The organism is Lysobacter sp. 5GHs7-4, from assembly GCF_021284765.1.
Classification (GTDB): domain Bacteria; phylum Pseudomonadota; class Gammaproteobacteria; order Xanthomonadales; family Xanthomonadaceae; genus Lysobacter.
This window is the reverse complement of record NZ_CP089924.1, coordinates 1,829,632-2,278,392: the sequence shown is the minus strand read 5'-3', so window position 1 is coordinate 2,278,392 and position 448,761 is coordinate 1,829,632. Positions and strand designations below refer to the sequence as shown.

Sequence of the window (448,761 nt, the reverse complement as noted above, 5' to 3'; positions counted from 1 at the left end):
CCGGCGGTTTGCTGGCCCGCGGCGGCGCCCGCGTCACGCTGGACGCCGGTCGCATCACCGTCACCGACGGCCCGTACGCCGAAGCCAAGGAAGTGATCGCCGGCTACGCCCTGATCGAAGTCGAATCCACCCAGGCCGCGATCGAACAGACCCGCCGCTTCCTCGAAATCGCCGGCGACGGCACCAGCGAAATCCATCGCATCGTCGACGGCGACACCCCCTGCGCCTGACCCCCACCCCAACCGGAGCCACCCCATGTACCTGAGCCCTTACCTGAGTTACGACGGCAATGCCGAACAGGCCTTCCAGCGTTACGCGCAATTGCTGGGCGGCAAGATCGAACTGCTGCTGCGCTACGGCGAAGCGCCCGACGGCAGCTGCGAAGGCATGTCCGCCGCCGACAAGAACAAGATCATGCACGTACGCCTGGCCGCCAAGGACTGGGTGCTGATGGCCTCCGACGCCACGCCCGAATACCCGTACCAGGGCCTCAAGGGCATGTCGATCTCGCTCAACGTCGACTCCGCCGCCGATGCCGAACGCATCATGCAGGGCCTGGCCGAAGGCGGCCACATCACCATGCCGCTGCAGCCCACGTTCTGGGCCGAGCGCTTCGGCTGCGTGACCGACGCTTACGGCGTGTCGTGGCTGATCAATTTCGAGAAGAAGCCGGCCTGATCGCGGCTTCGCGCCCATGCGCGACCCTCACGCGTTTGCGGCGACGCTGCCATCGTCGTGCCCCTCCTTCGCAACGCGGTCGCGCCGCCGCGCACCGCGTTGCAACCACCCTTACGCCATCGCAGGACAACCGCCATGCGCTTCATGATGCTGATGATTCCCCAAGGCTACGAACAAGCCGCCCCCGGCACCGCCCCGCCCGCCGACCGCGTCGCCGAGATGATGAAATACAACCAGGATCTGCAGGAGGCCGGCGTGCTGCTGGCCTTGGACGGCCTGCATCCGCCGTCGATGGGCGCGCGCGTCTCCTTCGCCGGCGGCAAGCCCAAGGTCACCGACGGCCCGTTCGCCGAAAGCAAAGAAGTGCTGGGCGGCTACTGGATGATCGACGTGCCCTCGCTCGCCGACGCGGTCGCCTGGGCGCGGCGCTGCCCGGGCTCGGAGCAGGAAGTCATCGAGATCCGCCAGGTGCAGGAGTTCGAGGATTTCCCCGACGACGTGCAGCAAGCCGCTTCGGGCCTGCGCGACATGCAGGCCGACATCGGCCAACGCAACTGACCGGAGCCGCCGACATGCTCGCCCTCATCCTGACCCTGCTCGCCGCGGCCGTGGCCGCGCTGCTGATCTACGCCGCGACCCGTCCCAACACCCTGCGCATCCAGCGCAGCCTGCTGATCCAGGCCGCGCCCGAGACCATCCTGGCTCACGTCAACGACTTCCGTCGCTGGCGCGATTGGTCGCCCTACGAAAAGCTCGATCCCGCAATGCGGCGCGAGATCGGCGGCGCCGCCAGCGGCCGCGGTGCGACCTATGCCTGGGAAGGCAACGGCAAGGCCGGCGCGGGGCGCATGGAAATCACCGACGTCCGCTCCGACCGCACCACCATCCAGCTGGATTTCAGCAAACCCTTCGTCAGCCGCAACGTGGCCGAGTTCGCCACGGTCGCCGAACCTGCGGGCACCCGCGTCACCTGGACGATGCAGGGGCCGGCCGCCTATATGACAAAACTCATGGGCGTTTTCCTGGACATGGACCGTATGATCGGACGCGACTTCGAGACCGGCCTGGCCGCGCTCAAGACCGTCAGCGAAAAATAGCCCCTCCGCAACGGACCCAGACCGCATCGATGAGCACCGACACCCACCGCGCCATCGATGCCGTCTGGCGGATCGAATCGCCTCGCCTGATCGCCGGCCTGGCGCGCATGGTGCGCGACGTCGGCCTGGCCGAGGAACTGGCCCAGGACGCCCTGGTGGCGGCGCTGGAGCGCTGGCCCGAAACCGGCGTACCCAACAATCCCGGCGCCTGGCTGATGGCCACCGCCAAGCACCGCGCCATCGACCGCCTGCGCCGCAGCAAGCTGCAGCAGCGCAAGTACGAGGAACTGGGCTACGAACTGGAGGATTGGCAGGACGACGCCGAAGCCGCATTCGAGGCGGCCATCGACGACGATATCGGCGACGACCTGCTGCGGCTGGTGTTCACCGCCTGCCACCCGGTGCTGTCGACCGAGGCCCGCGTCGCCCTGACCCTGCGCCTGCTCGGCGGCCTCACCACCGACGAGATCGCGCGCGCCTTCCTGGTCCCCGAACCCACCGTGGCCCAGCGCATCGTGCGCGCCAAACGCACCCTGGCCGAAGCGCGGGTGCCGTTCGAGGTGCCGCGCGGCGAGGAACTGGCCGAACGCCTGGCTTCGGTGCTGGCGGTGATCTACCTGATCTTCAACGAAGGCTATTCCGCCACCGCCGGCGACGACTGGATGCGCCCGGCCCTGTGCGACGAAGCGCTGCGCCTGGGCCGCATCGTCGCCGAACTGGTGCCGCGCGAACCCGAAGCGCACGGCCTGGCCGCGCTGATGGAAATCCAGGCCTCGCGCGCCCGTGCACGCGTGGATGCCGCCGGCGCGCCGGTGCTGCTGCTGGACCAGGACCGTGCGCGCTGGGACCAGGTGCTGATCCAGCGCGGCCTGACCGCGCTGGAGCGCGCCGAAAAACTCGGCGGTGCGCGCGGCCCCTACGCGCTGCAAGCCGCCATCGCCGCCTGCCACGCGCGTGCGCGCGCCGCCGACGAAACCGACTGGGCGCGCATCGCCGCGCTCTACGACGCATTGGCCCAGCTCGCGCCCTCGCCCGTGGTCGAACTCAACCGCGCGGTCGCCCTGGCCATGGCCTTCGGCCCGGCCGCGGGCCTGGAACTGGCCGACACCCTGATCGACGAACCGTCGATGAAGAACTACCACCTGCTGCCCAGCGTGCGCGGCGACTTCCTCGCCAAGCTGGGCCGCTACGGCGAAGCCCACGCCGAGTTCAAGCGCGCGGCGGCGCTGACACGCAATGCGCGCGAACGCGAGCTGCTGACCGACCGCGCCGCGGCTTGCGCGCGCAGCATTGCGGCGCAGAAGCGCGAGTAGTCGGACGATTCGTTAGCTAGTTTCCCGGGCTTAACCATGCCCAGGCCGACGTTCAGAACGTCGGCCCACCGACGTCGAGCACGTACTCGAAGTTCTGCACCATGTTGCCGTAGCCGTCGTCGTCCTCGGCGCCGCGCCCGTAATTGGCGCCGACGACGATGGTGTGCCGCCCCGCCTTCATCGGCGGCAGCAACAACCAGTAGCCGTCGCTGGCGGCGATGATGGCCTCGCCGTTCTCGTCCGGCTCGTCGTAGGCATCGAAACAGCGCTCGGTGCGCACCCGATAACGTCGCGGATCGGCCACGCGCACGCCATCGACCAGCACCACCGCGCTGCGCAACGCGTCGTTGCTCAAGGCCAGCCCGCTCAGCAAGGACTTGCATTGCGCCGCGCGCTGCCGCGCCGGGATCCCATAGCGGGTGCGCTGATACAGATTGATGACGGGCAGGAACACGTGCTTGCCCACCGGCACCGAGCAGCGCCGCTTCACGCTGTCGCCGCCGTCGGTGCCCGCCAGGAACCACACCGGCCCCTCCTGCGCGATCCCGCACCAGCGCCCGTCGGGGTCGCGGTAGGGCTCCATCCCGCTGGAAAAGCGATCGGTCCAACGCCACCAGCGCGCGCTGAGTTCGGCGTAGCCCTGCCCTTCGACCTTTGCGCTCAGCGGCAGCACCACCGCGTCGCCAGGCTTGGCCGAGCCGGCCCATGCACTGGCGGCACAGAGCAGCGTCAACCACACCGCAGCCTGCATGAGCTGTCGTCGGATCATCCTCGCCTCGCTGTGCGCCGTTACTTGCCTTTTCCCACCGCCGTCGCGCCCTTAGGCGGAAACGCATCCCGCAGCAACTGCGGCGATAACGCCCGATAGATAGTGCCATGCTTGAGGTCCGGCCGCGGATCGTATCGCCACGCCAGCCCCTTGGGCGCTGTGGCGCGCAAAGCATCCGCCAGCCGCGCCGTCTGCGGCGCGATGTTGTCCTCGTTGGCCGACGACAGCAGCAGCGTCCGCGGTCCGAACCCACCCGCCCGCAAACGCCGCTCCGCGCTCAGCACCAAAGCGTCCTGGTTCCACCACAGACTGGGGCTCATCGCGATATACACATCGAACAGCTCGGGCCGCTCGAAAAACGTCTCGACCACGAACAGCCCCGCCAGCGACTCGCCGATGATCCCGGTCTCGTCGCTCACCCGGTACCGTTTGCGGACCGCCGGCATCAGATCATCGGCGATAAACGCCCGAAACCGCGCCGACCCGCCCACCTCCGGTGCGATCTTGCGATCCTCCGCGAACGCCGTCGGCCCCGTCATATCGCGCCGCCGCTGCGTGTTCTCGATCCCCACCACCAGCATCGGCCGCATCTCCCCGGCCCGGATCGCCGCGTCGACGTCGCTGGCGACGTGCGGGAAATCTTCTTGCAGACCGCCGTCAGGCATGTACAGCACCGGGTAACGCGGGCCCTTGGCTGCATCGTAACCCGGCGGCATATACACGTTGATGCGCCGCGTCTCGTCGGGCGCGCGCGTTTCCATCGTGAAGCTTTCATGCACCGGCAACGACTCGACAGCCGTCTCGGGCTCGGCAGCCGAAGCAGAAAGGCAGGCCCCACCGATCAACAAGCCGACCGCTACCGACACGAACAGGTGCATAGAATTTTTTGCCCAGGAATCGAATTAAAACTATACCTGGCAACAACAGGGACTATCGCCTGCATCAGGGACTACATCGCAACCGTCCATGCACAGGCTAGGGGCCACGCACGACTACCGGTTCGTCTCCGTTACCCCCTCACGGAGCCGCGGCGGCGGAAGGCGCAGCCGCCCGCCCCTCCAAATGCTCCCGCAAGAACCCCGCAATCCCCGACCACGCGATCTCCAGCGCCAGCGGCTGGTCCAGACTGTGCCCCTCGTTCGGGAACGCCAACACTACCGGCGGGCGCCCCTTCAAATTGAGCATGCGCACCAGGCGCCGGGTGTGTTCGAAGTCGACGCGCAGGTCCTCGCGGCCATGCACCAGCATGATCGGCAGCTGCAGCTTGTCGAGGTTGTACAGCGGCGAGGTCGCCTGCATTTCCGCCAGGTCCTTGCGCGGGTCGCCGATGATGCGCTCCATCAGGGCGCGGGTCTGGGCCGAACGCGCGCTGTCGCTGGCGGTGAAGAACAAGGCGCGGTCGCTGACGCCGGAAATCGACACCACGCAGCGGTAACGCTCCGGCCAGCGCATGGCCGACACCAGACCTGAGTAACCGCCGTAGCTGGTGCCCACCGCGCACAGGCGATCGCCGTCGATGGGATAGGACGCGATCGCGGCGCGCACCGCGGCGTCGATGTCGTCCTCGATCAGCTTGCCGTAGTTGCGGTGGCCGGCCTCGCGGAAGGCCTTGCCGTAGCCGTCGGAACCGCGAAAGTTCACCTGCAGCACGGCGTAACCCAACGACGCCAGATACTGCACCTCACGATCGAAATGCAGACGGTCGCCGACGCCGATCGGGCCGCCGTGCGGCAGCACCACCAGCGGCCGCTTGCCCGCGGCTTCCGGCAGAGTCAGGAAGGCTTCGATCGGCAGGCCGTCGCTGCCTTTCAGGCTCAGCACTTTCGCCGGGGCGTAGCGCTTGTCGGCCAGCCAGGGCATCACCTCGTCGACCAGCGAGGCACGCTTGGCGGCGATGTCCATGTGATAGATCTGCGGCGGCCGGTCGCTGCCGTCCACCCACAGGATCAGCTGTTTGCCGTCCACGCTGCGGTCGATCACGGCCACGGTGCGGCCGGGATAAGCCGCCTGCAGCGTCGCCGCCAGGGTGCGATCCTTCTCGTCGAAGTATTCGGTGACCAGCCGGCCGGACTGGTAGTAGCGCACCGCCACGGGTTCGCGCCGGTGATCCAGCACCGGCTCGGCCACGTCGACGCCCGGCTTGCTGAACAAGGTGCGCGCGATTTTCTTGGTGGCCGGATCGAACACGACCAGATCGCGCTGATCGCGGCCTTCGTCGCTGAGCCCGTAGATCAGGTTGCCGTCGTAGGACAGCGCCAGCGGTTGGAAGCCGTCCTCCTTGTCCAACTCCAGCACGTCCTGATACCGGCCGGCGTCGCCGTGCACCAGCACCGCACGATCGTCGCGCCTGACGATCGCCGCCCGCAGGTGGCCCGCGCCGTCGGCGTACCAGCCCAGGTCGTTGCTCATGCCCTTGTTGAGCCGGTCGCGGCTGGCGGCGGTGTAGAAGCCGCGCACGTCGCGATCGCCGGCCATCAAATCGACGCGATGCACCACCAGGGTGCCGCGGCTGTCGTAGCCCTCGAACAGAATCTTGCCCGGCTCGTCGGCCAACAGGTCGACCACCGCTCCCTTGCCTTCCATCGGCAGCACCTGCGCGGCGCGCTTGCCGCCCTGCGCATCGCCGATCCGCACCACCGTGTAGTGACCGGCGCCGTCGCCCGCCATCAGGACGCGGTCGCTGTCCCACAGCAGCGAAGCGATGGCATCCTTGCGTGTGATCAGGCGTTGCGCGCTGCCGGCGACCAGATCGATCAGCTCCAGTCCGTAGCGGTCCTCGCCCTCGCGCACGACTTCGGCCAGCAGATCGCCGCCGGGATTGAGCGCGACGCTGACCACGCGGTTCGGCTTCCACATCTGTTCGGCCGCGATCGGCACGGCGCCGGGCTTGGGCGGCTCGCGGCCTGCATTGAGCTTGGCCGGCGGCTCGGCGTTGCCGGCGCGCGCGCTGCGGTAGAGCTCCGGGAACGGATCGGGGTAGCGGCCCACGTAAGACAGGCCGTACTGGCCGTAGATCGCCGGGTGCTGCGCTTCCAGCCAGTCGATCACCGGCAGCGAACGGTTCGACACGTGCATGAAGGTGCGCTGCAGGCTGGCGGTGCGCAGCACCAGGTCGCCGCTGTAGTTGAGCTTGCCCGCCTCGACGCGGAAGCGGTATTCGGGATCCTTGATGGTGTAGCGCGCGTGGTAGTCGCCACGGTACAGATTGAGTTCGGCCCACTCGTACTCGCCGGCCTTCAGCGCGTACACCTGCAGGTTGCGGCCGCCGCCCATACCGTTGAGCACGCCCTCGATGGGGCCGCGACCGGCTTGGCGCACGTGCACGCTGCTGATGTAGGCGCTGGTGTCGACCACCAGCGCCACCAAGCCCTCGTCGGGGGCCAGTTTGGGCGCCTCGCCCGGATCGATCTTGCGCATCGCGACGGCGTCCAGCGCCACCGACAGCACTCCCGCGGCAACCAGCAGCACGCCGAATCGCCGCTGTACCCGCCCTATGCACGCCCATCGCCGCGTGGTGCGGCCCTGACTCTCGACCGATTTCGACATCGCCTGCACGCCCTGCCGGGCGCCCCCTGTGTGCAGCGGAATCCGCTGCGGACCCGCGCCACGAGCATAGCCCAGGGCGGGCTCAGCCGGCGGCCGCCACCGCCTCCCGAGCGCCCTGCCCACGCCGGTACCAGCGCTCGCGCAAACGCAGGAACGGTCGTTCCACGCTGTAGTGCAGTACCGCGCCGGCCGCCAGCGTCGCCGCCGCGTACACCGCGAACGCGAGCACGCCCTGCCCTTGCAACTGCGTGCCCAGGTGCGTGTCCACCAGATGGAACACCGGCTTGTGAATCAGATAGAGGCTGTAGGAGGTGAGTGCCAGCCAACCCGCGCCCGGCACCCGCCACCGGCCCAGCCAGCTGCGGGTGCTGGCGCCGGCCGCAACCAGCAGGGCCAGGCCCATCGACAGCAGCGGGTAGCCGATCACCGTCGGCAGCAGCGCGGTGCGTTCCATGAACAGCCAGATCGCGACGCCGACCACCGCCAGGCCGGCGACCAGCAACAGGTTCGCGCGCCGTTGCATCCCCGCCCACAGCTGCGGGCGGTAGACCTGGATCGCGGCCAGCACCACGCCGCACAGCAGGCCGTCCAGGCGCATCCAGGTCGGGTAATAGATGTCCTCGACGAAGCGCCGGCCGAAGCTGCGCTCGACATCCTCCAGGCCCTGCACCGGCGCCATCTGGTACAGCCAGACATAACCGCGCAAGGCCAGGCCGGCCAGCAGCACCGCCACGCAGACCGAAACGAACTTCGCCGTCGAGGGGCGGCGCGTCATCCACCAGGCCAACCAGGGAAAGATCAGATAGAAATGCTCTTCCACGCACAGCGACCAGGCGTGCGAGAACGCGCGATTGTGCTGGTAGTCGATCAGCAGGTTCAGGGTGAAGGTGAGGAACTGCCACACCGGCTGCATGCCCTCGGCCTCGCGGAAGCCGGGCCAGGCCAGGTAGATCGCCAGCACCGCCAGGAACGCGGGCAGCACGCGGAACGCGCGGCGCAGGTAGAAATCGCCGGGACGGAACGGCTGGCCCTGGCTCAAGGGCTTGAGCAGTTGGCCGCCGATCAGATAGCCGCTGAGCACGAAGAACAGGTCCACGCCCATCCAGCCGTGCGTCACGATCTGCCCCCAGAACTCCCCCATGCCGCCGACCAGGTAGGAATGGAACAGCATCACCCAGACGACGGCGATGGCGCGCAGCAAATCCAAACCGGGAAGACGACTCATGCGGTGCTCGAATAGCGTCGCTGCGCGCGGCTGACGCGGCGCGCGGCAAAGAGGATGGGGTGGGGATTACGGGCGCCGTCGCTGCAACCGGCTGCGTCCGCGTGGTCAGCATAAAACTGTCGCGCGCATCTGCCTATGGGCGAATCGCGCTTTGCGTCGAAACGTTGCGGCGATGGCCGCTGTACGCGGTGGTCGCCGCCACGGCCGCCCTGCCCCGCGAAACGGAAGCCGCTACGCGCCCGCCTCGGTCCGCCCGTCCGGCTCGGATGCGCCCGCCCTCACCACCGCCCGCGAAACCATGGACAATGCGCGCAACCGCGGCATGACCGCGGCCCGCGCTGGCACGTATGGGGATGCGTCGATGCTGCAGAAGCTGCTGGGGTTGCTGGTGATCGTCGTCGGCGCGCTGCTGACGCTGGCCGGTCATTGGATCGTCGGGGTGCTCGCGGTCGTGTTCGGGGTGCTGGTGGTCAACAGCGCGCGTCGCGGCACGTTCGTCGCCGACACCGGCTCGGGCTACGACGGGGGCAGCAGTTGGAGCACGACCTCCAGCGCTTCCGGCAGCGATTGGAACGCGTCCAGCGACGGCAACCGCGACTGCGGCAGCAACGACGGCGACAACGGCGGCGGCGACTGTTCCGCCGACAGCGGCGGGAGCGATGGCGGCGGCGACGGTGGAGGCGGCGGCGATTAGTCGCCGGGCCGCAGCGCGTCCAGGCCAGCCGTAGCGTTACCGTTGCGCGAATCCCAAGCCGGCGCTCGGCTTGCCTGCGCATGCGCCGCGCCCCTGCGTCTCAACCTGCGAGACGACCACCGCTCACAGTGAGCGGTCGCCTGCAGGAGTACCCCATGCCCAGCTACTACCTCAATCGGACTCCCCGGCCCGACGGCGCCCATACGGTGCATGTGCAGCACTGCCCGCAGCTGACCTTGTACCGAATCCATCTGGGCGAATTCACGCAGGCCGGCGAAGCCCGCCGCGTGGCGCTGCGGCATTGCGCGCAGGCCGAGCTTTGCCCGCGCTGCGCCACGGACTCGCCCCGGCGTTGACCGCATCGTTCCGCGGCGCCACCGCGCACGCCTTCGACGCGTGCCGCCTTACTTCAACCCCAACGCCAAGGCCGAGCCGGTAAACGGCACTGCCAGCTTGTAGCCCGCCGGCACCGGCGCCGAGGCACCGGCCGCGGTGCCGAACTGGGTCACGCCCGCGCCCAGGATCTGCGCCAGGTCGTAGCGGCGCCCGCCGAACTCGAAGCCGTGGCTTTCCAGCAGCCAGGCCGAAAACACGTTCGACGCCAGCAACGGCGTCTGCGCCGGACCGATGCCCTGCTCCACCGTGGTGCCCACCACCATGCCGGTGCGGCGCAGGGTGGCGATGCGCTCGCCCTGCGCGAACGAGGCCGGATCGTCGAAGCTCGCGGCCGGTTCGCGCTGCAGATACACCGAGAACTCGCCGACCGGGTCCAGGCCCAGCGTCAACGCGCCGTTGGTTACGCCGCCGGCCTCGAACGGCCGCGCGGCGAAGGTGAAGTGCGCGGTGGTTTCGCCCTGCGCGCCCGCGAACAAAGGCGCGTCGATGCCGGACAGATGCAGGAAATAGCCGTAATCGGCCAGGTGCCCCTCGTCCGACAGATAGAAGCGCCCGGTCGCGTACCAGGCCAGTTCGCCCGGCATCAGGCGCCGGGCGCGCGCCTCGGCGCGACGCGACGGCCGCGCGATGCGTCGGCGTCCGGCGCCGCGCGCGCCGGGATGACGGGGTGGGTTCATGCAGGCGGCTCCGCGGGGTTTGCCGCCGATGGTATGCCGCCGGCTAGCGCGGCACTACCCGGCAGCAGATCGCCGTCACCACGTAGTCGTAGGTCTTGTCGGTGTGGTTGTCGCCGTCGCACATGTACCAGGAGTAGGCCGCCATCGACCCGTTCAACTGGCCGGGTTCCGGATCGCCGGGCGCGCTGTAGCGCCAGTTGCAGCCGCCGCCGACGCGGGCCGCGCGGTCGGCCTGGAACCACTCATAAGGGCATTCGGCGAAGCCGCTGCCGTAATTGCCCGGCGGCAGGCTGAACACCTGCGTCACCTTGGAGCACACCATGGCGCTCTCCGGCGCCGCGGCGAAGTAGCCGACCACGTCCACGACCACGTCGGTGGCGGCGTAGGAATACAGCGACAGCGCGTAGTCCGTGCCGGGATCGCTCTGCTTGGCGATGATCTCGTTGCCGATCACTTCCTGCGCGCGATAGTTCAGGCTGGAGGCGAACGGCAGCTGCGCGCCGTACGGGAACACCGTCAGGTAGCCGGCCGCAGTGGGCGCTACCGCGACCACGTTGACCACCACGGCACGCGCGTCGGCCGGTACGCCGCAATCGCCGGCGTAGCCGCCTTGCGCGCTCATGTCGGCGCCGGTCGTGCGCAGATGCAGCAGTCCGGCGCTGCCCAGACGCGTGCCGGCGACGCGGGTATCGGCCAGGCGGCAGGGCGCGAGCATGTTGTAGGCCAGCTGCGCGGGCTCGGTGTCCAGCAGCTGTGCGGCCTGGGCGGCGCGCGCGTCCCATACCGACTGCACCGGAATCTCACGCTGCGGCTGCGGCGTCAGCGCGGCCATCATCGCGTCGAAGCTGGGCATGTCGGCGGCGCGGCGCAACTCGCGCTCGCCCAACCGCGCCAGGCTGGGCCGCATGGCCCGGGCCCACTGCTCGGGCGCGGTACCGTAGACCTGCTGCACATGCGGCGACCACAGGCGCAGCAGATGGTCGGCGGCCTGCAACGCGCCCAGCGACGCGGCGGCGGCGCGCGGCGGCGCAGGCGCCACGGTGGGCGAGGCCTCGCGTTCTGCGGGCGCGGACCACAGCCTCGGCGCCGTGGCCGCGAACATCAGGCCGGCCGGCACCAGCAGCGCCAGGGCCGCGATCGTCTTCTTCATCCCGCTCTCCCGCCGCGCGCGATCAGCGACCCGGCAGGCGACAGCACATCGCCTCCGCGCGCACATTCCTGGCGACCCCGCCGCGGTTGCGGGCGTGGCAGGCATAGCCGCCATTGGCCTGCGCACCGAAGCCATGGAAATAGACTTCGTCGATCGACGGGTAGGCGCCAGCCACGGTGCAGCCGCCGCCGGTGCCGGTGTAGCCGGCCGGGCACGCGGGCGTGACCGCCGAGGCGGTGCCGCCGGGGTTCACCGCGACCAGGGCCGACTCCACCTGCGTGCAGTCCAGCGGTTCGGATTTGGCGGCGCTGAAGTAGCCGGCCACGTCGATCACCAGATCGGCGCCGGCGTAGCTGTAGACCGAATACGTCGGCCACGGATCGCCGCCGAGGCGGGCGATGATTTCGTTGGCGACGACGTCGCCGACGCGGTAGTTCAGGCTGGACGCCAAGGGACGCGTGCCGCCGGTCGGGAACACCGTGAGGTAGCCGGCCACGTCGGGATTGATCACGGTGATGTTCAGCGTCACCGCCGATGCGTCGGTGGGGATACCGCAGCCGTTCTGGGCGCCGCCTTGCGCGGTCAGCGACTGCAGGCTGAAGCTGCGCGATTCGCCGGCGCTCATGCGGCGCGCGACGGTGCGCGTATCGGCCAGACGGCACGGCGTGAGCATGGTGTACAGCAGGCGCTCGCTGGAGAGCGCGGCGGTCGTGGTCGGCGACGGCGCGCGGGCCGCGTCCGGCGCGGAACGGTGCGCGTACGGCTCGCTGGCGGCGGCCATCATCGCGTCGTAATCGGTCATCGCCGCGGCGCGGCGCAGGTTGGCCAAGGGCGCGCGGGCGAAGGTCGGCGCCATGCCCTGCGCCCAACGCTGCGGCGCGGTGCCGTAGACCTGCTGCACGTGACCGGCCCAGCGCAGGACCAATCCGGCCGCCAGACGTCCGCGCTCGCTGCGCGGCTGGTAACGCTCGCCCTGCCCGCTCTGCGCCAGCGCCGAAGTCGCCGGCCACACCCACAGCGCGCACGCCAGCACGGCGACGCGCATCGTCTTACCCAAGCTCATTCCGAATCCCCTGTGGGCGCCCCCGCGCCGGATTGCACACCCGACCGCCGCATTCGCGCGGCCCGGATCGCGCCGCATGATGGCCGAACCGTCCCCTGCGCGACAAGGGTCGGCGCGCCGGTTAGCGCATCAGCGCCGCAGTGCGCGCCGCGCGAACAGCACGCAGATCACGCCGAACGCCATGTGCGCGAGCACGCTCCAGGCGATCCAGTCCGGATGCTTAAGCGAAGGCGTCGCGTTGACCCGCGACAGCGGCAGCACCACGAAATTCATCACCAGGTACAGCACCACGCCGTAAGGCAGGCCGTAGCCCAGCGGGCGTGCGAGCAGACCGCGGTGACGCCGCGCGACCAGCACGTAGATCAGCACGAACATCGTCGCCATGAACACGTGCAGTACCGCGCCCAATGCGGCCGATTGCAGGCCGCCGTCGAAACTGGCCGGGCCGAGCACGCCGACGGCGATGGTCTGGAACAGGCGCACCATGCCCGGGCCGTCCCAGCCGAACCACAGCGTGGCGGCGAAGCTCATATCGCCCAGGGCCACCAGCAGGCCGCCCAGCAGCACCTGCGCCCAGGCCGGCGAACGCGGCGTGTGATCGAGACTGGAAGACATGCCGTTGCCCCGCTCGCGTTCGGATGGTGGCGGCGATCATAGGGCGGCCCCGAAACGCGCGTATGTGCCGAAGGCCGGGGTTCGGCGACCGGCCGCCGCCGCCCGCGACCCTTCGGGCGCCTGCGGCATCCCTGTTACCGATGCCGCTGTCCCAGCGCGCCCCAAGGACCAGAACCGCCATGCCCACCGCCTTCCGCGCCGCCCTTGCCGCCCTGCTCGGGCTCGCCGCCTTCGCCGCCCAGGCGCAGTCGCCACGCGACCGGGTCGCAGGCGTCGCCGCGGCGATCGCCGCCCACTACTACGACGCCGAACGCGGCCAGCGCATCGCCGACGACCTGCGCGCGGCCGCCGGCCGCGGCGAGTTCGACCGCTACCCCGATCCGCGCGACCTGGCGACCGCGCTGACCACGACCCTGCAGCCGCTGGACCGCCATTTCCGCGTCGCCCTGTCCAGCGACCCGACCGGTCCGGTCGTCCTGCGACGGCCCGGGCCCGGGCCCTCGGCTGCCGCCCCGCATCGGCGCGGCAGCTACGGCTTGCGCCGCGTCGAAGTGCTGCCCGGCAACGTGGGCTACATCGACCTGCGCGAGTTCGCCGACTTCGCCTACGACGGCAGCGAACAGCCCGCGCGCCGCGCGATCGAGGCCGCCCTGCAACTGCTGGCCGGCACCGACGCGCTGATCATCGACCTGCGCGACAACGGCGGCGGCTCGCCGGCGATGGTCGGCTACCTGGTCAGCGCGTTCACCGCGCCGGGCGCCGACATCTACAACCGCTTCCGCGAACGTGAGCGCAGCGTCAGCGAAGCGCCGCCGCAGGCCTATCCCACACCGCGCCTGACACTGCCCTTGTACGTACTGATCAGCGGGCGCACCGGCTCGGCCGCCGAATCCTTCGCCTACACCCTCAAGAACGCCAAGCGCGCCACCGTCGTCGGCGAGGCCAGCGCGGGCGCCGCCAATCCCGGCGGCGAGGTCGATGCCGGCCACGGCCTGCGCGTGTTCGTCTCGCGCGGTTCGCCGATCAGCCCGATCACCGGCGGCAACTGGGAAGGCAGCGGCGTGGCGCCGGACGTCGCAGTGGATTCGGCGCTGGCGCTGGAGCGCGCACGCGTGCTGGCCCTGCAAGCGGTGCTCGCGCTGGGACTGCCGGAGGCCGACATGGTGGAAGCGCGCTGGACCTTGCAGGCGCTACGCGCCGAAGCCGCGCCGCCGCACGTCGCGCTGCGCGACTATGCCGGCGCCTACGGCCCTGTGAATTTGAGCGAGCGCGACGGCCGCCTGTGGCTGCAGCGCGATCGGCGCCCGGCCTGGCCCTTGCTGCCGCTGGGCGAGGACACGTTCAGCGTGGCCGGCGAACCCGCGCGCCGGGTCGCGTTCGAACGCGGCGCCGACGGCGCCATCGTCGCGATGGAAATCCGCGCCGCCAACGGACCGTCGACGCGGTACCGGCGCTGAGGTGCGCCTACGCAACGGGCGCGGAGACGCCGACTCGCACCGACCCGCGTTCCATCCCTAACGATAGACGCTTAGGCCGTCGCGGATGCACGCGGCCGTCGTCTCGCATCGGCTCGCACGCGCGATCACCACAACGCGGCTCGGCCGACCGCTCAGCGCAACTGGCTGTCCTTACTGCCGCGGCGGTTATACCCGCTGGCGGCGCCCTGCTCCTGATCGTGCGCCTCCTGGCAGCGCACGCACAGGCGCACGCCCGGCACGGCTTTGCGCCGCGCTTCGGGGATGGGGGTGTCGCATTCCTCGCAGCGCTCCAATCCGGGGCCCTGCGGGAGTTGGTCGCGGGCGCGCTTGATCGCGTCCTTGATGGTGGCGTCGATCTGGTCCTGCACGGCGCCGTCGCCTGCCCAGCCGGTTGCCATGGCCGCCTCCGGGTGCGGTGGTCAGGGACTCACAGCATAGCGGAGCGGACCTGAGCGCCGCGCGACGACGGGCGCGGGCCGCCGCGTCGTCCGCTTCGCCGCAAACGGACCTGCGTCCGGTCTCACGATACGCCGGCGTGTGTCCGTAGCGTGCCTGCGCTACCATCGGGCGATGCTCATGCCGGCGATGGACCGCGGCGACGGTCTCCAGGGGAGGAGGGAATGGATACAAAACCAGGTTCAGGCGCGCCGCCCCGCGGCGGTCTCCGCGCCGACGCTCCTGGCCGCCACGCCGGTCCTGCCGCGGACCGCGCCCCGCACCGCCATCGCTCTCCTCGTCCGCGCCTGCCCGCCTTGGCGCGCGCGCTCGCGCTTTCCGTCCTATTCGCAACAGGATGCCAACCCGCCATGTCCACCCAACCTGCCTACGTCGCGCCCAACAAGACCGACGCCAGCCGGCCGCTCACATTCGCCCAGCACGACTTCGGCGCCGCCGCCTACGACACCTTCGGCTGCGTCGTGCTCTACAACGGCGAGTACGCCGTGCGCGACGCCGACGACGCCAAGACGCCGTCCTCGGCCTCGCTCGGCAACGATTACCTCAAGCACGTGACCGCGCCCTGGGCCACGATCCGCAACTTTCCCGGCCCGGCGCAGGTGAGCTGGCGATCCAAGGACGGCAGCGCGCACGAGGCCACGGTCGACATCCCCGGCCTGTTCGATGACCGGGTGATCCGCCACAACGTGCCTAGCGCCGAACTGGCCGACGCCGGCGTGATCGCCGAGGACCCCGAGATCCTGCTCGAGGTCAACGACCGCACCATCAAGGTCTACATGCGCGCCATGGTCCACACCCGCGAGCTGCAGATCCCCGGCAACAAGCACAGCGATTTCCGCAACGACCCGGTGCTGGTGTTCAGCCATACGTACTAAAGGAGTAGTGCGATGACGGACGACAAGAAGAAGAAAGGCCCGGACGGCGTAAGCACCTATCCCGCCGACGCGCACGACCTGGCCAGCTACGAGCAGGCCGGCGAAGCGCTGTCGCGGCTGTCCACGCCCATGCTGGTCAACAGCGCCAATCCGCACGAGCGGCTGTTCATCGCCGCCTTCGACGGCACCGGCAACAGCATGCTCAAGGACGCGCCGACCAACCACACCAACATCGCCGACGTGGTGCGGCAGACCGCGGCGGCCAACAGCCGCGGGCTGTCCAACATCCGCGTCGACTACGTCGAAGGCCCGGGCACGCAGGACGGCGCGCTCAAGAGCGGCTGGGACAGCGCCACCGGCCGTTCCTACGAGGACCGCGTCGAGGAGATGTACTCGCGCTTCGCCGCGCAGAGCAAGAAATGGCTGGCCGAGGATCCGGAGGCGCAGATCCGCGTGGTCAGCGTGGGCTTCAGCCGCGGCGCCGAGCAGGCCGCCGGCTTCACCCGCCTGGTCGACGAACGCGGCATCCAGGATCCCAAGGGACGCGTGGAAGACCGCGACCTGTTCGGCAACGTCAAGCACGTGCGTTACACCGGCGACCCGCTGGTGCCGCCGCACGAAGTGCCGCAGGCGGTGGCCCTGTTCGATCCGGTCGGCACCGGCGAGCCGCGCAAGCACGACCGCCGCCAACCGCCGTCGGTGCTGTCGGGCTTCCAGATCACCGCCGAGGACGAGCGCCGCAACCTGTTCAAGTCCACCAGCATTCTGGACCCGGGCCAGACCGAGAACGGCCGCTTCCTCAACGTCACCGTCGGCGGCGCGCACAGCGACATCGGCGGCAGCTATGCCATGAACGGCCTGTCGGTGCGCAGCGGCAACCTGATGGTCGACTACCTCAACTCGCTCAGCGACAAGCCGTTCCTGGAAAAGCGCGCCCTGCCCGCGGCGGAGATGAACGTCGTCCACCGCTCCGAAGAACACCAGTGGTTCTACCGCACCTCCGACTTCGACAAGGACGGCCAGCGCGACCGCATGACCCGTTTGACGCCGGACAAGCGGGTGGCGGATCCGAACAACAACGAGCCGCGCGACGAGGCGATGAACGCGCGCTTCCCGCAGCGCGCGGTCGCGATCGGACCGGTGCCGCCGGGCCCTGCTTCGCCCGAGCCGCGCCTCAACGCCGATCCCGCGCCGGTCACGCCGCAAGACACCCACGCGCTGTTCCAGCGACTGGGCCAGGCCGCCGTCAACGGCGACGTCGACGGCGCGCGCGCGGTTGGCGGCAGCTTCCTGGCCTCCGAACAGGGCCAGTCGCTGCAACGCCGCGGCGGCGAGCAGGCCCAGGCCGCGGCCGCACCGCCGCCCGAACAGCGCCAGCAGGAGCAGCGCCAGCAGGACAAGCCGGCCGAACCCACGCCGCCCACGTTGCCGCCCAGCGGCCACGACGGCCCCGAACGCCGCATGACGCCGCGGCTCTGACAGCACAACGAGAAAGCGCACGATGGAGAAGCAGGATCTGGAGTTGTTCGCCGTCCAACTGATGGGCGTCGCCAAAATGTTCGAGGTGGTCTGCGAAAAGGCCACCGAACGCTTTACCCAAAGCGCGACCGAACTCAAGCGCACCGCCGACATCTGGGAGACCAACGCGCAACTGCTGACCCGCGACCTGGTTGCCAGCGTCGGCGAACAGACCCGCGGCGCCATCGAACAGGGCGTGGGCCAGGCCTCGGCGCAGTACGGCCAACAGCTGCAGAACACCGCTGCCGCATTGCGCGAGGTCTCGCGCAGCGCCGAAAAAACCCTGCAGCAGATGGACGAACAGCGCCAGGCGCTCAAGCGTGAGCAGAAGTCGCTGATCTGGACCGGTCTGATGGGCCTGGGCCTGGGCGCCTTGCTCGCCGCCGGCGGCGCGGGTTACCTGATCTGGCAGAGCGGCCGCGAGGTCAAGCGCGCCGAGTTCGCCAGCGACATCCTCAGCGCCACCAAGTCCGGCGCCCTGAGCCGTTGCGGCCAGGCGCTGTGCGCGCGCATCGATCCGAACGCCAAGCGCTACGGGCCCAAGGGCGAGTACCTGCTGTTGGAGCAGTAAGCGGTTCGCGGGGCGGCGTTTCGCGACCGCCCCGCTCGCCTCCGGCCTCAGTCGTGAGTCTCGCCCGACAACGGCGTCGCGCGCATCGAGGCGCGCGTCTGGAAGGCATCGAACCAGGCGCTCAGGCGTGGACGTCCCGCGCGGAAGTCCGGCAGCTCGCGAAATTCCAGCCAGCTCAAGGCCGTCGCCACGGCGATATGCCCGACGTGCAGCGGCGCGTCGGTGTCCAGTTCGCTCTCCAGCCAGTCGTAGCTGGTCAGCAACTTTTCGGTGTAGCCCTCGCGCAGCGCCGGATAGCGCAAGGCTTCCGGACGGCGCACCGTTTCCCAGCGCACCTTGATGCCGGCATCGCCCAGCCCTTGCGCGACCGCCTGCACGCGCAGCGCCTGCCAGCGCGCTTCACCGCGATCGGGAATCAGACGCGGCCCTGAGTGCACGGTGTCCAGGTAGGCGCAGATCACGTCCGAGTCGAACAAGGCCGGCAGGCCCGGCCGCAGCAGCACCGGCACCTTGCCCAGCGGATTTTCGGCGTAGACCTCCTCGTTGCGCAGGGTCGGACTGGTTTCGTGGTGGATCACCTCGATGCGCTCGGCCAGGCCGGCTTCGTACGCGAACACCAGCGCCTTGCGCGCATAGGGGGAATGGGTCTGATAGAGCAGCTTCATGGCGTCACTCGATGGGAAGGGTGAAGTTCAGGCATCGCGCCGCGATGCCGCATCGTGCAGCAGCTGCGCGACCACCGCGGTGATCCGTCGCGCGGTCGGCAGGTGTAGGAATTCGTTGGGCCCGTGCGCGTTCGACTGCGGCCCGAGCACGCCGGTGACCACGAACTGCGCCGACGGGAAGCGTTCGCCCAGCATCGCCAGGAACGGGATGCCGCCGCCTCCGCCGATCAGGGCCAGCCCGGCGCCGAAGCTCGCCAGCGAGGCGCGCTCCAGGCTGTCGCTCAACCACGGCGCGGTGTCCGGCGCATGCCAGCCCTGCGAGACCATGTCGATGCGGAACCCGACCTGGCTGGCATAGGGCGGATCCGACTCCAGCAGCGTCTTCAATCGCAGCGCCGCGACCTGCGCGTCCAACGTGGGCGGCAGGCGCAGGCTGAGTTTCAACTGCGTCGAGGGCTGCATCACCGCCGCCGCGTCCGCCACCGAGGGCAGCCCGTCCAGGCCGGTGACCGCCAACTGCGGGCGCCAGGCGCGATTGAGCACGACCTCGGCCGGATCGGAATGCACCGGTTGCGAACCCGCGGTCAACGGCAGCTGCGCATGCAGACCCGCGCCCAATGCGGCCGCCGCGGTGTTCGCCTGCGTGCGCCGCGACGGCGGGATGGGCGCATGGAAATCGGCGACGACTTCGCCGCTGCCGGCGTCCTCCAGCCGCGACAGCAGGCGGCGCGCAATCCGGAACGAGGAGGCGACCACGCCCGAGGCGTCGCCCGAATGCACGCCCTCTTCCAGCACGCGCACGCTCAGGCAGCCGGCGACCTGCCCGCGCAGCGAGGTGGTCAGCCACAGTTGCCCGTAGTTGCCGCAGCCCGCGTCCAGCGCGACCACTACCGCGGGCGCGCTCAGACGCGGCGCCAGATGCTCGATGTAGTGCGGCAGATCGTGGCTGCCGGATTCCTCGCTGGCTTCGATCAGGATCGAACACGGCGCATGCGCCAGCCCCTGCGCGCGCAAGGCTTGCACCGCCAGGATCGCGGCGAAGATCGCATAACCGTCGTCGGCGCCGCCGCGTCCGTACAGGCGCTCGCCTTCCAGCGACGGCGTCCAGGCATCGCGCCCCTGGCTCCAGCCGGCCATCGGCGGCTGCTTGTCCAGGTGCCCGTAGACCAACACCGGTGCATCGCCCTCGCCTGCAATCTCGATATGGATCACCGGCGTACGCCCCGGCAGCGTCACCACCTCCACGCTCGCGCCGGGCACGTCCGCGAGACGCTCGCGCGCCCATTGCGTCATCAAGTCCACCGCCCGCTGCATATGGCCGCGCTCGGCCCAGTCGGGCTCGAACGCCGGCGACTGGCAGGGTATGGCGATGTACTCGCTCAAAGCCGGCAGCAGGTCGTCCTGCCAGCGGCCATCGATGAAATTCTGTAGTTCGGCGAAATCCATGGTCGGCGTCTGCGGTTTGGAGCTAGCATCCTAGGAGCGCGCCCTCGCGGTTTTGCCGCGAACCGATACGGCGCCGCGCTTTTTTTCCGCGTTGTCGGCCAGTTCCGGAGCCCGTATGCCGCTAGACCGATTCGATCGCCAGCTGCTGAACCTGGTCCAGGAAGACGCCAGCCAGACCGCCGAGCGCCTGGCCGAACAGGTGTTCCTGTCGCCGTCGGCGGTGCAGCGCCGCCTGCGCCGCCTGCGCGAACAAGGCGTGATCGTGCGCGACGCCGCCGTGGTCGATCCCAAGAAGGTCGGCCGCCCCACCTTCTTCGTCGTATCGCTGCAGGTCGAGCGCGAACGTCCCGAACTGCTGGCCCAACTGCGGCAATGGCTGTCGGCGCAGGAGCACGTGCAGCAGGCCTTCTACGTCACCGGCGAGGCCGACTTCGTGCTGGTCATCACCGCACCGGATACCGAAACCTACGACGCGTTGATGGCGCGCCTGGTCGGCGACAACCCCAACGTCAAGCGTTTCACCACCAACGTCGCATTGGGCGTGGTCAAGCGCGGGCTGACGATTCCGATCCCCCTGGACGAGGACGAATGAAACCCCAGCGCCGCGACGGATTTCGGCGTCGGCGGCGCGCTTTGCGCGTTTTGCCCGCATCCGGGCCCGCATAACGCGGCGGCGCCGCAGGCCGGCGCGGCAGACTATCGGCATGAATTCCGACGCCCGAAGCCCGCACTGGGACATCACCGAACTCTGGGACGACTACCGCCCCACTCCCTTGATCGCCGTGCCCGCGCTCGCCCGTCGCGCCGGCGTCGCCCAGGTCCTGATCAAGTGCGAAGGCGAGCGGCCGCTGGGCAACTTCAAGGCCCTGGGCGGTCTCTACGCCGGCCTGCGTGCGCTCGCGCGCGCGATCGGCGCGGACTCGTTGAGCGAGCTGCAGGACCGCCGCCCCCGCGTCCGCGACCTGCGCCTGGTCTGCGCCAGCGACGGCAATCACGGCTTGGCGGTCGCCGCCGCGGCCGCACGCGCCGGCGCGTCCGCCTCGATCTACCTGCCCAGCGACGTCGATGCGACGCGCGCGCGACGCATCGTCCGCCTGGGCGCCGAGGTCGTGCGCGTCTACGGCACCTACGACGACGCCGTCGACGCCGCCACGGCCGCGGCGCAGCGCGGCGACGGGCTGCTGATCGCCGATACCAGCGACGATCCGGACGATCCGGTGGTCGCCGACGTGATGGCCGGTTACGGCCTGCTGCTGCGCGAACTGCGCGAGCAATTGCGCGATCACGGCGATGGCGGCCTCAGCCATGCCTTCGTCCAAGCCGGCGTGGGCGGACTGGCGGCGGCGGTCGCTGAAGGCCTGCACGAGCGGCTGCCCGGTCCCGGGCGTTTGCTGGTGGTCGAACCGGCGAATGCCGCCTGCGTGGCCTTGGCCTTGGCGGAAGGTCTGCCCAAACGGCTGGCCGGCGATCTGCACACCAGCGCGGAGATGCTGTCGTGCGGGCAGGCCTCCGCGCCGGCCATCGCGGTGCTGCAGCGCCACGGCGCAGGCTCGGTCGTCGTAGGCGAGGACGCTTTGCGCGCGGCCGCCGAACTCATGCACGCATGCGGCGGACCGCGCACCACCGCGTCCGGTGCGGCGGGGCTAGCAGGGTTGTTGCACGTGGCCGACGACGCGGCTGCGATGGCGATGCATGCCCTGTCGCGCAACAGCAGGGTGCTACTCATCGCCACCGAAGGGCCGCCGCATTAGTGCCAGCCGCATCCTCCCTGTCGATGTGATGCCGTGCAACGACACCGCCGGTCCGACCGGCGCGCCCGACGTGGCAACTTTGGCCGCCCCCCATTTCCCTGCGCACGAGCGTGAACGTCCTCGCCGGCGCGGTCATCCCGCGCCGCTGAAAACCTGTTCCGGAATGGACGCCCGGTATCCCTCCGCAGCACGAAAAGCATCGGGATTGGCTCCCTTCCGCAGCGTGCAATTGGCACTCCAAGTCGCCGCGTCGGCAGCCTAAGGTCCGCCGTGCCCACCACAAGGAGGTAAGCACGATGAAGACCCGCAACCTACGTCCGGCCCCGCTGTCCACCCTGAGCGCCGCCGCCCTGCTCAGCCTGTGCTCGATCGGCCCCGCGTTCGCCGGCGACGCCCATCACGTCGGCATGGACTGGAAGGACAACGTCATCACCCGCCTGTGCGCGCGCCAGTTCGAGGTCGCTCAGCGCATGGACATGGAATCGTTCCGCGACTACGACGCCGACACCTTCCGCGCCGTGCACGACGAGCGCGCGATCACCGTGCTCGGCAGCGGTGCCACCCTGGTCGGCATCGACGCGATCATGACCGCCTTCACCAGCCACTTCGCCAATCGCGAAGCGCGCTGGAGCTGGACCGAGCGCTACCGCGTGGTGGACGGCTGCAGTTCGGCCTACATCCTGTACGAGACCGTCTACGAGATCCCGCGTATCGGCTTCCGATCGCGCGCCCTGACCGGCGTGACCTACACCTACGATCGCGGCAAATGGCTGGCGATCGCCGACCAGGGCACGCCGCTGCCCTGAGCCGTCTGCAGGAAGCGACGCGGAGAGGGCGGCGGCTAGGCCGCCCTCTCCGCGATCGTGCGCTCAGGTCCTAGCGCAGCGCGCCCTCGAACGCCATGTAACCGCCGACGCGATCGGCCCAGGGGATGTCGGTACCGGCAGGCGGCAAGGTGCTGACCATCGTCAGCGACGCGTCGACATAGTCCGGGAACGTGCCGGCCCATTGCTGCGGCCGCAACGGCAGGGCGTTGCTCAGCACCGTGGTCAGATTGACGATGGAATGTCGCGACAGAATGTGCGGGAACCACTCGCCGCGGACGTAGAACGCGGTGCGAAAGCCTGTGCCGACATGCGTGTAGCCCAGATCCGACGGAGGCAGCGCGGGCACGTAGTCCCAGTAGTTGTAGACACGGATGCTGGTGCCGCCGGCGATGGTATTGGCGTAAGCGACCTGCCAAGTGTCGGTGCCGACCATGGGGCTGGAAAAGTTGATGTTGATCGACGCCAAGTCCCGACTGACCATCAGGTCCAGGGTGAACAACTGGCTCAGCGCAGCGCCCAGGCTGTGCCCCGTGACATAGAGCCGCGTGGGCCGGTACTTGTCGATCAGCGCGAACAACTGCTCGCGCATCGACTGCGTCATGGCGCCGCCCTGGCCGTTGTAGATGCCGTAGAAGCCCGAGGCCACCCGCGGAACAGGATTGATGCCGCCCGCGCTGGGCACGAAATCGGTCGTGAGGAAATGCACGTCCTCGTAGGCGTCCATGTCCGAATCGGTGCCGCGGAACGCGAAGATGCAAACACCGGCATCCGCGATGGACTGGAATACCAATCCGTACTTCTCTTCGGAACCGGTGAACAGGAACTCGTCCCACCCGGTCCAGGCGTCGACCTGCCGATAGCCTGCCGGCGGAGTGAAAGGCGTGCCGCTGTAATAGTCGTAGGCGGCTTTGGACGCCTGCGCCAGGTCGATGGTGAGGCTGTCGTCGAGCACGGGCTGGCTGGAAGCGACTGGGGGCTGGTTCACGGCATCCGTCCTTTGATGGGTGAAGCGGGATTCTAGATCTCCGGCGTCGAGTCTTCGATCACCTTCATGGCTTCGTCGGCCTTGCGCTGCGATTCACGCAGCTCGGCTTCGGTGGGCGGTCGGACGGTATGCGTGGGCGGTCCGGGCGCTTCGGCTGGCGGCTCCGCAACCACGGGTACGGTTTCGGCCACCGATTCTATCGGTGCACTCACGCCTGTGGCGTGCGGTTCCGGCGACGCAGGGCTGGAGCCGGCGCTCCAGGCGGTGCGCCCCAGCAACAGGCGCACCAGCAACACGAACACCAAGGTACCCACCAGGGCCACGATCCACCAGCCGGCGTTGCTTTGACGCAAGCTGTTTCCAGGGGGCCGCCGTGACTGCATCCGCTGCGACGGCGCCCCTGCCAGCGCCATCGCCGACGCGTCCGCCCACCCGTTACCGGACGGCGCTCGCGCTGCCAGAATATCCGCCGCTTCCAGCATGGGCGCCAACATCGGGCGCAGTGCTTTGCCGTCGATCAGTTGCACGTGTCCCTGGCGTTCTGCCGCTTCCCGGGCGGCGCGCGTGAACTCGCCGCTGCAGACCAGAATCGCGCCGGTCGCCGCTTCGTTGACCATGATGCCGAGCAGCTCATGCACGGCGTTGTGGGTGACCTGCTTGGCATTCCAGTGCTTGCACTGGACCAGCACGTAGGCATCGTCCCGGCGCAGCTTCAGATCGATACCGCCGTCGAAACGCAGGCCGGTCGCCGCCGTTCCCACATGCTCCACTTCGTAACCCTGGCCGCGGTAGTACGCGGCCATCAGCGATTCCAGTTGCTCCCAGCGCAATCTGGACAAGGCATCGTCGTAACGGTGCCCTACCGGCTTGAGTCCGTCCCTGTTCCCGCCCGCCATAGCGCCCCCGGTCACCACCACTGCCGGCGCCAGGGTATCGCGCTATCGCGAGCCGTGCAGAGTCCGCCGATGGCCGCGCCCCCTCACCCCATCGCTATCGCCAACGTCAGCACCGACAAGCGATTGACATAGGCCGTCATCTGATCGGCATTGCTGCCGCCCGTGGGCGTGAACGCGTCGCAACTGCCGGACTGCGACGGCGGCGGCACGCCGAAACCGGGCTGCACCAGGGCATTGGCGGTGCCGAGGACCATGGAGCGGTAAGGCGTCAGTAGGCTCGCATTGGCACGGTAGGCCTGCAGCAGGTAGCGCATCAGCACGCCGACGCCGGTCTGGTAGTCGCCGTCGTCGTTGCCCGGCGAGGGCGCCCAGAACGGGTTGGGGACGTCGAGGTCCAGCCACGGCAGCGGAAACGATCCGTTGACCTGGCCATAGGTACGCGGCCGGAACGCGTTGGCGAACGCGCCGTGGATCAGATTGGGATACAGGTCGACCACCGCAGGCTTGGGCACCAGATGCATGCCCTGCGCCTCGCGCAGCGCGCCGATCAGCAGACCCTGGTCGCCCATCCACGACAACGGCTTGCGATAGGCGGCGTCCCAATACAACTGGCTACCCACGGGATGGAAGGTGGACACGCGCTCGCGCACCAGCAGTCCGCCGGTGGGTGCGCTGGGTTTAAGCAACAGCGACTGGTCGGCGGGCTGGGTGCCCAGCATCCATTGGCCGTACCACTGGATCTGGTGTTGCCAGGCCTGCAGGCAGGCCTGGGCGTTGAAGCCCGCGTCGCGGAACACCGAGGCGAAATTCGGATTCTGCGTGGCCAGGTACAGGCGCAGGCCCAGCACCGTGTAAACGCCGTTGGTGACCGTGTTCTGCACCGGGCTGAGGTAATCGGCGCTGGCGGAGTAGACGGGCACCGGTGTGGGTGCGCTGCCGGCGCTGATCGGCGCGTTCCAGACGCCGCCGGGGGAATAGCGCGGGCGCAGCTGCGCTTTCGTGGCCGGCGGCGGATTGGGCCAGGTCTGATCGATGCGGTCCCAGACGTTCGGCGCGCCGGAATTGCTGGTGTGCTCGCGCGCGAATTGCGCCCAGCCGGGCACGTCGGTGAACGGATAGATCGCGCGCTGGTGCGGCGACAGCGACCAGCCGGGGCCGTGCATGTAGGACCAGGCGTTGATCGCGATCTTGAGGAAGTCGGTGCGATGCGCGGCGGCGAAACCCAGTTCCGCCGCACGCAGCGCCGCGATGCCGATCCAGCCGAAGTCGTCCCACCAGTTTCCCAGCTTGGTCGGATCCAGCGCCGCCAGGGCGGCGTCGCCGTAGGGGGCGCTGTCGGCGCCGCTGACCAGGAAATAATCGAGGATGCTGTCCAGGGCGCAGGCGCTGCGCCACACGTTGTCCGCCGCGGTCCAGCGCGGCAGGATTTCTTTCAGGAACAACCGCTGCGCTTCGGCGCGATAGGCCGGGTTGGCGGCAGCCGCGGCTGGCTCTCCGTGCGCGTGGCCGGAGTCGTTGCGTTCGTCGTTCATGGCTCGTCCTTGATCGGGATGGGAGATCCGTCGCCTGACGGCAGCATAGCGCTGCGTCCGCCCGCCCTAGCCTACGCGCCCTACCCGCTTTCGGCGATGCGCGGCTGTCCGGGGCGCGTCAGGATGGCGGGCCGTCTCCCGGCCTGGCGTGAGGCGACGGCATCGACGGCCGCCGTCCCGACAAGCGTCGCAACTGCGCCCCCACTTCGGCGCTCGCGGCGTCGCCGCCCCGCCATCGATCCCAAACGCTCACATCGCGGGTTCTTCCTCCCACACGATATCGACGTTCGACAATCCCAGCGTGTAGACGGTCATCGCGCTGGCTTGCCTGATCTCATGGTCCTTGCTGGTCACCAGCCAACCGTAGACCTGCGCCGCGCCTGCGCGGTAGGCGTCGGCCACGACCGGGCGCGACCCGGTCAGGCAGTGGTGCATGTCGATGTCGGTGAGGCAGGCGCCGCCGCCGATCATCACGCTGCGCTTGGCGATATCGCCGCCCGGATGCAGCGCATGGCCGACGGTGTGATCGTGCTGACTCGCCGCGCCGAAGCGGTGGTACTGGTAATCGGCCTCGATCGCGGTGCCGGCGCGTGCGCGCACGCCGATCGCGTAGGCGCGGACCGCGTGCGGGTACGGCGTGATCAGATCGGCGGTGCGCACCACCGCCTGGCACTTGGGCTCGGTCGCGGCCGGCGGCCGGCCGTCCAGCTGCGCGAATCCGCAGGCTTTCAGCGCCGCGATTTCGAAGCTGGTCACCTCGCCGCCGCAGCCGGTCAGCAGGTAGTCGCCGGGCGGCTGTATGGCGATTTCGTGGCGGCTGCGCAGGGCCGTGGCGTCCTTGGCGAAGATCTGCACGTCCCAGGCGTCGTCGGGATCGTGCAGGGCGACGATGGTCATCGCGTGGTGAATCTTGGAGGCATGCTTGATGTCCTTCATGCGCGCGCACCAACTCCACCGCTCGTCCCGGCCCTTGCCGGTCACCTTGGGGTAGCTGGCGACGATGAAGTTGCCGGCCACCTGGGTCACGCCCGACACGCCGCCGGACAGGATCTTGTAGCCGTGCGGCAACTGGATCTCGGCGTTGAAATGCTGCTGCGCCTGCTCCCAGCGGCGCTGGAACACCACCAGCCGCATCGTCGGCGGACGCGTCAACGCCAGCATCGCATCGGTCATGGCCGCGGCGTTCGCCGGCGCTTTCAGGCGCAGTGCCTCGCGCACATCGGCGATGGCGATGGACGGGATGAAGATGTCGTTGATCCAGGTGCGCTCCAGCAGTTCGGCCATGCGCTTGCGGTCAAAGCCCAGCGACTTTTCCGGCAGCAGGGCGACGATCTTCCACACCGCTTGCTCGTCGCTGCGGTCGATCACCTGCCAATGGGCATTGGCCTTCACGCTGGTCAGCCACAGTTCGCTGGGCAGCTCGGGCAGCCCGCCGAACACGCTGGTGGCCACCGAGACCTGTTGGTCCTTGACGGTGCAGGACATCGCGGTGGAGCTGGCCCGCGCCGCGCTGACGCCGCCCGCGTGCGCGGTCGACGCCGAGCCTGCGCCAGTGAGGCCGATGTAGGACACCGAGGCCGACACCGCCCAGTTCGTGGCGCTGGACAACGCCTCGTCCAGCGTGCGCATGCGCTCGGACGAACTGCAACTGGCCTTGGCCACGTGCTTGTACCAACCGCCCAACACCGCGGTGCAGAACACATGGCTGCCGAAGGAGCGCAGGAACTCGACCGCACCGGCGCGCTGCTCCGCCGCGTCCGCCGCCTGGATGGCGCGCAGCGCGTCCAGCGCTTCCTCGCTCAGCGCGAAACGGTTGGTCGGCAGACTGAGGGTGGCCTGCGGCGCCCACAGATAGTGCACGCGCAACTTGGTCGCCTTCTGCGAGCGCTGCATCGCGGCCTGGTCCTTCTGCCGCTGGCTGGCATTGGCGTATTGCGCCATCAGACTGGCGGCGCCGATGCCCGAGCCCAGGAACATCGCGCCCTTGGCGGTATTGGCGGTGGAGTACGAAGTGGCCGAGGTCTCGAACTGGTGCGTGGCCTCGCTGTAGGCCTCCTCGCTGCTGTAATCGAAATCCATCGTGCTGACCGCCGCGCCCTTGCCCAGCAGACCGGCCATGTCGAGCAGGTTGGAGCCGCTGGCGCGCAGCAGTCCGCCAGCAGTGGCGCAGTAGCCGCGCAGCAGCTGGTTTTCTTCCAGCAATTCGGCGGTGCTGCGCGGGCGCTGGTCGAGGTAGCTGTTGAGGCTGTCGGCGATCTTGCTCTGCAGGCCGTCCTGGATGCGCTCCATCAGGGCGGTGGCGCCGGCGATGGTCGCGAATCCGGCGTCGCCGGCCTTCAACAGGTCGCGCGCGTTGACCTTGCCCAGAATACGGTCCAGCTGCGTCTGTGCCTGCTTGACCACCGCGTCGCGGTCGGCGGCGGCCGCGTCGGCGGTGTCCTTGCGCAGCTTCTCCACCGCTTCGATCGCATCGGCCAGCTGCTGCTTCTTGCGGTCGAAGCCGGCGCTGCCGGCGTCTTCTTTTTCGGCGGCCAGTTGGTCGATGCGCTGCTGCACCTGCTTGGCGGTCAGCTTCTCGACGATGCCGGCGGCGATGCGCGCCGGCCCGTCCGGCGTATCGCCGCGAATCTGCTGCGCCAGCGCCTTGCGTTCGCCCGGATTGGCGCAGACCGCCTTGAGGAACTCCAGCGAATCGATGCCGTAGGCCTTGACGACCTTGATCTGATTCTTCAGGCCCAGGGCCTTCAGATAGTCCTCGAGCTGGGCCTCGTCGTTCTTGCGGGCAGGGGTCGGCATCGGGCGGCGCTCCGTGGGCGGGTGGGATGGGAGCGCGACGGCCCCTGTCCCTACGAACGCACCCGCAGCGGAACCGTGAAGGCCGTCGCGATCCGCGCCCCTCAAACACGCGCGGCATCGCCCATAGGTGCAATACCCAAGGCGCGCAGACCGGTCCACCATCGCCCGAATCCGGCTTTCGATGTGGTCGAACTGACACCCTGGGGAGGGCTCTCATGTTCCGCAGCACGCTGGTTTACGTTTCGCTCGCGCTGTCCGCTACGCGCCGTCTGAAGGCGCAACTGCATGGCGTCGGCCTGACCGCCGCGCTTCCCGCACTCGCCAGTCTCGCGCTCATCGCACCGGGCACGGCGCAGGCCTTGGACTGCGGCGCCAACAACGGCTACACCTGCCTGGGCACGGCCAGCCAGTACGCGGGCGGCTTCAGCCCGGGCGTCGGCAGCGGCGGATTCGGCGGCGGCGCCTGCACCGCCACGCGCACACCGGTGGTGTTCGTGTCCGGCAACGGCGACAGCGCGATCAGCTTCGACATGCCGCCCTCGGCGGTGACCGGTTACACGACGCCGGCCTACTCGATCTACGACGAACTCAAGGCGCGCGGCTACAACGATTGCGAACTGTTCGGCGTGACCTACCTGGACGCGGACGAGCGCGCCACACCGCAGTACAACTACCACGAGCCGGCCAAGTACCAGATCCTCAAGACCTTCATCGACAAGGTGAAGCTGTACACCGGGCGCAGCCAGGTCGACGTGGTCGCCCACTCGCTGGGCTCGTCGATGACCCTGGCGATGCTGCGCTACTACGGCTACCACGGCAGCGTGCGCCGTTTCGTCAACATCGGCGGCGGCCTGCGCGGCCTGCAGACCTGTCTGAGCACCGGCTATCAGTCGCCCTACGCGCCTACCTGCAACGCCGAGGCCTACGTCTTTCCGTACGACTACTACACCTTCGGCCTGTACCCCAGTTCGGGCGTGGTCTATTACGGCTACAACCGCTGGACCGGCAGCGGCAGCAACAGCCTGCGCGCCATGCCGACCCTGCTGAACACGATCTCGTTCTACACCATCACCGCCGGCCTCTACGATCAGGTCCATTGCTTCACCACCAGCTATGCCGGCGGCTGCAGCAGCGGCGCGCTGTTCAACGCCGCCAGCAACGTCAAGGCGCAGGTGGATATCGGTACCGGCAGCAGCGCCTATGCTTACGACTGGGACTGGTCGGACGGCAGCCCCTACAACGCCGGCGGCGGCGACACCAGCGGCGGCGTCGGCCATTTCCGCTCCAAGAGCAACGCCGGACGCATCGTCTACAACATGCTGGCCACCACCTGCACCACGGGCTGCGCGAACGGCTACGTGGGCGTGAACGGGCCATCGGTGAATCGCTAGGTTCTCAGGACGCGATCGCCAAACGCCGGATCCGGCGTTGTCGCGGCTACACGGAGCGCTCCACGCGCCGGCGCAATGCCGGCGCGAGTCATCGAACCAGCTCGTGCGTGATGCTCGTTGCCGTTTCGGGCCTTGCACGCCACGTAGGCGGGCGCAGGCGCCGAGGGTGCAACCGCGCGCCCCATGGCCGTATCCGTATCGGTAACCGCACCGATACGAACACGCGCCCTTGCATCCGGCGTAACGGTCCAGTACATCGTGCGGCCACGTGTCGGTTCTCCCACACTGCCGAAGGCCCGCCCATGAAGACACTGTCGCTGCTGCTCGTGCTGTTGCTGCTCCTGATTCCCACCGCCAGAGCGGCCGAATGCAAGGACACGTCCAAGTACGCCGATGCGCGTGCCGTGATCCAGGACCTGGGGCGCATCCTCAGCCCCAACGGCGTGCAGGAGGCCTACGCGATCGAGGCCGGCGGCGTCCAGCAGTGGGTCAACGTGCGCGGCCAGGACAAGGACAACCCGATGATGCTGGTGGTGCACGGCGGGCCGGCGTCGCCGCTGATCCCGGCGATGTGGCAGTTCCAGCGGCCTATCGAGGAATACTTCACCGTCGCCAACTGGGACCAGCGCGGCGCGGGCAAGACCTACACCCAGCAGGATCCGAACGGCTACGCCGACACCCTGCATATCCCGCGCTACGTCGACGACGCCATCGAAGTGGCCGAGTACCTGCGCAAGCGTTACGGCAAGCGCAAGCTGGTGCTGATGGGCCACAGTTGGGGCACCATCGTCGCGATGCAGGCGGCGCTGAAGCGTCCTGACTTGTTCTATGCCTACATCGGCATCGGCCAGGTCATCAACGTGCGCGAGAACGAGCGCATCAGCTTCGATCACGGCATGCGCCAGGCCAAGGCCGAAGGCAATCAGGCGGCGATCGCGGAGATGGAGGCGATCGCGCCCTACCCCGGGGACCAGCCCATCACCCGCGAACGTATCATCGCCGCACGCAAGTGGGCGCAGCACTACGGCGGCCTCAGCGCTTACCGCGACACCTCGCTCTACTACTACCGCGCACCGTTGCTGTCGCCCGAGTACGACGACTGCGACCGCGCCGCCGTGGATCAGGGCAATGTGTTCTCGCTGGGCCGGCTGCTACCGGAGTTCCTGGCGACCGACATGAGCGGTGTGCGCGAGTTCCCGATTCCGGTGCTGATGTTCATGGGGCGCCACGACTACACCACGCCGTCGGAACCGACCGCGGCCTGGCTGGCGCAGGTCCGGGCGCCCTACAAGCGCGGGGTCTGGTTCGAGCATTCCTCGCACATGGTGCAGTGGGAAGAGCCCGGCAAGCTGCTCGTCAGCTTGGTCGATTACGTGCGGCCGCTGACCGAGGAAAACGCAGGCGGTCGGCGCTGAATCGGTCGTCCGGCTTAAGGCGCCGGCGTCCAATCCTTGGGGGTGAGCCGGACCGTGGCTATCTCGGGGCTAGGAGCCAGGGGAACGAGGATGCGCGCGAGGGATGCGCCCAACACCGGCAGCGCGCGCGCATCCCACTGGGACATGTTCTGCCGGAACGGCCGCATCCAGCCGTCCTCCCAGTCGCTTTCGGAAACGTCCAGATAGACGTGCCTGCCGCCCTTGCTTTCGACCCTCACCTTGTAAGGGCCGCGATCGGCTACGGTCCAATGCACAGGGGCATGAATCTTCGCCAGATGCACCGCCCTAAAGAAATCCTTCGTCGTGATCTCCATGGCCGAATCTTCCTTTGTTTGCGTTTGCGATTGAACGGCGGGCGGCGCTAGCGACGCAGCGCCGTTTCAAGGCGACTGCGCGATGTCCTGCGCTACGAACTGCAGCCGTATCCGCGGTTGGAACACGTCCTCAAACCCCGCATAAGGGAGCGGCTGCGCCTTGAGCACCGCGGCCTGGATGGATCGCTGGCCGACCGCATCGTATTCGCAGTCGGCCGCCACCGACGCCTCGACGACCATGCCACCGGGCAACTGCTTGATCTCCAGGGCGCAGCGCTGACCTACGGCCACCGAATCGGGCCGCGTCCAACGTTGCAGGATCGCGTGCTGGATGGCTTTCGCGTAGAGGTAGACATTGGGGTTTTGCGGCGCCGGCTCCTGCGCACCGGCCGCGGACACCATCGAACCTGCCAACAACGCCAGCGTGTAACGGGCCATCGAAATCCCCATGAGTTGGATGGCAGCGTTCTCGCCGCGCACGCGATCCTTGCACTTGCGGCCCAGGCGCGCCAGTGAGGCCAATGCGCCCGGCCGAGCTGGCACCCGATCCGACTTGCCGGATATGGCCGCGCCCTGCTGACGGCGAGGTCGCAATGCGGCCGCCCGGTCGCGCAGCGGATGCGGGACCGGGCGCCGGCGAGGTATCCGGCTGGCGGCTTACGGCGCCGCCGGGTCCGTGGCGACCACGGTGATGCCGCCATCCTTGTTGTGCAGGTAGGCGTAGCCTCCCTCCTGCTTCCACAAGCGGCCCGGGAAGCTTTGCGTGCTCTGTCCGATCTGCAGCGAGGTGGTGTCCTTGCGCGATGCCTTGGCGGGTTCGAGCGTTTCGTCCCATACCAGCGGTTGCAAACGCTGCAATCCAAGTTCGACCTGCGCCAGGAAGCGCGCTCCGTCCTGCGCCGACCAGTAGGCGACCGGGTCGGTGCCGGCTGGGGACTGCGGCCCCACGTACCTCACCAGGCGGCGCCCGGTTTCGCGTATCGGCATGCGATCGCTGCCGTTGTGTCGATAGAAGCGCACATCCATCGCCAGCAGCAGCTGCCGATCGTCCCAGCTCAGGGTGACCATTTGAAGGCCCGGGGCGTTCTGCACGGCAATGCCGGTTCCGTCCTTCGGTGCGGTCAACACACGGGAGATAGAGCCCTGATTCACGCCGCGCGAGCGTACCGCCCGCGACGACGCGAACCCTTGCGCCCGCGCAGCATCGCTTACCGAGCTTTCGATAAGGTCGCGCAGGCGATCGTCGCGCGTCATCGCCGTGCGCAGAGCGGCGATGGAGGTATTGCGCTGCTCCTGCGCGCGTGCATCGGCGATGCCGGCGCCGATCAGGCCGCCGCCCGCCAGCAGATTCACGCCGATGTCGTCCAATCGACTGCCGTCGGTCCAGACCGGTTTTTCTCCCGGCTCGGGCAAGCGCTCGAAGCCGGTGAGCATGCGTGCGCCGGAAACGGTCGCCGCGGACTCGTCGTATATCAGCACCGCCGCCTTGTCCTGAGCCCATGCCGCCAGCGGCGAAAATGCCATGCCCATCGCGAGCACGCATGCGCTGCGCCATTGTTTCGTCATTGTCCTGCCCCCTGTTTCAGGCGGCCATGGTACGGGATCGCCCGCCGATTCACGTTGGAAAGGCACGCTAAGCGCGCGTGCCCCGCCCTGAGTACACAACCAGCAGCCCCCCGGTCCTTCTATTGGCGCGCGCGGCGGGCATTCCGCTCGGGCCTAGTCGAGATGGCGCCCGACGCCGCCGCCCGCAGAATGCGTCGGAAGCTAGGGCACTCCATATGGCTGGCCGCCCGGCACGCGGCCGCGTGCCGCAGGCCGTCGCGCAAGCCGCTGAGGCGGCGGATGGCCGCGTCGATCTCGTCGGCCCTGGCCAGCAATTTTTGTCGTTCGATACGCGGCTGCCCGTCCGGCGCGAACATCTGCGCGATCTCGTCCAGCGGAAAACCGGCGGCGCGACCGAGCGCGATCAGCGCCAAGCGTTCGAGCACGCCCGCCCCGTACTGGCGCCGCAGTCCGCGCCGCCCGATCGGGGCGATCAGGCCCTTTTCCTCGTAATACCGTAGGGTGGAAGTCGGCAGGCCGGCGCGTTGCGCGACCTCCGCGATGTCCAGCTCGTCCATGCCCTTGACCTCAAGTCGACTTGAAGTTGCACAGTGCCGCCAACCCCCATCGATGACAAGCCACAGGAGAGCGACATGAGCGCGGCGCAGACCGGCAAGACCCAGACCCATCAGTGGAACGGCGCTTCGGGCTGCGCCTGGGTGGAGGCGCAGGAACTGCTGGACGGCATGTACCGGCCGCTGCAGGACTTGCTGCTGCAAGCCGTCCCGGAAGGCGGCGTCGAGCGCGTGCTGGATGTGGGCTGCGGCACCGGTTCCGTCGTCCTGGCGGCCGCGCAACGGCTGGGCCGTGAGGGCGAGTGCACCGGCATCGACATTTCCGAACCGATGATCGCACTGGCCCGCGAGCGCGCCCTCGCCGTCGGCTCATCGGCGCACTTCGTCGTCGCCGACGCGCAGACCCATGCCTTCGCTGCCGCGCAGTTCGACCTGATCCTGTCGCGCTTCGGCCTGATGTTCTTCAACGACCCGGTACAGGCCTTTTCCAATCTGCTGCATGCGACCCGGCCCGGCGGCGCGCTGTGCGCGGTGGTCTGGCGCGGCGCCGCGGACAATCCGTTCATGACCGCCGCCGAGCGCGCGGCCGCGCCCTTGTTGCCGGAGCTGCCCGTCCGCCCCAGCCAGGGGCCGGGGCAGTTCGCGTTCGCCGATCCCGCGCAGGTACGCACGATTCTGGGCGCCGGCGGTTGGAGCGACATCGATATCCGCCCGGTCGAGGTCGAATGCAGGTTTCCCGCATCGGAGCTGAGCTACTACCTGAGCCGCCTGGGCCCGGTCGGCCTCGCGCTGCAGGCCGTGGACGAGGCCACGCGCGCACGGGTGCTGGACAGCGTGCGCGGCGCGTTCGATCCCTACCTGCAGGGCGCGTACGTACGCTTCGTCGCGGCCTGTTGGCAGGTCCGCGCGCGTCGCGCCAGCCGATAGGCGCGGCCAACGAAAAAGCCGCTCGTCGAGCGGCTTTTCGCAATCCAGACAGAACGGCCGGCCCTATCGAGAGCAGGCCTTAGCGTTCGCAGCGCCGCTCAGGGATGCGCCAGCGCGAAGTCGATGGCCGCCCGCACCGCCGTCGCCTGCGCCGTGTTGCACTGCTCCGGCGTGGCCCGCGGGCTGTCGGGATAGACCTCGGTGGTGGTGCGGTAGCGCGCGTCGGTCACGCCCGCGCACAGACCCAGCGGGCGCAGCGCGTAGCGGATGACGCCCGGCGCGACCACCGTCGAACCGATGATCTCGCCCTTGGCGTCGGCCGGCGCGATGTGGGTGACCTGCTCCACCGCCTTGATCACCGCTTCCTGGAACGCCGGCTGCGGCGCCGCGGTGTCGTCGACCAGATAGAAGCCGTCGGGAATCTCGCCGGGCTCGTAGGGCTTGCCGTCGCGCGCCGCCAAGGCCGGGCGGAACTCGGATTCGTCGCTGTCGGTGGTTTCGTGCAGGTCGATATGCACCACCACGCCGGCGCTGACCGGCTCGACCAGGCGCATCAGCGCAGCCGACTCCGCGGCCGGGCTGTCGGCGCGGAAGGAACGGTTGGGATCGATCGCCTGCGGATTCCAGCGGTGGATGCGCTCGTAGGCCCAGGGGCTGATGCAGGGCGCGATCAGCAGATTGATGCGACCGGCGTAGTCGGCGGCATGGCGGTCGGCGAATTCGAGTGCGCCGTGGACGCCGCTGGTCTCGTAGCCGTGCACGCCGCCGGTCACCAGCGCCGTGGGCAGGCCGTCCTGCCAGTCGCGGCTCTTGATCGCGAACAGCGGGTAGCTGTCCGGCGCGTAGTCCAGGCGGCCGTACTCGACCACGTCGAAGCGCTCACGCAGGGCGTCGATCTTGCTCAGCACATCGGTTTCGTAACTGCGATGGCGGACCTGCCGCGAACGCCACTGGGCGACTTCCGCCGCCCCCCATGCTTGCCCGGGGGTGCCGATGGGGTAGAAGGCTGTGGCGGTCATCGCGTCGCTTGCTCCGAGGGGCTGGCTGAAGCGCGTATTTTAACACCGCGCCGCTGCGGCTCCGGTGTGCGCCGTAGCGCGGAACGCCCTTCGCTTTCGGTCCGCTCGCGGGTCTGTTCGGCCGATTCGGAAGCCGCGCGGCCGCCGCCTTTCGGTTCGCGCCGCGGCGCCACGCCGCCTGTACACCTGGCCTCGAAAATATTTTCGCTCCCGCTGTCGATCCGGCCCCTCCCCGTTCGTCGTCCAGATAAGAGCCCCGGTCAGCGGGCGCTCGCCCACCCATCCAGGAGCTGCACGCCATGTCCTTCCAGGCCTATCTCGACAACATCCAGACCAAGACCGGCAAGAGCCCTGCCGACTTCCGCGCCCTGGCGGCGAAGAAGGGTCTGGCCGGCCCCAAGGGACTGGCCGCGGGCGTGAAGCCGGGCGACGTGATCGCCTGGCTGAAGCAGGACTTCGACCTGGGCCACGGCCATTCGATGGCCATCGTGGCCCTGCTCAAGGGCATGAAGAAGGAAGGCGACAAGTAAGCGCGACACCACAGCGCCGCCGTCAGGCGCTCCTACCCACGTACGAAGGACTATGCGATGAAAACCTATCTGGCGATGTTCACCGGCTCCCCCGCGTCCATGGACAGCTGGAAAACCCTGGATCCGGCCACGCGCGCGCAGCGCGAGAAGGCCGGCATGCAGGCGTGGCAGGACTGGGCCATCGCCCATGCCGACGCCATCGTCGATCACGGCGCGCCGCTGGGCAAAACCAAGCGCATCACCGCCGAGGGCATCGCCGACATCCGCAATGCGCTGGGCGCCTACACCCTGGTGCGTGCCGAGTCCCACGAAGCCGCGGCGAAGCTGTTCGAGCGCCATCCGCATTTCTCGATCTTCCCCGGCGACGGGGTCGAAGTCATGGAATGTCTGCCGATGCCGGAGATGTAATCCGGACTCAAGGGATCGCGCCGATCGCCTCGCGGCACGCCAGCCCCGGATTCGGGGCCGGCGGCGCATCGCCGCGCCGCAGGTGGCCTTCGCCCCAGACGCGCACGCCCTCCACGATAGGCAGCAAGGTCAGGCCGTAAGGCGTGAGCCGGTACAGCACCGGCGCCGGCGCGGCGCCGGTGGGGTCGCGCTCGATCAGGCCGTCGGCCTCCAGTTCGCGCAGTTGCTGGGTCAGCACCTTGGGCGAGATCGGCGCGACCCGGCGCGTGAGACCGGCGAAGTGCAGCTCGCCGTGCGCGAGCCAGTACAGGATCGTCAGCTTCCATTTGCCGCCGATCGCCGCGAACGCCGCCGCCAGCGGGCAGCCCTCCAGCGCGCTGGGCCGGGCATGCTTACCTGCAGGTGCGTTCTTGTTCATGGACGCCTCGCGCTCGCAATCTGTACGCCATCATCCGCAACGGAGCCTGGCGATGCAAAGCAAGCGGCGATACGGTCCTGTTCTAGGCGGCCTGCTGGCGTTGTCGGCGCTGTCGGCGTCCACCGCCGCGCCCGCGCCCGACGACGGCGCGCACGGTTTCGATTGGGAAATCGGCCGCTGGAAGACCCAGGTGAAGCGCCTGGTGCGGCCGCTGTCGGGCTCGCAGGAGTGGGTCGAGTACAGCGGCACCAGCGTGGTACGCGAGGTGCTGGACGGGCGCGCCAACCTGATCGAGTTGCGCGTGGAAGGGCCCACCGGCCGCATCCACGGCACCAGCCTGCGTCTGTACAACCCGCAGACGCGGCAGTGGAACATCAACTACGCCAGCGCCCACGACGGCATGCTCACCCGCCCGGTGTACGGCGGTTTTCGCAATGGGCGCGGCGAGTTCTACGGCCCCGACGATCTCAACGGTCGCGCGATCCTGGTGCGCTTCGTGATATCCGACATCGACGCTAATTCGGCCCATTTCGAGCAGGCCTACTCGCAGGACGGCGGCCAGACCTGGGAGACCAATTGGATCGCGGTCGATACGCGCATCGAGGACCAGCCCAGGCCCTGATCGCGTCACCGCGCCGCAGGAAACGACTGCGCGGCGCAGCCGGCACGGGTACGATTCCTACCCGCGTGCGCGCCCGCGCACTCGTCCGAAGGATGCCGTCGCCCGTGCCGCACTATTCAGGCCCCCTGCTCACCCAGCCCATCGCCGACGCGCTGCAGGCCGCGCGCGCCGCGGGCGCGCAGACATGGGCCGGCTCGCTCGATCTGGGACGCACGAACGCGGACGCCGTCCTGAAAGCCGACGCCTGGGTCTGGCGCGACCAGCGCTATCCCTACCCGGCGTCGCTCAAGGACCGCACCATCTACTACTGGGACGGCGAGGACTACGCCGCGGTCTCGCGCTATGCCGGCTCGCTGATCAAGCTGGTGCCGACGCAGTGGGGCACCCCCACCTTCGAGATCGACGGCATCAAGATGCTGGTCAGCGCCCAGATCTCGCCCATCGACGATGCGCAGCGCAAAGTCGCCCTGGTCGAGCCGCGCGGCAAAACCGTGCTGGACACCTGCGGCGGGCTGGGCTATTTCGCCGCCTGCTGCCTGCAGGCCGGCGCGGCGCGCATCCAGTCCTTCGAGAAGAACGAAAGCGTGCTGTGGTTGCGCACGCTCAATCCCTGGTCGCCCGATCCGGACGCGCCCGCCAGCGGCGGCCGCCTGCAGCTCGCGCATGCCGACGTGTCGGTGGCGATCGCCGGCATCGCCGACGCGTCGGTGGACGCGCTGCTGCACGACCCGCCGCGCTTCGGCATCGCCGGCGAGCTGTACTCGCAACGCTTCTACGACCACCTCGCACGCGTGCTACGCCGCGGCGGCCGCCTGTTCCACTACACCGGCAGCCCGAACAAGCTCACCAGCGGCCGCGACGTGCCGCGCGAGGTCGCCAAGCGGCTGGAGAAAGCCGGCTTCAAGACGCAGTTGGCGCTGGACGGCGTGTTGGCGACGAAGCGCTAGCGAATCCTCCGGCGGCCGAAGGCGCCGGCGTTCGCAACCACGCCGGACCTCCGATCGACGCCGGCGCCGCGCCCGCTCAGACCTCGGTAGACAGCAAGGCCGGCAGTACCAGCTGCAATGCCTCCTTGACCTCGTCCACGCTCAGATCCGGCTGCGAGATCGCGCGGATCGCCAGCCCTTCGATCAGCGACTGCAACAACAGCACCCGTCTTTCCGCTTCGCGCTGCGGCAGGCCCAGCCCGCCGTCCGGCCGGCCGCGCACGAACCACGCCGCCAGATCCGCGCGCAGCACCTTGTCCGACAACTGCGTGGCCGCGGCGATCTCGGCGTCGCGCGTGGCCTGCGCGGTCAGCTCCAGGAACAGCGCCGCATTGGTGAGGCTGGGATCGTTCGCCTGCCACTGCTGGAACACCTCGGCGATACCGCCGACCAGATCGCTGCTGGTATGCAGTTGCGCCACATCTGCCCTGGCCTCTTCGAGCTGGCGCCCGATGATGGCCAGGATGATGTCGTTCTTGCTCTTGAAGTAGCGATAGATCAGGCCGGCGCTCATGCCGGCCGTATCGGCGATGTTGGCCATGCTGGCGGCGTGGAAGCCGTGCACGACGAAACACTTCTGCGCCGCGACCAGGATGCGCTCGCGCTGGGCGAGCGCGCGCGCCTCGGCCTTGGGGGTGGACTTGGCCTGCCTGCTCATTGGCTGCGCTCGTTCCAGCCACCTCCAAGGACTTTGTAGAGCGTCACGCGATTGATCTGTTCGTTCAGACGCGTGGTCACCAGGCCCTGCTGCGCGGCGTACAAGGTGCGCTGCGCGTCGAGCTGGTTGAGGTAGCTGTCGCGGCCGGCCTTGTAGCGCGCGGTGGACAACTCGTCGGCGCGCGCGGCCGCCTCGACCAGCGCCTCCTGCGCCTGGCGCTGTTCGGCCAGGGTCGTGGTCAAGGCCAGGGCATCGGCGACGTCGCGGAAACCGGCCTGGATCGCCTTCTCGTACTGCGCCAGCGCGATCTGCTGGTCGGCCTTGGCCGAATCCAGCCCCGCGCGCAGCTTGCCGCCCTGGAAGATCGGAATCGACACCACCGGATTGACCGACCACGCACGCGTGTTGGCGTCGAACAGACCCGACAGCTCGCCGCTGGCGCTGCCGAACAGACCGGTCAGGCTGATCGACGGGAAGAACGCCGCGCGCGCGGCGCCGATGTTGGCGTTGGCCGCGCGCAGCAGGTGCTCGGCCTGCAGCACGTCGGGACGGCGCAGCAGCACCTCCGACGGCAGGCCGGACGGCAATGCGGCGATGCCGCTGACGTCGCCGGTCAGACGCTGCGGCAGCAGCGCCGGATCCACCGGCTCGCCGACCAGCAGGTTCAGCGCGTTGATGTCCTGCGCCACCTGCCCCGCATAGCGTGCCGCGTCCGCGCGCGCCTGCTCGACTTGGGTGCGCGCCTGGCTCACTTCCAGGCCCGACACCGCGCCCAGCTCGCGCCGCTTCTGGGTCAGCTCATAGGCCGACTGCTGATTCTTCAAGGTCGCTTCCGACACCGACAGCAGCTCGCGGTCCGCGGCCAGGGTCAGGTAGGCGTTGGCGACTTCGGAGATCAGGCTCAGCTGCGCGCTGCGGCGCGCCTGCTCCTCGGCGAAGTAGCGTTGCAACGCCGACTGGCTCAGGTTGCGCACGCGGCCGAACAGGTCCAGCTCGAAACTGGTGATGCCCACGCCGGCGGTGTACTGATCGACCACCGCCTGGTTGTCGCCGCCGGTGCGCTGCAGCTGCGCGCTGACGCCCACCGCCGGGACGCGGTCGGCGCGCTGGATGCGGTACTGCGCACGCGCCTTCTCGACGTTGAGCACGGCCACGCGCAGGTCGCGGTTGTTCTCCAGCGCGCGGCCGACCAGGGTTTCCAGGTTCGGATCGGCGAAGAACTCCTGCCAACCGATGTCGGCCACCGCGACGGTCGAAACCGTCGCGGCGCCCTCGCCGGCCGGCGCCGCGCCGGTGAAGGCCTGGGTGGTCGGCGGCAGCGGCCATTCGCCCGGGATCGCCGCGTCGGCCACCGGCAGCTTGGGCGCCAGGCTGAGGCAGCCGGTGGTGGCCAGCGCGATCGCCAGCGCCAGGGTGTGGATCGAAAGCTTATTCATGGTTCTGCGCTCCTGCCGAAGCCTGCGCCGGGGGCGCATGCTTTTTCCTGACGAACAGTTTCTCCACCACCACGAAGAACAGCGGTACGAAGAAGATGCCCAGGAAGGTACCGATCACCATGCCGCCCAGCACGCCGGTGCCGATCGCGCGCTGCGCGCCGGAACCCGCGCCGGTGGCCAGCGCCAGCGGCAACACGCCCAGGCCGAAGGCCAGCGAGGTCATGATGATCGGACGCAGGCGGTCGCGTACCGCGGCCAGCGTGGCCGCGATCAGGTCCATGCCGTTCTTCAGGTTCTCCTTGGCGAACTCGACGATCAGGATCGCGTTCTTGCTGGACAAGCCCACTGTGGTGAGCATCGCCACCTGGAAGTAGACGTCGCGCTCCATGCCGCGCGCCCAGGTCGCCAGCACCGTGCCCAGGATGCCCATCGGCGCGATCAGCAGCACCGAGGTCGGGATGGCCCAGCTTTCGTACATCGCCGCCAGACACAGGAACACGATCAGCAGCGACAGCGTGTACAGCAGCGGCGTCTGCGCGCCAGCCTGGCGTTCCTGGAACGACAGACCCGTCCATTCCAGGCCGATGCCCGGCGGCAGCTGCGCCACCAGCTTTTCCACCTCCGCCATGGCCTGGCCCGAGCTCACGCCCGGCTTGGCCTCGCCGTTGATTTCCAGCGCCGAGACGCCGTTGTAACGCTCCAGGCGCGGCGAACCGTATTCCCAGCGCGTGCTGGCGAAAGCCGAGAACGGCACCATGTCGCCCTTGTCGTTGCGCACGTACCAGCGGTTGAAGTCGCTGGGCACCATGCGGAACGGCGCGTCGGACTGGATATAGACGCGCTTGACGCGGCCGCGGTCGACGAAGTCGTCGATGTACTGGCCGCCCCAGGCCGCCTGCAGGGTCGAGTTGATGTCGTCGATGCTCAGGCCCAGCGCCGCGGCCTTCTGGTTGTCGACGTCGACGCGGAACTGCGGCGTGTCCTCCATGCCGTTCGGGCGCACGTTCTGCATCAGCTCGCTCTGGCCGGCCATGCCCAGGAACTGGTTGCGCGCGGCGACCAGCGCCTCGTGGCCCAGCCCGGCGTTGTCCTTCAGATAGAACACGAAGCCGTTGGAGTTGCCCAACTCGAACACCGCCGGCGGCGCCAGCGCGAACACGAACGCGTCCTTGATGCCCATGAAGCTGCCCATCGCGCGGCCGACCACGCCGTCCACGCTGTTGTCCGGCATCGGCGTCTTGCCGAAGCTGGTCAGCCAGCGCCAGCGATCGCCCCAGGTGCTCTCGCGCTCTTCCCACGGCTTGAGCTGCGAGAACGCCATGCCCGCGTTCTGGCCGTTGCCGGCGAAGCTGAAGCCCTGCACGGTGAACAGCGAGTCCACCGCCGGGTCGGACAGGAACTGGTCCTCGACCTTCTTCAGCACCTCGCCGGTGCGCTCCTGAGTCGCGCCGACCGGCGCCTGCACGATGGTGAACAGGAAACCCTGGTCCTCCTGCGGCAGGAACGAGGACGGCAGGCGGAAGAACATCACGCCCATCAGCACGGCCATGGCCGCGAACACCATCATGAAGCGGCCCGAGCGCGTGACGATGCCGCGCACCACGCCCTGGTACTTGTCGTTGCCGGCGTCGAACTTCTTGTTGAACCAGCCGAAGAAGCCCTTGTCGGACGCGTGGTGGCCCTTCTCGATCTGCTTGAGCATGGTCGCGCACAGCGCCGGGGTCAGCACGATCGCGACCAGCACCGATAGCGCCATCGCCGAGACGATGGTGACCGAGAACTGGCGATAGATGACGCCGGTGGCGCCGCCCAGGAACGCCATCGGCACGAACACCGCCGACAGCACCAGGCCGATGCCGACCAGCGCGCCGGTGATCTGATCCATGGACTTGCGCGTGGCCTCCACCGGCGACAAGCCTTCCTCGCTCATCACGCGCTCGACGTTCTCGACCACGACGATGGCGTCGTCCACCAACAAACCGATCGCCAGCACCACTGCGAACATGGTCAGCATGTTGACCGAGTAGCCGAACAGCGCCAGCAAACCGAACGTGCCCAGCAACACCACCGGCACCGCGATCGTCGGGATCAGGGTGGCGCGGAAGTTCTGCAGGAACAGGTACATCACCAGGAACACCAGCACCACCGCCTCAAGCAAAGTCTTGATGACCTCCTCGATCGCCACCCGCACGAACGGCGTGGTGTCGAACGGCGTGACCGCCTTGAGGCCCTTCGGGAACGAGGGCTTGAGCTGTTCCAGCTCGGCCTCCACCGCCTGCGCGGTGGCCAGCGCGTTGGCGCCGGTGGCCAGCGAGATCGCGATGCCGGTGGCCGGCTTGCCGTTGAAGCGGGCGATGGTGCCGTAGTCCTCCTGGCCCAGCTCCACGCGCGCCACGTCGCGCAGCTTCAGCACCGCGCCGCTGCTGTTGGACCGCAGCACGATGTTCTGGAACTGCTCGGCCGTCTGCAGGCGGTCCTGCGCGGTGATGGTGGCGTTGAGCTGCTGGCCCTTGACCGACGGCGTGCCGCCGAGCTGGCCCACCGCGACCTGCGCGTTCTGCGCGCGCAGCGCCGCGATCACGTCGCTGGGCGTGAGGCGATAGGTGTTGAGCTTGTCAGGGTCCAGCCAGATGCGCATCGCGTACTTGGTGCCGAACAGCTGGGTGCTGCCGACGCCGTCGACGCGGGCCAGCGGATCGACCAGGTTGGCGGCCACGTAGTCGGCGATGTCGGCGCCGTTCATGCTGCCGTCCTCGGACACGAAGCCGATGACCTGCAGGAACGACGAGTTCGCCTTGGACACGCTCACGCCCTGCTGCTGCACGATCTGCGGCAGCAACGGCGTGGCCAGCTGCAGCTTGTTCTGCACCTGCACCTGGGCGATGTCCGGGTCGACGCCGCTTTCGAAGGTCAGCGTGACGCTGGACTGGCCGTCGGACGAACTGGTCGCCGACATGTACATCAGGCCGTCGATACCCTTCATGTTCTGCTCGATGATCTGCGTCACCGAGTTCTCGACGGCCTTCGCGGAGGCACCGGGGTAGGACGCGTTCACCGATACGGTCGGCGGCGCGATGGTTGGGTATTGCGAGATCGGCAGCTGGGTGATCGCGATCGCGCCACCGAGCATGATGATGATCGCCAGGACCCAGGCAAAGATCGGGCGATCGATAAAGAACCGTGCCATGAATGTCTCCGTTTACTGCTTCGGCGCGGCGGCGGGGGCGGCCGGCTTGGCGGGCGCGGCGCCCTTCTCGGTGGCATCGACGGGCATGCCGGGGCCGATCTTCTGCAGGCCCTCGACGATCACCTTGTCGCCGGCCTTGAGGCCGCCTTCGACCAGCCACTTGTCGCCGATCGCCTGACCCACCTGGATCTCGCGCGGCTCGACCTGGCCCTTGGCGTTGACCACCATCGCGGTGGCGCCGCCCTTGGGATCGCGGGTCACGCCCTGCTGCGGCACCAGCAGCGCGTTCTGACGCACGCCGGTGCCGATCAGCGCGCGCACGTACATGCCCGGCATCAGCAGGTTGTCGGGATTGGGCACCACCACGCGCAGCAGGAAGCTGCCGGTGCCTTCGTCCACGGTGACTTCGGAGAACGCGAGCTTGCCGTCCAGCGGGTACTTGCTGCCGTCTTCCAGCAGGATCGTCACCGGCGTACTGGCCTCGGTCAGGGTGCCGGCGGCGATCTGCTTGCGCAGCGCCAGCAGTTCGGCGCTGGACTGGCTGATGTCCACGTGCACCGGATCGAGCTGCTGCACCACCGCCAGCGCTTCGGTCTGATTGGCGGTGACCAGGGCGCCCTGGGTCACCGCCGACTTGCCGATGCGGCCGCTGATCGGCGAGCTGATGCGCGCGCGGCCCAGCACCACACTGGCGCTCTGCACCGCGGCGCGGCCCGAGGCCACGTCGGCCTGGCTCTGCTTGAGCGTGGCCACCGCGGTTTCGTCGTCCTGGCGGCTGACCGCGTCGATCTTGACCAGGTCGCTGGAGCGCTTGGCGTTCAAGCGCGCCGAGTTCAGCGCTGCTTCGCCGCGCGCGAGCGTGGCGCGCGCGGTTTCCAGATCCGCGGCGTAGGTCTTGTCGTCCAGCTGGTACAGCGGCTGGCCGGCGCTGACCATGCCGCCTTCGGTGAACAAGCGCCGCTCGACGATGCCGCTGACCTGCGGGCGGACCTCGGCGATCAGCGAGGCGCTGGTGCGCCCGGGCAGCTCGCGGGTCAGGGTGATGGTCTCCGGCTTCAGGGTCACCACAGTGACCTGGCCCTTCTGGCCGCCGGGACCGCCTGGCTGCTCTCCGCCGCCGCCGCAGGCGGCCAGCGCCAGGCTGAGCGCGGTCGCGACCAACACCTTCGGAGCACGGGAAATAGCGTTATGGAATAGGGACTTATGCGACGGCATGGGGGAGCCTCAGGTCGTGGTTGCGGTCGGCCGGACCGCGGGCGCTGCAAAGAATGAACGATCATTCTCTTTTTTGGCGCGACGCGGGTCAAGCGTTGTTATCCATGTCTAATGGCCTATTTCATCGTTAAACGATACGGTTATTATCGATTCACGATAAATCACTGGGATTGCCGCCATGAACCGCACAGCCAGCCGCGCCCTCGCCGCCGCCCGCCCGGTGATCCAGGGCCTGACCCTGCTCAACCTGCTGTACGGCCTGAGCCTGATCGCCCTGCTGTGCTTCAGCGTCTTCATGAACGGCTGGCCGGAACGCGCGCTGGGTTTCGACCTGCTGGCCAAGTACCCGCAGGCGCCCTGGGGCCTGCGCGCGATCGTCATCGTCGGCATCGCCGGCGCGGCGATCGTGCACACGGTGCTGCGCCGGCTGCTGGCCATCGTCGACAGCGTGCGCGGCGGCGATCCCTTCGTCCTGGACAACGTGCGCCGCCTCACCCTGATCGCCTGGAGCGTGGTCGCGCTGGAAGTGCTGCGCGTGATCGTCGCCCTGATCGCCGCGGCAGTGTGGGAGCCCGGCCGCATCGACGGCTTCTCGTTCACGCCTTGGCTGGCGGTGCTGCTGCTGTTTGTGCTGTCGGGCGTGTTCGCCCACGGCGCGCGCATGCGCGCCGACCTCGAAGGAACGGTGTGACATGGCGATCGTCATCCGCCTGGACGAACTACTGCACGCGCGCCGCATGACGCTGACCGAGCTGGCCGCGCGCGTCGACATCACCCTGGCCAATCTGTCGATCCTCAAGACCGGCAAGGCCAAGGCGATCCGCTTCTCCACGCTGGAAGCGATCTGCGCGGCGCTGGACTGCCAGCCCGGCGACTTGCTCGCGTTCGACCCCAGCATCGCCACCGAGGACTAAGACCATGCTTGCACGACTGTTCGCACCCGATCCCCACCACGAAGGCGTGCGCCCGATCCAGATCTGGGGCCTGCGCCTGTTCTTCCTGCTGATGCTGGTGTTCGTCACGCCCACCGCGTGGACCGCCTTGCTCACCCACGCCGGCCCGTGGGATCCGGTGCGCGCGGTCGCGTTCGCGGTATGGGCCACCTACCCCGCGTTGGCGCTGTTCGGCCTGTTCCGCCCGCTGCGCTGGCTGCCGCTGATGTTCTTCACCTTGGGCTACAAAACCGTCTGGCTGGCCTGCATCGCCTACCCGCTGTGGCGCGCCGACGCGCTGTGGGGCACGCCCACCGGCGAGGTCGCCGCTTCGTTCCTGGCGCTGCCGTTGCTGGCGGCGGTGGTGCCTTGGGGGTATGCGTGGCGGACCTACTTCGGCTGGACGCGTGGCGCAAGCAAGCCGCGGACGGCGTCGGCTGGCGCGTCGTGAGCTGCGGTCCGACTGCATAGCGCCCAGCCACACAACACCGTCATTCCGGCGAAAGCCGGAACCCACTTTGATCTGCTTCGCTCGCAGCGCATCGATTCGCCAAAGAAGCCGAGCAAAATGGGTTCCGGCTTTCGCCGGAATGACGAGTAAGCGTTCGACGCTCCAACTAAGGCGTCGGATGCAAAAATCCGATGCGTAGCTTCCAAACCGCACCTGGCCAACAACCCTACTTCCGCGACGGCGGATCCTCGCCCGGCAAGGTCTGGTGCCCTTCGCCTTCGGGCAAGTCGGCGTTCTGCACGTGCTTGCGCCGTGCATGCGCATCCTGGTCCGACGGATTCTCGCCGGGCAGCGTTTGATGGCCCTGTCCTTTCGGCGGGTTGTCGCCGTCGCGTTCGTGGTCCCGGTTGCGGTCTGCCATGTCCTTCGCCTCATGCGCCGGCAAGTGGGGGTCGGCGTTATCGCACGCTGAAGGCAGGACGGTTAACGCCGGGTCTAATCCGCGTGCGCCGACCTTCACCTCCGCTCAACGTTGCGCGCCTGCCGCCGATTCATCTTGCGCTTCGGCGGTGTCGAGGCGTTAAGGCACTTCGCAGCGCCAGATCGAACTCGCCAGCCACAGATTGGCGCGCGTCACATGGTTGTAGATTTCCTCCAGTGGCGTACCGCCTTGCGCGGTGCATTCGGCCGCCGCATCGGCGCGTGCATCCGCCAGCGCGATGCCCGGGTCGTAGCTTTGGCCCTGCCCGCTGACGGTCACCACTGCCGCCGTCGCCGCGCCGGACAGCGGCAACAGCACCGCCAGAACCAACGCCATCGAAACCTGCTTCATGTCGGTCTCCCGTTTCTAATTGCAACGTCCGCATTCGACCACCGCGTCCGCAGACGACTGTGAAATACCGGTAAGCGCCCCGTAAAACTGCGACACGCGCGTTAAAACCGGCCAGCGAGGGCATCGGGTACATTGCCGGTTCGCCCTTCCCGTCAGCGAGCACGTCGCGCCATGCCGCTCAGCCTGCACACCCTCAAACCCTACATCCCTGCCCAGGACTTTCAGCGCTCCCGGGGCTTCTACCAGGCCATGGGATTCGCTGCCTCGGAAGGCTGGGGCGGCACTGTCGATTTCGAAATGGACGGCCAGCATTTCCGCCTGCAGGACTATTACGTCAAGGATTGGGCCGACAACTGCATGATCGTCATCGCCGTGCCCGACATCGACGCCTGGCACCTGCGCGCGCGCGAGGTCGTGAGCAGCGGGAGCTACGCGCCGGCGCGCTACCTGCCGCCCGAACCGGTGGACGACGCCCGCGTCCTGCATGTCTGGGACCCGAGCGGGGTGCTGCTGGTGTTCGTGCAGTAACCGGCCCGCGTCTGCCTCATCCGGCCTCGCGGCACCAGTGCCTTGAGCGCCTCGCAGGCTACGGCGGAGCGCGTGCGAGAATTCCTGACCGCATCGACGCCCATCGCGCATGAACGCTCATCCCGTCTACAAGCCCGCCACGCCAGCCGACGTCGATCGCATGGTCGCCGCCCACCCGTTCGCGCTGGTGATCAGCGCCAATGCCGGGGTTCCGATTGCGACTCCGTTGCCTTTGTTGATGGAACGCGATGGCGACGGCGCGATAACGCTGCTGGGCCATATGCCGCGGGTGCATCCGCATACCGATCTGCTGCGCGCGCAGCCGCGCGCGCTGGCGGTGTTCACTGGCGCGCACGGCTACATCTCGCCGTCGTGGCTGAGCGACCGCACCCAGGCGCCGACCTGGAACTACGAAACCGTGCAGTTCGACATCGAGGTCGAATTCGACGACAGCGACGCCGCCACCGAGCTGGCTCTGAACCGTCTGGTCGATCACATGGAGCAAGGCCGGCCGCAGGCCTGGTCGGTCGCCGACATGGGCGCGCGCTACGCCAAGCTCGCCCCGCACGTGGTCGCTTTCCGCGCCCGCGTGGTCGACGCCTACGCCAAGTTCAAGCTGGGGCAGAACGAGCGGCCCGGCGATTGGGCCGAAATACTTGCGGGCCTGGAGCGCACTCGGCAGCAGGCGCTATTGGACGCGATGCAGCGTGCGTCGCCTTCGCCCTGAGTCACCGTAGCCGGCCGCGTACGGCTGGATTGCATGGCTTCTGCCTTTGCTCGTCATTCCCTCGAAAGCGGGAATGACGAGCAAAGAAGCCAGCGTCCTCGATGCTGCTGCGGCAAACGCCCCTCACCCCACATCGCCCGTCTTCTGCCCGATCCACAGCCGATTGCCATCGAGGTCTTCGATACGAAACTCGCTCATCCCATAAAACGGATGCGAGATCGACGGCACCTCCAGCCCCCGCCGCCGCACCTCGCGGTGGTAGGCGAAGATGTCGTCCGGATACAGGTAGATCACCGAAGTGCGCGGCGCGTCCGGCGGCTGGTTGATCGATTCGTCCAGCATCACGCGGCAATCGTCCAGGACCAGCATGGCCCAGCGCCAGCCGTCGTTGCGGTTTTCCACTTCGAAGCCGAGCTTGCGGTAGAAGTCGACACTGGCCGGCATGTTGCGCACCGGCAGCATCGGGATCAAACGTTGCATCTTCATGGCGTGTCACCGTGGAGAGGAATGGACGGCTGGCCGGTCTGCAAGGCGCGTACCGACGCGGCCGTGGCCAATTGCAGCGCCACCGCGAGTTCCTGCGCCGTGCACTTCGCTTCGCCCGACAGCCAGGCAACGATCGGCGAGAACATGCCGTCGGCCAGCGAATGCGCCGCCAGTCGCAGCGGAATCCGCAGGCGGCTGCGCTGGTCGCGATCCAGCGCGGCCTCGACGTGGCCCACCAGCGTGCGCCGGACGATGCGCAGCGCGGCGCCCTGGAACAGACTGCGGGCCAGCGCGCGATTGTCCCAAAAGTGTTCGAGGATCCCTTGCACCCGGTTGGCATCCGCGTCGGGCCGGACCAGGTTGGCCAGGATCTGGAACGGCCCTTCCAGGCTGGCCGAGAGCAAGGCGTCCTTGTTGCTGAAGTGCTCGTAAAAGGTCGACCGGCCCACGCCCGAGCGCGACAGCACATCGGCCACGCGGATCTCGTGGTAGCGCCGGCTCAACACCAGCGAGAAGAACGCCGCCAGCAGATCCTGGCGGGTGCGACGCCTGCGCGGGTCTTCGTTGGGATCGGTGCGGGTCATGGCCGGATAGTCCCACGAAGCGCGGCGGACAGTGGCCATCGATTGTCCGGAAACTCCGTGCGGGTACTGGCTAGCCTGCGGGCACACGCCCTGGAGCCGCCGATGAACGCCGCCACGCACCCACGCCCACGCGACACCCTGCCCGCCCTCGTCCTCATCGGCGCAGGCGCGTCCAGCGCGGTGGCGATGGCGTTCCATCCCAGCGCATACGGCGCGGACACGCAGGCGCGACTGCAGCACCTGGCCGAAATGTCGCCGCTCAGCCTGCACGTGCACATGGCGATGATCGCGCTCATCGTCGCCCTGTGGTGCTCGCTGGCGTATCTCGCCCGTCGCTGGCCGTCGAGCGGTTGGGTCTGGCTGGCCATGCGCTTGTACGCCCTGGGCGCGAGCGCCATGCTGGGCGCGGCGCTGATCAGCGGCTTCATCACCGGCGCCTACGTCGGCCGCATGCTGTCGCTGGCCGCCTCCGCAAAGGAGATGCTGCCGCCGGTGCTGTTGGCCTACTCCGCCAATCAGGCGCTGGCCGGCTTCGGCACGGTGTTCCTGTCGCTGGCGATCGTGCTGTGGTCGGTGGCGCTGGTCCGCGGCCCTGATCGCTACGCTCACGCGTGCGGCGTCTATGGCATCGTTGCCGGCGCCCTGTGCTTGATCGCGTACGCAGGCCGCCTGCTGTCGCTGGACGTGACCGGGATGACCGCGGTGGTCGTCGCGCACGGCGTCTGGTACGGCTTGCTGGGTGTTTGGGCCCTGCGCCGGCCTGCGTCGGAATGAACCCCGTCAGGTGCTGGCTTGCGTGGCGCGGTCGTCCTTGCCGCCCGCCAGCAACGCCGCCATGTCCGCGTCCTTCTCCTGCCACAGTCCGTTCATCCACTGCTGGAACTGGGCGCGGAATGCGCGGTCGTTCTGGTAGTCGCCGCGCAGGATGTGCTCGGGAATTTCGCGCTGCCGCACCCGCACGCGCACCTCGGGGATGCGGTCGGCCAGCAGGTCCAGCAGCGTGGGCGATCCGCCCGGGTAGGCGATGGTCACGTCCAGGATCGCATCCAGGCCCTCGCCCATCGCATCCAGCACGAAGGCCACGCCGCCGGATTTGGGCTTGAGCAGGTGACGGTAGGGCTCGCCCTGCTTGGCGTGCTTGGCCGCGGTAAAACGCGTGCCCTCGACGAAATTCATGATCGACACCGGAATCTCGCGGAACTTCTCGCAGGCGCGACGCGTGGCCTCGATGTCGCGGCCGGCCAGCTCCGGACGCTTGGCGATCTGCTTGGGCGTGTGGCGGCTCATGAACGGAAAATCCAGCGCCCACCACGCCAGGCCCAGCAGCGGCACCCAGAACAACTGGCTCTTGAGGAAGAAGCGCATAAAGGGAATGCGCCGGTTGAACACCTTCTGCAACACCACGATGTCCACCCAGCTCTGGTGGTTGGCCAGTACCAGGTAATGGCCGTCCCTCACCAACGTAGCCTCTTCGCGAACCGTCACCGGCGTGCGCGTGTAGCGGTCCCACAGCCGGCTGTTCACCGCGATCCAGCTCTCGGCGATGCCGGTCAGCAGCGTGTTGCAGGCCAGCCGCAGGCGCTTGGACGGCAGCAGCGCCTTGATCAGCGCCACCGCGAACAGCGGCATCACGTGCAGCACGGTGCTGCTAGCGATCAGCAGCGACAGCAGGATGATTCGCAGCGTCAGCATGGAAGCGGGGGAATGGAGCGGTGGCCCATTGTCCCCGGGAAACGCCGCCGCCGTCACCCCGCCACCGGCGGATCAGCGGCTAAACACCTGATCGCGCCAGGTCATCCGTCCCGTTTCGGCATCGCAGCGCAGGGGCTCCGGGGGGTCCAGCGAGGCCGTCGAGGCGGCGAACAGGCCCGGCTGGGCCGGCTCCAGGGACAGCCGCAGCGCGCCGACCTGGGCGACCAGCCCAATCCCTTCCTGCTTCACTCGCAGCTCGCCATACAGCGGATTGGCGAACCGTCCGCTGCACGCGCGCATCGCCGCCGCATCCGGCCGCCAGCCCCAACCGCCCCACTTCGCGTCGGCGCGATCCCGTTCGATGGCGGCGCGGCGCTTGTCGGCCTTGGCCGCGACGTTCGCTGGGTACGCCGCCAACGCTTTGCCTAAGCGTTCGGTCTCCCCCGGCTGCCCGGTCGCCAGTCCGATGAAGGCCTTCATCAGCTCCAACTGCAGCCCTTCCATCGCACTGTCGCTACTGACCATCAGCGACAGCCCCGCGCGCGCCGACGGCACCAGCACCGTCACCGACACCGCGCCGTCGTACGAACCCGGGTGCATCAGCGCCTGCTGACCGCGATAGCTGCAGCTGTACCAGCCCAGGCTGTAACCGTTGCAGTCGATCTCGCCGTCGGCCAGTTTCGACTGCGCGATCGGTTGCTGCGAACGCAGCCAGGCCGCCGCAGGCAAGGCATTGCGCGCCTGACCGATGCCGAGATTCGCCTGCATCCAGCGCGCCATCGCGTTCGGCGACGCGATCAGGCCGCCCGCAGCATGCATCAATGCATCGGGCTTGGGCCGCAACGCTCGCCATTGCCGCCCGTCCCATTGGTGGTTCCAGCTCAGCTTCGCGTCGGGGACGGTCGAGGTACGCGACGACACGCCGTCCAGCGCGAGCGGCCGCAGCACCTCCGCATCCAGCCACTGCCGCCAGTGACGCCCCGTCCTAGCTTCCAGTGCCGCGCCGTAGATCAGATCGCCGATGTTGGCGTAGCGGAAGCCCGACGCTCTTGGCTTGACCTGCGTGGTCAGCAAAACCGGATACTCAGCAGCAGGCACGTCGCGTACGTGCGCGGTGAGCACGTTGAGCGTGTCGGTGGTCAGGCCTTCCTGATGCGACAACAGGTCGGCCATGGTGATGCGGCGCGGGTCTGCGGGCGCCGGCAATCGCAGCGCCGGCCACACGTCGGCTAGGGACGTGTCTAACGGGAATTCGCCGCGCGCATCGAGCACCGCAGCCAGCAGCCCCATGAAGGATTTGGTTTGCGAGGCGATATAGAACCGCGTGTCCGCATCGGCCTTGCCGGCGCGGTCCGAACGCGGTTGCCCACGCACCTCGATCCAGGGCGCGGCATCGCCCTGCACGATGACCGCCGCCATCGCTGGGGCCGCACCGGGTACTCGCATCGCCGTATCCAGCGCATCGCGGAACGGCGCGCTCAAGGCCGGATTGACGCCTGGCGCGGGCGGTGCCTCGGACGGCGGCGTTAAGGCAGAGGCCTGACCACCCCATCCAAGAGCCAACACTACGAACGCGAACGGGAAACGCAGACAGGGCTTAGGCACGGCATCACCAGGCGATGGGCGCTAGGCCCGATCGCCAAGGGATACCGACACCCCGTTCCCGGTTGCATCCGTTGCCGCGGATTATCCCGCGGCCTGCTTCACCAGCGTCGCAATCTTCTTCTCATCGGTCGCCGTCAGCGACTTCAGCGCGAACGCCGTCGGCCACATTGCCCCGTCGTCCAACTTCGCCGCATCGTTGAAGCCGAAGGTCGCGTAACGCGCCCCGAACTTCGACGCCGCCTGGAAGAAACACACCACCTTGCCGTCCCCATTCGTATAGGCCGGCATGCCGTACCAGGTCTTCGGGATCAACGCCGGCGCGCTCTTGCGGACGATGGCGTGCAGGCGCGTGGCCATCGCCCGGTCCGGCTCCGGCATCGCGGCAACCTTCGCCAGCAGATCGGCCTCCCCATCGGCCTTGCCCTTCTCCGCCTTGGCCTCGCGGGCCCGCTCCTTCATGGCGGCCTTTTCCTCGGCGGTGAACCCCGAGGCGGACTGGCTGGCAGCCGCGGACTTCTTGGCGGCGGGCTTCGACGTCTTCTTGGCGGCTGGGCTCATGTCCGTTCCTTAGGGAGAACCGACGGGCACCCTAGCATTAATCGGCGCGCTAAGACGGCCGCTATTACAAAACTGGATCGCGGCCTAGCGAAAGGTCGTCCAAAAACAAACTCAAGCGCTCGTCGACGCACTCATTAGAAAGCTGGAACCTCAAATAACAATCACCGATCTCCCGACGCTTGGGCTTTTGGGGCTCAAACAGCCAACCGACTTCCAAAGCGATATTCACTCCGGATGCCGAACGCACCGTCGCCAAGAAACCCGCCTCGTCACTAAACGAAACCAGGAGGTCATTATTCGCGGGACGCATCTTGTACAAAGCAATGCTTCCCGCCAGCCGCCTAAAGCTTGCTTCAAAAGCATCGAAGAACTCATCAGCGTCCAGAGCTAGCCCATCCGCATCCCAGCGCTTTGATTTTGCGTCTGCGTCTGCGCCACATTGCGCTGCGCCAACTCGCGCTCCGCCACTACGCGTTCGCCGTCCTCGGCGCTTTGGCGTTGCGGGACATTGACGGCGGCGGCGGTGGCGACGGCTTCGGTGCTGCGGTTGAAGGCAGGGTTGTCTTCGACGCGGCTAACTTCGACGGCGCGGGCGCGGGAGCCGTCGTTGTTGAGTTCGACGCGGTTCGGATTGATGTCGGCGCGCAGGCTGGCGACGGTCAGCACGCCGGCCAGGTTCTGGCTGTGGGTGCCTGCGGGGATGCCGCGGTCGCGTTCGGCGCTGTGGACCTGGTCGAGCACTTGCGGGAACAGGGTCGCGTAGGCGCTTTGCGTGCCGGTCGGTTGCAGTGCGCCTTGGCGCTGGTCGCCTTGTTGTTGAGCGGGCGGCTGCACGGCCGGCGTGTCGGGCGTCGGGGTTTGCGGCCGCTGTGCCGCGGCGGCCTCCTCGCGGCGGCGCACGGCTTCGGCGGCTTCGGGCAGGCCGCGCTCGACGGCGCGCGCGTTGAGCGCGTCGCGGGTGCGTTCGTCGGCGATGCCGTTGGCCGGCTCGATGTTCTCGTCGCGCTGGAAGCGGCGCACGGCCGCCTGGGTGTTGGCGTCGTAGCGGCGGGTCACGTCCAACAGGCCGTCGTTGTCGCGGTAGCCCAGGCCGCGCAGCTGCCCCTGCACATCGGCCACGGGGTCGCCGCGATCGCCGGTGTTGAGCACGCGGTCGTTCAAGGGGCCGTAGAGGTCGGTGATGCTCTTGAGGCGGAAATTCGGGTCGGCTTGCAGCACCTCGCCGCGCATGCGGTCCATCAGCGCCTGGTCGATGGTGCCGGTCTGCGGGTCGATGCCGGCGGTGCGCTGGTACTTGCGTACGGCCTGCTCGGTGGACGGGCCGAAATCGCCGTCGGGCGAGATCGCGCGGCCGGCGGCGTTGGTGACGTTCAAGGCGGCCAGGTACTGCTGCGCTTCGAATGCGCGCGCGTTGGCGTCGCCGCGCTGCAAGGTGGCGTTGGCGGCGGGTGCCGGCGCCGCCGGGGTCAGGTCCACGCCGTCGCGCTGCACCGAGGTCACCAGGTCGGCGACGTTGCCTTCCCAGCCGCGCGCCAGCCCGGCGATGTGGGCGGCGCGGTCGCTGCCGTTGACGATGGCGCGCGCGCCGTCGTAGTCGGCGTTGTTGCCGCCGATGAACTGGTCCAGGCGCTGGTTGGTGAACAGGCCGTCGCGCATGCCGCGCACCAGGATCCGCGACGCGGTCTCCGGATCGCCGGCCAGGGCCGGGTTGTCGGCCAGTTCGCTGCCGCGCCCCAGGGCTTCGCCCAGGCGCTGGTAGTTGTCGCGGTGCGTGAGGTGCGCGTAACCGCGGCCGAAGTACTCCTCGCCGCCCTGATAGCCCAGTCGCGCCGCCTGCTGGCGGCCGTAGTCTTCCTCGGGCTTGGTGAAGTTCAGGCTCTCGTGCTCGGCCGTGGCCAGCACGTAGGCGATCTGGCGCTGGTCGGTGATGCCTTCCTCGATGCAGGTGCGCACGATCAGGCGCACCGCCTGGTCGCGGCTGATCGGTGAGGCGGCGCTGGGGCCGTATCCGTCGCTCATGGCGTGTTCTCTCCTTGTGTTCTGGAACTCCTGGCGGAACGCGCTCCGTCGCCGGCGCGCGCCCCCTTGCCGATGTTACTGGCCGGCTTTAGTGCAGGTACTGTAATCCTTGCGATCCGCGATCTTGGGCGCAGCCTCGCGCGCATCGATCGTCTTCTCGCCGCGCTCGCAGGCCCCGCTGCGATACCACACGTAGAGGCGGCCGTCGGCGATGCGCGACAGCGAATGCCCGCGCACCAGCTCGGCCAGGGCGCGGTTCTCCACCAGGCGCTTGGTGCCGGCGTCGTACAGGTAATAGGTGTAGGACGGATCGCCGTACGCCCCATCGAAACCGGTCCAGACCAGCAAATCCTCGTGCCCGTCGGCGTTGATGTCCGACAGCATGAAGCTGTGCCAGCCCTCGACGAAGCCCGACGCCAGCGAGCCGCTATACGCCGTAGTGCCGGACTGGATCTTCGGCGCGAACACCACCTGTGCCAGCGACAACGTCTGCTCGCCCAGCGCCGGCGCGCTCAGCTGCACGGTGGCGTTGGTGCACACCAGCGCGCGCTGCCCACTGCAGCCGTCCGACTGCAGCGATAGCGTGGTGTCGACCAATCGCAGGCGCAGGCTGCCTTTCAGGTCGGGGGTGCCGCGCACGCCCAAGCCCTGCGGGACCGCGGACGCGTCGTCGGCCAATGCGTCGAAGCGTGCGATGGTGCGCCGGAGTTCGCAAACGCGGTCCACGGCACCGGTCGGAGCCGCGCTGCCCTGCCCTGCCGCACACAGGCGCTCGTTCTCTTTCAGCCATGCCGTCCGTTGCGCCTGCAACACAGTGCGCTGCACGCCGACCAGGGCAGCGGTGCGCTCCTGATACAGCTGATCCAGCGCACGGCGCTGGTAGGCCAACTCGTCGTCCAGGCAGCGCGACTGCGCCGCCGCATCGTCAGGCGATGCCGTTACGCAGGCGCGGTACTTACGGCTGCCGAACAGCGGCGGCGGCGACACTGGCTTGGCTGGCGATGCTTGCGCCGCGACCGGCGCGGTTGCGGTGCGCGGGGCCTCGGGGGCAGCGGCCGCAGGTTGCGACTGAGCCGCCCCCTGGCAGCCGGACAGCGCAGCCACGAAGGCCGCGCCGATGATGAACACGCGGTGGCGCCGAGGGCGCTGCGCCCGATCGTCCTTGTAACGAGCCATGCCTGCCTTTCTGGATTGGGGGTCGAAGAGGAGGTATATCGGGCTTATAGCATACGGAATAGGGCTGCCGTCATAGGGCGCTACAAACCCCGAATACCGCTTACGGATACCGTTCCGGCGAGTTATCCGCATGGAGCTCCGAGGACAGAACCCGCCAGTTGCCCCGCGGACTCCACTGATAGGACATCTCCATACGCATCGGCCCGTCAGCGCACTGACCTAAGCTCTCAACGGCAGCACCTCGTACTCGGCATTTCACGTCGAAGCGGACAACGAGCTCTACCCCATCGCTCCATCCGTCTCCAAAGTCGACGCGATGCACCTTCTTAACCTCTAAAGCGCTGTATTCCGCGATCATCAAACGGTGGAAATCCTGTTCAACCTGCTGTTCCGTTAGACGGGGTGTACAGCCGGCAAGGAGCGCGAGTAAGGCTGTTGCCGCATAACGCTTCATATTGGAGCTCCACCCGCTGCCGCGACGAACTTCCTGTCGTCATTGAACTGCAAAACTACCGCAAAGCCGTCCGCGCATACGCAGAAGAAGACGCAATCCGACCTCTTCGCATCCCCCGATACCATTAGCTCGACGACCTCAGACTGACGAAGGTCGCCCACGATGTCAGACAGCTTGTCGAGCACTCTGAAAGCAAGGAACCTTCGAAGATTGTCCAGCTCGCTTTGACTCGACCCCGGCGAATTTCTCACTAGGTAAACGCCAAGCTGGGCTTCCAAATCTCGCGTGCCATTATCCAACCGCCTTACGGACGAGAAGCGCAAGTCGGGCAGCCAGTGGTAGTCCAGCTGCAGTGCCCGTTCGATGGATGCGCCCTCGCCCACCTGCACCTGATAGCAAAAGGAGGTGTAGTCGCGGATCTCGCCGTTCAGCGCCGCGAGGCCGGAAAGATACCCATCCAGGCGGGCGACTTCAGATTCGAGGTTGGTCTTATCCATGGAGCGAGTAGAGCGGCTGCCGCCGTCATCAGAGAGGGGGACGTTCCTCAAACCCCTGCGCGCTCCGCCGCCGCCTGCGCTATCGCCGCGCGCAACGTGCGGTTGATGACGGCTTGTAGGCCCAGCCCCTCCTGGGTTGCGGCGTGGACGTCGCCCTCCAAGAAGAGGGTGACGGAGACCATGCCCTTAGCGGGTCGGACAGCACCGCGTTTGGCGTCGGAGAAGTCGTAACTAGCTTCCATAGGCTTGTTTCATTTCGGCGGTGGCCGATCTTGCCAATGGACCTATCGTACAGGCCCTAGCGCCCGGGCACCTGCATGATCCTGGCGATCTTCACCGCATAACGATCGATCACGCTGACCAAAACATACGCATTCGGTGAGCGGGCGGACATGTCCACGCCTACACGCTCCAAGTTGGAACACAGCACTTGCAAGCTTTCGGGCCATTGGCCGTACTCCCCATTGCGGTATCGCTCCAACATGACGGCCACCATAGGGTGACTGCTGCGCACCTCGAAGGTGACGCCTTGGGCGCCGCGTTGTTGCACACGCTGCAATAAGACGGGCACCACGACCGCCGCCAGCAGCGAAGCGGCGGCGATGACGATTTCGATGGACCCCGGGCGCACGCGCTCGATCCGGAGCAGCCCCATATGCTCGACGAATCTAGGGTCATTACGGAACATTTCCAGCGAATCCAACGGGTCGAACCTGGATACGGGTCCGTTCGTTGTGAGATCCGACTCGTGCGCGGCCTGGGCCAGCACCAGCGCCTTACCGATATCCTCGGACAGGTAGCCGAGGTGATAGAGGGTCATGTACTCGCTGCCGATAATTACCGAGACTTCGTCGAACTGCTCCACTCAGCGCTCCTTGCCAAGACTCCATTGATCAGGAGCGTACATGGTTTAGGCCGCGCTGGGGCCGCATCGCCGTTTCGGTGCTGCGCAGCGTCGTGCGATGATGCGCATCGAATGAGCAAAAAGGACATTCCGCCAGGATGGCCGGGCCCTCGCGAATCGCTTGAGTACCTTCCGGAATAACGTATGTGCCTTCGCGGGAGACAGCGACGCCTCCGGCAGGCCGGCGATGCATTCGTGAAGGCGATGACGGGATTCGCCTAAGCCTCCGACGTGTTCGCGAAGGCGCGCCGTGCTTTCCGGAATAGCCGCGCAGCCTTCGCTAATACGGGCGCGACCTTAGATGCCAATTCAAACGCGCTATTCGCGAGAATAGGGCGGCCGCTGACCGCCCTTCGCACATGCAGTTGGATGCAAGTATTTCGCATCAATCCTTCTGCGCGCCGTCCTTCGGATCCGGCGCCTTCGGATCGCTGGGCCTGGGCGCCCCAGCCTTGCTGTCCGTTGCCTTCGCATCGGGCACCTTCGCGTCCGCTGCCTTTGCCGGGCCAGGGAGCGGATTGACCGTCGTGGGCCAGGTCGGATCGTCGTAGGAGTAGCTCAATCCCTTGTCGATCTCGGCCTGGATGAGTTGCTGGGCGGTGAGTCTTAGATCCCGCATCTCGCCGACGTATTCACTCCCGGTGATCTGTCCGTTGACGTGCATGTTGCACAAGGCGAACGCACCGTCGCGGTACAGCTGCACCCCTTGCGACCGGACGAAGATCTGCTTGGCGACCAGTGCGAAGTTCTTTCCAAACTCTGCGGCGGATTCGTCCGAGCCCAGCACCTTGCCCCGCGCCGCAGCCGCGACCGCCGACGATATCTGTTGCGCCGTGTCGGGCGACGACTCGGCGCATAGTTTCGCCGTATCGTCCAGGCGCACGTAGATAACGCGATAGTCGGATGAGGTGGCCAAGGTTCCGATCATTTCCTTGCCCGCGATACCCAGCTTGTCCTCCAAGATCGGCGGCCGTTGCGAGAAATAGGTGGCGCAACCGCTGCCCATCAGGCACATCCCCAGCACTGCACTGGCACATACCCTGTTCATACGAATTCCCTTTCCAGAGCTGCAACGATGACGGGAACGCCTCAACATCGCCGTGAGCGCATTGCGTGACCCGCCACGCGCGTCCCCTTAGCCGGCGGCCCCTGCGTATGCGATGCGCTCATTGGGTACATCCACAACCCGGCCCAAAAGCGGACATGGCGCTGGGCATTGCGCGCCGATCCGTTCGCGTCTGTAGCGCGCTGTAACGCGCCGATATGGCACGCGGCGCACACCTATCTCGCTCGGCTCAGCCACGCCCGATGCACGGCGTGGCGCAAAGGCGGCCGGGTACCGCGCCGATTGCGTCCGGGTCGATAAGGCTGCGGGCTAAGATCAGCTTGGCACCCTACCGCCGCCGCAATCCACCGAGGCACGCCATGGCTCGCTACCGCCACACCGAAGTTTCCACCGCGCACCCGGCTTGGCCGCAGCGCGGCCTGTGGGCGCTGGCGTGGGGTCTGGCGGTGGCCGCGATGCTGCACTTTCTGTGGACCACGTACTGGAAGTACGCCCCGCAGGACGCGGCAGCCTACGGCATGTTCTGGACGCGGCGGGCGTGGCTGTGGACGCACGTGGGCGGCGGCGCGGTGACCGCGCTGCTGGGGCCGATGCAGTTCGTCGGGCGCTTGCGCATTGCGTATCCGCGCCTGCACCAGTGGACCGGCCGCGTGTACCTGTGCGCGATGCTGGTGGCTTGTACTGGGGCTGCTGGGTTGATTGTTACGTCGCTCGGTGGGCGGGCATTCCAGATTGCTTTTGCGGCTACCGCGCTGGCATGGCTGGTGACTGCGTTGAAGGGCTATACCGCGATTCGGCAAGGCCGCACGCAGGTGCATCGGCGGTGGATGATCCGTAACTACATCGTCACCTTGGCGCCGGTGGCGTTTCGGTTGGCGTTGCAGGTGCCCGGTGTGATGGCGTTGGCGAATCCGGCGGTGTTGATTCCAACGCTGCTGTGGCTGAGTTGGGCGCTGCCGTTGTTGGTGTACGAGCTAGGGACGGCCGCCACGCGTTGGGCGCGACGCGCACCGTCGCCGCAGGGCGATCCGGCCTGATACAACACACCTGACGGCCGGCTGCGCGTCGGCCGCCTTTCCTTGCCGCCCTACTCCGTTGACGGGGTAGCCGCGTCCGCGATGCGCTCCAGGTGGTGGAAATCGGGGTCGGAAACCGGGGTCAGAGTGGCGCTATCGGAAGGTCGCTACAAAGCCTGCCCTGTGGAAACTGTCGGCTACCTGCTGCGCTGCTGTCGCTACATTGGCCTTAACCCCGAGCGCGCGGGCTTTGTGGTCACACCCTGCGAGTACCGTTGGTCCAGTTACCACGCGAACGCGCTGGGCCGACGCGACCCATTGCTCACACCGCATCCGGTTTACCTTGCGCTGGACGCCGACGCCGAACGTCGCGCACAGGCCCATCGCGGCCTTGTCGAGGCAACGCTCGATCCGGAAGAGTTGCAACTCATCCGCTTACAACTGCAACGCCAACATGCGCTCGGCACCGATCGCTTCCGCATCATGATCGAAGACCAACTTCAGCGCCGCGCCGGACCGGCAAAGATCGGGCGGTCATGCAAGGTGTAGTAGTCGGGGAAAAGGACCTGGGAAGTGCACTCTGACTCCGGTTTTGGTCGAGGTAAATCCCTTCTGGTCTTTGAGCGGCGCTTCGTTGCTCGTTGACCTCCAACTGGCAACAACCAGCAATGCGCGGATGAAATAGTGGGTGTCCTAATCTGTCGCGTCAACCTGCTCATCAAATGACGCTGCCTTCTAGCTCGGCTTAACCATGCACGCAACATCATCGTTCTTACCGCCATCATCTAGGCCATTTGGCCCCAATGAGTAGATCCCGACGATCTTCTTCTCCACGACGATTGGTCGCACCGACCGTCGCCAACCATCGTCAAAGGCAGTCGCTGCGCTTTCTCGCTTCGGGTCAAGCAGAAATACATTCAAGCCGAGCGCAGCATCAGGCAGCGCCCCTTCATCCTCTCTGTATGCCTCCAATGCCGAGCACAACGTCATAACCCGTGTCTTAGTCTTACCGGCTGCGTACTCTCCCGGAGTGCTATCCGATGAGCACGCAGAGAGCATGCAAAGAGCAGAAAAGTGAATGAAATATCGAAGAACCAACTTCATATCAACCTCCTTCACAGCAGCCGCCAGCTTTTGAACGATAGCTCTTGTAGAGCTGATCAAGATTTGCCGGCGGGGTCCCGCCAGGCCTGCCCCAGAGCTTGTGCTTCCGGGCCCAACGAAGATCTACTCCAGCAGCGCGATCCTCCTCGTACTCCACGCGTACACGTATGCTCTCGTGGTGCGCCTCGGTATAGAAGCCCTGCCACCATGGATCCGTACTATGCATACCCTCATGCAGCAGAGTAAAAAACAGATCCTCCCACTCACGACGCGAAAGGCATTTTGCTTCACAGTACTTCTTGTCAATGGTGATATCACCCGACCAGTTGTCGGTACTTCCGTAGGAATCATTATCCACGACGCCGCACCTAAGCACTCCTCGCTGCTGGAGCTCAGGGAAAGCTGTGTTCATCAATCGATTCGTATAAACCACGTCCTCAAACGTCAATCCTTTCGAATCAAAGTTCACAAACGGATTGCTGGCCGCATATCCGAAAGTGCTAATTCCGCCCTTTAGGCCAACTGGATCGGCCTGCTGGTATCGCCCTGCGCGCGCCTCGTAGTCACGGAAGTAGTTGTAGTTCAGCCCACTCGTAGCGTCGTAGCGCTGCCCCGGAAACCGCAGATCGAATACGAATGCCGTGCCGTTGTTATCCGGATCCTGATTCGGCTCGCTGTCGCCAAAGGCCTCGTTGCCTAGCTGCCACGTCCACACGGACTTCTCCGCGACCGGATCGATCACATTGCGCGGCGTGCCCAGATGATCGGCTTGGACGTAATGCAGCTTGTTGGCGTCGATCACGCCGATCGGCAGGTCGCCCAGCCAGATTACCTCTTGGATGCGCGCGCCGGTGTGGTCGTACACACCAACCGTATGCCCCGCTTCGTCGTAGCTCGCATAGGTCTGCGCCGTTGACGTCATAGTCGGATAGCGATGCGTTTGCTCGCCTCTTCCGTTGTAGGTGTAGTTCATCACCGCATTGCCGCCCTGCTTCACCTGGCCCATGCGGTTAGCCGCGGTGTAGACGTACTCCTGGGCAGTGCCGCCGATGGCAGTGGTGTTGCCCGTGGCGTCGTAACTGCGGGCCGTGGCACCGACCTGCGACAGGCGGTGGCTGGTGCTCGGGTAGGTGTAGGTCTGGGTCGCGCCGGCGTCGGTCTTGCTGGTGCGGTTGCCGGTGGCGTCGTAGGTGTAGCCCTGCAGCAGCGCGTTGGTCGTGCCGTCGCGGGTTTCGGTCAGGCGGCCGAGTTTGTCGTAGGCGTAAGCGCGCAGCGGCGGTTCGGACTGGTCGCCCTTGCGCAGCTTGATCAGGTTGCCGACCGCGTCGAACTCGTAGCCCAGCGACAGACCGTCTGGGCCCACGTCCTCGATCACACCGGGCTGATAGTTCTGGTTGTGGGTGCGCTTGAGGCGGCGGCCATCGCCGTACTCCAGTTCGGCCGCTGGGCCGAACGGGTAATAGGTGACCCCGGCCAGCAGCACCTGCGGGCTCTGACCCGGTTGGGTGACCGTCACACCGCTGGGCTGGCCCAGGGTGTTGTAGGTGTAGCCCACCTGCATGCCGCTGGGATAGGTGACGGAGGCCAGTTGGTTGGCCAGGGTGTAACCGTAGACCAGGGTGAAGGTTTGGCCGTTGGTGGTCTGGACCTTGCGGACCGCGTTGCCGCGGCGGTCGTAGCAGTAGCGGGTGTTGCCGCTGCCGTCGTCCATACGGGTCAAGCGGCCGACGCTGAAGGTCTCGCCGGTCTGGCAGATCGCCTGGGTGGTGTCGTAGGTGTAGCCGACATTGAGCGCGGTGTCGCTGTAGGCGATGCCGACGACGCGGTTGAGGGCGTCGTAGCTGTAGGTCGCCGTCTCGTTGCGGGCATCGGTCTGGGTGGCGCGGTTGCCGGCGCTGTCGTAGCTGTAGCCGGTGATGCCGGTGTCCGGGCTGGTGAGCTGGGTCAGGTCGCCCAAGCCGTTGTACTGGTACTGAGTGTTCAGGCCCTTGGGGTCGGTGACCTGCGTCAGGCGGTCCAGCGCGTCGTACTGGAACTGGGTCTGGGCGTTGATCCCGGCGGTGTCCTGCAGGGTCTGCACCAGACGGCCGATCGGGTCGTAGGCGTTGTCGGTGATCGTGCCCAGAGCATCCGTGGTGGTGTCCAACTGCCCAGCGGCGTCGTAGGTGTGGCCAGTGGCGTGGTTGTAGGCGTCCTTGGCTGTGCTGAGCTGGCCAAGCTGGTTGTAAACACGCGACAAGGTGCGCAGCAGCGCGCCGCCGCTGTCCTTGGTGTCTTCCTTGGTGCGCTGGCTGGCGTTGTCGAGCGTGTAGACGAGCTGGTTGCCGGCGTTGTCGGTGACCGTGGTCAGGCGGTGCGCGGCGTCATAGCCGAACGTCGTGTAGCTGCCGTCGGGTTGGGTGATCTTGCTGACCAGGCCGGTGGGCGTGTACTCGTAGCGGGTGATCGCGTCGTCGGCTTCGCTGCCGGCGTTGGGGCCGCGCAGCTTCTGCGCGGTTAGCCAGCCGCGCGGGTGGTACTCCAGGTCAGTGACCACGCCGTTGGCGTCCTTCACCGACAGCGGGCGGCCGCCGCCGTCGTAGGCCAGGGTCTCGGTGACCTGCCCCAGCGCGTTGGTGACCTTCCACAGGTCGCCCTTGCGGTGCGGACAGGTGGTCGGGGCGCTGGCGCAGGTCGCGTCGTCGCTGGCGTAGTACGTGAGCTGGGCGGTGTCGGCCACGTCCGTGCGCGGGCCGTTGAGCGAGGTGACCAGGCCCAGCAGCGGGCAGCTGCCGGCGGTGATGTCGGCCTGCTCGCAGTAGGTAGTGGTGCTGGTGCGCGTACTAGCAGGCGTCGCCGGGTCGGTGGCGGTCGACGTCAGCGCCTGGCCGCGCGCGTTGTAGCTGTAGTTCTGCTTGGCCAGCAAGGCGCCGGCGGCGGTGTAGGTCTGGCGCTGCGTGGGCAGGTCCAGGGCGGTGTCCCAGGCCGTGGTTTCGCTGCGTAGGCGGGTGCTGGCGGCGGCCAGGGCGTCGGTGGCCGGGCACTGGGCGGTGGTGGCCGCCGGGTAGTCGTAGCGCGCGATCACGCGCAGCCAGTCGGCGTCGTAGTACAGGCAGCTCAGCAGATCGCCGCGGCGGCGGTTGGAGACGTTCGACTTGGTGTCGTAGACCGTGCCCGCGGCCATCGCCAGTCCGCCGGTGCCCGAATCCACACGCTGGGTGGGCACCTGCACGCCGAACCGGGTCTGAAACTGGAACTGGGTATTGCCGCCCTGCGGCGTGGTGACGTTGACGTTGCTGCCGTCGGCGCCGTAGTTGACCACGTAGCGCTCGACGCCGCCCGCATGCTCGGTGGTGATGGCGCGGCCGCTGCCATCGTAAGTGAACGTGGCGTACGCCACGCCGTTGTGTGCCACCTCGGTCAGGTACCAGCTGTTGACGATCTTGATGTAGCTGTAGGACGTGACCGAGGCGCCCTGGGTGACGCTGGCCAGCTGGCCGTTGACATCGTAGCCGTACACGATGGCCTGCCCGTCGGGCAGGTCGATGCGGCTGAGCTGATCGTTGACGCCGTAGGTCATCGTGGACACGCGGCCGTTGGCGTCGGTGACGGAGGCCACCCGGCCGTTGGCGTCGCGCGCATACGTCGCCACCACGCGGCCGTCGCGGATCTCGCGCTGGAACTGGCCCTGTGCGTCGTAGATTTCTTGCGCGTTGCCCGGCTTACGCAGCTCCCAGAAGCTCTGGCCGCCCACTTGATAAGGGTTGAGGCGGTATAGGCGCTGATCGTCCTCAGGCTTCCACTGGCCGTTGCCGTCGTGGGTGAACGCCAGCGAGCGCCCGTCCGCGCGCATCACCAGCGCCGCCTGGAACTGCGAGGGCCGCGCCTCGCTCACGACCAACTCGCGCGTCAGGTCGGAGAACCAAGAGCCGCCATACGGGTTCGGTGAGCCGAGGAAAGTGGGGAACGAGTTGTAGCTGCGCGCCAGGCTCAACTGCGCGGTCAGCTCATCGCGCGTGCGCTCGATCTTGACGCCGCTGTTGACGGAGATGGGGTTGCCGACGTCCGTGGGGCAGTGCTGGCAGGCCTTGGCGGGCGCCACCGTCGACGAGTAGCGCACGCAGGTGAACTGGTTCTTCAGGTAGTTGTACCCAGCCGGACACACCTGCTTAAGCGCCACCCAGTTCTGGCGGAACACGTTGTACTGCGTCTGCCCAGTCGACCGATCGGTCTCGTCGTAATAGCAGCCTATGCCGGCGGTCGGATGGGTGCCGTATCGGCCATTGCCATAGGTGATCGGCGGTTGAGCCGAGTTACGGGTGACGGAGTCGCCCACCAGCCGGCAGGCCACGTTCGCATTCGTAAAGAGCAAGGCCTTGCCGTCAATACCGCCCTGGTACATGGTGGTGGACGGCAGCGAGTGCTCCTGCGCCCCAACGTTGGCCGTTGCGCACAGCAGCAGCGCGAGCGCGAAGGCGCGTGTAATGCGTGTCATCCCCAGTCCCCGAAGCGTTGCGATCAGTGGACATGATCGCGGTCCGGGCCCTCGCGGTACAAGGCGCGCGGCTTGTCTATTTATGGCGGCGTGGGGTTGCGCCGATGTCCGCCTTGCTGGCCCCGTGTCCGAATCGAGGGCTCGGTCGCAGCGCGGACCTTCAATCGGGTGTAGGCGACGCCCCCGACATGCATTGAGTGAGAAAAAAAATACCTATCGCCACCTTACTCAGCTTTAGCCATAGCACTTCAATCATTCGTCGTGTCCACAAAACATCGCGCCGTGCGCCGCCGCACGGCCGGGCACCACGAATGAGTAAAAAAGACATTCCGTAATCGCGGCCGGTCCTTCGCGAATCGCCTGGGCGCGTTCCGGAATGACTGCGTGGCCTTCGCGAAAGACGGTGGCGCCTTCCGGAAGGCCGGCGGCGCATTCGCGAAGGCGGTGGAGGGATTCGCGTAGGGCCCCGGCGCTTTCCGGAATGCTGGCGACGCACTCGCGAAGGCGCGCCGCGCCTTCGGGAACACCGGCGCCGCCTTCGCGAAGACCGGCGCGGCCTTCGCATAGGCCGTCAAGACCTTCCCGAAGGCGGCGATGGGCTTACGCAAGGTCTCCGGTGGATTCGGGTAAGGCCCGGCGGCGTTGCGTCAGCAACGGCGCGGCGGTGCAGACGCCAGCCCCTGCGGGCGGCAGGGGACGGCGGCCTGCGCGAAGGGCGCGCCGGCGTTAAGCGTTACGGCGATGGGCGTGGCGTGGCGGCCGTGTGGGCCGCGATCGCGCCCTGCCCTGGCGGACGTGGCGGGACGGTGGGCGGCGGGGCGAGGCCGGTGCGCTGCGCGCGGGCGCGGGCTCAGGGGACGGGCGGTGCGGGCTCGCGGCGGGTTTTGGCCCAGCGGCCGGAGAGCTCCTTGCGCAGGCCGTCCAGGCCCTGGTTTTTGCCGGAGACCTTGAGCAGGCCGTAGCCCTCCAGGGCGAAGTCCATCAGGTCCGCGCCCAGGGCGGTTTCGGTGTCGGCGCCGCGTTCGGCCAGGCGTTGCAGGCGGCCGAGCAGCGGGCGCAGGCGTTCCAGCGCCTGCAGGTCGGTCTGGGCGCCGGCCACGTCCAGGCTGGGCGGCACGATCTGCGGGTTGAGTTGCAGCACGTTCAAGGTCTGGCGGCAGAAGTACTCGGACTTGGGGCCCATCTTGTTCAAGCGCCGGCGGTCTTCGGCCTCCAGCGAGATCAGGCCGGACAGCAGGGTCTCCAACTGCGTCAACGCGTCTTGCGCGCCGGCGAGTTGGTCGTCGGTGATTTGCAGCGAGATGATGCCTTGCGACATGGCGATGCTCCGTAGCGGGACGAGTGCGCGCCGCGGTTGCGGCGCAGGGCTACGGTGCGATGCGCTGCGCGCTGCGCAGTCGGCGAACGCCGCATCGCGTTGTCAGAAAATTCTTGGGTCAAAAGCGGTGCGCGCAGGCACACGCGAGTGAAACGTGTCGCGCGCTGTGCTTCGCGATGGTGGGCGCCAACGCTGCCCTGGCCTGCGTTTGCACGCCCTGCGCCGGCAGTGGCCGCGCGTGCGCAGCGGCGCGCGGTGTACGTCACCGCGCTACCGCAAGGTGCGGTTGGCCGTTGCGTGGCGTGGCCGCCCTACTCCGCCGACGGGCTGGCCGCGTCCGCGATGCGCTCCAGGTCGTCGGCCAAGCGGTCGAAGCAATACGCCAGCGCCTCGGCCGAGATCGACAGCTGATCGGGCGCGTTCTCGTCCTGCGGCTCGGTCAGCTGGGCGAGCAGGCGCAGGTGGTCGCGGGTTTGGGTTAGGGCTTGGTGGGCGGTGGCGGGCAACACGTAGTTGTCGGACATGGTTGCCCTAGAGCTGAGTCCGTTCTGCATGGGTATCCCCTTCTAGTCGCGAGGCTGCGACAAGATCATGATATTCGATTTTTGAATATTCGCAATGGGGATATAGCTTCGGTGTGGGTCTTTGGATGCCACACGTATGCCTATCAGCACGCTTTACAAGAAAGAGAACGAACTACTCACCACAATGATGCGGGAAATGCGGATCGCGGCTGGATTGACTCAGGCCGCATGCGCGGAGGCTCTAGGGAAGCCGCAATCATTCGTGAGCAAGGTCGAAGGTGGAAGTCAGAGGATCGACCTGATCCAGCTTCGCGAGTATTGCAGCGTTTGCGAAATCACGCTAACGGCTTTCGTTAAGCGCTTCGAAGCGAGGCTCTAGCTAGAATCGACTCGTCCACCGGCCCAACGACCACGTTTTTAACAGGATCGAGGCACTAATTGGAGCCTACCCTCCTCCATTCGCCTACAAAGATAAAAAAGTCTAAAAATCCACTTAGTCCAGCCCAAGTGTGCTGCGAAAGCGCGCAAAGCTCGCACTGAATGATGATGCTGATGCTCCCCTAACTAGCGGGAATAGCTCGGCGGAATGCCGAACCTCATTGTAAGAAGAACCCGGCGCAAATAGCTTCTTCAGTTCGTTCTTGCCATGAGTCGATTCAAAGCTACGCTGAGTCTTGACTGACTTCAGATATTTCTTCTTCGTTGACAAATAAGCAATATCAGCCAACAGCCAATTCTCCAACATTTTGTCTGACACAAAGAAGAGCACATCCCGAAGAGCTGCATTCTTAGTCATGCATTCTTCTGCAGACTTGCAGAAAGCTGCGGCCCCTTCTAGCCGGCTCTCCAGATCAGTGACTATTGCTATCGGATTGCAATTAAATGCTCGAAGCATCGCCACCTGTTTCTGTGCCGAAACAACAATTGCCCCACATCCGACTTCATGCCCTCTAGGGCCATCTGTCTTCATTACCTTTACGGCCGAACCGTATCGCGCGCGAAACGCCGCATAATCACCATCGCCATCAACAATAAGACCGATCATTGTGTCTCCCCTGCCACACCCCCAATACCACCGCTTACCCAAAAATCACCGAGCCCAAAGTTAGATTCATTTAGAACTTTCTGAACCTCATCCCGATCAAGCACGGCCTCCACCTGCGTCCCACCATTGGTCTTTCTAGCAACCAATAGCTCACTTACCTTAAGCGCATTAAGCACCGTAACGCTATGAGTTGAAAAAAATACAGACGTACGATTCTTCTTTGTCTGCTCTCTAGCCAACTGAATAAAACGCTGTTGCATCCATGGATGCATGAAGTTTTCAGGCTCTTCTAGAAGAACCACCCTAGAGCGAGGAACATACAAAGCAACTAACAAGCAGAGCCATTTTATCGTGCCATCAGAAACCTCTTCGGGCCGGAAGGTATAAGACCCAGATCGAAAGACGACAAACCTCCGCCCTGTCGAACGATCGATATCAGTACCGATTGCATCTAACGACACCACTGCAGCCTTCAGATTCTCCGAAATCTCCTCTAACGGATTGTTCTTTGAAAGCATGCTACGGAATCCGTAATCCGCCAGCCGATCAGCAGCTGAATAGGGATCGCTTAAAGAAGACCTAGTAGCAAAACGCCTAAACTGAGCTGTTTCCAGCGCATATATAACTTGGCTAACACCAGCTCCATCGTTCCCCATAGTGGCCATTGGTAGCGGATCGCTAGCTATACGCGCCACATCGGGCTGAATATTGTATTCATCTAGTGCTAGCAGATCTCTATGCAACCGCCTTACGTCGAAGCCAATTGGTGAAAATATTTCCAAGATCGAGGAATCGTGCGGTAGGCCCCGAACCTTACGAAGCTCATCCGCGACTTCGCGTCTAACCGCGTTGAACATCGCGGCCTTAGTGCTGTTACGTGTTACCCAATAAGAGGTCGCTAACAACTTCTTCGTCAAGATGTCAGCGTCTGCGAGGAAGAACTTTGTCCTTACGCCGCCGGCCGCGGTCCTAGCAACCTCGATCGACAACACTGCCTCGGCATCACCATTGGCTGGCTTCGCCAATATGCGAATTGATTCATGACTTATGTAAGTCATGTTGTCTTTCTCATTAATCCCCAAACTTACGTTCCAAAGCAAGTGGAATATCGCTTGCCGCCCCTTATACAGAGCGCTCGGAAAATCAGTGGCCACCGTGAAATGCATGTCGCTGCAACCTCGCTTGAAGTTTCTCGCGGGCCCACCCGCCTTCCCCATGGCGAGCGACGCACCGCTTGCAACAACATTAGACATAAACTTCAAGGCGTGCAGTATGTTAGTTTTACCAGACCCATTTGGCCCAACCAGCACATTAAGTCCAGAATGAATATTGAATATAGAAGTTTCAATGGAGCGAAAATTATCGATTCTGATACTTGCATCCATATAACCCCTTTGAAATCTTATGTGTAACCACTGAAGAACTTGTCGCTTGCACTGAATCGAGATCGGAACAATCTCCGACTCGCGATCTACCCAAAGTTCATTCTTTCTACGGCCCTTACAATTGAGTCCACCACCTTCTCCACTCTCGAAGGTATCGACTCAGTCGGGATCGATGCTTGAACGGTCAGCATTCCGTGGCCGACATCAGAGCGAACCACCCACCCTGCCGCAACAAGGGCTTGTCGAACATTATCTCTTGCACGAATAATACTTTCCGCAAGGCGATTTCTGTTGTCTGCCGCCCCAGCTGCCCGTTGCAACTCAAGCTGAACTTCCTGCGAGCTTTCATTTCCCCGCATCGACACACCCAGTCCGGTTCCAAAATCTCTCTTTATCGAGAATGACGCATCGTCCCAAGTGTAGTCAGACATCACGGCGCAACGCGCAGCCAATTCCTCAGCCCAAAGCTCCGAGGATTTTACATCTCCTTCCGAGCGATCCGCCTCTACAAGCATGGAAAGTTCCGACCGTATCTGGACAACATCCCAACGATCTTCCTGAAGGTTCTGGGTGGCGTACCAAATCAGACGTTTCATTCTCGCAGGAAGAGATTTCCAGTCTGACCCTCGGGGACGACTTACTGCCTGAACTAACGTATCTCGCCAAGTTGCATGAGCATGCTCTCCAGGACTGGGATTACGTCCAGAAACCATAAAGAAGAGCGTCATCCCGATACCGTATGAGTCAACGGACGCGTGTTGCGTTGACACATTGGGGGTTCTTTGCACCTGCTCTGGCGCCAGATAACCAGAAAGCTGCGATCCAAATATAACCGATTTCTCCAAAGACCCTCTGTGCCACGACAAATCGAAGTCAAGGACTTTAACTTGAACATCTTCCCCTTCCCAGTACCCACTAACTATCATGTTAGACGGCCTAATATCGCGATGAAGCACCCTTTGCGGAAGGGCGTGTGCACTTGATATTATTTCCGCGAGCTGCATTCCGATACTTATGATCTGCGGCCAATCAGCAAGCCCGCTTTCCACCACTTCATTCAAGTTGGGGCCATCCACCCAATCCATAATTAGGGTGGCTGGAATTTCACTGCCATCCAAATAGCGAACCATCCCAGAAACGCTTTGCTCAGACAGTATCTTCATAGAGCGAACCCCCCTGCGGAATGCCTTCAAGAGCTCCGACTGACGTCGAATTTCTGCATGTAGGACTTTGATTGCGACTTGGGTGCCATTCTTATCTATGGCTCGAAAGACTATTCCGAATGCACCTCTCGCCACCTCTTCGAGCAGGGTATACCCCAGAAATACGTTGTCTCCGGCCTCAGTGCTCGTATACCAAGCAATATGGATCGATCGATCATATTCTTTTGAAAACTCGTCGTATTCTTTGAATGAAGTCTCACTACCTTCTTCAAGCAGAAGCGTGGCATGACTATTGAGCGCGGACCTGATTTCTTCTGGCGTTTTCGTAACGAGAGCAAATTGCGGTTCTAACTCGTGATGAGTTAAAGGCAATTCGAGCGCCACTGGCGGCGCGACTTCCTCTTCCGGTTGCACGTACGACGCTAGGTCTTCAAGCATCGCCGTCAGCTCAGGATGATTCGCTGCCGTCGGCTTATACCTAATTACTCGAACACTATTCCTCTCAGCCCACGCATCCGTAGCAAGATCACGACGATCCGTAATCCAGTAATGTGCTTGCGGGATAATTCCATCAGAAATCAAACGCTCAAGATGCCCTCCAACCGCAAGATCGTCAGCCGTAATCCCGATGAATAATACAGTCGAAGTTGTCAATACCGCCGAAAGATAGTTCTTGTACGCTGAACTATCGGAAAGCTCTCGGAGCGCCGGCTGAGTGAACACCCAGCTCTCGACATCCTCCTCTATTCCATGAATGTTACAAAGAAACGGCCTTGGATTATTAAGCGTATACGTATACGAACCCAGCTCCTTGCCTTTGAACTCTATCAACGAATGAGATCGGGATATCTCTGAGTACGCTCTCGTCGCTAAACGATCAAGATTTAGATTGATGACACCTGCAGGCCTTAGCTTCCAGATCGCTGCATATGCCTGTGGCATCTCTGCCTTTGCCGACTTGGCCAATGCAGCCTTGATGTTTTGACGGAAAGATGTAATGCCTAACTCATTTTGCAATCGGTGAAACGCAATCCATGGATTCTCCTCCTGGCGAATCGACCTGATTTTTGCCTCTTTCTGGCTCTCTGGCATATCTAGAGAGCCCAGCCGCTCGACCAAAGCAGTCTCCAGACGGCGCTGTAGCGCCTTCCAAGTTGGAATTCCCGCTGAAGCGCTTAGACCCGCGCCACACCACACCACTACGCGCCGAGTACGTGTTGCAACTATCGATCGGAGCGTTTCATAAGCAGCATCCATTCCCCCTCCCATTTTCCTGTACCGGCTTGATATTAGGAACGCCCCGAGCCAGGAGCGGCGTCAAAGACGTAGAACGTATCGCCAATGTCCAGCGTCCGAACCTCGAAGGCGTTGTTGACCACCACGCTCTGCAGCGGCGCCCCGTCCTTGCTGACGGCAAAGGTCACCGGACTTACGCAGGTCTTCTGAAACTGCAACTGGCCGGAATTGCTGCTGGCCACCTGCGCCACGTTGAACTCGTAGGTGCCTAGCGACGCCACCTGCAGCACCTGGGCCAGGAAGCCGGTGGCGCCGGTCACGTCCATCGGCGCGGAGGTATAGGTGTTGCGTTCGATCACCGTCGTCGCCGTGACCTGGTAGGTGGCGGCGGTGGGGATAGTCACCTGCGCGCCGGGCGCGACGCCCGGTGTGCGCGCGATCATCTGCCCGCCGTTGAGCACCACGAACTGGGCCATGTAGGCGGTGTTATTGCGTAGGGTCAGCTGGCTCATGGGGCGTCCTGTGCAGTGAAGGCGCCGTCGGCAGGCCGCGTCTCCGCCGCCTGCCGCGCCTGCGCCGCCTCAACCGACATCGAGCGTGAAGTAGCCCTGCTCCAAAGTGCTGGTGTCGCTGGTCGCCGTCACTTCCGCATTGGGATTAGCCGTGCTGACCGTGTCGGTCGTGACCCCATTGACGACCGCATAGATATGGAACGTGTCGCTGATATCCAGCGTTTCCATCGAGAAGCTGTCGGCCACCACGACCGCCTGCATGGGCACGCCGTCCTTATCGATGGTGAAGGTGACCGGACTCAGGGTGGTCTTTTGGAACTGCATCTGGTCGGGCCGGGTGCTGTGCCCCTGCACCACGTCGAATTCGTAGGCGCCTTGCTGGGGCACTTGCAGCACCTGGGCCAGGAAGCTGCAGGCGCCGGTCACGTCCATCGGGGCGGAGGTGTAGGTGTTGCCGTCGATGATGGTCATGGCGGTGACCTGGTAGGTGCCTTCGGTGGGCACCACCATCTGCGCCTCGGGCGCGATGCCGGGCAGGCGCGCGATGATCTGGCCGCCTTTGCGGATCACGAACTGGGCGATGTAGTTAGTGGTGTTGCGCAGGGTGATGGGCATGGAGCGTCCTGAGGTGTGGGTGGTGTGGAAGGGGGGCCGCGCTCAGCGCGGGCGTGAGTAGGTAGGCGCGCGGCGCCGGCCGGTGGCCGGCGGGCTGGCCGCAGCGGTGGGGCGCGCTGTTGCGCTGTGTGTGGCGGGGCGCGGGGAGCGAAGGCGGGAGAACGACGTGCGGCGCGTTGGGGCCGCGTAGCCGATGGCCGAACGCGTGGCGGGCTGGCACGCCCTGCCGGTAAAGCCCTTGAGCATCGACCCCCTCCCTAGATTCGATGACTGCGTGTTCGCCGGGCGATGTGGCGCCTGGTCGCGATGGCAAACGTGGGGGTATCCCCTAGGGCCGCATGCTGCTCCGAAATGTGCGGCAGATCAAATTTCAGCGGGAGCCGCCCCTCGTTAGGGGGCGGCGTGTCGCGGGGTGGTGGGGACATCGCGGCTTACGCCGCTCCCACAGGGACGGGGGCGGTGCGCGGTGGGGCCGCTCTGGCCTCCGCTTAGTGCCGCTGGGTTTACCAAACTTCGCAGCGGTCTTTGGCTGGGCGCACCATCGGGGCGTCGGCTTTGCATTGGAACGCCTGCTGGAACGCGGGCAGGTTCGAGAGCGGGCCGTTGACGCGGTATTTGGCGATGGGGTGTGGGTCGCCCTGGATCATGCTGCGTTGGGTTTCCAGGCGGGTTTCGTCGCCGCGCCATTGGCCCCAGGCGATGAAGAACTGTTGCTCGGGGGTGAAGCCGTTGAGGGTGGGCTCGGGGCCTTTGCCTTCGCGCGACTTGAGATACCCGCGGTAGGCGAGTTTGGCGCCGGCCAGGTCGCCGATGGATTCGCCCAGGACGAGTTTGCCGTTGTGGTGCACGCCGGGTTCGATGAAGTAGCCCTCGAACTGATTCACCACGCATTGGCCCTTGGCGGCGAACTGTTGGCCGTCCTTGGGCGTCCACCAGTTGGCGAGGCGGCCTTGGGCGTCGAACTGGGCGCCCTGGTCGTCGAAGCCGTGGCTGATTTCGTGGCCGATGACCACGCCGATGGCGCCGTAGTTGACGGCGTCAGTGGCGTTGAGGTCGAACGCGGGCGGTTGCAGGATGCCGGCGGGGAAGACGATCTCGTTCTGCAGGGGGTTGTAGTAGGCGTTGGAGGTGGGCGGGGTCATGCCCCAGCGGGTACGGTCGGTGGGCTTGCCGACTTGGCCGCGGTTGTCGGCGACGTTCCAGCGCTGGGCGGCGACCAGGTTGTCCCAGGCGGAGGCGCGCGATACGACGACGCCTTTGTAGTCCTTGAAGCTATCCGGGTAGCCGAGCTTGGGGAAGAAGGTGGCGCGTTTTTCCAGGGCCTTTTGCTTGGTGGCGTCGTCCATCCAGTCGATTTCGCGGATGGTGTCGTCCATGGCCAGCAGGATGTTCTTGACCATGTCCTGCATGCGCGCCTTGGCTTCGGGCGGGAAGTATTTTTCGACGTACTTCTGCCCCAGGGCTTCGCCGAGTTGGGCGTCGGTGAGTTCGGCGCAGCGCTTCCAGCGCGGTTTGATCTGGGTGGTGCCGGCGAGGAACTTGCCGTTGAAGGCGAAGTTCTGTTCGACGAAGGGCTGCGACAGGGAATCGGCGGAGGCGTTGAGCAGTTGCCACTGCAGGTAGGTCTGCCACTGGGCGATGGGGGTGGTGGCGAGTTCCTTTTCGACCTGCTGCATGAACTTGGGTTGGGTGACGTTGACGGCGTTGCGTGGCATGCCGGCGGCGTCGAAGTAGCGGCCCCAGTCGAAGCTGGGGGTGAGCTTGGCCAGGTCGGCGAAGGCGGTGGCGTTGTCCTGCCGTTTGGGGTCGCGCAGTTGGACGTTGTCCAGCGAGGCTTCGGCCAGGCGTTTTTCGAAGGCGAAGACGGTCTGTGCGTTTTGCTGGGCCTGCGGCGCGGCGGTGCCGGCCAGTTCGAACATCTTGGCGACGTGGTCCAGGTATTTCTGGCGGGCTTCGACGAAGCGCGGTTCGGTCTTGAGGTAGTAGTCGCGGTCGGGCATGCCCAGGCCGCCGGCGTAGAGGTGGGCGATGGTCTTGGAGGGTTCGTGCAGGTCTTCGTTGGCGTAGACGATGAAGGGCACGGACACGCCGACGTCGTGGAGCTTGCCGATCATGCGTTGCAGGTCGGCGTTGGTCTGCATGGCGCCGGCTTCGGCCAGCCAGGGTTGCACGGGCTGCGCGCCCAGGGCGTTGATGCGCGATTCGTCCATGCAGGCGGCGTAGAAGTCCCCGGCCAGCTGCCCTGCACTGCCCTGCGGCCAGTCGGTGCGGGCGGACAGTTCGGTGAGGATGTCGCGGACGTGTTCTTTGTTGGTCTCGCCGGATTGCCAGCGGCGGCTCCAGCGGTCCATGTAATCGGGGATGGGGTTTTGCTTGCGCCAGGCGCCGTTGGCGTAGTCGAAGAAGTCGACGCAGGGGTCGCCGTTGCGGTTGATGTCGTCGGGTTGGATGCCGTGCACGGCGCCCGCGGAGGCGGTGGTGGCGGCGGCGAGCAATGCGACTAGCGGAAGACTGGTCCTGATCACGGCAACGTCCCTGCTGGAAGGTAGGGCCACTATAGCCAGGGGGTGGGGAGGGGCCTGTGGCGGAAGTCCTGGGCGGTGTGGGTGTGCGTTGGATGGCGGGGCGTGTGTCGGGACTGGGGCGGACGTGGTGGTTGCGCTTAGCTGGGCGGATGGAAGGTTTCGGCGTGGTTGTGGGTGCGCATGCCCTCACCCCGCACGCGGGAGAGGGGCTATTCAGCGGCAGGTGTTGTGGCGAATGGGCGTGGGGTGCGGCTTCGGTCGTGCCCACGCGATGACTTAAATCAGGGGGAGCAGATGAATCGATATCGGATGTGGGGCCAGCGGGCTTTGGTGGTGGTGGTGGGGTTGTTTGCGTTCGCCGGGCCGGCGTTGGCAGAGCAGGACGCGGACAAGGGCTTGCCCAGCGAGCAGCGTGTGGCGGCGACGAAGCGCCTGGGCACGGCGCAACCGGCGGGTTGGCCTGAGGCGGTGCCGCTGCCCGAAGGCGCGCAGATCGACGGTTATCGTTGCGTGGGACGGCATTGCACGATGTGGTTCGGGTTGATGACGCTGGACGAGGTGATGGCGTTGAAGCGCGGCTACATCAAGCTGCTGCGGGACAGCGGCAAGTGGGAGCTGCTGGGCACGGACGAGCAGTACGAGGCCAACGCGTTCCGCTATACGGGCAAGACGGAATCGGGGTGCGGGTACACCCTGGAGATCAAGCAGGGCTCGATCCCCAACGACTATCACCACCGCTGGCGGGTCTCCACGTCGCTGACATGGTGATCGGGCGGCGCGGGCCTTAACGGAGCACGGGATACGGCATGGGCAAGTACGACATCAAGAAGGCGTGCAAGGCCTTGTACGGCGCGCCGGCGGGGAGATTCGAGCGGGTGGAGATGCCTGCGATGCAGTACCTGATGATCGACGGCGCGGGGGATCCGAATACGGCGCCGGCGTACGTGGCGGCGGTGGAGGCTTTGTATACGGCGTCGTATACGTTGAAGTTCATGAGCAAGGCGGAATTGAAGCGGGACTATGTGGTGCCGCCGCTGGAGGGGCTGTGGTGGGCGGAGGATTGGTCGGACTTCGTGGCGCGGCGTAAGGAGCGTTGGCGGTGGACGATGATGATTGCAGTGCCGGAGTTTGTGCCGGCGGCGATGGCTGAGAAGGCGATTGCGCAGGCGATCGAGAAAAAGGGGTTGGCGGCGCTGTCGCCGTTACGGGTGGCGCGGTTGGAGGAAGGCTTGGTGGTGCAGACGCTGCATGTGGGGCCGTACGACGATGAGGGGCCTACGCTGCAGAAGCTGCATCAGGAGTTTTTGCCGGCGCAGGGGTTGGTGCCTGCGGGGCATCACCATGAGATTTATTTGAGCGATCCGCGGAAGACGGCGGCAGCGAAGTTGAAGACGGTGTTGCGGCAGCCGGTGCGGGGGGAGTGATCGCGGCTTATGCCGCTTCCGCAGGGGGAGTGGCGGTGAGGGGTTGAAGGTTGAACTGGCTTCTCATTTTCGCGATCGCGGCTTACGCCGCTCCCACAGGGGAGCAGTGGTGCGGGGTTGAAGGTGGCGCTGGCCTCTCTCTTTCGCGATCACGGCTTACGCCGCTCCCACAGGGGGAGCGGCGACGGGAGGATGAGGTTGGCGCGGGCCTCTTAGTGGCGTGGTCGCGGCTTACGCCGCTCCTACAGGGCGAGTCGGGGCTGCGCGGTGTGTGATCAGCCGCGCCAGTTGGCGTGGGTGCGCCAGAACTCGACGCTGCGCTGGTAGGCGGCGCGGTCCAGGTGGACGCCGGAGCCGCCCTCTTCCACGCCCAGGGCGTTGCGCATCATGGTGATGGGGGCCATGGGCGTTTCGATGGGGTCGGCGGTGTACATGCAGCCGACCACGCCCCAGTCGGCGTCGGTGTGGGTGCCCTCTTTCGCCAGTTGCTCGCGGCTGTAGAGAATGACGATCAGATAGTCGGCCACCGGCGGGTCGATGTTTTCGAACCAGCGCACCAGCACGGGCAACTCGTCGCGGGTGCGCGCTTCGTAGTCGCTGCGCAGCAGGTGGCGGTTGGCATCGGTGATCGGCACCGTCAGGCAGCGCGTGGAGGTCCAGTTGCGGTGCACGTGCAGCTTGCAGAACGGGGCGTAGCCGTCGAGCACGTGCAGGGGTTCGTGGTCGTTGAGGTAACGCTCGAACTGCTGCGGGGTGATGTCCTGGATGGTGTTGCGACGCGGCTCGCGCGGGAACAGGCGGGTGCGGGCGAAGTCGGTGAGGATGATGGACATACGGGCGTCGGCAGAGGGGACGACGCATTATCGGGCACGCGCATGGCGCCGCGCACAAGGCACGTCGGCGGGACTTCGCCGCGTAGCGACGAAGCCCCGCTTGGGCTCAGGGCGTGGCCATTGCGGCGACGGCGCGCACGGCGTCGGCGACCGCCTTGGGGTCTTCGCGGTGGATGTTGTGTCCGGTGGCGAAGTAGCGGTGCGTGCCGCGCGTGTAGCCGGCGAACAGTTCCGCGTGCTGGCGCTTCCACAGCGCCTTGCCTTGCTCGGTTTCCTCGAGGACGAAGGGTTCGGCGGCGACCTGCGTGGAGGTCAGCAGGGCCACGGGCAGATCGGGCTGACGCTGCGGTGCCGAGGCCGAGGGCTCGTCCAGTTGGGCGATCAGCAGGCGGTAATCGGCCGCCAACTTGGGCGGCAGCACCGACAGCAGGGTCTGGTCGTCGGCCAGCACGCGTTCGCGGGCGGCCTGCTTGAAGGCATGCCGCTGGCTCAGGGTGGCCGGATCGACCAACACCAGGCCTAGCAGGCGCTCGGGATGGCGGCGTGCGAACTCGGTGGCCAGCAAGCCACCGTAGGAATGGCCGACCAGCACGAGCTTCTGACCGGGCGCGAGCGACTCGATCACTGCGTCCAGGTCTTGCAGATGCTGTTCGATGGTCTTGGCTTGGCCGTCGCTGCCGGACTGGCCCAGGCCGGCGCGCGCATAGCTAATGCAGCGGCACTGCGGGCCCAGGTCGGCGATGACGTCCTTCCACACGCCCGCGCCCTGGCCGAAGCCAGATTCGAACACCACCGTAGTCGGCCCCTGCCCTTGTTGCTCGGCTTGCAGGCTGTAGCCCGTGCGAGCGACCTGCACCTCCCCTGCTTGCACATTCGCTGCGCACAGCGCCAGCAACGACAACGCCCACCCCTGGATCGATAACGCTTTACGCACGCACATTTCCCCTATGGCTTACGGTTTTGATTGGCCCGTCGTTCGACGGCCGCGCAGTGTACTCGCGCGTGTCGGTGGGCGACAGACGCTCGCGTGCGGCATGTGTTGCGCTCGAATCGCCAGCTCGGCCGGGGGCTTAGGTTCGGCGTCGCCCGGATGCGGCAGCGCCAGCATCGGACCGCGCATGGGCAGGCGGGACGGGTGCGATGCGTGCCGTTGATGCGGGGGATGTTGAATGAGCGCTAGGCAGCTTTGGTGCGCTAAAAGCAAATCCCCCTCAATCCCCCTTTTTCAAAGGGGGAAGACAAGCGGGGCGACAGCGATCTGTTCCCCTTTTCAAAGGGGGAAGACAAGCTGGGGCGAGAGCGATCTGCTCCCCATTTTCAAAGGGGGAAGACAAGCTGGAGCGACAGCGATCTGTTCCCCATTTTCAAAGGGGGAAGGCAAGCTGGAGCGACAGCGATCTGTTCCCCCTTTTCAAAGGGGGAAGACAAGCTGGAGCGACAGCGATCTGTCCCCCCTTTTGAAAAAGGGGGGTTAGGGGGGATTTGCTGTTGCCTGTGCTTCGCGCGAAGCGGCGACTTACATATTGCGCCGGTACTCGCCGCCCACGTCGTACAGCGCGTGGCTGATCTGGCCCAGGCTGTGGGTCTTGACCGCTTCCATCAGGCTGGCGAACACGTTGCGGCGTTCGCGGGCGGCGGACTGCAACCCCTTGAGGCCGTCGGCGGCGTAGGCGTTGCGGCCGGCCTGATAGGCCTGGACGTTGTCGATCTGCTGGCCCTTCTCGCCTTCGGTGGAGCGGATCAGTTCGATCTCGGTGACGATGTCGCCGCCGTGGTCCTTGGGCAGGAAGGTGTTGACGCCGACCAGCGGCAGGCTGCCGTCGTGCTTCTTGTGTTCGTAGTACAGCGACTCTTCCTGGATCTTGCCGCGCTGGTACATGGTGTCCATGGCGCCGAGCACGCCGCCGCGCTCGCTGATGGCCTCGAACTCCTTGTAGACGGCCTCTTCGACGATGTCGGTGAGCTTGTCGACGATGAAGCTGCCCTGCCAGGGGTTCTCGTTGAAGTTCAGACCCAGCTCTTTGTTGATGATCATCTGGATCGCCACCGCGCGGCGCACCGATTCCTCGGTGGGCGTGGTGATGGCTTCGTCGTAGGCGTTGGTGTGCAGGCTGTTGCAGTTGTCGAACAGCGCGTACAGGGCCTGCAGCGTGGTGCGAATGTCGTTGAACTGGATTTCCTGGGCGTGCAGGGAGCGGCCCGAGGTCTGGATGTGGTACTTCATCATCTGGCTGCGCGGGTCGGCGCCGTAGCGCTCGCGCATGGCGCGGGCCCAGATGCGGCGGGCGACGCGGCCGATGACGGTGTACTCCGGGTCCATGCCGTTGCTGAAGAAGAACGACAGGTTGGGCGCGAAGTCGTCGATCTTCATCCCGCGCGCGAGGTAGTACTCGACGATGGTGAAGCCGTTGGACAGGGTGAAGGCGAGCTGGCTGATCGGGTTGGCGCCGGCTTCGGCGATGTGGTAGCCGCTGATCGACACCGAGTAGAAGTTGCGCACGTTCTTGTCGACGAAGAACTGCTGGATGTCGCCCATCATGCGCAGGGCGAACTCGGTGCTGAAGATGCAGGTGTTCTGGGCCTGGTCTTCTTTGAGGATGTCGGCCTGGACAGTGCCGCGCACGGTGGCCAGGGTCTGGTCCTTGATGCGCTGGTAGGTCTCGGCGTCGACGACCTGGTCGCCGGTGACGCCGAGCAGGCCCAGTCCCAGGCCGTCGTTGGTCTCGGGCAGCAGGCCGCCGTACTGCGGGCGCTGCTTGCCTTCGTAGAGTTTTTCGATGGTGTCGTGGGCGGCGTCCCAGCGCGCGCCGTCCTCGCGCAGGTACTTCTCGACCTGTTGGTCGATGGCGGTGTTCATGAACATCGCCAGGATGATCGGCGCGGGGCCGTTGATGGTCATCGACACCGAGGTGCTGGGCGCGCACAGGTCGAAGCCGGAGTACAGCTTCTTCATGTCGTCCAGGGACGCGATGTTGACGCCGGAGTTGCCGATCTTGCCGTAGATGTCCGGGCGCACGGCCGGGTCTTCGCCGTACAAGGTGACGCTGTCGAAGGCGGTGGACAGGCGCGCGGCCGGCTGGCCCACGGACAGGTAGTGGAAGCGGCGGTTGGTGCGCTCGGGCGTGCCTTCGCCGGCGAACATGCGGATCGGGTCTTCGCCGGTGCGGCGGTACGGGTAGACGCCGCCGGTGTAGGGGTAATAGCCCGGCAGGTTTTCCTTCTGCAGGAAGGTCAGCAGTTCGCCCCAGCTCTTGTAGGTGGGCGCGGCGATCTTGGGGATCTTCTGGTGGCTCAGCGATTCGCGGTAGTTCTCGACGCGGATGACCTTGTCGCGGACCTTGTACTCGTTGACCTCGTCGGTGATCGACTTCAGGCGCGCCGGCCAGTCGCGCAGCAGCTTGAGGGCGTCGGAGCTGAGCGACTGCACGGCGTCGTTGTAGCGCTGGCGCAGGGTCAGCAGGGTGCGGTCGCCGCCTTCCAGCAGGGCTTCGCCGCTGTAGAGGTCGAGCTGCTTGGGCAACTGCTCGTCGCCCAGGTCGTGCAGCGACTGCCAGTACGACTGCGCGCGGTCGGCGATTTCGGACTGGGTTTCGATCTGCTTGTTGATGCCGCGGCCCTGCTCGGCGATCTCGGCCAGGTAGCGCACGCGCGCGCCCGGAATCAGCACGGTGGCGCGCGGTTCCTTGAGGTCGGTGTTGATCTGCGGGGCCCAACGCTCGGCCGGCAGCGACAGTTTCTCGCTGAGCAGGCGGCACAGGTTGGCGAACATCCAGCTGACGCCGGGGTCGTTGAACTGGCTGGCGATGGTCGGATAGACCGGGATGTCCTCGTCCTTGGTGGTGAAGGCGACGCGGTTGCGCTTCCACTGCTTGCGCACGTCGCGCAGGGCGTCTTCGGCGCCGCGCTTGTCGAACTTGTTGAGCACGACCAGCTCGGCGTAATCGAGCATGTCGATCTTTTCCAGCTGGCTGGGCGCGCCGAAGTCGCTGGTCATCACGTACATGGGGAAGTCGACCAGGTCGACGATTTCCGAGTCGCTCTGGCCGATGCCGGCGGTTTCGACGATGACCAGGTCGTAGCCCAGGCCCTTGAGGAAGCCGATGCAGTCCTTGAGCACGGCGTTGGTCGCCACGTGCTGGCGGCGCGTGGCCATGGAGCGCATGTACACGCGCGGGCTGCGCAGCGAGTTCATGCGGATGCGGTCGCCCAGCAGCGCGCCGCCGGTGCGGCGGCGGGTCGGGTCGACCGAGATCACGGCGATGCGCATCTCGGGGAAGTTGGCGAGGAAGCGGTTGAGCAGTTCGTCGGTGACCGAGGACTTGCCGGCGCCGCCGGTGCCGGTGATGCCGACCACCGGGGTCTTGCCGCCGGACAACTGCCACTGCTTGCGCAGGTGGGCGAGCTGGGCTTCGTCGAGCAGGCCCTCTTCGATCGCCGACAGGGTCTTGCCGATGGTGATTTCGTCGTCGATGGCGGCCGGCTTGTCGGGCGCGGTGTCGGCGATGCGGCCCTCGTTGGCGCGGCGGATCACGTCCTCGATCATCGCCACCAGGCCCATGTGCATGCCGTCGTTGGGGTGGTAGATGCGCTCCACGCCGTAGGCCTGCAGTTCGCGGATTTCCTCGGGGGTGATGGTGCCGCCGCCGCCGCCGAACACGCGGATGTGGCCGGCGCCGCGCTCCTTGAGCATGTCGACCATGTACTTGAAGTACTCGACGTGGCCGCCCTGGTAGCTGGACAGGGCGATGCCGTCGGCGTCTTCCTGCAGCGCGGCGCGCACCACGTCCTCGACCGAGCGGTTATGGCCCAGGTGGACCACTTCGGCGCCCTGCCCCTGGATCAGGCGACGCATGATGTTGATCGCGGCGTCGTGGCCGTCGAACAGGCTGGCGGCGGTGACGAAGCGCAGCGGGGTGGCGTCGGCCTGCGAGGCGGGGACTACGGCAGCGGGTGTGCTCATGGCGCGCTCAATACGAAAAACGGATTGCGCGCATTGTAACGCGTGGGGGTGTCGGGGCTGGCGTTGGGGACGTGCGGGCGGGTATGGGGCGCTGGTTGGCGAGGCCGCCCCGCTTTCTGTGGGAGCGGCGTGAGCCGCGATTCGCCACCGCACACGCCGGCGCCACGCGGCGATTGGCTGCGACACCACACACCGATCGCGGCTCACGCCGCTCCCACAGAAAGCAGGAGCCAGAGCCAGCTCCGGAACCGAAGCCGGCGTCGTTCACGCTCAGCGAGCCGGGCTTCAGCTTGCTGGCGCGGCACTGAATTATGACGCGGCGCGCGTCAACAGCGGCGGGGATGCGGGCGTTGTCTGGCTGACGGCGGATGGCGCCGGTAGCGGAGCAGGACGATGGCGATGCGTTCTTGGGTGGTGGCGACGGCGATCGCGGTGGCGGCGCTGGGTGCGGTGCATGCGGCGCCGGCGCAGGCGCGCGGGTATGTGGACGTGAGCGTGCGGGTGGCGCCGCCGCCGCTGCGCTACGAGCGCGTGCAGGTGCGGCGCGGCTATGTGTGGGCGCCGGGCTACTGGCGCTGGAACGGACGCCAGCATGTGTGGATGGGCGGGCATTACGTGCGCGTGCGGCCGGGCTATGTCTATGTCGCGCCGCGCTGGCACCGGCACGGGCCGGGCTGGCGCCTCAACGACGGTTACTGGGCGCGGCGCTGAGCACGGCGCGGGCGTTGCGTACGCGTAACGCCCGCGATGCCTGCCCAGCGGCGCGAGGCTCGGTTACGCTCAGGCGATGAGCGACGACCCCGATCTCACCCGCCTGCGCCTGGACGCCGAACGCGGCTCGCCGCAGGCGCTCTACCACCTGGCCACCGCCTTGGTGACGCGTCAGCGTCTGGACGAGGCCTGCCTACTGCATCGGCGCGCGGCCGAGGCCGGGCTGGCCAACGCGCAGATCGAGTACGCGCGCATGCTGATGTACGGGGTGGGCACGCAGGCCGATCCGGAGCACGCGGTGGAGTGGCTGTTGCGCGCGGAGTCGGCCGGCAGTCCGATCGCGGGGTACTTTCTGGCGCTGATCGCGCTGGGCGGGTCGGCGCTGCCGCACGACGGGCGCAGCAACGAGCGCCTGCTGGCGGCGATCCAGGCCGACTACCCGCCGGCGCTGCGGGCGGCGGCGATCCATTTCGGCCGGCGCGCCAACGAGCGCGATCAGACCGTGTGCCTGCAGTTGCTGGAACGCGGTGCGGGGCGCGGCGACATCGTGGCCGCGCGCCTGCTGGCCGAGCGCCTGGCGCGCGGCGAGGGCTGCCCGGCGCAACCGCGCGCGGCGCAGGAAATCCTGCAGCAGTTGGCCGCGCACGGCGTGACCCGCCTGCCCGCCAGCACTCCGCCGCCGCCGGCGATGGCGGCGGCGATCGCGCCGGGCACCCTGGCCTTAGAAGAGGCCTTGCAGCCGGTCGCGGTGACGCCGCTGGCGTCGGCGCCGCGCGTGGCCTGCGTGGACGGGCTGATGTCGGCGGACGAATGCCGGCTGCTGATCGCCAGTGCGCAGCCGTCGCTGCAGCGTTCGCAGACCATCAACCCGGACACGGGCCTGCCGGTGCCGCATGCGCAGCGCACCAGCAGCGATTCGGCGTTCGACCCGATCATCGAGGACATCGCGCTGCGCGTGGTGCAACTGCGCATGGCCCATGCAGCCGGCGTGGCGCTGCCGCAGGCGGAGCATCTGACGGTGCTGCGCTATGCGCCGGGCGAGGAGTACCGGCCGCATCGCGATTACCGGCCGCCGGGTTCGCTGGAGCGCGACCGGCCCGAGGCCGGCAACCGGCTGCGCACGGTCTGCGTGTATCTCAACGCGGTCGAGGCCGGTGGCGAGACCGAGTTTCCGGTGGCAGCGGTGCGTGTCGCGCCGCTGCCGGGGCGCGCGGTGATCTTCGACAATCTGCACGCGGACGGGCGGCCGGATCCGGATTCGCTGCATGCGGGGTTGCCGGTGTTGCGCGGGGAGAAATGGCTGGCGACGTTGTGGTTGCGGGAGCGGCCGTATCGGTTGTTTTGAGGTCGAGTTGCCGGGGGAGGCTCCTGCTTTCTGTGGGGGCTGCGTGAGCCGCGATGAGGCACCGCGAATCGCGGCGCTTGCCTGGCATGGGGAGATCGCGGCTCACGCCGCTCCCACAGAGAGCGCTGGAGAGGCTTCGGGAATCGGAGAGGCGGCGCGGGGGCGGGGGCGTGGTCGCGGCTTACGCCGCTCCTACCCCAAAGCGTTGGTTGCTGCTGCGGGCGTGGTCGCCTGTTCATGTTCGGTCCGTCGGCGAACCGCCCGGCCCCATACATAGCCGTATCCGCCGATTGCTTTAGACTGTCGCCCCTGCGGCGCCTGTCCATGAGGCTCCGCGCAGGCGAATTTCTTATTTTTCACCGACTTACCAGACATTCCTGGCGTTACGCGCTACGCGCAACCACGCCGTTTCGGAGCACCCGATGATTTTCGAAACCCTCGACACCTTCGGCCATGAGCAGGTCGTGTTCTGCCATAACAAGGACGCCGGCCTGAAGGCCATCATCGCGATCCACAACACGGTGCTGGGCCCGGCGCTGGGCGGTCTGCGCATGTGGCCGTACAAGACCGAGCAGGACGCGCTGAACGACGTGCTGCGTCTGAGCCGCGGCATGACCTACAAGAACGCGGTCGCGGGCCTGAACATCGGCGGCGGCAAGGCGGTGATCATCGGCGATCCGGCCGCCGACAAGTCCGAGGCGCTGTTCCGCGCGTTCGGCAAGTTCGTCGATTCGCTGGGCGGCCGCTACATCACCGCCGAGGACGTCGGCATCGACGTCAACGACATGGAATACGTGTACCGCGAGACCGAGTACGTGACCGGCGTGCACCAGGTCCACGGCGGTTCCGGCGATCCCTCGCCGTTCACCGCCTACGGCACCCTGCAGGGCCTGATGGCCGCGCTGAACAAGCGCTTCGGCGACGAGGAAGTGGGCAAGTACAGCTACGCCGTGCAGGGCCTGGGCCACGTCGGCATGGAGTTCGTGAAGCTGCTGAAGGAACGCGGCGCCAAGATCTTCGTCACCGACATCAACAAGGGCCTGGTCGACAAGGCCGTGTCCGAGTACGGCGCCGAAGCGGTGGGCCTGGACGAGATCTACGACGTCAACGCCGATGTCTACTCGCCCTGCGCGCTGGGCGGCACGATCAACGAGCAGACCCTGCCCCGCCTGAAGGCCAAGATCATCTGCGGCGCGGCCAACAACCAGCTGGCCAACAACGCCATCGGCGACGAAGTGTCCAAGCGCGGCATCCTGTACGCGCCGGACTACGCGGTGAACGCCGGCGGCGTGATGAACGTGGCGCTGGAGCTCGACGGCTACAACCGCGAGCGCGCCATGCGCATGATGCGCACGATCTACCACAACCTGGGCCGCATCTTCGAAATCGCCGAGCGCGACGCGATCCCGACCTACAAGGCCGCCGACCGCCTGGCCGAGGAGCGCATCGACGCGATCGGCAAGCTGAAGCTGCCGATGGGCCGTTCGGCGCCGAGCTTCCGCGGTCGAATCCGCGGCGGCCACTAAGCGGTTCGACGACGACGGGGCCGCAAGGCCCCGTCTTTCGTTGGGGCGTTACCCACATTTTTTGTGCAACCCGTTCAGATCGACAGGAGTCCCGATGCGTCCGTTCCCCCTGGGTGAAGAGATCGATGCGCTGCGCGAGGCCGTGCGCCGCTTCGCCGAAGCCGAAATCGCCCCGCGCGCCGCGCAGATCGACCACGACAACGCGTTCCCGCAGGACCTGTGGCCCAAGCTGGGCGAGATGGGCCTGCTCGGCATGACCGTGCCGGGCGAGTACGGCGGCAGCGAGATGGGCTACCTGGCCCACCTGGTGGCGATGGAAGAAATCTCGCGCGCCTCCGGTTCGGTCGGTCTGTCGTACGGCGCGCACTCCAACCTGTGCGTGTCCAACCTCTACGCCAACGCCAACGAGGCGCAGCGCCAGAAGTACCTGCCCAAGCTGTGCAGCGGCGAGTGGAAGGGCGCGCTGGCGATGAGCGAGCCGGGCGCCGGTTCGGACGTGGTCGGCTCGATGAGCTGCCGCGCCGAACTCAAGGACGGCGTGTGGGTGGCCAACGGCAACAAGATGTGGATCACCAACGGCCCCGAGGCCGACGTGCTGATCGTCTACATGCGCACCGCCGGCAAGGACAGCGGCAGCCGCTGCATGACCGCCTTCATCGTCGAAAAGGGCATGAAGGGTTTCAGCACGGCGCAGAAGTTGGACAAGCTGGGCATGCGCGGCTCCAACACCTGCGAGCTGGTGTTCGAGGATTGCGAGATTCCGGCCGAGAACGTGCTGGGCGAGGTCAACCAGGGCGTCAAGGTGCTGATGAGCGGCCTGAACACCGAACGCCTGGTGCTCAGCGGCGGCCCGCTGGGCCTGATGCAGTCGGCGATGGACAGCGCCCTGCCCTACGTGCGCGAGCGCAAGCAGTTCGACGCGGCCATCGGCACCTTCGGCCTGATGCAGGGCAAGATCGCCGACATGTACACCGCGCTGCAGTCCAGCCGCGCGTTCGCCTACCAGGTCGCGCGCGATTTCGATGCCGGCTACAAGAGCCGCGTGGATGCGGCCTCGTGCCTGCTGCACGCCTCCGACAGCGCGGTGCAGGTGGCGCTGGAAGCGATCCAGACCTTGGGCGGCAACGGCTACATCAACGAGTACCCGACCGGGCGGATCCTGCGCGATGCGAAGTTGTATGCGATCGGCGCGGGCACGAACGAGATCCGGCGCATGTTGATCGGGCGGGAGCTGTTTCAGGGGAATAGCTGAGGCGCTGTGGGCTGGGCTTGATCGGCAGCTGCCGGTTCACAAGTTCCGCTTCGCGAGCCCTGTTCTCTATGGGAGCGGCGCGAGCCGCGATCGCGTTACTACGAAAGGCCGGCGGGTTCGCCGGCCTTTCTTTTTGGGATGGCCGCTCGCGCATGCCTTCGCCGTGGCGTGGGTGCCTCGCCCGGCTGGGGAATCGCGGCTTACGCCGCTCCCACAGAAGGCGTTGGGCGAAACCGCTTTGGGGTAGGAGCGGCGCGAGCCGCGGCCCGAGATGCCGGAAGGTGCACCGGCATGTGACGTGGCGCGGTCGCGGCTTGCACCGCTCCTACCCCGAGACGAGGTCCATGCACCAGGGATCGCTTCCGCTTTCTGTGGGAGCGGCGTGAGCCGCGATCGGGGTGCGTCGCAGCCGGGTCAGCGACGCAGTTCGAGGAAGCCGGTCGCGGCACGCGGCGCTGCTTACCCAAATCGGGTGCCGGCCGTTGCACAGCGGTACACCAATCTGAGCGGTTCAGGACCTTGACCGGGGTTCGAGTCGCGCCGGAGCTTGCGACGGCGTTCGCGCTTTTGCGGTGAGTCGCGACCGCGATCGCCCGCCCTTCCGCCCGCCCCGATTCCGCTCCAGCCACCCCGAATTCGGCATTTGCGGCACTGCAGCATCGAGTCGCATAATCGGAAAGTTCCGGCCCCCGCGCCGGCCGCACTATTCCGGAGTCCGCCATGAGCGACATCGTCATCGTCGGTGCCAAGCGCACCGCCATCGGTTCCTTCCTCGGCCAGTTCACCGGCGTCCCGACCCCGACCCTAGGCACCGCCGCGATCTCCGCCGCGCTGGATCAGGCCGGCGTGGCCGCCGACCAGGTCGACGAGGTCATCATGGGCTGCGTGCTGCCCGCCGGCCTGGGCCAGGCCCCGGCGCGCCAGGCCGCGTTGGGCGCGGGCCTGCCGACGTCCGCCGGCTGCACCACCATCAACAAGGTCTGCGGTTCGGGCATGAAGGCGATCATGCTGGGCCACGACCTGATCAAGGCCGGCTCGGCCAAGGTCGTGGTCGCCGGCGGCATGGAGTCGATGACCAATGCCCCGCACCTGCTCAACAACTCGCGCACCGGCATCCGCTACGGCAGCACCGAGATGCTGGACCACATGGCCTGGGACGGCCTGACCAACCCCTACGACGGCAAGGCCATGGGCGTGTTCGGCGACGCCACCTGCGCCGCTTACGGCTACGACCGCACCGCGATCGACGCCTACTCCGAGGAGAGCGTCAAGCGCGCCCAGGCCGCGATCGCCAACGGCGCGTTCAAGGACGAGATCGTCCCGGTGACCGTCAAGGGCCGCAAGGGCGACGTCGTGGTCGACAGCGACGAGGAGCCGGGCAAGATCGACGTCAGCAAGATCCCGGGCCTGCGCCCGGCGTTCGGCAAGGACGGCGTGCTGACCGCCGCTGCGTCCTCGAAGATTTCCGACGGCGCCGCCGCCGCGGTGCTGATGTCGGCCGACGACGCCGCCGCGCGCGGGCTCAAGCCGCTGGCGCGCATCGTCGCCCACGCCGGCCACGCGCAGGCGCCGGAATGGTTCACCACCGCACCGGTGAAAGCGATTTCAAACGTGTTGAAAAAGGCCGGCTGGACGGTCGCCGACGTCGATCTTTTCGAGATCAATGAAGCGTTTTCAGTGGTCGCCATGGCGCCGATGAAGGACCTGGGCATCCCCCACGAGAAGCTCAACGTCAACGGCGGCGCGGTGGCCCTGGGCCATCCGATCGGCGCCTCCGGCGCGCGCCTGGTGGTGACCCTGCTGAACGCCCTGCGCGCCCGCGGCGGCAAGCGCGGCGTGGCCTCGCTGTGCATCGGCGGCGGCGAAGCGACGGCGATCGCGGTCGAGCTCCTGTAAAAAGTTAAAAACGCGTTGTGCAAAAAAAACCGGCCAGCCGCTTGACACGCGTCACTGGCTTGTCATCATGTTATCGGCGCGCAACTGCGCGTTGCCTAACTAATCGACGAGGAAACCGAATCATGACTTTCAACAAGGCGCTGCTCGCCCTGGCCCTGGGCCTGGCCCTGGCCGCTTGCTCGAACCAGAAGCAGGCTGATGACGCTGCTGCTGATGCCGCCGCTGCTTCGACCGAAGCCCAGGCCACCGCCGACGCCGCCGCCGCTACCGGCGACGCCGCTGCCACCGACGCCGCTCAGGCTGCTGCCGACACGGCCGCTACCGCTGCCGACGCCGCTGCCACCTCGGCCGACGCCGCTGCCGCTGCCGCCACCCCGGCCGCTGCCGACGCCGCTGCCGACGCTGCTGGCAAGGCTGCTGACGCTGCCGCCGACGCCGCTTCGGCCGCCACCCAGGCGACCGACGCTGCTAAGGAAGAGCCGAAGAAGTAATACCCCCGGTTCCTCTGGAACCGATCGGGTAATACCTCTGGAAGAGCCGCCGGTTTACCGGCGGCTTTTCCGTAGATGATGTAGTGGTCAGTGAACGATAGAACCGGCCAGCCCGGGTCGCTGCGCGCACTGGCGTTGCCTGATGTTCGTCCGCGCTTACACAGAATTCCTTCAGACAACTCCTTCGGAGACAACCATGAACACCAAGCTCCACGTCCTCCTCGCCGTCGCCGTCCTGGCTCTGTCGGCTTGCACCAACAACACCGATGCCGCGAAGGACGAGGCCGCTGAGGCCGCGACCGCCGCCGAGCAGGCTGGCGACGCCGCCACCCAGGCCGCCGACGCTGCCGGCACCGCCGTCGCCGAAGGCGCCGACGCCGCCGCTGCCGCCACCGGCGAAGCCGCTGCCGAAGCCGGCGCTGCCGTGAACAACGCTGCCGACGCCGCCAGCGCCGCTGCCTCGGAAGCCGCTGCCGGCGCCGCCGCCGCGACCGCCGACGCCGCCAACGCCACCGCCGACGCCGCTCAGAAGGTCGCCGACAAGGCCGACGCTGCTGCGACCGAAGCCAAGAAGGAAGAAGCGAAGAAGTAATTCGCTTCGTTCCCGAGCAAGTCCGGAGAGGCCCGCGCAAGCGGGCCTTTCTTTTTGTGACCCGCGTAGGCCCTGGCGGCGCCACGGCGCGCGATCCCTCGAAAGCGTCATTGGCCCGCGCCTGCGCTTTGTGGTTTGATGCCGCGTCTTTCGAACAGCCCGCATCGATGCCCGCGATCACTTCCCAGCTCGACCCGCGCTCGCAGGATTTCCGCGACAACGCGGCCTATCACCAGGCCCTGGTCGAGGAACTCGACGCCCGCCTCGCCCGCGCCGCCCAGGGCGGCGGCGACAAGGCCCGCGACAAGCACACCGAGCGCGGCAAGCTGCTGGCGCGCGACCGCATCGCCGCGCTGCTGGATCCGGGCTCGCCGTTCCTGGAGATCGCGCCGCTGGCCGCCGAGGGCATGTACGACGGCGCCGCGCCGGCCGCGGGCATGGTCGCCGGCATCGGCCGCGTGCAGGGCCAGGAAGTGGTGATCGTGGCCAACGACGCCACGGTCAAGGGCGGCACCTACTTCCCGATGACGGTGAAGAAGCACCTGCGCGCGCAGGAAGTGGCGCGCGAGAACCGCCTACCCTGCATCTACCTGGTCGATTCCGGCGGCGCCTTCCTGCCGCTGCAGGACGAGGTGTTCCCGGACAAGGAGCACTTCGGCCGCATCTTCTACAACCAGGCCCGGCTGAGCGCGGAGAACATTCCGCAGATCGCCGTGGTCATGGGCAGCTGCACCGCCGGCGGCGCCTACGTGCCGGCGATGTGCGACGAATCGATCATCGTCAAGGAACAGGGCACGATCTTCCTCGGCGGCCCGCCGCTGGTGAAGGCCGCCACCGGCGAGGTGGTCGATGCCGAGGCCCTGGGCGGCGCGGAGGTGCATACCAGCGTGTCCGGCGTGGCCGACCATTTCGCCCACGACGACCGCCACGCGCTGCAGATCGCGCGCGACATCGTCGCCACGTTCAACCGCAGCAAGACCCTGCCGGTGGCGGTGCAGCCCGCGCGCGAGCCGCTGTACCCGGCCGACGAGCTGTACGGCATCGTGCCCAAGGACACCCGCAAGCCGTTCGACATCCGCGAGGTGATCGCGCGCGTGGCCGACGGCAGCGAGTTCCAGGAGTTCAAGGCGCGCTACGCCAAGACCCTGGTGACCGGCTTCGCGCACGTGCACGGCTATCCGGTCGGCATCGTCGCCAACAACGGCATCCTGTTCGCCGAGAGCGCGCTCAAGGGCGCGCACTTCATCGAGCTGTGCAACCAGCGCGGCATCCCGCTGGTGTTCCTGCAGAACATCACCGGCTTCATGGTCGGCAAGAAATACGAGAACGCCGGCATCGCCAAGGACGGGGCCAAGATGGTCACCGCGGTGGCCTGCTCGCACGTGCCCAAGTTCACCGTGGTGATCGGCGGCAGCTTCGGCGCCGGCAACTACGCCATGTGCGGCCGCGCTTACGGTGCGCGCTTCCTGTGGATGTGGCCGAACGCGCGCATCAGCGTGATGGGCGGCGAACAGGCCGCCTCGGTGCTGGCCACGGTGCGCCGCGACGGCATCGAGGCTGCGGGCAAGGTGTGGACGCCGGAGGAGGAGGACACCTTCAAGGCGCCGATCCGCGAGCAGTACGAAAATCAGGGCAATCCCTACTACGCCACCGCGCGGCTGTGGGACGACGGCATCATCGACCCGGCCGACACCCGCCGCGTGCTGGGCCTTGGCCTGTCGGCCAGCCTCAACGCGCCGATCGAGGACCGCACGCGCTTCGGCGTGTTCCGGATGTGATCCGATGGCGGCGAGGAGCGCACTGGAACGCCGGCGGCGGACCCTGCCCGCCCCCCACCGCGCACGATCCGCCTTCCGCTTCTGCGCCCATCGCCAGGCGACGATGAACCCGTCGCCGCGGCCGCTGCACGACCGCGGGACCGGGCGCCGGCAGCGGCCGCTCCTGCGCGCGCCTGCGAGGCTGTATCTTCTCGACCTACGCGCAGGACGCGCGGCGCCCCGCCCGCCCCCGGCCGGCGGACGCGACGCCCACGAGCTGCGCGATCCCGACTGAACCGCCCTACTTCGTATTCGCACTCATGATCGTCGGCATCGACTTAGGCACCACCCACTCCCTGATCGGTCAGTACGGACCGGACGGTCCGAAGCTGATCCCCAATGCCTTGGGCGAGTTGCTCACGCCCTCGGTGGTCAGCGTCGACGACGACGGCGCGATCATCGTCGGCCGCGCCGCGCAGGAGCGCATGGTCTCGCACCCGCAGCGCAGCGTCGGCGCCTTCAAGCGTTGGATGGGCACCGACCGCCGCACCGCGCTGGGCCAGCACGCATTCCGCCCTGAGGAGCTGTCGGCGCTGATCCTCAAATCGCTGCTGGCCGACGCGCAGGCGCATCTGGGCGAACGCATCGACGAGGCCGTGATCAGCGTGCCGGCCTATTTCTCCGACAGCCAGCGCAAGGCCACGCGCATCGCCGGCGAACTGGCCGGGATCAAGGTCGAGCGCCTGATCAACGAACCCACCGCCGCCGCGCTGGCCTATGGCCTGCAGCAGCGCAGCGAGGGCCGTTACCTGGTGTTCGACCTGGGCGGCGGCACCTTCGACGTCTCGATCCTGGAAATGTTCGAGGGCGTGATGGAAGTGCATGCCAGCGCCGGCGACAACTTCCTGGGCGGCGAGGATTTCTCGCGCGCGATGCGCGACGCCTTCCTGCGCGATCAGGACCTGCCGCTGGAACGGCTGACCCTGGCCGAGTTGGCGCAACTGGAGCGCCGCCTGGAATTGGCCAAGCGCGAGCTGGCGCACGGCCACGAAGCGGTGGTCGAACTAAGCCTGCAACGCGAGCCGCGCCGCTGGCGCATCGACGAGCACGCCTTCGCCCAACTCTGCGACCCGCTGGTGCAGCGCCTGCGCGCGCCGCTGGAGCGCGCCATGCGCGACGCCAAGCTGCGCCCGGACCAGCTCGACGAGATCGTGCTGGTGGGCGGCGCCTCGCGCATGCCGCTGGCCGCGCGTCTGGTCTCGCGCATGTTCGGCCGCCTGCCGCTGCGCCACGTCAATCCGGACGAGGCGATCGCGATGGGCGCCTGCGTGGCCGCCGGCATGAAGGCGCGCGACGAATCGCTGGAGGAGATCATCCTCACCGACGTGTGCCCGCACACGCTGGGCGTGAACACCGCCGAGGAGACCGGCAACGGCCAGCACGTCAGCGGCGTGTTCTCGCCCATCATCCACCGCAACAGCACGGTGCCGGTGAGCCGGGTGGAGCGCTACTACCCCTTGCGCGACGGCCAGCGCGAGGTCGAGTTCGAGATCTACCAGGGCGAAAGCCCGCGGGTGGAGAACAACGTGCGCCTGGGCAAGGTGTCGATCGAGATTCCGGCCAAGCGCCGCAACGAGAATCCGGTGGACATCCGTTTCACCTACGACATCAACGGCCTGTTGCAGGTCGAGGCCACCGCGCTGTCCACCGGACTGACCCGCGAAGTGGTGCTGGAGAAGAACCCTGGCGTGCTGTCGCCCGAGGAAATCCGCGTGCGCCTGGCGGCTCTGACGGCGATCAAGATCCACCCGCGCGACCAGCAGGAAAACATCGCGGTGATCGCGCGCGCCGAGCGCCTGTACGAGGAGTTGCTGTGGGCGCGCGACCAGCTGCAATCGGCGCTGGTGCGTTTCCGCACCCTGCTGGACAGCCAGGATCTGCGCGATATCGCCGAGCAGCGCAGCCAGTTCGCCGCGTTCCTGGATCAGGTCGAAGCCCAGGGCTACGCGTGAGTCCGTATCAGTTGCTGGGCTTGGATGAAACCGCTGACGAACGTCAGATCAAGCGCGCCTATGCTGCGGCCCTGCGCACGGCACGGCCAGACGAAGATCCGGAACGGTTCCAACAGATAAACGAAGCGTATCAGGCCGCGCTGGAACTGCATTTACGACGCGGTGGCACGGTTGCGGTTTCGCAGGCCTTGCCGGTGGGCGAGACGCGAACGGGCTGGAACAGTGGCCCGATCACAATCGATCCGACCAAGCCTACCGCCGCACCTTATCTGGCGGCGATGCCTGCCCCTTCGTATGTATCGCTGCCGCAGGCGGTGGCGAGCATGATCGAGGCGGCGAGCAAAGAGGGCGGCCCGCAGTTCGCCCAGTGGTTGACGCAGTACGCGCCTTTGTATTCGTTGGAGTTCAAGGCCGAGGCCGCCATCGCCCTGATGCGCACCTTGATCATGAACTTCGAAACACGGCTGCCAGCGGACGCACTGGATGCGATCGCGGAATTTTTCGATTTAGGCGGTATCGGCAACTATCCGGAGCCGGTGCGCGCCGCGCTCCAATCGCTGCGGCTCCGTTCGCAATTCGACTTCCCCACGTTCCTGACCAAGCTGCGGAAGCACCGGCGCACGCCGCCGGATCTACGGGTCTGGCTGAACTCGCAGCCCTACTTTAACGATCTTGCATTGCGAAACGACACGGCGCAGCGAGTTCGCGAGTGGTTGACGGCCGACGACAGTTTTTTTTTAGAACCGCGATGCATGGAAGTTCTGACGGAATTCTTCGGACTGCAGGACGACCAACTGCTGCGAGATCGCAACCTGGCGCGCAACGTAATTGCCACCGAAAACGTCGACTTTATGGCGACGCGAGGACCGATCGCGATCAGGCAGCTAAAGCGAAAATTTAGCGTCCTCCAGGCCTTCGTTGCAGCAGCCGTACCGGGGACGGCGCCAGCGGTCGTACGCATCGCCGAGTTTCTCCATGATCGCTACCACGGCTTTCACCCCAAGATCAGTCGCCGACAGTACGAATTCTTTGTCGAGTTGACCGACAGCGGTCCATGGAACCAGTTGCGCTGGACCGTGGTGGCACTGCGCATGGCCATGGCTTTCGCACTGTGGTTAGTGGCCAGCCTCGTCAATCTCAAAGAGCTGGCGCTCGGCGGCAGCGCATTGTTTGCGGCGGCTGTGGGCGTGATCAGCGCGGCGTCGATTTTTACCGGAGCATGGGGGCACCGGCACTATCGGCTACGCAGGGGATGCCTGCGTGCCGCGCCTATCCTGGAACCTTAGCCTGCTCGTGATAGACGATTCCTTCACCCTCCTGCAGTTGGATGCTGGCGCAGATGAGCGCGCAATCAAGCGTGCCTACGCCCGGCGTTTGCGCGAGACCCGGCCGGACGAGGATCCCATCGCGTTTCAAGCGCTGAACGAAGCCTATCGCCAATGCCTGGATCACGTCGCTTGGCGCACCAAGAGCGGCGAGGACAGCGGCGACGAAGGTTGGGGGGACGACCAGGACGCAAGCTCCGTAGATGCGGGTGGCACGGCATCGGCCGACACGTTGACGATGCGGATTACACCCGAGGCGCTGGCCGCCGCCCTACGCCTGGACCGACAACTTCTCACCGAAGCGTCTGCCTTGGACTCGATGGCCCCGGATACCGATGACGATGACGAGTTCGAAGGCGGGGACCGCTACTATGCCCTGGACCACGACAAATTCATTGCCGGCCTGTTGGAAGCCTCCAGCGTCGGCAGCGCCGCCGACGTGCACCGCTGGCTGCAGGCGCACCCGGCCTTCTACGCCGTCGGCGCGCGCGAGGCGTTGGCGCCGCAGGTGCTGAGTGCGCTGATCGAGGCGCCGGAGTTGCCGCCGCGCCACCTCGCCGCCCTGCTGCATTTCTTCGGTCTGGACGAAGTGGGTCACGAGCGCGATTGGCTGTGGCCTCGGATTGCCGAGCTGCAAGCGCGCGCGCGCATGACGCCCGAACACACCGCCGCCGCCAACGAACTGTTCGGCCAGCCCAAGTCCATCGAAGAAGAAGGCAGCGGTGGCTGGGATGGCTGGAAGATCTGGTTGATCATGATGGTGTTCATCGCGCTGATGCGTATGGTCGCGTCTATGGTCCGCTGATGCGCGACGCTTTCATCCTGCTCGGTCTGGTACCCGGCGCCGACGCGTCGGCGATCAAGCGCGCCTACGCTCAGCGCCTGCGCAAGACCCGGCCCGACGAGGACCCCGTCGCGTTCCAGGCGCTGAACGAGGCCTACCGCCGCTGTCTGGAGATCGCGGCCGGGCGCGGCGACGAGGACGACGAGGGTTACCACCTGCACGCGGACGAAGCCGAGGCTGCGGCGGATGCGCCGTTCGTGGCGGACGTGCCGGAGGTGCGTGACGAAACCGCGACCGCCCCCGTCGCCGACGACAAGGACGACGAGGCGCCGCAGTTCATCCGCGTGCGTTTCGACGTGCACGATTTCCTGCGCGAATTGCACGAACGCGCGCAGCACGATCCGGCGCCGGCGCTGGACGCCTGGCTGCGCGGCCTGGAACCGCTGTACTCGTTGGAACTCAAGCGCGCCCTGCACGAGCCGGTGGCCGCCCTGCTCGCCGACGAGGAGCCGCTGCCGCCGCAGACCATGCGCCTGATCATGCAGTTCTTCGACCTGGACGAAGTGTCGCAAGGCGACGACTGGCGCCGTCGCCGTCTGGCCGAACGTCTGCATCTGGCCCAGGAGTCGCTGGCGCTGGAGCAAGAAATCGCGCGCTACGCCACGCCGCGCGAGAAGGCGGTGGATCGCTTGCTGATGCGCGAACTGCTGGGACCGCGCCATTGGCTACGACGGCTGTTCCTGCTGCTGGTGCCGCTGCTGCCGTCGCGCGCGCTGCACCTGGCGCGCACGCTGCTGGCCGACTATCCCAACTTCGCCGGCGAGCGGCTCAGCGAAGAAAGCGTGCGCTATTGGGAGCGCGCTGCCGACCGCGACAGCCTGGACTGGCGCCGCCTGATGGTGGCGCCGCTGCGGGTTCCGTTCTACTACCTGGGCCTGATCGGTCTGTTGCCGATGCTGCCGACCGGCGGCGTCCATCCCTTGCAAGCGATGGCGACGCACTGCACGGTGCTGGCAACGACGCTGCTGACGTTCGTATCGCTGACCACCGCGACCCGGCGGCTGGCCGAGCATCTGGAGCGCGAGCGCGGCTGGTATCCGGGATTGGTGTACACCGGCCTGTGGTTCACCGGCACCCTGATCGCCAGCCTGTGGTGGCCGAACGCGGCGATCGCGCTGCTGGTGGCCATCGGTTATGTCTGGTCGCTGCCGCGCGCATGGATCGAACATCTGGTGGTCGCCGCGGCGATGGCCAGCGGTGCGTTCGTGGTCTACGCGTTCGGCCGGCTCGTGGTGGACAGCGGCCAAACCGACGCGCTGGAAATCGTCAGCGGCGCCTACGCCGGCGCGATTCCGATCCTGCACGACCTGATCTACGCAAGATTCAAACGCACCACGCTCGACGAAACGCGACGCCAGCTGGGCTGGCTGGGCAAGATCGCGATCGCGCAGGTGCTGCTGGCGATGGCGTGGCCGCTGTGCTTCAGTCTCTTGAAAGACTGATCCGCATCCGCGCGCCCTATTCATCGTCCTGAAAAATTTCTGAATCATTCTGCGCCTGCGCGAGGTGCAACTGTGCGGTATCAAGCGCGCAAATCCGCGTTGTTGTTGGCGCATAGCGCGGCGTGTCGAAACTGAATCCGCGACGCGGATTTTTGCTGCACGGATTGGTGAGCCGCATCACATCGGTCGCGTTGTATCAGCGTGTTAGGCTCCAGAGCTCACCCTCGCTGTCACCCGTTCTTCACCCGAACGTTCCCCCGAACCAGAGGACGCCGCGTCATGGCCGTTTTCAATCAGCCCAACCCGCCCAAGCGTGAGACGCTTCCGCCGATGCAACCGGAGACCGCGCTCAAGCGCGAGCCGGACACGGCCAACGAGATCAGTTTCGGCCAGGCGTCCACGCCGGCGCCGGCACCGTTCGCCAACACCGCTCCGGCGCCGTCGTATGCGGCCAAGCCGGCCGAACGCGAAGGCGGCAAGGAGTCGCTGATCGCCTCCGACCTGTCGATCGAAGGCAAGATCCAAGGCTCGGGCCACATCCGCATCGCCGGCCGCTTCAAGGGCGACGTGCAAGTCGACGGCGATCTCACCATCGAAGTCGGCGCCAAATTGAACGGCGGCGTGCGCGCGCGCAAGGTCGTGATCGCGGGCGAACTGGAAGGCAACATCGACGCCGCGCAGCGCGTCGAACTGCTGGAGGGCGGCACGATGGTCGGCGACGTCAAGGCCGGCGTGGTCACCGTGGCGCCGGGTTCGCGCATGCGCGGCCAGGTCGAGTTCGGCTTCGACGACAAGGACGGCAAGTCCGCCGACAAGAGCGACAAGGGCGGCAAATCGGAGAACGGCGCCGGCGCATGAACGCCGCACGCCCGGGCCTGCCCGGGGCGACGCGCACCTGTCCGCACTGCAAGACCACGATCCTCGACAGCGCCAACGTCTGCCCCGCCTGCAAGCACCATCTCAAGTTCGACCCGGACGCGCTGCAACAGGCGGCGGCGAAGTTTTCGCCGCTGCATGTCGAAGGCACGATCCACGCGCCCGCCGAGGGCGCGTGGGAATACACCATGCTGCTGTCGATCCGCGACGAAGACGGGCATGAGATCACCCGCCAGGTGGTCGGCGTGGGCGCGTTGTTTCCGGGCGAGCAACGGACTTTCACTTTAGCCGTCGAGGCCGTGGCCGCGACCGGCTACAAAGCGGTCAAGCGCAAGCGCTGATCCGCCATCGCGATCACGCTTCGGCGGTGCCGGCGTTTGTTGCGCCGGCCGCGCCGCGCTAGCATTCCGTCGACACGCAGCCACCGCCCCGCGCCGACGCGCGGCGCCGCGGCGCGTGAGACAGGACAGCCTCTACAAGGAGCCGTAGTCATGACCAAGTCGCTGATCGACGAGATCGGGCGCGAACGCGCGAACGAATTGATGCAGGAGGCGATGGCCAAGGCCGCCGCCGAGACCGACGCGCTCGGCCTGCCGCATGTGGTCGAAGTGAACGGAGTGTGGTGCAAGCAGTACCCGGACGGTCGGATCGAGCCGATCGGTGGGGAGGCTGGCCATGCCGCCGAGTGAGCGCCCGCGCATGACCGTGCTGGCCGGGCCCAACGGCTCCGGCAAGAGCACCGTGACCGACGCGTTGATGGACAGCCCGGCGTTCCCGGCCATTTACGTCAACGCCGACGACATCGGCAAATGGCTGGACAAGCCCAGCAACGACGCCAGCCTCAAGCTGCGCACGCCCGCCATCACCGAGGAAGACCGCGCCGCCTACAAGCGTGATGCACCGGGCATGGCCACCAGCCTGATCGAGCGCGAACGCGAACGCGGCGTCGAACTCTCGCAAGCCGGCGCCGAGCGACGGGTGAACGAGGGCTACGCCGCCAACCTGGCCGACCGCGCCCGGGCCACGGCGGTACAGGGCGACCGGCCGTTCGCGTTCGAGAGCGTGATGTCCACGCCGGGCAAGCTCGCCCTGTTCGACGAGGCGCGCAACAAGGGCTTCGATGTCGACCTGGTATTCGTGACCACCGCCAGCGGCGAGATCAACAAGCAGCGCGTGCAGGACCGCGTCGCCAAGGGCGGGCACCCGGTCGACGTGGCCAAGATCGGCGAGCGCTACGAGCGCGCCATGGATCTGCTGCCGCTGGCGGTGGAGAAGTCCAAGACTGCGCAGATCTTCGACAACAGCGTGCACGGCAAGGCGCCCAAGCTGGTCGCCGAGAAACTGCCCGACGGCAGCATGCGCTATCCGCAGGGCGACGAAACCCCGCGTTGGGTCAACGAGCGCCTGCGCGTGCCACTGGAACAGCGCGAGAAATCGCGCGCCGAGCTGACGGAGTTCTCGTCGCGCTCGGGGCTGCCGATCTACGACGCCGACATCGACCGCGGTGCGACCTACAAGGGCCTGGTCGCCAAGACCACCGACCAGCACGTGATGCAGTTCGTGCCCGGCAAGGCCAAGGGCGACGGCTACCTGGTGCTGCACGACCGCAGCGTGGCGCCGCCCGGCGACTACGCCGCCCTGCAGCGCCCTGAGCACCGCGGCACCCAGGTCGAAATCGGCTATCCCTTCGGCGTCGACGGCAAACTGCCGCCGGGCACGCATGTGACCGCGCCCGCGGTGGCGCAGGCGCAGGTTCAAGCGCAGCCGCAGCCAGGGCAGATGCCGCCGCCGGGGCAGGATCCGCCGGCGCAGGGGCCGCGGTCGAAGCTGTGAGGCGTATCCACAGCGAGAAAGCCCCGCGATGATCGCGGGGCTTTTCTTTTGCGGCGAGCAGAAGCCCCCCTAGCCCCCTCTACAAAGGGGGAACGCTTACGCGGTAAGTTCGAAGTCGACGCTCTTAGCTTCCCCCTTTGGAAAAAGGGGGATTGAGGGGGATTTGCTCTTAGCACCGGCGACGCAGCGCCAGCCCAGCCCTCAGTCCGCCGGCCCGCAGCTATCGCAGCCCGCGCAGTTCGGACCCGACGCGCTGGGCACCGGTGCGATCGCGCGGCCGAGGCGGCGCATCCAGGACGGGCGGCCGTCGCGCACCAGCGGCAGCGCGCAGGCGATGCGCAGGCGGCGCACGCCGCCGGGGAACTGCTTCTTCGCGACCACGACCGCGCTGACGACCACCGCCAGCGCGATCACCACGTATTGCGCGAACAGTCCGGCGTCCATGCTCAGCCCGCGCCCAGCGCGACGGCGACCTGATAGGTCACGAGCGAGGCCAGATAGGCCAGCGCGAACAGGTAGCCGGCGCTGATCGCGACCTGCTTCCAGGAGTTGGTCTCGCGCCGGATCGTGGCCAGGGTGGAGATGCACTGCGGCGCATAGATGAACCACACCAGCAGCGACAGCGCGGTCGCCAGCGACCAGCCGTCGGTGATGATCGGCGTCAGTGCCTGCGCAGCGGCATCGTCGTCGGCGGCCGACAGCGCGTACACCGTGGCCAGCGAGGACACCGCGACTTCGCGCGCGGCCAAGCCCGGGATCAGGGCGATGCAGATCTGCCAGTTGAAGCCGATCGGCGCGAACACCGCGGTCATGGCGTGGCCGATGCGGCCGGCGAAGCTGTAGTCGATCGCCGGCATGGTCGCGTCGGCGGGCGCACCGGGGAACGACAGCAGGAACCACAGCAGCACGGTCAGCGCCAGGATGATGCCGCCGACCCGGCGCAGGAAGATCCAGGCGCGCTCCCACAGGCCGATCAGCAGATCGCGCGGGTGCGGGATGCGGTAGGAGGGCAGTTCCAGCAGCAGCGCATGCTCGCCCTTGTCGCGGCGCCACTTCTTCATCACCCACGACACCATCAGCGCGCTGAGTATGCCGGCCGCGTACAGCGCGAACAGCACCAGGCCCTGCAGGTTGAGCACGCCCAGCACCTTTTGCTGCGGTATGAAGGCGCCGATCAGCAGCGCGTATACCGGCAGGCGCGCCGAGCAGGTCATCAGCGGCGCGACCAGGATGGTCGCCAGGCGGTCGCGCGGATCCTGGATGGAACGCGTGGCCATGATGCCGGGAATCGCGCAGGCGAAACTGGACAGCAAGGGAATGAAGGATCGGCCCGACAAACCGGCGCCGGCCATCATGCGGTCCAGCAGGAACGCCGCGCGCGGCAGGTAGCCGGATTCTTCCAGCGCGAGAATGAAAGCGAACAGGATCAGAATCTGCGGCAGGAACACGATCACGCCGCCGAGGCCGGCGATGATGCCGTCCACCATCAGGCTCTTCAGCGGACCGTCCGGCATCGCCCCGCCGACGAAGTCGCCCGCCAGCGCCGTGCCGGCCTCGATCAGGTCCATCAGCGGCGTGGCCCAGGCGTAGACCGCCTGGAAGATCAGGAACATCACCACCGCCAGCGACAGCAGGCCCAGCACCGGATGCAACAGCCAACGATCCAGGGTGTCGTCGATCTCGGCGGTGCGGCGCGGCATGGTCACCGCCAGCGACAGCAGGCGCCGGGTTTCGGCATGCAGGTCTTCCGGCTGCAGGCCCTGCGTCGGCTCGCCGTGCGGCGCATGCGCCATGTCCGTGACGCGATCCAACATCGCCACCAGTTCGCGCGCGCCATTGCGGCGCACCGCCACCGTCGGCACCACCGGCACGCCGAGCTCGCGCTCCAGCACGGCCAGATCGACGTCGATGCCGCGGCGCTTGGCCGCGTCCATCATGTTGACGGCCAGCACCATCGGCCGGCCGAGCTCGCGCAGTTCCAGGGCGAAGCGCAGGTGCAGGCGCAGGTTGGTGGCGTCGACCACGCAGACCATCACGTCGGGTGCGGGTTCGCCGGGATAGAAGCCGCGGCACAGGTCGCGCGTGACCGCTTCGTCCAGGCTGGCGGCGTGCAAGCTGTAGGCGCCGGGCAGATCAAGCACGGCGTAGCTGCGGCCCGAGGGCGCATGCAGGCGCCCTTCCTTGCGCTCGACGGTGACGCCGGCGTAGTTGGCGACCTTCTGGCGGCTGCCGGTGAGCAGGTTGAACAACGCGGTCTTGCCGCAGTTCGGGCTGCCGACCAGGGCCACGCGCGGCACTCCCGGCGCGGCGGCGGCTTGCATCGTGGCGGCATGGCTCATGCGTCGCTCCCGCCCGCGTCGGGCTGGCTTTGGACCGGCTCGTTCCGAACCGTCTCACTTCCGATCGGTTGACTCCCGATCGGTTGAATCCTGATCCGCGCCGCCTCGCTACGGCGCAGGGCGAAACGGGTGAAACCGATCTGGATCAGCAGCGGCTCGGCGGAAATCGGCCCGGCGGCCATCACCTCGACGCGCTCGCCCTTGACGAAACCCAGCTCGCGCAGACGCCGCGCGATCGCGTCGTTCGGGGCCTGGTCTTCGACGGACTCGACCATGGCCGCGACACGCCGCGGCAGTTCGGACAATTTCAAGGTTGCACCAATGGACACGATGTCATGGACGGCGACCGCGGCCGGACACAAATAGGAATTGTTCTCATTCTAGCATCGCCGGCCGTACCGGGGCGGATCGCGGCGGGCGCCGGCTATCATTCGCCAGACTCCACACATCGGTCCCCCGCCCGCGATGAACCATCCGCTGCTGAGTTTGCGCGAGGGCCCGCTGGCCCGGCTGCGCCTGAACCGCCCGGCCCTGCACAACGCCTTCGACGCGGTCCTGATCGCCGCCCTGACCGGCGCGCTGGAAGCCGTGGCGCACGACGACACGGTGCGGGTGGTGGTGCTGGAAGGCGATGGCGCCTCGTTCTCGGCCGGCGCCGACCTCAACTGGATGCGCGGCATGGCCGCGGCCAGCGAAGCGGTCAACCGCGACGACGCCCTGGCCCTGGCGCGGCTGATGCGCACCCTGGACGAACTGCCCAAGCCGACCATCGCCCGCGTGCACGGCGCGGCCTTCGGCGGCGGCGTCGGCCTGGTCGCCTGCTGCGACATCGCCATCGGCGCGCCCGAGGCGAAATTCGGCCTGACCGAAAGCAAGCTCGGCCTGTTGCCGGCGGTGATCTCGCCCTACGTGATCGAGGCGATCGGCGCGCGCCAGGCGCGGCGCTGGTTCGCGACCGCGGAAATCTTCGATGCCGACACCGCACTGGCGATCGGCCTGCTGCACGCGGTGATGCCGGCCGACCAGCTCGACGCCGCGGTGCAGCGCCAGATCGACTTGCTGCTCAAGGCCGGCCCGGTCGCGGCGGCCCAGGCCAAGGCGCTGGTGCGGCGCGTGGCCGCGCACGGCGACCGCGACCGTCACGATTCGGACAACGCCGACCTGATCGCGCGCCTGCGCGTCTCACCCGAGGGTCAGGAAGGCCTGGGCGCGTTCCTGGACAAGCGCAAGCCGGCCTGGATTCCCTGAGCCCCCTTACTACGCCGCAAGGAGCCGCATCGTGATCGACCACCTGGGATTGAACGTCGCCGACTATCCGCGCGCGAAAGCCTTCTACACCGCCGTGCTGGCCACGCTGGGCCACGAGCCGGTGATGGAAGTGACCAAGGAACAAAGCGGCGGCTACGAGGGTTGCGGCTTCGGCCCGCCGCGGCAGCCCAAGTTCTGGATCGGCACTGGCGAAGCCCGCACCGGCGGCGCGCACGTGTGCTTCACCGCCGCCAGCCGCGCGCAAGTGGATGCCTTCCACGCCGCTGCGCTGAGCAACGGCGCGCGCGACAACGGCGCCCCCGGCCTGCGCCCGCACTACCACCCGAACTATTACGGCGCCTTCGCCTACGACCTGGACGGGCACAACATCGAGGCGGTCTGCCACTTGCCCGAGGCTTGAGGCGCGTAGTGCTGCGATTGCGCTCGCCGGCGCGGCGCTGTCCGCGAAGATCGAAATGGGTGCCGGTTTTCGCCGGAACGACGGGTTATGGATAGCCCCACCGCATCCGGCGGCACCGGAAACAGCGAACGCCGGACTGCGGGCCGCGAACGAAGGCAGCCGTTGGGCCCAGCCGGTTTCCCCACTGCGGCGTATGGCAGCTTCCACGTGCCACCGGATCGCATAAGCGGGCCGCCCGTCGCGCAAACGCCGGTCCGCGCCCGGCCGCCGACAGGACAGCGGCCCTCGCCTTCGGCGAGAATCGACGCATCGCGCCGGCCCGCCGCCGCGGCACGCCTCCCTTTCCACGCGCGCCCGCGCAACGACACGCGAACCCGCCCATGTTCAGCAAGATCCTGATCGCCAACCGCGGCGAAATCGCCTGCCGCGTGATCCGCACCTGCCGCCGCCTGGGCATTCGCACGGTCGCGGTGTACTCCGACGCCGACGCCGATGCCCAGCACGTGCGCCAGGCCGACGAGGCCTACCCGATCGGCGGCCCGCGCCCGGCCGACAGTTACCTGCGCGGCGACGCCATCATCGAGGTCGCGCTGCGCAGCGGCGCCCAAGCCGTGCATCCGGGCTACGGCTTCCTCAGCGAGAACGCCGACTTCGCCGACGCGGTCGCGGCCGCGGGCCTGGCCTTCATCGGCCCGGCCGGCGCCTCGATGCGCAAGATGGGCAGCAAGGCCGGCGCCAAGGAGCTGATGCAGGCGGCCGGCGTGCCGGTGGTGCCCGGCTACACCGGTGCCGACCAGACCCCCGACCTGCTGCACCGCGAAGCCGACGCGATCGGCTACCCGCTGATGATCAAGGCCGCGCACGGCGGCGGCGGCAAGGGCATGCGCATCGTGCGCGCCAGCGACGAGTTCCTGGCGCACCTGGAGAGCTGCCAGCGCGAAGCGCGCAACGCCTTCGGCCGCGACCGCGTGCTGCTGGAGCGCTACGTCGAGCAGCCGCGCCACATCGAGATCCAGATCTTCGGCGACGGCCACGGCCAGGTGATCCACCTCAACGAGCGCGAGTGCTCGGCCCAGCGCCGCTACCAGAAGGTGCTGGAGGAATCGCCGTCGGCGTTCCTGAGCCCGCAGCTGCGCCAAGCCATGGGCGCGGCCGCGGTGCAGGCCGGACACGCGATCGACTACGTCAACGCCGGCACGGTCGAGTTCATCGTCGGCCAGGACGGCGGCTTCTACTTCATGGAGATCAACACCCGCCTGCAGGTCGAGCACCCGGTCACCGAGTACGTGACCGGCCTGGACCTGGTCGAATGGCAGCTGCGCGTGGCCGCCGGCGAGCCGCTGCCGCTGGGCCAGGACGCGATCGCGCAGCGCGGCCATGCGATCGAGGTGCGCCTGTACGCCGAAGACCCGGAGGCCGGCTTCCTGCCCGGTTCCGGCCGCCTCGAGCGCCTGCGCCTGCCCACGCCCGACGCGCACGTGCGCATCGATTCGGGCGTGATCGAAGGCGATACCGTCACCATCTTCTACGACCCGATGATCGCCAAACTCATCGTCGCCGACGTCGACCGCCCCAGCGCGCTGGCGCGCCTGCGCGCGGCGCTGGCGCAGTGCGAGATCGCCGGGCCCAAGTCGAACATCGAATTCCTGGAGCGCCTGGCGCGCCATCCGGCCGTGGTCGAAGGCCGCATCGACACCGGCTACCTCGACCGCCACCTCGACGAATTCATGCCGGCCGCCGACGCACCGGCGGGCGAGGACGCCGACGACCTGCTGATCGCCGCGACCGTGGCCGAACTGCTGGCGCAGGAACGCGACACCCGCCGCCGCGCCGCCGCCTCCAACGATCCCGAATCGCCGTGGGCGATCGCCGACGGCTGGCGCCTGGGCCACGGCGGCCGCCGCAGCCTGGCCTTCCTGCACCGCGACGAGCGCCTGGAGCTGCACGCCCAGGGCAGCGCCGGCGACTACCGCATCGAGCAGGCCGGCCGCAGCCGTCAGGTCCAGGGCGCGCGCCAGGGCGCGGACGGCCTGAGCCTGCGCATTGACGGCCGTTCGCGCCGTTTCGCGTTACTGGGAGATGAGCGCCGGGTGGTGGTCCACGACGGCGAGCGCCGGCTGCGCTTGCTGCCGGTCCCGATGTATCGTCACGAATCGGCCGCGGCGGCCGGCACCGGCAACCACGTGGTCGCCCCAATGCCCGGCCGCGTGGTGGTGGTCAAGGCCGCCGCCGGCGACACGGTCGAAGCCGGGCAGGAGCTCATGGTGATCGAAGCGATGAAGATGGAACTCAGCCTCAAGGCCCCGCGCGCCGGCACGGTCGCCGAAGTGCGCGCCGCGGCCGGCGAGTTCGTCGAAGCCGATGCCGTACTGGTGGCGCTGGAGGCATGAACCTGCGCCCCGCCCTCATCGGCTTGCTCGCGCTGACGCTGTCGGCCTGCGTCGGCTTCGAGCACGCGCCCGCCGCCGCCCTGTCCTGCGATCCGGACCTGGTCGGAACCTGGCGCCCGAAGGGCGACGGTCCCGGCCGCCCCGCCGTGGTCGACCGCGATTGCCGCGCGCAATGGCCGGTGGAAGACGGCAAGACCGTCGAGCTGAGCTTGCGCGGTTACATCGCCGGTCCGCACCGCTACTTGGTGCTGTCTCCGCGCGACGCCGAACGCGCGCTCGGCGGCGACGCGCCGCAGGGCCTGGCCGCCAGCGTGCCGCCGGGCGGCGTGTTTCTGGTCCTGTACAGAATCGAGGGCGAACGCCTGCGCGCCTGGCTGCCCGATACGCGTGCGGTCCAACGCAGCATCGAGGCGCGCACGCTGAAAGGCCGCAAGCCCTCGCCCCAGGACAGTTCGGTGCTGGTCAGCAGCAACGGCCGCGCGCTCGCGCGCGTGCTCGCGCATGGGCCGGAGCCGGTATTCGGCGCGCTCGACAAACAGCCGCCGGCACTGAACGCCGAGCGCGTCACAGGAGCCGCACCATGACCCCTTCGGTCCGCATCGTCGAAGTCGGCCCGCGCGACGGCCTGCAGAACGAAAAGGCGCAGATCGCCACCGCCGACAAGATCGCCCTGATCGATCGCCTGTCCGCGACCGGCCTGCGCAGCATCGAGGCGACCAGCTTCGTCAGCCCGAAGTGGGTGCCGCAGTTGGCCGATGCCGCCGAGGTGTTCACCGGCATCCACCGCAAGGCCGGCGTGCACTACCCCGTGCTGGTGCCCAACGAACAGGGTTACGACCGCGCGCGCGCGGTCGGCGTGGAGGAGATCGCGGTGTTCACCGCCGCCTCGGAAGCGTTCAACCAGAAGAACATCAACGCCAGCATCGACGAATCGCTGGCGCGCTTCGCGCCGGTGATGGAGCGCGCGCGCGCCGACGGCGTGGCGGTGCGCGGCTACGTCTCCACCGTGCTGGGCTGCCCCTACCAGGGCGCGGTGCCGGTGGCCGACGTGGTGCGCGTGGCCAAGGCCCTGCACGCGATGGGCTGCTACGAAATCTCGCTGGGCGACACCATCGGCGTGGGCACGCCGGGCAAGGCGCGCGCGATGCTGAAAGCGGTGGCGGCGGAAGTGCCGATGGCGGCGCTGGCGGTGCATTTCCACGACACCTACGGCCAGGCCCTGTCCAACATCCTGTCCTGCCTGGAAGAAGGCGTGGCGGTGGTCGACTCGGCCGTGTCCGGCACCGGCGGCTGCCCCTACGCCAAGGGCGCCAGCGGCAACGTCGCCAGCGAGGACGTGGTCTACATGCTGCACGGCCTGGGCATCGAGACCGGCGTGGATTTGAACGCCCTGGCCGACACCGGCCGCTGGCTGGCCGGGCTGCTGGGCCGCGAAACCGGCAGCAAGGTCGGCAAGGCGCTGGCGGCCCCATGAACCAGCGCGCGCCCGGGAGCGAACCGACCGCAACGCCGTCGCCGGTGGATGCGGCCGCGACCCTGGCGGCGCTGGAACTGGCCAGCCACGACAGCAGTCTGTCGGAGGCCACGCGCGCCCTGCTGCTGCAGGCCGCCGAGGCCATCCGCAGCAGCAGCGACGACGCCGACGTCGCCCACACGCGCTACCGCGCGGTGTTCGACGCCGTGCCCGACCCGGTCAGCATCCTCGACGAAGTCGGCACCGTGCTCGACCTCAACAAGGCCGGCATGGCCGCCTACCGCCGGCCGCGCGACCAGATCGTCGGTCAGCCCATCCACGTGCTCAACCCCGAGCTGCCGCACGACCATCTCAACCCGGTCTGGGAAACCCTCAACCGCGGCGAGACCTACGTCATCGAAGTCACCAACATGCGCGGCGACGGCAGCCGTTTCCCGGTCGAAGTGCATTCGGCGGGGTTCGAGCACGAGGGCCGGCGCTGCATCGTGGCGGTGGCGCGCGACCTCAGCGGCCGCCGCGACGCCGAGCTGCGCTACCGCGAGCTGATGGAAACCATCGACCGCGGCATCGTCGTGCACGATCCCGATTTCCGCGTGATCTACGCCAACGGCGCGGCCATGCGCATCATGGGCATGACCCACCAGCACAGCGCCGACGAAGAGATGCGCGGCGAGCACTGGATGGTGATCGACGAGCACGGCCGCGAACTGAGCCAGAAGGAATTCCCGGCCCAGCGCGCGCTGGACACCGGCAAGCGCGTCGACAGCGTGGTGCTGGGCCTGTATCACCGCGAGCGCCGCAACCTGATCTGGCTCACGGTGACCTCGCTGCCGCAGTTCCCGGCCGGCGGCAACCGCCCGCATCAGGTGATGTCGATGTTCACCGACGTCACCGCGATCAAGCGCGACAGCGCCCTGTTCGACCGCGCCCAAAGCCTGGCCCACATCGGCGGCTGGGAATGGGAGGCCGGCCCCGATCAGCTGTATCTGACCGAGGAAGCGCAGCGCATCCTCGGTCACGACCCGGTGCCGGCCGACATGGGCGCGATGCTGCAATGCCTGCGCCCGGCCGACCGCCAGCGCCTGCGCGATGCGCTCGACCACGCGATCGCGTTCGGCCGCAACCTCGATCTGGAACTGCAGGGCATGCGCGCCGACGGCCGCGGCTTCTGGGTGCGCACCATCGCCCAGGCCGAGGCCGGCGACACGCTCAACGCGCGCCTGATCGGCACCCTGCAGGACATCACCGAACGCAAGCACGACGAAGAAAACCTGCGCATCCAGGCGCGCAGCGATCCGCTCACCGGCCTGCTCAACCGCGACGCCGTGCTGTCGGAGCTGGAAAGCCGGCTGGACGATCCCAACCGCGCCGCGCTGGCCGTGCTGTACATCGACCTGGACCGCTTCAAAGTGGTCAACGACGTGCTCGGCCACGCCGCCGGCGACCGCCTGCTGGCCTCGGCCGCGCGCCGCATCCAGCGCGCGGTCGGCAGCGAAGGCCTGATCGCGCGCTTCGGCGGCGACGAGTTCCTGGTGGTGTGCGAGACCGGCAACGACCCGGCGCGCCCGGAGCGCCTGGCCGATTCCATCCTCGAGATCTTCGGCGACAGCTTCCGCCTGGACGGCGAGGAATTCAGCATCACCGCCAGCATCGGCATCGCCCAGGCGCCGCTCGACGGCGTGCGCTCGCAGCAGCTGATCCAGAGCGCCGACGTGGCCATGTACGACAGCAAGCGCCGCGGCCGCAACGGCTGGCAGAGCTTCAACCCGGAATTGGCCGAACAGCAGCTGCACCGCCTGCAATTGGAAACCCACCTGCGCCGCGCCGTCCACAACGACGAGTTCCATCTGGTCTACCAGCCGCAGGTCGACCTGGCCAACGGCTCGGTGGTGGCGGTGGAAGCGCTGATCCGCTGGCGCAACCAGTCGCTGGGCGAAATGCGCCCCGACCGTTTCATCGACCACGCCGAAACCACCGGCGACATCGTCGGCATCGGCGGCTGGGTGCTGAAGGAAGCCTGCCGCCAGTTGCGGCGCTGGCACGAGCGCGGCCTGGACGTGCACCGCGTCGCGGTCAACGTCTCCTACCGCCAGTTCCTGGGCGAGGACCTGGCCAGCAGCGTGGCCGCGGCGCTGGCCGAATCCGGCCTGCCCGGCAGCGCGCTGGAACTGGAATTCACCGAGCGCGTGCTGATCGAAGACGTGCCCGACACCATGCGCACCTTCCACTCCCTGCGCGAGATGGGCGTGATGCTGACCATCGACGATTTCGGCGAGGGCTACAGCGCGCTCAACTACCTGCGCCGTCTGCCCATCCACGGCCTCAAGCTCAGCCAGCTGTTCGTGCAGGGCGTGCCCGACAACCAGTCCGACGTCGCGGTCTGCCAGGCCGTCACCGGCATCGCCCGCAGCCTGGGCCTGGGCCTGGTCGCCGAGGGCGTGGAAACCGAACGCCAGCGCGCCTTCTTGCTCAAGCTCGGCGTGGAAGTCGGCCAAGGCTTCTTGTTCGCGCCCGGCCTGATGCCGGACGAGCTGCAGCAGTACTACCGCTCGCCGCTTGCGTTGCCGGGTTGAGGAAGCAGACACGCCTGGCGTGGACTCTGAAGTGGCGTGCCTAAGTCACTGGATTCTCGGCCACCGAAAATAAAGCGGAGCCTGCTTTCGCGGGGATGATGAGCAAGGACGAGTGGCGTCACACCTGCGTGGCCATGCTGTTGTTTTTGCCATCGTTCCCGCGAAAGCGGGAGTCCAGTGACTTCGGCGCGGGGCTGCGCATAGCCGCGCACCCCCATCTTCCGCGAGGCCTGCCGATGAAACACCGCTTACGCCTGAACCTGCTCGGCCTGCTGCTCACGGTCGCCGCGACCATCGCCCACGCCGCCGACCCCAAACCCGCGCCCCCGCGCGGCGAAACCCTGCTGTTGCGCCCCGACCGCGTCTGGACCGGCGACGAAGACGCCGCCCACAGCGGCTGGGCCGTCCTGGTGCGCGACGGCGCGATCGTCGCCGTCGGTCCCGCCGAGCGCATCGAAGCGCCCGCCGACGCGCGTCGCATCGACCTCCCCGGCGCCACCCTGACGCCCGGCCTGATCGACCTGCACTCGCACCTGTTCCTGCATCCGTACAACGAAGCGACCTGGAACGACCAGGTGCTGAAGGAGCCCGAGGCCTACCGCACCCTGCTCGCCGCGCGCCACGCCAGCGCCACCCTGCATGCCGGCTACACCACGCTGCGCGACCTGGGCACCGAAGGCGCCGGCTACGCCGACCTCTCGCTCAAGCGCGCGATCGACGAGGGCACGATTCCGGGGCCGCGCCTGTTCGTGTCCACCCTGGCCATCGTCGCCACCGCCAGCTACGGCCCCGGCCCGCGCGGCTTCCGTCCGGACCTGCACCTGCCCGGCGGCGCCCAGGAAGTCAGCGGCGTCGACGAGACCGTGCGCGCGGTGCGCGAGCAGGCAGGCCGCGGCGCCGACTGGATCAAGGTCTACGCCGATTACCGCATCGGCGCCGACGGCAGCGCCCAACCCACCTTCAGCGCCGCCGAGCTGCGCGCCCTGGTCGATGCCGCGCACCTGAGCGGGCGCCCGGTGGCCGCGCACGCCGCCAGCGACGCCGGCATGCGCCTGGCCATCGAAGCCGGCGTGGACAGCATCGAGCACGGCTACGGCGGCAGCGCGGCGACGTTCCGTCTGATGCGCGAACGCAAGGTCGCCTACCTGCCCACGCTGACCGCGGTCGAATCCACCGAGCAGTACTACGCCGGCTACGTGCCCGGCCAAACGCCGCCGACGCCGAAGCTGCGCGAGGCCGAACAGGCGTTCCGCACCGCACTGGCCGAAGGCGTCACCATCGGCTGCGGCAGCGACGTCGGCGTGTTCCGCCACGGTGACAACTACCGCGAGCCGGAGTGGATGGCGCGGCTGGGCATGCGCCCGGCCCAGGCCCTGCGCGCCTGCACCTCGACCGCCGCGCGCATCCTGCGCCAGTCCGACCGCATCGGCCGCATCGCGCCGGGCCTGCGCGCCGATCTGGCCGCGTTCGAAGGCGACCCCAGCCAGCGCATCGAGGCCCTGCGCCAGCCCGTGCTGGTGGTGAAGGACGGCACGGTCTACCGCGAGCCCGGCCGCGACGCCCTCGCGCCAGCGGCCATCCGGCCAGTCCGGTAAAATCGCCGTTTTCCCCGACCCGGACCTACCTATGCAACTCGACACCGTGCGCGCCATCGTCACCGGCGGCGTCTCCGGCCTCGGCCTCGCAGTCGCCCAGCACCTGGTCGCCCACGGCGGCAAGGTCGCCCTGTTCGACCTCAACGACGACAAGGGCGCCGCCGCGGTGGCCGAACTCGGCGCCGACAACGCGCGCTATTTCCGCACCGACGTCAGCGACGAAGCCGGCGTGACCGCCAACGTCGCCGCCGCCAAGGATTTCCTCGGCGGCCTCAACGTCGCCGTCAACTGCGCCGGCATCCTCGGCGCCGGCCGCATGCTGGGCAAGGAAGCGCCGATGCCGCTGGCGCAGTTCCAGGGCACGGTCATGGTCAACCTGGTCGGCAGCTTCAACGTCGCCAAGGCCGCGGCCAACCTGATGCAGCACAACGAAGCCGGCACCGACGGCGAGCGCGGCGTGATCGTCAACACCGCATCGGTCGCCGCCTACGAAGGCCAGATCGGTCAGGCCGCGTATTCCGCCTCGAAGGGCGGCGTGGTCGGCATGACCCTGCCGATGGCGCGCGAGCTGTCGCGCTTCGGCATCCGCGTGATGACCATCGCGCCGGGCATCTTCTGGACCCCGATGGTCGACGGCATGCCCGAGTCGGTGCAGCAGTCGCTGAGTGCGTCGATCCCGTTCCCCTCGCGCCTGGGCCAGCCCAAGGAGTTCGCCGACCTGGTGGCCTACATCCTCGGCAACACCTACCTCAACGGCGAGACCATCCGCCTCGACGGCGCCACCCGTCTGGCGCCGAAGTAACCCACTCCTGCCCTGTGTGGGCGACGCCCGTCGCGATGCTCCGCTCGCGAACGCCGCCGCCTCTTACAGCGAACCACACATCGGAATGCATGCAATGAAAGCTTACGACGTCAAGAAAGGCAACGTGATCGAACACAACAACGCCGCCTACCAGATCCGCGACATCGAGCGCAGCTCGCCGCAGGGTCGTGGCGGCAACGTCAAGTTCCGCTTCACCATGTACTCGGTGCCCGGCGGCACCAAGCTGGACCTGAGCGTGGGCGGCGACGACGAGCTCAAGGAAGTCGAACTCAGCCGCCGTCAGGTGACCTACTCGTACAAGGACGGCGACGCCTTCGTCTTCCTCGACGACGAGGACTACACCCCGTACACGCTGGACGCCGACGTGGTCGGCGACGACGCCGGCTATATCGTCGAAGACCTCAGCGGCTGCTACGTGCAGATCATCGACGACCTGCCGGTGGGCCTGCAGTTGCCGCAGACCGTGGCCATCGAAGTCGTCGAGACGCCGCCGGAACTCAAGGGCGGCACCGCCACCAAGCGTCCCAAGCCGGCCAAGCTGTCCACGGGCATCGAGATCATGGTCCCCGAGTACATCGGCAACGGCGAGCGTGTGCTGGTCAACACCGCCACCGGCGAATTCTCCGGACGTGCGGACTAAGGCAGCACGTTGGGCCGCCTGCGCCGCGCTGGCGCTGGCGGCCGCTTGTTCGGGTCCCGGCGCAGACAGTGTCGGTGACGCGCAGGCGCCCTGCGCCGTCCCACAAGGCTTGGCGCCGCAGCACCACGGCGGCTTCTGCGCCCTGCCGTCCGACCTGCGCGCGTTCGTTTCCGAACACGAAGCATTCAAATCGTTCTCCGGCGGCGAGCCCGCCGATGAGGCTGCGCTGCAGGCGCTGGCGCGCGAACACGAATTGCGCGTGCTGCGCGAACGCCGACACTGGGCGCAGCTACGCAACCGTTACGCCGCCGATTCCACCGTATCGGCCTGGATGCGGACTTACGAACCACAGGAATGGCCCTGAGCGAGCGTTCGGCATTCTCGTTGCTGAATCGGGCCTGCTGCCGTCCGTGGGTACGCGACCTCCCCACCGATGCTACCGTGGGTCTCAGGCAGACCCAGGACCGTTCGGATCCCGGTGGCCGGCCTCGGACATCGGGAGATCGCATGATCAAGTTTTTGCGTGGCATGTTTGGCGGCAAGGCATCGTCCGGCCAGAACTCGGATAAGACGGACGGCCCCTTACTCAAAGAGACGGCGGCTTCCGTCCAATGGCGGGCCAAGGACGACCCGGAAAACCCTTTCGACGCGAACGGCTACGACTGCCTCGCCTTCGTACGCTCGATGCTCTCCACCACTCAGGACCCCGCCGTCGCCAATTCGTACGTCGCGCAACGCGCGAGCGACGGGCGCGACCGCATCGGCCTGTTCCCGCCCGACACCGTGGCGCTGGATTGCCGCCTGGCGTATGCGCTGGACGAAGCGATCGAGGACGGCGCCGTGTTCAAGGCGTCGCACATGGAAGAGAAGTGGGACATCTACCTGCATGAGGACCGCCTGTACTTCTGTCGCAGTTGGACCGGCGCGCTGAGTTTCGTGGCGCATTGCACCACCACCGACAACCAGCTCCTCATCACCCAGATCATGGCCTCGTCCAGCGGAACGGGCATGGACTACCGCCACACCGTCCGACAGGTCGACTACCTGGTGCGCAGCCACCTGATGCGGCAAGCCATCCCGCATCCGCTGCCGGCGGGCATGGACCGCGACCCCAAGGCGGTAGGCCTGTTCTCGTTCAGCCAGTACGGTTGGGTGTGCTGCTTCGGCACCTTCGAAGAGACGCTGCGCCGCGACATCCGCAAGGCAATCGACGATGCAGCGCCCACCGAGCCGGCGCCTACTCCGCCGGCACCCGCCGAGTAGCGACATACGGCCATTGGCGCTCGCCGCCCGCTACACCCGCCGCGCTCCACGCGCTAGGCTGCACGCTACCGCCAGCGATCCGGAGCGTGTCCCATGGAACTCGGTGCGTTCTCCGTCAGCCTCGCCGTCAAAGACCTCGCGGCCTCGCGCTCGTTCTACGAGAATCTGGGCTTCGCCGGTTTCGCCGGCGACGCCTCGCAGGGCTGGCTGATCCTGAAGAACGGCTCGACCGTGATCGGCCTGTTTCAGGGCATGTTCGACAAGAACCTGCTGACCTTCAATCCCGGTTGGGACCAAAGCGCCAAGCCGCTGCCGTCCTTCACCGACGTGCGTGACGTGCAAAAGGCGCTGGACGCCCAGGGCGTGGAGATCACCACCCGCGCCGACCCGGACGGCAGCGGCCCGGCACACATCATCCTCAGCGACCCGGACGGCAACGTGATCATGCTGGACCAGCATGTTTGACAGCGGCGGCAATTCTTTCTGCCACTTCCCTCTCCTTTTAGAATGGGAGACTGAGTAGATTTGCTTTTTCAAACCCACGCACCGCTGGGCGACATGATCTTGTGCGCCTACGAACTGGCGCGTTTGCGTACGGCAGGAAACCGCGCATGAAACGCATCCACTATCCCGGGACACAGATCCCGATACAGGTCGGCGACCTGGTCCTCTGGTATGACGACGACACACCTTCCAAAGTCGTTTTCATCATCAGCACAAACCAATTTCCTGCAGAGGAGGCAGGCTCGATCGACTGGTTTCGGACGGAGTTCGGTGCGGGCATCATGATCGATACGCCGACCGTCGGCCGGGTGCTTGAGAGCGAAGACTGCGAGCACATCACATTGATAAATTCCGCGCAGCCATGAACCAGCGTGCGACGATCTGCCGATGCATCTGAACGACACAAAGTCAGGATACGGAATGGTGAGCCGAGCCAATCGCCGCGTCGTCATGCTCTTTTTCGCTGCGGTCTCGAGTGTTTACGCGCCCGAGATTTCCCGCCGTAAAGACGCCGGCTATGAAGCGAAGATGGCAGCAGCATCGCCTTGACCTGCCATTCCGAGCCTTGACCGGGGCCCTTTGCGCATACCATCCAGGCCATGATGCCGGTAGCCAGCCGACCAGGAAGTCAGCCCATGAATCAGACCCGCACACCCTCGGTTATCGTCCTCCACCGCGATGTACGGCACTGGCCGTCTGTGCCGCACAAGTCGCGCATGGCCATACTCATCGTCGCGCTGGTAGCCGCCATGCCTGCCTGCGCCAGCGACTACAGCTCATTTCTGTCCGGCATGACGACCTCTCTCGTCATCGTGCTTGCAGCTATGAACGCCTTGTTCATCGCGGTTTTCGGTCTCAGCAAGCAGTACCGCTCACGCAGCTTCGCCAATTGGCATGCCGCATTAGGCTCGGTGCCGCCGGCACTCGGTCTGCTTGCCACCTTGATCGACGCGCCCAGCATCAGCCATGAAGCCATATGGTTCGCCATCAACGGCGCGGCCCTAGGTTTGGCCTTGTTGCCACTATGGATCGCAAAGAAAATGGCCCGCGCTGACTCGGCATCGTCGGAACAGAAGAACTAAGCGGCTCGCTTGGATTCACGCACGCCACCATCGAAAGAAGGAGCGCAGGCGAGCTTTCTTTTGCGCAGCCGGGCGAATAGGTGCGACCATTTCCACTGGCCCCCGATCGAGCCAGTATCCGATGAGCCAGACCGAGTACCGCTTCGTCGCGGCTACCGACGCCGATCTGCCACGCCTGCTGCCGGTGCTGCGCGAGTTCTACGCCGAAGAGCACCTGCCCTGGAACGAGCCGGCGCTGCGCGCCGCGCTATCGGTGCTGATCGGCGATCCAAGTGCGGGCCGTCTGCTGCTGATCCGGCGCGGCGACGAGATCGCCGGGCATCTGGCGATCGGGTACTGCTTCAGCCTTGAGTTCGGCGGCCGCTTCGGGCTGCTCGACGAACTGTTCGTGTTGCCGGCTCATCGCGGCGCGGGACTGGCCAAGCGCGCCCTGGCCGAAGCCGAGGCGTTATGCCGCGCCGAAGGCCTGCGGGCACTGCGTCTGGAGGTCAACGACGACAACGAGCGAGCGCGCGGCATCTACGAGCGTGCCGGTTACCGCGCACACCCGCGGCGTCTGATGACGCGTTGGCTGGACCCGTAGCGCAAGCCGACACGCTCCCATCCCCAGGATTCGCATGCATCCTTCCCTCGCCGCCTCCCTGAGCCTGTTGCTGTACCTCGGTTGCACCGACGTACAGGCGCAGACCTCGAAGCCATTGGACGACCCGCGCCCAAACGGCTACCTGAGCCAGCGCGAGCGCTCGCTGTGCGAGCCGCCGGACGCGCACCCGACCTGGTGCGAACAACCGCATGAGGTGCGGAGATTTCTGAACCGCTACGACGAGTGTGAGCACTGGCGCGGCGAAGAGGCGCCGGCAGGCGACAAGGCGCGCGCCGCCGAAATCGCCCAGGGCGCCGACAGCACCTGCAAGGGCAACGATCGTCGCCTGACCGAACTGCGACGTCGTTACCGGAACCAGTCCGCCGTCGTGGACGCATTGTCGAAACTGGAACGTAACGACGGTCCCTGAGCGCGGCCTGCCATACCGTTGCAACCATCCTCACCCAGCATCGCGCGTTCCCCCGCATCACCGCACGCAAGGAAGGGTCCATGGTCTCCGACACCCGTCGCGATTTCCTCAAGTTCGCCGGCGCCGCCGCCACCCTGGCGATGCTGCCGCCGTCGATTCGTCAGGCCTTGGCGACGCCGGCCGCGCGCGTGACCGGCACCATCCAGGACGTGCAGCACGTGGTGATCCTGATGCAGGAGAACCGCTCCTTCGACCATTACCTGGGCGCCCTGCGCGGCGTGCGCGGGTTCGACGATCCGCGCCCGATCGCGCTGCCCAATGGCGATGCGGTATGGCGCCAGGCCAAGAACGGCGGCCAGGCCGTGCTGCCGTTCCGGCTCAGCACCGACAGCACCGCCTCGCAGTGCCTGGCCGATATCGACCACAGCTGGAAGGGCTCGCACACGCGTTGGAAGGACTACAACGCGTGGATCGACACCAAGGGCCCGATGTGCATGGGCCACTTCACCCGCGCCGACCTGCCCTATTACTACGCGCTGGCCGACGCGTTCACGGTCTGCGACGCCTACTACTGCTCGCACCACGGCCCGACCAATCCCAACCGCATGCATTTGTTCACCGGCACCAGCGGCATGACCGTGGGCGACCTCGGCGCGCAGGCGGTGAACAACGCCGACGACGGCAATTGGACGTCGGACATGGCCAAGGACAAGGCCACCTTCGCCGGACACCGCTGGAGCACCTACGCCGAGCGCCTGCAGAACGCCGGCATCGGCTGGCGCGTGTACCAGGAGTACGACAACTACGGCGACAACTCGCTGCAGTCGTTCGCGAACTTCCGCAAGCTGGACCGCAACTCGGAACTGTACAAGCGCGGGCGCGCCTGGGTGGACGGTTCCACCGCCGCCAACGCCTCGTCCTCGCGCGGCGAGCACCTGGTCGCGGCCTTCGCCAAGGACGTGCGCGAAGGCACGCTGCCGGCGGTGTCGTGGATCGTGCCGTCCTACATCATGAGCGAGCACCCGGCGGCGACGCCGGCCTACGGCGAATCGCTGAGCGCACGCCTGCTGGAGGCGCTGGTCGCCAATCCCGAGGTCTGGTCCAAGACCGTGTTCATCATCAACTACGACGAGAACGGCGGCTTCTTCGACCACGTGCCGCCGCCGCTGCCGCCGATCAACAGCTCGCTGGGCAAGAGCACGGTCGACACCGCGACCGAGAACTACAACGGCGTGCCGGTGGGCCTGGGCATCCGCGTGCCGATGTTCGTGATCTCGCCCTGGAGCAAGGGCGGCTGGGTGAACTCGCAGGTGTTCGACCACACCTCGGTGCTGCGTTTCCTGGAAGCGCGCTTCGGCGTGGCCGAGCCCAACATCAGCGCCTGGCGGCGCGCGGTCGCGGGCGACCTCAGCACCGCGCTGGATTTCGCCGGCCCGGATCCGGCCTGGCCGAGCTTGCCGGACACGCGCGACCACATGACCCGCGCCGACCAGTCCTGCAAGCTGCCGGTGCCCAGCGCGCCCAAGCAGCCCAAGATGCCGCGCCAGGAACCCGGCCAGCGTCCGGCACGCGCGCTGCCCTACCAGTTACACGTGCATGGCCGCATCGAAGCGTCGAGCGGTCGCTATTGGCTGGATTTCGCCAACAGCGGCATCGCCGGCGCCGGCTTCAACGTCTACGCGCGCAACCGCAGCGACGGCCCTTGGTACTACACGTTGACGCCGGGAACGCAGCTGTCGGACTACTGGAGCGCGAAGACTTACACGCAGGGCAAGTACGATCTGAGCGCGCACGGACCGAACGGGTTCCTGCGCGTGTTCCAGGGCGATCTGCTCAAGGCCAGCGCCAACGGCGGCGCCAATCCGGAACTGCGCATCGAGTACGACCTGGCCCACGACCGCCTGCTGCTGCGCTTCACCAACTCCGGCACGGGCGCCTGCCGCCTGACCCTACGCCCGAACCTGTACAGCAGCGCCGCGCCGCGCAGCTATCCGCTCGCCCCGGGCGCCAGCGTCGACGACAGCTGGCCGCTGGCCGCCAGCGCGCATTGGTACGACCTGAGCTTGAGTTCGGACCACGACACGACCTACCTGCGCCGCTTCGCGGGACATGTGGAAACGGGACTGCCCAGCGTGAGCGATCCGGCGATCGGGGCTTAGGGGCGCGATGCGCGCCGTCCAGTTCCGGCCTTGAATCGAAAACGGAATTCGAAGACGTAAGGGGCGGTGGCAGCCGCACCATCGCCTCGTACCGACGCCTCGCGACGATGCGGTTCGCCTTCGGCTCACCGCATCCTACGGCGTCGGAAAGATTCCTACGCAAGAGTGTTGCGCCGGCATGCCTGATGGCGCGATCGCGGCTTACGCCGCTCCCACAGAAAGCCAAGGCTGCGCCACCTAGCAATCGCGAGCTGCAACCGCCGTTGCCGTTGCCGTTGCCGTTGCCGTTGCCGTTGCCGTTGAGTTTGCTCCGGCATTGAAGTCCATTGATACGAAGCCACACGACCATCCCCAGACCCGAAGGGCGGCGCGCAGGACGCGCGCCGTTTTTCGATAAGACAGGGATGTCTTATCGAAAAATCCCCGCGCCAGAACCGAAGCCACACGGGAGCTTCTGGCTCAGACCCTTCTCTTTGGTTACTTTCTCTTGGGTCAGCAAGAGAAAGTGACCCGCATGCGCAGCAGGCGGAAGCCTTTGACCTTCGAGCCAAAGAAGCAGAGCAACAGCAACAGCAAATCCTCCCCAACCCGCCCGGCCAACAGGCACAGCCTGTTGTCGTTCACCCGTGCACGAACCTGCGGTTCGTAAACGCACGGCCTCACCCTTTGTCAAAGGAGGGAGCTAAAAGCGCGACGCCGGGGTCTGGAGGCCATCGGAACCGAATAGGCGCCGTCACCGGGATTCGCGGTCGCGGCTCACGCCGCTCCTACGCAGAGCGCGAGTAAGAGAAAGCGACCCGCATGCGCAGCAGGCGGAAGCCTTTGACCTTCGGTCAGAAGCAGCAGAAACAACAGCAAGAGCAAATCCTCCCCAACCCGCCCGGCCAACAGGCACAGCCTGTTGTCGTTCATCCGTGCACGAACCTGCGGTTCGTAAGCGCACGGCTTCACGCTTTGTCAAAGGAGGGAGCTAAAAGCGCAACGCCGGGATCTGGAGGCCATCGGAACCGGATAGGCTCGATAGCCGGGATTCGCGGTCGCGGCTCACGCCGCTCCTACCCCAAGGCACTCACTTAGGATCGATCAGGCGCGACAGCCGAGATTCGCGGTCGCGGCTTGAGCCGCCCCTACCCGGAGATCGCCCCCGAAAGCAGCCGCGGAATCTGCGCGGCCACGCGATCAAAGCCCCGATCAAACGCCCCGCTCCCGCGCCAACCACTTGCGCGCCATCCGTCGCATCGACTCATCGCTGCCCGGATCGGCCAACAACTCGTCGATGCGGCGCCAGGCCAGATCCAGCGACTCCTCGCTGACCACGTACTCCTCGCTGCCGTTGGCGCGCACCACGTAACGCACATCGTAATGCCAGTGCCCCGGCACCTCGCGCCGCTCCGGGATCCAATGCCGGTCCAGATCGAAGGGATGCGCCTCCACCGTCAGATCGGTGAGTCCGGACTCCTCCTCCGCCTCGCGCAGCGTGACCGCCGCCAGATCGCGGTCGCCGTCGGCGTGGCCGCCCAGTTGCAGCCAGCGCTCCAGCTTGCGGTGGTGGGTCAGCAGCACGCGCTCGCCGGCGCGGTCGACCAGCCAGCAGCCGCCGGTGTAGTGGCCGGCCAGGCGCTCGCGGCGGAACGGATCCTCGGCGTCGTCCAGCAGGTCCAGGAAGGGCTGCACGCGCTCGGCCTCGTCGGGCCAGCGCCGCAGATAGTCAACGAGATTGGAACGCAGCTCGGCGTCCGGGTCTGAATGTCTCACGAATATCCCAAATGCTGCACTGCGGCTAGATTCCGAACGCGGATTATGCCGTCGCCGACCATGACTTTGTCCCGCTTGCCGCTGCTTTCCCGGCTGGGTTATGGTGGCCCGCCATTGCGCCATACGCCGGCTGCGCCGTTCGAACGGCCGGCCGACCTCTCACGATCTGGGGATACTGATGTCTAAGGGCCTATTCATCACCAAGCCGGTGCAAGCCGCGCCGCATGTCGACGCAGGGGAGCCGGTCGAGGGCAGCCTGCAGGGCGAAGTCACGCTGAAGCGATCGCTGACCTCGACGCAGCTGGTGATGCTGGGCATCGGCGCGGTCATCGGCGCCGGCATCTTCGTCCTGTCGGGCCACGCCGCGGCCAACCACGCCGGTCCGGCGGTGGTGCTGAGCTTCATCATCGCCGGCGTCGCCTGCGCCCTGGCCGGCCTGTGCTACGCCGAGTTCGCGGCGATGCTGCCGGTCTCGGGCAGCGCCTACTCCTATTCCTACGCCACCCTAGGCGAGTTCGTGGCCTGGTTCATCGGCTGGAACCTGGTGCTGGAGTACATGTTCGCCGCCTCCACCGTCGCGGTGGGCTGGTCGGGCTATCTCAACAGCTTCCTCGAACACTTCGGCTTGGGGCTACCCGCATCGCTAGCGGCGGCACCCCTGAACGTGGTCGACGGCGCCATCGTCTACACCGGCGGCATCGTCAACCTGCCGGCGGTGGCAATCATCGCCGCCATCAGCGGCCTGTGCTACGTGGGCATCACCCAGTCGGCGTTCGTGAACTCGATCATCGTGGCGATCAAGATCGTGGTGATCGCGATGTTCGTCGGCTTCGCCGCCAAGTACGTCAATCCGGACAACTGGGTACCGTTCATTCCCGAAAACCAAGGCCCCGGCAAGTTCGGCGTCGACGGCGTGATCCGCGGCGCGTCGGTGGTGTTCTTCGCCTACATCGGCTTCGACGCGGTCTCCACCGCCGCCGGCGAGGCCAAAAACCCGCAACGCGACATGCCGATCGGCATCCTCGGCTCGCTGGTGATCTGCACCATCATCTACATCATCGTCGCCGGCGTGCTGACCGGCCTGCTGCCCTACACCGAGCTGGGCACGCCCAAGCCGGTGGCGACCGCGCTGGAAACCTACCCGGCGCTGGCCTGGTTGAAGATGGTGGTCGAGCTGGGCGCGATCGCCGGTCTGAGCTCGGTGATCCTGGTCATGCTGATGGGCCAGCCGCGCATCTTCTACACCATGTCGCAGGACGGCCTGCTGCCGAAGTTCTTCGCCAAGGTGCACCCGAAGTTCCAGACCCCGTACGTGGGCACCGTGATCGTCGGCGTGTTCGCCGCGGTGCTGGCCGGCTTTCTGCCGATCGGCCTGCTCGGCGAAATGGTGTCGATGGGCACCCTGCTGGCCTTCGCCACCGTCTGCATCGGCGTGCTGATCCTGCGCAGCACCCGCCCGGACCTGCCGCGTCCGTTCCGCGTGCCGCTGGCGGTCGTCGTCTGCCCGCTGGGCGCGCTGATCTGCCTGTACCTGTTCTCCAAGCCCTTCGCCGAGCACTGGAAGGTCATGACCAGTTGGACCGCGCTGGGCATGCTGATCTACTTCTTCTACGGCTACCGCAACAGCAAGCTGCGCAAGGCGGGCTGAACGTAGCAAGATGCCGCAAGGCCGGCGGGGGCTCTGACAGCCTGCGCCGGCCTTGTTCGTTTTAGGACGCACTCTCCGGGCCGCGCGCGGCCTGCACGACCGCACCAGGGCACGGTGCCAGGAATAGCGATGAAACAACTCTGGGCGACCAAACACCCGCACGCCGCGCACGCCGATGCCGAAGGCCTGAGCCTGCACCGCACGCTGGGCCCCTGGGGCCTGACCGCGCTGGGCATCGGCGCGGTGATCGGCGGCGGCATCTTCGTGATCACCGGCCAGGCCGCGGCCGACCACGCCGGTCCGGCGATCATGCTGTCGTTCGTGCTGGCGGCGATCTGCTGCACCTTCTGCGCGCTGGCCTACGCCGAGTTCGCGGCGATGGTGCCGGTCTCCGGCAGCGCCTACTCCTACACCTACGCCACCCTGGGCGAACTGGCGGCCTGGTTCATCGGCTGGATGCTGGTCCTGGAGTACGGCGTATCGGCCTCGGCGGTGGCGGTCAGTTGGACCGGCTATTTCCTGAGCCTGCTGGACCATTTCGACATCCATCTGCCCAAGGCGCTGGTCAGCGCGCCGCTGGACGCGCAGCTGCGGCCCACCGGCGCCATCGCCAACCTGCCGGCGGCGGCGATCGTGCTGCTGCTGACCTGGCTGTGCTACGTCGGCATCCGCAAGTCCTCGGCCATGAACATGGCGATGGTGGTGCTGAAGACCGGCCTGATCCTGCTGGTGATCTTCGCCGGCTGGAAGTACGTGGACCCGGCCAACTGGCAGCCCTTCATTCCCGAGAACCAGGGACCGGGCAAGTACGGCTTCGAGGGCGTGCTGCGCGGCGCGGCGCTGGTGTTCTTCGCCTACATCGGTTTCGAGGCGGTGTCGGTGGCGGCGCAGGAGTCGCACAAGCCGCAGCGCGACCTGCCGATCGGCATGCTGCTGTCGCTGGCGATCTGTACCGTGCTGTACATCGCCATGGCCGCGATCATGACCGGCCTGGTGCCCTACACGCAGCTGGGCACCGACGAGCCGGTGGTGACCGCGGTCGCCGCGCATCCGCAGCTGGGCTGGTTGCGCGTGGTGGTGGAGATCGGCGCGCTGATCGGCCTGTCGTCGGTGGTGTTGGTGATGATCATCGGCCAGCCGCGCATCTTCATGATCATGGGCCGCGACGGCCTGCTGCCGCCGGTGTTCACCAAGATCCATCCGGTCTATCGCACGCCGCACATCAACACCGTGATCACCGGCATCGGCATCGCCCTGCTGGCGGCGCTGTTCCCGCTGGACGTGCTGGGCGAGCTGACCTCGATGGGCACCCTGATCGCGTTCGCCGCGGTCTGCGCCGGCGTGCTGATCCTGCGCCGCACCCAGCCCGACCTGCCGCGCCCGTTCAAGATTCCGTTCGCCTGGGGCATCTGCCTGGCCGGCATCTTCAGCTGCCTGGCGCTGCTGTCGACGATGACCGCGCACAACTGGTTCCTGATGGTGGTGTGGACGGCGGTCGGCTTCCTGATCTACTTCCTGTACGGCATCCGTCACAGCCGCCTGCGCGCGGGCGCGGGGCGCTGAGGAAGGGGCAAAAGCAACGGCGAATGCCCCTCAATCACCCTCTTCAAAGGGGCAGGCAGGAGCAAGAGCGGGGTCGTTGACTGGCCGCTGCTTTCCCTAGCCCGGGTCTGGCGCGGTCGGCGCCGCCGCGGCTTGGAGTTCCCCCTTGGAAAAGGGGGGATGAGGGGGCTGGTTCTTGCCTAAACCCCACCGCCACAACCGCAACGCTGCATCGTCCCCTATGGACACGCCGCCGACGCGCAGAGTTTGTAAACTGGCGGCATGAACGCCGCCCTGCCCTACGACCCGCAACGCCTGGCCCACTGCGCCGGCGAAATCATCGTCAATGTGCGCGAGCTGTCGGCGCGCGGCTGGACGCCCGCGACCAGCAGCAACTTCTCGCGCCGGATCGACGCCCAGCACGCCGCAATCACCGTGTCCGGCCGCGACAAGGGCCGTTTGACCGAGTCCGACATCATGGTCGTGGACCTGGAGGGCGCGCCGGTCGCGACCAGCCACCGGCCCTCCGCCGAGACCCTGCTGCACACCCAGCTGTACAAGCGCTACCCCGACATCGGCTGCGTGCTGCACACCCATTCGCAGACGCAGACCGTGGCCTCGCGCCTGTACGCCGGCCTCGGCCACGTGCACCTGGAAGGCTACGAGCTGCTGAAGGCCTTCTCCGGCAACACCACCCACGAGATGAGTCTGGAACTGCCGGTGCTGCCCAACACCCAGGACATGAACGTCCTGGCCGCGCAGGTCGACGCCTTGCTCGACCACCAGGCGATGTGGGGCTATCTGATCGACGGCCACGGCCTGTACGCCTGGGGCCGCGACATGCCCGAGGCGCGGCGCCATCTGGAGGCGTTCGAGTTCCTGCTCGGATGCGAACTGGAATTGAGGAGACTGCAGCGATGAGCCGACTGCGCATATTCGACGAAGACGACGCCGCCAGCCCGCGCCTGAGCACCAGCGACCGCGCCGAGATGGCGCGCGAACTGGGCAAGATCGGCGTCGGCTTCGAGCAATGGCAGGCCGCGCGGCCGGTCGTGCCGGGCGACGCGCCGGACACGATCATGGACGCCTACCGCGCCGACATCGACCGCCTGGTCGCCGAACGCGGCTTCAAGAGCGTGGACGTGGTCAGCATCGCGCCGGACAACCCGCAACGCGAAACGATGCGGCACAAATTCCTCGACGAGCATTACCACAAGGAAGACGAAGTGCGTTTCTTCGTCGCCGGCTCGGGCCTGTTCACCCTGCACGTCGACAGCGGCGTGTACGAGATCAAGTGCGAGCAGGGCGACCTGATCTCGGTGCCCGACAGCACCCTGCACTGGTTCGACATGGGCCCGGAGCCCAGCTTCGTCGCGATCCGTTTCTTCACCGAGCCCGACGGCTGGGTCGGCCACTTCACCGGCACCGACATCGCCCAGCGCTTCCCGCGCTACGAGAAAGGCCAGGCGGCCTGAAGGCAGGGGAGCGGAAAGGAGTGAAGCGAGCAAGGCGCGTGCGACGCGCTTCGCCTTCCCTCGTCCCGTTCTGCGCACCCCTCACTCCTCTCATCTCACTATTAGCCCCATGCCCAAAGCCATCCTCACCGACATCGAAGGCACCACCAGCAGCATCTCGTTCGTGAAGGACGTGCTGTTCCCGTACGCGCGCCGCGCCCTGCCCGGCTTCGTCGCCGCGCGCGGGCGCGAGCCGGCGGTGCGCAAATGGCTGGACGCGGTGGCGACCGAGAACGGCGGCCTGTGCCAGGACGAGATGATCGTCGAGGTGCTGCAGGGCTGGATCGACGAGGACCGCAAGCACACCGCGCTGAAAGCGCTGCAGGGCATGGTCTGGGCCGACGGCTACAAGGGCGCGGATTTCACCGCCCACATCTACCCCGACGCCGCCGTGGCGCTGCGCGCCTGGCATGCGGCCGGGATTCCGCTGTACGTGTACTCGTCCGGCAGCGTGCCGGCGCAGCGGCTGTTCTTCGGCCACAGCGACGACGGCGACCTGACCGGCCTGATCTCGGGCTGGTTCGACACCGAGATCGGCGGCAAGCGCGAGGCCGCCAGCTACGCTCGCATCGCCGAATCGATCGGCCTGCCGCCGGCCGAGATCCTGTTCTTGTCCGACGTGGTCGAGGAAGTCGACGCCGCGCGCGAGGCCGGATTGGCGACGGTGCTGATCGATCGCCTGGAAGACTACCCGCAGCCGCGCGACGGCGAGGCGGCGCATGGGCATGCGCGGCTGACGACGTTCGGGCAGGTTGAGGTTTGAGGCGCGGATAGCCTCATCAGCGAAGGTAGGCGACGCGGCAGTCGAAGTACCGAGGTCGCGGCTCACGCCGCTCCTACCCCCAAGGCGGAGCGTTCCGCGCTACAGGCGGCTCACGTTGCGCACGCGCACCTCCGCGCACTCCACGCCGTGCGCATCCGCCGCCTGGCGACGGATGCGCTGCAGCACGTCGGCCGGGTCGAACGCGCCGGCCGGCGCGTAGTCCAGGGTGCTCTGTCCCCAGACAATGAAACGGCCGCCGACCAGGATCTCGTAGTCGGCGAAATAGTAGTAATGCGCGCTCACGGCCGGCGCTCGCGCGACGCTCAGGTACCCACATGCACGTCGTGCCCGCACTCGGCGCAACCCAGGTGCTCCAGCGCGATCGCCAGCGCCAGGGTGTAGCTCTGCGCGGCGTAGCCGTGCACGCGCGCGAGGCAGGCGTCGCCACTGGACGCCAGCGAGGGCTCGGGCGCGTCCATGTCGTCGTCGTGGACCTCGATGTAGGGCGTCTCCAAGGCCTCCAGCGCCCGACGCAGGCGCTCGCTGGCCGGCGCGCAGGCGCCGGGATCGAACAGCAGCAGTTCGACGCCGCTGGAACGCAGGCCGCTCAAACCCTCGACCAGCTCGGCCTCGCTGCGACAGCTGCGCAGGGCGATGGTCTTGCCGGCGTCGGCCGCGGACTCGGCCAGGCGTGCGCGCACCGCGTCGGGCACGCGCGTAGGGGCACCGGCATGCTGGTAGTCGGGGCCGCGCAGAATCACGATGGACACGTCGTCGCTCGCTGCGCGCTCGGGGCGGCGCGCTTGCGGAAACTGTAGGCGCGTACGGCGTAAAGCCTCCATGCCGCGGCGCGGCGCGGGCGTAACCGCGGCATAAAATCGCACGCGCGGATGGCGCGCGTTCATGCGCCGCGGTTCAGCCGTGGATCTTTTCGCCGCGGTCCAGCATCGCCACCAGTTTTTCGATCCGCGCCGCGCGCGTTTCGGGTTTTTTCGCGGTCTGGATCCGCCACAGCACCGCGTAGCGATTGGTCCGGTCCAGTTGCTCGAAGAAGCGCCGCGCCTTGCCACGCTTGCCCAGCGCAGCGGCCAGATCCTCGGGCACTTCCATGTTGCGCGCCGAGTCGTAGGCACCCTGCCAGCGGCCATCGGCCTGCGCCGCCTCGACCTCGCGCAGGCCGCCCGCACGCATCCGGCCGGCGGCGATCAGCGCTTCGATCTTGCCGATATTGATCTTCGACCAGATGCTGCGCGGCCGGCGCGGGGTGAAGCGCTGCAGGAAGTACTGCGCGTCGCAGCTGCGCTTGAGGCCGTCGATCCAGCCGTGGCACAGCGCCACGTCCAGCGCTTCGGGATAGGACACCGAGACCACGCCCTGGTTCTTCTTGGCGATCTTCAGCCACAGCCCCGGCGCGTCGGCGTGCGCTTCCAGCCAGCGCTCCCAGGCGGCGGCGTCCGCGAACACCACGATCGGCAGATCGGTGGGCAGGTCCGCGCTCATCGGCTTACTCCTTCGCATCCTGCAGGCGGTAGACGGTGCTGGCGCGCTGCTCGCCCTGCCAGGGATCGAGGGTGCGCACTTCGATGCGGTGCTCGCCCACCGCCAGGTCGGTCGGCAAAGCGGCGCGCCACAGGTGCTGGGACGGCTCGGCTTCGGGCGAACGGTCGTAGCCGCGCAGTGCGGTGGCCTGGTCGTCGCGCGCGTTCTCGGCCTGCAGGTTCGGATCCGCCTGGGCGACGCGACGCATCGGCGCCCAGGCGCCTTCGTCGACGCGGAACTCGACCCGGCTCTCGTCCTGGCCCATGTAGACGTTGGCGTACACGCCGAACGCCGGATACGCGCCGCGGCGCAGCACGCGCGGCGCGTGCAGCGACATCGCCGGCGTCGATGCGGCCACCGCGTCCAGGCGCGCGGGATGCCAGCTCAAACGATAGGCACCGTCCGCGCCCACGCCCAGGCGCGCGTAGCCGTTGGGCGTGCCGTCGGCCATGGTTGCGGCGGGAATGCCCTGCGCGTCCTTGATTCCGGACCAGAACGCGCCGCAGGCGGCGCCGACGTTGTACTCGTGCAGCGGCGCGGCGCCGTGCCAGCCGTCCTGTGCGTCGTGGTAGACGTGGCGCTGGATGTGGCCGTGGCCGCTGAGCAGCAGCACCCGCGGGAATTCGCGCAGCAGCGCGAACAAACGCTCGCGGTCCGCGCGACGAAAGGTCTCGCGGCCGGGCGCGGCGTCGAAGAACGGAATATGCACGCCGATCACCAGCAAGCGGTCCTTACGTGCGCCGGCCAGGTAGCGCTCGAGGAAGGCGAACTGCTCATCGCGCAGGCCGCCGATGTAGGACGGGTTCTGGCCGGGCCGGTAGATCACGTCGTCCAGCATCACGAACGAAGCCGCGTGTTCTTCCCAGGCGTAGGTGTCGGGGCCGAACACGTGGCGGTAGCTGGCCAGCGAATCCTCGTCGCGGGCGGCGTCGAAGTCGAGATCGTGATTGCCCGGCGCATGCAGCCAGGGCACGCCCAGCAGCGCGGTGGCGCGGTTGAGCGCCGGGTACAGCGAGAGATCGTCGTGGACGATGTCGCCCAGGCTCAGGCCGAGGTCGGCGATCGCGCCCCGGCCGCCGCGTTGCGCCAGCAAGGGCTCGATGATGTCGCGCCGGTAATAACCGACGTCGGTCGCGGTCTTGGGCTGCGGATCGGCGAAGACCAGCACGTCCAGCGCGCGGCGCGCGTCCGCCGGCTCGGAAATCAGCGCGTAGTCGCGGCAGCTGGGAAAGGACGCGGGCACGCCGCCGTACTTCAGTTTGGGGCCGGGTTCGCGCTGCACGTTGACGCTGAAATCCGGCAAACCGTTGTCGCGCCGCCCGACCCGATAACCGGCCGGCTTGATCACGAAGCTGCTGCGTCCGTCGACCACCGGCAGGTGGTAGGCGCCCTGGGCGTCGCTCACCGTCAGCTCGACGCCGTCGGACACGCGGATGCCGCCCAGCCCGGGCTCGCCATCGTCACGCCGTCCGTTGCCGTTGCGATCCTCGTACACCGTGCCGCTGTTGCACGGCGGCGGCAGCGCCAGCGCGGTCAGCGGAGCGATCAGGGCGAGCGACAGGGCGCAGGCGGCGACGGATGGGCGCATGGCGGGCTCCGGAGGGGAAGCCCATTATGCGGCGGCGCATGACCGATCCATGTGCGGAGCGGCACGAAGCGGATACGGTCGCCGGGTCACGCGCATTCTGTGGAAGCGGCGTAAGCCGCGATGGTTCCACCTGTGGGCGGTGCGCCCTCGTTGCAGGGGCAATCGCGGTTTACACCGCTTCCACAGAAGGCAGGGAGGTGGGGGCTTCGTCGTCGCTGGAGGTCGCGGTCGCGGCTTACGCCGCTCCTACCCCAAGGCGATGCGCTCGGGTTCGGGGATACGCCGGTTCGGGGCTACGCCGGTTCGGAGCCGCGGTGCGGTTGGCCGTGGCGCTCGCGCAGCACGGCCAGGGCGTCGTCCAGCGACAGGCCGCGCGCGCGCAGCAGCACCAGCAGGTGGTAGAGCAGGTCGGCGGCTTCGCCGGCCAGGGCCTGCGTGTCCTGAGCGACGGCGGCCAGCGCGGTCTCCACGCCCTCCTCGCCGACCTTCTGCGCGATCGCGCGCGTGCCCTGCTCGAACAGGCGCGTGGTGTAGCTGCCCGCCGGCCGCTCGCGTTCGCGGCGCGCGATCAGCGTGTCGAGTTCGGCCAGGGTGTCGGTGGGCGCCTGCGGGAAGCAGCTCGCGCGGCCCAGATGGCAGGTCGGGCCCTGCGGGCGCGCCTGCACCAGCAAGGTGTCGCCGTCGCAGTCGGTTTCGATGGCCACCAGTTCCAGCACGTGGCCGGAGGTCTCGCCCTTGGTCCACAGCCGCTGGCGGCTGCGGCTGTAGAACGTGACCTGGCCGCTGGCCAAGGTGCGCGCCAGCGCCTCGCGATTCATATAGCCCAGCATCAGCACGCGCAACGTGGCGGCGTCCTGCACGATCGCCGGCAACAGGCCTTCCTGCTTGTCCCACGACAGCGCATCAGCGGAAAAATCCGCCCATGCGGACGCGGGGCGCGCCGGGGCGGCCTCAGTGGACATCGCGGATTTCCACGCCTTGCGCGCGCAGCTCGCGCTTGAGTTCGGGAATGCGGATCGCGCCGGAGTGGAACACGCTGGCGGCCAGCGCGGCATCGGCGTCGGCGTCGCGGAACACGTCGGTGAAATGCGCGATCTCGCCGGCGCCGCCGGATGCGACCAGCGGCACCTCGCAACACGCGCGCACCGCCGACAGCTGTTCCAGGTCGTAGCCGCGGCGCACGCCGTCGCTGCCCATGCAGTTGAGCACGATCTCGCCGGCGCCACGCTCCTGGGCCTCGACCACCCAGTCCAGGGTGCGCCGCGCCAGCGCGCGGGTGCGCTCGGGGTCGCCGGTGTACTGGCGCACGCGCCACTGTCCGTCCTCGTCGCGCAGGCTGTCGATGCCCACCACCACGCACTGCACGCCGAAGGCGTCGGCGATCTCGCCGATCAGCGCCGGCCGTTCCAGCGCCGGCGTGTTGATCGAGATCTTGTCGGCGCCGGCGCTGAGTACCGCACGCGCGTCTTCCACGCTGCGGATACCGCCGGCCACGCAGAACGGGATGTCGATCGTGCGCGCCACCCGTTCGACCCAGTCGCGGTCCACGCTGCGCCCTTGCGGGCTGGCGGTGATGTCGTAGAACACCAGCTCGTCGGCGCCTTCGTCGCGGTAGCGCAACGCCAGCTCGACGATATCGCCCATGTCGACGTGATCGCGGAAACGCACGCCCTTGACGACGCGGCCATCGCGCACATCCAGACACGGGACGATACGGCGGCTCAGCATCGCTGTGCCTTGTGCAGGGCTTCGCCAAGGCCGAAGCGGCCTTCGATCAGCGCCTTGCCCAACACCGCGCCGCGGCAACCCGCGTCGTGCGCGGCGACGATGTCGGCGATGTCGCGGATGCCGCCGGAGGCTTGCACCTGCATCTCCGGCGCGATGGTACGCACGTGCCGGTACAGATCCAGATTCGGCCCCTGCATCGTGCCGTCGCGCGAGACATCGGTGCACAGCAGGTGGCGCACGCCGACGCTGGCGAAATGCTCCAGCATCGGCTCCAACTGGGCGCCGCTGTCCTCGGTCCAGCCCGCCACCGGCAGACGCCAGTGACCGGTGCTGGACTGGCGCGCGTCCAGCGCGACGGTGATGCGGTCGGCGCCGTAGCGCTGCAGCCAGTCGCCGACGCGGTCGGGTTCCTTCACCGCCAGCGAACCGACCACGACGCGGTCGGCGCCGGCGTCGAGGATGGCCTCGATATCGGCCTCGCTGCGCACGCCGCCACCGGTCTGCACGCGCATCCAACTGGTGGTGGTGATCGCGCGCAACAGCGGCGCCAGGGTGTAGCCGCCATAACGCGCCGCGTCCAAATCGACCAGGTGCAGCCAGCGCGCACCGGTGTCGGCGTAGCGCTTGGCCATGCTCAGCGGCTCCTCGTCGTACGAGGTTTCCTGTTCGTAGTCGCCCTGGCGCAGACGCACCACGCGTCCGGCGCGCACGTCGATGGCCGGGTACAGCGTGCAGTTGTTCATGCCGGCACCCCATCGAGGAAGTTGCGCAGCAAACGCGCGCCCACCGCCGCCGAACGCTCGGGGTGGAACTGCGCGCCGTAGCGGTTGTCGCGCCCGACCACGGCCGAGAACGGCATGCCGTGTTCGCTCGCGGCCAGCGTGTCGGGGCCGACCGGCACCGCGTAGCTGTGCACGAAGTAGGCGCGGTCGCCGTCGGCGATACCGGCCAGCAGGGGCGACGGGCGTCGCCGGTCCAAAGCATTCCATCCCATGTGAGGTACGCGAACTCCCGGGCGCGGTTGCAGTTTGCCGATGCGTCCGGGCAACAACCCCAGACACTCCACGTCGCCCTCCTCGGACGACTCGAACAGCAGCTGCATGCCCAGGCAGATCCCGAGCAGCGGCTGACGCAGCGCCCGGATGGTGTCGACCAAACCGAGCTCGCGCAGCCGCGCCATCGCTGGCGCCGCCGCCCCGACCCCCGGCAGGATCACTCGCTCTGCCGAACCGATCGTGGCGGGGTCGGCGCTCAAAACCGCGTGCGCACCCAACCGCTCCAGTGCATAACGCACCGAGCCGATGTTCCCCCCACCCATGTCGATGAGTACGACGTTCGTCACGAAAACCTCTTAAACCACGCTGCGCCAGCCGTCTGGGCTGGTCTACCTATCGCCAGGCCGCGCCAGAACCGGACCCGCGCGATCGCTTGCCGCACTGAACGAACCGAGCTGAACGACAGTACGGTCCCGTCCGGCTCAGAGACTGCCCTTGGTGCTGGGCAATCCATGGCCCTCGCGGCGGATCGCCTGGCGCAAGGCCCGGGCCACCGCCTTGAAGCAGGCTTCGACCTTGTGATGGTCGTTGTCGCCCTGCACGTTCAGATTCAGGTTCAGCCCCGCCGCCTCGCACAGCGAGCGGAAGAAATGCGGCACCAGCTCGGTCGGCATGTCGCCCACGCGCTCGCGCGCAAACGCGCCCTCGAACACCAGATAGGGACGGCCGGAAAAATCCAACGCCGCCGTCGCCAGGCTCTCGTCCATCGGCAGCACGAAGCCGTAGCGGCCGATACCACGCTTGTCGCCCAGTGCCGCACGCAGCGCCTGGCCCAGCGCGAGCGCGCTGTCCTCGATGGTGTGGTGTTCGTCGATGTGCAGGTCGCCGCTGCATCGCAGCTCCAGCGCGAAACCGCCGTGCTTACCCAACTGTTCCAGCATGTGATCGAAGAAGCCCAGCCCGGTGGCGACCTGCGGATCGGCCTCGCGATCCAGATCGACTTCGACTTCGATGCGGGTCTCGCGGGTATTGCGCTGGATGCGCGCGATGCGCGGCGCGTCGGCCAGCGCGTGGGCGATGCCCGGCCAATCCCACTCGCCGCCGAACGCATCGGTGCGCAGCTGAAAGCCGCGGATGCCCAGGTTGCGCGCGAAGGCGATGTCGGTGTCGCGGTCGCCGATCATCGCCGAGCGCGTCCAGTCGATGCCTCGGTCCTTGAGCAACGGCAGGGCCAGACCGATCGCCGGCTTGCGCGTGGGCGCGTTGTCGGCCGGCAGGCTGGTGTCGATCAGGATGTCGCGGAAGGCGATGCCCTGGCTGGCGAACACCTGCAGCATCAGCGCATGCGGACCTTCGAAGTCCTCGCGCGGAAACGAGGCGCTGCCCAGGCCGTCCTGGTTGCTGATCATCACGAATTCGTAGCCGGCGTCGCGCAGGCGCAGCATCGCCGGAATCACGCCGTCGACGAAGCGCAGCTTGGCGTAGCTGTCGATCTGGAAATCGTCGGGTTCGGCGATCAGGGTGCCGTCGCGATCGACGAACAGTAGCGGGGTCTGGCTCATAGGGGCGCTTCGATGGACATAGTCATGCGGCGCGCGCGTCCGCATCGGCGCGCGCCAGGGTGTCGAGCACGCGCGCGTTCTGCTCCGCGGTGCCCAGGCTGATGCGCAGGGCGTCCGCCAGCTGCGGCGCGGCGCGCATGTCGCGCACCACCACGCCCGCGGCCAGCAGCGCGTCGAACGCGGCCTGGGTGCGCTCGAAGCGCGCCAGCAGGAAGTTGGCGCGCGAAGGATAGACCTGACGCACGCCGGCGACGGCCGGCAAGGCCGCGTACAGGCGTTCGCGCTCCAGCACGCAGGCCGCGGCATTGGCCTGGCTCACGGCGCGCGCCGCGCCGTCCAAGGCACGCAAAGCCAGCGCCACGCACGGTTCGGCCAGAGGATACGGCGCCTGGCAGCGCTGCAAGGCCGCGATCACATCGGCGTGGGCGATAGTGCTGCCGATGCGCGCCGCCGCCAGCGCATGCGCTTTGGACAACGTGCGCAGCACCACGATGTTGGGATAGCGCGAGATCAGCTCGACCGCCGACGGCGCCTGCGCGTATTCCAGGTACGCCTCGTCCACCACCACCAGTGCGCGCGCGCTCAGGCGTTGCGCCAGCGCCGCGATCGCGTCCAGCGGCAGCAGCGTACCGGAGGGATTGCCCGGCGAGCACAGGAACACCAGCTTGGCGGCCGCGCTTTCGGCAGCCGCTGCGATCGCCTCGAAATCGCAGACGAACCCGTCCGGCGTATCGCGCAGCGCCGCCTCGACCACACGCGTGCCGTGCAGGCGCGCGCATACCGCGTACATGCCGAAGGTCGGCGGCGTGGTCACGATGGCGTCGCCGCCGGGGCGGCAGAACGCGCGCAACAGCAGATCGATGCCCTCGTCGCTGCCGCGGCCGGCCAGCAGTTGCTCGGGCGCGCAGCCGTACAGCGCGGCCAGCGCCGCGCGCAACGGCGCCGGCTGCGGATCGGGATAGCGCCGCAGCGCGCCGGCCGCGTCGGCGGCGTTGGCCCAGGCCGATTCGTTGGCGTTGAGCCACACGCTGCCGTCCAGGGCCTCGCTGCGCGCCGACTTGTAGCCGGCGAAGTCGCGCAAGTCCTCGCGCAATAGCGACAGCGGCGCGCTCATGCGGCCACCCGCTGCAGACGCAGCGCGACCGCGATGCGGTGCGCGTCCAGGCCTTCGGCGCTGGCCAGTTCGACCGCGCATGGGCCGATCGCGGCGATGCCTTGCGGTTGCACTTCCTGCACCGTGATCGCGACCTGGAAGCTGGCCACGCTGACGCCGCCGGCGTAGCGCGCGGCGCCGCTGGTCGGCAGCACGTGGTTGGTGCCGCTGCAGTAGTCGCCCAGCGCTTCAGGCGCCCAATCGCCGAGGAACACCGAACCGGCCGCGAGCACCTTAGGTAGCCAGGTGCGCGCATCGCGCAGGGCCAGGATCAGGTGTTCGGGCGCGTAGCGGTTGCTCACGTCCAGCGCCGCGGCGATCGAATCGACGCGGATCGAACGCGAAGCGCGCAAGGCCGCGCGCGCGGTCTCGGCGCGCGGCAGGGCCTGCAGTTGCGCGGCGATCTGCGTGTCCACCGCATCCAGCAAGGCCGTGTCGTCGCTGAGCAGGATCACCTGCGAATCCGGGCCGTGCTCGGCCTGCGACAGCAGATCGGCGGCGACGAAGGCCGGATCGGCGCCGGCATCGGCGATCACCAGCACTTCCGACGGACCGGCCGGCAGATCGATCGCCGCCCCGCCCTCCATCAGCGCCACCTGACGCTTGGCTTCGGTGACGTAGGCGTTGCCCGGCCCGAACAGCTTGTCGCATTGGCCGATGCTGGCGGTGCCGAAGGCCATCGCCGCGATCGCCTGTGCGCCACCGAGCTTGTAGACCCGGTTCACGCCGCAGCGGCGCGCGGCGTACAGCACCGCCGGATCGGCGCGGCCGTCTCGGCGCGGCGGCGTGCACAGCGCGATCTGCGGACATCCGGCCAGGCGCGCCGGCATGCACAGCATCAGCGCGGTCGAGGGCAGCGGCGCCGAACCGGCGGGCACGTACAGGCCCACGCGCTGGATCGGGCGCAGGATGCGTTCGCAGCGCACGCCGTCGCCGCTGTCCAGCGCATAGGCTGGGGTCATGCCGGCGGCGTGGAAGGCTTCGATGCGTGCGGCCGCCTGATCGATCGCGGCGCGCAGGCGCTCGGAGATCTCGCGTTGCGCCGCCTCGAATTCCTCGGCGCCGACCTCGAACGCGTCCAGCGCCACGCCGTCGTAGCGCGCACCCAGCGCGCGCAAGGCCTCGTCGCCGTCCGCGCGCACCTGTTCGATGATCGCGGTCACCGCATCGGCGGTCTCGCGCCGGGTCTGCTGCGCCGGGCGGCGCAGCGCGCTCGCGCGCCGGTCCTCTTCCAGAGCCGTCCAGTCCAGCCGCTGCATGATGCGTTCGCCGTTCATGCCAGCATGCCCTCCACCGGCAGCACCATCAGCCCGCGCGCGCCGGCGCGCTTGAGTTCTTCCAACCGCTGCCAGGTCACCGCGCCGTGGCACAACGCCTGCAACGCGACGCCGTCGCCGCCGTCGAGCTGCATTACCGTCGGCGCCTCGGCGTCGGGCAGCAACGGCAGCAGATCGGCCAGCAGTTGCCGCGGCGCCTGGAACAGCAGCAGCTTGCTGTGGCGTATGCGCAGGGCGCCGTCGAGGCGACGCAGCAGCAGGTCGGCCAGTTCGCCGCGCACGTCGTCGAAGGCGTCGACCGGACCGGCCAGCACCGCTTCGCTCTGGATCAGGGTGGTCACGGCCTTGAGCTGGTTGGCGGCCAGAGTGGCGCCGCTGGACACGAGATCGCAGATCGCCTCGGCCTGGCCCAGGCGCGGCGCGATTTCGACCGAACCCGACAGCAGCACCACCTGCGCGTCCACGCCCTGCTCGGCCAGCCAGCGCGACAACAGGGCCGGGTAGCTGGTGGCGATGCGCTTGCCGGCCAATTGCGCCGGGCCTTGCCAGTCCCAGCCCTCGGGCACGGCCAGATCGAGGCGGCAGGCGCCGAAGCCCAGCGCGCGCCATTCGCGGAACGCCGCCGCGCGGCCGTTGCCGCGGCGGTCGCCGTCCTGTTCCAGCAACACGTTGCGGCCGACCACGCCCAGGTCGCAGACACCGTCGGCGATCAGGCCCGGGATGTCGTCGTCGCGCACCAGCAACAGGTCCACCGGCAAGGTTTCGCCATAGCAGAACAGACGGTCGCGGCTTTCGCGCCAGCTCAGGCCGCACGACGCCAACAGCGCGCGCGCCGGTTCGGCCAGGCGCCCGGACTTCTGGATGGCGATGCGCAACCGGTCGCGCGCGGCCGGACTGACGGTAGGACTCATGGGGCAACTCTCGAAGGCGGAAGACGTGGGCGCTGCGGCCCGGCGGAACGATTCAACGCACGCGCGAGGGGCGTCGATGCAAGGCCGCCGCGTAACCGCCGGCGCCGCGTTCCAGGGTGCGTGCGACCCGACCGATGGTGGTCACGCTGACGCCGGTGCGGTCGTGGATCTCGCGGTACGGCACGCCGTCGCGCAGCAGCGGCACGACCCGCCAGCGGTCGGTCATCGATTCCAGCTCGGCCGGGGTGCATAGGTCTTCCAGGAAAGCCCGCATCTGCTCGGCATTGCGCAGGCCCAGCAGCGCGCCCGCCAGGTTGGCGATCGGGTCTTCGCTGTCGTCGATGTCCACGGCACGGCGCTTCAAGGCGGGCTCACTCTGTCGATAATGTATTAACGCGTTAATACATTAGCCGACGCCGGTGGCATCCGTCAAGCCGGCGCCCCGGCCGCCCCGGGCCGGCCGGGATCGGCGAAAATCGCCGTTGATCACAGTAGCGGTGACCGACCGGCGGTCGCTGGCGCCTCGTCTGTGGCCGCGTTTGCGGCAAACTAGGGCGGTGCCGGAGCGTAGACTCACTCCGTGCCCGTGCCGACGCGACCCAACGCCGGCCGGACCAACGGAGAGGGTGCGCATGGGGCGTGGTTGGAGGGGGCTCACAGTCTGGCTGCTCGCGCTAGGGCTCTGCCTCGCTGCGACCTCGTGGGCCGCGATTGCCACCGATAACAACGCACTGGTGCTGGACGGCAGCCACGTCGGCGTGCCGCTGGAACCGCACATCGACTACTACCACGACGTCGAAGGCCGCCTGGACCTGACCGGCGCCGAACACGCCCGGCGCGAGGGGCGCTACGCGCCGCTGCCCAACGGCAACGCCGCATTCGGGTTCCAGCCCGGCGCCTACTGGTTCCACGTGCGCCTGCTCAACCGCGACCGCGACGAGCCGCGCTGGCTGCTGGTGCAGCAGTACGCGCTCAGCGACCGCATCGACGTCTACACGCGCCACGCCGACGGCCGCGTCGAGCACCTGGCCGGCGGCGACAGCCTGCCCTTCTCCTCGCGCAGCATCCGCTACCGCCATCCGAACTTCTGGCTCAACCTGCCGGCCGACCAGCCGGCCGATCTGTACGTGCGCGTGCAAAGCCAAAGCTCCATGCAGGTGCCGCTGACCTTGTTCACGCCTACCGCGTTCACCGAGGTTTCGCGCGATGCGCAGTTCGGCATCGGCCTGTACTACGGCATTCTGCTGGCGTTGTTCATCTACAACCTGGTGCTGTGGCTGAGCCTGCGCGACGCCAGCTACTTCTGGTACCTGCTGCACATCTCCGCCTTCGGCCTGGTGCTGCTGACCCTCAACGGCCTGGGCTTCGAATACCTGTGGCCGCGCTCGACCTGGCTGGCGGACAAATCGGTGCCGTTGTCGATTTGCCTGGCGCAGGTCGGCATGCAGCAGTTCGCGCGCACCTTCCTCAGCTTGAAACAACGCTGGCGCCTGGGCGACCGGGTCGGCCTGGGCATGATCGCGTTCTTCGTGGTGCTGGGCGTGGCCGCGACCCGCCTGCCCTACAACGTCGCCACGCCGATCGCCTCGGCCGCGGTGTTCTTCAGCATCGCCTGGATCGCGGTGGCGACCCTGGTGGTGCTGCGCCGCGGCTACAAGCCGGCGCAGTTGTTCCTGCTGGCATGGTCGATGTTCCTGCTCGGCACCGGCATGTTCACCGCGATCGCGTTCGGCTTGCTGCCCAAGGTGTTCATCACCGAATACGGCGTGCAGATCGGCTCGGCGCTGGAAATGCTGCTGCTGTCGGTGGCGCTGGGCTACCGCTACGCCTCGCTGCGCAACGAGAACGAACGCATCGTGCACGAGGCCAAGACCCAGCTGGAGCACAAGGTCGAACAGCGCACGGTCGAGCTGCGCAGCGCGCTGGCGCAACTGGAAGACGCGCACGAGCGCCTGCGCGAGAGCAGCCAGCGCGACGGCCTGACCGGCCTGCACAACCGCACCCATTTCCGCAACGTGTTCCAAGAGCTGCTGGAGAAATCGCAGCAGAGCGGCCGTCCGCTGTCGCTGCTGATGATCGACCTGGATCACTTCAAGCAGATCAACGACCGCTACGGTCATCTGGTCGGCGACGAATGCCTGTGCTGGGCCGCGCGCACCATGGGCCATTCCCTGCAGCCGCATCGCGCCTTGCTCGCGCGCTTCGGCGGCGAGGAGTTCATCGTCGCCCTGCCCGGCCTGGATCTGCAGGCGGCCTCGCGCGTGGCCGAGGATCTGCGCCAGCACCTGCGCGAGCAGCCCTGCCGCAGCGGCGAGCACGCGATCACCATCACTGCCAGCATCGGCGTGCACGCGATCGCCGGCGAGGCCGCCAACGACTGCGACAACGCCATCGATCCGGCCCTGCAGGACGCCGACCAGGCCCTGTACCAGGCCAAGGCCGACGGCCGCGACTGCGTGCGCACCTCGATGCCGGAAAGCGGCGACCGCCGCGGCGGTTAGTTGCAGCTACGCGCGCTTAGGGCGCCGCGCCGTAGAGCACGTCCGAGCGCAGCACGTACTTCACGCCCTGCTCCACCGCCGCGCCTTCGTGCCAGGTGTCGTGCACGAACAGCAGCGCCTCGCCGGCGACCGGCGCGATGCGGAAATCGCGGAAATCGGTGTCGCCGCCGACGAAGCCTTCGTTGAGATAGACCAGCAAGGTCAGCCGGCTGCTCATGCCGTCTTCGGTCCAGGGACCGTCCTTGTGCATGCGGAAGCGCTGGCCGGGGCCGTACTTGTAGAAGCGCAGCGATCTGGGCAGCCCGCGCGCGACCTGGCCGTCCAGCACCGGCAGGGCGAGGCCGGACAGGCGCCGCCACAGCCGATCGACCCATTCGGGCGATTCGAGCACCACGCGTTCGTTGTTGCGCACGTGCGGCATCGCCTTCTGTCCGGCGGTGGTGCGCACACCGGCGGGTTCGAACCCCCGCGCTTCGGCCAGCGCGATCAGCTGCGCGCACTCGTCGGCGCCGAACAGGCCGCCGACGGTGAACGCACGCTCGGAATGCGCGGTCAGGCGCATGCCGATTTCAATGCCGATCCCAATGCCGATCCCGGGCCGAGCCGGCTCACGCGCGCACGGCCGCGCGCGCGGCGGCCAGCACGCTGCCGTCGGCGACCATGCGCAGCGCGGTCGCCACCTCGCCGTCCAGCGCGCGGTCGCGCGGCAGGAAGGCGATGCGCTCGCGGATCGCCGCATGCGCGGCCGCGACCGCACGGCCGGGACGGAACTCCTCGGCCGCCGCCAGCTCGGCGCGCAGGCCTTCGACCTCGGCCAGGAAGCCGGCATGATCGCCGTCGCCCGCGACCGGACCGCCGGCGACCTTGCCGGCCAGCCCCTGCGCATCGGCGCGATCGGCCAGATCGCGCGCGGCGTTGATCATGTCGCGACGCAGGTCCAGCGCTTGTGCGGCGGTGTACAGCTCCAGCGCCAGCACCTTGCCCAGATCGTCGGCCATGGCCAGCACGTGACGCGCCTCGTTGGCGCCCATCGACACGTGGTCCTCGGCGTTGGCGCTGGTCGGGATCGAATACACCGAGGCCGGATGCGCGCGGCTGGCCAGGTCGTTGACGATCGCCGCGGCGGTGTACTGCACGATCATGTGACCGGATTCGGTGGAGTCCTCGTTGCCGATCAGGAACGCCGGCAGGCCGTCGTTGGTGGCCGGATCGACCAGCTTGTTGAGGCGGCGCTCGGAAATGCTGGCCAGCACCGGGATCGCGGCCTTGACGTAGCTCATCGCCAGCGCCAGCGGCATGCCGTGGAAATGGCCGGCCGAGATCACCTGCTGCTCGACATGCTCGGCCTGCGCGTCCGGGAACACGATCGGATTGTCGGTGAGCGAATTGAGCTCGACCTCCAGCACCCGCGCGGCCTGCGCCAAGGCGTCGCGCACCGCGCCGTGCACCTGCGGGATGCAGCGCAGCGAGTAGCTGTCCTGCGGCTGATGCTTCTTGCCGCCGCGGAACGGACGGAAACGCAGATAGAACTTCTCGCGGCCGTGGCGCTGCCCGAACGGCACCCAGTCCCAGCCGATGTCGAAGCGCAGCGCCTGCGATTCGGGCGTGTCCCAGCTGCGCGGCTGCCAGGCGCGGAAGCGCGGCACCAGGTGGTAGGGAATGTCGGACAGGGTCGAACCTTCGAGCAGGCGGCGCAGATGCGCGGCCACCTCGACCTGGCCCGGATGCGGACGCAGCGCGTGCACTTCCTCGGCGAACGCGCCCAGGCGGCCGGCGAAGGCGTCGATGGTCATGGCCGCGGCCAGGTCGGCGGTGTCGGCCAGATCTTCCAGCTTTTCCAGCGCCAGCACGCCGCAGGCCAGCATCTGCGCGGTGCCGTTGTTCAGCGCCAGGCCTTCCTTGTACGACAGCGTGACCGGCTGCAGGCCGGCGCGCTGCAACGCCTGCGCGCCGGGCATGCGCTCGCCTTCGTAGAAGGCTTCGCCGCCGCCCAGCAGCACGATGGCCAGGTGCGACAACGGCGCCAGATCGCCGCTGGCGCCGACCGAACCCAGTTGCGGCACCACCGGCACGATGCCGGCGTTGAGCATGGCGGTCAGCGCCTGCAGGGTCTGCACGCGGATGCCGGAATGGCCGCGCATCAGGGTGTTGATGCGGATGCACAGCATCGCGCGCACGATCTCAGGCGCGAAGGCCTCGCCCACGCACACCGCGTGGGTGACGATCAGGTTGCGCTGCAGCTCTTCGTGCAGGGTTTCGCCGGAAGGCTGCGCGCCCGGCAGTTGGTCGCGCAGGTGGTGGGCGCCGAGCAAGCGGTCGGCATTGCTGCCGAAACCGGTGGACACGCCGTAGATCGGTTCCTCGCGACTGACCTGTTCGGCCAGGAAATCCGCCGCGCGTTGCACCGCCGGCAGTTGCGCCGCGGCCAGTTCGACTTGGGCGCCGTAAGCCACGGCCACCAGTTGCGCACGCGTGAGCGAACGGCCATCGAGTTGAATCTTGTTCATTGTGTAACCTCGCCTCGCACCCTGGCGATCATCTGAACGGCGGGCCTGCACCGCGAACGGTCTTGCCCGGCCGAGCGTACTCGGGAGTCGGTGCGTCTATGCCACGTTGGGAACCGCGACGGCGGATGCGCGCCGCGGAGTGATTCGGTCCGTCACCGCGCCGGACTCCGATCCGGCGTGCGACGAACCCGGTAGCGGAATCCGTGCGCATACCCCTGCGCCCGGCACCGCGATCCTGCGGCGCGCCCGCGCGACGCCGCGACCCGAAGGCCCGCGACGCCGACGCCGTACGCGCCCTGTTTGCTCATTCGGACACGGCCTGCATGGCCCGCGCCTGTTCCAGCTCGATGCGCAGCGTGCGCGCCAGTTCGCTGCGCGCGACCTCGAACTGATCCTCGCGGCGCAAGTCCTTGACCGTCGCCACACCTTTGGCGATCTCGTCCTCGCCCAGCACCACCACGAAGCGGATGCCGGCGCGGTCGGCGTACTTGAACTGCTTGCCCAACTTGGACGGTTCCATCACCACCTCGGTGTTGAGCCCGCCGTGGCGCAGCTCGTTGGCCACCGCCAGGCAATGCGGCAGGTGCGCGCTGTCCATCTGCGTGACCAGCACCTGCACCGTGCTGGCGGCGGTGTCGACCAGGCCGGCCTCGCGCAACTGCCAGAACAAGCGGGTCAAGCCGATCGAGATGCCGACGCCGGGCAGGCGCGACTTGGTGTAGTGGCTGGCCAGATCCTCGTAACGGCCACCGGAGCAGATCGAACCGATCTGCGGGTAGTCGTCCAGAGTGGTTTCGTAGACGGTGCCGGTGTAGTAGTCCAGGCCGCGCGCGATCGAGAAGTTGAGCGCGTAGTTGGCCTCCGGCACGCCCAGCGCGCGGATCAGCTCAAGCACCTCGCGCAGTTCGGCCACGCCCTGGCGCAGCGAGTCGTTGCCCTCGCCCAGCGCGTCCAGCTTGGCCAGCGCATCGGCATGGGAGTCCGAACGCATCGCGACGAAGTCGAGAATCCTATCCACCGCGTCGGCGGGCAGGCCGAAGCTGGCCCCGATCAGGACATCGCGCACGTAGTCGGCGCCGCGCTTGTCGAGCTTGTCGACCTCGCGCAACACCAGCGCCTGCAGCCCGCCGTCGGCCACGCCCTGGGCCTCGAAGAAGCCGCGCAGCAGCTTGCGGTTGTTGAGCTGGATGGTGAACTTGCCGATCGCCAGCTCCGAGAAGACGGCGTGGATCGCGGCCGGCATCTCGGCGTCGTGGCGCACGCTCAGACTGTCCTTGCCGATCACGTCGATGTCGCACTGGTAGAACTCGCGAAAGCGGCCGCGCTGCTGGCGCTCGCCGCGGTAGACGCGCTGCATCTGGTAGCGGCGGAACGGGAAGGCCAGATCGTGCTCGTGCTCGGCCACGTAACGCGCCAGCGGCACGGTCAGGTCGAAGCGCAGCGCCAGCTCGGGCACGCCCTCGCCGCCGCCTTCGGCCGCCTTGTTCAAATTGCCGGTGGACTGAACGAAATAGACTTGGCGCTCGGTCTCGCCGCCGGACTTGGTCAGCAGCACCTCCGACAGTTCCATCACCGGCGTTTCCACCGGCAGGAAGCCGAAGCGCTCGAAGTTGCGGCGGATCGTGTCCAGCATGCGCTGGAACGCGATCTGGTCGGGCGGCAGCAGCTCCATGACGCCGGGCGGGGTGCGGGGCTTGATCAAGCGGGACTCCGGAAAGTGAAGACGCGTCGGCACGGCGCGACGGAGCGCGCACGGGACGGACGCAAGGCCCGTAGTTTAACGTTCCGCCCGTACGCCGCACCCCCGCCCCGCACGGCGCCAGCGCGACCCCGCCACCGAATCGATGCCGGCCCCCTTGCTCGTCCGTTGAGGTGTCGCTAGAATTGTCGGCTCAGCTGTCGGGGTGTAGCTCAGTCTGGTAGAGCGCTACGTTCGGGACGTAGAGGTCGCAGGTTCGAATCCTGTCTCCCCGACCAACTGAATCAAGTACTTAGAAAAAAGGCCGCCTTCGGGTGGCTTTTTTATTGGGCGACGTTACGCGCGCTGGCGCGATTCGGCCCGCTGATGCGGACGAACCAGGCCCGCCGGCGCCTCATTGCCTATCGCCATGACGCAGCGCAGACGCCGCAACGCACGTTCCGTCAAAGCCGATGGAGCGCTTCGGCCAGACCTTCGTAGGCGCGCCGGTAAGCGTCCAGCGTGGTGCCGTGCGGCGCCAGCAAACCCAGCATCGCGATCGCGTGCGCTTCGCGCAGGTAGCCGTCGACACTGTTCAAGCCGGCACGGGCAGCGGCCCGGATCGCGACCGCCTCGTTCGCGTACAGCACCGCCAGGGTGTCGCGCCACTCGTCGCGCCAGCGCTCGGCCGCCAGCGGCGACTGTTGCCGCGCCAGCCACCACAGCGAGATCGCACGCCCGACGTCCTTGACGAAACGCGGCGGGTTGCCGTCCAGACTCGAAATCGGCGTCCTGTCCGGTTCGGCGTGTTCGAGCAGATGCGCCAAGGCCATGCACGCGGGCCGCGCCACGCGCAAACCGAAGGCGGACTCGTCGGCGCCATGCACGGCCACGCGCATGTAGCGGAAGCTGGCCAGGCCGAACGCGCCCAGCGGGGTTTCGAAGCGGCGCCAGTGCTTGCGCGTCGCCTGCCCTTGCGGCGATTCGGCCAATAGTTCGACGAACCAGCCGTCCTCGCGCGACGGCGGGCTCAGGCGCAGCGCAGGCAGTTCGTCGTCGGGCGTGGACGCGTCGCCGGGCGCGCGCCCCTGCGTGAACTGCGGCTGCCAGCCCTCTTCCAGCAATTCCTGCCCCAGCATCTGCGCCGTGGCCACGGCATCGACCGCGGGGCGCAACAGCAAATCGATGTCCTTGGTCGCGACCGAGTGCGCGCCCGACACGTCGCGGAACGCCCAGGCCGCGGCGATGCTGCCGATGACCACCACGTTGCCGCGCAGCGCGGGCGGGACTTGCGCGGCCACGCGCTGCAACAACTCATGGGGATCCAGAGCTGCGAAGGCGTTCATGGCCGCACCGCTCCGGCGTACTGCAAGGCCTGCTCGCGCAAGCCCGCGTCCAGCAAGCTCAGCAGTACGTCCGCGGGCGCGGCGCGGCGCGCACCGTCCGGGCCCGCAGCATGCGCGTGCTCGCTATCGGCGCGCACCAGCGCGACCACGACCGGCGCCGGCGCCAGCGGATTCGGTTCCAGTTCCAGACCGTCGTCGAGCCGCCACAGCGGCCGGAAGTCGAAGCTCTTCGCCGCACGCGGGACGTAAGCCAGCAGATCCAGACGCGGCGTCCCCAGCAGATCCAGCGCCGGCACCTCGCTGCGGGCGACGGCCACGCCCGACAAGGCGTAACGATCCCACTCCGATGGCGACGACGCCCCCAGCAAGGGCAACGCGCGTTGCAGCAACATCCCCGGTGGTTTGATCTGGGCGCCGCGCGCGAATCGAAACCGCAGCGCATGCGGCGTGGCGCGCATTTTCGCCAGCAGTTCGGCGGACAGCAGTTCGGCGTTCAACTCGAAGCCGCCGCGCCGCGAGTGCGCGACGCCGGCTTGTTTCAATTCGGCCAGGGCCTGGCGCACAGGCGTCTGCGAGGCGCCGATCGCCTCGACCAGCGCCTTGGCCGACACGGGAGCGCCGCCGCGCAAGTGCGCCGCCAACAGCAGCCGCAGTACTTCGGCGCGGTAGTTGGGCCGTTCCAGCGGCAGCAGGCCCGACTCGATGCGATAGCCCGCCCTCGGCTCCGCGACATCGGCAGCGGACTCGATTGCGAGACTCATGCGTGCGCGGATGTCCGGGACGATCACCGGCAGCAGGCGCGCCCACTCCTGGCGAACGGTGGCCTCGCTGATCACCGGCGCGTGCACGACGAGGCGGCCAGGAAACGTATTCGTCGCCAGCTCTGCCGCCAGCGCCAGTATTTCCGCTCTCAGATCGCGGGTGTTGCTGAGCCCGCGCAGGGGTTTTTCGTATTTGACCGGCACGACGGCGCCCTTCGAGGGTACGAGCCATCGTTATTCTGCATATAAATAATAATTCTGCAAGTAAAATTTTCTTGCCGGGTAAAATTCAATGCTCGGTCACCGACCTCAGCGTCTGCATCGCCGCCTCCAGATCCGGATCGCGCCCGCGGCAGTAATCCTCGCGCGTCCAGGCCACGGCCTGATCCGGCTGCACCGCGCGATCGGCGAAGTCGCGGCCGTCCGCGCCCCACAAGCCGTGCACCGGCACGGTCAGGGTCCAGCCCTGGCCGATTTGAAACGAGCGCGCCGAGTCCCACGCCCGAAGGGCCACCCGCGAGCGCGGCTGCGGCCCCTGCGGCAGACAAGAGCGCCGCAGTGAAGCCTTCGGGCGGACCTACCTTGGCCGCCTGCCGCTATGCCCCATCCGATTCGGCTGGAGCGATCCGGCACCGGATCGCGGGCCTGGGGCTGCCTCATCGCCCCGCATCCAGCTCCACTCCAGGACGACAGCCCCTTCGAAACCCGCCCGCCCAGCGCGTTCGCTACGGCTGCACGGCGTAACCGGCGAAACGCCAACTGCCGTCCTCATCCAACCGGAACGACACCAATTCGCGCACCGGCGGCTTGCCGGGGAACTCGGCCAGGAATTCGATGGAGGCGTACAGACCCGGCGGCAGGGCCGAGCCATCGCCGGATTGGCGACGCACCGACAACCAACTGCGGTTGGGGGCCTTGCCCAGGGACTGACGCGATTTGCCGATGCCGGCGACGAAGGCCTCGCGGCTCAAGGTCTTCTTGGTCACCACCGAGGCTTCGTCCCAAAGCTGTGCCGCCTGCCCCGCATCCACCGCCGCGGCCACGCGCAGGCCCGCATCGCGAATCGCATTGGGGTCGACCGCGCCGGGGACCGGGCGCGTCGTCGCCTGTGGCGCGGCAGACCGCGCCGCGGGGGCCTGTTGCGCAGCCACCGCACCGGTCGCCAGCAGCAGGGCGACGCCGATCACCGAAAGACAGTTTTTCATCCGAGCACCTCGATCAAAGTTCTGGGTCGTACATCAGGAAAAACCGGGCGCGGCCTTATTGCAGCCCCCAGGCCAGCACTTCCACGCGGCGATTGGGCTGCAGGCAGTCCACGAGTTCGTCTTTGGGCAGCGCGTCGGCGCACTGCTGCAGGGGCTCGGACTCGCCGGCGCCTTGCGCCTTGAGACTGTCCGCGGCCACGCCTTCCTGGATCAGCAGGGCGCGCACGGTCTGCGCGCGGCGTTGCGACAGGGCCAGATTGGCCGCTTCGCTGCCGATCCGGTCGGTGTGCCCGATGACCTGGACGATCGTCGCCTTCGAGCCTTTGAGCTGGCTGGCGATGGCGGCCAGCTCCGCACGGCCCTGCGGCTGGATGTCCTGCGGATCCGAACGCGCGAACGCGAACAGCGCATCGGCGGACAACTGGAAGCGTTTCGGCTCGCCGGCGATCGCGGGCGCCGCGCTAGTCGCGCCCGTCGCCTCCGTCTTCAGCGAGTCAAGGCAGGCCGCCGGCTCCCAGTAAAAGTCCTGTCCGTGATAGCTCCGGTCGAAGATCACTTTGTACTGACAACTGACGATCCGATCGCCCTGGCGGAAATGAAACAGGTAGTCCCACTCGCGAGCGGAATAGCCCTCGCGGAAATGCGGCCTGCCGATCAGGTGGTACAACTGGTCCTTGGTGACGCCCGGACCGATCTGGCGCAGGCTGTCACGGTTGGGGAACGTGCCTTCCTTCAGCACGATCTCGTCGATGGACGGAAAGATGACCTCGTCCGCGCGCGCGTCCGGCGCGATGCCGCGGCTGACATGGCGCGTGCATGCCGTCAGCGCGATTACCGCGATGAGGGCGCCTAGCGCGAACCTTGCGGCCCGCGTCGAACTATTCCTGATGACCATGCCTTAGTCGCCTCTTAGCTGTCGTCTCTAGACTTCGGTGGCCGGACGGGTGCCCCGGAGGTCGCTTTCGACTCCGGCGGATCCGCCGCGGATGCGTGAGGAAATGAGGCGACAGGCCACGCCGGGGTAGGCGTTTTCGCGGGCCTGCCGCCCCCGGAGGACTACCACTGGATTCCGGCACCCACCGAGAAACCCCAATCGCGCGTGGTGTTGCCGCTGGCCTGCGCCTTGTAGACGTAGCGGCCGTTGTCGGTGATGCCCGACAGACCGATCGCCATGCCGTACTCGCCCTGATAGCCGCCGAAGCCCACCGCCAACATGCTCTTGCCAGGCAGGTAGGCCTGCGGCAGGCCGGCCATGGCCATCGCCGACGAAGTCGCGCCGCGATAGCCGCGCTCCATCGTCCACACGTCGTTGTCGAGCTGGGCCAGGCGCGCATCGGTGTATTGATTGGCCTGGTTGATGGCGTAGTTCACGCCCGAGCTCAACTGGTTGACGTTGACCGCGTCGGTGCCGGCGATGCCCGGCGCCACACCGGTGATCGTGCGCCCGCCGATGTTCATCTCGCCGGTCGAGGTGCTATTGCCCACATAGGCAGCGTTGTAGCCGGTCTGCGCACCGACGGTGGTGGCCGAGCCGTTGCCGATCGCGACGCTGTTGACGTGCGTGGCCCTCGAGCCTGCGCCAAGCGCGGCCGAATCGTTGGCCGTGGCGCTGGTGTTGGCGCCCATCGCCACGCTGTTGTTGCCGCTGGCGCTGGCGTTCACGCCGCCGGCCATAGCATTGGTGCCGGTGGCGCCGTTGTTGGCGTAGTTGCCGCCCTGCACGCCACCGTCGTTGACGCTGTAGTAATGGGTGGCGCTGGCGTTGACCTGGTTCTGCACCGCCTGCAGCTGGGCGACGTTGACCGCGTCGCTGGGCGCGGTGCCTGCCGCCACGCCGGTGATCTGGCGGTACACGCCACTGCTCGCGTCGCCTACGCTGACCGCGCCGGCGGTACTGGTGGTGGCCACGATCGCCGCGGTCTGACCCGACGTCGCGCCCGCGGGCACGTAGCCGGTGACACCGGCGGCCGTGTTGGAGACCGAGCCCGAACCCAAGGCCACGCCGCCGGCGACCGTGGACTGCGAACCGGCGCCCACCGCCACCGAGCCGGTGCCGGAAGCGACGCTGTTGACGCCCATCGCGACGCCGCCCTGCCCGCTCGCCGATGCGTTGACGCCGGCGGCCACCGAGTTCACGCCGCTGGCGCCGTCGTTGTTGTAGTTGCCCCCGCGCGTACCCCCATCGTTGACGCTGTAGTAGTGCGCCGTGGACGCATTGACGGTGTTGCTGAGATTGGCGATCGCCTGATTGGTCGCATGCAGCTGGGAACCGTTGATCGCATCGGTGCTATCGCCCGCGACGCGGCCGGCCGCCACGTTGGTGATGGTGCGCTCGGAACCCAGGCTGCCCACGCTCACGGTCCCGACCGGCGCCGTGCCGGCGAAGCTGTAGCTGGTGCCGCCGATAACGATGCCCGCCGTGCCCACCGCCGCGGCCGTGGACGCGTTGGAGCCCAGTGCCACGCTGTCGTCGTCGGTGGCAGTCGCTCCGTAGCCGATGGCCACGGAGCCCGCGCCGCCCGCCGCCGCGCTCACGCCCGCCGCGAGCGCGTTGAGACCGGTGGCGCCGTCGTTGGCATGGTTGCCGCCCTGCACGCCGCCGTCGTTGACGCTGTAGTAGTGGGTGGCGCTGGCGTCGACCTCGTTGCTCAGGTTCTCGATCGACTGGTTGGTCGCGAACAGCTGCGAGCCGTTGATCGCGTCGGTGGAGCTACCGGAAATACGGCCGGCGGCGAGGTTGGTGATGGTGCGCTCGGCGCCCAGGCTGCCCACGCTCACCGTGCCGACCGGTGTCGCGCCCGCGAAGCCGTAGGTGGTCCCGCCGATGACGACGCTGGACGTGCCCACCGCGACCGCCGTCGACGCACTCGACCCCAGGGCCACGCTGTTGGCATCCGCCGCCGTCGCCCCGAAGCCGATCGCCACGGAGCCGGCGCCGGCGGCCGTCGCATTTACGCCAGCGGCCAGCGCGTTGAGGCCGGTAGCACCGTCGTTGGCGTAGTTGCCGCCCTGCACGCCACCGTCGTTGACGCTGTAGTAATGGGTCGCGCTGGCCTCGACCACATTGCTCAGATTCTCGATCGACTGATTGGTCGCGAACAGCTGCGAGCCGTTGATCGCGTCCGTGGAGCTGTCGGAGATGCGTCCGGCCGCCACGTTGGTGATGGTGCGCTCTCCGCCCAAGGTGCCTACGCTCAAGGTGCCGGTGGGCGTGGTGCCGGCGAAGTTGTAGGTCACCCCGTTTATGGTGGTGCTGGAGGTCGCCACGGCGGCCGCCGTCGCCGAACCGGAACCCAGCGCCACGCTGTTGGCATCGGCCGCCGTCGCGCCGGCGCCGATCGCCACCGCACCGCCTCCGCTCGCCGCCGTGTCCACGCCCGCAGCCAGCGCATTGAGCCCGGTGGCGCCGTCGTTGGCATAGTTGCCGCCCTGTACGCCGCCGTCGTTGACGCTGTAGTAGTGCGTCTGTCCAGCCGTTACCGCCTGCGACAACATGCGCAACTGCGCGACGTTGACGGCATCGGTGTCGGTGGTGCCTGCCGCCAGGTTGGTGATCTGGCGGGTCTGACCGTTGCCGCCCACGCTCACTGCGCCCAGGCGGCTGACCCAGGTACTGCTGGTGTCGGTGGACGGCAGGCCCGTAACCGGGTCGTAGCCCACGGCTCCGGCCGCGGTGTTGGCCACCGAGAACGAGCCCAGGGCCACGCCTTGAGGAGCGCTGGCGATCGAGCCCGCACCCAAGGCCGTCGCGTATTCGCCGCTCGCGGCGGAACTGTCGCCCAATGCGGTGGCGCTGCGTGCGTTGGCGGTCGACGCCGGGCCCATCGCCAGCGCCCCCAAGGCGCTGGCGTTGGCGCCGCGACCGAACGCGGCCGACGAGGTGCCCGACGCACGCGCGGTATCGCCCACGGCGACCGCGCTGGCGCCGGACGCCCCGGCGTTCGGACCGACGGCGGTAGCCGCGCGTCCCGCAGCGGCGGAATTCGCGCCGAACGCGGTCGAGAACTGATCGCCGGCCTGGGCATTGTTGCCCACCGCCGTCGCGAACTGCCCGCTCGCGGTGGCCGTATCGCCGACCGCGGTGGCCCAGGACGCGGTCGCTTCGGAGTTCACGCCCACCGCAACGGCACCTTGATCGGCCGCGGAGGAACTGAAGCCGACCGCCACCGCCAGATTGCCGGTCGCGCTGGCGTTCACGCCCGCGGCCAGGGCATTGGCGCCGGTCGCGCCATCGTTGTTGTAGTTGCCGCCCTGCACGCCGCCATCGTTGACGCTGAAGTAATGGGTCGCGTTCGCTTCGACCTGGTTGCTGAGGTTCTCGATCGACTGGTGGGTCGCGAACAGCTGCGAGCCGTTGATCGCGTCGGTCGAGCTGCCGGAGATCCGACCTGCCGCGACATTGGTGATGGTGCGCTCGGCGCCGAGGCTGCCCACGCTGACCGTGCTGGTCGGATTGGTGCCCGCGAAGTTGTAGCTCACCCCGTCGATGGTCGTGCTCGGCGTCGCCACCGCTACCGCGGTGACCGAGCCCGAGCCCAGCGCCACGTCGCGCGCGTTGTTGGCTACGGCCGTATCGCCGAACGCCACCGCGCCCGCCGCGAGCGCGCCGCTGCTGCTGCCCAGGGCGACGCTGCCCTGGCCGACCACCGTGTTCTGGTAGCCGATGCCGACCGCGCCCTGCGCCGCCGTGCCGGCCACGCCCACGGCCTGACCGCCGCCGCCCACCATATTGGTATTGCCCATCGCCACCGAGCCGTTGCCGGTGGCGGTGTTGTCCAGGCCTTGCGCGACCGCGCCATTGCCGGTGGCTGTATTGGGATCGCCGATCGCGACCGCGCCGTTGCCGCTGGCGAAGTTGCCCGCGCCGATCGCGACCGCGCGGCCGCCGGTGGCGGTGGAACCGGTACCGATCGCGACAGCGTCGGCGGCGTCGGCGACCGCGAATGCGCCCATCGCGATCGCGTTGTCCGCGCTCGCATTGGCGCTGGTGCCGATGGCCAGGGCATTGAGGCCGCTGGCCTGAGCCTGAGCCGAGATCGCCACCGCATTGGTGGCGGTGGCGTCGGTGTCGACACCCAGAGTGATCGCGTTGACCGCGCCGGATGTGCTGTTGCGCCCGATCGCGATGGCGCTCATGTCGGTCGACGCGGCGCTCTGACCCAAGGCGATGGCGTTCGTACCGGTCGCCTGGCTCGAGAGCCCGATCGCGATGGCGTGTTCCTGAGATGCCGTCACATCCGTGCCGACGGCGATAGCGCCCACCGCGGTGGCGCCTGCACCCGGCGCCGTGCGCGCGCCGATATTGATCGAGTTTAGTTGAGAGGCGACCGACTGGAAGCCGATGGCGACCGCGTTCCGGCCGCCCGCGTTGGCGCTGGTGCCTTGCGCGATGGCATCCAATGCGGAAGCGTTCGCCCGGGTACCGACGGCGATCGCGTTCTCCAGGCTCGCATTCGCGTTCAGGCCGATCGACGTCGTCGCGTTGCTCGCGATGCCGATGCCTGCGTTGGTCCCGATGGCAATATTGTCGTTGCCGCTCACCAGACTGCCCGCTGCGGCGTCCAGGGTGGCGTCGTAGGCGACCGTGCCATCGCCGGTGCCGAAGGCGACGTTGCGCGTTCCGGTGACGCCCGAACCCGCGCCCCGCATCGCGCTCGCGATGCCGCCGCCCATGGCGGTGTTCTGGCTACCGCTGACCAGCGTTCCGGCGGCGATGCCGACCGCGACCGACCCCGTATTGGCGGTCGTCGAGCCCGCACCGGCCCCCTGCCCGACCGCAACCGTGCTGGTTCCGGAAGCGAACGCCTGGGCGCCGAGCGCAAGCGAACTGTTCCCGTCCGCGCGAGCGCTGTTGCCGACCGCGGTGGCCGCGTCGACGCTCGCCCTGGCCTGGCTACCGATCGCGACGGCGTTGGTCGCGCTGGCGACGGATGCCCAGCCCCCCGCGAATGAAGTATTGCCGCTGGCCAGGGAGCTGACGCCGACCGCGGTGGCGTTGCCTCCGCTGGCGTTGGCGAAGGTGCCCAGAGCGCTGGAGCCGGCTCCGGTGGCGGTGGCTCCGGCGCCGAGCGCCACCGCATTGATGTTGCTGGCGACCGTACCGGTACCGCCAATCGCGACCGACAGGTTGCCAGTTGAACGGGCCTGGGTACCGATGGCGATGGCATGACCGGCGCCCGCGGTCACGTCCGTACCGATGGCGATGGAACCATCGGACAACGCGCCGGTGCCCGCGGCGGTGCGCGCACCCAGATAGACGGAGTTGCCGCCCGCGGAATAGGCCTGGAACCCAAGGGAAATCGAGTTCTGCGCGGCGCTGTGGGAGTTGTATCCGACCGCGAGACCGCCGAGGAGATCGACGCGCGCGAGCGAGCCCAGCGCGGTCGCGCCGATGCCCGAGGCGATGGCGTTGAGGCCCATGCACGAGGCGGTACCGTTGTACTCGTCCCACGGCGCGGTGTCGCAGTTCACCGACTGCGCCCGCGCCGATGGCGCCCATCCGACCCAGGCGATCGCCAGCAGCAGGGCCATGCCGCCGATGCGCGAGGCGGGCGCCGAGATCCGCTTGCCGCCCGCCGAGGCCTTGCCGCACGGCACGGCCAACTCGGACGCGACCACCCACTGCTTGAGGGAGGGATTCCATACGACGTTGTAGATCTTGTTCATTTATTAGTTCCCCAACTATCGAGCCGATACGGCGGTCTGCGGAATAAGGACGCTCTGATGCAGCGCGTGTAATCGCCGGCACGAACCGCGCGACGGAATCGCACCGCGACGCGGCGCACGCGCCGGCCGATCGCAGCTTCCGGGAGGCTCGCGAAATCGAATCAGGTACGTGGCCGGCACCACGGGATCGCAAGCGATCGCGCCATCCGCATGCGGGCAACGTGGAGCGATCGCAACGGCGTCACGCTCATCGGTCATTCGCTTCATACACTGCCCATCCTGTTGGCGGTCCGAAGCGCGCTATCTCCGCCGTGAAGAGATGCGCAACTACTCGTTCGTGAGGAACGTTAGCGAGCGCAACTCGCGATTACACGCACGATTTCTCACCGACGATTCCAGGGTGCGAATGCGATTCCTCTGGAGATGGAGGCGCGATCGAATCGACCGGCGCGACGAGGCTGCTTCGCGCATGCGAACGCAGTGGAGCGGCCGCATCGTTCCCAGCGGACAGTCAACCGACGACATCCGGAGTCGCGGCGCGCGCGAAGCTAACCAATGCTCACCGACCGTGAGAAATCAAACGATCGCCCCCGATCGCCGCGACCCGGCGAACCGCACAAAACGTGACATCCACTAGAGTTTTCCGCCGATGCGGCGCGCGCCGCGTCGGTGTGCCGAAGCGCGGTGCTAACCTGACCATCGGTGGTCATTTCAAGCACACAATGGCCACCTTCCGTACCCAGTCCGCTGAGCGAGCGTGCTCCGCTCCTCGGCCGTCGATCGCTTCCTGCCTAGCCCACGATGACCGTCCGCGCACCGCCCCAGTCCGTTTGGCACAGCCTGCTCGATTGGGCGCAGCGCGTGCCGGCTCGCGCCGTGCACGACCGGCGCAATGCGCTGACTCTGCAAGCGCTGCTCGCGGTCACGGTCGTAACCGCTCTACTGGCGACGATCGGGTCCTGCGCGACCGCCCAGGGCATGACCCGGATCACCGAGAACTGGCTCACCCTGGTCATCGGCGCCTACGCATGGTCTTGCCTGTGCCTGCTGCGCAAGGGGCATTTCCGCCTGTCGGCCAGCCTTACCGTCATCGGCGGCCTGGTCCTGATGGGCATGAGCTATCAGGCCTATGGATTGCGCGCGCAATCGGGGCTGCAGATCACCCATCTGCTGCCGCTGCTGTTCGCGGGCCTGCTGCTGGGCCGGACCGCGGTGTGGTGGACCGCTCTGGCCTATGCGGCGGTGCTGACCCTGGGCACGCTTACCGATCTGCGCCTGGCCACGGACGCCAGCCAGACCTCGGACGCCTTGGCCAACCTGCTGCTGGCGGGCCTGAACTTCCTGGTCCTGGTGACCATCCTCGACCGCCTGATCCTGTCGTCGCAACGCGCGATCCGTCGCAGCGAAGAGCTCAACGCGACCTGCCAGGAACTCGAGCGCCAGGTCGAGGAGAAGGAGCGCGCTTACGAGCGCCTGCTGCAGACCCAGAAGATGGAAACCATCGGCCGGCTGTCGACCGGCATCGCCCATGACTTCAACGCCATTCTCAGCGTCATCCTGGGCCAGGCGACCTCGGTGAACCTGCGCGGCGGCTCCATCGACACGGTGCTTCCGGGCATCCGCGACGCGGCCCGACGCGGCGCCACGCTCACCCGACGCCTGCTCAGCTTCAGCCGCACTCACATCAGACAAGTCTCCACCTTCGATCTGGCCGAGGCGATCGACGAGGTACGGCCCTTGCTGCTACCGATGTTCTCGCGCGCGATCGAGGTCTCACTGGACACCTCCACCCCCGGCCTGCGGGTCAACGCGGACCGCGACGAACTGGTGCTGGCGCTGTTGAACATCGCCAGCAACGCTTGCGACGCCATGCCCAAGGGCGGCCGCTTCCTGCTCGCGGTCGAAGCCGACGGAGCGCATGCCTGTCTGCGTTTGGAAGACACCGGCTGCGGCATGACACCGGAAGTACTCGCGCGCCTGTTCGAGCCGTTCTTCACCACCAAGCCCAAGGATCAGGGCACTGGCATCGGCATGGCGACGGTGCGTCGCTTCGTCGTCGATCACGGCGGCGACATCGCAGTCGACAGCGCCCCGAGCCTGGGCACGCGCATCCGTATCCGTCTGCCGCTGGCGGAGCCAGAACGCCAATCGTCACAAGAGACGCGCACGGACGTTCCGTTCGAGCATGCGATCGTGAGCGAACGCTCGACGCACGCGCCTGTGGCCGCCGTCGTCGCGGACGCCTACGCCGCCCGCTAGCTGACTGCGGCCCCGCTCAGTCGGCCTGTTCCTCGCGTCCGCGCCCGATCTGACTGGCGCCGAACTGGGTACCGCCGACCAAGGCCAACAGACTCAACGAGGTCGCCAGAATCAGGATCCAGGGCCGCAGATACCAAGGCTGCGGATTGAGCACGCGCAGGTCGGCCGACACCGTCGACCAGCGACCGCCCTGGGCGCGCGCCTGGACCTCGAACAGATGATCGCCCCAGGGAATCGAGGGATACAGAATGCTGCGGTTCTGCCCCGCATCCACCCAGCCGGGATCGAAGCCGAGCAGGCGGAAGCGGAAATGGGTTTCGCGAGGCCGGCTCAGATTGATGGCGGTGTAGTGGATTTCCAGACTGCGCGCATAAGGCTCCAGGGTCAGCGAAGACCCGGCGATCCTCTGCATGCGTCCATCGACCATGACCTGCTCTATCCGGGGCGTCAGCAGCGCCGGCGGGACGTCCGGAAAATCCGCGGGATCGACCACGGCGAAGCCCTCGACCAGGGAAAACCAGAGCCTGCCTTGGGTATCGCGGTGGCAAGGCGTCGAGTATCCGCCGTTGATTTCGGAGGGCGTCAGGCCATCGCTGGTGGTGTAGCCGATCGACTCGATCTCGGCCGCGGCCCGCCATGGCGCCGGCAACAGGGTGACGCCACGATTGCCGCCCAGCCACAAACGTCCGCGCTCGTCGCGCAGGATGCACGACACCGTATCGTCGAAGAGGCCGTTGCGGCTGTCATATCGGGATACCTGGCCGTTGCGGATGCGGTTCAAGCCGCCGCCGTACAGTCCCACCCAGAGCGTGGCGGTCTCTTTGTCTTCGTACAGCGCACGCGCGAAACGGGAAGACAACCCCTCCCGAGGCGTCCATCGCTCGACGATCCGGTTATCGACCACGCGCCACACGCCGCGGTCGCCGGCGTACCAGTCGCCCCCGCGCGCGGCCGGGATGATGTTGTTGACGTTCATGCCCTCGAGCGCGGCGATGCGCTGTTGTCCGACGATGCGCCCCTCGTCATCGGTCCGGACATCGAACATGGAGCGCTCGGAGCTGACGAGAAAATGCCGATCGCCGCGCTGCCAGACATTGATCGCGTTGCCGATCGACCAGGCCCCGACCAGTTTGGCCTTGCCCTTGGCCACGCGTATCAATCGCCCCTCGACCGTTCCCACCCAGAGCGTGCCCTCGCGATCCAGGACCAAGCTGGCCACGCAGCCGTTGCCCTGTCCGGGCTGGATGGGATAGCGCTGCATGTCGCCGTCGGGCCCCCGACGCCACAGCCCCGCGCAGGCGGATCCCAGCCACATGCCGCCTTGGCCATCGGCGATCACCGCGCGGCCGGCCATGTTCATGCCCCATCCCGGAGCCGAAACCAATCCGAACAGTGGCTTGCGCACGCGCAACAAACCCTTGCCGCCGCTGCCTATCCACAGATTGCCTTCGTTGTCCCAGGCCAGGCTGGTGATGCCAAGGCCGAACAGTTCGGGCACGTCCCGCCATTGCCCGGGGCCGGTTTCCCGCAACAGTTGTCCGGATATCGTGGCGACCCACCACTGGCCGTCCGCATCGGCCACTGCCGCCTTGGGACCGCCCACGCCCAGCCGCTGCCATTGCCCGAGCGCGGGATCGTACCGATAGAGCGTGCGCTCCGTGCCGACCAGCAGCGCGCTGCCGCTGGTTTTCAGTACCGGTACCCGCCGCTCCCCGTCGGGCAGCGGAATGGGTCGCAAGCGTCCGTCGGCGACGACGAAGAAACCCTCGTTTCCGGCCACATGAATGCGCCCCTGGCCGTCGCGCGCCAGACGGGCGTAGCCGATACTGCCACGACCGATCCAGGTCTCGCGTCCATGCACGGGATCCAGATTGAGCACACCCACGCTGGTCGCGATCCATAGGGTGTGATCGGGTGTCTGAAGAATATCGTTGATCTGACACGAGCCGCCGCACACCGGCAGATGATGGAATGCCCCTTGCCGGCGCACGCTCAGCCCGGCGTCCTGGGTGCCGACCCAGAGCCAGTCCCTGTCGTCCTCATACAGCGCCAGGATGCGATCGCTGGCCGGCCCGGCTTGCGGGCCTTCGGAGGCGGAAGTATCGAACGCGGGCTTTCCGCGGAAGATCGTGAAGGCCAGTCCGTCGAAACGCGCCAGACCGCCGAACGTGCCGACCCAGAGATAACCGTCGCGGGTCTGGACCACGGTGTTGGCGCCGGACTGCGGAAGCCCGTCGTCGCTGGTGAAAGCACGCGCGCCCATCCGATAGTCGAACGCGCCTACGGGCAACGCGGACGCGGGGGCGCATATGACGGACAACCCCGCGGCCAGCACCATCGACCGCAGCCTGATTCCGATGTTTCGCACGCCGTTCTTCCCCACCGTCGGCCGATGCCGACACGAGCGACTACCAGTTCAACACATAGCCGACGCTGCGCACCGCGCGCAGCGGAAGTTCTTCCTCCGCCAGTTGCTCGCATTTCTTGCGCAAGCGGTAGATCAGCATCTCCAGACGATGCGGATCGAAGTCGTGAGCGTTCTTGACCAGACGCGCGATCAGCGCCTCGCGCTGCACCGGCATGCCCGCCGACGCGGCCAGCATCGCCATGACCTGGCGCTCGGCCAGGTTCATCTCGATCTGGACGCCGCGCGGCGTCAGAATGCACCAGCCTCTGTCGTCCAGGCGCCACTTGGCCTGCGTACGGGCAGGATCCGCGCTCTCGCCCGGGATCACCCAGCGGGCCAGATTGCGCAAGGTGGTCACGACCTCTTCCATGTCGACCGGCTTGGGCAGATAGGCGTCCGCGCCCGCACGCAAACCGCGCATGCGGTCCTGGCTGGAGTCGTAGCCGGTCAGCATCACGATGCCGATGCGCGGCGACAAGCTGCGCAGATGCTCGGCGATGCTGAAGCCGTCCTCATCGGGCAGGTCGATATCCAGCAGCACCAAATCGTAGGAGCGCTGGGTCATGGACCGATACAGCTCCAGCGCGCCGTTCATGCCGACGGCGGAAAAACCGGAGTGGTTCAGCACGGGCAGGAGCACGTCTTCCCGGAATGTTCGATCGTCCTCGACTACCGCAAGCGTGGGTGGCCGGCGCACGGCCTCCATCGAGCTAGCGCGCATTACTCTCCCCCTGCGGAAACCAGAGCCAGCTTCCTGAAAAACACGCGAGTGTCGCTCCATGCTTTCGCGTGAGTTCAAAGTAGCATGGCGCGATTCGCGATAGCGAGACGACATCCGTGATCGATGTCACAGCGCCCGATCTAGTGCGCGCACTCGGGAAGTTGACGACCGAACCTGCAAACACGCCGCGACCGTCGCGTGAGTGGCAATCCTCTTTCCTCTACTACCTTCGTCCAATTGCGAAGGCCGACATCGCGTGAATGTATATCTCGAACGCGATCTGAGGATGCGCCGCGCGCCGCGGCGAGGTCTGCGACTACTTCGCGAGCGTGGAGCCCTGTAACACATTCGCGATCGCCGCCTCCAGATCCGGATCGCGCCCGCGGCAGTAATCCTCGCGCGTCCAGGCCACGGCCTGATCCGGCTGCACCGCGCGATCGGCGAAGTCGCGGCCGTCCGCGCCCCACAAGCCGTGCACCGGCACGGTCAGGGTCCAGCCCTGGCCGAGCTTGAAACGTTCGCCGCTGAGCAGCTCGCCCGCACTGGCGCGGCCGATGAAGCGCGCCGGACTGTGCAAGCGCAGCGCCCAAGCGAAGCCTTCGCCCGAACTCGCGGTTTCGCCGTCGATCAGCACCAGCACCCGTCCGCCGTAACGCTTGCCGCCCAAGGCGTCGCTGTGAAACACCGCCGCGCCACCGTGCTTGGACACCGCCTCGAACACGGCCGCGTCGGTGTAGGCGCCAACCACCTTGGGCCCGTCGCGCACCTCGGCCGCGCTGGGCGCGTGCCCCAGCTTCTGCAGGTAGGGCCGCGCGAACAGGCCCAGCACCGGCGCCTCGCCGGGCGGCATGAAGTAACTGGCCAGGCGCAGCGCCGAAGTGTTGCCGCCACTGTTGCGGCGCAGGTCGACGATCAGCGCCTGGGTGTCGGCGAGCTCGCTCATGGCCTGGTCGGCCAGCTCCGCCGCACCGTCGTCGAAACGATCCACGCGCAGGTAGCCGATCGTCAGGCCGCTGCGCGGCGTGACGCGGGTCCAGCGCCAGCCCGGATGTTCGGCCGGCCAGCCCATCGCGACGCGCTCGACGTCGAGTGCGCGCTGCTGTCCCGCGCAGTCGCGGATGGTGAGCGCCGCCGTGCTGCCCAAGGCGCCGGGCAGCGTGTCCGGCGACACCAGCAACTGATCGCCGGGGCGCAAGCCGCGTCGCCAGGCCGGTCCCAGCGGCGACACGTCCACCGCCGTCTGCACGCCCTCCACCGCCTCGAAGCGCGCGCCGATGCCGCGGCGCTGATCGCCGCTCTTGGCCGGCGCCGCCAGGGAGGTGTGCGAACTCTTGAGCTCGCCCAGCATGCGCTCGATCAAACCGTTGAACGCGGCGTCGTCGCGCACTGCGCGCAGCTGCGCGCGATAACGGCGCCCCGCGTCCTTCCAGTCCACGCCGTGGAAACCGGGGTCGTAATAATTCTGGTCCACCTGGGCCCAGACCTGTTCGAACAGCGCGGCATAGTCCGTCGCCGGTTCGGGCCGCGCCGCCGGCGGGGCCGCACCGCACAGCAACGCACTTGCGATCACTACCGCCCAGCCTGCGCGGTTCTTCATGCCGATGGCTCCTCCCCGATCAAGCCGCGACGCTAGCAATGCCGCCCCGCCGCCCTCAAGCGCCGCGTCGCGGCATGCGCCCAGGCGTGCGCCGAACGGTGAACTTCGCGCCGGATCCGGGGTCGGAACACCCGCTCGGCGCAAAGCGGGCCCGCGCCACGCAACCCGAAGGCACAGGAGCGCATCTCCCCTATTGCGTCCAGGCACCGTCGCGGTGCCGGCGGCTGCAGGATCCTGGCCTGCGATTGCGACGGATCGCGCCCAGCCGCCATCCCTAATCACAGCCCCCCGCGCCGCGCGCGGAGGGCCCCCTTTCGACAGGTCTTGCTCCTGTCCCCCAAACCGGCCTCGTGCCGGTTTTTTTTTGCGCGCTCGGCCCCGGCCGGACTAGCCGCCCCGCTCCACTTCGGCCGCAACCCGGCCTGGGCGGGCCTAAAGCCTAAGTGACTGCTTTAACTGAACAAAAGTGTCCAGCCGCGTGCCGCTGGCACAAACATTGCGTCCAAGACTTGTGACTTAGTTCTCACTTTATTGATGTCGCCATGCCGGGGCCGCCCCGCCCCCGACCGTCACACGGATACGGACTATCCATGCCGTCTTTGCACAGACTCACGCTGTCCCTGGCCCTGGCACTGGCCGGTGGAACCTTACACGCCACGTCAGTTGCTGCCGCTGAAGGTCAGGCCGCAGCCGCGATCCCCTATACGCAGATCGAAGGCCTGCGCGCCGAGCGCGACTGGCTGGGCGCGCTGTCCCTGATCGAACGCCACCTCGCCGTGCATCGCGACGACGGCCGCCTGTACCGCCTGCGCGTGCTGACCCTGGCCGACATCGGCGCCCGCGACCGCGCGCGCGCCTTGTACCTGGCCCGCCCCGAACTGTTCAGCGTCGAAGAGGCCGCCAACCTCGATGCCGCCGGCCTGGCCCGCCGCATCGTCTGGAGCAAGCTCTACGCCGTCGACGAAGCCACGCGCCTGGAAGAAGCGCGCGCCGCCGACGCCGCCATCGACGCCTACCGCGCCCAACTCGCGGCCAGCGGCACGGCCGAACCCGCCAGCCTGGCCTACGACCGCCTGATCGTGCTCAACCGCCTGGCCCGCCACCAGGAAGTCGCCGACGAGTACCAGCGCCTGGAGCGCAGCGACCGTCCCGTGCCCGGTTACGCGCTGGGCGCCGTGGGCGATTCGCTGCTGACCCTGCGCCGCCCCGAAGACGCCGCGCAGGCCCTGGAGCGCGCGGTGCAGGCCGATCCGGACGATCCCGACCTGCCGATCCAGCTGGCCTACGCGCAACTCGAACGCGAGCGTTACGACCTCGCCCTGCCGCTGTTGAGCGGCCTGGTCGACGCGCGCGCCCCCTGGCCGCGCGCGCCCAGCGCGCGCCGCGGTTACGAGAACTGGCCGCGCTACGACGCCGAAACCAACTACGCCCTCGCCCGCGCCTTCGGCGAGGACCTGCCCGGCGCCCAGGGCATGATCGAACCGCTGGCCGCGATCGGCCCCAACAACGCCGACCTGCAGGCCACGCTGGGCTCCATCTATATGTTCCGCGGCTGGCCCAGCCGCGCGCTGGAGCGTTTCTCCATCGCCAGCACCCTGGACGAGCGAAACGTCGAGGCGCGCATCGGCCAGGTCGAAACCCTGTCCACGCTGCAACGCTACGACCTCGCCCGCCCCATCCACGACCAACTGCTGGCGCGCTATCCCAACGAAGCCCACGTGCGTTCGATGGACCGCAAATGGCAGGTCAATCGCGGCTGGCAGGCGCGCGCGTACGCCGCCGGCGGACGCAATCGCGACGGCGGCGGCGCTTCGCCGCTGGGCAACCGCGACCGCGAGTACGGCCTCGAACTGGCCACGCCGCTGTTCGACGACCGCTGGCGGCTGCTCGCGCGCAGCGGCCGGCGCTGGGCCGATTTCCAGGGCGACCGCAGCGTCGCCCAGCGCAACGAAGTCGGCGTCGGCTATGCCTACGACCGCCTCGACGCGCAGCTGTACGCCGGCCGCGACCGCGACGGCCTCGGCGGCACCGCGATCGCCGCGAGCGCCGGCTGGCGCATCGACGACCGTTTCTCCCTGCGTGCGCGCGCCAGCCGCAACGATGCCGCCGCCTCGCTGCAGGCGCGCGCCTCGGGCATCACCGGCGACCTCTACGAAGTCGGCGCCGACTACCACCCCAGCGAGCGCAGCGCGTTCGGCGCCACCGTGCAGCATTGGCGTTACGACGACGGCAACCGCCGCGATCAGCTCAGCCTGAGCGCCGACCAGCGCCTGCTGAGCCGCCCGCACCTGCTGGTCAACGGCCTGGCCAGCCTCGGCACCGGCCGCGGCAGCCGCGACGATGCGCCGTACTTCAATCCCTCGCGCGATGCCTCGGCGGAGTTCGGCATCCGTCTCGATCACCTGGCATGGCGCCGCTACGACCGCCATTTCCGGCAGCGCCTGACGCTGTCCTCGGGTGCCTACTGGCAGCAGAACTACGGCACGGCCTGGGTGCCGTCGCTGCGTTACGAACACGAGTGGCAATTCGCCCCGGGCCGGGTGCTGAGCTACGGCCTGAACTGGTCGCGCCCGGTCTACGACGGCCAGCGCGAAGAGCGTCTGGGTTTCGACGCCGAATTGCGCTGGGGAGAATGAGATGAACCGTCCACACCGCCCCTCGCGGCTGATCCTGTTCGTGCTGGTGCTGTACGCACTGGTGTTCTGCATGCTGCTGCCGGCCGCCGCGCAGGCCGCCGAGCCGCTGCTGGTGCTGAGCTACCACGACGTGCGCGACGACGTCGCGCGCAAGGGCGACGGCGACGCCTACGCCGTCAGCACGCAGAACTTCGCCGCCCACCTGGACTGGCTGTCCGGCCACGGCTACCACCCGGTGTCGCTGGCGCAGGTGATCGCCGCCAACGACGGCGGCGCGGCGCTGCCGTCCAAGCCGGTGCTGATCACCTTCGACGACGGCCTGCGCAGCCTTTACACGCACGCGTTCCCGCTGCTGCGCGCCTACAACTACCCGGCCCTGGCCGCGGTGGTCACGCACTGGGTCGAACTGCCGGCCGGCGAAACCATCGACTACGGCCCGCGCGCGTTCACCGGCGACGACTTCGTGACCTGGGAGCAGCTGCGCGAGATGCAGGCCAGCGGCCTGATCGAAGTGGCCAGCCACAGCGACGACCTGCACCACGGCATCGTCTCCAATCCGCAGGGCAACTCGACGCCCGCCGCGGTCACGCGCCGCTACGACCCCGCCGCCGCGCGCTACGAAAGCGAGTCCGACTACCTCGCGCGCATCACCGCCGACCTGACGCGCAGCCGCGACCGTCTGCAACGCGAACTCGGCCGCGCCCCGCGCGCGGTGGTATGGCCTTACGCGGCCTACAGCAGCGTGACCAACGGCATCGCCGACCGGCTGGGCATGACGGTCTCGTTCGATCTGGAAGGCCGCAGCACGCCGATGCCGTCCGACCTGCACGGCCTGGCGCGCCTGCTGGTGATGAACAACCCCAACGTCGGCGACCTCGCCTACCAACTGCGCCACGACGACGAGCGCACCGGCATGCGCGCGCTGCAGATCGACCTGGACTCGGTCTACGACACCGACCCGGCCCAGACCGAGCGCAATCTCGACGCCCTGATCGAACGCGTCAAGCAGGTCGCGCCCAGCCACGTGTTCCTGCAGGCCTTCGCCGATCCGGACGGCAACGGTTCGGCCGACGCGCTGTACTTCCCCAACCACGCCCTGCCGATGCGCGCGGACCTGTTCAACCGCGTCGCCTGGCAGCTCAAGTCGCGCGCGGGCGTGGTGGCCTACGCCTGGCTGCCGGTGCTGGGCTTCGAGCTGCCCGACCCCGCCCAGCGCGCCGCATGGGCGATCCCCAGCGCGCGCGCCGACGAGGTCTACCGGCTGGATTACACCCGGCCCGAAGTGCGGCGCCTGGTCGCCGGCATCTACGCCGACCTGGCCGCCGGCTCGTATCTGGAAGGCTTGCTGTTCCACGACGACGCCTACCTGCGCGACACCGAGCTCCAGGGCAGCGCGGCCGTCGAATCGCAGGCGCGCACCCAGGAGCTGATCGACTTCACCCTGGAGCTCAAGCGCGCCGCCGAGCGTTGGCGGCCCAAGCTCAAGACCGTGCGCAACCTCTATGCGCGGCCGGTGCTGGAACCGCAGAGCGAGGCCTGGTTCGCCCAGCGCCTGGACACGTTCAATCGCGCCTACGACTACACCGCGCTGATGGCGATGCCGTGGATGGAAGGCAGCGACCGCCCCGAGCGTTGGCTGGACGGCCTGGTCGCAGCCGCGCGCAGTCACGACCCGCAATTCACCCAGACCCTGTTCGAACTGCAGACCGTGGACTGGCGCAACCGTCAGCCGATTCCGGCCGAGCGCCTGAAAGCCCAGGTGCGGCGCCTGCTCGCCCAGGGCGTGCGCCACGTCGGCTGGTATCCGGACGATTTCGTCGGCGACCGCCCGGGCACCGCCGACGCGCGCGAGGCGATGTCGGCGCGCTCGTTCCCGTACCTGGAAAAGTAAGGAGACGGCCATGCATCGTTTCCTCTACGCCCTGTTCGAGTTCGCGTTCTTCTACCCGATCGTGATGTCGTTCTTCTGGATCTCCGGAGGCCTCTACTACTACCTGCGTCGCGAACGCCACGCGCCGCCGCGCACCGAACCACCGGCGCTGGCGGACGCACCGCTGGTGTCGATCCTGATCCCCTGCCACAACGAAGGCGACAACGTCCACGAAACCATCGGCGCAGCCATGGCCCAGCGCTATCCGGATTTCGAGGTCATCGCCATCAACGACGGCAGCCGCGACGACACCGCCGAAAAGCTCAACGCCCTGGCGCTGCAGTATCCGCGCCTGCGCGTGATCCATCTCGACCGCAACCTGGGCAAGGCCAACGCCATGCGCATGGGCGCGCTGGCCGCGCGTTCGGAATACCTGGTCTGCATCGACGGCGATGCCCTGCTGGACGAGTACGCCACCCACTGGATGGTCTGGCACCTGTGCTCGGGCCAGCGCGTGGGCGCGGTCACCGGCAACCCGCGCATCCGCAACCGCTCCACCCTGCTGGGGCGCCTGCAGGTGGGCGAGTTCTCCTCGATCATCGGCATGATCAAGCGCGCCCAGCGCGTGTACGGCCGTTTGTTCACCGTGTCCGGCGTGATCTGCGCGTTCCGCCGCACCGCGCTGCACCGCATCGGCTACTGGTCCGACAACATGGTCACCGAGGACATCGACATCAGCTGGCGCCTGCAGCTGGACCACTGGGACATCCGCTACGAACCCAACGCGCTGTGCTTCATCCTGATGCCGGAAACCCTCAAGGGCCTGTGGCGCCAGCGCCTGCGTTGGGCGCAGGGCGGCGTGGAAGTGCTGCTGCGCCACAGCCGCGACCTGCTGAGCTGGCGCAAGCGCCGCATGTGGGCGGTGATGGCCGAATACCTGCTCAGCGTGGCCTGGGCCTACACCATGGCGCTGATCATGGCCTTGTACGTGATCGGCCTGGTCGCGCCGCTGCCGCCGGAGCTGCGCGTCAACAGCCTGCTGCCGACCTGGCACGGCATGATCCTGGCGATGGTCTGTCTGTTGCAGTTCGCCGCCAGCATCATCATCGACCGCCGCTACGAAACCGGCGTCGGCCGCAACTACTACTGGATGATCTGGTACCCGATGGCGTACTGGTTGTTGAGTTTCGCGACCACGGTGACCGCCGTGCCCAAGGCGCTGTTCAAGCGCCGCGACACGCGCGCCACCTGGGTCAGTCCTGACAGGGGAATCCGATGAACACCGAACGCCCGGGCCGCGACGCGGCCGGCGCCGCTCAAGCGCGTCCCACCGCACCGCGCTCCAACGCCTCGCGCCAGACCGCGGCCAAGTACGATTCGCGCCTGATCCAGCGCCCGCGCGCGCAGCCGCGTCTGCGCCGCACCGCCTGGGGCTTCGTCACCGCCGCGTTCTGGGGCGTGTACGTGTACCTGTGGATGCCGGCGATCACCATGCTGCTGTGGCTGCTGGGCATCCGCAACGCCTACTTCGAACTCTACCTGCGCCAGCACCGCGTCGAACCCTTCCTGCTGATCGCCCTGCCCAGCCTGGCGGTCTGCGCCGCCGTGCTGCTGATCGCCTGGGCCGAGTACAACCGCTGGCGCTTCGCCGGCAAGGACCGCCGCGGCGCGCCCTCGCCCACTCCGCTGGACGACATCGCCCAGGCCCTGGGCGCCACGGCGCAACTGGGCGCGCAACTCAATGCCGCACGCGTGGTGGTACTGAACATGGACGCGGAATTCGCCGTGCCCCGCGGCCTGCGCGAAGTCGCGCCGGCCGCCGGCAGCGTCGCCGCGCCCGCCTGAGTTTTGCAGAGCGGCGCGCACTGCGCCCGTTCGACGGCCCGTGACGTCAGCGCGCGGCCGCGGTGAGCGCCGCTCTTGCAAACCCTATCCATCCCCATCGCAGCGAGCGGCTTCGGACGCGCAAACGAGCGCGACCGCGTTAGGAGCGGGCGACGTCGAGGTGATAGTGTTCGATGCGGGGCTCCGCAGATCCGTCGTACCACCGGACACCCGCGATCCGGTCATCAGGCGACCGGGCCGAACGACACGACTTCGGAGCGCCGCATGGAACCACCCGCGCAAGAACCCACGCCGCAGGTCAGCCTGGACACAGCCGTTACGCTGTCCTTCGATTACCTCAAGCAGCTCGGCACCATCGCCATGACGGCCGCCGCCGGGCTCATCGCCCTGGTCCAGTTCGTGGACGGCGACCGCAAGTTCTTTCTCAAGATCATGATCGCGGCCAGCGGCATGTTCCTGTCGGCGCTGCTGGCGTTCTTCGTGCAGTTCTCGCTGATGGACCGTATCCGACACGGGCACGATCTGCTGCGCAGAAAGGAAAAACTGGGCTACACCGACCAGGGCGCCAAGCGGCTGGAGACCTGGTTCGAGAGCGCGGCGCTGTGGATTCTGTCCATCAGCATGGGCATCGCCTTGCAGGCGCTGTTCAGCGCCGGCGCGCCGGGCTGAGGCTACGAGGTCGGCGGCGTCGGTCGCCGGTTCGATCCGATCGACGCCCTGCCTCGTCTCAGCGCCTGCGACCCGGTCATGCTGCAGTGCTCGCTCACGACGGATCGCGACCGTGCGTCGGCATGGTGCGGCCCGCGCCGTCACGCCAGAATGCGCTGCACCCGGTTGCCCCACGACACGCCATGACCCTGCCCCTGATCGATCCGCAGCTCGTTTTCGCCTGGCAGACCGCACATTCCATCGCCCGGGGCGCGCCGCTTCCGGTTCACGACCGCGGCGGCTACCGCGTGGATACCGGATCGGACAAGGAAACCAAACGCTGGGTGTTCCCGCGGCTGTGCGACGGGCTGCGCGAGATCGCGCAGGAGATCGCCGCGCCGCGGCATTACCTGAAGCTGTGCGGCAGCGACGAGGCCTTGCGCAGCGCGCTGCCGGCGCGCTGGCAGATGCTGCCGACGAACTACTTCATGGTCGCCACGGCCGCAGCCGCCGTCCGCCAGCCGCTGCCGGACGGGTACCGTCTGGCGCTTGATCGCGACGGACCGGTCGTGCGCGCCAGCGTCGTGGCTGCGACCGGCGATCTGGCCGCCAGCGGATGCGCGGCGGAAGCCGCCGACGTCTTCGTCTACGACCGCATCGAAACCGCGCAGGAGCACCGGCGCAAGGGACTGGGCGTCGCGGTGATGAACGCACTGGCCGGCGCGCGGCAATCCCTCACCAGCACCCAGCTCCTGGTCGCCACCGAGGACGGCCGCGGCCTGTACGCGAACCTGGGCTGGCGCGTGCTCGGCCCTTTCGCTGCCGCGACGATTCCGGAGCTTTGAGCCCCGCCGCCTGCGACGCCACATGCCCGTCGCGGTAGATTTCGCAGCTGGCATCCTTCTACCAGCTCCGCCGAACATGCTCAGATACCTGTGGTTGCTGGCGCTAGTCATTCCGCCGTGGGCAGCGGTGGAGTTCGACGCGCCCAAATGGGCCATCGCGATCGCAGCAGCGCCGTTTTTCCTGTACGCGATGAGCTTGGGCGACCCGGACGAGGACATGCTGGGCGAACACTCCGCCGCGTTTCGAAAAGGCGCGCTGACCGTCATGGCCATCGGCGGCGCGATCCTGGGCACGGTCGCTTTCGTGCTCTGGAAAGTCCTCTTCCCCAGCGCCTAGATCAGTGACGGCCGTAGGATGCGGTGAGCCAAGGGCGAACCGCATCGTCGCCCCCCGCCGCCGCGCGCAAGGTCCAAACAACGAGCGCCCGCAGCGCTTCGCCTGTCATGATCGCGCCGATCCGTCCCGCTACCCTGCGCCCATGCCGAAACCCAGCACCTACGACTACGCCGACGGCCACGTCATCCAACTGCTGCCGAGACTGGACGCCGCCGCCTCACCCGGCCCACCGCCCGAGGCCCTGAAGCTGCCGCAGCGCATGGGCCCCACCGGGCGCCTGCTGTTCGCGCTCATGTGCGCGACCACCTCCGCCTGCGCCGCCTGGATGATCTACGAGCTGTGGACCGGCGAAACGCCGGGCTGGTGGTTCGACCTACTCTTCACCGTCATGATCGGCGGCCTGGCGCTGGCGCTGTGGGCCATTCTGATCGGCTCGGTCCGACAGGCCCGACACGAAGCCCGACTGCGAACGGCCTGGCACGACATCGCGCCCACCGCGATCGCAGTGCCCGCACGCGTGACCGACCGCTACTGGGCATTGGCCGAAGACGGTGCGGTCATGACCTTCACCTTGACCGTGCAGGACGAGGATGGCCGTACCGTCTGCGGCGAATGGCACCCCGAACATTCGCGCGGCCAGCTGCTGCAGACCCAGGTTCCCGGTATCGGCGCCGCGGCGCGCGTCTGGCGCACAGCCGATGCCGGCGCCGACGCACCGCTGGTGATCGAAGTCGCCGATCCTTCGGTCGTGGCCTGAGCCTGGTCGCGCCTGCCTTAGCCGCCCGCTTTGCCGACGTCCGAGCAGCTCTGAAAATACGGATGCCCCCGCGAAGGATCGACGAGCCGCACTTCCGGCTCGATGCCGACGGATTTTTCAGGCTTCATGATCACCGGCAGATCGCGCACCTGCTCGTCGCGGACCTCGACGAACAGCGGCAGCATGCTCGCGTTGCACTTGAACGAGGCGGTCGTGGCGCGATGGAACACGAAACTGCCCAGGTAGTAATGCTTGCCCGCCTCGACCTTGAACGGCACGTGCACCCGCTCGGTGTTGTAGGAGTTTTGCGCGTTGATGCCGACCAACTGGTAGTTGCCCGGTTTGAGGCAAAGCCGGAACACGCTGGCGCGCTCGTGGCCGTCGTCGAAGTCGTGGCGCTTGTCCAGGGTGCTGAAGCCGAAGTAGGCGCGCTTGAGATCGCTCTCGGCGTTGGCCTCCGACACGAAGGTCACCATGACGTTGAAGTTCTTGCCGGGCATAGTGGTGCCGATGCTGCCCGAAATGCAGCCGCCGCCGGCATCGCCGGCCTTCTTGTAGCTGGAGTAGATGGGACCGTAGTTGGTGAAGCTGCTGGCGCCGGCGCCGGACACGGCGGCCAGCAACGCCAGCGCCAAGCCTGCGCCGCAAGCGTTCGGCCAGGGAGTCTTGCCCGTCCGCATGGTTCCTTCCCTCTGGAGAGTGGATGCGTCGGCCACCACCTGCATCCTGGTGGCGCGAGCTTAGTTAAGCCGTCGCGCCGCCACAAGATTCCCATGCCAGCGCCCCCAGCGCGCGCCGCGCCATCGAATCGGCTGACCGGCTACCCTTGTCCGTCCATCCGTTGCGCAACCGGGAGCTCACCATGCGGCGATACCTGATTTCGTTCGATGACGGAGCGATGTCCGTTTCCGAGGAAGACCTGCCCGCCGTATCGGCGGCGTCACACACCGTGGTGCGCGAGGCCAAGGCCGCCGGCGTCTGGATCTTCGGCGGCGGCATCCTGACCCAGCAGGCCAGCATCGTCGCCCCCGACGGTTCCGTCTCCGCAGGCCCCTACCCGGAGACCAAAGCGGTCATCGGCGGCTTCTGCGTGATCGAGGTGCCCACCCGGGACGAAGCGCTGGCGTGGGCGGCCAAGCTCGCCGCGTCCTGCCGTTGCGCCCAGGAAGTCCGAGAGATCATGTACAACCCCGAGTCCTGAGCCGAGCCCTGCAGTCGCTCGACGGAGCCAACCAGCAAACCCTGGACAACCCCGCCGGAGTTCAGTGACGCATGCGGCGTCGCTGCCCTGCATGAATTGTCCAGCCCGCCCAACAAACGGAACCCCCTGCAGCCATCGGAGCTTGGCAGTGATGCATGCGGATCGCGATGCAACGCTGCGGTCGCAACTTGGGGCCGAATACACAGACAGATGCGTGCCGCACTATGATCTGGCCCATCGACAATCCACAGACGCAGCCATGACAGCGCCCGAGCCCGACCCCGATGAAATCGACAGCCCGTCGCGAAGCATCGAGGAGTGGGCGTCCGCTTACATCGCCTTCCAGTTGGATGCCGGCAGGCCGACCGACGGCCATCCGGATTGGTGGGCGGTGGAAAAATTCATGGACGCATCCGGCACGGAGGAATGCTGGGAAGCCATCCTGATGGTCCTGTCCAAAGAGCCACCGGACACTGTGCTCGGTGTCTTGGCGGCAGGGCCTCTGGAGGATCTGATTCATTTCACCGGGCCGCAATTCATAGATCGCATCGAAACAGAAGCCCGTCGCAGTCCAGCATTCCGTGACTTGCTGGGAGGCGTGTGGAAAAGCGGAACGCCCGACGTGTGGGCGCGCGTGGAATCGGCGCGCGGCGAGCCTTGGTGACGCTGTCCACTAACGCCCAATCAGCCGCAGCACCGCCAGATGCCAGCCTGATGCGCTACCCGATGCCGCTACTGCGCTCATTGAAGGCACGCGCTAAAGCACTCAAGCAGCTCACGTTGGTGGCCTACTACGCAGCGCGCGATGCCCGCACGCCTTGGTCCGTGCGCCTGCTGGCGCTGATCGTCGCGGCGTACGCGCTCAGCCCCATCGATCTCATTCCGGACTTCATCCCGGTGCTGGGTTATCTGGACGACCTGATCCTGATACCGCTGGGCATCGCCCTGGTGGTGCGCCTGCTGCCGGCGGAGGTGCTTGCGTCCGCGCGGGAACAGGCGCAACGTTCGGCGCAGCGGCCCGTCAGTTGGGTGGCCGCTGCGGTGATCGGGGGCGTCTGGCTGCTCGCCTTGCTGCTGTTGGGGTGGTGGGCGTATCGCTGGATGCATCGTTAGCGCCGTACGCGAACAGGCGCCGCTTCGTGCTTGGGTCCGAGGCTTATGGGAAGTTTCGCTACTGCCGCACTGCTGGTGACCGCGCTGGTACTGCCGGTGCTGCTGTTCCTGTGGTTGAAGGCGCGTGGGCGATTGAGCGGACGGGTAGCGGCCGCCATCGCGGTGGCGTCCGGCTGGGCGCTCAACGTGGCCTATGCGTACAGGGTGCGCAGCGCGGCCAGCGCCAGCGAAATCGCGCAGACCGAGGGCTTCGTCGGCATTGCCGCGCTGTTCGGCTGGGCCTGCCCCACGGTGTTGGTGCTGCTGACCTGGCTCATCTGGCACCTCGCGACGAAGCGCAAGCGCACCGGCGCGGCCTAAGGATCCCGAACGAAGGAGCCCCGTAGGCACGGCCGGATAGGGGTCAGGTTACTTTTCTCTTCCCTACGCCCCCCTGTTCCGCTGGCGTGTCCGGTTCTGGTGCCAAACCCGGACTGGGCTGTTGAGGCACCCGTCCGTGCCCGAATTCGACCAGGGCGAGGTGCAGGCATGCTCGGTTCGACCGAGAAAAATAGCGATCCGGATCTGGCTTCAGGGGTAGCCCGCGCCACGGACGCGCGTGCCGTTCTCCCGGGGCGGTGGCTACGTCGCTGGGGCTGTCGGGGGCGCTCCTTTTTGCGGGGCCCGTCTACGACGCCAAAGATCTGGACGCTGAGGCGCAACACCGACTATCCCGCCAGCGGCAAGACGTTCGTCGCGCGCATACGGGCACTGACCGTCACCTTCAGCCTTTCGAACAACATCTAGCCGGAGAATCGAGCATGGGTAAGAGCGTGGATCTGGGCCAGTTCGGTCAGGCGGCCATCAACAACGGATGGCTACTGCTGGCCCTGGTGTGGCCGCTTGCGGCGCAGGCGGGCGCGACACACGTGCCCGGCAGTGCACCGTCGGCGGCCAAGGCCACGTGTGAGAGCCTGGTCGCACACGACTTCAGCGGCATTCCCGATGCCGCGGCCAAAATCCTGACCGCCGAAGTCGTTGCCGCCACAGCCGATGCGCCCGAGTACTGCGCGGCCAAGGGTTACATCGACCCGCAGATCCAGTTCGAGCTGCGGCTGCCCACCCGCACCTGGAACGGGCGCTACATGCAATCGGGCTGCGGCGGCTTCTGCGGCCAGGTCGAAACCGACAAATACTGCGGCGATGCGGTCGAACGCGACTTCATGGTCGCCGCGCACAACATGGGCCATATCGGTTCGCCGACCGGCGAACCGTTCTGGGGCAACGATCCGGTGGCGCGCCGCGATTTCGGCACGCGCAGCCCACATGCGATGGCGGTGGTCGCCAAGACGGTAGCCGAGTACTTCTACGGCCAGCGCCCACATCATTCCTACCTGCGCGGCTGCTCGACCGGTGGCCGCGAGGGTCTGGGCGCGGCGCAATTCCACCCCGACGACTTCGACGGCATCATCGCCGGCGACCCGGCCTTCGCCCAGCGCCAGGGCGGCATCGTCAACGCCTGGGACATGCAGCAGCTGATCGGCGACGACGGCAAGCCGGTGCTCGACGCCGACGACCTCAAACTGCTCGCCGGCGCGGTGCTCGCCGTCTGCGATGCGCTCGACGGCGTCAAAGACGGCATCCTGACGGAGCCGCGCGATTGCCGTTTCGATCCCGGCACGCTGCAATGCCCGGCAACGGATAGCGACAGCTGCCTCTCGGCCGCGCAAGTCGCGGTGGTGCGCCGGCTCTACGACGGCCCGCGCAATCGCGCCGGCCAGCGCATCTATCCGGGCTGGCGCATGCACGGCAGCGAGCTGGCCTGGGGCGATCCGGGTGGCGTCCGGCTCGGTCTTGCCAAGGGCATGCACGCCTATCTCGCGCAGGAGAAGAATCCGCCGCAGGGCTACAGCTATCGGCAGTTCGACTTCAGCACCGAGATGCACAAGCTGGAAGCCATGTCCCGGCTGTACGACCCCGTCGCGCCTTACACCGCGCCGGACCTGAAGGCGTTCCAGGCGCGCGGTGGCAAGCTCATCGTCTACCACGGCTGGGCCGACCCCACCGTCTCGCCGATGAACACGCTGGACTACTACGCCAAGGTCACGGCACAAGCCGGCGGTCTGGACAAGGTGCGCGAGTGGTTCCGCGTCTACATGGTGCCGGGCATGAACCATTGCCGCGGAGGTGGCGTGCCGGATCGTTTCGACCTGCTCACCGCCATCGTGAACTGGGTGGAGAAGGGCGAAACGCCTGGGCGCATCGTCGCCACCCAGTACGAAGGCAAAGCCGTGACATTCGAACCGTCCAAGGCAGAGGCAAGGAAGACGGTGGTGCGTACGCGTCCGATCTTCCCGTATCCCGAATTCGCCAAATACACCGGCAACGGCGATGTCGACAATGCGGCGAACTGGGTATCGGAGACGCCTCGGGACATCCGCGACGACGACATCGACTGGATCTGGGCGCCGCGTGGAAAATAACACCCATGTTGCGCCCACCTGTCAGACATGCTGAAAAAATGCCCGGAAGGCTTCGTCGGCATTGCCGCGCTGTTCGGCTGGGCCTGCCCCACGGTGTGGGTGCTGCCGACCTGGCTCATCTGGCACCTCGCGACGAAGCGCAAGCGCGCCGGTGCGGCCTAAGGATCCCGAACGAAGGAGCCCCGTAGGCACGGGGCTCTTCGCTACGACTGAGGATTACTTGGCCAAGCCGAGTTGCGTCATATAAGTCTGGTTGTCCCAGTACAGCCACTCCTCCTGCATCACGCCGTTTTCCCAGCGGCCGATGGTGGCCATGGGCAGCTTGAAGGTCTTGCCGGTGGGTGGCGCGAACTTACCGTCGCCCAGCGGCATCGGCTGGGTGAAGGTGCCTTCCATGATGCCGCTGACCGCGGTCATGTTGCCCTGGGCGATACGGATGGGATGCACCTTGATGCGGGTGTCCGGCGCGTAGACGAACATCTTTTCCAGATCGGCGATGTGCACGTCGATGCCGGTGGTGGTGTGGCCGTCGGGCCAATGCACCAGGATGTCCTTGGCGTGGCTGTGCGACAACTCGTCCCACTTGCGGTTGCTGAAGACGTTGAAGTCGAGGTCGTCGAAGGTGGCTAGGTTTTTCTGTTCGGCCGCGAGTTCGTCGGTGTTGACGGACACAGCTGAGGCAGCCACAGGCGCAGCGGCGGTGGGCTCGGTCGCGGCGGACGATGGCGCCTCCTGTGCGCAGGCGGCCACGGCGAGCGCGATGAGCGCGGCCGACAATGCATTCCAATGCGTGCGTTTCATTTCATGCTCCTGGGTGATCGGCTTTGCGGGCCGGGATACGACGCGGTCGTGCGCGGACCGCGCCGAGAAAAGAAAAAAGCTCAAACCCGGGTCAGGCGTGCGAACCAGGCGTGGAAGTCCGCCGCCATGGCCGGCGCGATGGCGTGATCGCCGGGATACACGCGGGTCTCGTGGGCGACGCCCAACTCGCTCAACCAGGCCTCGGCGCGATGCGCCCATTCGACCGGCAGCTTGCTGTCGTCGCGGCCGTGCCCGACGAAGGCGGCGATGCGGGCCAGCGACGCGCGATCGGCCAGCAGCGGCTCGATCTCCGGCAGGATGCGTCCGGCCAGCACGCCGAAACCGCGCAGCAGTTCGGGCCGTGTGAGGCCGACGCTGGCGCTGACGATGCCGCCCTGACTGAAACCGGCGACCACGGTTTGCGACGCAGCGACGCGGTAGCGCGACTGCAGCTCGGCAATGAAGTCCGCCAGGCCGCGACGGCTGCGCTCGGCGGCATCCAGATCCGGGCGCGGCCCCTGCGGCCCGAACGCGACCTGGAACCACGCGTACTGCCCTGCCCCCAGTTCCAGCGGCGCGCGCGGCAACACCACCAGCGTGTCGTCGCCGAAGCGCTCGCCCAAGGCCGCCAGGTTGGTCTCGTTGCCACCGACGCCGTGCGCCAGCAGCAGCAGCCGGCGCGGCGCGGACGGCATCGCGCCGGCGATGCGAAACGGCAGCGCGGCGTCGGTGCGCAGCGCGGACAGCGAACCGGCGCTCATGCCGCCCTCGCCACGGCATCGGCGGCCAGCCCGAATCCGAACGAATCCATCGACAGCACGCCGTAGGTCATGCCGCCGACGATCGCGCTGCTCGGCTCCTGCGCATCGCTGGCGCCCAAGGCGATCAGCAAGGGCAGGAAGTGTTCCTCGGTGGGGTGCGCGCGGCGGCCGTGCGGCGCGCGGTCGCGATAGTGCAACAACGCGTCCTCGTCGCGCCGCGCCACGGCGTCGGCGATCCAGTCGGCGAAGGCCTGCGCGTACTCCGGGTCGCTGACGTGTTGGCGGAACTCGTAGAGGTTATGGGTCAGGCTGCCGGACCCGACGATCAGCACGCCGCGCTCGCGCAGCGGCGCCAGCGCGCGGCCCAGGCGCAGCGCGCCGGCCGGATCCAGATCGTGCGGCATCGATACCTGCAGCACCGGCACGTCGGCTTCGGGCTTGAGGTAGCGCAGCGGCACCCAGGCGCCGTGGTCCAGCCCACGCTGCGGGTCCAGCGTGGCGGGAAAGCCGGCGTCGGCGAGCAGTTGCGCGACATCCGGCGCCAGCGCCGGCGCACCCGGCACCGCGTACTGCAGTCGGTAGAGCGCGTTGGGGAAACCGCCGAAGTCGTGAATGGTGGCCGGCGCGACGGCCGCACCGACCTTCACGCCGCGGGTCTGCCAATGCGGCGACACCACGACGATGGCGCTCAGGCCGGTGAGCGTATGCCCCAGCCGGCGCAGGTTCGGGCCCAGGGTGCCCGGCTCCACCGCGAACATCGGCGAGCCGTGGGAGACGAACAGAGCGGGAGCGCGTGCCATGGCGAGATCCTCAAGGCCTACGGGTTGGTCACCACTCTATTGACTCGATTTACTCCGATAAATATGAGATAAAGCGATTAATTGTCTACTAAATAGAGACAATAACGTGTTGGATCTACAGCAAATCGCGAGCTTCCTGGCCGTGGTCCGCAGTGGCAGCTTCGTCGGCGCCGCCGATGCCACCGGGTTTTCGAAAGCGGCGGTGTCGCGCCACGTCGCCGAGCTGGAGGAACGCCTGGGCGTGCGCCTGCTGCATCGGACCACGCGCCGCCTGTCGCTCACCGACGACGGCCAGCGCTTCCACGCGCGCGCCGGCGAACTGATCGCCGCACTGGACGAGTTGGAAGCCGAAACCGTCTCCAGCGGCGGCGAGGCGACGGGACAGTTGCGCATCAACGCGCCGGTGACCTTCGGCAATCTGCATCTGGCGCCGCTGTGGCCGCGCTTCACCGCGGCGCATCCCAAGGTGTCGCTGGACATCACCCTCAACGACCGGCTGGTCGACCTGGTGGAAGAAGGCTACGACCTGGCTGTACGCATCACCCAACTGGCGAATTCGCAGTTGGTCAGCCGCCCGCTGGCGACCACACGCGTGGTCCTGTGCGCCTCACCAAGCTACCTCGCCGCGCACGGCACGCCGATGCAGCCGCGCGAGTTGGCCCAGCATCAGGTGCTGGCCTATAGCTACTGGATGGACGGCGACGTCTGGCGATTCACCGGACCGGACGGCGCGGTGGACGTGCGCGTGCAGCCGCGCATCCACAGCAACAGCGGCGACACCTGCCGGGCCGCGGCGTTGGAGGACCAGGGCATCATCCTGCAGCCCGACTTCCTGGTCGGTGCCGACCTCAGGCGCGGCACACTGGTCGAACTGATGCCGCAGTACCGTTCCATCGAATTGGGCATCTACGCCGTCTACGCGACGCGCAAGCACCTGCCGATGAAGACGCGGCACCTCGTGGACTTTCTGGTGGACTCGTTTCGCGACGTATCCTGGTAGCTCCCCTACCGCCGATCCGACCCGCTGCCGATGAAGTTCTACGCGCTAGTGATCTTGCCTTTAGGCACGCGGGTGCACGAGGCCCCGGATGTCGAGGCCGCCACCGCTGCGCTGATGCAGCCCTTCCAGATGTGGCAGGACGACCGTCCGCCTGGCGAGTGGGACTACTACTGGTGCTGCACCCGTGACGGTCTCAAGGAACGCGGCGAGGATGTTTGCCAATGGCCCACCGCGCTTGCGGATGCCGAGCATCTGGTGGTGCCGGTCGATACCGTGACCCCCGACGACCTGACCTACGCCCTCGTCACCCCACAGCAGGAGTGGTTCAACAGCAAAGCCACCTACGCCGCGGAAGACCCCACCTGGCCCGAGCGCGCCCTCGCCGTCTGCCGGCGGTTTGCGGGACATCATGCGGTCCTGGTCTTCTGCCATGGCTAGGCCTGTCGCGACGATCGCGTCTCGCGCACGAGGCCGCGCCGCTCTTGCCGTACCCGGCCGAGATCAGAATGGGTTCCGGCGTTCGCCGGAATGACGGGATGTTCGGCGACGGTCTATACAACGCGCGGAGCCCCGTCACGCCGATGATTAATGGCTCCGCGTAGTTTGCTGATGACATGAGACGCGAACGGCAGCGTGTCGCCCTCACCGGCTCAACGGTATCTCCAGGTAGCTGTCGCCGTACCACTGCACCTGCACCGGCGCTCCGGCATCGGCGACGGTTTCGGTGGCCACGGGCTTGCCGCTGCCGTAGTTGATTTCCTGCTGCGGATTCCGCAACACGCTGAGCACGGCGACCAGGCGGCTGCCGGCCTGCATGCGGCGGCTGGTGGCGCGCCCGGCGTCGAACGACAAAGTGGTGCGACTGTCCGGCTGCAGCAGTTGCCGGTGGCTGACATCGGCGACGTAGCTGGCGCGCGATTGGTAGCGCGACAGTTCGAAATAGTCGCCTTGCGGGGTGAGCTCGTACAAGCCGATATTGAAGTCGAAGTCGCGCTTGTTCACCGCCAGATCGAGCTTCCCGGAGAACAGGCCGCTGAACTCTTCGGCCTGGGCGAAGGGCTCGCTGACGAAAGTCAGGCTGTCGGCGGTATCGATCACGCGGTCGACGATGCCGCCGCCGGGCACGATGCGATCGGCGTCGCTGCGGTCGCGCAGGTCCAGGGTTTGGGTGACGAAGGCCTCGCTCCCCGGCGACTGCGCCAGGAAGCGGTAACGGCCGTCGGCGGTGGCGGGGCCGAAGTGGAAGCGCTGGCGCCGTTCGCCCATCGCGGCCAGGGACGGCGCATGCTTCCAGACGTCGGCGCCCATCACCTGGTAGTTGATGCGATCGGCCAGCAGGGCCGGCTTGGGCGCGCCCTTGAACACGTAGTCGAACCACTGGTAACGCAGCACGCCCAGGTCGATCTGCGCCTGCGGGTCCAGGCGGTAGCCGCGCAGCATGTCGCCGGTGGCGACGGTGCCGCGCTGGCCGCTGACGTGGTTGTAGGGGCCGATCACCAGGTAATGCTCGGCCTGCGGACGGTAACGGTAGTGCTGGTTGACGTAGTACAGCGCGCCGATCTGGGCGCCGTCGTAGTAGCCGGTGGTGGTGAGCACTTTCAGGTCGAGGTCGGCGAACTCCTCGCGGTACGGAATCATGTCCTGCCAGTACGCGTCGTAGTCGGGGTGCGACAGCCAGCGCAGGTAGGTCGGGTTGGGCGCGCCGTCGATTTTCGGCAGATCGTTGTAGGCACGGCCGCTGACGTACCACTGGCGGTACATGCGGTTCCAGCGCGCGTAGTCCTCCAGCGGCGCGTTGTCGAGGTGACGGTTGTTGGTCACGTAGAACGGCCAGTAGTACTGAAAACCGTAGAAGATGCCGCCTTCCATCGGCACGTCCAGGCCGGGCGCGCCGGTCACCGAGGGCATCAGCGCCTTGAGCGCCTTGGGGCGGTGCTTGGCCGCGGCCCACTGGGTGAAGCCTTCGTAGCTGCCGCCGTACATGCCCACGCGGCCGTCGCTCCACGGCTGCGCGGCGATCCAGTCGATCAGCGCGGCCGCGTCGCGGCCGTCGTGTTCGTAAGGCACGGCGGTGTCGGTGCTGCAGCCCTTGCCGCGGCTGGTGCCGGTGACGCCGACATAGCCGTTGGCGGCCGAGCGACGCGCTTCGTTGAGCGTGCCGTTGGGGTCGGCATAGATGGTGAAGTTGAGCAGCGCCGGCTGCTTGGCCGGCGCCGCGCGCTGGCGCACCACCACCGCGCAGACGGTGGCGCCGTCGGGCGTGCGCACCGCGATGTCGCGCTCGATCAGATAACGGCGCTGGTCGTCCTGCGCCACCAGCGCGGGCAGCCAGGGCGTGAGTTCGCGGTAAGCGCGCTCGATCTGATAGGCGCGTACCAGCGCCAGCGCGGGGTCGCGTTCGATGGCGGTTTTGCCCTTCTGCGCGGCCAGCGCCTCGTCCAGCGCGCGACGCTGGCGCGGCGCGTCGGCGGGATCGACGGTGAGCACGCGCATCGCCACGCCAGCGGTAGGCGCGTCCACACCGTCCAGCGTGCGCTTGAACGCGGGCGCCAGCGCGGCCTCGAAGCTGCCGCCCGCTCGCGCCTGCGCGGCTTTGGCGGCGGCGTAGATTTCGTACTGGATCAGGTTGGGGCGCACCGGCACCGGGCCCGGGCCGGGCGGCGCGTTGCGGATCTCGATCAGGCTGCGTTCGGCCTCGGCGTAGTCGCCGGCGACGAGCTGCAGGCGGAAACGGTTGTTGAGATAGCGCGCGCGATCGTCGTCGCGGTAGTCCGCCAGCAGTTGCCTGGCCAGCGCCGGCATCGCCGCGTCCAGGGTAGCGCGGTCTTCGATGGCGGCGGTGGGGAACGCATACGGCGATGCGGCCCACGCCGGCAGCGCGGCCAGGTACAGGCATGCACACAGGATCGGTCGCAACATTCGCCCTCCCAGGCGTGACGGAACCCTGGTAGGGATGCACCCAGGACGCCGAATCGTCGCATGCCGCGACGACCGGCGCATGCGTGCGGCTAAGCGCCCAGAGACTCGGCGTGCCGTACCTGCCCCGCCCCACGCACCACGTAACGCTCGATCGTCAGCGACTCCACGCCCATCGGTCCGTAGGCGTGCAGGCGCGTGGTGGAGATGCCGATCTCGGCGCCCAGGCCGAGCTGGCCGCCGTCGTTGAAGCGCGAGGAGGCGTTGACCATCACCGCCGAGCTGCGCGTGCGCCGCACGAAAGCCTCGGCGGTAGCGGTGTCTTCGGTGGCGATCACCTCGGTATGGTCGGAGCCGTGGCGGGCGATATGGGCCAGCGCGGCGTCGAGATCGTCGACCACGCGCACGCTCAGAATCAGGTCCAGGTACTCGGCGTCGTAGTCGGCCTCGGCGACCGGCAGCACGGCGTCGGAATAGGCACGGGTGCGGTCGCAGCCGCGCACTTCGACGCCGCGCGCGGCCAGCGCCGCCAGCGCGGCGGGCAGGAAATCCGGCGCGATCTGCGCGTGCACCAGCAGGGTTTCCAGGGCGTTGCACACGCCCGGGCGCGAGGTCTTGCCGTCGATCAGCAACGCCAGCGCGCGTTCGGGGTCGGCGGCGCGATCGACGTACAGATGACAGACGCCCTTGTAGTGCTTGATCACCGGCACGCGCGCGTGCTCGGCGACGAAGCGGATCAAACCCTCGCCACCGCGCGGAATCGCCAGGTCGATCAGATCCGACAGTTGCAGCAGTTCCAGCACGTGCTCGCGTGCGGTGTCCTCGATCAGGGTCGCGGCGGCCTCGGGCAGGCCCTGCTCGCGCAGCGCCGCGTGCAGGCAGGCGGCGATGGCGCGGTTGCTGTCGCGCGCTTCCGAACCGCCGCGCAGCAGCACGGCATTGCCGGCTTTCAGGCACAGCGCGGCGGCGTCGGCGGTCACGTTGGGACGCGCCTCGTAGATCATCGCGATCAGTCCCAGCGGCACGCGCTGGCGCTGAATCAGCAAGCCGTTCGGGCGCTCTTCGCTGCGGGTCACCTGGCCCAGCGGATCGGGCTGGGCGGCGACCTCGCGCAAGGCGTCGGCGATCGCGGCCAGGCGTGCCGGGTCCAGGCGCAGGCGGTCCAGCATCGCCGGCGACAGGCCGGCCTCGCGCCCGCGCGCGAGGTCGGCGGCATTGGCGGCCAATACTTGCGCCGACTGCGCGTCCAGCTGCGCGGCCATGCCCTCGATCAGGCGCCGGCGGGTGGCGCCGTCGCTGGCGGCCAGCGCGATCGCGGCCTCGCGGGCCTGTTCGGCCAGTGTGCGTACGTAGCCGCTCATGCCGGCGTCTCCAGGTCGGCGGGCTGCGCGTCCAGCAGCACCAGATCGTCGCGGTGCACCACTTCCTCGCCGTAGCGGAAGCCGAGCACGGCTTCGATGTCGCGGCTGTGGCGGCCGGCGATGCGGCGGGTTTCGGCGGCGTTGTACTGGGCCAGCCCGCGCGCCAGCGGCGGCGCGGCGGGGTCGTCGTGCGGACGCAGTTCGAGCACGTCGCCGCGGCGGAATTCGCCGCCGACCGTCACCACGCCGCCCGGCAACAACGATGCGCCACGGGCCTGCAGCGCGGCGACGGCGCCGGCGTCGATGGACAGTGAGCCGCTGGCGGGCGCGTGACGCAGCCATTGTTTGCGCGCACGCGCGCGGTCGCGGCGTGCGGCGATCAGGGTGCCGTGCAACTGACCTTCGCTCAGCGCACGCACGACCTGCGCATCGCGGCCGCAGAACAGCGCGGTGGCCACGCCGGCCATGGCGGCCTTGGCGCCGGCTTCCAGCTTGGTGCGCATGCCGCCGGTGCCCAACGCGCCGGCACCGCCGCTGGCGGCCTGCAGCAGCTCCGGCGTCACCGCGCTCACGCGTTCGATCGGGCGCGCGTCGGGATCGCGCTGCGGGTGGCCGCTGTACAGGCCGCCGATGTCGGTGGCGATCAGCAGCAGGTCGGCATCGACCAATGAAGCGACGGCGGCGGCGAGGTTGTCGTTGTCGCCCAGCTTGAGTTCGTCGACGGCGACGGTGTCGTTCTCGTTGATCACCGGCAGCGCGCCCAGGCGCAGCAGCTCGCGCAAGGTCGCGCGCGCATTGAGGTAACGGCGGCGGTGGCGCAGGTCGTCGTGGGTCAGCAGCACTTGCGCGACCGGCGCCGGCGACAGCGATTGCCAGAACGACACCAACGAGGCTTGGCCCAATGCAGCCAGGGCCTGGCGCAACACCAGCCCGTCGCCGCCGGTGTGGATGCGGCCGCGCCCGGCCGCGACCGCGCCGGAGGACACCAGCACCACCTCGCGGCCTTGCGCGCGCGCGGCGGCGATGAACTGCGCGAGTTCGGCGGCATAGCGCGGATCGAGTCCGTTGTCGGACGGGCGGTCCGTCGCTCCGGCCAGCAGGCTGCTGCCGACTTTCAGCACCGCGCGCCGCCAGGACGGCAAAGGCTGCGCGGTGAAGTCCTTTGCCGTCGTGCTCATGTCAGTGCCTGCAATCGTTGCCGCAGCACGTCCAGGCGCAGATCGGCCGCCGCGCCGGGCGACACGCGCGCGGCCAGGCTGGCTTCGGGATCGCCCTGCGCCCAACGCGACGGGTCGGCGGCCTGCTTGTAGGCTTCGCGGAACGGCAGGCCCTCGCGCGCCAGATCGACCGCGAGGTCGGTGGCGTACATCGACGGCTCCAGCGCCGCGCGCAGGCGTTCGGGCTTCCACTCCAGATTGCGCAACAGATCGGGCAGCAGTTCGAGTGCGGCCAGGCCGCGGCCGAAGGCATGGAAGATCGCGCCCTTGGAGAACTGCAGATCGCGGTGGTAACCCGAGGGCAGCGACAGCAGCTGTTCGATCTCGGTGCGCGCGGCGGCCGCGGCCGAATAGCTGGCACGCATCAGTTCGATCACGTCCGGATTGCGCTTGTTGGGCATGATCGAACTGCCGGTGGTGTATTCGGCGGGCAGCGCGACGAAGCCGTACTCGGCGCTGGTGAACAGGCTCAGGTCCCAGGCCAGACGGCGCAGGTCCAGCAGCGCCGAGGACAGGGCCTCGATCGCGCCCATCTCGAACTTGCCGCGCGACAGCTGCGCATAGGCGGCCGACACCTGCAGGCGGCCGAAGCCCAGCGCCTGGGTGGTGTGATCGCGCGCCAGCGGCAGGTTCACGCCGTAGCCGGCGGCGCTGCCCAGCGGATTGGCATCGACCCAGTCCAGGGTCTGGCGCGCGCGCTGCGCGTCGTCGATGTAGCCCTCGGCCCAGGCCGCCCACCACATGCCGGCCGAGGACACCACGGCGCGCTGCAGATGGGTGTAGCCCGGCAGCGGCAGCGCGGATTCGGCCTCGGCGCGCGCCAGCGCGACCTGCGCGCTCTCGCGGCACAGCTCGACCAGACGCGCCAGACGGTCCTTCAGCCACAGGCGCGTGGCGACCAGGATCTGGTCGTTGCGGCTGCGGCCGGTGTGGATCTTGCGGCCGGCGTCGCCCAGGCGTTCGATCAGGCGCGATTCGATCGCCGAATGACCGTCCTCGTAGCGCTCGTCCAGCACGAAGTCGCCGGCGGAAAAATCCGCCGCCAGCGTGTCGAGCTCGCGCGACAGGCCGGCCAGCTCGTCGGCGGACAGGATGCCGATCTGCTGCAGGCCCTGCGCGTGCGCGCCGCTGGCCTGGATGTCGAACAGGAAGAACTCGCGGTCCAGGACCACGTCTTCGCCGGCGAGGAAGCGCTGGATGCGCGCATCGACTTTGACGCCGGGTTTTTGCCAGAGCAGATCGGACATGGCGCGTTCCTTACAGGGGGATGCCGGCGGCTTCGTCGTAGCCGAACGCCAGATTGAGGTTCTGCAGCGCCTGGGTGGCGGCGCCCTTGAGCAGGTTGTCTTCAGTCGCCACGACCACCGCGCGGCGGCCATCGTCGCTCAGGGCGAAGCCGCCCAGCTCGACGTGATGGTGGCCCGCGATCGCGCTGACCCAGGGCGCTTCGTCCAGCACGCGCACCAGGGCCTCGCCGGCGTAGCGTTCGCGATAGCGCGCGATCAGCGCCTCGCGTGTCAGCGACCGGTTCAGATGCAGGTTGGCGGTGATCGTGAGGCCGCGAAAATGCGGCGCCACGTGCGGCAGGAACTCCACCGCATGGCCGAGCTGACGCGTGACCTCGCGCTCGTGCACGTGGCCGGTCAAGGCGTACGGCATCAAGTTGTCGCGCAGCTTGTCGGGATCGTTCTTGTCCGACGGCGTGGTGCCAGCGCCGGAATAACCGGACACGCCGAAGCACTGCACCGGCCCGTCCAGCACGTCCAGCAGCGGCGCCACCGCCAACTGCATCGCGGTGGCATAGCAGCCGGGATTGCTGATCCGGCGCTGGCCGTCGTAACGCTGGCGCGTGAGTTCGGGCAGGCCGTAGTACCAGCCGTCGTCGAAACGGTAGTCGGCCGAGAGATCGACGATCACCGGATCCGCGCCCGCCGCGTCGAACGCGGCCACGCAGTCGGCGGCCTTGCCGTTGGGCAGGGCCAGGATCACCGCGTCGGCGCCGTGCTGCGGCAATTGCTCGTGCGAGGGCGCGCTGTAGCGCAGGTCGCCGTCGACTTCGGGGAAGTGCTCGGCCACGCGTTGGCCGTCGCGCTCGCGCGAGGACACGAAGCCGAGTTCGAAATGCGGATGCGCGGCGATCAGGCGGATCAGCTCCGCGCCGACGTGGCCGCGCGCGCCGACGATGCCTACGGTCTTAGCCATGCGTCGCGACTCCTTGGGCATGCTGGTCGAGCTTGTACTGAAGATTGCGTTTCACCGCCGGCCACTCGCTGTCGATGATCGAGAACGCCACCGTGTCGCGGCGGCTGCCATCGGCGTGGCGGCGGTGATTGCGCAACACGCCGTCCTGCTTGGCGCCCAGGCGGGCGATCGCGGCGCGCGAGGCCAGGTTGAACCAGCTGGTTTCGAAACCCACCGCGATGCAGCCCATGCGCTCGAAGGCATGTCCCAGCAACAGCAGCTTGGCCTGGGTGTTCAAACCGGTGCGCTGCACGCGCGGCGCGTAAAAGGTATAGCCGATCTGGACGCGCGGCACCGCGGCATCCATGTCGTAGTAGCGGGTGCTGCCGACCACCTCGCCCGCCGCATCGAGCACGGCGTAGGCCCAGGCGACGCCCTTGGCCTGCATCGCCAGCGCGCTGTCGATGTAGGCATCCACGCCTTCGGGCGCCGGCACGTTGGTGTACCAGGCCTTGGCCAGTTCGCCGCCGGCCAGCGCTGCGCGCAGGCCATCGGCGTGGTGCGGGCTCAACGGTTCCAACGCCACGTGCTCGCCGCTCAGTCGCGGCTGCGCGCCCCAATCCACCGAACTGCGGTCGTCCATCGCTCAGTCCTCCAGCGTCGGCGTGCGCCGGCCGGCGTAGTCCACGCAGGCGGCGATCTCGTCGAAGCCGTCCATGCCGTACCAGAACACCTTCCACTTCTCCTGCTTCAGGCAGCCGTCGGATTCGGAGTAATAGAACGGGTTGACCGGATTGCCATGGCGCGAGCGCCAGAACACGCTGGGGTTCTGTTCGCGCATGACCTGCCACACCGCGCGGCCCAGGCCTTCGCCCTGGGCGTCGTCCAGCACCGCGAACTTGTCCAGGTAGGTGCGGCCCTCGGCCTCGATCAGGATCACCGCGGCGCGGTAGTTTTCGCTCACGTAGGCGCGCTTGAGTGCGGTGCGCTCGAAGTAGTCGCCGACCAGCTTGCGGCCGAACGCCGATTCGATCAGCGAACGCAGCCGCGCCTGGTCCAGCTCGTCCCAGCGCTGCGCCTGCAGCACGCGCTCGCCGCGGCGCACCAGGGTGCCCGAGCCCTTGTGGGTGAACAGTTCCTTGGCCAGTTCGGCCGGCTTGGTGATCGACACCGACGAGGTCAGCGGCAGCTTGTCCAGCAGGTCCTTGATCTGTTCGATCTTGACCCGCATGCCGCCGTTGATCCACGGCTGCTGGATCAGGTCTTCGTACTCGGTGGACAGGTTGATCGAGTCGATCACCCGGCCGTTGTCGTCGAGCAGGCCGCCGGTGCCGGTCAGGAACACGATCTTGTACGGCTGCAGCACCTGCACCAGTTCGTTGGCGGCGAAATCGGCGTTGACGTTGAGAATCTGTCCGCCCGCGGTTTCGCCCAGGCTGGCGATCACCGGGATCGAACCGGCCTGCAGGCTGGCCTCGATCGGCGCCAGGTTGACCTTCTTCACCTCGCCGACCAGGCCGTAAGTGTCGCGGTCCAGATAGTCGGCCTCGAACACGCCGGAGATGATCGAGGTCGCGCGGCCGTCGCCGGATTGCAGCGCTTCGACCAGCTTGAGGTTCTGCGACTGGAACACGCGCCGCACGATCGCCAGCGCTTCGGGCGAGGTCACGCGCAGGCCGTTGACGGTCTGCTTGACGATGCCGGCCGCCGACAGCTCCTCGTCCAACTGCGGGCCGGCGCCGTGGATCACGATCGGCGTCAGGCCCACGTCCTGCAGGAACGCCAGCGACGAGGTCAGCGCTTCCAGATCGTCGCGCAGCACCGCGCCGCCGACCTTGACCACGGCGAAGCGTTTGGCGTCGAGCTGCGAGAAGCGCTTGAGGTACTGCGAGATCTCCTTGGCGCTGGCCATGGAGGACAGCAACCGCACGATGGTCTGGCGGGTCTGCAGGTGGTTGTCCATCGAAATGGCCATCAGACCTGGCCTCCCATGATGCGGGCGACGCTGCGCGCGTAACGCTCCAGTTGCTCCAGACTCACCCACTCGTCTGCAGTGTGCGCCTGGGCGATGTCGCCGGGGCCGTACACGATCGCGGTCAGGCCGGCGGCCGAGAACAGCGAAGCCTCGGTCCAGAAGTCGACCGCATTGCCGATCGGCAGATCCAGCGCGTCGGCGAGGTCGCGCGCTTCCAGGCGGCGCTGCTCGGCCGTGGCGACGTCGCCGGCGGGCAGCGAGGGGCCGCGGAAGGTTTCCTCGTAACGCTCGATCGCGCCGGCCTCGATCAGAGTGCCGAAGGTTTCATGCAGACCGTCGATCGACTGAGAGGGCAGCGGGCGGAAGCCGAAACGCAGCTCGGCGCTGGGCGCGATCATGTTGGCCTTGATGCCGCCTTCGACACGGCCGATGTTGAAACGCAGGCCGGTCAGGCCGCCGAAGCGCTGGTGCGACTGCGATTCGACGTAGTCCAGGGCCTTGCCGCCCCAACGCATGGTCTGGTGCAGCGCGCTGGCCTGCATCGCGTTCGCGCCCGAGGCATGCCCGGCGACGCCACGGAACTTCAGCAGCACCGAACTGATGCCGCGATGCGCGAGTACGGCCTCGCACTGGGTCGGCTCGGCGACGACGACTTCGTTGAAGCCATGCTGGGTGGCCAGGAACCCGGCGATGCAGCGCGGGTCGTTGGCTTCTTCGTCGGTACTGAACAGGAACGCGGCATCGCCCGTGCTCACCGCCGCCCCGGCCAGCAGACCGGCCGCCGCGCCCTTGATGTCGCAGGCGCCCAGCCCGATCGCGCGATCGCCGGTCACGCGCAGGCGATGCGGGTCGGCGCTCCAGTGCTGCGAGGACGGCACGGTGTCGAGATGCACGTTGAAAAGCCGGGTCGGCTGGCCGCGCACGGCCAGCATCGACACCGCGCCGTCGCCGTGGTCGACGACCTCGACGCGGAAGCCTTCGAGCTGGCTACGCAGGTAATCGAAGATGCCGCCCGTGCCGATCTGGCGCGGCGGGTTGCGGGTGTCGAAGGACACCAGGGCGTCGAGGTGTTTCAGAACTTCGGGAAGCATGGAGGTTGGGGCTCGTCGTCGGGCGATGGTTCGGTTGCGATTGCGATCCTGATTGCAGCTTGAGTCCCCTCTCCCGCTTCGCGGGAGAGGGGCTACGGACCCTCGCTTTGGATCAGTTCTTGCGGTTGATCTCAGCCCACAGCGTGCTGCTCATGCCGAACAGCTTGATGAAGCCCTCGGCCTCCGCCACGCCCCAGTCCGCGGCCTGCGCATAGGTCGCGCCCTTGGCGTTGAGGATGTGCGGCGAGCTGATCGCGACCGCATCGACCACGCCGCCGGACGTTTCCAGCACCACTTCGCCGTTGACGGTGGACTGCGAACTGGCCAGGAAGGCCTCCAGGTCGGTCTTGAGCGGATCGTGGAAGAAGCCTTCGTAGACCAGCTCCACCCACTTGCGCGCCACGTCCGGCTTGAAGCGATTCTGCTGCTTGGTCAGCACCGCTTCTTCCAGCGCGCGATGCGCGGTCAGCAGCGCGATCAGGCCCGGCGCCTCGAAGATGATCCGGCCCTTGAGGCCGATCGTGGTGTCGCCGGTGTACAGGCCGCGGCCGACGCCGTACTGCGCGAACAAGCCGTTGAGCTTGGCCAGCAACACGTGTCCGGCGATCTTCTCGCCATCCAGCGCCACCGCCTCGCCGTTCTCGAAGCGGATCGCGACCTTCAGCGGCGCCGCCGGCCACTCGGCGCGCGGCTTGCACCAGCCGCGCGCGCCCTCGCCCGGCGCCTGCCAGCGGTCGATCTCGCCGCCGGACATGGTCAGACCGAGCAGGTTCTCGTTGATGGTGTAGGCCTTCTGCTTGGCGCGCACGCCGAAGCCGCGCTCCTCCAGATACTTCTGCTCGTAGGCGCGCACCTCGGTGTGCTCCTTCTGGATTTCGCGGATCGGCGCGACGATCTCGTAATCGCCCAGCGCCTTCACCGCCAGGTCGAAACGCACCTGATCGTTGCCCATGCCGGTGCAGCCGTGCGCGATCGCCTTGGTGCCCAGCTCGGCGGCGCGCGCGAGCGCGGCTTCGACGATCAGATAGCGGTCCGACACCAACAGCGGGTACTGCCCCTGATAGCCCTCGCCGGCCCACACGAAGGGCTTGACGAAACCCGACCAGATCGCCGGACCGCCGTCGACGGTGACATGGCTGGCCACGCCCAACTCGGCCGCGCGCTGCTCGATGAAGGCGCGCTCCTCGGCGTCGACGCCGCCGGTGTCGGCGAACACGGTGTGCACGGCCCAGCCGCGCTCCTGCAGATAGGGCACGCAGAAGCTGGTGTCGAGGCCGCCGGAGAAGGCGAGGACGATGTCTTTGCTCATTTCTGTCTCTCTTGTCTTTGCCCCCTCCCCCGCGCGCGGGGGAGGGTTGGGGTGGGGGCAAACGAATGCGATGGAGGTTGCGAAGCGAGGGCGAACAGCGCCCTCACCCCAACCCCTCTCCCGCTTGCGGGAGAGGGGCTTCAAGCGGTTACTGGCCGATCAGCGCCGCCATGATCGCCTTCTGCACGTGCAGGCGATTTTCCGCCTCGTCGATGGCGATGCACTGCGGCGAATCCATCACCGCGTCGGTGGCCTTGACGTTGCGGCGCAGCGGCAGGCAGTGGCTGAACACGCCGTTGTTGGTCAGCGCCATCTTGGCCTCGTCGACGATGAAGTGCTGGTACTGGTCGCGGATGGGCTTTTCCGGGCCCCAGTTGCCGAAGTACGGCAACGCGCCCCAGCTCTTGGCGTAGACCACGTCGGCGCCGGTGTAGGCGCTTTCGATATCGTGGCTGACGGTGAGCGAGCCGCCGCTCTCGGCGACGTTCTGCTCGGCCCAGCCCATGTAGCGCTCGTCCAGCACGTACTCCGGTGTGGGGCACAGCAGGGTCACGTCCATGCCCAGGCGGGTGGCGATGGTCAGCGCCGAATTGGCGACCGCGGTGTTGAGCGGCTTGGGATGGTAGGTCCAGGTCAGCACGTACTTCTTGCCGCGCAGGTCGCTGGTGCCGAAATGCTCCTGCAGCGCCAGCGCGTGCGCGAGCTCCTGGCAGGGATGGGTGATGGTCTCCATGTTGATCACCGGCACCGGCGAGTACTTGGCGAAGCTGGCCAGCACCTTGTCCTGGCGGTCGTTGGCCCAGTCGACGAACTTCGGGAACGCGCGCACGCCGATCAGGTCGACGTAGCGGCCCAGCACCCGGGCCACCTCGGCGATGTGCTCCTCGGTGTCGCCGTCCATGACCGTGCCCAGCTCGAACTCGATCGGCCAGGCGTCCTTGCCCGGCTGCAGCACCACGGCGTGGCCGCCGAGCTGGAACGCGCCCAGCTCGAAGCTGGTGCGGGTGCGCATGGACGGGTTGAAGAACACCAGCGCGATCGACTTGCCTTTCAACTGGTCGCCCAGCTTGCTGCGCTTGAACGCGGCGGCCTGCGCCAGCAGCGCGTCGAGGTCGGCGCGCGACCAGTCCTGGGTGTTGAGGAAGTGCTTGATCATGGGCGGTGTCGTTGGGCGTCGGTCTGGATCGGTGGGGGGGAGGCCGGGAAACGCGGTGGCGGATTTCGCGGCGGCTGGTTTTACGAGGGACGAAAACAAAAAAGCCCAGCGCTAAGGCTGGGCTTTTCGTGTGTGTGGCTTGTTACACGAACGACGGCGAGCACCGTCACCCAGCGGATTGGCAGGGCAACGGTCGGCGCGCGCGCGAGGTCATGCCCGCCGCCATGTAGGCGGAGGTGAGGACGTCGGCGTCGGCGCGCAGGTGGGTCATTAGGGGGCGAATGCTCGCATGCGGCCCCCGGCGGCGCAAGTCGAAAACGGGGCCTGGCTTATGCCGGATCGGCATCAGCGCGAGTTGAGCGGGGCCACCACCGGGGTCACGGCGACCCGGATGCGCAGCCGGTTGCCCGGGTCTTCGGGCAGCCGCGAGCGGTATTTGGAGCCCTTGTAGACGTAGTCCACGTCGTAGGCGATGGGCTGACGGAACTCGCGCTCCACCGGCACCGAGCGGCAGTTTTCGGCCGCCGCCGCGGCCTGACGCTCGCGCTCGTGGCGGTCGCGGGTCAGCACGTCCTTGACCGCGCCGACCATGCGCGACAGGCGCGAATCCTCGCTGGCGGGCTTGGGACTCTCGCAGCGCTTCTCGATGCTGGTCGCGGTGAGGGTCTGGTAGACCGGCGTCACGCGCAGCACCTGGGCGTACTCGTAGCGCACGTTCTCGGCCTGGATCACCGTCGTGCTCTGCGCGGACGCCGCACCGGCCCAAAGGGCTGCGGTGGCGCCGGCCAGCAACATCAGGACTGCCAGGTAAGGACGGGGGTTCATCGCGCTCGCATCGGTTCCGTGAACAAATTGTAAGGACCGGAGTGTAGCCACGACCTGAATCAACCCTCCAGTCCCGGACGGATCGGCACCGGCCCCGCATCGATTCTCATTCCGAACACGGCCGCCGAGCGGGCGCTGCGAGCCCGATCGGGATCGCGCGGGCCTGAGCTGAGGCGCAGCCGCTGCGCCTGCCGCTAGAATGGCCCAAACCATAGCGTGACCCCATGAGCCTGCATCTCTACAACAGCCTGACGCGACGGGTCGAGCCGTTCGTACCCATCGATCCCGCCCGCCCGACCATGTACGTGTGCGGGCCGACGGTCTACAACTACGTGCACATCGGCAACGCCCGCGGGCCGGTGGTGTTCGGCGTGCTCGCCGACCTGCTGCGCCGCCGCCATGGCGGCCTGGTCTATGCGCGCAACATCACCGACGTGGACGACAAGATCAACGCCGCCGCCGCCGAGCAGCGGGTGCCGATCTCGGCCATCACCGACCGCTTCGCCGCGGCTTATCGCGAGGACATGGCCGCGCTAGGCGTGCGCGCGCCGGACCTGGAACCGGCCGCGACCGCGCACATCGACCAGATCATCGCCATGATCCAGCGCCTGATCGAGAACGGCCATGCCTACGCCGCCGAGGGCCACGCCCTGTTCGCGATCGGCAGTTTCGACCGTTACGGCAAGCTGTCGCGCCGCGATCCGGAGGAAATGCTGGCCGGTGCGCGCGTCGAGGTGGCGCCGTACAAGCGCGATGCCGGCGACTTCGTGCTGTGGAAGCCGTCCAGCGACGACCTGCCCGGCTGGGATTCGCCCTGGGGCCGCGGCCGCCCGGGCTGGCACATCGAATGCTCGGCGATGGCCGCCGCCCACCTGGGCGAAACCATCGACATCCACGCCGGCGGCGTCGACCTGCAGTTCCCGCACCACGAGAACGAAATCGCGCAGAGCGAATGCGCGCACGGCGGCAAGGTCTTCGCCCGCCACTGGCTGCACAACGGCATGCTGAATTTCGGCGGCGCCAAGATGTCCAAGTCGCTGGGCAACATCGAGAAGGTCCACGACCTGGTGCGTGCGCATCCGCCCGAGGCGCTGCGCTATGCCCTGCTCTCGGCGCATTACCGCCAACCGCTGGACTGGTCGGACACGCTGGTCGAGCAGAGCGTGCGCACGCTGGACCGGTTGTACGGGACGTTGCGCGACCTGGCCGACGTCGAGGTCGACGGCATCGAGATTCCGGCCGCGATCGAGGCCGCGCTGGACGACGATCTCAGCACGCCGCAGGCGCTGGCCGAGATCGCCCGCATCGCCGCCGAGGCGCGCAAGGCCGAGGGCGACGAGCGCGCAGCGCGCAAGCGCGAACTGCTGGGCGCCGGTCTGGCCCTGGGACTGCTGCAGCAGGACCCGGCGGCCTGGTTCGCGCGCGGCGCCGACGGCGGCGACGATGCCCGCATCCAGGGTCTGATCGACGAGCGCGCCGCGGCCAAGAAGAACCGCGATTTCGCGCGTTCCGACGCGATCCGCGATCAGCTGGCCGCGGAAGGGATCTTGCTGGAGGACACGCCGCAGGGAGTGCGGTGGGTGAGAAGGCGCGCTTAGCACCTGCCCTATCGGCAGGTGCTGCGCCTTCGAACGCCCGGCCATGGATGGCCGGGCCGGACCAGCCGAAGCGGTTATAGCGGCGCCATGGATGGCGACGACGCACACTAGGAAGCGACGCGCGCGCTCCACCACACCCCACCCTCGCGCACCGGTGCGGTTCGCCTCCGGCTCACCGCACCCTACGAATGCGCGTGACGTCAAAAGCAAATCCCCCTCAATCCCTCTTTTTTCAAAGGGGGAAGCGCTCCGCTCACTTCCTCGGTGCGCGTGGTCCTACCGCTTCCTCGTTGAGGAAGGCCGAGCAGGACTCGCTCTCGAGTCGCGACGCGGCCCAGCCGCCCCACAGCACCACCCCAGCTACGCAGCGTTCCGCCCGTTCACGCGCGCGAAGCGTAGAATGCGCAGGCAATGAACGCGATCGCCGTCCCCGTCTCCCCCTTCCCGCTGGAACCCACCGCCGCGCAGGCCCAAGCCGCGATCCGCGAGGAGTTCGGCTACTTCGCCGACTGGTCCGAGCGCTATCAGTACCTGATCGACCTGGGCCGCAAGCTGCCGGCGCTGCCCGAGGAATGGAAGACCGAGGAGCACCGCCTGCACGGCTGCCAGTCGCTGGTATGGATCGTCGCCCAGGGCGATGCGCAGCGCCTGGATTTCCACGCCATCAGCGATTCGGCGATCGTGTCCGGGCTGATCTATTTGGCCTTGCGGGTCTACTCCGGCCGCAGCGCCGCCGAGATCGCCGCCACCGAAGCCGACTACATCGCCGAGATCGGCCTGACCAAGCACCTGTCGCCGACCCGCAGCAACGGCCTGACCGCGCTGCTGGGCTTCATCCGCGACCAGGCCCGTCGGCGGCTGTGAACGAAGCGGCGACCGCCCCCGAGCCGTCGCTGCTGCATAACCGCGGTTTCGTCGGCCTGCTGGTCTATCGCCTGCTGGCGATGATGTCCTACCAGATCGTCGCGGTGACGGTCGGCTGGCATATCTACAAGCTCACCAACGACACCCTGGCGCTGGGCCTGATCGGCCTGACCGAGGTAGTGCCCTACTTCTGTTTCGCGCTGTTCGCCGGTTACGCGGTCGACCACCTGCCGCGGCGCAAGCTGGGCATGTTCGCTTGCCTGGGCCTGTTGCTAACCACGCTGATGCTGGCCGGCGTGGCCAGCGGGCACCTGCCCGCGGGCGCGTTCGGCATCGGCACGCTGACCATCTATGCGGCGATCGCGATCAACGGCGTGGTGCGCGCGTTCCTGTCGCCGGTCTACATGTCGCTGTTCGCGCGCGTGCTCAAGCGCGAGCAGTTCGCGCGCGGCGCCGGCGTGGGCAGCGTGGTGATGCAGACCGGCCTGGTGGTCGGTCCGGCGCTGGGCGGCGGGCTGATCGCCTGGGGCGGCGTGACCTCGGCCTATCTGACTTCGGCCGCGTTCGCGCTGGCGGCGGCGATCGCGATCATTTCCCTGCGCGTGACCGAGCCGGCGCCGGCGGCCGAGCGCGCACCGGTGTTCAAGAGCATCGGCGAAGGCCTGCGCTTCGTGTTCAACAACCAGGTCGTGCTGGGCGCGCAGGCCCTGGACATGTTCTCGGTGCTGTTCGGCGGCGCGGTGGCGCTGCTGCCGGCCTTCATCCACGACGTGCTGCATTACGGGCCGGAGGCGCTGGGCATCCTGCGCGCCGCGCCGGCGGCGGGCGCGGTGCTGATCGGGCTGTGGCTGGCACGGCATCCGCCGCAGAAGAACGCCGGCCGCCTGCTGCTGTACGCGGTGGCCGGTTTCGGCCTGTGCATCATCGGCTTCGCGCTGTCGCGCCAGTTCTGGCTGTCGGCGACCATGCTGCTGCTGTCGGGCATGTGCGACGGCGTGTCGGTGGTGCTGCGCTCGACCATCCTGCAGTTGTCGACGCCCGACGAAATGCGCGGACGGGTATCGTCGATCAACGGCATCTTCATCGGCTCCTCCAACGAGCTGGGCGCGTTCGAGTCGGGCGTGGCCGCGCGCCTGCTGGGGCTGGTGCCGTCGGTGGTGTTCGGCGGCTGCATGACCCTGGCGGTGGTCGCGGCGACGGCGAAGCTGGCGCCGAAGTTGCGGCGTTTGAATCTGCGGGATTTGCAATAGGGGTGGCTAAGAGCGAATCCCCCTCAATCCCCCTTTTCCAAAGGGGGACGCTAAGAGCCGGTGCCGTGCCCGAACGCCAAATCTCAGCGGCGGGTCTTCCCCCTTTGAAAAAGAGGGATTGAGGGGGATTTGCTTTCATTCGCCCCAACGAAAAAGCCCCGCTCGCGCGGGGCTTTTCGCGTAACGCATCGAACCGCGGACCTCAGTCGCCCATCTGCTTCTGCAGATGCTCCCAACGCTCCTGCGCATCGATGGTGCGCTCGGCGGTGAGGCGGGCTTCCAGGCGCTCCAGGCCGATCTCTTCGCCGGTGTCGACGCAGAAACCGTAGTCGCCCGAATCGACGCGCTTGAGGGTGCTGTCGATCTTGCTGATCAGCTTGCGGTAACGGTCGCGGGTACGCAGTTCCAGCGAGTTCTCGGTTTCGCGGGTCGCGCGCTCGGCTTCGTCGCCGACGTCGCGGACTTCGTCCTTGAGGTTCTCGATGGTCTGCTTGGACTCCTCGACCAGGTCGCCGCGCCAGCTCAGCAGACGCTGGCGGAAGTACTCCAGCTGCAGCGGGCTCATGTACTCCTCGTCCGCGGCCGGGCGGTAGCCCTGCGGAACGATGGGGCGGCCGGTGGCGTCGTCGGTCTGGTACGGGACGACCTTCACCTTGCCCTTGGGCGCGGGCGCCTGGGGCTTGGCGGCCACGGCCACGGCGACCTTGCCCACGGGGCGGGTCGCGGCGGGCTTGGCGGCGGGGGTCGCAGCGGCGGGGGATTTGCTGGAGGCTGGTTGGGTCACTGTGCTCTTTGCGGGTGCGTTCTTGCTCGCGGGCGCCGCCACCGGTGCGGTCTTGGTCGGCGGGCTCGCGGCGGGTTGCTTGACGACGGTGGGCTTGGGCTCTGGCTTCCTTGCCGCGGCCGCCGGGGCCACCACGGGTTTCTTGACCGCGGCCTTACTGGCCGCGGCGGTCTGCTTGACCGGCGCGGCGGGCTTGGCCGCGGGCTTCTTTACGGGCGCCGCCTTCTTGGCGACGACCGGCGATTTCTTGGCTGCGGGCTTCGGCGCGGGCTTCTTGACCGGCGCGGCCTTCTTGGCGGGCTGCTTCGCGGCAGGCGCCTTCGCGGCCGGTTTCTTGGCTGCGGGCTTGGCGACCGGCTTCTTGGCGGCGACCTTGGCCGCGGGCTTCTTCGCCGCCGGCTTCTTGGTCGCGGTTTTGCTGGCCGCAGTCTTGGAGGAGGCGGCCTTCTTCACGGCCGGCTTGACGGTCTTCTTGGCCGCCTTGGCGGCCTTCTTCGCAGGTTTTTTCACTGCCACGAGCGGCTTGTCCTTCTATTCCCTGAGGGAACTCCCGGACCGTTCCGGAAGCTTCGCGAACCGCGAGGTCCGCTCGGCGATCAAATACACAAATGCGCGACCGCCGCAAGCGAAATCGACCGTTACCGGCATTTTCCGCCTCGTCAGGCCAACCCCGTTACGGGTCCGCCCGGCCTTGCCTTGCGCCTGCCTTGTGAGAGGAAAGCGCGCTGTTATACCCTGCCCCGACTACTGCGGCAACCGCAATCCGACACCGGTCTCCCGCATTAAGGAAACGCGCGTTTAGTGGAAAAGTGATCGACCGCCTCCTCATCGTCCTGCTACGCGGTTACAAGCGCTGGATCAGTCCACTGCTGGGGCCGCGTTGCCGCTTCTATCCGACCTGCTCGGAGTACGCGATGCAGGCGATCGCCCGTTTCGGCGCCTTCAAGGGCAGCTGGCTCGCCTTGCGGCGGATCCTGCGCTGTCATCCCCTGCACCCTGGCGGCCACGATCCGGTGCCGCCCCTGGACCCCGGAAAGCACTCATGCCATCGACACTGATCGTCAACGCCCGCCTGGTCAACGAAGGTCGCGAGTACGACGGCGACCTGCGCATCGAGGACGGCCGCATCGCCCAGATCGGCGCGGGCCTGTCCGCGCGCGACGGCGAGGCGGTGGTCGACGCCGCCGGCCGCCGCCTGCTGCCGGGCATGATCGACGACCAGGTCCACTTCCGCGAGCCCGGCATGGAGTACAAGGCCGACATCGCGACCGAGTCGGCCGCGGCGGTCGCCGGCGGGCTGACCACGTTCATGGACATGCCCAACACCAATCCGCCGACGCTCAACGCCGATGCGCTGGAGGACAAGTACCGCCGGGCCGCCGGCCGCGCCTGGGGCAATTACGGGTTCTACCTGGGCGCCAGCAACGACAATCTGGAAGCGATCCAACGCCTGGATCCGCGCACCGCGCCGGGCGTGAAGGTGTTCATGGGCGCGTCCACCGGCAACATGCTGGTCGACGACCCGGTCACCCTGGACGCGATCTTCCGCGACGTGCCGACGCCGATCATCACCCATTGCGAAGACACGCCGATGATCGACGCCGAACTGGCCCGCTACAAGGCCAAGTACGGCGACGACATTCCGGCCGAATGCCACCCCGATATCCGCTCGCGCCAGGCCTGCAAGAAGTCCACCGAGTTGGCGATCTCGCTGGCGCGCAAGCACAACACGCGTTTGCACGTGCTGCACATCAGCACCGCCGACGAGTTGGCGCTGTTCCAGCCCGGCCCGATCGAGGGCAAGCGCATCACCGCCGAGACCTGCATCCACTTCCTGCGCTTCGACCGCGCCGACTACGCCGCGCTGGGCCACCTGATCAAGTGCAATCCGGCGATCAAGGACGCCAGCGACCGCGAGGCGCTGATCCGCGCGGTGGCCGAGGACGTGATCGACGTGCTGGCCACCGATCACGCGCCGCACACGCTGGAAGAGAAGGCGCGGCCGTACACCTCGGCGCCCAGCGGCCTGCCGCTGGTGCAGTACGCGCTCAACGCCGCGCTGGAGCTGGTCCACGAGGGCCATCTGAGCACCGCGCAGGTGGTGAACAAGTTCGCCCATGCGCCGGCCAAGCTGTTCGATGTCGAAGGCCGCGGCTTCCTGCGCGAGGGCTACGCCGCCGACCTGGTGCTGATCGACGACACGCCGTTCACGGTGCGCCGCGAGGACGTGCTGTCCAAGTGCGGCTGGTCGCCGTTCGAGGGCCGCACCTTCCATTCGCGCATCGCCTCGACCTGGGTCAACGGCGTACTGGCCTGGGACGGCGCGCGCCTGGTCGGCGCGGCCAACGGACAGCGCCTGGCGTTCGCGCGATGAGGCCTTGCGCGGTCGCGCTGGCGACGCTGGCGCTGGCCGTGTGCGCGGCGGCTCCGACCGTCTCGGCGCAGCAGTCCACAGCACCGGTCGCGACGCCCGCCGCCGACGGCGTCGACGCGCGCGTGGTGTTTCCCGCTTCGGTGCAGCAGGGCGCGATGGTGATCGGCAAGGTGCCGGCCGGCGCCAGCGTGCGCTACGGCGCGCGCACGCTGCGCGCCACGGCGTACGGATCGGTGGTGTTCGGCATCGGCCGCGAACAGGCCGCGCCGGTGGAGGTCGAGGTGATCGACGCGCAAGGCCGCAGCCAGCGCGTGAGCATCGCGGTGACGCCGCGCGACTGGCCGATCGAACAGATCAACGGCGTGCCGCCCAAGACCGTGAACCCGCCGCCGGAGATCGCCGAGCGCATCCGCCGCGAACAGGCCCTGGTCACGGCCGCGCGCGACCGCGACGACGAGCGCGCCGATTTCGCCCAGGCCTTCGTGTGGCCGGTGCGCGGCCGCATCAGCGGGCGCTTCGGCAATCAGCGCGTGTACAACGGCCAGCCCGGCAGCGCGCATTCGGGCATGGACATCGCCGCCGCCAGCGGCACGCCGGTGCTGGCGCCGGCCGCCGGCGTGGTCACCTTCGCCGCGCCCGACCTGTACCTGACCGGCGGCACCCTGCTGCTGGATCACGGCCACGGCATCAGCTCCAACTTCCTGCACCTGTCGCGCATCGACGTGAAAGTCGGCGACCGCATCGCCCAGGGCCAAGTCGTGGGCGCGGTCGGCGCGACCGGCCGCGCGACCGGGCCGCACCTGCATTGGGGCATGAACTGGTTCGACGTGCGCATCGACCCGCTGCTGGTGCTGGAACGCGGCGACGCGGTGCGCGCGGGCGGCAAGTAGAACGAGACCGTTCAGCGCCCGCGGCGGCGCTAGTGCACCAGTTCCTGCACGCGCGAGGCGGTGTGCCCGGTCACGCGATCGCGGCCGGCCGACTTGCTCGCGTACAGCGCCGCGTCGGCGCGTTCTAGCAGATGCTCGGCGGTTTCCTCGTGCAGCAGTTCGGCCACGCCCACGCTGAGGCTGGCCGCCAGCAGGCGGCCGTCGATCGACAAGGGCCGGCAGTTCACCGACGAGCGCAGGTTCTCGGCCACGCCCAGCGCTTCGCGCAGTTGGGTATCGGGCAGCACCACCAGGATTTCGTCGCCGCCGTAGCGGCCGAACAGGTCGTAGGTGCGCAGGCGGTTGCGCGTGCGCAGGGAAATGATGCGCAGGGTCTGGTCGCCGACGCGGTGGCCGTGCTCGTCGTTGATGCGCTTGAAGTGGTCGACGTCGAAGAACACCACCGACAGCGGCCGCCGGCTCTTGTGCGCGGATTCCACCGCGGCCTTGAGCCTAGCCTCGATCGCCGGCCGCGTCATCGCGCCGGTGAGCGCGTCGTAGGTGGCCAGGCGACTGGCCTGGTCGCGGTCGCGGCGCAGCTGCTGCAGTTTGTCGGACAGGCCGATCATCAGCACCAGCCCGCCCATCGCGAAGCCCAGCGGGAAGGCGTAGTCCATCCATTCCGGGTTGCCCCACCAGTCCATCACCCCGGCGAAGCGCAACGCGGTCAGGACGAACATCGGCGTCCACGACAGCAGTAGAAAGTAAGCCTCGCGTTGCCGCCGCAAGGCGCCGACCGCGCCGGCCACCATCACGATCGCGTAGCCCGCCAGCAGCACGAAGTTGGCCGCCACCGCGATCAGCGGCGCGACCGTGGCCAGGGTCACCAGCATCAACAGCACGATCGCGACGTTGCAGCCCATCAGCACCCGCATCAGCCGCGGCTGGGTCTGGCGCAGACTCAGGTAATGGGCCAGGAAGGCGTTGCTGGCCAGCACCGCGATCAGGCCGAACATGCGGCCGGTGCGGATATCGTCGCTGACCAGTATCGACAGCCAGGGGATCGCGCGCGCCTCGCCGCCGTAGCTGATCAGGTACAGCAGTTGCGCGATCAGGGTCAGGCCCAGCATCAGGTAGCTGCGTTCGCCAATGCCGGCCCAGAACCCGAACGCGAGCACGGCCATCACGACCATCGAGGTGATCACCGCGCTGCGCCAGGCGACGTGCGTCATGTCCTTGCTGTGCACCAGCGCCAGCGGTTCGATCGAGGCGGTCATCGGCAGCGGGGTCAGCGATTGCACGCGCAGGTACACCGATTCGCCGGCGACGATGCCGTGCGGCAGCGGCACCACCAGCGCACGCATGGACACGCTGCTATCGGCGCCGTTGCCGAGCAGCGCGCGCGGCACCGGCAGCGGCGAGCCCGGCAGCCAGACCTCGACGCGGTTGAGATGCGGCGAGCGCAGCACCAGCTGCGGCTGGCTGGCGGCGCTCTGATCGCGGCGCGCGCTCAGCCGCCACCAGCGCGGCTCGCGGCTGCGCTCGCGGATGGACAGATCGGATACGGCGACGAAGCGGTCGTCGAAGTCGCCGGCCAGCACCTGCACCGGCAAGGGGTCGGAATCCAGGCGCGAAAGCTCCAGCGACTGCGCCGGCGCGGCCGCCGCCACTAGTAGGCCCAACCAGGCCAACACGGCCTGCCAACCACGACGCGAGGGTTTCCCCATAACCCGCCCCGGCACCCTGCAACATTTCGAGCATAGCCCAACGGGCGTGACCGCGTGCACGGTTTTGCGCCGTTTGGCGGGCCTGCAGCGCCGATCGGCACCCGGAAGTGGGGGTGCTGGCGTCTTAGGGTGGCGGTTGTTTGCGCTGGGGGGAGGAACGGCGCTGGCGGGAAGGCGGTTGCTGCCGGGCCGGCCGGGGGGATGAGGGCGCCCGCGTGGTGGAAGCACTGCCGCGCTTGAAAAGCGAATCCCCCTCAATCCCCCTTTTTCAAAGGAGGAAGACCAGCGCTGTGCCCTTCGGCAAAGGGAGACAGGCGGCGGGAGGTGCGGAGCTTTTACAGGCTACGCGGCCGGCAAGACGCGCCCCGATCGTAAGGCGGTCATCGAAGCTGCGTCCTGCAACCGAGGGGCGCTACCGCGACTACGCGCAACAGACCGCTGCACCGGCGCCTGCGGCCGCGCTCAGTCGCGCGCGGCGCCCTGCCCGGTCACGCGCGCGACGGCGTCGTGCGCGTGCAGGCTTTCGTAGTGCGAGACCTGCGCTTCGTAACGATCGATGCGCGGGTCGGCCGACAGCGCGGCCGCCACGCGGCGCGCGGCGTCCTCGCAGAACATCAGGTTCTCGGCGTTGAGGCGCGCGAACGCCTGTTCGTCCTCGCGCTTGACCGCGGTCTGCACCGGCGTACCTAGGGCCTGCTCGATGGCGTCGATCAACGCGGTCAGCGGCAGTTCGTCGAACGCCGGACGCAGCTCGACGCGGATGTCGGCGCGGCTGCGCTGCGCATGCGGGGTGGCGGCCAGGCCGCGCTCGGACGCCAGCCACTCGCCGACCACGGCGGTCGACAGCGGCCGCGCGGCGGCGAAGTCCTCGACGAAGCGTTCGGCGTTGAGCTGGCGCGACAGCGCCGCCGAAGCCGGACAGGTGCTGGAGTACTCGACCGCGAAACGCAGGCCCAAGTGCAGATGGCCTTCGCGCAGGGTCGCGTCGATCTCGACCGGATAGCGCTTCCAGCCGGCATTGGCGCTGGCCAGAGCCGGCCGCAGCAGCAGTTGTTCGTAACGCAGCACCAGGCGCGCGGCGCTGGAAATGCCGCCCTGGCCCTCGATCAGGGCCTGCAGCACGCGGCGCAGGCCGGCCGGGGTCAGGGTCTCGCTGGCGAAGGCATCCTGCAGCTGCAGGTACATGCGCGACATGTGGATGCCACGCGCGTCGGCGTCGCGCAGGTCCACCGAGACGTCCACCGAGGCGGCGACCTGGATCGTGCCGTTGTGAGCTGGCTCGCCATGGCCGGAGGCCACGCGCAGCGGCAGGGCGATGTTGGACATGCCGACCCAGTCCAGCGGACGCGCCGCGGCGGCGGCGTCGAAGGCGACATCGGGGAGGCGGCGCGGAGTGGAGGTATGAGTGGTCACGACAGCTTCGATGGGGCGGCGTGGGGGACCGCAACGGGCACCATTCTACCGGCCGCGCCGCGCCCGCCCCTGTCCGGGGCTGAAACGCTGTGTCTGCGCGGCCCGGCTTGGGCGCGCCGCGGCCGGCGCCTACCTGCCGCGACCGGCTTAGCGCCGGCCGCGCGCGCCGCGCCAGCCGCTGAGCAGCGCGCGCCAGGGCGACAGCGGCCGGGCCGCGTCGCCGCCGCGCAGGCGTGCCGACGCCAACGCGGCCCACAGCCGGCGCGGCACGGTCGCCGCCGGCGGTTTCGGCCAATGCGCGTGCAGATCCCGTGTCCAGACGGCGATCGCGGCGTCCTCGCCCGCCTGCGCGAGCACGCTCAGCGGCACGGCGCTGGCGCCCTCGTGGGCCAGGCGCGCGTGCAGCAGGCCGGCGGCGACCACGGCGTTGTCGCCCTCGCCCGCCTGGGTTCCGAACAGCGCCGCATCGACGGCGGCCAGCGCGCCCGCGTAGGTGCGCAGCTGGCCGATCGCGTCGTCGCGGTCCAGCGGGCGTTCGCGTGTGTCCAGCAGCGTCGGCAGCGCCGCGGCGAGCGCGGCCCAGGGCGCGGGACGGCGTTGCAGGGTTTGCCCCAGCGGGTGCCGGCGCCGGCCCAGCGACCAGCCTTGCAGCTCTTCCAGCCACCAGCCCAGCTTGAGTTCGCCCGGACGCGCGTCGCGGCCGCCCCAGGCGGCGTCGGCCAGTTCCTGCTGCAGCGCGGCCCAGGCCAGCGCGGTCTCGCGTTGCGCGGCCGGCACGAAGGTTTCCGCCAGCGCCCACTCCGGCCAGCGCGCGCGCCACTTGCCGATGAAGCTGGCCAGGGCATCGTCGGGCGCGTGCGCGCCCTCGTCGGACGCCGGCGCGCCGTCGGTCTGCGGGCTCATCGCCCGTGCGGCCAGGCCGCCGCGGCGCACAGGGTCTGCGGCGCTTCGATCATGCGGTCGCCCTGCCAGGCGATCGGGTCGTCCTCGGCCAGGCGATAACCCCACAACGCGACCACCGAGGCCATGCCGGCGGCGCGCGCGGCGATGATGTCGCGTTCGTCGTCGCCGACGTAGACGCAGTCCGCGGGCGCGATGCCGATGCGTTCGGCGGCCACGAGCAGCTGCAGCGGATCGGGCTTGCGCTTGGGCAGGGTGTCGCCGCCGATCAGCACCGCGCAGCGCGATTCCCAGCCCAGCAGCGGCATCAGCAGCTGCGCCAGGTACTCGGGCTTGTTGGTGACGATGCCCCAGACGCTGCCGGCCGCTTCCAGTTCGGCCAGCATCGCTTCGATGCCTTCGAACGGCCCGCTGTGCTTGCCGAGCTCTTGTTGATACAGATCGAGGAAGGCCTGCAGCCAGCCGCTGCGCTCCTCCATCGCCACGTCCGGGAACGCCGCCGCCAGCATGGCCTGCCCGCCGCGCGACACGTGTGGGCGCAGCTGCGACAGCGGCATCGGCGCGTCGCCGCGCGCGGCGCGCATGACGTTCAGCGCGGCCAGCATGTCCGGCGCACTGTCGAGCAAGGTGCCGTCCAGGTCGAACAGCACCGCCTTGGGAAAACGCACCGCGGCTTCGTGGTTCATGCCGTCTCCGGCTTGCGCGCGCAGGCCAGGTAATTGACGTCGGTGCGCGCGATCACGCGCGCGGCGTTGCGCCAGGGTTCGTACATCAATCCGCTGACGTCCTCCAGTTGCATCTGCGCGCCGCGCAGCCAGGCCGCCAGTTCGGACGGCTTGATGAAATCGCGGTACTGGTGGGTGCCCTTGGGCAGCACGCGGGCGACGTACTCGGCGCCGACGATGGCCAGCGCGAACGCGGCCGGCGTGCGGTTGAGCGTGGACAGGAACAAGCGACCGCCCGGCTTCAGCAGGCTCGCGCAGGCGCGCACGATGGCCGAGGGATCGGGCACGTGCTCGAGCATTTCCATGCAGGTGATGGCATCGAAACTGCCCGGCTGTTCGGCCGCCAGCGACTCCACCGACTGCAGGCGATAGTCCACGCGCACGCCGGTTTCCAGCTTGTGCAGGCGCGCCACCTTGAGCAGTTCCGGCGCGAGGTCGATCGCGACCACATCGGCGCCGGCGCCGGCCAATGCTTCGCTGAGCAGCCCGCCGCCGCAGCCGACGTCGAGCACGCGCGCGCCGCTGAGCGCGGTGCGTTCGGCGACATAGCCCAAGCGCGCCGGATTGAGCGCGTGCAGCGCCTTCTGCGGACCCTGCGGATCCCACCAGCGGTTGGCGAGGGCGCCGAACTTGTCGAGTTCGGCCTGGCTGAAGTTGTCGTCGCCGCCGGCCTGGGCCGGCTCGGACGCGCTGCCGTGTGCGTTCATTGGGTTGCCTGTACGAATCTTGTAGGGGACGGCGCCGGGCTCAGCGTCCGAGCGCGGCGATGCGACCGCGCCATTGGCGCGCGTTGGAGATCAGCGCCGGCATATCGATATCGACCAACACACGCTCGCGCAGCTTGGCCGCGCCGGCGATCCAGACGTCGCTGACCTGATGGCGGCCGGTGGCGTAGATCAGCTGCGAGACCACATGGTGCAGCGGCTGGGTTTCCAGCTGGCCCAGGTCGACGCAGACCAGATCGGCCTGCTTGCCGATCTCGATCGAACCGATCTTGGCCTCGAAGCCCAGCGCGCGCGCGCCGCCCAGCGTCGCCGCGCGCAGCGCGCTGAACGCGTCCAGCGCCGAGGCGTCGTCGGCCACCGCCTTGGCCAGCAGCGCCGCGGTGCGGGTTTCGCCGAACATGTCCAGGTCGTTGTTGCTGGCGCAGCCGTCGGTGCCGATGGCCAGGTTGACGCCGGCGCGCTGCAGCTTGCAGGCCGGGCAGAAGCCCGAGGCCAGCTTGAGGTTGGATTCCGGGCAATGCACCACGCTGACGCCGCGCTGCGCGCACAGCTCGATCTCGGCATCGGTGAGCTGGGTCATGTGCACCGCGATCAGGCGGTCGGTGACCAGACCCAGGCGGTCCAGCCGCGCCAGCGGGCGCTGGCCGTGCAGCTTGATCGAGTCGGCGATTTCCTGCGCGGTCTCGTGGGTGTGCAGGTGCACCGGCAGGTCGAGCTGGTCGGCGAGCATGCGGATGCGCTCGAAGTTCGCATCGTTGACCGTGTACGGCGCGTGCGGCGCGAACGCGGTGGCGACCAGCGGATCGTCGCGCCACAGGTCGTGGACCTCGCCGGCGCGGTCGAAATATTCGTCGGCGCTCTTGGCCCAGGCGGTCGGGAAATCGATCACCGGCAGGCCGACGCGGGCGCGGAAGCCGTGACGCTTGTAGACGGCGGCCTGCACGTCCGGGAAGAAGTAGTTCTCGTTGGCGCAGGTGGTGCCGCCGCGCAGCATCTCGGCGATCGCCAGGGCGATGCCGTCCTCGACGAACTGCGGCCCGATCACCGCCGCCTCGACCGGCCAGATGTGGCCCTGCAGCCATTCCATCAGCGGCAGATCGTCGGCGATGCCGCGCAGCAGGGTCATCGGGTTGTGGGTATGGGCATTGACCATGCCCGGGATCAGCGCCGCGTCCGGGCGCGATACGGTTTCGGCGGCGCGGTAACGGGCGCGCGCCTCGGCGATGGGCAGCACGTCGACGATGACGCCGCCGCGGATCGCCACGGCATGGTCCTCCAGCACTACCGCGTGCGGTTCGACCGGAACCACCCAGCCCGCTTCGATCAACAGGTCGCAGGCGTTGGCTGGGGTATCGATGGTCATCTGCGCTCCTGTGCATCCGGGCCGGGCGGCCAGGACGCTATTTTGGCCGAAGCGGGGGATCTTTGCTGGAGCGATGGGGCGTGGGGCTGGGCGCATGCACACGCCGCGTTCCCGATGCCGTCATTCCGGCGTAAGCCGGAACCCATTTCGATTTTGCTCCTTGACCATGACGTTGCGGGTGGGCCGGCAACGGCAACATGGGTTCCGGCTTGCGCCGGAATGACGGTGGTTGGGGTCGTCGGAACGGGTTGGTTTGGGCTCGCCGTGAAACCACCCCAACGTCATTACCGCGAACGTGGGCTCTGCCTTACTTCGGCGGAGCCGAACACCCAGGGCTTCGTCCGGGCAGAGCGCCGGGTTTCGCGAGGAGGATTTCGCGCGAGTCAGAGTTAGGTCGCGGGCTCGACCCGCTTTCGCGGCGACTGGGTTGAAGGACGACGCAACGGTGGACGCCCGGCCCGAGCGCCAGCGCTCGGGCGTTCGGTCGTGCGCGAGCCAGTGGCTCGCAAGCGGCACGCCCTCACCCCCGCCTACGCGGGGATGACGTCCGGCAAAGCGTGGGCCGCTGCGCGGCAGCGGGGTGCGCGCTGAAGGCGCTGGATCCCCGCCTACGCGGGGATGACGTCCGGCAAAGCGTGGGCCGCTGCGCGGCAGCGGGTCGCGCGCTGAAGGCACTGGATCCCCGCTTTCGCGGGGATGACGATCCGGCAAAGCCGTGGCCGCTATGCGGCCACGGGCCGGATCGTCACTTCACTCGGCTGACGTACTCACCCGAGCGGGTGTCGACCTTGATGATTTCTTCCTGGCCGACGAACAGCGGCACGCGCACCACCGCGCCGGTTTCCAGCGTGGCCGGCTTGCCGCCGCCGCCGGAGGTGTCGCCGCGCACGCCGGGGTCGGTCTCGGTGATCTTGAGCTCGACGAAGTTCGGCGGCTGGACCGCGATCGGCACGCCGTTCCACAGCGTCACCACGCACTCTTCCTCGCCCTTGAGCCACTTCTCGGCGCCGCCCATGCCGGCCTTGTCGGACTGGACCTGCTCGAACGACTCCTGGTTCATGAAGTGCCAGTACTCGCCGTCGGAGTACAGGTACTGCATGTCGGTGTCGACCACGTCGGCCTGCTCGACGCTGTCGGTGGCCTTCATGGTCATTTCGACCACGCGGCCGGACTTGATGCTGCGGTACTTGACGCGGGTGAAGGCCTGGCCCTTGCCCGGCTTGACGTACTCGGTCTCGGTGATGATGCACGGGTCGTTATTGACCAGGATCTTCTGTCCGGTCTTGACGTCGTTCATGCCCAAGCTGGCCATGCTGAAACTCCTGCGAATTTTAAGAATGAGGCGGTTGCGCCCGTCGGATCGCGAGGCCCCGACGGGTCGGGGCCGCCGCGCCGGCGGCGGGAGGCTAGAATGTCGGGCTGCGTCTGTCACCGCCGCCATCAGGCCGGGTGGGACGCGAACGGGACCGGCACCGGGAACCCCCGGGACGCCCGCCCCACAAACCGTATCCATACAAGCTAGCCCCGCATGATACCCGCAGCCCCGGCCTCCATACAGCCGCAGCCCCTAGAGCGCTCCGTCGCGCCCCCGCGCTGGCAGACGCTATGGCGCGACGCGGTGCGCGATCCGCGCGAGCTGCTGGGCCTGCTGGGGCTGGACGGCGTCGCGGCCGGGGTCTCCGAGGCCGCCGCCGCGCAGTTCCCGCTGCGGGTGCCGCGCGGCTTCGTCGCCCGCATGCGCGCCGGCGACCCGCACGACCCCCTGCTGCGCCAGGTCCTGCCGCTGGACCAGGAGCTGCGGCCCATGCCCGGCTACGCCCTGGACGCGGTCGGCGACGGCTTGGCGAAGGCCGGCGACGGGGTGATCCGCAAGTACCGCGGCCGCGCCCTGCTGGTGACCACCGGCAGCTGCGCCATCCATTGCCGCTACTGCTTCCGCCGCCACTTCCCCTACGCCGAGGAAACCGCGGCCGCGGCCGGCTGGCGCGGTGCGATCGAGCTGATCGCGGCCGACCCGGGCATCGACGAGGTCATCCTGTCCGGCGGCGACCCCTGGTCGCTGGCCACACCCAAGCTGGCCGAGCTGACCGACGCCCTGGCCGCCGTGCCCCACCTCAAGCGCCTGCGCATCCACACCCGCCTGCCGGTGGTCCTGCCCGAGCGCGTCGACGCGCCCCTGCTGGCCTGGCTGCGCGCCCTGCCCTGGCCGGTGACGGTGGTGCTGCACGCCAACCACGCCCAGGAGTTCGACGCCTCCGTGGACGCGGCCCTGGCTGCCCTGCGCGCGACCGGCGCGGTCCTGCTCAACCAGGCCGTGCTGCTGCGCGGCGTCAACGATAGCGTCGAGGCGCTCGCAGATTTGAGCGAGCGTGGTTTCCACGCCGGCGTACTGCCGTACTATCTGCATCAACTCGATCGTGTGCAGGGGGCTGCGCACTTCGAAATCGACGACGAACGCGCCCGCGCGTTGCATCGTGCGCTGGCCGCGCGGCTTTCTGGCTACCTGGTTCCAAAACTGGTGCGAGAGATCGCCGGAGATCCTGGAAAGCGACCGCTGTAACGCGGTTCGCATGGACTCCGGCACGGCCTTCGTGTCATAAACGCGGGCCACGGAGGTGGTGAATGCAATTCGGCAAAGACATGGTGCTGCGCCTGCTGATCGTCGACGACAGCGTCGAAGCGGCGGAAGCCATCGTCAGCGGCCTGCGCAACAGCGGCATCGCCGTGCGCCCGTCGCGTCCCGAGAACGAAGCCGAGCTGGCCACCCAGGTCGGCCAGGCCCAGGACCTGGTGTTGGCCGCGCGCGACGCGCGCAACGTGCCGCTGGCCAAAGTCATGCAGCAGGTCGACAGCACCGGCAAGGACCTGCCGGTACTGGTGCTGCTGGACAACGTCGACGACACCCGCCTGCTGGAAGTGCTGGCCCTGGGCGCGCGCAGCGTGATCCTGCGCGGCCACACCGACCACATACAAAATGTGGTCCGCGCCGAATGGGCCGACCTGGAAGCGCGCCGCTCGCTGCGCCGCCTGGAAGCCCAGGTGCGCGAGACCGAACGCCGCTGCGACAGCCTGATCGATTCCTCGCGCGAGCCCATCGCCTACATCCACGAAGGCATGCACATCCGCGCCAACGCGGCCTACCTGGACATCTTCGGGTTCGAGTCCTTCGAGGAAATCGAGGGCATGTCGCTGCTGGACATGGTCGCGCCCGGCCAGGTCGACGGCTTCAAGCAACTGCTCAAGCAGCTGTCCAAGGGCGAACCGCCGCCGCCGCGCTACGAGACCGAGGCGCGCGCGCTGGACGGCAGCAGCTTCGCCGCGATCATGGAATTCACCCCCGCCAGCTACGAAGGCGAGCAGTGCCTGCAGGTGATCCTGCGCCGCCAGGAGTTCGATCCCGAACTCGCGCGCGAGGTCGAGGCCCTGCGCCAGCGCGACCAGGTCACCGGCCTGCTCAACCGCGCCACCTTCCTGCGCGCGCTCGAGGACGCGGTCTCCGACGCCGCCCAGAACAACACCCACCACGGCCTGCTGCTGATCGAGCCGGACCACTACGCGCGCCTGCTGCAGGAAATCGGCCTGGACGCGTCCGACGAGCTGATCGCCGCGTTCGGCGAGCGCCTGCGCACCATGATCGGTCCCGACGACGTCGCCGCGCGCTTCTCCGAGCACCAGTTCGCCGTGCTCACGCCCAACTGCGACTACCACGCGACCGCCGCCCTGGCCGACCGCCTGCGCACCGCATTCGCCGATCACGTGCTGGAAACGCCCAGCCGCTCGCTCAACACCACCGTCAGCATCGGCGGCGTGCAGATCGGCGAGAAGATCGCCAGCGTCACCGCCGTGCTGGGCAAGGCCAGCCAGTGCGTGCAGTCCAGCATCGGCGTCGGCGGCAACCGCACCGAACTGTTCGACCCGGGCGCGGCCGACCGCGCCGAGTCCGAACGCGTCGAAGCCTGGGTCACGCGCATCCGCGACGCGCTCGACGCCGACCGCTTCCTGATGAACTACCAGCCGCTGATCAATCTCCACGGCGAGCCGATGGAGATGTACGAGGCCTACCTGCGCATGCAGGGCGAGCCGGGCGAGCTGGTGCAGCCGCTGACCTTCCTGCAGATCGCCGAGGAACACGGCCTGCTGTGGGAAATCGACCGCTGGGTGGTCGGCAAGGCGATCCAGGTCATCGGCGAACGCCTGCGCGCCGGCAAGCGCACCCTGCTGCTGGTCAAGATCACCCAGGCCTCGCTGCAGGACGAAAGCCTGCTCCAGCACATCGAAGAGCAGCTGGCGCGGCAAAACGCCGAAGGCGGCCTGCTGGTGCTGCAGCTGCCCGAGTCCAAGGTCTTCACCCACCTGCGCGCGGCGCAGGAGTTCCAGGCCCGGGTCGCGCGTTTCGGCGTGCGCGTGGGGCTGGAGCAGTTCGGCTCGGGCCTGAACTCGTTCCAGATGCTCAGCCATTTCGACGCGTCCTTCCTCAAGATCGACCGCGCCTTCATGGAAGACCTGCCCAGCAATCCCGACCACCAGCAGCGCATCCGCGAGATCGCGGCCAAGGCGCGCGAACTGGGCAAGCAGACCATCGCCGAGTTCGTCCAGGACGCGGCCAGCATGTCCTTCCTGTTCGCCGCCGGCATCGACTACGCCCAGGGCCACTTCCTGGCCGCGGCGGGTCCGGACATGGACTACGAGTTCTAAGGAACTCGTAGCGCCACCGCAAAGCAGGCCTATTGCAGCCTCCCTTTGCATTCAGAGGGAATGCCTTTGCGCCCCCATAAAAAAGCGACAGCACCGCCTTAGCCTCCCCCTTTGAAAAAGGGGGACTGAGGGGGATTTGCTCTTTGCGCGAGCCCCAACGCATCCCGCATGACGACGATGCGGTTATCACCGCATCCTACGAACGGCCTTGGCCTCCCCTTTGAAAAAGGGGGATTGAGGGGGATTTGCTCTTACGCGCGAACGCGATCGCTCAGCAACCCGCCCGCAAGCCGCTCTCAGCGCCCCTGCTTGCCCGCCACCGCATACAAATGCACCGGCTTGATCGCCGCGCGCGCGATCGTGCCCTTGGCCTCCAGATCCAACTGCACCGCCTTCAGCCACCAGCCTGCGGTTTTGCCCTGCGGAAACAAAGCCTCCGGCAGCGCCGGCAGCAAGGCGGCTTTCGCGTCCGCCACCGTCATGCCCGGCGCCTTGCGCGGCAGCACCGACAGCAGCGCCGCGCGCATCGCCTCGTACTTGGCGCGATCCACGCGCTCGGTGCGGCCGGGCGTGTTGACGTTGCGAATCTCGATCTTGTCCTCAGGCATCGATCTTCTCCGCCACCTCGATCTTCGGATTCCTGAAGCCCATGCCGACCCAGGCCGCGAACAACTTGGCGTAGAACGCCACCGTGTGCGTCTTCAGATTGGGCAGGTCGTCCGGCAACGCCGATGCGTCGTCCAGATCGCCGGTCATGGTGCGCAGGGTCGGCCGCGGCCGCGCGGCCGGCGGCCACAGCTGCAGGTACAGGCTCAGCCAATGCGCGCCCTTCATTTCCAGGAACAGCGGCGTGTTGCAGCAGCGCGCGACCACGCGCCGCGAACCCGCGTCCGGCGTCAGCCGGAACTCGCCCAAACGCTCGGCGCCGGACAGGAAACGGATGCGGTCCTTGCGGTACTCCGCACTCGCCGTCGCGCCGTACGGCGTCAGCAGGGACGCGGCGCCGGGCAACGCGGCCAGGCGCGCGGCGGCGGCGCGGCAGCTGTCGCACAGGCATTCGGACACCAGAATCGGTGCGCCCTGCACTTCCAGGCGGGTGTGGCCGCAGGCGCAGCCCAGGGTGATGGCGTTCATGCGGCTCGCTCCCGTGCGACATCGAACAACTGGCGGATGTAGCGGTCGAGGTGATCCAGGCTTTCGCGCGCGAGTTCGGGATCGTTGCCGGCCTTGGCCAGCACGAAACCGCCCTGGATCACCGTCTGCGTGTAGCGCGCCAGGCTCTGCGCGCTCCAGTCGCGCGCGACGATGCCGCGATCGCGGCGCGCGGCCTCGATGTCGGCCTCCAGGGTCGCGGTGTGGCCGAAGATGCTGCGGCCGCAGGCCTCGCGTATCTCCGGCGCGCTGGCGTAGACCTCCTGCGCCAGCGTGCCGACCAGGCAGGTGAACTGCGCGATCTCGCCGGCGGTGATCGCCTTGCGGAACGCGACATAGGCCAGCACGCGGTCCAACGCATCGGCCGGTGCGTGATACGGCGCGGCAGCGAAGAAGGCGGTGGTGGTCTCGGCCCAATAGTCGGCCGCGGCCACGCCCAGCGCGTCCTTGTTGGCGAAGTGATGGAAGAACGCGCCCTTGGTGACGCCGGCCGCCAGGCAGAGTTCGTCGACCGTGGTCGCCGCATAGCCCTGGGCGCGAATCAGGTCGCGCGCCGCTTCCAGCAGCCGGATTCGCGCGCCGCCGCGTTCTGGGGACTGTTTGGTGGGTCTGGCCATGACCCAAACATACCAAATGGTTGGTATGTGTCAATAGGCCGGGCGAAGTGCGCTACGGCCCGCGCCATCTCGCCCCACCCGCCCGCCACGCTCCGCCCAAAGAAAAAGCCCGCCGATGGCGGGCTTTTCCGTCGAACCGCGGCGGCCTGGGATCAGCGCGCCACCACCGGCCCGCGCACCGGCTCGGCCGGGGCGTTGCGCAGCGCGGCGATGCGCTCTTCCAGCGGCGGGTGGCTGCGCAGCAGCTTGGACAGGCCGTGGCCGACCGCGCCGCTGATGCCGAACGCCTGCACCTGCTTGGGCAGGGTGCTCTCGCCGTAGGTCTGGGCCAGACGCTCCAGCGCGCCGACCATCTTGTCGCGGCCGGCCAGACGCGCGCCGCCGGCGTCGGCGCGGAACTCGCGGTAACGCGAGAACCACATCGCGATCATGCTGGCGAACAGGCCGAACACCATGTCCAGCACGAATACGATCGCGTAGTAGCCCAGGCCCGGGCCGCCGTCGCGGTTGCCCGACAGATAACCGTCGATCACGCGGCCGACCAAGCGTGCCAGCACGATCACGAAGGTGTTCAGCACGCCCTGCACCAGCGCCATGGTCACCATGTCGCCGTTGGCGACGTGGCTGACCTCGTGCGCCAGCACCGCCTCGGCCTCGTCGCGGCTCATCGCGCGCAACAGCCCGGTCGACACCGCGACCAGCGCGTTGTTGCGGTTGGCGCCGGTGGCGAAGGCGTTGATCTCGGGTGCGTCGTAAATGGCGACTTCCGGCATGCCGATACCGGCCGCCTCGGCCTGACGGCGCACCGTGTTCACCAGCCACTGTTCGGCCTCGTTGCGCGGCTGTTCGATCACGTGCGCGCCGGTGCTGCGCTTGGCCATCCACTTGGACAGCAGCAAGGACACGAAGGAGCCGCCGAAACCGAACATCGCGGCCATGATCAGCAGGGCCCCGTTGTTGCCGACGGACACGCCCATCGACTGCAGCACCGCCAGCACGATGCTCACCAGGGCGAGGACGGCCATGTTGGTGGCCAGGAAAAGAGCGATGCGTTTGAACATGGTCGTGGGTGTGAACCGTACCCGCGCACCGTGCGCGGTCCATGGGAAAATGTGGCAGGCTCGCCGTGAATTCAAGTGAAACCGGCACGCCCGCGGCTTTGCATGAACGGTCGGTTTAACCGCCGCGCGCAAGGCCCACGCATTCGGGTTGGACGGTTGCGCCCTCCCTCCACTTCGCAGCCCCCAAAACCGCGCCCGACCGCAACGCCGTGCCCTCGCCCTCCGTCCCCAGCTACCGCGGCCGTTTCGCGCCCTCGCCCACCGGCGAGCTGCATTTCGGTTCGCTGCTGGCCGCGTTCGGCAGCTGGCTGCTGGCGCGCCATGCGCGCGGCACCTGGCTGGTACGCGTGGAAGACCTGGACCCGCCGCGCGAAATCGCCGGCGCCGCGCAACGCCAGCTGCGCACCCTGAGCGCCTTCGGCCTGGAGTCCGACGAAGCGGTGCTGCGCCAGAGCGAACGCGGCGACCGGTATCGCGCCGCGCTCGAACGCCTGCTCGCCCAGGGCCTGGCCTTTCCCTGCCACTGCAGCCGCAGCGACCTGGCCGCCGTGGGCGGCATCCATCGTCGCTGCGTGAGCGCGTCCGAACGGCTCGGGCGTGCACCGGCGATCCGCCTGCGCGTGGCCGACGGCAGCGTGGTGACGTTCCAGGACCGGATCCGCGGCGCGCAGTCGCAGGACGTCGCGCGCGAAGTCGGCGATGTGGTGCTGCGGCGCGCGGACGGTTACTGGGCGTATCAGCTGGCGGTGGTGGTGGACGACGCCGAGCAAGGCATCACCGACATCGTGCGCGGCGCCGACCTGCTCGACTCCACCCCGCGCCAGATCCTGCTGCAGCGCGCGCTGGGCCTGCCCACGCCGCGCTATGCGCACCTGCCGCTGGTGCTGGGCCGCGACGGCCGCAAGCTGTCCAAATCCGACGCCGCCCTGCCGGTCGATCCGCAGCGGCCGCTGCCCGCGCTGCGCGCGGCGTGGCGGGCGCTGGGCCAGGCGCCGGACGCGTTGGCGGGCGCGGCTTCGGTGCCGCTATTGCTCACCCGCGCACAGACCGAGTTCGATCCCGGTCGCATCGCGTCCACACCGACCGTTGCGCTCGCCGCGATGCACAACGGCGATTTCATAATTGCTGACTAGAATCGGCTCAGGGCCGCGCCGTTGCGGCCGTGGAGAGGAAGACATGCAGTCACGCGTCGCACTGGTCACCGGCGGTACCGGTGGCATCGGCACCTCGATCGTCCAACGCCTGGCCCAGATGGGCCATAAGGTCGCGACCAACTACCGCGACGAGGCCAAGGGACGCGCCTGGCAGGCGCAAATGAAAGGACTCGGCATCGACGTGGCGATCGCGCAGGGCGACGTGTCCTCCCCCGACGAGGCCGAAGCGCTGGTGCGCAACGTCGAAAGCCAGCTCGGCCCGGTCGACATCCTGGTCAACAACGCCGGCATCACCCGCGACTCGACCTTCCACCGCATGAGTCCGCAGCAGTGGACCGACGTGATCGGCACCAACCTCAACTCCTGCTTCAACGTCACCCGCCCGGTGATCGAGGGCATGCGCGAGCGCAAGTGGGGCCGGATCGTGCAGATCAGCTCGATCAACGGCCAGAAAGGCCAGTACGGCCAGGCCAACTACGCCGCCGCCAAGGCCGGCATGCACGGCTTCACGATTTCGCTGGCGCAGGAAAACGCGAAGTTCGGCATCACCGTCAACACGGTCTCGCCGGGCTACATCGCCACCGACATGGTGATGGCGGTGCCCGAGGACGTGCGCAACAAGATCGTCGCGCAGATCCCGACCGGCCGCCTCGGCAACCCCGACGAGATCGCCTACGCGGTCGGCTTCTTCATCCCCGACGAAGCCGGCTGGATCACCGGCGCCAACCTGTCCGCCAACGGCGGCCAGTACATGGGCTGGTAAGGCCTGCCGCCGCGCCCGCGGGCGCGGCCCCCACCGGCACGGGCGCGCCGCGCGCCCGGCCGGTCTCGCCGATCCGGCGGCCGCGGCGTCCTTATGCCGGCGCTGGCACATCGCTTCCACACCGCTCCACCCCTCCGTCCCGGCCCTCGGCCGGTCCGGGCACCTGCCTGTTGCAAGCCCCCTCGGGCTGCGCCATGCTGCAAGGCACCACGATTTTAGAGCCAAAGCTCCATGGCCTCGACCCGAGTCATCAAGAAGTACCCGAACCGCCGTCTCTACGACACCGAGATCTCCAGCTACATCACCATCGAAGACGTGCGCCAGCTGATCGTCGACGGCGAGGAATTCGAAGTGCGCGACGCCCGTTCGGGCGACGACCTGACCCGCCAGGTGCTGCTGCAGATCATCGCCGAGCACGAACAGGACGGCGAACCGGTGCTCTCGACCCAGCTGCTGAGCCAGATCATCCGTTTCTACGGCGACTCGCTGCAGGGCTTCATGGGCAACTACCTGGAACGCTCGATGCAGGTGTTCCTGGACCAGCAGGCGCAGTTCCGCAATCAGGTCGGCGGCATGCTCGGCCAGACCCCGTGGGCCATGATGAACCAGCTCACCGAGCGCAACCTGACGCTGTGGAAGGAATTCCAGCAGAACCTGTCCGGCAGCGTCGGCCAGAGTCCGGCCTCCGGCGCCGGCAAGCCCAAGGGCGACAGCAAGCGCGAGCGTTGAGCCGCGTATCGATCAGCGACCGCGACGGTACGCGCGCCACCGCGCGCGCGACCGCCGCGTGCGCGTAGCCGGCTGCGGCCGGCGCAGGGGGACATCCACATGAGCAAACGCATCGCCGTGGTCAGCGGCGGCATCGGCGGTCTCGGCAGCGAGATCTGCAAATCGCTGGCGCGCGCCGGCCGGCGCGTGATCGCGATCGACCTGGCCTCGCGCGAGGAACGCATTGCCGCCTTCCACGAGGAAGTGCGCGGCCTGGACGTGCGCTTCGAAGCCGCCAACGTCGCCGACTACGACGACTGCGCCGGCACCGTCGAACGCATCCGGCGCGAGGAAGGCGCGATCGACATCCTGGTCAACGCCGCCGGCATCACCCGCGACACCAGCCTGCGCAAGATGGACAAGCGGCAGTGGGACGAGGTGCTGGGCGTCAACCTGGACGGCGTGTTCAACCTCTGCCGCCACGCCGTGGACGGCATGGCCGACCGCGGCTTCGGCCGCATCGTCAACATCAGCTCGGTCAACGGCCAGACCGGCCAGTTCGGCCAGACCAACTACTCCGCCGCCAAGGCCGGCATGCACGGCTTCACCATGGCCCTGGCCCGCGAGGTCGCGCGCAAGGGCGTAACCGTGAACTCGGTGTCGCCCGGCTATTGCGAAACCGCGATGGTGCTGGCGGTGCCCGAAGACATCCGCGCCAAGATCGTCGACAGCGTCCCGGTCGGCCGCCTCGGCAAGCCCAGCGAAATCGCGCGCACGGTGGAATTCCTGACCGCCGACGACGCCGGCTTCATCACCGGCGCCAACATCCCGGTCAACGGCGGCTTGTTCATGAGCTTCTGAGCGCCTCGCTCACAGACGCGACAACGTAGCCCTTACCGCAGCCATCGCCGCTGCGGTCGCACCCCAGTCGCGCAGCCGTTGCCGTTTGCCGTTTGCCGTTGCCGTTGCCGTTGCCGTTGCCGTTGCCGTTGCCGTTGCCGTTGCCGTTGCCGTTGCCGTTGCCGTTGCCGTTGCCGTTGCCGTTGAGTTTGCTCCGGCATTGGAATCCAAAAGCTACGCACTCACGCGAACAACCGTAGACCCGAAGGGCGGCGCGCAGGACGCGCGCCGTTTTTCGATAAGACAGGGATGTCTTATCGAAAAATCCCGGCGCAAGCTCCGAAGCCACACGGGAGCTCTGGGCTCAAGCCCTTCTCTTTGGTTACTTTCTCTTGGGCTAGCAAGAGAAAGTAACCCGCATGCGCAGCAGGCGGAAGCCTTTGACCTTCGGTCAGAAGAAGCAGAAACAACAGCAAGAGCAAATCCTCCCCAACCCTCCTTTGCCAAAGGAGGGAGCTAAGAGCGCGACGTCGGAGTTTGGAGGCAATCGGACCCGGATAGACGCGGTCGCCGGGATTCGCGGTCGCGGCTCACGCCGCTCCTACCCCAAGGCAGAGGCGGCGCGCCTCACTTCAACGGCGGCTGCCCCTGACAGTACTTCTGGTAGTACGCCTCCGCCTGCGGCATCAGCGACTGCAACACCTGGATGCGATTGGCCGGATCCGGGTGCGTGGACGCGAACTCCGGCGGTCGCTGCCCCCCGCCCAACTGCTCCATCCGCTGCCACAGCGGAATCGCCTGACGCGGGTCGTAGCACGCCGCCGCCGCCAACATCAGCCCGACCTGATCGGCCTGAGTCTCGTGATTGCGCCCGTACGGCAGCACGAAACCGTACTGCGCGCCCGCACCCAAGGCCCCCATCACCGCCTGCTGCTGTTGCGGGTCCATGCCGCCCAGCGCCACGCCGGCGGCCATCTGCCCCATCTGCACCAGCTTCTGCTGCGCCATGCGCTGCGAACCGTGGCGCAGCAGCGCGTGCGCGATCTCGTGGCCCATCACCACCGCCAGCGCGCTCTCGTTCTCCGCGATCGGCAGCAGACCGGTATAGACCGCCATCTTGCCGCCGGGCAGGCAGAACGCGTTGGCTTCCTTGGAATTGATGACCGCCACGTCCCACTTGAAGCCCTGGTAGTCGGTCGGCGCCTGCTGCTGATGCTGCGCGGCCAGATCGGCGGTGACCTGCGGCACGCGGTTGATCAGGCGCTGCGCGATTTCGCGCACCTGCTGGCTGACCTGGTTGTCGGCCGGCACCAGCGCGCCCTGTTGCCTGGCGTCGCCCAGCACCTGGTCGAACGCCTGCGCCCCCAGTTGCACTTCCTCGTCGGCGCTGGCGCCGTAATGCGCCTGCTCGCCGGTGTAGGGATCGGTCTGGGCGCTGCCGAACCAGGACCAGGCGGCGTAACCGGCGAACAGGATCAGGATCCACCAGCGGATGCCGCCGAAGCCGCGACGCTGGCCGCCCTGACGCTGTTGCGCGTTACCGAAGGGGTCGATCCTCATCTGCTTGCCTCCGTCCTGCCTGCTGCCGTCTGGCGCCCATCGTGTCAGATATCGCGCACCACGCGAAAGCCGATGCGCGCGCCGGTGGTGTCGGCATCGAAGCCCTGGCGCCAGGCCGAGCGCGTTTGCGCCGGCGAGCTGGCCCAGGAGCCGCCGCGCAGCACCCGCGTGCGGCAGCCCGGGTTGACCCAGGCCTCACCGTTGCGCGGCGCGCGCCGGTAGCTGTCGTGCCAGCAGTCGCCGACCCATTCGCTGACGTTGCCGGCGACATCGTGCAGGCCGAAGGCATTGGCCCGGTAGCGGCCGACCGGCGCCGGCCCCCAGGCGTTATCGCCATAGCCGGCGAAGGCGTTGTTCCAGCGCCGCCCGCTGGGCGAGACGTCCATCGCGCCGGTCAGGTTGCCGACCCGGGTCAACGGCGCGCCCTGGCCCCAGGGGTAGGTCTGCCCGCTGCCGGCGCGCAGCATGTATTCGAACTCGGCCTCGCTGGGCAGGCGGTAGTGGTGGCCGGTCTGCTTGGACAGCCAGGCCGCGTAGGCCATCGCGTCCTTGGCGCTGACGTGCACCACCGGCAAGTTGTCGGCCGCCGGCGCACCGGCGTAGTCGGACTGCCAGTCGACGTTGCCGCGCCGCACCAGGTTGCCGCTGCGCTCGTCGTAGGCGGTGGAATAGCCGCGGCGGCTGGCGCGCGCGCGGTGCTTGGTCGCGTTCATGAAGCGCCGGAACTCGCCCACCGTGATCTCGGTGCGCGACACCGCCAGCCCGCGGTCGAAACGGATGTTGCGGGTCGGCCGCTCGGCGTCGCTGGAATCGGCCTCGGTCGCCTCCGCGCCCATGCGGAACGCGCCGTGCGGGATCACCACCATCGCCGGCCCGCGCCCACCGCTGCTCATGACTTCGGTGAAGACCTGGCCGGGGCGGAACAGCCCGTAATGGGTGGCCAGCTCGATCCGCTCGCGCAGCTCGACCGCGGCCGGATCGCCGGCCGGCGCGATCCGCAGCAGATTGGCCAGCAGCACGCGCGCCTCCTCGATGCCGCGCTCGCGGCTCAGCGCGGCCAGGCCCAGGTCGCGCAACCGCCCCACGCGCGCGGCGCGCTGGGTGGCGATGCGGCCCTGCGCGTCGGTGGCGGTGCTCATCGTCGGCCGTACCTGCGCCGCGAGCGCCAGCCAGCGCTCGGCGCCAGCGTAGTCGTCGCGGTCGGCGGCGATTTCGGCACGGCGGATCAGCGCGCTTTCGGCCGCGGCCACGCCCTGGCTGGCGCGCACGTCGCCGGCGCGCAGTTCCAGGGCCTCGCGGAAATACGCCAGCGCCCCGCCCTTGCCGTCCTCGCCGATGCGGCCGGCGTTGAGCTCGCCCTCGCCCAGGCGATTGGCCTCCTGGGCCTGATCGGCGCGATCCACGCGCTGCAAGTAGGCGGCGACCTTCTTGTTGCCCGGCGCGACCGCGCGCGCGACCGCCGCGGCCTCGTGCGCGCCGCGCAGGCGCAGCGGATCGTCGTCGATCTCGGCCAGGGCCTGGTCGCCCTGCACGATCAACATCGCCAGCGCGCGCTCCAGGCCGGCGGCAACCTTGGCGTCGTTGGGCGCGTAGGCCAGCAGCGCGTAATACAGCGGGATCGCCGATTCGGCGTCGGCATACAGCTCGCCGGCCGTCAGCGCGGCGTCGGCGCGGGTCTTGAGGGCCTTGGCGTTGGCCTCGTCCACCGCGATCGCGGGCGGCCGCCAGGCCGGCACCGGCGACACCGCCTGGTCGGCGCTGATGGTCACGATCGGCGTGCGGCCGGCGGCCGGGTTCGGCGTCGCAGGCGCCGCCGGATCGCGCGTACAGCCCGCGACCAGCACCGCCACCGCCAAACCTGCCCATACCAGTGCGCGCAAACGTCCTCCGCGGCTCTATCAGCGATCCGAACGGACCGGGCCGGGTCGGCGCCGACGGCGCGGGCCCGGACCGGGCGAAAGTAGGCTATTGTCGCCCGCCGCGGCAACTTCGTCGCGTCGGCGTCGCCACGCCGTCCCGCACACGTTCAGATCACCATGCCCATTTGGATCACCCAGCCTGCCGCGTTGCAGGAACATTTCGCCGCCAAGCCCACGCGCATCGGCCTGGACACCGAGTTCATCCGCGAGCGCACCTACTGGCCGCAGCTGGCGCTGGTGCAGATCGCCGTCGGCGACGAGATCCTGCTGGTCGATCCGCTCAAGCCCGGCATCAACGAGGCGCTGGCGCCGATCCTGGCCGATACCTCGATCCTCAAGATCATGCACAGCCCCAGCGAAGACCTGGTCGCCTTCATGCATGCCTGCAAGGTCGTGCCCAAGCCCCTGTTCGACACCCAGCAGGCGGCCGCGCTGGCCGGCATCGGCGGCGGACTGGGTTATCAGAAGCTGGTCGAACAGCTGACCGGCGTGACCCTGGCCAAAGGCGAAACGCGCTCGGACTGGCTGCGCCGTCCCTTGTCGCCGTCGCAACTGGAATACGCCGCCGACGACGTACGCCATCTGTTTGCCATGCACGACGCGCTGGACGGGCAGCTCGGCCAGCTCGGCCGCCGCGAATGGCTGACCGAAGACGCCCAGCGCACCATCCACAACGCCGAACACGAAGGCCTGGAACCCTGGCCGCACCTGAGCATGCGCAGCGCCCAATTCCTCGACCGCAACGCCCAGCGCCGCCTGCTGCGCCTGCTGCGCTGGCGCGACGCCTACGCGCGCGAGCACGACCGTCCGCGCAGCTGGATCCTGGATAACGAACTCGCCGTCGCGATCGCGCGCAGCAACCCGGCCGATCGCGACCTGCTGCAAGCGCAGCTCGACGCCCACCCGAAAGCCCCGCGCAAGCTCGGCGACGCCGTGTGGACCGCGCTGAGCACGCCGCTGGCCGACGAAGACCGCGCCCCCGACGCCTCGGTCGGCGAAACCCGCGACAAACAACGCCTGCGCAAATTGCAGGACGCCGTCGCCGCGCGCAGCGCCGAACTCGGCCTGCCCGACGGCGTACTCGCCTCGCGCCGTTGGCTGGAATCCCTGCTCGACCACGGCGACTGGCCCGACGCCCTCTCCGGCTGGCGCCGCGCCGCGCTGGAACCCGGCCTGGCGCCGCTGCTGGCCGCGCAGGACTAGCGCCTCCGGCCCCGGGCCGCTACACTTTTGCGCACGTGGGGCGGTAGCTCAGCTGGGAGAGCGTCGCGTTCGCAATGCGAAGGTCGGGAGTTCGATCCTCCTCCGCTCCACCATTCATCCAGCCGGGACAGCGTCTTGCACGAGCAGTGCGAGGCGCTGTTTTGCTTTGTGCGGTAGTGTTTTGCCGCAAGCTCCCGCCAATGGGCTCATCGGGCTTCAGGCTGCCATGCAGGATCCATCGACACTGGGTTGTGCGCTGAGTATCGCCGGCCTTGCCGGCATTGGCCTCTTACCGCTGCGTACCTGGCAGGCGCACAAGCTGTTTGCCGCTCGCTTGCCTTGGCGCTCTTCGATTCCTATCAAGCTGCTTTGGCTCGTGATGGGCGCAGGCGCCGGGCTCGCCGTGGCCCTCGATATTTACGTCGCCGCCGGCGCGCTCCGAAGTCTCATTGTGCCCAGCGATTCTGTCGGCTGGCTACCGCTTGCGATTCTGGGCATGGTTTATCTAGGCTTCGAAGCGCTGGTTGCTGTTGTGCTAACCGTGTCCCGCAGGTTGGCCATTCGGTACACAGCTTGATCATTCAAACCGAACCCATTGCATGGATCGGCATGCGCGGCAAGGCCAAGACGCCTGCCGATCGACGGTGCGGTCGCCGCATTCAACGAAGGAACGCGACGCATGCTCAAGCTCTACGGCTTTTCCAAGGTCAACGCCGGCGCGCGCGGTCACACCCGCGATCTGCGCGTGCTGTGGGCGTTGGAGGAACTGCAGCTGCCGTTCGAGCTGATCGGCCTAGACCACCCGGCGCACGAGCTGAATTCCGACGCCTACCGCCAGGTCAGCCCGTTCGAACAGATCCCGGTGATCGACGACGACGGCGTGGTGCTGTCCGAATCGGCCGCCATCGTGATGTACCTGGCGAAGAAAGCCGGGCGCCTGATTCCGGCCGATCCGGTCGGGCAGGCGCAGGTGCTGCGCTGGTGTTTCGCAGCGATGAGCTCGATCGAGCTGCCGTTGATGGCGCTGATGGTGCACGACTGGACCGCGAACGGCAGCGACCCCAAGCCACGCCAGTTCCTGGTGGACTGGGTGCATCTGCGCATGGGCCATCTGGAGCGTTGGTTCGCCGATCGCGAGTACGTCGCCACCGACGACTTCAGCGCGGCCGATCTGCTGATGGCGCATGTGTTGCATTCGGGCGTGAAGGACACGAGCTTGATCGCGCCCTACCCGGGCGTGATCGCGTACCGCGATCGCTGCCTGGCGCGGCCGGCATGGCAGCGGACCATCGCGGCGTATTGCGAGCGGGTAGAGGCGGGATAAACCGGCAGGTGCGGCCCTGACGCGGTAGCATCCGCAGGCTCTGATCTGCGGCGCGCCCTGCCCTCATGCAGGCGCCCGCGACCACCGCCGTTTGATTCCACCGACCCCACCTCCCTGCCGATGACGAGCGACGCGCGCGCATGAGCCAGGACCCCGCCAACGCCACCCATTTGCGCGACCTCGCGCGTCTGCGCCGCGTGCGCGACCGCATCGACCGCGAGTACGCGCAGCCGCTGGACGTGGAGGCGCTGGCGCGCGGCGTGCACATGTCGGGCGGGCACCTGAGCCGCGAGTTCCGCGCGGCCTACGGCGAGTCGCCCTACAGCTATCTGATGACGCGGCGCATCGAGCGCGCGATGGCGCTGCTGCGCGGCGGGCAGATGAGCGTGACCGAGGTCTGTTTCGCGGTCGGCTGCTCGTCGCTGGGCACCTTCAGCACGCGTTTCAGCGAGCTGGTCGGGATGTCGCCCAGCGCGTACCGACGCGAAGCCGCGGGCGCGACCGAGGGCATGCCGTCGTGCGTGGCCAAGCAGGTCACGAGACCGATCAGGAATCGAGAAGCGCCGCCTTCCGACCCGGAGCTAGCATGACCGCACTTGCCCAAACCCAAGGAACGTCATGAACCTCAGCATCCATTCCAGCTTTCTCGCCCACACCGATCCGGAGGCCTCGCTGGCCTTCTACCGCGACGCCCTGGGCTTCGAGGTCCGCAAGGACGTCGGCTACAAGGGCATGCGCTGGATCACGGTCGGTCCCGTCGGCCAGCCTGACACCTCGATCGTGCTGTACCCGCCCGGCGCCACGCCCGGCGTGACCGAGGACGAGCAGCGCGTGATCGCCGAGATGATGGCCAAGGGCACCTACGCGATGATCATCCTGGCCAGCCCGGACCTGGATGCCACCTTCGACCGCCTGCAGGCCAGCGGCGCGGAGGTGATCCACGAACCGACCGAACAGCCTTACGGCGTGCGCGACTGCGCGTTCCGCGATCCGGCCGGCAACCACGTCCGCATCAACGAGCTGCGCTGACGCTGCCGCGTTCGCCCCGATGTCCGTTCCGTCCCGGGTCGCGGCCGCTCGCGCCGCGGCCTTGGACGCTCATCGTTCAAGGAGCCGTGCATGAATTCGTGGATACGTCGCTTTCACCGTTGGGTCTCGGCGATCTTCACCCTGTCGGTGATCGCGACCTTCATCGCCCTGCAGCAGAAGGAACCGCTGCTGTGGATGTCCTACGTGCCGTTGGCGCCGCTGGCGCTGCTGGCGATCACCGGCCTGTATCTGTTCGCGCTGCCGTACGCGAACAAATGGCGCGGCAGCGCGAGCGCGCAGCGCGCTTCGTCGTAGCCAGCGCCCGCTCGCTGCGCCGCATGCCCACCCGGATGCGGTGGCCTGGCCGTGACGGCCGTGCGCCGACTACTCTGCGCATCCGCCTTCGACTGTTCGCCCCAGACGCGCACGCGCCCCCCACACGGATAGCCCGATGAGCAAAGTCACGAAGAAGTCCGCGCCCGCCTCCGCGCCGCACGCCGCCGACCGGCGCGATCTGATCCGCGTGCAGGGCGCGCGCGTGAACAACCTCAAGGACATCAGCGTCGAACTGCCCAAGCGCCGGCTGACGGTGTTCACCGGCGTGTCCGGCTCGGGCAAGAGTTCGCTGGTGTTCGACACCATCGCCGCCGAGTCGCAGCGGCTGATCAACGAGACCTACAGCGCCTTCGTGCAGGGCTTCATGCCGACCCTGGCGCGGCCCGAGGTCGACGTGCTCGACGGCCTGACCACGGCGATCATCGTCGACCAGCAACGCCTGGGCGCCGACCCGCGCTCCACCGTGGGCACCGCCACCGATGCCAACGCGATGCTACGCATCCTGTTCAGCCGCCTGGGCAAGCCGCATATCGGCTCGCCCAGCGCCTACGCCTTCAACGTCCCGTCGGTGCGCGCCGCCGGCGCGATCACGGTCGAGCGCGGCGCGCGCACCAAGACGGTGAAGGAAAGCTTCCACCGTCTGGGCGGCATGTGCCCGCGCTGCGAGGGCCGCGGCAACGTCACCGACATCGATCTGAGCCAGCTCTACGACGAGAACAAGTCGCTCAACGAAGGCGCGCTGCGCATTCCTGGCTACAGCATGGAAGGCTGGTACGGCCGCATCTTCCGCGGCTGCGGCTATTTCGACCCCGACAAACCGATCAAGAAATTCAGCAAGAAGGAACTGCACGACCTGCTGCACAAGGAAGCGACCAAGATCAAGGTCGACGGCATCAACCTGACCTACGCCGGCCTGATCCCGACCATCCAGAAGTCGTTCCTGTCCAAGGACGTGGATGCGCTGCAGCCGCATATCCGCGCGTTCGTCGAGCGCGCGATGACGTTCACGACATGCCCGGACTGCGACGGCACACGCCTGAGCGAAGCGGCGCGTTCGTCCAAGATCAAGAAGCTCAGCATCGCCGACGCCTGCGCGATGCAGATCAGCGACCTGGCCGACTGGGTGAGCGCGCTGGACGAACCCAGCGTCGCCCCGCTGCTGGCGGCGCTGCGCCACAGCCTGGACTCGTTCGTGGAGATCGGCCTGGGCTACCTCTCGCTGGACCGGCCCTCGGGCACGCTGTCGGGCGGCGAGGCGCAGCGGGTGAAGATGATCCGCCATCTCGGCTCGGCCTTGACCGACGTCACCTACGTGTTCGACGAGCCGACCATCGGCCTGCATCCGCACGACATCCAGCGCATGAACGAGTTGCTGCTGCGCCTGCGCGACAAGGGCAACACCGTGCTGGTGGTGGAGCACAAGCCCGAAGCGATCGCGATCGCCGATCACGTCGTCGACCTCGGCCCCGGCGCGGGCGCGGCTGGCGGCGAGGTGGTGTACGAGGGCTCGCTGGACGGGCTGCGCGGCAGCGGCACGCTGACCGGCAAACACCTGGACGACCGCATCCAGCTGAAGGCCTCGCCACGCAAGCCCACCGGCGCGCTGAAAGTGTGCGGCGCCAAGACTCACAACCTGCGCAACGTCGACGTCGATATCCCGCTGGGCGTGCTGACGGTGGTGACCGGCGTGGCCGGCTCCGGCAAGAGTTCGCTGATCCACGGCTCGGTGGCGCCGCGCGAGGGCGTGGTGGCGATCGACCAGAGCGCGATCCGCGGTTCGCGGCGCAGCAATCCGGCCACCTACACCGATCTGCTGGAGCCGATCCGCAAGGCCTTCGCCAAGGAAAACGGGGTCAAGCCGGCTTTGTTCAGCGCCAACTCCGAGGGCGCCTGCCCCACCTGCAACGGCGCCGGCGTGATCTACACCGACCTGGCGATGATGGCCGGCGTCGCCAGCACCTGCGAGGACTGCGACGGCAAGCGCTTCGACGCCTCGGTGCTGAAGTACCGCTACGGCGGCCGCGACATCAGCCAGGTGCTGGCGATGTCGGTGGCGCAGGCTCAGGCCTTCTTCGGTCCCGGCAAGACCCACCTGCCCGCCGCGCAGGTCATTCTCGATCGTCTGGCCGATGTCGGCCTGGGCTACATCAGTTTGGGTCAGCCGCTGACGACCTTGTCCGGCGGCGAGCGCCAGCGCCTCAAGCTGGCCAGCCACCTGGGCGAAAAAGGCGATATCTACGTGCTGGACGAGCCCACCACCGGCCTGCATCTGGCCGACGTGGCGCAGTTGCTGGGCCTGCTCGACCGTCTGGTCGCGGCCGGCAAATCGGTGATCGTGATCGAACACCATCAGGCGGTGATGGCGCATGCGGACTGGATCATCGATCTGGGACCGGGCGCGGGCCACGACGGCGGCCAGGTGGTGTTCGAGGGCACGCCCGCCGAGCTCGTCAAAGCCAGCGCTACGCTCACCGGTCGGCATCTGGCGAGCTACGTAGGTGGGCGCGGCAAGGCCGCGCGCAAGGGCTGACCGCCGCGCGTTCGCGTGGTCCGGCGGTCGCAATCGTTGAGCGCAGCGTGGCATCGGGAGCCAGGAAGACGCAGCGGCGTGCGCTGTCCTCAGCTCGAATCGCAGGTCGAAAACCGCCGCGCAGGCAGCGTCGCCATGCACAGTCCCTATGCCGTTTGATGACGGCCTATGAGCGCCCGAATGTGGGATGCGACGCGGCTTTACGCCCAGGATTACGTGACAGAATCCGGCGGTTTGGGGAGCCGCGAGCGCGCGGCGTGAGGGCAAGGCCGCATGACTGACACCACGCGTCGTCGCCTGTTCGTCGGATTGGCCGCCACCGCCGCGGCGTTGGCGGCCACGCCCTGGCTGTTCCAGCGCCGGCGCCAGCACGACCACGCCATGAACCCGGCGGCGCCGGAGCGGTCTGCGGGACCCGGCCTGCCCAACGCGCAACCGTTCCAGACGCCGTTGCGCCTGCCCGGGCGCGAAGGACTGTTCGCGGAAGTGGCCCTGTCCGCACCGCTGGCCTTGAGCGCGCGCGCGGCGTCGTTCCCGATTTTCGCCGGCAAGCCCACCGATGTCTGGCACTACGCCGGCCATGCGAACGGACACGCCGTCGCCAATCCGCTGCTGCGCGCGTCGGCGGGCGACACGGTCGAGGTCGCGCTGAGCAACCGATTGGCCGAAGCCACCACGATCCATTGGCACGGCCTGAGCATCGACGAGGCCAACGACGGCAGCGGCCTGCATCCGGTGGCCGCCGGCGGCAGCGCGCGCTATCGCTACCGCATCGACAATCGCGCCGGGCTCTACTGGTATCACGCCCATCCGCACGAGCGCACCGGCCTGCAATTGCAGCGCGGCCTGGCCGGTCTGCTGCGCATCGAGGATCCGGAGGAGCGCGCGCTGGGCGAGCGCCTGGGCCTGCGCTGGGGCGAACGCGACCTGCCGCTGTTCATCGCCGACAAGCAGGTCGATGCCGACAACGGCATCGTCTACCGCATCGGCGCGGACGACTGGATCGGCAACCGCGTGCTGGTGAACTGGACGCCCGAACCGTTCCTGGAAGTGTTGCCGGCGCTGTACCGCCTGCGCCTGGTCAACGGCTGCAATGCGCGCATGCTGCGGATCGCGTTCGAGCACGAAGGCCGCACGCTGCCGTTCAAGCTGATCGGCACCGACGGCGGGCTGCTGGCCCAGGCCTGGACCATGGACGACGTGTTTCTGGCGCCGGCGCAGCGCATCGACGTGCTGTTCGATTTCGGCGCGCTGCCGGCCGCCGCGCGCGTGCTGCTGCGCAGCCAGGAATACGTGGCGATGGAGAACGAGGACGAGTCCGGCGCCTTCGCGCCCGATCCCATGGCCGATCATCCGGGTGCCGCGCCGATGGGCGAGGCGCTGGATCTGATGCAGTTCTGCGTCGCCGCCTGCAGCGATTCGGAACGGCGTCGGGCCCAGGCGGGTTCCGGCGTGCTGCCGGCGGTGCTGAGCGCGCTGCCGCCGCCGCCCGACACCACGGCCTGGCCGGTGCGGCCGCTGCGACTGCGCATGGACCAGGAAGGCACCTGGTTCATCAACGACTGGAACTATCACCAGGTCGGTCACGCGCCGGTGTTCAGCGTCAAACGCGGCAGCCGTGAGGTCTGGGAAATCCGCAACAACATGACCAGCATGCCGCACCCGATCCATGTGCATGGATTTCAGTTTCGCGTGGTCTCGCGCAGCATCAGCCCGCCCGACGTGCGCAGCCGCAAGGTCACGCCGCAAGGCCTGGGACCGCAGGATCTGGGGCTCAACGACACCGTGGTGGTGTGGCCGGGCGAGATCGTGCGCATCGCGATCGATTTCTCCCAGCCTTACCGCGGCACGCAACGCTACATGCTCCATTGCCACAATCTGGAACACGAGGACATGGGCATGATGGTCAGCTTCGCCGTCGAGGATTGAAGGCGGCGCGCCCTGCCCTGCGTGAACTTTCATCTAGGAGATACGAAGCCATGAACCGTGCCGCGCATGCCTGCCTGTTCGCGCTGCTGCCCGTCGCCCTGATCGCCTGCCAGCCCAAGGGCGGCCACGAGGCCGCGCCGCAGGACGCCGCCGCGCCGCGCCTGGACAGCGCCCGCGCCAAGACCAGCTACATGGTCGGCCTGGACCTGGCCAAGCAGATCGCGCCGGTGCGCGAGGAAGTCGACATCGACACCGTGGTGGCCGCCTTGCGCGCCGCGCACGCCGGCCGCAAGCCGCAACTGGACGAGGCCCAACTCACGCAGATCCGCCAGGACTTCGTGCGCCAGCTGCAGGACAAGCGCCAGGGCGAGCAGACCGCGCTGGCCAAGAAGAATCTCGAGCGCGGCAGCAAGTTCTTAGCCGAGAACGGCGCCAAAGCGGGCATCGCCACCACCGCCTCGGGCCTGCAGTACCAGGTGCTGCGCAAGGCCGACGGCCCCCGGCCTGCGGCCGATGCGACGGTGCGGGTGAACTACATCGGCTCGGTGCTGGACGGCAAGGCGTTCGAGAACACCTACGCGATCGACCACCCGTCGGAGTTCCCGCTCAACCAAGTCATGCCCGGCCTGCGCGAGGGCCTGATGTTGATGCCCAAGGGCGGCAAGTACCGGTTCTGGATTCCGGCCGCGCAGGGTTACGGCGAGGTTGGCATTCCCGGTCAGGTCGAACCCAACGCGACCCTGGTGTTCGAGGTCGAGTTGTTGGAGATCGCCGGCTGAGCGCATCGCGCCGCGGCGGGTCGCCGCGGCCGACGCAGCACCATCGCCTCAGTCTTCCGCGGCCGCCGGCGCGGTGAGCGGCAGGCGCTGGCCGTCCATGGTGCCGCGGCTCAGGCGGTCGTTCTCGACCAGCAGCAGCTCGCCGGACTCGCCGTTCTTGATGCTGCTGTCGACCGAGATCACCGCGCCGCCGAAATAGAAACCGACCGCCTTCATCGAGGTGTGGCCGACGACGATGCGGCGGACGCCGCTCTTGCGCAGGACCGCGTCCACACGCGCCTGATCCAGGCTGGGATCGGTGAAGTAGCCGCGGTACCAGATCGGGCTGGTCTTGCCGTTGTAGAGCCCGTTCAAGATCGGGTCTTGCGACCACACCGCCTTGGGCGTACCCAGCGAGGCGCGGTAACGCGCGTTGGCGTCGCCGCGCGTGAGGCCCAGCGCCAGGTAGTCCTCGGCGATGCCGCCGTGCACGAACAGCAGATCGTCGATCTGCGCCATCACCGGCTTGCTGCGCAGCCAGCGCCCCAGCACGGTGTCGGGTCCGTAGAGCTCGGGATAGGACGCGCCCAGCAGGCCAGCGTTGGCTTGGTAGCCCGGGTTGACGTAACGCAGGTCGTTGGCCAGCACCATGATTTCGTGATTGCCCAGCAGCAGGTGCACGCCGCCGCCGGCCTTACGCGCCTGACGTTCCAACTGGTACAGCAACCACAGCGCCTGGTTCACCTGTGGGCCGCGGTCGAACACGTCGCCGACGATCACCAGATGGCCATTGCCGTAGCGCCAATTCAGCTTGCGATCGACGATGCCGTTGGCGCGCAGCAGCTGCACCATCACGCCGTACTGGCCATGCACGTCCGACAACGCGGCAATCCGCTTCACGCCACGCACCGGCGCGGCCGCGCCCGCATCCGGCATTGCCGGCGCCTCGACCTGGATCGCGCGCATATAGCCGCACTGCGGCGCCACCGTCACCGGCCAGCGCGGCGCCGGTATCTCGCGCTGCACGACCTGGCCGCCGCAGACCCAGCGTGCGATCACGCGCTGCGGTTCGTAGCGCAGATAGGGGCCGTCGTCCATGGGCGCCGCGGTCTTCGCCGCCGCGGTCGTCGGCGCCGCTGCGGCGCGCGTTTGGCCGTCGCCGGCTTGCGCATGCGCGAGGCCCGCGCACAGCAACAGCAGCAGGCCCAGGGTTCGAGGCGAACGATGGTTCATTGCGGATCTTCCTGTCTGTACCACACGACGACGAGTGCTTCGCTCGCCGCAACGCGCGTTCGCGCGAGCGAAGGACGGAGCCCGGCGAACCGGGCCCGGTCGCATGGTCACGACCTTACCTGAAGCGGTACTCGAACTGCAGCGCCAGTTCGCGCCCGATCGGGCTGTAGGCGTCGTAGAAGTACGGGAAGCTGCCGTTGGTCTCGTCGTCCGGGTGCAGGTTGTTGAACAGGTTGTTGACGTAGAACTTGAGTGCGGCGCGGTCGGTGATCTGCTTGCCGACGTTGGCGTTCCAGATGAAGTGCACGCCGGTGCGCCCCACCCCGCCGGCCTTGGGCAGGCTGCCGTAGCGGGTCATGAACAGGCTCGACGACCAGTCGCCGCGACGCCAGCTGGCGCCGGCGCGCACGCGGCTGCGGAAGTCCAGATTGGTGGGATCGTCGCGCCAGTCGCGGTCGACCGTGTCGGTGGCGAACACCTGCTGCTCCGACTTGAGCGTGTGCGACCAGTTCAGATCGAAGCGGTAGTCGCCGAAGCGCGCGGTCTTGAGCCGCCAGTTGATGCCGGCGTCGATGCCGGCGACGCGGCGGTAGGACTGATTGATCGGCGCCGAGCGGATCTCCGCCACCCGGTCGATGCTCTCGCTGCCTTCCGGACGACGCGTCACCAGCGCGGTGACGGCCTGGCAGTAGCCCGAGCCCGGTGCGAACTGGAACGGTTGGCCGTTGAGCGTCTTGCCGGTGCGGCAACCGGCCTCGCCGGCCAGGATGCCGCCGATGCTCAGCCGCTCGATCGCGCCGTTGAGTTCGATATTCCAGTAGTCGGCGGTGATCGACACGTCGTCGAACACGTCCCAGACCAGGCCCGCGCTCCAGGACTTGCCGGTTTCCTCTTCGAGATTGGGATCGCCCTCGCTGAGGCTGAACATGTTGTAGCTGTAACCCGAGCAACCGGGGTTGGCGCCGGCGGCGATGCAACGCCATTGGTCGACATTGCTGCCGAAGCTGCCGCTGCCTTCGCTGAACACCCAATGCAGATCGGGCGCCTTGAAGCTGGTGGCGTAGGCACCGCGCAGCAGCAGCGACTCGGTCGGGCGCCATTCGATGCCGGCGTTCCAGGTGCGGGCGTCGTCGACGGCGGTGATGTCGTCGTACTTGTCGAAGCGTCCGGCCAGGCTGGCCTTGAGCGTGCGCGTGATCGGCACGCTGAATTCGACACCGGCCGCATAGCGGTCGCGTTCCCCGCCGCCGTTGGTGCCGGTGAGGTTGTACAGCTGGACCACGCCGGGCTGCACGCGCGGATCGCTGGACAGGTCGTAGCCTTGCTTGCTGGCTTCGACCACGCCGGCCACGCCCAGCGGACCGGCCGGCAGCTCGAACAGATCGCCGGTGACCACGAAGCTGCCGGTGCTCACCCAGGACTCGGCCTCGTAGCGCGCCAGGGTCGAGATCGAGGCGTACTCGTCGGGCGTGAGCGGGCGGTACCAGCGCTCCAGGTTGAGGCGATGGATCGGCACACCGTTCGGACGGGTGCCGATCTGCGGTCCGAAGAAGAACTCGTTGACGCGATTGCCGACCATGCGCCGGCGCGTGCGCTCGAAGTAGTAATCCGCGCGGCTGAGCGTGGCGTCCCAGTCCCAGCGTTCGCCGAAGGTGCCGCGCAAGCCGACCGCGACGTCCAGCGAACGCTCCTTGTAGTGCTGATTCATGTTCTCGACGCCGCCCAGATCGACCGGCGTGAGCAAGCGCGTGGGCGCGATCACGGCGTTGAACTGCGGGTCGTAGAAATCGCCGCGGCGGCCGACGCCGTCGGTGTGCGGGCCGGTGATGCTTTCGAAACCGCCCAGCGATTCGACCTTGGACCGCCAGGCCTGCACCGACGCCCAGCCCTGCAGGCCGTCGCTGAAATCCCAGGTGCCGAACACGTAGCCGGCCAGCTCGTCCTTGCCCTTGCTCAGATGCTGGTAATGCGCGTCGTTCCAGGTGCCGCAGGCATCGCCCAGGCTCTGCACGTTGCCTGAGCTGATGCGCTTGTAGGTGTGGCGCACGAACTCGCCGCCCCAGCGCTCGCAGGTGCCGGCCGGTGGCGCGATCAGCGGACTGGAGCTGCTGGTGCTGCCGCGACGGATGCGCAGGCCGGCGTCGGGCTGCACGCCCAGGCGCGGGTCGACCACCGGATTGGAGCGCAGGTCCCAGTCGTCGCGCTGGAAACCGTACAGCAGCTCCTGGTTGTAGTACTGGAACGCGTAGGTCAGGCCCCAGTTCTCGCCGGTGCGGCCGCCGGTCCACTGCAGATCGACGCGGTCGCGCCCGCCCATCGAACTGGTGCCGGTACGCAGCTTGACCTCGTCGCCCTCGTAGTTGCGCTTGAGCACCACGTTGACCACGCCCGACACGGCGTCGGCGCCGTAGATCGCCGAGGCGCCGCCGGCCAGGATTTCGATGCGGTCGACCGCGCCGGAGGGAATGTTGCCGAAGTTCTGGAAGTTGCTGCGGCCTTCGTACGGAAACGGATAGTCGGCGGCGCGGCGTCCGTCGATCAGCAGCAGCGAGCGCCCGGGGCCGAGACCGCGCAGGTTGAGCGGATGGGCGTTGGCGGAGAAGCCGCCGGACAGTTCGGTCTCGACCGCACCGCTGGCCATGACCAGGGTCTCCAGCGCCTCGAACACGGTGGCGTGGCCCTCGCGTTCGAGCTGCTCGGCGCTGATCACGGTGATCGGCGACGGGCCTTCGATTTCGGCGCGCTTGATGCGCGAGCCGGTGACCTGGATCGAGGCCAGTTCGGTCGGCTCAGGTTCGGACGCGGCCTGCGCCGACGGCGCTGGGCTGGGCTTTTGCCGCGGACGCGGCGCGGCCGGCGCGGCGATGATGGTGATCACGCCGCTGGGCGTGATGCGATAGCTCAGCCCGCTGCCCACGAGCAGGCGCTCCAGCGCTTCGGGCAGGGTGTAGCGGCCCGACAGCGCCGGCGCGGTGCGATTGCGCACCAGCTCCGGCGGCACCAGCATCTGCGCGTCCCCCGACGCGGCGAGCTGGTTGAGCGCCGCGCCCAACGGCTGGGCCGGCAACGCGTAGTCGTGCGCGGCGCCGCGCGCTTGCGCTTGTACGTGCTGCGAACCCAGACAGGCCGACAAACCCAACGCGAGGCTCAGCGCCACGCTCAACGGATGCCGCGCACGACCCGGCTTCGCTCCCCTTGAAACAGTTCCCATTGAAACCTTCCCCCGGCTGACGATGGAGCCGTCCCTGACTGGCGTAATCCACTCCCTTGCCCGAAGCAGACGCAGCATTCCACCGATACCTCACATGACCGCAACGCACTTGCCGCGGCGGCGCGCATCACTTAGCGTGCGTCCGACCTGGCTGAGGGCGCAAGGCGATGAACGGGGGCGCGATCGATAAGGGCACGCTCGACAAGTGCACGCTCGATAAGGGCATGCTCGACGTGGCGGAGGCGGCCGATCCTGCGGCGCAGCGTTTCGACCTGCCGCGCATGATCGAGCAGCACCGGCCGGCGCTGGTCCGGTATTTCCTACGCCACCTGCCCAACCCGGACGACGCCGAGGACCTGGCGCAAGAGGCGCTGGTGCGCTTGATGCGCATGCCCTCGCCGACCGATGTGCTCAACGTCGAGGCCTACCTGCTGCGCATCGCGTCGAACCTGATGCGCGACCGATTCCGCCGCGACCTCAGCCATTGCGTGCAGCAGCACGTGTCGCTGGACGAACTGAGCGGCGACTGGCCGAGTGAGGTGCCGCACGGCGAGCGCGTCTACGAAGGCAACCGGCGCCTGCAGCTGTTTCTGCAGGCCTTGGACGAGCTGTCGCCGCGCTGCCGGCAGGTGTTCCTCCTGCAGCGCTACGAGGGCCTGACCTACAGCGCCATCGCCGGACGCCTGGAGATCAGCGTGAGCGCGGTGGAAAAGCAGATGATGCGCGCCCTGCTGCACTTCGATACACGATTGGGAGACATGTGAGCAGCCCCCGTTTGAACGTCGTCGAAGGCGGCGACCCGATCCGCCGCCAGGCCGCTGCCTGGTTCGCCCGGCTGCGCGCCGACGACGTCACCGAGAACGAGCGCGGCCAGTGCCGGCAATGGCTGGACGCCGATGCGCGCCACCGCGCCGCCTACGAACGCATGGAGCGTCTGTGGGCCGGCGCCGGCGACCACGCCGCGCATCCGGAGATCGCGCTGCGCGTGCGCGCGCAGGCGCCGGCAGCGGCGGCGACGCGTCAGCCCCCGCGCCGCGGGCGCGGGCGCCTGCTCGCCTGGAGCGGCGCGGCGGCGGCGCTGATCGCGGTGGCCGCGATCGGCTGGCGTCTGCTGCAGCCGCCGCCGGCGGTGCCGGAGCAGCAGTACGTCACCGCGGTCGGCGAGAGCCGCACGATCGCACTGGAAGACGGCTCGCGCATGAGCCTGGACACCGACACCCGCGTGCGGGTGCGCTACTCCGCCGACGAACGCCGTATCTCGCTGCTACGTGGGCGCGCGTTCTTCCGCGTCGCCAAGCAGGCGCGTCCGTTCCTGGTCCGCACCGAAGACGGCAGCGTGCGCGCGGTCGGCACGGAATTCGAGGTCTACCGCCGCGACGGCGAGATCGAGGTGGCCTTGATCGAAGGCCGCGTGCTGTTGCTGGCGGCCGCCAGCGGCGACGCGGTGCCGGTGGGCCTGGCGATGCTGGCGCCCGGACAGAAGGCCAGCTTCGGCCAGCGCAAACCCTTGCGCATGATCGACGCCGGTCACGCCGCCTTGCCGGCCTGGCTGTCGGGCAAGCTGGCCTTCGACGACCAGGCGCTGTCGGCGGCCGTGGGCGAGTTCAACCGCTACAGCCGGCGCGCCATCGTGCTGCGCGACCCCGCGCTGGCACGCATCCGCGTCAGCGGCGTGTTCCGCAGCGACGACCCGCACGCGTTCGTCGAGGCCTTGCAGACCTTGTATCCGGTGCAGGTATCGGATGCGCCGGGCGGCGAACTGGTGTTGAGCGAGCGGCGCTGACACTCGCCGTGCATGGCGAACGATGCGGTGCGCCCGCGGCTTACCGCATCCTACTAGCCCGGCTTCGTAAGATGCGGTGTTAACCGCATCGTCGCCACGCCGCGCCTCTCGAACGTCACCGAAGCGACCGAACGAAAAAACCCCGGCGCCATCGGCGCCGGGGTCTGGTCGGGATCGAATCCGAATGCAGCGGGCCTGACGCCCGCCGCACTCAGAAGCGCTGACGGTACTGCATGTAGTAGTAGCGGCCGGGCACGTCGTACTGCTGATCGAACTGGTTGTACGGCGCGGTCAGGGCCAGCGGCGGTTCCTTCTCGAACACGTTGTTGGCGCCGATCGACACCGTCGCGTTCCACGGCGTGTTGTAGCGGAACTGCACGTCGTGGTACGTCACCGCGCCCAGGTGGTTCTCCAGCGTGTCCGGGCTCGAGCAATAGGCCTTGAACGCCGCCGGGCAGGTCTCGTCGATGCCGGACTTGTAGCGCATGCCCCAGGTCGCGCCGAAGTCGCCCTTGCTCCAGTCCAGGTACAGGTTGGACTTGATGCGCCAGTACGGGTCTTGCGGCAGATACAGGCCCTGACGCTGCTCGGGCTTGGAGTCCTTGGTGGTGCGGGTCTCCCAGTTCGAGGTGTAGCTGGTATCCCAGCTCACCGAGAACTTGCCGTACACCGTTTCCGGCAGCCGGTAGTTCATGGTCACGTCGAAGCCCTCCACCGTGTACTCGGCCAGGTTCAGCAGCGGCAAGTCCATGTCGGTGATGGTGCCCGGATTGCCGGGGTAGGCGTTGTCGCGCTTGAACAGGGCGCAGTACACCGCGCGCTCGCCGGCCGTGCCGGAGTAGCACTTGTCGAGCACGAACTGCGCGGTGGGGCGCGTGATCGCGTTCTCGATGGTGATCTGGTACCAGTCCACCGCGATGTCGAAGCCCTGCAGCCAGCCCGGGCTGTAGACGAAGCCCAAAGTCTTGCTGACCGAGGTTTCCGGCTGCAGATCCGGATTGGACTTGTTGGTGAACGCCTCCACGGTCTGACGCGAGGAACCGCTGCCCGACTGGGTGTAGCCGGCAGGCACACCGTCGGCGGCGCAGCGCGCGGCCACGGTCGGGTCGGCACGGCGGCCGCTGTGGCTGGAGCAGGGATCGGCATAGCTGACGAAGGTGTCGGCATCGCCGGCGTAGAGGTTGGTGATGCTGGGGGCGCGGAAGCCCTCGGACCAGTTGCCGCGGATCAGCAGATCCTCGAACGGCTTCCAGCGGAAACCGAACTTGCTGTTGAGCGTATCGCCGAAGTTGCTGTAGTCCGAGTAGCGCGTGGCCACCGAGAAATCCAGCATCTTGGCGAACGGCAGATCGGCCAGCACCGGCACCGCGAACTCGACGTACAGATCGTCCAGCGAGTAATCGCCACGGGTCGGCTTGCTGCCGTTGCCGGTGCTCAGGCCGGCGGCGATGAACGCGTCGGGATCGAACTGGCCGCTCTCCTTGCGGTGCTCGTAACCGGCCGCGAAGCCCAGCGCGCCGGCCGGCAGGTCGAACAGGTCGCCGCTGATGTTGGCGGTGTAGCTGGTGGATTCGACCTTGCGCGAGTCGTGCGCGGTGAAGGACACGTAGTCCAGCGCCTCCTTGCTGATCGAGCCCAGGCCGCCCAGCGGATTGATCGGCACGCAGCCGGCGATCACCGCGGTGGGCGTGCCGCAGCGGGCGACGCCGGCGCCGTCGATGAAGGACGGGCCGTAGGCGTTGCGCAGGTTGGCCAGATTGAACAGGCCGTAGGTGATGGTGTTCTCGTCGGAACGGTCGTAGCGGTAGCCCACGTCCCAGTCGAAGGTGCGCTCGCCGAGGTTGAAGTAGCCCTCCAGCCCACCGAAGAAATGGAAGTTCTTGACGTCTTGGTTGAACGAGCGGCCGCCCGATTCCTGGAAGCGACGGCTGACGCTGATCAGGTCGCGCTCGCCGGCGGTGCCCTTGGTCGGGTTGTAGATGCTCTGCCCGCTCAGGCGCAGGCCGGTCACCGGCATCGCCGCCAGCAGCTGCTCGGACAGGCGCTGGTTGTACAGCGTCTCGACGCGGAAGGTCAGCTGGTCGGTGATGTCGAAGGTGCCCTGCGCGAACAGCGACTTGCGCTCCTGCGGCGTCAGCAGGTAGTTGTCCGGCGCGGTGTTGTAGCCGTGCACATTGGCGTTGAACGGCACGAAGGTGTTGTTGGGGCCCAGCACGTAGCGCTTGTTGTCGCGCGGATCGACGAACGAGCCGGGAAAGCCGGTGCTGCTTTGACCGCCGAAGAACGGCGGCCCGCCGGCGGAGATATCGCGGTCGCCCGCCATCACCGCCTCTTCCTTGACGTAGGAGCCGCCGATCAGCAGCGAGGAGCGGTCGTTGCTCACGCCCAGGCTGAAGTCGTACGCCTGACGCGTGCCGTCGCCCTGGCCGAACTGGCCGATGTAGGCGCCGGCCTCGGCGCCCTCGAAGTTGCTGCGGGTGATGATGTTGACCACGCCGGCGATGGCGTCGGAGCCGTAGATGGTCGAGGCGCCGTCCTTCAGCACTTCCACGCGCTCGATGATCGAGGCCGGAATGGTGTTGAGGTCGACCGTGCCGTCGAGCTGGGTGGTCCAGCGACGGCCGTTGACCAGCACCAGGGTGCGGCCGCTGCCGAGGTTGCGCAGGCTGATGCCGGCCGAGCCGTCGCCGCCGTTGTTGAAGGTGGTGTTGAGCGCGGCGCCGTTGGTGGAGATGCGCTGCAGCACGTCGGCGACCGAGGTCACGCCCTGCTTGTCGATCTCGGCGCGGGTCAGGGTGAAGATCGGCTGCGAGGTCTCGATGTCGGCGCGCTTGATGCGCGAACCGGTGACCTGGATGCGGTCGATGTCGGTCGGCGCCTTGTCGTCGGCGGCGGCCTGGTCCTGCGCCTGCGCGACCGGCGCGACGACCGCCAATGCGATGGCGATTTCCAGCGGCAGCCTGGCGCGGCGGGTTGCGGAGGTAGTGGCGTACTGCTTCATCTAGCGATGTCCCCTCGTAGTGGTGGTTGCGTTTCGCGTCTTGTTATCGACGCGTTAAACGCAGGCCAAACTACGGCGCGGCGAGCTGCATCAGGGTGCGCAATACGGGCGCCGGGCTTGCGGATTTCTGGCCGCTGGCTTTCGCGCGGTACTCGCTGGCGGTGCAACCCATGCGCGCGCGAAAGGTGCGCGCGAAGCTGCACGGCGAGTCGAAGCCGCAGGCATGGCTGACCTCGCCGATCGACAGACGCGAATCGCGCAGCAGCTCGCAGGCCTGGTGCACGCGCTGGTTCACGCAGGCGGCCTGCACGGTGATGCCGTACACCGCATGGAAGGTCTTGGAGATCCACCAGGTCGAGAAACTGGTGAGCTGCGCCAGCTCGTCCATCAGCACCACGCGGTGCGCGTTGCCGCGCAGGTACAGGCGCGCGCGCTGCAGCCGGCCCAACACCTGGCGCTGGCGCGCGCGGCGGCGGCCGGGGCAGCGTTCCAGCAGTTCGTCGAGTTCGTGCTGGGTCTCGTGCACGTAGGCCAGCAGCATGCGGAACGCGGCCAGACGCTGATTGGCCAGGCCCGCGCCGGAGGCGCTGGTGGCGCTGCGTCGCCACAGCCGCACCAGCGCGCGCCGCTGCGCGGCATCGACGCGGCCGTCGCCCGGGATCAGGTCGATGCGCGCGTGGCGCTCGATCTCGCGCATCAGCGAGGGCTTGCAGCTGAAACCGATCGCCAGGCCGCGGCGTTCGGTGTCGATGCGCGGCGCGCTGTCGCGATCGAACGCGATCCATTGGTTGCGGTTCAGCGTGAAGCGGCCCTCGCGGCTCTCGATCTGCGAACGTCCGCGCAGCTGCAGCCAGTACGAGGGCGAGACGCCCGATACGCGCACGCTGCCGAAGTCGCGCACGAGATAAAGCTGGAAGCCGTCGCTGGACGGCGCGCGGTCGCTGTCGACCATCTGGCCGCACTCGACGCTCTCCCAGCCTTCCTGCGCGCCGTAATGGTGGTATTCGCTTTGCATCGTCGCTGCCTCTGTCGGTCCTGGCCGCGTTGCGCGCGGCATCGGGCGCAAGCCGCCGTCGCGCGCGCCGACGGCGCGGGCGAGCTGCGCCTGCGATGAGGTGGAGGGCGATCCGGCCCGTCGTTCGTTTACGCGTGCGCGGCGTGCATCGCCGCGTGCTGCGTACTGTTCCGCAATGGTGTTGCGATGCGGTCGAGTGTTGCGATGCGAGCGTGCGCACGGTTCGAACTGATTCGAACGGTCGCGACGACGTTCATGTCGCGTATGGATTGCGCACAAGTTTTTGCGTGTTTGGGAACGATGGGCGGACACGATCCGCAAGCCGTCGCCGGCATCGTCGTGGCGACGCGCGGCCGCTCAGGTCGGCTTGGGCAATTCCACCCGCACCTGCAAGCCGCCCTGCACGCCCGGCGCCAGGGCGATGTCGCCGCCGTGCCCGCGCACCACGCTGCGCGCGATCGACAGGCCCAAGCCGGAACCGCCGGCATGGCGCGCGCGCGCCTGGTCCAGGCGCCTGAACGGCGCGAACGCGTGCTCGTATTGCTCCGGCGGAATGCCGGGGCCGGCATCGACGATGGTCACTCGCAGCGCCTGTTCGGTTTCCTGCAGCGACACCCGCACGCGGTCGCCGTAGCGGCAGCCGTTGTCGATGAGGTTGGCGAACGCGCGCCGCATCGCGATCGGCTGGCACGGCAGGTAGGCGTGGTCCGGGCCGTCGTACAGCGCGTCGCCGCCGCCGTCGGCGACGTCGTCGCACAGGCTGATCAGCAGCGAGGCCAGGTCCACGGTCTGGTGCGGTTCCAGGCTGGCGTCCTCGCCGGCGAAGGCCAGGCAGCCGGAGATCATGGTCTCCATCTGCGCGATCTCGGCCAGCAGGCGGTCGCGGTGCCCGTCGTCGACGTACTCGGCGTACAGGCGCATGCGCGTGAGCGGCGTGCGCAGGTCGTGCGAGATCGCCGCCAGCTGTTGCGTGCGGTCGTCGACGAAGCGCTTCAGCCGCACCTGCATTTCGTTGAACTTGTGCGCGATGGCGGCGTACTCGGGCACGGTCATGCCCTCGATCGGCGTCGGCTCGCGCTCGCGGCCCAGGCGCTCGGCGGCGTGCGAGAGCTTGCCCAGCGGCTGCAGGAAGCTGCGCGCGGTCCATACCGACAGGCCGGCCACCGCGACGATCAGCACCAGCATGCCGCTGAGCTTGAACAGATGCTGCAGCCAGCGCGGACTCGGCCGGCCCGGGCTGGCGAGCAGCCAGCCGCCGTCGGGCAGTTCGATCGCCACCGACATGCGCGGCGGCGGCGTATCGGTGCGCAAGCCTTCCAGGAACGCCGGCCCCACGCCCGATCCCAACATCATGCCCAGACGCCCCAACGGCGACGGCGCCGGCGGGTCGGCGCTCATGCTGCGCACCGCGATGCGCGCGGGCGGCGCTGCGCCGGGTCCGTCGCGCAGGGCGAGCATGCGCGGGCGCGCGTTGGCGGTCTCGCCCCAGGTCTCGTCGGGCCGTTCGGGCATACGCGGCTGCAGTTCGGCCGCGTCCTGCGCGACCAGCTCGGTGCGCGCGAAATCGGCCGTCTCCCCGCTGGCGGGAACGTCGACCACGGCTTCGGCCGGCAGCGTCGGCGCGGGCGCGATCATCCCCTGGCTGGGCAGCGCGCTGATGGTGACCATGCCCAGGGCGGGGCGCGCCGCGACCGACAGGATCTCGCCGCGCGCGGCGCCCAGGCGCGGCACCACCACGGTCACCTGGCGCACGCCGCGGCCTTGCTCGTCGGGCAGCACGTTCATCGATACCGCGTAGGCGCCGCCGCTGGTGTCCGGCGTTTCGACCAGGCGCTTGCGCATGCTTTCGATCAGACCCGACAGCGGCGGGCCGTGGCGGTCGTCGCTGGGCGGCAGCAGGTCGAACTCGAGTTTGCGCCGCTGGGTGGCGTCCTCGGCCGCGGCGGCGCGTTGCGCCGGCGGCAGACCGGCGATCATCGCGCGCACGTCCAACGCCTGCTGCACCAGCGACTGCTCGTCGACCAGGGTCGGCCCGGTGGAACGCAGGGCCATGCCGATGGCGATATCGATCAGCAGCGTCATCGCCATGGTCGACAGCACCACGATCGCGATGCGCGGCGCCAGGCGCATGCGCGACAGCGACCAGCGCGCCGGCGGCGGTTTGGGCGTCATCGCGCGCGCGCCTCGCCGGCGACGCTGACGTCGGCGGCGAAGATATAGCCCTCGTTGCGCACGGTCTTGATCAGGTTGGGGCGCTGCGGCGCATCCTCGATCTTGCGCCGCAGGCGGCTGATCTGGACGTCGATGCTGCGATCGAACGGCGTCAGCACGCGGCCCTTGACCAGGTCGATCAACTGATCGCGCGACAACACGCGCTGCGGATGCTCCAGGAACGCCAGCAGCAGGTCGAACTCGCCGCTGGTGAGGTCGGTCAGCGCGCCCTGCGGCGACACCAGGCTGCGGTGGCGGGCGTTGAGCTTCCAGCCCATGAAGGCGTACTCGGAGCCGCCGCGCGCGGCGCCGCGCCAGTCGGCGTCGGCGCGGCGCAGCAAGGCGCGGATGCGCGCCAGCAGTTCGCGCGGATTGAAGGGCTTGGCGATGTAGTCGTCGGCGCCCAGCTCCAGGCCGACCACGCGATCGGTGTCGCCGTTCATCGCCGTCAGCAGGATCACCGGCACCTGGCTGCTGCTGCGCAGCTTGCGGCACAGGGTGAAGCCGTCGTCGCCGGGCATCATCACGTCCAGCAGAACCACGCTGACCGGTTCGGCGGCCATGCGCTCGGCCATGCCGGTGCCGTCGGCGGCTTCGAGCACGCGCATGCCGTGGTCGCCCAGGAACCGGGCGAGCATGGTGCGGATGGTGTCGTCGTCGTCGACGACCAGCACGGTTGGTGCGGCGATGGCGTAGGCGGATCCCATGGGGCGCAGGGTAGCCGAAGGCGGGGGGCGGCCCATGCTCTGTAACACAGTGAAACAAAACGATGGATAGCCGACATCGCGGCGGCGCCCGCGCTGCCTAGGATTCGGGGATCGCCGCCCCCACGGTCCGAACGCCGCGCATGTCTTCGACGCTGCTGCCCTCCCCCGCCTTGCGACGCGCCGTCCCGGCCGACGCCGTCGCCTTTTCCACCGCCATCCCGGCGCCGCGCAGCGCCACCGACGCGCGCCACCCGCTCAGGCACCGCAAGGTCGCGATCGTCGGCGCCAGCCTGGGCGGCCTGTGCCTGGCGCGTCTGCTGCAGCGCGAGGGCGTCGAGGTCGAGGTCCACGAGGCGCGCGGCGCCACCGACCCGGCGTGGTACCGACGCAGCCTGTGCATCGACCGCGAGCCGGCGATCAAGGCCTTGCGCGCGGCCGAGCTGGGGCCCTTGTTCGACCGCTGCTGCGAGCGCGAACGCACCCACACCCGCCTGGTCGACGCCCAGGGCCGGCGCCAGCGCGACCGCGCCCTGCCCGCGCGCGCCAGCGCGCGCTGGCGCATCGAGTACGGTCTGCTGCGCGACCTGCTGCTGAACAGCCTGCAGCCCGGCAGCGTGCTGTGGGGCCGGCGCTTCACCTCCCTTACCAACGCGCCCGACGGCAGCCAGCGCCTGAATTTCGCCAACGGCGCGCGCGGCCAGGCCGACCTGGTGATCGGCGCCGACGGCGCCTGCTCGCTGCTGCGGCCGTACGCGACCGCTAGCGGCCTGCGCTACAGCGGCCTGACCCTGATCGAAGCGCAGGTGCCGCTGCCGGAGCTGCGGGTGCCGCGCATCGCGCTGTGGCTGGACCACGACCGCCTGGCGGTGCGCGACGCCGACGCGGCGCTGATCGCGCAACGCAACAGCCTGCGCGGCATGGACCTGCGCATCGCCCTGCGGGTACCGCGCGACTGGTCGCTGCGCGGCGTGGACTGGGCCGATTCGGCGCAGGCGCGCGGCGCGCTCAAGCAGCAGCTCGCGCACTGGGATCCCAAGTTCCTGCGCCTGATCGACGCCGCCGAACCCCGCTTCGTCGCGCGCCCCCTGCTGACCAGCGCGCCGGACCGCAGCTGGAACGAGCGTGGCGCGATGACCCTGCTGGGCGCGGCGGCGCGGATGGCGCCCTGCCTGCTCAGCGATCCCAAGAACGGCGAACTGCAGGACGCCTGGGAGCTGGCGCAGGCACTGACTTCCACCCGCCATCGCGATTCGATCGCCGCCGCGCTGGCCCACTACGAACGCGCCCTGTTGCAGCGCGCGGCGGTGGAAGGACGCGGCGCGCAGCGCGTGCTCGCGGCGCTGCTGCCGCAGCCTGGCGCGCTCGGCGCGACGCGCTCCTGGCGCTCGATGGCGCGCACGCTGGGCGCGTTCGCCGGCCGGTGGCTGCCGCGATGAACCTGACCGGCACCTGGCCCCTGCACGCGCTGCCCTCCAGCGTGCCCGCTTCGGGCTCCGGCCGCGGCCGCGGCATCACCGCGCATGTGGCGGCCGCGACCGAGCGCACCGCGACCCTGGCCTCGGCGCTGACCGACGCGTTCGGCAATCCCAAGCGCGGGCAGATTTTGTTTTACGCCGCCAGCGCGCCCGGGCTCAGCATCGGCGACCTGTCCGCCCTGCTCGGCTGCAGCGTGTCGCTGGCCTCGCAGTACGTGGCGCAGCTGGAACAACAGGGCTGGTTGGCGGTGAGCAGCGACGGCCGTCGCCGGCGCGTGCGCGTGGCCGACGAGAGCCGGCGCCTGGCGATCGAAACCTTGCGCGCGATGGCCGACGACCTCGGACCGATGACGGCGCTGCGGGCGGCGGGCGCACGCTAGTTCGGCAGACTGAGGTCGAACCCCACGGCGTTGCGACGGCAGTGCGCGAACGGGCGAGAGGCGTTCACGCCCATCCCCCAACCTACCGCCGCAGCCGCCCCGGCTTGACCCGCGCACTGCGCTCCGACGCCTGGAAAGCAGTACGCTGGGCTTCCGATGCGTCCGATCCGGAAGTCCGTATGTCCTTGCTTCGCTGCCTGGCCCTGGCCTTGTGTCTGATCGCCCTGCCCGCATTGGCGCAATCGCCGCGGATTTCCGCGGCGGCCAGCGTGCGCGTGCAGGCGCAGGGCGAGGCGCCGGTGTTCGTGCTGCTGAAGGCGCCGGCGGCCACGCGCGATGCCGCGTCCGCCCGCCTGCATCCGCAGGTGCGGCTGGAGGTGGATCGGGTGCTGGCGGGACTGCCGCAGCGCGCGCGAACGCGTAGCCTGCGCCGCTACCAGCACGTGCCCGGTTTCGCCCTGCGCGCCGACGCGGCCACGCTGGCGGCGCTGGCGCGCGATCCGCGCGTGGCGCGGGTGGATCTGGACGTGGGCGGTTCCGGCGGCGCGGTCGCGCCCGACAACGCGCTGGCGCTCAACAACCTGCACGAGCTCGCCGGCGCGGGGTATTCGGGCGCGGGCATGAAGGTGGCGGTGATCGACACCGGCATCGACACCGATCACGCCGACTTCGCCGGCCGCATCGTCGGTCAGGCCTGTTTCTGCAGCGGCGGCGGTACGGGTTGCTGCCCCAACGGCGGCGCCAGCCAGAGCGGTCCCGGTTCCGCCGAGGACGATCACGGCCACGGCACCAATGTCGCCGGCATCATCGGCGGCAACGGCACCGTCGCGCCGCGGGGCGCGCTGCCGCAGGTCAGTCTGGTCGCGGTCAAAGTACTGGACCGCAATAACCGGTTCTGCTGCACTTCCGACATCGTCGCCGCGCTGGACTGGCTGGCGACGAACCACCCCGATGTCGATGCGGTCAACCTCAGCCTGGGCACCGACGCGCAGTACGCGGGCGACTGCGACGGCGCGACCTCGTGGACCCAGGCCTTGTCGGTGGCGATCGGCAACCTCAACGCGCTGGGCGCGGTGGTCACGGTGTCCAGCGGCAATCAGGGCAGCCTCAATGCGATGGCCGCGCCGGCCTGCGTGCGCAATGCGGTGTCCACCGGCGCGACCTGGGATTTCCACGGCGGCGCGATCACCTATCTGGGCTGCAGCGAAACCTCGACCGCGCCGTTGCAGCCGACCTGCTTCGCCAACCGCAGCGCCACCACCGATCTGTTCGGCGCCAGCGCCTTCGTCACCGCCGCCGGCATCAACGGCGGCAGTTCGACCTACGGCGGCACCTCGCAGGCCGCGCCGCAGGCCTGCGCCTGCGCCGCCGCGCTCAAGCAGGCCGCGCCGGCCAGCACGGTGGCCCAGCGCATGGAGGCGATGGCGCTGTCGCATACGCGCATCCAGGACCCGGCCAGCGGGCGCAGCTATCCGCTGCTGAATTGCCGCGACGCCTTCGGGCTGCTCAATCCCGAGGTGTTCGGACCGATCGCGATGAACGGCTCGCAGCCGCTGATACCGCCCGCCGATCCGCCGGCGGGCTTGTCCGTGGCCCCCAAGCCCGCTCCCGTGCCCGCCTCGCAACCGGCCGCGCTGCGCGAGGCACCCGCGCGCGAGTCGCGCGAACCGCGCGTGCGCGGGGCCCTGCGCCTGCGCTGATCGCGCGCGCTGCGGCGAGGGCCGCGGCGTCGCGACTTGACCTCAAGCGTCCTTGAGGTCCTATCCTCGTCGGCCCTCCCCCTTCGGTTTCCGCATGACTACCCCTGCTCCGGGCGAGCCCGCTCCTATCGAGCCCGCCGCTGTCGAGCCCGCTGCCGCCGAGCCCGCCGCACCCGGCACCGACGTCGCGCCGGTCGCGCGCGCCGCCGGCTCGCGTGGCGATTACTCGGTGATCGCCGAGCTGCTGCCCTATCTGCGCCCCTACCTGGGCCGCATCCTGTTGGCGCTGGCCATGGTGCTGGCCGCCAAGCTGCTCAACCTGGCCGTGCCGATGGTGCTCAAGCGCATCGTCGACGGCCTCAACGTCGCGCCCAGCCTGCTGGTGCTGCCGGTCGCGTTGCTGGTCGCCTACGGCGCGGCGCGCATCGGCACCACCCTGTTCGGCGAGCTGCGCCAGATCGTGTTCGCGCGGGTGATGGCGCGGACCTCGCGCGAGGTGACCTTGCGCGTGTTCCGGCATCTGCACGGGCTGAGCCTGAAGTTCCACCTGGGCCGCCGCACCGGCGGCGTGGCGCGCGACGTCGAACGCGGCGGCACCGCGATCACCGACCTGCTGGACTGGACCTTGTACTCGATCGTGCCGGTGATCCTGGAAGTCGGCCTGGTCACCGCGGTGCTGGTGTGGAACTACGACTGGCGCTTCGCCGGCGTCACCCTGATCACGCTGGTCGCCTACGGCGCCTGGACCTTCGCCGTGACCGAGTGGCGCACGCGCTACTACCGCGCCGCGGTCGAGGCCGACACCCGCGCCAACGAACGCGCGGTGGACTCGCTGCTCAACTACGAAACCGTCAAGTACTTCAACAACGAAGCCCACGAGGCCTCGCGCTACGACGACAACCTGCGCTCGCTGGAGAACGCGCGGGTCAAGTCGACCAAGACCCTGGCGGTGCTCAACCTGGGCCAGAGCGCGATCGTCGCCATCGGCGTGACCGCGATGATGTGGCTGGCCGCGCGCGGCGTGGTCGCCGGCGAACTCACGGTCGGCGACCTGGTGCTGGTCAACGCCTACCTGCTGCAATTGTCGGCGCCGCTGAACATGCTGGGCATGATGTACCGCGAGGTGAAGCAGTCGCTGACCAACATGGAGCGTCTGTTCGGCCTGATGGACGAGCGCCAGGACGTGCAGGACGCGCCCGGCGCCGTCGCGCTGGCGCCGAACCGGCCGCGGGTGCGTTTCGAAAACGTGCGCTTCGGCTACGATCCGCGCCGCGAGATCCTGCGCGGCATCGATTTCGAGATCGCCGCCGGCGGCACGGTCGCGGTGGTCGGACATTCGGGCTCGGGCAAGTCGACGCTGGCGCGGTTGCTGTACCGCTTCTACGACATCGACAGCGGCCGCATCGCCATCGACGGCCACGACCTGCGCGAACTCACCCAGTCCTCGCTGCGCGGCGCGATCGGCATCGTGCCGCAGGACACGGTGCTGTTCAACGACAGCATCTACTACAACATCCGCTATGGCCGCCCCGAGGCCGGCCGCGAGGAAGTGGAGGCGGCCGCGCGCGCGGCGCATATCCACGATTTCATCGCCGGCCTGCCCGACGGCTACGACACCGCCGTGGGCGAGCGCGGCCTGAAGCTTTCCGGCGGCGAGAAGCAGCGCGTGGCGATCGCGCGCGCGCTGCTCAAGAACCCCTCGATCCTGATCTTCGACGAGGCCACCTCTGCGCTGGATTCCAAGTCCGAACGCGCGATCCAGGCCGAGCTGGACCGCATCAGCGTCGGCCGCACTACCCTGGTGATCGCGCACCGTCTGTCGACGGTGATGGACGCCGACCAGATCCTGGTGATGGACGCAGGCCGCATCGTCGAACGCGGCGAACACGGCGAGCTGCTGCGGCTGGGCGGCGTGTACGCGCAGATGTGGATGCTGCAGCAGCGCGAGGCGGAGGCCGGGCCCGAGACGGGCGAGCCGGTCGCTGTGGCTTGATCTTGGTTACTTCAGACTGCGTGGCTTGAAACGCGGTTGGTTGGAAACAACCGCATAAGGTTTCGGATCGCCCGTCGGCTGCCGCCCTCACCCCAACCCCTCTCCCGCAAGCGGGAGAGGGGCTAAAGACGAGATGGGCTTACGGATCCGACGCGGTCCGACTCACTCGCCGGTCTTGGCCGTGGTCGGCAGGTCCTGCGCCAGGTTCGACACCGGCGCCGACATCGGTTGCGCGCGCGGGTTGAACGACAGCAACAGGCCGAAGCTGGTGCTGGCATCCTGGCTGGACGCGTGCTCGCGACGCAGCAGCACCGACAGCTTCCAGCCCTGGGCGATGTCCATGTCCACGCCGCCGCCGTACATCAGCGCGTTGTCGCCGTAGCTGCGCAGGCCGATGGTGTAATCGTTGGCCACCGGCATCACCACGTAGTTCAGATCGACGTCGCTGCTGTTGCTGATCGCGTCGCGGTACTCGAGCATCCAGTACGGCCGGAACACGCCCTTGGAGCCCTGCACCAGGTAGCTGCCTTCCAGGCCCACGGCCACGCCGTTGTTCTTCACGGTCTGCGAGCCGTAGCTCAGGTCGTAGATACCCAGGCCGAACTCGCGGTACGCATCCAGGCGGGTGCGGCTGGCGTCGAAGCGGCCGTAGCTGGTCAGCGTCATGCGCTCGCTGGCGCGTTCGTAGCCCACCGTCAGCGCGCCGAACGACTGCGTGCCGTCGCGTTCGGCGGTGGCCATGGCATCGGCCGGATCGCTCCAGCGCTTGATGTCGAAGCCCAGGCGGCCCCAACCCAGGGTGCCGTCGACGAACAGATGGTCGCCATGGCGCCACAGGCCGTACAGCGACAGCGAACGCTGGTCGGCATCCAGGCGCGAGCTGGAACGGGTCAGTTCGGTGTCGTTCCAGGCGAAGCCGCCGGCCAGGCCGAGCAGGAAGTTCTCGCCCACGCGCCAGTCGGCGCCGACGGTGATGCCGTCGCTGCGGAAGTTGAAGCCTTCGCTGCCGCTGCGGCCGTCGCGGTCGCCGGCGGTGATGGTGCCGGCGGTCCACAGACCCCAGCCCGGCGGCAGGCGCACCGCGTCGTCGGAGACGAACTGCGCGGCCGGCAGGGTCAGGCTGTTGTTGCGGCCGCTGCTCACGTTCAGGCTCAGGCCGTTGCTGGAGCGGTTGTCGCCGCCATGACGCAGCTGACGCAGGCGGTCGCGGATGTTGGTCTGCTGCGCCATCGCGAAGCGCACGCTGGCGTCGACCTGGGCTTGCAGCAGGCCGACCACGCCCGGATCGCGGGTCGGATCGGGACGCGCGGTCACCGACAGCCCGGTGTTCACCGAGGCCTGCACGTAGTTCGCCGTCGCCGCCTGGGTCGCGGTCAGAGTGGCGGTGCCGGGGCCGACGATGGTGACGGTACGTCCGCTCACCGTGGCCACCGCGGTGTTGCTGCTGGTGAAGCTGAAGCCGCCGGCCGGGTTGCTGCTGGTCGGGTTGGGCAGATCGAACGTGGGCTCGCCCACCGTCTTCACGATGTTGCCGATCCAGCTCAGGCTGGGCGTGGCCGCACCGATGGTGACGCTCAGAGTGACCTGCGCCGCCGCGTTGTAACTGGCGTTGCCGGCCTGGTTGGCGGTCAGCGCGCAGTTGCCCGCGGCCAAGGTGGTCACCGCACTGCCGGACACGCTGCACACCGCCGGCGTGGTCGAGGCGAACACCACCGGATTGCCCGAGGCGCCGCCGCTGGCCGAGACCGAGAACGTACCGCCCGGGGCATAGGTCGGCGCCGACGGATTGGCGGCGAAACCGGTGATGGTCTGGCTGGCCGCGGCGATGGTCACGTTCAGGCCGACCTGCGGCGCGGCGCTGTAGTTGGCGTCGCCGGCCTGGTTGGCGGTGAGCGCGCAGGTGCCGCCGCTGACCATGGTCGCGGTGCTGCCGCTGACGGTGCACACCGAAGGCGTGGTGCTGGCGAACACGACCGGGCTGGTCGAGGGACCAGCGGTGGCCGACAGCGCGAAGTTGCCGCCCGGCGCGAACACCGGTGCGGCCGGATTCGCGGCGAAGCCGGTGATGGCCTGGCCGGCCACGCCGATGGCGACGTTCAACTGCACCTGCGGCGCCGCGCTGTAGTTGGCGTCGCCGGCCTGGTCGGCGGTGAGCGCGCAATTGCCCGCGCCCTGCATCGTCACCGTGCTACCGGCCACGGTGCACACCGCCGGCGTGGTGCTGGCGAACACCACCGGGCTGGTCGAGGGACCGCCGGTGGCCGAGATCGCGAAGGTGCCGCCCGGCGCGTACGTCGGTGCGGCCGGATTGGCCCCGAAGTTGGTGATCGTCTGCGCCGCGGCGGAGATGGTCACGCTCAAGCTGGCCTGCGGCGCCGGATCGTAGTTGGCGTTGCCGGCCTGGTTGGCGGTGAGCGCGCAGTTGCCCGCGCCCTGCATCGTCACCGTGCTGCCGGCGACCGTACACACGGCCGGTGTGGTGCTGGCGAACACCACCGGATTGCCGGACGCGCCGCCGCTGGCCGAGACCGTGAAGGTGCCGCCCGGCGCGTACGTCGGCGCGGCCGGATTGGCGGCGAAGGCGGTGATCGCCTGCGCCAGCCTGGCCACCGTCACCGAGTAGGCGCGCGTGCCGCTGAAGCCGTTGCTGGACGTCGCCTGGACGGTGAAGTTGTAGCTGCCCGCCGCGGTCGGCGTGCCGGACAAGGCGCCGGTGGAGCTCAGGGCCAAACCTGGCGGCAAGGCGCCGGCGCTGACCGAGAACGTATACGGCGCGACGCCGCCGTTGGCGCTGCTGGCGGTGAGCGTTTGCGAGTACGCGGTGTTGAAGACAGGGTCGGGCAAGGTCGTCGGCGCGATCGTGGTCGTCACCGTGACGCAGGCCAGCGCGGCGTTGGTCACGTCCGCGGCGATCGCGTTGCCGCTGCTGGGAGTGACGCTGCACAACTGCCCCGCCGGCACCGAAAGCACACTGATGCTCCAGTTCGCGCCGACCGGCAAACGGGTCGGGAACACATAACTGTTGGCGGCCTGCGCCACCACCACCTGCTGGCTGCTGACCGGATTGGTCGCGTTGAGCTGCAGCGTGACCGCGCCGGTCTGGCCGCTGGCCGGGCCGCCGACCGAGAATTCGCTGGGCGCGAAGCAGATCAGCGCCGCGCCGTTGCCGGCCTGCACGCCGTTGTTGAAGACCACACCGGTCAGGCCGGTCGCAGCCGAGCTGCCGCCCGCGCCGCCGCCGCCGCCGCCGTTCCAGTTCTGCTGGCAGGCCGTGGTGCCCACGCCGGCACCGCCGCCGCCCGCGCCGACCGTGGCACCGCCACCGCCGCCGCCGCCGAAGCCGGCGCCGCTGAAGGAACCGGAGAAATTGAAGGAGTCGCCGCCGTCGCCGTTGGCCGCGTTGCCCGCGGTGGCCGGGAAGTTGCCGCAACCGCCGCCACCGGCACCGCCGGTGCCGACCGCGCCGCCGCCGCCGCCGAAGGGACCGGGGCCGCCGGGCACGGTCGCGCCCGTGCCGCCGGTGCCGCCGCCGCCGACGCCGCCGGCACCGCCGGCGATGACGTTGGCGCTGCTCCAGCCGGCGTTGCCGCCGCCGCCGCCGCCGCCGCCGATGGCGACGCGGTTGCCGACGGCGTTGCCGCCCACGCGCAGATCGGTGGCGCCGCCGCCGATGCCGTCCACGCCCTGGCCGATACCGCCTGGGTTGACCGCCTGCGAACCCTGCCCGCCGACCCACACCGACAACGTCGAGCCCGGGGTCAGCGCCACGGTGCCGCGTACGCGGCCGCCGAGGCCGCCGGTGCCGCCCGGAGAATTCGGGCTGCCGCCGATGGTGCCGGCACCGCTGCGACCGGCGCCGCCCTGGGCGCCGCTCAAGTAGACGGTCGCCGAGTGCACGCCGCCGGGCACGGTCACGGTCTGCTCGCCGCCGGTGAAGCCGAACGCCACCGGCGTCTCGCCGATCGCGCAGCTCTGCGCTTGCGCGGGTCCGACCATGGCCAGACCCGTCAGCAGCGTCGCCCCCAGCAACGCCGCGGATTTGCGCACTATCCGCGCCAACGGATGAGCACGAGCGGACACCGGCACGCCGGCGTATTGCGCCTTGCCTTCACAACGATTCATCGCAGCCCCCTGGTGCGGATCGCAGCGTGCGTCCGCATGATGTGTGTGCGCACGGCACATTTTGTGATGTGACAGTGCGCACAATTTCCCCACGCGAAGACTTGCACGTCGCGCGCCCCAGGGCAATCCCCGATGCCGGACAGCCAGCTGAACGGACCGGCCAAGCGCACGACCGGCGCACCCGGCGATGGACTCCGGCCGGCGACTGCGCGCACGCAGACGCGGCCCCGATATCGAAGCCCATCGCCCGCCCCTGCGCGGTTGCGGCCCCGCGCGCACCTGTTCCCCTGCGCGTCAAACCCACCCCTTTACGGCTCCAAACTCACGGTAGGGAGCCCAGCAGATCAGGCCAGCCTCCCCCGTGACCATCCCCGAAACCGGGTAGGCCCGCCGGTGGATACGCGGTTTCGGGCGCCTGCAGGCCATCGCCGCGGCGCGGCCGCGGGTGTCTGCGCACCGTTCCTGCGGGCCGGACTTGCGCTGCGCGCTTGTGTCGCCTCAGCGACGCCGCCGCGCACGGCCCGCGCGTCGCCCGATTTCCGGAGACAGACCCGTTCGTGCGAAAATCAGCGGCTTAGGCCCCGTAGCTCAGCTGGATAGAGCATCCCCCTCCTAAGGGGAAGGTCACACGTTCGAATCGTGTCGGGGTCGCCAGGTATGGATCGCACGTCCCTGTGCGCAGGCCCGCACATCCATGTGCGGACTTTTCAATGCTTTTGATTTGGAGTTTTCGCTATGACGCACGCTGTTTTGACTGCCCTGGGACTTAAGGACAACGAGTCGGGCACTTATCTGGGTCATGGCGAGTGGTCCAAGACCGCCGACGCCGGCGTGCTGGAACCGGTCAATCCCACCGACGGCGCCGTGCTGGCGCGCGTGCAGGCGTCCTCGCAGAGCGACTACGACACCATCGTCGAGCGCGCCCAGGCCGCGTTCGCGGTGTGGCGCACCACCCCGGCCCCGCGCCGCGGCGAAGCCATCCGCCTGTGCAGCGACGCGCTGCGCAAGCACAAGGACGCGTTGGGTTCGCTGGTCGCGCTGGAAATGGGCAAGTCCAAGCCCGAGGGCGACGGCGAAGTGCAGGAAATGATCGACATCGGCGACTTCGCCGTCGGTCTGTCGCGCCAGCTGTACGGCCTGACCATGCACTCCGAGCGCCCCGGCCACCGCATGTACGAGCAGTGGCACCCGCTGGGCCTGGTCGGCGTGATCTCGGCGTTCAACTTCCCGGTCGCGGTGTGGGCCTGGAACGCGTTCATCGCCGCCATCTGCGGCGACATCACCATCTGGAAGCCCTCGCCCAAGACCCCGCTGTCGGCGGTGGCCTCGATGAAGATCTGCAACGAAGCGCTGCGCGCCGGCGGCTTCCCGGACATCTTCTTCCTGTTCAACGACGCCGGCACCGAGCTGGCCTCCAACTTCGTCGACGACAAGCGCATCGCCCTGGTCAGCTTCACCGGCTCGACCAAGGTCGGCCGCCACGTCGGCGAGCGCGTCGCCCGCCGCATGGGCCGTTCCCTGCTGGAGCTGGGCGGCAACAACGCCATCATCGTCGACGCCTCGGCCGACCTGAAGCTGGCGATCCCGGCCATCGCGTTCGGCGCGGTCGGCACCGCCGGCCAGCGCTGCACCACCACGCGCCGCCTGTTCGTGCACGAGTCGATTCATGACGACGTGCTGGCCAAGCTGATCGCCGCCTACAAGCAGGTCGAGAAGAAGATCGGCGACCCGACCGACCCGGCCAACCTGATGGGCCCGCTCAACAGCCAGGACGGCGTGCAGGCCTACCTGGACGCGATCGCCCAGGCCAAGGCCAGCGGCGGCAAGGTCGAGACCGGCGGCGAGCGCATCGACCGCCCCGGCAACTTCGTGCTGCCGGCCATCGTCACCGGCCTGAGCAACGACGCCGAGGTAGTGCAGACCGAAACCTTCGCGCCGATCCTGTACGTGATGAAGTTCAAGACGCTGGACGAAGCCATCGCCCTGCAGAACGACGTGCCGCAGGGCCTGTCCTCGTCGATCTTCACCGCCAACCTCAAGGCCGCCGAGGCCTTCCTGTCGGCGGCCGGTTCGGACTGCGGCATCGCCAACGTCAACATCGGCACTTCCGGTGCCGAGATCGGCGGTGCGTTCGGCGGCGAGAAGGAAACCGGCGGCGGCCGCGAGTCGGGTTCGGATGCGTGGCGCGCCTACATGCGCCGCCAGACCAACACCATCAACTACTCCGACGCGCTGCCGCTGGCGCAGGGCATCAAGTTCGACCTGTAAGGATCGCAACACCCATCGGCGGGGCCGCTACGGCGGCTCCGCTGACGGACGCAGCGCCGACTGAAGCACCGCCGACCGAAGCAGCGCCGACAGGAACATCGCGATGCGCATCGCCGTCGTCTCCGACATCCACGGCAACCTCGACGCGCTCACCGCGGTGCTCGCCGACATCCGCGCGCGCCACTGCGACCTTACCGTCAACCTGGGCGACATTCTTTCCGGCCCGCTGCAGCCGGTGGAGACCGCCGATCTGCTGATCGGCCTGAACCTGCCCACGATCCGCGGCAATCACGAACGGCAACTGCTGGACACCCCGCGCCCGCGCATGGGCGCGTCCGACGCCTACGCGCGCGATGCGCTGCGCGCCGATCAGCTGGACTGGATCGCCGCGCTGCCGGCGACGCTGGCCTTGAACGACGCGGTCTATCTCTGCCACGGCACGCCGGGCGACGATCTCGAATACTTCCTGGAACACCTGGACGAGGACGGCCCACGCGCGGCCGACACGGCCGAGGCCGCACGACGCGCCGGCGCCATCGCCCATGCCTTGATCCTGTGCGGCCACACCCACGTGCCGCGCGCGCTGCGACTGGACGACGGCCGCCTGGTGGCGAATCCCGGCAGCGTCGGCCTGCAGGCCTATCGCGCCGACTACCCGCGTCCGCACGCGATGGAAGTCGGCGACCCGCGCGCCCGCTACGCCATCGCCGACGACGCAACCGGCCACTGGCGGGTCGAACCGATCGCGGTCGACTACGACCACGAGGCCGCCGCCGCGCGTGCATTGCGCAACGGGCGTGCGGACTGGGCGCACGCATTGCGCACAGGCCGGGTCGGCCCCTGATCGTGGGCATCCGCGCCGCTATCCTGGGCCAGCGCCGCACGCCACAGGCCCGCCCCCGTGAACCGTCCCGAACTCGAACACACCGGTGCCTGGCCCCTGGTCGGCATCGCGCTGGCGCTGCTGGCCTGGGCATTGGCGGTGTGGGCCTGGTTCGCCACGCAGGGGCTGACCGCGCACCTGGGCCGCGTGCTGCCGGCCCATGCCGTGGCCTTGCTCGCGGTGATCTGCGGTCACCGCGCACGTGCCGCGATCCGGCGCGGCCAGGAGCCCGCCGGCGGCTCGGGCCTGGCCAGCACGGCGCTGTGGCTGGGCTACGCGGTCCTGCTGACGGCCTTGCCGGCGCTGGGTTTCGTCGTGTTCTTCCTGTGCTGCGGCGTGGTCGGATAAGCCTCGTCCCGGCGCAGCCGATGCCTGTGAAGACGATCCGCACTCGCCTCGCAAGCGCCGCTTAGGCGATAATCCGCGTTCGTTCTACAGCGGACGCCTGCGATCCCGTGTACAGCCTCGCCCGCCCCTTTCTGTTCGGACTGGATGCCGAACGCGCGCACGGCCTTGGCCTCACGGCGCTGGAAACGGCCTACCGCACCGGCCTCAATCCGCTGCTGAGCAGCCGGCCCAAGCCGTTTCCGACCAAGGCCTTCGGCCTGACCTTCCCCAATCCCGTCGGCCTGGCCGCCGGCCTGGACAAGAACGGCGCGCACATCGATGCGCTGCTGGCGCTGGGCTTCGGCTTCGTCGAGATCGGCACGGTCACGCCGCGCCCGCAGGAAGGCAACCCCAAGCCGCGCATGTTCCGCCTGCCCGAGCACGAGGCGGTGATCAACCGTCTGGGCTTCAACAACGAGGGCGTCGATGCCCTGGTCCGCAACGTAGAGCGCGCCCAGCGCCGCCACGGCCTGCTGGGCATCAACATCGGCAAGAACAAGGACACCCCGAACGAGTCGGCCGAGGACGACTACCTGCTGTGCCTGGAGCGGGTCTATCCGCTGGCCGACTACATCACGGTCAACATCTCCTCGCCCAACACCGCCGGCCTGCGCGAGCTGCAGGAAGAACAATCGCTGCGCCGCCTGATCGGCACCCTGCGCGAGGCGCAGGAGAAATACGCCGGCCTGCACGGCAAGCGCGTGCCGATGCTGGTCAAGATCGCGCCCGACCTGTCCGACCACGACATCGAAGCGGCCGCGCGCGTGCTCAGCGAACTGCAGGTCGACGGCGTGATCGCCACCAACACCACGGTTTCGCGCATCGCCATCGAGGGTGCGCGCCACGCCGGCGAAATGGGCGGCCTGTCCGGACGTCCGCTGATGGGCCAGTCGACCACGGTGCTGCGCATGCTGCGCACGCGCCTGCCCGAATCGATCCCGATGATCGGCGTCGGCGGCATCCTGTCCGGCGCCGACGCCGTGACCAAGATGGCAGCCGGCGCGGCCCTGGTGCAGTGCTACACCGGCCTGGTCTATCGCGGGCCGGCGCTGGTGCACGAATGCGTGGAAGCGATGCGACGCCGCAAGGAAGCCCCGAGCCGCGGCAACGTCCCGCCGGCATGAGCGACGCCGTCCGCCTCCTGCGCGAGGCCGCGCTGACCCGACGCAATACCTTCGGCGTGGCCGCGACCGCGCCGGTGCTGGCCGAAGTGGCCGACGCCTCGCGCCTGGACGAGGCCCTGCGCCTGCCCGAACTGCGCGACGGCATCGCTCTGGTGCTGGGCGGCGGCAGCAACCTGCTGTTCGCCGGCGATCCCGAGGGCGCGGTGCTCGCCCTGACCGGCGACCGCGTGCAGACGCTGGGCGCCGCGCCCGATCACGACGGCGCGATCCTGCGCGCCGACGCCGGCGTGCCCTGGCACGGCTTCGTGATGCGCACGCTGGAAGCCGGCTACGCCGGCCTGGAAAACCTGGCCCTGATTCCGGGCACGGTCGGCGCCGCGCCGATCCAGAACATCGGCGCCTACGGCGTGGAAGTGCGCGATTTCGTGCACGTCGTGGAAGCCTTCGAACCGGCCACCGCCACCCTGCACCGCTTCGATGCCGCCGCCTGCCGCTTCGCTTACCGCGACAGCCTGTTCAAGCACGCGCCCGACCGTTACCTGGTCACCGCGGTCGAGTTCGCGCTGCCGCGCACGCCCGCGCTGCGCCTGGACTACGCCGGCCTGGGCGAGGAGCTGGCCGCGATGGGCGTGGACGCGCCGACGCCGCGCACGGTCGCCGAAGCGGTGATCGCGATCCGCCGCCGCAAGCTGCCCGACCCGGCCACGCTCGGCAACGCCGGCAGCTTCTTCAAGAATCCGATCGTGCCGCGCGCGCAGGCCGAGTCGCTGCTGGCCGAACACCCCGCGCTGCCGGTGTTCCGCGGCGCCGACGACGACAGCCGCAAACTGTCGGCCGGCTGGCTGATCGACGCCTGCGGATGGAAAGGCCATCGCGACGGCGACGCCGGCGTGTCCGCCGCGCACGCGCTGGTGCTGGTCAACCACGGCCACGCCAGCGGCGCGCAGTTGCTGGACCTGGCCCGCCGTATCGCCGACTCCGTGCAAGCGCGCTTCGGCGTGGCCATCGAACCCGAGCCGCGCCTGATCGGCGCCCGCTGGTGAGCGCGCCGCTCTCGCAACCGATGCGCGCGGCGGCCTACATGCTGGCCAGCACGCTATGCTTCGGCGCGATGGCGATCGTGATCCGCATCGCCTCGGCCGAACTGCACACCTTCGAGATCGCGTTCTTCCGCAACTTCTTCGGTCTGCTCGCGGTATTGCCGCTGCTGGCCGGCGCCAACCGCGCCGCGCTGCGCACCAAGCAACTGCCGCGCTACTTCGTGCGTTGCGCGATCGGCATCTGCTCGATGCTGGCCGGCTTCTGGGCGATCGGCCATCTGCCGCTGGCGCAGGCGATCTCGCTGTCGTATTCCACGCCGCTGTTCGTGACCATCGCCGCGGTGCTGTTCCTGGGCGAACAGGTGCGCGCGCGGCGTTGGGCCGCGGTCGCGGCGGGTTTCGTCGGCGTGCTGGTGATCGTGCGCCCGGGCTCGGCCGACTTCACCGCCGGCACCCTGATCGCGCTGCTGGCGGCGGTGCTCAGCGGCGTGGTCGCGATCCAGATCAAGCAGCTGTCGCGGGTCGACTCGGCCAACACGATCGTGCTGTACACCTACCTGTTCTGGGTGCCGATGTCGCTGCTGCCGGCCTTGTTTGTATGGCAATGGCCGCAGGGCACGATGTGGATTTGGGTGGTCGCCGCCGGCGTGCTCGGCACCGGCGGCCAGGTGCTGTGGACGCATGCGCTCAAGCTGGGCGAAGTGTCGGCGCTGACCCCGATCAGCTTCATGCAGCTGCCGCTGGTCGCGCTGGCCGGCTGGGCCTGGTTCGGCGAATCCATCGACCGCTGGACCGTGATCGGCGCGGCCATCATCCTGGCCTCCAACGCCTATATCGCCCACCGCGAGGCGGTGCTGTCGCGCCGCGCGGCCTCCAAGGCGCCCAGCGAAGCGGCAGCGCCGGGCGAGTAAGCGCGCCGCGTCGCAACGCTATGTTGCGGCGCACGAAGCGCGACGGGACTATCCCCGGTTTCGTGACCGTATTCCGGGCATAAACGGACACGCAGGGCGGCGTTTGCGGCCAATCGGCGCCGTGCGCGCGTTACGCATTGACGCTGCCGCGTCCGCGACGATATCCAGACGCAGCAGTATGGACAGGGGGCTGCCGCAGTGCGCCGGACCCGGGGCCGGAGTCGCACCGTGACGCGCGGGTTACGCCCGCACTCAATGCATGCAAAGGAGAGCAAGGCCATGGCTCACACCCGATACGCCGCCGTCTTCCTGCTGGGAGGCGCGTTCGCGCTGGCCAGCCCGCCGCTGTTGGCGGAAGAAGGCGACTACGGTTTCTTCCAGACCCTACGCAACCTGGTCTCGCCACCGCGCGCCAACAACCCGGTGCAACCGGCGCAGCGTCAAGGCCAGTACCCGTTGTTGAGCAAGAACGCCGCCAAGTCCGACGGCTTCAGCCCCGGCGCGTACTACCAATGGCAGACCGTGCAGTTGCCGGCCGAGACCGGCGCGGTCTGCGGCGACGGCTCGCCATACAAGATCTTCGTCAACCGCGTGCCCGACACCACCAACACCATCATCTACATGGAAGGCGGCGGCGCGTGCTGGGATTACGCCAGCTGCTCCGGTCAGAGCGGTATCCGCGGCGCGCGCAATCCGCACGGCATCCCCGACGACTACATGAGCCTGCTCAATCCCGGCGCCAGCCTGGTCAGCCCGTTCGTGACCCGGGTCAGCCCGTTCGACGCGGTCAAGACCCAGAACTGGAACATGGTCTACGTGCCCTACTGCACGGGCGACATCTACGGCGGCGACAAGGTCGCGGTCTACACCGACCCCAGCAATCAAGCCGAGCCGCTGGTGTGGCACCACAACGGCCTGCGCAACTCGCGCGCGGTCACCGCCTGGCTCAAGGACAACCTGCCGCGTCCGGGCCAGATGCTCAGCACCGGCTGCAGCGCCGGCGGCGCCGGCAGCCTGATCAACTACGACCCGCTGCGCCGCGACCTCGCGCCCACGCGCAGCTTCCTGATCGACGACTCCGGCCCGATCTTCCCGACCCCGCGCAACGGCGATCCCGCGCAATATCCGTCGCAACCGCTGATGGCCCACATCCGCGGCGCCTGGGGCCTGGACGCGCCCAACGGCCCGCTCGCCTATCTGGCCAGCGGCCTGCCGCAATTGGATCTCAACGAACTGGGCTCGCTGTATCCCGCGCTCGCCAATAAGCACAGCGGCGACCGCCTCGGCGCGACCCACTTCTGGCAGGACCTCAACTACTCCTCGTACTCCTACGAGCGCTTCCACGCCGACATCCAGGCCGCCCCGAACCAGGCCGCCAAGGAAGCGCTGATCCACGCCAAGTGGGGCGCCGACACGCAACGCCTGTCGGCGCGTTTGAACACGCTGGACAACTTCGGCGGTTACTTCCCGCAGTACCGCGCGCTCAACGAAAGCCACTGCACCACCATCGTCGACTTCAAGAACGGCGACGTGCAGGCGCAAAACCTGCAGCTGAAGCAGTTCATCGACAGCGTGCTGGACGGCAACGGCAAGGTCGTCGACGCCAGCGAAGCCAACGACCAGGCCGACCGCGCCAAACCCTTCAACCTGCTGTATTGGCTGGTCGACCAGCTGCTGGGTTGAGGCGCGGCGCCGCTCATGACCCGCACCAAACTGCTGTTGATCGCCCTCGCCGCCGCGGCCCTCGCCGCGGCGGTGCTGGTGGCGCGCTCGCGCGATGCGCAGGCGAGCGCCGCCCCGGCAGCGAATGCCCGCAGCGCCTCGGTCGAAGCCCGACAGGCCGCTCTGCTGGCCACGCCGCAGGCGCGTGCGTACCGCGACCGCGAACAATTCCGCGGCGAAGCCAAACGCTACTTCCGCGACGCCGCATCGCTCGGTCAGGCCGAGCGCCTGCGCCAGGCCCAGGCCCTGCAGCGCGATGTCGACGCCTACGAACGCGCCGGCGAGCTGTCGGCCGGCGAAACCATGCTGCTGCGCGTGGCCCTGATCCAGGCCACCGTGCCCGACCAGGCCGAGCAGATGCGCCAGGTCGAGGCATTGGCCGAGCGCTATCGCGCCGTCGCCGACCAGCGCAACGCGCAATGGCTGGCGCAGCAGCGCAACGACCCGCGCTTTCAGTCCTACAAGCAGCGCGAGGCCGAGGTGGTGGCGCAGGTCATGGCGATGACCCGGATCCCGGGCGGCCTCACCCGCGACGAATACCTGCGCCAGCGCCTGCAGGACGAGCGCGAAAGCGCGTATCGCTGACCCGCTTAGGATGCGGCGAGCCCGTAGGATGCGGCGAGCCCGTAGGATGCGGCAAGCCGCAGGCGCACCGCATCGCGCGGCATGCAGAGCGCGGTGCGTGATGAGTGACGCGCGATGCGCGATGCGCGATGCGAGTATGCAGGTGCGTAACGATGCGGTTAACACCGCATCCTACGGCCATCGGTGCCCCTTCCCTCTCCTGCGTACAGCTCCCCTCTTTGTAAAAGAGGGGTTGGGGGAGATTTGCTTTTGCTTAGACGCACTCCACGCGAGCGCGCAGCCAATCACCCCCTAGCCGCCCCTTTTTCAAAGGGGAAACAACAGCAAAAAAAAACGGCGCCCGTAGGCGCCGTCAGATATTGCAACTCCCAAGGAACCCTTACCAACCGAAACCCAAACCCACGCCCGCCGAGCTCTCCGAGCTGCTGAACGCGCCGCCGAAAGTCACCGTGGCGCGTTCGCTGATCGCGCGCTGGTAACCGATCGACAGGGCCTGCTCGCCGTTCTGGAAACCCGCACCGACGGCGACGCGGTTCTTGGTGTGGATGCCGGCGGCCGAGGTCGCCATCTGCACCATCGCCGCGGTCATCGCACCGGCGCGGTCGATGCGGCGGTCGGTCTGCTTGAAGCCCCAGTCCATGTCGCTGCGCAGGTCGTCGATGGCCGCCATCGGCGCCGCGATCGCCTGGGCGAAACGCATGTCGGTGTAGGTGTTGGCGGTGCGCAGCGTCGCCACGTCGCCGGCATCGGCATGCGTGTTGGCGGCGTTGAGCGTGGCCGCATCGCCGGCATCGGCGTACGCGTTGGCCTGGTTGAGCACGTTGGCGTTGTTGCTGGTCACGCGCGAATCGGTGTAGCTGTTGGCGCTGTTGAGGGTATTGGCCGCGACCGTGTCGGTGTAGGTGTTGGCGCTGTTGAGCGTGTTGGCCGCGACCGTGTCGGTGTAGGTGTTGGCGCTGTTGAGCGTATTGGCCGCGACCGTGTCGGCGTAGGTGTTGGCCGCGTTCAAGGTCGCCGCGTTGCCGTCCTGCAGCTGGGTCAGATTGACCGCGTCGGTGCCCTGCGTGCCGGCGGCGACGTTGGTGATCTGGCGCTCGTTGCCGGTGTCGCCCACCGAGACGGTGTTGGCGCGGTTGGCATTCGAGCCCGCGCCCAGGGCGACGCTGTTGGTCGCGCTGGCGTTGCTGCCCTGGCCGATCGCAGTCGCGTTCTGCATCGTGGCCTGCGCGCCGTAGCCGAACGCGCTGCTGCCGATGCCGCTGGCGACGCTACGACCGCCGAAGGCGCTGGACTGGTCCGCCGTGGCCTGGGCCGCTCCACCGAAGGCGCTGGATTCCAGGCCGCTGGCGGTGGTCACTTCGTCCGGATCGACCACGCCGTCGCCGTCCTTGTCGACCCAGCCGCCGTTGGCGGTGGCGCCGTCGGCGCTGGCGACGCTGTGCGCGCCGGTCGCGGTGCTGCCCTTGCCGCTGGCGGTGGCGCCGGCGCCGTTGGCGGTGCTGGCCTCGCCCGAGGCCAGAGAGCCGCTGCCGCTGGCGGTGCTGAGCTCGCCGCTGGCGATGGCGTTGTAGCCGTGCGCCGAGCTGCCCAGGCCGCTGGCTTCGCTGAAGCTGCCGGTGGCGGTGGCGTTGTCGTTGGTGGCGCGCGCGCCGGCGCCGCTGGCGCTGCTGAATTGCCCGCTGGCTTCGCTGGCGGTGCCGGTGGCGGTGGCGAACTCGCCGCTGGCGTTGCTGCCGCTGCCGTTGGCGGTGGCGCCGAAACCGCCGGCCTGCGCGCCCTGGCCGACCGCGGTGCTCTGATCGCCGCCGGCGACGCTGTCGGCGCCGACCGCGGTGCTGCCGGTGCCGCTGGCGGTGCTGGCCGAACCGACCGCGGTGCTGCCGTCGCCGCTGGCGGTGGCGCCGCTGCCGCAGGCGGTCGCGCCGCCGCCGGCCGCGGTGGCGCCGCCGGTGGTGGTGCCGCCCAGGCCGTCGTCGAGCAGGCAGGGTTCGCCAGCCAGCGCGGCCGTCGGCAGGGCCAGCGCCAGCAGCAGCGCGGTGGACAGGAGCGAGTGGTGCATGTGCTTCATTGCTTCCCCCTAAGGAATCGTTTGGATGGGCCGTGCAACGCGGCCCGTACCGGTATCGAAGTAATCGCCGGGCCCACGAACGGGCCCGGCGACAGTAGCCAGCGAACGTTACGGCCCGGCCGTCACCGTCAGCACCACGCGCGCGGCGACCTTGGGCTTGACGGGATCGTTGCTGGCCACGCAGATGAAGCCCACGTGCGTGCCGGCGCTCAGGCCGCCCGCGTTGAGCTGCACCTGCGCGTTGTTGCCGACCGCACCCGGATTCACGCGTCCCATCGCGCTCACCGGCGCACCGATCCACGGCGCGCCGCAGGCGTTGGACGCGCCCACGTTCCAGGCCAGGCCGGCGAAGCCGGTGCCCGCGGTCCAGGCGCCGGCACCGGCGGTGGTGACGGTGATGGTGCGGAACACGTTGTCGCCGGTGTTGGAGGCGAACCACACCCAACGGTTGGCGAAGCTGGAACGCGCATGCACCACCAGCCAGTAACGGCCCGGCAGCAGATCGACGTTCTGGCCGGCCGCGGTCAGATTGAGGCCGATGTTGGCGCCGGTGAGCGTGACGCCGGCACCGGTCGGCGCGGCGGTGTAGCTCCACACGGCCACGCCCGGCGAGGCCTGCGGATTGCCTTCCGGATTGCTGCCGCTGTCGCGGAACAGGGTCCAGGTCAGGCTGGTCGCGGTGGTCGCCAGCGGCTGACCGCTGGACACGAAGCCTTCCGTGTACAGCGACACCAGGCGCGTGGCTTCGGTCACGCTGAAATCGTCGGCGCTGAACTGCGCCGCCGAGCCCGCCGTCGCCGGATCGGTGTAGACCGTGGCGCGGAAGCCGCTGCTGACCGCACCGCGCTGCGCGTCGAGCAAGGTGCGCAGGCCCTGTCCGGTGTTGTCGATGGTGTAATCCAGACGCGAACCGCCGAGGTTGTCGATGCGGAAGTTGGCGAAGCCGCTACCGCCCGCGGGCAGGGTCGCCGCGATCTGCACCGGCGTCAGCGCGATCACCGGCGGCGGCACCGACACCGCCACGGGCAGGCGCAGCGTCGGCTGGTCCAGCGTGCCGATCGCGGTCGGCGTCAGGGTCAGGGTGCCGAAATTCCAGGAACCGTCGGCCGGCAGCTGGTAGCTGTTGACCGTGATCTTGACCGCCTTGCTCTCGCCCGGATTGAGCGTGAACAGCGCCGGCGAGATCGTGCCGCTGAGGCCGGTCAGCTTGACCGTCCAGCCCTGACGCACCGACAGCGTGTTGCGGAAGGTACGGGTGAACACGCAACGCTCGACGCAGCGCGCCTTGGCCAGGCTGGGCTGGTTGAGGTTGGCGACGTCGCCGCCGTTGGCCGGGTTGGCGGCCAGGTAGTTGGCGCGGGTTTCGTTGAGCACCAGACCGGCGCGCAGCGCGAGGTCGACGCGCAAACGGCCACCGCCGCGATCGAACGGCGTCGCCGGCGTGATCGAGTCTTCCTTGAACACCTGCTGCTCGGCGGTCATCACCAACGCCGACTTCACTTCCGGCACGGTCCAGGTCGGCTGCGCCTGACGCAGCAGACCGGCGGCGCCGGCGTGGTGCGGCGAAGCCATCGAGGTGCCGTTCATCAGGCCCACCGCGTTCTCCGAACCGCTGATCGCGGTACCGGCGACCACGGCCAGGATGGCCACGCCAGGTGCGGTGACGTCGGGCTTCAGAAGATCGTAGGTGCCGGCCGGGCCGCGCGAGCTGAAATCGGCAAGCACGTCGGGCGTGTTCGGAATCGGCAGCACGCTGATGCCGGCGGTGCCGGGATTGCCGGCCAGGAAATCGCGCACCGCATTGGCGTCGGCCTGCAGCATCGCGAAACCGGGAACGGTCGCGCCGGTCATGGTCGGGATCAGACCGCCGGCGGCGTTATTGGCGATAACCACCGCGACCGCACCTGCGGCCGCCGCGTTGCCGGACTTGATGGTGAACGAACAGGTGCCGCGGCGGATCACCGCGATCGCGTTGGTGAAGGTGCCGGCCGGATACGCGGCGCAGCCGTCGTCGACGCCGTCGATGTTGGGGCTGACGCGCAGCACCGTGGTCGGCGCCAGCGGCGAAGTGAACGCGACGCCGCCCGTGCCTTCGTTGAGCACCAGCGCGCCCAGCGCGGCGGGTACGGCGCCCGGGCCGGTGACCTGCATGACCGGATTGAAGTCCTGACGGCCATGCTGCGCGGCCGCGGTGGAACCGGTCCACGGCTCCAGGTGGCCCATGGTGTTCGGGCCCGGGCCGCTGTTGCCGGCCGAGGTCGCCACGTAGATGCCGGCGTTGACCGCGTTGAGGAAGGCCAGCGAGACCGAATCGCTCCACGGGTTTTCGCCGCCGCCCACCGAGAAGTTCAGCACGTCGACGATGCCGTCGGCGACCGCCTGATCGACCGCGGCGGCCGACGACGTGTTCGGGCACAGGCCGCGACCGGTCGCCGTGTTCGTGTAGCACACGTCGTAGGCGATGATGTTGGCGTGCGGCGCCACGCCGGAAATCAGCGTGTTGCGGCCCTTGAACGCGACCGTGCGGAAGTTGCCCGCGGTGGTCGAGGCGGTGTGGCTGCCGTGGCTGTTGGTGTCGCCGAAGCCCGGCTCCTCGCGGATGTTGGCCACGCCGCAGGTGTTGCCCGGCGCCGCGCAGACGAAGTCGTAACCGCCGATCAGCTTGTCGTTGCAACGGCCGGCATCGACGCCGCCCGCCGCGCAGGTGCCCAGGTAGTTGCCGGCGCCCAGCGGATTGACGTGAGCGTAGCCCTGCTCATCGACGGCCGCGAACGAGGGGCTGCCGAAGTTGATGCCCGAGTCGAGGATGCCGACCACCACGCCCTCGCCCTTGACCGGATTGGTCGGCGAGTTCCACAGCTGCGGCGCGCCGATCAGGGTCGGGCCGACGTCGGTGTCTTGTTCGTACTCGCGGTACTCCTCGACGAACTGCACCTCGGACAGTTGCTGCACGCGCTGGGCCTCGGCCTCGCTCAGCTCGGTGACCACGGCGTTGAGCGCGTGCCGCATGCGGCGTTCGATGCGCAGCGGACGGCCGATCGCGGCGGCGATGCCGGACTCGTGCTGGCGCTGCGCGCTTTCCAGGTGACGCACATACGCCTGCGCGCGCGAACTGCGCACGTCCAGCTTGCCTTCGCCGGCCGCGGTCGCGGCGGCGCGCGCCATCTGCGGCACGCCGGGCTCGCCGACCAGACGCTCCGGCGCCGGCAGGCCCTTGATCTCGCCGCGGTAGGTCGCCAGCGGCGCCTCGCGGTAGACCACGATGTATTTGCGGACCTGCTGTTCCGGCAACTCGTTGTTGCCGCCGGACACGGCCGCCGGCGCGCCGCCGATCGGCCCGCCGCCGGCATCGGATACGCCGCCGCCGAGCATGACGGTGGCGCCGGCGATCGCCGCCAGCGCACCCAGCGCCAGCCCGACCGTCCATCGGTTGATTCTTATCGACATGTGCAACGTCCCCTAATGCGAATCCGCAATGCATACGCCCACCGACGGCGTAGCGCCGAACCGGTGGCCCAGATGGGAGAGTGGTGCTGAGCGAGGCCCGATCGGCGGCGGAAGCACGAGCCGCCTACGGCGTCGGCCGACGCTTCCCCAGGCGCCGACCTAATGCACAACGGGGGGCGATGAGGATCGCCCTACCCCGCCAGGCACACGATAAGCACAGAATCGGCAAGGCTGCATGTGCCGCGGGGCAAGATTCGGCCAGCCGCCGTACCCAGCTGAGGGCTTCGCGCCCTTTGACGTCTGCCTGGCGCGGTTGTTGCGATCCAGGCTGCCCAGGCGGCCGCGGAACAGGAGGCAATTGGTAGCGACGCTGCTCGCGATCCGCTGCAGCATCGCGCCACCCAACGTGCATTCAATCGTGGTCGCGCCCGCATCGACGACGACCTACGAGGCGGCCCTCCACGGCCCCACCCCACCACGAAACGTCAGCACATACACCGCCACCGCCCAGGCCGTGGCGACGGCCCAGCCGGCCAGGATGTCGGAGGGGTAATGCACGCCCAGGTAGACCCGCGACAGGCCGACCAGCACGACGAAGGCCGCCATGGCCACGGCCACCGGCCAGCGCCAGCGGGTACGCCAGACCAGCAGGGTCAGCACGCAGGCCAGCGTGGCCGAGCCCATCGCGTGGCCGCTGGGGAAGCTGTAGTTGTGCTCGGGCGCGATCGATTCCCACAGCGACGGCCGGTCGCGCGCGAAGGCCTGCTTGGCGGCGATGTTGAGCAGGGCCGAACCGCCCAGAGCGATCGCCGCAAAGGTCGCCTCGCGGAAGCGACGCAGCAGGCTCAGCGCCAGCACCAGCGCGACGTCGAACGGGACCACGCCGTGCAGATAGCCGATCTTGCTGATCACGACGAAGAAGCGGTCGAAGCCTTCGCGCGCCAGCGAATGCGCGAACTGCAGGATCGGTTCGTCGAAGGGGATGGTGTCCTGATCGTGGATCTCGTCGGCCAGCTCGGCGAACGCCCACAGCGGCAGCAGCAAGCCGGCGAACACCAGCAGCAGGCGCAAGCCGTGGCGGCGCAGGAACGCGACGCCGAAGCGCGTCTCCGCGCGCAGCGCGTCGCCGCCGTCGCTGGAGTCAGGCGCCCGTTGCGTGGACGCCATAGTTGCGTTCGACGTAACGGTCGATCAGCTCGACGAATTCATCGGCGATGCGTTCGCCGCGCAGGGTGACGGTCTTCTCGCCGTCCTCGAACACCGGCGCCGACGGCGCCTCGCCGGTGCCCGGCAGGGAAATGCCGATGTTGGCGTGGCGCGATTCGCCGGGCCCGTTGACCACGCAGCCCATCACCGCCAGGGTCAGGTTCTCCGCGCCCGGGTGGCTGATCTTCCATTCCGGCATCTTCGCGCGCACGTGCTCCTGCACCTTCTGCGCCAGTTCCTGGAAGAAGCTGCTGGTGGTGCGGCCGCAGCCCGGGCAGGCGGTGACCATGGGCGTGAACGCCCGCAGGCCCATGGTCTGCAGCAGTTCCTGAGCGACGATGACTTCGTTGTTGCGCGACTGGCCCGGCTCGGGCGTGAGCGAGATGCGGATGGTGTCGCCGATGCCTTCCTGCAGCAGCACGCCCAGCGCCGCGCTGGAGGCGACGATGCCCTTGCTGCCGATGCCGGCCTCGGTCAGGCCCAGGTGCAGGGCGAAGTCGCCGCGGTTGGCCAGCTCGCGGTAGACCGCGATCAGTTCCTGCACGCCGCTGACTTTGGCGCTAAGCACGATGCGGTCGGCCGGCAGGCCGATCTCGACCGCGCGCTGCGCCGAGTCCAGGGCCGAGCGGATCAGCGCCTCGCGCAGCACGCGTCCCGCGTCCCAGGGTTCGGCGCGGGCGTGGTTCTCGTCCATCAGGGTCGCGGCCAGCGCTTGGTCCAGCGAGCCCCAGTTGGCGCCGATGCGCACCGGCTTGCCGTACTTGATCGCCATTTCGATCAAGGTGGCGAACTGGCTGTCCTTCTTCTTGCCGAAGCCGACGTTGCCGGGGTTGATGCGGTACTTGCCTAACGCTTGCGCGCAAGCCGGCTCGGCGGTGAGCAGCTGATGGCCGTTGTAGTGGAAGTCGCCGATGATCGGCACCTCGATGCCCATCATCGCCAGCTTGTCGACGATGCGCGGCACCGCCGCGGCGGCGTCGACGGTGTTGACCGTGACCCGGACCAGCTCGGAGCCGGCACGCCACAGCTCGGCCACCTGCTTGGTGGTGGAGGCGATGTCGGCGGTGTCGGTGTTGGTCATCGACTGCACCACCACCGGCGCGCCGCCGCCCAACGTGATCGCGCCGATGCGCACGCTGCGGGTCAGGCGACGCGGCAAGGGGCCGAAACCGGTGTGGGCGCAGGGAAGAACGGTGTCGGAATTCATGCGCCCATTGTAACGCCCGGGCGGTGGGGGATAGGCGCGGGTTCGGGGGATGACGATCATGGAGGTGTCGCACTGGAGACAGCGCGAGCGGCCACCGGCGCTTCATCCGCCTGAACCGCAGCCGCAGGCCGCCTCGCCGGACGCGTTACCATCGCCCTGCCCCGTATCCAAGCCGTCCGCCGTCCGCACCGCCATGCCCCCCGCCGCCCCCGACGAAGTCCTCAGCCCCAGCCAGCTCAACACCCTGGCGCGCAACCTGCTGGAGGACACCTTTCCGCTGGTCTGGGTCGAGGGCGAGCTGGGCAACCTGTCGCGCCCGTCCTCCGGCCATCTGTATCTGACCCTCAAGGACGCGCGCGCGCAGGTGCGCTGCGCGATGTTCAAGCCCAAGAGCAGCTGGCTGAAGTTCGTCCCGCGCGAGGGCCTGCGCGTGCTCGCGCGCGGCCGCCTGACCCTGTATGAAGCGCGCGGCGACTACCAGCTGGTGCTGGACCACATGGAGGAAGCCGGCGAAGGCGCGCTGCGGCGCGCGTTCGAGGAGCTCAAGGCGCGGCTGCAGGCCGAGGGCCTGTTCGACGCCGAGCGCAAACGCCCGCTGCCGCGCTACCCGGCGCGCGTGGGCGTGATCACCTCGCCCAGCGGCGCGGCGGTGCGCGACGTGCTCAGCGTGTTGGCGCGCCGTTTCCCGCTGATCCAGGCCGAAGTGCTGCCGGTGCCGGTGCAGGGCGAAGGCGCCGCCGCCCAGATCGTGCAGATGCTGCAGCGCGCGGCCGCGTCCGGCCGCTACGACGTGCTGGTGCTGGCGCGCGGCGGCGGCTCGCTGGAAGACCTGTGGGCCTTCAACGACGAGCGCCTGGCGCGCGCGATCGCGGCCTGCGAGGTGCCGGTGGTGTCGGCGATCGGCCACGAGACCGACTTCAGCCTGTCCGATTTCGCCGCCGACCTGCGCGCGCCGACGCCTTCGGTCGCGGCCGAGCTGATCGCGCCGGATCGCGACGAACTGCTGCGCCGCCTGCGCCAGCTCGACGCGCGCCTGCGCAACCTGCAACTGCAGCGCCTGCGCCAGGCCATGCAGCGCGCCGACCGCGCCGCGCTGCGCTTGCACGCCTTGCGGCCGCAGGCGCGCCTGCAGGCCCTGCGGTTGCGCCAGGCCGAAGCCTTGCGCCGCCTGGCCGCGGCCTGGCAACGCCGGCTGGAGCGCGAACGCGCGCAGCTGCGACACGCCGACGCGGTGCTGCGCGCGAACCAGCCGCAACGCCGCATCGCCGCCCTGCGCGAACGCCTGGGCGCGCTGGCCCAGCGGCCGCGCGCCGCCGTGATGCGCCGTCTCGCCCACCAAACCCTGCACCTGCGCGGCCTGGCGCGTTCGCTGGAGGCGGTCAGCCCGCTGGCCACCGTCGCCCGCGGCTATGCGATTTTGCAGCGCGAGGACGGGCACGTGGTGCGCAGCGTGCTGGATGCCGCGCCCGGCGAGCGTTTGAGCGCGCGGGTGCAGGACGGGCGGCTGCGCTTGAAAGTCGAGGACGGCGAGGCGGGCGGCGACGCCCCCTGAAACGCGCTGCGTCCGGACCAGCGTCGCGCGTCGCGACGCATCGCGGCTTACGCCGCTCCTACCCCAAGGCCGGCACCGCCTCCGCTTTCTGTGGGAGCGGCGTAAGCCGCGATGACGCCGCCGCACACGCCGGCGCCCTCGCCGCCTGCCGGCGCCGCCCACGCGACGCACCGTTCCGCCACGGCGCCCCGGCCATCGCCCACCGCTAACACGATCTGCGCGAACATCGACGAATTCGGGCGCAGCCCGGCACGGAGTTGCGCATGACCAAGGCGTCCGATCTGTTCGTGGCCGCACTCGAGGCCGAGGGCGTGGAGTACGTGTTCGGCATCCCCGGCGAGGAAAACCTCGACCTGCTGGAATCGCTGCGCACGTCCTCGATCAAACTGGTCCTGACCCGCCACGAACAGGCGGCCGGCTTCATGGCCGCGACCTACGGCCGGCTCACCGGCAAGGCCGGCGTCTGCCTGTCGACGCTGGGGCCGGGCGCGACCAACCTGGTCACCGCGGCCGCCTACGCGCAGCTCGGCGCCATGCCGATGCTGATGCTGACCGGCCAGAAGCCGATCAAGACCAGCAAGCAGGGCCATTTCCAGATCGTCGACGTGGTCGACACCCTGCGCCCGCTGACCAAGTACACGCGCCAGATCGTCGCCGCCGATTCGATCCCGGCGCGCGTGCGCGAGGCCTTCCGCCGCGCCGAGGAGGAACGTCCCGGCGCCACCCACCTGGAGCTGCCGCAGGACATCGCCGCCGACCCCACCGAGGCGCGCCTCATCCCGGCCTCGTACTCGCGCCGCCCGCTGGCCGAGGACAAGGCCGTCGCCCACGCCGCGGCCGCGGTGATGCGCGCGCGCCATCCGCTGCTGATGGTCGGCGCCGGCGCCAACCGCAAGACCACCGCGCGCCAGTTGCGCGCGCTGATCGCCAAGCTGCGCATTCCCTTCTTCACCACCCAGATGGGCAAGGGCGTAGTCGACGAGACCGACCCGCTGTGGCTGGGCAACGCCGCCCTGTCCGACCACGACTTCGTGCACCGCGCGATCGACGCCGCCGACTGCATCGTCAACATCGGCCACGACGTGATCGAGAAGCCGCCGTTCTTCATGCGCGAAGGCCGGCGCACGGTGATCCACGTCAACTACGCCAGCGCCGAGGTGGACGCGGTGTACTTCCCGCAGATCGAAGTCGTCGGCGACATCGCCAACGCGGTCTGGCAGCTGTCCGAGGCGATCGCGCCGCAGCCGCACTGGGACTTCGCCTTCTTCGACCGCGTGCGCGCGGCGCTGGACGCGCAGATCGACCAGCGCAATCGCGACCCGCGCTATCCGCTGGTGCCGCAGCGCCTGGTCGCCGACGTGCGCACGGCCATGGGCGAGCGCGACATCGTCTGCCTCGACAACGGCCTGTACAAGCTGTGGTTCGCGCGCGGCTACCGCTGCCGCTGGCCCAACACACTGCTGCTGGACAACGCGCTGGCGACCATGGGCGCGGGCCTGCCCTCGGCGATGGCCGCGCGCATCGTGCATCCGGACCGGCGCGTGCTGGCGGTGTGCGGCGACGGCGGCTTCATGATGAACTCGCAGGAAATCGAAACCGCGGTGCGCCTGGGCCTGGACCTGACCGTGCTGGTGCTGCGCGACGACGCCTACGGCATGATCAAGTGGAAACAGGCGCACGAACGCTATCCCAGCTTCGGCATGGACCTGGGCAATCCGGACTTCGTGAAGTACGCCGAAAGCTATGGCGCGCGCGGGCATCGCCCCGCCCGCAGCGACGACTTCCTGCCGCTGCTGCAGCGCGCGCTGGATACGCCCGGCGTGGACCTGATCGAAGTGCCGATCGATTATGCCGACGACGACCGCATCCTCAACGAAGACATCCCGCGCATGAGCGCCGCGGTGCGCTGAACCGCGCGCGCCCACACCCTGTTCACTACGGAATCCGCCATGGCCAAGTCCCCCAGCAAGTCCAAGCCCGCCGCCTCCGGACTCAAGAGCAGCTACCCGTACTATCTGGCCAACCGTCCGGTCGCGGCCAACACCGACCTGGAAGTACTGGACAAGTACAGCGGCAAGGTCGCCACCCGCGTGGCCTTCGCCGACGCGGCCGTGGTGCGCAAGGCGATCGTCGCCGCGCACAAGGCGCGCGAGGCGATGGCCGCGTTCCCGCCCGATGCGCGCCGCGACGTGCTCGAACACTGCGTGCGGCGCTTCAGCGAACGCCACGAGGAGCTCGCGCTGGCGCTGTGCATCGAAGCCGGCAAGCCGATCCAGGACGCGCGCGGCGAAGTCACCCGCCTGATCGACACCTTCCGCATCGCCGCCGGCGAGGCCACGCGCCTGGACGGCGAGATCATCGAGCTGCAAATTTCCAAGCGCACGCGCGGCTACCGCGGCATGGTCAAGCGCGTGCCGGTGGGCCCCTGCAGCTTCATCACGCCGTTCAACTTCCCGCTCAACCTGGTCGCGCACAAGGTCGCGCCGGCGATCGCCGCCGGTTGCCCGTTCGTGCTCAAGCCCGCGGTCAAGACGCCGATCGGCGCACTGATCATCGGCGAGATCCTGGCAGAGACCGATCTGCCCAAGGGCGCGTTCTCGGTGATCTGCTGCTCCAACGAGGATGCCGCCGCGCTCACCGAGGACGAGCGCATCGCCCTGCTGAGCTTCACCGGCGGCCTGATCGGCTGGGAGCTCAAGGCGCGCGCGGGCCGCAAGAAGGTAACCCTGGAACTGGGCGGCAACGCCGCCTGCATCGTCGACGACGACCCGGGCGTGCCGCTGGACCACGTGGTCGAGCGGCTGGTGTTCGGTGCCTACTACCAGAGCGGTCAGAGCTGCATCAGCGTGCAGCGCATCTACGCTCATAAGGCGATCTACGATGCGTTGCGCAAGAAGCTCAAGGCGGCCGTGTCCAAGCTGCGCATGGGCGACCCGCGCGACGAACGCACCTTCATCGGGCCGGTGATCGACGAGGCCGCAGCCAAGCGCATCGAATCCTGGGTGGCCGCGGTGCGCAAGGGCGGCGCAAAACTCATCGCCGGTGGCGAACGCCGCGGCAACATGCTGCCGGCGACGCTGCTGGAGAAGGTGCCGCGCGACAGCGATCTGTTCCGCCAGGAGGTGTTCGGGCCGGTCGCGTTCATGGCGCCGTTCGACACTTTCGACGAGGCGCTGGCGCAGGTCAACGACAGCGATTTCGGTCTGCAGGCGGGCGTGTTCACCGGCCGCCTCGACCACGCCATGCGCGCCTGGGACCGCCTGGACGTGGGCGGCGTGATCGTCGGCGACGTGCCCAGCTTCCGCGTCGACAACATGCCGTATGGCGGCGTCAAGAATTCCGGTCTGGGCCGCGAAGGCGTGCGGTACGCGATCGAGGACATGACCGAGCAGCGGCTGCTGGTGATACGCGACCCGGTGGGGTGAGGCGTCGATCGATTGGGGGGCGGCGCGAGGGCGATGCCTCGCGGCCCTCGCCCCACCCCCTCTCCCGTTCACGAGGTGAGAAGCAGCGCTTGCGAGCCACTGGCTCGCGCTGCGCCGAACGCCCGATCGTGAAGCGATCGGGCCGGGGTGCGGGTTGGGGGGAGGGACGAGCGCTCAGCGCGAACGCACTCGATCCCATAGCCCCTAACCCCACTCGCCGATGCCATGCGTTTGCCACCCAGGACCACCCTGGAGATGCCCGCATGCACGCCACCCCGCACCCGAAGCAGACCACCGTCCTGTTCGCCGCGATCCTGGGCGCGCTCGCGCTCAGCGCCTGCCATACCAGCGCCCGCGACGATGCGCCCAGCGCCGGCCAGACCGACACGCGCGGGGAGCGTCACGCCGCGCAAAGCACGCCCTCGCCCGCCGACGTGGCGGCGATCCGCGACGAGGCCGCCGCCGCGATCGCCGGCGCGGACGCGTCCAAGGCTGCCGCCGACGCAGCCGTGCCGCAAGCCGTCCTGAGCCGCCGCAGCCCCCCGGGCGCGCCGCCCCCGCCGCCCCGCGCGCTGGGCTACGCCGAAGCCAAGCAAATGGCGCCCGCCCCCGCGCTGGAAGCCATCGCGGTCAGCGGCAGCCGCATCAAGCGCACCCAGGTCGAAAGCGCGATGCCGCTCATGGTCGCGCCGCCCATGCCCAGCGCGGGCCTGATGGCGCAGCCGGCCAACACCGAAAAATACGCCGAGCGCGAGGACAACCCGGTGCGCCGCACCGCCGATGAGCCGCTGTCCACGTTCTCGATCGACGTCGACACCGGCAGCTATTCGAATGTCCGCCGCATGCTCAACCAGGGTGTGCGCCCGCCGGCCGATTCGGTGCGCGCCGAGGAATTCATCAACTACTTCGACTACAACCACCCCGCGCCGACCACGCGCGACACGCCGTTCCGGGTCACCACCGAACTCGCGCCGGCGCCGTGGAACGCGCAGCGCCAGTTGCTGATGATCGGCATCAAGGGCTACGACGTGCCCAAGGCGGCGCTGCCGCCGGCCAACCTGGTGTTCCTGATCGACACCTCCGGCTCGATGGACGCGCCCGACAAACTGCCGCTGCTCAAGAGCGCCTTCAGCATGTTGACCCGTCAGCTGCGCCCGCAGGACCGCATCTCGATCGTGGTCTACGCCGGTTCGGCCGGACTGGTGCTGCCGCCGACCTCGGGCGACCGCCAAGGCGAGATCCTGGAGGCGCTGGACCGCCTGCAGGCCGGCGGCAGCACCAACGGCGGCGACGGCATCCGCCTGGCCTATGCGATGGCCAAGCAGGCCTACGTCAAGGGCGGCGTGAACCGGGTGATCCTGGCCACCGACGGCGATTTCAATGTCGGCACCGTCAACCAGAACGCGCTGGAAACCCTGGTCGCCGATCAGCGCAAGAGCGGCATCGCGCTGACCACGCTGGGCTTCGGCCAGGGCAACTACAACGACGCGCTGTCGGAAAAGCTCGCCGACGTCGGCGACGGCAACCACGCCTACATCGACACCGTGCAGGAGGCGCGCAAGGTGCTGGTCGAGGAAATGGGTTCGACCATGCTGACCATCGCCCGCGACGTGAAGATCCAGGTCGAGTTCAACCCGGCGCTGGTGTCCGAGTACCGCCTCATCGGCTACGAGAACCGCATCCTCAAGCATGAAGACTTCGACAACGACAAGGTCGACGCCGGCGACATCGGCGCCGGCCACGAGGTCACCGCGCTGTACGAACTGACGCCGGTCGGCTCCACCGCCGCGCGCCTGCCGGTGCTGCGCTACCGCGACGCGCCCGCCGCGCAGGCCGGCAAGGGCGGCGAGATCGCCAACCTCAAGCTGCGCTACAAGCGGCCGGGACAGGACGACGGCGGTGCGGACAGCAGCCGGCTGATCCAGACGCCGATCCTGCGCTCGCAGTTGCGCGCGAGGCCGAGCGAATCGATGCGCTTCGCGGCATCGGTGGCGGCCTTCGCCGATGCGCTGCGCGGCGGCAGCCGCTACGACGGTTGGGGCTGGGAACGCATCGCCCGCGAAGCGCGCGCCGCCTGCTCGGACGACTGCGGCAACCAGCAGGGCGAGTTCATCGGCCTGGTGCAGCGCGCCCGCGCCCTGATCGAGGGCGAACCGGCGCGCACCGCGGCGGTCAGTGACTGAGCAGCGACCGCTGCGACGTCGACACGGCCTCGGCCGGGTGTCCGAACAGATAGCCCTGGCCGTAGGCACAGCCCAGTTCGCGCAAGGCCGCGAGCTGGGCGTCGTTTTCCACGCCCTCGCCGATGGTGTGGATGCCCAAGGTACCGGCCAAGGCCTGGATCGCGCGCACCACCGCCACGCTCTCGGGACGGGTTTCGCCGACCAGGCCGGCGACGAAGCTCTGGTCGATCTTCAGGCATTCGATCGGGAACCGGTGCAGGTAGGACAGCGCCGAGAATCCGGTACCGAAGTCGTCCAGCTGCGCCAGCACGCCATGGCCGCGCAGGGTGCGCAGCATGCGCAGCGCGCGCGGCACGTCGTCCAGCAGCGCGCCCTCGGTGATCTCGATGCGCAGGCGGTGCGGATCGGCGCCGGCCTCGTCGATCATGCGCAGCAGGCGGTCGGCGAAGTCGGCGGCGCGGAAATGCCGCGGCGAGACGTTGACCGACACATAGCCCTCGCCGCCTTGGGCCAGCTGCCGCATCACTTGCGCATACAGCAGCCAGTCGACTTCCTCGATCAGGCCGCTGTCCTCGCCCAGGCCGATGAAGTCGCTGGGCAGCAGCAGGCCGCGGCGTTCGTGGCGCCAGCGCAGCAAGGCTTCGTGACCGATCACGCTGCGGTCGCTCAGGCGCACGATCGGCTGGTAGTAGGCGATGAAGCCGTCGCCGTTGATGGCGCGACGCAGGTCGGCTTCCAGGTCGAGGATGCGCACCGCCTGCTCGCGCATGGCCTCATCGAACACCGCGCAGCGGTCGCGGCCGGCGGACTTGGCGCGGTACATCGCGGCGTCGGCGTCGCGCAACAGCTCGACGCCGCTGCGGTAGCGCGGGTGCCACATTGCGATGCCCAGGCTGGCCGAGGGGAACACCTCGCGCCCGGCCACCCAGCACGGCTCGCCCAGCGCGCGCAGGATGCGCTGCGACAATTCCTCGGCCACGCGCAGGCCGTCGATCTCGTCGACCAGGATCGCGTACTCGTCGCCGCCCAGGCGCGCGACCGTGTCGCCGGTGCGCACCGCGGCGACGATGCGGCGCCCGGCCTCGATCAGCAGTTCGTCGCCGGCCGAATGGCCGACGCTGTCGTTGACCAGTTTGAAGCGGTCCAGGTCCAGGAACAGCACCGCGAACTGCCGCCCCGGATCGCGCTGCGCGCGCAGGATCGCGGTCTCCAGCCGTTCCAGCAGCTGGCCGCGGTTGGGCAGTCCGGTCAGGGTGTCGTGCAGGGCCTGATGGGTGAGCTGCTGCTCGGCGCGCAGGCGTTCGCCGATCTGCGACAGCAGCTCGCTGTTGGCCTGCGCCAGCTCGCGCGTGCGCGAGGCCACGCGCTGTTCGAGTTCCGAATGCGCCGCGACCAGACGGTCCTGGGTCTGCTTGCGCGCCAGGCCGTTGCTGATGTGGTGGGCGACGAAGGTCAGCAGTTCCTGGTCGCGCACGGTGAAGGCGATCGCCGGCGAGTAGCTTTGCACCGCGATCACGCCAACCACGTGATCGCCGCGGAACAACGGCACGCCCAGCCAGCAATGCGCCTGCGAGCCCAGGCTGCGCACCAGCCCGGCCGCCTCCAGGCTGGCAATGCGGTTGCGATCGGCCAGCAGGGCCTGGCCGCGCTTGATCACGTACTCGGTCAGGCCCGCGCCCAGACGGCGGCTCTCGCGGGTCGGGTCGCGTTCGTCGATCGAGTACGGAAATTCCAGGTGTTCGCCGTCGTCGGTGATCAGGGCGATGTAGAAGTTGCGCGCGTACAGCAGCTCGCTGACCACGTCGTGGACCTGGGCGTAGAAACGCTCCAGCGTCTCGGAGGTGATCGACAGCTCGGCGATGCGGAACAGCGCGCGCTGCAGGCGTTCGGCGCGCTGGCGCTCGATGATCTCGGCCTGCAGGTCGCGGTTGCTCAGCTGCAGCGCCTGGGTGCGCTCGGCGACGCGGCGTTCGAGCTCCTCGCGGGCGCGGAAGCGGTCCAAAGCGGTCAGGATGTGCTGGGCGACGAAGGCCAGCAGCGCGCGTTCCTCGTCGCCGTACAGGCCGGGACGGTCGTAGCTTTGCACCACGATCGCGCCGCAGACGCGGTCGTCGCGGCGCATCGGCACGCCCAGCCAGTCTTCGCTGTCCGGGCCGTGGGTGAGGTCCTGGGTGACGCCGAGCTGTTCGCGCACCGACACCGACGAGCCCAGCAGCGGCTCGCCGTGGCGCAGCAGCGCCAGGGTCAGGCTGTTGGGCATCTCGGCGGCGCGGATCTCCAGATCGGGTTCGGCGATGTAGGTGTCGATGCGGTCGGCGAAGTACAGGAAGCGCAGGCTGTCGCGCACGTCGTCGTAAAGCACGATATAGAAGTTCTCGGCGTACATCAGGCCGCCGACCACGCCGTGGATGCGGCGCAGCATGTCGATCATGTCCAGGTCCGAGCCGGCCAGATCGGCGATCTCGTACAAGGCCTGCTGCAGGCGTTCGGATTTTTCCAGCGACTCGGCGCGCGCCTGCGCGCGCGCGGCCTGCAGTTCGGCGGCGATCAGGCGCTGCGCCAGCGCCAGCCAGGGCGCGCGCGCGGCGTCTTCCAGCGGCGCGCCCAACTGCGCGCACAGCGCCGCGCGGGTGCCGTCGCCCAAGGTCCACGAGGCTTCCAGGCGGTCGTGGCGTTCGGGTCCGGGCCCATGGCCGTTCAACAGCCGTTCGGCGGCCGCGGCCGACTCCGGCCCGTTGCCGGCGGCCGACCCGCCGGCCACGCCGCGCGCGTCCAGCCAGCGCACGGCCACTTGCGAGCCTTGCGGCAGGCCATCGCGCAGCACCGCCGCGAGCTGGTCGCAGCTGTCTGGCGACGCGGCCACGGCGCCGCTGGCTGGCCTTCCGGTTGTTTGCACCGCCACAGGCCTCTGGATCGTTCACGTCTTACAACGCAGGATGCAGGATAGCCTGACCGGGCGTTCACGAACCGCCAACCCCGTCGCGCCCCTTGGGCCGTTCGTCCGGACATGCACCTGGCGACCGCTCCCACCCCCCGCTCCGCGCGTCCGGCACGCCATGGCTTCCCGTCGGCGGCGCCAACCCTTACCCTGCCGCGGATGAATTCGGCTGCGGACGCGAGCGACGACGTATTGATGCTGGCCTGGACGGGCGGCGATACGGCGGCGTTCGAGACCCTGTACGCGCGCCACCGTGGGCCGCTGTACCGCTTCCTGCTGCGCCAGGTTCGCGATTCGGCGCTGGCCGACGAGTTCTTCCAGGACGTCTGGCAGCGCGTGATCGCCGCGCGCCACGGCTGGAAGCCCGACGCCGCATTCAGCACCTGGCTGTTCCGCATCGCCCACAATCGGCTCAACGACTACTGGCGCGGCCTCAAGCACCGCCCCGCCACGCCCGAAGACGGCGACGAACGCGCCGCGCGCGTGCCCGATCCGACCACGCCCGAGCGCGAACTGTCCGAATTCGAACAGCGCCGCCGCCTGCAGCGTGCGATCGAGGAGCTGCCCGAGGAGCAGCGCGAGGTGGTGCTGCTGAGGCTGGAGCAGGAGCTGAGCCTGGAGGAGATCGGCGACATCACGGGCGCCGGACGAGAAACGGTTAAATCAAGGCTGCGCTATGCGATGGACAAGCTGCGGCTGAGGCTGAACGAATGAAGCGCCAGACCCCCGATCCGTTGTCGCCCGAAGAACGCGCCCTGGCCGACCGCCTGGCGCGGCTGGGGCCGCACGACGGTCCCTCGCCCGCGTTGGACGCGAAGATCCTGGCCGCGGCGCACGCCGCTGCGGCGAGCACGCGCGCGCCGCAACGCGCGCGCCGGCGCTGGGCGCTGAGCGCGATTCCCGGCGGCCTGATCACCGGTCTCGGCGTGGCCGCGACCATGGCGCTGGCGGTGGGCGTGGTCTGGCAGCTGCGCCCGATCAGCCCGTCGCGGGAAGCGCCGATCCACGAACCCGCCGACGGCGCCTACACCAGCGCCGAAATGATTTCGCGTCCGCGCGAGTTGATCGCTCCGCCGCCGCCTCCGGCACCGATCGCAGCGCAGGCCGCGCCCAGCGCTGCGGCGACCGCCGCCGCGCCTGCGGCGCCGTCGCTGGCGGCCGCCGCGGCCAAGCCGGCCGAAGACGCCGCGGCGCAGGGTTACCTGGACAGCGACGCGCCGTCGCCGCCGCCGCGCGACCTGCGCCAGCAGCGCAACGACAAGGCCGCGCTCGCCGACGCCAGCGATGCCGCCGCCAGTGACGCCGCTGCCGGCGTGGTCGCCGGCAACGCGGCGGCCGCGCGCGCGGCGCCGGCCTACGCGCCGCCGATGCCGGCGGCCGCGTCCGCTCCGGCCGGCGCCGACGCCTCCGACAACTTCGGCCTGGTCCCGACCCGCTCACGACGCGCCGCCGACGCGGCCGAGGAACGCCGCGAAGCCGAGGCCGCCGCGCAGATGCAGCGGTCGGAAGCCAAGCAGGCGCAGGCGGCACCGTCGGCGGCCAAGCAGGCCGATACGCTGGACCGGGTCGAGGTCACCGGCTCGCGCGTCAAGCGCGCCGAGGTCGAGGCCGCGCAGCCGACCAGTGAGGTCCGGCCGGCCGCATTCCCACTGCCGCCGGTGCGAGAAGACGCGCGCCTGGAGCGCGCCGACTGGCTGGACCGCATCCGCGCCCGCCGCGACGCCGGCCAGGCCGAGGAGGCGCGCGCCAGCCTGGCGCTGTTCCGCAAGTCGCATCCGCGGGTGCGCATCCCCGACGACCTGCGCGCGCTGCTGCGATGAGGGCGGCGCCTTGAGCGCGGCCACCCTGGCGCGCGAGGCCGTCCACGAGATCGAGGTCAAGCACAGCCGCTTCCTGGCCCTGGCCGCGCCGGTCGAGACGCCCGAGGCCGCGCTGGCGTTCCTCGCGCGCGTCGCCGACCCGGCCGCCACCCACAACTGCTGGGCCTACCGGATCGGCGCGCGGTACCGTTTCAACGACGACGGCGAACCGGCCGGCACCGCCGGGCGGCCGATCCTGGCCGCGATCGAGGGCCAGGGCTACGACCGCGTCGTGGCCGTGGTCACGCGCTGGTACGGCGGCATCAAGCTCGGCGCTGGCGGCCTGGTGCGCGCCTACGGCGGCTGCGCGGCCGAATGCCTGCGCCGCGCCGAACGCCGCGAACTGATCGTGCTGCGCACCGCGCAGCTGAGCTACGCCTTCGAGGACACCGGCGCCGTGCACGCCGCCCTGGCCGCGCACGGCGCCGAGAAACTGGACGAGGCCTACGAGGCCGGCGGCGCCCGTACGCGCATCCGTCTGCCCGAAAACCGCCTCGACGCCTTGAAAGCGCAGCTGCGCGACGCCACACGTGATCGGGTACGCCTGCGCGCCGAAGACGCCCCCGCCCCATGACCGACACCGCCGAGCACGCCCCCATCGACGCCGCGCCGGCCAAGACCGCCACCGCCAAGGCGCCGATCGGCAGCCTGCGTACCCTGTGGCCGTTCGTGCGCAAGCACCTGGGGCTGTTCGTGGCCTGGCTGATCGCGCTGGCCGCGTCCAGCACCGCCACCCTGAGCCTGCCGCCGGCGTTCAAGACCATGATCGACCAGGCCTTCAGCCAGGGCGGCGGCGCGATCGACCAAGCCTTCCTGCTGCTGTTCGGCGTGGCCGTGGCGCTGGCGCTGGCGACCGCGGCGCGCTTCTTCTTCGTGTCCTTGCTGGGCGAACGCGTGGTCGCCGACCTGCGCCAGCAGTTGTACGCGCATCTGATCGGCCTGGACGCGGGCTTCCACGACCGCAGCCGCAGCGGCGAGCTGGTCTCGCGTTTGACCGCCGACGCCGAACTGCTGCGCAGCGTGGTCGGCTCCAGCATGTCGGTGGCGCTGCGCAGCTCGATCACGGTGATCGGCAGCATCGCGATGCTGTTCATCACCGAGCCGCGTCTGGCCGCCTACGCCATGCTGGGCATCCCGCTGGCGGTGCTGCCGATCGTGATCGGCAGCCGCCGGCTGCAGAAGATTTCGCGCGCCAGCCAGGACCGCGTCGCCGACGCCAACGCCCTGGCCAGCGAAACCCTGGGCGCGGTGCGCACCGTGCAGGCGCATGCGCGCGAGCCTTACGAGCGCGGCCGTTTCGACAGCGCGCTCAAGCTGGCGGTGGCGACCGCGCGCAAGCGCATCGGCATCCAGTCGCTGGTCACCGCGGTCGCCATCACCCTGATCTTCGGCGCGATCACCCTGGTGCTGTGGTCGGGCGCGCACGAAGTCGCGCGCGGCCACATGACGGCCGGCACCCTGGGCCAGTTCATCCTCTACGCCCTGATCGCCGGCGGTTCGGTCGGCGCCCTGGCCGAAGTCTGGAACGACCTGCAGCGCGCGGCCGGCGGCATGGGCCGGATCAGCGAACTGCTCAACGAAGCCAACGCCATCGAAGCGCCGGCGCAACCGCAGACGTTGGCGCAGCCGCTGCGCGGCGAGATCGCGTTCGACGACGTCAGCTTTCACTACCCCGCGCGCCCCGATCTGCCGGCGCTGGACGACTTCAGCCTGCGCGTGCGGCCCGGCGAGACCGTGGCCCTGGTCGGCCCCTCCGGCGCCGGCAAGAGCACGGTGTTCTCGCTGCTGCTGCGCTTTCACGATCCGCAGTCCGGCGCGGTCCGCGTCGACGGCCTGGATGCGCGCCAGCTCGATCCGGCCGCGTTGCGCGAAAGCATCGCCCTGGTGCCGCAGCAGCCGACCATCTTCGCCGCCAGCGCGCGCGCCAACATCCGCTACGGCCGCCTCGACGCCGACGACGCCGCGGTCGAAGCGGCGGTGCGCGCCGCCCACGCCGCCGATTTCATCGACGCCCTGCCCGAAGGCCTGGACACCGAACTGGGCGAGCGCGGCGCGCGCCTGTCCGGCGGTCAGCAGCAGCGCATCGCGATCGCGCGCGCACTGCTCAAGGACGCGCCCATCCTGCTGCTGGACGAGGCCACCAGCGCGCTGGACGCGCAGAGCGAGCGCGCCGTGCAGCAGGCGCTGGAAACGCTGATGGAAGGCCGCACCACCCTGGTCATCGCGCACCGTCTGGCGACCGTGCTCAAGGCCGACCGCATCGTGGTCATGGACCGCGGCCGCATCGTCGCCGAAGGCAGCCACGAACAATTGCTGGCCCAGGACGGCCTGTACGCGGAACTGGCCAAACTGCAGTTCCTGGACTGACTCAAGGACGCGCCGGCATGGATACGAGCCAGCTGAAAAAGTTCTGCGCCAAGTTTCCCGGCGCCGTGTTCACCCTGCACGGGCATCCGTCCAACATCCTCACCTACACGGTGGGCGACAAGACCTACGCCTACTTCAAGACCAGCGAGCCCGAGCGCTGGCGCTTCAGCATCAAGGTCACGCCCGATCGCTTCCTGGAACTCACCGGCGTGCCCGGCATCAAGCCCGCCCGCTGGATGGGCCGCTTCCGCTGGATCACCATCGTCGACGTGCGCACCGTGCCGGCCGATTACCTGCGCGAGCTGGTGACCTGGTCGTACCACGAGGCGCTGGGCAAACTCAGCCGCAAACGCCGCGCGCTGGCGCTGGGCGGCGACGCGAGCGACTGAGCGGGCCGCGACGTAACGCGCCGGACGCCCCGTGCAGGGGCGCCCGGCGACATGGCTTGCGAACTACACGCTAACGGTCACTGCCGCACCAGGGTGAGGCCGTACTGGCTCAGGATCGGGTTCAGACGTTCGAAGAAGGTCACCCGCTGCGCCTGCGCGACGCCGCAGTTGTTGTTGCTGCCCTGCGGGATCTGGCCGCCCGAACTCACGCCCTGGGCCTGGCCGGCGCTGGTGATCCAGGAACCGCCGGAATCGCCGCCGCCGATGCAGGCGTTGGAGCGCGTGAGTCCGAACACCGAACCCTGCGGATAGTTCACCGTTACGTTCTTGGCGGTGATGGTGCCGCAGCGATAGCCGGTGGTGCGGCCCGAGCGGCACACCGCCGCGCCCGTGGCCGCCTCGGTGCTGCCGCGCACGATCACGTTGCCGCCGGCGTAGTTGCTGACCTGCGGCTGCAGCGTGTGCGTGCTGCCGACGGTGACCCAGGCGCGGTCGTTACCGGGAAAGTTCGACTGCGTGAACGAGCCCACCACCACACCGCCCACGCGCACGGTCGCGCCCGCCGAGCCGCAGTGACCGGCGGTGGCGAAGCCCTTGGTCGAACCGCGCGTGACCGAGAAGCCGACCGAGCACAGGAACTGGTTGTTGATGGTGTACTCGATGCCGCCGCGAATGGTCGCGGTGGTGCGCGGCTCGCCGACGGATTCGACGAAGCGCACGGTCGAAGCGTCGGCGCCGCTGGCGGCGACCAGATCCACGGCCTCGTCGCCGGCGCCCGGCGCCACCGCCACCACCACCGAATTGGTCTGCGGGTCGACATGCCAGGAGTGCACGCCGCCGAAGGTCTTGCTGATGCCCAGCACGCGCCGCTGTACGCTGCCGTCCAGCGCGTCCATGGCCGACTGAAGCTGGCGCAGGCTGTAGCGCACGCGGCGCACTTCCGCGCCCGGCACCGCGCCCGCGTCCGCGCCGGCGGTGGCGACGACGAAGCCGAACGAGCCGTCGGCCTTGCGTTCGATCCAACTGCCCGCGTAACCCGCGCCGAAGCGGCGCTGCGCGGCGCCGGCCTGCTGTTCGGCAGTGCGTTCCACTTTCAGGTACTCCGACAGTTGTCTGGGCATCACGCCCAGATCGCGCTGCATGGCGAATTTCAGTCCGGGATCGACCGCATCGGCGGCCACGGCAGCGCCGATGGCGCTCAAGGAAACCGTGGCGACAGTGAGCGACAGCAGGCTGCGACGTAGCTTGGAACCTTGCATGGCGAACTCCTCCTTTGGCGAGCGTTTGCGCTCTATGGGATCGGCCCGGAATCGGGCCGCGGCACCGCGCGATTCGCGGCGGCCCGCATCCGATCGCATTCCGTGCACGACGGGCGGGGCCATTCCAAGGAAGCAAACGCGCGCGCCCGGGGCAATCGGCATGCGTGGATTCGGATCACAGCCAATGCTTGAAGCGAATCACAAGTTGGCATCGCGCCGCGTTGCGTTCATCGCGGTGAAGGAGCGCTTTAACTTTCGCGCCGCAAGCAGCATGCATCCGAAACGCGGATGGAAAGCGCAACCGCCGTGCGCATTGTCGCGACGTAGCCTTCAGGGGTCGATGCGGATCGGCGTACCCACCGGCACCCGGCTCCAGATGTCTTCGATCTCGGCGTCGCTGACCGCGGCGCAGCCGTCGGTCCAATCCTGACGCCACCACGACGAACTGCCGCCGTGGATCATGATGTCGCCGCCGGGATCCACGCCGTGCTCGCGCGCCCAACGGCGGTCGCCGTCGTTGGGATACGACACGCGCAGCGACAGATGGAAGGCGCTGTTGCGATTGCGCTCGCTGATGCGGTACTCGCCTTCGGGCGTGCGCTCGTCGCCGCGTTGGCGCTTGTGGCCGCTCGGCGCGTCGCCCAGGGCGATGCGGTAACTGGCGATCACCCGGCCCTCGCGCAACAGGCGCATGCGGCGCTCGGACTTGTCGATCTCGATGCGGTCGGCGCGCTGCGCCGGCGGCAGCAAAGCCGGCGCGTTGGCGCCGGTGCTCTGCGCCGGCGGTGCGGTCTGACGGGTGCAGGACACGCCGGCGATCAGCATCAAGGCCAATGCCATCCCCGCCGCGGCATCGCGCATGCCGCTCATTCCGGCAACGCGCGCTGCAGGATCGCGCCGAAATCGACGTCGCCGGGCAAAGTGCCGAACGCGAGTCCGTGCGCCCCGTCCAGGCGACTGCGGCAGAACGCCTCGGCGCAGGGACTGTCGGCCTCCAGCAACACCGCCGCCTGCAGCGCCAGCGCCAGGCGCTCCACCCACAACCGCGCCTGGCTCTCCTCGATACGCGCGCTGCCTTGCAACGCGAGTTCGAGCTCGACGATGCGCGCGTCCAGGGCAGCCACCCGCCCACGGCTGCGGCGCAGCTCGTCCAGCACAGCGCGTCCGGCCTCGGGTTCGCGCGCCAGCGCGCGCAACACGTCCAGGCACTGGATGTTGCCGCTGCCTTCCCAGATCGAGTTCAACGGCGCCTGCCGGTACAGGCGCGGCAGCATCGACTCCTCGACATAGCCGGCGCCGCCCAGGCATTCCTGGGCTTCGTTGACGAAGGCCGGCGCGCGCTTGCAGATCCAGTACTTGCCGACCGCGGTGGCGATGCGCGCATACGCGGCCTCGGCGGGATCGTGCGGCGCGCGGTCGACCGCGCGCGCCACCCGCAGCGAGAACTGCAACGCGGCCTCGGCCTCGATCGCCAGATCGGCCAGCACGTTGCGCATCAGCGCGTGCTCGACCAGCGCCTTGCCGAACGCATGGCGGTGGCGCGTATGGTGCAGGGCCTGCGCCAGCGCCATGCGCATCTCGGCCGCCGAGCCCAGCATGCAGTCCAGGCGGGTCAGCATCACCATCTCGATGATGGTCGCCACACCACGGCCTTCGTCGCCGATGCGCTGCGCCCAGGCGCCTTCGAACTCGACTTCGGAGGAGGCGTTGGACCAGTCGCCGAGCTTGTCTTTCAGCCGCATCAGGCGCAGCGCGTTGCGCGTGCCGCCGGGCCGCCAGCGCGGCAGCAGGAAGCAGCTCAGGCCGGCCGGCGCCTGCGCCAGCACCAGGAACGCGTCCGACATCGGCGCCGAGAAGAACCACTTGTGGCCGACCAGGCGGTACTCGTCGCCCGACAGCGGCGTGGCCACGGTCTGGTTGGCGCGCACATCGGAGCCGCCCTGCTTTTCGGTCATGCCCATGCCCAGGGTCACGCCGGCTTTTTCGCGCATCGGCAGATCGCGGCCGTCGTAGTGCGGCGCGGCGGCCTTGCGCGCCCATTCGGCCAGCGCCGGCGCATGCCGCAGCACCGGCACCGCGGCGTGGGTCATGGTCAGCGGGCAACTGGTGCCGGGTTCGACCTGGTGGTGCAGGTAGCTCAGCGCCGCGCGCGCGACGTGCGCGCCCGGCCCGCCGGCGTGCCAGGAGTAACCGGCGACGCCGTGCTCGATCGCAGCCTGCATCAGCGCGTGATAGTGGGGATGGAACTCGACGAGGTCGATGCGCTGGCCGTAGCGGTCGTGGCTACGCAGGCGCGGGCGGTCGCGATGGGCATCGAAGCTGAGCGCGTACAGCGCGTCGCCGGCCAGGGCCGCGTAGCGCGCCAGGTGCGCGGCGTGATCGCCGCCGCCTTCGCGCGCGACCGCGTCGCGCAGCGCCTGGTCGTCGCGCCACAGGTCGCGCGGCGCGAACGGCGGCGGTTGGTTCTGGACCGTATGGGTCGCGAACGGCGGCAACTCGGACATCGGCCACTCCCTGGGGATGCGATGGCTCGATTCTAGTGGGTACCGTCCGGGTAAGTACGGTTTGGACAAGTACGAGTTCCGCGTGCACGCCAGCGGAACGTCGCGCCGCTCAGCCCTCGTCGGCGCTGCGCTGGTCCAGCGCTTCCAGGAACGCCGGCGCCAGCGGCAGCGCGCCGAACCAGCCGCTGCGCAGGCCGGTGAGCACGCGCAGCGTCTGCCCGCGTCCGCCAGGCAGGCGCGACAGCGGATGGAACACGCGGTCGCGCAGCGCCGCGATGCGGTCGTGTTCGGACTGGAACAGCGGCGTGAGCCAGCGGCTCCAGAAGTGATAGACGCCGACGTGCGCGCGGCGCTGACGCTGGTACTGCGCCAGGGCCTGCGGAACGCCGGGCGCGGCGCGCAAGGCGTCGCGCAGCGCCAGCGCGTCCAGCAGCGCCATGTTCACGCCCTGCCCCAGCTGCGGGCTCATCGCGTGCGCGGCGTCGCCCAGCAGCACGCTGCGATCGCGGTGCCAGCGCCGCACGACCGCGTCGCGGTAACGCGCCTGCGCCAGGCCCTGCGGCACCGCGGTGTCGCGCAGACGTTCGGCCGCTTGCGGCCACACCGCCGCGACCGCGGTACGCCAGGCGCCCTCGTCCTGGACCGCATCGCTGTCCAGCGCCGCCACCGGCAGGCTCCAGAAGAAACTCAGACGTTCGCTGGCATCGCCGGGACTGCGGCCGACCGGCAACATGCCGACCATGCGCCGCGCGCCGACGTAGCGCTGTCGCAGTTCGTCGCGCCAGGCCCAGTCGCCGCGCTCGACCAGGCACCATTGCGCGCCCCAGGGATAGGGGCGATCCAGGGCCGGCTGCGCCACGTCCGCGCGCAGCAGCGAGGCCGCGCCGTTGGCGACGATCACCAGGTCGTAGGGACCGTGCTCGTCGCCACCGTCGTCGCGCAAGATGCCACGTGCGTGGTCGACGGCGACGATGGTGCGGCCGCAATGCACCTGTCGGCCTTCGTCCCAGGCGGCATCCAGCAGTGCGAACAAGGCGCCGCGTTGCAGCCCCAGACCGAAATAGCGCCGATGCAGTTCGCGGTAGCGCATGTCCATCACCGCGCGTCCGGCCACGGTCTCGCCGTGCAGCCGGCGCACGCGTGCGCCATAGCCCAAGGCGGCGTCGAGCAGGCCCAGCTCCCACAGCACGCTCAGGCCGGTGGGCTGGAGCAGGAAGCCGGCGCCGACCGGACCGAGCACCGGTGCGCGCTCGAACACTTCGACCCGGTGGCCGTCGCGGCAGAGCAGCAGCGCCGCCGCCTGGCCGCCGCTGCCGTAGCCGACGATGCCGATACGCAATGAGGCGCTCATGCGCGGCTCCACCAGGCGCGACCGGCGATGCAGCGAACGCATGCATGGTCGCGCCAAGAAAAAGGCCCCGCCTGAGCGGGGCCTTGGAAACAGTCCGAGTCGGATCGCATCGGCGAATGTCGCGTCTGCGACGACCGGGCTAGCAAATCGATCACGCGGCAGGCGTCACTTCGGACGCTTGCGCGCCCTTCGGACCCTGGGTCAGTTGATAACTGACGCGCTGGCCTTCCTGCAGGCTGCGGAATCCCTTCGCAGCGATAGCGGAGAAGTGGACGAAGACATCAGCGCTGCCATCTTCGGGCGAGATGAAGCCGAAGCCCTTGGCGTCGTTGAACCATTTCACGGTGCCGTACTGCATATCCTTATTGACCTCATGCTGGATGCGTTTGTCGTGCGCCATCGCGTCGGGGCGACCGAGACGCATCGCGAGTATATGCAAACTGAACAGGATGATGACAAGCGTTCGCACGCGAATCGACGACGATGCGGCGCCGACACCCCGCCCGACTGACGCTGAGCGTCAGAAAATTTGCGATGTCGATCACTTTGCCAGCAGCGCGGCCAGCAATTTCGGCAATTCAGCCGTCGCCGCGGCGACATGATCGAGCACGTCCTGCAGCGTGATCACTTCGTCCGGATCCGGACCGGCGCCGGCCGCCCAGTTGGCGACGATCGCCAGGCAGGCGTAGTCCAATCCCAATTCGCGCGCCAGGCCCGCTTCGGGCATACCGGTCATGCCGACCAGATCGCAGCCGTCGCGGCGCATGCGCGCGATCTCCGCGCGCGTCTCCAGTCGCGGCCCCTGCGTCGCGCCGTAGCAACCGTCGCCGACCATCGCCACGCCGGCGTCGTGCGCCGCCGCGATCACCGCCTGACGCAGGTTGCGCGTGTACGGCTCGCCGAAATCCACGTGCAACACTTCACCGCCGCCACGGCCTTCGGCATCGACCTCGCACAGCGTCGACACGCGGCCCCAGGTGTAGTCGATCAGCTGATCCGGACAGGCGAGCACGCGCGGACCGAAACGTTCGGTGATGCCGCCGACGGTGTTGAGCGCCAGCACGCGTTGCGCGCCCAGCGCCTGCAACGCGGCCAGATTGGCGCGGTAGTTGATCAGGTGCGGCGGCAGCGAATGGCCTTCGCCGTGGCGCGCCAGGAACGCGACACGCCGGCCGTCGAGGCGGCCGATGCGGATCGGGCCGGACGGCGCGCCGTAACGCGTGAGCGGCTGATGCGTTTCCACGTCGGTGAGCTCGGCCAGCTTGTACAGACCGGTGCCGCCGATGATCGCCAGTTCGATGCCTGCCTCGCTCATCTCAATCCTTCAATGCGTAGATCGCGGGCAGGTTGCGACCCTGCTCGTGGTAGTCCATGCCGTAGCCGAACACGTAGCGGTCCGGCACTTCCACGCCGACGTAATCGGCGCAGATACCGGGCACGCAGCGGTTGTGGGCCTTGACCGCGAGCGCGGCGATGCGCACTTCGCTGGCGCCTTCGAGCAGGCACCACTCGCGGATCGCGTGCAGGGTGTGGCCTTCGTCGAGGATGTCGTCGGCCAGCAGCACGCGGCGGCCGCGCAAGGGCGTGGCCGGACGGTGCTTCCACACCAGTTCGCCGCCCGAGGTCGCGCCGCGGTAACGGGTCGCGTGCAGGTAGTCGAACTCCAGGTCCAGGCCGCGTTCGCCCAACTCCATCGCCAGCTGCGCGGCGAACGGCAGGCCGCCGTGCATCACGGTCAGATAAACCGGACGCTCGCCGGCGTAGTCGCCGCGCATGGTCTGCGCCATGCGCGCGATCGCCTGCTCCAGGGTGGCGCGGTCGAACAGCAGGTCGGCGTTTTGCAGCGCCGCGGCCAGATCGGGGCCGTTACCGGTCTTGGCGCTCATCAAGCCAGTCCCTCGACGCGGCCGCGGCTTTCGCCATAGCGCTGGTCGGCCAGCAAGCCGTCCCAGCCCATCGCGCCGCGTCCGATCAGACCGGTCAACGCCATGGTGTTGAGCGTGCGGCCCTCGACCGCGGTCAGCGATTCCTCGACCAGCTTCGGATGACAGACCAGTACCACGTCGCAGCCCGCATCCAGGTGCGCATCGATGCGCGACTTTACGCCGCCGACCGAGAACGCCGCAGCCATGCCGATGTCGTCGCTGAAGACCACGCCGCGGAAGCCCATCTCCTTGCGCAGGATCTGCTCGATCCAGCGCGGCGAGTAACCGGCCGGCTCGGGCGCGACCTGCGGATACACCACGTGCGCCATCATCACCGCATCGGCCTTGGCCTCGATGCCGGCGACGAACGGAATCAGGTCGGTGGCGCGCATTTCGTCGAGGCTGCGCTGATCGACCGCGTTGTCGAAGTGCGTGTCCTCCAGCACCGAGCCGTGGCCCGGAAAGTGCTTGAGCGTGGCGGCCATGCCAGCGGCGTGCATGCCGCGCACGTAGGCGCGGGTGAATTCGGCCACGATCTGCGGATCGGCGTCGAAGGCGCGGTTGCCGATGGCCAGATTGCCGCGGCCCAGGTCGACCACCGGCGCGAAACTCAGGTCCACGCCGCTGGCCTGCACTTCCTTAGCCATCAGCCAGGCGTGCTCCTCGGCCAGCTTGAGCGCCGCGGCGCGGTCGCTGGCGTACAAGCGCCCGAATCCGTCCAGCGCCGGCAGCGCGCTGTAGCCCTCGCGGAAGCGCTGCACGCGCCCGCCTTCCTGGTCGACGCAGATCAGCTGCGGACGCGGCGCGGCCGCGCGGATCGCGGCCGACAGCTCCGCCACCTGCGCCCTGGAGGCGAAGTTGCGGGTGAACAGGATCACGCCGGCGCAGGCATCGTGCTGCAGCCAGTCGCGCTCTTGCGCGGTGAGTTCGGTACCGGCGACGCCGATCACGAGCATGCGGGGACTCCTAGCGGGGTATGGCTGCGCTGACTGCGCAGCGGCCATTGTCTCGCAGAAGGCGCTACAGGCGTAGTCCGGCGGCTCGCGCGGGCCATTTTTAGGCTACGGATCGCCGATTTTACGAAATCGCAACGAATCGAGCGTATGGGCGCCGCTCGGATGAACGGCATCGGCGCTTACACGGGCGCCGGCATGCGTCCGAAGGGCCGTCCTCAGGGCGCCAGGCCCGCGCGCTCCTGCTCGTCCCACTGCGCGTACGGCCGCGTCGCCAGGGCCAGGTTGTAGTAGCGCGCCGCATCGGTCACTTCGCGCCCCAGCCAGTCCGGACGCACATAGGCCTCGTCGGCGTGCGCCAGCTCCAGCTCGGCCACCACCAGCCCGGCGTTGTCGCCCAGGAACTCGTCGACTTCCCACACATGCCCCTCGTGCTCCACATAGTGCCGGCGCTTGTCAATCGCACCGCCCGTACACAGCGCCATCAACGCGCGCGCGTCGGCCACCGGGATCGGATAGTCGAACTCCTGGCGGGTGTGCCCTAGCTCGCGCGACTTGAGGTTGAGATAAGCCGCATCGCCGGCGATGCGCACGCGCACCGAGGCCTTCATCGCACCGCTGTCGAGGATGGCCAGATCGTTCAGGTACCCCTGCGCCATCGCCACGACCTCCCGCGCCTGCGCGCGCCAGCCGTCGCCGGCCACCAGAAATTTGCGCTCGATTTCGATACCCATAACTCACCCTTTCGCGAATGCAGCGGTCTTTCCGCATTGTCCGACAGCGGCACGCCGTGCGCATCACCTGAGCAACCGCCGCAACAGGTCGCGGTCGCGGTCGCGGTCGCGGTCGCGGTCGCGGTCGCGGTGGCGGTGGCGGTGGCGGTGGCGGTGGCGGTGGCGGTGGCGCCGTTGCCGTTGCCGTTGCCGTTGCCGTTGAGTTTGCTCCGGCATTGAAGTCCATTGACCCGAAGTCACACGACCATCCCCAGACCCGGAGGGCGGCGCGCAGGACGCGCGCCGTTTTTCGATAAGACAGGGATGTCTTATCGAAAAATCCCCGCGCAAGCTCCGAAGCCACACGGGAGCTCCTGGCTCAGACCCTTCTCTTTGGTTACTTTCTCTTGGGCCAGCAAGAGAAAGTGACCCGCATGCGCAGCAGGCGGAAGCCCTTGACCTTCGGTCAGAAGCAGCAAAGCAACGGCCAAAGCAAATCCTCCCCAACCCTCCTTTGTCAAAGGAGGGAGCTAAAAGCGCAACGCCGGAATTTGGAGGCCATCGGAACCGGATAGGCTCGATAGCCGGGATTCGCGGTCGCGGCTCACGCCGCTCCTACAAAGAGGGTCGGCAAGAGAAAGTGACCCGCATGCGCAGCAGGCGGAAGCCGTTGACCTTCGGTCAGAAACAGCAGAGCAACAGCCAAAGCAAATCCTCCCCAACCCTCCTTTGTCAAAGGAGGGAGCTAAAAGCGCAACGCCGGGATCTGGAGGCCATCGGAGCCGGATAGGCTCGATAGCCGGGATTCGCGGTCGCGGCTTACGCCGCTCCCACAGAGTGCGCGAAACCGCTCAGGGTTCGAACAGCGCGATCGACTCCACATGCGCCGTATGCGGGAACATGTCCATCACCCCCGCCGCGCGCAGCTTCCAGCCCTTCTCCCGTACCAGATACCCCGCATCGCGCGCCAACGAGGCCGGATGACAGCTGACGTACACGATGCGCTTGAATTGCTTCAACGGCAGCTGCGTCAGCACGAAATCCGCACCGGAGCGCGGCGGATCCAGCAGCAGCCGGTCGAAGCCCTCGCGCATCCAGGCCTCGCCGCTGAGATCCTTGCCCAAATCGGCCGCGTAGAACTGCGCATTGGCCAGGCCGTTGTGCGCGGCGTTCTCGCGAGCGCGCTGAACCAGCCCCGCCTCGCCCTCCACGCCCACCACTTCGCGTACCTGCCGCGCCAGCGGCAGAGTGAAATTTCCCAGGCCCGCGAACAGATCGAGCACGCGATCCTCCGGCTGCGGCGCTAGCAGGTCCAGCGCATGCTGGATCATGCGGCCGTTCAAACCGGCGTTGACCTGGATGAAGTCCAGCGGCCGGAACGTCAGCTCCAGGTTCCACTGCGGCAGCGTGAACGCCAGCCGCGGCGCGGCCGGCCACAGCGGGTGCACGCTGTCGACGCCGCCGGGCTGCAGGAACACGGCGAACCCGTGCTCACGCGCGAAGGCGACGATGGCGCTGCGGTCGGACTCCGACAGCGGCGCCAGATGGCGGAAGGTCAGCGCCACGCCGCAGTGGGCGTTATCGCCGTCGTCGAGCATGGCGTCGCCGGCGATGAACTCCACCTGGGGAATCTCGCGCCGCGCCTGCAGGCTATCGACCAGCGCCGCCAGCGCGGAAATCTTGTCGCCGATCGCCGGAATCACCGTTTCGCAGCGCGCGATGTCGGCGACGAAGCGCGGATCGGTTTCGCGGAAACCGACCAGGGTCTTGTCCTTCTTCTCGACCCGGCGCACCGAGAACCGGCCCTTGCGGCGGTAGCCCCAGGCCGAATCGGTCAGCGCCGGCAGCACGCGCTCGGGCGTGACGTGACCGATGCGTTCCAGGTTCTCCATCAGCACGCTTTGCTTGGCCAGGATCTGGCGGTCCTCGGCCATGTGCTGCAGCGCGCAGCCGCCGCAGGTACCGAAATGCTGGCAGCGCGCGGCGACGCGGTCGGCCGAGGCTTCCAGCACCTCCAGCGTCACCGCCTCGTCGTAGCTGCGCGAGCGCGCGGTCTGCTTGGCCATCACGCGTTCGCCCGGCAGGGCACCGGCGACGAACACGGCTTTGCCGTCGGGGCGGCGGGCTACGCCGCGGCCGTCGTGCGTCAGGCCGCCGATGGCGACCTCGAAAGGGGTTTGATCGATGCGGGCCACAGCTGCTGGCAGGAATCAAAGGCCGCGCATTGTAGCGGTGTTCGGGGAACGGGGTTCGGAAAGGCCGAACAGGCCAAGGCCTTCGCTCGTCATCCCCGCAAAGCGGGGGATCCTGGCTCCAGCGCAGCATGACGCTGAAATTTCTGGATCCCGCCCGCGCGGGGATGACGGCTTGGGGCGTCGCGGCGAATGGCCAGTCGCGCCGCGAGCTCGGAACCCCGAATCCCGATTACTTCTGCTTCCAACCGCCGCCGGCGTCCTGGTACCACCAGCCGCCGCGGGCGCTGTCGATCCACTGGCGCGCGAACACCTTGCGGATCTGCGGCTCCCATTCCGGGTGGCCGTTGGCGACCGCCACCTCGCGGTACACCGCGGCCGAATCGCGGTTCTGATCGGCCACGGCCTGGTTGACGCCGACGCGCGCGGCCAGCGGGATCTGCGCCGCGTCGCGCACCTCGACGTTGCCGTCGTTGCCGAAGCCCAGCGCGCCGGAATCGAAATGCGCGCGCAGCTGGCCGTCGAAGCGGCCCTTCATGCGCGCCTGGATGGCCTGGATCGCGGGCGTCTTGATGGTGATGTCCGGCGAGGACTGCGCGTAGGCGCTGCCGATGCCGACCAGCGACAGCCAGTCGATGCGCGGGCCCAACGACGCGCTCTGCCCGCCCGGCTTGGGCGCAGGCGTGGGCGTCGGCGCGGTGGGCTGGACCTCGTCGCCGATCACCTTCTCGACGAATTCCTTGGCCGCTTCCTTGGCCTCGGCGGCCGGGAAGTACACGTTGATCGTCACGCAGGCCGTGAGCATCACGGCGGCGACCGGCAAACCCATCCAACGGCGCATGTTCGTTTCCTTCTGAAGAGTATTCGACGACGGGTTTACTGCACGACGGGCTTGACGTCGCCCTTGCCGACGGCCTCGAGCCGTTCCAGCAAGGTCGGCCAGTCGACCCGGCGGTTGATGCCGACCACGTCCAGGCGCGGCAGGCCCGCGCCCTGGACGATAATAAAGGCCTGGCCGCCTGAATCCTTACTGGCCGGCCCCAATCCGTCCATATGGCAGACCTCGTCGGCGAGCCGGCAGGAGATGCCCAGGCGCGCGTAGCCGAAGTCGTCGAAGAAGCCGATCAGCATGCCCTGCAGGCTGCCGACGAAGGACGCGTCGCCGACGCTGGACAGGTCCTGCACCGCGCGCTGGCTGATGCGCTGGCGCACGCCGGGCTTACGGTCCGTGCGCAGGCTGGCGTCGAACGCGACCGGCTGCCAGTCGACCAGGCGCAGCGCGTCGATGCGGCCGTCGAGCTTGCCGGTGATGCTGCCGAAGCCGAGCACGCCGGTCAGCGATTCCAGGTCCAGGTCGTCCAGCGCGATATCCGCCGACAGCGTCGGCGCCACGCCGAACGGCCGCTCCATCGCCAGCGAGGACACGTTCACGCTGCCGCCGAACAGCTGCATGTTGAGGCCGCCGTCGAAGGCCAGGCGGTCGTCGGCGTAATGCGCCTGCGGAATGCGCCCGCTGAGCTCGCCGGTGAACGCCGGCCCGTCCACGGCCTTGGCGATGCGGCCGATGTCGAGCCGGTCCAGGGCCAGGCCGAAACGGATGTCCAGGCCGCGCTCGCCCGCGGGCGGGCGCAGGCGCAGGCCGTCGAAACTCACCTGCCCGCCCAGCATGGGGAAGCTCACCGCGCGCTGCAGGCGCAGTTCGCCAGCGCCGCTGGTGAACGGCAACTGCGCGGGGCCGAACTGCAGGCCGTACAGGGCGCCGCCCTGCCAGTTCAACGCGCTGGCGACCGGCGCGTCGGCCGAGTAGCGCAGGTTGCCGGCCAGCCCGTCGAAACGGAAACGGCCTTCGGGATCGTCGATCGCCGCGTCCTGCAGGCTGGCGTCGGCCGCATGCAGTTCGCCGCCGGCCACGCGCAGGCGCGCCTGCATGGCGCCGCGCAGTTGCAGCTGACTCAGGCCGGCCAGGCCCAGAAAGCCGGTGAGGTAGCCGTCGCGCAAGGGCGCCAGATTCTCGCTGCGCAGGTCCAGATCCAGCGCATCCAGGCCGGCGTCGGCGGTCAGCGCGGCGCGGCCTTGCGCGCTGAGCACGCCTTCATCGCGCCACAGCAGGCGCGGCAACTGCCAGCCTTGCGCGCCCTGGCGCCGCGCGCTCAGTTGCAGCATCACGTCGCGCTGTTGCAGCGACAGATAGGCGTTGCCGAACAGCAGCTCGCCGCCGCGCAGGCGGCCGTCGATGTCGAATGCGGTGGTCTCGCCGAAACGCGCGTCCAGAGTGAGCTCGGCTCCCAGATGCTCGGCGGCGGTGGCGCCGTCGGGCGTGTCGAAGGCGCCGCCGCGCAGGGTGATCGGCCCGGCCACGCGCAGCGGCGCGTGCTCGGCCGCGGTCACGGTCAGCCGGGCGTCGACTTCGCCGCCCTTAAAACGCGCCTCCGGCCAGGCTTGCGCGGCCAGGGCCTGGGTCCAGGCCAGTGGCACCCGGGTCAGGTCGATGCGGGTCGCGTCCGGCGCGGCCGCGTTGCGGTGCAGCGCGACCACCGCCGCGCCGCGCGACAGACGCGCATCGGTGACCGCCACGCCCAGGTCCAGCGCCAGCCGCAGCGGCGCGGCGCGCCCGGAGCGCAGCTCGCCCTCGCAGCGCCAGCCGCCGGTGCCGTCGCGCCGCAACGGGCAGCGCCAGCTCACATCGGCGAACCTGTAACCCAGTTCCGGCGCCACCACACTGGCCGCCTCCAGTCGCAGCTCGCCCTGCTCGGCCTGCGCCGGCCAGTCCAGCGACACCCGCACCTCGCGCAAACTTGCGACGGCGGTCTCGATCCGCCCGATCTTCGCGTTCAGGCTGCGCGCGCAGGCATCGCCGGCCAGGCAAAAAACCGGCAGCGACATCCACAGCAGCAGGCGTACTATCGGGGACGACATAGCCGGCAGCATAACCAGCGGAGCCCCCGACCCGATGGAACCGACGATGAATTCGCCGTCATTACCGCGTCTGCTGTTGGTCGAAGACGACCCCACCAGCCGCGCCTTCCTCACCGCCGCGCTGCAGGCGCTGCCCGCCGACATCGACGGTGCCGACAGCGTCGCCGCCGCGGTCGCGTTGGGCAACGCGCAGGACTACGACCTGTGGCTGTTCGACGCCAACCTGCCCGACGGCAGCGGCATCGAATTGCTCGCGCGCCTGCGCGCGCGGCATCCGCGCACGCCCGCGCTGGCCCACACCGCCGCCGCCGATGCGTCGGTGCTGGAAGGCCTGATCGCGGTCGGCTTCAGCGAGGTTCTGGTCAAGCCGCTGCCGGCGGCCGCGGTGCGCGCGGCGATCGCGCGCGCGCTGGGCCTGGACGCGCACGATCAGCGCGCCGTCGCCCACGTCGCCTCCGGCGCCAAGCAGCCGGTATGGGACGACGAGGCCGCCGCCAGCGCGCTCAACGGCAACTCCGCGCACGTGGAGACCTTGCGCGGCCTGTTCGTGCAGGAGTTGCCGACCACGCACGAGGCGATCCTGGCCGCGGCGCATCGCGAAGACCTGGACACGGTGCGCGCGGAACTGCACAAGCTGCGCGCGAGCTGCGGCTTCGTCGGCGCGGTGCGCTTGTGCGAAGCGGTGCAGGCCTTGCAGAACGAACCCGAATCGCGCGAGCGCCTGGCGCGTTTCGACGACGCGGTGCAGGACACACTGGCGACGTCGCTGCAGGCGGTGGTCTAGGTGGTGCGCGGGTAGCGCTGCGCTCGCGCCGTAGCGCCTGCTTTTCTTTTGCCGTCATTCCCGCGCAGGCGGGAATCCAGTGACCTGGGCGATTCCCAGATCGGCGGTGCCCTTGATCGAAGCCGCTAGAAGGCTTCCTCGCTCTGCGGTCATGCACGCTAAAGCCACTGGATTCCCGCCTGCGCGGGAATGACGGGCAAAAGCGCGTCAGGTGCGGACGCAGGTGCAGGTGACGTGCTGCCCCTCAAGACTCCGCACCGCCCTCGCCCGCCGGCCGCACGCGCGGCGCGACGCGCGCCAACTCGCTCAGCAGCTCCCAGGACTTCAAACCGCGCGGCCCGAGGTGGTGTGCGAGCACGCCGCGCATGGCGCGACGCAGGCCGGCCAGATCGTCGCTGCCCGGCAGGCGGTCGGCGGCCAGCGCCAACAGGGCCTGTCCGGTGGCGGCGCCGCTGCGGTCGGCGTGGCCGCGGTCGCTGAGCAGGCGGCGCGGACCGTGCTCGGGGTCGAGCCGGTAACGCGCGGCCGGATCGATCGCGGCGCCGTCGCCGTCGTGGCTCCAGTCGAAACCAAATCCCAACGCGTCCAGCAAGTCGCGCTCGAAGCGGCGCAGCGTCCAGCCCGGCGAGGCCTCGTCGCCCAAGCGCAGGCGCGTGCGCGCATAAGCCTCGTACAGGTCCGGCAAGGGATCGTTGCGCGGCGCCAGGCGCAGGCTCAGTTCGTTGAGATAGAAGCCGGCCAGCATGGCGTCGCCGGACAGGCGCGGCGCCGCGTCCAAGGCCTCGGCCGCGGTCAGCCGCGCCAGCTCGCCCATCTGCACCGCGTCGAAACGGATCCACTGCAGCGGCTGCAGGGCCGCGCGCAGCAACTGCTTCTTCGGCCCCTGGATGCCGCGCGCGACCAGGCCGATGCGGCCGTGGTTCTGGCTCAGCACCTCGATCAGCGCGCTGGTCTCGCGCCAGGGGCGCGCGTGCAGGACGAAGGCGGGCTCGGCGGTGTAGCGCATGCGTCTACGCTAGCGCAGCCGATGCGCGCACGACAGCGACATTCGCAATCGCGAGGCCGCGGCGATGGCGTCGAATTCGTTCTTCAGACGGCATCGGCACGGTGACGTCGCAAACGCCGGCGCGCGATCGCGCTCACCGCGATAGCCCCTGCCAGCGTCAGCAGTATCGCCAGCGCCACCACCGCGATAGCGGCCAAGCCTTGGCCGTAGCCGAAGTGGTAGCCCTGCCCCTGCGGCAGCAAACGCTCCGGTGCATACACCGCCGCCAGTCCGGTATAGGTCACCGCCAGGCCCCAGACCGCGCCGGCCGCGAGCCCATAAGGCCAGACCCTGCGCGTCTGCGCACGGCCGATCGCGGCCGCGCGCTCTGCGCGGCGCGCGATCGCGTTGCCCGTCATCGCGCACCACGACCAGCCACCCAGCACCGCCAGCCCCAGTAGCAGCAGCGTCGCCCAGCTCAGCACCTGGTAGCCGATGCCCGGCGGCGCCTGGGTGGTGATGGCGATGGCGTCGGCCGGCAATGCGGCATAGCGGCCGCGGTACTCGTCGCGGTAGGGATCGCGGTCCTGCGGATCGATGCGCAACGCCGGCTCGGATGCGAACCGCCAGCCGTCGGGCACCGTCACGCGCACGTCCAGTCCGCCGAAACCGGCCCAGCTGCGCGCCGGCGCAAGCACGTAGGCGAACTGGTACAGCAGCGTCGGGCCGTCGCGCATGCTTTGCATGATCGGCGCGCGATAGCTGACGCTGAAATCGTGTTGCCCCGGCGGCAGCACGAAATCCAGGGCCAGGCTGTCGGCCTGGTCGACCTCATAGGACCGCGGCGCTTCGCCGGACAGGCCCGGCGTGGTCGCGGGCGGCTGCCAGGTTTTGGGCAGCGTGGGCTGCTGCAGCGGCTGCGCCGCGATCGGACGGCCGTCGAGCCGGGCCTGAAATTGGGCGACGCCGTTGGCCCCGGTCGCGAACACCGGCCGCAGGCGCACGGCCGGGCCGGTATTGTGCAGGCGATAGTCCACCTGGACCTCCGCCAAGTCCGGCTGGTAGGACAGGTCGATGCGCAGGTCCTCGTGCACGATACGCACCGCGTCGAAGCCACGCGGCTCGGCGACCAGCAGCGCTTCCCGCCAGGGCTTGCCCATGTTGGCCCAAGCCGGCGCCGCGCACAGCAGCGCGATCGCCATCAATCGCGCACGCAGACGCCCCCGGGCCGGGATCACGGCGGGCTCAGTCGTGGTAGCCGAACGCGCGCAGCGCGGCTTCGTCGTCCGACCAGCCCTCGCGCACGCGCACCCAGGTTTCCAGGAACACTTTCGCGCCGAACAGGCGCTCCATCTGGATGCGCGACTTGGAACCGATCTCGCGCAGGCGCTCGCCGCCCTTGCCGATCACGATCGCCTTCTGGCCGTCGCGCTCGACCCAGATCACCGCGCCGATGCGCAGCATGCTGCCGTCGACCTCGAACTTCTCGATCTCCACCGTGGTCGCGTACGGCAGTTCTTCGCCGAGCTGGCGCATCAGCTGCTCGCGCACCATCTCGCCGGCCAGGAAACGCTGGCTCTTGTCGGTGATCTCGTCCTCGCCGTACAGCGCGTCCTGCTCCGGCAGGAAACCCAGCACGGTCTTGACCAGCGCTTCCAGCCCGCTGCGCTTGAGCGCGGAAATCGGATGCACGCCGGCGAATTCGCGGCCGTCGCTGACCTTGGCCAGGTACGGCAGCAGCGCGGTCTTGTCCTTGAGGCGGTCGACCTGGTTCACCACCAGCACCACCGGCAGCCCGGCCTTGCGCAGGGCGTCGTAGGCCAGACCGTCCTCGTCGTCCCACTGGCCGGCGCGCACCACCAGCAGGGCCGCGTCCACGCCTTCCAGCGCGCCGCGCGCGGCGCGGTTCATCCAGCGGTTCATGGCGCGCTTCTGTTCGCGGTGGATGCCGGGCGTATCGACCAGCAGCAGCTGCCCTTCCGGGAACGTGGCGATGCCCAGCAACTGGTGGCGGGTGGTCTGCGGCCGCGGCGAGACGATGCTGACCTTGGCGCCGACCAGGGCGTTGACCAGGGTGGATTTGCCCACGTTGGGGCGGCCGATCACGGCTACGTGACCGGCGCGATAGGGGGATGCGTTCATGCGCAGATTGTCCGCGTGTGCGGGCCGGAGGGCAAACCGGGCGCGCCCTGCCCGTATTTGGCGTCGGGCATCGGTACCGCTTGGCCCGCGCCCGGCGCTGCCTCAGTAGTTCGGATCGAGCTGGCGCAGCGCCGCCTCGGCGGCCAGTTGCTCGGCGGCGCGGCGCGAGGCGGCCTCGCCCTGCGTCGAGAGCGGCGGCTGGGCGATGCTGCAGCTGACGCGGAAGGTCTTGGCGTGGTCCTCGCCGGACTCCGACAGCAAGGCGTACACGGGCAGCGGCTTCTGCCGGCCCTGCAGCCATTCCTGCAGGCGGGTCTTGGCGTCCTTGCCGACCTTGTGCGGCGGCGGCAGCGCCGCCATCGCCACCTCGAACCAAGGCAGCACGCGCGCACGGCAGGTCTCGAAACCGGCATCGAGATAAATCGCCGCGACCACCGCTTCCAGCGCGTCGGCCAGGATGGAGTCGCGGCGGTGGCCGCCGGATTTCATTTCGCCCGGGCCCAGGGTCAGGCGCGCGCCCAGTTCCAGCTCGCGCGCGATCGGCGCCAGCGCGGATTCGCGCACCAGCTCGGCGCGCGCACGCGTGAGCGCGCCTTCGTCGGCCTGCGGCCAGCGCGCGTACAGGGCTTCGGCGACGATCAGGTTGACCAGCGAGTCGCCCAGGAATTCCAGCCGCTCGTTATGCGGCGCACCGGCGCTGCGATGGGTCAGGGCCTGCTCGAGCAGGCCCGGCGTCGCGAACCGGTGCTCGATGCGATCAGTCGGCGGCACCGCTACCACGGCGCAGATCCTGCTTGGCTTCGAAATGGCCGACCACGTCGAGGTTGGCGATCAGCGGGCGGCGCACTTCGTAGTTCACCAGGATCTCGTAACCCGAGTCCTTGCGCTGGATCTTGACGTGCTCGTCCTTGACGTTGTCGGCGTAGCTCACGTACAGGCGACGGAAGAACAGCTTCTTGATCTTGGCCGGATCGTTGTCGGAAATGCCCGGTTCGGCCGCGATGCCGGTGAGGGCGCGCTTGACGCCGTAGTACTCGGTGTACATCGGGATCAACTTCATGCCCATGTAGACGAATACACCGACCACCGCCAGCACGATGATGAACCCGAGCAGGGTCATGCCGCTTTGATTACGCTTCATCCGATCATCCCCCCGTCGTTAGACGCGAATTGTTGAGTGTCACCGTGCCGCGACGGCGGTCGCCGTCACGGGATGCTGTTGCCGATACGCGAGAAATCCACGCCCCCATCGACGTTCATCCAGATCAGGAACGCCTTGCCCCTCAGGTTCTGCTCCGGAAGGAAGCCCCAGTATCGGCTGTCCTCGCTATTATCACGATTGTCGCCCATCACAAAATAGTGACCGGCCGGAACCACCCAATCGCCCTCTCCTTGATCGAGCAACGGCAAATTGGTCCGTTCCAGGACGCGGTGCTCGCGCCCGAGCAGATTTTCGGCCAGTTCCTGCGAGCCCGTCATCTCTGTGCCGTTTCCGTGCCCTTCGTAGGTACCGATCGGCGTGTACTTGAGCAGTTCCCCGTTCACCGTCACCTGGTTGTCGTGGTAGCTCACGCGGTCGCCCGGCAGGCCGACCACGCGCTTGATCCAGTCCTGCTCCGGGTGGTGCGGCGGCTTGAAGACCACCACGTCGCCGCGCTGCGGCTCGCCCAGGGCGATCACCTTGCGGTTGTTGATCGGCAGGCGCAGGCCGTAGGTGAACTTGTTGACCAGGATGAAATCGCCGGTCAGCAGGGTCGGCATCATCGAGTTGGACGGGATGCGGAACGGCTCGGCGATGAAGCTGCGCAGCACCAGCACCACCAGCAGCACCGGAAAGAAGGCCTTGGAGTAATCGACCAGGAACGGTTCCTTGCCGTCGTCCAACAAGCTCTCGCGGGCGGCGCGGCGCTTGGCCAGGAACAGTTTGTCGAGCAGCCAGACGGCGCCCGAGAACAACGTCAGCGATACCAGTGCGATCTCAAACCAGCGCATGCGAGCTCCTAGAAAGCCGGATTCCGGCGTTCGGTATCGGAAATACGTCGTGCGCGTCGCGCAGCGGCCTCATGCCGCCGGCCGGGCACGCCGATCCCCGATCCGTCCTCACTTGTTGTCCACCTGCAATACCGCCAGGAACGCTTCCTGCGGAATCTCCACGCGTCCGACCTGCTTCATCCGCTTCTTGCCCTCTTTCTGCTTCTCGAGGAGCTTCTTCTTGCGGCTGATGTCGCCGCCGTAGCACTTGGCCAGGACGTTCTTGCGCATCGCCTTGACCGTGCTGCGGGCGATGATCTGCGAGCCGACCGCGGCCTGGATGGCGACGTCGAACATCTGCCGCGGAATCAGCTCGCGCATCTTCTCGGAGATCTCGCGGCCGCGGCGGTCGGCATGGGCGCGGTGGGTGATGATGCTGAGCGCGTCGACCTTGTCGCCGTTGATCAGCGTGTCCACGCGCACGAACGGACCGGCCTGGAAGCGCAGGAACTGGTAGTCCAGCGAGGCGTAGCCGCGCGAGACCGACTTGAGGCGGTCGAAGAAGTCCAGCACCACCTCGGCCATCGGCAGCTCGTAGCTGATCTGCACCTGGTTGCCCATGTAGGTGATGCCGATCTGGCTGCCGCGCTTTTCCTCGCACAAGGTGATCACGTTGCCGACGTAATCCGGCGGCGTGAGGATGTTGGCGCGGATGATGGGCTCGCGGATCTCCTCGATCATGTTGACCTGAGGCAGCTTGGCCGGATTGTCCAACGGCATGGTGGTGCCGTCGGTCTTGAGCACTTCGTAGATCACCGTCGGCGCGGTGCTGATCAGGTTGAGGTCGTACTCGCGCTCCAGGCGCTCCTGCACGATCTCCATGTGCAGCATGCCCAGGAAGCCGCAGCGGAAACCGAAGCCCATGGCCTCGGAGCTTTCCGGCTCGAAGCGCAGCGCGGCGTCGTTGAGGCGCAGCTTTTCCAGGGCCTCGCGCAGATCCGGGTAGTCCTCGGCGTCGACCGGGAACAGGCCGGCGAACACGCGCGGCTGCATTTCCTGGAAGCCCGGCAAAGGCTTGGGCGCCGGATCGGCGGCCAGGGTCAGGGTGTCGCCGACCGGCGCGCCGTGCACGTCCTTGATGCTGGCGTTGATCCAGCCCACCTCGCCGGCGCCCAGCTTGGGCAGCTCCTTGCGCTTGGGCGTGAACACGCCGACCTTGTCGACCAGGTGGGTGCGGCCGGTGGACATGACCTGGATCTTGCTGCCCGGCCCGATCTCGCCCTGCATGACCCGCACCAGCGAGACCACGCCCAGGTAGTTGTCGAACCAGGAGTCGATGATCAGCGCCTGCAGCTTGTCGGTGTCGCGCGGCTTCGGCGGCGGGATGCGATGCACGATCGCCTCCAGCACGTCGACCACGTTGAGACCGGTCTTGGCGCTGATCGCGACCGCGTCTTCGGCGTCGATGCCGATCACCGCCTCGATCTCGGCCTTGGCGCGCGCGATGTCGGCGGTGGGCAGGTCGATTTTGTTGAGCACCGGCACCACTTCCAGGCCCTGCTCGACCGCGGTGTAGCAGTTGGCGACCGACTGCGCTTCCACGCCCTGGGCCGCGTCCACCACCAGCAGCGCGCCTTCGCAGGCGGCCAGCGAGCGGCTCACCTCGTAGCTGAAGTCGACGTGGCCGGGGGTGTCGATGAAGTTGAGCTGATAGACCTGGCCGTCCTTCGCCTTGTAGGGCAAGGAGACCGACTGCGCCTTGATGGTGATGCCGCGCTCGCGCTCGATCGGGTTGGAATCGAGCACCTGCGCTTCCATCTCGCGCGCCTCCAGGCCTCCGCAGAGCTGGATGATGCGGTCGGCCAGGGTCGATTTGCCGTGGTCGACGTGAGCGATGATGGAGAAGTTTCTGATCTGCTGCATGCGGGACGGCGCGAAGCTCACCGGTTCCAGAGAGTTAACGGGAGATTATCGCATACCGCGCCGCAGCCACGTCCGTGCGCCCGCCACCCGGGCGGGCGCACGCGTCCCGCCTCAGCCGGCCTTGGCCTCGGCGGTGACGGCGATGAACTGGGTGGCGCCGCCACGGCGCACCAGCAGCATCACGGTGTCGCCCGGACGCACCCCGGCCAGCTCGCGGTTCAGCGCCGAGGCGCTGCCCACGGCGGTGCGGCCCACCGACAGCACCACGTCGCCCGGGCGCAGCCCGGCCTCGCCGGCCGCGTCGCCCGGCGTCTGCACCAACACGCCCTCGCCGGCCTTCAGGCCCAGGCGCTGGCGCGCATTCGCGGCCAGGTCCTGGCCGACCAGGCCCAGGGCATTGCTGCCGCCGCGGCCCGGGGCCACGGCATCGTCGTCGTTGGCGGCCGGACCCGGCGCGCCGGCGACCTCGGCGCCCAGCGCGCCCAGCACCACCTGCTCGGTCAGCAGCTTGCCGCCGCGGTTGATCTGCAGCTTGACCTTGGCCCCCGGCGCCAGCGCGCCGATCAGCGGCGGCAGGTCGCTGGAGGTGTTCACCGGCCGGTCGTTGACCGCCAGGATCACGTCGCCGAGCTGGATGCCGGCCTTTTCGGCCGCGCCGCCGGCCTGGACGTTGTTGACCAGCGCGCCGCGCGATTCGGGCAGGCCCAGACCCTTGGCGCTCTCGGACGTGATCGCCTGCACGCCGACGCCGAGCAGGCCGCGCTGGACCTTGCCGGTCGCGCGCAACTGTTCGGCGGAGTTCATCGCCACGTCGATCGGGATCGCGAAGCTCACGCCCATGTAGCCGCCGGAGTTGGAGAATATCTGCGAGTTGATGCCGACCACCTCGCCGCTGGTGTTGAGCAGCGGACCGCCGGAATTGCCCTGGTTGATGGCCACGTCGGTCTGGATGAAGGGCACGTACTGCTGGTCGGCGTAGGGGTTCATGCGCCCGACCGCGCTGACGATGCCGGCCGTGACCGAGTGGTCCAGGCCGAACGGCGAGCCGATCGCGATCACCCACTGCCCCGGCTTGGTCAGGCTGGCGTTGGCCAGGCGCAGGAACGGCAGGCTCTTGGCGTCGATCTTGAGCAGGGCCACGTCGGACTGCTCGTCGCTGCCGACCACCTTGGCGGTGAACTCGCGGCGGTCGGACAAGGTGACCTTGACCGTGTCGGCGCCGTCGACCACGTGATGGTTGGTCAGCACGTAGCCGTCTTGCGAAATCAAAAAGCCGGTGCCCAGCGAATTGCCGCCGCCGCGCGGGCCGCGCGGACCCGGGCCCTGCGGGCCGCCGGGCATGTCGGGGCCGAAGAAGCGGCGAAAGATTTCCGGAATCTCGTCCTCGTTCGGCATCTGCCCGCGGCTGGCGCGGCGCGGCGCGATCTCGGCGCGCACGTTGACCACCGCCGGCCCGACGCGCTGCACCAGTGCGGTGAAATCGGGCAGGCCGCTGACCAGCGGCGCGGACGGCGTCGCCGATGGCGGCGGCGCGATCGGGGTGGAAGGCGTTTGCGCGGTGCAGGCGACCGGCAGCAAGGCGACCAGGGCGCTGGCCAGGGCGACGGAGCGTAGCGGACGAGTCATGGAACCGGCCTCGAAGGTTGCGGGGGTTTGGCCGCGCGGCCTTGCGGCCGCGCGAGTTCGGGGGAAGCTGCGGGAAAAGCGCCGGCGGCTCGGAGCGCGGGTCGTGCACGCGCTCGTACGAGGCTCCGCCGCTGCGGCCGTTTAGGGCTGCGGCATCCGGGTTTCGGATTCCCGGGCCGGCGGCGCCTGCACCGGTTCGGTCGCGCGCGGCTCGAAGGGATAGAACGAGCGCGCGCTGGCGCTGGTGCTGCTGGAACCGTAGCTGGCGGTGAAGCCGCCGGTGGCCGGGTAGTCCGGCAGCACCGCGCGCGGCCACGGCCGCGACGCCGGCTCGCTGTGCTGCGGCCGGAACGGATTGGCCGCGGCGGCGGTGCCGGCGGCCGCAACCTCGATCGCCGGCGCGGCGGCGACGGCCTGCGTCTGGCCCTGACGGCGCAACGCGGCGCGCTGGCTCTGCGCGCGGGTGCTGCGGCGTTCGGAGATGCGGCGCGGCACCTCGGCCACCGCCACTGCGGCGGCGGCCAGGCCGGCGGTCTGCTGTTCGGGGCTTTGCGGCAGCGGCGCGGCCGGGGCCGGGACGCTGGCGGCGTCGGCGCTGGCGACCTGGGTCTGCGGCGCGGCGGCGTCGGGGGCCGCGTCGTTGGAGAACGGGCGCGCCACGAACAAGGCCGCCACCGCCACCGAGGCGGCCAACGCGCCGCCAATCCAGCCGCGACGGCTGGCCGGCGCCGGCGTCGGCGCGGCGGCACGCGCGGTCGCGGCCTCGGCGGCGATCGCCGCGGCGACGCGGTCGGCGAAATTCGGCGCGGCGATGCCGGCGGCCTGGCCGCGCAGGGCGTCGCCGCACAACTGCCAGCTGCCGCAGGCGCGGCGCCACTGCTCGTCGTGGCTCAGGCGCTTGAGGGCGAACCGGGCGGCATCGCCGTCGAGCTCGCCATCGAACAGCGCGCTCAGGGCTTCGCGGTCGGAGACGGGGGTTTGCTCGTCGGAGGCAGGTAGGGACGTCATATCAGTGGGCGCGCTCGCGTGTGTCTTGGTTGTCCAACAGGGGCCGCAGCTCGACGTCGATCGCCTCGCGGGCGCGGAAGATCCGCGAACGCACGGTGCCGATCGGGCAGCCCATCTTCTGCGCGATGTCCTCGTAGCTCAGGCCGTCCACCTCGCGCAAGGTGATCGCGGCCCGCAGTTCCTCCGGCAGGGATTCGACCGCGCGCATTACCGTGCGTTCGATCTCCTGGCGCAGCAATTCGTGCTCGGGGGTGTCGCTGTCGCGCAGGCGGATGCCGGTTTCGAACTGTTCGGCGTCGCCGGCGTCGATGTCGTCGGTCGGCGGCCTGCGGTTCTGCGCGACTAGGTAATTCTTGGCGGTATTCACGGCGATCCGGTGCAACCACGTGTAGAACTGCGCATCGCCGCGGAAATTCGGCAGCGCGCGGTAAGCGCGCAGGAAGGTTTCCTGGGCGACATCCTGGCATTCGCTCCAGTCGGGTATGTAGCGCCCGATCAGTGCGGTGATCCGATGCTGGTATTTGCGCACCAGGGCATCGAAGGCCGTACTGTCGCCGCGCTGGACACGCCTGACCAGCTCTTGGTCCAACTCGTTCTCGGCCATGCCGCGCCGGCACTCCTGTCAGCTCGGCCGTGGCCGAACAATGGGACAACCCTGTCGGGAGAAAGTTCAATCATGTACATAAATGGGGCCGGGGCCGCGCCGGCGCAAGCGCCAAGGGTCACGCCGCCGCACCGGTCCGGCCGGTGCGGCCGGGCCCCGGAACCGAGACCTGGGTCGTGCCGATTTGACGGCGACGAAACAACCTCGGGATGATAGCGGGATATCCATACCTACACGCATGGTGCTGCATGATCTCTGGCCTGGACGGACTGCGTTTCCAACACTGGCAGACCGAGCTGCGTGAGGACGGCGTGCTGCTGCTGTCGTTCGACCGCGCCGGCTCGTCGGTCAACACCTTCGGACAGGACGTCCTGATCGAACTCGATGCCCTGCTGGAACGGCTGGCGCTGGACCCGCCCAAGGGCGTGGTGCTGCGTTCGGCCAAGGCCTCGGGCTTCATCGCCGGCGCCGACATCAAGGAGTTCCAGACCTTCGACGAAAAGGGCACCGTCGGCGACGCGATCCGTCGCGGCCAGCAGGTGTTCCAGCGTCTGGCCGAACTGCCCTGCCCGACGGTCGCCGCGATCCACGGCTTCTGCATGGGCGGCGGCACCGAAATCTCGCTGGCCTGCCGCTACCGCGTCGCCAGCAGCGATCCCTCGACCCGCATCGGCCTGCCGGAAGTGAAGCTGGGCATTTACCCCGGCTGGGGCGGCAGCGTACGCCTGCCGCGATTGGTCGGCGCGCCGGCCGCGTTCGACATGATGCTGACCGGCCGCGCGCTGTCGGCGTCCAATGCGCGCGCGATCGGCCTGGTCGACAAAGTGGTGGAAGCGCCGCTGCTGGTCGACGCCGCGGTCGCGCTGGCGCTCAAGGGCACGCAGCGTCCGTTCAAGCAGCGCTTCATGGGCTGGGCGACCAACAGCTGGCTGGCGCGCAAGATCCTGCCCGGCATGCTGACCAAGCAGGTCGCGCGCAAGGCGCGCAAGGAGCACTACCCCGCCCCGTACGCGCTGATCAATACCTGGGCGCGCAGCAGCGGCGGCGTGCAGGCGCGCCTGGCGGCCGAGCGCAAGTCGGTGGTCAAGCTGGCGTCCACGCCGACCGCGCGCAACCTGATCCGGGTGTTCTTCCTGCAGGAGCGGCTCAAGGGCCAGGGCGGCAAGGACCACGGCATCCGCAACGTGCACGTGGTCGGTGCCGGCGTGATGGGCGGCGACATCGCCGCCTGGTCGGCCTACAAGGGCTTCGAGGTCACGCTGTCCGACCGCGAGCAGCGTTTCATCGACGGCGCGCTGACCCGCGCGCAGGAACTGTTCGCCAAGCGCGTCAAGGACGAGAGCAAGCGTCCGGCGGTGGCGGCGCGGTTGAAGGGCGACCTGGCCGGCGACGGCGCGGCCACAGCCGACCTGGTGATCGAGGCGATCATCGAAAAGCCCGAGGCCAAGCGCGAGCTCTACGATCAGGTCGAGCCGAAGATGAAGCCCGACGCGCTGCTGACCACCAACACCTCGTCGATTCCGCTGGTGGAGCTGCGCGACCACATCCGCCGGCCGGCGCAGTTCGGCGGCCTGCACTACTTCAATCCGGTGGCGCTGATGCCGCTGGTGGAAATCATCCGCCACGACGCGATGGCGCCGGAGACCGAGCAGCGCCTGGCGGCGTTCTGCAAAGCCATCGACAAGCTGCCGGTACCGGTCGCGGGCACGCCCGGCTTCCTGGTCAATCGCGTGCTGTTCCCCTACATGCTGGAAGCGGCGACCGCGTTCGCCGAAGGCATCCCGGGTCCGGCGATCGACAAGGTCGCGGTGAAGTTCGGCATGCCGATGGGCCCGATCGAATTGATCGACACCGTCGGCCTGGACGTGGCCGCGGGCGTGGGCGCGGAGCTGGCGCCGTTCCTGGGCCTGAGCGTGCCGGCGGCGTTGAGCGGCGTGGAGCCGAACAAGCGCGGCAAGAAGGACGGCCAGGGCCTGTACAAGTGGGAAAACGGCCGCGCCCAAAAGCCGGAGCTGTCCAAGGACTACCAGACGCCGTCGGACCTGGAGGATCGCCTGATCCTGCCGCTGGTCAACGAGGCGGTGGCCTGCCTACACGACGGCGTGGTCAGCGATGCCGACCTGTTGGACGCGGGCGTGATCTTCGGCACCGGCTTCGCACCGTTCCGCGGCGGCCCGATCCAGTACGTGCGCGAAACCGGCGCCGATGCGTTGCTGGAGCGCTTGAAGACGCTGCACGCGCGTTACGGCGATCGGTTCGCGCCGCGGCCGGGTTGGGATTCGCCGGCGCTGCGTCCGTGAAATCGGCGGCGCTCGCGCTGATCGTCTGCGCGGCCCTGTGCGGCCGCGCGACGGCCGCCGAAGCGCCGCCCGCAGAGCCGGAGCACATCGAGCCGGTACCGCTGACGCACAAGATCAAGGTCAAGGCCTGGGCCTGCGAGGATCACGTCGGCGAAGACGCCGAACCCGGCTTGCGTACGAGCTGGAGCGGCAAGGGCGAGCTGCGTCTGCAAGGCTTGCTCTACCACGGCGGCGACGAAACCCTGGCCGCCGCCGATGTCTCGGCCTGGCAGGTCGGCGACCGCGTCGTGGTCGCGTACCAACTCAAGAGCGATCCGTTTCCGGAGGCGCCTAGCCTGATGTGCCCGGGCTTCACCCACCTGGATATCCGCTTCCCGCCCCTGCGGACGCGGCCGCGCGAAGTCACGGTGTATGCGGGACGGCTGCGTTACACCGACGAGCCCGAGTCGGTGGCGGTGCCGGAAAAGTGAGGCCTTCGCGGCGGCAAGTGGTCGCTTGCGAGTGGATGTTCGCGGGCGATCAGGCTGCGCTACGAGAGGTTGATGGGCGCGAGGTGGGTTTCGCCGTACTTCGCGGTTTCGCGTGCCCTCAGCCCAACCCCTCTCCCGCGAGCGGTAGAGGGGCTAAAGCGCAGGAGTTCGCTTTCCCGAGGCCGAACGCTTCTGTCCCTCTCTCAGGACTAACAGAACGCCGCTTCTGCCCTCTCTCAGGACTACGGCAGAACGCCGCCTCTGTCCCCTCTCCCGCTTGCGGGAGAGGGCCAGGGTGAGGGGATGAACGCGTAGCGCGAATGCTCTTGATCCTTCCCAAGATAGGAAGTCGCACGACTCGCGCTTACATCGTATGCGTGGCGCGATCCGCGGTGAGCGAGCCGGCCAGCAGCGCCTCGATCTTGCCCTTCACCGCATCGCCCTCGGCGGTTTCGGCGAACTGCACGCCGATGCCGGCCGGGCGGTTACCCTGCGCGCCGGTGGGCGTGACCCAGACCACCTTGCCGGCCACCGGCAGGCGTTCGGTGGATTCGGGCAGGGTCAGCAACAGGAACACTTCGTCGCCGAGGAAGTAGCGCTTGGGCGTGGCGACGAAGATGCCGCCGTACTTGAGAAACGGCATGTAGGCGCCGTACAACGCGGCCTTGTCCTTGATCGCCAGCGACAGGATGCCCTGCCTGGCTGCGCCCGCGCCTGTCGCTCCGCTCATCCCCTTCCTCCTGCGGCCCGCGCGCCATCGGGTGCGCGCCAGGCCATCAACAATTCGACTACCGCCAGGTCGGCGCGCACCGTCGTCCGCAGCAAGTCGCGGGTGCGATTGGCGCGATCGAACCAGGCCGCCAGACTGCGCGTTCGCACCGGGTCGGTCAAGCCGGAAGCCTCGGCCAGGGCCAGATCTGCGGCATGCCGCAAACGCAATGCGGCATGCTCGTCACCGACCCAGCGCTGGGCGATTTCCGAAGGCGAGGCGTCGCCGCGCGCGAGCTTGTTCAGATCGGCGGCGACATCGCGGCGCAGCTTCAGCCCATCGCCCTGCAGCCATTCGTGGGCCAGGCCGGGATGCCCGCGCGCGGCCTCCAGCGCTTCGCGCGCGGCGCCCTCGGCATGGCCGGCGGCCTTGAGCCAGGCCAGCGCCTCGTCCTGCGGCGGCAGACGAAATTCCAGGCGCTGGCAGCGGCTGCGGATGGTCGCGCTCAGGCGCAGCGGATGCGCGCTGACCAGCCACAGATAGCGGCCCGGCACCGGCTCTTCCAAGGTCTTGAGCAGGGCGTTGCCGGCGGCGTGGTTGATGGCGTCGGCCGGGTCCAGGATCGCGATCTGCGCGCCGCCGTACTGCGGCGTCAGCGCCAGGCGCTCGGACAGGCTGCGGATCTGATCGATCACGATCTCGGTGCGCAACCGCGTGCCTTCCTTGTTCGGAATGAAGGACACGGTCTGGAAATCCGGATGGGTGCCGGCGGCGTACAGCAGGCAGCCGCGGCAGTGGCCGCAGGGCTCGCCCTGCGCGTCGCGCTCGCGACACAACAGGCGCTGCGCCAGGCGTTCGGCGACCGCGCGCTTGCCCAACTGCGGCGGACCGCAGAACAACAGGCCATGGCCGAGACGGCCGGCGTCGAGCGCGGCGGTCGCCTGCTCGTAGACGCGGCGCTGCCAGGGCGCGAATGCGGGTGCGCTCACGACTGCGCCTCGATCAAGGTCCGCAGCCGCGCCACCGCCTGCGCGGCGACGATGTCGGCCGGCTGGCTGGCGTCGATCACCTGGAAGCGGTGCGCTTGCGCGCGCGCGCGCGCACGGTAGCCGGCACGCACGCGCTCGAAGAAGTCTTCGCGCTCGGCCTCGATGCGATCGACGGCGCCGCGTCCGCGCGCGCGCTGCAGGCCGATCGCGACCGGCACGTCCAGCAGCAAGGTCAGCGCGGGCTCGATGCCGACCACGCGCCGCTCGAGTTCGGCGATGAAGGCCGTATCCAGGCCGCGGCCCTCGCCCTGATAGGCGTAGCTGGCATCGGTGAAGCGGTCGCTGATCACCCAGGCGCCGCGGCGCAGCGCCGGCAGCACGGTTTCGCGCACATGCTGCGCGCGTCCGGCGAACACCAGCAGCAGCTCGGCTTCGGGCGTGGCCGGTTCGTGGTGCGGGTCCAACAGCAGGCCGCGGATCTGCTCGGCCAGCGGCGTGCCGCCGGGTTCGCGCGTGCACACCACCTCGATGCCGGTCGCTTCCAGCACCTCGCGCAGCGCCGCCAGCACGGTGGACTTGCCGGCGCCCTCGCCGCCTTCCAGCGTGATCAGGCGCGGCTGGACCTGCAGGCTCATCGTCCGACGCTCGTCGCGGGCGCTTGCGGCGTCGGCGGCGTGGCGGCTTCCTGCGCTTCCTCCAGCACCGCCTTGCCTTCTTCGGGCTGCGCACTGCTGCGCTGCGCGCGATAGCGCTGCAGGTACAGGCGCACGTTGGCCTGGTGCTGGGCGTAGGTGGCCGCGAACAGGCTGCTGCCGCTGCCGTCGCCGGAAGCGACGAAGAACAGCGCGTCGCCGGGCGCCGGATTGGCGACGGCCTTCAGCGCGCCCGCGCCGGGCATCGCGATCGGGGTCGGCGGCAGGCCGGTGCGGGTGTAGGTGTTGTAGGGCGTGTCGGTCTGCAGGTCGCGCTTGCGGATGTTGCCGTCGTAGCCCGCGCCCAGGCCGTAGATCACGGTCGGGTCGGTTTCCAGCTTCATGCCCAGCTTGAGGCGGCGCTCGAACAGGCCGGCGATCTGCGGGCGTTCGGAGGCGATGCCGGTTTCCTTCTCGACGATCGAGGCCAGGATCAGCATCTCTTCGCGGCTCTTGAGCACGCTGTTCTTGTCGCGGCCTTCCCAAGCGGCGTTCAGCGCCTTGTCCATCGCGTCGCAGGCGCGCTTGAGCACGTCCAGGTCGCTGTCGCCGCCGGTGTAGAGGTAGGTCTCGGGCAGGAAGCGGCCCTCCGGGTGCTGGCCCGGACGTCCCAGCGCCTTCATCAGCGCAGCATCGTCGAGCTTGGCGGCTTCCTGCTTCAGGTCCTGCGTGCGCGCCAGCGCCGCGCGCAGGTCGCGCAGGTTCCAGCCTTCGATCACGGTGAAGCGGTGGCTGACCACGCGGCCGTCGCGCATCGCCAGCAGCAGCTCGCGCGGCGAGGTGCCGGGCTCCAGCGCGTACTCGCCGACCTGCAGGCGCCCGGCGGCGCCCAGCTGCTTGGCCAGCGCGCGCCATTCCAGCGCGTCGCCGCCGCTCACCCCGGCCTCGCGCAGCTTGCGCAGCACCACCGGCAGCGAATCGCCGCGTTCGACGATCAGGCTCTGTCCGGCCTGCAGGCCCGCCAGCGGCGCATCGGCGAAGCGCGTGTAGCGCTGGTACAGCCAGCCGCCGGCGATCGCGGCGGCCAGCACCAGCAGCAGGAAGAAACCGCCGACACGGCGCTTGGCTTTACGACTCACGACACCTCCGAGCCCGTCGGGGCTGCAGATTCGAATGCGGGTTGCGACGCGGCCAGGCGACGCTGCAGGCCGGCCACCGCGGGATGCGAGGGCCAGACGCGCGCGCCCAGCCGGGCAACGGGCAGGATACCGCGCACGGCATTGCACAGGAAAACCGCGTCCGCGCTTTCCAGCGCGTCCTGCGACAGGGTCGCGGTTTCGGCGCCCTCGTCGCCCAGGATCGCCAGCAGATGCTCGCGGCACACACCGGCCACGCCGCAGCGATCCACCGCCGGCGTCCACCAGCGGCCCTCGCGCAGGACGAACACATTGGCCGCGGTTGCGCACACCACCGCGCCCTCGCCGTCGCGCATCAGGCCTTCGTGGGTGTCGGCGTCGGCCCATTCGGCGCGCGCCAGCACCTGCTCCAGGCGGTTGCAGTGCTTGAGCCCGGCCAGCGCCGATGGCGTGGCCAGGCGGGTCTGGCACCAGCGCAGGCTCAGGCCCTCGCGCGGCGGCGCGGCCGGCAGCGCGTGCACGGACAGTTGCCAGGTCGGCACGGCGTCGGCCGGCGGCGCGTAGCCGCGCCCGCCTTCGCCGCGGCTCACGATCAGTTTCAGTACCGCGTCGGCGCCGGCCAGCAGTTGCTCGGCTTCGGCGCGCACGTACTCCGGCGGCGGCAACGGCAGTTGCAAGCGTGCCGCACCGCGGCTCAGGCGCCGCCAGTGCGCGTCCCACCACGGCAGCCCGCCGCGGTGCGCGCGCAGGGTTTCGAACAGGCCGTCGCCGTAAGCGTAGCCGCGGTCCAGCGGGGGAAGCGCCTCGACGGCGCGCTCGCCGGCGTAGACGCGCACGTTCATCCGGCCACACCCAGCGCGCGCAGCATGCCGCGCGCCTTGGCACGGGTTTCGTCGAGTTCGCGCTGCGGATCGGAGTCGGCGACGATGCCGGCGCCGGTGCGGAAGCGCAATTGCGTGCCTTCCAGCTCGGCGCTGCGGATCAGGATGTTGAGGTCGAGATCGCCGTCGCGATTGAGCCAGCCCATCGCACCGGTGTAGACGCCGCGGCCGCCGCCTTCGAGTTCGGCGATGATCTGCATGCAGCGGACCTTGGGGCAGCCGGTGATGGTGCCGCCCGGGAACACCGCGCGGATGGTCTCGCCCGGCGTCGCGTCCGCGCGCAGGCGGCCGCGCACGTTGCTGACGATGTGGTGGACGTGGGCGTAGCTTTCCACCGTCATCAGCTCGTCGACCTCGACGCTGCCCGGCGCGCACACGCGGCCCAGGTCGTTGCGTTCCAGGTCGATCAGCATCACGTGCTCGGCGCGTTCCTTGGGATGGCCGACCAACTCGCGGATGCGCGCGAGGTCGTCGTCGCCGGCCACGCGCGGGCGGGTGCCGGCGATCGGCCGGGTCTCGACCACGTCGCCGCGCACCGACACCAGCCGCTCCGGCGAGGCGCTGACCACGGCCCAGTCGGGGCCGGCGAACAGGCCCGCGAACGGCGCCGGATTGTGCTGGCGCAAACGCTGGAACAGCGCCGCCGGCGCCAGCGGCGCGTCGAAACGCGCGCGCCAGCCGCGCGAAAGATTGACCTGGAACACGTCGCCCGCGCGCAGGTAGTCGAGCACGCGCGCAACGCCGTCGGTGTAGCACTGCGGCGCGTCTTCCTCGACGGACTGCGGCGGCTGCCACGGCGGCAGCGGCGCCAGCGCGGCCGCGCGCTCGATGTCGGCGACGATCGCGTCCAGCATCGCCGCGTGGCCGGTCTCGGCCAGCACGATGCAGTCGCCGCTGGCGCGGTCGCGCAGCAGCGCGCCCGGACAGCGCAGCGCCAGCGCGACCGGCAGCCCGCCGGGCGCCGGCGGCAGGCGCAGCACCGGTTCGACCTCGCCGGCCAGTTCGTAGCCGAACAGCAGCGCCCAGCCGCCGCGGAACGGCCAGCGCGGCTCGTCGCGGGCGACGCGCAGCTCGCGCCAGGCGGCATCCAGCGCGGCCAGAAAATCGCCGTCGCGCGCGTCACCGTGCTGGTCGCGCACCACGCCGTCCGGGTCCAGCCGCAGGCTCTCGCCGTTGCCGGCCAGCAGCAGATCCCAACGCCCCTGCGCGGTGCCGTCGGCGCTGGATTCCAGCAGCAGCGGGTAGCGCTGCGGCGCCAGGCGCTGCAGCGACAGCAGATCGGTGGTGGCGGGCAGCGCGCGGGTCAGCAGCATGATGGTGAAACCTTATACCGGCGCGCGCCGCGGCGGCGAATGCGGCCCGGGAATTCGGACGAGTGCGGCCACGGTATCCGCATCGATGACAGTCACCGACGAGCGCCGCGAGAGCACCGCGGCAGCAGCATCGCGAGGCATGACGGCGGGCGGCGGGACGACGACCGCGACTCGCCTCGCCCTGGCGACGAGCGCGGGGCGATACGTCGAACGGACCGGCCGCATCGCGACCGCTCCGCCCTGCCCCGCGCGGCGCGGATCAGATCCGCTTGAACACCAGGGTGCCGTTGGTGCCGCCGAAGCCGAAGCCGTTGGAGACGGTGACGTCGACCTTCTTTTCGCGCGCGGTGTTGGGCACGTAGTCCAGGTCGCAGCCCTCGCCCGGCTGGTCGAGGTTGATGGTCGGCGGGATGATACCGTGGTGCAGCGCCAGCACCGAGTAGATCGCCTCGGCGCCGCCGGCCGCGCCCAGCAGGTGGCCGGTCATCGACTTGGTCGAGCTGACCATGGTCTTGTAGGCGTGGTCGCCCAGCGCGCGCTTGATCGCCAGGGTTTCGGCGACGTCGCCCAGCGGCGTCGAGGTGCCGTGCGCGTTGAGGTAGGCCACGTCCTCGGGATTGATCTTGGCGTCCTTGAACGCGGCCGCCATGCAGCGCGCCGGGCCTTCGCCGTTCTCGCTGGGCGCGGTCATGTGGAAGGCGTCGGAGGTGGCGCCGAAACCGGCCAGCTCGCAGTAGATGCGCGCGCCGCGCGCCTTGGCGCGCTCGTACTCCTCCAGCACCAGGATGCCGGCGCCGTCGCCGAGCACGAAGCCGTCGCGGTCCTTGTCCCACGGCCGCGAGGCGCGGGTGGGATCGTCGTTGCGCGTGGACATCGCCTTCATCGAGCAGAAACCGCCGACCGAGGTCTGCGAGGCGCCGCGCTCGGCGCCGCCGGCGATCATCACGTCGGCATCGCCGTACTGGATCATGCGCATCGCCATGCCGATGGAATGGTTGGACGTGGCGCAGGCCGAGACGGCGGAGAAATTGGGGCCCTTGATGCCGGTCAGCAACGAGACCTGGCCGGGCAGCATGTTGATGATGGTGCTGGGCACGTAGAACGGCGAGATCTTGCGCGGGCCGCCCTCGTGGTACTTGATGGTCTGCTCTTCGATGCCCAGCAGTCCGCCGATGCCCGAACCGATCAGTGCGCCGATGCGCTCGGCGTTGGACTCGTCGACCACCAGACCGGCGTCTTCCATCGCCATCATCGAGGCGGCGACGCCGTAGTGGATGAACTCGTCCATCTTCTTGGCGTCCTTCGGACCGACCCACTTGCCGATGTCGAAGTCGCGGACTTCGCCGGCGATGCGGGTGGTGAAGTTGGACGCGTCGAAATAGGTGATCGGGCCGATGCCGGAGCGGCCGTTGACGATCCCGTCCCAGTTGCTGGCCAGGTCGTTGCCGAGCGGGGAAACGATGCCGAGGCCGGTGATCACTACGCGACGGTTGGACATGGAGCACTCCGTACTGTTGACGCGACTGTTGACGCGGGGTTTGACGCTACGCCGGCGTATCGACCGGCCCTAAAAACGCGGGGCCGCAATGCGGCCCCGGTTTGGTTGTTGCAGGCACCGTCGACGGTCCGCTCGCGCTGGCCGCCACACTGCCTTGCGTCGATTACGACTTGACGTGCGCCTTGACGTAATCGATCGCCTGCTGCACCGAGGTGATCTTCTCGGCCTCTTCGTCCGGGATCTCGCACTCGAACTCTTCTTCGAGGGCCATCACCAGCTCGACGGTGTCGAGCGAATCGGCGCCCAGGTCGTCGACGAACGAAGCGTTGTTGGTGACTTCTTCTTCCTTAACGCCAAGCTGTTCGACCACGATCTTCTTGACGCGTTCTTCGATGCTGCTCATGGGTTTGTGCTCCTCCCGCGGGGGGTTTTCGATGGAATAGTCTAATGGAATCGAGGGCGTTCGCGAGCATGCGCGAAACCCCTTGTGGTTCAATCGTTTACGCGTCGCAACGACGGCTCACGGCATGTACATGCCGCCGTTGACGTGCAGGGTCTCGCCGGTGATGTAGGCGGCGGAGGGGCCGGCCAGGAACGCCACCGCACGGGCGATGTCGGCCGGCTCGCCGAATCGGCCCAGCGCGATCTGGCCGAACAGCGCGTTCTTGGCGTCCTCGGGCAGCGAGCGGGTCATGTCGGTGTCGATGAAGCCCGGCGCGACCACGTTGACGGTCACGCCGCGGCTGCCGATCTCCTTGGCCAGCGACTTGCTGAAGGCGATCACGCCGGCCTTGGCGGCGGCGTAGTTGGCCTGGCCGGCGTTGCCGGTCACGCCCACCACCGAGGCGATGTTGATGATGCGGCCCTTGCGCGCCTTCATCATCGCGCGCATCACCGCCTTGCTGGTGCGGTAGACGCTGCTGAGGTTGGTGTCGAGGATGGCCTGCCAGTCCTCGTCCTTCATGCGCATCAGCAGGTTGTCGCGGGTGATGCCGGCGTTGTTGACCAGAATCGAGACCGCGCCGATGTCCTTGGCGATGCCGTCGAGCACCGCGTCGATCGAAGCCGCGTCCGATACGTCGAGGGTGCGGCCGTGGCCGCCGTGCGCGGCCAGGCGCTCGCCGATCGAGGCGGCGCCGGCGTCGCTGGTGGCGGTGCCGATCACGGTCGCGCCCTGCGCGGCCAGTTCGTCGGCGATGGCGGCGCCGATGCCGCGGCTGGCGCCGGTGACCAGGGCGATTTCGCCCGCGAGGGGTCCAGTGCTCATGTCGTGCTCCGTAGGACGGTTCGGTGCGGCGTCGCTGCGATCATCGCCCGAAACGGGCGCGTGGCGCAGCCGGCCGCGCGAGGAAAGGGATCGATGCCGAAATCAGGTCCGCGGCCACTGGGCCAGCGCGGCCTCGAAATCGCCGACGGTGCCCAGCGGGCGCGCGTCCAGGGTCTTGTCGATGCGCTTGACCAGGCCGCTGAGGACCTTGCCGGGGCCGCATTCGGCGACGCGGGTCGCGCCGCGCGCGGCCAGGGCCTGCACGCAGCCGGTCCACTGCACCGGCAGATACAGCTGGCGCACCAGCGCGTCGCGAATCGCGCCGACGTCGGCCTGCACCTGGGCGTCGACGTTCTGCACCACCGGCAGCGACGGCATGCGCCAGTCCAGGCCGGCCATGGCTTCGCCCAGGCGATTGGCGGCATCGCGCATCAGCGGCGTGTGCGAGGGCACGCTCACGGCCAGCTTGACCGCCTTGCGCACGCCGCGTTCGGCCAACTGGGTCAGCGCGGCGTCGACCGCCGCGGCATGGCCGCCGATCACGATCTGGCCGGGCGAGTTGTAGTTGGCCGGCACCACCACGTCCTTGCCGGACACGGCCTTGCAGACCTCTTCCACCAGCGCGTCTTCGGCGCCCAGCACCGCGGCCATGGCGCCGCTGCCGGGAGGCGCGGCGTCCTGCATGAACTGTCCGCGCAAACGCACCAGATGGGCGGCGTCCTTCAACGACAGCGCGCCGGCCGCGACCAGCGCGGTGTATTCGCCCAGGCTGTGGCCGGACAGCAGCGCCGGCTGCGCGCCGCCCTGCGCCTGCCACAGGCGCCACACCGCCACGCCCGCGGCCAACAGCGCCGGCTGGGTGTACTCGGTGCGGTTGAGCATTTCTTCCGGGCCGCCCTGGCTCAGCGCCCACAGGTCGGTCGCGGCGCCGTCGCTGGCTTCGGCGAAGGTCTCTCGGATCAGCGGGTGCAGTTCGGCCAGTTCGGCCAGCATGCCCAGCGATTGCGAGCCCTGTCCGGGGAACACCAGGGCGAGTGCGTCTTGGCTCATCGAGTCGCGGCGCGGACGCCGGTCCAGTTCGTTATGGACGGGCATGATACGAGCGAAACCGCGTCATCGTCTGTACCCGCGCGTATCGTGACGCATTGCGACAGGTCGCGCGGCGCGCGAACGCGGCCGCAAAAACGAACGCGCCCGGCAAGCCGGGCGCGTCGATGCAACGGGCGGGCGTCGCGCGATCAGTAACGCAGCAGCGCCGAACCCCAGGTGAAACCGCCGCCGAAGGCTTCCAGCAGCACCAGCTGACCGCGCTGCACGCGGCCGGAACGCACCGCTTCGTCCAGCGCCAGCGGCACCGAGCCCGAGGAGGTGTTGCCGTGCCTGTCGACGGTGACGATCACGCGCTCCATCGGCATGTCCAGGCGCTTGGCCGTGGCTTCGATGATGCGCAGGTTGGCCTGATGCGGAATCAGCCAGTCGATGTCGTGACGGTCCAGGCCGTTGGCTTCCAGGGTCTCTTCGACCACCGAGTCCAGCGCCTTGACCGCGTGCTTGAAGACCTCGTTGCCGGTCATCAGCACCTTCACGCCGGCGTTCTCTTCCTCCGGCTTGAAACCGACCGACACGCCGACCGGATTCCACAGCAGCTCCTTCTTGCCGCCGTCGGCGTGCATGTGGGTGCTGAGGATGCCGGTCTCGCTGTCGGCCTTGAGCACCACCGCGCCGGCGCCGTCGCCGAACAGCACGCAGGTGCCGCGGTCGCTCCAGTCGATCATGCGGGTCAGGGTTTCCGAACCCACCACCAGCACGGTCTTGGCCGCGCCGGACTGGATGAACTTGTCGGCCACCGTCAGCGCGTAGACGAAGCCCGAGCAGGCCGCGTTGACGTCGAACGCCGGGCAGCCGTTGGCGCCCAGGCGGTGCTGCAGCAGGCAGGCGGTAGACGGGAAGATCAGGTCGGGCGTGGTCGTGCCCAGCACGATCAGGTCCAACTCGGCCGCATCGACGCCGGCGGCTTCGAGCGCGCGCAGCGAGGCGTGGTAGGCCAGATCGCAGGTGGTTTCGCCTTCGGCGGCGATGTGGCGCTCGCGGATGCCGGTGCGGGCCGCGATCCACTCGTCGCTGGTGTCGACCATCTTGGCGAGGTCGTTATTGGTCAGGATCTTCTCCGGCAGATAGCTGCCGGTGCCCGCGATACGCGAATAGGTCCTGTCTTGCTTGCGCTGCTGTGTCATCACCACTCCGCTGCGGAACCGTAGTCGGACCGGGGCTCAACGCACCCGGCCTGGGCCATCGCGCCAGACGCGCTGGCGGCGGAACCCCGCCGTGGCGGCCGCAGGTCCCGCGTGCTCGGCGAGCACGTGCTGGTTCCGCCCACTGTAGGACAGCGACGGCCGGATCGGCGACGGCCCCGCGCGCCGCCTGAGCGTGCGCGCGGCGCGGCGGGCGATGCGAAGATTACTCTTCGTCGGCGACCTTGGACTGGGTGTTGATCACCTTCTTGCCGCGGTAGTAGCCGTCGGCGGTGACGTGGTGGCGGATGTGGGTCTCGCCGGTGGTCGGGTCGGTGGCCAGCTGCTTGCTGGTCAGCGCGTCGTGGGCGCGGCGCTGGCCGCGACGGGACGGGGAAACGCGGGACTTCTGAACAGCCATGGTCTTGCTCCAAGAGAAACTGTGGAAACTGAAACGTTTGGGTTACAGCCGTATCGGCTATAGCCGTGGGTTACTGCCATTGCCCGGGCGCGTGTACCGCAGCGCCGCGGTGGATCAATTCGACTTGTCCTTCAACGCCGACAACGCCGCGAACGGATTGGCGCGTTCCTGTTCGGCCTCGGGGGCCGGCCAGTCGCGCTCCATCGCCTCGGTGCCCGGCGCCATCGCCACCACCGGCACGGCGAGGATGAGTTCGTCCTCGACCAGTTCGACGGTCCGCAGCTGGCCGTCCTCCGGCATCAGCAGCGGCTCGTAACCCGGCGGCAGCGCGGCCTCGTCCGCTTCCTCGCGGATCAAGCCCAGGCGCTGCACGATCTGCACCGGCAGCAGGAATCGCTCCAGGCTGCGCTGGCACAGCAGCGGCAACGCCGTTTCGATACGCAGCTCGACATAGGGCACCTGCAGCTCGTCGCTGGCGAAATCCAGCGAGAACGTCACGTCACCCTCGGTATCGAGCAGACTTCCCTGCAGCCGCTTCAGCGACGACAGCGGCACGCGCCCTTCGACGCCGCGCCTTGCGGCCACCAGGCGCCAGGCATCGAGTACTTCGGGCACCCGCCCAGCTGGCACGTCCGCTGACATAAGCCGCGGAATGTTAGAGACCCAACCCCCTGATGTCAAACCGGAAACCCAGGCCCGGCGGGGATTTGCCGGCAACCGGGCGCACGGGTCAGACTCCGGCTTTCCCGGCGTTCAGCCGTCCCTGCCGTGACCACCGCACCGTGACCGTCCTCCTGACCCTGCTCCTGGCCGTACTGGCGGCCGCCGTGGTCGCGTTCAGCCTGCGCCTGGGCTCCAGCCGCCGCCAGCGCGCGGTGCGCGAACTGCTGGACGCGGCCGACGCCCTGGAAGCGCGCCTGCGCACGGCCCGGGCCGAGATCGAGGCGGTCGCCGGCGACCTCAACCTGGACCCGGTCGGCGAGGCCATGCGCGAGATGCTGCGCCAGCGCCTGTGGCTGCGCGACCACGGCGATTCGGCCAGCGTCGAGCAACTGGCCGAGGTGCGCCTGTCGATCGACACCGCGCGCGGCCGCATCGAGCAGCAGTTGTCGCAGATCGAGCGCGCGCGCGCGCCGCTGGCCTGAACGGGGCCACCGTGAGCGCCGCGCCGACGCTGGTCCTGGCCTCGACCTCGGTCTACCGGCGCGAGCTGCTGCAGCGCCTGGGCCTGCCCTTCGCCACTGCCCGCCCGGACGTCGACGAAACCCCGCGCCCGGATGAAACGCCGCTGGCGCTGGCCCAGCGACTGGCCCAGGCCAAGGCCGAGGAGGTCGCCGCGCGCACGCCCGGGGCCTGGGTGCTGGGCTCGGACCAGGTGGCCGAGTTCGACGGCCGCCCGATCGGCAAGCCCGGCGACCGCGCCGGCGCGATCGCGCAGCTGGGCGCCATGTCGGGCCGCGAGGTGCGCTTCCTGACCGCGCTGTGCCTGGCCCGCGCCGGCCAGGCGTCGCAAGCCGCGCTGGATCTGACGGTGGTGCGTTTCCGCGTGCTCGCGCGCGACGAAATCGAGCGCTACGTCGACGCCGAACACCCCTACGACTGCGCCGGCAGCTTCAAGTCCGAGGGCCTGGGCATCGCCCTGTTCGAGGCGATCGACAACCGCGACCCCAGCGCCCTGATCGGCCTGCCGCTGATCGAGACCGCGCGCCTGCTGCGCGCGGCGGGGTTCGCGCTGCCCTGACCTCGGGCCGGCCCAACGCCGCCACGCCTGCGCACCGCTCCGGCGCACGCCGGTCCGCCGGCCCTGACGCGACGCCAGCGCTTGGCTATGCTCGCCGCACCGACGCAGGCCGCGTCGGCACGGCCGTATTAGTCAGGCCGCACCAACCAGGGGGAAACACCAGCATGAAGATTCGCACCGCAGCGTTGGCGGGGGTTCTGTTCGTCTCGGGCATCGCGGTCGGCACCGCCGCGCAGAAGATCGCCACGCCCGCCTATCGCGACAAGCCGCAGCCGGACGCCGCATTCGCGCTGTTGAGCGGCGCCAAGGTCCTGGCCGGCAAGGGCAGCTGGGAACGCATCGCCATCGGCCGCGTCTACTACCTGGGCGGCCACAAGGCCGAAGGCCAGGCGATCTTCGACGAAGTACTGGGCAACGACCCGGACAGCAGCGACCTGTTCCGCATCGGCCGCGTCTACCGCGAAGCCGGCGAATGGGAACGCGCCAAGCCCCTGCTCGCGCGCTACGCCGACGCCAATCCCAAGGACGAGACGCAACTGGCCGAGATCGGCGCCTACCACCTGATGAACGGCGACCGCGCCGGCGCCGAGGCGTATTACGACCGCGCCTTCAAGGGCAAGAGCAAACCCGAGTTCTGGGCGCTGGTCGCCGCCGCCGGCGGCTACTTGAACGTCGCGCCGCAGGAATAAGCCGCGCGCCGGCGCCGATGCGTTCGGCGCCGGCCAGACTCAGGGGCGGCCGGCGACGACGAACACCGGCTGCTCCGACCAGGTTTCGACACTGCCGTCGCGGCCGTGCAAGCGCAGACCCAGCCAATGCCGTCCGGGCGCGACCTCGTCGCCCAGCGCGATGCGCGCGGTGAAACCGACGTTGGGCTGCAGCGGATCGCGCGACTGCGCCCAGTACGCCTGCACGTCCAGCCGTTCCAGACCGTAGCGCGCCTGCGCCACGGGGCGCCCGTCCAGCAGGATCTCGACGCGCTTCAGGCCCACGCCGTCCTTGAACGCCCAGCCGCGCAACTCGAAGCGCTGCCCGACGCGCGCGCGCGCCGGCGGCGTGTCGATCCAGGCCATCGCCGGCGCGGTGCAATCGCCGCTGCGCCGGCCCTGCAGCGCGAACAGCAGAAAGCGCTGACGGCCATGGTCGACGTTGAGCACGCGCGGCGCGGGCAAGGGGCCGGCCATTGCGCACAACGCGTGGTAACGGTCCAGCAGGTTCTTGTATTCGACCTCGCTGGCGCCCACCACCAGCAGCACCGGCGTATCGCCCCAGTCGGCGCGGCCGGCGCTGCTCAGGCCCCATAGCTGCAACTGCGGCGCGCGGCCGTGTTTGTGGTTGAGCGGATGATCGAGCACCGCGATGCGCGGATCGTTCAGGGCGAAGCCGAGCTCGGCGGCGACCTTGAAGTTGTCGGCGATCAGGCGCGTGCCGGCCGGCATGCGCGCGCGCTGCTCGCGTACCTGCGCGGCCAAATCGTCCCAGCCGGCGAAATTGCTGGGGTACCACTTCTGCGCGGCGCTGCGCGCACGCAGGTCCGGCACCGACACCGCCACGTAGTAGGCCAGCATCGACAGCAGCGCCAACCCCGCCGCGAGCCAGGTCAATCGCCGCGCCCAGCGCGGGCAAGCCGCGAGCACGGCCGGCAACAGCGGCAGCAGCGCGTAATAGCCCGGCAGCGGCCAGTGGAAACTCACCCGCTCGGTGTCGGCGAAGAACCCCAGCGCGAAGAAGCCCAGCACCAGCAGGCCGCCGAGCAAGGCGAAATAACGCGTCGCCTGCGCCGACGCGCGCTGGCCGCGCCAGGCCGCCAGCAGCAGGGCCATGAACAACGGCGGCGTGACCAGCAAGGCCTGGATCGCCAGGAACCACAGCCCGTCGGCATGGAACGCCCAGGGATGGCGATCGACGAGTTGGAAGCGCAGACCGGCATCGGCGTTGTCGAGGTTCCACAACAGCAACGGCGCCCACGCCGATGCGCCGATCGCGATCGCGATCAGCACGCGCACATCGCGCAGCGCGCGGCGGCCATCGGGCAGCATCAGCAAGGCGAGGAAGCCGACCCCGATCACGGCGACGAAACGGTAGTGGCTGAGCGCGCCCAAGCTCAGTCCGGCCGCCAGCTCCAGCGCCGCCGCCGCATCGACGCGACGCAGCAGCCGCGCGCCGGCGTCCATGCACAGCAAGGTCGCCAACGCCATCGCCACGTCCGGCAACGCCAGCAGCCCCAGGCTGCCTCCCAGCGGCAGCAGGATCGCGAAACAGCCCGCCGTCCAGCCGGCATGCGCGCCGTACTCGCGCGCGGCGATGCGCCGCACCAGCAGCGGCAGTGCGGCGGCGATCAGCAGGAACGGCGCGCGCAAGGCCAAGGCGTGCTCGCCGCCGACCGCGGTGCCGACGCGCGCGAGCCAGGCGGTGAGCCCGGGCAGGTCGGAATACGCCGCCGCCGGATGCCGGCCCTCCCACCAGTAGAACGCCTCGTCGACGAACAAGGGCAGACGCACGGCGATCAGCAGCTTCAGCGACGCGACGGCCGTCCACAGGATCCAAAAAGTGCGGCGCATCACATCGGCCTGGTTCGAACCCGTGGAGTCCGAACTGCGTTGCTTCGTACCGATCCGGCTCGAATCGACCCCGTTGTCCCGCATCGACTCGCGACCTCGCTACACTCTGAATGAACTCGACGCGGACGGGCATGACGGCAAACGCCGCCGCCGTTCGCACCGGATGCACGCCCACCGCGACACGATGCGCGCGCTCCGGATGTTCGACGCGATTCCCAGGAGATCAGCACGATGGCGGCATCCCCCACGACGGCATCCATGCTAACCGATGGCCTGCGCGACGCCCTCGATCGCGCGCAGGCGCAGGTCAACGGCCTGGTGCTGGGCAAGCCGCACGAAGTCCGGCTGGCGTTCGTGGCCCTGCTGTCCGACGGCCACCTGTTGATCGAGGATCTGCCCGGCCTGGGCAAGACCACGCTGGCGCACGCCCTGGCGGCGACGCTGGGCCTGGAGTTCCAGCGCGTGCAGTTCACCTCCGACCTGCTGCCGGCCGACGTGGTCGGCGTGTCGGTGTTCGATCCGCAGGCGCGCAGTTTCCAGTTCCACCCCGGCCCGGTGTTCACCCAGGTGCTGCTGGCCGACGAGATCAACCGCGCGCCGCCGCGCACCCAGAGCGCGCTGCTGGAAGCCATGGCCGAGCACCAGGTCACGGTGGACGGCACCACCCACGCGCTGCCGGATCCGTTTTTCGTGATCGCCACGCAAAACCCCGTCGATCTGGCCGGCACCTATCCCCTGCCCGATTCCCAGCTCGACCGTTTCCTGTTGCGCCTGGCGCTGGGCTATCCCGGCGAAGCCGCCGAACGCGACTTGCTGGCCGGCGCCAACCGCCGCGACCTGATCGCCCAGACCCTGCCGATCCTGGGCAGCGAGGACGTGCTGGCGGCGCGGCGCGCGGTCGACGCGGTGCATGCCAGCGACGCGCTGATTGCCTACGTGCAGGCCTTGCTGGCGCGCAGCCGCCGCCATCCGGGCGTGCGCGTGGGCCTGTCGCCGCGCGCCGGCCTGGCGCTGTTGCGCGCCGCGCGCGCCTACGCGCTGTTGCTGGGCCGCGCGCATGTGCTGCCCGAGGATGTGCAGGCGCTGTTCGCCGCGGTCGCCGCGCACCGCCTGGTCGCCGACGCCGATGCCGGCCACGACGCCGCCCTGGCCAAGGCGATCCTGCACGCGGTGCCGGTGGACTGAGCGCATGGCGGACCGTCCGCGACCCGGCCTGCGCGCGCGCTTGCGCAAGTTCGCGCGACCGCGCGATCCCGAGCCCCTGCCCGCGCTGTTCCACCGCGGCCGCGTCTACGTGCTGCCGACCGGCTTCGGCCTGTTCTTCGCGACCGCGCTGATGTCGATGCTGCTGGGCGCGCTCAACTACAACAACAATCCCGCCCTGCTGCTCGCGCTGCTGCTGTCCGGCGCCGGCCTGGCCAGTCTGATCGCGGCGCAAATGCAGCTCACCGGTTTGAGCGTGGTCGCCATCGACGCCGAACCGGTCGCGGCCGGCCAGCCCTTGCGCGTGCGCGTGCACGCCAAGGCGCCGCCCGAGCGCGCGCGCCGCGGCCTGCGCGTCGACGACGACGGCGATTCCGATGCGGCCGCGCCGCTGGACCTGGACGGCGGCAGCGGCGAGGCCGAGCTGAGCTTCGCGACGCGCCAGCGCGGCTGGTTCGAGCTGCCGCGGCTGCGCGTGTGGACCACGCGACCGCTGGGGCTGGCGCGCGCCTGGTCCTACGTCTGGCCGGACGCACCGCTGCTGGTGTATCCGGCGCCGGAACCGCACGGCCCGCCACTACCCGCCGGCAGCGGCGACCAGGTGCAAAGCCGCCTGCATCCCAGCGGCGACGACGTCCACCACCTGCGCGGTTATCGCGCCGGCGACGCGCGCCGCGCGATCGCCTGGAAGCCGTCGGCGCGGCGCGATGCCTTGCTGGTGCGCGAGTACGAGCAACCGCTGGGTGCGGACGTAGTGCTGGATTGGCGCGCCATGCCCGCGCTGGGCTACGAGGCGCGGATCGCGCGGCTGGCGCGCTGGATCGACGAAGCCGAGCGCGACGGCCGCCGCTACCGCCTGATGCTGCCCGGCCAGCCGGAACTGGGGCCCAGCAGCGGCAGCCCCCACCGCCACGCCTGCCTGCGCGCGTTGGCGCTGCTGCCGCATGGCTAAGTCGGCCTCGCCCCTGCTGGACGCCGACAGCCGGCGCTGGACGCTGATCACCGCGGCCGCCTGCGTGCTGCCGCTGCTGTTGCAGCTCACGCCCTTGTTGGGCGCGTTGATCGCCGTGTGCGGCGTCGCGATCGCGCTGATGGCCTGGCGCCGGCCGCTCCACTTCTTCGTGCGCGCACTGCTGGCGTTGGTGCTGATCGGCGCGGTGATGATGCAGATGAATTTCGGCCTCGGCCGCGACACCGGCTGCGCACTGCTCGCGGCCATGCTCGCGATCAAGCCCGCCGAGACCTCGACCCTGCGCGACGCGCGCAGCCTGATCGGTTTCGCCCTGTTCGCGCCGTTCGGCACCTTCCTGCTCGACCAGGGACCGCTGTCGCTGGCGCTGGGCCTGATCGCGGCGCTGCTGGCGCTGGCGACGCTGCAGCGCCTGGCCGAGTTCGAATCCGGCGAACGCGTGCGCCGGCTCGGCCATTGGCAGCGCCTGTCCGGCATCGCGCGTCTGATCGCGATCGGGTTGCCGCTGGCGCTGGCGGCGTTCTGGCTGTTCCCGCGCCTGGGCACGCCGCTGTGGGGCGTGCCGGACCGCTCGCTGAGCCGGCCCGGCCTGTCGGGCAGCATGACGCCCGGCGGCTGGGCCGAGCTGATGAACGACGAGACGCCGACCCTGCGCGTGCGTTTCAACGGCGCGGTGCCGAAGCCGTCGCAGATGTACTGGCGCGGTCCGGTGCTGTGGAATTTCGACGGCCGCGAATGGACCCAGCCGCGCTGGTACCGCGGCCTGCCGGCGGCGCAGACCCAGTCCGGCGACGCGCGCTGGGATTACGAGATCGAACTGGAACCCACCGACGGCCGCCAGCTGGTCGCGCTGGACCTGCCGCTGGCGCCGCCGCCCGACGTGCGGCTGTCGATCGATCACGGCTTGTTCACCGCGCGCCCGCTGACCGCGCTGAGCCGCTGGCGCCTGCGCTCGGCGCCGCCGCTGCGCTATCAGCCGCAGTTGCAGAGTGTGCTGCGCCAGGCCGCGCTGGACCTGCCCGAAGGCTACAACCCGCGCACCCTGGCGCTGGCGCAACGCTGGCGCCGCGAGCTGGGCGGCAACGACGCCGCGCTGGTGCAGCGCGCGCTGGATTGGGTGCACCGCGAGTTCGCCTACACCCTGGACACGCCGCTGCCCGGCCGCCACTCGGTCGACGAGTTCCTGTTCGACTACAAGGCCGGCTATTGCGAGCACTTCAGCTCGTCGTTCGTGGTGCTGATGCGCAGCGCCGGCATTCCGGCGCGCGTGGTCACCGGCTACGCCGGCGGCTACCGCAATCCGATCGGCGACTACTGGCTGGTGCGCCGCTCCGACGCCCACGCCTGGGCCGAGGTCTGGCTGCCGCAACGCGGCTGGGTGCGCGTGGACCCGACCGCCGCGGTCGCACCCGAGCGCGTCTACGACACCCTCGCCGACCGCGCCCCCGGCGCCAACCTGCTCGGCGGCCTGACCGTGGTCACCCCGATCTTCAACCTCGGCGACTGGGCGCGGCGCGGCTGGAACGATTTCGTGCTCGGTTTCGACGCCAACCGCCAGCAAAACCTGCTGCGCCCGCTGGGCATCGACCGGCTCGACACGGGCCGGCTGGTAGCCTTGTTCGGTGTGGCGGCTGGCTTGACCCTGTTGTGGATGGTCTGGCTCAGCAGCCGCGGCGAACGCGAGCGCGATCCGGTCCTGCGCGCCTGGCACGCGGCGGGCCGCCGCTACCGCCGCCTGGGCCTGGCGCGCGAGCCGCACGAGCCGGCCCAGGACTGGTCGGACCGGGTGGCCCGCAGCCGCCCGGACCTGGGTCCGGCGCTGGCGGCGCTCAGCCAACGTTTCGCCGATTGGCGGTACGCTGTTGCGGAAACCGGGCGGCGCGACGCCCGTGAAAAGCGCGAACTGATCAGGGCGCTGCGCGCGCATCGCCCGGGCCCTAATGGAGAAGGCCGATGAACATCCGTCTTACCCCCCGACTGGTCCTGCTGGCCGCGAGCATCGGCCTGCTGACCGCCTGCGCGACCCAGCCGCAACCGCTGCAGGGCGCGTTCAACCCGATCACCCCCGCCGACGCCACCGCCAACGACAGCACCGGCGCCACCGTGCGCTGGGGCGGCCGCGTGGTCGAAGTCGAACCGCAGGCCAACCGCACCTGCTTCGTGATGATCTCCACCCGCCTGGGCGGCAGCGGCCGTCCGTACTGGGCCAACGACGACATCGGCGGACGCTTCCTCGCCTGCCGCGCCGGCTTCTACGATCCGGCGCTGTTCGAGAAGAACCGCGAGGTGACCTTCACCGGCCGCATCAGCGGCTACGAGAACCGCCGCATCGGCCAGTACGACTACCGCTTCCCGATGCTGGACGCCGAAGTGGTCTACCTGTGGCCTGTCCGCGAGCAGGTCGACGTGGTGATGGCGCGCCCGGCGCCGTGGCCGTGGTGGGGCTGGTGGTGAATCCCGCCCGCGGTCGATAAAGAAAGCGCCCGGCGATGCCGGGCGTTTTCGTTTTGTGGCGGTCCGTGTCTGCGGCAGGCCATGCGGCATCGCTCAGCGGTATGCACGCCGCTCCTGCCCGTCATTCCGGTGATAGGCACAAGCCGTTGCGCTTGCTCGTCATTCCGCTGCCGCGCAGAAGCCGTTGCCTTTGCTCGTCATTCCGGTGACGCGCAGAAGCCGTTGCCTTTGCTCGTCATTCCGGTGACGCCCAGAAGCCGTTGCCTTTGCTCGTCATTCTGGTGACGCCCAGAAGCCGCTGCCTTTGCTCGTCATTCCCGCGAAAGCGGGAATCCAGTGACTTTAGAGCGTTATCCCGCGAGTACCCATCTCAGGCGCGCACCTGAAGACACCGCTCTTCGATGCGACCACATCGCGCGACCCGAACCATTCGTTGAAGTCACTGGATTCCCGCTTTCGCGGGAATGACGAGCAAAAAAGCGTTGCCCTCGGCCAGACTAGTCGTGGAGGCATGACTCAAAAGTACGTCCGCCCCGCGAACGATGCGGTGCGCCTTCGGCTTCCCGCTACGGCCTCGGCCTCGTCATCGAATTCCCCACCGCAATCCGCTCAGGCTTCAACGCGGCGTCCCGAAACGCCCCAGCTGCGCACCGGCCAGCAGGTGCAGATGGATCTGGAACACCGTCTGCCCACCGTCGCCATTGCAGTTCATGACGATGCGATAACCGTTTTCGGCGAAGCCCTCGCGCTTGGCGTAGGCGGCGGCCGCGTGGGCGAGACGGCCGACGACCTCGGCCCGGTCGGCCTGCAGGTCGTTGAGTGTGGCCACGTGCAGCTTGGGCACGAACAGCACGTGCACCGGCGCCTGCGGCGCGATGTCGCGGAACGCGATCAGGTGCTCGTCCTCGTAGACGATGTCGGCGGGGATTTCGCGGCGGATGATCTTGCCGAAGATGGTCGGATCGGTCATGGCGATTCGGGCTCTGGATTCGCGAACACGGTACAACGGATTCCCGCGATTATCGCTGCCGCCTGCGTGAATCCCCGGTCCCGGCACTCACCCCATTTCGCTGCGGCTGCCGAAGGCATGCGACAAGGTGCCGCGATCGACGTACTCGAGTTCGCCGCCCAGCGGCACGCCGTGCGCGAGCCGGCTCGGCCGCACGCCGTGCTGGCGCGCGAGTTGGGCCAGGTAATGCGCGGTGGCCTCGCCCTCGACAGTGGGATTGGTGGCGACGATCAGCTCCTGCACCTCGCCTTCGGCCAGGCGCTCGGCCAGACGGTCCAGGCCGAGTTCGCGCGGGCCCACGCCATCCAGCGGGCTCAGCCGCCCCTGCAGCACGAAATACAGGCCGCGGTAACCGGTGGCCTGCTCGATCGCGAGCCGGTCGGCCGGCGATTCCACCGCGCACAGCAGGTGCGCGTCGCGCGCGGCGCTGGCGCAGGTGGCGCACACCTGCGTCTCGCTGAAGTCGCGGCAGCGCTGGCAGTGGCCGACCTGTTCGATCGCCGCGGCCAGCGCGTTGGACAAGCGCTGGCCGCCGGCGCGCTCGCGCTCGAGCACGTGGTAGGCCATGCGCTGCGCCGATTTCTGGCCGACGCCGGGCAAGACCCGGAAGGCTTCGATCAACTGCTCCAGCAGCGGGCTGCTCATGCCGTCGCGCTCACTCCGACGGCGTGAACGAGGTGCTGCGCGGCGTCGGCTCGCGGTTCATCGCGCGCACGACGTTGAGGCAGACGATCGCGCCCAGCAGCGGCAGCAGCCAGACGAACGCCGACTGCAGGCCCTTCTGCGCGCCGGTCAGGTCCGGCTCGCGCCAGATCGCCCAGGTCGTGTACAGGTCCAGGCCGAGCAGGCCGGCGCCGATCAATGCGGCGGTAACGCCAAGATGCGGAATCATGGTCGGTCGTCGCGCCCGCTCAGAACGGCATCTTCATGCCGGGCGGCATCGGCATGCCGGCGGTGGCGGCGGACATGCGCGCCTGCGACTCGGCGTTGACCTTGTTGACCGCATCGTTGAACGCCGCCGCGACGAGGTCTTCGGCCATTTCCGGATCGCTCAGCACGCTGGGATCGATGCGCACCTTGCGGCATTCCATGCGGCCGCTGATGGTGACGCTGACCATGCCGCCGCCGGCGTTGCCGACCACTTCGATCTTGGCCAGTTCTTCCTGGGCGCGCTGCACGTTTTCCTGCATCTTCTGCGCTTGTTGCATGAGTTGGGCGATGTTGCCGCGCATGGTGGTCTGCCTGTTCGGGGGTGAAAGGATTTCGGATGGAAGGGGGAGCTGCGCCGCGGACACGGCCACGGCGCGCATGGGCATGCAATGAGGCCGGCGGGCGCCGTCCTCAAGCCTCGTCGAAGGGACGGATCGAATCCGGCACGACGCGGGCGCCGTGCTGCGAGATCAGGCGCTGCACGTCGGGATCGTTCATGAACGCGTCCTCGGCCGAGGCCTGGCGCTGGTCGCGCGCGCGCTCGTTGCGCTCGCGCAGCGACTCGCCGGACTGGGCGGCCTCGAAACGGATCTGCGGCGCGCCGCCCAGGCGCGGCGCCAGCGCGTCGGCGACCATCTGGATCAGCGCCGGAGCGCGCAGGTGCTCGTCGTCGGCCGGCAGCGACAGGCGCAGCACGCCGTCGGCATAGCCGATGAAACCCGAATGCTCGGCCAGCAGGCGCGCCGGGCCGCGCAGGCCGCTGCCGGCGACCAGGTCGTGCCAGGCGTCGGCGTCGGCGATGCCGGCGCTGCCGCTGTGGGCGTAGGCCGCAGCCGCGGGCGCCGCATAGGCCGGCGCCGCGTCGCGCACCTGTGCCGTCACCGGCGGCGGCGCCGACGGACGCGGCGGCGTCACGGCCTCCGGCTCGCTCCACGGCACGTCGTCGCGCAGGTTCTCGGCGCGGGAGGCCTCGATGCGGGGCGCCGGCTGACGAACGGGTTCGGCGCGCGCCGGTTCCTGCGCTGCGGACTCGGCCTGGACCGGCGGGTTTCGGGCGGGTTCGGTCCGATTCAATTCGGTCCGATTCAATTCGGTCCGATCCAATTCGGTCCGACTCAACTCGATGCGGGCCGACTCGTTCCTGGCTGGCTCGGCGCGCGGCGTCTCGGCACGCGCAACTCCGGCAGGCCGCTCGTCGAACGGCGACGGCGGCGGTGCCGCCCGCGTCGGCGGCGTCGGCGCCGCCAGCGCGGCCGCGGCGGCCGCCGCGGCGCTGGAACTGCGCGCGCCCTCGCCCGCGCCGCTGCCGGTGGGCGCGGCACCGCCGCGCCCGTCCTCGCCGCCCGCGGGACGGAAGGCCAGCATGCGCAGCACGCTCATCTCGAAGCCGGCGCGCGGGCTCGGCGCCAGCGGCAGATCGCGGCGCCCGTTCAGCGCCATCTGGTACCACAGCTGCACCAATTCGGGCCGCAGGCTGCCGGCCAGCGCATCGACGTCGACGCCGTCGGTCTCCATCGGCGCGTCGGGCACCAGTTGCCGCACCTGCACGCGATGCAGGGCCTCGCTCAGGGTGTCGAGCACGCCGCCCCAGTCGGGCGAGAATTCGGCCAGCGCCGCGACCTCGGCCAGCAGCGCGTTGCCGTTGCCGTCGGCCAGGGCCTGCAGCAGCGCGCCCACGCGGGTGCGGTCGACGGTGCCCAACATGGTCGCGACCGCGCCGTCGCTGAGCTGGCCGCCGGTGTAGGCGATGGCCTGGTCCAGCAGGGACAGCCCGTCGCGCAGGCTGCCGTCGGCGGCCTTGCTGAGCTGGCGGATCGCGCCGGCGTCGGCGGCGATGCCCTCGGCTTCGAGGATGCGGCCGATCTGGCCCGAGATCTGGGCCTCGTCCAGGCGCTTGAGGTTGAACTGCAGGCAGCGCGACAGCACCGTCACCGGCAACTTCTGCGGGTCGGTGGTGGCGAGCAGGAACTTGACGTGCCCCGGCGGCTCCTCGAGCGTCTTCAGCAGCGCGTTGAAGGCCGACTTGGACAGCATGTGCACTTCGTCGATCAGGTAGACCTTGACCCGTCCGCGGCTGGGCATGTACTGGGCGTTGTCGATCACCTCGCGCACGTCGTCCACACCGGTGTTGCTGGCGGCGTCGATCTCGAGCAGGTCGATGAAGCGGCCGGCGTCGATGTCGCGGCAGGAGTTGCACTCGCCGCAGGGATCGGCCGAGGTGCCGCGCTCGCAATTGAGCGACTTGGCGAAGATGCGCGCGATGGTGGTCTTGCCGACGCCGCGGGTACCGGTGAACAGGAAGGCGTGGTGGACGCGGCCGGAGTCGAGCGCATTGGTCAGCGCGCGCACCACGTGCTCCTGCCCGACCAGTTCGGCGAAACGCTTGGGGCGCCATTTGCGGGCGAGGACGAGGTAGGACATCGGACCCTTTGGTTGCGTGTGCTGGACGTGCCGCGCGCCGCGGCTGTGGCCCCTGCCGCCAAGGCCGGCGCGGCGCAGGAACGGATCGGTCCATTGTGCCACGCCCGTTCGCGACGGCCGCCACCGCGCCGCCGCGACTTGTGGCGGACCGCCGCGACGGCTAGAATTCCCGGCCCTGAGCCCGATCGGATGTCGCTGTCGGCGCAGGCCCGGAGAGGTGTCCGAGTGGTTGAAGGAGCACGCCTGGAAAGTGTGTAAGCGGCTAAACCCCGCTTCGCGGGTTCGAATCCCGCTCTCTCCGCCAGATTAAACAGTAGCTGTCGTTCCGGATCGTTCGCCGTCTCAGGCGACCCGTCTCGCGCCAGATGCGCACGTCCTATGGCGGCCCCGTCGGCCCCTCGCGACGCTAGGTCGAAAATCCCGCCAGGGCCGGAAGGCAGCAACGGTATCGACTGATGCGGGCGCCGAGGTCAGTTGGCGGGGCCGCCGCCTTTCATGGGCTACGCCCTATGAAACCCAAGATTTGCTGCGCAAATCTCGGGCCCCAGCTAGTGCTTCCAATCCCCGCTCGCTGCGCGCGTTTATGGGCGCCGCCCATAAACCCCAAGATTTGCTGCGCAAATCTCGGGCCCCAGCTAGTGCTTCCAATCCCCGCTCGCTGCGCGCGTTTATGGGCGCCGCCCATAAACCCCAAGATTTGCTGCGCAAATCTCGGGCCCCAGCTAGTGCTTCCAATCCCCGCTCGCTGCGCGAGCGCCCCCTTACTAAGGGGGCTGGAGGCTTCTTTGGGGATTTGTGCGGGGGCGAAAGCGAATCCCCTTTAGCCCCCTTTTTCAAAGGGGGAGACGCTAGTGTCGGCGGTCACTGCCGCACCTGGGCCCAGGCCTCCATTAACCGTCATTCCGGCGGAAGCCGGAACCCATTTTGATCTTGCTACTCGACCGACGAATCGGGGCGAACAGCAGCGCTTGGCCTCACGGCACGGGAACGACGGTGGTTTCAGGGCCTAACGACCCAGCTCAAGGCGCGATCGCCAGCGCGTCCGGTTCGCGGCCGGTGGCCCAGTGTGCGATGACTTTCCAGCGCTTGCGGTCTATCACCACCACCTCGTCGCCACCGCTGATCGCCACGTACACGCGCGGCCGCTTCGGGTCGGCGATCACGCCGATCGGCAGCGCGGCGCGGCCCAGCAGGGTGTCGCGGTACTCCACGCCCTTGCGCGCCAGCGCCACCGTCGCCAGCGGCTTGCGTTTGGCCGCATCGAACACCGCCAGGGTGCCGGCGCGCGCGTTGCTGACCAGGGCCTGGCGGCCGTCGGCGGTGAACACGACACGGATCGGGAAACCGGCGCTGGGCAGGGTCGCCAGTACCTCCAGCGTGCGCGCGTCGTGCACGGTCACGGTGTCGGCGGCGCGGTTGCTCACCCAGACCTCGTCGGCGCCGGGCCGCAACGCGATGCCCTCGGCGCCCGCGCCGGCCGCGACTTCAGCCACCTTGGCGCCGCTGCCCAGATCGACGCGGCTGACGGTGCCGCGATCGATCTTGCTGACGTACGCGAACTTGCCGTCGGCCGACACCGCGACCATGTGGCCGCGGCCCTCGCCCAGCGGAATTTCGGCGAGCCGCTTGCCGCTGGCGAGGTCCACGCGCAGCAACTGCGCGGACGCTTCGGTGGTGACCACCGCCTCGCGCCCATTGGGCAGGAAACGCAGGCCGTGCGGGCGGCCGTGCCGCCCCAGATCGAGCACGCGCGGCGCGGCGCCGCCGCGCAGGTCGAGCACGCTGAGCGTGTTGCCGGGCGTGGGGCCGCCGTAGTTGGCGACCAGCGCCGTCGAGCCGTCGGGACTTACGACGATCTCGTGCGGCGCCTGACCGCTGGCGAACTCGCCCAGCTTGCGGCCGTCCTCCAGCGACAAACGCCAGACCGTGTCGGCGGATTTGTTGCCGACCAGCAGTTCGGCCGCGCCCGCGGGCAAGGCCGCGCTCAGGACCAGGGACGTCAATAGCCATCGCAGTCGCATCGCGTGTCCTCTTCGCTACGGATCGGTTACGGTCGTTCCTGCATCGACGACGCCCCACCCAACGGTCGCTAACTCTGCGCCTGCGGCGGCTCCGGATGCAGCCAGCCCGCGTCGCCCTCGGCATAGCGCTCATGCTTCCAGATCGGCACGCGCGCCTTGGTCTCGTCGATGATGTAGCGGCAGGCCGCGAACGCGGCATCGCGATGGGCGGCGGCCACGCCGACCCAGACCGCGAGTTCGCCGACGCCCAGATCGCCGACCCGGTGCACGCAGCGCGCCTCGACGATCGCGAAGCGCTGCAGCGCCTCGGCCATGATCGTCTCGCCCTCGCGCTCGGCCAGCAGCGCGTAGCTTTCGTAACGCAAACCGGTCACCGAGCGGCCGCCATGATGGTCGCGCACCCAGCCCTCGAAGCTGGCGTACGCGCCGGCTTCGTCGCGCATCAGCCATTCGCGCGTGGCGGCGGGATCGAACGCGGTTTCGGACAAGCGGAAACGCTGCATCTCAGCCTCCCGACACCGGCGGTATGAAAGCGACCTCGCTGCCCTCGCGCGGCGCCTCGTCCCATTGCGCGAACGCGCCGTCGACCGCGACGCGCAGGCGCTCGGCCGGCAGCGCGAAGCCGTAACGCTCGCGCAGACCGTCGTACACGGCGCGCAGGTCGTCGGCCTGCGTATCCAGGGTTTCGGCATCGCGCCCGGCGGCATCGCGCAGGCTGGCGAAATACAGCACCGTGAGCCGGCTCATGCCGCGCCCCCGAAGTCGCGCTTGCCGCCGGATTTGGCCAGCAAGCGGGCCGGCCCCAGTACGATCCGGTGCGACAACGCCTTGCACATGTCGTAGACGGTCAGCGCGGCGACGGTGGCGCCGGTCAGCGCCTCCATCTCCACGCCGGTGCGATGGGTGGTGCGCACCGTGCAATCGATGCGCAGCGAGGTTTGATCCTGCCAGTCGATCGCGATCCGGCAGCCGTCGATCGGCAGGGGATGGCAGAACGGAATCAGCTCGTGGGTGCGCTTGACCGCGAGCGTGCCGGCGACGATGGCGGTGTCGACGATGCCGCCCTTGGCGCTGCGCAAACCGCTGGCGTGCAGTTGCGCGGCCACCGCCGCGGGGAACTTCACCCGGCATTGCGCGCTGGCCTCGCGCGCCGTCGTCGGCTTGGCCGATACGTCGACCATGGCCGGGCGGCCATCGGCGTCCAGGTGCGTGAGCGCCGGGCGGGTCCGCGCAGGCTGGGCTTTGGAGGCTTTCAAACGGGGTAGCTCCGGCAGGAGGGGCGGCGCGCAAGCAGTAGACGCGTGCGGCGGTGCAGGCCGCGTGCAGCGAAGATGATACGCCGCGGACCTCAGCCGCCGACCAGGAACATCTCCACGTGCCGGCTCGGCCGCGGCGCATCGGCCGCGCGCAGTTCGCTGTAGCGGTCCGCGCGGCGCGACCACAGCTGCGCCACGCGCTGGGCCAGGCCCGACTCGCCCTGGGCCAGGGTCGGCCGCAGGTCGACGCCGTCGGCGGCGAACAAGCAGGTGTAGAGGCGGCCGTCGGCGGACACGCGCGAGCGGTGGCAGTCGCCGCAGAACGGCGCGCTGATCGAGGACACGAAGCCGACCTCGCCCGTCCCGTCGGCGTAGGCGTAACGCGCGGCGACTTCGCCGCGGTAGTTGGCGTCCAGCGCACGCAGCGGCCAACGCTGGTGCAGGCGGTCGCGCAGTTCGGCCGAACGCACCACGCGTGAGGCGTCCCAGCCGTTGCAGGTGCCCACGTCCATGTATTCGATGAAACGCAGCACGTGGCCGCTGCCGCGGAAGCGCTCGGCCAGCGGCAGCACCTGGTCGTCGTTGACGCCGCGCTGGACCACGCAGTTGAGCTTGATCGAGTCGAAGCCCGCGGCCTGGGCGGCGTCGATGCCGGCCAACACCTGCGCGACCTCGCCGCGGCCGCCGGACAGGCGTCGGAACAGGTCGGGGTCCAGCGCATCCAGGCTCACCGTGAGCCGGCGCAGGCCGGCCTCGCGCAGCGCGCGCGCCTGGCGCGCGAGCAGCGAGCCGTTGGTGGTCAGGGCCAGATCGTCCAGTTCGCCGATCGCGGCCAGACGGGCGATCAGCTCGGGCAGGCCCTTGCGCAGCAGCGGTTCGCCGCCGGTCAGGCGCAGCTTGCGCACGCCCACGCGCACGAAGCCGCGCACCAGGGTCTCGATCTCGTCGAAGCTCAGGCGCGAGGCCGCGTCCAGCCCGTAATCGTCGGGCACTCGCTCGGCCGGCATGCAGTAAGGGCAGCGGAAATTGCAGGCCTCGATCACCGACAGGCGCAGGTCACGCAGCGGACGCCCGTAGGCATCGCTGGCCCACGGCGTCTGCTTCGGATCCGGCAACGCGCTCACGACGGCGGCACCTGCTCTGCGCTGGATTCGGCCAGGGCGACGCATTCGCCCGGCCTGCCGACACGATACCCCCGCGCGGCCAGGGTGTCGCCCTCGGCGGCGCTGGCGTAGTGGTACAGCAAGCAGCGCGCGAGCAGCTCGCGCGGGTACTCGCGCTCCAGATCCTCGATGCCGCTGTGCGAGGGGTTGCCGTGCAGGGCGCAGTCGTGGGCGATCAGCTCGCCGGCGTCGGCGTACTTGGCCAATGCCTCGGGTATCGGCCGGGTGTCGCCGGTCCAGACCACGCTGCCGCGCAGGCGCAGCCCGAACGCGGTGTCGGGCCAGTGGTGACGGGTGGCGAACACCTCCAAGCGCACGCCCTCGTGCCAGAACGAGGCGCCGACCGGAATCACCTGGAACGCGTCCCAGAAGTTCACCCCGCCCTCGGCCAGCGCATTGGGGTAGTCGCCGACGCGCTGGTGCAGCAGCGGCACCACCGGCGCCGGCACGTACAGCTTGACCCGGCCGCGGCGCTGCGGGTCGAAGTAACTGGCGACGAACAGACGCTCGAAACCGGCGACATGGTCCAGATGGGTATGGGTGACGAACAGCGCGCGCGGCGGCTCGCCGTAGTGCGCCAGATAGGCGGTCAGGCCCTCGCCGCCGCAGTCGATGGTCAGCCAGGGCGCGCCGTCGCGCTCCAGGGTCGCCATCGCCGAACCCAGTTCCACCGCCGACGCGTTGCCGACGCCGTGCAGACGCAGATGCCAGCCCATCAGTATCCCTTGTCCCAGGCGCGGTCGTAGGCGGCGCGCAGGCGGCCGTAGTCGCGTTCGATGTCCTCGACCGAGCGCGCGCCGCGCAACTTCAGCAGCGAGCGCTTGAGCCGGGCCAGGTTGCGCTCGCGCCAGCCGGTCGCCGGAATGTGCAGGTGGCCGCGGTCCAGGTCGATCACCCAGCCGCGTCCGGTCGGATCGAACAGCAGGTTGTGGGCGTTGAGGTCGGCATGGTCCAGGCCGACCCGATGGCAGCGCGCTATCAGCCGGCCGGCCTCTTCCCAAGGCGCGCCGTCGCCGGCCACCGCGGCGCGGTCGGCCAGCGAGCGCACGTCGTTGAGGCGTTCCAGCAGGATCGCGGCGTAGTAGTACAGACCGTCGCGGCGGTAGTAGGCGGCGATCGGGCGCGGCACCGGCAGGCCCTTTTCGGCCACCGAGCGGGTCAGGCGGAACTCGGCGAAGCTGCGCGTCTCGTTGGCGCCGCGCCACCAATAACGGTCGCGATTGAAGCGTGCGACCAGGCCGCCGCGCAGGTAGCGGCGCAGTACGGTCGGACCGAACGGCGCATCGACGAACCAGGCGCCGCCGCGGCCGCCGCTGTCGACCGGGCGCGCGCGTTCGTTCCAGAAGGCCGGCGAGAACCATTCCGGACTGGCTTGCCGCACCCGGGTGCGGTCGAACAGAATCGCGCCGTAGCCGCTGTCGTCGCGGAACGGCGTCAATCCTTCGGCGGCGTCGTAGCCCGTCATCCGCCGGAGTCTAACAAGTCACGTGAACAACGCACCCCGCTCGATCTGCCTGCTGCGGCTTTCCGCCCTCGGCGATGTGACCCATGTGCTGCCCCTGGTGCGCACGCTGCGCGAGGCCTGGCCGCAGGTCGAGCTGACCTGGGTGATCGGCAAGGGCGAGAAGCGCCTGCTCGATGGCCTGGATGGAGTGCGTTTCGTCGAATACGACAAAAAGGCCGGCTTCGCCGGCATGCGCGCGATCGGCCGCGAGCTGCGCGCGCAACGGGGCGCGCAGGGCCGCTACGACGCCCTGCTGCAGATGCAGGTGGCCGCGCGCGCGAACCTGCTGTCGGCCTTCGTGCCGGCGCGCCGCCGCATCGGCTACGACCGCGCGCGCGCCAAGGACCTGCACGGTCTGTTCGTCAACGAACGCATACCCGACCGCCCCGGCATCCACGTGCTGGACGCGATCGGCAGCTTCTGCGAGCCGCTGGGCCTGCGCCAGACCCAGGTGCGCTGGGACGTGCCGGTGCCGGCCGAAGCCTACGAATGGGCGCGCGCGCAATGGCCGGACGACGGCCGCCCCAGCCTGCTGATCTCGCCCTGCTCCAGCCATGCCCTGCGCAACTGGCGCAGCGAGCGTTACGCCGCCGTCGCCGACCATGCCGCCGCGCGCGGCTGGCGGGTGGTGCTGTGCGGCGGCCGCAGCGAGCTGGAACGCCGCACCGCCGACGAGATCCTGGCGGCGATGTCGGCGCCGGCGCTGGACCTGGTCGGCAAGGACACGCTCAAGCAATTACCGGCCCTGCTGGCGCGCGGCCAGTTGCTGATGACGCCCGACTCCGGCCCCATGCACATCGCCAACGCCATGGGCAGCAAAGTGCTGGGCCTGCACGCGGCCAGCAACCCGGCACGCAGCGGCCCGTACTCGGACCGCCGCTATTGCGCCGACCGCTACGACGACGCCGCGCGCAAGTACCGCGGCAAACCGGCGGCCGCGCTCAAATGGGGCACGAAGATCGAGCACGAGGGCGTCATGGACCTGATCTCGGTCGAGGACGGGATCGCGGCGTTCGAGCGTTACTGCGCCGATCATCCCGTGGCCTGACGCGTCGATCGCTGCCGCCTGAAAAATGCGTATCAGCACGATCGATGCGGACAGCGACAACCGCGCTCAGGAAGCCGGCGTCAGCGGCTGCCCCAGAATCGAGAAGTAGGCGTCTTGCAACTGATGCACGTACACCATGCCCTGGCCGCCGCCGCGAATGCGGGTGTAGTAGTGATCTGTGGCGATGTACCAAGGCGGGTAATCTTCGGCACGCACCAGCACGAAATGGTTCAGGATGGCGAAGTTGAACATGATCGAGCCATTGTGGCCGGTCGAATAGACGAAGCCCGCTTTGGTGAGCCAGTCGTTCGTCAGCTTGATGCCGGACAGGTACTGCGTGATATCCAGGCCCTCCCTGGCGAAGCGTTCGATGTGGGACAACTCGAGCGAGATTTCGCCGCCTTCAGGAAATACTCCGCACGGTGCCGCGTTGAATCGATTTCCCACTCGCAACTCGTAAACGCTGATCATGGCCGTGACGATCTCCCCTGTGCGATCCGTAGACGACGATGCCGGCGCTGGGAGCGACGGCATTACCCCATGCAGCGCCACCATACGGCAGGCAAGACAAACGGCGCATGTGTCGCAGGGCCTCGCCGGCGGATCGGGCACGCGGGTCGACGGACACGTCCGTCATAAGGGCGGCAACGCGAGGAACCGCCTAGCGCCGTAGGCGCGCAACCCGATCCGGCGCAAGGCCGGACCGGGTTATTGGAACGCTTACTTCACCCGCGACAGACCGCGCCAGGTGTTGTTGCCGCCGCCCATCACCGCGTCGGGCGAACCGATCCAGAAGTTCAGGTTGAGGAAGTCCTCATCGTCCTGATACACGTAGCCGTTCGCCAGCGCGTACGGCGACGGCAGGTTGGTCGGCGAGAACACGCCGTAGGCGAAGCCCAGCGTCGGGAAGCCGGACATCAGCGGCGGCGGCGTGCCGCCGTCGAAGTGGCAGGTGTAGGTCCACCAGTTGCCGCCCAGGTTGAAGCTGGGGAACACGCCGCCGCTGGACCAGTTGGCGTTCGCCCAGTCCTCGTTGTCGTGACGGCGCAGCACGCGGCGCGAGCCCGGCGGGCAGAACATGCCCAGGTTCTGCACGGCGTAGTCGTACTGATTGCCGCCCTTGTTCAAGGGATTGAACGCGAACGAGGCTTCCCAGCTCAGACGGCAGAAACGCCAGGTGGTGTTGCTGTTGGACACGGTCGCGCCGATCCAGCCCCAACGCGAATTGGCGTTGCGGCGGTCCTCGTCGTCCATGTGCATCTGCACCAGCACGTGCGGCGACGGGCACGAAGCCTTGTCGGGAATCACGCCGACGCTGTAGAGCAGGTTGAACAACCAGTCGAACCAGCCGTAACGGCCGACCATCGCGGCGGCGCGCTCCTCGCCGATGGCGACGAAACCCGAGCGGCCCAAGATCGACTGGCCCTTGTCCGGCTCGCAGGGGCCGTCGAAGCCCAGCGCGCGGCAATAGATCAGCGCCGCCTTCTCGCCCTCCTCGGCCATGAAGCGGTCCGGATCGACCTTGGAGGTGTCCGGATAGCGCCGGTCCAGGTCCTCGACATAGGCCAGGTGCGCCTTCACCGCGTCGCTGACCGGCGGCTCGTTGCGCTTGAAGTCCTGTTCCTCCTTGGGCGTTTCCGCCTCGGATCCGTCGGCCATCGCCAGCGGCGACACCGCCAGCAGCAACGCCATCCACATCGTCCCTAGTACGTGTTCCTTTTTCACGTTATTGCTCCTTGAGTCGTCCATCCATTGATCGATCGGGCCGGTCCGTGGGCGAGAGGCCGTCCAGACCTGCCCGCTGATGCGCCGCCGGGTCCACACGGGCTGGCGCGGGCCGGACGGAGCGCGGCCACCCTAACGGCGGCAGGCGAGGAAAAATGCGCCGTGGTTCCGCGCGGCGGCCACTTTGGCTGGCCGCGAACGATCCTCACCGCGACGCCGCGGGGCGACGGCGCGAACGCGCCCGGCGACGCTACCGATGGCGCGCACCCTGACGAGACTCGCGCTCGCGAGGGCACTTTGGGTTGCGTGGGGACGCCCTGATCCAGCGCTGGCTGGCGTGGTCGGCCAACCCTCAGTTGCGAGGATGGCGCTTAACTAACGCGCCAGCCCCGGACGGCCGCCGTCAGTCGTCGGCGCCGACCTGCAGGCGCCGCCAGATCGACAGTTGGGTGCGCTGACGCCGGCGCTCGCGGTACACCGCCGCGATCAGGGCCAATGCGAACGCGAAAGCGGCCACCGCCACCTGCGTGCCGCTCCAGTAACGATAGCCGCCTCGCAGCGCATCGATCGCGACGAACACCAGCAGCGCCGCCGCCGCATTGCAGGCCAGGCTGCACAGCACCTTCATGCGATTGAGCACCGGCCGCGACGACGGGTCCACCGCTTCCAGGTACTCGCGCATGCGCCGGTCGATGTCATGGAACACCGAGGTCGACATGTGCGCGGCGTCGGGCAGGGTCAGCCCCTCGTCGCGCTGCAGGCGGCGGGCCAGGAATGCGATCGCGGGCGCCCAGGCCTGGCGCAGCCGGGGCCAGACGATGGCCTGGGCGAAGGCGTAGACCAGCCGCCCCAGCGGACTCAGGGCCAGGCCGAGTACATAGGCGCCGGCGAACCAGGTCGGCAGCGTCAGCTCCGGCGCCTGCGCGCGCAGCAGCCGCAGACCGTCCGGGTAGCGCAGCGCCAGCACGGTCAGCAGCAGGCCGCCCGGACACAGCCAGGCGAGCAGATCGTCGTACAGCCAGCCGCCCGCGGCGCGCGAGCGCGATTCCCCGGCGCGGGGATTCGGATCGCGCGGATCGCGCGTGTCGGGCGCCGGCATCGGCCGCCCCGCTCAGGGCGCCGCGGCGCCGCTCTTGTAGTCCTCGTAGGACTTTTCCTCGACGTAGCTGGAGCCCAGGGCGAGGTTGATGTCCTTCTTGATCCGCGCGCGCTCGTCGTTCTCGAAGTAGACGCTGCGCGCCAGCCGCACGAACTCCTCGTCGAAGGCCTGGGCCTTCTCCTTGATGCGGATGTCGTCTTCGATCACCCACAGGCGTTCGTTCACGGCCTTGAGGTCGGCGCGCAGGCGGGCGATGTCGTGGCCGGCGGCCGGGTGGGCCATCCAGGTGCCTTCCAGCGCCGACAGTTCGTTGCGCACGTTGGCCAGCTTGGCCGGGTCGCTCATGCGCTCGGACTTGATCTGCAGGATGGCGATCTTGTCCAGCAGCTCGCCGAAGGACACCGGAACCAGGATTTCGGACATGTCAGCGCTTCGTTCTGGGGGGCCACAGTGTAGCCGGCCCGCCGCATGCCTTGTGGGAAGGCGTCGCGACCCGTATCATTCCCGGCTCACTGCACCCGGAGAGGTGGCAGAGTGGTTGAATGTACCTGACTCGAAATCAGGCGTACGTTTATAGCGTACCGGGGGTTCGAATCCCCCCCTCTCCGCCAGATTACGCAAAGCGGGCCCGATCGGGCCCGCTTTTTTGTTGGCCGCCGGCCGGGCCGGCGGCGGCGAAACGAGCCGGCTTCGCGCCGAAACGTGTCGCACGGCATGTTTTTTACGCGATGATGCGCGGCTGCGGTCATGTTTCGTTACTGCAACACCGGGCAAGGTCGTCATGGGGACGCGACCGAGCTTGCTGCACGGCCGCTACCACATGATGATTCCGTTTACCTACCCGAAGAGCCCCCGACAAACGCGACCGGCATGATCGACTCATGATCGAATTCGGACACCTGACGCATGTCGGCCTGCGCCGCGAGCTCAACGAAGACACCTATTACGGTGACAGCGAACTCGGCCTGTGGCTGGTCGCCGACGGCATGGGCGGGCACGAGTACGGCGAGGTCGCCAGCGCGCTGGCGCGCGAAGCCATCGTCCGAGAGGTCCGCGACGGCACCCCGCTGGCGCAGGCCATCCGCATCGCCGACGAAGAGATCATCCGCACCTCGCGCCGCCGCAACGACGCCCTGCCGATGGGCACCACGGTGGTCGCCGCGCGCGTCAACGGCAACCGTTTCGAGGTGGCCTGGGTCGGCGACAGTCGCGTTTACCTGTGGCGCGACGGCCAGCTGGCCCAGCTGTCGCAGGACCACAGCTACGTCCAGGAACTGATCGCCAACGGCGCGATCACCCACGAGCAGGCGCGCAGCCATCCGCACCGCAACGTGGTGACCCAGGCGCTGGGCGTGACCGACCCGCGCAATCTGAACGTCGAGACCATGACCGGCGAACTGCGCCCGGGCATGCAGCTGTTGCTGTGCAGCGACGGCCTGACCGAGGAAGTCGACGACCGCAGCATCGCGCGCGTGCTGGCCCACAACGACTGCAGCGCGCAGGAATGCGTGGACAGCCTGGTCGCCGCGGCGCTGGACGGCGGCGGCTCGGACAACGTCACCGTGATCCTGGTCCGCAGCCACTGAGCCCCACCCGTAGGATGCGGTGAGCCGAAAGCGAACCGCATCGACGCGCGAATCGGTAGAGGGATGGTGCGGTTATCACCGCACCCTGCGGTTACGGCACCGCTACGCCGCCGGCGCTTCCATCGCATCCCACACGCACTTGCCGGCCTTCTTGCGCAGCTTTTCCAGGCGCGCCTCGTGCGCGGCCCATTCCTCGGCGCTGATCTGCACGCGCGGACGCGGCGCGCTGGCGCCCAGGTCGAACGCGGCCACCGCGGCCTGCGCGCCGGCCTCGTCGCCCTGGCCGAAGCCCAGATCGCTCTGCCCCGAGGTGAGGCCGATGTAGACCTCGGCCAGCAACTGGGCGTCGAGCAAGGCGCCGTGCAGTTGCCGGTGCGCGTTGTCCACGCCCAGCCGCTTGCACAGCGCGTCCAGCGAATTGCGCTGACCGGGAAAACGCTGGCGCGCGAGCAGCAGCGAATCCTCGATGGTGGCGCGGTCGCCGAGCTTGCCGTACTGCGGCCCAGCCAGGGCAAGCTCGTTGTTGAGAAAACCCACGTCGAAGGCAGCGTTGTGGATGACCAGTTCGGCGCCGTCGATGAAGGCCAGGAACTCGTCGACGATGGCCTCGAACTTGGGCTTGTCGGCGAGGAACTCCAAGGTCAGGCCGGTGACCTCCTGCGCGCCCGGCTCGAACTCGCGCTCGGGGTTGAGGTAGGTGTGGAAGGTGCGTCCGGTCGGACGCCGTTCGACGAATTCGACGCAGCCGATTTCGACCACGCGGTTGCCGCGCTCCCAGCTCAGGCCGGTGGTTTCGGTATCGAGGATGACTTGGCGCATGGGTCGATTCTGCCGAACTCAGCGCGCGCTGCGGTAGCGCTGCGCCTGGGTGCGCGCCAGCACGTCGACGCGCTCGTTGTCCGGATCGCCGGAATGGCCCTTGACCCACTTCCACTCGACCTTGTGGCGCAGGTTGGCCTGATGCAGGCGTTCCCACAGGTCGCGGTTCTTGACCGCCTCGCCGCCGGCGGTCTTCCAGCCGCGCCGCACCCAGTTGCCCATCCACTCGGTGATGCCCTTGCGCACGTACTGCGAGTCGGTGTGCAGGGTCGCCACGCAAGGCTCGTTGAGCGCTTCCAGGGCCATGATCGCGCCCATCAGCTCCATGCGGTTGTTGGTGGTGTCGGCCTCGCCGCCGGACAGCTCGCGCTCGCGGCCCTTGTAGCGCAGCAGCGCGGCCCAGCCGCCGGGCCCGGGATTGCCGAGGCAGGCGCCGTCGGTGTGGATGTCGACGGTCTTGGGGTCGGTCGCCAATGCGGGATCGTGCAAAGCCTGCGGTCCTGTAGGAGGGCCGCGCATTATCGCCGCTGCGACGCCGATCGGCGCAGGTTCGGCGCCGCCAGCGCGCCGCCGGCCTGCCAGCGCAAATTGCGCAGCCGCGCCGGCGGGATCAGCGCGTGCACGCGCTTGGACACGGTCAGGCCGATGCCGGCGCGCAGGCGGTCGGCCGCGCCGATGCCGACCGCGCCGTGCGCGGGGCGCCACAGCGGCCCCAGCCACTGCAGGCTCAGCGAATCGGTGGCGAAGCCGGCGCCGCGCAGCATCGACTGCCAGGTCGCGGTGCCGTAGGCCTCCAGGCCCGAGCGCGCCCAGCGCGCGCGATAGGGGCTCCAGGGATTGAGCGCGGCCAGCCACAGGGTGCCGCCGGGCGCGAGCACCCGTGCGCACTCGTCCAGCAGCGGCATCGGGTCGATGCCGTCGTCGAGCACGTGCTGCAGCAGCACCGCGCCGAAGGCCTCGCTCGCCAGCGGCAGCGGCAGCACGCTGCGGAAGGCGCCGTCGAAACCCAGGCCGTGCCGGCGCAGGCGCACGCCGCGCGCGCTGTTGCCGCCCGGGGGCGAGGTCGCGTCGACGCCGATCCAGGCCCAGGGCATGGCCTGACAGCCGGCCAGCACCCGCGCCATCGCCGCGGCCTCGACATCCAGCAGGCCCTGGCCGGCGACGCCGCCGAACCAGGCGAGCGCGGGGTTGGGTTGACGGCCGGTAGACAGGGCGGGCATGGTCGCCATTCTGTCGGAACCGGCCGCCGAAGCATAACCGTCGAAAACCGCGGCCTGCGCGGGCCGGCGGCCGCAACGCGGCCACAGGCAGCATCGATCCAGACAGGTCTGTTCGGGGCAGGCCGGCTTAAGTCAGTACGCAACAGGCCTGTTCAGTACGTTCGTTCACCCGTTCGTTCAGCAGGCAGGTTCAGCGGGCCCGTCGCAGTGCCCGCCCAGGAGTTCAACGAATGCGATTGCTGGCCCTGCCCGCGCTCAACGACAACTACATCTGGGCCCTGTCGGCCGACGACGAATCGGCGCTGATCGTCGATCCCGGCGACGCCGCGCCGGTGCTGGGCGCGGCCGCGCACGGCCTGCGCCCGACCGGCATCCTGCTGACCCACCACCACAACGACCACATCGGCGGGGTCGAGGCCATCCTCGCCCACTGGCCGGGCATCCCGGTGTTCGCCCCGGACGACGAGCGCATCGGCGCGGCCACCGCGCGCGTCGGCGACGGCGTGCGCCTGCACCTGGCCGGCTGGAGCGCGCGCGTGCTGTCGGTGCCGGGCCACACCCTGAGCCATATCGCCTACCACTTGGAAGACGTCGGCGGCCACGGCCTGCTGTTCAGCGGCGACACCCTTTTCAGCCTGGGCTGCGGACGCCTGTTCGAAGGCAGCCCGGCGCAGATGCACACCTCGCTGTCGCGGCTGGCCGCCCTGCCCGGCGATACCCGGCTGTGCTGCGGCCACGAATACACCCTGTCCAACGCCGCTTTCGCGCGCGCGGTGGAACCGTCCAACCCGGCGCTGCTGCGCCGCATCGAGGAAGCCCAGGCCATGCGCAACGCCGGTCGCCCGACCCTGCCCAGCACCCTGGCCGACGAAGTCGCCGCCAACCCCTTCCTGCGCGTGCAGCAACCGCAGGTACGCGCGGCCGTGACGGCCCGCCTGCGCCGCGAACCCAACGACGACATCGAGACCTTCGCCGAACTGCGGCGCTGGAAAGACGGGTTCCAGGCATGAGCCGGGCCGGCAGCGGCTTGCGATCGCGACTGATCGCGTTGATCGGCGCGGCCGCGTTCGGCACGGCCGCGTTCGCCCAGGGCAAGCCCGCCGAGGCGCCCGCACCAGCCGTCGCGGCGGAGCATCCGAGCGCGCCCGCGGCGCCGGAACCGGCGGCGCAGGCCGCGATCGCCGGCCCCACCCGCAACGGCCGCGAGATCTACCAGCGCTTCCGCGAAGGCCTGGCCGATCCCAGCTGCGAGGCCGGCGCCAGCGCGCGCTGGCGCCAGCATTTCGCCACCGCGCCCAAGCGCCTGGCCGCGAGCAACGACGACACCCTGCCCTTGTTCGGCTACGTGGTCGACGCCTTGCGCGAGGCCCATCTGCCGACCGAGTACGCGCTGATCCCGTTCGTCGAGAGCGGCTACAAGCCCGGCGCGCGCAGCGCCGCCGGCCCGGCCGGCCTGTGGCAGATGATCGCCCTCACCGCGCGCAACCACCGAGTGCCGATTCGTGCCGGCTACGACGGCCGCCTGTCGCCGGTGGACTCCACCCAGGCCGCGGTGCGCTACCTCAAGACCCTGCACGGCATGTTCGCCGGCGACTGGCGCCTGACCGTGATGGCCTACAACGCCGGCGAGTACCGCATCCTCGGCGCGCTCAAGCGCAGCGGCCAGGTCGCGCGCAACGCCAAGCCCGAACAGCTGACCGGCCTGTCCGACATCACCCAGGCCTACGTGCGCAAGCTGCATGCGCTGTCGTGCCTGATGGAACAGGCCGACGACCGCGAGGAATGGCTGCGCGCGCTGGACCGCCCGGTGCCGCGCCTGCAGGCGGTGACCGTGCCCGACGATGTCGCCGACATCGCCGCCTGGGCGCGCCGCAGCGGCCAGGATCCGGCCCAGCTGCAGCGCCTCAACCCGGTCTTCGCCGGCGGCCGCATCGGCCAGGCCGGCAACGCGCGCGCGCCGCTGCTGGCGGTGCCCGCCAGCGCCGTCGGCGCGATCGATGCCGGCAAGACCACCGCGACCAGCGTGGCCGCGGCGCCCGCGGTCGCTGAGACCGCAGCAGTTGCCGCCAACGCCGCAAGCGGGGAGCCGCGCCGGCACACCGTCGCGCGCGGCGACAACGCCTGGACCATCGCCCGCCGCTACGGCATCCGCGTCGCCGACCTGCTGCAACGCAACGGCTTGAGCGCCAACGCCGTGCTCAAGCCCGGCCAGGCCCTGCTGATCGACGCCCAGGCGGCGCCGTGATCCGTACCGGATCGTCCGTCGCCGTGGCGCGGGTACACTAGAGTCTTTGCTCGACCGCGCATCGGCCGGGCGGTACCAACACACGGCCCAGCGCGGCCGCGTCCACCGCAAGTTTTAGGGAGTGCACATGGGTTTCCTGCAAGGTAAGCGCGCATTGATCACCGGCATCGCCAGCGAGCGTTCGATCGCCAGCGGCATCGCCGAGGCCATGCACCGCGAAGGCGCGCAACTGGCGTTCACCTACCAGAACGAGAAGCTCAAGAGCCGGGTCGAAAAGGCCGCCGCCGAATACGGCAGCAGCATCGTGATCCCGCTGGACGTGACCAGCGACGAGCAGATCGCGGCCTGCTTCGCCGAGCTGGGCCAGCATTGGGACGGCTTCGACATCCTCGTCCACGCCATCGCCTACGCCCCGCGCGAAGCCATCGCCGGCCAGTTCCTCGACGGCCTGACGCGCGAGAACTTCGGCATCGCCCACGACATCTCGGCCTATTCGCTGGCCGCGATGGCCAAGGCCGCACGCGCGCAGATGGAAGGCCGCAACGGTTCGATCCTGACCCTGAGCTACCTCGGCGCCGAACGCGCGCTGGCCGGTTACAACGTGATGGGCGTGGCCAAGGCCAGCCTGGAAGCGACCGTGCGCTACCTGGCCTACAACCTCGGCCCGGAAGGCACCCGCGTCAACGCGATCTCGGCCGGCCCGATCAAGACCCTGGCCGCGGCCGGCATCGCCGGTTTCCGCAAGATCCTCGGCCACGTCGAGGAGAACGCGCCGATGCGCCGCACGGTCACGATCGAACAGGTCGGCAATGTCGCCGCCTTCCTGTGCTCGGACCTGGCCTCGGGCGTGACCGGCGAGATCACTTACGTCGACTCGGGCTACAACATCCTGGGCATGACGGGAATCGATAGCGAGTGAGTTCGTGTCGCGCGTAGGCGCGGCATCGAAGTAGAAGAGCCCGGCGCGATGCCGGGCTTTTTCTTTGCGGCACCCTCCTCCCGCGCGCTTTAGCCCCTCTCCCCTCGGGAGAGGGGTTGGGGTGAGGGTCCGGCGCGAGCGCTCAACTCCAACCTCACCCCGAACCTTCATCCGACGCTGCGCGCCACCTTCTCCCACAGGAGAAGGGAGTCAAAAGCACAAAGCCCGGCGCGATGAAGTTTTTTTGTTTAGCCCCCCCTCTCCTTCTGGGAGAGGGGCTGGGGTGAGAGTCCGGCGCGAGCGCTCAACTCCAACCTCATCCCGAACCCTCATCCGGCGCTACGCGCCACCTTCTCCCGCAGGGAGAAGGGAATCAGAAGCACAAAGCCCGGCGCGATGAAGGTTTTTTTGTTTAGCCCCCTCTCCTTCTAGGGGAGGGGTTGGGGTGAGGGTCCGGCGCGGGCGATCAACTCCAACCTCACCCCGGACCCTCATCCGGCGCTACGCGCCACCTTCTCCCACGGGGAGAAGGGAATCAAAAACGCTCAACCCAAAAACAAAAAGCCCGGCTTCCGCCGGGCTTTTCATTACGACAACGCCAGTACCGATCAGAGATTCTGATCGACCACCGTCACCTTCATGCGCTTGCGCTGCGCCGTCACCAGCGCCTTGATGTCGTCGGCGCCGCTGACCTGCGCCAGCTGCGTCTGCAGCTGCTCGCGTTGCGGCGGCGTCACCTGGGCCAGATCGCCCGGGTTGACCTTGCTGACCGCGAACAGCACCGCGCGGCCGTCGGGCAGCATGGCCTTGCCGGGGCTGACCTTGCCGGCCGCCGGCGGCGCGACCGCGAACACGGCCTCGCTGACGCTGGGGTCCGGAATCGGCGCATTGCGCGGCAGGTTCGGAATCGCGTGCGGCGCCGGCAGTTGCTTGGACGCGGCCACCGCTTCCAGCGTTTCGCCGCCACGCAGACGCGCCAGCAGCGCGTCGGCGTCCTTGGCCGCGACCTTGGCGGCGCGGTCGGCGCGCACCGCGGCGATCACCTGATCGCGCACCTGCGCCAGCGGCTGCGAACGCTCCGGCGTATGCGCGGTCACGCGGATCAGCACGCTGTGCCCCGGGCCGATCTCGATCGGATCGCTGACCGTGCCGTCCTGGATCAGGGTGTCGGAGAACGCCGCGCGCAGCAGCGCGCTATTGCCCGCCAGACCCTGCGCGCCGTTGCGCGCGCCATCGCGCGTGATCGGGCCCAGCTTCTGCACCGGCAGCTTCATTTCGCGCGCGGCCGGCCCCAGCGAGGACGGATTCTTGTAGACCAGGTCGACCAGCCGGCCGGTGAAATCGCTCACCGCGCGCTCGCTGTCGGCGCTGGCCTGCTCGCGCGCGATCGCCTCGCGCGCCTGCTCGAAGGTTTCCTGCGCGCCGGCCTTAACCTCGCGCACCTGGATCACGTGCCAGCCGAAGTCGGTCTTGACCGGGCCCACGATCGCGCCCTGAGCGGCGGCGAACAGCGCCTGCTCGAACGGCGCCACCATCATGCCTTTGCTAACCCAACCCAGGTCGCCGCCACCGGCCTTGGAGCCGGTGTCGTCGCTGTTGGCGCGCGCCAGCGCGGCGAAGTCGGCGCCGGCGGCCTTGGCCTGGGTGGCCAACTGCACCGCCTTCTGTTCGGCGGCCTTCTGCGCCGCGGCATCGGCGCCGTCGGCCACGCGGATCAGGATGTGCGAGGCCAGGCGTTGTTCCTGGGCGACGAAGCGGCTCTTTTCCTGCTCGTAGCGCTTAAGCAGCGTGGCCTCGTCGGCCGGTGCCGGCGGCGGCACGTTGGCGGCGTTCACCTCGACGTACTCCAGGGTCACGCTTTCGGGCGCGCGGTAGTCCGAGGTATGCGCCTGGTACCAGGACTGCATCTCGGCCGCGCTGACCGCGCCGGTATCGGGTGCGGGCGGCGGCAGCATGACCAGGCCGACGTCGCGGGTTTCGCCCATCAGGCGGATCAGGCGGTCCATCTCGGCGCTGGTGACGAACTCGCTCTCGACCAGGCTGCCGGCCAGCAGCGACTGCTGCAGCGACTCGCGCACGGTCTCCTGGAACTGCGTCGGCGACTGCGGCGGCACCTGCGAGGCCAGCGCCAGGCGGTAGCGGTCGAGGTTGAACTTGCCGTCGACCTGGAACGCGGGCTGCTCGGCGATGATCTTCTTGACCAGCGCGTCGCTGACCACCAGGCCTTCGCCCTTGGCCGCCAGCTCCTGCACGCGCTGATCGATCAGCATGTCCAGGATCGCCAGCTTGTTTTCCTTGGTCTCGAAATCGCGCGCGTCGAAGGCGTCGCCCTCGGCCGCGCGGCGGCGCTGGCGCTCCTGCTCGAAGCGGGTGCGGAAATCGGCGGACTCGATCTTCTCGTGCTGCCACAGCATCGACACCGGCCACCACGACGGCGCGCTGCGCCAATACGAGGGCGGCACATCGATATGCGCGACCGAGGTATCGGTGCGCCCACCCATGTATTGCTCGATGCCGACGAAGGCGAAGGGAATGATCAGCAGGCCGAGGATCGCGGTGGCGATCCAGCCGGAAGTCTTGTCGCGAAGTTTCTGCAGCATGTCCGGGTCGCGTGGGTCGTAAGCCGGACAGTTTAGCGCGCTTGAGGCCGGGCGCGCGGGCCGGACGCGGCGCCCCCGGACCGGCGCGAAACCGGCGGACCGTCGCAAAACCGGCGGCCCCGCCGGGCGCGCCGACGGCGCGGGCCGGGGCGCGGGCAAAATCGCAGGCAAAAAAGAAGGCGCCGTTTCCGGCGCCTTCGGCAAAACTGGCGGAGTGGACGGGACTCGAACCCGCGACCTCCGGCGTGACAGGCCAGCATTCTAACCGACTGAACTACCACTCCGCTTTTTTGAAACTTTGGAACCTGGCCCGGCGATCGTGCCGCTATGCAACAAAATCTGGGGCTCTCACTTATATAAAAACAAAAGCGCCGTTCCCGGCGCTTTTGGCGAAACTGGCGGAGTGGACGGGACTCGAACCCGCGACCTCCGGCGTGACAGGCCAGCATTCTAACCGACTGAACTACCACTCCGCACTTTGAAACTTTTGGCTCTCTGCCTTGCGGCACTGCCGTTTCCGGCGGGCAGCTTAGCAGTAGGTCCAGTGTGATCTGGTGGGTGCTGAGGGTTTCGAACCCCCGACCCTCTCCGTGTAAAGGAGACGCTCTACCGCTGAGCTAAGCACCCGAGCGAGTCGCTTAGTTTACAGCATCCTTCAGCGCCTTGCCAGCCTTGAACGCCGGGTTCTTCGAGGCCTTGATCTTGATGGTGGCGCCGGTCTTCGGGTTGCGGCCCTGGCGCGCGGCGCGCTTACGGACCTGGAACGTACCGAAGCCCACGAGCGTCACGGTGTCGCCCTTCTTCAGCGCCTTGGTGATCACGCCGATCACGGCGTCGACGGCATTGGCTGCGTCGGTCTTGGACAGCTCGGCGGCATCGGCGACGGCGCTGATGAATTCACCCTTGTTCATTCTTTGGACTCCCTGTGCGGTGTTACCGCGTGTTCTGAGAATCGGCGTGGGCGCTGCGCGAGCGTCACCACGCCGATCGAGTTTGCCGCGCGCTACTGCGTCTTTTGGCAGCTTTCGCGCGGTTGCGCTCGTTATACCAGCGGCATTTTGGGGGTGCAAGCCTGAAAGCTAGCAACGACGGGCCTTCCAGCCGATTCGTTCGCTTTCCGACCAACGGAATCGATCAATGCTTGACGTCCGGCTGAGCCGATGCTTGGCCGCCATCTCGCACCGGAACTTCGTCCGGTCCGGACGTCGGCGCGGGCGTCAACGGACGCTCGAGCGCGATGTCCAGCACCTCGTCGATCCAACGCGCCGGCACGATCTTCAGACCCTGCGTCACGCTCTTGGGCAGGTCGGCCAGATCCTTCTTGTTCTCTTCCGGAATGATCACCGTGCGGATGCCGCCGCGCAGCGCCGCCAGCAGTTTTTCCTTGAGTCCGCCGATCGGCAGCACGCGCCCGCGCAAGGTGATCTCGCCGGTCATGGCGACATCGGCCTTGACCGGGTTCTTGGTCAGCATCGACACCAGGGCGGTGGCCATGCCGATGCCGGCGCTGGGGCCGTCCTTGGGCGTGGCGCCCTCGGGCACGTGCACGTGCACGTCGTGCTTTTGCAGGAATTCGACGTCGATGCCCAGCCGCTGCGCGCGCGCGCGCACCACCGACAGGGCGGCCGAGGCCGATTCTTTCATCACGTCGCCGAGCTGGCCGGTCAGCAGCAGCTGGCCCTTGCCGGGCACCAGGGTCGCCTCGACCTGCAGCAGGTCGCCGCCGACTTCGGTCCAGGCCAGGCCGGTGACCAGGCCGATCTCGTTCTGTTCCTCGGCGCGGCCGTAATCGAAGCGGCGCACGCCCAGGTACTTGTCCAGGTTCTTGGAGCTGACGCTGACCGCGCCGTCCTTGCCCTTCTTGGCCTTGGGGCCGGCCAGGGCGATTTCCTTGACCACCTTGCGGCAGATCTTGGAGATCTCGCGCTCCAGATTGCGCACGCCGGACTCGCGCGTGTAGTAGCGCACGATGTCGCGCACCGCGGCCTCGGCGATCTTGATCTCGTCGCTCTTCAGGCCGTTGGCCTTGATCTGCTTGGGCAGCAGGTAGCGCATGGCGATGTTGAGCTTCTCCTCCTCGGTGTAACCCGGGATGCGGATCACTTCCATGCGGTCCAGCAGCGGGCCGGGAATGTTCAGCGAGTTGGAGGTGGCGACGAACATCACCTCGCTCAGGTCCAGATCGACCTCGAGGTAGTGATCGTTGAAGGCGTTGTTCTGCTCCGGGTCCAGCACTTCCAGCAGCGCCGAGGACGGGTCGCCGCGGAAGTCCATCGACATCTTGTCGATTTCGTCCAGCACGAACAGCGGGTTCTTGCTGCCGACCTTGTTGAGGTTCTGCACGATGCGGCCCGGCATCGAGCCGACATAGGTGCGGCGGTGGCCGCGGATCTCGGCCTCGTCGCGCACGCCGCCCAGCGACATGCGCACGAACTTGCGGTTGGTGGCCTTGGCGATCGACTGACCCAGCGAGGTCTTGCCCACGCCGGGCGGACCGACCAGGCACAGGATCGCGCCCTTCATGTTCTTGACCCGCGTCTGCACGGCCAGGTATTCGAGGATGCGTTCCTTGACCTTTTCCAGGCCGAAATGGTCGGCGTCGAGCACGTCCTGCGCGGCCTTGAGGTCCTTGCGCACCTTGCTGCGCTTCTTCCACGGCACGCCCAGCAGCCAATCCAGATAGTTGCGCACCACCGCGGCCTCGGCCGACATGGGCGACATCTGCTTGAGCTTGTTGAGCTCGTTGCGGGCCTTGGTCTCGACCGGCTTGGGCATGCCGGCCTCGGCGATCTTGCGGGTCAGCTCGTCGATGTCGTTGGGCGCATCGTCGATCTCTCCCAGCTCCTTCTGGATCGCCTTCATCTGCTCGTTGAGGTAGTACTCGCGCTGGCTCTTCTCCATCTGCGACTTGACCCGGCCGCGGATGCGCTTCTCCAGCTGCTGCACGTCGATTTCGCCGTCGACCAGGCCGACCAGCTGTTCCAGGCGCGCGCCCACGGCGTGCGTCTCCAGCAGCTTCTGCTTGTCGCCGATGCGCACGCCCAGGTGGGCGGCGATGGTGTCGGCCAGGCGGCCGGGCTCGTCGATGCCCGACAGGGTCTGCATCAGCTCCGGCGGCAGCTTGCGGTTGGTCTTCACGTACTGCTCGAACAGGGTCATCAGCGAGCGCGCGATCGCCTCGATCTCGCGCTCTTCGCGGTCGACCACCGGCTCGACCACGTGAGCCTGGCCGGCCAGCGCGCCGTCGCGCTCGGCCACGGCGTCGACTTCGACGCGCGAGACGCCCTCGACCAGCACCTTGATGGTGCCGTCGGGCAGTTTCAGCAGTTGCAGCACATGCGCCAGGGTGCCGATGGCGTACAGATCCTCGGCGCCGGGATCGTCGGTCTCGGCCGACTTCTGGGCGACCAGCAGGATGCGCTTGTCGGACTCCATCGCCAGGTCGAGGGCGCGGATCGACTTGTCGCGCCCGACGAACAGCGGGATGACCATGTGCGGGAACACGACGACGTCGCGCAGCGGCAGCACCGGCAGATCCAGCACGTCGCTTGTGGGTTCGGTCATGACAGCTCCGGGGGGAGAAAACACGAAACGGGGAAATCCGGTACGTCTGGCCGGACGCCTTCGGCGGCGCCCGGTGACCGGGAACGCGGGCGATGTAGCCCCTTGCGACGGTTATGGGGGCCTGCGCCATAGGATGCAAGCGGCCCGCGCTTCGCAGCGCGGGCCGGGCAGGAAAATCGCCTTGGAATCAGCCACTTACAGCTGACGACCGGCGCCCCGTCAGGGACGCCGCTGGGGCCGCGTTCAGTCCGCGGCGGCGACCTTGGGCGCAGCGGCCGGCGGGGTCTGGTAGATCAGGTAAGGCTCGGACTTGTGGTCGATCACCGACTCGTCCACGACCACCTTGCTGACGTTCTCCAGCGACGGCAGTTCGTACATAGTGTCCAGCAGCACCGACTCGACGATGGTGCGCAGGCCGCGCGCGCCGGTCTTACGCTTGAGCGCCTTGCGCGCGATCGCGGTCAGCGCGTCCGGACGGAACTCCAGCTCCACGCTTTCCATCTCGAACAGCTTCTTGAACTGCTTGGTGATCGCGTTCTTGGGCTCGGTCAGGATGGTGACCAGGGCCTGCTCGTCCAACTCCTCCAGGGTCGCGACCACCGGCAGGCGGCCGACGAACTCGGGGATCAGGCCGAACTTGATCAGATCCTCGGGCTCGACCTCGGCCAGGATCTTGCCGACCTCGACCTTGCGCTCGCTGCTCTTGACCTTGGCGCCGAAGCCGATGCCGCCGGCCTCGGTGCTGCGCTGCTGGATGATCTTGTCCAGCCCGGCGAACGCGCCGCCGACCACGAACAGGATGTTGCGGGTATCGACCTGCAGGAACTCCTGCTGCGGGTGCTTGCGGCCGCCCTGCGGCGGCACGCTGGCGACGGTGCCTTCGATCAGCTTCAGCAGCGCCTGCTGCACGCCTTCGCCCGACACGTCGCGGGTGATCGAGGGGTTGTCGCTCTTGCGCGAGATCTTGTCGATCTCGTCGATGTAGACGATGCCCTGCTGCGCCTTCTCGACGTCGTAGTCGCACTTCTGCAGCAGCTTCTGGATGATGTTCTCGACGTCCTCGCCCACGTAACCGGCTTCGGTCAGCGTGGTCGCATCGGCGATCGTGAACGGCACGTTGAGCAGGCGCGCCAGGGTCTCGGCCAACAGCGTCTTGCCCGAACCGGTCGGGCCGACCAGCAGGATGTTGGACTTGGCGAGCTCGACGTCGTCGTTCTTCTGACGGCTCTCGATGCGCTTGTAATGGTTGTACACGGCCACCGCGAGGGTGCGCTTGGCGCGCTGCTGGCCGATCACGTACTGGTCCAGCACCTCGAGGATCTCGCGCGGCTTGGGCAGGTGGCTACGCGCCGACTGCGCCTTCTCCTCGAGTTCCTCACGGATGATGTCGTTGCAGAGCTCGACGCACTCGTCGCAGATGAACACGCTCGGACCCGCGATCAGCTTGCGGACCTCGTGCTGGCTTTTGCCGCAGAACGAGCAATAGAGAATCTTGCTGCTATCGCCGGTGCTGCGTCCCTGTCGATCGTCGCTCATGCTTTTGCCCAAATGGTGCGGTGTTCTCCGAGCGCGCCCGATCGGGCCGCGTGCGGATGTACGTGGTGCCTTGTCGGCCCGAGGATAACACAGCGCTCCGGCCCGTCCCCGGGCCGGCCGCCACGTTCATTCTTTGCCGAAAACAATCGCTCGATCAACGGCTTGGGGCCGATGCGGACCCGGCCTCAGGCGGCCTGGATCGAGTCGTCCGGACGCCGCTCAAGGACCTGGTCGACCAGGCCGTACTCGCGCGCGGCCTCGGCGCTCTTGAAGTTGTCGCGCTCGGTGTCGCGCGCGATGGTCTCGATCGGCTGGCCGGTGTGCTTGGCCAGAACCTCGTTCAGGCGCTGACGCAGGGTCAGGATTTCGCGCGCCTGGATCTCGATGTCGGTGGCCTGGCCCTGCGAACCGCCGGACGGCTGGTGGATCATCACCCGCGAGTTCGGCAGCGCGTAACGCTTGCCCTTGGCGCCGGCGGCGAGCAGCAGCGCGCCCATGCTGGCGGCCTGGCCGATGCAGATCGTGCTGACGTCGGGCTTGATGTACTGCATGGTGTCGTAGATCGCCATGCCGGCGGTGACCACGCCGCCCGGGGAGTTGATGTAGAAGCTGATGTCCTTCTCGGGGTTTTCGGCCTCGAGGAACAGCATCTGGGCGACGATGACGTTAGCGACATGGTCGTCGACGCCGCCGACCAGGAAGATCACCCGCTCCTTGAGCAGGCGCGAATAGATGTCGTACGCGCGCTCGCCGCGGCTGGTCTGCTCGACCACCATCGGCACGAGGTTCAGGGCTTGGATTCGGTTGTCCATCTCGACGGCACCTATGGCTGACGTTGAATGCTAGGCAGAGCCTTCGATACCGCCGAAGGTTCCCGGATACGCCCAACTTGGGGCCTGCCGGTCCTCTACGCAAGGGCGTCCCGGGGTCGGGACGCCGGCCTGGCGCGTTCGCTTCCTGCGGATCTTTCCTGCGCGACTCGACCCGGGCTTACTGGCGGATCGCTTCGCTGAACGACAGCGGCTGCTCGGTGTGCTGGGCGCGCTCGGCGATCCAGTCGATCACCTGCTCTTCCATCACCCGGCCCTGCAGGCTGTTCATCAGCTGCGGGTCGTTGCGGTAGAGCTCGATCACCTGCTGCGGCTCCTCGTAGGTCGAGGCGATCAGCTTCAGGGTCTCGTTGAGGCGGCGCGAGTCCAGCATCAACTGGTTGCGACGCGCGATCTCGCCGACCAGCAGGCCGACCAGCACGCGCTTGCCGGCGCTGTCCATGAAGGTCAGGTAGGCGTCGGCCGGGGCCTCGAGGTTGCGGCCCTGGCGGCGCGCCTGCTCGACGGTCTGGCGGGCCATGTCGCGGGCTTCGCCTTCGACCAGCTTGGGCGGCATTTCGACGTGCTGGTAGGCGGCGATCAGCTGCTCGCCGACTTCGCGACGCAGGCGGGTCATCAGCGCGCCCTTGAGCTCGCGCTCCAGGTTGCTGCGGATGTCGGCGCGGAACTGCTCGCCGTCGCCGCTCTTGATGCCGAAGCTCTTGATGAACTCGGCGTCCACGTCCGGCAGCACCGGCTCGGAGACCTGGGTGGCCTTGAGGTGGACCTCGACGGTGCGGCCGGCGAACTGCGGCACGCGCCATTCGGCCGGGAACTCGATCGGGGCGACCTTCTCTTCGCCGGCCTTGAGGCCGACCAGCGCCTCTTCGATGGCCGGGAACATGGCGTTGGAACCGATCACCGTGGCGCCGCGCTCCACGCCCTCGGCGGGCACGCGCTCGTCGCCGGCCTGCGACCAGGTCTCGATCTCGACCGCGTCGCCGGCGGCGGCTTCGCGTTCGATCGGGTTCCAGGTGCGGCGCTGCAGGCGCAGGTTCTCGATCATCGCCTCGATGTCGGCATCGGCGACTTCGGCGGTGTGACGCACCACGTTGAGCTTGGCGACGTCGATGTCGCCGAAGTCCGGCACCACCTCGAAGGTGGCCACGTAGGCCAGCTCGCCGCCCTCGGCGGCCGCCGGCTCGATCATCGGGTTACCGGCGATCTGCAGCGATTCCTGGCGCACGGCGTTGCTGAAACCCTCGCGCAGCAGGCCGTCGAGCACTTCGGCGCGGACCTGCTCGCCGAAACGCTGCTCGATCACCTTGGCCGGCACCTTGCCGGGACGGAAACCCTTGATCTTGGCGCCGCGCGCGATTTCGCGCAGGCGACCGCCGACCTGGCTCTCGAGGCGATCGGCCGGGAGACTGAAGGTCAGACGGCGTTCCAGATTGCCCAGCGATTCGACCGAAACTTGCATATCCACTCCTGCTACCGCGACGGCCCGTCGCGGCACGATGTTGAAGACCTGTCCGACCGCTGGCAGGGCCACGGCCGCCCAGCGGAACTTGCTAGTTTCGCCGATTACGGGCCGCGCTGCCAGCCGGGCCGCAGGGGCTGCGGGCCGGGGCCCGCCCGGGCCGCCCGCCGGCTCAGCGCAGGATGCGACGGAAGGTCAGATTGACCCGCGGGCCGCAGGGCCGGGCCCGCTTGGCCACGCCATGCAGCCAGTGGCGCTGGGTGTCCCCGCGCATCAGCAGCAGGCTGCCGGAGTCCAGCGGGATGCGCAGCGGCGGCGCGGTCGCGGGCGCCGCGCCGCGTGCGACCCGGCGCTTCATCGCGAACACCCGCCGCTCGCCCAGGCTCAGCGAGGCGATGGTCGGGCGCGGGCCCAGTTCGGGCTCGTCGTCGGCGTGAAAGCCCATGCCGTCGCGGTGGTCGCGGTAGTAATTGAGCAGGACGCTGTTGAACGCGGCCCCGCTGGCCTGCTCCACGCGCCGCTTCAGATCGGCCAGCAACGGCGTCCACGGCCGCGGCCGCAGGTGCAGGCCGGAATAGGTGTAGGCGGCATCGGCGTCGCCGTACCACGCGCTCAGGCGCGGCTGCGCGACCTCGCGCCCGAACACCACGATGCGCTCGGCGCGCCAGGGCACCTGGTCGATCAGCTCGGCCAGCACCTCGTGGTCGGGACGGCCCAGGTCCAGGCGCGCCAGATAGGCGACATCGGCGCCCTCCAGGACCAGGGCCTGGAATCCGTCGGCCGGGGCGAACAGGTCCTGCATGCGCGATGGGCGCTCCTCAAGGCGGCGCCGGGCTGGTGCGAAAGGCGGGACTCGAACCCGCACGGGGGTTACCCGCTGGAACCTAAATCCAGTGCGTCTACCAATTCCGCCACTTTCGCGTTCGCGCCGACCCGCAACGCGGGCCGGGCATTCTAGGCGCGCGGCGGTGCCCGGCGCAAAGGCGCGGCGCGGGCCGCGCCCGGCGGCGCTAGTCCGATGCCTGCACGCCCGCGCCGGGGGCGGGCGAGTTGCCGAAGATCTCTTCGATCGCGGCGACCTTGCCGTCCTTGATGGTGATCATGGTGGTCTTGCCGTCGCGGTAGTACTCGAAACGCTCGCCGATCTCGGCGCCGCGCTTGTTCTCCAGCTTCTTGATCCGGCTGGGCGCACCGGCGACCTGATAGACCTGCCCCACCGCGTCGCCGATCACGATGACCCGGTTGCCGAAGTTGACCGAATCGCTGGCCCACGCCGGCGCAGACAGCACCAGGGCCAAGGCGATACCGAAACCGAAACTGCGCATGAGCTCACCCTCCTCCGTGGAAGCTCGCAGGCTATGCCGCGCAAACCCAGCGCCCGCTTAACCGGTACCGGCCATGCGACGAACCGGGGCAATCCAAGCCCGCGGTGCGACGACGCGCCGTACGCAGCCAGCACCGCTTCGCCGCGGGCGCGGGCGCATTGCGAGGCGAATCACAAAACGCCGCGGCGGCGTGACGCAAGCTCGATGCGGGCCAGGCGCAAGAAGCGCCGATCGGCCCCTCTCCCTCTTCGTATCGAAACCACAAGGATCGTCACCTCATGCGAATCATCCTGCTGCTCCTGCTGGCGCTGTGCACTGCGCCCGCGCATGCCCAACAGGTGAACCTGGAAAATCGCGGCACCTACGTTTACGACTTCTACAACGGCGCCGCACGCATCCGCAATCAGACCACGACCGGCTGGGTGCAGCTGCCCAATCACCCCTACGACCCGATGTCGTTCCACTATGGCGTGCAGAGCGCCCCGATGCCTGCAGGCGTCACCACCCACGCCATGAGCTTCTGGTTCTATTCCGACGGGTACTTCGGCAACAACCCTGGCGATAGCGATCACGCCGCGATCATGCTCAAAGGCAGCTGGACCCCCGACAACCCGGCCACGCCCGCCTCCGAGGCGTTCATACAGGGTCGCGGCGCCATCCTCGGCTCGCTGAATCCCGATCCGAACGTGAAGCATCACGGCAGTTCCGCCGTCGAGTTATGGGGCAGCACCAGCAGCCACGTGCCGACGGTCACCGTGCAACAAGGCTTGCGCGACTACACCTGGTACAAGGTCACCATCCACAGCAATGCCGTGGGCGTGGGCTACGACGTGCGCGATCAGAGCAACAACCTCGTCCATTCCTACTCGATCGCGGATACCTGGTACCCGAACATCCCCAACCATCTCGGCGGCTGGTTCATCGCCGCCACCAACACGTCCAATACCAGCAACTGGAGCCTGACGTTCTCGGACGTGCAGATCTGGTGGTTCTGAGCGCGACCCACATACTCAGCGGCTGCTGAACACCGCGACGCGATCGTGCCGTAGCGGCCCGTCGCCGTCGAGCCAAGGCTCGGCGGCGACGGTTGCGGTGCATGGCCCCAGCGTGCATAGCCGGATCGTGCGCTGGCGCGCCTGCCTCGCCAACGCATCCAGCACCTGGCGCAGGATCGTGCCGGTGAACGGCGTATACAGATAGAAGACGGTGCCGGCATCGAAATCGACTGCGCGCGCATCCGCGCAGGCGAAGGTGGCGCGGGTGAGGCGCAATTCTGCGGCGCAGGCCTGCGCGCTGGCGACGTAGGCCGGCTCGATCTCCACGCCGTGCGCGCGCGCCGGCGTGCAGGCGGCCGCCAGCAAGGGCACGTGGCCGAGGCCGGCACCGAGATCGATCAGCACATCGTCGCCGCTCAGTCGCAGGCGCCGCAGCGCGTCGAAGGCATGCCGCGCCGGCGTCGGCTGGTAGAACACCATCTCCTCGCCCAGCGCGGCGATGTCTTCGCCGGGTGCGGGCAGACGCAGCACGCCGCTGACCAGTTCGTCGAGGTGATCGTAATGTTCGCCGTGGACGTCGCCATCGCCATCGCCATGGTCGCGCTCGATCCAGTCGCGCAGGCCGCTGCCGCCAGCGGCGGTGTCGGCGCGTAGCGCCTCGCAGAGCGCGCGATCCAATGCCTCCAGACGCGCCCGCATCGCCTCGGCACGTTGTCGCTGCACGGCATCGCTGCCCGCGAAATCCAGCGCGCGCTCCAGGCGGTCCAAGGCCTGCGAACGCGCATGCAGCGCGTGCAGTTCGAGCAAGGACCGATCCGCTTCCAGCGCGGCGATCAGGGACGGCAGGGCGGTCATCGAATCGGGCTGGCGCTCGGTCTGGACTGAGACGACGCATTGGCGGTGCCCCCGAATACCGGCGGCGCGCCGAAGTCTGAGCCACCCGCGCGACCAAGTACAGCCGCGCGGCCTGCGCGTCGGGAACGATCGCCGAGTCCCGGCGCGCCGCACGCGCAAGGCCTCAGCGCAGCACCACCAGCAGCGTTCCGGTCAGGGCCAGTATCGCGGTCCAGGCATGCGCCGGCCACGCATCGCGCCGTACTCGCGGCCACAAGGCCAGCCCGCGGCAAACGCCGGTGGCGATGGCGCCGGTGGTGAGCAGCATCGTCGCCATGTGCACCGCCACGGCGGCCAGCGCCAGGGCCAGCGAGCCGGAGGCGGTGATCTCGCGTGCGGGGGTATCGCTCATGCACAAGGGGATCAAGGCGGGGACCAGCATCAGGCCGGCGCCGTGCACGGTCGCCATCAGGCAGGACCATGCGGCGATGCCGACCTGGCCTGCGCGCCCGCGAAAGGCCCGTTCTTCGTGCTCGCGATGCGGCCTGCCGCGCAGGCAGCGATACGCGGCCAGAGCCAGCAATGCGCCGCCCGCGACGCCTTGCACCAGCGCGCGGTCCATCATCATTCCCGACGCGACCGCGGCCACGACGAGGGCGATGGAAGCGGCATGGCCGATCGCGATCGGCCACAGCGCCCGCCGCGCCTGCGCGTGATCGCGCGTGCGCAGGCCACAGGCGGCCGCGAACATCCAGCCGTTGGCCGGACTCAGGCCGTGCAAGGCACCGAGTCCGGCCAGGGCCAGCCAGGGCAGCAGCGCGTCCACGCGGCAGGCCTGCGGCCGGGCCTTACGACCCGCAGCAGGCGGATTTCGCCGCCGCCGGCTCGTAGCGGTCGTGGTGGCGCACCCAGGCCATGGTGAATTCCAACGCATCCTCGTCGCGCCCCTTGGGCGTGAGGTCGAGCAAGGCGTAGGTATGCATCATCACTTCCACGCCGCGGCCGTAGCGCGAATAGGTGTGGAAGACCTGACCGTCGGCATCGCGGTAGAACACGCTGATGCCGGGCGCCTCGATGTGCGGGAACGGCTGTTCGACGTAGTTGTAGTCGACGCTGGACAACGCATCCGGATCGAAATTGACGCCGAAGTCGCGGTTGAAGTCGCTGCCGTGCGAAGACACCCAGTCGAACTGCCAGCCCATGCGCTCGCGGAAACGCAGCAACTCGGCCAGCGGCGCGCGCGAGACCGCCAGCAAGGTCACGTCGCGCTGCGCCAGGTGCTGGTTGGCGCCGTCGTTGTGATCGGCCATGTAGGAACAGCTCTTGCAGCCCTGCTCCCAGCCCGGCGCGAACATGAAGTGCTGAACCATCAGCTGACTGCGGCCGGCGAACAGTTCGGTCAGGCGGCGCGGCCCCTGCGGCGTATCGAAGAGGTAGTCCTTGTCCACGCGCACCCACGGCAGCGCGCGGCGTTCGCGCGCGACCTGGTCGTGCAGGCGGGTGAGCTCCTTTTCGCGTTCCAGCAGGGTCTTGCGCGCGGCGAGCCAACGCTGGCGCGAGACCACCGGATGGTCGGCCGCATCGGTTTGGACGAACGTGGTGTCGGATATCGCGGTGTTCATGAGCTGCTCCTGGCCGGGTCGGCCGATGTGGAAGAGGCAGGCCGGCGCCCGAGCGCCGGCAAGCCGGGTCCGCCTCCGGTCGCGGGACCGAAGCGGAAGTGGTCATCGAGAGGTGCAACCGCACCGCCGTCGTCGGACGGCTGACGCCTCGGCGTCTACGTCGGTGCGGAATCGGCGGCGACGCCGCCGCGCGTATCAGCGCTGGGGCTTGCGCACCGCGCGAACCTTGCCGGTGGGGCCGCCGCCGCAATAGAACAGCTCGCCGCCGTCGAACTCCAGGCCGCTCACGTTGACGCCGGCCGGCATCTGCAGGCGTTCGAGCACGCGTCCGCTGTCCGGATCGATGCGGCGCAGATCGCTGTCGTCGCCTTCCCAAGTCGCGTGCCAGAGCTCGTCGTCGACCCAGGTCACCCCGGTCACGAAGCGGTTGGACTCGATGGTGCGCAGCACCGCGCCGGTGTCCGGATCGATCTGATGGATCTTGCGGTCGCGGTACTGGCCCACCCACAGGCTGCCCTCGGCCCAGGCCATGCCCGAGTCGCGCCCCTCGCCCGGCGCTGGGATCGTCGCCACGACCTGGCCGGTGGCCGGGTCGATCTTGTCGATGCGCGCTTCGGCGATCTGGTACAGGTGGGTGCCGTCGAAGGCGGTGCCGGCGTGCGCGGCGCAGTCCAGCTTGCGTTCGACCTGCCCGCTGTCGGGATCGAAGGCGACCAGGTACGACCCGGCCGCGGCCCAGACGCGCTGGCCGTCGTGGGTGACGCCGCCTATGTTCTGCGCGCCTTCGAACGGGCCGTACTCGCGCACGATCTCGGCGGTACGCACTGGGCCGGCTTCGTTGCTGTTTCGATTGCTGTTCATGGCGGACTCCTGTGGCGCTCGTGGCGGCGCCGTGGATTCAATCTACTCAGGCGGCAGCGCGGCGGGGAGTAACAAGATCGTCGTGAATCCGATCAGCGGCGGCGCCAGCCAGCGTTGCGCGCGGGCGCGGCCGATCGAGCGCGCCTGCCCCGCCGCTTCCAGCTCGGCCAGGGCGCGCTGGACGGTGCGCTGGCTGTCGCCCAGCGCCAGCGCCAGGGCCGAGGTCGACCAGGCCGCGCCGTCGGCCAGCAAGGCCTGCAGCGAGGCCTGTTCGCTGTCGATGGGCGGCATCAGCACCGCGACCTCGCGGCCGTCGCGCGGGACCAGCGCGAAACCGCCGGCGCTGGCTTCAATCGCCGCCAGCGGCGCGACCAGCGCGCGCAGGCGGCCGATCTCGACCCGCAGCCGCGCGCGGTGGGTCTCGTCCGGACGACGGGTGCGGAATACGCGCGCGATCAGCGCATTGCGTTCGACGTCGCCGGGCCAACCCTGCGCCAGCGCGCACAGCAGCGCGAACAGCAGCGGCCTTCGTGCCAGCGGCAACCATGCGTCGGCGGTGCGCAGGCCGCGCCGGCAGGCATCGACTACCAGTGCGCCGGACGCGAGCAAGGCCTCGACTTCGTCCAAGCGCAACGGCTGCTCGTGGCCGGCATGCACGCGGCGCGCCGCGGCGCGATCCAGCACGGCATGCGCGTCCGCCACTTCGGCCAGCAAGGCCGGCACGCGCGCGCGTTCGGCCGCGGCTTGCGCGCGCATCAGCGCCGCACGCGCCTGCACGGTGCGCAGCGAGCGCAGGGCCACTTCGGCCGCGGCGAGTTCGGCCACCGCCGCCAGCGTCGGCGGCAGCGCCTGCCCGTCGAGCCCGGCCAACGCGGAGGCGGCCGCATCGATGCGGCCCAGCAGCAACAGGCGGCGCACCGCGATCAGGCGCGCCTGCCAGGCATTGAACCGATCGCCGCGCGCGTCCAGCGCGGCCGCGGCGTCGGCGAGTTTGCGCGGCGCGTCGCCCAGTTCGCGCATCGCCAGCGCGACCTCGGCCTCGGCGACCAGGCAACGCGCGCGCGCCAGTTCCTCGCGTGCGCCGAAGCCGCGCGCGGCGCGGCGCAGCAGCTCGCGGGCGCGTGGGTACTCGCCCAACTGCGCCATCGCGATGCCGCGCAGCGCCAACGCCGGCGGGTCTTCGCGCAAGGCGACACGCTTGAGGGCGCCGAGCGCGTCGCCCGTCGACAACGCACGCCCGGCGGCGGCGATCAGGGAGTCCATCCGGACAGGCTAGCGCATCCGTCGGCGCGCCTCGACGCCCATCCCTGGCAAGTCGGTGCCGGCAACGACCAAACGCACTGCGCCGCCGATACGTCAGTCCGAAATCCAGCCGCTGGCATACGGCGGGCCGCAGCGTTGCGCCACGTCGGGATACGCCTCTTCTACATAGCGCTGCGACATCTCGCCTCCGCCAAAGCCCGTTTTCACACCAAAACGGACCACCTGCCCGTTATGCGTCTCGCGCAGGAACAGGCCCGAACGGTCGCGCCCCAGTTCGGTGCCGCGGTGCCAGATCATGGTCGTACTGCGGTCGCGGTGCGCGAGCCTCACGCAACCGCGCTCCACCACCAGCCGTCCCGATATCAAGGCCGTATGCGCGATCGCCTCGGTGCCCGGCGGCGGCGGCGCGAGCAGCGGCAGAAACGGCAGCGGCTCGGAGCTGGGCACGCTCGCGCAGCCCGAAGCCAACACGCTCAACAACAGTCCGATTGCGATTTTCATCCTGAGTCCTTGGAATGGTGGTGCGGACCGCGCCAACGCGGCTGCGTTTGCGCGTCGTGGAGGGCCGGGCGGCGTTCGCGACACGTCGGCCGCCAGCGGCGCGAACCCTCGCGCCGCAGTTGTTGCAAGTGAAAAGCATAGGCCGGTAACAGGCAGCCGCAGATCGCGTCCGCCGGACTCGCGCCTTAGGGTTTCAGGCTGCTGCGCGCCGACGCGGCCCCACCAGCCTCGGCCAGTTGACCGGGTTGCCACGACAGCGTCCAACGATAGGGGCCGGGTTCCGGACAAGGGTGCTTCTGGCGATGCTCGAGCGTGCGATTGCAGATTTTGGAATCGCGCAGCACCTCGAAATCTACCCGGACGTGACCGTCGACGATGCTCAGCGCGCGGACTTCGCCCGGCACCTGCAAGGCGACGTCGCCCGCGTAACCGGTCGCCTTTACGCGACGCTGGTCGTCGCCGGGGTTGCCGGGCATGTCGGGGTAAGGAAAACGCGGGTCAGCCTCGCGCAGCGGCGTCATCACCACGACCTCGTTGGTGCAGTCGAAATTCGCGCCGATGCAATGGGCGGTCATCAGATACACCACTTCGTCGATGCCATCGCGATTCAAGTCGGCGATATGGACGCGGCTGGCCCGATAATCGCTTTGAATGTCGTCGCCAGGCATCAGCGCCGTCCACGCGTTGGCCGCGCGGACCGCGCCGCCGCTGTCGATGGCGCAGGCAACGCCGCTGCAGGCCATCGCCAGTACCGCCACCACCGCCTTGCCGCCCCATCCTTGCAACCTGCGCATGACCGGCTCCCTGTCCTTGGTCCGCGCATCATAGGCCGAGGCGGCACAGCCCATGCGTCCGGACGCCGCCGTTGCGGTAGTCCGTGCGGGCGTGAGCTTGGCCGGTGGCAGCCCGGTTTCGGCGGCCTCGCTCCGCCGCCGAACCGGTCGAGCGCGGCCGGCTTCAACCGCGCCGTGCGGCCTCGATCGTGGCGATGTCGATCTTGTGCATGGTCATCATGGCGTCGAACGCGCGCTTGGCCGCGGCGCGGTCCGGATCGGTGAAGGCCTCGGTCAGCGCGCGCGGGGTGATCTGCCACGACAGCCCCCACTTGTCCTTGCACCAGCCGCAGGCGCTTTCCTGGCCGCCGTTGCCGACGATGGCGTTCCACAGCCGGTCGGTTTCGGCCTGATCGTCGGTCGCCACCTGGAACGAGAACGCCTCGTCGTGCTTGAACGCCGGCCCGCCGTTGAGGCCCAGGCACGGAATGCCCATCACCGTGAACTCGACCGTCAGCACATCGCCCTGCTTACCGTCGGGGTAATCGCCGGGCGCATGATGGACCGCGCCGACCCGGCTGTCGGGGAAAGTTTCGGCATAGAACGTGGCGGCGTCCAGGGCGCCGCGGTCGTACCACAGGCATACGGTGTTCTTGGCGATCATCTCGTGCTCCTGACTCAGGGAGGGGCTGCGAGCCGCGGGCATCGCGGCGGATCGGCGCGGTGCGAGAGAACGCGCCAGCGATCCTGCGTGGCGAGGATACAAAGACGGTGTTGGGTTCGGGTGAGCGCCTATGCGCAGGCGCCTTGACCTGGCGCGAGGTTACGAGCGCCGCGCCGCCGCTGCTCAGCCAGCCGCGCCGCTTCGACAGGCGACCACCGCGGTGCGCAGCTCCCGCCACCAATGCGCGGTGTCCGGACGCAGCCAACGCCACGGCAGACCCCGGCCGTAGCGCGACTTCGCCAGAATGCGCTGCGTCAACCACTCCAGCTCGAAGCCCGCCCATTCCGGCGCGGGCCCCGCACGCAGATTGAACGCCACCGCCGGCCGCACCTCGTTCCAGTAGATCGCTTCCAACTCGTCAAGCGAGTAATTGGATCCGGCACAGGTACGGGCGGCACCCGCCAACACCTGCGCCGGATCGGTGTCCATCCAGAAGTACTGCATCGCATCCCAAACGGGCGCGCGGTCGGCCAGATCCTGATCGGGCGGTTGCATCGGGTGGGAATACCGGACGAGTGCGGATGCCTGCGACTCTAGCGAACCGGCGGGCCGGTTACCCAGCCAGATAGAAATCCATGGGAATCAACTCGACGACCCACCCGCATTCTTCGCCCAGCGTGGCGGCCGGATGCATGGAGGCGATGCGCAGCGCTTCGTCGGCGTCGTCCGCTTCGATGATGAACAGACCGCCCACCACCTCTTTGGACTCGGTGTAAGGCCCGTCGGTGACGCGCGTCCTGCCGCCGCGCGGCCGCAGCGTCCGCCATTGGCTCAGATCGCCCAGCGACGCCGACACCCGCATCTTGCCGGTTGCCTGCATCTTTTCGTCCAAGGCCGGGCATTGGCCCACCAAGGCCTTCACGTCGTCGGGCGCCATCGCAGCGAACTTTTCGGGGTTGTAGTAGGCCAGGCCGAGATACTTCATGGGTGCTGCTCCGGGTGAATGTATCTAAGCGACGAAGCGGGAGGCGGGAAATCGACAATGCTTGAGCAACGCGTGTAATGGATTTCACTGCGGAGTTGATATCAAACTCGACGAGAGCACCACCTTGAAGTGCTCTTTGCAATTGCGAGATGCGCATGGAAAACGAAGAAAACATGACCTTCATGGTCCAGCTGCCAGCAGACTTCCCACTCTCGGACCTTCAGCAGATCGCGTCGATTCTGGAGCAGTCAGACGTATTCGTTCCCGGCTACATCCCACCGGACATCGGGATGTACCACCCTATGGGGCACTTTTACGGCAGCACGATAGATAAAGTTGGCATCATCCTACTGCCCGACAGGAACATCGTTTCGCGATTGGCCAAGGCAACTACTGGACATAAGGCCGATGACCAACAGCGGTTAGCAGCCGCAATCCTTGCCTTCGCCCAGTGTCTCGACATCCAATTCGAGCCGTCGATCGCATACCACGAACTAGGACCTTCTCAGGGAAACTTGGCGGCTCACGAGGAACTCGCCCGGTTCCGGCTGGCAGATCACAGCCATCCCCGCGGGTGGATGGATCTGGCCCTTGGTCGTACCGACAGCATTTCATTTCCGGGCGATCCGCCAATAGTTGCGGACAGCCGCGACCTCACGAAGCCATTGCATCGCTGGCATTGCAATTACATCGCCACACTCAAGATCAGCGAACTGGAACTCCTTCCTCTGACACCGCTCGAGCGCATGCTACAGCTACTGGAGTGGATGCATCACGACTTCATCGTGGCTGGCCCTGCAGCAATCTTCGCATGTCACTATTTCGCACCCAGCTTCCCACGAAAGCGCTTACTCAAGGGCCTGCGGTCAGAACATCGCGAACGAGCTCTCGCAGGTGCCGCCAACGCCGCTTGGGACATAACTCATCTCAGTGAATTCATCCGAAAATCGAATGATTCGATTGGCACCAACAATCGCTTCGTGTTTGCCTCGCTGGACGAAAGCTTGCGTAGCGTCGCGAGGACATTGTTCACCGCAACAGTTGAAGATCCGGCACTAGAACGGTTAGCTGCAATACTTGCGACTTGGTGGCCCAACGACCAGTCCCAGAGGATCGCGGACCGTCTGTCAGAACTGGTCAGGCTGCGCCGCGATCCGGCATGGTATGAGCGGCAACGCAATAGCCCGAATGCGATCCCAGAGTTCATCGCGCAAGGCGAGGCCAGGCTGCGAGCCTGGTCGCCAGTCACTGAAGATGCCGCAAAAGAATGAAATTGTTCTCTGCAGGAAGTATGCGAGCCGATTTCGGGTGGCGACTGCAAAACGAACCGCTGTCGCAAGTGCCCACCAAGGATTCGCGCCCGGCAATGAATTGCTTTGTCGAAGCTTTTACCGATGCGCCCTCGATAGCCATTCCTTGGTGCTGCGTCTGCTTGGATTGGGGACGGATGTTCATCCGGCGAGCGAAGCACGCCCTCACGGCGATCCGCCATACAGCGCGCAAAAGAAAAAAGCACCGGGACTCGGGCCCAGGTGCTTTTTCTTTATCGATGGGCCGTCAAGGATTCGAATCTTGGACCTATTGACTTAGAGTTTGGGAAATTTTGCCCTTAAATCAATAAATTAAGCAATTCCAATTTCCCGGCAGCGCCCACCCGCGGCGCCGCTAGATCAGCAACCCACCACCCATTTTCCCGGTGTCCGCTATCGGCCGGAAGCGGCCATTCGCCGGGGTCAATGCGTTGCTTCGTCCGGCCAAACTAGAACGGACATTGGCCCCGCCGCCCCTTGGCCTCAACGTCCGCTAACGGCCAGAAGCGGTCATTTGCCAACGCCGAGATTCTGTTGCCCTTCACCATCCATAGAGCGTCAATGTCACGAGTGCCGCAAACCCCGTAATCGCGGTGAGCCAATACGCGATCAACATTACGACCCGGTAGCGACCACAATAGTGGATACCATCTCTGTCAAAGCTATCGGAGTACACACGGTGGTGCAGATACAGCATCGTGCTGCGCGCGCTTAGTACGGTACGGCCCTGCCAGATGATGGGCTGCTCGGCGTGTAGCCATTGCCGTGGATGTCGCACCTTTAGCTGGTGCAGGAATGTCAGCCAGACCACGGTTTCCACCGCGATCGCGACTGCGAACACCCCACTGGCGATTGCTGTGATCTGGTTCATGTCGATCTAGCGTCAGCAGGAGGAGCCCTCATCTGGCGCGTTTTGGCTGCCTGACTTTGTTCGTGAACGTCAGGATCGATCGACGGCCATCCCTCGTTCTCCGCAGCCGCGATGGCAGCGTCGAAACCACCACGTTCTGGGCGCCAGTGCGGCGCATCCTGAACAACTCTGTGGCGTTTGGCTGGGTGCATGGCAGTTCTCGAGATTGAGGCACGCCTCTGGGCTGGCTATGGTCGCGAGAAGCCGCGAGCCCTGAGCAGAAAGCTCTTTAGCGCCTCAGCGTACGCATAGTCGGTGAGTGATAGTTGAGGCTGCACATGCTCAAGCCGAGCACGAAACTCCCAACACAGATCAAGCAGCTTTCGGTGACTTTCCGCTTCGGCCAGTTCGGTCTGGCGTCGATCTTCACTCAAGGTGTCCATGAAAGCCTGTTCAGGCGGGCTCTAGACCGCCCGCTTTGGCGGAGCAGATTTCACCATAGCACCTTTGCTGTTAGGCCGACGTTCGCATATATCAACGGCGGCAGGGCGCGCTGCCAGGCGTAACGACGCTCCGCCAGATGAACAAGATGGTGGAGCAGTCTTCAGAATGGTGGAGCAGTCTTCAGATCACGAATAAGTAACAGCCGATAGCGCACAGTCCGCTGGCACTACGACGCAATGTCGTAACGGCCACTCAGCCGCGCAGCACTTCCCACTCCCTACCCGCACTGAGCCTCTCTTGCCCTTGCCGTCGGCAGGGGCCTGGCTTCGGCCACTCTCGATTCCGTGAACTTCGGATCGCATCAAAGGTAATCATCTTCATGAGCACCATGACCAACACCAATTCCAAGAACCTCCTCGACACGGCCGCGGCAAACGGGTCGTTCAAGACCTTTGGCAAGGCGATCGAACGCGCGGGCATGAGCGACACGCTGCGTGGCGTGGGCCCGCTCACCGTCTTTGCACCCACGGATTCGGCGTTCGAAAAGCTTCCGGCTGGAAGGCTGGACAACCTCTTCAAGCCTGAGAACAAGGAAGAACTCGTCTCGCTGCTGAATTACCACCTCGTCAACGGTCGCAAGACTGTGGCCGACATCGGCGAATGGGAGGCCGCCAGGACCGTCAACGGCCAACCGGCTCCAATCACCGTGGCCAACAACAAGGTCAGCATTGACGGCGCGCAGGTGACGTCAGCCGATATCGACTCCAGCAATGGCGTCATCCATGGCATCGACAAAGTCAACATTCCGACCAAGCAGTAACGTCGTCGGATTGATCGTGGAACGGCGGGCTTGCCCGCCGTTCTTCTTTCAGAGAGGAATCCCAATGCTTCCGCAGTTGCGAGCCAATGTCCGTTACGGCCAGAAGCGGACAACGAGGCCATGTGCGTATGTAGAGGAACTCCCTCTCCTGTCCCCTCCTGCTCGCCGGCTCGTCTCCACTTGCTGCATTCCGGCCTTGGGAAAAACGAGTCAATTGCTCTGCTGCGCTGAGATGTAGCTGCAACAAGCCTTACAGCCCATAAGCAAGATTTCATTTTCCCGGCATTTCCCCGGAAACAGGCAAAAAAAAGGCACATAGGTTTCCCTAAGTGCCTGTTTTATTTGGTGGGCCGTCAAGGATTCGAACCTTGGACCTATTGATTAAGAGTCAACTGCTCTACCAACTGAGCTAACGGCCCGGTAAACCGGAGCGGCACTATAACAGAACAACTCAGTGCCGTACAACAAATGGGGTGGAAGACGGGATTTGAACCCGCGACCCCCGGAATCACAATCCGGTGCTCTAACCAACTGAGCTACATCCACCATAAAACTTTTCGGTACGCACGCATTGTAGCGCGAACGAACCCGCAAACTTTGGCGCGCCCGGCGGGAATCGAACCCACAACCACCGGCTTAGAAGGCCGGTGCTCTATCCAGTTGAGCTACGGGCGCCAGTCGAACCATCTTAACTGACGCCCCAGCCCGAGTAGCGGATGGTCGGGGCAGAGGGATTCGAACCCACGACATCCAGCTCCCAAAGCTGGCGCTCTACCAGGCTGAGCTATACCCCGAGCCGGGACTCCCGTTGCGCGCCAACGCCGCGAAAGGCCGACTAGTTTGGGCGGCGGCACCGCCGCTGTCAACGACGCATCGCCGGAAGCCGGCCCGTGTATGCTCCCGCCATTCATCAGGGACTACAGGGGCGAGCAATGCGCAGCGGCAATCCGGCACTCAAGGAATCCACCTTCCTCGATCTGGCCACCGGATCGGTGGTCCAAGGCGACAGCCAGGCGATGAGCTTGAACGGCACGGTCAACAAGACCGGCCTCTTGCTGCTGCTGACGGTGATCACCGCGGCCTACGCCTGGAGCCAGATCACCATCACGCCCGAGGGCGCGACCGGCCTGATACCGTTCGCCCTGGTCGGCGGCCTGGGCGGCTTCGTGCTGGCGATGGTGACGGTGTTCAAGAAGACCTGGGCTCCGGTGACCGCGCCGCTGTACGCGCTGGTCGAGGGCCTGTTCCTGGGCGCGATCTCGTCGGTGTTCGAGGCGCGCTTCCCGGGCATCGTGATGCAGGCGGTGATGCTGACCTTCGGCACGCTGTTCGCGCTGCTGATGGCTTATCGCTCCGGCCTGATCAAGGCCACCGAGAACTTCAAGCTGGGCGTGGCCGCGGCCACCGGCGGCATCTTCCTGCTCTATCTGGTCAGCTTCGGCCTGAGCTTCTTCGGCATCAAGGTGCCCTACATCCACGAGTCGGGCCTGATCGGTATCGGCTTCAGCCTGTTCGTGGTGGTGGTGGCGGCGCTGAACCTGGTGCTGGATTTCGACTTCATCGAAACCGGCGTCGAGCAGCGCGCGCCCAAGTACATGGAGTGGTACGCCGCGTTCGGCCTGATGGTCACGCTGGTGTGGCTGTATATCGAGTTCCTGCGCCTGCTGTCGAAGCTGCAGTCGCGCAACTGAGCGGGCCGGCACCGATCCACGAAAAAGGGCGCGAAAGCGCCCTTTTTCTTTGCCGTGCGGAGATGGCGGGTGAGCCCCTCAGCGCGCAGCGCTGTCGGCTGTCTGCGCCTGCGGCGCGCGCTTACGCGAAGACCACAGCATGGCCACGATGGTGATGCCGCCCAGCAGCCAGCTGTAGTGCACGCTGCCGGCCAGGGCCAGCGGCGAGACCGCGCCCAGCGAGGCGGCCAGCAGGATCTGCGCGCCGTACGGCAGGATGCCCTGGGTCACGCAGGCGAAGATGTCCAGCACGCTGGCCGCGCGCGCCGGCGGCACGCCGTGCTGCTGGGCGATGTCGCGGGCCAGGCCGCCGCTGATCAGGATCGCGACGGTGTTGTTGGCGGTGAACACGTCGGTGGTGGCCGACAGCGCGGCGATGCTGACCTCGCCCGCGCGCCGGCTCTTGTGCCCGCGCGCGAAACGGCCGATCACCTGCGCCAGCCAGGCCAGTCCGCCGGTCGCCTTCATCAACGCGCCCAGGCCGCCGACCAGCAGCGACAGCAGGGTGATTTCGACCATGCTCTCGAAGCCGTCCCAGATGTGTCCGGCGTACGCGGCCAGGCCGAAGTCGTCGGCCAGGACGGCGCCGAAACCGCCGGCCACCAGCAGGCCCACGCTCAGCACCACGATCACGTCGACGCCGGCCAGGGCCATGCCCAGCACGACCAGGTAAGGCAGGATCAGCCAGGCCGAGACCGGCTCCAGCGGCGCGACCGGCGCGGTCTCGCCGACGAAGCCCAGCACCACCAGCGTCAGCAGCGCCGCCGGCAGGGCCAGCTTGAAGTTCTCGCGGAACTTCTCGCGCATGGTGCAGCCCTGGGTGCGGGTGGCGACGATGGCGGTGTCGGAGATCACCGACAGGTTGTCGCCGAAGGTGGCGCCGCCGATCACCGCGCCCAACACCAGCGCGCGGTCCAGGCCCGAGGCGTCGGACACGCCCAGCGCGATCGGCGCGACCGCGGCGATGGTGCCCATCGAGGTGCCCAGCGACAGCGAGATGAAGCCGGCGACCAGGAACAGGCTGGGCAGCAGCAGGGCCGGATGCACATGGCCGATGCCCAGCGAGACGATGGCGTCGACCGCGCCGATCGCCTTGGACACTTCGACGAAGCCGCCGGCGAGCAGGAAGATCAGGCACATCAGCACCACGTTGCTGTCGCCCATGCCTTCCAGCAGCGTCTCCAGCGGCTTGAGCTTGCGGCGCCAGGCGATGAAGGCGGCCAACGCCAGCGCCGGCAGGATCGCCACCGGCGCGCGCAGCTGGTAGAAGCCCATCGCCTCGCCGTGGGTGGTGAAGTAGATCCCCGCGCCGAAGAACAGCGCCAGGAACAGCAGCAGCGGCGTCAGCGCGAGCGCGCTGGGGCGGACCGGGGCATTCATCGCTTCATCCGAATGGAACAAATAGGTTCGCTATTCTGCGGTGCAACATGGGCGCTGTCGAGGGCTTGGGACGGGGGGCGGTAGGCCGTTCAGGTGCGGGGCGGGTGGGGCCGCGGTACGGCGCCCCGGCCAAGGTCGGCGCGGCACATGCCCTCATCCCAACCCACGCCCCGGCCCAGCCGCGTAGCGGTCGGGCGTTCGATGCGGCGCGAGCCGATGGCTCGCAAACGCCGCCCCTCACCCCGCGAGCGGTAGAGGGACTAAAAGCAATAAGCGGCTCAGGCCAAGCAAGCCCCAAAACGCAGCGAGGCGCCCGAAGGCGCCCCGTGCGGTACCGGCGTGGCGATCGAGGATCAGGCCGCGGCGCGGCGGGCGATCGCCTTGGCGAAGGACATGGTGTTGCCCTCGCCGCCCAGGTCCGGGGTCAGCGAATCCTTGGCTTCGAGCGTGGCGATGATGGCCTCGCGCAGCTTGGTCGCCTTCTCGGGCTGGCCGATGTGGTCCAGCATCTGCGCCGCGCCCAGCAGCAACGCGCAGGGGTTGGCCTTGCCCTGACCGGCGATGTCCGGCGCGGTGCCGTGCACGGCCTCGAAGATCGCCGCGTCGGTGCCGATGTTGGCGCCCGGGGCCAGGCCCAGGCCGCCCACCAGACCCGCGCACAGGTCGGAGATGATGTCGCCGAACAGGTTGGTGGTGACGATGATGTCGAACTGCTCCGGACGCATCACCAGCTGCATGCAGGTGTTGTCCACGATCATCTCGTTGCACTGGATGTCCGGGTACTGCTGCGCCACTTCGCGCGCGGTCTTCAGAAACAGGCCCGAGGTCGACTTCAGGATGTTGGCCTTGTGCACCACGGTGACCTTCTTGCGGCCGGTCTTGCGGGCCAGGTCGAAGGCGTAGCGCACGATGCGCTCGGAACCGCGGCGGGTCACCTTCTGGGTGAGCAGCGCGGTCTCGCCGTCTTCCGACAAGGTCTGGCCTTCACCGATGTAGGCGCCTTCGGTGTTCTCGCGCACGGTGATCAGGTCCACGCCCGACGGGAAGCGCGACTTGGTGTTCGGGAACGACTTGGCCGGACGCACGTTGGCGTACAGGTCGAAGCGCTTGCGCAGCTCGACGTTGATCGAGCTGAAGCCCTCGCCGACCGGCGTGGTCAGCGGGCTCTTCAGCGCGATGCGGTGCTTGCGGATCGAATCCATGGTGGCCTGCGGCAGCAGTTCGCCGTGCTTCTCCAGGGCGACCAGGCCGGCATCGGCGAATTCGTAGGACAGGCCGACGTTCATGGCGTCGAGCACGTGCAGGGTGGCGTCCATGATCTCCGGGCCGATGCCGTCGCCACGGATGACCGTAATGGTTTGCGTCATGAGGGAATTCTTCCAGCGATAGGGCGCGGCGCAAGCGGCGCGGCGCAAACAAAGGTGCGAGCCCCGTAATTATGCCGGAAGCGGCCGCGGCCTGCATTCGCAGGCGTATTGGACGATGGTCGGGGGTGCTGGAGGCGGGCTGTAGGCTGAACTCGCGTTCAGGTGTGGCCGGTGCACGGCCTATTCGGACCTGAGGTCGGGGAACAGCCGAAGCAGGAGCGAATCCCCCTCAATCCCCCTTTTCCAAAGGGGGAGGCAAGAGCGGCGCTCAGCCGTGGTCGTGACCGGCGGGCGCCGCGGCTTCGCCTTGTTCCAGCTTGTCGAGGAAATCCACCGCGCGGCGCAGGTGCGGGATCACGATCGAGCCGCCGACGACCAGGCCGACCGAGAAGGCTTCGAACATTTCGTCGCGGTTGACGCCGGCTTCCTTGCACTGGGCGACGTGGTAGCTGATGCAGTCGTCGCAGCGCAGCACCATCGAGGCGACCAGGCCCAGCAACTCCTTGGTCTTCAGGTCCAGCGCGCCGGGCTGGTAGGTCTGGGTGTCGAGCGCGAAGAAGCGCCGCACGACCTGGTTGGGCTCGGCCAGGATGCGCTCGTTCATGCGCTTGCGGAACGCGGTGAACTCGGCGACGCGGTCGCTTTCGGTGCTGTCGTTGCTCACGGGTGACTCCTGAAGGTAAGGCGCGCGGCCGGCATGGCGATGCCGGCAACGAACAGGGAAGCAGGACCGCCCGGCGCCGGACGGTACGCGAATGCCGGCGGCGTCAGACGCCCGCCAGCAGCGGCTCCAGGCCGCCCGCGCGATGCAGCGCGATCATGTCGTCGTAGCCGCCGACGTGGGTGCCGCGGATAAAGATCTGCGGCACGCTGGTGCGGCGCGTCAGCGCCATCATCTTCTGCCGTTCGGCCGGATCCAGGTCGATCCGGACCTCGGTCCAGGACTCGCCCTTGCTCTTCAGGAAGTTCTTCGCGGCCACGCAATAGGGACAGATCGCGGTGGTATAGATCACGATCTTCTCGGGCGGTGCGTGCGGCGCGGTGTCGTTGGCGCTCAAGACGGTTCTCCGGATGAAACTTGGCGGGGTGCCTGCGGTCGAATATGGGCCCGCATGGCGCACCATTAAACCGCGCCTGCGGAACGCTGTCGTCCATCGGCACCGTGCGCCCCCGTGCGGACTGTGCCGATCGGCGGTCCGATTAATGGATGATTCACACCGCCGGACGTGGCGGGCCGCATTCTGCCGTGCGAACGTGCACCCGCCGCCCGCACCACCCGCGACCGAGGAACGCCTGCTTGCGCCGTATCGCCCTGCTCTCCGCCGCCATCACCCTCGCCGTCGCCAGCGTCTGCGCGCCGGCCCAGGAATCGAGCCTGCCCGACATCGGCTCGTCCGCCGGCGAACTGCTGACCCCGGCGCAGGAGCGCGAATACGGCGCGATGCTGCTGGCGCAGCTGCGCCACTACGACTATCTGCTGGAAGACCCGCTGATCAACAGCTGGCTGGACACCCTGGGCACGCGCCTGGCCGCCAGCAGCGACCGCCCGCGCCAGCCCTTCACCTTCTTCGTGATGCGCCAGCGCCAGATCAACGCCTTCGCCACCCTCGGCGGCTATATCGGCGTGAACGTCGGCCTGGTGCTGGCGGCCGAGCGCGAGGACGAAGTGGCCGCGGTGCTGTCGCACGAAATCGCCCACGTCACCCAGCAGCACGTGCTGCGCGGCGTCGAGCGCGCGCAGCGCGACCAGCTGCCGATCCTGTTGGCGATGCTGGGCGCGATCGTCGCCGCCCAGGCCGCCGGCGGCAATTCCGCCGACGACGCCGCGCAGGCGGCGATGGTCTCGGCGATGGGCCTGATGCAGCAGCGCCAGATCGACTACACCCGTTCCAACGAATCCGAGGCCGACCGCCTGGGCATCCAGACCCTGGCGCGCAGCCAGTACGACCCGGCGGCGATGGCGGATTTCTTCGCCAAGATGCAGGCCAAGTCGCGCAGCAACAAAGCCGGCTACTTCGGCCCCACGCCCGACTACCTGCTGACCCACCCGGTCACCACCACGCGCATCAGCGAGGCCAAGGCGCGCGCCGAGCAGATCGAGCGCAGCACGGTGATCGCCACCACCAACACGCCCAACGCCACGCGCAGCGAGCGCATCCCCAAGAACGGCTACACCCTGCCCAGCGACTCGCGTGGGCTGGACAACCCGCTGGTGCCCAACGGGCTGCGCCTGCAGGGCTATGCGCTGTCCGGCGGCGACACCGGCTTCTTCGAGTTCGCGCGCGAGCGCATGCGCGTGCTCAGCGCCGAGTCGCCGCGCGACGCCATCGCCGAGTACGAGCGCCTGGGCAAGGCCAAGCTGGACGACGCCCAGCGCTACGGCCTGGCGGTGGCGCGCATGCGCGCCAATCAGGCCGGCGCGGCGGCGCCGGTGTTCGCCGAACTGTTGGAGCAGCACCCCGGCCACCTGTGGTTGAGCTTGGCGCTGAGCGAGGCCGAGGCCCAGAGCGGCAAGACCGCCACGGCCGACGCGCGCTTCGAATCGCTGCTGCGGCAGATGCCCAACAACCGCGCGGTCGCCCTGACCTACGCCCGCACCCTGTCCGAGCGCAACACGGTCGAGGCCGGCAAGCGCGCGCAGGCGGTGCTGCGGCCGCTGATGGGCGCCTCCAGCGAGGACGCGCTGTTCCAGCGCGCGTTCGCACGCGCCTGTGAGATCGCGGGCGACCCGATCCGCGCCGGCGAGGCCTATGCCGAGGCCGCCTACCTCGGCGGACGCCCGGAACAGGCCCTGGTCCAGCTCAACACCCTCAAGAAGCGTCCCGAGCTGGATTACTACGCCCGCGCCCGCATCGAGGCGCGGATCGCCGCGATCACCCCGACCGTGCTGGAGCTGCGGCGCCAGGGCGTGAAGGACGAGGATCTGCGCAGGCGCTGAACGCGGGTCGGCGATGGCCGCGGGCGGTTATGGGCACCCCGTCGCTGTTCGCGCATTGCCGTTCCCGGCGTTTGCGACAGTGTCACGCGGGCGTCACAAAACGGTAGTGTACTGGCGCGGTTTCCAGGAGCCCTGTTTTCCGGGGCATTCCGCCGACCCGCCTCCACTCCCCCGGTGACCGCGTGCAGAAGCGCATCCTCATAGTCGAAGACGAACCCGCCATCCGCGACATGGTCTCCTTTGCCCTGCGCAAGGGCGAGTACGACCCGATCCATGCCGGCGACGCGCGCGAGGCCCAGGCGGCGATCGCCGACCGCGTCCCCGACCTGATCCTGCTGGACTGGATGCTGCCCGGCACCAGCGGCCTGGAGCTGGCGCGGCGCTGGCGCAAGGAATCGCTGACCCGCGAGATCCCGATCATCATGCTGACCGCGCGCGGCGAAGAGAACGACCGCGTCGGCGGCCTGGAAGCCGGCGTCGACGACTACGTGGTCAAGCCGTTCTCGGCGCGCGAACTGCTGGCGCGCATCCGCGCCGTGCTGCGCCGCTCGCGCGAGGACGACGAGGACGGCAGCGTCGGCATCGGCCCGCTGCGCATCGACGGCGCCGCCCACCGCGTGTTCGCCCAGGGCGACGGCGGCGACCAGGCGGTGCAGATCGGCCCCACCGAGTACCGCCTGCTGCACTTCTTCATGACCCATCCCGAGCGCGTGTACTCGCGCACGCAGCTGCTGGACCACGTCTGGGGCGGCAGCGTCTATGTCGAGGAGCGCACGGTCGACGTGCACATCCGCCGCCTGCGCAAGACCCTGGAACCGCACCGTCTCGACGGTATGGTCCAGACGGTGCGCGGCGCCGGGTATCGTTTTTCCGCCTCGCTCGCCGCGTAAGCTTGGCGGGTATGCCACCCCGCGCCCGATCCGCCTGGTTCCGCACCCTGGGACAGCTGTTGCTGGTCCTGGTGGCCGCGGCCGTGGCCGGTCTGGCGATCGGCCACCCCTGGCCGGTGGTGACGCTGGCCGCGCTGAGCGTGGTCGCCTGGCATTACTGGCGGCTGCGCAGCGTGCTGATCCGCCTGACCGCGCGCCAGCGCCTGACGCCGCCGCTGGGCGAAGGCATCTGGAACGAACTCGACCGCCTGCTGCACCGCAGCCAGGCCGAGATGCGCGGACGCAAGCGGCGCCTGATCGAGATGCTGCGCGCCTACCGCGCCGCCGCCGCCGCGCTGCCCGACGCGATCGTGGTGGTGGAACGCAACAGCCAGCGCATCCAGTGGTTCAACCAGGCCGCCAACGGCCTGCTCGGCCTGCGCTATCCGCGCGACATCGGCGGCTCGCTGTCGCAGAAGCTGCAGCCGCTGCAGCTGTCGCACTGGCTGGCCGCGGGGCGCAACGCCGAACCGCTGGAAGCCGCCTCGCCGTGGAACCCGTCGGCGACGCTGAGCCTGCGCCTGATCCCGTACTCGGAAAACCTGTGGCTGCTGGTGGCGCGCGACGTCAGCCGCCTGCTGCAGTTGGAGCAGATGCGGCGCGACTTCGTCGCCAACGTCTCGCACGAGCTGCGCACGCCGCTGACCGTGGTGCACGGCTACCTCGACATGCTGGACCCCAGCGAGCACCCGGACTGGGCGCCGATGCTGGCCGAGATGCAGCGCCAGTCGCAGCGCATGACCCAACTGGTCGAGGACCTGCTGATGCTGTCGCGGCTGGAATCGCAGGACAGCCTGCCGGCCGAGGAAACCGTGGCCATGTCCTCGATGCTGTCCACGCTCAAGCGCGAGGCGATGGCGCTGAGCCAGGGCCGCCACGAGATCTCGATGGAGGATCTGGCCGGCGTGGACCTGTGGGGTTCCAACAAGGAGCTGCACAGCGCCTTCTCCAACCTGGTCAGCAACGCGATCCGCTACACCCCGGCCGGCGGCTCGATCAAAATCCGCTTCCGCCCCGAACAGGCCGGCAACGGCCGCGGCGTGGTGCTGGAAGTGATCGACAGCGGCTACGGCATCCCGGCCGCGCACCTGCCGCGCATCACCGAGCGCTTCTACCGCGTGTCCACCAGCCGTTCGCGCGAAAGCGGCGGCACCGGCCTGGGCCTGTCCATCGTCAAGCACGTGCTGAACCTGCACCAGGCGCGGCTGGAGATCGTCAGCGAGGTCGGGCGCGGCAGCAGCTTCGCCTGCCACTTCGGCGTCGACCGCATGCGCAGCCGCGATCACGCTTACCTCGATACGCTGCCCGACGTGTTGCCTTGATCGTCATGCCCCGATCCTCCTGTTCCGATAGTTGCGTACCGACCGTCCGCCGCCCGCCCTCCTCCAGCGCGACCCGCCCGTGAATCTCGAGCCCGCCATGAACGCCGCCCTCACCAACACGCTGTCCGACGCCGGCCACGACACCGATCCGCTGCGCGACCACAGCCTGTACTTCAATCGCGAGCTGTCGCAGCTGGATTTCAACTTCCGCGTGCTGGCGCAGGCGCAGGACCCGCAGGTGCCGCTGCTGGAGCGGTTGAAGTACCTGTGCATCTCCTGCACCAACCTCGACGAGTTCTTCGAGATCCGCGCCGGCACCCTGCGCCATGCGCAGGACCTGGGCCTGATTCCCGGCGCCGACGGCCTGCCGCCGGCGACCGTGCTGTCGCGCATCCACGACCGCGCCGCCGACCTGGTCAAGGCGCAGTACGAATGCTGGAACGAAGTGCTGCGCCCGGCCCTGCGCGACGCCGGCGTGCGCGTGCTGGGACGCGACTCCTGGAACGCCGCCCAGACCCGCTGGCTGCGCAACTACTTCCGCGAGGAAGTGATGCCAGTGCTGTCGCCGCTGGGCCTGGACCCGGCGCACCCGTTCCCCAAGATCCTCAACAAGTCGCTCAACATCGTGGTGGTGCTGGAAGGCAAGGACGCGTTCGGCCGCGCCGGCAACCTCGCCATCGTGCGCGCGCCGCGCTCGCTGCCGCGCATCATCCAGATGCCGGAGAACGTGTCCGGCGGACAGCACGATTTCGTGTTCCTGTCCTCGGTGCTGTCGACCTTCGTCGACGAGCTGTTCCCGGGCATGGACGTCAAGGGCGCCTACCAGTTCCGCGTGACCCGCAACTCCGAACTGCTGGTGGACGAGGAGGAGGTCGACAACATCGCCCTGGCCCTGCGCGACGAGCTGGTCGGGCGCGGCTACCTGCGCGCGGTGCGGCTGGAGATCGCCGAGCAGTGCCCCAAGCCGATCGTGCGCAGCCTGCTGGAAAACTTCGACCTGCCCGAGAACGCGGTCTACCGCATCAACGGCCCGGTCAACCTCAACCGCGTGATCCAGGTCTACGACCTGGTCCAGCGCCCCGAACTCAAGTTCCCGCCCTACCAGCAGCGCCAGCTGCCGGGCGTGGAGAGCATGTTCGACAAGGTCGGCAACGGCGACGTGCTGCTGCACCATCCCTTCGACGCGTTCACGCCGGTGCTGGAGCTGATCCGCCAAGCCGCCGAAGACCCGAACGTGCTGGCGATCAAGCAGACCCTGTACCGCGCCGGCAAGGATTCGCCGATCGTCGAACAGCTGGTGCAGGCCGCGCGCAACGGCAAGGACGTGACCGTGGTGGTCGAACTGCGCGCGCGCTTCGACGAGGAAGCCAACCTGGGCCTGGCCGACCGCCTGCAGGAGGCCGGCGTGCAGGTCGTGTACGGCGTGGTCGGCTACAAGACCCACGCCAAGATGCTGCTGATCGTGCGCCGCGAGGGCCGCAAGCTGCGCCGCTACGTGCACCTGGGCACCGGCAACTACCACAGCGGCACCGCGCGCGCGTACACCGACTTCGGCCTGATCACCGCCGATCCGGACATCGGCAACGACGTGCACCTGATCTTCCAGCAGCTGTCCGGCCTGGCGCCGTCGCTGAAGCTCAAGCGCCTGCTGCAGTCGCCCTTCACCCTGCACGCGGGCGTGCTCAAGCGCATCGACCGCGAGACCAAGCATGCACGCGCCGGCAGGCCGGCGCGCATCGTCGCCAAGATGAACGCCCTCAACGAGCCGCAGGTGATCCGCGCGCTGTACCAGGCCTCGCAGGCCGGGGTGCAGATCGACCTGATCGTGCGCGGCGCCTGCACCCTGCGCCCCGGCGTGCCCGGCGTGTCGGACAACATCCGCGTGCGCTCCATCGTCGGCCGCTTCCTCGAACACCACCGCGTCTACTGGTTCGGCAACGACGGCGAGCCCGACCTGTTCTGCTCCAGCGCCGACTGGCTGGAGCGCAACCTGCTGCGCCGGGTCGAGACCGGCTTCCCCATCCTCGACCCGGCCCTGGCCGAACGCGTCTTTGATGAGGCCCTGAGCAACTACCTGGCCGACAACCTCAACGCCTGGGAACTGCGCGCCGACGGCGGCTACGACCGGGCCGTGCCGCAAGGCGACGCCATGCCCCATTCCGCACAAGCCACTTTATTGGCGAAAATCTGCGGATGAACGACGCTTACCCGACCACCGCCCTGCCGCTCCAGGACGGCGACCTGCTCGCCGCCGTCGACCTGGGCTCGAACAGTTTCCACATGGTGGTCGCGCGTTACGTGCTGGGCCAGCTGCGCATCGTCGACCGCCTGCGCGAGACCGTGCGCATGGCCGAGGGCTTGGACCGCAAGGGCGGCCTGAGCCCGGAAGTGCGCCAGCGCGCGCTGGAATGCCTGTCGCGCTTCGGCCAGCGCATCCGCGACGTGCCGCCGCAACGCGTGCGCGCGATCGCGACCAACACCGTGCGCCGCCTGGCCGCGCCGCAGAGCTTCCTGATGCCGGCCGAAACCGCGCTGGGCCACGCCATCGAAGTGGTGGCCGGCCGCGAAGAGGCGCGCCTGATCTACCTAGGCGTGGCCCACGCGCAGCCGTCCAAGCCCGGCGAACTGCGCCTGGTGATCGACATCGGCGGCGGCTCCACCGAATGCATCATCGGCAGCGGCTTCGAGGCGATCGAGCGCGAAAGCCTGCAGCTGGGCTGCATCGCCACCACCCGCCGCTTCTTCGAGAACGGCAAGCTGTCGAAGAAGAAGTGGCGCGACGCGCTGACCGAAGTCACCGCCGAGTTCCAGCAGTTCGCCGGTACCTACCGCGCGCTGGGTTGGCAGGAAGCGCTGGGCTCGTCGGGCACCAACAAGGCGATCGGCGACATCTGCGCGGCGATGAAGCTGACCAAGGGCGCGGTCACCGCCGAGGCGCTGCCGCTGGTGCGCGACCGCCTGCTGCAGGCCGAACGCATCGACCTGATCGACCTGCCCGGCCTGTCCGCCGACCGCCGTCCGGTGATCGCCGGCGGCATCCTGGTGCTGGAGGCCGCCTTCAACGCGCTGGGCCTGAGCCGGATGGCGGTGAGCAAGGCGGCGATGCGCGAGGGCGTGCTGTACGACATGCTCGGCCGCGGCGGCGCCGACGATCCGCGCGATGCCTCGGTGGCGGCGATGATGCAGCGTTACGGCATCGACGAAGGCCAGGCCGCACGCGTGGAGAGCACCATGCTGCGCCTGTTCGACCAGGTCGCCGGCGCCTGGGCGCTGGACCCCGACGACCGCCTGATGCTGAGCCGCGCCGCGCGCCTGCACGAGCTGGGCCTGGCGCTCGCGCACAGCCAGTACCACGTGCATGGCGCCTACGTGGTCGAGCACTCCGACATCTCCGGCTTCTCGCGTCAGCAGCAGCAGTTCCTGGCTGCGCTGATGCGCACCCATCGCCGCGGCATTCCCAAGAGCGCCTTCGACGCCCTGCCCGATCGCCTGTTGGCGAGCGCACGCCGCAGCGCCGCGCTGCTGCGTCTGGCGGTCTTGCTGCACCGCGCCCACGAGGCCGATCCGATTCCGCAGTTGGATGCGCACGCCGAGGGCAACACCCTGACCCTGACCGTGTCCAAGCGCTGGCTGGACTCCCGGCCGCTGGTGCGCGCCGACCTGGAAGGCGAGCCGCAGGACGCGGCCGGCCTGGGCATCGCGCTGAAGCTGTTGGCGGCCTGAACGGCCGTAATCGAAATTGCGACCGCCGGCACGCTGACGACCTTAGGATGATTGCGCGCCCCTCGGCGCTGACCCATCATGCCGGCCGTCCGCGCAACCGACCCCTCCCCCATGTCCCCTTCCCGCTTACGTTCCGCTCTGGCCTGGGGCACGCTGATGCTGGTGGCCGCGGCGCTGGGCGCTTGCAACAAGGAACACACCGCGACGGCGGCCACCGCGCCCAAGGACGTCGCACCGGCGGCGGACGGCGCCAAGCGCAGCCAGGCCCTGTACCTGCTCGACGACGGCCGCGTGTACAGCCCGCAAGGCCCGGTCGAACTGCCGCTGGCGATCCGCGCCCTGGGCCCGGCGGCGACCACCGAAGTGATCCTGCAGGGCTGCAAGGCCGACCTGGACTACCGCTACATCACCTTCGCCTTGCGCACGCTCAAGGCCAACGGGTACGAGCGCATCACGCTCAAGGGCGGCGGCGCGGCCTGCGGTTGAAGGGCGTGGGGTTGAAGGGCTGAGAAGCCAAAGCCAAAAGCAAATCCCCCTCAATCCCCCTTTTTCAAAGGGGGAAGCCGAACGCCGTCGCATGAAGATCCCCCCTTTTTAAAGGGGGACGCCGAACGCCGTCGCATGACGTTCCCCCCTTTGAAAAAGGGGGGCTAGGGGGGATTTGCTGTTGCCGTTGCTGTTGCTTTCGCTCCCGCTCCCTACCCCATCCCCTACCCCGCCTCGATCGCCCGCCTCAACTCCGCCGCGCGTTGCAGCACCTGCGGCGGCGCGATCTCCTCCGGCGTGCGGAAAATGCCGATGCGGCGCAGCCAACGCCCCGGCGCGCGCGCCGAGGTCAGCGCCACGATCGGTATCGCCAGCAGCAGCCCGGCGATCACCGGCGACATCCACGCCGCCAGCGACGGCGACACCGCATAGGCCATGAACAACGACAGCAGCCCCAGCATCGTCGCGCCACCGTAACTGCGCACCAGGCCCGACAACGGCAGGGTGCCGTCGTCGCGACGCTGCGATTCCCAGCCCGAATCCCTGCCCGCCAGCACCTCGGCGATGCCGCGCGACTGCACGTACATGGTCACCGGCGCCATCAGTGCGGCCAGCAGCGTTTCCAGCAGCATGCTCAACAGCGCACGCAGCGCGCCGCCGCAACCGCGCCGGGTCGCGCCGTCGGTCATGGACGCCACGTAACCCATCAGCTTGGGCGCCAGCAGCACCGCCATGGTCACCACGAACACCCAGGTGAAGCGCTCGGGATCCTGCTCCCGCCAGTACTGGGTCGGCGAGAAACCCGGCAGCGAAACGTGGCCCCAGACAAAACCCGCGCGTTCCAGCGGAATCGCCAGGCCGATCAGCATCAGCATCGCCCACATCGGCGCGGTGAAGTAATGGCCGATGCCGATCAGCAGATGCCAGCGGCTGACCCAGTGCAGGCCCTTGGCCGGCAGCACCGCCGAATGCTGCAGGTTGCCCTGGCACCAGCGGCGGTCGCGCACCAGCATGTCGGTCAGCGACGGCGGGCCTTCCTCGTAGCTGCCGGCCAGGCCCGGCACCATGTGCAGCGCCCAGCCGCCGCGCCGCAGCAACGCGGCCTCGACGAAATCGTGGCTGAGCACGGTGCCGCCGAACGGCCGGTAGCCGCGCAGCTCCGGCAGGCCGGCATGGGCGGCGAAGGCCGCGGTGCGGATGATCGCGTTGTGGCCCCAGTAGTTGCTCTCGGCGCCGTGCCACCAGGCCACGCCGTGCGCGATCACCGGCCCGTACACGCGCCCGGCGAACTGCTGCATCCGCGCGAACAGCGTGTTGCCGTTGACGATCATCGGCAGGGTCTGGATCAGCGCCACGTCGGGATGACGCTCCATCGCCGCGGCCAGGCGCACGATCACCTCGCCGGTCATCAGGCTGTCGGCGTCCAGGATCAGCATCTGCGGATAGGCGCCGCCGAAGCGCCGCACCCACTCGGCGATGTTGCCGGCCTTGCGCTCGGCGTTGTCGTCGCGCCGGCGGTAATACAGCCGCGCATGCCCGCCGGTGCGCTCGCGCAGCGCCGCGAACGCCACGCGCTCGGCCTGCGCGATCGGCTCGCGGGTGGTGTCGCTGAGCACGAAGAAGTCGAAACTGTCCAGCCGCCCGGTCGCCGCCACCGATTCGTAGATCGCCTGCAGGCCCGCCATCAGACGCTGCGGATCCTCGTTGTAAGTGGGCATCAGCAAGGCGGTGCGCACGCCGGGTTCTGGCAGCGCGCCGGTATCGCCCAAGCCCAGGCGCGCGCGCCGCTGCGACACGATCTGCACGAACCCGGCCAGCGCGCTGAAGAACGCCAGCGCGATCCACGCGAACAGCGCCACGAACAGCACCAGCAGCAAGGCCTCCAGCACGTTGATGCCGTTGCCGCGCAGCACCCACCAGATCTGGTAGGCGGCGATGTAGGTCAGCAGGCCCGATCCGACCAGGATGTAGGCGCGTCGCCAGGCCATGCCGCGCGGCGCGGTCGGCGGATGCGGATTGGCCAGCGCGCCCGCGCCCAGCGACTGGATCGGCATCTCCAGCGGCGCCTCGGGCGGCAGCACGGTGGCGACATCGGCGGCGCTCGCGCTCATCGGCGCCGTGCTCATGCAGTCCAACGATAGAGCCAGGTTTCGGACAGCGCGCCGCCGGCGTCTTCCAGACGCGCGCGCAACTCGACGCTGCGCTCGCTGCCGGGGTCCAGCTCGAACGCGATCCGCCAGGTCCCGCGCGCGGGCATCGCGTGCGCGACCACGTTGGCGACCTTACCCGTGCCGGCCGACACCACCGCGCGCGGCTCGCTGCCGGCGGGCAGTTGTGCGAGCGTGCCGCCGCTGAGATCGATCACGATGCGGCGCGTGTGCTTGGCACCCGCGCCGATGCGCGTGCCGGAAACGGTGGCCAGGCGCGGCAGCCATTCGTGGCGGTCGCACCAATGCAGGCGGTAGTCGTAGCGATGCTCGCGTCCGGCCGCCAGCGGCTGCGCCGGACGCCAGTAGGCGACGATGTTGTCGTGGAATTCGTCGGCGGTCGGGATTTCGATCAGGCGCACGCTGCCCTCGCCCCAGTCGCCGACCGGCTCGACCCAGGCGCTGGGCCGGCGCTCGTAATGCGCCTCGCTGTCGGCGTAGTCGGCGAACTCGCGCTTGCGCTGCATCAGACCGAAACCGCGCGGCGCGCGATCCTCGAACGCGCTTTCCTGCAGCACCGCCGGATTGTGCAGCGGCCGCCAGATCTGTTCACCGCGTCCGTTGATCAAGGCCAGGCCGTCGGAGTCGTGCACGGCAGGCCGGTAGTCGTCGATGCCGTTGCGGTCGTTGGCGTCGAACTGGTACATGCTGGTCAGCGGCGCGATGCCGACGCGGTCCAGGCTCACGCGCGGATACAGGCGCATGCTCACATCGAACACGGTCTGCGCGCCGGGCACGATGGTGAAACGGAATGCCGCGGCGGCGCTGGGGCTGTCCATCAGCGCATGCACGATCGCGCGCTGCGCGCCGGCCGCCGGGCGTTCCAGCCAGAACGCGCGGAACACCGGGAATTCCTCGCCGGCCGGATCGGCGGTCTTGATGGCCAGGCCGCGCGCGGACAGACCGTAGGCCTGGCCCTTGGCGACCGCGCGGAAGTAACTCGCGCCCAGAAACGCGCAGACCTCGTCGAAGTAGTCGGGCCGGTTGAGCGGCGCGTGCAGGCGGAATCCGGCATAGCCCAGGTCGTTCTCGCTGGGCGCGCTCACGCCCTGGAAGCGGAACTGCGAGGGGCGGTACACCACCGGCGTCGCGCGTCCGCCGCTGACGTCGTAGATGTCGACGCGGTCGCGGAAGAAAAAGCCGCGATGGAAGAACTGGGCCTGGAACGGCAGATTCAGTCCGCGCCACAAGGCCTGGTCGGGGTTGTAGCGAATGCCGCGGTACTGGTCGTAGCCGATCTTCTCCAGCGATGCCGGCAACTGCTTGGACTGCGGTTTGAACGCCTGCGCGGCCAGCGCGCGCGCCAGCGCCGGCACGGTGTCCTCGTCGAACGCGGTGGCCGCGGCGGCGGCCGCGCGCGTGGGCGCGCTCCACAGGCCCAGCAAGGGCCATGACAGCCCGGCCAGGATCACTTCTCTTCGGCGCATGCGCGCTCCTTCCAATCTCATCTGGGCGCGATTGTAGGGAGTGAGTTGTTAAGGCAAGCGCGAAATGCGATGCGATCCGGCCGGCAACTGTGTCCGCGATTGCAAGTAATCGTTTACAGGCGCGCGCGGGCCGCAGAAAAAAACCCCGGCTTGCGCCGGGGTTTGGGGGACGAACCAAGACGATCGCGCGTCGGTTCGAAAAATCGTCGATGTCGGATCAACGCGCGCCCGCGGCGGCGGTTGACGCGGCCGGTACCGGCAGCAGTCCGGCCAGATCGGGCCCGGCCAGACGCAGATTCTTGCGCAGGTGCGCGCGCAGCTCGGCGTCCGGCGCGCGCGGCGCGGCGCCGCCGAGGCGGCAGTGCAACATGCTTTCCAGCAGGAACAGATAGGCCTCGCGCGTGCGCGGATCGACCAGCGAATGGCCGCCCTGCGCATCCACGAACAGGCTCACATCCTTGTCCAGGGCGCGCAGCGTAGCAGCGTAGTGCAGCACGCTGCGGATCGGCACGCGCTCGTCGTCGCCACCGGCCAAAAGCAGCACAGGCCGGCGCAGGCCGCGCGCGTTGGCGACCGGCGACTGCGCCCGCAGGCGCTGCGCGATCGCCGCGTCGGCCGGGTCGAGATCGAGCAGGCGCATCGTCGTCGCCAACGGAATGCCACGCGCGAACTGGTCCTGACTGCGCGCATAGGATCGCAGCACCCAGCCGAAATCCGCCGGCGGCACCGCGGCCACCGCGACTTTGAACAGCTCCGGCTGGAAGGTCACGCCCTGCAGCGCCGAGTAGCCGCCGAAGGACGCACCGAAGATGCCGACGCGCTCGCCGTCGCCGATGCCCTGGGCCAGCAGGTAACGCACGCCCTCGACGATGTCCTGCTGCACGCGGCCGTTGCCGAAGTCGCCGCGGCCGGCGCGCATGTACTCGTCGCCGTGGCCGGTGGACCCGCGGAAGTTCGGCTCGAACACCACATAGCCGCGGTTGGCCAGCAGCTGGGTCTGGGCGCTGAACTCCGGACGCGTCAGATTGAAGGGACCGCCGTGCACGTTGGCCACCAGCGGCGCGCGCGCGGGGTCCACGCCCGGCGGCACCGAGACGAAGCCGTGCAGGCGCATGCCGTCGGAGGCGCGATAGGCGAAGGCGATCTTGCGCGCCATCGCCGCCTCCGGCAGCGGCGCCTGGGTGTCGCGACCGTGGCGAAAACCGCTATCGGCGAGGATTTCGCGGAACCGCGCAGTCGCCGGATCGTACAGGTGCAGGCGCTCGCCCTTTTGCGAGCCCGCGCGCTCGTGCACCAGCCAGCGCGCGCCCGCGCCGCTGCCGACCTCGATGCGCAGATTGCGGCCCGGATAGCGACGCCCGATGGCTGCGAGGTTGCGTTGCGCGAGCGCGGTGAGGCCGTAGTTGGCCGCGCGCGTGCTGCGGTAGCTGGCGATCAGCGGCTGCCGGCTCAGCGGGTCCAGCACCACCGCGTCCAGGTCGGCTTCGCCGCGCGGATCGGCGTGGGCGGTGCGCAGCACGCCGTCGCGGCCCAGCCGCGCCAGGCGCAGGTAGCCGGCACCGATACTGGAGGACAACCACAATCCGTCGCCGTCGGCGCTCAGCGGCGCGCAACGCTGCAAACGCTGGCAGCGCAGCACCGCGTGCAGGCGCGCGCCGTCCTTGCGGTAGATCGCGTATTCGTCGCCCTCGACCAGGACGAGGTAACGCAGGCGCCCTTGCGCGTCGAACGCGCTGTCGACGATCTGCCGCGCCGATTCGTGCAGCAGGGTTTGCCGCCCGTGCAGGTCGACGCGGTACAGGCGCCAACGCTTGGGCAGGCGCGATACGAACGGCGGGCTTTCCAGCACGATCGCCGCCGCCGGCAACGCCGGGTCCACCGCTTCGAAGCTGCGCTCCCAGCGTCCGCCCAGCTTGGCGATCGCGCCCGAGCCGCTCTGTCCGGCCACGGCCAGGGCATACAGCTGCTGCGCCGATTGCAGCAGCAGCCAGCGACTGTCGCGCGACCAGTCCAGTCGATCGGCCTCGGTATGCGCGAGCAGACGCCGCGGCGCGCCGCCCGCGGTCGGCAGCAGCCAGACGCCGCGGTTGCGTTCGCCCTGCAACAGGTAGGCGACGTGGCGCCCGTCGGGCGACAGCCAGGCGCCCATCAACTCAGGGCGTGCGAGGAACTGCGCACGCGAGAACTGCGGCGCCGGCGCACGGGCGCGCTCGGCGGCGACGGCGGCGCGCAGCTCGGAGGCATCGTCGGCGTGCGCGCGCGCGCCGACGCACAGCAGCACCACGATCAGCGCGTCGCGCAACAGGCGTCGCAGCAGCGAACTGCGCGCAGCGGTCTGCGTCCGCGCCCTGGGGGCGGTGGGGAACGGGCTCATCGGCCTCTCCTGCGGGACCCGTCGCGGACGGGTCGGCGGTGGAATCGGAACGGGATGCGTGACTCAGGCCATCGCCGCTTGCGGCAAGGGCACGGGCTCGGCGATTTCGCGCGGTCGGTACAGCAGCCACAGGCTCATCAGCGCCGGCAGGCTGAGCACGGCGCAGGCGACGATCCAGGCGATGCGCGCCGGCCGCGACAAGGCCGTGCGCGGCAGGCGCCACAGCGCGCCCAGCACGGCCAGCAACGCGAGCGCGGCGGCAATGATCTGCGCCGAGCGCGGCACCGGCGGCGTCGCCATGTCGCGCGAGAGCAGATAGCCGCCGGCGAACGCGCCCAGCAGCGCCTTCTGCGCGCGGTACAGCAGCGGCGAGGTGTACCAGTTCTGGTAGCGCCAGGCGACCGGATAGTCCTGCGTCAGCAGGCGGCGCGCCACCGTCTCGACGCGACCGGCCGCATCGACGCGCAGCATTTGCTGATACGGCTCGACGCCCTCGGCATTGTGCGAGGCGTAAGTGAACAGGAACGACACCAGGTAGCCGTCCAGCAGCTCCATCAGATCGATGCGCACCAGATCGCCGCTGCGGCCGGGCAGCGGCACGCGCTGGCGCGGCACCAGCACGCCGTCGTCGCTGTCCAGCTCGCGCAGGTCGTAGAAGTACAGGGCGCGATTGCTGAGCACCAGCGCGCTGTCGCCGGCCTTGTCCACGCCGGTCAGCACTTCGCCGCGCGGCAGGCGCACGCGCGGCAGCACGCGCTGCTCGTCGCTGTCGTACTGGTAGATGGCGCCGCGCGCCACCAGCAGGCCGTTCGGACCGGGTTCCACCGGCTCGGGGAACGCGGCGTCGCCGTCCACGCCCAGGCTGCCGACGGCGCGCTTGTCGACCAGGCTGTAGCCCTGGAAACGCAGGCTGTCGTGACTGAACACCCAACGCACCCGCCGCTGCTCGTCGTCGAACTCCATCGGCGTGCGGTTGGTCAGCTGGTGGCGCAGCGACAGGCCGCGCAGGCCGGGACCGGTGCCGTAGATTTCGGAAATCTGCGCCTGTTCGCGCCACAGCTCGGTCTGCGGATCGCGGCTGGCCTGCAGGCCCATGCGCATCAGATCCTTGCCCTCGGCGAACTCGGACTCCTTCTCGCCGCCCGGCGTCGCCACCGCGATGTTGTTGGGATGCGAGCCCTGCGCGATCCAGACGAACTCGACGCCGAAGCCCACCACCACCAGCGCGAACCACATCGCGAACTGCAGCGGCACGGCCACGATCACGGTGGCGGCGGCATCGCGCGGCGCCGCGCTCAGGTCGGGCTTGAACGCCACCAGCACCATCGCCGCCAGCCAGGCCAGCAGCATCAGCTGCAGCGCGATCGCGCCCAGGCCGGTGGCGCGGACCAGCAACAGCGCGAACACCGGCACCAGCGCCGACCAGCCGTAACGCTTGTCGACCAGCATGGCGTAGCTGCCGGCCAGGTAGGCGCACAGCGCGATCAGCAGGCCCGAGCCGGCCAGCCACAGGTGGCGCGTGTCGAGCACGCGCGCGGTCATCCATGCCTGCCAGCCCGAGGCGAGCAGCAGCGGCAGCAGGATCGCGATGGCCAGCAGCACCGCGCCGGCGCCGAACAACGCCAACGCCACCCGCCAGTGCGGCAGCGGCCGGTGCAGCAGATTCAGCCACGCGTTCGGGCGCCGATAGCCGCCCATCTGGTACAGGCCCAGCAGCAGACCGCTGCAGGCGTAGACGATGCCGATGACGTGGTAGACCACATAAGGCTGCTGCGCCACGTCGACGACGCGGCCCATGAAGCCCAGTACGGTCAGTTGCAACGCCGCATAGCCGATGGCCCAGGCGCGGAAGCGCAGCAGTTCGGCCTTGAACAAATCCCACATGACGTAATCCCCGAATGAGCGAGCCGATCAGCCCGCCGCTTCCACGGCGGCGGGTGCGGCGTGGTTCTTGGCCAGGAAGCCGTTGACCGCGCGGTCCAGGCTGACCGGCATGCTTTGCACCGAACGCGCGCCGCTGGCGCGCAGGAACTCGGCGAAGTCCTCGTCCTGGTCCAGCACCAGGTAGTGATGCAGTCCGTCCAGGCGCTGCGCTTCCAGCAGGCCGGGCACGGTTCGCGGATCCGGCCCCTTGAACGGGATGTCGGCCACCCAATGACGCACGCGCGCGCAGAAATCCTCGGGCGCCGACATGTTCTTGAGCTGGCCGCGCTCGAGAATGATGAGGTTGTCGGCGACGCGCTCGATCTCTTCCATCTGGTGCGAGCAGTACACCACCGTGCAATCGTCGCTGGCGTTGCTGTACATCAGCGACTCCAGGAACGCGCGCTTGGCGACCACGTCCAGGCCCAGCGTGGGCTCGTCCAGCACCAGCAGCTCGGGCCCTTGCGCCAGCGCGATCGCCAGGTTCAAACCGGCGCGCTCGCCGCGCGAGAGTTGGCCGACCTTCTGCTCGGGCAGCACGTGGTAATGGTCGAGCACGCCGCGGAACGCGCTTTCGTTCCAGCGCGGGTACTGGCGGCGATGCATGTCGACCACCGCCGACACCCGCATCCAGCCCGGCAGGGTGTGTTCCTCGTTGACGAAGCCGATGCGCGCGCGGTCGCCGGGCGTGAGCCGCTGGCTGTCGCGGCCGAGGATGCTGGCCGTGCCCGCGGTCGGCGGCAGGAAGCCCAGCAGGATCCGGAACAGCGTGGACTTGCCGGCGCCGTTGGCGCCGACGATGGCATGGATGCGGCCGCGCGGGATGCGCAGGTCGAGGCGGTCCAGAGCGAGCTTGCGGCCGTAGCGCTTGCTCAAGGCCTGGGTCTGGATCACGTAGTCGTGGTTGTCTGACATGGCGATGGTCTGGGATAGGGAGTGGGATCAGCGCTCAGGCGGTCTTGCGCGGAACCAGCGCGAGAAACTCGCGCTGCAGGCGCGCCTGCAGCTCCTCCGGCGCATAGCCCAGCGCGATCACGTCCTGCATGAAGCGCTGCACGGCCTCCTCCAGGCGGCGTTCGCGCTCGGGCTCGCTCAGGCGCTGGCGCACCGGCGCCACGTACAGCCCCAGGCCCTGGCGCGACTCCAGCCAGCCCTCGGCGGCGAGTTCGGCGTAGACCTTGGCGACGGTGTTGGGATTGATCGTGAGTTGCTGGGCCAGCCCGCGCACGCTGGGCAGTTGGTCGCCCGGCACCAGTTCGGCGGTGGCGATCTTCATGCGCACGGCGTCGGCGATCTGCTTGCCGATCGGGCGCGGATCGCCGGTGGCGATCTGGATCATCAGCGGGCGGGTACGGGCCATCGGGCGCTCCTGGACTGTACTAACTGTACTATTGTCACTAGTACAGCTTAAACGGCCATCGCCGTCAATCGGCTTCGTCGCCGTATCCGGCGTTTCGTCGCAAAGGCCCGGCCATCGCGCGTCATGGCGCGGTCACGGCGGTGACATGGCCGCTTAACGCCGCGCGCCCAGGCTTGCCCAAACCGGGAGCCGCGCATGCGCTACGCGATCGTCAGCGAGACCTACCCGCCGGAGATCAACGGCGTGGCCCTGACCGTGCAGGGTCTGGAGCAGGGTCTGCGCGCGCGTGGCCATCAGGTCGCGCTGGTGCGTCCGCGCCAGCCGCACGAGCGCGACAGCGCCGCCCACGAACTGCTGATGCGCAGCCTGCCGCTGCCGCGCTACCCCGGCCTGCGCGTGGGCCTGCCGGCGACGCGGCAACTGGTCGAGGCCTGGCGCGCGCAGCCGCCGGATGCGATCTACGTCGCCACCGAAGGCCCGCTGGGCTGGTCGGCGGTGCGCGCCGCGCGGCGCCTGGGGGTGCCGGTCGCCACCGGCTTCCACACCCGCTTCGACGAATACATGCGCGACTACGGCCTGCCGTTCCTGGTCGGCACCGCGCTGCGCTGGATGCGCCGCTTCCACAACGCCGCCGATGCCACGCTGGTGCCGACGCGCGAGCTGGCCGAATTCCTGCGCGTGCGCGGGTTCGAGGACGTGGTGCGGCTGCCGCGCGCGGTCGACACCGCGCTGTTCGATCCGCGCCGGCGCAGCCAGGCGCTGCGCCGCGCCTGGGGCATCCCCGACGGCGGCGTGGCCGCGATCTATGTCGGCCGCATCGCGCCGGAAAAGAACCTGGACCTGGCCGTGCGCGCGTTCCGCGCCCTGCAGCAACAGCGGCCCGAGGCGCGCTTCGTCTGGGTCGGCGACGGCCCGGCGCGCGCCAAACTCGAACGCGAGCATCCGGATTTCGTGTACTGCGGCCTGCGCCGCGGCGAGGCCCTGGCCGAGCATTTCGCCAGCGGCGATCTGTTCCTGTTTCCCAGCCGCAGCGAGACCTTCGGCAACGTGACGCTGGAGGCGATGGCCAGCGGCGTGCCGACTATCGCCTTCGATTACGGCGCCGCCCACGAACACCTGCGCGATGGCGAGCACGGCGCCGCGATCGCCGACGGCGACGAGGCCGGCTTCATCGCCGCCGCGGTGCGCATCGGCAGCGACGACGCGCTGCGCGCGGCGATGGCGCGCGCCGGCCGCGACGCGATCGCCGACCTGCGGCCGGAGCAGGTCGCGGCCGATTTCGACGCCGTGCTCAGCGGGCTGGCCGACACCGCGCCGCGCCGCCCGCCGCGGCACGGCAAACCCCTGGCAGTGCAGGACGAACGGGAGGTCGTATGAACCGCATGCCGTTGCGCAAACGTTTCAACGCCGGCGATTCGGGCTGGTGCCTGCGCGTCAACCGGGTCTGCGAACGCAGCGGCTCGCGCGCCTACTTCGCCGCGATCAGCCGTCTCGGCGACGGCGTGTTCTGGTATCTGCTGATGGGCGCGCTGGTGGTGGTGGACGGCTACGACGGCCTGATGGCCTCCGCCCACCTGGCCGCGACCGGCGCGATCGCGCTGACCCTGTACAAAGCGCTCAAGCGCTGGACGCGGCGCCCGCGCCCGTTCGCCTCCGACGCGCGCATCCACGCCTGGGTGGCGCCGCTGGACGAGTTCAGTTTCCCGTCCGGGCACACCCTGCACGCGGTCGCCTTCAGCCTAGTGGCGATGGCGCACTACCCGGTGCTGGCCTGGCTGCTGGTGCCGTTCACCGCCAGCGTGGCCCTGTCGCGCGTGGTGCTGGGGCTGCACTACCCCAGCGACGTGCTGGCCGCCACCGCGATCGGCAGCACGCTGGCGGGTCTGTCGCTGTGGTTGGTGCCTGGGGTGTCGTTGTTCGTTTGAGGTGGTGCCTGCCTCACTCCAACCTGGCCCCGGCCCGACCGCACAGCGGTCGGACGTTCGCTGCGGCGCGAGCCCATGGCTCGCAAGCGCCGCCGCTCACCCCGCTCGCGGGAGTAGGTGCCCGCAGGGCGGATGAGGGCGCGCAAATCGCGGGTAACAACGCAAGCTCGATGTGGCGCGTGCCCTCACCCACCCTCTCTCCCGCTAGCGGGAGAGGGGCTAAGCAGGGCGCTGTTGTTCCGTTCGCGGGAGAGCGGCTAACGCTGCCAGTCCGTCACCACCGCCCGCGCGATCCCCGGCGCGCCCTGCCCCGCCCAATCGCGGTCGTTCGCCACCTGCGCCTGCTCCCTGCTCGCGTCCAACGCGGCGAAGTCCAGTTCCGCCACCGCCCAAGGCTGCTGACCGCGCGTCGCTGCGACGATGCCGTCGGCGGGCAAGCCTACGTCCATCGGCGCGTAGATCGTCGCCTCGCCGGTGTTGACGTCCAGCGCCGGGCTCCACGCCGCGTCGCCGGCGGTCACCGCCTGGGCGACGAAGCAACGGTTCTCCAGCGCGCGCGCCAGGCAGCCCACGCGCACGCGGGTGGCGCCGGCCGGCGTGTCGGTGCAACTGGGCGCGATCAGCAAACGTGCGCCGGCCTCGCATTGCGCGCGCACCGGCAACGGAAACTCGATGTCGTAGCACACCGCGATGCCCGCGCGCGTGCCGCCGGCGGCGAATACACGCAGCGCGTCGCCGGCCTCGATCACACCGGCGCGCTTCTCGAAACCGGTCAGCTGCAGCTTGTCCTGCCACAGCACGCCACCGTCGGGCGCGAAGGCGTAGCTGCGGTTGCGATAACGGCCCTGCCCGTTGTCCAGCAGGAAACTGCCGGCGACCACGTGCATGCGCAGCTCGCGCGCTAGCAGGCCGTACAGTTCCAGCCAAGCGCCGTGATAGTCCTGGATCGCGATCAGCGAGGCGTGCAGATCGCCCTGGGTCGCCGCGCCGAAGGTCGCGCCCAGCTCCAGCGCCAGGTATTCGGGCAGCACCGCCAGGTCGGCGCCGGCGCGTTTGGCTTCGCCCAGCCAGCGCGCCTGCTTGTCGGCGAACTCGGCGAAGCTGCGCGGCGCGTCGATGCGGTATTTGGCCACCGCGACCTTCATCGCTGCCGCTCCAGCGGCCGCAGCCAATAGTTCAACGTGTGCGCCACCTCGCCGCGTCCGACTTCCCGCCAGGCCAGGCGGGCTTGCAGCTGCGGATGCGGGCGATAGCCGCGCTTGCCCCAGAACTCGTCGTTGCCGCGCTGGAACGGCGGCCGGCGCGGATCGTCGGGCGCGCGCTCCACCGCGCAGAAGCCGGTCCAATCGAACCCGCCCAGCGAGCGCGCATGCGCTTCGCGTTCGTCGAAAAAGCGATGCCCCACGCCGCGTCCGCGGTAGGCCGGCAGCAGCACCGATTCGCCGCAGTAGAAGATGCGCTGGGGATCGAACGCGGTATCGGCGAAGGGCGCCAGAAAATCCTCGGACTCGTCGCCCAGCGGCAGCCCGGTGGATGCGCCCACGACCCGATCGCCGTCGAAGGCCAGCACCGCGATGCTGCGCCAGGAGCGCAGATAGGTCTGCAGGTACAGCGCCTCGTAGTCCGCGTCGCCGTCGTAGAGATAGGGCCAGTCGCGAAACACCGCGATGCGCAGGCGCGCGATGTCGTCCAGGTAAGGGGCGATCGCCTCGCCCGCATAGCGGCGTATTTCGATCATGGGCGCGTTCATCCAGGCAGTGTAGGCGAAGCGCGGCGCCGCGCGGTTCGCGGCCGGCCCGCGCGATCGCGGCTCGATCGGCGGCGCCGGCGCGAACGTCGCCAACGAAAAGCGGCCGCGGGCATCCCTGCCCGCGGCCGCGACCTCGTTGCCGATCAGCGCGCCAGCGGGCGCGAGCCGGCCAGTTGGTACCAGTCGACCTTGCGGGTGATCACCATCACCGCGGCCAGGATCAGGAACAGCAGGCCCGCGCCCATCACCAGTGCGTTGTCCTCCGACACCAGCAGGCCGTACAGCGCCGCGTACAGCGTGGCCAGCATCGCCGCGAAGCCCAGACCGCGGCCGACGCTGCGCAGCACCGCGCTCAGGTAGAAGCCCAGCAGGCCGATGCAGGCCAGGCTGGCGGCCAGGTAGGCCCAGGCGAAGGCGATGTGCTCGCTGAGGCTGACCAGCAGCAGGAAGAAGATCGCCAGCGACAGGCCGACCAGTCCGTACTGGATCGGGTGGATCGGCAGTTGCTTGATCAGTTCGAAGATGAAGAAGCCGACGAAGGTCAGCAACACGAACAGCAGGCCGTACTTGCTGGCGCGATCGGCCTGCGAATAGACGTTGACCGGATCGACCAGGGCCACGGCGACCGCGTCGATGCCGCCGGTGGTGACCACGTCGCCGCCTTCGCCGTCGCCGCCCTCCACGCTGGGCGAGGTCTTGCCGTCCAGGTACTGGCGCTGCGCGCTGGTGGCCAGCGAGGACACCTGCCAGTCGGCGTTGAAGCCCTGGCCGCCGATGTCGCGGGTGCGCGGCAGGAAGCTGCCGCCGAAGCGCGGGTGCGGCCAGCTCGACTGGATCGCGAAGCGGTTGCTCTTGGCCAGCGGCACCAGCGCCAGCGATTCGGTACCGCCCAGGTTGAAGTCCAACTGGGTGCGCAGGTTCAGCACCTGGCCGGGCTCCGGCACCGCCAGGCGGGTGTGCACGCCGCCGCCGTCGCGGCTGCCCAGGCCTTCGTCGACTTCCACCGCGACGCCGTCGATGCGCAGCACCGGCGTCGACAACAGGCCGCGCACGTCGGCGAAGCCGTAGCTCAGCCAGGGCTGGCCGATCTTGCGGCTATGCCCCTGGGGCGGCGCGGTCTTGGGCAGTTCGGCGCGGAACTCGGCCTTGGCCTGGGCCTGCCACTCGTAGACGCGCACTTCGTGCAGGCCCAGCCGGCGCGTGCTGGGCTTGAGCGGGCCGCGCACGTCCAGGGTGGTGGGGAAATAGGTCCAGCGCCCCGGCAATTCGTGCACGACTTTGCGCACGAAGCCCTTCTCGTCCTTTTCCTCGGTCTCGACGGTGTCGGTGTACGGCACCACCAGCACCGGCCCGGTGAAGGCCTGCGCGCCGGCATAGCTGCGCGCGATCGTCGCCACGGCCTGGTTGCGGTAGCTCTGGCGGTCGTTGATCACGCCGCGGATCAGCAGCAGCGGAATCAGGATCGCCAGGGTCATGCCCAGCACCAGAAACACTTTCAACCACAGTCGCATGTCCCTCTCCTCGTCATTGCGGTGACGGCAGGATGGGCGCGGCCTGGGTGGAGAGGATGGGGGGTGGGTGAAGTGGTGGTGAAGTGGGGCTTTTGTCTTCTGTGGGAGCGACGTGAGTCGCGATGGCTCCGAGCTCGCGTAGCTGCTCCGTGTAGGAGCGGCGTTTTTGGGGCTCTGCCGCGCATCGATCGCGACTTACGTCGCTCCCACAGAAAGCAAAATGGCTGACGCGGGCTTTAGAGGCCGCGCGCCAGGATCAAGCTGGCGACGGCGCCGCCTCCCTCGCGATTGCCCAGCGAGGCGTGGCCGCCGTGCAGGGCCGCGACCTCGGCGACGAAACACAGGCCCAGGCCGCTGCTGCGGCTGCCGCCGGCGGGGCGCGACAGCGAGTAGAAGCGCTCGAACACGCGCGGCAGCGCGTATTCGGGCACGCCGGTGCCGCGGTCGCCGACGTCCACGCGCTGGGCTTCGCCGTCGCGGTACAGGCGCAAGGAAATCTCGCCCTGCGCGGGCGAGAAATCGGCGGCGTTGTCGATCAGGTTGACCAGCGCCTGACGCAGCAGGAAGGGGTCGCCCTGCAAGGTCGGCAGTTGTTCGTCCAGCTCCAGGTTCAACGTCAGTGCGCCTTGAGCCAGGCGTGGCGCGCACTGTTCGGCGGCTTCGCGCGCGATTTCGGCCAGGTCCACCGGCTCGGGATTGTCCAGGCGCTGGCGGTGCTCGACCGCGGCCAGGGCCAGCAGCTTGTCGATCATCTGCGCCAGGCGGTCGCTCTGGCGGCGGATGCTGGCGGCGAAGCGGGCGCGGTCCTCTTCGGCCATCGGCGCCTCGCCGGGGCGCGTTTCCAGCAGCTCGGCGCTGCCGCGGATCGCGGCCAGCGGACTCTTCATCTCGTGGGTCAGCGTGTGCACGTACTGCTCGACGTACTGCTTGCCTTCCAGCTGCGTGCGCATGCTTTCCAACGCGCGCCCGAGTTCGCCGAACTCGCCCACCGATGCGGGCAGCTCGGCGCGGCGCCCGGCGCTGACCGCGTGCGCGTAGCGGCGCAGGCCGTTGAGCTGGCGCGACAGCCACCACGCCGCGAACAGGCCGATCAGCAGCGCCGTGCCCATCAGCACGCCGCCCCAGCGCAGCACCACGCGCTGGCTGCGCTCGATGAAGGGGGCGATGGTGCGGTTGGGCTTGGCCACGGTCAGCGAGCCGATGATGCGGCCGGCCGGGTCGCGGATCGGCGCGGCCACGTGCATCACGCTGGAATTGGGATCGTCCGGGTCCGACGGCGTGGAGCGCGCGCCGTAGCGGCCGCGCAGGGTCAGGTAGACGTCGTTCCAGCGCGAGTAGTCGCGGCCCAGCGCCTCGCCGCTGCTGTCGAACACGACGATGCCGCGCGCGTCGGTGATGTACAGGCGGTAGTTGGTGGCGCGCTTGCCGAAGCCCCAGATCTCGGCGCCGAAATCGCGCCCGCGCAGCTCGCGCACGCGTCGCGCGAAGGCGCCGTCGTTGATGCGCCCGGCGATGAAGTCGTCGGTCGCCAGTTCGGCCAGCACGTTGGCCGAGTCGACCAGGGTGTCCTCCATGGCCTGGCGCACGCCGGGCTTGACCTCGGCCAGGAACACCCGCGTCAGCAGCAGCGCCGCCAGCGCGACGATGCAGAAATAGCCGAGGAAAATACGCAGACCGATCTTCATGCGCGCCGCTCAGCCGGCATCCAGCGAGTAACCCAGGCCACGGTGGGTACGGATCGGATCGCTGCGATCGTCGACCTCGCGCAGCTTGGCGCGCAGGGTCTTGATGTGGGTGTCGACGGTGCGGTCGCCGCTGTCCAGGGCATCGCCCCAGACCCGGTCCATCAGCTGCGCGCGCGACAGCACCGCGCCCGGGCGCTGCAGCAGCGCGGCGAGCAGGCCGTATTCGTAGCGGGTCAGGTCCAGCGGCTGGCCGCGGTAGCGCACGCGCTTGCCTTCCGGGTCGTGGCGGAACGCGCCCTCGGCGGCGGCCGGCGCCTCGGCCTGGGCGCGGCCGCGTCGCAGCACCACGCGCACGCGCGCGACCAGCTCGCGCGGCGAGAAGGGCTTGGTCACGTAGTCGTCGGCGCCGATTTCCAGGCCCAGGATGCGCTCGGCCTCGGCGTCGTGCGCGGTCAGGAAGATCACCGGCAGGTCGCGTTCGCGGCGCAGTTCGCGGCACAGGGCGAAGCCGCCGATGTCGGGCAGGCCGACGTCGAGCACGGCCAGGTCGTAGCTGTGGCGCTGGGCTTCGCGCAGGGCCTCGCCGCCGGTCAGGCAGTGCTCGGCCTCGAAGCCCTCGGCGCGCAGGGCGTAAAGCACGGTGGCGGCGATCGCGGGTTCGTCGTCGACCAGCAGGATGCGGGGCATGGCGGGATTCGGGGTGGACCGCGACAAGCATAGAACAAGCGCCGGCGCGGACGGGCTACCCTATGCCCATGAACTACCGTCACGCCTTCCATGCCGGCAACCACGCCGACGTGCTCAAACACGTCGCCCTGCTGGCGTTATGCGACGCCCTCACGGTCAAGCCGGCGCCGCTGTTCGCGCTGGACACCCACGCCGGGCGCGGTCTGTACCCCTTGGACGGCAACTCGGCGCTGCGCACCGGCGAGGCCGAGGGCGGTATCGCCCGCCTGCAGGCCGAAGCGCCCAAGCACCCGGCGATCGCGCGTTACCTGGGCGCGGTCAAGGCCTGCCGCGCCGAGCACGGCAGCGCCGCCTATCCGGGCTCGCCCTGGCTGCTGGCCCATGCGCTGCGCGCCGACGACCGCATCGCGGCCTGCGAACTGCAGCCGGAGGAAGCCGCGCAGCTGGCGCACAATTTCGCCAGCGATGCGCGCGTGGCGGTGCATGCGCGCGACGGCTACGGGGCGATGAAGGCGCTGCTGCCGCCCAAGATCGGCGCCACCCGCTACAACCGCGGCCTGGTCCTGATCGACCCGCCCTACGAGGCGCAGCTGGACGAGTTCGACACCGCCATCGCCGCCCTGCGCGAGGCGCTGGGACGCTGGCCGCAGGCCTGTTACGCGCTGTGGTACCCGATCAAGCGCCGGCGCGCGCTGCAGCCGTTCTACCGCCGCGCCGCCGCGCTGCCGGCCAAGTCGGTATTGACCGCCGAGCTGCTGGTGCGCGCCGACGATTCGCCGCTGCGCATGAACGGCAGCGGCCTGCTGCTGCTCAATCCGCCCTACCAATCCGACCAGACCCTGGGCGCGGTGCTGCCGCTGCTGAGCAAGGCGCTGGGCGAAACCGAGGCGGCCAGCTCGCAGCTGCAGTGGCTGGCGCGCAGCGACATTTGAGCGCTCCTCAGCGCGCCGGCCGCACCATCTCCACCAGGTCGTAGCCCGGCGCGAAGCCGTCGCGCTGTTCGCGCGTCGCCACGAAACCGTGGCGGGCGTAGAAGGCGCGGCTGAACTGCGTGGTCTCGATGACGATGCGCTGGAAACGCGGCTCCGCCGCGATATGCCGCAGACGTTCGCGCAGCAGCCGCTCGCCGTAACCGCGGCGGTGCAGGTCGCGCCGCACCATGCCCCAGCACAGCCCGGCTGCGCCGGGCGCTTCGTCGATCGCGGCGTAGCCGCCGCAGGCCACGAGGCCTTCGTCCGGAGTTTCGATCACGAAGTAGTCGTCGATCTCGTCCAGGGTCTGGATGAAGTCGGCGCGCTCGAGTTCGGCGAAATAGTCGGGCACGTTGCTCGCGAACAGGGCCAGGCAGGCGTCGCGGTCGGCGGGCGTGTAACGGCGCAGCCGCATCAATAGCAATCCCAGTTGTAGGCGACGCGATCGAACTTGCCGCGCGCCAGGTCGTCGGGGTCGATGAAGAAATTGGCGATGCCCGAGTCGCCCCACATCATCACGTCGTCGCTGTCCAGTTGCAGCAACAGCACCTGGCCGTCGCCGGCCTCGCGCGGGTCGCTCTGGGTGAATTCCGGATGCCCGCCGAACTTGTGCCCGGCGCGGCTCAGCGTTTCGTACACGGCGTCGGACAGGTTGACTTTGTTCTGCTCCGGATGCGCGGCGGCATAGGCTTCGATCGCCTGGTCCAGCGACGCGCGCAGCGCCGTGGTCAGGCCGACGTCGTTGGCGCCGATGCTCTCGCGGTGGGCGCTGAAGCGCATGCGTCGCGGCGCGGCCGGGTCGAACGGCAGCTGCCCCAGGTCGGCGGGCTGCACCGGCGGCGCCAGCGCCGGCGCGTCGGCCTGAGGCCAGTGGACCACGCGGAACCGGCGCGGCTGCGCCAGCGCCTGCATGCGGCCTTCGTAGTCGTCGATGTTGGCGCCGTAGAAATCGCCGTGACCGGAGATGTAGAACTGCAACAGGCCGCTTTGCGGATAGCCGGCCAAACGCGCTTCGGCCAGATCGACCTGAGCCAGCAGCACCAGCGGCCGGCCTTCCGGATCGCGCGGATACTCGCGCCCCGCCGCCCAGTACGGGCGGCCGCCGACCTTGCTGGCCTTGAGCTCGTCGGCCGCCATCGCGCTCAGTTCGATGTCGAGCACCGCACGCGCGGTGGCATCCAAACGCGAGCGCAGCGGCGCCAGCACCTCCTCGGCCGCGCGCTCGGCGCGCGCCTGCACGGCGGGATCGTTCGAGGCGGACGCCCGCGCCGCCTGCATCGCCGCCAGCGCGGCCTCCTCGCGCGCGTGCGCGTCGCCGCCGCCGTAGCGGTACAGGCGATAACCCAGGTAGCCCACTGCTGCGCCGACCACGCCCATCAGAGCGGTCGACAACAGCACCGCGTGCACGGTCTTCATGCGTCCCTTCCCTTACGCCGGCCAGCGCGCATTATCGCCCGCACCACACCGCAAACGACGCAGGCCACGGGGAGACGATCCCCGTGGCCTGCCGGTGCCGCGCAGCCGGCGTCAGAGCCCGGCTTTGATATCCGGCTCGAAGAAGCTCCAGCGCACTTCCGGGAAGGCCTGCTTCATCGCCCGCTCGACCGCGTTGATCTGCTCGATCGCGCCGGCCAGCTGGTGCTCCTCGCGCATGCGCGCCTGCACCGAGACCATGACCTCGTTGCCCAGCTGCAGCGTGATCAGGCTGATGACCTGGGAAATCTCGGGGCGGCTGCCGAGGAAGTCGCGGATCTGCTGCTGGCGCGCCGGGTCGACGCTCTGGCCGATCAGCATCGCCTTGACCTCGATGGCGACGAACACCGCCACCACGATCAGCAGCGCGCCGATGGCGATGGTGCCGATCGCGTCCCAGATCGGGTTGCCGGTGGCCACCGCCATCAGCACCGCGGCCAACGCGAACACCAGGCCCAGCAGCGCGGCCAGGTCCTCGCCGAAGATCACCACCAGTTCGGCCTGGCGGCTCTCGCGGAACCACTGCCACAGGCTGCGGCTGCCGCGCGCCTTGTTGACCTCGACCAGACAGGCGCGCATCGAGACGGCCTCGGCGGCGATGCCGAAGGTGAGCACGCCGGCCGCCCACCACCACTGCTTCAGCGGTTCGGGGTGCTGCAGCTTATGGATGCCCTCGTACAGCGAGAACATGCCGCCGACGGTGAACAGCATCACCGCGACCAGGAACGACCAGAAATAGATCGCCTTGCCGTAGCCCAGCGGATAGTCCGGCGACGGCGGCCGCTTGGCCTGGCGCATGCCCAGCAGCAACAGCAGCTGGTTGCCGCAGTCGGCCAGCGAGTGCACGGTCTCGGCGAGCATGGCGCTGGAGCCGGTGAAGAACGCGGCCACGCCCTTGGATACCGCGATCGCGAAATTGGCGCCTAGCGCGAACAGAATCGCGCGGGTCGAATCACCACCACCTGCCATGGTCGTCCTGCTCACGAGGTTCGGAAGCGGCGGAGTCTAGCATCCGTCCGCGCGCGCCCAGACCCGCGCGCGCGGCCCAAGCGCCGGGCCGGTCAGTCGGCCAGTTCGCGCTGCAGCTTCTTGCTCAGGCGGGCCCGGATCAGCTCGTAGCTGCGGCGCAGCAAAGCCTGCAGTTCGGCCGCCGGCACACGCCCGGGCTGGAGCACGTTGACCCAGTGCGCGCGGGCCAGGAACGGCGCCGGACGGAAGCCCGGGCGTTCGGTCAGTTCCAGGAAACGCTCGTCCTCGACCCGGAAACTCAGGCCGCCGGGCTCAGGCCCTTGCAGCCGGCAGGCACAGAACATCCGCCCGCCGACGCTGAAGACCGTCACCTCCTTCCACTTCAGGTCCTCGACCACCCCGGGCCAGGCGCCGACCCAGGCACGTAGTTTTTTTTTGTCCATGTGAGCCCGAAATGAAGCCGCAACGGTCTCCAGTGTGCCAATATCCGGCCATGGCCGCGCGCGAAAGACTCCCGCCTTGGCACGAACGCCAGCGTCTCCCCAACGGACGCGAAGTGCTGATCCGTCCGATTCGTCCGGAGGACGCCGAGCCGCTGCGCGCCGGTTTCAGCCTGCTGCAGCCCGATGAAGTCCGCCAGCGCTTTCTCTACGCGCTGAAGGAACTCACCCCGGAGATGGCCGAGCGCTTCACCCGGGTCAACCCCAAGACCGAGTTCGCCCTGGTCGCCGCCGAGCCGATGTCGCCCGGCGAGGCCCTGGTCGGCGCGGTCGCGCGCGTGGCCATCGACGACAACGGCCGCGACGCGGAATTCGCGATCCTGGTCAGCCACTACATCGCCAACATGGGCCTGGGCCGTTACCTGATGACGCGCCTGGTCAAATGGGCACGCGGCAAGAAGGTCGAGCGCATCTACGGCGACGTGTTCGAGCACAACCACGCCATGCTGGCGCTGGCGCAGTCGCTGGGCTTCGAACGCGAGTTCCAGCAGGACGCGCCCGGCCTGATCCGGGTCTCGCTGGACCTGCGCAAGCCCGACCCGGTGTAAGCGCCGCACGCGGGTAGCGGTACCGCGCGGCGATGCCGCAGTCCCCATCCCCCTGCCCGCCGACCGGCGGTAGGCCGCGCCTGCGCGCGCGCCGCGTTGGCTAGCTTGCACGGCGCCGGCGGCAGGCCTTGCCGCGTATCCACGGACGGAACGCTCGGGACGCGGATATGAGCATCGACGAAGCACGCCTCAACGAATTCCTCGGTCGCGCGGTGGGCGACCTGGGCGCCGCCATCAGCGCCACGCTGATGCTGGTCGGCGATCAGCTGGGCTACTACCGGGCCCTGGCCGAACAGCCGCTCACGCCGGCCGAGCTGGCGCAGCGCACCGGCACCCACGAGCGCTACGCGCGCGAGTGGCTGGGCAATCAGGCCGCCGGCGGCTACGTGCGCTACGACACGGCCGACCAGCGCTATTCGCTGAGCCCGGAGCAGGCGTTGTGCCTGGCCGATCCCGGCGGGCCGGTCGACCTGCCCGGCGCCTATTGCATCGTCGAGGCCGCGTTCCACGCGCTGGAGCGCACCAAGGAGAACTTCCGCAGCGGCGCCGGCATGGAATGGGGCGAGCACCACCCCTGCCTGTTCCACGGCACCGAACGTTTCTTCCGCGCCGGCTACAACGCCCACCTGCTCAGCGAATGGCTGCCGGCGCTGGACGGCGCGCTGGACAAGCTGCGCCAGGGCGGCAAGGTCGCCGACGTCGGCTGCGGCCACGGCGCCAGCACCACCCTGATGGCCAAGGCGTTTCCGAACACCGCCTTCATCGGCTACGACTACCACCCCGCCTCGATCGAGATCGCGCGCCGCCGCGCCCAGGAGGCCGGCATCGACAACGCCTACTTCGAAGTCGCCGACGCCACCGGTTACAGCGGACGCAATTTCGACCTGATCGCGTTCTTCGACTGCCTGCACGACATGGGCGATCCGGTCGGCGCGGCGCGGCATGCGCACGCGGCGCTGAAACCCGACGGCCACTGCCTGCTGGTGGAACCCTTCGCCGGCGACCGCGTCGAGGACAACCTCAACCCGGTCGGACGCGTGTACTACGGCGCGTCCTCGCAGATCTGCGTGCCGGTGTCGCTGGCGCGGCACGGCCCGGCGCTGGGCGCGCAGGCCGGACAGGCGCGGCTGCAACAGGTGATGAGCGAGGGCGGCTTCAGCCGCTTCCGCCGCGCCACCCAGACCCCGTTCAACCTGGTGCTGGAAGCGCGACCCTGAGCGCGGGCGCGCGAAAAACGAAAACCCCGGCGCGCGGCGCGTGCCGGGGTTCGCGGTGACGCAAGCGCGACGCGGTCAGACCAGGGTCAGGGTCACGTCGATGTTGCCGCGGGTCGCGTTCGAGTACGGGCAGACCTGATGCGCCTTCTCGATCAGCTCCTGCGCCTGTTCGCGCGGCAGGCCCGGCAGCGAGATCCTGAGCTCGGCCTGGATGCCGAAACCGGCCGGGATCGGGCCGATGCCGACGGCGCCTTCGATCGAGGTGTCGGCCGGCAGCGCGATCTTTTCCTTGCCGGCGACGAACTTCAGCGCGCCGATGAAGCAGGCCGAGTAGCCGGCCGCGAACAGCTGTTCGGGGTTGGTGCCGTCGCCGCCGGCGCCGCCGAGTTCGCGCGGGGTGGTCAGCTTGACGTCGAGCACGTTGTCGGACGACACGGCGCGGCCGTCGCGGCCACCGGTGGCGGTGGCGTGGGCGGTGTAGAGGACTTGTTCGAGGGACATGGTCGGGCTCCTGCGGGGGTTGGGTCGGTGTGGAGTGGAGGAGCCGTCGCCGGCTCCATTGGGGTACGGGGTTGCGTCGGGCGTCGGTGGCGCTCAGACGTGCTGCATGAGGTTGGCGCGCAGCCCTTCCAGCTGCGATTTCATCGAGCCCAGTTGCTCGGGCGCGCAACCGGCGGCGCCGAAGATGCCCATCGGCACCGCGCGCGCGGGTTCCTGCAAGGCGCGGCCGGCGTCGGTCAGCGCGATCACCACTTGACGCTCGTCGGCGCGGGCGCGGGTGCGGCTGATCAGGCCCGCGCTTTGCAGGCGCTTGAGCAGCGGCGTCAGCGTGGCCGAGTCCAGGTACAGGCGCTCGCCGATCTCGGACACGGTGATCTGGTCGCGCTCCCACAGCACCATCATCGCCAGGTACTGCGGATACGTCAGGCCCAGGCCGGCGAGCAGCTTGCGGTAGACCTTGTTCAAGGCCAGCCCGGTCGAGTACAGGGCGAAGCAGAGCTGGTCGTCGAGCTTCAGCGACGGGGTCGCCGGAGGCTGCGCGGTCGGGGTGGGGGGCTGCGTCTTCATGGGGCGTAATTTACATAGCGCGCTATTTAATAGCGAGCGATATTAACCCCAACCCTGACACGCATCGTTCCGACGACGGCGTCTGTGGCGTGGAGGCGCAGGCCGCGATTACCCCACGGCCAGATGACAACCGCCCCCTGCCCGGCCGCTCCGCGCAGCCGCCTTGAATCCAGACCGTGACGCCGCCCGCCCGTCTCACGTCCTGCGACGCCCCTGCGCAACACTCCAGCCCCCGAATGCGCACGGGCCGCTCACCCGGCTCGCGTACACTCGGCGCCCATTGCGCTGGCGGCGAAGGCTGCCGGCGCTGCACTCGTTTTGGCCCATGCTGCGACGAGCGCCATCGCCCCACTCCACACCGAGTCCGATGCCCACGCTGCCGATGTCCACGCTTCCCAACGCCAAGTCCGCGACGCACCCGCTGCCAATTCCCGTCCCGCCGCTGCCCAAGGCCGGCCAGCAACGCGCCTGGTGGCGCGCGCCGGCCTCGCCGTCGGCGCTGGCGTTGCACCTGGCCGCCGCCGCGGCCGCGCACGCCGGTCCGCTGCTGGCGATCGCGCGCGACAACCAGGCCGCGCACCAGCTGGAATCCGACCTGCGCACCCTGCTGGGCGGCGACGGCGAACTGCCGGTGCTGCCGTTCCCGGACTGGGAGACCCTGCCCTACGACCAGTTCAGTCCGCACCCGGACATCGTCTCGCAGCGCCTGTCCGCGCTGCACCGCCTGCCGACGCTCAAGCGCGGCATCGTGGTGGTGCCGGTGCAGACGCTGCTGCAACGGCTGGCGCCGCTGAAGCACGTGGTCGGCGGCAGCTTCGACGTGCGCGTCGGCCAGCGCCTGGACATGGACGCGGAAAAGCGCCGCCTGGAATCGGCCGGTTACCGCAACGTGCCGCAGGTGCTGGACCCGGGCGACTTCGCGGTGCGCGGCGGCCTGCTGGACGTGTACCCGATGGGTGCCGACACGCCGTTCCGCGTGGAGCTGCTGGACGACGAGATCGAGACCATCCGCGCCTTCGATCCGGAATCGCAGCGCTCGCTGGACAAGATCGAGGCGGTGCGCCTGCTGCCCGGCCGCGAAGTGCCGCTGGACGAGGCCTCGCTCAAGCGCGCGCTGGACGCGCTGCGCGACCGCTTCGACCTGGACACGCGCCGCAGCGGTCTCTACCAGGATCTCAAGGCCGGTCTGGCGCCGTCGGGCATCGAGTACTACCTGCCGCTGTTCTTCAAGGAAACCGCGACGCTGTTCGATTACCTCGGCGCGCAGGCGCTGCCGGTGCTGGGCGACGGCGCGCTGGAAGCGGCCGAACAATTCTGGACCCACACCGGCGAGCGCTACGAACAGCGTCGCCACGATCTGGAGCGGCCGCTGCTGCCGCCCGATGCGCTGTACCTGTCGCCCGACGCGTTGCGCGAGCGGCTCAACCAGGGCGACCGCGTCGAGGTCTGCGGCGACGGCCATCCGCAGCGCGAACGCGCGGCCGCGCTGGGCGACCAGCCCGCGCCCGCGCTGCCGGTGGCGGCCAAGGACGCCGCGCCGGCGCAGGCGCTGAAATCGTTCCTGGACAGCTACCCGGGCCGCGTGCTGATCGCCGCCGACAGCGCCGGCCGTCGCGAGGCCTTGCTGGAATTGCTGCAGGCCGCCGAACTGCGCCCTGAAGTGCTGGCCGGTTGGCGCGCGTTCGCCGCCGACGGCGCGCGTTTCGCGATCGCGGTGGCGCCGCTGGACGACGGCTTCGCGTTGACCGAACCGGCGCTGGCGGTGCTGACCGAACGCCAGCTGTTCCCCGACCGCGCCTCGCAGCCGCGCCGGCGCAAACGCGTCGGCCGCGAACCCGAAGCGATCATCCGCGACCTGGGCGAGCTGTCCGAAGGCGCGCCGATCGTGCACGAGGACCACGGTGTCGGCCGTTACCGCGGCCTGGTGGTGCTGGAGGCCGGCGGGCAACCCGGCGAATACCTGGAAATCGAATACGCCAAGGGCGACCGCCTGTACGTGCCGGTCGCGCAGCTGCACCTGATCAGCCGCTACTCCGGCGCCTCGGTGGAAACCGCGCCACTGCATTCGCTGGGCGGCGAGCAATGGAGCAAGGCCAAGAAGAAAGCCGCCGAAAAAGTCCGCGACGTCGCCGCCGAACTGCTGGAGATCCAGGCCAAGCGCCAGGCCCGCGCCGGCTTGGCGCTGGACATGGACCGCGCCATGTACGAGCCGTTCGCCGCGGCATTCCCGTTCGAGGAGACTCCCGATCAGCACGCCGCGATCGAGGCGGTGATCCGCGACCTGGGCAGCAGTCAGCCGATGGACCGCGTGGTCTGCGGCGACGTCGGCTTCGGCAAGACCGAGGTCGCGGTGCGCGCGGCCTTCGTCGCCGCCGCCGCCGGCAAGCAGGTCGCGCTGTTGGTGCCGACCACGCTGCTGGCCGAGCAGCACTATCGCAACTTCCGCGACCGCTTCGCCGACTGGCCGCTGCGTGTGGAAGTGCTGTCGCGCTTCAAGACCGCCAAGGAAATCAAGGCCGAACTCGACAAGCTGGCCGAGGGCAAGATCGACGTGATCGTCGGCACCCACCGCCTGCTGCAGCCGGACGTGCGTTTCGCCGACCTGGGCCTGGTGATCGTCGACGAGGAGCAGCGCTTCGGCGTGCGTCAGAAGGAAGCGTTGAAGGCGCTGCGCGCCAACGTGCACCTGCTGACCCTGACCGCCACGCCGATCCCGCGCACGCTCAACATGGCCATGGCCGGGCTGCGCGATCTGTCGATCATCGCCACCCCGCCCGCGCACCGCCTGGCGGTGCAGACCTTCGTGGTGCCCTGGGACGACGCGCAGCTGCGCGAGGCGTTCCAGCGCGAACTCGCACGCGGCGGCCAGGTCTACTTCCTGCACAACGACGTCGAGAGCATCGGCCGCATGCAGCGCCAGCTGCAGGAGCTGGTGCCGGAGGCGCGCATCGGCATCGCCCACGGCCAGATGGCCGAGCGCGAGCTGGAACGGGTGATGCTGGATTTCCACAAGCAGCGCTTCAACGTGCTGCTGGCCTCGACCATCATCGAGTCGGGCATCGACATCCCCAACGCCAACACCATCATCATGAACCGCGCCGACAAGTTCGGCCTGGCGCAGCTGCACCAGCTGCGCGGCCGCGTCGGCCGTTCGCACCATCGCGCCTACGCCTACCTGGTGGTGCCGGACAAGCGCTCGATCACGCCCGATGCGCGCAAGCGCCTGGACGCGATCGCGGCGATGGACGAACTGGGCGCCGGCTTCACCCTGGCCACCCACGACCTGGAAATCCGCGGCGCCGGCGAACTGCTGGGCGAGGACCAGAGCGGGCAGATGGCCGAGGTCGGTTTCAGCCTCTACACCGAATTGCTGGAACGCGCGGTGCGCTCGATCCGCCAGGGCAAGCTGCCCGACGTGGACGCGGTCGAGGCGCGCGGCGCCGAGGTCGAGCTGCACATCCCGGCGCTGATCCCCGACGACTACCTGCCCGACGTGCACACCCGCCTCACCCTGTACAAGCGCATCAGCGGCGCGCGCGACGTCGAGCAGCTGCGCGAGCTGCAGGTGGAGATGATCGACCGCTTCGGCCTGCTGCCGGATGCGGCCAAGCATCTGTTCGCGGTGGCCGAACTGAAGCTGGCCGCGACCGAGCTGGGCATCCGCAAGCTGGACCTGGGCGACAAGGGCGGCCGCGTGCAATTCGTCGAGAAGCCCAACGTGGACCCGCTGGCGGTGATCCGCCTGATCCAGACCCAGTCCAAGCTTTATCAGATGGACGGCGCCGACAAGCTCAAGGTCAAGCTGGACCTGCCCGACGCGCCGGCGCGCCTGGCCGCGGCGAAGGGTTTGCTGACGGTGTTGCGACAGGCGGCGTGAGGCGATGAGGAGCACGCCGGCATGACTGTGTTCGTTCACATCGCCGACGAACGCGACGCGGCGGCGATCCGTCGCAGTGGCCTGAAACTGCCACGCCTGCCGGCGCGTGCGCGCGGCCCGGTCGCGCACGGCGTGTTCGCCCTGCCGGTGGTGCCCAACTTCGTGGTCAGCCACCAATGGGTGCGCGAGCTCAAGCGGCGCGGTTTCCAGGTCGCGGTCGGGGTGTACTTCCGTGTCGACGACGAGCAACCCGTCCTGGCCGGCACCTACAACGACCGACATCAGGCCGTGAGCGCCGCGCAGGCCGCCGCGCATCTGCGCGAACACGGCACTCTAGGCTACGAAGTGCTGCTGCCGCGATCGATCCTGGCCAGCGAGATCGTGCGCATCCGTGCGCTGCCGCAGACCTTGGGCTGGCGCTACTTCCCCGGCGCGCACGAGCGCGGCGTGTTCTGCGGCTGCCGCTATTGCCAGCGCGGCGAGTACAACAACCGGCGCATCCGCGAAGCGTATCGCGAGCGCTACGGCGACGACTGACGGAGCGATCTTCGCGCGCCACAGGCGGCGGCGCTGGAGTAACGAACCGATCCGGCCCTAGTATGGATCGCGCCGGTCCCTAGCCGATGCGACGCCTTCAACCGCCACGAATCCCATGAACCCACTATTGCAGACCCGCACCGTCCTCACCCTGGCCGCCGCCGAGCGCATCGCGCAGGCGGCCGAGGCCCATGCACGCGCCGGCGCGCACGCCGTCGCGATCGCGATCGTCGACGAGGCCGGGCGCTTGCTGTTGTTCCGGCGCATGGACGGCACGCCCAATGCCGGCGTCGAGGTCGCGATCCGCAAGGCCGAGCACGCGGCCAACTACCGCCGCGACACGGTGTTCCATCAGGAACTGCTGGCGCAGGGCCACACGGTGGTGCTGGGCCTGCCGCACGGTCTGCCGCTGGAAGGCGGCGTGCGCTTGCTGTATCGCGAGCATTTGCTCGGCGCGATCGGCATCTCCGGCGCGCCGTCGGCGCAGGACGGCGAGATCGCGCGCGCCGGCGCGCTGGCCCTGGAATCCCTGTGAGGACGCACGCATGACGCCGATCAAGCCGGTCGCCCTGAGCCTGCTGCTGGGCGCGCTGGCCGCCTGCGCGACGACCGCGCCGGTGGCGATGCCGCAGGAATTCGTGCTGGTGCGCCATGCCGAAAAAGCCAGCGACGACCCGCGCGATCCCACGCTCAGCGACGCCGGTCGCGCGCGCGCGCAACGCCTGGCCGACAGCTTCGCCGGCCGCGAGCTGTTCGCCGTCTACGCCACCGACTACCGCCGCACCCGCGACACCGCCGGCCCGACCGCGCGCGCGCATGCGTTGGCGGTGACGGTCTACGACGCCAAGTTGCCGGCCGCGGAGTTCGCCGCGCAGCTGCGCGGCAAGCATCCGCTGGGCACGGTGCTGGTGGTGGGCCACAGCAACACCGTGCCGGCGATCGCCGCGGCGCTGTGCGGCTGCGAGGTCGCGCCGATGGCCGAGGACGAGTTCGACCGCCGCATCCGCATCGTCTTCGACGGCCAGGGCCAGGCCCATCTGAGCCAGACGCGCTACTGATGGAGCGCGCCGCGCTGCCGGCCTGGGACGGCGACGTCGCGGCCGCGCGCGCGTTGCAGGAAACGCTGGCGCGCGAGGTTCGCATCGAGGACGACTACCCGAATCCGCCGCGCCGCATCGCCGGCTTCGATGTCGGCTTCGAGGACGAGGGCGCCACCACGCGCGCCGCCGCGGTGCTGCTGGACGCCGACAGCCTGCAACCGTTGCGGCAGGAGGTCGCGCGCATTCCCACGCGCATGCCCTACATCCCCGGCCTGCTGAGCTTTCGCGAACTGCCGGCCCTGCTGGCGGCGCTGGACGCGCTGGGCGAGGCGCCGGATCTGGTGTTCGTCGACGGCCACGGCATCGCCCATCCGCGTGGCCTGGGCATCGCCGCGCATTTCGGCGTGGTCACCGGCCTGCCCAGCATCGGCGTGGCCAAGATAGTGCTGGTGGGCCGACACGACGAGCCCGGCCCGCAACGCGGCGACCGCGCGCCGCTGTTGTACCGCGGCCGCACCATCGCCCAGGTGCTGCGCAGCAAGCCGCGCTGCCGGCCGCTGATCGTCTCGCCCGGCCATCGCGTGTCGATGGACAGCGCGCTGGCGCTGACCTTGCGATGCCTGCGCGGCTACCGCCTGCCGGAACCGACGCGGCTGGCCGACCGCCTGACCTCGCGCCGCGACCGCCGCTGAGCGCGCCCCGCGCAGCGCCTCGTTCCCGTCATTCCGGCGAATGCCGGAACCCAAGCCCACCTCGACTGCGTTGCAGCTGCGCGCGACCACCCGACCTAAGCGGACACCGCCTCGGCGCAGTTCCGCCACGCCTCGGCGCGTGAGACAGTAGGTGCCGCTGGCGCTCGCCTATGCTCGGCGCCATACCGCAACGGGATAAGGAGTTCCCTCGATGGAAGGCGTGCTGTTCGTCACCGCCCTGCTGACCTACGTCGGCACCTATACCCTCTCCCTGCATTTCGCACGCGCCCTGCTCGGGCGCGGCCCGGACGCCTTGACGCCACGGTTGATCGCCTTGATCGCGCTGGCGCTGGCGACCCTGGCGTTCGCGGTCTGGGCGCAGGTCACCCTGGTCGACTCGACCCTGCTGGCCGCGCCCGATCCGGTCGCGCACGGCCGCTACGGCGAGCGCGTGCGGCTGCTGTCGGTCGCGCCCGCGGCCGCGGTCGCCGTGGGCGCGCTGCTGTTCGGCTGGCGCTCCCGCCGCGCCCATGCCAAGGCCCGCACGCTGCGCGAACGCTCCGCCGCCTAGAAGTGAACGCCGCGTCGCGGCGCGCGCGCCGGCGTCGGTTACGATCCGGACAGTCCGCATCGAGCCCCGCCGCCATGAGCCGTCTGTTCGCCGCCCTGCTCTCGCTTACCGCCCTGTCCGCCTGCGCCAGCGGCGGTGCCGGCACCACCGGCGGCGACGGTCTGGAAGCGACCCTGAAACCCGGCGAGCAGGTCACCCTGAGCGATCGTTCGCGCCTGCGCTACGTGGGCGTGAGCAACGATTCGCGCTGCCCGCCCAAGGTGCAGTGCATCCGCGCCGGCGACGCCGACGCCCACTTCGAATTCGAGGCCGCTGGCGCCGCCGCGCAGACGCTGGTGTTCAACACCGAGCGCGCGACGCGCTTGAATGCGGGCGCCTGGACCATCGAACTGACCGCCTTGAGCCAGGGCGACGCGCCGACGGCGACGGTCAAGGTGGGCGCGGCGCCCTGAGCCGCGCCGCAGCACCGCAACACCGCAGGCCCAAGACGCGGCGCCGCAACAGGCCGTTGCGCGCGCCGCATGCTGACGCGCGGCGGGCCGTGACAAGCTAGCGCCTGCATCCACGCGCAGCCAGAGAGCCCCGCCATGACCACCCTCGTCGCCCCCCGCGTCCACGACCTCGGCGGTTTCCAGGTGCGGCGCGCCGTGCCGTCCATCCAGGCGCGCTCGGTGGGGCCGTTCGTGTTCGTCGATCACATGGGTCCGGCGTTGTTCGAACCCGGCCGCGGCATCGACGTGCGCCCGCATCCGCACATCGGCCTGGCCACCGTCACCTTCCTGTGGTCGGGCAGCATCGGCCACCGCGACACCCTGGGCAGCGTGCAGGACATCAACCCGGGCGACGTGAACTGGATGACCGCCGGCCGCGGCATCGCCCATTCCGAGCGCACTCCGCAGGCGCTGCGCGCGGGCGAGCATCCGCTGCACGGCATGCAGACCTGGGTGGCGCTGCCGCGCACGTTCGAGGAAACCGCGCCGGCCTTCCACCACCACGCCGCGGCCACGCTGCCGCAGCTGCGCCGCGATGGCGCCTGGCTGCGCGTGGTCGCCGGCCGCGGCTACGGCGAGGAATCCCCGGTCAAGGTCTTCAGCGACACCCTCTACGTCGCCATCGACCTGGACGCCGACGCCGAGCTGGCGATCGAGGACAGCCACGCCGAGCGCGCGCTCTACCTGCTCGAAGGCCAGGCCCAGCTGGACGGCGCCGACCTGCCCGAAAAGCATCTGATCGCGCTCGACCCGGGCACCCGGCCGGTGCTGCGCGCCAAGACCCCGCTCAAGGCCATGCTGCTGGGCGGCGAGCCCCTGGATGGGCCGCGCCACCTGTGGTGGAACTTCGTGTCCAGCTCGCGCGAGCGGATCGAGCAGGCCAAGCAGGACTGGCTGGAGGGCCGCTTCGGCCAGGTCCCGGGCGACGACGAGTTCATCCCCCTGCCCGAGCGCTGAGCCCGGCCGCCGGATTAGGCCCCACGAGCCGCGGCCAAACTCGGCAAAGCGCCTATTCAGTTGCCTCTGAAACCACAGGATTTGTCAATCCCCCGGAACTGCCTTATGTTCTGACGCAGGTCACGTTTTATCGTCCAGCGACCTCAAGGGGGATCCAGTCGTGAAAATGCCGGCATGCTGCATGTCGATCCTGCCCGTGCTCGGGCTGCTGTACGCAGGAAGCGTGCAGGCGCAACAACAGGACGGATGCCCGCAGTTGCCGTCGTCCACGCAACTGGTCTGGCAACACAAACCCGCCGCCGGTTCGGATGTCTGCCTCGCCCTGCGCGAGGACGGCAGCGAAGCGTTCGGCATGTACATCTCGAACAAGTCGCCGTTCACGCCCAAGCGTGGCGATCGCGCCGAGGCCGGCACCATCGACGGCAAACCCATGTACTGGTACCGCGGCGAACTCGCCGGCAAGCCCGACGTGCAGGTGCGCGAAACCCTGCTCGATCTCGGCGACGGCCGGGTCGCGCATATCTGGCTGCAGGCGCCCACGCCCGACAAGCTCGGCGAAGTGCTGGGCCTGACCCAGGGGCTGCGCTTTCCGTCGTCGCGACTGAGCAGCAAGTGATCCGATGACGGCGATGGCGGTCACACTCCGCCGTCGCCGTCCTCGCCTCTCCCCGACTATCCTCGCCAACGCGCGCGGCGTACCGTGTGCGCAGGCGCGGACGCGCCCGCGTGTAGCGACTGACCCGAAGTTCCCGATCCGTCATCCAGGAGGAAGATCATGATCAAACGACTCGGCGCCGAATTCATCGGTACGTTTTGGCTGGTACTGGGCGGTTGCGGCAGCGCGGTGCTGGCGGCCAATTTCGGCGGCGTCGGCAACCCGCTGGGCATCGGTTTCCTGGGCGTGTCGCTGGCCTTCGGCCTGACCGTGTTGACCGGCGCCTATGCGCTGGGCCACATCTCCGGCGGCCACTTCAATCCGGCGGTGAGCTTCGGTCTGTGGGCGGGCGGACGCTTCGCCGGCAAGGATCTGCTGCCCTACATCGTCGCCCAGGTGCTGGGCGGTCTGTTCGCCGGTTTCGTGCTGTGGCAGATCGCAGCCGGCAACCCGGAGTTCTCGGTCGATCCCAACGCCGCCGGCGCCTTCGCCAGCAACGGCTACGGCTCGCATTCGCCCGGCGGTTACTCGGTCGCGGCGGCGTTCCTGTGCGAAGTGGTGATGACGGCGATGTTCCTGGTGGTGATCCTGGGCGCGACCCATCCGCGCGCGCCGGCCGGCTTCGCGCCGATCGCGATCGGCCTTGCGCTGACCCTGATCCACCTGATCAGCATCCCGGTCACCAACACCTCGGTGAACCCGGCGCGCTCGACCGGCGTGGGCTTGTTCGCGGGCTCGCAGGCGATCTCGCAGTTGTGGCTGTTCTGGCTGGCGCCGATCCTGGGCGGCCTGCTGGGCGGCGTGATCTACCGCTGGTTCGGCAAGGACTGAGCGAGCGCGGCGGCTAACCGTCCGATCGCGATCGCGCGTCACGAAAGGCCGCGTCCCACGCCCCGTCGAGCGTGGGGCGCGGCCTTTTCGTACCTCTCGCCGATGCGCGCTCAGCGCGCCGCTTTCTGTTTCACCGCATCTTCGGCCGCCGCCAGCGCGGCCTGCTGCAGCGTCGCGGCGAGCTTGCGGTTGCCCGCGCTCTCGGCGGCGTCGAGCATCTGGTAGCTCGCCTGCAACAGCTTGATGCCGCGCGGCGGAATCTTGACGACCTTGCCGCCGACGATGGCGAAGCCGCCCGCGCCCTGGCCTACGCCGGGCGATACGAAACTGGCGACGATGACGAACTTGTTGGGATCGATCCCGGGCATGACTGCACTCCTTCGCAGGAAGACGGCGCAGCCGGACGGCGGCGCCGGCGCGTCATCGGCACGCGGGTCTTCAGCGCGTTCGTCCGATGACTGCGCCGTAGCTAGCTAACGCGGCCGCCCGCGCGCGCCGGCCAATCGCGTGCGCGCGTCAGCGCTCCCACCACGGCCGCGGCGCCTTGCGTCCCTGCATGCGCGCCTCGTAATCGCGCGCGATCGCGTCCAGCGTGGTGGTGGCGAAACGCGACAGCAATTGCTCGCGCGCTTCCTCCAGCGCGCCGCGCAGGGCGGCGTTCACGCCCTGCTCGACCAGGCAGCGCGGATGGTCGTCGGACAGGCCCAGCGCGAACACCGGCGGCTCGCCGATCGCGCGGTACACGTCGAGCAGGCTGATCTTGTCCAGCGGCTGCGCCAGCGACCAACCGCCGCCATGGCCTTTCACCGACTGCACATAGCCCTGTTCGCGCAGGCCGGCCATGGTCCGGCGCACCACCACCGCATTGGTGCTGAGGATGCTGGCGATCAGCTCGGAGGTGATCGGCCCGGGATGCTGCGCCATGTGGATCAGCACGTGCAGCATGCGCGACAGGCGGTTGTCGTTTCTCATCCGGCTCGCGCTCGCGGTGGGTCGGTCGGGGCAATCTTAACAGCCGCCCTCTCATGTAACACGATTAGTTGCATTAATGCGGGATCGGGTGATAAAACGTAACTTCAATTGATACATATAGACCGGCCCGCCGACCGCGGCAGCCCCGGTCGCCCACTCACCGGAGCCGAACCATGCAACACGAAGTGATCGTCGTAGGCGGCAGCTACGCCGGCCTGGCCGCCGCGATGCCGTTGGCGCGCGCGCGCCGGCGCGTGCTGGTGATCGACGCCGGCCGGCCGCGCAACCGCTATGCCAGCCACTCGCACGGCTTCTTCGGCATGGACGGCTGGACCCCGGCGGACATGCTGGACGAGGCCAGCCGTCAGTTGGCGGCCTATCCCACGGTCGAGCTGCTGCCCGCGCGCGTCGCGCAGGCGCGCGCGCACGGCGACGGCTTCGCCCTGACGCTGGACGACGGCCGCGCGCTGAGCGCGCGTCGGCTGGTGCTGGCCACCGGCGTCGCCGACGAGTTGCCGGCGATCCCCGGCCTGCGCGAGGGCTGGGGCCGCAGCGTGGTGCACTGCCCTTACTGCCACGGCTACGAATTCGACCGCGGCGCGTTGGGCGTGCTGGCCACGCAGGCCAGTTCCCTGCATCAGGCCCTGCTGGTGCCCGACTGGGGCCCGACCACCTACTTCAGCCAGGGCGCGTTCGAACCCGATGCCGAGCAGGCGCGGCAACTGGCCGCGCGCGGCGTCGCGATCGAACGCAGCGAGGTGGTGGAAGTGCTGGGCACGCCCGAGCGCATGCGCGGCGTGCGCCTGCGCGACGGCCGCGAACTGCCGCTAGCGGGCTTGTTCGTGGCGCCGAGCATCCACCCGGCCGACGATCTGGCGCAACAGTTGGGCTGCGAGTACGAGGACGGCCCCTGGGGCCCGCTGTTGCGCGTGGACGCATTCAAACGCACGTCCGTGGCGGGCGTGTACGCGGCCGGCGACGCCGTCAGCGCGATGGCCAGCGTCAGCCTGGCGGTCGCGGCCGGCACCATGGCCGGCGTCGGCGCGCATCAATCCCTGTTAGAGCACGCCGCGCCCGCGCAAACGCACGGGGCCGCATTGCGCGGCCCCGTGGCTAGCGTGATAGCGAACGCCCGCAAGCGTCAGAACTTGCCTTCCTGAAAGTCGACGAAGGCCTGCATGACTTCCTGCTTGGTGTTCATCACGAACGGACCGTAACGCGCGACCGGCTCGCGCAACGGACGACCGCCAACCAGGATCAGACGGCTGTCGCGGCCCAGGTCGCGCAGCTTCAGGCGCTGGCCACCGGACAACACCGCCAGTTCCTGCGAGTCGACCTGGCGCGCGTCCTCGCCCTGACCGATCTCCACGCCGCCCTCGTACACGTAGACGAAGACGTTGTGGCCTTCGGGCAGGTCGTACTCCCAGTCGGCGCCGGCTTGCAGCGCGACGTCGATGTACACCGGCTCGGTCGCCGGCTGCGCGATCGGCCCGCGCAGGTCGCCGACGGCGCCGGCGATCAGCTTCAGCTGCACGCCTTGCGCGGGCTGCAGTTGGACGATGCGCTCGGGGGCGAACTCCTGGTACTTGGGCTCGGTCATCTTCTCGCGCGCCGGCAGGTTCACCCACAGCTGGAAACCGCGCATGCGGCCCTCCTGCTGCTCGGGCATCTCCGAATGCACCAGACCGCGGCCGGCGGTCATCCACTGCACGCTGCCGGGCACCAGCACGCCTTCGTTGCCATGGTTGTCCTTGTGGCGCATGCGCCCGTCGAGCATGTAGGTCACGGTCTCGAAACCGCGATGCGGATGCTCCGGAAAGCCGGCGATGTAGTCCTCGGCGCGATCGGTGCCGAACTCGTCCAGCAGCAGGAACGGGTCCAGATCCGGCAACTCGGCCCCACCGATCAACCGCGTCAGCCGCACGCCGGCCCCGTCCGAAGTCGGCTGCCCGCGCAGCTTGCGACCGACGCGGGCGTAGCGATGGGAAACGTCTTGGTTGGTGGCCATGGTCCTCTCTCCTGTAGCGCCCGCCGTATTGGCGTTGGGGCACAGGATGCCACTGCAAAAACAGAACGAAGCAGTGATTCACGGGAGTATCTATTACAAATTTGGAACAATAAAGGTTCCGCAGATGCGGACGGGATCCGAATGGAACGGCACCCCAGCGCCGAGCTGCGCCCATATAGCTATTTGCAATTGCAAATTGCCACACATACACCACGCGCCTTCCTCGCCGCCGAAGGCCCTTTTCGACGGGAACCTGTTTGCGATGCGGCTTGACCACCGGCCGCCGACGAACCGCGACGCCGCCATGCGCACCCACGCGATCGCGGCTCACGCCGCTCCCACAGAAAGCGGCTCACAAAACCCGGCAGCAACGCTTTCAACCGCCAATGCCAATGCCAATGCCAATGCCAATGCCAATGCCAATGCCAATGCCGTTGAGTTTGCCGTTGCCGTTGCCGTTGCCGTTGAGTTTGCTCCGGCATTGAAGTCCATAGAACCGAAGCCACACGACCATTCCCAGACCCGTAGGGCGGCGCGCAGGACGCGCGCCGTTTTTCGATAGGACAGGGATGTCCTATCGAAAAATCCCGGCGCAAGTTCCGAAGCTACACGGGAGCTCCTGGCTCAGACCCTTCTCTTTGGTTACTTTCTCTTGGGTCAGCAAGAGAAAGTGACCCGCATGCGCAGCAGGCGGAAGCCTTTGACCTTCGGTCAGAAGCAGCGAAACAACAGCAAAAGCAAATCCTCCCCAGCCCGCCCAGCCAGCAGGCATAGCCTCCTGGCGTTCAGCCGTGCACGAACCTGCGGTTCGTAAGCGCACGGCTTCACCCTTTGTCAAAGGAGGGAGCTAAAAGCGCGACGCCGGCTCTAGCCACACGACCATTCCCAGACCCGGAGGGCGGCGCGCAGGACGCGCGCCGTTTTTCGATAGGACAGGGATGTCCTATCGAAAAATCCCGGCGCAAGTTCCGAAGCCACACGGGAGCTTCTGGCTCAAGCCCTTCTCTTTGGTTACTTTCTCTTGGGCTAGCAAGAGAAAGTGACCCGCATGCGCAGCAGGCGGAAGCCTTTGACCTTCGGTCAGAAGAAGCAAAACAACACCAAAAGCAAATCCTCCCCAACCCTCCTTTGTCAAAGGAGGGAGCTAAAAGCACAGCACCGCTTTCCGGAGGGCAATCAGAACCGCAGAGGCGCGACAGTCGGGATTCGCGGTCGCGGCTCACGCCGCTCCTACAGAAAGCGCGAGCAACAGAAAGCGACCCGCATGCGCAGCAGGCGGAAGCCTTTGACCTTCGGTCAGAAGAAGCAGAAACAACAGCAACAGCAAATCCTCCCCAACCCTCCTTTTTAAAGGAGGGAGCTAAAAGCGCGACGCGGGAATCTGAAGGTCATTGGAACCGGGCGCACGCGGTCACCGGGATTCGCGGTCGCGGCTCACGCCGCTCCTACAGGGCCGAGCGCGCGAATCGCCTCGCCCCCGCGAACGCGCCGATCACGCCTCCGCGCGCCCCGTGCGCGTATACACATACACCGTCGCCGGCGGCACGTTGCGCAGCACGAACTCCCCGCGCCGCACGTGCAAACCCAACTCCCGCATCACCGTATCGGCCACCGGCGCCGCCGGCCCGTACGTGAACTGCACGAACACCCCGTCCCCGCGCAGACACTCGAACGCCGCCGCCAACAGACCGCGCTGCAACTGCGGCGGCATGGTCAGCAGCCCCAGCCCCGACACGATCGCGTCGGCCGGGCCGCCGTCGAGATAACCGTTGGCGCGCGCCAGCGCCGGCAGCGAACGCGCATCGCCCAGCAGCACCTGCACCCGCGGGAAGCGCAGATGCAGATGCGCGTGCAATGCCTCGTTGAGCTCCAGCACCAGCAAATCTTCATCGGCGATGCCCGCGGCCAACAGCGCGCGCGTGATCGCGCCGGTGCCGCCGCCGAGCTCGATGATGCGGCGCGCATCGTCGGGCAGCTCGGCGATCATCGCCGCCGCCAGTTCGGGGCTGGACGGCGCGACGGCGGCGGTGCGCAGGGGGTTCTTCAACCATTGCAGGAAGAAGGTCCAGGCACCGGGCTTGCGCGCTTTCACGGCTTCCTCGCTCACAGCGGTTGCAACTGCCAGCAGCGGTGGATGCGCGCGTCGCGGGCGAAATCGGGCGGGATGGTCTCGGCGCTGATCTCGCGGCAGTCGGCGAACTCGGCGACCGCTTCCTGGTCGAGGCGGAAGCGGCGGAAGTTGTTGGAGAAATACAGCGTGCCGTTGTCGGCCAGACGCGCGACGGCCGCGCGCAGCAGGCGCACGTGCTCGCGCTGGATGTCGAAATCGTCGGCGCGCGCGGAGTTGGAGAAGGTCGGCGGGTCGCAGAAGATCAGGTCGTAGCGGCCGCGGTCGGCTTCCAGCCAGGCCACGGCGTCGGCCTGGACCAGGCGGTGGTCGTTGCCGCCGATGCCGTTCTCGCGCAGGTTGTCGGCGCACCACTGCAGATACGTCGCCGACAGATCGACGGTGGTGGTCTGGGCGGCGCCGCCGACCGCGGCGTGCACGGTGGCCGCGCCGGTGTAGCCGAACAGATTGAGGAAGCGGCGGCCGCGCGCTTCCTCGGCGATGCGCAGGCGGATCGGGCGATGGTCCAGGAACAGGCCGGTGTCGAGGTAGTCGTGCAGGTTCACGCGCAGCCGCGCCGCGCCTTCGCGCACCACCAGGATTTCGCCGCGCTGGTCGAAGCGTCCCGCTCCTATCTGTGCATATTTGCTGCCGCCCTTGCCGCGCTTCCGGGTCTTGAGCGCGATGCGCTCGCGCGGCACCGCCAGGGCCTCGCGCGCGGCCGCCAGCAGTTCGTTGAGGCGGCGGCGCTGGTCGGCCTCGGGAATGGTCGCGGGCGCGGCGTACTCCTGCACGTGCAGGTGCAGCTGCGGTTCGCGGCCTTCGCTGGCGTAGACGTCGATCGCGGCTGCGTATTCGGGCAGGTCGGCGTCGTAGACGCGGTAGCAGCTGACCGCCTCGCGCTCGCGCCAGCGCTTGAGCTTGTGCAGGTTCTTGCGCAGGCGATTGGCGACCATCTGCGCGCCCTCCGACAACGTCGGCGGCGGCGCGTCCGGCGCGTCCTGCGCGCGCGCGCGCGGCGCGATCGGGTCGCAGACGATCAGGGTGCATTCGATCGCGCCGTTGAACAGCTGGTACTTCTTGCTGGCGCGCAAGCCGGTGGCCTGGGCCAGGTCGGCGTCGCCGCACAGCAGGCTGGCGCGCCATTGCGGCGCCAGCCGCTTGAGGGTGTTGCCCAGCGCGCGGTACAGCGCCGGATCGGCGGCCAGACGCGCGTCGTAAGGCGGATTGCACACCGCCAGACCGGTGGCGGCGGCGCCCTCGCCTTCGACGGTTTCGGCGGCGGCCGGTGCCGGCAACTCCTGCAGTTGTTCGACCGGGACGACCTGCCAGCGGATCACGCCGGCCAGGCCGGCCATGACCTCGTTGTCGCGCGCGGCGCGGATCGCATGCGGGTCCAGGTCGCTGCCCTGGAACACCGGCCGCAGGGCCGCGCGTCCGGCGTCCTCGCGCGCACGCGCCTCGTCGCACAGCGCCTGCCAGGCGGCGCGGTCGAAGCCGCGCCAGCGCGTCGGCGTGACGCCGTCGTGGCGCAGCAGGCCCGGGGCGACGTCGGCCGCCATCAGCGCGCCCTCGATCAGCAGGGTGCCGCTGCCGCACATAGGATCGATCAGCGCGCCGCCTTGCGCGTAGATGCGCGGCCAGCCGCCGCGCATCAGCACCGCGGTGGCGAGGTTTTCCTTCAACGGCGCCTCGCCCTGCTTCAGGCGCCAGCCGCGCCGGTGCAGCGAGCCGCCGCCCAGGTCGATGGAGACGATCGCGCGGTTCTTGCGGATGACCAGGTTCAGGCGCAGGTCCGGCGCGTCCACGTCCACGTCCGGGCGCGCGCCGGTGCGCGCGCGCATCACGTCGACCACGGCGTCCTTGACGCGTTGCGCGGCGTAGCGGGCATGGGTGATCGCGGTGCCCGACACGTGCGCGTCGACGGCCAGGGTGTGGGTCGCGTCCAGGTGCTGCGGCCAGTCGATCGCGGCCACGCCGGCGTAAAGCGCGTGTTCGTCGGGGCAGTCGAACTCGGCGATCGGCCACAGCACGCGGCTGGCCAGGCGCGACCACAGCACCGCGCGCTGCGCGTCGCGCAGTTCGCCTTCGGCGTTGGCGCCGGCCATCGCCGCGGTCGCGCGCGTGCAGCCCAGCGCGACCAGTTCGTCGGCCAGCAGATATTCCAGACCTTTGCCGCAGCTGACGTAGAACTTCACGAAGACTTCCCGATGAGCGAAAAAAACGACCGGTCGCGCGCAGTATCCGCGGCGGCGGTCAAGGGCATGTGTGGCGGCGAGGGCGTCATAGGCCCTGCAGCAATTGCGCGAAGGCTTCGGCGCTGGCGTCGACGTGCGCCGACAGGCGATGGCTGTCGTCGACCAGCAGCACGCGCGCGCGGCGCGGGTAAGCCCAGTCGACGACATCCTGGGCCGGGATCAGTTCGTCGTCCCAGCCATGCAGGATCGAGATCGGCACGCGCGCCGCGTCCAGGCGCGGCGCCGGCCCCATGCGCACCGGCGGCGCCATCAGGAACAGGCCGGCCACCGGCACCTGCAGCGAGACCAGGCCGGAGATGTAGGCGCCCAGGCTGGAACCGGCCAGCACCAGCGGCCCGCGTTGCGCGGCCGACTGGGCCAACGCGAGCAGGCGCTGCAGCCGCTGCGGCACGTCGCCGAGTTCGCTGATCTCGCGGCGCGCGTCCAGGTCGGTGTAGTCCGGGCGCTCGTGACTCCAGCCCAGGCGCTGCGCAGCCTCGGCCAGGGCGGTCACCTTGGTCGCGTCGGGGCCGCTTTCGAAGCCATGGGAAAGGATGCAGTGTCCGCGCGTGCTCATGCGTGTCCGGGTCTGAGTCGGGTCGGTGCGCGGCCGTGCGGCGCTCAGTCGGCCAGCACGACCAGCGCGTCGCCCAGACGGATGCGGCCACCCGCGAGGATGCGCGCGCACAGACCGCCGTGGTTGCGCATGGCGTTGTAGCCGCCGGGCCCGAGCGCGTCTTCCATGCGCGAGCAAGGGTCGCAGTCCTCGGTGCCTTCCAGCACGGCTTCGCCGAGACGGAAGCGGCGGCCCTTGAGCGCCACCAGCGGCAGGCCCGACACCACCACGTTACGGCGCAGCAGGGCCGGGTCCAGCGTGTCGCGGCCCGACAGCGCGACGATCGCGGGCAGGTGTTCGGCCTGGATCAGGGTCACCCCGCGCTTGCCGCTGCCGCCGGCGTAGCGGTCGCCGACCAGGCCGATGCCGGTCTGCGCCAACGCCTCGGCGACCGTCTGCATGGCCACGTCGCGCTTCGGACGCAGGCCGATCCACTCCACCCGGCCGGGTCGGGGCAGCTGGGCCATCAGGCGGCCTAGGGCGGAGTCGGCGGGCGGCAGGGACATGGCGGGCTCCGGTGCGAGGGCGAATGTTAGCATCCGGCCCCATGCCGCCCCTTCCGCCCCCGCGCGCGCAAGCGCTGCCCTACGAGGCCCTGCTGGAGCCGCGCGCGGCCGACAGCGTCGATCTGGTGGTGATCCACTGCACCGAACTGCCGGATCTGGCGACCGCGCGCGAGTACGGCGAGCGCGTGCTCTACCCGGGCTCGGGCACCGGCAACAGCGGCCATTACTACATAGACCGCGACGGCAGCGTGCTGCGCTACGTCGATCCGCTGCGCACGGCCCACCACACGCGCGGCTACAACCCGCGCTCGGTCGGCATCGAACTGGTCAATACCGGCCGCTACCCACACTGGCTGGATTCGCGCCACCAGGCCATGGACGAGGCGTATACCGAAGCCCAGATCGAGGCGCTGATCGGCCTGCTGGCGCAGTTGCGCGTGCAGCTGCCGGCGCTGCGCCGCATCGCCGGTCACGAGGACCTGGACACCACCCGGGTCGAGGCCAGCGACGATCCGACCGTGCTGGTGCAGCGCAAGCTCGACCCCGGTCCGCGGTTTCCGTGGGCGCGGGTGCTGGCGGCATGCGGCTTGGAACGGCTGCAGCCGGCCGCCGCGGCGAGCTGAAGCAGCGTCCAGGCAAGCCTCCGCATTTACCACCGGGTCAAGGCCGCCGCCGATCGGGCCGTATACTTCAAAGTCGTATACCGACCGGCCGAACCACGCCCCATGAGCTCATCCCCCGTCTCCGAACTGATCGAACTGCTGTCGCTGGAGCGGCTGGAAGACAATCTGTTCCGCGGCCAGAGCCGCGACATCGGCACCAAGTACGTGTTCGGCGGGCAGGTGCTGGGACAGGCGCTGTCGGCCGCGCAGGCGACGCTGGAAGCGCCGCGCAGCGCGCATTCGCTGCATGCCTATTTCCTCAAGGCCGGCGACATCGAGGCGCCTATCGTCTACCAGGCCGATCGCACCCGCGACGGCGGCAGCTTCTCGGTGCGGCGGGTGACCGCGATCCAGCACGGGCAGCCGATCTTCTTCCTGGCCGCGTCGTTCCAGAAGGACGAGGACGGCGGCGAGCACCAGTTGTCGATGCCGGAAGTGCCCAAGCCCGAGGACATCGCGCCCGCGCCGGCGGTGCCGGCCGAGGTGATGGCGACGCTGCCGACCAAGGTGCAGCGCTGGCTGTCGCGGCAGGGGCCGTTCGAGTTCCGCCACGTGTACCCGCGCGACGAGCTCAACCCGCCCAAGCGCCCGCCGTATCAGCAGGTCTGGTTCCGTCTGAGCGAACAAGTGGGCGATGCGCCGGAACTGCACCGCGCCCTGCTCGCCTACGCCTCGGATTTCCATCTGCTGGGCACGGCGACCTTCCCGCATGGCATCAGCTACTACCAGCCCAACGTGCAGATGGCGTCGCTGGATCACGCGCTGTGGTTCCACCGCCCGTTCCGCGCCGACGACTGGCTGCTGTATTCGATCGACAGCCCCAGCGCGCAGGGCGGACGCGGCCTGGCGCGCGGGCAGATCTACGACCGCCACGGCCACCTGGTCGCCAGCACCGCGCAGGAAGGTTTGATCCGCGTGGTGCAGGATTCGGCCGCGGCCCAGCACGTGCCGGCGAAGGACTGAGATGAGACAGGTCTTCTCCAGCGCGCGTCTGGAAAACGTCGAACAGGTCGCGCAGATGCTGCGCGAGGCCGACATCGAAGTACGCGTCACCCATAACCGTTCCTACAAGGGCAATCGCCGCAGCGGCTTCAGCTACAGCGACAACGACACGCCCAAGCCGGCGGTGTGGGTGGTGAAGTCCGAGGACCAGGTGCGCGCGCGCGAAATCCTGCGCGCGTCCGGCCTGATCGACTCCACCCGCGGCGGCGAAGGCTATGCGGCGATCAGTTTCCGCCCGCCCGAACAGGTCGCGCGCGGCCGCACGCCGGCGCAGCAGCGCGCGTTCCGGATCAAGCTGGGCCTGATCTTCGTGATCGTGGCGGTGCTGGCGATGGCGATCGTGCATTCGCTGCGCCAGGACCCGGCCGAGGCCGCGCTGGCCGATCACCCCTTGAACGGTTCGGTGGCGGCGATCCCGCAGCCGCTGGCCGCGGCGGTGTTCGCGCGCGAACTGGCCAAGGCCGCGCCGATCGACACGCTGTGCCTGTCGATCGACGGCAAGGACGTGTCCAAGGCGATGATCGACGCGATGCAGGCGCAGCTGCGCGGACGCCGCGTGGTGCCGCTGTCGGAATGCGTGCGCATCGCCGACGACGAACAGGGCAGCGTGCATCGCGCCTCCGGCCACCCGGCGCTGCTGGTCGACGTCAAGGCGTTCCGGCCGCAGACGCGCGAGTCGGGCAAGATCGAGTACGAGGCGTACCACCATCGGCTGTCGGCGTCGTACAAGACGCTGGAGGTGAAGCAGACCGATGGGCGCTGGCAGGTGGTGCGCACGATCCGGCATGTGGCGATGTGAGGCTGCGGGCGGGAGCGAGAGCGAATCCCCCTTTATCCCCCTCTTTCGAAAGGGGGAGACTGCGCCGTCCGGTTTGAGGTTCGGCCTCGCCGCCACGAGGAGAGGTGACCGGGCACAGCGCAGGGAGCCCCCCACAACCGCGTAGCTGCCTCCCCTTTGAAAGGGGGGACTAAGGGGGATTTGCTTCTCGGCGTCCCGACACACGCCCCGCCCCGGTCACATTCCCCACCGTCCCGCGTCCCGGTACAGGTCACCCTGCCCGGAACCGCCATGACGCCGCCCCCCTTCACCCTTTGCACCGCGCTCGCAATCGCCGTCGATCTGCTGGGCCCGCTGAGCACCGCCGCCATCGGCGCCGCGCTGGTTATTCTGGGCGCCCTGGGCGGCGCCGCCGACCTGCCCGCATACCTGCCCGCCTGCCTGGCCTGCCAGCCTTGAACGCCGTCACGACCGCCGACGTCCTGCTCACCGCCATCGATGCCGACCTGCCCGCGGCGGCGGCCGGCGACCGTGCCGCGTATTCGCGCATCGTCGCGCTGTGCCAGAACTCGGTGACCGCGATCGCGCTGGCGATCGTGCGCGACGTGCCGGCCAGCGAGGACATCGCCCAGGAGGCCTTCCTCAGCGCCTGGCAGAACCTGCGCCGGTTGCAGAGCCCGTCCAGCTTCCTGCCCTGGCTGCGTCAGATCACCCGCAACCTCGCCCGCGACCATCTGCGCGCGCAGCGGCGCGCGCCGCGCGGCGTCGACGACGTCGAGGCGGCGATCGAGGCCGCGGCCGATCCGCAGCCCAATCCCTTCGAGCAACTGCTGGACGAAGAACGCCAGGCCGTCGCCGCCGAACTGATTTCGGCCCTGCCCGACGACAGCCGCGAAGTGCTGCTGCTGTACTACCGCGAAGGCCAGAGCTCGCAGCAGGTCGCGTCCCTGCTGGGCCTCAGCGACGCGGCGGTGCGCAAGCGCCTGTCGCGCGCGCGCGCCAGCGTGCGCGAGGACATGCTGGCGCGCTTCGGCCGGTTCGCCGCCGACAGCGCGCCGTCGATCGCCTTCACCAGCATGGTCGCGACCGCGCTGACCCTGGCCAGCCCGCCCGCGGCCGCCGCGGGCCTGCTCGGCGCCGGCGCGGCGGCCGGCGCCAAGACCTTCGGCCAGGTGCTGCTGGGCGCGGCCGGCAGCATCGGCATCGCCGCGGTCGCGGCCTTCGCCGGCATCTACCTGGGCCTGCGCAAGCAACTCAAGGGCGCGATCGACGATGCCGAACGCTACGCGCTGGTGCGCAGCGCGGTGATCTGCGCGCTGGCCTCGATCGCGTTCGTGGTGCTGCTGCTGGCGATCGCGCACAGCGGCCGCGGCGGCTGGTGGCTGCCCAGCCTGACCACGCTGGGTTTCATCGCCGCGGTGCTGTGGCAGACCAGCGTGGCGCAGCCGCGCATCCTGCGCCGCCGCCACGCGCTGGAGGCGCAGCGCGACCCGGTCGCGGCCGCGCGCCGGCGCCGCTGCGAGCGCATGCAGTCCTGGATCGGCGGCGCGATCGGCGTGGGCTGCGGCGTGGGCGGCTTGATCGTCGGTCTGATCCAGTCCGGCCGCCTCTAGGCCTCGCGCCGAAAAAAAACCCGTGCCGCGGGACGCGGCACGGGAATCTGGAGGGGCAAACCTTCCGTTTACTTGCTACTGCCGGGTGCTACGTACAACGCCGGTGCGACCGGCCACGCGTCAGCGGCGCGGCGGGTGGCGCAAATCCTCGCGGGTCAGATAGCCGTCGCGGTCCTCGTCCATGAAGGCGAAGGCCTTGGCCAGGCGCGGCATCTTTTCGCCGACTTCGATCTTGCTGAGCTTGCCGTCGCGGTTGAGGTCGGCTTCGGCGAAATGCTGCTCGAAGCGCTTGGCGCGCTCGGCCTCGCGCTGCGGGCGCTCGCGCTCGTGGAACGCGCGCAGTTCGCTGCGCACCACGTAGCCGTCGCGGTTGCCGTCGATCTGGGCGAACTTGTCGCCGATCATCGGCAGCTGGGCGGCCTCGGCCTTGCTGATGCGGCCGTCGCCGTCGGCGTCGGCGGAAATCAGCCCGCCCATGCCGCCGTGGCGTCCGCCGTGACCGCCGCGTCCGCCCTTGCCGCCGCGGCCGCGGTGCGAGGGGCGCTCGTCGGCGCTGAGGCGGCCGTCGCGGTTCTTGTCGAGGGCGTCGAACTTCTCGGCCAGGCGCGGCATCGCCGCGGCTTCGCTGCGGTCGATCGCGCCGTCGTTGTTGCGGTCCAGGCTGGGGCGCTGCGGACGGTCGGGGCCTTCGCCCTGCGGTGCGGCCAGCGCGGCGCCGGCGACGGCGGCCGCCAGTGCGGCGACCAGCACGATGGAACGTTTCATGCGGTGACTCCTGCCAGGGGCGCCGGGCGGCGCCGATGCACAGGTCAACGCCCGGGCCGGCGATCGGTTGACACGGCTGCGTGCATAAACGTGAACGCCGCGCTAGCGCGGCGGCCCGGGGACGGCGCTATGCTCACGCCATGGGCACCCAACCGCAGCCGGAGAACGAGGATCTGCGCCTGTTCCACACCGGCGAGCACGCCTGCGGCTATTGGCCGGAGCGCGTCGCCCGCGACCTGGTGCTGGACCCGCGCGATCCGCGCCTGCGCGCCTGGTACCCGCACGCGCTGGGCTGGGGTTTCCGCCGCTCCGGCGACATCGTCTACCGCCCGCACTGCGCCGGCTGCCGCGCCTGCGTGGCGGTACGCATTCCGGTCGACCGCTTCCGCCCCGACCGCAGCCAACGCCGCTGCCTGGCGCTCAACGCCCAGGTCGAGATGCGCGTGCGTCCGGCCGAGCGCACCGAGGAACACCTGGCGCTGTATCGGCGTTACCTGGGCGCGCGCCATGCCGGCGGCGGCATGGACGGGCACGGCGCGCCCGAGTTCGACCAGTTCCTGATCGGCAGCTGGAGCGAAGGCCGCTTCCTGGAACTGCGCGAGCAGCGCCGCCTGCTGGCGGTGGCGGTCACCGACGTGGTCGACACCGCGCTGTCGGCGGTCTACACCTTCTACGAACCCGAACTGGCCGACCGCGGCCTGGGCACGCTGGCGATCCTGCGCCAGATCGAATGGGCCAAGCGCGAACGGCGCGAGCATCTGTACCTGGGTTACTGGATCGCCGGCCATCCGAAGATGGACTACAAGCGCCGCTACCGTCCGCTGGAAGGCTTCGACGGCCACGAGTGGCGCGATCTGGACATACGCGACTTCATCAAGCTGTAACCGCGTTGCTCTACATAGGCAGGGATTTCGGAATCGGCGTCACGCGACGCCGCCCGAATGCGCTACGCGGCGACGGATCCCGCGCCCCACGACCCTCTAGTGCAGCCCTCCCCTCATGAACACATCCGCCTGGTCCCTGGCCGCTGTCGCGGCCGCCTGCCTGTCGTTGTCCGCCTGCTCGTCCGCCAGCGGCAGCGGCGGCAAGATCGAAGACGCGATCGGCGTCGTGCAATGCGACCAATACCTGGCCAAGGTCGCCGCCTGCATCAACGAAAAAGTGCCCGAAGCGCAGCGCCTGCAACTGCGCAGCAGCGTGTCGGCCGAATACGCGACCTGGAAGGAAGCGCTGGCCAATCCGACCCACCGCGCCGCTCTGCCGCAGGCCTGCGCCATCGCCGAGGAACAGGCCAGGGACGAATACGCACGCTACGGCTGCGCGATGTAAGACTGCGCCGGGCGGCCGGCCGCGCCGGTGCCCGCACGCACCGATTCCATGTCCGATAGCCGCCTGCGCCGCGACCGGCGGCGCAGGCGTTTTACGATGCGCTAACACAGTGCGGCGCCGACTCGTATATCTAGTGGCCCGTCGTTTAGCGACGACCGAGTCGGCACTGTGTTCGGCATGGAGCCGCCGCCTACCATTCATTACGGGGAAATTCGATGAAGCACACCGCTCTGATCCTGGCCGCCGCCATCACCCTGGCGCTGGCCGCCTGCACCAAGCCGGCCGACAAGCCGGCCGACGCCGCCGCCGACCCGGCTGCCGCCACCGCCACCTCGACGCCGGCCGAGACCATGCCGACCGATGTGGCCGCTCCGACCGCGACCTCGGTTCCGGCCGACACCGCGGCGGCGCCGGTCGCCGCCGCCGACAGCGTCGGTATTCCGGAGTGCGACGACTACCTGAACAAGGTCAGCGCCTGCCTCGCGGACAAGGTGCCGGCCGATCAGCGTGCGATGTTCCAGACCGGTCTGGACAGCAGCCGCGCCTCCTGGAAGCAGGCGGCCGCCAACCCGGCCTCCAAGGCCGCGCTGGCCAGCGCCTGCAAGACCACGCTGGAGCAGATGAAGACCTCGCTCAGCGCTTACGGCTGCACGCTGTAAGCCCGTAGCGACACGCAGCACCCGACGCCCCGGTCCGCCGGGGCGTTTTTTTTTTTTTGCGCGGCCGGCGCCCTCGCGCGACTGTCATCGAAGCCGTGCGGCGCGCATGCGATCATGCGCGCCATGCGCAATCGACTCTCCGCACTGCTTCCCTTCGCCCTGCTCGCCGCCCTCGCCGCCGGCTGCGTGCGCGTCCAGGTCCACGGCGCGCCCGACGCGGCAAAGGCCCCGGCCATGAACGAACGCGGCGCCTTGCGCATCGCCACCTACAACACCTCGCTGTACGACGACGCCGACGGCGGCCTGGTGCGCCGCCTGCAGGGCGACGACGCCGGCGCGCGCAAAATCGCCGCGGTGCTGCAGCGCGCGCGCCCGGACATCGTGCTGCTCAACGAATTCGATTACGACGCCGACGGCCGCGCCGCGGACCTGTTCCAGCAACGCTACCTGGGCGTGGGTCAGCATGGCGGCACCGCACTGCGTTATCCCTACCGCTACTTCGCGCCGGTCAACACCGGCGTGCCCAGCGGCCTGGACCTGGACCACGACGGCCGCGTCGGCGGCGACGGCCGCGCGCGCGGCAACGACGCCTGGGGTTACGGTCTGCATCCCGGCCAGTACGGCATGCTGGTGCTGTCGCAGTACCCCATCGACGCCGCGCAGGCGCGGACGTTCCAATTGCTGAAGTGGAGCGCGCTGCCGGGCGCGCGCGTACCGCGCGATCCCGCCACCGGCGCGGCCTGGTATCCGCCGGCGATCTGGTCGCAGCTGCGGCTGTCGTCGAAATCGCATTGGGACCTGCCGGTGCGCACGCCGCTGGGCACGATCCACGTCCTGGCCGCGCATCCGACCCCGCCGGTGTTCGACGGCCCCGAAGACCGCAACGGCGCGCGCAACCACGACGAGCTGCGGCTGTGGGCGGAGTATCTGTCGGCCGGCGAAAAACCCTGGCTGTGCGACGACCGCGGCGCCTGCGGCGGACTGGCGGCGGACGCCGCGTTCGTGATCCTGGGCGACATGAACGCCGATCCCGTCGACGGCGACGGCGCGCGCGGTGCGATCGCGCAAGTGCTGGACCACCCTCGCGTGGACGCCACCCACCTGCCGCGCAGCGCGGGCGCACCGCAGCGCGCGGCCGAGTATGGGCTGCCGCGCAAGGGCGACACCGCCACCCACACCGGCGACTTCGGCGCCAAGGCCGGCACCCTGCGCCTGGACTACGTGCTGCCCTCGCGCGGCTTGAACGTGCGCGACAGCGGCGTGTTCTGGCCGGCACGCGAGAGCGCGGACGCGGCCTACGCCGACGGCAGCGATCATCATCTGGTGTGGATCGATCTGGCTAAGCCGTAAGGCGTTTGGTGGCGATGCGGTTCGCTGCGCTCACCGCATCCTACGGCGTGATCCGCCGCGCAGCGCCCGCTTTCTGTGGGAGCGGCGCGAGCCGCGATGGACTGCGCCTGCGTCGTGCCTACGGCCACCGACTCCCTCGCACCGCTCGTAGGGTGCGGTGAGCGCAGCGAACCGCGCCATGCGAGGCCCGGCCACAGCGGCGATGCGGTTCGCCTACGGCTCACAGCATCCTACGAATTCCCACATCGCCGTTGCCGTTGCCGTTGCCGTTGCCGTTGCCGTTGCCGTTGAGTTTGCTCCGGCATTGAAGTCCATAGAACCGAAGCCACACGACCATTCCCAGACCCGGAGGGCGGCGCGCAGGACGCGCGCCGTTTTTCGATAAGACAGGGATGTCTTATCGAAAAATCCCGGCGCAAGAACCGAAGCCACACGGGAGCTCTGGGCTCAGACCCTTCTCTTTGGTTACTTTCTCTTGGGTCAGCAAGAGAAAGTGACCCGCATGCGCAGCAGGCGGAAGCCTTTGACCTTCGGTCAGAAGAAGCGAAGACAACAGCAAGAGCAAATCCTCCCCAACCCGCCCGGCCAACAGGCACAGCCTGTTGTCGTTCACCCGTGCACGAACCTGCGGTTCGTAAACGCACGGCTTCACCCTTTGTCAAAGGAGGGAGCCAAAAGCGTGACGCCGCGATCTGGAGGCCATCGGAACCGAATAGGCGCGGCCGCCGGGATTCGAGGTCGCGGCTCACGCCGCTCCTACAGAGAGCGCTAGCAAGAGAAAGTGACCCGCATGCGCAGCAGGCGGAAGCCTTTGACCTTCGGTCAGAAGCAACAGAGTAAGAACAAAAGCAAATCCTCCCCAACCCTCCTTTTCCAAAGGAGGGAGCTAAAAAGCACAGCGCCGGAATCTCGAGGTCATCGGAACCGAATAGGCGCCGTCACCGGGATTCACGGTCGCGGCTCACGCCGCTCCCACAGAAGGCGGCTCACAAAACTTGGGCAGCAACACCTTCAACCCGGCGTTCAGCCGCGCACGAACCTGCGGTTCGTAAACGCACGGCTTCACCCTTTTATAAAGAAGGGAGCGCATCCGAAGGGAGGTGGACTAATGCCTATTGCTCGGGCTCGTCGCCACCCGGCTTCGCCGCCACCACTGGCTCGGCCTTGGCCGGCGTAGGCGCGGGGACCGGCGCTGGCGCTGGCGCTGCCGCCGGCGCGGCGGGCGTGGGCGCAGCCGGCACCACCACCGTCGGCACCGCTTGCGGCACGTGCGCGGGGCGCGGGCCGAAGCCGAAGGCCTCGTCGCTGCGCGCCGAGACGATCATGCGCACCATACTGGTCGGCACCATCAGTTCCAGCGACACCGGCCGGCCTTCGCTGGTCTGCATCTCCAGGGTCATTTCGATCAGCGCGCCGGCGGTGTCGATCTCGCGGCACAACACATGCGGTCCGGCCGCGCCGTCGAGCAGGTAAGGCTTGATCGCCTCGCCCAGCACCTCCAGCGCCTGCGGGAATAGGAACACGGCATAGCCTCGGGATTCTTCCATCGCGCATCCCCCCTGTCGGGATCGTGGTTCGGATCAGTGTAGGGCGGCCGCGCTCAGCGCAGCTCGATGTCCAACGCCGCGGCCGCGCGCCGCGCGTGCTCGCGCGCGCCGTCGACGTCCTCGCCCAGCGCGAGCGTCACCGCTACGCGGCGGTGGCCTTCCACGCGCGGCTTGCCGAACAGACGCAGTTGCGTGTCGGCCTGACTCAGCGCGGCGTCGACGCCGTTGAACACCGGCACGCCGTGGCCCTGCGCGAGCACCGCGCACGAGGCCGACGCGCCGTGTTCGCGGATGGCCGGAATCGGCAGGCCGAGGATCGCGCGCGCATGCAGCGCAAACTCGCTCAGATCCTGCGAGATCAGGGTCACCAGGCCGGTGTCGTGCGGGCGCGGCGAAACTTCGCTGAACCAGACCTCGTCGCCCTTGACGAACAGCTCCACGCCGAACACGCCCCAACCGCCCAGGTCGTCGGTGATGCTGCGCGCGATGCCCTGCGCGCGCGCCAGCGCGCGCGTCGACATCGGCTGCGGCTGCCAGCTTTCGCGGTAGTCGCCGTCGCGCTGCAGGTGGCCGATCGGCGCGCAGAACGTGGTGCCGCCGACGTGGCGCACGGTCAGCAGGGTGATTTCGTAGTCGAAGTCGATGAAGCCTTCGACGATGACGCGGCCGGCGCCGGCGCGGCCGCCGGTCTGGGCGTAGTCCCAGGCCTTGTCGACGTCGTCGGCGCCGCGCACCAGGCTCTGGCCCTTGCCCGAGGACGACATCACCGGCTTGACCACGCACGGCAGGCCGATCGCGGCGACCGCCTCGCGGTAATCCTCCAGCGTGTCGACGAAGCGGTAGGGCGAGGTCGGCAGGCCCAGGGTTTCGGCGGCCAGGCGGCGGATGCCTTCGCGGTCCATGGTCAGGCGCGCGGCGCGCGCGGTCGGGATCACGCGCGTGTGCGTGCCGCGCTCGGCGAATTCCTGCTCCAGTTCCACCAGGGTCTGGGTGTGGATGGCCTCGATCTCCGGCACGATCAGGTGCGGGCGCTCGGCGGCGATCAGCGCGCGCACGGCCTGGCCGTCCAGCATGTCCAGCACGTGGCTGCGGTGCGCGACCTGCATCGCCGGCGCGTCGGCGTAGCGGTCGGCGGCGATCACCTCCACCCCGTAGCGCTGCAGTTCGATCGCCACCTCTTTGCCGAGTTCGCCCGAACCGAGCAGCAGCACGCGGCAAGCGTGCGGGGACAAAGGCGTACCGAGGGTGATCATGCGCGTTCTCTTGAAGGTGGGGCCGTAGGCTGACGCTAGTCTAACTTTCCGCGCGTCCGGCCGGGTCCGGATCTGTCTGGACGCGGAGCCGCATGCGATGCTGTGGGCATGCCGCGTTCCGTGCCGCTACCGCTGCGCGCCGTCGTTCTCGCCGCAGCCCTGGCCGCGGCGGGCGCCTGCGCGCGTCACGAGCCGGGCGAGCCCGGCAGCGAGCTCAGCGGCATGCTGGTGGACGGCCAGCTCGACGAAATCAGCGGCCTGGCCGCCTCGCGCCGGCATCCGAACGTGCTGTGGATGATCGACGACGGCGGCAATCCCGAACGGCTGTTCGCGGTCGGCGACGACGGACAACGCCTGGCCACGTTCCGCATCGAGGGCGTGACCAAGACCGATTGGGAAGACGTCGCCGCGTTCCGCCTGGGCGGCCGCAACTATCTGCTGATCGCCGACACCGGCGACAACGGCGGCCTGCGCCGCAGCCTGCAACTGCACGTGGTGGAGGAACCGGCCAAGCTGGAGAACGCGCGCCTGCGTCCGGCCTGGTCGATCGCGTTCCGCTGGCCCGACGGCGCGCGCGATTGCGAGGCGGTGGCGGTGGACGCCGCCAATGGCCGCATCCTGCTGATCTCGAAAAAGCGCCAGCCGCCGGAGCTGTTCACCCTGCCGCTGCGGCCGGCCGGCAACGGCCTGCTCACCGCCCAGCGCGCCGGCGCACTGGCCGGGGTGCCGCAGCCCAGCGCGAAGGACCTGGAGCGCAAGCCGCGCAGCGCGCGGCTGCAGAGCCAGGTCACCGCCGCCGACGTCTCGCCGGACGGGCGCACCCTGGCGGTGATGACCTACCGCTACCTGCTGCTGTACCCGCGCCGCAACGGCCAGAGTTGGAGCGCGGCGGTGGCCGCGCCACCCAAGCTCACCCCCCTGCCCTGGCTGCCCCAGGCCGAAGCCCTGGGCTGGGCCGCCGACGGCCGCAGCCTGTACGCGACCGGCGAATTCGTGCCCGCGCCGCTGTACCGCATCACGCCCTGAGCGGCGCTGCGCAGTCTGCTTCCGGGTAGAAGCGGCGCAAGCCGCGACCACGCAATTCCAGCCAGCCCCAGCCATGCGAGCACCCGCTCTCTGTGGGAGCGGCGTAAGCCGCGATCGAAGCACCGGGATCGCCCGGCGCAGCGATCGGCCGCCCCATCGCGGCTCACGCCGCTCCCACAAGAAGTCACGGCGCCGCAGTTTCGGGATAGGGCGCAGACGCCCGTTACCGCTCGTCGGATCCCGCTTGCGTCGCCTGATATCAATTTGATATCACTATCTCGAACCCATCGACGACGCGAGAACGCGCCATGAAAGAGAACCCGACCCGCTCCCTGCCCGGCATTCCGACCCTGCTGCTCCTGTTGGTGGCCGGGGCGCTCGCGTTCTGGCTGTTCATCGACGGGGTCGCGAGCAAGGCCGAGCTGCAGATCGGCGCCGCCATCGCGATCGGCGTCGCGCTGTTTTTCGGCCTGGTCGGCCTGTACAAGGTCGAGCCCAACCAGGCCGCCGTGCTGAGCCTGTTCGGCAAATACGTCGGCACGGTCAAGGACAACGGCCTGCGCTGGAACAACCCCTTCTACGCCAAGAAGAAGGTCAGCCAGCGCGTGCGCAACTTCGAAAGCGGCAAGCTCAAGGTCAACGAACTCGACGGCAGCCCGATCGAGATCGCCGCGGTGATCGTCTGGCAGGTGGTCGATTCGGCCGAGGCGGTCTACAACGTCGACGACTACGAAAGCTTCGTCCACATCCAGTCCGAATCGGCGCTGCGCGCGATGGCCACCAGCTATCCCTACGACCAGCACGAGGACGGCCAGCTCGCCCTGCGCAGCCACGCCGCCGAGATCTCGCAGCACCTCAAGGACGAGTTGGCCGAGCGCCTGGCCGACGCCGGCGTGGAAGTGCTGGACGCGCGCATCAGCCACCTGGCCTACGCGCCGGAAATCGCCCACGCCATGCTGCAGCGCCAGCAGGCCAACGCGGTGATCGCCGCGCGCACCCGCATCGTCGCCGGCGCGGTCGGCATGGTCGAGATGGCGCTGGCCGAACTGCAGAAGAACGGCGTGGTGCAATTGGACGAAGAGCGCAAGGCGCAGATGGTCAGCAACCTGCTGGTGGTGCTGTGCGGCGACCGCAGCACCCAGCCCATCGTCAACGCCGGCACCCTGTACTGAGGCGCGCATGAACCTGTCCGACAGCCCCTACGTCCTGCCCGCGATCATGATCGTCAGCGGCCTGCCGACGCTGATCGCCGCGGTGCTGGTGTCGCGCGGCAACCTGCACCTGATCAACGGCCTGGACGCGACGCGCCTGCGCGATCCGGCCGCAGCCGCCGCGCGGTTCGCGCGCCTGCTGGCGCTGGTGTCGATCGCGATCTTCGCCTCGGCGCTGGGCTACTACTGGGCCCACGGCGACGACAGCCGCACGCTGTGGGTCACCGTGGCGCTGCTGGTTGCGGTCAACGGCCTGGCCGTGGCCCTGCTGCTGGCGGTGGCGCGCGCCAAGCGCGATTACCGCAGCCCCGGCCATAACCGGCGCGACGACGGCGCCCGCGACGAACCGCGGAACCGCCGTCGGTGAGCGAGAAGAAAGCCTATCCGCTGCGCATCAACGCCGACGTGCTGGCGGCGGCGCAGCGCTGGGCCGACGACGAACTGCGCTCGCTCAACGCCCAGATCGAGTACCTGCTGCGCGACGCCCTGCGCAAGGCCGGACGCCTGCCCCATCCCAAACCCACCTCACCTGAAGAGACGGACGACGCATGAGCCAGAAACAATGGAAGTACCACGTCAGCGAGATCGGTCCGCACCTGTTCGGCGCCTCCACCACCCAGCGCATCAGCGACGAACTGGCCAAGCGCGGCGCGCTGGGCTGGGAACTGGTGTCGGTGAGCTTCGACAGCGTCACCACCCGCTTGTTCTTCAAACAACCCGCCTGAGGCGCCCGTCGGCGGCGCCGGCACTGCGAAGGAGACCGCCATGCTGCATATCGTGAAATTGATCGAACGCCGTTATCCGCGCCAGGGCGACGGCCGCTCCGCACCCGCGGCGCGGCTGACCACGGTCGCGCTGCTGGCGCTGTCGGCCGCCGCGCTGATGGCCGGCGTGCTGCTGCAGCTGCGCTGAGATGCGCGGCTACGCCGTCGTCGCACCCGGCCGGGGCGCGCTGGTGGTACCGGCGCTCTCGCTGGGCATGGCGCTGCTGGGCGTGGCGTTCGCCCTGCTGCGCGCGCCGCAGGATCCCAAGGTGCTGCAACTGCTGTGGTTCGCGCTGCCGGCGCTGGCCGTGGCCGTCGGCCTGATCTGGGTGGGCGCGCGCCGGCGCGCGGTC

417 protein-coding genes, 13 tRNA genes, 1 other RNA gene and 2 pseudogenes (2 of these 433 cut by a window edge) are annotated in these 448,761 nt (G+C 68.8%); 198 read left to right on the top strand and 235 right to left on the bottom strand.

Features of this window, described 5'->3' with window-relative positions; genetic code table 11:
* The 5 genes from LVB77_RS10320 to LVB77_RS10300 form a co-directional block, all read left to right on the top strand.
* A protein-coding gene (locus LVB77_RS10320) for a YciI family protein (RefSeq protein WP_232910033.1) crosses the window boundary here: on the top strand, positions 1 to 230 show its 3' portion. The gene continues 121 nt to the left of window position 1, outside the view; only the last 230 of its 351 coding nucleotides appear in the window; the start codon falls outside the window, past its left edge; it ends in the stop codon at positions 228 to 230.
* Between the two features lie 25 nt (positions 231 to 255).
* Positions 256 to 678, top strand: coding sequence for a VOC family protein (locus tag LVB77_RS10315; RefSeq protein WP_232910032.1), 423 nt, complete (start codon positions 256 to 258; stop codon positions 676 to 678).
* Positions 679 to 813: 135 nt separating this feature from the next.
* Positions 814 to 1,236, top strand: coding sequence for a YciI family protein (locus tag LVB77_RS10310; protein WP_232910031.1), 423 nt, complete (start codon positions 814 to 816; stop codon positions 1,234 to 1,236).
* Positions 1,237 to 1,250: 14 nt separating this feature from the next.
* A complete protein-coding gene (locus tag LVB77_RS10305; protein WP_232910030.1) occupies positions 1,251 to 1,775 on the top strand; it encodes an SRPBCC family protein in 525 nt (174 codons plus the stop codon).
* A 29-nt stretch (positions 1,776 to 1,804) separates the two neighbouring features.
* Positions 1,805 to 3,088, top strand: coding sequence for an RNA polymerase sigma factor (locus tag LVB77_RS10300; RefSeq protein WP_232910029.1), 1,284 nt, complete (start codon positions 1,805 to 1,807; stop codon positions 3,086 to 3,088).
* A 52-nt stretch (positions 3,089 to 3,140) separates the two neighbouring features.
* Here LVB77_RS10300 and LVB77_RS10295 read toward each other — a convergent pair whose 3' ends face one another.
* From LVB77_RS10295 to LVB77_RS10280, 4 genes are all read right to left on the bottom strand, one after another.
* Positions 3,141 to 3,857, bottom strand: a complete 717-nt coding sequence (locus tag LVB77_RS10295) for a hypothetical protein (protein ID WP_232910028.1) — start codon at positions 3,855 to 3,857, stop codon at positions 3,141 to 3,143.
* Between the two features lie 20 nt (positions 3,858 to 3,877).
* Entirely contained in the window at positions 3,878 to 4,735 is an 858-nt protein-coding gene (locus LVB77_RS10290; RefSeq protein WP_232910027.1) for an alpha/beta hydrolase-fold protein, read from the bottom strand.
* A gap of 139 nt (positions 4,736 to 4,874) precedes the next feature.
* On the bottom strand, positions 4,875 to 7,325 hold the full coding sequence (locus tag LVB77_RS10285) for a prolyl oligopeptidase family serine peptidase (protein ID WP_232910026.1): 2,451 nt from the start codon (positions 7,323 to 7,325) through the stop codon (positions 4,875 to 4,877).
* Between the two features lie 160 nt (positions 7,326 to 7,485).
* Positions 7,486 to 8,628: an acyltransferase gene (locus LVB77_RS10280; RefSeq protein ID WP_232910025.1), complete on the bottom strand. Its 1,143-nt coding sequence runs from the start codon at positions 8,626 to 8,628 to the stop codon at positions 7,486 to 7,488.
* A 361-nt stretch (positions 8,629 to 8,989) separates the two neighbouring features.
* Between LVB77_RS10280 and LVB77_RS10275 the strand changes: the two genes are divergently transcribed.
* Together LVB77_RS10275 and LVB77_RS10270 are read left to right on the top strand one after the other, a co-directional pair.
* A complete protein-coding gene (locus tag LVB77_RS10275; RefSeq protein ID WP_232910024.1) occupies positions 8,990 to 9,322 on the top strand; it encodes a hypothetical protein in 333 nt (110 codons plus the stop codon).
* A gap of 155 nt (positions 9,323 to 9,477) precedes the next feature.
* Positions 9,478 to 9,678 (top strand): hypothetical protein, encoded by a 201-nt coding sequence (locus LVB77_RS10270; RefSeq protein ID WP_232910023.1) that lies wholly within the window; start codon positions 9,478 to 9,480, stop codon positions 9,676 to 9,678.
* A 48-nt stretch (positions 9,679 to 9,726) separates the two neighbouring features.
* Here the strand turns inward: LVB77_RS10270 and LVB77_RS10265 are convergent, their stop codons facing one another.
* The 4 genes from LVB77_RS10265 to LVB77_RS10250 form a co-directional block, all read right to left on the bottom strand.
* The gene (locus LVB77_RS10265; protein ID WP_232910022.1) at positions 9,727 to 10,395 is read right to left on the bottom strand and encodes a hypothetical protein; all 669 of its coding nucleotides are present in this window, start codon (positions 10,393 to 10,395) and stop codon (positions 9,727 to 9,729) included.
* Between the two features lie 43 nt (positions 10,396 to 10,438).
* A complete protein-coding gene (locus LVB77_RS10260; RefSeq protein WP_232910021.1) occupies positions 10,439 to 11,545 on the bottom strand; it encodes a hypothetical protein in 1,107 nt (368 codons plus the stop codon).
* 22 nt (positions 11,546 to 11,567) lie between these two features.
* Entirely contained in the window at positions 11,568 to 12,608 is a 1,041-nt protein-coding gene (locus LVB77_RS10255) for a hypothetical protein (protein WP_232910020.1), read from the bottom strand.
* Between the two features lie 129 nt (positions 12,609 to 12,737).
* Positions 12,738 to 13,223: a hypothetical protein gene (locus tag LVB77_RS10250; protein WP_232910019.1), complete on the bottom strand. Its 486-nt coding sequence runs from the start codon at positions 13,221 to 13,223 to the stop codon at positions 12,738 to 12,740.
* Positions 13,224 to 13,402: 179 nt separating this feature from the next.
* Here LVB77_RS10250 and LVB77_RS10245 point away from each other — a divergent pair, with 179 nt between their 5' ends.
* Complete coding sequence (locus LVB77_RS10245) at positions 13,403 to 14,680, top strand: S41 family peptidase (protein ID WP_232910018.1); 1,278 nt, start codon at positions 13,403 to 13,405, stop codon at positions 14,678 to 14,680.
* A 152-nt stretch (positions 14,681 to 14,832) separates the two neighbouring features.
* Here the strand turns inward: LVB77_RS10245 and LVB77_RS10240 are convergent, their stop codons facing one another.
* Positions 14,833 to 15,099, bottom strand: coding sequence for a DksA/TraR family C4-type zinc finger protein (locus tag LVB77_RS10240; protein ID WP_232910017.1), 267 nt, complete (start codon positions 15,097 to 15,099; stop codon positions 14,833 to 14,835).
* A gap of 408 nt (positions 15,100 to 15,507) precedes the next feature.
* Between LVB77_RS10240 and LVB77_RS10235 the strand changes: the two genes are divergently transcribed.
* Genes LVB77_RS10235 through LVB77_RS10225 form a run of 3 tightly spaced genes read left to right on the top strand, consistent with a single transcriptional unit; the run spans position 15,508 to position 18,121 of the window.
* Positions 15,508 to 16,032, top strand: a complete 525-nt coding sequence (locus LVB77_RS10235) for a hypothetical protein (protein WP_232910016.1) — start codon at positions 15,508 to 15,510, stop codon at positions 16,030 to 16,032.
* Between the two features lie 12 nt (positions 16,033 to 16,044).
* The gene (locus LVB77_RS10230) at positions 16,045 to 17,511 is read left to right on the top strand and encodes a DUF2235 domain-containing protein (RefSeq protein WP_232910015.1); all 1,467 of its coding nucleotides are present in this window, start codon (positions 16,045 to 16,047) and stop codon (positions 17,509 to 17,511) included.
* A gap of 22 nt (positions 17,512 to 17,533) precedes the next feature.
* Entirely contained in the window at positions 17,534 to 18,121 is a 588-nt protein-coding gene (locus LVB77_RS10225; protein WP_232910014.1) for a hypothetical protein, read from the top strand.
* Between the two features lie 47 nt (positions 18,122 to 18,168).
* Here LVB77_RS10225 and LVB77_RS10220 read toward each other — a convergent pair whose 3' ends face one another.
* Both LVB77_RS10220 and LVB77_RS10215 read right to left on the bottom strand, forming a co-directional pair.
* Entirely contained in the window at positions 18,169 to 18,786 is a 618-nt protein-coding gene (locus LVB77_RS10220) for a glutathione S-transferase (protein ID WP_232910013.1), read from the bottom strand.
* A gap of 27 nt (positions 18,787 to 18,813) precedes the next feature.
* Positions 18,814 to 20,232: a M20/M25/M40 family metallo-hydrolase gene (locus LVB77_RS10215; RefSeq protein WP_232910012.1), complete on the bottom strand. Its 1,419-nt coding sequence runs from the start codon at positions 20,230 to 20,232 to the stop codon at positions 18,814 to 18,816.
* A gap of 115 nt (positions 20,233 to 20,347) precedes the next feature.
* Here LVB77_RS10215 and LVB77_RS10210 point away from each other — a divergent pair, with 115 nt between their 5' ends.
* The 3 genes from LVB77_RS10210 (at position 20,348) to LVB77_RS10200 (ending at position 22,789) form a co-directional block, all read left to right on the top strand.
* Positions 20,348 to 20,824: an Lrp/AsnC family transcriptional regulator gene (locus LVB77_RS10210; protein WP_232910011.1), complete on the top strand. Its 477-nt coding sequence runs from the start codon at positions 20,348 to 20,350 to the stop codon at positions 20,822 to 20,824.
* 112 nt (positions 20,825 to 20,936) lie between these two features.
* Positions 20,937 to 21,983: a pyridoxal-phosphate dependent enzyme gene (locus LVB77_RS10205; RefSeq protein ID WP_232910010.1), complete on the top strand. Its 1,047-nt coding sequence runs from the start codon at positions 20,937 to 20,939 to the stop codon at positions 21,981 to 21,983.
* A gap of 296 nt (positions 21,984 to 22,279) precedes the next feature.
* Positions 22,280 to 22,789 carry a hypothetical protein gene (locus LVB77_RS10200; RefSeq protein ID WP_232910009.1) on the top strand — a complete coding sequence of 170 codons (510 nt, stop codon included), beginning with the start codon at positions 22,280 to 22,282 and terminating at the stop codon, positions 22,787 to 22,789.
* 70 nt (positions 22,790 to 22,859) lie between these two features.
* On the opposite strand, the gene LVB77_RS10195 is transcribed toward LVB77_RS10200, so the two are convergent.
* From LVB77_RS10195 to LVB77_RS10180, 4 genes are all read right to left on the bottom strand, one after another.
* On the bottom strand, positions 22,860 to 23,795 hold the full coding sequence (locus LVB77_RS10195) for a lipase family protein (protein ID WP_232910008.1): 936 nt from the start codon (positions 23,793 to 23,795) through the stop codon (positions 22,860 to 22,862).
* Positions 23,796 to 23,827: 32 nt separating this feature from the next.
* A complete protein-coding gene (locus LVB77_RS10190; protein WP_232910007.1) occupies positions 23,828 to 24,598 on the bottom strand; it encodes a restriction endonuclease in 771 nt (256 codons plus the stop codon).
* 176 nt (positions 24,599 to 24,774) lie between these two features.
* Positions 24,775 to 26,223: a glycoside hydrolase family 76 protein gene (locus LVB77_RS10185; protein WP_232910006.1), complete on the bottom strand. Its 1,449-nt coding sequence runs from the start codon at positions 26,221 to 26,223 to the stop codon at positions 24,775 to 24,777.
* Between the two features lie 249 nt (positions 26,224 to 26,472).
* Positions 26,473 to 29,019 (bottom strand): MAC/perforin domain-containing protein, encoded by a 2,547-nt coding sequence (locus tag LVB77_RS10180; RefSeq protein WP_232910005.1) that lies wholly within the window; start codon positions 29,017 to 29,019, stop codon positions 26,473 to 26,475.
* 215 nt (positions 29,020 to 29,234) lie between these two features.
* Here LVB77_RS10180 and LVB77_RS10175 point away from each other — a divergent pair, with 215 nt between their 5' ends.
* Positions 29,235 to 30,410: a hypothetical protein gene (locus LVB77_RS10175; protein WP_232910004.1), complete on the top strand. Its 1,176-nt coding sequence runs from the start codon at positions 29,235 to 29,237 to the stop codon at positions 30,408 to 30,410.
* A 302-nt stretch (positions 30,411 to 30,712) separates the two neighbouring features.
* Complete coding sequence (locus tag LVB77_RS10170) at positions 30,713 to 31,825, top strand: alpha/beta hydrolase (protein ID WP_232910003.1); 1,113 nt, start codon at positions 30,713 to 30,715, stop codon at positions 31,823 to 31,825.
* A 14-nt stretch (positions 31,826 to 31,839) separates the two neighbouring features.
* Here LVB77_RS10170 and LVB77_RS10165 read toward each other — a convergent pair whose 3' ends face one another.
* From LVB77_RS10165 to LVB77_RS10150, 4 genes and pseudogenes are all read right to left on the bottom strand, one after another.
* The gene (locus LVB77_RS10165) at positions 31,840 to 32,160 is read right to left on the bottom strand and encodes a hypothetical protein (protein ID WP_232910002.1); all 321 of its coding nucleotides are present in this window, start codon (positions 32,158 to 32,160) and stop codon (positions 31,840 to 31,842) included.
* A 66-nt stretch (positions 32,161 to 32,226) separates the two neighbouring features.
* Positions 32,227 to 32,505: pseudogene (locus LVB77_RS10160) on the bottom strand (protein TolA); the annotation flags it as partial.
* A 312-nt stretch (positions 32,506 to 32,817) separates the two neighbouring features.
* Positions 32,818 to 33,726, bottom strand: coding sequence for a hypothetical protein (locus tag LVB77_RS10155; protein WP_232910001.1), 909 nt, complete (start codon positions 33,724 to 33,726; stop codon positions 32,818 to 32,820).
* Positions 33,727 to 33,845: 119 nt separating this feature from the next.
* Positions 33,846 to 34,283, bottom strand: a complete 438-nt coding sequence (locus LVB77_RS10150; protein WP_255700569.1) for a helix-turn-helix domain-containing protein — start codon at positions 34,281 to 34,283, stop codon at positions 33,846 to 33,848.
* Between the two features lie 75 nt (positions 34,284 to 34,358).
* On the opposite strand from LVB77_RS10150, the gene LVB77_RS10145 reads away from it, so the two are divergent.
* Positions 34,359 to 35,207: a class I SAM-dependent methyltransferase gene (locus tag LVB77_RS10145; protein WP_232910000.1), complete on the top strand. Its 849-nt coding sequence runs from the start codon at positions 34,359 to 34,361 to the stop codon at positions 35,205 to 35,207.
* 98 nt (positions 35,208 to 35,305) lie between these two features.
* Here LVB77_RS10145 and LVB77_RS10140 read toward each other — a convergent pair whose 3' ends face one another.
* Positions 35,306 to 36,226, bottom strand: coding sequence for a M14 family metallocarboxypeptidase (locus LVB77_RS10140; protein WP_232909999.1), 921 nt, complete (start codon positions 36,224 to 36,226; stop codon positions 35,306 to 35,308).
* 299 nt (positions 36,227 to 36,525) lie between these two features.
* Between LVB77_RS10140 and LVB77_RS10135 the strand changes: the two genes are divergently transcribed.
* On the top strand, positions 36,526 to 36,756 hold the full coding sequence (locus LVB77_RS10135) for a DUF4287 domain-containing protein (protein WP_232909998.1): 231 nt from the start codon (positions 36,526 to 36,528) through the stop codon (positions 36,754 to 36,756).
* 57 nt (positions 36,757 to 36,813) lie between these two features.
* The gene (locus tag LVB77_RS10130) at positions 36,814 to 37,164 is read left to right on the top strand and encodes a hypothetical protein (RefSeq protein ID WP_232909997.1); all 351 of its coding nucleotides are present in this window, start codon (positions 36,814 to 36,816) and stop codon (positions 37,162 to 37,164) included.
* Positions 37,165 to 37,171: 7 nt separating this feature from the next.
* On the opposite strand, the gene LVB77_RS10125 is transcribed toward LVB77_RS10130, so the two are convergent.
* The gene (locus LVB77_RS10125) at positions 37,172 to 37,582 is read right to left on the bottom strand and encodes a helix-turn-helix domain-containing protein (RefSeq protein ID WP_232909996.1); all 411 of its coding nucleotides are present in this window, start codon (positions 37,580 to 37,582) and stop codon (positions 37,172 to 37,174) included.
* A 52-nt stretch (positions 37,583 to 37,634) separates the two neighbouring features.
* Between LVB77_RS10125 and LVB77_RS10120 the strand changes: the two genes are divergently transcribed.
* Both LVB77_RS10120 and LVB77_RS10115 read left to right on the top strand, forming a co-directional pair.
* Positions 37,635 to 38,204: a hypothetical protein gene (locus LVB77_RS10120; protein WP_232909995.1), complete on the top strand. Its 570-nt coding sequence runs from the start codon at positions 37,635 to 37,637 to the stop codon at positions 38,202 to 38,204.
* Positions 38,205 to 38,308: 104 nt separating this feature from the next.
* A complete protein-coding gene (locus tag LVB77_RS10115) occupies positions 38,309 to 39,151 on the top strand; it encodes an SAM-dependent methyltransferase (protein WP_232909994.1) in 843 nt (280 codons plus the stop codon).
* A 76-nt stretch (positions 39,152 to 39,227) separates the two neighbouring features.
* Here the strand turns inward: LVB77_RS10115 and LVB77_RS10110 are convergent, their stop codons facing one another.
* Genes LVB77_RS10110 through LVB77_RS10095 form a run of 4 tightly spaced genes read right to left on the bottom strand, consistent with a single transcriptional unit; the run spans position 39,228 to position 45,686 of the window.
* A complete protein-coding gene (locus tag LVB77_RS10110) occupies positions 39,228 to 39,848 on the bottom strand; it encodes a TetR/AcrR family transcriptional regulator (protein WP_232909993.1) in 621 nt (206 codons plus the stop codon).
* Complete coding sequence (locus LVB77_RS10105; protein ID WP_232909992.1) at positions 39,845 to 41,284, bottom strand: efflux transporter outer membrane subunit; 1,440 nt, start codon at positions 41,282 to 41,284, stop codon at positions 39,845 to 39,847. The genes LVB77_RS10110 and LVB77_RS10105 overlap by 4 nt, the downstream gene beginning before the upstream one ends.
* Positions 41,277 to 44,471 carry an efflux RND transporter permease subunit gene (locus tag LVB77_RS10100; RefSeq protein WP_232909991.1) on the bottom strand — a complete coding sequence of 1,065 codons (3,195 nt, stop codon included), beginning with the start codon at positions 44,469 to 44,471 and terminating at the stop codon, positions 41,277 to 41,279. Before LVB77_RS10100 ends, LVB77_RS10105 begins: the two co-directional genes overlap by 8 nt.
* 12 nt (positions 44,472 to 44,483) lie before the next feature.
* Positions 44,484 to 45,686, bottom strand: coding sequence for an efflux RND transporter periplasmic adaptor subunit (locus LVB77_RS10095; protein WP_232909990.1), 1,203 nt, complete (start codon positions 45,684 to 45,686; stop codon positions 44,484 to 44,486).
* Between the two features lie 178 nt (positions 45,687 to 45,864).
* Here LVB77_RS10095 and LVB77_RS10090 point away from each other — a divergent pair, with 178 nt between their 5' ends.
* The 3 genes from LVB77_RS10090 to LVB77_RS10080 are packed head-to-tail and all read left to right on the top strand — an operon-like array spanning position 45,865 to position 47,069.
* A complete protein-coding gene (locus tag LVB77_RS10090) occupies positions 45,865 to 46,377 on the top strand; it encodes a DUF2975 domain-containing protein (protein WP_232909989.1) in 513 nt (170 codons plus the stop codon).
* Position 46,378: 1 nt separating this feature from the next.
* The gene (locus LVB77_RS10085) at positions 46,379 to 46,600 is read left to right on the top strand and encodes a helix-turn-helix transcriptional regulator (RefSeq protein WP_232909988.1); all 222 of its coding nucleotides are present in this window, start codon (positions 46,379 to 46,381) and stop codon (positions 46,598 to 46,600) included.
* A 4-nt stretch (positions 46,601 to 46,604) separates the two neighbouring features.
* Positions 46,605 to 47,069, top strand: coding sequence for a hypothetical protein (locus LVB77_RS10080; protein ID WP_232909987.1), 465 nt, complete (start codon positions 46,605 to 46,607; stop codon positions 47,067 to 47,069).
* A 226-nt stretch (positions 47,070 to 47,295) separates the two neighbouring features.
* Here LVB77_RS10080 and LVB77_RS10075 read toward each other — a convergent pair whose 3' ends face one another.
* A complete protein-coding gene (locus LVB77_RS10075; RefSeq protein WP_232909986.1) occupies positions 47,296 to 47,490 on the bottom strand; it encodes a hypothetical protein in 195 nt (64 codons plus the stop codon).
* A 159-nt stretch (positions 47,491 to 47,649) separates the two neighbouring features.
* Positions 47,650 to 47,901, bottom strand: coding sequence for a hypothetical protein (locus LVB77_RS10070; RefSeq protein ID WP_232909985.1), 252 nt, complete (start codon positions 47,899 to 47,901; stop codon positions 47,650 to 47,652).
* 171 nt (positions 47,902 to 48,072) lie between these two features.
* Here LVB77_RS10070 and LVB77_RS10065 point away from each other — a divergent pair, with 171 nt between their 5' ends.
* Positions 48,073 to 48,429, top strand: coding sequence for a hypothetical protein (locus LVB77_RS10065; protein ID WP_232909984.1), 357 nt, complete (start codon positions 48,073 to 48,075; stop codon positions 48,427 to 48,429).
* 109 nt (positions 48,430 to 48,538) lie between these two features.
* Positions 48,539 to 49,156, top strand: coding sequence for an FMN-binding negative transcriptional regulator (locus LVB77_RS10060; protein ID WP_232909983.1), 618 nt, complete (start codon positions 48,539 to 48,541; stop codon positions 49,154 to 49,156).
* 123 nt (positions 49,157 to 49,279) lie between these two features.
* Here the strand turns inward: LVB77_RS10060 and LVB77_RS10055 are convergent, their stop codons facing one another.
* Together LVB77_RS10055 and LVB77_RS10050 are read right to left on the bottom strand one after the other, a co-directional pair.
* Positions 49,280 to 49,642: a VOC family protein gene (locus LVB77_RS10055; protein ID WP_232909982.1), complete on the bottom strand. Its 363-nt coding sequence runs from the start codon at positions 49,640 to 49,642 to the stop codon at positions 49,280 to 49,282.
* Positions 49,639 to 50,265 (bottom strand): TetR/AcrR family transcriptional regulator, encoded by a 627-nt coding sequence (locus tag LVB77_RS10050; protein WP_232909981.1) that lies wholly within the window; start codon positions 50,263 to 50,265, stop codon positions 49,639 to 49,641. Before LVB77_RS10050 ends, LVB77_RS10055 begins: the two co-directional genes overlap by 4 nt.
* Positions 50,266 to 50,328: 63 nt before the next feature.
* On the opposite strand from LVB77_RS10050, the gene LVB77_RS10045 reads away from it, so the two are divergent.
* Positions 50,329 to 51,000, top strand: coding sequence for a hypothetical protein (locus LVB77_RS10045; RefSeq protein ID WP_232909980.1), 672 nt, complete (start codon positions 50,329 to 50,331; stop codon positions 50,998 to 51,000).
* A gap of 6 nt (positions 51,001 to 51,006) precedes the next feature.
* Here the strand turns inward: LVB77_RS10045 and LVB77_RS10040 are convergent, their stop codons facing one another.
* The 9 genes from LVB77_RS10040 to LVB77_RS10000 all read right to left on the bottom strand — a co-directional run bounded on the left by LVB77_RS10040 (position 51,007) and on the right by LVB77_RS10000 (position 60,179).
* Entirely contained in the window at positions 51,007 to 51,918 is a 912-nt protein-coding gene (locus LVB77_RS10040) for an acyltransferase (RefSeq protein ID WP_232909979.1), read from the bottom strand.
* A gap of 72 nt (positions 51,919 to 51,990) precedes the next feature.
* Positions 51,991 to 53,400 carry a serine hydrolase domain-containing protein gene (locus tag LVB77_RS10035; RefSeq protein ID WP_232909978.1) on the bottom strand — a complete coding sequence of 470 codons (1,410 nt, stop codon included), beginning with the start codon at positions 53,398 to 53,400 and terminating at the stop codon, positions 51,991 to 51,993.
* A gap of 204 nt (positions 53,401 to 53,604) precedes the next feature.
* Complete coding sequence (locus LVB77_RS10030) at positions 53,605 to 54,081, bottom strand: DUF1801 domain-containing protein (RefSeq protein WP_232909977.1); 477 nt, start codon at positions 54,079 to 54,081, stop codon at positions 53,605 to 53,607.
* Between the two features lie 387 nt (positions 54,082 to 54,468).
* A complete protein-coding gene (locus tag LVB77_RS10025) occupies positions 54,469 to 56,100 on the bottom strand; it encodes a peptidoglycan-binding protein (protein WP_232909976.1) in 1,632 nt (543 codons plus the stop codon).
* 75 nt (positions 56,101 to 56,175) lie between these two features.
* Positions 56,176 to 57,276: a lysozyme inhibitor LprI family protein gene (locus LVB77_RS10020; RefSeq protein WP_232909975.1), complete on the bottom strand. Its 1,101-nt coding sequence runs from the start codon at positions 57,274 to 57,276 to the stop codon at positions 56,176 to 56,178.
* Positions 57,277 to 57,726: 450 nt separating this feature from the next.
* Positions 57,727 to 58,227: a hypothetical protein gene (locus LVB77_RS10015; protein ID WP_232909974.1), complete on the bottom strand. Its 501-nt coding sequence runs from the start codon at positions 58,225 to 58,227 to the stop codon at positions 57,727 to 57,729.
* A gap of 47 nt (positions 58,228 to 58,274) precedes the next feature.
* A complete protein-coding gene (locus tag LVB77_RS10010; protein ID WP_232909973.1) occupies positions 58,275 to 58,469 on the bottom strand; it encodes a hypothetical protein in 195 nt (64 codons plus the stop codon).
* A gap of 56 nt (positions 58,470 to 58,525) precedes the next feature.
* Complete coding sequence (locus LVB77_RS10005; protein WP_232909972.1) at positions 58,526 to 59,092, bottom strand: hypothetical protein; 567 nt, start codon at positions 59,090 to 59,092, stop codon at positions 58,526 to 58,528.
* A 424-nt stretch (positions 59,093 to 59,516) separates the two neighbouring features.
* Complete coding sequence (locus tag LVB77_RS10000; protein WP_232909971.1) at positions 59,517 to 60,179, bottom strand: hypothetical protein; 663 nt, start codon at positions 60,177 to 60,179, stop codon at positions 59,517 to 59,519.
* Positions 60,180 to 60,556: 377 nt separating this feature from the next.
* On the opposite strand from LVB77_RS10000, the gene LVB77_RS09995 reads away from it, so the two are divergent.
* Together LVB77_RS09995 and LVB77_RS09990 are read left to right on the top strand one after the other, a co-directional pair.
* The gene (locus tag LVB77_RS09995) at positions 60,557 to 61,234 is read left to right on the top strand and encodes a DUF2306 domain-containing protein (protein WP_232909970.1); all 678 of its coding nucleotides are present in this window, start codon (positions 60,557 to 60,559) and stop codon (positions 61,232 to 61,234) included.
* Between the two features lie 162 nt (positions 61,235 to 61,396).
* A complete protein-coding gene (locus LVB77_RS09990; RefSeq protein WP_232909969.1) occupies positions 61,397 to 61,762 on the top strand; it encodes a hypothetical protein in 366 nt (121 codons plus the stop codon).
* 556 nt (positions 61,763 to 62,318) lie between these two features.
* Here the strand turns inward: LVB77_RS09990 and LVB77_RS09985 are convergent.
* The 3 genes from LVB77_RS09985 to LVB77_RS09975 form a co-directional block, all read right to left on the bottom strand.
* Entirely contained in the window at positions 62,319 to 66,791 is a 4,473-nt protein-coding gene (locus LVB77_RS09985) for an RHS repeat-associated core domain-containing protein (protein ID WP_232909968.1), read from the bottom strand.
* An 850-nt stretch (positions 66,792 to 67,641) separates the two neighbouring features.
* Positions 67,642 to 68,109: a hypothetical protein gene (locus tag LVB77_RS09980; RefSeq protein WP_232909967.1), complete on the bottom strand. Its 468-nt coding sequence runs from the start codon at positions 68,107 to 68,109 to the stop codon at positions 67,642 to 67,644.
* Positions 68,110 to 68,420: 311 nt separating this feature from the next.
* Positions 68,421 to 68,633 carry a hypothetical protein gene (locus tag LVB77_RS09975; RefSeq protein ID WP_232909966.1) on the bottom strand — a complete coding sequence of 71 codons (213 nt, stop codon included), beginning with the start codon at positions 68,631 to 68,633 and terminating at the stop codon, positions 68,421 to 68,423.
* A 136-nt stretch (positions 68,634 to 68,769) separates the two neighbouring features.
* Between LVB77_RS09975 and LVB77_RS09970 the strand changes: the two genes are divergently transcribed.
* Entirely contained in the window at positions 68,770 to 69,012 is a 243-nt protein-coding gene (locus tag LVB77_RS09970) for a helix-turn-helix transcriptional regulator (protein WP_343226229.1), read from the top strand.
* 114 nt (positions 69,013 to 69,126) lie between these two features.
* Here the strand turns inward: LVB77_RS09970 and LVB77_RS09965 are convergent, their stop codons facing one another.
* The 6 genes from LVB77_RS09965 to LVB77_RS09940 all read right to left on the bottom strand — a co-directional run bounded on the left by LVB77_RS09965 (position 69,127) and on the right by LVB77_RS09940 (position 77,114).
* Positions 69,127 to 69,678 (bottom strand): hypothetical protein, encoded by a 552-nt coding sequence (locus tag LVB77_RS09965; RefSeq protein ID WP_232909965.1) that lies wholly within the window; start codon positions 69,676 to 69,678, stop codon positions 69,127 to 69,129.
* Positions 69,675 to 71,063: an ATP-binding protein gene (locus LVB77_RS09960; protein WP_232909964.1), complete on the bottom strand. Its 1,389-nt coding sequence runs from the start codon at positions 71,061 to 71,063 to the stop codon at positions 69,675 to 69,677. Before LVB77_RS09960 ends, LVB77_RS09965 begins: the two co-directional genes overlap by 4 nt.
* A gap of 86 nt (positions 71,064 to 71,149) precedes the next feature.
* A complete protein-coding gene (locus LVB77_RS09955; protein ID WP_232909963.1) occupies positions 71,150 to 73,483 on the bottom strand; it encodes a protein kinase in 2,334 nt (777 codons plus the stop codon).
* 32 nt (positions 73,484 to 73,515) lie between these two features.
* Positions 73,516 to 73,974: a hypothetical protein gene (locus LVB77_RS09950; RefSeq protein WP_232909962.1), complete on the bottom strand. Its 459-nt coding sequence runs from the start codon at positions 73,972 to 73,974 to the stop codon at positions 73,516 to 73,518.
* A gap of 69 nt (positions 73,975 to 74,043) precedes the next feature.
* Positions 74,044 to 74,589: a hypothetical protein gene (locus tag LVB77_RS09945; protein ID WP_232909961.1), complete on the bottom strand. Its 546-nt coding sequence runs from the start codon at positions 74,587 to 74,589 to the stop codon at positions 74,044 to 74,046.
* 503 nt (positions 74,590 to 75,092) lie between these two features.
* On the bottom strand, positions 75,093 to 77,114 hold the full coding sequence (locus tag LVB77_RS09940) for a M13 family metallopeptidase (RefSeq protein WP_232909960.1): 2,022 nt from the start codon (positions 77,112 to 77,114) through the stop codon (positions 75,093 to 75,095).
* Between the two features lie 294 nt (positions 77,115 to 77,408).
* Between LVB77_RS09940 and LVB77_RS09935 the strand changes: the two genes are divergently transcribed.
* Both LVB77_RS09935 and LVB77_RS09930 read left to right on the top strand, forming a co-directional pair.
* A complete protein-coding gene (locus LVB77_RS09935) occupies positions 77,409 to 77,882 on the top strand; it encodes a hypothetical protein (RefSeq protein WP_232909959.1) in 474 nt (157 codons plus the stop codon).
* Between the two features lie 38 nt (positions 77,883 to 77,920).
* Positions 77,921 to 78,538: a GyrI-like domain-containing protein gene (locus LVB77_RS09930; protein WP_232909958.1), complete on the top strand. Its 618-nt coding sequence runs from the start codon at positions 77,921 to 77,923 to the stop codon at positions 78,536 to 78,538.
* Between the two features lie 275 nt (positions 78,539 to 78,813).
* Here LVB77_RS09930 and LVB77_RS09925 read toward each other — a convergent pair whose 3' ends face one another.
* The 3 genes from LVB77_RS09925 to LVB77_RS09915 all read right to left on the bottom strand — a co-directional run bounded on the left by LVB77_RS09925 (position 78,814) and on the right by LVB77_RS09915 (position 84,331).
* Complete coding sequence (locus LVB77_RS09925) at positions 78,814 to 79,371, bottom strand: DUF3228 family protein (RefSeq protein WP_232909957.1); 558 nt, start codon at positions 79,369 to 79,371, stop codon at positions 78,814 to 78,816.
* 106 nt (positions 79,372 to 79,477) lie between these two features.
* The gene (locus LVB77_RS09920) at positions 79,478 to 80,287 is read right to left on the bottom strand and encodes an alpha/beta hydrolase (RefSeq protein ID WP_232910240.1); all 810 of its coding nucleotides are present in this window, start codon (positions 80,285 to 80,287) and stop codon (positions 79,478 to 79,480) included.
* A gap of 600 nt (positions 80,288 to 80,887) precedes the next feature.
* Positions 80,888 to 84,331, bottom strand: a complete 3,444-nt coding sequence (locus LVB77_RS09915) for a methylmalonyl-CoA mutase family protein (protein ID WP_232909956.1) — start codon at positions 84,329 to 84,331, stop codon at positions 80,888 to 80,890.
* Positions 84,332 to 84,724: 393 nt separating this feature from the next.
* Here LVB77_RS09915 and LVB77_RS09910 point away from each other — a divergent pair, with 393 nt between their 5' ends.
* The 12 genes from LVB77_RS09910 to LVB77_RS09855 all read left to right on the top strand — a co-directional run bounded on the left by LVB77_RS09910 (position 84,725) and on the right by LVB77_RS09855 (position 99,524).
* Positions 84,725 to 85,042, top strand: coding sequence for a hypothetical protein (locus LVB77_RS09910; protein WP_232909955.1), 318 nt, complete (start codon positions 84,725 to 84,727; stop codon positions 85,040 to 85,042).
* Positions 85,043 to 85,118: 76 nt separating this feature from the next.
* Complete coding sequence (locus tag LVB77_RS09905; RefSeq protein WP_232909954.1) at positions 85,119 to 86,387, top strand: 2OG-Fe(II) oxygenase; 1,269 nt, start codon at positions 85,119 to 85,121, stop codon at positions 86,385 to 86,387.
* Between the two features lie 422 nt (positions 86,388 to 86,809).
* Positions 86,810 to 87,913, top strand: a complete 1,104-nt coding sequence (locus tag LVB77_RS09900; protein ID WP_232909953.1) for a Glu/Leu/Phe/Val dehydrogenase dimerization domain-containing protein — start codon at positions 86,810 to 86,812, stop codon at positions 87,911 to 87,913.
* A gap of 94 nt (positions 87,914 to 88,007) precedes the next feature.
* Entirely contained in the window at positions 88,008 to 89,165 is a 1,158-nt protein-coding gene (locus LVB77_RS09895) for an isovaleryl-CoA dehydrogenase (RefSeq protein WP_232909952.1), read from the top strand.
* A 720-nt stretch (positions 89,166 to 89,885) separates the two neighbouring features.
* Positions 89,886 to 91,061, top strand: coding sequence for a thiolase family protein (locus LVB77_RS09890; protein WP_232909951.1), 1,176 nt, complete (start codon positions 89,886 to 89,888; stop codon positions 91,059 to 91,061).
* A gap of 122 nt (positions 91,062 to 91,183) precedes the next feature.
* A complete protein-coding gene (locus tag LVB77_RS09885; protein WP_055910197.1) occupies positions 91,184 to 91,552 on the top strand; it encodes a hypothetical protein in 369 nt (122 codons plus the stop codon).
* 196 nt (positions 91,553 to 91,748) lie between these two features.
* The gene (locus LVB77_RS09880; RefSeq protein ID WP_232909950.1) at positions 91,749 to 92,144 is read left to right on the top strand and encodes a hypothetical protein; all 396 of its coding nucleotides are present in this window, start codon (positions 91,749 to 91,751) and stop codon (positions 92,142 to 92,144) included.
* A gap of 167 nt (positions 92,145 to 92,311) precedes the next feature.
* A complete protein-coding gene (locus LVB77_RS09875) occupies positions 92,312 to 93,922 on the top strand; it encodes a carboxyl transferase domain-containing protein (RefSeq protein ID WP_232909949.1) in 1,611 nt (536 codons plus the stop codon).
* Between the two features lie 299 nt (positions 93,923 to 94,221).
* Positions 94,222 to 95,913, top strand: coding sequence for a molecular chaperone HscC (locus tag LVB77_RS09870; protein WP_232909948.1), 1,692 nt, complete (start codon positions 94,222 to 94,224; stop codon positions 95,911 to 95,913).
* Positions 95,910 to 97,199 carry a J domain-containing protein gene (locus LVB77_RS09865; RefSeq protein ID WP_232909947.1) on the top strand — a complete coding sequence of 430 codons (1,290 nt, stop codon included), beginning with the start codon at positions 95,910 to 95,912 and terminating at the stop codon, positions 97,197 to 97,199. Before LVB77_RS09870 ends, LVB77_RS09865 begins: the two co-directional genes overlap by 4 nt.
* Entirely contained in the window at positions 97,174 to 98,043 is an 870-nt protein-coding gene (locus LVB77_RS09860) for a J domain-containing protein (protein ID WP_232909946.1), read from the top strand. Before LVB77_RS09865 ends, LVB77_RS09860 begins: the two co-directional genes overlap by 26 nt.
* Entirely contained in the window at positions 98,043 to 99,524 is a 1,482-nt protein-coding gene (locus tag LVB77_RS09855) for a J domain-containing protein (protein WP_232909945.1), read from the top strand. Before LVB77_RS09860 ends, LVB77_RS09855 begins: the two co-directional genes overlap by 1 nt.
* A gap of 16 nt (positions 99,525 to 99,540) precedes the next feature.
* Here LVB77_RS09855 and LVB77_RS09850 read toward each other — a convergent pair whose 3' ends face one another.
* Positions 99,541 to 99,702 carry a hypothetical protein gene (locus tag LVB77_RS09850; protein ID WP_232909944.1) on the bottom strand — a complete coding sequence of 54 codons (162 nt, stop codon included), beginning with the start codon at positions 99,700 to 99,702 and terminating at the stop codon, positions 99,541 to 99,543.
* Between the two features lie 152 nt (positions 99,703 to 99,854).
* Here LVB77_RS09850 and LVB77_RS09845 point away from each other — a divergent pair, with 152 nt between their 5' ends.
* The 4 genes from LVB77_RS09845 (at position 99,855) to LVB77_RS09830 (ending at position 102,233) form a co-directional block, all read left to right on the top strand.
* A complete protein-coding gene (locus LVB77_RS09845; protein ID WP_232910238.1) occupies positions 99,855 to 100,382 on the top strand; it encodes a polymer-forming cytoskeletal protein in 528 nt (175 codons plus the stop codon).
* Positions 100,379 to 100,741, top strand: a complete 363-nt coding sequence (locus LVB77_RS09840) for a hypothetical protein (protein WP_232909943.1) — start codon at positions 100,379 to 100,381, stop codon at positions 100,739 to 100,741. Before LVB77_RS09845 ends, LVB77_RS09840 begins: the two co-directional genes overlap by 4 nt.
* A gap of 150 nt (positions 100,742 to 100,891) precedes the next feature.
* A complete protein-coding gene (locus tag LVB77_RS09835) occupies positions 100,892 to 101,089 on the top strand; it encodes a hypothetical protein (protein WP_232909942.1) in 198 nt (65 codons plus the stop codon).
* Entirely contained in the window at positions 101,076 to 102,233 is a 1,158-nt protein-coding gene (locus tag LVB77_RS09830) for an AAA family ATPase (protein ID WP_232909941.1), read from the top strand. The genes LVB77_RS09835 and LVB77_RS09830 overlap by 14 nt, the downstream gene beginning before the upstream one ends.
* Before the next feature lie 201 nt (positions 102,234 to 102,434).
* Here LVB77_RS09830 and LVB77_RS09825 read toward each other — a convergent pair whose 3' ends face one another.
* From LVB77_RS09825 to LVB77_RS09815, 3 genes and pseudogenes are all read right to left on the bottom strand, one after another.
* Positions 102,435 to 102,677 (bottom strand): DUF6587 family protein, encoded by a 243-nt coding sequence (locus LVB77_RS09825; RefSeq protein WP_232909940.1) that lies wholly within the window; start codon positions 102,675 to 102,677, stop codon positions 102,435 to 102,437.
* A gap of 2 nt (positions 102,678 to 102,679) precedes the next feature.
* A complete protein-coding gene (locus LVB77_RS09820) occupies positions 102,680 to 104,554 on the bottom strand; it encodes a ferrous iron transporter B (RefSeq protein ID WP_232910236.1) in 1,875 nt (624 codons plus the stop codon).
* A gap of 101 nt (positions 104,555 to 104,655) precedes the next feature.
* Positions 104,656 to 104,883 (bottom strand): annotated as a pseudogene (locus LVB77_RS09815) (FeoA family protein); the annotation flags it as partial.
* A gap of 154 nt (positions 104,884 to 105,037) precedes the next feature.
* On the opposite strand from LVB77_RS09815, the gene LVB77_RS09810 reads away from it, so the two are divergent.
* The 18 genes from LVB77_RS09810 (at position 105,038) to LVB77_RS09725 (ending at position 121,757) form a co-directional block, all read left to right on the top strand.
* Positions 105,038 to 105,820: an enoyl-CoA hydratase-related protein gene (locus tag LVB77_RS09810; RefSeq protein WP_232909939.1), complete on the top strand. Its 783-nt coding sequence runs from the start codon at positions 105,038 to 105,040 to the stop codon at positions 105,818 to 105,820.
* A gap of 31 nt (positions 105,821 to 105,851) precedes the next feature.
* Complete coding sequence (locus LVB77_RS09805) at positions 105,852 to 106,241, top strand: VOC family protein (RefSeq protein ID WP_232909938.1); 390 nt, start codon at positions 105,852 to 105,854, stop codon at positions 106,239 to 106,241.
* A gap of 380 nt (positions 106,242 to 106,621) precedes the next feature.
* A complete protein-coding gene (locus LVB77_RS09800) occupies positions 106,622 to 108,631 on the top strand; it encodes a biotin carboxylase N-terminal domain-containing protein (protein ID WP_232909937.1) in 2,010 nt (669 codons plus the stop codon).
* Positions 108,628 to 109,215, top strand: a complete 588-nt coding sequence (locus tag LVB77_RS09795) for a hypothetical protein (RefSeq protein WP_232909936.1) — start codon at positions 108,628 to 108,630, stop codon at positions 109,213 to 109,215. Before LVB77_RS09800 ends, LVB77_RS09795 begins: the two co-directional genes overlap by 4 nt.
* Positions 109,212 to 110,105 (top strand): hydroxymethylglutaryl-CoA lyase, encoded by an 894-nt coding sequence (locus tag LVB77_RS09790; protein ID WP_232909935.1) that lies wholly within the window; start codon positions 109,212 to 109,214, stop codon positions 110,103 to 110,105. The genes LVB77_RS09795 and LVB77_RS09790 overlap by 4 nt, the downstream gene beginning before the upstream one ends.
* Entirely contained in the window at positions 110,102 to 112,678 is a 2,577-nt protein-coding gene (locus tag LVB77_RS09785) for an EAL domain-containing protein (RefSeq protein WP_232909934.1), read from the top strand. Before LVB77_RS09790 ends, LVB77_RS09785 begins: the two co-directional genes overlap by 4 nt.
* 236 nt (positions 112,679 to 112,914) lie before the next feature.
* The gene (locus LVB77_RS09780; RefSeq protein WP_232909933.1) at positions 112,915 to 114,273 is read left to right on the top strand and encodes an amidohydrolase family protein; all 1,359 of its coding nucleotides are present in this window, start codon (positions 112,915 to 112,917) and stop codon (positions 114,271 to 114,273) included.
* Between the two features lie 31 nt (positions 114,274 to 114,304).
* The gene (locus LVB77_RS09775) at positions 114,305 to 115,075 is read left to right on the top strand and encodes an SDR family NAD(P)-dependent oxidoreductase (RefSeq protein ID WP_232909932.1); all 771 of its coding nucleotides are present in this window, start codon (positions 114,305 to 114,307) and stop codon (positions 115,073 to 115,075) included.
* A 94-nt stretch (positions 115,076 to 115,169) separates the two neighbouring features.
* Positions 115,170 to 115,736, top strand: a complete 567-nt coding sequence (gene yeiP / locus LVB77_RS09770; RefSeq protein WP_232909931.1) for an elongation factor P-like protein YeiP — start codon at positions 115,170 to 115,172, stop codon at positions 115,734 to 115,736.
* A 109-nt stretch (positions 115,737 to 115,845) separates the two neighbouring features.
* Positions 115,846 to 116,100, top strand: a complete 255-nt coding sequence (locus LVB77_RS09765; RefSeq protein WP_232909930.1) for a hypothetical protein — start codon at positions 115,846 to 115,848, stop codon at positions 116,098 to 116,100.
* Positions 116,091 to 116,999: a hypothetical protein gene (locus LVB77_RS09760; RefSeq protein WP_232909929.1), complete on the top strand. Its 909-nt coding sequence runs from the start codon at positions 116,091 to 116,093 to the stop codon at positions 116,997 to 116,999. Before LVB77_RS09765 ends, LVB77_RS09760 begins: the two co-directional genes overlap by 10 nt.
* 93 nt (positions 117,000 to 117,092) lie before the next feature.
* Positions 117,093 to 117,464 (top strand): VOC family protein, encoded by a 372-nt coding sequence (locus tag LVB77_RS09755; RefSeq protein ID WP_232909928.1) that lies wholly within the window; start codon positions 117,093 to 117,095, stop codon positions 117,462 to 117,464.
* A 146-nt stretch (positions 117,465 to 117,610) separates the two neighbouring features.
* Entirely contained in the window at positions 117,611 to 117,868 is a 258-nt protein-coding gene (locus LVB77_RS09750; RefSeq protein ID WP_232909927.1) for a hypothetical protein, read from the top strand.
* Between the two features lie 22 nt (positions 117,869 to 117,890).
* Entirely contained in the window at positions 117,891 to 118,052 is a 162-nt protein-coding gene (locus LVB77_RS09745) for a hypothetical protein (RefSeq protein WP_232909926.1), read from the top strand.
* An 86-nt stretch (positions 118,053 to 118,138) separates the two neighbouring features.
* Complete coding sequence (locus tag LVB77_RS09740; protein WP_232909925.1) at positions 118,139 to 118,585, top strand: hypothetical protein; 447 nt, start codon at positions 118,139 to 118,141, stop codon at positions 118,583 to 118,585.
* A gap of 121 nt (positions 118,586 to 118,706) precedes the next feature.
* Positions 118,707 to 119,168 carry a GNAT family N-acetyltransferase gene (locus LVB77_RS09735; RefSeq protein WP_232909924.1) on the top strand — a complete coding sequence of 154 codons (462 nt, stop codon included), beginning with the start codon at positions 118,707 to 118,709 and terminating at the stop codon, positions 119,166 to 119,168.
* A 34-nt stretch (positions 119,169 to 119,202) separates the two neighbouring features.
* Positions 119,203 to 119,598 carry a hypothetical protein gene (locus LVB77_RS09730; protein ID WP_232909923.1) on the top strand — a complete coding sequence of 132 codons (396 nt, stop codon included), beginning with the start codon at positions 119,203 to 119,205 and terminating at the stop codon, positions 119,596 to 119,598.
* A gap of 80 nt (positions 119,599 to 119,678) precedes the next feature.
* Entirely contained in the window at positions 119,679 to 121,757 is a 2,079-nt protein-coding gene (locus LVB77_RS09725; RefSeq protein ID WP_232909922.1) for a phospholipase C, phosphocholine-specific, read from the top strand.
* 1,191 nt (positions 121,758 to 122,948) lie between these two features.
* Here LVB77_RS09725 and LVB77_RS09720 read toward each other — a convergent pair.
* On the bottom strand, positions 122,949 to 123,461 hold the full coding sequence (locus tag LVB77_RS09720; protein WP_232910234.1) for an NUDIX hydrolase: 513 nt from the start codon (positions 123,459 to 123,461) through the stop codon (positions 122,949 to 122,951).
* A gap of 229 nt (positions 123,462 to 123,690) precedes the next feature.
* Here LVB77_RS09720 and LVB77_RS09715 point away from each other — a divergent pair, with 229 nt between their 5' ends.
* The 5 genes from LVB77_RS09715 to mtnC all read left to right on the top strand — a co-directional run bounded on the left by LVB77_RS09715 (position 123,691) and on the right by mtnC (position 128,979).
* Positions 123,691 to 125,160: an amino acid permease gene (locus LVB77_RS09715; protein WP_232909921.1), complete on the top strand. Its 1,470-nt coding sequence runs from the start codon at positions 123,691 to 123,693 to the stop codon at positions 125,158 to 125,160.
* A gap of 129 nt (positions 125,161 to 125,289) precedes the next feature.
* On the top strand, positions 125,290 to 126,723 hold the full coding sequence (locus LVB77_RS09710; RefSeq protein WP_232909920.1) for an amino acid permease: 1,434 nt from the start codon (positions 125,290 to 125,292) through the stop codon (positions 126,721 to 126,723).
* Positions 126,724 to 126,984: 261 nt separating this feature from the next.
* Positions 126,985 to 127,623, top strand: coding sequence for a methylthioribulose 1-phosphate dehydratase (locus LVB77_RS09705; RefSeq protein ID WP_232909919.1), 639 nt, complete (start codon positions 126,985 to 126,987; stop codon positions 127,621 to 127,623).
* Positions 127,620 to 128,177 (top strand): acireductone dioxygenase, encoded by a 558-nt coding sequence (locus tag LVB77_RS09700; RefSeq protein ID WP_232909918.1) that lies wholly within the window; start codon positions 127,620 to 127,622, stop codon positions 128,175 to 128,177. The genes LVB77_RS09705 and LVB77_RS09700 overlap by 4 nt, the downstream gene beginning before the upstream one ends.
* Positions 128,178 to 128,286: 109 nt before the next feature.
* The gene (gene mtnC / locus LVB77_RS09695; RefSeq protein WP_232909917.1) at positions 128,287 to 128,979 is read left to right on the top strand and encodes an acireductone synthase; all 693 of its coding nucleotides are present in this window, start codon (positions 128,287 to 128,289) and stop codon (positions 128,977 to 128,979) included.
* A 99-nt stretch (positions 128,980 to 129,078) separates the two neighbouring features.
* On the opposite strand, the gene LVB77_RS09690 is transcribed toward mtnC, so the two are convergent.
* The 13 genes from LVB77_RS09690 to LVB77_RS09630 form a co-directional block, all read right to left on the bottom strand.
* Positions 129,079 to 129,282: a hypothetical protein gene (locus LVB77_RS09690; protein WP_232909916.1), complete on the bottom strand. Its 204-nt coding sequence runs from the start codon at positions 129,280 to 129,282 to the stop codon at positions 129,079 to 129,081.
* 20 nt (positions 129,283 to 129,302) lie between these two features.
* Entirely contained in the window at positions 129,303 to 129,749 is a 447-nt protein-coding gene (locus tag LVB77_RS09685; protein WP_232909915.1) for a type II 3-dehydroquinate dehydratase, read from the bottom strand.
* Positions 129,750 to 129,894: 145 nt separating this feature from the next.
* The gene (locus LVB77_RS09680) at positions 129,895 to 130,479 is read right to left on the bottom strand and encodes a YdeI/OmpD-associated family protein (RefSeq protein ID WP_232909914.1); all 585 of its coding nucleotides are present in this window, start codon (positions 130,477 to 130,479) and stop codon (positions 129,895 to 129,897) included.
* A 4-nt stretch (positions 130,480 to 130,483) separates the two neighbouring features.
* A complete protein-coding gene (locus LVB77_RS09675; protein ID WP_232909913.1) occupies positions 130,484 to 132,106 on the bottom strand; it encodes a calcineurin-like phosphoesterase family protein in 1,623 nt (540 codons plus the stop codon).
* 293 nt (positions 132,107 to 132,399) lie between these two features.
* On the bottom strand, positions 132,400 to 133,068 hold the full coding sequence (gene hisIE / locus LVB77_RS09670; RefSeq protein ID WP_232909912.1) for a bifunctional phosphoribosyl-AMP cyclohydrolase/phosphoribosyl-ATP diphosphatase HisIE: 669 nt from the start codon (positions 133,066 to 133,068) through the stop codon (positions 132,400 to 132,402).
* Positions 133,058 to 133,834 carry an imidazole glycerol phosphate synthase subunit HisF gene (hisF, locus tag LVB77_RS09665; protein WP_232909911.1) on the bottom strand — a complete coding sequence of 259 codons (777 nt, stop codon included), beginning with the start codon at positions 133,832 to 133,834 and terminating at the stop codon, positions 133,058 to 133,060. Before hisF ends, hisIE begins: the two co-directional genes overlap by 11 nt.
* Positions 133,828 to 134,577: a 1-(5-phosphoribosyl)-5-[(5-phosphoribosylamino)methylideneamino]imidazole-4-carboxamide isomerase gene (gene hisA / locus LVB77_RS09660; protein ID WP_232909910.1), complete on the bottom strand. Its 750-nt coding sequence runs from the start codon at positions 134,575 to 134,577 to the stop codon at positions 133,828 to 133,830. The genes hisF and hisA overlap by 7 nt, the downstream gene beginning before the upstream one ends.
* Entirely contained in the window at positions 134,574 to 135,176 is a 603-nt protein-coding gene (gene hisH, locus LVB77_RS09655; RefSeq protein ID WP_232909909.1) for an imidazole glycerol phosphate synthase subunit HisH, read from the bottom strand. Before hisH ends, hisA begins: the two co-directional genes overlap by 4 nt.
* Before the next feature lie 135 nt (positions 135,177 to 135,311).
* On the bottom strand, positions 135,312 to 136,391 hold the full coding sequence (gene hisB / locus LVB77_RS09650; protein ID WP_232909908.1) for a bifunctional histidinol-phosphatase/imidazoleglycerol-phosphate dehydratase HisB: 1,080 nt from the start codon (positions 136,389 to 136,391) through the stop codon (positions 135,312 to 135,314).
* Positions 136,392 to 136,413: 22 nt separating this feature from the next.
* The gene (gene hisC / locus LVB77_RS09645; protein ID WP_232909907.1) at positions 136,414 to 137,505 is read right to left on the bottom strand and encodes a histidinol-phosphate transaminase; all 1,092 of its coding nucleotides are present in this window, start codon (positions 137,503 to 137,505) and stop codon (positions 136,414 to 136,416) included.
* Complete coding sequence (gene hisD, locus LVB77_RS09640; protein WP_232910233.1) at positions 137,502 to 138,803, bottom strand: histidinol dehydrogenase; 1,302 nt, start codon at positions 138,801 to 138,803, stop codon at positions 137,502 to 137,504. Before hisD ends, hisC begins: the two co-directional genes overlap by 4 nt.
* Positions 138,804 to 138,817: 14 nt before the next feature.
* Positions 138,818 to 139,732 (bottom strand): ATP phosphoribosyltransferase, encoded by a 915-nt coding sequence (gene hisG / locus LVB77_RS09635; RefSeq protein WP_232909906.1) that lies wholly within the window; start codon positions 139,730 to 139,732, stop codon positions 138,818 to 138,820.
* Between the two features lie 52 nt (positions 139,733 to 139,784).
* On the bottom strand, positions 139,785 to 140,096 hold the full coding sequence (locus LVB77_RS09630) for a YerC/YecD family TrpR-related protein (protein ID WP_343226228.1): 312 nt from the start codon (positions 140,094 to 140,096) through the stop codon (positions 139,785 to 139,787).
* A 370-nt stretch (positions 140,097 to 140,466) separates the two neighbouring features.
* Between LVB77_RS09630 and LVB77_RS09625 the strand changes: the two genes are divergently transcribed.
* Positions 140,467 to 142,233: a diguanylate cyclase gene (locus LVB77_RS09625; protein WP_232909905.1), complete on the top strand. Its 1,767-nt coding sequence runs from the start codon at positions 140,467 to 140,469 to the stop codon at positions 142,231 to 142,233.
* A gap of 16 nt (positions 142,234 to 142,249) precedes the next feature.
* On the opposite strand, the gene LVB77_RS09620 is transcribed toward LVB77_RS09625, so the two are convergent.
* From LVB77_RS09620 to hisS, 3 genes are all read right to left on the bottom strand, one after another.
* The gene (locus tag LVB77_RS09620) at positions 142,250 to 142,795 is read right to left on the bottom strand and encodes a 2OG-Fe(II) oxygenase (protein WP_232909904.1); all 546 of its coding nucleotides are present in this window, start codon (positions 142,793 to 142,795) and stop codon (positions 142,250 to 142,252) included.
* Positions 142,796 to 142,841: 46 nt separating this feature from the next.
* Positions 142,842 to 144,740: an aromatic amino acid ammonia-lyase gene (locus tag LVB77_RS09615; RefSeq protein ID WP_232909903.1), complete on the bottom strand. Its 1,899-nt coding sequence runs from the start codon at positions 144,738 to 144,740 to the stop codon at positions 142,842 to 142,844.
* Positions 144,741 to 145,044: 304 nt separating this feature from the next.
* Positions 145,045 to 146,442 (bottom strand): histidine--tRNA ligase, encoded by a 1,398-nt coding sequence (hisS, locus tag LVB77_RS09610; protein WP_232909902.1) that lies wholly within the window; start codon positions 146,440 to 146,442, stop codon positions 145,045 to 145,047.
* A gap of 198 nt (positions 146,443 to 146,640) precedes the next feature.
* On the opposite strand from hisS, the gene LVB77_RS09605 reads away from it, so the two are divergent.
* Positions 146,641 to 146,717: transfer RNA gene (locus LVB77_RS09605), tRNA-Pro, on the top strand.
* Between the two features lie 165 nt (positions 146,718 to 146,882).
* Here the strand turns inward: LVB77_RS09605 and LVB77_RS09600 are convergent.
* The 6 genes from LVB77_RS09600 to LVB77_RS09575 all read right to left on the bottom strand — a co-directional run bounded on the left by LVB77_RS09600 (position 146,883) and on the right by LVB77_RS09575 (position 156,396).
* A complete protein-coding gene (locus LVB77_RS09600; protein ID WP_232909901.1) occupies positions 146,883 to 147,764 on the bottom strand; it encodes a hypothetical protein in 882 nt (293 codons plus the stop codon).
* Positions 147,761 to 148,729 (bottom strand): GntR family transcriptional regulator, encoded by a 969-nt coding sequence (locus tag LVB77_RS09595; protein WP_232909900.1) that lies wholly within the window; start codon positions 148,727 to 148,729, stop codon positions 147,761 to 147,763. The genes LVB77_RS09600 and LVB77_RS09595 overlap by 4 nt, the downstream gene beginning before the upstream one ends.
* 85 nt (positions 148,730 to 148,814) lie before the next feature.
* The gene (locus LVB77_RS09590; RefSeq protein WP_232909899.1) at positions 148,815 to 149,039 is read right to left on the bottom strand and encodes a hypothetical protein; all 225 of its coding nucleotides are present in this window, start codon (positions 149,037 to 149,039) and stop codon (positions 148,815 to 148,817) included.
* A 211-nt stretch (positions 149,040 to 149,250) separates the two neighbouring features.
* Positions 149,251 to 149,730: a DUF4019 domain-containing protein gene (locus tag LVB77_RS09585; protein WP_232909898.1), complete on the bottom strand. Its 480-nt coding sequence runs from the start codon at positions 149,728 to 149,730 to the stop codon at positions 149,251 to 149,253.
* Positions 149,731 to 149,785: 55 nt separating this feature from the next.
* The gene (locus LVB77_RS09580) at positions 149,786 to 150,625 is read right to left on the bottom strand and encodes an OmpA family protein (protein WP_232909897.1); all 840 of its coding nucleotides are present in this window, start codon (positions 150,623 to 150,625) and stop codon (positions 149,786 to 149,788) included.
* Between the two features lie 161 nt (positions 150,626 to 150,786).
* Positions 150,787 to 156,396, bottom strand: coding sequence for a YadA-like family protein (locus LVB77_RS09575; protein WP_305068931.1), 5,610 nt, complete (start codon positions 156,394 to 156,396; stop codon positions 150,787 to 150,789).
* An 801-nt stretch (positions 156,397 to 157,197) separates the two neighbouring features.
* On the opposite strand from LVB77_RS09575, the gene LVB77_RS09565 reads away from it, so the two are divergent.
* A complete protein-coding gene (locus LVB77_RS09565) occupies positions 157,198 to 158,655 on the top strand; it encodes an ATP-binding protein (protein WP_232909896.1) in 1,458 nt (485 codons plus the stop codon).
* Positions 158,656 to 158,671: 16 nt separating this feature from the next.
* Here LVB77_RS09565 and LVB77_RS09560 read toward each other — a convergent pair whose 3' ends face one another.
* From LVB77_RS09560 to LVB77_RS09550, 3 genes are all read right to left on the bottom strand, one after another.
* Entirely contained in the window at positions 158,672 to 160,993 is a 2,322-nt protein-coding gene (locus tag LVB77_RS09560; protein WP_232909895.1) for a two-component regulator propeller domain-containing protein, read from the bottom strand.
* 70 nt (positions 160,994 to 161,063) lie between these two features.
* Positions 161,064 to 161,783, bottom strand: a complete 720-nt coding sequence (locus LVB77_RS09555) for a response regulator transcription factor (RefSeq protein WP_232909894.1) — start codon at positions 161,781 to 161,783, stop codon at positions 161,064 to 161,066.
* 316 nt (positions 161,784 to 162,099) lie between these two features.
* Positions 162,100 to 163,380: a S41 family peptidase gene (locus tag LVB77_RS09550; RefSeq protein WP_232909893.1), complete on the bottom strand. Its 1,281-nt coding sequence runs from the start codon at positions 163,378 to 163,380 to the stop codon at positions 162,100 to 162,102.
* 590 nt (positions 163,381 to 163,970) lie between these two features.
* On the opposite strand from LVB77_RS09550, the gene pgaA reads away from it, so the two are divergent.
* The 8 genes from pgaA to LVB77_RS09510 all read left to right on the top strand — a co-directional run bounded on the left by pgaA (position 163,971) and on the right by LVB77_RS09510 (position 172,318).
* Positions 163,971 to 166,016 carry a poly-beta-1,6 N-acetyl-D-glucosamine export porin PgaA gene (pgaA, locus tag LVB77_RS09545; protein WP_232909892.1) on the top strand — a complete coding sequence of 682 codons (2,046 nt, stop codon included), beginning with the start codon at positions 163,971 to 163,973 and terminating at the stop codon, positions 166,014 to 166,016.
* Between the two features lies 1 nt (position 166,017).
* Positions 166,018 to 167,907 carry a poly-beta-1,6-N-acetyl-D-glucosamine N-deacetylase PgaB gene (gene pgaB / locus LVB77_RS09540; protein ID WP_232909891.1) on the top strand — a complete coding sequence of 630 codons (1,890 nt, stop codon included), beginning with the start codon at positions 166,018 to 166,020 and terminating at the stop codon, positions 167,905 to 167,907.
* A gap of 10 nt (positions 167,908 to 167,917) precedes the next feature.
* Positions 167,918 to 169,165 (top strand): poly-beta-1,6-N-acetyl-D-glucosamine synthase, encoded by a 1,248-nt coding sequence (gene pgaC, locus LVB77_RS09535; RefSeq protein WP_232909890.1) that lies wholly within the window; start codon positions 167,918 to 167,920, stop codon positions 169,163 to 169,165.
* Positions 169,162 to 169,731, top strand: a complete 570-nt coding sequence (gene pgaD / locus LVB77_RS09530) for a poly-beta-1,6-N-acetyl-D-glucosamine biosynthesis protein PgaD (RefSeq protein WP_232909889.1) — start codon at positions 169,162 to 169,164, stop codon at positions 169,729 to 169,731. The genes pgaC and pgaD overlap by 4 nt, the downstream gene beginning before the upstream one ends.
* A gap of 264 nt (positions 169,732 to 169,995) precedes the next feature.
* The gene (locus LVB77_RS09525) at positions 169,996 to 170,400 is read left to right on the top strand and encodes a hypothetical protein (RefSeq protein ID WP_232909888.1); all 405 of its coding nucleotides are present in this window, start codon (positions 169,996 to 169,998) and stop codon (positions 170,398 to 170,400) included.
* A 182-nt stretch (positions 170,401 to 170,582) separates the two neighbouring features.
* Positions 170,583 to 171,224 (top strand): hypothetical protein, encoded by a 642-nt coding sequence (locus LVB77_RS09520; RefSeq protein ID WP_232909887.1) that lies wholly within the window; start codon positions 170,583 to 170,585, stop codon positions 171,222 to 171,224.
* A gap of 22 nt (positions 171,225 to 171,246) precedes the next feature.
* Positions 171,247 to 171,561 (top strand): hypothetical protein, encoded by a 315-nt coding sequence (locus tag LVB77_RS09515; RefSeq protein WP_232909886.1) that lies wholly within the window; start codon positions 171,247 to 171,249, stop codon positions 171,559 to 171,561.
* Positions 171,562 to 171,703: 142 nt separating this feature from the next.
* Complete coding sequence (locus LVB77_RS09510) at positions 171,704 to 172,318, top strand: hypothetical protein (RefSeq protein ID WP_232909885.1); 615 nt, start codon at positions 171,704 to 171,706, stop codon at positions 172,316 to 172,318.
* A gap of 17 nt (positions 172,319 to 172,335) precedes the next feature.
* On the opposite strand, the gene LVB77_RS09505 is transcribed toward LVB77_RS09510, so the two are convergent.
* On the bottom strand, positions 172,336 to 172,998 hold the full coding sequence (locus LVB77_RS09505) for a hypothetical protein (RefSeq protein WP_232909884.1): 663 nt from the start codon (positions 172,996 to 172,998) through the stop codon (positions 172,336 to 172,338).
* Between the two features lie 182 nt (positions 172,999 to 173,180).
* On the opposite strand from LVB77_RS09505, the gene LVB77_RS09500 reads away from it, so the two are divergent.
* The 6 genes from LVB77_RS09500 to LVB77_RS21265 all read left to right on the top strand — a co-directional run bounded on the left by LVB77_RS09500 (position 173,181) and on the right by LVB77_RS21265 (position 177,256).
* Positions 173,181 to 173,519, top strand: coding sequence for a YciI family protein (locus LVB77_RS09500; protein ID WP_232909883.1), 339 nt, complete (start codon positions 173,181 to 173,183; stop codon positions 173,517 to 173,519).
* Positions 173,520 to 173,778: 259 nt separating this feature from the next.
* Entirely contained in the window at positions 173,779 to 174,183 is a 405-nt protein-coding gene (locus LVB77_RS09495) for a DUF6869 domain-containing protein (RefSeq protein ID WP_232909882.1), read from the top strand.
* On the top strand, positions 174,180 to 174,632 hold the full coding sequence (locus LVB77_RS09490) for a YkvA family protein (protein ID WP_232909881.1): 453 nt from the start codon (positions 174,180 to 174,182) through the stop codon (positions 174,630 to 174,632). Before LVB77_RS09495 ends, LVB77_RS09490 begins: the two co-directional genes overlap by 4 nt.
* Before the next feature lie 75 nt (positions 174,633 to 174,707).
* Positions 174,708 to 174,992, top strand: a complete 285-nt coding sequence (locus LVB77_RS09485; RefSeq protein ID WP_232909880.1) for a hypothetical protein — start codon at positions 174,708 to 174,710, stop codon at positions 174,990 to 174,992.
* Between the two features lie 257 nt (positions 174,993 to 175,249).
* Positions 175,250 to 177,094, top strand: a complete 1,845-nt coding sequence (locus tag LVB77_RS09480; RefSeq protein ID WP_232909879.1) for a tannase/feruloyl esterase family alpha/beta hydrolase — start codon at positions 175,250 to 175,252, stop codon at positions 177,092 to 177,094.
* Positions 177,095 to 177,121: 27 nt separating this feature from the next.
* Entirely contained in the window at positions 177,122 to 177,256 is a 135-nt protein-coding gene (locus LVB77_RS21265; protein ID WP_255700568.1) for a hypothetical protein, read from the top strand.
* Positions 177,257 to 177,310: 54 nt separating this feature from the next.
* On the opposite strand, the gene LVB77_RS09475 is transcribed toward LVB77_RS21265, so the two are convergent.
* The 3 genes from LVB77_RS09475 to LVB77_RS09465 form a co-directional block, all read right to left on the bottom strand.
* Positions 177,311 to 177,895 (bottom strand): ester cyclase, encoded by a 585-nt coding sequence (locus LVB77_RS09475; RefSeq protein WP_232909878.1) that lies wholly within the window; start codon positions 177,893 to 177,895, stop codon positions 177,311 to 177,313.
* 80 nt (positions 177,896 to 177,975) lie between these two features.
* Entirely contained in the window at positions 177,976 to 178,656 is a 681-nt protein-coding gene (locus LVB77_RS09470) for a phospholipase (RefSeq protein ID WP_232909877.1), read from the bottom strand.
* The gene (locus LVB77_RS09465) at positions 178,653 to 179,456 is read right to left on the bottom strand and encodes a class III extradiol ring-cleavage dioxygenase (protein WP_232909876.1); all 804 of its coding nucleotides are present in this window, start codon (positions 179,454 to 179,456) and stop codon (positions 178,653 to 178,655) included. The genes LVB77_RS09470 and LVB77_RS09465 overlap by 4 nt, the downstream gene beginning before the upstream one ends.
* A gap of 109 nt (positions 179,457 to 179,565) precedes the next feature.
* Between LVB77_RS09465 and LVB77_RS09460 the strand changes: the two genes are divergently transcribed.
* Together LVB77_RS09460 and LVB77_RS09455 are read left to right on the top strand one after the other, a co-directional pair.
* Positions 179,566 to 180,456 carry a LysR family transcriptional regulator gene (locus LVB77_RS09460; protein ID WP_232909875.1) on the top strand — a complete coding sequence of 297 codons (891 nt, stop codon included), beginning with the start codon at positions 179,566 to 179,568 and terminating at the stop codon, positions 180,454 to 180,456.
* A 30-nt stretch (positions 180,457 to 180,486) separates the two neighbouring features.
* Positions 180,487 to 180,894 carry a hypothetical protein gene (locus LVB77_RS09455; RefSeq protein ID WP_232909874.1) on the top strand — a complete coding sequence of 136 codons (408 nt, stop codon included), beginning with the start codon at positions 180,487 to 180,489 and terminating at the stop codon, positions 180,892 to 180,894.
* Positions 180,895 to 181,098: 204 nt separating this feature from the next.
* On the opposite strand, the gene LVB77_RS09450 is transcribed toward LVB77_RS09455, so the two are convergent.
* From LVB77_RS09450 to LVB77_RS09400, 11 genes are all read right to left on the bottom strand, one after another.
* On the bottom strand, positions 181,099 to 183,375 hold the full coding sequence (locus LVB77_RS09450; protein ID WP_232909873.1) for a CocE/NonD family hydrolase: 2,277 nt from the start codon (positions 183,373 to 183,375) through the stop codon (positions 181,099 to 181,101).
* An 89-nt stretch (positions 183,376 to 183,464) separates the two neighbouring features.
* The gene (locus LVB77_RS09445; RefSeq protein WP_232909872.1) at positions 183,465 to 184,733 is read right to left on the bottom strand and encodes a glutamate-5-semialdehyde dehydrogenase; all 1,269 of its coding nucleotides are present in this window, start codon (positions 184,731 to 184,733) and stop codon (positions 183,465 to 183,467) included.
* A complete protein-coding gene (gene proB, locus LVB77_RS09440) occupies positions 184,730 to 185,911 on the bottom strand; it encodes a glutamate 5-kinase (RefSeq protein WP_232909871.1) in 1,182 nt (393 codons plus the stop codon). The genes LVB77_RS09445 and proB overlap by 4 nt, the downstream gene beginning before the upstream one ends.
* Entirely contained in the window at positions 185,908 to 187,197 is a 1,290-nt protein-coding gene (gene argH / locus LVB77_RS09435; RefSeq protein WP_232909870.1) for an argininosuccinate lyase, read from the bottom strand. Before argH ends, proB begins: the two co-directional genes overlap by 4 nt.
* A gap of 10 nt (positions 187,198 to 187,207) precedes the next feature.
* Complete coding sequence (gene argC / locus LVB77_RS09430; protein ID WP_232909869.1) at positions 187,208 to 188,152, bottom strand: N-acetyl-gamma-glutamyl-phosphate reductase; 945 nt, start codon at positions 188,150 to 188,152, stop codon at positions 187,208 to 187,210.
* Positions 188,145 to 188,774, bottom strand: coding sequence for a GNAT family N-acetyltransferase (locus tag LVB77_RS09425; RefSeq protein ID WP_232909868.1), 630 nt, complete (start codon positions 188,772 to 188,774; stop codon positions 188,145 to 188,147). Before LVB77_RS09425 ends, argC begins: the two co-directional genes overlap by 8 nt.
* Before the next feature lie 3 nt (positions 188,775 to 188,777).
* Positions 188,778 to 190,106 carry an acetylglutamate kinase gene (locus LVB77_RS09420; protein ID WP_232909867.1) on the bottom strand — a complete coding sequence of 443 codons (1,329 nt, stop codon included), beginning with the start codon at positions 190,104 to 190,106 and terminating at the stop codon, positions 188,778 to 188,780.
* Positions 190,106 to 191,197, bottom strand: a complete 1,092-nt coding sequence (locus tag LVB77_RS09415; protein WP_232909866.1) for an acetylornithine deacetylase — start codon at positions 191,195 to 191,197, stop codon at positions 190,106 to 190,108. Before LVB77_RS09415 ends, LVB77_RS09420 begins: the two co-directional genes overlap by 1 nt.
* Before the next feature lie 112 nt (positions 191,198 to 191,309).
* A complete protein-coding gene (locus tag LVB77_RS09410; protein ID WP_232909865.1) occupies positions 191,310 to 192,506 on the bottom strand; it encodes an argininosuccinate synthase in 1,197 nt (398 codons plus the stop codon).
* Positions 192,507 to 192,654: 148 nt separating this feature from the next.
* A complete protein-coding gene (locus LVB77_RS09405) occupies positions 192,655 to 193,662 on the bottom strand; it encodes an N-acetylornithine carbamoyltransferase (RefSeq protein WP_232909864.1) in 1,008 nt (335 codons plus the stop codon).
* A 345-nt stretch (positions 193,663 to 194,007) separates the two neighbouring features.
* Positions 194,008 to 194,487 carry a hypothetical protein gene (locus LVB77_RS09400; protein ID WP_232909863.1) on the bottom strand — a complete coding sequence of 160 codons (480 nt, stop codon included), beginning with the start codon at positions 194,485 to 194,487 and terminating at the stop codon, positions 194,008 to 194,010.
* Positions 194,488 to 194,711: 224 nt separating this feature from the next.
* On the opposite strand from LVB77_RS09400, the gene cysS reads away from it, so the two are divergent.
* From cysS to LVB77_RS09385, 3 genes are all read left to right on the top strand, one after another.
* Positions 194,712 to 196,085 (top strand): cysteine--tRNA ligase, encoded by a 1,374-nt coding sequence (gene cysS, locus LVB77_RS09395; RefSeq protein WP_232909862.1) that lies wholly within the window; start codon positions 194,712 to 194,714, stop codon positions 196,083 to 196,085.
* Positions 196,086 to 196,496: 411 nt separating this feature from the next.
* Positions 196,497 to 196,949 (top strand): SufE family protein, encoded by a 453-nt coding sequence (locus LVB77_RS09390; RefSeq protein WP_232909861.1) that lies wholly within the window; start codon positions 196,497 to 196,499, stop codon positions 196,947 to 196,949.
* Entirely contained in the window at positions 196,946 to 198,199 is a 1,254-nt protein-coding gene (locus tag LVB77_RS09385) for an MFS transporter (RefSeq protein WP_232909860.1), read from the top strand. The genes LVB77_RS09390 and LVB77_RS09385 overlap by 4 nt, the downstream gene beginning before the upstream one ends.
* Positions 198,200 to 198,401: 202 nt before the next feature.
* Here the strand turns inward: LVB77_RS09385 and dksA are convergent, their stop codons facing one another.
* Positions 198,402 to 199,499: an RNA polymerase-binding protein DksA gene (gene dksA / locus LVB77_RS09380; protein WP_232909859.1), complete on the bottom strand. Its 1,098-nt coding sequence runs from the start codon at positions 199,497 to 199,499 to the stop codon at positions 198,402 to 198,404.
* Positions 199,500 to 199,792: 293 nt separating this feature from the next.
* Between dksA and yidD the strand changes: the two genes are divergently transcribed.
* Genes yidD through LVB77_RS09365 form a run of 3 tightly spaced genes read left to right on the top strand, consistent with a single transcriptional unit; the run spans position 199,793 to position 202,247 of the window.
* Positions 199,793 to 200,041 carry a membrane protein insertion efficiency factor YidD gene (gene yidD, locus LVB77_RS09375; RefSeq protein WP_200943927.1) on the top strand — a complete coding sequence of 83 codons (249 nt, stop codon included), beginning with the start codon at positions 199,793 to 199,795 and terminating at the stop codon, positions 200,039 to 200,041.
* Positions 200,026 to 201,357: a dihydroorotase gene (locus LVB77_RS09370; protein ID WP_232909858.1), complete on the top strand. Its 1,332-nt coding sequence runs from the start codon at positions 200,026 to 200,028 to the stop codon at positions 201,355 to 201,357. Before yidD ends, LVB77_RS09370 begins: the two co-directional genes overlap by 16 nt.
* Positions 201,354 to 202,247: a M23 family metallopeptidase gene (locus LVB77_RS09365; RefSeq protein ID WP_232909857.1), complete on the top strand. Its 894-nt coding sequence runs from the start codon at positions 201,354 to 201,356 to the stop codon at positions 202,245 to 202,247. The genes LVB77_RS09370 and LVB77_RS09365 overlap by 4 nt, the downstream gene beginning before the upstream one ends.
* 29 nt (positions 202,248 to 202,276) lie before the next feature.
* Here the strand turns inward: LVB77_RS09365 and LVB77_RS09360 are convergent, their stop codons facing one another.
* From LVB77_RS09360 to efp, 7 genes are all read right to left on the bottom strand, one after another.
* Positions 202,277 to 203,953, bottom strand: coding sequence for a GGDEF domain-containing protein (locus LVB77_RS09360; protein WP_232909856.1), 1,677 nt, complete (start codon positions 203,951 to 203,953; stop codon positions 202,277 to 202,279).
* 462 nt (positions 203,954 to 204,415) lie between these two features.
* A complete protein-coding gene (folE2, locus tag LVB77_RS09355) occupies positions 204,416 to 205,366 on the bottom strand; it encodes a GTP cyclohydrolase FolE2 (protein WP_232909855.1) in 951 nt (316 codons plus the stop codon).
* Positions 205,367 to 205,513: 147 nt separating this feature from the next.
* Entirely contained in the window at positions 205,514 to 206,269 is a 756-nt protein-coding gene (locus tag LVB77_RS09350) for a squalene/phytoene synthase family protein (protein ID WP_232909854.1), read from the bottom strand.
* Positions 206,266 to 206,952: a phosphoglycolate phosphatase gene (locus LVB77_RS09345; protein ID WP_232909853.1), complete on the bottom strand. Its 687-nt coding sequence runs from the start codon at positions 206,950 to 206,952 to the stop codon at positions 206,266 to 206,268. Before LVB77_RS09345 ends, LVB77_RS09350 begins: the two co-directional genes overlap by 4 nt.
* The gene (ubiG, locus tag LVB77_RS09340) at positions 206,949 to 207,698 is read right to left on the bottom strand and encodes a bifunctional 2-polyprenyl-6-hydroxyphenol methylase/3-demethylubiquinol 3-O-methyltransferase UbiG (protein WP_232909852.1); all 750 of its coding nucleotides are present in this window, start codon (positions 207,696 to 207,698) and stop codon (positions 206,949 to 206,951) included. The genes LVB77_RS09345 and ubiG overlap by 4 nt, the downstream gene beginning before the upstream one ends.
* A gap of 40 nt (positions 207,699 to 207,738) precedes the next feature.
* A complete protein-coding gene (locus LVB77_RS09335; protein WP_232909851.1) occupies positions 207,739 to 209,079 on the bottom strand; it encodes a TRZ/ATZ family hydrolase in 1,341 nt (446 codons plus the stop codon).
* A 745-nt stretch (positions 209,080 to 209,824) separates the two neighbouring features.
* On the bottom strand, positions 209,825 to 210,391 hold the full coding sequence (gene efp, locus LVB77_RS09330; RefSeq protein WP_232909850.1) for an elongation factor P: 567 nt from the start codon (positions 210,389 to 210,391) through the stop codon (positions 209,825 to 209,827).
* A 216-nt stretch (positions 210,392 to 210,607) separates the two neighbouring features.
* Between efp and epmB the strand changes: the two genes are divergently transcribed.
* Both epmB and LVB77_RS09320 read left to right on the top strand, forming a co-directional pair.
* Complete coding sequence (gene epmB / locus LVB77_RS09325; RefSeq protein ID WP_232909849.1) at positions 210,608 to 211,639, top strand: EF-P beta-lysylation protein EpmB; 1,032 nt, start codon at positions 210,608 to 210,610, stop codon at positions 211,637 to 211,639.
* Between the two features lie 62 nt (positions 211,640 to 211,701).
* Complete coding sequence (locus tag LVB77_RS09320) at positions 211,702 to 213,774, top strand: EAL domain-containing protein (protein ID WP_232909848.1); 2,073 nt, start codon at positions 211,702 to 211,704, stop codon at positions 213,772 to 213,774.
* 296 nt (positions 213,775 to 214,070) lie between these two features.
* On the opposite strand, the gene LVB77_RS09315 is transcribed toward LVB77_RS09320, so the two are convergent.
* The 4 genes from LVB77_RS09315 to htpX form a co-directional block, all read right to left on the bottom strand.
* The gene (locus LVB77_RS09315) at positions 214,071 to 214,382 is read right to left on the bottom strand and encodes a hypothetical protein (RefSeq protein ID WP_232909847.1); all 312 of its coding nucleotides are present in this window, start codon (positions 214,380 to 214,382) and stop codon (positions 214,071 to 214,073) included.
* Positions 214,375 to 214,908: a DUF6151 family protein gene (locus LVB77_RS09310; protein WP_232909846.1), complete on the bottom strand. Its 534-nt coding sequence runs from the start codon at positions 214,906 to 214,908 to the stop codon at positions 214,375 to 214,377. Before LVB77_RS09310 ends, LVB77_RS09315 begins: the two co-directional genes overlap by 8 nt.
* The gene (locus tag LVB77_RS09305) at positions 214,905 to 215,543 is read right to left on the bottom strand and encodes a TetR/AcrR family transcriptional regulator (RefSeq protein ID WP_232909845.1); all 639 of its coding nucleotides are present in this window, start codon (positions 215,541 to 215,543) and stop codon (positions 214,905 to 214,907) included. The genes LVB77_RS09310 and LVB77_RS09305 overlap by 4 nt, the downstream gene beginning before the upstream one ends.
* A gap of 152 nt (positions 215,544 to 215,695) precedes the next feature.
* Positions 215,696 to 216,604: a protease HtpX gene (gene htpX, locus LVB77_RS09300; RefSeq protein ID WP_232909844.1), complete on the bottom strand. Its 909-nt coding sequence runs from the start codon at positions 216,602 to 216,604 to the stop codon at positions 215,696 to 215,698.
* Between the two features lie 209 nt (positions 216,605 to 216,813).
* Here htpX and gluQRS point away from each other — a divergent pair, with 209 nt between their 5' ends.
* The 4 genes from gluQRS (at position 216,814) to phbB (LVB77_RS09280) (ending at position 220,090) form a co-directional block, all read left to right on the top strand.
* On the top strand, positions 216,814 to 217,737 hold the full coding sequence (gene gluQRS, locus LVB77_RS09295; RefSeq protein WP_232909843.1) for a tRNA glutamyl-Q(34) synthetase GluQRS: 924 nt from the start codon (positions 216,814 to 216,816) through the stop codon (positions 217,735 to 217,737).
* Positions 217,738 to 217,780: 43 nt separating this feature from the next.
* On the top strand, positions 217,781 to 218,521 hold the full coding sequence (phbB, locus tag LVB77_RS09290; protein ID WP_232909842.1) for an acetoacetyl-CoA reductase: 741 nt from the start codon (positions 217,781 to 217,783) through the stop codon (positions 218,519 to 218,521).
* Positions 218,522 to 218,752: 231 nt separating this feature from the next.
* Positions 218,753 to 219,250 carry a polyhydroxyalkanoate synthesis repressor PhaR gene (gene phaR / locus LVB77_RS09285; RefSeq protein WP_232909841.1) on the top strand — a complete coding sequence of 166 codons (498 nt, stop codon included), beginning with the start codon at positions 218,753 to 218,755 and terminating at the stop codon, positions 219,248 to 219,250.
* A 99-nt stretch (positions 219,251 to 219,349) separates the two neighbouring features.
* Positions 219,350 to 220,090, top strand: coding sequence for an acetoacetyl-CoA reductase (gene phbB, locus LVB77_RS09280; protein ID WP_232909840.1), 741 nt, complete (start codon positions 219,350 to 219,352; stop codon positions 220,088 to 220,090).
* Here the strand turns inward: phbB (LVB77_RS09280) and LVB77_RS09275 are convergent.
* The 3 genes from LVB77_RS09275 to LVB77_RS09265 all read right to left on the bottom strand — a co-directional run bounded on the left by LVB77_RS09275 (position 220,077) and on the right by LVB77_RS09265 (position 223,509).
* Positions 220,077 to 220,418: a hypothetical protein gene (locus LVB77_RS09275; RefSeq protein ID WP_232909839.1), complete on the bottom strand. Its 342-nt coding sequence runs from the start codon at positions 220,416 to 220,418 to the stop codon at positions 220,077 to 220,079. The genes phbB (LVB77_RS09280) and LVB77_RS09275 overlap by 14 nt on opposite strands.
* Positions 220,419 to 220,696: 278 nt before the next feature.
* The gene (locus LVB77_RS09270; RefSeq protein ID WP_232909838.1) at positions 220,697 to 221,629 is read right to left on the bottom strand and encodes a M48 family metallopeptidase; all 933 of its coding nucleotides are present in this window, start codon (positions 221,627 to 221,629) and stop codon (positions 220,697 to 220,699) included.
* Positions 221,630 to 221,673: 44 nt separating this feature from the next.
* On the bottom strand, positions 221,674 to 223,509 hold the full coding sequence (locus LVB77_RS09265) for a formylglycine-generating enzyme family protein (protein ID WP_232909837.1): 1,836 nt from the start codon (positions 223,507 to 223,509) through the stop codon (positions 221,674 to 221,676).
* 156 nt (positions 223,510 to 223,665) lie between these two features.
* Here LVB77_RS09265 and rnd point away from each other — a divergent pair, with 156 nt between their 5' ends.
* The 10 genes from rnd (at position 223,666) to LVB77_RS09215 (ending at position 232,678) form a co-directional block, all read left to right on the top strand.
* Entirely contained in the window at positions 223,666 to 224,751 is a 1,086-nt protein-coding gene (gene rnd / locus LVB77_RS09260; RefSeq protein WP_232909836.1) for a ribonuclease D, read from the top strand.
* A 37-nt stretch (positions 224,752 to 224,788) separates the two neighbouring features.
* Positions 224,789 to 224,864: transfer RNA gene (locus LVB77_RS09255), tRNA-Ala, on the top strand.
* A gap of 113 nt (positions 224,865 to 224,977) precedes the next feature.
* Complete coding sequence (locus LVB77_RS09250) at positions 224,978 to 225,328, top strand: hypothetical protein (RefSeq protein WP_232909835.1); 351 nt, start codon at positions 224,978 to 224,980, stop codon at positions 225,326 to 225,328.
* Positions 225,329 to 225,430: 102 nt separating this feature from the next.
* Positions 225,431 to 226,075, top strand: a complete 645-nt coding sequence (locus LVB77_RS09245) for a glutathione S-transferase family protein (RefSeq protein WP_232909834.1) — start codon at positions 225,431 to 225,433, stop codon at positions 226,073 to 226,075.
* A gap of 140 nt (positions 226,076 to 226,215) precedes the next feature.
* The gene (locus LVB77_RS09240; protein WP_232909833.1) at positions 226,216 to 226,665 is read left to right on the top strand and encodes a helix-turn-helix transcriptional regulator; all 450 of its coding nucleotides are present in this window, start codon (positions 226,216 to 226,218) and stop codon (positions 226,663 to 226,665) included.
* Positions 226,666 to 226,693: 28 nt separating this feature from the next.
* Complete coding sequence (locus tag LVB77_RS09235) at positions 226,694 to 227,104, top strand: VOC family protein (protein WP_232909832.1); 411 nt, start codon at positions 226,694 to 226,696, stop codon at positions 227,102 to 227,104.
* Positions 227,105 to 227,194: 90 nt separating this feature from the next.
* Complete coding sequence (locus LVB77_RS09230) at positions 227,195 to 227,419, top strand: hypothetical protein (RefSeq protein WP_232909831.1); 225 nt, start codon at positions 227,195 to 227,197, stop codon at positions 227,417 to 227,419.
* Positions 227,420 to 227,555: 136 nt separating this feature from the next.
* Positions 227,556 to 229,970: an excinuclease ABC subunit UvrA gene (locus LVB77_RS09225; protein WP_232909830.1), complete on the top strand. Its 2,415-nt coding sequence runs from the start codon at positions 227,556 to 227,558 to the stop codon at positions 229,968 to 229,970.
* A 273-nt stretch (positions 229,971 to 230,243) separates the two neighbouring features.
* Positions 230,244 to 231,899, top strand: a complete 1,656-nt coding sequence (locus LVB77_RS09220) for a multicopper oxidase domain-containing protein (RefSeq protein ID WP_232909829.1) — start codon at positions 230,244 to 230,246, stop codon at positions 231,897 to 231,899.
* Between the two features lie 50 nt (positions 231,900 to 231,949).
* Positions 231,950 to 232,678 carry an FKBP-type peptidyl-prolyl cis-trans isomerase gene (locus LVB77_RS09215; protein WP_232909828.1) on the top strand — a complete coding sequence of 243 codons (729 nt, stop codon included), beginning with the start codon at positions 231,950 to 231,952 and terminating at the stop codon, positions 232,676 to 232,678.
* A gap of 48 nt (positions 232,679 to 232,726) precedes the next feature.
* Here LVB77_RS09215 and LVB77_RS09210 read toward each other — a convergent pair whose 3' ends face one another.
* Complete coding sequence (locus LVB77_RS09210; protein WP_232909827.1) at positions 232,727 to 233,890, bottom strand: metallophosphoesterase; 1,164 nt, start codon at positions 233,888 to 233,890, stop codon at positions 232,727 to 232,729.
* A gap of 115 nt (positions 233,891 to 234,005) precedes the next feature.
* On the bottom strand, positions 234,006 to 237,047 hold the full coding sequence (locus tag LVB77_RS09205; RefSeq protein WP_232910228.1) for a TonB-dependent receptor: 3,042 nt from the start codon (positions 237,045 to 237,047) through the stop codon (positions 234,006 to 234,008).
* Between the two features lie 221 nt (positions 237,048 to 237,268).
* Here LVB77_RS09205 and LVB77_RS09200 point away from each other — a divergent pair, with 221 nt between their 5' ends.
* On the top strand, positions 237,269 to 237,865 hold the full coding sequence (locus tag LVB77_RS09200; RefSeq protein ID WP_232909826.1) for an RNA polymerase sigma factor: 597 nt from the start codon (positions 237,269 to 237,271) through the stop codon (positions 237,863 to 237,865).
* Positions 237,862 to 238,884 (top strand): FecR domain-containing protein, encoded by a 1,023-nt coding sequence (locus tag LVB77_RS09195; RefSeq protein WP_232909825.1) that lies wholly within the window; start codon positions 237,862 to 237,864, stop codon positions 238,882 to 238,884. Before LVB77_RS09200 ends, LVB77_RS09195 begins: the two co-directional genes overlap by 4 nt.
* Positions 238,885 to 239,095: 211 nt before the next feature.
* Here LVB77_RS09195 and LVB77_RS09190 read toward each other — a convergent pair whose 3' ends face one another.
* The 4 genes from LVB77_RS09190 to LVB77_RS09175 form a co-directional block, all read right to left on the bottom strand.
* Entirely contained in the window at positions 239,096 to 241,885 is a 2,790-nt protein-coding gene (locus LVB77_RS09190; RefSeq protein WP_232909824.1) for a TonB-dependent receptor, read from the bottom strand.
* A gap of 70 nt (positions 241,886 to 241,955) precedes the next feature.
* Positions 241,956 to 242,900, bottom strand: coding sequence for an AraC family transcriptional regulator (locus LVB77_RS09185; protein WP_232909823.1), 945 nt, complete (start codon positions 242,898 to 242,900; stop codon positions 241,956 to 241,958).
* Positions 242,901 to 243,257: 357 nt separating this feature from the next.
* Positions 243,258 to 245,072 (bottom strand): ATP-binding protein, encoded by a 1,815-nt coding sequence (locus tag LVB77_RS09180; RefSeq protein WP_232909822.1) that lies wholly within the window; start codon positions 245,070 to 245,072, stop codon positions 243,258 to 243,260.
* Positions 245,069 to 245,818: a response regulator gene (locus LVB77_RS09175; protein WP_232909821.1), complete on the bottom strand. Its 750-nt coding sequence runs from the start codon at positions 245,816 to 245,818 to the stop codon at positions 245,069 to 245,071. Before LVB77_RS09175 ends, LVB77_RS09180 begins: the two co-directional genes overlap by 4 nt.
* A gap of 140 nt (positions 245,819 to 245,958) precedes the next feature.
* Between LVB77_RS09175 and LVB77_RS09170 the strand changes: the two genes are divergently transcribed.
* The 4 genes from LVB77_RS09170 to LVB77_RS09155 all read left to right on the top strand — a co-directional run bounded on the left by LVB77_RS09170 (position 245,959) and on the right by LVB77_RS09155 (position 251,366).
* Positions 245,959 to 247,254: an FAD-dependent monooxygenase gene (locus LVB77_RS09170; protein WP_232909820.1), complete on the top strand. Its 1,296-nt coding sequence runs from the start codon at positions 245,959 to 245,961 to the stop codon at positions 247,252 to 247,254.
* Positions 247,251 to 247,673, top strand: a complete 423-nt coding sequence (locus LVB77_RS09165) for a helix-turn-helix transcriptional regulator (protein WP_232909819.1) — start codon at positions 247,251 to 247,253, stop codon at positions 247,671 to 247,673. Before LVB77_RS09170 ends, LVB77_RS09165 begins: the two co-directional genes overlap by 4 nt.
* Positions 247,674 to 247,852: 179 nt before the next feature.
* A complete protein-coding gene (locus LVB77_RS09160) occupies positions 247,853 to 249,373 on the top strand; it encodes a S8 family serine peptidase (RefSeq protein ID WP_232909818.1) in 1,521 nt (506 codons plus the stop codon).
* 94 nt (positions 249,374 to 249,467) lie between these two features.
* Positions 249,468 to 251,366: an ABC transporter ATP-binding protein/permease gene (locus LVB77_RS09155; protein ID WP_232909817.1), complete on the top strand. Its 1,899-nt coding sequence runs from the start codon at positions 249,468 to 249,470 to the stop codon at positions 251,364 to 251,366.
* 162 nt (positions 251,367 to 251,528) lie between these two features.
* Here LVB77_RS09155 and LVB77_RS09150 read toward each other — a convergent pair whose 3' ends face one another.
* Complete coding sequence (locus LVB77_RS09150; protein ID WP_305068930.1) at positions 251,529 to 255,488, bottom strand: autotransporter domain-containing protein; 3,960 nt, start codon at positions 255,486 to 255,488, stop codon at positions 251,529 to 251,531.
* A 577-nt stretch (positions 255,489 to 256,065) separates the two neighbouring features.
* Here LVB77_RS09150 and LVB77_RS09140 point away from each other — a divergent pair.
* From LVB77_RS09140 to LVB77_RS09100, 9 genes are all read left to right on the top strand, one after another.
* Positions 256,066 to 256,142: transfer RNA gene (locus LVB77_RS09140), tRNA-Arg, on the top strand.
* Positions 256,143 to 256,223: 81 nt separating this feature from the next.
* Positions 256,224 to 257,756, top strand: coding sequence for an aldehyde dehydrogenase family protein (locus LVB77_RS09135; RefSeq protein ID WP_232909816.1), 1,533 nt, complete (start codon positions 256,224 to 256,226; stop codon positions 257,754 to 257,756).
* A 103-nt stretch (positions 257,757 to 257,859) separates the two neighbouring features.
* Positions 257,860 to 258,600, top strand: coding sequence for a metallophosphoesterase family protein (locus tag LVB77_RS09130; protein WP_232909815.1), 741 nt, complete (start codon positions 257,860 to 257,862; stop codon positions 258,598 to 258,600).
* A 57-nt stretch (positions 258,601 to 258,657) separates the two neighbouring features.
* A complete protein-coding gene (locus tag LVB77_RS09125) occupies positions 258,658 to 258,987 on the top strand; it encodes a hypothetical protein (RefSeq protein ID WP_232909814.1) in 330 nt (109 codons plus the stop codon).
* A 107-nt stretch (positions 258,988 to 259,094) separates the two neighbouring features.
* On the top strand, positions 259,095 to 260,150 hold the full coding sequence (locus LVB77_RS09120) for a quinone-dependent dihydroorotate dehydrogenase (protein WP_232909813.1): 1,056 nt from the start codon (positions 259,095 to 259,097) through the stop codon (positions 260,148 to 260,150).
* Positions 260,147 to 261,193: a UDP-N-acetylmuramate dehydrogenase gene (gene murB, locus LVB77_RS09115; protein ID WP_232909812.1), complete on the top strand. Its 1,047-nt coding sequence runs from the start codon at positions 260,147 to 260,149 to the stop codon at positions 261,191 to 261,193. Before LVB77_RS09120 ends, murB begins: the two co-directional genes overlap by 4 nt.
* A gap of 20 nt (positions 261,194 to 261,213) precedes the next feature.
* On the top strand, positions 261,214 to 262,101 hold the full coding sequence (locus LVB77_RS09110) for a DMT family transporter (RefSeq protein WP_232910225.1): 888 nt from the start codon (positions 261,214 to 261,216) through the stop codon (positions 262,099 to 262,101).
* A 279-nt stretch (positions 262,102 to 262,380) separates the two neighbouring features.
* On the top strand, positions 262,381 to 263,784 hold the full coding sequence (locus tag LVB77_RS09105) for a pectinacetylesterase family protein (RefSeq protein WP_232909811.1): 1,404 nt from the start codon (positions 262,381 to 262,383) through the stop codon (positions 263,782 to 263,784).
* Between the two features lie 15 nt (positions 263,785 to 263,799).
* On the top strand, positions 263,800 to 264,408 hold the full coding sequence (locus LVB77_RS09100; protein ID WP_232909810.1) for a hypothetical protein: 609 nt from the start codon (positions 263,800 to 263,802) through the stop codon (positions 264,406 to 264,408).
* A gap of 379 nt (positions 264,409 to 264,787) precedes the next feature.
* Here LVB77_RS09100 and LVB77_RS21260 read toward each other — a convergent pair whose 3' ends face one another.
* The 4 genes from LVB77_RS21260 to ispG form a co-directional block, all read right to left on the bottom strand.
* The gene (locus LVB77_RS21260) at positions 264,788 to 266,467 is read right to left on the bottom strand and encodes a YadA-like family protein (RefSeq protein ID WP_255700567.1); all 1,680 of its coding nucleotides are present in this window, start codon (positions 266,465 to 266,467) and stop codon (positions 264,788 to 264,790) included.
* A 117-nt stretch (positions 266,468 to 266,584) separates the two neighbouring features.
* On the bottom strand, positions 266,585 to 269,923 hold the full coding sequence (locus tag LVB77_RS09080; RefSeq protein ID WP_232909809.1) for a S8 family serine peptidase: 3,339 nt from the start codon (positions 269,921 to 269,923) through the stop codon (positions 266,585 to 266,587).
* A 444-nt stretch (positions 269,924 to 270,367) separates the two neighbouring features.
* Positions 270,368 to 271,090, bottom strand: coding sequence for a phosphatase PAP2 family protein (locus LVB77_RS09075; RefSeq protein ID WP_232909808.1), 723 nt, complete (start codon positions 271,088 to 271,090; stop codon positions 270,368 to 270,370).
* Complete coding sequence (gene ispG, locus LVB77_RS09070) at positions 271,065 to 272,336, bottom strand: flavodoxin-dependent (E)-4-hydroxy-3-methylbut-2-enyl-diphosphate synthase (RefSeq protein WP_232909807.1); 1,272 nt, start codon at positions 272,334 to 272,336, stop codon at positions 271,065 to 271,067. Before ispG ends, LVB77_RS09075 begins: the two co-directional genes overlap by 26 nt.
* A gap of 193 nt (positions 272,337 to 272,529) precedes the next feature.
* Between ispG and xseA the strand changes: the two genes are divergently transcribed.
* The 4 genes from xseA (at position 272,530) to LVB77_RS09050 (ending at position 279,496) form a co-directional block, all read left to right on the top strand.
* On the top strand, positions 272,530 to 273,888 hold the full coding sequence (gene xseA, locus LVB77_RS09065; RefSeq protein WP_232909806.1) for an exodeoxyribonuclease VII large subunit: 1,359 nt from the start codon (positions 272,530 to 272,532) through the stop codon (positions 273,886 to 273,888).
* A gap of 263 nt (positions 273,889 to 274,151) precedes the next feature.
* Positions 274,152 to 275,798, top strand: a complete 1,647-nt coding sequence (locus tag LVB77_RS09060) for an acetolactate synthase large subunit (protein ID WP_232909805.1) — start codon at positions 274,152 to 274,154, stop codon at positions 275,796 to 275,798.
* Between the two features lie 39 nt (positions 275,799 to 275,837).
* Positions 275,838 to 277,313: an aldehyde dehydrogenase family protein gene (locus LVB77_RS09055; RefSeq protein WP_232909804.1), complete on the top strand. Its 1,476-nt coding sequence runs from the start codon at positions 275,838 to 275,840 to the stop codon at positions 277,311 to 277,313.
* 695 nt (positions 277,314 to 278,008) lie between these two features.
* Positions 278,009 to 279,496, top strand: coding sequence for a VWA domain-containing protein (locus tag LVB77_RS09050; RefSeq protein WP_232910222.1), 1,488 nt, complete (start codon positions 278,009 to 278,011; stop codon positions 279,494 to 279,496).
* Here the strand turns inward: LVB77_RS09050 and LVB77_RS09045 are convergent.
* Positions 279,486 to 282,359: an EAL domain-containing protein gene (locus LVB77_RS09045; protein ID WP_232909803.1), complete on the bottom strand. Its 2,874-nt coding sequence runs from the start codon at positions 282,357 to 282,359 to the stop codon at positions 279,486 to 279,488. The two genes, LVB77_RS09050 and LVB77_RS09045, sit on opposite strands and share 11 nt — an antisense overlap.
* Before the next feature lie 234 nt (positions 282,360 to 282,593).
* On the opposite strand from LVB77_RS09045, the gene LVB77_RS09040 reads away from it, so the two are divergent.
* The 5 genes from LVB77_RS09040 to LVB77_RS09020 are packed head-to-tail and all read left to right on the top strand — an operon-like array spanning position 282,594 to position 287,049.
* On the top strand, positions 282,594 to 283,148 hold the full coding sequence (locus tag LVB77_RS09040) for an RNA polymerase sigma factor (protein WP_232909802.1): 555 nt from the start codon (positions 282,594 to 282,596) through the stop codon (positions 283,146 to 283,148).
* A complete protein-coding gene (locus LVB77_RS09035; protein ID WP_232909801.1) occupies positions 283,145 to 284,254 on the top strand; it encodes a hypothetical protein in 1,110 nt (369 codons plus the stop codon). Before LVB77_RS09040 ends, LVB77_RS09035 begins: the two co-directional genes overlap by 4 nt.
* 10 nt (positions 284,255 to 284,264) lie before the next feature.
* Positions 284,265 to 284,867, top strand: a complete 603-nt coding sequence (locus LVB77_RS09030) for a YigZ family protein (RefSeq protein WP_232909800.1) — start codon at positions 284,265 to 284,267, stop codon at positions 284,865 to 284,867.
* Positions 284,868 to 284,890: 23 nt separating this feature from the next.
* Complete coding sequence (locus LVB77_RS09025; RefSeq protein WP_232910220.1) at positions 284,891 to 286,660, top strand: ABC transporter transmembrane domain-containing protein; 1,770 nt, start codon at positions 284,891 to 284,893, stop codon at positions 286,658 to 286,660.
* A gap of 17 nt (positions 286,661 to 286,677) precedes the next feature.
* The gene (locus LVB77_RS09020; protein WP_232909799.1) at positions 286,678 to 287,049 is read left to right on the top strand and encodes an MmcQ/YjbR family DNA-binding protein; all 372 of its coding nucleotides are present in this window, start codon (positions 286,678 to 286,680) and stop codon (positions 287,047 to 287,049) included.
* A gap of 77 nt (positions 287,050 to 287,126) precedes the next feature.
* Here the strand turns inward: LVB77_RS09020 and LVB77_RS09015 are convergent, their stop codons facing one another.
* From LVB77_RS09015 to LVB77_RS08975, 9 genes are all read right to left on the bottom strand, one after another.
* Positions 287,127 to 288,308, bottom strand: coding sequence for a S1 family peptidase (locus LVB77_RS09015; RefSeq protein ID WP_232909798.1), 1,182 nt, complete (start codon positions 288,306 to 288,308; stop codon positions 287,127 to 287,129).
* Between the two features lie 330 nt (positions 288,309 to 288,638).
* Positions 288,639 to 289,169, bottom strand: a complete 531-nt coding sequence (locus tag LVB77_RS09010; protein ID WP_232909797.1) for a L,D-transpeptidase family protein — start codon at positions 289,167 to 289,169, stop codon at positions 288,639 to 288,641.
* 5 nt (positions 289,170 to 289,174) lie between these two features.
* A complete protein-coding gene (locus LVB77_RS09005) occupies positions 289,175 to 290,812 on the bottom strand; it encodes an acyl-CoA dehydrogenase family protein (protein WP_232909796.1) in 1,638 nt (545 codons plus the stop codon).
* 109 nt (positions 290,813 to 290,921) lie between these two features.
* Complete coding sequence (locus LVB77_RS09000; protein ID WP_232909795.1) at positions 290,922 to 292,163, bottom strand: NAD(P)/FAD-dependent oxidoreductase; 1,242 nt, start codon at positions 292,161 to 292,163, stop codon at positions 290,922 to 290,924.
* A 151-nt stretch (positions 292,164 to 292,314) separates the two neighbouring features.
* Positions 292,315 to 292,521: a cold-shock protein gene (locus tag LVB77_RS08995; RefSeq protein ID WP_232910219.1), complete on the bottom strand. Its 207-nt coding sequence runs from the start codon at positions 292,519 to 292,521 to the stop codon at positions 292,315 to 292,317.
* Between the two features lie 183 nt (positions 292,522 to 292,704).
* Complete coding sequence (locus LVB77_RS08990; RefSeq protein ID WP_232909794.1) at positions 292,705 to 293,478, bottom strand: S-methyl-5'-thioinosine phosphorylase; 774 nt, start codon at positions 293,476 to 293,478, stop codon at positions 292,705 to 292,707.
* 1 nt (position 293,479) lies between these two features.
* Complete coding sequence (locus LVB77_RS08985) at positions 293,480 to 294,049, bottom strand: hypoxanthine-guanine phosphoribosyltransferase (RefSeq protein WP_232909793.1); 570 nt, start codon at positions 294,047 to 294,049, stop codon at positions 293,480 to 293,482.
* Entirely contained in the window at positions 294,049 to 295,044 is a 996-nt protein-coding gene (nagZ, locus tag LVB77_RS08980) for a beta-N-acetylhexosaminidase (RefSeq protein WP_232909792.1), read from the bottom strand. The genes LVB77_RS08985 and nagZ overlap by 1 nt, the downstream gene beginning before the upstream one ends.
* 215 nt (positions 295,045 to 295,259) lie before the next feature.
* The gene (locus LVB77_RS08975; RefSeq protein WP_232909791.1) at positions 295,260 to 295,775 is read right to left on the bottom strand and encodes a CYTH domain-containing protein; all 516 of its coding nucleotides are present in this window, start codon (positions 295,773 to 295,775) and stop codon (positions 295,260 to 295,262) included.
* A gap of 36 nt (positions 295,776 to 295,811) precedes the next feature.
* Here LVB77_RS08975 and LVB77_RS08970 point away from each other — a divergent pair, with 36 nt between their 5' ends.
* Complete coding sequence (locus tag LVB77_RS08970; RefSeq protein WP_232909790.1) at positions 295,812 to 295,994, top strand: hypothetical protein; 183 nt, start codon at positions 295,812 to 295,814, stop codon at positions 295,992 to 295,994.
* Between the two features lie 611 nt (positions 295,995 to 296,605).
* On the opposite strand, the gene rlmD is transcribed toward LVB77_RS08970, so the two are convergent.
* From rlmD to LVB77_RS08955, 3 genes are all read right to left on the bottom strand, one after another.
* Positions 296,606 to 297,961 (bottom strand): 23S rRNA (uracil(1939)-C(5))-methyltransferase RlmD, encoded by a 1,356-nt coding sequence (gene rlmD / locus LVB77_RS08965; protein WP_232910218.1) that lies wholly within the window; start codon positions 297,959 to 297,961, stop codon positions 296,606 to 296,608.
* Between the two features lie 217 nt (positions 297,962 to 298,178).
* Complete coding sequence (locus tag LVB77_RS08960) at positions 298,179 to 298,787, bottom strand: YdbL family protein (protein WP_232909789.1); 609 nt, start codon at positions 298,785 to 298,787, stop codon at positions 298,179 to 298,181.
* A gap of 35 nt (positions 298,788 to 298,822) precedes the next feature.
* Positions 298,823 to 300,862 (bottom strand): hypothetical protein, encoded by a 2,040-nt coding sequence (locus LVB77_RS08955; RefSeq protein ID WP_232909788.1) that lies wholly within the window; start codon positions 300,860 to 300,862, stop codon positions 298,823 to 298,825.
* 46 nt (positions 300,863 to 300,908) lie between these two features.
* Here LVB77_RS08955 and LVB77_RS08950 point away from each other — a divergent pair, with 46 nt between their 5' ends.
* Positions 300,909 to 301,646, top strand: a complete 738-nt coding sequence (locus LVB77_RS08950; RefSeq protein ID WP_232909787.1) for a response regulator — start codon at positions 300,909 to 300,911, stop codon at positions 301,644 to 301,646.
* Between the two features lie 244 nt (positions 301,647 to 301,890).
* Here the strand turns inward: LVB77_RS08950 and recO are convergent, their stop codons facing one another.
* The 10 genes from recO to rpoE all read right to left on the bottom strand — a co-directional run bounded on the left by recO (position 301,891) and on the right by rpoE (position 311,905).
* A complete protein-coding gene (gene recO / locus LVB77_RS08945) occupies positions 301,891 to 302,652 on the bottom strand; it encodes a DNA repair protein RecO (RefSeq protein ID WP_232909786.1) in 762 nt (253 codons plus the stop codon).
* An 83-nt stretch (positions 302,653 to 302,735) separates the two neighbouring features.
* Positions 302,736 to 303,869: a hypothetical protein gene (locus tag LVB77_RS08940; protein WP_232909785.1), complete on the bottom strand. Its 1,134-nt coding sequence runs from the start codon at positions 303,867 to 303,869 to the stop codon at positions 302,736 to 302,738.
* A 7-nt stretch (positions 303,870 to 303,876) separates the two neighbouring features.
* The gene (gene era, locus LVB77_RS08935) at positions 303,877 to 304,773 is read right to left on the bottom strand and encodes a GTPase Era (protein WP_232909784.1); all 897 of its coding nucleotides are present in this window, start codon (positions 304,771 to 304,773) and stop codon (positions 303,877 to 303,879) included.
* 102 nt (positions 304,774 to 304,875) lie between these two features.
* On the bottom strand, positions 304,876 to 305,553 hold the full coding sequence (gene rnc / locus LVB77_RS08930; RefSeq protein WP_232909783.1) for a ribonuclease III: 678 nt from the start codon (positions 305,551 to 305,553) through the stop codon (positions 304,876 to 304,878).
* Positions 305,531 to 305,914, bottom strand: coding sequence for a DUF4845 domain-containing protein (locus LVB77_RS08925; protein ID WP_232909782.1), 384 nt, complete (start codon positions 305,912 to 305,914; stop codon positions 305,531 to 305,533). Before LVB77_RS08925 ends, rnc begins: the two co-directional genes overlap by 23 nt.
* Positions 305,915 to 305,979: 65 nt before the next feature.
* A complete protein-coding gene (gene lepB / locus LVB77_RS08920; protein WP_232909781.1) occupies positions 305,980 to 306,765 on the bottom strand; it encodes a signal peptidase I in 786 nt (261 codons plus the stop codon).
* Between the two features lie 108 nt (positions 306,766 to 306,873).
* Positions 306,874 to 308,667, bottom strand: coding sequence for a translation elongation factor 4 (gene lepA / locus LVB77_RS08915; protein WP_232909780.1), 1,794 nt, complete (start codon positions 308,665 to 308,667; stop codon positions 306,874 to 306,876).
* Between the two features lie 111 nt (positions 308,668 to 308,778).
* Positions 308,779 to 310,293 carry a Do family serine endopeptidase gene (locus LVB77_RS08910; RefSeq protein ID WP_343226227.1) on the bottom strand — a complete coding sequence of 505 codons (1,515 nt, stop codon included), beginning with the start codon at positions 310,291 to 310,293 and terminating at the stop codon, positions 308,779 to 308,781.
* A gap of 141 nt (positions 310,294 to 310,434) precedes the next feature.
* Positions 310,435 to 311,301 carry a sigma-E factor negative regulatory protein gene (locus LVB77_RS08905; RefSeq protein WP_232909779.1) on the bottom strand — a complete coding sequence of 289 codons (867 nt, stop codon included), beginning with the start codon at positions 311,299 to 311,301 and terminating at the stop codon, positions 310,435 to 310,437.
* 1 nt (position 311,302) lies between these two features.
* Positions 311,303 to 311,905, bottom strand: a complete 603-nt coding sequence (gene rpoE, locus LVB77_RS08900; protein ID WP_232909778.1) for an RNA polymerase sigma factor RpoE — start codon at positions 311,903 to 311,905, stop codon at positions 311,303 to 311,305.
* A gap of 248 nt (positions 311,906 to 312,153) precedes the next feature.
* On the opposite strand from rpoE, the gene LVB77_RS08895 reads away from it, so the two are divergent.
* Positions 312,154 to 314,205 carry a 3-hydroxyacyl-CoA dehydrogenase NAD-binding domain-containing protein gene (locus tag LVB77_RS08895; protein WP_232909777.1) on the top strand — a complete coding sequence of 684 codons (2,052 nt, stop codon included), beginning with the start codon at positions 312,154 to 312,156 and terminating at the stop codon, positions 314,203 to 314,205.
* Positions 314,202 to 314,675: a hypothetical protein gene (locus LVB77_RS08890; protein WP_232909776.1), complete on the top strand. Its 474-nt coding sequence runs from the start codon at positions 314,202 to 314,204 to the stop codon at positions 314,673 to 314,675. Before LVB77_RS08895 ends, LVB77_RS08890 begins: the two co-directional genes overlap by 4 nt.
* A gap of 364 nt (positions 314,676 to 315,039) precedes the next feature.
* Here the strand turns inward: LVB77_RS08890 and LVB77_RS08885 are convergent, their stop codons facing one another.
* The 13 genes from LVB77_RS08885 to LVB77_RS08825 all read right to left on the bottom strand — a co-directional run bounded on the left by LVB77_RS08885 (position 315,040) and on the right by LVB77_RS08825 (position 326,394).
* A complete protein-coding gene (locus LVB77_RS08885) occupies positions 315,040 to 315,405 on the bottom strand; it encodes a PilZ domain-containing protein (RefSeq protein ID WP_232909775.1) in 366 nt (121 codons plus the stop codon).
* Positions 315,402 to 316,373, bottom strand: coding sequence for a DNA polymerase III subunit delta' (locus LVB77_RS08880; protein WP_232909774.1), 972 nt, complete (start codon positions 316,371 to 316,373; stop codon positions 315,402 to 315,404). Before LVB77_RS08880 ends, LVB77_RS08885 begins: the two co-directional genes overlap by 4 nt.
* Positions 316,370 to 317,008: a dTMP kinase gene (tmk, locus tag LVB77_RS08875; RefSeq protein WP_232909773.1), complete on the bottom strand. Its 639-nt coding sequence runs from the start codon at positions 317,006 to 317,008 to the stop codon at positions 316,370 to 316,372. The genes LVB77_RS08880 and tmk overlap by 4 nt, the downstream gene beginning before the upstream one ends.
* Entirely contained in the window at positions 317,005 to 318,144 is a 1,140-nt protein-coding gene (gene mltG, locus LVB77_RS08870) for an endolytic transglycosylase MltG (RefSeq protein ID WP_232909772.1), read from the bottom strand. Before mltG ends, tmk begins: the two co-directional genes overlap by 4 nt.
* On the bottom strand, positions 318,141 to 318,983 hold the full coding sequence (gene pabC / locus LVB77_RS08865; protein WP_232909771.1) for an aminodeoxychorismate lyase: 843 nt from the start codon (positions 318,981 to 318,983) through the stop codon (positions 318,141 to 318,143). The genes mltG and pabC overlap by 4 nt, the downstream gene beginning before the upstream one ends.
* Entirely contained in the window at positions 318,980 to 320,335 is a 1,356-nt protein-coding gene (locus LVB77_RS08860) for an aminodeoxychorismate synthase component I (RefSeq protein ID WP_232909770.1), read from the bottom strand. Before LVB77_RS08860 ends, pabC begins: the two co-directional genes overlap by 4 nt.
* Positions 320,336 to 320,594: 259 nt before the next feature.
* Positions 320,595 to 321,833, bottom strand: a complete 1,239-nt coding sequence (gene fabF, locus LVB77_RS08855) for a beta-ketoacyl-ACP synthase II (RefSeq protein ID WP_232909769.1) — start codon at positions 321,831 to 321,833, stop codon at positions 320,595 to 320,597.
* Positions 321,834 to 321,996: 163 nt separating this feature from the next.
* Positions 321,997 to 322,236, bottom strand: a complete 240-nt coding sequence (acpP, locus tag LVB77_RS08850; protein WP_031373652.1) for an acyl carrier protein — start codon at positions 322,234 to 322,236, stop codon at positions 321,997 to 321,999.
* Between the two features lie 117 nt (positions 322,237 to 322,353).
* Entirely contained in the window at positions 322,354 to 323,100 is a 747-nt protein-coding gene (gene fabG / locus LVB77_RS08845) for a 3-oxoacyl-ACP reductase FabG (RefSeq protein ID WP_232909768.1), read from the bottom strand.
* A 102-nt stretch (positions 323,101 to 323,202) separates the two neighbouring features.
* Positions 323,203 to 324,150, bottom strand: coding sequence for an ACP S-malonyltransferase (gene fabD / locus LVB77_RS08840; RefSeq protein WP_232910216.1), 948 nt, complete (start codon positions 324,148 to 324,150; stop codon positions 323,203 to 323,205).
* A 188-nt stretch (positions 324,151 to 324,338) separates the two neighbouring features.
* Complete coding sequence (locus tag LVB77_RS08835; protein ID WP_232909767.1) at positions 324,339 to 325,334, bottom strand: beta-ketoacyl-ACP synthase III; 996 nt, start codon at positions 325,332 to 325,334, stop codon at positions 324,339 to 324,341.
* 223 nt (positions 325,335 to 325,557) lie between these two features.
* Complete coding sequence (gene rpmF, locus LVB77_RS08830; RefSeq protein ID WP_056173439.1) at positions 325,558 to 325,752, bottom strand: 50S ribosomal protein L32; 195 nt, start codon at positions 325,750 to 325,752, stop codon at positions 325,558 to 325,560.
* 114 nt (positions 325,753 to 325,866) lie between these two features.
* A complete protein-coding gene (locus LVB77_RS08825; RefSeq protein ID WP_232909766.1) occupies positions 325,867 to 326,394 on the bottom strand; it encodes a YceD family protein in 528 nt (175 codons plus the stop codon).
* A gap of 140 nt (positions 326,395 to 326,534) precedes the next feature.
* Here LVB77_RS08825 and LVB77_RS08820 point away from each other — a divergent pair, with 140 nt between their 5' ends.
* From LVB77_RS08820 to LVB77_RS08810, 3 genes are all read left to right on the top strand, one after another.
* Positions 326,535 to 326,897 (top strand): hypothetical protein, encoded by a 363-nt coding sequence (locus tag LVB77_RS08820; RefSeq protein WP_232909765.1) that lies wholly within the window; start codon positions 326,535 to 326,537, stop codon positions 326,895 to 326,897.
* An 11-nt stretch (positions 326,898 to 326,908) separates the two neighbouring features.
* Entirely contained in the window at positions 326,909 to 327,493 is a 585-nt protein-coding gene (locus LVB77_RS08815; RefSeq protein ID WP_232909764.1) for a nucleoside triphosphate pyrophosphatase, read from the top strand.
* A gap of 164 nt (positions 327,494 to 327,657) precedes the next feature.
* On the top strand, positions 327,658 to 328,182 hold the full coding sequence (locus LVB77_RS08810) for a tetratricopeptide repeat protein (RefSeq protein ID WP_232909763.1): 525 nt from the start codon (positions 327,658 to 327,660) through the stop codon (positions 328,180 to 328,182).
* A 39-nt stretch (positions 328,183 to 328,221) separates the two neighbouring features.
* Here the strand turns inward: LVB77_RS08810 and LVB77_RS08805 are convergent, their stop codons facing one another.
* The gene (locus tag LVB77_RS08805) at positions 328,222 to 330,054 is read right to left on the bottom strand and encodes a glycosyltransferase family 39 protein (RefSeq protein WP_232909762.1); all 1,833 of its coding nucleotides are present in this window, start codon (positions 330,052 to 330,054) and stop codon (positions 328,222 to 328,224) included.
* A 231-nt stretch (positions 330,055 to 330,285) separates the two neighbouring features.
* Between LVB77_RS08805 and LVB77_RS08800 the strand changes: the two genes are divergently transcribed.
* Genes LVB77_RS08800 through LVB77_RS08785 form a run of 4 tightly spaced genes read left to right on the top strand, consistent with a single transcriptional unit; the run spans position 330,286 to position 334,681 of the window.
* Positions 330,286 to 331,239: an AAA family ATPase gene (locus tag LVB77_RS08800; protein ID WP_232909761.1), complete on the top strand. Its 954-nt coding sequence runs from the start codon at positions 330,286 to 330,288 to the stop codon at positions 331,237 to 331,239.
* A 4-nt stretch (positions 331,240 to 331,243) separates the two neighbouring features.
* Entirely contained in the window at positions 331,244 to 332,209 is a 966-nt protein-coding gene (locus LVB77_RS08795; RefSeq protein ID WP_232909760.1) for a DUF58 domain-containing protein, read from the top strand.
* Positions 332,202 to 334,184 (top strand): DUF3488 and transglutaminase-like domain-containing protein, encoded by a 1,983-nt coding sequence (locus LVB77_RS08790; RefSeq protein WP_232909759.1) that lies wholly within the window; start codon positions 332,202 to 332,204, stop codon positions 334,182 to 334,184. Before LVB77_RS08795 ends, LVB77_RS08790 begins: the two co-directional genes overlap by 8 nt.
* Positions 334,181 to 334,681, top strand: coding sequence for a Slp family lipoprotein (locus tag LVB77_RS08785; protein ID WP_232909758.1), 501 nt, complete (start codon positions 334,181 to 334,183; stop codon positions 334,679 to 334,681). The genes LVB77_RS08790 and LVB77_RS08785 overlap by 4 nt, the downstream gene beginning before the upstream one ends.
* Positions 334,682 to 335,297: 616 nt before the next feature.
* Here the strand turns inward: LVB77_RS08785 and LVB77_RS08780 are convergent.
* The 5 genes from LVB77_RS08780 to dnaX form a co-directional block, all read right to left on the bottom strand.
* Complete coding sequence (locus LVB77_RS08780; RefSeq protein WP_232909757.1) at positions 335,298 to 335,651, bottom strand: histidine triad nucleotide-binding protein; 354 nt, start codon at positions 335,649 to 335,651, stop codon at positions 335,298 to 335,300.
* A gap of 87 nt (positions 335,652 to 335,738) precedes the next feature.
* Entirely contained in the window at positions 335,739 to 336,335 is a 597-nt protein-coding gene (gene recR / locus LVB77_RS08775) for a recombination mediator RecR (RefSeq protein ID WP_232909756.1), read from the bottom strand.
* A gap of 10 nt (positions 336,336 to 336,345) precedes the next feature.
* Entirely contained in the window at positions 336,346 to 336,582 is a 237-nt protein-coding gene (locus LVB77_RS08770) for a hypothetical protein (protein WP_232909755.1), read from the bottom strand.
* Positions 336,583 to 336,601: 19 nt separating this feature from the next.
* Positions 336,602 to 336,922, bottom strand: a complete 321-nt coding sequence (locus LVB77_RS08765) for a YbaB/EbfC family nucleoid-associated protein (RefSeq protein ID WP_232909754.1) — start codon at positions 336,920 to 336,922, stop codon at positions 336,602 to 336,604.
* Between the two features lie 109 nt (positions 336,923 to 337,031).
* Complete coding sequence (gene dnaX, locus LVB77_RS08760; protein ID WP_232909753.1) at positions 337,032 to 339,041, bottom strand: DNA polymerase III subunit gamma/tau; 2,010 nt, start codon at positions 339,039 to 339,041, stop codon at positions 337,032 to 337,034.
* Positions 339,042 to 339,252: 211 nt separating this feature from the next.
* On the opposite strand from dnaX, the gene LVB77_RS08755 reads away from it, so the two are divergent.
* Positions 339,253 to 339,345: transfer RNA gene (locus tag LVB77_RS08755), tRNA-Ser, on the top strand.
* An 83-nt stretch (positions 339,346 to 339,428) separates the two neighbouring features.
* Positions 339,429 to 339,525: signal recognition particle sRNA small type (ffs, locus tag LVB77_RS08750), an RNA gene on the top strand.
* 535 nt (positions 339,526 to 340,060) lie between these two features.
* Here ffs and LVB77_RS08745 read toward each other — a convergent pair.
* The 7 genes from LVB77_RS08745 to LVB77_RS08715 form a co-directional block, all read right to left on the bottom strand.
* On the bottom strand, positions 340,061 to 341,044 hold the full coding sequence (locus LVB77_RS08745; RefSeq protein WP_232909752.1) for a cytochrome D1 domain-containing protein: 984 nt from the start codon (positions 341,042 to 341,044) through the stop codon (positions 340,061 to 340,063).
* Positions 341,045 to 341,130: 86 nt separating this feature from the next.
* Complete coding sequence (locus LVB77_RS08740) at positions 341,131 to 341,505, bottom strand: molybdenum cofactor biosynthesis protein MoaE (protein ID WP_232910214.1); 375 nt, start codon at positions 341,503 to 341,505, stop codon at positions 341,131 to 341,133.
* 61 nt (positions 341,506 to 341,566) lie between these two features.
* On the bottom strand, positions 341,567 to 341,809 hold the full coding sequence (locus tag LVB77_RS08735) for a MoaD/ThiS family protein (protein WP_232909751.1): 243 nt from the start codon (positions 341,807 to 341,809) through the stop codon (positions 341,567 to 341,569).
* Positions 341,806 to 342,243: a cyclic pyranopterin monophosphate synthase MoaC gene (gene moaC / locus LVB77_RS08730; protein WP_232910212.1), complete on the bottom strand. Its 438-nt coding sequence runs from the start codon at positions 342,241 to 342,243 to the stop codon at positions 341,806 to 341,808. The genes LVB77_RS08735 and moaC overlap by 4 nt, the downstream gene beginning before the upstream one ends.
* Before the next feature lie 167 nt (positions 342,244 to 342,410).
* Positions 342,411 to 343,442, bottom strand: a complete 1,032-nt coding sequence (moaA, locus tag LVB77_RS08725) for a GTP 3',8-cyclase MoaA (protein ID WP_232909750.1) — start codon at positions 343,440 to 343,442, stop codon at positions 342,411 to 342,413.
* Positions 343,439 to 344,197, bottom strand: coding sequence for an MBL fold metallo-hydrolase (locus LVB77_RS08720; protein WP_232909749.1), 759 nt, complete (start codon positions 344,195 to 344,197; stop codon positions 343,439 to 343,441). The genes moaA and LVB77_RS08720 overlap by 4 nt, the downstream gene beginning before the upstream one ends.
* A complete protein-coding gene (locus LVB77_RS08715) occupies positions 344,197 to 344,946 on the bottom strand; it encodes a 3-deoxy-D-manno-octulosonic acid kinase (RefSeq protein WP_232909748.1) in 750 nt (249 codons plus the stop codon). The genes LVB77_RS08720 and LVB77_RS08715 overlap by 1 nt, the downstream gene beginning before the upstream one ends.
* Before the next feature lie 22 nt (positions 344,947 to 344,968).
* Between LVB77_RS08715 and LVB77_RS08710 the strand changes: the two genes are divergently transcribed.
* Entirely contained in the window at positions 344,969 to 346,033 is a 1,065-nt protein-coding gene (locus LVB77_RS08710; RefSeq protein WP_232909747.1) for a glycosyltransferase family 9 protein, read from the top strand.
* Between the two features lie 66 nt (positions 346,034 to 346,099).
* Here LVB77_RS08710 and LVB77_RS08705 read toward each other — a convergent pair whose 3' ends face one another.
* The 4 genes from LVB77_RS08705 to LVB77_RS08690 form a co-directional block, all read right to left on the bottom strand.
* Positions 346,100 to 346,504, bottom strand: a complete 405-nt coding sequence (locus tag LVB77_RS08705; RefSeq protein ID WP_232909746.1) for a hypothetical protein — start codon at positions 346,502 to 346,504, stop codon at positions 346,100 to 346,102.
* Between the two features lie 249 nt (positions 346,505 to 346,753).
* A complete protein-coding gene (locus LVB77_RS08700; protein WP_232909745.1) occupies positions 346,754 to 347,758 on the bottom strand; it encodes a hypothetical protein in 1,005 nt (334 codons plus the stop codon).
* A gap of 403 nt (positions 347,759 to 348,161) precedes the next feature.
* Positions 348,162 to 348,857 (bottom strand): hypothetical protein, encoded by a 696-nt coding sequence (locus LVB77_RS08695; protein WP_232909744.1) that lies wholly within the window; start codon positions 348,855 to 348,857, stop codon positions 348,162 to 348,164.
* A 12-nt stretch (positions 348,858 to 348,869) separates the two neighbouring features.
* A complete protein-coding gene (locus tag LVB77_RS08690) occupies positions 348,870 to 349,280 on the bottom strand; it encodes a DUF6165 family protein (protein ID WP_232909743.1) in 411 nt (136 codons plus the stop codon).
* Between the two features lie 97 nt (positions 349,281 to 349,377).
* Here LVB77_RS08690 and LVB77_RS08685 point away from each other — a divergent pair.
* Positions 349,378 to 349,468: transfer RNA gene (locus LVB77_RS08685), tRNA-Ser, on the top strand.
* 270 nt (positions 349,469 to 349,738) lie between these two features.
* Positions 349,739 to 350,443, top strand: coding sequence for a PP2C family serine/threonine-protein phosphatase (locus LVB77_RS08680; RefSeq protein ID WP_056173368.1), 705 nt, complete (start codon positions 349,739 to 349,741; stop codon positions 350,441 to 350,443).
* A 102-nt stretch (positions 350,444 to 350,545) separates the two neighbouring features.
* Here the strand turns inward: LVB77_RS08680 and dnaQ are convergent, their stop codons facing one another.
* From dnaQ to LVB77_RS08665, 3 genes are read right to left on the bottom strand one after another with little or no spacing between them, the layout of a single operon-like run.
* Positions 350,546 to 351,262 carry a DNA polymerase III subunit epsilon gene (dnaQ, locus tag LVB77_RS08675; RefSeq protein WP_232909742.1) on the bottom strand — a complete coding sequence of 239 codons (717 nt, stop codon included), beginning with the start codon at positions 351,260 to 351,262 and terminating at the stop codon, positions 350,546 to 350,548.
* Positions 351,263 to 351,280: 18 nt separating this feature from the next.
* Complete coding sequence (gene rnhA / locus LVB77_RS08670; RefSeq protein ID WP_232910211.1) at positions 351,281 to 351,736, bottom strand: ribonuclease HI; 456 nt, start codon at positions 351,734 to 351,736, stop codon at positions 351,281 to 351,283.
* Positions 351,737 to 351,780: 44 nt separating this feature from the next.
* A complete protein-coding gene (locus LVB77_RS08665) occupies positions 351,781 to 352,482 on the bottom strand; it encodes a methyltransferase domain-containing protein (protein ID WP_232909741.1) in 702 nt (233 codons plus the stop codon).
* Between the two features lie 230 nt (positions 352,483 to 352,712).
* On the opposite strand from LVB77_RS08665, the gene gloB reads away from it, so the two are divergent.
* The 3 genes from gloB to LVB77_RS08650 all read left to right on the top strand — a co-directional run bounded on the left by gloB (position 352,713) and on the right by LVB77_RS08650 (position 355,646).
* Complete coding sequence (gloB, locus tag LVB77_RS08660; protein WP_232909740.1) at positions 352,713 to 353,492, top strand: hydroxyacylglutathione hydrolase; 780 nt, start codon at positions 352,713 to 352,715, stop codon at positions 353,490 to 353,492.
* Complete coding sequence (locus LVB77_RS08655; RefSeq protein WP_232909739.1) at positions 353,489 to 354,727, top strand: lytic transglycosylase domain-containing protein; 1,239 nt, start codon at positions 353,489 to 353,491, stop codon at positions 354,725 to 354,727. Before gloB ends, LVB77_RS08655 begins: the two co-directional genes overlap by 4 nt.
* A 127-nt stretch (positions 354,728 to 354,854) precedes the next feature.
* Entirely contained in the window at positions 354,855 to 355,646 is a 792-nt protein-coding gene (locus tag LVB77_RS08650; protein WP_232909738.1) for an enoyl-ACP reductase, read from the top strand.
* Positions 355,647 to 356,254: 608 nt separating this feature from the next.
* Here LVB77_RS08650 and LVB77_RS08645 read toward each other — a convergent pair.
* The 12 genes from LVB77_RS08645 to LVB77_RS08590 all read right to left on the bottom strand — a co-directional run bounded on the left by LVB77_RS08645 (position 356,255) and on the right by LVB77_RS08590 (position 366,960).
* Complete coding sequence (locus tag LVB77_RS08645; RefSeq protein WP_232909737.1) at positions 356,255 to 358,246, bottom strand: peptidylprolyl isomerase; 1,992 nt, start codon at positions 358,244 to 358,246, stop codon at positions 356,255 to 356,257.
* A gap of 207 nt (positions 358,247 to 358,453) precedes the next feature.
* Positions 358,454 to 358,530 (bottom strand) — tRNA-Asp (locus LVB77_RS08640).
* Between the two features lie 112 nt (positions 358,531 to 358,642).
* Positions 358,643 to 358,719, bottom strand: a tRNA-Asp gene (locus LVB77_RS08635).
* 79 nt (positions 358,720 to 358,798) lie between these two features.
* Positions 358,799 to 358,873 (bottom strand) — tRNA-Val (locus LVB77_RS08630).
* 11 nt (positions 358,874 to 358,884) lie between these two features.
* Positions 358,885 to 359,157 (bottom strand): HU family DNA-binding protein, encoded by a 273-nt coding sequence (locus LVB77_RS08625; protein WP_056173345.1) that lies wholly within the window; start codon positions 359,155 to 359,157, stop codon positions 358,885 to 358,887.
* A gap of 223 nt (positions 359,158 to 359,380) precedes the next feature.
* A complete protein-coding gene (lon, locus tag LVB77_RS08620; RefSeq protein ID WP_232909736.1) occupies positions 359,381 to 361,810 on the bottom strand; it encodes an endopeptidase La in 2,430 nt (809 codons plus the stop codon).
* A 243-nt stretch (positions 361,811 to 362,053) separates the two neighbouring features.
* Positions 362,054 to 363,346: an ATP-dependent Clp protease ATP-binding subunit ClpX gene (gene clpX / locus LVB77_RS08615; protein ID WP_232909735.1), complete on the bottom strand. Its 1,293-nt coding sequence runs from the start codon at positions 363,344 to 363,346 to the stop codon at positions 362,054 to 362,056.
* A 185-nt stretch (positions 363,347 to 363,531) separates the two neighbouring features.
* Positions 363,532 to 364,158, bottom strand: coding sequence for an ATP-dependent Clp endopeptidase proteolytic subunit ClpP (clpP, locus tag LVB77_RS08610; protein ID WP_115857347.1), 627 nt, complete (start codon positions 364,156 to 364,158; stop codon positions 363,532 to 363,534).
* Positions 364,159 to 364,336: 178 nt separating this feature from the next.
* Positions 364,337 to 365,635: a trigger factor gene (gene tig, locus LVB77_RS08605; RefSeq protein WP_232909734.1), complete on the bottom strand. Its 1,299-nt coding sequence runs from the start codon at positions 365,633 to 365,635 to the stop codon at positions 364,337 to 364,339.
* 172 nt (positions 365,636 to 365,807) lie between these two features.
* Positions 365,808 to 366,437, bottom strand: coding sequence for an alpha-ketoglutarate-dependent dioxygenase AlkB (locus LVB77_RS08600; RefSeq protein ID WP_232909733.1), 630 nt, complete (start codon positions 366,435 to 366,437; stop codon positions 365,808 to 365,810).
* Positions 366,438 to 366,470: 33 nt separating this feature from the next.
* Positions 366,471 to 366,556: transfer RNA gene (locus LVB77_RS08595), tRNA-Leu, on the bottom strand.
* Positions 366,557 to 366,645: 89 nt separating this feature from the next.
* Positions 366,646 to 366,960: a DUF2845 domain-containing protein gene (locus LVB77_RS08590; RefSeq protein WP_232909732.1), complete on the bottom strand. Its 315-nt coding sequence runs from the start codon at positions 366,958 to 366,960 to the stop codon at positions 366,646 to 366,648.
* 278 nt (positions 366,961 to 367,238) lie between these two features.
* On the opposite strand from LVB77_RS08590, the gene LVB77_RS08585 reads away from it, so the two are divergent.
* The gene (locus tag LVB77_RS08585; protein ID WP_232909731.1) at positions 367,239 to 367,955 is read left to right on the top strand and encodes a hypothetical protein; all 717 of its coding nucleotides are present in this window, start codon (positions 367,239 to 367,241) and stop codon (positions 367,953 to 367,955) included.
* A gap of 15 nt (positions 367,956 to 367,970) precedes the next feature.
* Here LVB77_RS08585 and LVB77_RS08580 read toward each other — a convergent pair whose 3' ends face one another.
* The 10 genes from LVB77_RS08580 to LVB77_RS08535 form a co-directional block, all read right to left on the bottom strand.
* Positions 367,971 to 368,810, bottom strand: a complete 840-nt coding sequence (locus LVB77_RS08580; RefSeq protein ID WP_232909730.1) for a methyltransferase domain-containing protein — start codon at positions 368,808 to 368,810, stop codon at positions 367,971 to 367,973.
* Between the two features lie 163 nt (positions 368,811 to 368,973).
* Positions 368,974 to 369,615, bottom strand: a complete 642-nt coding sequence (locus LVB77_RS08575; RefSeq protein ID WP_232909729.1) for a hypothetical protein — start codon at positions 369,613 to 369,615, stop codon at positions 368,974 to 368,976.
* A 22-nt stretch (positions 369,616 to 369,637) separates the two neighbouring features.
* On the bottom strand, positions 369,638 to 370,411 hold the full coding sequence (locus LVB77_RS08570; protein WP_232909728.1) for a thioredoxin family protein: 774 nt from the start codon (positions 370,409 to 370,411) through the stop codon (positions 369,638 to 369,640).
* Between the two features lie 195 nt (positions 370,412 to 370,606).
* A complete protein-coding gene (locus LVB77_RS08565) occupies positions 370,607 to 371,272 on the bottom strand; it encodes a glutamine cyclotransferase (RefSeq protein WP_232909727.1) in 666 nt (221 codons plus the stop codon).
* A 42-nt stretch (positions 371,273 to 371,314) separates the two neighbouring features.
* The gene (locus tag LVB77_RS08560) at positions 371,315 to 372,535 is read right to left on the bottom strand and encodes a helix-turn-helix domain-containing protein (RefSeq protein ID WP_232909726.1); all 1,221 of its coding nucleotides are present in this window, start codon (positions 372,533 to 372,535) and stop codon (positions 371,315 to 371,317) included.
* A 93-nt stretch (positions 372,536 to 372,628) separates the two neighbouring features.
* Positions 372,629 to 373,036 (bottom strand): hypothetical protein, encoded by a 408-nt coding sequence (locus tag LVB77_RS08555; RefSeq protein WP_232909725.1) that lies wholly within the window; start codon positions 373,034 to 373,036, stop codon positions 372,629 to 372,631.
* A 185-nt stretch (positions 373,037 to 373,221) separates the two neighbouring features.
* Positions 373,222 to 373,830, bottom strand: coding sequence for a hypothetical protein (locus LVB77_RS08550; protein WP_232909724.1), 609 nt, complete (start codon positions 373,828 to 373,830; stop codon positions 373,222 to 373,224).
* A 163-nt stretch (positions 373,831 to 373,993) separates the two neighbouring features.
* Complete coding sequence (locus tag LVB77_RS08545) at positions 373,994 to 374,473, bottom strand: VOC family protein (protein ID WP_232909723.1); 480 nt, start codon at positions 374,471 to 374,473, stop codon at positions 373,994 to 373,996.
* Between the two features lie 183 nt (positions 374,474 to 374,656).
* Positions 374,657 to 375,028, bottom strand: a complete 372-nt coding sequence (locus LVB77_RS08540) for a hypothetical protein (protein ID WP_232909722.1) — start codon at positions 375,026 to 375,028, stop codon at positions 374,657 to 374,659.
* Between the two features lie 58 nt (positions 375,029 to 375,086).
* Complete coding sequence (locus LVB77_RS08535; protein ID WP_232909721.1) at positions 375,087 to 375,458, bottom strand: YciI family protein; 372 nt, start codon at positions 375,456 to 375,458, stop codon at positions 375,087 to 375,089.
* Between the two features lie 155 nt (positions 375,459 to 375,613).
* On the opposite strand from LVB77_RS08535, the gene LVB77_RS08530 reads away from it, so the two are divergent.
* Complete coding sequence (locus LVB77_RS08530; protein WP_232909720.1) at positions 375,614 to 376,729, top strand: hypothetical protein; 1,116 nt, start codon at positions 375,614 to 375,616, stop codon at positions 376,727 to 376,729.
* Positions 376,730 to 377,309: 580 nt separating this feature from the next.
* Here the strand turns inward: LVB77_RS08530 and LVB77_RS08525 are convergent.
* Positions 377,310 to 377,639, bottom strand: coding sequence for a hypothetical protein (locus LVB77_RS08525; RefSeq protein ID WP_232909719.1), 330 nt, complete (start codon positions 377,637 to 377,639; stop codon positions 377,310 to 377,312).
* Between the two features lie 802 nt (positions 377,640 to 378,441).
* On the opposite strand from LVB77_RS08525, the gene LVB77_RS08520 reads away from it, so the two are divergent.
* Entirely contained in the window at positions 378,442 to 378,882 is a 441-nt protein-coding gene (locus LVB77_RS08520) for a fasciclin domain-containing protein (protein WP_232909718.1), read from the top strand.
* A 343-nt stretch (positions 378,883 to 379,225) separates the two neighbouring features.
* Here LVB77_RS08520 and LVB77_RS08515 read toward each other — a convergent pair.
* The 4 genes from LVB77_RS08515 to LVB77_RS08500 all read right to left on the bottom strand — a co-directional run bounded on the left by LVB77_RS08515 (position 379,226) and on the right by LVB77_RS08500 (position 379,676).
* Positions 379,226 to 379,301: transfer RNA gene (locus LVB77_RS08515), tRNA-Lys, on the bottom strand.
* Between the two features lie 50 nt (positions 379,302 to 379,351).
* Positions 379,352 to 379,428 (bottom strand) — tRNA-His (locus tag LVB77_RS08510).
* A 52-nt stretch (positions 379,429 to 379,480) separates the two neighbouring features.
* Positions 379,481 to 379,557 (bottom strand) — tRNA-Arg (locus LVB77_RS08505).
* A 42-nt stretch (positions 379,558 to 379,599) separates the two neighbouring features.
* Positions 379,600 to 379,676, bottom strand: a tRNA-Pro gene (locus tag LVB77_RS08500).
* Between the two features lie 138 nt (positions 379,677 to 379,814).
* Here LVB77_RS08500 and LVB77_RS08495 point away from each other — a divergent pair.
* Positions 379,815 to 380,573 carry a Bax inhibitor-1/YccA family protein gene (locus LVB77_RS08495; protein ID WP_232909717.1) on the top strand — a complete coding sequence of 253 codons (759 nt, stop codon included), beginning with the start codon at positions 379,815 to 379,817 and terminating at the stop codon, positions 380,571 to 380,573.
* A gap of 78 nt (positions 380,574 to 380,651) precedes the next feature.
* Here LVB77_RS08495 and LVB77_RS08490 read toward each other — a convergent pair whose 3' ends face one another.
* The 4 genes from LVB77_RS08490 to grxC form a co-directional block, all read right to left on the bottom strand.
* Positions 380,652 to 381,992, bottom strand: a complete 1,341-nt coding sequence (locus LVB77_RS08490; protein WP_232909716.1) for a Na+/H+ antiporter NhaC family protein — start codon at positions 381,990 to 381,992, stop codon at positions 380,652 to 380,654.
* Between the two features lie 353 nt (positions 381,993 to 382,345).
* Positions 382,346 to 383,359 carry an isocitrate dehydrogenase gene (locus LVB77_RS08485; protein WP_232909715.1) on the bottom strand — a complete coding sequence of 338 codons (1,014 nt, stop codon included), beginning with the start codon at positions 383,357 to 383,359 and terminating at the stop codon, positions 382,346 to 382,348.
* 268 nt (positions 383,360 to 383,627) lie between these two features.
* Positions 383,628 to 383,963: a carboxymuconolactone decarboxylase family protein gene (locus tag LVB77_RS08480; protein ID WP_232910210.1), complete on the bottom strand. Its 336-nt coding sequence runs from the start codon at positions 383,961 to 383,963 to the stop codon at positions 383,628 to 383,630.
* A 163-nt stretch (positions 383,964 to 384,126) separates the two neighbouring features.
* Entirely contained in the window at positions 384,127 to 384,417 is a 291-nt protein-coding gene (grxC, locus tag LVB77_RS08475; RefSeq protein WP_232909714.1) for a glutaredoxin 3, read from the bottom strand.
* Between the two features lie 239 nt (positions 384,418 to 384,656).
* On the opposite strand from grxC, the gene LVB77_RS08470 reads away from it, so the two are divergent.
* The 6 genes from LVB77_RS08470 to LVB77_RS08445 all read left to right on the top strand — a co-directional run bounded on the left by LVB77_RS08470 (position 384,657) and on the right by LVB77_RS08445 (position 392,757).
* Positions 384,657 to 386,297 carry a M48 family metalloprotease gene (locus LVB77_RS08470; protein ID WP_232909713.1) on the top strand — a complete coding sequence of 547 codons (1,641 nt, stop codon included), beginning with the start codon at positions 384,657 to 384,659 and terminating at the stop codon, positions 386,295 to 386,297.
* A 182-nt stretch (positions 386,298 to 386,479) separates the two neighbouring features.
* Positions 386,480 to 387,187, top strand: coding sequence for a phosphate regulon transcriptional regulator PhoB (phoB, locus tag LVB77_RS08465; RefSeq protein WP_055909545.1), 708 nt, complete (start codon positions 386,480 to 386,482; stop codon positions 387,185 to 387,187).
* An 11-nt stretch (positions 387,188 to 387,198) separates the two neighbouring features.
* Positions 387,199 to 388,548 (top strand): phosphate regulon sensor histidine kinase PhoR, encoded by a 1,350-nt coding sequence (gene phoR / locus LVB77_RS08460; protein WP_232909712.1) that lies wholly within the window; start codon positions 387,199 to 387,201, stop codon positions 388,546 to 388,548.
* Between the two features lie 97 nt (positions 388,549 to 388,645).
* Positions 388,646 to 390,745, top strand: a complete 2,100-nt coding sequence (gene ppk1 / locus LVB77_RS08455) for a polyphosphate kinase 1 (protein ID WP_232909711.1) — start codon at positions 388,646 to 388,648, stop codon at positions 390,743 to 390,745.
* Complete coding sequence (ppx, locus tag LVB77_RS08450) at positions 390,742 to 392,271, top strand: exopolyphosphatase (RefSeq protein WP_232909710.1); 1,530 nt, start codon at positions 390,742 to 390,744, stop codon at positions 392,269 to 392,271. Before ppk1 ends, ppx begins: the two co-directional genes overlap by 4 nt.
* A 111-nt stretch (positions 392,272 to 392,382) precedes the next feature.
* On the top strand, positions 392,383 to 392,757 hold the full coding sequence (locus tag LVB77_RS08445; RefSeq protein WP_232909709.1) for a hypothetical protein: 375 nt from the start codon (positions 392,383 to 392,385) through the stop codon (positions 392,755 to 392,757).
* A gap of 224 nt (positions 392,758 to 392,981) precedes the next feature.
* On the opposite strand, the gene mdoH is transcribed toward LVB77_RS08445, so the two are convergent.
* The 6 genes from mdoH to LVB77_RS08415 all read right to left on the bottom strand — a co-directional run bounded on the left by mdoH (position 392,982) and on the right by LVB77_RS08415 (position 402,048).
* Entirely contained in the window at positions 392,982 to 394,868 is a 1,887-nt protein-coding gene (mdoH, locus tag LVB77_RS08440) for a glucans biosynthesis glucosyltransferase MdoH (RefSeq protein ID WP_232909708.1), read from the bottom strand.
* Between the two features lie 11 nt (positions 394,869 to 394,879).
* On the bottom strand, positions 394,880 to 396,391 hold the full coding sequence (locus LVB77_RS08435; protein ID WP_232909707.1) for a glucan biosynthesis protein: 1,512 nt from the start codon (positions 396,389 to 396,391) through the stop codon (positions 394,880 to 394,882).
* Between the two features lie 217 nt (positions 396,392 to 396,608).
* Positions 396,609 to 398,765 (bottom strand): prolyl oligopeptidase family serine peptidase, encoded by a 2,157-nt coding sequence (locus LVB77_RS08430; protein ID WP_232909706.1) that lies wholly within the window; start codon positions 398,763 to 398,765, stop codon positions 396,609 to 396,611.
* Positions 398,766 to 398,828: 63 nt separating this feature from the next.
* Complete coding sequence (locus LVB77_RS08425) at positions 398,829 to 400,649, bottom strand: hypothetical protein (RefSeq protein ID WP_232909705.1); 1,821 nt, start codon at positions 400,647 to 400,649, stop codon at positions 398,829 to 398,831.
* 27 nt (positions 400,650 to 400,676) lie between these two features.
* Complete coding sequence (locus tag LVB77_RS08420) at positions 400,677 to 401,603, bottom strand: ABC transporter ATP-binding protein (protein WP_232909704.1); 927 nt, start codon at positions 401,601 to 401,603, stop codon at positions 400,677 to 400,679.
* Between the two features lie 34 nt (positions 401,604 to 401,637).
* On the bottom strand, positions 401,638 to 402,048 hold the full coding sequence (locus tag LVB77_RS08415) for a GntR family transcriptional regulator (protein WP_232909703.1): 411 nt from the start codon (positions 402,046 to 402,048) through the stop codon (positions 401,638 to 401,640).
* Between the two features lie 195 nt (positions 402,049 to 402,243).
* Between LVB77_RS08415 and LVB77_RS08410 the strand changes: the two genes are divergently transcribed.
* Positions 402,244 to 403,425 (top strand): glycosyltransferase family 1 protein, encoded by a 1,182-nt coding sequence (locus LVB77_RS08410; protein WP_232909702.1) that lies wholly within the window; start codon positions 402,244 to 402,246, stop codon positions 403,423 to 403,425.
* A gap of 5 nt (positions 403,426 to 403,430) precedes the next feature.
* Entirely contained in the window at positions 403,431 to 403,973 is a 543-nt protein-coding gene (locus LVB77_RS08405) for a phosphatase PAP2 family protein (RefSeq protein ID WP_232910208.1), read from the top strand.
* A gap of 257 nt (positions 403,974 to 404,230) precedes the next feature.
* Here the strand turns inward: LVB77_RS08405 and LVB77_RS08400 are convergent, their stop codons facing one another.
* From LVB77_RS08400 to creB, 5 genes are all read right to left on the bottom strand, one after another.
* The gene (locus LVB77_RS08400) at positions 404,231 to 405,118 is read right to left on the bottom strand and encodes a carbon-nitrogen hydrolase family protein (RefSeq protein WP_232909701.1); all 888 of its coding nucleotides are present in this window, start codon (positions 405,116 to 405,118) and stop codon (positions 404,231 to 404,233) included.
* The gene (locus tag LVB77_RS08395; RefSeq protein ID WP_232909700.1) at positions 405,115 to 405,723 is read right to left on the bottom strand and encodes a GNAT family N-acetyltransferase; all 609 of its coding nucleotides are present in this window, start codon (positions 405,721 to 405,723) and stop codon (positions 405,115 to 405,117) included. Before LVB77_RS08395 ends, LVB77_RS08400 begins: the two co-directional genes overlap by 4 nt.
* A gap of 143 nt (positions 405,724 to 405,866) precedes the next feature.
* Positions 405,867 to 407,234, bottom strand: coding sequence for a cell envelope integrity protein CreD (creD, locus tag LVB77_RS08390; RefSeq protein WP_232909699.1), 1,368 nt, complete (start codon positions 407,232 to 407,234; stop codon positions 405,867 to 405,869).
* 236 nt (positions 407,235 to 407,470) lie between these two features.
* Complete coding sequence (gene creC / locus LVB77_RS08385; RefSeq protein WP_232909698.1) at positions 407,471 to 408,919, bottom strand: two-component system sensor histidine kinase CreC; 1,449 nt, start codon at positions 408,917 to 408,919, stop codon at positions 407,471 to 407,473.
* Positions 408,920 to 408,928: 9 nt separating this feature from the next.
* Positions 408,929 to 409,606, bottom strand: a complete 678-nt coding sequence (gene creB, locus LVB77_RS08380; RefSeq protein WP_232909697.1) for a two-component system response regulator CreB — start codon at positions 409,604 to 409,606, stop codon at positions 408,929 to 408,931.
* Between the two features lie 68 nt (positions 409,607 to 409,674).
* On the opposite strand from creB, the gene rlmJ reads away from it, so the two are divergent.
* Positions 409,675 to 410,538 carry a 23S rRNA (adenine(2030)-N(6))-methyltransferase RlmJ gene (gene rlmJ, locus LVB77_RS08375; RefSeq protein ID WP_232909696.1) on the top strand — a complete coding sequence of 288 codons (864 nt, stop codon included), beginning with the start codon at positions 409,675 to 409,677 and terminating at the stop codon, positions 410,536 to 410,538.
* A 7-nt stretch (positions 410,539 to 410,545) separates the two neighbouring features.
* On the opposite strand, the gene LVB77_RS08370 is transcribed toward rlmJ, so the two are convergent.
* From LVB77_RS08370 to LVB77_RS08355, 4 genes are all read right to left on the bottom strand, one after another.
* A complete protein-coding gene (locus LVB77_RS08370; RefSeq protein ID WP_232909695.1) occupies positions 410,546 to 410,992 on the bottom strand; it encodes a GNAT family N-acetyltransferase in 447 nt (148 codons plus the stop codon).
* Positions 410,992 to 411,993 carry a DUF1963 domain-containing protein gene (locus LVB77_RS08365; RefSeq protein ID WP_232909694.1) on the bottom strand — a complete coding sequence of 334 codons (1,002 nt, stop codon included), beginning with the start codon at positions 411,991 to 411,993 and terminating at the stop codon, positions 410,992 to 410,994. The genes LVB77_RS08370 and LVB77_RS08365 overlap by 1 nt, the downstream gene beginning before the upstream one ends.
* A gap of 111 nt (positions 411,994 to 412,104) precedes the next feature.
* Positions 412,105 to 413,019: a cation diffusion facilitator family transporter gene (locus tag LVB77_RS08360; RefSeq protein WP_232909693.1), complete on the bottom strand. Its 915-nt coding sequence runs from the start codon at positions 413,017 to 413,019 to the stop codon at positions 412,105 to 412,107.
* A 92-nt stretch (positions 413,020 to 413,111) separates the two neighbouring features.
* Positions 413,112 to 413,462 carry an MmcQ/YjbR family DNA-binding protein gene (locus tag LVB77_RS08355; protein ID WP_232909692.1) on the bottom strand — a complete coding sequence of 117 codons (351 nt, stop codon included), beginning with the start codon at positions 413,460 to 413,462 and terminating at the stop codon, positions 413,112 to 413,114.
* A 50-nt stretch (positions 413,463 to 413,512) separates the two neighbouring features.
* Between LVB77_RS08355 and LVB77_RS08350 the strand changes: the two genes are divergently transcribed.
* Positions 413,513 to 414,067, top strand: a complete 555-nt coding sequence (locus LVB77_RS08350) for a GNAT family N-acetyltransferase (RefSeq protein ID WP_232909691.1) — start codon at positions 413,513 to 413,515, stop codon at positions 414,065 to 414,067.
* A gap of 167 nt (positions 414,068 to 414,234) precedes the next feature.
* The gene (locus LVB77_RS08345) at positions 414,235 to 415,284 is read left to right on the top strand and encodes a class I SAM-dependent methyltransferase (RefSeq protein ID WP_232909690.1); all 1,050 of its coding nucleotides are present in this window, start codon (positions 414,235 to 414,237) and stop codon (positions 415,282 to 415,284) included.
* 75 nt (positions 415,285 to 415,359) lie between these two features.
* Here LVB77_RS08345 and LVB77_RS08340 read toward each other — a convergent pair whose 3' ends face one another.
* Both LVB77_RS08340 and LVB77_RS08335 read right to left on the bottom strand, forming a co-directional pair.
* Positions 415,360 to 415,785, bottom strand: coding sequence for an organic hydroperoxide resistance protein (locus LVB77_RS08340; protein ID WP_232909689.1), 426 nt, complete (start codon positions 415,783 to 415,785; stop codon positions 415,360 to 415,362).
* Between the two features lie 93 nt (positions 415,786 to 415,878).
* On the bottom strand, positions 415,879 to 416,352 hold the full coding sequence (locus tag LVB77_RS08335) for a MarR family transcriptional regulator (RefSeq protein ID WP_232909688.1): 474 nt from the start codon (positions 416,350 to 416,352) through the stop codon (positions 415,879 to 415,881).
* Between the two features lie 382 nt (positions 416,353 to 416,734).
* Here LVB77_RS08335 and mfd point away from each other — a divergent pair, with 382 nt between their 5' ends.
* The 10 genes from mfd (at position 416,735) to aqpZ (ending at position 426,003) form a co-directional block, all read left to right on the top strand.
* Complete coding sequence (gene mfd / locus LVB77_RS08330) at positions 416,735 to 420,229, top strand: transcription-repair coupling factor (protein WP_232909687.1); 3,495 nt, start codon at positions 416,735 to 416,737, stop codon at positions 420,227 to 420,229.
* A 21-nt stretch (positions 420,230 to 420,250) separates the two neighbouring features.
* Positions 420,251 to 420,766 (top strand): hypothetical protein, encoded by a 516-nt coding sequence (locus LVB77_RS08325; RefSeq protein ID WP_232909686.1) that lies wholly within the window; start codon positions 420,251 to 420,253, stop codon positions 420,764 to 420,766.
* 115 nt (positions 420,767 to 420,881) lie between these two features.
* On the top strand, positions 420,882 to 421,301 hold the full coding sequence (locus LVB77_RS08320) for a heme-binding protein (RefSeq protein WP_232909685.1): 420 nt from the start codon (positions 420,882 to 420,884) through the stop codon (positions 421,299 to 421,301).
* Between the two features lie 10 nt (positions 421,302 to 421,311).
* A complete protein-coding gene (locus tag LVB77_RS08315) occupies positions 421,312 to 421,824 on the top strand; it encodes a phosphoglycerate mutase family protein (RefSeq protein ID WP_232909684.1) in 513 nt (170 codons plus the stop codon).
* A complete protein-coding gene (gene nfi / locus LVB77_RS08310; RefSeq protein ID WP_232909683.1) occupies positions 421,824 to 422,498 on the top strand; it encodes a deoxyribonuclease V in 675 nt (224 codons plus the stop codon). The genes LVB77_RS08315 and nfi overlap by 1 nt, the downstream gene beginning before the upstream one ends.
* A gap of 211 nt (positions 422,499 to 422,709) precedes the next feature.
* Entirely contained in the window at positions 422,710 to 423,069 is a 360-nt protein-coding gene (locus LVB77_RS08305; protein ID WP_232909682.1) for a hypothetical protein, read from the top strand.
* A gap of 74 nt (positions 423,070 to 423,143) precedes the next feature.
* Positions 423,144 to 423,521, top strand: coding sequence for a hypothetical protein (locus tag LVB77_RS08300; protein WP_232909681.1), 378 nt, complete (start codon positions 423,144 to 423,146; stop codon positions 423,519 to 423,521).
* 135 nt (positions 423,522 to 423,656) lie between these two features.
* Entirely contained in the window at positions 423,657 to 424,517 is an 861-nt protein-coding gene (locus LVB77_RS08295) for a pirin family protein (RefSeq protein WP_232909680.1), read from the top strand.
* A gap of 181 nt (positions 424,518 to 424,698) precedes the next feature.
* On the top strand, positions 424,699 to 425,133 hold the full coding sequence (locus tag LVB77_RS08290) for a hypothetical protein (protein WP_232909679.1): 435 nt from the start codon (positions 424,699 to 424,701) through the stop codon (positions 425,131 to 425,133).
* A gap of 159 nt (positions 425,134 to 425,292) precedes the next feature.
* Positions 425,293 to 426,003, top strand: a complete 711-nt coding sequence (gene aqpZ, locus LVB77_RS08285; RefSeq protein WP_232909678.1) for an aquaporin Z — start codon at positions 425,293 to 425,295, stop codon at positions 426,001 to 426,003.
* 110 nt (positions 426,004 to 426,113) lie between these two features.
* On the opposite strand, the gene LVB77_RS08280 is transcribed toward aqpZ, so the two are convergent.
* Both LVB77_RS08280 and LVB77_RS08275 read right to left on the bottom strand, forming a co-directional pair.
* Positions 426,114 to 426,371: a hypothetical protein gene (locus LVB77_RS08280; protein ID WP_232909677.1), complete on the bottom strand. Its 258-nt coding sequence runs from the start codon at positions 426,369 to 426,371 to the stop codon at positions 426,114 to 426,116.
* 148 nt (positions 426,372 to 426,519) lie between these two features.
* Entirely contained in the window at positions 426,520 to 426,975 is a 456-nt protein-coding gene (locus tag LVB77_RS08275; RefSeq protein WP_232909676.1) for an Rrf2 family transcriptional regulator, read from the bottom strand.
* 173 nt (positions 426,976 to 427,148) lie between these two features.
* Here LVB77_RS08275 and LVB77_RS08270 point away from each other — a divergent pair, with 173 nt between their 5' ends.
* Entirely contained in the window at positions 427,149 to 428,135 is a 987-nt protein-coding gene (locus LVB77_RS08270) for an NAD(P)/FAD-dependent oxidoreductase (protein ID WP_232909675.1), read from the top strand.
* On the opposite strand, the gene LVB77_RS08265 is transcribed toward LVB77_RS08270, so the two are convergent.
* Complete coding sequence (locus tag LVB77_RS08265) at positions 428,117 to 428,983, bottom strand: pirin family protein (protein WP_232909674.1); 867 nt, start codon at positions 428,981 to 428,983, stop codon at positions 428,117 to 428,119. The two genes, LVB77_RS08270 and LVB77_RS08265, sit on opposite strands and share 19 nt — an antisense overlap.
* A 46-nt stretch (positions 428,984 to 429,029) precedes the next feature.
* Here LVB77_RS08265 and LVB77_RS08260 point away from each other — a divergent pair, with 46 nt between their 5' ends.
* The gene (locus LVB77_RS08260; RefSeq protein WP_232909673.1) at positions 429,030 to 429,545 is read left to right on the top strand and encodes a hypothetical protein; all 516 of its coding nucleotides are present in this window, start codon (positions 429,030 to 429,032) and stop codon (positions 429,543 to 429,545) included.
* Positions 429,546 to 430,475: 930 nt separating this feature from the next.
* Here LVB77_RS08260 and LVB77_RS08255 read toward each other — a convergent pair.
* The 4 genes from LVB77_RS08255 to LVB77_RS08240 form a co-directional block, all read right to left on the bottom strand.
* Positions 430,476 to 431,075, bottom strand: a complete 600-nt coding sequence (locus LVB77_RS08255; protein ID WP_232909672.1) for a methyltransferase domain-containing protein — start codon at positions 431,073 to 431,075, stop codon at positions 430,476 to 430,478.
* Between the two features lie 11 nt (positions 431,076 to 431,086).
* The gene (gene rlmKL / locus LVB77_RS08250) at positions 431,087 to 433,288 is read right to left on the bottom strand and encodes a bifunctional 23S rRNA (guanine(2069)-N(7))-methyltransferase RlmK/23S rRNA (guanine(2445)-N(2))-methyltransferase RlmL (RefSeq protein WP_232909671.1); all 2,202 of its coding nucleotides are present in this window, start codon (positions 433,286 to 433,288) and stop codon (positions 431,087 to 431,089) included.
* 85 nt (positions 433,289 to 433,373) lie between these two features.
* On the bottom strand, positions 433,374 to 433,904 hold the full coding sequence (locus LVB77_RS08245) for a hypothetical protein (RefSeq protein ID WP_232909670.1): 531 nt from the start codon (positions 433,902 to 433,904) through the stop codon (positions 433,374 to 433,376).
* 44 nt (positions 433,905 to 433,948) lie between these two features.
* The gene (locus tag LVB77_RS08240; protein ID WP_232909669.1) at positions 433,949 to 434,449 is read right to left on the bottom strand and encodes an MOSC domain-containing protein; all 501 of its coding nucleotides are present in this window, start codon (positions 434,447 to 434,449) and stop codon (positions 433,949 to 433,951) included.
* Between the two features lie 41 nt (positions 434,450 to 434,490).
* Between LVB77_RS08240 and LVB77_RS08235 the strand changes: the two genes are divergently transcribed.
* From LVB77_RS08235 to LVB77_RS21340, 5 genes are all read left to right on the top strand, one after another.
* Complete coding sequence (locus LVB77_RS08235; protein WP_232909668.1) at positions 434,491 to 435,072, top strand: N-acetylmuramoyl-L-alanine amidase; 582 nt, start codon at positions 434,491 to 434,493, stop codon at positions 435,070 to 435,072.
* Positions 435,073 to 435,174: 102 nt separating this feature from the next.
* Positions 435,175 to 436,074 (top strand): acyl-CoA thioesterase II, encoded by a 900-nt coding sequence (gene tesB / locus LVB77_RS08230; RefSeq protein WP_232909667.1) that lies wholly within the window; start codon positions 435,175 to 435,177, stop codon positions 436,072 to 436,074.
* Position 436,075: 1 nt separating this feature from the next.
* Entirely contained in the window at positions 436,076 to 436,912 is an 837-nt protein-coding gene (locus LVB77_RS08225) for a hypothetical protein (RefSeq protein ID WP_232909666.1), read from the top strand.
* Positions 436,913 to 437,182: 270 nt separating this feature from the next.
* Entirely contained in the window at positions 437,183 to 437,350 is a 168-nt protein-coding gene (locus LVB77_RS08220; RefSeq protein WP_232909665.1) for a hypothetical protein, read from the top strand.
* 23 nt (positions 437,351 to 437,373) lie between these two features.
* Complete coding sequence (locus LVB77_RS21340) at positions 437,374 to 438,504, top strand: sigma-70 family RNA polymerase sigma factor (protein WP_343226232.1); 1,131 nt, start codon at positions 437,374 to 437,376, stop codon at positions 438,502 to 438,504.
* A 120-nt stretch (positions 438,505 to 438,624) separates the two neighbouring features.
* On the opposite strand, the gene LVB77_RS08210 is transcribed toward LVB77_RS21340, so the two are convergent.
* Positions 438,625 to 439,269 carry a calcium-binding protein gene (locus LVB77_RS08210; protein ID WP_232909664.1) on the bottom strand — a complete coding sequence of 215 codons (645 nt, stop codon included), beginning with the start codon at positions 439,267 to 439,269 and terminating at the stop codon, positions 438,625 to 438,627.
* A gap of 140 nt (positions 439,270 to 439,409) precedes the next feature.
* Between LVB77_RS08210 and LVB77_RS08205 the strand changes: the two genes are divergently transcribed.
* The 4 genes from LVB77_RS08205 (at position 439,410) to LVB77_RS08190 (ending at position 442,607) form a co-directional block, all read left to right on the top strand.
* Positions 439,410 to 440,153 carry an arginyltransferase gene (locus LVB77_RS08205; RefSeq protein ID WP_232909663.1) on the top strand — a complete coding sequence of 248 codons (744 nt, stop codon included), beginning with the start codon at positions 439,410 to 439,412 and terminating at the stop codon, positions 440,151 to 440,153.
* 115 nt (positions 440,154 to 440,268) lie between these two features.
* Positions 440,269 to 440,598: a hypothetical protein gene (locus LVB77_RS08200; RefSeq protein ID WP_232909662.1), complete on the top strand. Its 330-nt coding sequence runs from the start codon at positions 440,269 to 440,271 to the stop codon at positions 440,596 to 440,598.
* Between the two features lie 215 nt (positions 440,599 to 440,813).
* Positions 440,814 to 441,257 (top strand): hypothetical protein, encoded by a 444-nt coding sequence (locus tag LVB77_RS08195; RefSeq protein WP_232909661.1) that lies wholly within the window; start codon positions 440,814 to 440,816, stop codon positions 441,255 to 441,257.
* 123 nt (positions 441,258 to 441,380) lie between these two features.
* Positions 441,381 to 442,607, top strand: coding sequence for an endonuclease/exonuclease/phosphatase family protein (locus LVB77_RS08190; protein ID WP_232909660.1), 1,227 nt, complete (start codon positions 441,381 to 441,383; stop codon positions 442,605 to 442,607).
* A 1,112-nt stretch (positions 442,608 to 443,719) separates the two neighbouring features.
* Here LVB77_RS08190 and LVB77_RS08185 read toward each other — a convergent pair.
* Together LVB77_RS08185 and purT are read right to left on the bottom strand one after the other, a co-directional pair.
* Positions 443,720 to 444,154, bottom strand: a complete 435-nt coding sequence (locus LVB77_RS08185; protein ID WP_232909659.1) for a hypothetical protein — start codon at positions 444,152 to 444,154, stop codon at positions 443,720 to 443,722.
* A 53-nt stretch (positions 444,155 to 444,207) separates the two neighbouring features.
* Positions 444,208 to 445,407 (bottom strand): formate-dependent phosphoribosylglycinamide formyltransferase, encoded by a 1,200-nt coding sequence (gene purT / locus LVB77_RS08180; protein WP_232909658.1) that lies wholly within the window; start codon positions 445,405 to 445,407, stop codon positions 444,208 to 444,210.
* Positions 445,408 to 445,515: 108 nt separating this feature from the next.
* Here purT and LVB77_RS08175 point away from each other — a divergent pair, with 108 nt between their 5' ends.
* The 7 genes from LVB77_RS08175 to LVB77_RS08145 all read left to right on the top strand — a co-directional run.
* Positions 445,516 to 446,433: a hypothetical protein gene (locus LVB77_RS08175; RefSeq protein ID WP_232909657.1), complete on the top strand. Its 918-nt coding sequence runs from the start codon at positions 445,516 to 445,518 to the stop codon at positions 446,431 to 446,433.
* Positions 446,434 to 446,741: 308 nt separating this feature from the next.
* Positions 446,742 to 447,605 carry an SPFH domain-containing protein gene (locus LVB77_RS08170; RefSeq protein ID WP_232909656.1) on the top strand — a complete coding sequence of 288 codons (864 nt, stop codon included), beginning with the start codon at positions 446,742 to 446,744 and terminating at the stop codon, positions 447,603 to 447,605.
* 7 nt (positions 447,606 to 447,612) lie between these two features.
* Complete coding sequence (locus LVB77_RS08165) at positions 447,613 to 448,011, top strand: hypothetical protein (protein ID WP_232909655.1); 399 nt, start codon at positions 447,613 to 447,615, stop codon at positions 448,009 to 448,011.
* On the top strand, positions 448,008 to 448,196 hold the full coding sequence (locus LVB77_RS08160) for an Arc family DNA binding domain-containing protein (protein WP_232909654.1): 189 nt from the start codon (positions 448,008 to 448,010) through the stop codon (positions 448,194 to 448,196). Before LVB77_RS08165 ends, LVB77_RS08160 begins: the two co-directional genes overlap by 4 nt.
* The gene (locus LVB77_RS08155) at positions 448,193 to 448,369 is read left to right on the top strand and encodes a hypothetical protein (protein WP_232909653.1); all 177 of its coding nucleotides are present in this window, start codon (positions 448,193 to 448,195) and stop codon (positions 448,367 to 448,369) included. The genes LVB77_RS08160 and LVB77_RS08155 overlap by 4 nt, the downstream gene beginning before the upstream one ends.
* A 40-nt stretch (positions 448,370 to 448,409) precedes the next feature.
* Positions 448,410 to 448,556: a hypothetical protein gene (locus tag LVB77_RS08150; RefSeq protein WP_232909652.1), complete on the top strand. Its 147-nt coding sequence runs from the start codon at positions 448,410 to 448,412 to the stop codon at positions 448,554 to 448,556.
* Between the two features lies 1 nt (position 448,557).
* Positions 448,558 to 448,761: the 5' portion of a hypothetical protein gene (locus tag LVB77_RS08145; RefSeq protein WP_232909651.1), read on the top strand. 342 nt of this gene lie beyond the right edge of the window; the window shows 204 of its 546 coding nt (coding positions 1–204); its start codon is at positions 448,558 to 448,560; the stop codon falls past the right edge of the window.

Excerpts from the sequence above, each read along its gene's own strand:
- LVB77_RS10315 (WP_232910032.1), top strand. The coding sequence starts at position 256 with ATGTACCTGAGCCCTTACCTGAGTTACGACGGCAATGCCGAACAGGCC.
- LVB77_RS10310 (WP_232910031.1), top strand. The coding sequence starts at position 814 with ATGCGCTTCATGATGCTGATGATTCCCCAAGGCTACGAACAAGCCGCC.
- LVB77_RS10305 (WP_232910030.1), top strand. The coding sequence starts at position 1,251 with ATGCTCGCCCTCATCCTGACCCTGCTCGCCGCGGCCGTGGCCGCGCTG.
- LVB77_RS10300 (WP_232910029.1), top strand. The coding sequence starts at position 1,805 with ATGAGCACCGACACCCACCGCGCCATCGATGCCGTCTGGCGGATCGAA.
- LVB77_RS10295 (WP_232910028.1), bottom strand. The coding sequence starts at position 3,857 with ATGATCCGACGACAGCTCATGCAGGCTGCGGTGTGGTTGACGCTGCTC.
- LVB77_RS10290 (WP_232910027.1), bottom strand. The coding sequence starts at position 4,735 with ATGCACCTGTTCGTGTCGGTAGCGGTCGGCTTGTTGATCGGTGGGGCC.
- LVB77_RS10280 (WP_232910025.1), bottom strand. The coding sequence starts at position 8,628 with ATGAGTCGTCTTCCCGGTTTGGATTTGCTGCGCGCCATCGCCGTCGTC.
- LVB77_RS10275 (WP_232910024.1), top strand. The coding sequence starts at position 8,990 with ATGCTGCAGAAGCTGCTGGGGTTGCTGGTGATCGTCGTCGGCGCGCTG.
- LVB77_RS10270 (WP_232910023.1), top strand. The coding sequence starts at position 9,478 with ATGCCCAGCTACTACCTCAATCGGACTCCCCGGCCCGACGGCGCCCAT.
- LVB77_RS10265 (WP_232910022.1), bottom strand. The coding sequence starts at position 10,395 with ATGAACCCACCCCGTCATCCCGGCGCGCGCGGCGCCGGACGCCGACGC.
- LVB77_RS10260 (WP_232910021.1), bottom strand. The coding sequence starts at position 11,545 with ATGAAGAAGACGATCGCGGCCCTGGCGCTGCTGGTGCCGGCCGGCCTG.
- LVB77_RS10255 (WP_232910020.1), bottom strand. The coding sequence starts at position 12,608 with ATGAGCTTGGGTAAGACGATGCGCGTCGCCGTGCTGGCGTGCGCGCTG.
- LVB77_RS10250 (WP_232910019.1), bottom strand. The coding sequence starts at position 13,223 with ATGTCTTCCAGTCTCGATCACACGCCGCGTTCGCCGGCCTGGGCGCAG.
- LVB77_RS10245 (WP_232910018.1), top strand. The coding sequence starts at position 13,403 with ATGCCCACCGCCTTCCGCGCCGCCCTTGCCGCCCTGCTCGGGCTCGCC.
- LVB77_RS10240 (WP_232910017.1), bottom strand. The coding sequence starts at position 15,099 with ATGGCAACCGGCTGGGCAGGCGACGGCGCCGTGCAGGACCAGATCGAC.
- LVB77_RS10235 (WP_232910016.1), top strand. The coding sequence starts at position 15,508 with ATGTCCACCCAACCTGCCTACGTCGCGCCCAACAAGACCGACGCCAGC.
- LVB77_RS10230 (WP_232910015.1), top strand. The coding sequence starts at position 16,045 with ATGACGGACGACAAGAAGAAGAAAGGCCCGGACGGCGTAAGCACCTAT.
- LVB77_RS10225 (WP_232910014.1), top strand. The coding sequence starts at position 17,534 with ATGGAGAAGCAGGATCTGGAGTTGTTCGCCGTCCAACTGATGGGCGTC.
- LVB77_RS10220 (WP_232910013.1), bottom strand. The coding sequence starts at position 18,786 with ATGAAGCTGCTCTATCAGACCCATTCCCCCTATGCGCGCAAGGCGCTG.
- LVB77_RS10215 (WP_232910012.1), bottom strand. The coding sequence starts at position 20,232 with ATGGATTTCGCCGAACTACAGAATTTCATCGATGGCCGCTGGCAGGAC.
- LVB77_RS10210 (WP_232910011.1), top strand. The coding sequence starts at position 20,348 with ATGCCGCTAGACCGATTCGATCGCCAGCTGCTGAACCTGGTCCAGGAA.
- LVB77_RS10205 (WP_232910010.1), top strand. The coding sequence starts at position 20,937 with ATGAATTCCGACGCCCGAAGCCCGCACTGGGACATCACCGAACTCTGG.
- LVB77_RS10200 (WP_232910009.1), top strand. The coding sequence starts at position 22,280 with ATGAAGACCCGCAACCTACGTCCGGCCCCGCTGTCCACCCTGAGCGCC.
- LVB77_RS10190 (WP_232910007.1), bottom strand. The coding sequence starts at position 24,598 with ATGGCCGCGTACTACCGCGGCCAGGGTTACGAAGTGGAGCATGTGGGA.
- LVB77_RS10185 (WP_232910006.1), bottom strand. The coding sequence starts at position 26,223 with ATGAACGACGAACGCAACGACTCCGGCCACGCGCACGGAGAGCCAGCC.
- LVB77_RS10180 (WP_232910005.1), bottom strand. The coding sequence starts at position 29,019 with ATGCCGACCCCTGCCCGCAAGAACGACGAGGCCCAGCTCGAGGACTAT.
- LVB77_RS10175 (WP_232910004.1), top strand. The coding sequence starts at position 29,235 with ATGTTCCGCAGCACGCTGGTTTACGTTTCGCTCGCGCTGTCCGCTACG.
- LVB77_RS10170 (WP_232910003.1), top strand. The coding sequence starts at position 30,713 with ATGAAGACACTGTCGCTGCTGCTCGTGCTGTTGCTGCTCCTGATTCCC.
- LVB77_RS10165 (WP_232910002.1), bottom strand. The coding sequence starts at position 32,160 with ATGGAGATCACGACGAAGGATTTCTTTAGGGCGGTGCATCTGGCGAAG.
- LVB77_RS10155 (WP_232910001.1), bottom strand. The coding sequence starts at position 33,726 with ATGACGAAACAATGGCGCAGCGCATGCGTGCTCGCGATGGGCATGGCA.
- LVB77_RS10150 (WP_255700569.1), bottom strand. The coding sequence starts at position 34,283 with ATGGACGAGCTGGACATCGCGGAGGTCGCGCAACGCGCCGGCCTGCCG.
- LVB77_RS10145 (WP_232910000.1), top strand. The coding sequence starts at position 34,359 with ATGAGCGCGGCGCAGACCGGCAAGACCCAGACCCATCAGTGGAACGGC.
- LVB77_RS10140 (WP_232909999.1), bottom strand. The coding sequence starts at position 36,226 with ATGACCGCCACAGCCTTCTACCCCATCGGCACCCCCGGGCAAGCATGG.
- LVB77_RS10135 (WP_232909998.1), top strand. The coding sequence starts at position 36,526 with ATGTCCTTCCAGGCCTATCTCGACAACATCCAGACCAAGACCGGCAAG.
- LVB77_RS10130 (WP_232909997.1), top strand. The coding sequence starts at position 36,814 with ATGAAAACCTATCTGGCGATGTTCACCGGCTCCCCCGCGTCCATGGAC.
- LVB77_RS10125 (WP_232909996.1), bottom strand. The coding sequence starts at position 37,582 with ATGAACAAGAACGCACCTGCAGGTAAGCATGCCCGGCCCAGCGCGCTG.
- LVB77_RS10120 (WP_232909995.1), top strand. The coding sequence starts at position 37,635 with ATGCAAAGCAAGCGGCGATACGGTCCTGTTCTAGGCGGCCTGCTGGCG.
- LVB77_RS10110 (WP_232909993.1), bottom strand. The coding sequence starts at position 39,848 with ATGAGCAGGCAGGCCAAGTCCACCCCCAAGGCCGAGGCGCGCGCGCTC.
- LVB77_RS10105 (WP_232909992.1), bottom strand. The coding sequence starts at position 41,284 with ATGAATAAGCTTTCGATCCACACCCTGGCGCTGGCGATCGCGCTGGCC.
- LVB77_RS10100 (WP_232909991.1), bottom strand. The coding sequence starts at position 44,471 with ATGGCACGGTTCTTTATCGATCGCCCGATCTTTGCCTGGGTCCTGGCG.
- LVB77_RS10095 (WP_232909990.1), bottom strand. The coding sequence starts at position 45,686 with ATGCCGTCGCATAAGTCCCTATTCCATAACGCTATTTCCCGTGCTCCG.
- LVB77_RS10090 (WP_232909989.1), top strand. The coding sequence starts at position 45,865 with ATGAACCGCACAGCCAGCCGCGCCCTCGCCGCCGCCCGCCCGGTGATC.
- LVB77_RS10085 (WP_232909988.1), top strand. The coding sequence starts at position 46,379 with ATGGCGATCGTCATCCGCCTGGACGAACTACTGCACGCGCGCCGCATG.
- LVB77_RS10080 (WP_232909987.1), top strand. The coding sequence starts at position 46,605 with ATGCTTGCACGACTGTTCGCACCCGATCCCCACCACGAAGGCGTGCGC.
- LVB77_RS10075 (WP_232909986.1), bottom strand. The coding sequence starts at position 47,490 with ATGGCAGACCGCAACCGGGACCACGAACGCGACGGCGACAACCCGCCG.
- LVB77_RS10070 (WP_232909985.1), bottom strand. The coding sequence starts at position 47,901 with ATGAAGCAGGTTTCGATGGCGTTGGTTCTGGCGGTGCTGTTGCCGCTG.
- LVB77_RS10065 (WP_232909984.1), top strand. The coding sequence starts at position 48,073 with ATGCCGCTCAGCCTGCACACCCTCAAACCCTACATCCCTGCCCAGGAC.
- LVB77_RS10060 (WP_232909983.1), top strand. The coding sequence starts at position 48,539 with ATGAACGCTCATCCCGTCTACAAGCCCGCCACGCCAGCCGACGTCGAT.
- LVB77_RS10055 (WP_232909982.1), bottom strand. The coding sequence starts at position 49,642 with ATGAAGATGCAACGTTTGATCCCGATGCTGCCGGTGCGCAACATGCCG.
- LVB77_RS10050 (WP_232909981.1), bottom strand. The coding sequence starts at position 50,265 with ATGGCCACTGTCCGCCGCGCTTCGTGGGACTATCCGGCCATGACCCGC.
- LVB77_RS10045 (WP_232909980.1), top strand. The coding sequence starts at position 50,329 with ATGAACGCCGCCACGCACCCACGCCCACGCGACACCCTGCCCGCCCTC.
- LVB77_RS10040 (WP_232909979.1), bottom strand. The coding sequence starts at position 51,918 with ATGCTGACGCTGCGAATCATCCTGCTGTCGCTGCTGATCGCTAGCAGC.
- LVB77_RS10030 (WP_232909977.1), bottom strand. The coding sequence starts at position 54,081 with ATGAGCCCAGCCGCCAAGAAGACGTCGAAGCCCGCCGCCAAGAAGTCC.
- LVB77_RS10025 (WP_232909976.1), bottom strand. The coding sequence starts at position 56,100 with ATGAGCGACGGATACGGCCCCAGCGCCGCCTCACCGATCAGCCGCGAC.
- LVB77_RS10020 (WP_232909975.1), bottom strand. The coding sequence starts at position 57,276 with ATGGCTCGTTACAAGGACGATCGGGCGCAGCGCCCTCGGCGCCACCGC.
- LVB77_RS10015 (WP_232909974.1), bottom strand. The coding sequence starts at position 58,227 with ATGGATAAGACCAACCTCGAATCTGAAGTCGCCCGCCTGGATGGGTAT.
- LVB77_RS10010 (WP_232909973.1), bottom strand. The coding sequence starts at position 58,469 with ATGGAAGCTAGTTACGACTTCTCCGACGCCAAACGCGGTGCTGTCCGA.
- LVB77_RS10000 (WP_232909971.1), bottom strand. The coding sequence starts at position 60,179 with ATGAACAGGGTATGTGCCAGTGCAGTGCTGGGGATGTGCCTGATGGGC.
- LVB77_RS09995 (WP_232909970.1), top strand. The coding sequence starts at position 60,557 with ATGGCTCGCTACCGCCACACCGAAGTTTCCACCGCGCACCCGGCTTGG.
- LVB77_RS09985 (WP_232909968.1), bottom strand. The coding sequence starts at position 66,791 with ATGACACGCATTACACGCGCCTTCGCGCTCGCGCTGCTGCTGTGCGCA.
- LVB77_RS09980 (WP_232909967.1), bottom strand. The coding sequence starts at position 68,109 with ATGTCGCAAGGCATCATCTCGCTGCAAATCACCGACGACCAACTCGCC.
- LVB77_RS09975 (WP_232909966.1), bottom strand. The coding sequence starts at position 68,633 with ATGTCCGACAACTACGTGTTGCCCGCCACCGCCCACCAAGCCCTAACC.
- LVB77_RS09970 (WP_343226229.1), top strand. The coding sequence starts at position 68,770 with ATGCCTATCAGCACGCTTTACAAGAAAGAGAACGAACTACTCACCACA.
- LVB77_RS09965 (WP_232909965.1), bottom strand. The coding sequence starts at position 69,678 with ATGATCGGTCTTATTGTTGATGGCGATGGTGATTATGCGGCGTTTCGC.
- LVB77_RS09960 (WP_232909964.1), bottom strand. The coding sequence starts at position 71,063 with ATGGATGCAAGTATCAGAATCGATAATTTTCGCTCCATTGAAACTTCT.
- LVB77_RS09955 (WP_232909963.1), bottom strand. The coding sequence starts at position 73,483 with ATGGATGCTGCTTATGAAACGCTCCGATCGATAGTTGCAACACGTACT.
- LVB77_RS09950 (WP_232909962.1), bottom strand. The coding sequence starts at position 73,974 with ATGAGCCAGCTGACCCTACGCAATAACACCGCCTACATGGCCCAGTTC.
- LVB77_RS09945 (WP_232909961.1), bottom strand. The coding sequence starts at position 74,589 with ATGCCCATCACCCTGCGCAACACCACTAACTACATCGCCCAGTTCGTG.
- LVB77_RS09935 (WP_232909959.1), top strand. The coding sequence starts at position 77,409 with ATGAATCGATATCGGATGTGGGGCCAGCGGGCTTTGGTGGTGGTGGTG.
- LVB77_RS09930 (WP_232909958.1), top strand. The coding sequence starts at position 77,921 with ATGGGCAAGTACGACATCAAGAAGGCGTGCAAGGCCTTGTACGGCGCG.
- LVB77_RS09925 (WP_232909957.1), bottom strand. The coding sequence starts at position 79,371 with ATGTCCATCATCCTCACCGACTTCGCCCGCACCCGCCTGTTCCCGCGC.
- LVB77_RS09915 (WP_232909956.1), bottom strand. The coding sequence starts at position 84,331 with ATGAGCACACCCGCTGCCGTAGTCCCCGCCTCGCAGGCCGACGCCACC.
- LVB77_RS09910 (WP_232909955.1), top strand. The coding sequence starts at position 84,725 with ATGGCGATGCGTTCTTGGGTGGTGGCGACGGCGATCGCGGTGGCGGCG.
- LVB77_RS09905 (WP_232909954.1), top strand. The coding sequence starts at position 85,119 with ATGAGCGACGACCCCGATCTCACCCGCCTGCGCCTGGACGCCGAACGC.
- LVB77_RS09900 (WP_232909953.1), top strand. The coding sequence starts at position 86,810 with ATGATTTTCGAAACCCTCGACACCTTCGGCCATGAGCAGGTCGTGTTC.
- LVB77_RS09895 (WP_232909952.1), top strand. The coding sequence starts at position 88,008 with ATGCGTCCGTTCCCCCTGGGTGAAGAGATCGATGCGCTGCGCGAGGCC.
- LVB77_RS09890 (WP_232909951.1), top strand. The coding sequence starts at position 89,886 with ATGAGCGACATCGTCATCGTCGGTGCCAAGCGCACCGCCATCGGTTCC.
- LVB77_RS09885 (WP_055910197.1), top strand. The coding sequence starts at position 91,184 with ATGACTTTCAACAAGGCGCTGCTCGCCCTGGCCCTGGGCCTGGCCCTG.
- LVB77_RS09880 (WP_232909950.1), top strand. The coding sequence starts at position 91,749 with ATGAACACCAAGCTCCACGTCCTCCTCGCCGTCGCCGTCCTGGCTCTG.
- LVB77_RS09875 (WP_232909949.1), top strand. The coding sequence starts at position 92,312 with ATGCCCGCGATCACTTCCCAGCTCGACCCGCGCTCGCAGGATTTCCGC.
- LVB77_RS09870 (WP_232909948.1), top strand. The coding sequence starts at position 94,222 with ATGATCGTCGGCATCGACTTAGGCACCACCCACTCCCTGATCGGTCAG.
- LVB77_RS09855 (WP_232909945.1), top strand. The coding sequence starts at position 98,043 with ATGCGCGACGCTTTCATCCTGCTCGGTCTGGTACCCGGCGCCGACGCG.
- LVB77_RS09850 (WP_232909944.1), bottom strand. The coding sequence starts at position 99,702 with ATGCGGCTCACCAATCCGTGCAGCAAAAATCCGCGTCGCGGATTCAGT.
- LVB77_RS09845 (WP_232910238.1), top strand. The coding sequence starts at position 99,855 with ATGCAACCGGAGACCGCGCTCAAGCGCGAGCCGGACACGGCCAACGAG.
- LVB77_RS09840 (WP_232909943.1), top strand. The coding sequence starts at position 100,379 with ATGAACGCCGCACGCCCGGGCCTGCCCGGGGCGACGCGCACCTGTCCG.
- LVB77_RS09835 (WP_232909942.1), top strand. The coding sequence starts at position 100,892 with ATGACCAAGTCGCTGATCGACGAGATCGGGCGCGAACGCGCGAACGAA.
- LVB77_RS09830 (WP_232909941.1), top strand. The coding sequence starts at position 101,076 with ATGCCGCCGAGTGAGCGCCCGCGCATGACCGTGCTGGCCGGGCCCAAC.
- LVB77_RS09825 (WP_232909940.1), bottom strand. The coding sequence starts at position 102,677 with ATGGACGCCGGACTGTTCGCGCAATACGTGGTGATCGCGCTGGCGGTG.
- LVB77_RS09820 (WP_232910236.1), bottom strand. The coding sequence starts at position 104,554 with ATGCAAGCCGCCGCCGCGCCGGGAGTGCCGCGCGTGGCCCTGGTCGGC.
- LVB77_RS09810 (WP_232909939.1), top strand. The coding sequence starts at position 105,038 with ATGAACCATCCGCTGCTGAGTTTGCGCGAGGGCCCGCTGGCCCGGCTG.
- LVB77_RS09800 (WP_232909937.1), top strand. The coding sequence starts at position 106,622 with ATGTTCAGCAAGATCCTGATCGCCAACCGCGGCGAAATCGCCTGCCGC.
- LVB77_RS09795 (WP_232909936.1), top strand. The coding sequence starts at position 108,628 with ATGAACCTGCGCCCCGCCCTCATCGGCTTGCTCGCGCTGACGCTGTCG.
- LVB77_RS09790 (WP_232909935.1), top strand. The coding sequence starts at position 109,212 with ATGACCCCTTCGGTCCGCATCGTCGAAGTCGGCCCGCGCGACGGCCTG.
- LVB77_RS09785 (WP_232909934.1), top strand. The coding sequence starts at position 110,102 with ATGAACCAGCGCGCGCCCGGGAGCGAACCGACCGCAACGCCGTCGCCG.
- LVB77_RS09780 (WP_232909933.1), top strand. The coding sequence starts at position 112,915 with ATGAAACACCGCTTACGCCTGAACCTGCTCGGCCTGCTGCTCACGGTC.
- LVB77_RS09775 (WP_232909932.1), top strand. The coding sequence starts at position 114,305 with ATGCAACTCGACACCGTGCGCGCCATCGTCACCGGCGGCGTCTCCGGC.
- yeiP (WP_232909931.1), top strand. The coding sequence starts at position 115,170 with ATGAAAGCTTACGACGTCAAGAAAGGCAACGTGATCGAACACAACAAC.
- LVB77_RS09760 (WP_232909929.1), top strand. The coding sequence starts at position 116,091 with ATGGCCCTGAGCGAGCGTTCGGCATTCTCGTTGCTGAATCGGGCCTGC.
- LVB77_RS09755 (WP_232909928.1), top strand. The coding sequence starts at position 117,093 with ATGGAACTCGGTGCGTTCTCCGTCAGCCTCGCCGTCAAAGACCTCGCG.
- LVB77_RS09750 (WP_232909927.1), top strand. The coding sequence starts at position 117,611 with ATGAAACGCATCCACTATCCCGGGACACAGATCCCGATACAGGTCGGC.
- LVB77_RS09745 (WP_232909926.1), top strand. The coding sequence starts at position 117,891 with ATGCATCTGAACGACACAAAGTCAGGATACGGAATGGTGAGCCGAGCC.
- LVB77_RS09740 (WP_232909925.1), top strand. The coding sequence starts at position 118,139 with ATGAATCAGACCCGCACACCCTCGGTTATCGTCCTCCACCGCGATGTA.
- LVB77_RS09735 (WP_232909924.1), top strand. The coding sequence starts at position 118,707 with ATGAGCCAGACCGAGTACCGCTTCGTCGCGGCTACCGACGCCGATCTG.
- LVB77_RS09730 (WP_232909923.1), top strand. The coding sequence starts at position 119,203 with ATGCATCCTTCCCTCGCCGCCTCCCTGAGCCTGTTGCTGTACCTCGGT.
- LVB77_RS09725 (WP_232909922.1), top strand. The coding sequence starts at position 119,679 with ATGGTCTCCGACACCCGTCGCGATTTCCTCAAGTTCGCCGGCGCCGCC.
- LVB77_RS09715 (WP_232909921.1), top strand. The coding sequence starts at position 123,691 with ATGTCTAAGGGCCTATTCATCACCAAGCCGGTGCAAGCCGCGCCGCAT.
- LVB77_RS09710 (WP_232909920.1), top strand. The coding sequence starts at position 125,290 with ATGAAACAACTCTGGGCGACCAAACACCCGCACGCCGCGCACGCCGAT.
- LVB77_RS09705 (WP_232909919.1), top strand. The coding sequence starts at position 126,985 with ATGAACGCCGCCCTGCCCTACGACCCGCAACGCCTGGCCCACTGCGCC.
- LVB77_RS09700 (WP_232909918.1), top strand. The coding sequence starts at position 127,620 with ATGAGCCGACTGCGCATATTCGACGAAGACGACGCCGCCAGCCCGCGC.
- mtnC (WP_232909917.1), top strand. The coding sequence starts at position 128,287 with ATGCCCAAAGCCATCCTCACCGACATCGAAGGCACCACCAGCAGCATC.
- LVB77_RS09680 (WP_232909914.1), bottom strand. The coding sequence starts at position 130,479 with ATGAGCGCGGACCTGCCCACCGATCTGCCGATCGTGGTGTTCGCGGAC.
- LVB77_RS09675 (WP_232909913.1), bottom strand. The coding sequence starts at position 132,106 with ATGCGCCCATCCGTCGCCGCCTGCGCCCTGTCGCTCGCCCTGATCGCT.
- hisIE (WP_232909912.1), bottom strand. The coding sequence starts at position 133,068 with ATGTCCACTGAGGCCGCCCCGGCGCGCCCCGCGTCCGCATGGGCGGAT.
- hisF (WP_232909911.1), bottom strand. The coding sequence starts at position 133,834 with ATGCTGAGCCGCCGTATCGTCCCGTGTCTGGATGTGCGCGATGGCCGC.
- hisA (WP_232909910.1), bottom strand. The coding sequence starts at position 134,577 with ATGAACAACTGCACGCTGTACCCGGCCATCGACGTGCGCGCCGGACGC.
- hisB (WP_232909908.1), bottom strand. The coding sequence starts at position 136,391 with ATGAGCCAGACCCCGCTACTGTTCGTCGATCGCGACGGCACCCTGATC.
- hisC (WP_232909907.1), bottom strand. The coding sequence starts at position 137,505 with ATGAGCGCGCCGCTGTCGCTATTGCGCGAGGACTTGCGCGACTTCGCC.
- hisD (WP_232910233.1), bottom strand. The coding sequence starts at position 138,803 with ATGCAGCGGCTGGACTGGACGGCTCTGGAAGAGGACCGGCGCGCGAGC.
- hisG (WP_232909906.1), bottom strand. The coding sequence starts at position 139,732 with ATGAGTCCTACCGTCAGTCCGGCCGCGCGCGACCGGTTGCGCATCGCC.
- LVB77_RS09620 (WP_232909904.1), bottom strand. The coding sequence starts at position 142,795 with ATGCGCCTGACCGCGCATTCCGAGCGTGCGTTCACCGTCGGCGGCCTG.
- LVB77_RS09615 (WP_232909903.1), bottom strand. The coding sequence starts at position 144,740 with ATGAACAAGATTCAACTCGATGGCCGTTCGCTCACGCGTGCGCAACTG.
- LVB77_RS09600 (WP_232909901.1), bottom strand. The coding sequence starts at position 147,764 with ATGAACGCCTTCGCAGCTCTGGATCCCCATGAGTTGTTGCAGCGCGTG.
- LVB77_RS09585 (WP_232909898.1), bottom strand. The coding sequence starts at position 149,730 with ATGAAAAACTGTCTTTCGGTGATCGGCGTCGCCCTGCTGCTGGCGACC.
- LVB77_RS09580 (WP_232909897.1), bottom strand. The coding sequence starts at position 150,625 with ATGGTCATCAGGAATAGTTCGACGCGGGCCGCAAGGTTCGCGCTAGGC.
- LVB77_RS09575 (WP_305068931.1), bottom strand. The coding sequence starts at position 156,396 with ATGAACAAGATCTACAACGTCGTATGGAATCCCTCCCTCAAGCAGTGG.
- LVB77_RS09565 (WP_232909896.1), top strand. The coding sequence starts at position 157,198 with ATGACCGTCCGCGCACCGCCCCAGTCCGTTTGGCACAGCCTGCTCGAT.
- LVB77_RS09560 (WP_232909895.1), bottom strand. The coding sequence starts at position 160,993 with ATGGTGCTGGCCGCGGGGTTGTCCGTCATATGCGCCCCCGCGTCCGCG.
- LVB77_RS09555 (WP_232909894.1), bottom strand. The coding sequence starts at position 161,783 with ATGCGCGCTAGCTCGATGGAGGCCGTGCGCCGGCCACCCACGCTTGCG.
- LVB77_RS09550 (WP_232909893.1), bottom strand. The coding sequence starts at position 163,380 with ATGAAGAACCGCGCAGGCTGGGCGGTAGTGATCGCAAGTGCGTTGCTG.
- pgaA (WP_232909892.1), top strand. The coding sequence starts at position 163,971 with ATGCCGTCTTTGCACAGACTCACGCTGTCCCTGGCCCTGGCACTGGCC.
- pgaB (WP_232909891.1), top strand. The coding sequence starts at position 166,018 with ATGAACCGTCCACACCGCCCCTCGCGGCTGATCCTGTTCGTGCTGGTG.
- pgaC (WP_232909890.1), top strand. The coding sequence starts at position 167,918 with ATGCATCGTTTCCTCTACGCCCTGTTCGAGTTCGCGTTCTTCTACCCG.
- pgaD (WP_232909889.1), top strand. The coding sequence starts at position 169,162 with ATGAACACCGAACGCCCGGGCCGCGACGCGGCCGGCGCCGCTCAAGCG.
- LVB77_RS09525 (WP_232909888.1), top strand. The coding sequence starts at position 169,996 with ATGGAACCACCCGCGCAAGAACCCACGCCGCAGGTCAGCCTGGACACA.
- LVB77_RS09520 (WP_232909887.1), top strand. The coding sequence starts at position 170,583 with ATGACCCTGCCCCTGATCGATCCGCAGCTCGTTTTCGCCTGGCAGACC.
- LVB77_RS09515 (WP_232909886.1), top strand. The coding sequence starts at position 171,247 with ATGCCCGTCGCGGTAGATTTCGCAGCTGGCATCCTTCTACCAGCTCCG.
- LVB77_RS09510 (WP_232909885.1), top strand. The coding sequence starts at position 171,704 with ATGCCGAAACCCAGCACCTACGACTACGCCGACGGCCACGTCATCCAA.
- LVB77_RS09505 (WP_232909884.1), bottom strand. The coding sequence starts at position 172,998 with ATGCGGACGGGCAAGACTCCCTGGCCGAACGCTTGCGGCGCAGGCTTG.
- LVB77_RS09500 (WP_232909883.1), top strand. The coding sequence starts at position 173,181 with ATGCGGCGATACCTGATTTCGTTCGATGACGGAGCGATGTCCGTTTCC.
- LVB77_RS09495 (WP_232909882.1), top strand. The coding sequence starts at position 173,779 with ATGACAGCGCCCGAGCCCGACCCCGATGAAATCGACAGCCCGTCGCGA.
- LVB77_RS21265 (WP_255700568.1), top strand. The coding sequence starts at position 177,122 with ATGCTGAAAAAATGCCCGGAAGGCTTCGTCGGCATTGCCGCGCTGTTC.
- LVB77_RS09475 (WP_232909878.1), bottom strand. The coding sequence starts at position 177,895 with ATGAAACGCACGCATTGGAATGCATTGTCGGCCGCGCTCATCGCGCTC.
- LVB77_RS09470 (WP_232909877.1), bottom strand. The coding sequence starts at position 178,656 with ATGAGCGCCGGTTCGCTGTCCGCGCTGCGCACCGACGCCGCGCTGCCG.
- LVB77_RS09465 (WP_232909876.1), bottom strand. The coding sequence starts at position 179,456 with ATGGCACGCGCTCCCGCTCTGTTCGTCTCCCACGGCTCGCCGATGTTC.
- LVB77_RS09455 (WP_232909874.1), top strand. The coding sequence starts at position 180,487 with ATGAAGTTCTACGCGCTAGTGATCTTGCCTTTAGGCACGCGGGTGCAC.
- LVB77_RS09450 (WP_232909873.1), bottom strand. The coding sequence starts at position 183,375 with ATGTTGCGACCGATCCTGTGTGCATGCCTGTACCTGGCCGCGCTGCCG.
- LVB77_RS09445 (WP_232909872.1), bottom strand. The coding sequence starts at position 184,733 with ATGAGCGGCTACGTACGCACACTGGCCGAACAGGCCCGCGAGGCCGCG.
- proB (WP_232909871.1), bottom strand. The coding sequence starts at position 185,911 with ATGAGCACGACGGCAAAGGACTTCACCGCGCAGCCTTTGCCGTCCTGG.
- argH (WP_232909870.1), bottom strand. The coding sequence starts at position 187,197 with ATGTCCGATCTGCTCTGGCAAAAACCCGGCGTCAAAGTCGATGCGCGC.
- argC (WP_232909869.1), bottom strand. The coding sequence starts at position 188,152 with ATGGCTAAGACCGTAGGCATCGTCGGCGCGCGCGGCCACGTCGGCGCG.
- LVB77_RS09425 (WP_232909868.1), bottom strand. The coding sequence starts at position 188,774 with ATGGACGACCGCAGTTCGGTGGATTGGGGCGCGCAGCCGCGACTGAGC.
- LVB77_RS09420 (WP_232909867.1), bottom strand. The coding sequence starts at position 190,106 with ATGGCCATTTCGATGGACAACCACCTGCAGACCCGCCAGACCATCGTG.
- LVB77_RS09415 (WP_232909866.1), bottom strand. The coding sequence starts at position 191,197 with ATGCTTCCCGAAGTTCTGAAACACCTCGACGCCCTGGTGTCCTTCGAC.
- LVB77_RS09410 (WP_232909865.1), bottom strand. The coding sequence starts at position 192,506 with ATGAGCAAAGACATCGTCCTCGCCTTCTCCGGCGGCCTCGACACCAGC.
- LVB77_RS09405 (WP_232909864.1), bottom strand. The coding sequence starts at position 193,662 with ATGATCAAGCACTTCCTCAACACCCAGGACTGGTCGCGCGCCGACCTC.
- LVB77_RS09400 (WP_232909863.1), bottom strand. The coding sequence starts at position 194,487 with ATGAACCCCCGTCCTTACCTGGCAGTCCTGATGTTGCTGGCCGGCGCC.
- cysS (WP_232909862.1), top strand. The coding sequence starts at position 194,712 with ATGAGCCTGCATCTCTACAACAGCCTGACGCGACGGGTCGAGCCGTTC.
- LVB77_RS09390 (WP_232909861.1), top strand. The coding sequence starts at position 196,497 with ATGAACGCGATCGCCGTCCCCGTCTCCCCCTTCCCGCTGGAACCCACC.
- LVB77_RS09370 (WP_232909858.1), top strand. The coding sequence starts at position 200,026 with ATGCCATCGACACTGATCGTCAACGCCCGCCTGGTCAACGAAGGTCGC.
- LVB77_RS09365 (WP_232909857.1), top strand. The coding sequence starts at position 201,354 with ATGAGGCCTTGCGCGGTCGCGCTGGCGACGCTGGCGCTGGCCGTGTGC.
- LVB77_RS09360 (WP_232909856.1), bottom strand. The coding sequence starts at position 203,953 with ATGGGGAAACCCTCGCGTCGTGGTTGGCAGGCCGTGTTGGCCTGGTTG.
- LVB77_RS09350 (WP_232909854.1), bottom strand. The coding sequence starts at position 206,269 with ATGAGCCCGCAGACCGACGGCGCGCCGGCGTCCGACGAGGGCGCGCAC.
- LVB77_RS09345 (WP_232909853.1), bottom strand. The coding sequence starts at position 206,952 with ATGAACCACGAAGCCGCGGTGCGTTTTCCCAAGGCGGTGCTGTTCGAC.
- ubiG (WP_232909852.1), bottom strand. The coding sequence starts at position 207,698 with ATGAACGCACACGGCAGCGCGTCCGAGCCGGCCCAGGCCGGCGGCGAC.
- LVB77_RS09335 (WP_232909851.1), bottom strand. The coding sequence starts at position 209,079 with ATGACCATCGATACCCCAGCCAACGCCTGCGACCTGTTGATCGAAGCG.
- efp (WP_232909850.1), bottom strand. The coding sequence starts at position 210,391 with ATGGCCAGCTTGGGCATGAACGACGTCAAGACCGGACAGAAGATCCTG.
- epmB (WP_232909849.1), top strand. The coding sequence starts at position 210,608 with ATGATACCCGCAGCCCCGGCCTCCATACAGCCGCAGCCCCTAGAGCGC.
- LVB77_RS09320 (WP_232909848.1), top strand. The coding sequence starts at position 211,702 with ATGCAATTCGGCAAAGACATGGTGCTGCGCCTGCTGATCGTCGACGAC.
- LVB77_RS09315 (WP_232909847.1), bottom strand. The coding sequence starts at position 214,382 with ATGCCTGAGGACAAGATCGAGATTCGCAACGTCAACACGCCCGGCCGC.
- LVB77_RS09310 (WP_232909846.1), bottom strand. The coding sequence starts at position 214,908 with ATGAACGCCATCACCCTGGGCTGCGCCTGCGGCCACACCCGCCTGGAA.
- LVB77_RS09305 (WP_232909845.1), bottom strand. The coding sequence starts at position 215,543 with ATGGCCAGACCCACCAAACAGTCCCCAGAACGCGGCGGCGCGCGAATC.
- htpX (WP_232909844.1), bottom strand. The coding sequence starts at position 216,604 with ATGTTCAAACGCATCGCTCTTTTCCTGGCCACCAACATGGCCGTCCTC.
- phbB (WP_232909842.1), top strand. The coding sequence starts at position 217,781 with ATGCAGTCACGCGTCGCACTGGTCACCGGCGGTACCGGTGGCATCGGC.
- phaR (WP_232909841.1), top strand. The coding sequence starts at position 218,753 with ATGGCCTCGACCCGAGTCATCAAGAAGTACCCGAACCGCCGTCTCTAC.
- phbB (WP_232909840.1), top strand. The coding sequence starts at position 219,350 with ATGAGCAAACGCATCGCCGTGGTCAGCGGCGGCATCGGCGGTCTCGGC.
- LVB77_RS09270 (WP_232909838.1), bottom strand. The coding sequence starts at position 221,629 with ATGAGGATCGACCCCTTCGGTAACGCGCAACAGCGTCAGGGCGGCCAG.
- rnd (WP_232909836.1), top strand. The coding sequence starts at position 223,666 with ATGCCCATTTGGATCACCCAGCCTGCCGCGTTGCAGGAACATTTCGCC.
- LVB77_RS09250 (WP_232909835.1), top strand. The coding sequence starts at position 224,978 with ATGCAGGATCCATCGACACTGGGTTGTGCGCTGAGTATCGCCGGCCTT.
- LVB77_RS09245 (WP_232909834.1), top strand. The coding sequence starts at position 225,431 with ATGCTCAAGCTCTACGGCTTTTCCAAGGTCAACGCCGGCGCGCGCGGT.
- LVB77_RS09240 (WP_232909833.1), top strand. The coding sequence starts at position 226,216 with ATGAGCCAGGACCCCGCCAACGCCACCCATTTGCGCGACCTCGCGCGT.
- LVB77_RS09235 (WP_232909832.1), top strand. The coding sequence starts at position 226,694 with ATGAACCTCAGCATCCATTCCAGCTTTCTCGCCCACACCGATCCGGAG.
- LVB77_RS09230 (WP_232909831.1), top strand. The coding sequence starts at position 227,195 with ATGAATTCGTGGATACGTCGCTTTCACCGTTGGGTCTCGGCGATCTTC.
- LVB77_RS09225 (WP_232909830.1), top strand. The coding sequence starts at position 227,556 with ATGAGCAAAGTCACGAAGAAGTCCGCGCCCGCCTCCGCGCCGCACGCC.
- LVB77_RS09220 (WP_232909829.1), top strand. The coding sequence starts at position 230,244 with ATGACTGACACCACGCGTCGTCGCCTGTTCGTCGGATTGGCCGCCACC.
- LVB77_RS09215 (WP_232909828.1), top strand. The coding sequence starts at position 231,950 with ATGAACCGTGCCGCGCATGCCTGCCTGTTCGCGCTGCTGCCCGTCGCC.
- LVB77_RS09210 (WP_232909827.1), bottom strand. The coding sequence starts at position 233,890 with ATGAACCATCGTTCGCCTCGAACCCTGGGCCTGCTGCTGTTGCTGTGC.
- LVB77_RS09200 (WP_232909826.1), top strand. The coding sequence starts at position 237,269 with ATGAACGGGGGCGCGATCGATAAGGGCACGCTCGACAAGTGCACGCTC.
- LVB77_RS09190 (WP_232909824.1), bottom strand. The coding sequence starts at position 241,885 with ATGAAGCAGTACGCCACTACCTCCGCAACCCGCCGCGCCAGGCTGCCG.
- LVB77_RS09185 (WP_232909823.1), bottom strand. The coding sequence starts at position 242,900 with ATGCAAAGCGAATACCACCATTACGGCGCGCAGGAAGGCTGGGAGAGC.
- LVB77_RS09180 (WP_232909822.1), bottom strand. The coding sequence starts at position 245,072 with ATGACGCCCAAACCGCCGCCGGCGCGCTGGTCGCTGTCGCGCATGCGC.
- LVB77_RS09175 (WP_232909821.1), bottom strand. The coding sequence starts at position 245,818 with ATGGGATCCGCCTACGCCATCGCCGCACCAACCGTGCTGGTCGTCGAC.
- LVB77_RS09170 (WP_232909820.1), top strand. The coding sequence starts at position 245,959 with ATGTCTTCGACGCTGCTGCCCTCCCCCGCCTTGCGACGCGCCGTCCCG.
- LVB77_RS09165 (WP_232909819.1), top strand. The coding sequence starts at position 247,251 with ATGAACCTGACCGGCACCTGGCCCCTGCACGCGCTGCCCTCCAGCGTG.
- LVB77_RS09160 (WP_232909818.1), top strand. The coding sequence starts at position 247,853 with ATGTCCTTGCTTCGCTGCCTGGCCCTGGCCTTGTGTCTGATCGCCCTG.
- LVB77_RS09155 (WP_232909817.1), top strand. The coding sequence starts at position 249,468 with ATGACTACCCCTGCTCCGGGCGAGCCCGCTCCTATCGAGCCCGCCGCT.
- LVB77_RS09150 (WP_305068930.1), bottom strand. The coding sequence starts at position 255,488 with ATGAATCGTTGTGAAGGCAAGGCGCAATACGCCGGCGTGCCGGTGTCC.
- LVB77_RS09135 (WP_232909816.1), top strand. The coding sequence starts at position 256,224 with ATGACGCACGCTGTTTTGACTGCCCTGGGACTTAAGGACAACGAGTCG.
- LVB77_RS09130 (WP_232909815.1), top strand. The coding sequence starts at position 257,860 with ATGCGCATCGCCGTCGTCTCCGACATCCACGGCAACCTCGACGCGCTC.
- murB (WP_232909812.1), top strand. The coding sequence starts at position 260,147 with ATGAGCGACGCCGTCCGCCTCCTGCGCGAGGCCGCGCTGACCCGACGC.
- LVB77_RS09110 (WP_232910225.1), top strand. The coding sequence starts at position 261,214 with ATGCGCGCGGCGGCCTACATGCTGGCCAGCACGCTATGCTTCGGCGCG.
- LVB77_RS09105 (WP_232909811.1), top strand. The coding sequence starts at position 262,381 with ATGGCTCACACCCGATACGCCGCCGTCTTCCTGCTGGGAGGCGCGTTC.
- LVB77_RS09100 (WP_232909810.1), top strand. The coding sequence starts at position 263,800 with ATGACCCGCACCAAACTGCTGTTGATCGCCCTCGCCGCCGCGGCCCTC.
- LVB77_RS21260 (WP_255700567.1), bottom strand. The coding sequence starts at position 266,467 with ATGCACCACTCGCTCCTGTCCACCGCGCTGCTGCTGGCGCTGGCCCTG.
- LVB77_RS09080 (WP_232909809.1), bottom strand. The coding sequence starts at position 269,923 with ATGTCGATAAGAATCAACCGATGGACGGTCGGGCTGGCGCTGGGTGCG.
- LVB77_RS09075 (WP_232909808.1), bottom strand. The coding sequence starts at position 271,090 with ATGGCGTCCACGCAACGGGCGCCTGACTCCAGCGACGGCGGCGACGCG.
- ispG (WP_232909807.1), bottom strand. The coding sequence starts at position 272,336 with ATGAATTCCGACACCGTTCTTCCCTGCGCCCACACCGGTTTCGGCCCC.
- xseA (WP_232909806.1), top strand. The coding sequence starts at position 272,530 with ATGCCCCCCGCCGCCCCCGACGAAGTCCTCAGCCCCAGCCAGCTCAAC.
- LVB77_RS09060 (WP_232909805.1), top strand. The coding sequence starts at position 274,152 with ATGACCAAGGCGTCCGATCTGTTCGTGGCCGCACTCGAGGCCGAGGGC.
- LVB77_RS09055 (WP_232909804.1), top strand. The coding sequence starts at position 275,838 with ATGGCCAAGTCCCCCAGCAAGTCCAAGCCCGCCGCCTCCGGACTCAAG.
- LVB77_RS09050 (WP_232910222.1), top strand. The coding sequence starts at position 278,009 with ATGCCCAGCGCGGGCCTGATGGCGCAGCCGGCCAACACCGAAAAATAC.
- LVB77_RS09040 (WP_232909802.1), top strand. The coding sequence starts at position 282,594 with ATGAATTCGGCTGCGGACGCGAGCGACGACGTATTGATGCTGGCCTGG.
- LVB77_RS09035 (WP_232909801.1), top strand. The coding sequence starts at position 283,145 with ATGAAGCGCCAGACCCCCGATCCGTTGTCGCCCGAAGAACGCGCCCTG.
- LVB77_RS09020 (WP_232909799.1), top strand. The coding sequence starts at position 286,678 with ATGGATACGAGCCAGCTGAAAAAGTTCTGCGCCAAGTTTCCCGGCGCC.
- LVB77_RS09015 (WP_232909798.1), bottom strand. The coding sequence starts at position 288,308 with ATGCAAGGTTCCAAGCTACGTCGCAGCCTGCTGTCGCTCACTGTCGCC.
- LVB77_RS09010 (WP_232909797.1), bottom strand. The coding sequence starts at position 289,169 with ATGCGCGATGCCGCGGCGGGGATGGCATTGGCCTTGATGCTGATCGCC.
- LVB77_RS09005 (WP_232909796.1), bottom strand. The coding sequence starts at position 290,812 with ATGTCCGAGTTGCCGCCGTTCGCGACCCATACGGTCCAGAACCAACCG.
- LVB77_RS09000 (WP_232909795.1), bottom strand. The coding sequence starts at position 292,163 with ATGAGCGCCTCATTGCGTATCGGCATCGTCGGCTACGGCAGCGGCGGC.
- LVB77_RS08995 (WP_232910219.1), bottom strand. The coding sequence starts at position 292,521 with ATGCAGTACGGCACCGTGAAATGGTTCAACGACGCCAAGGGCTTCGGC.
- LVB77_RS08990 (WP_232909794.1), bottom strand. The coding sequence starts at position 293,478 with ATGAGCGAGGCAGGCATCGAACTGGCGATCATCGGCGGCACCGGTCTG.
- LVB77_RS08985 (WP_232909793.1), bottom strand. The coding sequence starts at position 294,049 with ATGAGCGCCAAGACCGGTAACGGCCCCGATCTGGCCGCGGCGCTGCAA.
- nagZ (WP_232909792.1), bottom strand. The coding sequence starts at position 295,044 with ATGCTCGTGATCGGCGTCGCCGGTACCGAACTCACCGCGCAAGAGCGC.
- LVB77_RS08975 (WP_232909791.1), bottom strand. The coding sequence starts at position 295,775 with ATGGGTATCGAAATCGAGCGCAAATTTCTGGTGGCCGGCGACGGCTGG.
- LVB77_RS08960 (WP_232909789.1), bottom strand. The coding sequence starts at position 298,787 with ATGCGCCGTTGGATGGGTTTGCCGGTCGCCGCCGTGATGCTCACGGCC.
- LVB77_RS08955 (WP_232909788.1), bottom strand. The coding sequence starts at position 300,862 with ATGTCGTCCCCGATAGTACGCCTGCTGCTGTGGATGTCGCTGCCGGTT.
- LVB77_RS08950 (WP_232909787.1), top strand. The coding sequence starts at position 300,909 with ATGAATTCGCCGTCATTACCGCGTCTGCTGTTGGTCGAAGACGACCCC.
- recO (WP_232909786.1), bottom strand. The coding sequence starts at position 302,652 with ATGCGCTACACCGCCGAGCCCGCCTTCGTCCTGCACGCGCGCCCCTGG.
- era (WP_232909784.1), bottom strand. The coding sequence starts at position 304,773 with ATGAACGCATCCCCCTATCGCGCCGGTCACGTAGCCGTGATCGGCCGC.
- LVB77_RS08925 (WP_232909782.1), bottom strand. The coding sequence starts at position 305,914 with ATGAAGCGTAATCAAAGCGGCATGACCCTGCTCGGGTTCATCATCGTG.
- lepB (WP_232909781.1), bottom strand. The coding sequence starts at position 306,765 with ATGCGCTGGTTTGAGATCGCACTGGTATCGCTGACGTTGTTCTCGGGC.
- lepA (WP_232909780.1), bottom strand. The coding sequence starts at position 308,667 with ATGCAGCAGATCAGAAACTTCTCCATCATCGCTCACGTCGACCACGGC.
- LVB77_RS08910 (WP_343226227.1), bottom strand. The coding sequence starts at position 310,293 with ATGACTCGTCCGCTACGCTCCGTCGCCCTGGCCAGCGCCCTGGTCGCC.
- LVB77_RS08905 (WP_232909779.1), bottom strand. The coding sequence starts at position 311,301 with ATGACGTCCCTACCTGCCTCCGACGAGCAAACCCCCGTCTCCGACCGC.
- rpoE (WP_232909778.1), bottom strand. The coding sequence starts at position 311,905 with ATGGCCGAGAACGAGTTGGACCAAGAGCTGGTCAGGCGTGTCCAGCGC.
- LVB77_RS08895 (WP_232909777.1), top strand. The coding sequence starts at position 312,154 with ATGATCTCTGGCCTGGACGGACTGCGTTTCCAACACTGGCAGACCGAG.
- LVB77_RS08885 (WP_232909775.1), bottom strand. The coding sequence starts at position 315,405 with ATGAGCGGAGCGACAGGCGCGGGCGCAGCCAGGCAGGGCATCCTGTCG.
- tmk (WP_232909773.1), bottom strand. The coding sequence starts at position 317,008 with ATGAGCCTGCAGGTCCAGCCGCGCCTGATCACGCTGGAAGGCGGCGAG.
- pabC (WP_232909771.1), bottom strand. The coding sequence starts at position 318,983 with ATGAACGTGCGCGTCTACGCCGGCGAGCGCGCCGTCGAGGCGCTTCCC.
- LVB77_RS08860 (WP_232909770.1), bottom strand. The coding sequence starts at position 320,335 with ATGCTGCTGACCCGCGCGCTGCCCGCCACCACCGATCTGCTGTCGCTG.
- fabF (WP_232909769.1), bottom strand. The coding sequence starts at position 321,833 with ATGTCCAACCGTCGCGTAGTGATCACCGGCCTCGGCATCGTTTCCCCG.
- acpP (WP_031373652.1), bottom strand. The coding sequence starts at position 322,236 with ATGAGCAGCATCGAAGAACGCGTCAAGAAGATCGTGGTCGAACAGCTT.
- fabG (WP_232909768.1), bottom strand. The coding sequence starts at position 323,100 with ATGAGCACTGGACCCCTCGCGGGCGAAATCGCCCTGGTCACCGGCGCC.
- fabD (WP_232910216.1), bottom strand. The coding sequence starts at position 324,150 with ATGAGCCAAGACGCACTCGCCCTGGTGTTCCCCGGACAGGGCTCGCAA.
- LVB77_RS08835 (WP_232909767.1), bottom strand. The coding sequence starts at position 325,334 with ATGACACAGCAGCGCAAGCAAGACAGGACCTATTCGCGTATCGCGGGC.
- rpmF (WP_056173439.1), bottom strand. The coding sequence starts at position 325,752 with ATGGCTGTTCAGAAGTCCCGCGTTTCCCCGTCCCGTCGCGGCCAGCGC.
- LVB77_RS08825 (WP_232909766.1), bottom strand. The coding sequence starts at position 326,394 with ATGTCAGCGGACGTGCCAGCTGGGCGGGTGCCCGAAGTACTCGATGCC.
- LVB77_RS08810 (WP_232909763.1), top strand. The coding sequence starts at position 327,658 with ATGAAGATTCGCACCGCAGCGTTGGCGGGGGTTCTGTTCGTCTCGGGC.
- LVB77_RS08805 (WP_232909762.1), bottom strand. The coding sequence starts at position 330,054 with ATGCGCCGCACTTTTTGGATCCTGTGGACGGCCGTCGCGTCGCTGAAG.
- LVB77_RS08800 (WP_232909761.1), top strand. The coding sequence starts at position 330,286 with ATGGCGGCATCCCCCACGACGGCATCCATGCTAACCGATGGCCTGCGC.
- LVB77_RS08795 (WP_232909760.1), top strand. The coding sequence starts at position 331,244 with ATGGCGGACCGTCCGCGACCCGGCCTGCGCGCGCGCTTGCGCAAGTTC.
- LVB77_RS08790 (WP_232909759.1), top strand. The coding sequence starts at position 332,202 with ATGGCTAAGTCGGCCTCGCCCCTGCTGGACGCCGACAGCCGGCGCTGG.
- LVB77_RS08785 (WP_232909758.1), top strand. The coding sequence starts at position 334,181 with ATGAACATCCGTCTTACCCCCCGACTGGTCCTGCTGGCCGCGAGCATC.
- LVB77_RS08780 (WP_232909757.1), bottom strand. The coding sequence starts at position 335,651 with ATGACCGATCCGACCATCTTCGGCAAGATCATCCGCCGCGAAATCCCC.
- recR (WP_232909756.1), bottom strand. The coding sequence starts at position 336,335 with ATGAGCAGCCCGCTGCTGGAGCAGTTGATCGAAGCCTTCCGGGTCTTG.
- LVB77_RS08770 (WP_232909755.1), bottom strand. The coding sequence starts at position 336,582 with ATGATTCCGCATCTTGGCGTTACCGCCGCATTGATCGGCGCCGGCCTG.
- LVB77_RS08765 (WP_232909754.1), bottom strand. The coding sequence starts at position 336,922 with ATGCGCGGCAACATCGCCCAACTCATGCAACAAGCGCAGAAGATGCAG.
- dnaX (WP_232909753.1), bottom strand. The coding sequence starts at position 339,041 with ATGTCCTACCTCGTCCTCGCCCGCAAATGGCGCCCCAAGCGTTTCGCC.
- LVB77_RS08740 (WP_232910214.1), bottom strand. The coding sequence starts at position 341,505 with ATGCGCGACGAAGCCGGCGCGTACGCCAGCTTCGAGGGCTGGGTGCGC.
- LVB77_RS08735 (WP_232909751.1), bottom strand. The coding sequence starts at position 341,809 with ATGAGCCGGCTCACGGTGCTGTATTTCGCCAGCCTGCGCGATGCCGCC.
- moaC (WP_232910212.1), bottom strand. The coding sequence starts at position 342,243 with ATGGTCGACGTATCGGCCAAGCCGACGACGGCGCGCGAGGCCAGCGCG.
- LVB77_RS08720 (WP_232909749.1), bottom strand. The coding sequence starts at position 344,197 with ATGGGCTGGCATCTGCGTCTGCACGGCGTCGGCAACGCGTCGGCGGTG.
- LVB77_RS08715 (WP_232909748.1), bottom strand. The coding sequence starts at position 344,946 with ATGACGGGCTACGACGCCGCCGAAGGATTGACGCCGTTCCGCGACGAC.
- LVB77_RS08705 (WP_232909746.1), bottom strand. The coding sequence starts at position 346,504 with ATGATCAGCGTTTACGAGTTGCGAGTGGGAAATCGATTCAACGCGGCA.
- LVB77_RS08695 (WP_232909744.1), bottom strand. The coding sequence starts at position 348,857 with ATGCCGGCGCCCGACACGCGCGATCCGCGCGATCCGAATCCCCGCGCC.
- LVB77_RS08690 (WP_232909743.1), bottom strand. The coding sequence starts at position 349,280 with ATGTCCGAAATCCTGGTTCCGGTGTCCTTCGGCGAGCTGCTGGACAAG.
- LVB77_RS08680 (WP_056173368.1), top strand. The coding sequence starts at position 349,739 with ATGATCGAATTCGGACACCTGACGCATGTCGGCCTGCGCCGCGAGCTC.
- dnaQ (WP_232909742.1), bottom strand. The coding sequence starts at position 351,262 with ATGCGCCAAGTCATCCTCGATACCGAAACCACCGGCCTGAGCTGGGAG.
- LVB77_RS08665 (WP_232909741.1), bottom strand. The coding sequence starts at position 352,482 with ATGCCCGCCCTGTCTACCGGCCGTCAACCCAACCCCGCGCTCGCCTGG.
- gloB (WP_232909740.1), top strand. The coding sequence starts at position 352,713 with ATGCGATTGCTGGCCCTGCCCGCGCTCAACGACAACTACATCTGGGCC.
- LVB77_RS08655 (WP_232909739.1), top strand. The coding sequence starts at position 353,489 with ATGAGCCGGGCCGGCAGCGGCTTGCGATCGCGACTGATCGCGTTGATC.
- LVB77_RS08650 (WP_232909738.1), top strand. The coding sequence starts at position 354,855 with ATGGGTTTCCTGCAAGGTAAGCGCGCATTGATCACCGGCATCGCCAGC.
- LVB77_RS08645 (WP_232909737.1), bottom strand. The coding sequence starts at position 358,246 with ATGCTGCAGAAACTTCGCGACAAGACTTCCGGCTGGATCGCCACCGCG.
- LVB77_RS08625 (WP_056173345.1), bottom strand. The coding sequence starts at position 359,157 with ATGAACAAGGGTGAATTCATCAGCGCCGTCGCCGATGCCGCCGAGCTG.
- lon (WP_232909736.1), bottom strand. The coding sequence starts at position 361,810 with ATGACCGAACCCACAAGCGACGTGCTGGATCTGCCGGTGCTGCCGCTG.
- clpX (WP_232909735.1), bottom strand. The coding sequence starts at position 363,346 with ATGAGCGACGATCGACAGGGACGCAGCACCGGCGATAGCAGCAAGATT.
- clpP (WP_115857347.1), bottom strand. The coding sequence starts at position 364,158 with ATGGACAACCGAATCCAAGCCCTGAACCTCGTGCCGATGGTGGTCGAG.
- tig (WP_232909734.1), bottom strand. The coding sequence starts at position 365,635 with ATGCAAGTTTCGGTCGAATCGCTGGGCAATCTGGAACGCCGTCTGACC.
- LVB77_RS08600 (WP_232909733.1), bottom strand. The coding sequence starts at position 366,437 with ATGCAGGACCTGTTCGCCCCGGCCGACGGATTCCAGGCCCTGGTCCTG.
- LVB77_RS08590 (WP_232909732.1), bottom strand. The coding sequence starts at position 366,960 with ATGCGCAGTTTCGGTTTCGGTATCGCCTTGGCCCTGGTGCTGTCTGCG.
- LVB77_RS08585 (WP_232909731.1), top strand. The coding sequence starts at position 367,239 with ATGCGAATCATCCTGCTGCTCCTGCTGGCGCTGTGCACTGCGCCCGCG.
- LVB77_RS08580 (WP_232909730.1), bottom strand. The coding sequence starts at position 368,810 with ATGACCGCCCTGCCGTCCCTGATCGCCGCGCTGGAAGCGGATCGGTCC.
- LVB77_RS08570 (WP_232909728.1), bottom strand. The coding sequence starts at position 370,411 with ATGAACACCGCGATATCCGACACCACGTTCGTCCAAACCGATGCGGCC.
- LVB77_RS08565 (WP_232909727.1), bottom strand. The coding sequence starts at position 371,272 with ATGAACAGCAATCGAAACAGCAACGAAGCCGGCCCAGTGCGTACCGCC.
- LVB77_RS08560 (WP_232909726.1), bottom strand. The coding sequence starts at position 372,535 with ATGGACTCCCTGATCGCCGCCGCCGGGCGTGCGTTGTCGACGGGCGAC.
- LVB77_RS08555 (WP_232909725.1), bottom strand. The coding sequence starts at position 373,036 with ATGAAAATCGCAATCGGACTGTTGTTGAGCGTGTTGGCTTCGGGCTGC.
- LVB77_RS08550 (WP_232909724.1), bottom strand. The coding sequence starts at position 373,830 with ATGCGCAGGTTGCAAGGATGGGGCGGCAAGGCGGTGGTGGCGGTACTG.
- LVB77_RS08545 (WP_232909723.1), bottom strand. The coding sequence starts at position 374,473 with ATGATCGCCAAGAACACCGTATGCCTGTGGTACGACCGCGGCGCCCTG.
- LVB77_RS08540 (WP_232909722.1), bottom strand. The coding sequence starts at position 375,028 with ATGCAACCGCCCGATCAGGATCTGGCCGACCGCGCGCCCGTTTGGGAT.
- LVB77_RS08535 (WP_232909721.1), bottom strand. The coding sequence starts at position 375,458 with ATGAAGTATCTCGGCCTGGCCTACTACAACCCCGAAAAGTTCGCTGCG.
- LVB77_RS08530 (WP_232909720.1), top strand. The coding sequence starts at position 375,614 with ATGGAAAACGAAGAAAACATGACCTTCATGGTCCAGCTGCCAGCAGAC.
- LVB77_RS08525 (WP_232909719.1), bottom strand. The coding sequence starts at position 377,639 with ATGAACCAGATCACAGCAATCGCCAGTGGGGTGTTCGCAGTCGCGATC.
- LVB77_RS08520 (WP_232909718.1), top strand. The coding sequence starts at position 378,442 with ATGAGCACCATGACCAACACCAATTCCAAGAACCTCCTCGACACGGCC.
- LVB77_RS08495 (WP_232909717.1), top strand. The coding sequence starts at position 379,815 with ATGCGCAGCGGCAATCCGGCACTCAAGGAATCCACCTTCCTCGATCTG.
- LVB77_RS08490 (WP_232909716.1), bottom strand. The coding sequence starts at position 381,992 with ATGAATGCCCCGGTCCGCCCCAGCGCGCTCGCGCTGACGCCGCTGCTG.
- LVB77_RS08485 (WP_232909715.1), bottom strand. The coding sequence starts at position 383,359 with ATGACGCAAACCATTACGGTCATCCGTGGCGACGGCATCGGCCCGGAG.
- LVB77_RS08480 (WP_232910210.1), bottom strand. The coding sequence starts at position 383,963 with ATGAACGAGCGCATCCTGGCCGAGCCCAACCAGGTCGTGCGGCGCTTC.
- phoR (WP_232909712.1), top strand. The coding sequence starts at position 387,199 with ATGCCACCCCGCGCCCGATCCGCCTGGTTCCGCACCCTGGGACAGCTG.
- ppk1 (WP_232909711.1), top strand. The coding sequence starts at position 388,646 with ATGAACGCCGCCCTCACCAACACGCTGTCCGACGCCGGCCACGACACC.
- ppx (WP_232909710.1), top strand. The coding sequence starts at position 390,742 with ATGAACGACGCTTACCCGACCACCGCCCTGCCGCTCCAGGACGGCGAC.
- LVB77_RS08445 (WP_232909709.1), top strand. The coding sequence starts at position 392,383 with ATGTCCCCTTCCCGCTTACGTTCCGCTCTGGCCTGGGGCACGCTGATG.
- mdoH (WP_232909708.1), bottom strand. The coding sequence starts at position 394,868 with ATGAGCGCGAGCGCCGCCGATGTCGCCACCGTGCTGCCGCCCGAGGCG.
- LVB77_RS08435 (WP_232909707.1), bottom strand. The coding sequence starts at position 396,391 with ATGCGCCGAAGAGAAGTGATCCTGGCCGGGCTGTCATGGCCCTTGCTG.
- LVB77_RS08430 (WP_232909706.1), bottom strand. The coding sequence starts at position 398,765 with ATGAGCCCGTTCCCCACCGCCCCCAGGGCGCGGACGCAGACCGCTGCG.
- LVB77_RS08425 (WP_232909705.1), bottom strand. The coding sequence starts at position 400,649 with ATGTGGGATTTGTTCAAGGCCGAACTGCTGCGCTTCCGCGCCTGGGCC.
- LVB77_RS08420 (WP_232909704.1), bottom strand. The coding sequence starts at position 401,603 with ATGTCAGACAACCACGACTACGTGATCCAGACCCAGGCCTTGAGCAAG.
- LVB77_RS08415 (WP_232909703.1), bottom strand. The coding sequence starts at position 402,048 with ATGGCCCGTACCCGCCCGCTGATGATCCAGATCGCCACCGGCGATCCG.
- LVB77_RS08410 (WP_232909702.1), top strand. The coding sequence starts at position 402,244 with ATGCGCTACGCGATCGTCAGCGAGACCTACCCGCCGGAGATCAACGGC.
- LVB77_RS08405 (WP_232910208.1), top strand. The coding sequence starts at position 403,431 with ATGCCGTTGCGCAAACGTTTCAACGCCGGCGATTCGGGCTGGTGCCTG.
- LVB77_RS08400 (WP_232909701.1), bottom strand. The coding sequence starts at position 405,118 with ATGAAGGTCGCGGTGGCCAAATACCGCATCGACGCGCCGCGCAGCTTC.
- LVB77_RS08395 (WP_232909700.1), bottom strand. The coding sequence starts at position 405,723 with ATGAACGCGCCCATGATCGAAATACGCCGCTATGCGGGCGAGGCGATC.
- creD (WP_232909699.1), bottom strand. The coding sequence starts at position 407,234 with ATGCGACTGTGGTTGAAAGTGTTTCTGGTGCTGGGCATGACCCTGGCG.
- creC (WP_232909698.1), bottom strand. The coding sequence starts at position 408,919 with ATGAAGATCGGTCTGCGTATTTTCCTCGGCTATTTCTGCATCGTCGCG.
- creB (WP_232909697.1), bottom strand. The coding sequence starts at position 409,606 with ATGCCCCGCATCCTGCTGGTCGACGACGAACCCGCGATCGCCGCCACC.
- rlmJ (WP_232909696.1), top strand. The coding sequence starts at position 409,675 with ATGAACTACCGTCACGCCTTCCATGCCGGCAACCACGCCGACGTGCTC.
- LVB77_RS08370 (WP_232909695.1), bottom strand. The coding sequence starts at position 410,992 with ATGCGGCTGCGCCGTTACACGCCCGCCGACCGCGACGCCTGCCTGGCC.
- LVB77_RS08365 (WP_232909694.1), bottom strand. The coding sequence starts at position 411,993 with ATGAAGACCGTGCACGCGGTGCTGTTGTCGACCGCTCTGATGGGCGTG.
- LVB77_RS08360 (WP_232909693.1), bottom strand. The coding sequence starts at position 413,019 with ATGGCAGGTGGTGGTGATTCGACCCGCGCGATTCTGTTCGCGCTAGGC.
- LVB77_RS08355 (WP_232909692.1), bottom strand. The coding sequence starts at position 413,462 with ATGGACAAAAAAAAACTACGTGCCTGGGTCGGCGCCTGGCCCGGGGTG.
- LVB77_RS08350 (WP_232909691.1), top strand. The coding sequence starts at position 413,513 with ATGGCCGCGCGCGAAAGACTCCCGCCTTGGCACGAACGCCAGCGTCTC.
- LVB77_RS08345 (WP_232909690.1), top strand. The coding sequence starts at position 414,235 with ATGAGCATCGACGAAGCACGCCTCAACGAATTCCTCGGTCGCGCGGTG.
- LVB77_RS08340 (WP_232909689.1), bottom strand. The coding sequence starts at position 415,785 with ATGTCCCTCGAACAAGTCCTCTACACCGCCCACGCCACCGCCACCGGT.
- LVB77_RS08335 (WP_232909688.1), bottom strand. The coding sequence starts at position 416,352 with ATGAAGACGCAGCCCCCCACCCCGACCGCGCAGCCTCCGGCGACCCCG.
- mfd (WP_232909687.1), top strand. The coding sequence starts at position 416,735 with ATGTCCACGCTTCCCAACGCCAAGTCCGCGACGCACCCGCTGCCAATT.
- LVB77_RS08325 (WP_232909686.1), top strand. The coding sequence starts at position 420,251 with ATGACTGTGTTCGTTCACATCGCCGACGAACGCGACGCGGCGGCGATC.
- LVB77_RS08320 (WP_232909685.1), top strand. The coding sequence starts at position 420,882 with ATGAACCCACTATTGCAGACCCGCACCGTCCTCACCCTGGCCGCCGCC.
- LVB77_RS08315 (WP_232909684.1), top strand. The coding sequence starts at position 421,312 with ATGACGCCGATCAAGCCGGTCGCCCTGAGCCTGCTGCTGGGCGCGCTG.
- nfi (WP_232909683.1), top strand. The coding sequence starts at position 421,824 with ATGGAGCGCGCCGCGCTGCCGGCCTGGGACGGCGACGTCGCGGCCGCG.
- LVB77_RS08305 (WP_232909682.1), top strand. The coding sequence starts at position 422,710 with ATGGAAGGCGTGCTGTTCGTCACCGCCCTGCTGACCTACGTCGGCACC.
- LVB77_RS08300 (WP_232909681.1), top strand. The coding sequence starts at position 423,144 with ATGAGCCGTCTGTTCGCCGCCCTGCTCTCGCTTACCGCCCTGTCCGCC.
- LVB77_RS08295 (WP_232909680.1), top strand. The coding sequence starts at position 423,657 with ATGACCACCCTCGTCGCCCCCCGCGTCCACGACCTCGGCGGTTTCCAG.
- LVB77_RS08290 (WP_232909679.1), top strand. The coding sequence starts at position 424,699 with ATGTCGATCCTGCCCGTGCTCGGGCTGCTGTACGCAGGAAGCGTGCAG.
- aqpZ (WP_232909678.1), top strand. The coding sequence starts at position 425,293 with ATGATCAAACGACTCGGCGCCGAATTCATCGGTACGTTTTGGCTGGTA.
- LVB77_RS08280 (WP_232909677.1), bottom strand. The coding sequence starts at position 426,371 with ATGCCCGGGATCGATCCCAACAAGTTCGTCATCGTCGCCAGTTTCGTA.
- LVB77_RS08275 (WP_232909676.1), bottom strand. The coding sequence starts at position 426,975 with ATGAGAAACGACAACCGCCTGTCGCGCATGCTGCACGTGCTGATCCAC.
- LVB77_RS08270 (WP_232909675.1), top strand. The coding sequence starts at position 427,149 with ATGCAACACGAAGTGATCGTCGTAGGCGGCAGCTACGCCGGCCTGGCC.
- LVB77_RS08265 (WP_232909674.1), bottom strand. The coding sequence starts at position 428,983 with ATGGCCACCAACCAAGACGTTTCCCATCGCTACGCCCGCGTCGGTCGC.
- LVB77_RS08260 (WP_232909673.1), top strand. The coding sequence starts at position 429,030 with ATGCCACTGCAAAAACAGAACGAAGCAGTGATTCACGGGAGTATCTAT.
- LVB77_RS08245 (WP_232909670.1), bottom strand. The coding sequence starts at position 433,904 with ATGAGCACGCGCGGACACTGCATCCTTTCCCATGGCTTCGAAAGCGGC.
- LVB77_RS08240 (WP_232909669.1), bottom strand. The coding sequence starts at position 434,449 with ATGTCCCTGCCGCCCGCCGACTCCGCCCTAGGCCGCCTGATGGCCCAG.
- LVB77_RS08235 (WP_232909668.1), top strand. The coding sequence starts at position 434,491 with ATGCCGCCCCTTCCGCCCCCGCGCGCGCAAGCGCTGCCCTACGAGGCC.
- tesB (WP_232909667.1), top strand. The coding sequence starts at position 435,175 with ATGAGCTCATCCCCCGTCTCCGAACTGATCGAACTGCTGTCGCTGGAG.
- LVB77_RS08225 (WP_232909666.1), top strand. The coding sequence starts at position 436,076 with ATGAGACAGGTCTTCTCCAGCGCGCGTCTGGAAAACGTCGAACAGGTC.
- LVB77_RS08220 (WP_232909665.1), top strand. The coding sequence starts at position 437,183 with ATGACGCCGCCCCCCTTCACCCTTTGCACCGCGCTCGCAATCGCCGTC.
- LVB77_RS08210 (WP_232909664.1), bottom strand. The coding sequence starts at position 439,269 with ATGAAACGTTCCATCGTGCTGGTCGCCGCACTGGCGGCCGCCGTCGCC.
- LVB77_RS08205 (WP_232909663.1), top strand. The coding sequence starts at position 439,410 with ATGGGCACCCAACCGCAGCCGGAGAACGAGGATCTGCGCCTGTTCCAC.
- LVB77_RS08200 (WP_232909662.1), top strand. The coding sequence starts at position 440,269 with ATGAACACATCCGCCTGGTCCCTGGCCGCTGTCGCGGCCGCCTGCCTG.
- LVB77_RS08195 (WP_232909661.1), top strand. The coding sequence starts at position 440,814 with ATGAAGCACACCGCTCTGATCCTGGCCGCCGCCATCACCCTGGCGCTG.
- LVB77_RS08190 (WP_232909660.1), top strand. The coding sequence starts at position 441,381 with ATGCGCAATCGACTCTCCGCACTGCTTCCCTTCGCCCTGCTCGCCGCC.
- LVB77_RS08185 (WP_232909659.1), bottom strand. The coding sequence starts at position 444,154 with ATGGAAGAATCCCGAGGCTATGCCGTGTTCCTATTCCCGCAGGCGCTG.
- purT (WP_232909658.1), bottom strand. The coding sequence starts at position 445,407 with ATGATCACCCTCGGTACGCCTTTGTCCCCGCACGCTTGCCGCGTGCTG.
- LVB77_RS08175 (WP_232909657.1), top strand. The coding sequence starts at position 445,516 with ATGCCGCGTTCCGTGCCGCTACCGCTGCGCGCCGTCGTTCTCGCCGCA.
- LVB77_RS08170 (WP_232909656.1), top strand. The coding sequence starts at position 446,742 with ATGAAAGAGAACCCGACCCGCTCCCTGCCCGGCATTCCGACCCTGCTG.
- LVB77_RS08165 (WP_232909655.1), top strand. The coding sequence starts at position 447,613 with ATGAACCTGTCCGACAGCCCCTACGTCCTGCCCGCGATCATGATCGTC.
- LVB77_RS08155 (WP_232909653.1), top strand. The coding sequence starts at position 448,193 with ATGAGCCAGAAACAATGGAAGTACCACGTCAGCGAGATCGGTCCGCAC.
- LVB77_RS08150 (WP_232909652.1), top strand. The coding sequence starts at position 448,410 with ATGCTGCATATCGTGAAATTGATCGAACGCCGTTATCCGCGCCAGGGC.